This is a genomic window from Paenibacillus sp. J22P165, assembly GCF_059692015.1.
Genome location: NZ_JCAUAP010000005.1, coordinates 57,672 through 519,044, shown reverse-complemented (window position 1 = coordinate 519,044; position 461,373 = coordinate 57,672). Strand labels below are relative to the sequence as shown.

Annotated in this window: 383 protein-coding genes, 6 pseudogenes, 3 riboswitches and 1 other annotated feature (2 of these 393 running past the window's edge); of the genes and pseudogenes, 315 read left to right on the top strand and 74 right to left on the bottom strand. The window is 45.1% G+C overall.

Going from position 1 to position 461,373, the window contains the following annotated elements:
• Positions 1-113, bottom strand: the 5' end (the start) of a protein-coding gene (locus tag AC58QM_RS14980) for a DUF4430 domain-containing protein (RefSeq protein ID WP_497285228.1). Its footprint begins 802 nt before the window's first position; 113 of the gene's 915 nt are visible here — the first part of the coding sequence; it begins with the start codon at positions 111-113; its stop codon lies beyond the left edge, outside the window.
• On the bottom strand, positions 113-1,756 hold the full coding sequence (locus AC58QM_RS14975; protein ID WP_497285226.1) for an S-layer homology domain-containing protein: 1,644 nt from the start codon (positions 1,754-1,756) through the stop codon (positions 113-115). Before AC58QM_RS14975 ends, AC58QM_RS14980 begins: the two co-directional genes overlap by 1 nt.
• Before the next feature lie 131 nt (positions 1,757-1,887).
• Positions 1,888-2,084: riboswitch (cobalamin riboswitch) on the bottom strand.
• 236 nt (positions 2,085-2,320) lie between these two features.
• Here AC58QM_RS14975 and AC58QM_RS14970 point away from each other — a divergent pair.
• Together AC58QM_RS14970 and AC58QM_RS14965 are read left to right on the top strand one after the other, a co-directional pair.
• Positions 2,321-3,475 (top strand): Gfo/Idh/MocA family protein, encoded by a 1,155-nt coding sequence (locus AC58QM_RS14970; protein ID WP_497285224.1) that lies wholly within the window; start codon positions 2,321-2,323, stop codon positions 3,473-3,475.
• A 30-nt stretch (positions 3,476-3,505) separates the two neighbouring features.
• The gene (locus AC58QM_RS14965; RefSeq protein WP_497285222.1) at positions 3,506-4,588 is read left to right on the top strand and encodes a Gfo/Idh/MocA family protein; all 1,083 of its coding nucleotides are present in this window, start codon (positions 3,506-3,508) and stop codon (positions 4,586-4,588) included.
• Here AC58QM_RS14965 and AC58QM_RS14960 read toward each other — a convergent pair.
• Positions 4,572-5,471: an AraC family transcriptional regulator gene (locus AC58QM_RS14960; RefSeq protein ID WP_497285220.1), complete on the bottom strand. Its 900-nt coding sequence runs from the start codon at positions 5,469-5,471 to the stop codon at positions 4,572-4,574. The genes AC58QM_RS14965 and AC58QM_RS14960 overlap by 17 nt on opposite strands.
• A gap of 416 nt (positions 5,472-5,887) precedes the next feature.
• Between AC58QM_RS14960 and AC58QM_RS14955 the strand changes: the two genes are divergently transcribed.
• The 21 genes from AC58QM_RS14955 (at position 5,888) to AC58QM_RS14855 (ending at position 33,419) form a co-directional block, all read left to right on the top strand.
• Positions 5,888-6,757: a carbohydrate ABC transporter permease gene (locus AC58QM_RS14955; protein ID WP_497285219.1), complete on the top strand. Its 870-nt coding sequence runs from the start codon at positions 5,888-5,890 to the stop codon at positions 6,755-6,757.
• Between the two features lie 31 nt (positions 6,758-6,788).
• Entirely contained in the window at positions 6,789-7,682 is an 894-nt protein-coding gene (locus AC58QM_RS14950; RefSeq protein ID WP_497285217.1) for a carbohydrate ABC transporter permease, read from the top strand.
• Positions 7,683-7,710: 28 nt separating this feature from the next.
• Positions 7,711-8,862: an efflux RND transporter periplasmic adaptor subunit gene (locus AC58QM_RS14945; RefSeq protein WP_497285215.1), complete on the top strand. Its 1,152-nt coding sequence runs from the start codon at positions 7,711-7,713 to the stop codon at positions 8,860-8,862.
• An 18-nt stretch (positions 8,863-8,880) separates the two neighbouring features.
• On the top strand, positions 8,881-10,284 hold the full coding sequence (locus AC58QM_RS14940; protein WP_497285213.1) for an ABC transporter permease: 1,404 nt from the start codon (positions 8,881-8,883) through the stop codon (positions 10,282-10,284).
• Entirely contained in the window at positions 10,265-11,704 is a 1,440-nt protein-coding gene (locus AC58QM_RS14935; protein WP_497285211.1) for an ABC transporter substrate-binding protein, read from the top strand. Before AC58QM_RS14940 ends, AC58QM_RS14935 begins: the two co-directional genes overlap by 20 nt.
• A gap of 27 nt (positions 11,705-11,731) precedes the next feature.
• A complete protein-coding gene (locus tag AC58QM_RS14930; protein ID WP_497285209.1) occupies positions 11,732-13,900 on the top strand; it encodes a hypothetical protein in 2,169 nt (722 codons plus the stop codon).
• Positions 13,901-13,989: 89 nt separating this feature from the next.
• Positions 13,990-14,694: a response regulator transcription factor gene (locus AC58QM_RS14925; RefSeq protein ID WP_497285207.1), complete on the top strand. Its 705-nt coding sequence runs from the start codon at positions 13,990-13,992 to the stop codon at positions 14,692-14,694.
• Positions 14,667-16,040 carry a sensor histidine kinase gene (locus tag AC58QM_RS14920; protein ID WP_497285205.1) on the top strand — a complete coding sequence of 458 codons (1,374 nt, stop codon included), beginning with the start codon at positions 14,667-14,669 and terminating at the stop codon, positions 16,038-16,040. The genes AC58QM_RS14925 and AC58QM_RS14920 overlap by 28 nt, the downstream gene beginning before the upstream one ends.
• Positions 16,041-16,225: 185 nt before the next feature.
• Positions 16,226-17,380, top strand: a complete 1,155-nt coding sequence (locus AC58QM_RS14915) for a winged helix DNA-binding domain-containing protein (RefSeq protein WP_497285203.1) — start codon at positions 16,226-16,228, stop codon at positions 17,378-17,380.
• A 91-nt stretch (positions 17,381-17,471) separates the two neighbouring features.
• Positions 17,472-18,200, top strand: coding sequence for a (Fe-S)-binding protein (locus AC58QM_RS14910; RefSeq protein ID WP_497285201.1), 729 nt, complete (start codon positions 17,472-17,474; stop codon positions 18,198-18,200).
• Entirely contained in the window at positions 18,197-19,717 is a 1,521-nt protein-coding gene (locus tag AC58QM_RS14905; protein WP_497285199.1) for a LutB/LldF family L-lactate oxidation iron-sulfur protein, read from the top strand. Before AC58QM_RS14910 ends, AC58QM_RS14905 begins: the two co-directional genes overlap by 4 nt.
• On the top strand, positions 19,710-20,450 hold the full coding sequence (locus AC58QM_RS14900; protein ID WP_497285198.1) for a LutC/YkgG family protein: 741 nt from the start codon (positions 19,710-19,712) through the stop codon (positions 20,448-20,450). The genes AC58QM_RS14905 and AC58QM_RS14900 overlap by 8 nt, the downstream gene beginning before the upstream one ends.
• A 13-nt stretch (positions 20,451-20,463) precedes the next feature.
• Entirely contained in the window at positions 20,464-21,171 is a 708-nt protein-coding gene (locus AC58QM_RS14895) for a FadR/GntR family transcriptional regulator (RefSeq protein ID WP_497285196.1), read from the top strand.
• Positions 21,172-21,345: 174 nt separating this feature from the next.
• The gene (locus AC58QM_RS14890) at positions 21,346-22,689 is read left to right on the top strand and encodes an ABC transporter substrate-binding protein (RefSeq protein ID WP_497285194.1); all 1,344 of its coding nucleotides are present in this window, start codon (positions 21,346-21,348) and stop codon (positions 22,687-22,689) included.
• A 432-nt stretch (positions 22,690-23,121) separates the two neighbouring features.
• Entirely contained in the window at positions 23,122-24,021 is a 900-nt protein-coding gene (locus AC58QM_RS14885; RefSeq protein ID WP_497285192.1) for a carbohydrate ABC transporter permease, read from the top strand.
• Between the two features lie 18 nt (positions 24,022-24,039).
• Complete coding sequence (locus AC58QM_RS14880) at positions 24,040-24,876, top strand: carbohydrate ABC transporter permease (RefSeq protein ID WP_497285318.1); 837 nt, start codon at positions 24,040-24,042, stop codon at positions 24,874-24,876.
• A 98-nt stretch (positions 24,877-24,974) separates the two neighbouring features.
• Positions 24,975-26,720, top strand: coding sequence for a sensor histidine kinase (locus AC58QM_RS14875; protein ID WP_497285190.1), 1,746 nt, complete (start codon positions 24,975-24,977; stop codon positions 26,718-26,720).
• Complete coding sequence (locus tag AC58QM_RS14870) at positions 26,717-28,342, top strand: response regulator (protein WP_497285189.1); 1,626 nt, start codon at positions 26,717-26,719, stop codon at positions 28,340-28,342. Before AC58QM_RS14875 ends, AC58QM_RS14870 begins: the two co-directional genes overlap by 4 nt.
• A 169-nt stretch (positions 28,343-28,511) precedes the next feature.
• On the top strand, positions 28,512-30,500 hold the full coding sequence (locus tag AC58QM_RS14865) for a DUF7594 domain-containing protein (RefSeq protein WP_497285187.1): 1,989 nt from the start codon (positions 28,512-28,514) through the stop codon (positions 30,498-30,500).
• A 105-nt stretch (positions 30,501-30,605) separates the two neighbouring features.
• Positions 30,606-31,673: a peptidylprolyl isomerase gene (locus AC58QM_RS14860; RefSeq protein WP_497285185.1), complete on the top strand. Its 1,068-nt coding sequence runs from the start codon at positions 30,606-30,608 to the stop codon at positions 31,671-31,673.
• Between the two features lie 21 nt (positions 31,674-31,694).
• Positions 31,695-33,419 carry a hypothetical protein gene (locus tag AC58QM_RS14855; RefSeq protein ID WP_497285183.1) on the top strand — a complete coding sequence of 575 codons (1,725 nt, stop codon included), beginning with the start codon at positions 31,695-31,697 and terminating at the stop codon, positions 33,417-33,419.
• On the opposite strand, the gene AC58QM_RS14850 is transcribed toward AC58QM_RS14855, so the two are convergent.
• The 5 genes from AC58QM_RS14850 to AC58QM_RS14830 all read right to left on the bottom strand — a co-directional run bounded on the left by AC58QM_RS14850 (position 33,350) and on the right by AC58QM_RS14830 (position 39,126).
• Positions 33,350-33,787: a hypothetical protein gene (locus tag AC58QM_RS14850; protein WP_497285181.1), complete on the bottom strand. Its 438-nt coding sequence runs from the start codon at positions 33,785-33,787 to the stop codon at positions 33,350-33,352. The two genes, AC58QM_RS14855 and AC58QM_RS14850, sit on opposite strands and share 70 nt — an antisense overlap.
• Positions 33,788-33,835: 48 nt before the next feature.
• Positions 33,836-34,951 (bottom strand): Ger(x)C family spore germination protein, encoded by a 1,116-nt coding sequence (locus AC58QM_RS14845; protein ID WP_497285179.1) that lies wholly within the window; start codon positions 34,949-34,951, stop codon positions 33,836-33,838.
• Positions 34,918-36,027 (bottom strand): hypothetical protein, encoded by a 1,110-nt coding sequence (locus AC58QM_RS14840; protein WP_497285177.1) that lies wholly within the window; start codon positions 36,025-36,027, stop codon positions 34,918-34,920. Before AC58QM_RS14840 ends, AC58QM_RS14845 begins: the two co-directional genes overlap by 34 nt.
• A 3-nt stretch (positions 36,028-36,030) precedes the next feature.
• On the bottom strand, positions 36,031-37,374 hold the full coding sequence (locus AC58QM_RS14835; protein ID WP_497285175.1) for a spore germination protein: 1,344 nt from the start codon (positions 37,372-37,374) through the stop codon (positions 36,031-36,033).
• A gap of 87 nt (positions 37,375-37,461) precedes the next feature.
• Positions 37,462-39,126, bottom strand: a complete 1,665-nt coding sequence (locus AC58QM_RS14830) for a diguanylate cyclase domain-containing protein (protein WP_497285173.1) — start codon at positions 39,124-39,126, stop codon at positions 37,462-37,464.
• 68 nt (positions 39,127-39,194) lie between these two features.
• Positions 39,195-39,287, bottom strand: a riboswitch (cyclic di-GMP riboswitch).
• A gap of 498 nt (positions 39,288-39,785) precedes the next feature.
• Here AC58QM_RS14830 and AC58QM_RS14825 point away from each other — a divergent pair.
• From AC58QM_RS14825 to AC58QM_RS14800, 6 genes and pseudogenes are all read left to right on the top strand, one after another.
• Positions 39,786-41,339: pseudogene (locus tag AC58QM_RS14825) on the top strand (malate:quinone oxidoreductase); the annotation flags it as partial.
• A gap of 820 nt (positions 41,340-42,159) precedes the next feature.
• Entirely contained in the window at positions 42,160-43,785 is a 1,626-nt protein-coding gene (locus AC58QM_RS14820; RefSeq protein WP_497285316.1) for an exosporium glycoprotein BclB-related protein, read from the top strand.
• Positions 43,786-43,950: 165 nt separating this feature from the next.
• Positions 43,951-44,751, top strand: coding sequence for a phosphotransferase (locus AC58QM_RS14815; protein WP_497285171.1), 801 nt, complete (start codon positions 43,951-43,953; stop codon positions 44,749-44,751).
• A 158-nt stretch (positions 44,752-44,909) separates the two neighbouring features.
• Entirely contained in the window at positions 44,910-45,335 is a 426-nt protein-coding gene (locus tag AC58QM_RS14810; RefSeq protein ID WP_497285169.1) for a MarR family winged helix-turn-helix transcriptional regulator, read from the top strand.
• A 102-nt stretch (positions 45,336-45,437) separates the two neighbouring features.
• Positions 45,438-45,791, top strand: coding sequence for a DoxX family protein (locus tag AC58QM_RS14805; protein ID WP_497285167.1), 354 nt, complete (start codon positions 45,438-45,440; stop codon positions 45,789-45,791).
• 151 nt (positions 45,792-45,942) lie between these two features.
• Positions 45,943-46,854, top strand: coding sequence for a cation diffusion facilitator family transporter (locus AC58QM_RS14800; RefSeq protein WP_497285165.1), 912 nt, complete (start codon positions 45,943-45,945; stop codon positions 46,852-46,854).
• A 32-nt stretch (positions 46,855-46,886) separates the two neighbouring features.
• Here AC58QM_RS14800 and spoVB read toward each other — a convergent pair whose 3' ends face one another.
• Together spoVB and AC58QM_RS14790 are read right to left on the bottom strand one after the other, a co-directional pair.
• Entirely contained in the window at positions 46,887-48,437 is a 1,551-nt protein-coding gene (gene spoVB, locus AC58QM_RS14795) for a stage V sporulation protein B (protein ID WP_497285163.1), read from the bottom strand.
• 473 nt (positions 48,438-48,910) lie between these two features.
• Entirely contained in the window at positions 48,911-49,069 is a 159-nt protein-coding gene (locus tag AC58QM_RS14790) for an asparagine synthase (protein ID WP_310499493.1), read from the bottom strand.
• A 191-nt stretch (positions 49,070-49,260) separates the two neighbouring features.
• Between AC58QM_RS14790 and AC58QM_RS14785 the strand changes: the two genes are divergently transcribed.
• From AC58QM_RS14785 to AC58QM_RS14670, 24 genes are all read left to right on the top strand, one after another.
• The gene (locus tag AC58QM_RS14785) at positions 49,261-49,590 is read left to right on the top strand and encodes a PadR family transcriptional regulator (RefSeq protein WP_310499492.1); all 330 of its coding nucleotides are present in this window, start codon (positions 49,261-49,263) and stop codon (positions 49,588-49,590) included.
• 12 nt (positions 49,591-49,602) lie between these two features.
• Positions 49,603-50,469 carry a pentapeptide repeat-containing protein gene (locus AC58QM_RS14780; RefSeq protein ID WP_497285160.1) on the top strand — a complete coding sequence of 289 codons (867 nt, stop codon included), beginning with the start codon at positions 49,603-49,605 and terminating at the stop codon, positions 50,467-50,469.
• Between the two features lie 13 nt (positions 50,470-50,482).
• Positions 50,483-51,244: an ABC transporter ATP-binding protein gene (locus tag AC58QM_RS14775; RefSeq protein ID WP_497285158.1), complete on the top strand. Its 762-nt coding sequence runs from the start codon at positions 50,483-50,485 to the stop codon at positions 51,242-51,244.
• Positions 51,245-52,012, top strand: a complete 768-nt coding sequence (locus AC58QM_RS14770; RefSeq protein ID WP_497285156.1) for an ABC transporter permease — start codon at positions 51,245-51,247, stop codon at positions 52,010-52,012.
• Positions 52,013-52,269: 257 nt separating this feature from the next.
• The gene (locus tag AC58QM_RS14765) at positions 52,270-53,721 is read left to right on the top strand and encodes a serine hydrolase domain-containing protein (RefSeq protein ID WP_497285154.1); all 1,452 of its coding nucleotides are present in this window, start codon (positions 52,270-52,272) and stop codon (positions 53,719-53,721) included.
• 224 nt (positions 53,722-53,945) lie between these two features.
• Positions 53,946-55,544, top strand: coding sequence for a YncE family protein (locus AC58QM_RS14760; RefSeq protein WP_497285152.1), 1,599 nt, complete (start codon positions 53,946-53,948; stop codon positions 55,542-55,544).
• 220 nt (positions 55,545-55,764) lie between these two features.
• Entirely contained in the window at positions 55,765-57,330 is a 1,566-nt protein-coding gene (locus AC58QM_RS14755) for a response regulator transcription factor (RefSeq protein WP_497285150.1), read from the top strand.
• 7 nt (positions 57,331-57,337) lie between these two features.
• Complete coding sequence (locus AC58QM_RS14750; protein ID WP_497285148.1) at positions 57,338-59,122, top strand: cache domain-containing sensor histidine kinase; 1,785 nt, start codon at positions 57,338-57,340, stop codon at positions 59,120-59,122.
• A 232-nt stretch (positions 59,123-59,354) separates the two neighbouring features.
• Positions 59,355-60,215, top strand: a complete 861-nt coding sequence (locus tag AC58QM_RS14745; protein ID WP_497285314.1) for an ABC transporter permease — start codon at positions 59,355-59,357, stop codon at positions 60,213-60,215.
• Entirely contained in the window at positions 60,209-61,069 is an 861-nt protein-coding gene (locus AC58QM_RS14740; RefSeq protein ID WP_497285146.1) for a carbohydrate ABC transporter permease, read from the top strand. Before AC58QM_RS14745 ends, AC58QM_RS14740 begins: the two co-directional genes overlap by 7 nt.
• 97 nt (positions 61,070-61,166) lie before the next feature.
• Positions 61,167-62,708 (top strand): extracellular solute-binding protein, encoded by a 1,542-nt coding sequence (locus tag AC58QM_RS14735; protein ID WP_497285144.1) that lies wholly within the window; start codon positions 61,167-61,169, stop codon positions 62,706-62,708.
• 160 nt (positions 62,709-62,868) lie between these two features.
• Positions 62,869-64,032, top strand: coding sequence for a YhgE/Pip domain-containing protein (locus tag AC58QM_RS14730; protein WP_497285142.1), 1,164 nt, complete (start codon positions 62,869-62,871; stop codon positions 64,030-64,032).
• A gap of 21 nt (positions 64,033-64,053) precedes the next feature.
• Positions 64,054-64,641, top strand: coding sequence for a TetR/AcrR family transcriptional regulator (locus AC58QM_RS14725; RefSeq protein WP_497285141.1), 588 nt, complete (start codon positions 64,054-64,056; stop codon positions 64,639-64,641).
• 15 nt (positions 64,642-64,656) lie between these two features.
• The gene (locus tag AC58QM_RS14720) at positions 64,657-65,631 is read left to right on the top strand and encodes a PfkB family carbohydrate kinase (protein ID WP_497285139.1); all 975 of its coding nucleotides are present in this window, start codon (positions 64,657-64,659) and stop codon (positions 65,629-65,631) included.
• 408 nt (positions 65,632-66,039) lie between these two features.
• Positions 66,040-66,750 carry a CpaB family protein gene (locus tag AC58QM_RS14715; protein WP_497285137.1) on the top strand — a complete coding sequence of 237 codons (711 nt, stop codon included), beginning with the start codon at positions 66,040-66,042 and terminating at the stop codon, positions 66,748-66,750.
• 57 nt (positions 66,751-66,807) lie between these two features.
• The gene (locus tag AC58QM_RS14710) at positions 66,808-68,043 is read left to right on the top strand and encodes a CpaE/TadZ family protein (RefSeq protein WP_497285135.1); all 1,236 of its coding nucleotides are present in this window, start codon (positions 66,808-66,810) and stop codon (positions 68,041-68,043) included.
• Between the two features lie 22 nt (positions 68,044-68,065).
• Entirely contained in the window at positions 68,066-69,577 is a 1,512-nt protein-coding gene (locus AC58QM_RS14705; RefSeq protein WP_497285133.1) for an ATPase, T2SS/T4P/T4SS family, read from the top strand.
• Positions 69,574-70,506: a hypothetical protein gene (locus AC58QM_RS14700; RefSeq protein WP_497285131.1), complete on the top strand. Its 933-nt coding sequence runs from the start codon at positions 69,574-69,576 to the stop codon at positions 70,504-70,506. The genes AC58QM_RS14705 and AC58QM_RS14700 overlap by 4 nt, the downstream gene beginning before the upstream one ends.
• Before the next feature lie 13 nt (positions 70,507-70,519).
• Complete coding sequence (locus AC58QM_RS14695; RefSeq protein WP_497285129.1) at positions 70,520-71,419, top strand: hypothetical protein; 900 nt, start codon at positions 70,520-70,522, stop codon at positions 71,417-71,419.
• A gap of 21 nt (positions 71,420-71,440) precedes the next feature.
• Positions 71,441-71,590, top strand: coding sequence for a hypothetical protein (locus AC58QM_RS14690; protein ID WP_497285127.1), 150 nt, complete (start codon positions 71,441-71,443; stop codon positions 71,588-71,590).
• Positions 71,591-71,605: 15 nt separating this feature from the next.
• Positions 71,606-71,752 carry a hypothetical protein gene (locus tag AC58QM_RS14685; RefSeq protein WP_497285125.1) on the top strand — a complete coding sequence of 49 codons (147 nt, stop codon included), beginning with the start codon at positions 71,606-71,608 and terminating at the stop codon, positions 71,750-71,752.
• Positions 71,749-72,174: a hypothetical protein gene (locus tag AC58QM_RS14680; RefSeq protein WP_497285123.1), complete on the top strand. Its 426-nt coding sequence runs from the start codon at positions 71,749-71,751 to the stop codon at positions 72,172-72,174. The genes AC58QM_RS14685 and AC58QM_RS14680 overlap by 4 nt, the downstream gene beginning before the upstream one ends.
• 16 nt (positions 72,175-72,190) lie before the next feature.
• Positions 72,191-72,673 carry a hypothetical protein gene (locus AC58QM_RS14675; protein WP_497285122.1) on the top strand — a complete coding sequence of 161 codons (483 nt, stop codon included), beginning with the start codon at positions 72,191-72,193 and terminating at the stop codon, positions 72,671-72,673.
• A gap of 496 nt (positions 72,674-73,169) precedes the next feature.
• A complete protein-coding gene (locus AC58QM_RS14670) occupies positions 73,170-74,357 on the top strand; it encodes a M24 family metallopeptidase (RefSeq protein WP_497285121.1) in 1,188 nt (395 codons plus the stop codon).
• Between the two features lie 99 nt (positions 74,358-74,456).
• Here the strand turns inward: AC58QM_RS14670 and uraA are convergent, their stop codons facing one another.
• From uraA to AC58QM_RS14650, 4 genes are all read right to left on the bottom strand, one after another.
• Positions 74,457-75,725: a uracil permease gene (gene uraA, locus AC58QM_RS14665; RefSeq protein ID WP_497285120.1), complete on the bottom strand. Its 1,269-nt coding sequence runs from the start codon at positions 75,723-75,725 to the stop codon at positions 74,457-74,459.
• A 128-nt stretch (positions 75,726-75,853) separates the two neighbouring features.
• Positions 75,854-76,435 (bottom strand): ATP-dependent Clp endopeptidase proteolytic subunit ClpP, encoded by a 582-nt coding sequence (gene clpP, locus AC58QM_RS14660; protein WP_497285119.1) that lies wholly within the window; start codon positions 76,433-76,435, stop codon positions 75,854-75,856.
• A gap of 66 nt (positions 76,436-76,501) precedes the next feature.
• Positions 76,502-76,813: a hypothetical protein gene (locus tag AC58QM_RS14655; protein ID WP_497285117.1), complete on the bottom strand. Its 312-nt coding sequence runs from the start codon at positions 76,811-76,813 to the stop codon at positions 76,502-76,504.
• A 12-nt stretch (positions 76,814-76,825) separates the two neighbouring features.
• Positions 76,826-77,413 carry a helix-turn-helix domain-containing protein gene (locus tag AC58QM_RS14650; RefSeq protein WP_497285115.1) on the bottom strand — a complete coding sequence of 196 codons (588 nt, stop codon included), beginning with the start codon at positions 77,411-77,413 and terminating at the stop codon, positions 76,826-76,828.
• A 584-nt stretch (positions 77,414-77,997) separates the two neighbouring features.
• Between AC58QM_RS14650 and AC58QM_RS14645 the strand changes: the two genes are divergently transcribed.
• The 19 genes from AC58QM_RS14645 to AC58QM_RS14555 all read left to right on the top strand — a co-directional run bounded on the left by AC58QM_RS14645 (position 77,998) and on the right by AC58QM_RS14555 (position 105,650).
• Positions 77,998-79,554, top strand: coding sequence for an extracellular solute-binding protein (locus AC58QM_RS14645; protein WP_497285114.1), 1,557 nt, complete (start codon positions 77,998-78,000; stop codon positions 79,552-79,554).
• 24 nt (positions 79,555-79,578) lie between these two features.
• On the top strand, positions 79,579-81,774 hold the full coding sequence (locus AC58QM_RS14640) for a helix-turn-helix transcriptional regulator (protein ID WP_497285112.1): 2,196 nt from the start codon (positions 79,579-79,581) through the stop codon (positions 81,772-81,774).
• A gap of 243 nt (positions 81,775-82,017) precedes the next feature.
• Positions 82,018-82,923: an ABC transporter permease gene (locus AC58QM_RS14635; protein ID WP_497285110.1), complete on the top strand. Its 906-nt coding sequence runs from the start codon at positions 82,018-82,020 to the stop codon at positions 82,921-82,923.
• 2 nt (positions 82,924-82,925) lie between these two features.
• Positions 82,926-83,795, top strand: coding sequence for a carbohydrate ABC transporter permease (locus AC58QM_RS14630; RefSeq protein ID WP_497285108.1), 870 nt, complete (start codon positions 82,926-82,928; stop codon positions 83,793-83,795).
• Positions 83,796-83,866: 71 nt separating this feature from the next.
• Entirely contained in the window at positions 83,867-85,456 is a 1,590-nt protein-coding gene (locus AC58QM_RS14625; RefSeq protein ID WP_497285106.1) for a type 2 periplasmic-binding domain-containing protein, read from the top strand.
• A gap of 70 nt (positions 85,457-85,526) precedes the next feature.
• Entirely contained in the window at positions 85,527-88,157 is a 2,631-nt protein-coding gene (locus tag AC58QM_RS14620; RefSeq protein WP_497285104.1) for a glycosylhydrolase-like jelly roll fold domain-containing protein, read from the top strand.
• Between the two features lie 27 nt (positions 88,158-88,184).
• Positions 88,185-88,454 (top strand): alpha-L-rhamnosidase C-terminal domain-containing protein, encoded by a 270-nt coding sequence (locus AC58QM_RS14615; RefSeq protein ID WP_497285102.1) that lies wholly within the window; start codon positions 88,185-88,187, stop codon positions 88,452-88,454.
• Between the two features lie 103 nt (positions 88,455-88,557).
• Complete coding sequence (locus AC58QM_RS14610) at positions 88,558-90,285, top strand: FAD-dependent oxidoreductase (protein WP_497285100.1); 1,728 nt, start codon at positions 88,558-88,560, stop codon at positions 90,283-90,285.
• A gap of 23 nt (positions 90,286-90,308) precedes the next feature.
• On the top strand, positions 90,309-91,865 hold the full coding sequence (locus AC58QM_RS14605; RefSeq protein ID WP_497285098.1) for an MGH1-like glycoside hydrolase domain-containing protein: 1,557 nt from the start codon (positions 90,309-90,311) through the stop codon (positions 91,863-91,865).
• Positions 91,866-92,087: 222 nt separating this feature from the next.
• Positions 92,088-92,948: an ABC transporter permease gene (locus tag AC58QM_RS14600; protein ID WP_497285312.1), complete on the top strand. Its 861-nt coding sequence runs from the start codon at positions 92,088-92,090 to the stop codon at positions 92,946-92,948.
• The gene (locus tag AC58QM_RS14595) at positions 92,942-93,802 is read left to right on the top strand and encodes a carbohydrate ABC transporter permease (protein ID WP_497285096.1); all 861 of its coding nucleotides are present in this window, start codon (positions 92,942-92,944) and stop codon (positions 93,800-93,802) included. The genes AC58QM_RS14600 and AC58QM_RS14595 overlap by 7 nt, the downstream gene beginning before the upstream one ends.
• A gap of 90 nt (positions 93,803-93,892) precedes the next feature.
• Positions 93,893-95,443, top strand: coding sequence for an extracellular solute-binding protein (locus AC58QM_RS14590; RefSeq protein ID WP_497285094.1), 1,551 nt, complete (start codon positions 93,893-93,895; stop codon positions 95,441-95,443).
• 87 nt (positions 95,444-95,530) lie between these two features.
• Complete coding sequence (locus tag AC58QM_RS14585) at positions 95,531-96,547, top strand: SGNH/GDSL hydrolase family protein (RefSeq protein WP_497285092.1); 1,017 nt, start codon at positions 95,531-95,533, stop codon at positions 96,545-96,547.
• 30 nt (positions 96,548-96,577) lie between these two features.
• Entirely contained in the window at positions 96,578-98,359 is a 1,782-nt protein-coding gene (locus tag AC58QM_RS14580; protein WP_497285090.1) for a sensor histidine kinase, read from the top strand.
• A gap of 23 nt (positions 98,360-98,382) precedes the next feature.
• Positions 98,383-99,849 (top strand): response regulator, encoded by a 1,467-nt coding sequence (locus AC58QM_RS14575; RefSeq protein ID WP_497285088.1) that lies wholly within the window; start codon positions 98,383-98,385, stop codon positions 99,847-99,849.
• 153 nt (positions 99,850-100,002) lie between these two features.
• Positions 100,003-101,676 carry a glycosyl hydrolase gene (locus tag AC58QM_RS14570; RefSeq protein ID WP_497285086.1) on the top strand — a complete coding sequence of 558 codons (1,674 nt, stop codon included), beginning with the start codon at positions 100,003-100,005 and terminating at the stop codon, positions 101,674-101,676.
• Positions 101,677-101,950: 274 nt separating this feature from the next.
• On the top strand, positions 101,951-103,033 hold the full coding sequence (locus AC58QM_RS14565; RefSeq protein WP_497285084.1) for an endospore germination permease: 1,083 nt from the start codon (positions 101,951-101,953) through the stop codon (positions 103,031-103,033).
• 20 nt (positions 103,034-103,053) lie between these two features.
• On the top strand, positions 103,054-104,532 hold the full coding sequence (locus tag AC58QM_RS14560; RefSeq protein ID WP_497285083.1) for a spore germination protein: 1,479 nt from the start codon (positions 103,054-103,056) through the stop codon (positions 104,530-104,532).
• On the top strand, positions 104,529-105,650 hold the full coding sequence (locus AC58QM_RS14555; RefSeq protein ID WP_497285081.1) for a Ger(x)C family spore germination protein: 1,122 nt from the start codon (positions 104,529-104,531) through the stop codon (positions 105,648-105,650). Before AC58QM_RS14560 ends, AC58QM_RS14555 begins: the two co-directional genes overlap by 4 nt.
• A gap of 398 nt (positions 105,651-106,048) precedes the next feature.
• On the opposite strand, the gene AC58QM_RS14550 is transcribed toward AC58QM_RS14555, so the two are convergent.
• Positions 106,049-106,600: a helix-turn-helix domain-containing protein gene (locus tag AC58QM_RS14550; protein WP_497285080.1), complete on the bottom strand. Its 552-nt coding sequence runs from the start codon at positions 106,598-106,600 to the stop codon at positions 106,049-106,051.
• 147 nt (positions 106,601-106,747) lie between these two features.
• Between AC58QM_RS14550 and AC58QM_RS14545 the strand changes: the two genes are divergently transcribed.
• The 5 genes from AC58QM_RS14545 to AC58QM_RS14525 are packed head-to-tail and all read left to right on the top strand — an operon-like array spanning position 106,748 to position 110,626.
• Positions 106,748-106,954 carry a hypothetical protein gene (locus tag AC58QM_RS14545; protein ID WP_497285078.1) on the top strand — a complete coding sequence of 69 codons (207 nt, stop codon included), beginning with the start codon at positions 106,748-106,750 and terminating at the stop codon, positions 106,952-106,954.
• A 22-nt stretch (positions 106,955-106,976) separates the two neighbouring features.
• On the top strand, positions 106,977-107,636 hold the full coding sequence (locus AC58QM_RS14540) for an alpha/beta hydrolase (RefSeq protein WP_497285076.1): 660 nt from the start codon (positions 106,977-106,979) through the stop codon (positions 107,634-107,636).
• Between the two features lie 8 nt (positions 107,637-107,644).
• A complete protein-coding gene (locus AC58QM_RS14535) occupies positions 107,645-108,415 on the top strand; it encodes a DODA-type extradiol aromatic ring-opening family dioxygenase (RefSeq protein ID WP_497285074.1) in 771 nt (256 codons plus the stop codon).
• 28 nt (positions 108,416-108,443) lie between these two features.
• Positions 108,444-109,805, top strand: coding sequence for a hypothetical protein (locus AC58QM_RS14530; protein WP_497285072.1), 1,362 nt, complete (start codon positions 108,444-108,446; stop codon positions 109,803-109,805).
• Between the two features lie 59 nt (positions 109,806-109,864).
• The gene (locus tag AC58QM_RS14525) at positions 109,865-110,626 is read left to right on the top strand and encodes a GTP cyclohydrolase II (RefSeq protein ID WP_497285071.1); all 762 of its coding nucleotides are present in this window, start codon (positions 109,865-109,867) and stop codon (positions 110,624-110,626) included.
• 269 nt (positions 110,627-110,895) lie between these two features.
• Here the strand turns inward: AC58QM_RS14525 and AC58QM_RS14520 are convergent, their stop codons facing one another.
• The 4 genes from AC58QM_RS14520 to AC58QM_RS14505 all read right to left on the bottom strand — a co-directional run bounded on the left by AC58QM_RS14520 (position 110,896) and on the right by AC58QM_RS14505 (position 115,256).
• Complete coding sequence (locus AC58QM_RS14520; RefSeq protein ID WP_497285069.1) at positions 110,896-112,293, bottom strand: ADP-ribosylglycohydrolase family protein; 1,398 nt, start codon at positions 112,291-112,293, stop codon at positions 110,896-110,898.
• A 92-nt stretch (positions 112,294-112,385) separates the two neighbouring features.
• Positions 112,386-113,231, bottom strand: coding sequence for an AraC family transcriptional regulator (locus AC58QM_RS14515; protein ID WP_497285068.1), 846 nt, complete (start codon positions 113,229-113,231; stop codon positions 112,386-112,388).
• Positions 113,224-114,324 carry an SGNH/GDSL hydrolase family protein gene (locus AC58QM_RS14510; protein WP_497285067.1) on the bottom strand — a complete coding sequence of 367 codons (1,101 nt, stop codon included), beginning with the start codon at positions 114,322-114,324 and terminating at the stop codon, positions 113,224-113,226. The genes AC58QM_RS14515 and AC58QM_RS14510 overlap by 8 nt, the downstream gene beginning before the upstream one ends.
• Positions 114,325-114,467: 143 nt before the next feature.
• Positions 114,468-115,256, bottom strand: a complete 789-nt coding sequence (locus AC58QM_RS14505; RefSeq protein ID WP_497285065.1) for a helix-turn-helix domain-containing protein — start codon at positions 115,254-115,256, stop codon at positions 114,468-114,470.
• 193 nt (positions 115,257-115,449) lie between these two features.
• Between AC58QM_RS14505 and AC58QM_RS14500 the strand changes: the two genes are divergently transcribed.
• The 7 genes from AC58QM_RS14500 to AC58QM_RS14470 all read left to right on the top strand — a co-directional run bounded on the left by AC58QM_RS14500 (position 115,450) and on the right by AC58QM_RS14470 (position 126,815).
• The gene (locus AC58QM_RS14500; RefSeq protein WP_497285064.1) at positions 115,450-117,255 is read left to right on the top strand and encodes a sensor histidine kinase; all 1,806 of its coding nucleotides are present in this window, start codon (positions 115,450-115,452) and stop codon (positions 117,253-117,255) included.
• Between the two features lie 3 nt (positions 117,256-117,258).
• A complete protein-coding gene (locus AC58QM_RS14495) occupies positions 117,259-118,926 on the top strand; it encodes a response regulator transcription factor (protein WP_497285063.1) in 1,668 nt (555 codons plus the stop codon).
• Between the two features lie 171 nt (positions 118,927-119,097).
• Positions 119,098-120,807: a type 2 periplasmic-binding domain-containing protein gene (locus AC58QM_RS14490; protein WP_497285061.1), complete on the top strand. Its 1,710-nt coding sequence runs from the start codon at positions 119,098-119,100 to the stop codon at positions 120,805-120,807.
• Positions 120,808-120,870: 63 nt separating this feature from the next.
• Positions 120,871-121,770, top strand: coding sequence for an ABC transporter permease (locus AC58QM_RS14485; RefSeq protein WP_497285059.1), 900 nt, complete (start codon positions 120,871-120,873; stop codon positions 121,768-121,770).
• Positions 121,771-121,785: 15 nt separating this feature from the next.
• On the top strand, positions 121,786-122,670 hold the full coding sequence (locus AC58QM_RS14480) for a carbohydrate ABC transporter permease (protein ID WP_497285057.1): 885 nt from the start codon (positions 121,786-121,788) through the stop codon (positions 122,668-122,670).
• A gap of 202 nt (positions 122,671-122,872) precedes the next feature.
• Entirely contained in the window at positions 122,873-124,315 is a 1,443-nt protein-coding gene (locus tag AC58QM_RS14475) for an L-arabinose isomerase family protein (RefSeq protein ID WP_497285056.1), read from the top strand.
• Positions 124,316-124,331: 16 nt separating this feature from the next.
• Positions 124,332-126,815, top strand: a complete 2,484-nt coding sequence (locus AC58QM_RS14470) for a hypothetical protein (RefSeq protein WP_497285054.1) — start codon at positions 124,332-124,334, stop codon at positions 126,813-126,815.
• A gap of 99 nt (positions 126,816-126,914) precedes the next feature.
• Here the strand turns inward: AC58QM_RS14470 and AC58QM_RS14465 are convergent, their stop codons facing one another.
• The gene (locus AC58QM_RS14465; protein WP_497285052.1) at positions 126,915-127,715 is read right to left on the bottom strand and encodes a helix-turn-helix domain-containing protein; all 801 of its coding nucleotides are present in this window, start codon (positions 127,713-127,715) and stop codon (positions 126,915-126,917) included.
• A gap of 22 nt (positions 127,716-127,737) precedes the next feature.
• Positions 127,738-128,529: a VOC family protein gene (locus AC58QM_RS14460; protein ID WP_497285050.1), complete on the bottom strand. Its 792-nt coding sequence runs from the start codon at positions 128,527-128,529 to the stop codon at positions 127,738-127,740.
• Between the two features lie 190 nt (positions 128,530-128,719).
• On the opposite strand from AC58QM_RS14460, the gene AC58QM_RS14455 reads away from it, so the two are divergent.
• The 10 genes and pseudogenes from AC58QM_RS14455 to AC58QM_RS14410 all read left to right on the top strand — a co-directional run bounded on the left by AC58QM_RS14455 (position 128,720) and on the right by AC58QM_RS14410 (position 135,758).
• A complete protein-coding gene (locus AC58QM_RS14455) occupies positions 128,720-129,292 on the top strand; it encodes an SF0329 family protein (protein WP_497285049.1) in 573 nt (190 codons plus the stop codon).
• Positions 129,293-129,445: 153 nt separating this feature from the next.
• Positions 129,446-129,901: a DUF4362 domain-containing protein gene (locus AC58QM_RS14450; protein ID WP_497285047.1), complete on the top strand. Its 456-nt coding sequence runs from the start codon at positions 129,446-129,448 to the stop codon at positions 129,899-129,901.
• A gap of 287 nt (positions 129,902-130,188) precedes the next feature.
• Positions 130,189-130,679 (top strand): annotated as a pseudogene (gene uppS, locus AC58QM_RS14445) (polyprenyl diphosphate synthase).
• The gene (locus tag AC58QM_RS14440) at positions 130,639-131,232 is read left to right on the top strand and encodes a DUF2441 domain-containing protein (RefSeq protein WP_497285045.1); all 594 of its coding nucleotides are present in this window, start codon (positions 130,639-130,641) and stop codon (positions 131,230-131,232) included. The pseudogene uppS and the gene AC58QM_RS14440 overlap by 41 nt, the downstream one beginning before the upstream one ends.
• 157 nt (positions 131,233-131,389) lie before the next feature.
• Positions 131,390-131,719 carry a YobA family protein gene (locus tag AC58QM_RS14435; protein ID WP_497285043.1) on the top strand — a complete coding sequence of 110 codons (330 nt, stop codon included), beginning with the start codon at positions 131,390-131,392 and terminating at the stop codon, positions 131,717-131,719.
• Positions 131,720-131,896: 177 nt separating this feature from the next.
• A complete protein-coding gene (locus tag AC58QM_RS14430; protein ID WP_497285041.1) occupies positions 131,897-132,523 on the top strand; it encodes a GNAT family N-acetyltransferase in 627 nt (208 codons plus the stop codon).
• Positions 132,524-132,562: 39 nt separating this feature from the next.
• A complete protein-coding gene (locus AC58QM_RS14425; RefSeq protein WP_497285040.1) occupies positions 132,563-133,144 on the top strand; it encodes a GNAT family N-acetyltransferase in 582 nt (193 codons plus the stop codon).
• A gap of 240 nt (positions 133,145-133,384) precedes the next feature.
• Complete coding sequence (locus tag AC58QM_RS14420; RefSeq protein WP_497285038.1) at positions 133,385-133,777, top strand: VOC family protein; 393 nt, start codon at positions 133,385-133,387, stop codon at positions 133,775-133,777.
• 155 nt (positions 133,778-133,932) lie between these two features.
• Positions 133,933-134,559 (top strand): hypothetical protein, encoded by a 627-nt coding sequence (locus AC58QM_RS14415; protein ID WP_497285036.1) that lies wholly within the window; start codon positions 133,933-133,935, stop codon positions 134,557-134,559.
• Between the two features lie 317 nt (positions 134,560-134,876).
• Complete coding sequence (locus tag AC58QM_RS14410) at positions 134,877-135,758, top strand: SDR family oxidoreductase (protein WP_497285035.1); 882 nt, start codon at positions 134,877-134,879, stop codon at positions 135,756-135,758.
• Between the two features lie 51 nt (positions 135,759-135,809).
• Here the strand turns inward: AC58QM_RS14410 and AC58QM_RS14405 are convergent, their stop codons facing one another.
• The 3 genes from AC58QM_RS14405 to AC58QM_RS14395 are packed head-to-tail and all read right to left on the bottom strand — an operon-like array spanning position 135,810 to position 136,983.
• A complete protein-coding gene (locus AC58QM_RS14405) occupies positions 135,810-136,286 on the bottom strand; it encodes a small multi-drug export protein (RefSeq protein WP_497285034.1) in 477 nt (158 codons plus the stop codon).
• 35 nt (positions 136,287-136,321) lie between these two features.
• Positions 136,322-136,762 carry a hypothetical protein gene (locus AC58QM_RS14400; protein ID WP_497285032.1) on the bottom strand — a complete coding sequence of 147 codons (441 nt, stop codon included), beginning with the start codon at positions 136,760-136,762 and terminating at the stop codon, positions 136,322-136,324.
• Complete coding sequence (locus AC58QM_RS14395; protein WP_310499385.1) at positions 136,759-136,983, bottom strand: helix-turn-helix transcriptional regulator; 225 nt, start codon at positions 136,981-136,983, stop codon at positions 136,759-136,761. The genes AC58QM_RS14400 and AC58QM_RS14395 overlap by 4 nt, the downstream gene beginning before the upstream one ends.
• A 233-nt stretch (positions 136,984-137,216) precedes the next feature.
• Here AC58QM_RS14395 and AC58QM_RS14390 point away from each other — a divergent pair.
• The 4 genes and pseudogenes from AC58QM_RS14390 to AC58QM_RS14375 form a co-directional block, all read left to right on the top strand.
• A pseudogene (locus AC58QM_RS14390) lies at positions 137,217-137,582 on the top strand (helix-turn-helix domain-containing protein); the annotation flags it as partial.
• A gap of 151 nt (positions 137,583-137,733) precedes the next feature.
• On the top strand, positions 137,734-138,609 hold the full coding sequence (locus tag AC58QM_RS14385; RefSeq protein WP_497285310.1) for a stalk domain-containing protein: 876 nt from the start codon (positions 137,734-137,736) through the stop codon (positions 138,607-138,609).
• A gap of 51 nt (positions 138,610-138,660) precedes the next feature.
• Positions 138,661-138,917 (top strand) — a binding site (T-box leader).
• Between the two features lie 80 nt (positions 138,918-138,997).
• Positions 138,998-142,078: an isoleucine--tRNA ligase gene (gene ileS, locus AC58QM_RS14380; RefSeq protein ID WP_497285030.1), complete on the top strand. Its 3,081-nt coding sequence runs from the start codon at positions 138,998-139,000 to the stop codon at positions 142,076-142,078.
• Between the two features lie 98 nt (positions 142,079-142,176).
• Positions 142,177-142,596: a GNAT family N-acetyltransferase gene (locus tag AC58QM_RS14375; protein ID WP_497285028.1), complete on the top strand. Its 420-nt coding sequence runs from the start codon at positions 142,177-142,179 to the stop codon at positions 142,594-142,596.
• Between the two features lie 28 nt (positions 142,597-142,624).
• Here AC58QM_RS14375 and AC58QM_RS14370 read toward each other — a convergent pair whose 3' ends face one another.
• Positions 142,625-142,999: a hypothetical protein gene (locus tag AC58QM_RS14370; RefSeq protein ID WP_497285026.1), complete on the bottom strand. Its 375-nt coding sequence runs from the start codon at positions 142,997-142,999 to the stop codon at positions 142,625-142,627.
• A gap of 253 nt (positions 143,000-143,252) precedes the next feature.
• Here AC58QM_RS14370 and AC58QM_RS14365 point away from each other — a divergent pair, with 253 nt between their 5' ends.
• From AC58QM_RS14365 to AC58QM_RS14350, 4 genes are all read left to right on the top strand, one after another.
• The gene (locus AC58QM_RS14365; RefSeq protein WP_497285024.1) at positions 143,253-143,600 is read left to right on the top strand and encodes an ArsR/SmtB family transcription factor; all 348 of its coding nucleotides are present in this window, start codon (positions 143,253-143,255) and stop codon (positions 143,598-143,600) included.
• A gap of 62 nt (positions 143,601-143,662) precedes the next feature.
• Complete coding sequence (locus AC58QM_RS14360) at positions 143,663-144,322, top strand: MIP/aquaporin family protein (RefSeq protein ID WP_497285022.1); 660 nt, start codon at positions 143,663-143,665, stop codon at positions 144,320-144,322.
• Entirely contained in the window at positions 144,315-144,737 is a 423-nt protein-coding gene (gene arsC / locus AC58QM_RS14355) for an arsenate reductase (thioredoxin) (RefSeq protein WP_497285020.1), read from the top strand. The genes AC58QM_RS14360 and arsC overlap by 8 nt, the downstream gene beginning before the upstream one ends.
• A gap of 5 nt (positions 144,738-144,742) precedes the next feature.
• Positions 144,743-145,246 (top strand): ArsI/CadI family heavy metal resistance metalloenzyme, encoded by a 504-nt coding sequence (locus AC58QM_RS14350; RefSeq protein WP_497285308.1) that lies wholly within the window; start codon positions 144,743-144,745, stop codon positions 145,244-145,246.
• A 56-nt stretch (positions 145,247-145,302) separates the two neighbouring features.
• On the opposite strand, the gene AC58QM_RS14345 is transcribed toward AC58QM_RS14350, so the two are convergent.
• Positions 145,303-146,229 (bottom strand): helix-turn-helix domain-containing protein, encoded by a 927-nt coding sequence (locus tag AC58QM_RS14345; protein ID WP_497285018.1) that lies wholly within the window; start codon positions 146,227-146,229, stop codon positions 145,303-145,305.
• 103 nt (positions 146,230-146,332) lie between these two features.
• On the opposite strand from AC58QM_RS14345, the gene AC58QM_RS14340 reads away from it, so the two are divergent.
• The 10 genes from AC58QM_RS14340 (at position 146,333) to AC58QM_RS14295 (ending at position 161,230) form a co-directional block, all read left to right on the top strand.
• A complete protein-coding gene (locus AC58QM_RS14340) occupies positions 146,333-148,210 on the top strand; it encodes an ADP-ribosylglycohydrolase family protein (RefSeq protein ID WP_497285016.1) in 1,878 nt (625 codons plus the stop codon).
• Between the two features lie 209 nt (positions 148,211-148,419).
• Positions 148,420-149,397 (top strand): ABC transporter permease, encoded by a 978-nt coding sequence (locus AC58QM_RS14335; RefSeq protein ID WP_497285014.1) that lies wholly within the window; start codon positions 148,420-148,422, stop codon positions 149,395-149,397.
• A gap of 15 nt (positions 149,398-149,412) precedes the next feature.
• A complete protein-coding gene (locus tag AC58QM_RS14330; RefSeq protein ID WP_497285012.1) occupies positions 149,413-150,288 on the top strand; it encodes a carbohydrate ABC transporter permease in 876 nt (291 codons plus the stop codon).
• Between the two features lie 119 nt (positions 150,289-150,407).
• Positions 150,408-151,934, top strand: a complete 1,527-nt coding sequence (locus AC58QM_RS14325; RefSeq protein WP_497285010.1) for an extracellular solute-binding protein — start codon at positions 150,408-150,410, stop codon at positions 151,932-151,934.
• Between the two features lie 87 nt (positions 151,935-152,021).
• Positions 152,022-153,668 carry a response regulator transcription factor gene (locus tag AC58QM_RS14320; protein WP_497285008.1) on the top strand — a complete coding sequence of 549 codons (1,647 nt, stop codon included), beginning with the start codon at positions 152,022-152,024 and terminating at the stop codon, positions 153,666-153,668.
• On the top strand, positions 153,669-155,474 hold the full coding sequence (locus tag AC58QM_RS14315; RefSeq protein ID WP_497285006.1) for a cache domain-containing sensor histidine kinase: 1,806 nt from the start codon (positions 153,669-153,671) through the stop codon (positions 155,472-155,474).
• Positions 155,475-155,608: 134 nt separating this feature from the next.
• A complete protein-coding gene (locus AC58QM_RS14310) occupies positions 155,609-157,144 on the top strand; it encodes an FAD-dependent oxidoreductase (protein ID WP_497285004.1) in 1,536 nt (511 codons plus the stop codon).
• A gap of 27 nt (positions 157,145-157,171) precedes the next feature.
• Positions 157,172-158,554, top strand: a complete 1,383-nt coding sequence (locus AC58QM_RS14305) for an FAD-dependent oxidoreductase (RefSeq protein WP_497285003.1) — start codon at positions 157,172-157,174, stop codon at positions 158,552-158,554.
• Positions 158,555-158,583: 29 nt separating this feature from the next.
• Positions 158,584-159,435, top strand: coding sequence for an FAD-dependent oxidoreductase (locus AC58QM_RS14300; protein ID WP_497285001.1), 852 nt, complete (start codon positions 158,584-158,586; stop codon positions 159,433-159,435).
• Positions 159,419-161,230, top strand: a complete 1,812-nt coding sequence (locus AC58QM_RS14295; protein WP_497284999.1) for an FAD-dependent oxidoreductase — start codon at positions 159,419-159,421, stop codon at positions 161,228-161,230. Before AC58QM_RS14300 ends, AC58QM_RS14295 begins: the two co-directional genes overlap by 17 nt.
• A gap of 259 nt (positions 161,231-161,489) precedes the next feature.
• Here AC58QM_RS14295 and AC58QM_RS14290 read toward each other — a convergent pair whose 3' ends face one another.
• Entirely contained in the window at positions 161,490-161,921 is a 432-nt protein-coding gene (locus AC58QM_RS14290; protein WP_497284997.1) for a hypothetical protein, read from the bottom strand.
• Positions 161,918-162,124, bottom strand: coding sequence for a helix-turn-helix transcriptional regulator (locus AC58QM_RS14285; protein WP_497284996.1), 207 nt, complete (start codon positions 162,122-162,124; stop codon positions 161,918-161,920). Before AC58QM_RS14285 ends, AC58QM_RS14290 begins: the two co-directional genes overlap by 4 nt.
• Before the next feature lie 654 nt (positions 162,125-162,778).
• Here AC58QM_RS14285 and AC58QM_RS14280 point away from each other — a divergent pair.
• The 17 genes and pseudogenes from AC58QM_RS14280 (at position 162,779) to AC58QM_RS14200 (ending at position 179,532) form a co-directional block, all read left to right on the top strand.
• A complete protein-coding gene (locus tag AC58QM_RS14280) occupies positions 162,779-163,699 on the top strand; it encodes an oxidoreductase (RefSeq protein WP_497284994.1) in 921 nt (306 codons plus the stop codon).
• 259 nt (positions 163,700-163,958) lie between these two features.
• Complete coding sequence (locus AC58QM_RS14275) at positions 163,959-164,585, top strand: Type 1 glutamine amidotransferase-like domain-containing protein (RefSeq protein WP_497284992.1); 627 nt, start codon at positions 163,959-163,961, stop codon at positions 164,583-164,585.
• A 105-nt stretch (positions 164,586-164,690) separates the two neighbouring features.
• Complete coding sequence (locus AC58QM_RS14270) at positions 164,691-165,167, top strand: hypothetical protein (protein ID WP_497284990.1); 477 nt, start codon at positions 164,691-164,693, stop codon at positions 165,165-165,167.
• 189 nt (positions 165,168-165,356) lie between these two features.
• Complete coding sequence (locus AC58QM_RS14265) at positions 165,357-165,752, top strand: VOC family protein (protein WP_497284988.1); 396 nt, start codon at positions 165,357-165,359, stop codon at positions 165,750-165,752.
• A gap of 173 nt (positions 165,753-165,925) precedes the next feature.
• Positions 165,926-166,198 carry a hypothetical protein gene (locus AC58QM_RS14260; protein ID WP_497284986.1) on the top strand — a complete coding sequence of 91 codons (273 nt, stop codon included), beginning with the start codon at positions 165,926-165,928 and terminating at the stop codon, positions 166,196-166,198.
• A gap of 139 nt (positions 166,199-166,337) precedes the next feature.
• Positions 166,338-168,404 carry a peptidoglycan D,D-transpeptidase FtsI family protein gene (locus tag AC58QM_RS14255; RefSeq protein ID WP_497284984.1) on the top strand — a complete coding sequence of 689 codons (2,067 nt, stop codon included), beginning with the start codon at positions 166,338-166,340 and terminating at the stop codon, positions 168,402-168,404.
• Positions 168,405-168,733: 329 nt separating this feature from the next.
• On the top strand, positions 168,734-171,583 hold the full coding sequence (locus AC58QM_RS14250) for a polysaccharide lyase family 8 super-sandwich domain-containing protein (protein ID WP_497284982.1): 2,850 nt from the start codon (positions 168,734-168,736) through the stop codon (positions 171,581-171,583).
• A 280-nt stretch (positions 171,584-171,863) separates the two neighbouring features.
• Complete coding sequence (locus AC58QM_RS14245; RefSeq protein WP_497284980.1) at positions 171,864-172,475, top strand: hypothetical protein; 612 nt, start codon at positions 171,864-171,866, stop codon at positions 172,473-172,475.
• Between the two features lie 201 nt (positions 172,476-172,676).
• Positions 172,677-173,201, top strand: coding sequence for a hypothetical protein (locus AC58QM_RS14240; protein WP_497284978.1), 525 nt, complete (start codon positions 172,677-172,679; stop codon positions 173,199-173,201).
• 104 nt (positions 173,202-173,305) lie between these two features.
• On the top strand, positions 173,306-173,914 hold the full coding sequence (locus AC58QM_RS14235) for a class I SAM-dependent methyltransferase (RefSeq protein ID WP_497285306.1): 609 nt from the start codon (positions 173,306-173,308) through the stop codon (positions 173,912-173,914).
• A 107-nt stretch (positions 173,915-174,021) separates the two neighbouring features.
• Positions 174,022-174,633 carry a CDP-diacylglycerol--glycerol-3-phosphate 3-phosphatidyltransferase gene (pgsA, locus tag AC58QM_RS14230; RefSeq protein ID WP_497284976.1) on the top strand — a complete coding sequence of 204 codons (612 nt, stop codon included), beginning with the start codon at positions 174,022-174,024 and terminating at the stop codon, positions 174,631-174,633.
• Positions 174,634-174,835: 202 nt separating this feature from the next.
• Complete coding sequence (locus AC58QM_RS14225; RefSeq protein WP_497284974.1) at positions 174,836-175,270, top strand: hypothetical protein; 435 nt, start codon at positions 174,836-174,838, stop codon at positions 175,268-175,270.
• Between the two features lie 242 nt (positions 175,271-175,512).
• Positions 175,513-176,481: pseudogene (locus AC58QM_RS14220) on the top strand (sigma-70 family RNA polymerase sigma factor); the annotation flags it as partial.
• Between the two features lie 66 nt (positions 176,482-176,547).
• Complete coding sequence (locus AC58QM_RS14215) at positions 176,548-176,973, top strand: SRPBCC family protein (RefSeq protein WP_497284972.1); 426 nt, start codon at positions 176,548-176,550, stop codon at positions 176,971-176,973.
• Between the two features lie 250 nt (positions 176,974-177,223).
• Positions 177,224-177,775: a hypothetical protein gene (locus AC58QM_RS14210; RefSeq protein WP_497284970.1), complete on the top strand. Its 552-nt coding sequence runs from the start codon at positions 177,224-177,226 to the stop codon at positions 177,773-177,775.
• Positions 177,776-178,145: 370 nt separating this feature from the next.
• On the top strand, positions 178,146-179,042 hold the full coding sequence (locus AC58QM_RS14205) for a polysaccharide deacetylase family protein (RefSeq protein ID WP_497284968.1): 897 nt from the start codon (positions 178,146-178,148) through the stop codon (positions 179,040-179,042).
• Between the two features lie 166 nt (positions 179,043-179,208).
• Positions 179,209-179,532 carry a hypothetical protein gene (locus AC58QM_RS14200; RefSeq protein WP_497284966.1) on the top strand — a complete coding sequence of 108 codons (324 nt, stop codon included), beginning with the start codon at positions 179,209-179,211 and terminating at the stop codon, positions 179,530-179,532.
• A 500-nt stretch (positions 179,533-180,032) separates the two neighbouring features.
• On the opposite strand, the gene AC58QM_RS14195 is transcribed toward AC58QM_RS14200, so the two are convergent.
• Complete coding sequence (locus AC58QM_RS14195) at positions 180,033-180,698, bottom strand: protein kinase family protein (RefSeq protein WP_497284964.1); 666 nt, start codon at positions 180,696-180,698, stop codon at positions 180,033-180,035.
• Between the two features lie 509 nt (positions 180,699-181,207).
• Here AC58QM_RS14195 and AC58QM_RS14190 point away from each other — a divergent pair.
• From AC58QM_RS14190 to AC58QM_RS14175, 4 genes and pseudogenes are all read left to right on the top strand, one after another.
• Positions 181,208-182,122, top strand: coding sequence for a CapA family protein (locus AC58QM_RS14190; protein ID WP_497284963.1), 915 nt, complete (start codon positions 181,208-181,210; stop codon positions 182,120-182,122).
• A 29-nt stretch (positions 182,123-182,151) separates the two neighbouring features.
• The gene (locus AC58QM_RS14185) at positions 182,152-182,883 is read left to right on the top strand and encodes a YheC/YheD family protein (RefSeq protein WP_497284961.1); all 732 of its coding nucleotides are present in this window, start codon (positions 182,152-182,154) and stop codon (positions 182,881-182,883) included.
• A gap of 296 nt (positions 182,884-183,179) precedes the next feature.
• A pseudogene (locus tag AC58QM_RS14180) lies at positions 183,180-183,410 on the top strand (hypothetical protein); the annotation flags it as partial.
• Between the two features lie 194 nt (positions 183,411-183,604).
• The gene (locus tag AC58QM_RS14175; RefSeq protein ID WP_497284959.1) at positions 183,605-184,327 is read left to right on the top strand and encodes a YheC/YheD family protein; all 723 of its coding nucleotides are present in this window, start codon (positions 183,605-183,607) and stop codon (positions 184,325-184,327) included.
• 399 nt (positions 184,328-184,726) lie between these two features.
• Here the strand turns inward: AC58QM_RS14175 and AC58QM_RS14170 are convergent, their stop codons facing one another.
• The gene (locus tag AC58QM_RS14170) at positions 184,727-185,038 is read right to left on the bottom strand and encodes a hypothetical protein (protein ID WP_497284957.1); all 312 of its coding nucleotides are present in this window, start codon (positions 185,036-185,038) and stop codon (positions 184,727-184,729) included.
• A 564-nt stretch (positions 185,039-185,602) separates the two neighbouring features.
• Here AC58QM_RS14170 and AC58QM_RS14165 point away from each other — a divergent pair.
• The 12 genes from AC58QM_RS14165 (at position 185,603) to AC58QM_RS14110 (ending at position 199,088) form a co-directional block, all read left to right on the top strand.
• Positions 185,603-185,899 (top strand): hypothetical protein, encoded by a 297-nt coding sequence (locus AC58QM_RS14165; RefSeq protein WP_497284955.1) that lies wholly within the window; start codon positions 185,603-185,605, stop codon positions 185,897-185,899.
• Between the two features lie 159 nt (positions 185,900-186,058).
• Complete coding sequence (locus AC58QM_RS14160) at positions 186,059-186,919, top strand: GyrI-like domain-containing protein (protein WP_497284953.1); 861 nt, start codon at positions 186,059-186,061, stop codon at positions 186,917-186,919.
• A gap of 565 nt (positions 186,920-187,484) precedes the next feature.
• Positions 187,485-188,096 carry a histidine phosphatase family protein gene (locus AC58QM_RS14155; RefSeq protein WP_497284951.1) on the top strand — a complete coding sequence of 204 codons (612 nt, stop codon included), beginning with the start codon at positions 187,485-187,487 and terminating at the stop codon, positions 188,094-188,096.
• 38 nt (positions 188,097-188,134) lie between these two features.
• Positions 188,135-188,560, top strand: coding sequence for a DUF1801 domain-containing protein (locus AC58QM_RS14150; protein WP_497284949.1), 426 nt, complete (start codon positions 188,135-188,137; stop codon positions 188,558-188,560).
• A 106-nt stretch (positions 188,561-188,666) separates the two neighbouring features.
• Positions 188,667-189,464 (top strand): sporulation protein, encoded by a 798-nt coding sequence (locus tag AC58QM_RS14145; protein ID WP_497284947.1) that lies wholly within the window; start codon positions 188,667-188,669, stop codon positions 189,462-189,464.
• A 235-nt stretch (positions 189,465-189,699) separates the two neighbouring features.
• Positions 189,700-191,451 carry a sensor histidine kinase gene (locus AC58QM_RS14140; protein ID WP_497284946.1) on the top strand — a complete coding sequence of 584 codons (1,752 nt, stop codon included), beginning with the start codon at positions 189,700-189,702 and terminating at the stop codon, positions 191,449-191,451.
• Positions 191,444-193,015 carry a response regulator gene (locus AC58QM_RS14135; protein ID WP_497284944.1) on the top strand — a complete coding sequence of 524 codons (1,572 nt, stop codon included), beginning with the start codon at positions 191,444-191,446 and terminating at the stop codon, positions 193,013-193,015. The genes AC58QM_RS14140 and AC58QM_RS14135 overlap by 8 nt, the downstream gene beginning before the upstream one ends.
• Positions 193,016-193,197: 182 nt before the next feature.
• Positions 193,198-194,547 (top strand): ABC transporter substrate-binding protein, encoded by a 1,350-nt coding sequence (locus AC58QM_RS14130; protein ID WP_497284942.1) that lies wholly within the window; start codon positions 193,198-193,200, stop codon positions 194,545-194,547.
• Between the two features lie 96 nt (positions 194,548-194,643).
• A complete protein-coding gene (locus AC58QM_RS14125) occupies positions 194,644-195,549 on the top strand; it encodes a carbohydrate ABC transporter permease (protein WP_497284940.1) in 906 nt (301 codons plus the stop codon).
• 1 nt (position 195,550) lies between these two features.
• Positions 195,551-196,399, top strand: a complete 849-nt coding sequence (locus tag AC58QM_RS14120; protein WP_497284938.1) for a carbohydrate ABC transporter permease — start codon at positions 195,551-195,553, stop codon at positions 196,397-196,399.
• Positions 196,400-196,406: 7 nt separating this feature from the next.
• A complete protein-coding gene (locus tag AC58QM_RS14115) occupies positions 196,407-198,710 on the top strand; it encodes a glycoside hydrolase family 2 TIM barrel-domain containing protein (RefSeq protein ID WP_497284936.1) in 2,304 nt (767 codons plus the stop codon).
• 81 nt (positions 198,711-198,791) lie between these two features.
• Entirely contained in the window at positions 198,792-199,088 is a 297-nt protein-coding gene (locus tag AC58QM_RS14110; protein ID WP_497284934.1) for a hypothetical protein, read from the top strand.
• Between the two features lie 98 nt (positions 199,089-199,186).
• Here the strand turns inward: AC58QM_RS14110 and AC58QM_RS14105 are convergent, their stop codons facing one another.
• Positions 199,187-200,608, bottom strand: a complete 1,422-nt coding sequence (locus AC58QM_RS14105) for an MFS transporter (protein WP_497284932.1) — start codon at positions 200,606-200,608, stop codon at positions 199,187-199,189.
• Between the two features lie 186 nt (positions 200,609-200,794).
• Between AC58QM_RS14105 and AC58QM_RS14100 the strand changes: the two genes are divergently transcribed.
• The 6 genes from AC58QM_RS14100 (at position 200,795) to AC58QM_RS14075 (ending at position 208,990) form a co-directional block, all read left to right on the top strand.
• A complete protein-coding gene (locus tag AC58QM_RS14100; protein ID WP_497284930.1) occupies positions 200,795-201,712 on the top strand; it encodes an AraC family transcriptional regulator in 918 nt (305 codons plus the stop codon).
• Between the two features lie 199 nt (positions 201,713-201,911).
• A complete protein-coding gene (locus AC58QM_RS14095; RefSeq protein ID WP_497284928.1) occupies positions 201,912-204,143 on the top strand; it encodes a helix-turn-helix domain-containing protein in 2,232 nt (743 codons plus the stop codon).
• A gap of 241 nt (positions 204,144-204,384) precedes the next feature.
• Positions 204,385-205,338, top strand: a complete 954-nt coding sequence (locus tag AC58QM_RS14090; RefSeq protein ID WP_497284926.1) for an ABC transporter permease — start codon at positions 204,385-204,387, stop codon at positions 205,336-205,338.
• A gap of 13 nt (positions 205,339-205,351) precedes the next feature.
• A complete protein-coding gene (locus AC58QM_RS14085; protein WP_497284925.1) occupies positions 205,352-206,224 on the top strand; it encodes a carbohydrate ABC transporter permease in 873 nt (290 codons plus the stop codon).
• 31 nt (positions 206,225-206,255) lie between these two features.
• Complete coding sequence (locus tag AC58QM_RS14080) at positions 206,256-207,905, top strand: type 2 periplasmic-binding domain-containing protein (protein ID WP_497284924.1); 1,650 nt, start codon at positions 206,256-206,258, stop codon at positions 207,903-207,905.
• 251 nt (positions 207,906-208,156) lie between these two features.
• Positions 208,157-208,990, top strand: a complete 834-nt coding sequence (locus tag AC58QM_RS14075; protein WP_497284922.1) for a phytanoyl-CoA dioxygenase family protein — start codon at positions 208,157-208,159, stop codon at positions 208,988-208,990.
• Positions 208,991-209,011: 21 nt separating this feature from the next.
• Here AC58QM_RS14075 and AC58QM_RS14070 read toward each other — a convergent pair whose 3' ends face one another.
• The 4 genes from AC58QM_RS14070 to AC58QM_RS14055 all read right to left on the bottom strand — a co-directional run bounded on the left by AC58QM_RS14070 (position 209,012) and on the right by AC58QM_RS14055 (position 213,845).
• Positions 209,012-209,974: a helix-turn-helix domain-containing protein gene (locus tag AC58QM_RS14070; protein ID WP_497284920.1), complete on the bottom strand. Its 963-nt coding sequence runs from the start codon at positions 209,972-209,974 to the stop codon at positions 209,012-209,014.
• Positions 209,975-210,124: 150 nt separating this feature from the next.
• A complete protein-coding gene (locus tag AC58QM_RS14065) occupies positions 210,125-210,886 on the bottom strand; it encodes an IucA/IucC family C-terminal-domain containing protein (protein ID WP_497284919.1) in 762 nt (253 codons plus the stop codon).
• Between the two features lie 34 nt (positions 210,887-210,920).
• Positions 210,921-211,901: an ABC transporter substrate-binding protein gene (locus AC58QM_RS14060; protein WP_497284917.1), complete on the bottom strand. Its 981-nt coding sequence runs from the start codon at positions 211,899-211,901 to the stop codon at positions 210,921-210,923.
• Positions 211,902-212,084: 183 nt separating this feature from the next.
• The gene (locus AC58QM_RS14055; protein ID WP_497284915.1) at positions 212,085-213,845 is read right to left on the bottom strand and encodes an ABC transporter substrate-binding protein; all 1,761 of its coding nucleotides are present in this window, start codon (positions 213,843-213,845) and stop codon (positions 212,085-212,087) included.
• A 212-nt stretch (positions 213,846-214,057) separates the two neighbouring features.
• Between AC58QM_RS14055 and AC58QM_RS14050 the strand changes: the two genes are divergently transcribed.
• Positions 214,058-215,221, top strand: coding sequence for an MFS transporter (locus tag AC58QM_RS14050; RefSeq protein ID WP_497284913.1), 1,164 nt, complete (start codon positions 214,058-214,060; stop codon positions 215,219-215,221).
• The gene (locus AC58QM_RS14045; protein WP_497284911.1) at positions 215,199-216,344 is read left to right on the top strand and encodes a sialidase family protein; all 1,146 of its coding nucleotides are present in this window, start codon (positions 215,199-215,201) and stop codon (positions 216,342-216,344) included. The genes AC58QM_RS14050 and AC58QM_RS14045 overlap by 23 nt, the downstream gene beginning before the upstream one ends.
• A gap of 6 nt (positions 216,345-216,350) precedes the next feature.
• On the opposite strand, the gene AC58QM_RS14040 is transcribed toward AC58QM_RS14045, so the two are convergent.
• Positions 216,351-217,244 carry a helix-turn-helix domain-containing protein gene (locus tag AC58QM_RS14040; protein WP_497284909.1) on the bottom strand — a complete coding sequence of 298 codons (894 nt, stop codon included), beginning with the start codon at positions 217,242-217,244 and terminating at the stop codon, positions 216,351-216,353.
• Between the two features lie 76 nt (positions 217,245-217,320).
• On the opposite strand from AC58QM_RS14040, the gene AC58QM_RS14035 reads away from it, so the two are divergent.
• From AC58QM_RS14035 to AC58QM_RS14010, 6 genes are all read left to right on the top strand, one after another.
• The gene (locus tag AC58QM_RS14035) at positions 217,321-218,250 is read left to right on the top strand and encodes an N-acetylneuraminate lyase (RefSeq protein ID WP_497284908.1); all 930 of its coding nucleotides are present in this window, start codon (positions 217,321-217,323) and stop codon (positions 218,248-218,250) included.
• A 182-nt stretch (positions 218,251-218,432) separates the two neighbouring features.
• Positions 218,433-219,977 carry an extracellular solute-binding protein gene (locus AC58QM_RS14030; RefSeq protein ID WP_497284906.1) on the top strand — a complete coding sequence of 515 codons (1,545 nt, stop codon included), beginning with the start codon at positions 218,433-218,435 and terminating at the stop codon, positions 219,975-219,977.
• A gap of 96 nt (positions 219,978-220,073) precedes the next feature.
• Entirely contained in the window at positions 220,074-221,042 is a 969-nt protein-coding gene (locus AC58QM_RS14025) for an ABC transporter permease (RefSeq protein ID WP_497284904.1), read from the top strand.
• Between the two features lie 13 nt (positions 221,043-221,055).
• Positions 221,056-221,928 (top strand): carbohydrate ABC transporter permease, encoded by an 873-nt coding sequence (locus AC58QM_RS14020; protein WP_497284902.1) that lies wholly within the window; start codon positions 221,056-221,058, stop codon positions 221,926-221,928.
• A gap of 62 nt (positions 221,929-221,990) precedes the next feature.
• Positions 221,991-223,376 (top strand): sulfatase family protein, encoded by a 1,386-nt coding sequence (locus AC58QM_RS14015; RefSeq protein ID WP_497284900.1) that lies wholly within the window; start codon positions 221,991-221,993, stop codon positions 223,374-223,376.
• A gap of 48 nt (positions 223,377-223,424) precedes the next feature.
• Entirely contained in the window at positions 223,425-225,704 is a 2,280-nt protein-coding gene (locus AC58QM_RS14010) for a helix-turn-helix domain-containing protein (RefSeq protein WP_497284898.1), read from the top strand.
• Between the two features lie 63 nt (positions 225,705-225,767).
• Here the strand turns inward: AC58QM_RS14010 and AC58QM_RS14005 are convergent, their stop codons facing one another.
• Complete coding sequence (locus AC58QM_RS14005; protein WP_497284896.1) at positions 225,768-226,670, bottom strand: helix-turn-helix domain-containing protein; 903 nt, start codon at positions 226,668-226,670, stop codon at positions 225,768-225,770.
• A 124-nt stretch (positions 226,671-226,794) separates the two neighbouring features.
• Here AC58QM_RS14005 and AC58QM_RS14000 point away from each other — a divergent pair, with 124 nt between their 5' ends.
• The 12 genes from AC58QM_RS14000 to AC58QM_RS13945 all read left to right on the top strand — a co-directional run bounded on the left by AC58QM_RS14000 (position 226,795) and on the right by AC58QM_RS13945 (position 242,488).
• On the top strand, positions 226,795-227,676 hold the full coding sequence (locus tag AC58QM_RS14000; RefSeq protein ID WP_497284894.1) for a phytanoyl-CoA dioxygenase family protein: 882 nt from the start codon (positions 226,795-226,797) through the stop codon (positions 227,674-227,676).
• Between the two features lie 282 nt (positions 227,677-227,958).
• Positions 227,959-228,909: an ABC transporter permease gene (locus tag AC58QM_RS13995; protein ID WP_497285304.1), complete on the top strand. Its 951-nt coding sequence runs from the start codon at positions 227,959-227,961 to the stop codon at positions 228,907-228,909.
• A gap of 14 nt (positions 228,910-228,923) precedes the next feature.
• The gene (locus AC58QM_RS13990; protein ID WP_497284892.1) at positions 228,924-229,796 is read left to right on the top strand and encodes a carbohydrate ABC transporter permease; all 873 of its coding nucleotides are present in this window, start codon (positions 228,924-228,926) and stop codon (positions 229,794-229,796) included.
• Positions 229,797-229,927: 131 nt separating this feature from the next.
• Entirely contained in the window at positions 229,928-231,520 is a 1,593-nt protein-coding gene (locus tag AC58QM_RS13985) for an extracellular solute-binding protein (RefSeq protein ID WP_497284890.1), read from the top strand.
• Between the two features lie 136 nt (positions 231,521-231,656).
• A complete protein-coding gene (locus AC58QM_RS13980) occupies positions 231,657-233,093 on the top strand; it encodes a response regulator transcription factor (RefSeq protein ID WP_497284888.1) in 1,437 nt (478 codons plus the stop codon).
• Positions 233,094-233,101: 8 nt separating this feature from the next.
• The gene (locus AC58QM_RS13975; RefSeq protein WP_497284886.1) at positions 233,102-234,907 is read left to right on the top strand and encodes a sensor histidine kinase; all 1,806 of its coding nucleotides are present in this window, start codon (positions 233,102-233,104) and stop codon (positions 234,905-234,907) included.
• Positions 234,908-235,070: 163 nt separating this feature from the next.
• The gene (locus tag AC58QM_RS13970; protein ID WP_497284885.1) at positions 235,071-235,481 is read left to right on the top strand and encodes a hypothetical protein; all 411 of its coding nucleotides are present in this window, start codon (positions 235,071-235,073) and stop codon (positions 235,479-235,481) included.
• A 167-nt stretch (positions 235,482-235,648) separates the two neighbouring features.
• A complete protein-coding gene (locus AC58QM_RS13965; RefSeq protein ID WP_379171775.1) occupies positions 235,649-235,726 on the top strand; it encodes a potassium-transporting ATPase subunit F in 78 nt (25 codons plus the stop codon).
• Positions 235,727-235,772: 46 nt separating this feature from the next.
• Positions 235,773-237,443 (top strand): potassium-transporting ATPase subunit KdpA, encoded by a 1,671-nt coding sequence (gene kdpA, locus AC58QM_RS13960; RefSeq protein ID WP_497285303.1) that lies wholly within the window; start codon positions 235,773-235,775, stop codon positions 237,441-237,443.
• A gap of 30 nt (positions 237,444-237,473) precedes the next feature.
• On the top strand, positions 237,474-239,516 hold the full coding sequence (gene kdpB / locus AC58QM_RS13955; protein ID WP_497284884.1) for a potassium-transporting ATPase subunit KdpB: 2,043 nt from the start codon (positions 237,474-237,476) through the stop codon (positions 239,514-239,516).
• 27 nt (positions 239,517-239,543) lie between these two features.
• On the top strand, positions 239,544-240,107 hold the full coding sequence (gene kdpC / locus AC58QM_RS13950; protein WP_497284882.1) for a potassium-transporting ATPase subunit KdpC: 564 nt from the start codon (positions 239,544-239,546) through the stop codon (positions 240,105-240,107).
• A gap of 86 nt (positions 240,108-240,193) precedes the next feature.
• Positions 240,194-242,488: a histidine kinase gene (locus AC58QM_RS13945; protein WP_497284880.1), complete on the top strand. Its 2,295-nt coding sequence runs from the start codon at positions 240,194-240,196 to the stop codon at positions 242,486-242,488.
• 437 nt (positions 242,489-242,925) lie between these two features.
• Here the strand turns inward: AC58QM_RS13945 and AC58QM_RS13940 are convergent, their stop codons facing one another.
• From AC58QM_RS13940 to AC58QM_RS13930, 3 genes are read right to left on the bottom strand one after another with little or no spacing between them, the layout of a single operon-like run.
• Positions 242,926-243,720, bottom strand: coding sequence for a DUF2705 family protein (locus tag AC58QM_RS13940; protein WP_497284878.1), 795 nt, complete (start codon positions 243,718-243,720; stop codon positions 242,926-242,928).
• 26 nt (positions 243,721-243,746) lie between these two features.
• Entirely contained in the window at positions 243,747-244,544 is a 798-nt protein-coding gene (locus AC58QM_RS13935; RefSeq protein WP_497284876.1) for a DUF2705 family protein, read from the bottom strand.
• 7 nt (positions 244,545-244,551) lie between these two features.
• Complete coding sequence (locus tag AC58QM_RS13930; protein ID WP_497284875.1) at positions 244,552-245,436, bottom strand: ABC transporter ATP-binding protein; 885 nt, start codon at positions 245,434-245,436, stop codon at positions 244,552-244,554.
• 106 nt (positions 245,437-245,542) lie between these two features.
• A riboswitch (cyclic di-AMP (ydaO/yuaA leader) is annotated at positions 245,543-245,709 on the bottom strand.
• Positions 245,710-245,987: 278 nt separating this feature from the next.
• Between AC58QM_RS13930 and AC58QM_RS13925 the strand changes: the two genes are divergently transcribed.
• The 5 genes from AC58QM_RS13925 (at position 245,988) to AC58QM_RS13905 (ending at position 251,061) form a co-directional block, all read left to right on the top strand.
• The gene (locus AC58QM_RS13925) at positions 245,988-247,589 is read left to right on the top strand and encodes a spore germination protein (RefSeq protein WP_497284873.1); all 1,602 of its coding nucleotides are present in this window, start codon (positions 245,988-245,990) and stop codon (positions 247,587-247,589) included.
• Positions 247,590-247,610: 21 nt separating this feature from the next.
• Complete coding sequence (locus AC58QM_RS13920; RefSeq protein ID WP_497284871.1) at positions 247,611-248,708, top strand: GerAB/ArcD/ProY family transporter; 1,098 nt, start codon at positions 247,611-247,613, stop codon at positions 248,706-248,708.
• A 4-nt stretch (positions 248,709-248,712) separates the two neighbouring features.
• Complete coding sequence (locus tag AC58QM_RS13915) at positions 248,713-249,897, top strand: Ger(x)C family spore germination protein (RefSeq protein WP_497284870.1); 1,185 nt, start codon at positions 248,713-248,715, stop codon at positions 249,895-249,897.
• Between the two features lies 1 nt (position 249,898).
• Positions 249,899-250,120, top strand: a complete 222-nt coding sequence (locus AC58QM_RS13910) for a hypothetical protein (protein WP_497284868.1) — start codon at positions 249,899-249,901, stop codon at positions 250,118-250,120.
• A gap of 155 nt (positions 250,121-250,275) precedes the next feature.
• Complete coding sequence (locus AC58QM_RS13905; RefSeq protein ID WP_497285301.1) at positions 250,276-251,061, top strand: SDR family oxidoreductase; 786 nt, start codon at positions 250,276-250,278, stop codon at positions 251,059-251,061.
• A gap of 53 nt (positions 251,062-251,114) precedes the next feature.
• On the opposite strand, the gene AC58QM_RS13900 is transcribed toward AC58QM_RS13905, so the two are convergent.
• From AC58QM_RS13900 to AC58QM_RS13885, 4 genes are read right to left on the bottom strand one after another with little or no spacing between them, the layout of a single operon-like run.
• A complete protein-coding gene (locus tag AC58QM_RS13900) occupies positions 251,115-251,807 on the bottom strand; it encodes a Dph6-related ATP pyrophosphatase (protein WP_497284866.1) in 693 nt (230 codons plus the stop codon).
• Positions 251,808-251,824: 17 nt separating this feature from the next.
• Positions 251,825-252,157, bottom strand: coding sequence for a nuclear transport factor 2 family protein (locus tag AC58QM_RS13895; protein WP_497284865.1), 333 nt, complete (start codon positions 252,155-252,157; stop codon positions 251,825-251,827).
• Between the two features lie 35 nt (positions 252,158-252,192).
• Entirely contained in the window at positions 252,193-252,633 is a 441-nt protein-coding gene (locus AC58QM_RS13890; protein WP_497284863.1) for an SRPBCC family protein, read from the bottom strand.
• A gap of 14 nt (positions 252,634-252,647) precedes the next feature.
• Positions 252,648-253,136: a MerR family transcriptional regulator gene (locus tag AC58QM_RS13885; RefSeq protein WP_497284861.1), complete on the bottom strand. Its 489-nt coding sequence runs from the start codon at positions 253,134-253,136 to the stop codon at positions 252,648-252,650.
• Positions 253,137-253,309: 173 nt separating this feature from the next.
• On the opposite strand from AC58QM_RS13885, the gene AC58QM_RS13880 reads away from it, so the two are divergent.
• From AC58QM_RS13880 to AC58QM_RS13865, 4 genes are all read left to right on the top strand, one after another.
• Positions 253,310-254,518 carry a macrolide family glycosyltransferase gene (locus AC58QM_RS13880; protein ID WP_497284859.1) on the top strand — a complete coding sequence of 403 codons (1,209 nt, stop codon included), beginning with the start codon at positions 253,310-253,312 and terminating at the stop codon, positions 254,516-254,518.
• Between the two features lie 38 nt (positions 254,519-254,556).
• Entirely contained in the window at positions 254,557-254,928 is a 372-nt protein-coding gene (locus AC58QM_RS13875) for an iron chaperone (RefSeq protein ID WP_497284858.1), read from the top strand.
• A gap of 259 nt (positions 254,929-255,187) precedes the next feature.
• A complete protein-coding gene (locus AC58QM_RS13870; RefSeq protein ID WP_497284856.1) occupies positions 255,188-255,553 on the top strand; it encodes a MarR family winged helix-turn-helix transcriptional regulator in 366 nt (121 codons plus the stop codon).
• A 35-nt stretch (positions 255,554-255,588) separates the two neighbouring features.
• A complete protein-coding gene (locus tag AC58QM_RS13865; RefSeq protein WP_497284854.1) occupies positions 255,589-255,960 on the top strand; it encodes a VOC family protein in 372 nt (123 codons plus the stop codon).
• Between the two features lie 111 nt (positions 255,961-256,071).
• On the opposite strand, the gene AC58QM_RS13860 is transcribed toward AC58QM_RS13865, so the two are convergent.
• Together AC58QM_RS13860 and AC58QM_RS13855 are read right to left on the bottom strand one after the other, a co-directional pair.
• Positions 256,072-258,222, bottom strand: a complete 2,151-nt coding sequence (locus AC58QM_RS13860; RefSeq protein ID WP_497284852.1) for a 5'-nucleotidase C-terminal domain-containing protein — start codon at positions 258,220-258,222, stop codon at positions 256,072-256,074.
• A 144-nt stretch (positions 258,223-258,366) separates the two neighbouring features.
• A complete protein-coding gene (locus tag AC58QM_RS13855) occupies positions 258,367-259,506 on the bottom strand; it encodes a glycoside hydrolase family 88/105 protein (protein WP_497284850.1) in 1,140 nt (379 codons plus the stop codon).
• Between the two features lie 148 nt (positions 259,507-259,654).
• Here AC58QM_RS13855 and AC58QM_RS13850 point away from each other — a divergent pair, with 148 nt between their 5' ends.
• Both AC58QM_RS13850 and AC58QM_RS13845 read left to right on the top strand, forming a co-directional pair.
• Positions 259,655-260,491: a helix-turn-helix domain-containing protein gene (locus tag AC58QM_RS13850; protein ID WP_497284848.1), complete on the top strand. Its 837-nt coding sequence runs from the start codon at positions 259,655-259,657 to the stop codon at positions 260,489-260,491.
• A gap of 154 nt (positions 260,492-260,645) precedes the next feature.
• On the top strand, positions 260,646-263,576 hold the full coding sequence (locus AC58QM_RS13845) for a family 78 glycoside hydrolase catalytic domain (RefSeq protein ID WP_497284846.1): 2,931 nt from the start codon (positions 260,646-260,648) through the stop codon (positions 263,574-263,576).
• Between the two features lie 482 nt (positions 263,577-264,058).
• On the opposite strand, the gene AC58QM_RS13840 is transcribed toward AC58QM_RS13845, so the two are convergent.
• Positions 264,059-264,391, bottom strand: coding sequence for a hypothetical protein (locus AC58QM_RS13840; protein WP_497284844.1), 333 nt, complete (start codon positions 264,389-264,391; stop codon positions 264,059-264,061).
• 223 nt (positions 264,392-264,614) lie between these two features.
• Here AC58QM_RS13840 and AC58QM_RS13835 point away from each other — a divergent pair, with 223 nt between their 5' ends.
• The 4 genes from AC58QM_RS13835 (at position 264,615) to AC58QM_RS13820 (ending at position 266,777) form a co-directional block, all read left to right on the top strand.
• The gene (locus AC58QM_RS13835) at positions 264,615-264,920 is read left to right on the top strand and encodes an RNA polymerase alpha subunit C-terminal domain-containing protein (RefSeq protein ID WP_497284842.1); all 306 of its coding nucleotides are present in this window, start codon (positions 264,615-264,617) and stop codon (positions 264,918-264,920) included.
• 175 nt (positions 264,921-265,095) lie between these two features.
• Complete coding sequence (locus AC58QM_RS13830) at positions 265,096-265,737, top strand: DUF2306 domain-containing protein (protein ID WP_497284840.1); 642 nt, start codon at positions 265,096-265,098, stop codon at positions 265,735-265,737.
• Between the two features lie 13 nt (positions 265,738-265,750).
• A complete protein-coding gene (locus AC58QM_RS13825; RefSeq protein ID WP_497284838.1) occupies positions 265,751-266,086 on the top strand; it encodes a DJ-1/PfpI family protein in 336 nt (111 codons plus the stop codon).
• On the top strand, positions 266,064-266,777 hold the full coding sequence (locus tag AC58QM_RS13820) for a type 1 glutamine amidotransferase family protein (RefSeq protein ID WP_497284836.1): 714 nt from the start codon (positions 266,064-266,066) through the stop codon (positions 266,775-266,777). The genes AC58QM_RS13825 and AC58QM_RS13820 overlap by 23 nt, the downstream gene beginning before the upstream one ends.
• A 23-nt stretch (positions 266,778-266,800) precedes the next feature.
• Here the strand turns inward: AC58QM_RS13820 and AC58QM_RS13815 are convergent, their stop codons facing one another.
• Positions 266,801-267,397 carry a TetR/AcrR family transcriptional regulator gene (locus AC58QM_RS13815; protein WP_497284835.1) on the bottom strand — a complete coding sequence of 199 codons (597 nt, stop codon included), beginning with the start codon at positions 267,395-267,397 and terminating at the stop codon, positions 266,801-266,803.
• A 501-nt stretch (positions 267,398-267,898) separates the two neighbouring features.
• Here AC58QM_RS13815 and AC58QM_RS13810 point away from each other — a divergent pair.
• The 12 genes from AC58QM_RS13810 (at position 267,899) to AC58QM_RS13755 (ending at position 282,790) form a co-directional block, all read left to right on the top strand.
• Entirely contained in the window at positions 267,899-269,872 is a 1,974-nt protein-coding gene (locus tag AC58QM_RS13810) for an ABC transporter substrate-binding protein (RefSeq protein ID WP_497284833.1), read from the top strand.
• Positions 269,873-269,962: 90 nt separating this feature from the next.
• On the top strand, positions 269,963-270,961 hold the full coding sequence (locus AC58QM_RS13805; RefSeq protein ID WP_497284831.1) for an ABC transporter permease: 999 nt from the start codon (positions 269,963-269,965) through the stop codon (positions 270,959-270,961).
• A gap of 2 nt (positions 270,962-270,963) precedes the next feature.
• Positions 270,964-272,109, top strand: coding sequence for an ABC transporter permease (locus AC58QM_RS13800; RefSeq protein WP_497284829.1), 1,146 nt, complete (start codon positions 270,964-270,966; stop codon positions 272,107-272,109).
• A gap of 23 nt (positions 272,110-272,132) precedes the next feature.
• Positions 272,133-273,188, top strand: coding sequence for an ABC transporter ATP-binding protein (locus tag AC58QM_RS13795; RefSeq protein WP_497284827.1), 1,056 nt, complete (start codon positions 272,133-272,135; stop codon positions 273,186-273,188).
• A complete protein-coding gene (locus AC58QM_RS13790) occupies positions 273,181-274,197 on the top strand; it encodes an ABC transporter ATP-binding protein (RefSeq protein ID WP_497284825.1) in 1,017 nt (338 codons plus the stop codon). The genes AC58QM_RS13795 and AC58QM_RS13790 overlap by 8 nt, the downstream gene beginning before the upstream one ends.
• Positions 274,190-274,774: an HAD family hydrolase gene (locus tag AC58QM_RS13785; RefSeq protein ID WP_497284823.1), complete on the top strand. Its 585-nt coding sequence runs from the start codon at positions 274,190-274,192 to the stop codon at positions 274,772-274,774. Before AC58QM_RS13790 ends, AC58QM_RS13785 begins: the two co-directional genes overlap by 8 nt.
• A 33-nt stretch (positions 274,775-274,807) precedes the next feature.
• Complete coding sequence (locus AC58QM_RS13780) at positions 274,808-275,833, top strand: LacI family DNA-binding transcriptional regulator (RefSeq protein ID WP_497284821.1); 1,026 nt, start codon at positions 274,808-274,810, stop codon at positions 275,831-275,833.
• 45 nt (positions 275,834-275,878) lie between these two features.
• Complete coding sequence (locus AC58QM_RS13775; RefSeq protein ID WP_497284819.1) at positions 275,879-276,937, top strand: Gfo/Idh/MocA family protein; 1,059 nt, start codon at positions 275,879-275,881, stop codon at positions 276,935-276,937.
• Between the two features lie 31 nt (positions 276,938-276,968).
• Positions 276,969-277,688 carry a ThuA domain-containing protein gene (locus AC58QM_RS13770; protein ID WP_497284817.1) on the top strand — a complete coding sequence of 240 codons (720 nt, stop codon included), beginning with the start codon at positions 276,969-276,971 and terminating at the stop codon, positions 277,686-277,688.
• Positions 277,689-277,798: 110 nt separating this feature from the next.
• Positions 277,799-278,551, top strand: a complete 753-nt coding sequence (locus tag AC58QM_RS13765) for a glycerophosphodiester phosphodiesterase (RefSeq protein ID WP_497284815.1) — start codon at positions 277,799-277,801, stop codon at positions 278,549-278,551.
• 75 nt (positions 278,552-278,626) lie between these two features.
• The gene (locus AC58QM_RS13760) at positions 278,627-281,200 is read left to right on the top strand and encodes a DUF5054 domain-containing protein (RefSeq protein ID WP_497284813.1); all 2,574 of its coding nucleotides are present in this window, start codon (positions 278,627-278,629) and stop codon (positions 281,198-281,200) included.
• Between the two features lie 165 nt (positions 281,201-281,365).
• The gene (locus AC58QM_RS13755; RefSeq protein ID WP_497284811.1) at positions 281,366-282,790 is read left to right on the top strand and encodes a LamG domain-containing protein; all 1,425 of its coding nucleotides are present in this window, start codon (positions 281,366-281,368) and stop codon (positions 282,788-282,790) included.
• Positions 282,791-282,851: 61 nt separating this feature from the next.
• Here the strand turns inward: AC58QM_RS13755 and AC58QM_RS13750 are convergent, their stop codons facing one another.
• The gene (locus AC58QM_RS13750) at positions 282,852-284,294 is read right to left on the bottom strand and encodes an S-layer homology domain-containing protein (protein ID WP_497284809.1); all 1,443 of its coding nucleotides are present in this window, start codon (positions 284,292-284,294) and stop codon (positions 282,852-282,854) included.
• 435 nt (positions 284,295-284,729) lie between these two features.
• Between AC58QM_RS13750 and AC58QM_RS13745 the strand changes: the two genes are divergently transcribed.
• Both AC58QM_RS13745 and AC58QM_RS13740 read left to right on the top strand, forming a co-directional pair.
• Entirely contained in the window at positions 284,730-287,048 is a 2,319-nt protein-coding gene (locus AC58QM_RS13745; protein WP_497284807.1) for a glycoside hydrolase family 95 protein, read from the top strand.
• Positions 287,049-287,179: 131 nt separating this feature from the next.
• Positions 287,180-289,474 carry a helix-turn-helix domain-containing protein gene (locus tag AC58QM_RS13740; protein ID WP_497284805.1) on the top strand — a complete coding sequence of 765 codons (2,295 nt, stop codon included), beginning with the start codon at positions 287,180-287,182 and terminating at the stop codon, positions 289,472-289,474.
• Between the two features lie 330 nt (positions 289,475-289,804).
• On the opposite strand, the gene AC58QM_RS13735 is transcribed toward AC58QM_RS13740, so the two are convergent.
• The gene (locus tag AC58QM_RS13735) at positions 289,805-290,086 is read right to left on the bottom strand and encodes a hypothetical protein (RefSeq protein ID WP_497284804.1); all 282 of its coding nucleotides are present in this window, start codon (positions 290,084-290,086) and stop codon (positions 289,805-289,807) included.
• A 478-nt stretch (positions 290,087-290,564) separates the two neighbouring features.
• Here AC58QM_RS13735 and AC58QM_RS13730 point away from each other — a divergent pair, with 478 nt between their 5' ends.
• From AC58QM_RS13730 to AC58QM_RS13705, 6 genes are all read left to right on the top strand, one after another.
• Complete coding sequence (locus tag AC58QM_RS13730; protein WP_497285299.1) at positions 290,565-291,470, top strand: ABC transporter permease; 906 nt, start codon at positions 290,565-290,567, stop codon at positions 291,468-291,470.
• 14 nt (positions 291,471-291,484) lie between these two features.
• A complete protein-coding gene (locus AC58QM_RS13725; RefSeq protein ID WP_497284802.1) occupies positions 291,485-292,381 on the top strand; it encodes a carbohydrate ABC transporter permease in 897 nt (298 codons plus the stop codon).
• Positions 292,382-292,494: 113 nt separating this feature from the next.
• Entirely contained in the window at positions 292,495-294,150 is a 1,656-nt protein-coding gene (locus tag AC58QM_RS13720) for an extracellular solute-binding protein (RefSeq protein ID WP_497284801.1), read from the top strand.
• Positions 294,151-294,225: 75 nt separating this feature from the next.
• On the top strand, positions 294,226-295,350 hold the full coding sequence (locus AC58QM_RS13715; RefSeq protein WP_497284800.1) for an SGNH/GDSL hydrolase family protein: 1,125 nt from the start codon (positions 294,226-294,228) through the stop codon (positions 295,348-295,350).
• A 75-nt stretch (positions 295,351-295,425) separates the two neighbouring features.
• Complete coding sequence (locus tag AC58QM_RS13710; RefSeq protein WP_497284798.1) at positions 295,426-296,679, top strand: MFS transporter; 1,254 nt, start codon at positions 295,426-295,428, stop codon at positions 296,677-296,679.
• Positions 296,680-296,840: 161 nt separating this feature from the next.
• The gene (locus AC58QM_RS13705) at positions 296,841-298,067 is read left to right on the top strand and encodes an MFS transporter (RefSeq protein WP_497284796.1); all 1,227 of its coding nucleotides are present in this window, start codon (positions 296,841-296,843) and stop codon (positions 298,065-298,067) included.
• 1 nt (position 298,068) lies between these two features.
• Here the strand turns inward: AC58QM_RS13705 and AC58QM_RS13700 are convergent, their stop codons facing one another.
• On the bottom strand, positions 298,069-299,799 hold the full coding sequence (locus AC58QM_RS13700) for a hypothetical protein (protein WP_497284794.1): 1,731 nt from the start codon (positions 299,797-299,799) through the stop codon (positions 298,069-298,071).
• Between the two features lie 152 nt (positions 299,800-299,951).
• Here AC58QM_RS13700 and AC58QM_RS13695 point away from each other — a divergent pair, with 152 nt between their 5' ends.
• Both AC58QM_RS13695 and AC58QM_RS13690 read left to right on the top strand, forming a co-directional pair.
• Positions 299,952-300,716, top strand: coding sequence for a helix-turn-helix domain-containing protein (locus AC58QM_RS13695; RefSeq protein ID WP_497284792.1), 765 nt, complete (start codon positions 299,952-299,954; stop codon positions 300,714-300,716).
• 46 nt (positions 300,717-300,762) lie between these two features.
• Positions 300,763-301,560, top strand: a complete 798-nt coding sequence (locus AC58QM_RS13690; protein WP_497284790.1) for a serine/threonine protein kinase — start codon at positions 300,763-300,765, stop codon at positions 301,558-301,560.
• 278 nt (positions 301,561-301,838) lie between these two features.
• Here the strand turns inward: AC58QM_RS13690 and AC58QM_RS13685 are convergent, their stop codons facing one another.
• The 3 genes from AC58QM_RS13685 to AC58QM_RS13675 all read right to left on the bottom strand — a co-directional run bounded on the left by AC58QM_RS13685 (position 301,839) and on the right by AC58QM_RS13675 (position 304,674).
• Complete coding sequence (locus tag AC58QM_RS13685; protein WP_497284788.1) at positions 301,839-302,693, bottom strand: EcsC family protein; 855 nt, start codon at positions 302,691-302,693, stop codon at positions 301,839-301,841.
• 125 nt (positions 302,694-302,818) lie between these two features.
• Positions 302,819-303,697, bottom strand: coding sequence for a carbohydrate ABC transporter permease (locus tag AC58QM_RS13680; protein ID WP_436234423.1), 879 nt, complete (start codon positions 303,695-303,697; stop codon positions 302,819-302,821).
• 26 nt (positions 303,698-303,723) lie between these two features.
• Complete coding sequence (locus AC58QM_RS13675) at positions 303,724-304,674, bottom strand: ABC transporter permease (protein ID WP_497284786.1); 951 nt, start codon at positions 304,672-304,674, stop codon at positions 303,724-303,726.
• A gap of 114 nt (positions 304,675-304,788) precedes the next feature.
• On the opposite strand from AC58QM_RS13675, the gene AC58QM_RS13670 reads away from it, so the two are divergent.
• The 12 genes from AC58QM_RS13670 (at position 304,789) to murQ (ending at position 323,770) form a co-directional block, all read left to right on the top strand.
• Complete coding sequence (locus AC58QM_RS13670) at positions 304,789-306,501, top strand: cache domain-containing sensor histidine kinase (protein WP_497284784.1); 1,713 nt, start codon at positions 304,789-304,791, stop codon at positions 306,499-306,501.
• Between the two features lie 26 nt (positions 306,502-306,527).
• Positions 306,528-308,150 carry a response regulator transcription factor gene (locus AC58QM_RS13665; protein ID WP_497284782.1) on the top strand — a complete coding sequence of 541 codons (1,623 nt, stop codon included), beginning with the start codon at positions 306,528-306,530 and terminating at the stop codon, positions 308,148-308,150.
• 105 nt (positions 308,151-308,255) lie between these two features.
• Complete coding sequence (locus AC58QM_RS13660) at positions 308,256-309,953, top strand: type 2 periplasmic-binding domain-containing protein (RefSeq protein ID WP_497284780.1); 1,698 nt, start codon at positions 308,256-308,258, stop codon at positions 309,951-309,953.
• Positions 309,954-310,034: 81 nt separating this feature from the next.
• Positions 310,035-311,657 (top strand): cellulase family glycosylhydrolase, encoded by a 1,623-nt coding sequence (locus AC58QM_RS13655; RefSeq protein WP_497284778.1) that lies wholly within the window; start codon positions 310,035-310,037, stop codon positions 311,655-311,657.
• 98 nt (positions 311,658-311,755) lie between these two features.
• The gene (locus AC58QM_RS13650; protein ID WP_497284776.1) at positions 311,756-312,838 is read left to right on the top strand and encodes a peptidylprolyl isomerase; all 1,083 of its coding nucleotides are present in this window, start codon (positions 311,756-311,758) and stop codon (positions 312,836-312,838) included.
• 130 nt (positions 312,839-312,968) lie between these two features.
• Positions 312,969-316,940: an Ig-like domain-containing protein gene (locus AC58QM_RS13645; protein WP_497284774.1), complete on the top strand. Its 3,972-nt coding sequence runs from the start codon at positions 312,969-312,971 to the stop codon at positions 316,938-316,940.
• A gap of 741 nt (positions 316,941-317,681) precedes the next feature.
• Positions 317,682-318,491 (top strand): substrate-binding periplasmic protein, encoded by an 810-nt coding sequence (locus tag AC58QM_RS13640; protein WP_497284772.1) that lies wholly within the window; start codon positions 317,682-317,684, stop codon positions 318,489-318,491.
• 292 nt (positions 318,492-318,783) lie between these two features.
• Entirely contained in the window at positions 318,784-319,641 is an 858-nt protein-coding gene (locus tag AC58QM_RS13635; RefSeq protein WP_497284770.1) for a MurR/RpiR family transcriptional regulator, read from the top strand.
• Positions 319,642-319,727: 86 nt separating this feature from the next.
• Positions 319,728-321,029 carry an ABC transporter substrate-binding protein gene (locus AC58QM_RS13630; protein WP_497284768.1) on the top strand — a complete coding sequence of 434 codons (1,302 nt, stop codon included), beginning with the start codon at positions 319,728-319,730 and terminating at the stop codon, positions 321,027-321,029.
• 22 nt (positions 321,030-321,051) lie between these two features.
• Entirely contained in the window at positions 321,052-321,981 is a 930-nt protein-coding gene (locus AC58QM_RS13625) for a carbohydrate ABC transporter permease (RefSeq protein WP_497284766.1), read from the top strand.
• A gap of 15 nt (positions 321,982-321,996) precedes the next feature.
• Complete coding sequence (locus tag AC58QM_RS13620; protein WP_497284764.1) at positions 321,997-322,821, top strand: carbohydrate ABC transporter permease; 825 nt, start codon at positions 321,997-321,999, stop codon at positions 322,819-322,821.
• Between the two features lie 37 nt (positions 322,822-322,858).
• Positions 322,859-323,770 (top strand): N-acetylmuramic acid 6-phosphate etherase, encoded by a 912-nt coding sequence (murQ, locus tag AC58QM_RS13615; RefSeq protein ID WP_497284762.1) that lies wholly within the window; start codon positions 322,859-322,861, stop codon positions 323,768-323,770.
• Positions 323,771-323,844: 74 nt separating this feature from the next.
• On the opposite strand, the gene AC58QM_RS13610 is transcribed toward murQ, so the two are convergent.
• On the bottom strand, positions 323,845-324,330 hold the full coding sequence (locus tag AC58QM_RS13610) for a LysM peptidoglycan-binding domain-containing protein (RefSeq protein ID WP_497284760.1): 486 nt from the start codon (positions 324,328-324,330) through the stop codon (positions 323,845-323,847).
• A 182-nt stretch (positions 324,331-324,512) separates the two neighbouring features.
• Here AC58QM_RS13610 and AC58QM_RS13605 point away from each other — a divergent pair, with 182 nt between their 5' ends.
• Together AC58QM_RS13605 and AC58QM_RS13600 are read left to right on the top strand one after the other, a co-directional pair.
• Entirely contained in the window at positions 324,513-325,790 is a 1,278-nt protein-coding gene (locus AC58QM_RS13605; RefSeq protein ID WP_497284758.1) for an FAD-binding protein, read from the top strand.
• Entirely contained in the window at positions 325,787-326,443 is a 657-nt protein-coding gene (locus AC58QM_RS13600; RefSeq protein ID WP_497284756.1) for a hypothetical protein, read from the top strand. The genes AC58QM_RS13605 and AC58QM_RS13600 overlap by 4 nt, the downstream gene beginning before the upstream one ends.
• A gap of 57 nt (positions 326,444-326,500) precedes the next feature.
• Here AC58QM_RS13600 and AC58QM_RS13595 read toward each other — a convergent pair whose 3' ends face one another.
• The gene (locus AC58QM_RS13595) at positions 326,501-328,843 is read right to left on the bottom strand and encodes a beta-propeller domain-containing protein (protein WP_497284754.1); all 2,343 of its coding nucleotides are present in this window, start codon (positions 328,841-328,843) and stop codon (positions 326,501-326,503) included.
• 302 nt (positions 328,844-329,145) lie between these two features.
• Between AC58QM_RS13595 and AC58QM_RS13590 the strand changes: the two genes are divergently transcribed.
• The 13 genes from AC58QM_RS13590 to AC58QM_RS13530 all read left to right on the top strand — a co-directional run bounded on the left by AC58QM_RS13590 (position 329,146) and on the right by AC58QM_RS13530 (position 340,894).
• The gene (locus AC58QM_RS13590) at positions 329,146-329,877 is read left to right on the top strand and encodes a metallophosphoesterase (protein WP_497285298.1); all 732 of its coding nucleotides are present in this window, start codon (positions 329,146-329,148) and stop codon (positions 329,875-329,877) included.
• A 39-nt stretch (positions 329,878-329,916) separates the two neighbouring features.
• Positions 329,917-330,780 carry an SDR family NAD(P)-dependent oxidoreductase gene (locus tag AC58QM_RS13585; protein ID WP_497284752.1) on the top strand — a complete coding sequence of 288 codons (864 nt, stop codon included), beginning with the start codon at positions 329,917-329,919 and terminating at the stop codon, positions 330,778-330,780.
• Positions 330,767-332,311, top strand: a complete 1,545-nt coding sequence (locus AC58QM_RS13580; protein ID WP_497284750.1) for an AMP-binding protein — start codon at positions 330,767-330,769, stop codon at positions 332,309-332,311. Before AC58QM_RS13585 ends, AC58QM_RS13580 begins: the two co-directional genes overlap by 14 nt.
• Positions 332,312-332,861: 550 nt before the next feature.
• On the top strand, positions 332,862-333,596 hold the full coding sequence (locus AC58QM_RS13575) for an SDR family NAD(P)-dependent oxidoreductase (protein ID WP_497284748.1): 735 nt from the start codon (positions 332,862-332,864) through the stop codon (positions 333,594-333,596).
• Positions 333,597-333,641: 45 nt separating this feature from the next.
• Positions 333,642-334,874: an MFS transporter gene (locus AC58QM_RS13570; RefSeq protein WP_497284746.1), complete on the top strand. Its 1,233-nt coding sequence runs from the start codon at positions 333,642-333,644 to the stop codon at positions 334,872-334,874.
• 30 nt (positions 334,875-334,904) lie between these two features.
• Entirely contained in the window at positions 334,905-335,363 is a 459-nt protein-coding gene (locus tag AC58QM_RS13565) for an NUDIX hydrolase (protein ID WP_497284744.1), read from the top strand.
• 68 nt (positions 335,364-335,431) lie between these two features.
• Entirely contained in the window at positions 335,432-336,163 is a 732-nt protein-coding gene (locus AC58QM_RS13560; RefSeq protein WP_497285296.1) for an AAA family ATPase, read from the top strand.
• Between the two features lie 75 nt (positions 336,164-336,238).
• A complete protein-coding gene (locus tag AC58QM_RS13555; protein ID WP_497284742.1) occupies positions 336,239-337,048 on the top strand; it encodes a class I SAM-dependent methyltransferase in 810 nt (269 codons plus the stop codon).
• 223 nt (positions 337,049-337,271) lie between these two features.
• Complete coding sequence (locus AC58QM_RS13550; RefSeq protein ID WP_497284740.1) at positions 337,272-338,090, top strand: SDR family oxidoreductase; 819 nt, start codon at positions 337,272-337,274, stop codon at positions 338,088-338,090.
• 100 nt (positions 338,091-338,190) lie between these two features.
• A complete protein-coding gene (locus AC58QM_RS13545; RefSeq protein ID WP_497284738.1) occupies positions 338,191-338,787 on the top strand; it encodes a TetR/AcrR family transcriptional regulator in 597 nt (198 codons plus the stop codon).
• 66 nt (positions 338,788-338,853) lie between these two features.
• Positions 338,854-339,345 (top strand): NUDIX domain-containing protein, encoded by a 492-nt coding sequence (locus AC58QM_RS13540; RefSeq protein WP_497284736.1) that lies wholly within the window; start codon positions 338,854-338,856, stop codon positions 339,343-339,345.
• A 193-nt stretch (positions 339,346-339,538) separates the two neighbouring features.
• Positions 339,539-340,552 carry a S41 family peptidase gene (locus tag AC58QM_RS13535; RefSeq protein ID WP_497284734.1) on the top strand — a complete coding sequence of 338 codons (1,014 nt, stop codon included), beginning with the start codon at positions 339,539-339,541 and terminating at the stop codon, positions 340,550-340,552.
• A 57-nt stretch (positions 340,553-340,609) separates the two neighbouring features.
• Positions 340,610-340,894 (top strand): hypothetical protein, encoded by a 285-nt coding sequence (locus AC58QM_RS13530; RefSeq protein WP_497284732.1) that lies wholly within the window; start codon positions 340,610-340,612, stop codon positions 340,892-340,894.
• 402 nt (positions 340,895-341,296) lie between these two features.
• On the opposite strand, the gene mraY is transcribed toward AC58QM_RS13530, so the two are convergent.
• Positions 341,297-342,250, bottom strand: a complete 954-nt coding sequence (gene mraY, locus AC58QM_RS13525; RefSeq protein WP_497284730.1) for a phospho-N-acetylmuramoyl-pentapeptide-transferase — start codon at positions 342,248-342,250, stop codon at positions 341,297-341,299.
• 168 nt (positions 342,251-342,418) lie between these two features.
• Between mraY and AC58QM_RS13520 the strand changes: the two genes are divergently transcribed.
• The 3 genes from AC58QM_RS13520 to AC58QM_RS13510 are packed head-to-tail and all read left to right on the top strand — an operon-like array spanning position 342,419 to position 343,636.
• A complete protein-coding gene (locus tag AC58QM_RS13520) occupies positions 342,419-342,889 on the top strand; it encodes a protein-tyrosine phosphatase family protein (RefSeq protein ID WP_497284728.1) in 471 nt (156 codons plus the stop codon).
• Positions 342,882-343,223 (top strand): Nif3-like dinuclear metal center hexameric protein, encoded by a 342-nt coding sequence (locus AC58QM_RS13515; protein ID WP_497284726.1) that lies wholly within the window; start codon positions 342,882-342,884, stop codon positions 343,221-343,223. The genes AC58QM_RS13520 and AC58QM_RS13515 overlap by 8 nt, the downstream gene beginning before the upstream one ends.
• Entirely contained in the window at positions 343,196-343,636 is a 441-nt protein-coding gene (locus AC58QM_RS13510) for a Nif3-like dinuclear metal center hexameric protein (protein ID WP_497284724.1), read from the top strand. The genes AC58QM_RS13515 and AC58QM_RS13510 overlap by 28 nt, the downstream gene beginning before the upstream one ends.
• Before the next feature lie 145 nt (positions 343,637-343,781).
• Here the strand turns inward: AC58QM_RS13510 and AC58QM_RS13505 are convergent, their stop codons facing one another.
• Entirely contained in the window at positions 343,782-345,194 is a 1,413-nt protein-coding gene (locus AC58QM_RS13505; RefSeq protein WP_497284722.1) for a discoidin domain-containing protein, read from the bottom strand.
• A 156-nt stretch (positions 345,195-345,350) separates the two neighbouring features.
• On the opposite strand from AC58QM_RS13505, the gene AC58QM_RS13500 reads away from it, so the two are divergent.
• The 6 genes from AC58QM_RS13500 to AC58QM_RS13475 all read left to right on the top strand — a co-directional run bounded on the left by AC58QM_RS13500 (position 345,351) and on the right by AC58QM_RS13475 (position 349,925).
• Positions 345,351-346,262 (top strand): aminoglycoside phosphotransferase family protein, encoded by a 912-nt coding sequence (locus AC58QM_RS13500; RefSeq protein ID WP_497284720.1) that lies wholly within the window; start codon positions 345,351-345,353, stop codon positions 346,260-346,262.
• A gap of 97 nt (positions 346,263-346,359) precedes the next feature.
• Complete coding sequence (locus tag AC58QM_RS13495) at positions 346,360-347,406, top strand: YkvI family membrane protein (protein WP_497284718.1); 1,047 nt, start codon at positions 346,360-346,362, stop codon at positions 347,404-347,406.
• 26 nt (positions 347,407-347,432) lie between these two features.
• Entirely contained in the window at positions 347,433-347,975 is a 543-nt protein-coding gene (locus AC58QM_RS13490) for a GNAT family N-acetyltransferase (RefSeq protein ID WP_497284716.1), read from the top strand.
• A gap of 97 nt (positions 347,976-348,072) precedes the next feature.
• A complete protein-coding gene (locus tag AC58QM_RS13485; protein ID WP_497284714.1) occupies positions 348,073-348,450 on the top strand; it encodes a VOC family protein in 378 nt (125 codons plus the stop codon).
• A 99-nt stretch (positions 348,451-348,549) separates the two neighbouring features.
• A complete protein-coding gene (locus AC58QM_RS13480; RefSeq protein WP_497284712.1) occupies positions 348,550-349,080 on the top strand; it encodes a GNAT family N-acetyltransferase in 531 nt (176 codons plus the stop codon).
• 305 nt (positions 349,081-349,385) lie between these two features.
• Positions 349,386-349,925 (top strand): QcrA and Rieske domain-containing protein, encoded by a 540-nt coding sequence (locus AC58QM_RS13475; protein ID WP_497284710.1) that lies wholly within the window; start codon positions 349,386-349,388, stop codon positions 349,923-349,925.
• A 64-nt stretch (positions 349,926-349,989) separates the two neighbouring features.
• Here the strand turns inward: AC58QM_RS13475 and AC58QM_RS13470 are convergent, their stop codons facing one another.
• Entirely contained in the window at positions 349,990-350,436 is a 447-nt protein-coding gene (locus AC58QM_RS13470) for a DUF4395 domain-containing protein (RefSeq protein WP_497284708.1), read from the bottom strand.
• Between the two features lie 87 nt (positions 350,437-350,523).
• On the bottom strand, positions 350,524-351,300 hold the full coding sequence (locus tag AC58QM_RS13465; RefSeq protein ID WP_497284706.1) for a helix-turn-helix domain-containing protein: 777 nt from the start codon (positions 351,298-351,300) through the stop codon (positions 350,524-350,526).
• 158 nt (positions 351,301-351,458) lie between these two features.
• Here AC58QM_RS13465 and AC58QM_RS13460 point away from each other — a divergent pair, with 158 nt between their 5' ends.
• The 18 genes from AC58QM_RS13460 to AC58QM_RS13375 all read left to right on the top strand — a co-directional run bounded on the left by AC58QM_RS13460 (position 351,459) and on the right by AC58QM_RS13375 (position 374,891).
• Positions 351,459-352,268, top strand: coding sequence for a phytanoyl-CoA dioxygenase family protein (locus AC58QM_RS13460; protein WP_497284704.1), 810 nt, complete (start codon positions 351,459-351,461; stop codon positions 352,266-352,268).
• 171 nt (positions 352,269-352,439) lie between these two features.
• A complete protein-coding gene (locus AC58QM_RS13455; RefSeq protein ID WP_497284702.1) occupies positions 352,440-353,468 on the top strand; it encodes a LacI family DNA-binding transcriptional regulator in 1,029 nt (342 codons plus the stop codon).
• A 958-nt stretch (positions 353,469-354,426) separates the two neighbouring features.
• Positions 354,427-356,028: a type 2 periplasmic-binding domain-containing protein gene (locus tag AC58QM_RS13450; RefSeq protein ID WP_497284700.1), complete on the top strand. Its 1,602-nt coding sequence runs from the start codon at positions 354,427-354,429 to the stop codon at positions 356,026-356,028.
• A gap of 89 nt (positions 356,029-356,117) precedes the next feature.
• Positions 356,118-357,077 carry an ABC transporter permease gene (locus AC58QM_RS13445; protein WP_497284698.1) on the top strand — a complete coding sequence of 320 codons (960 nt, stop codon included), beginning with the start codon at positions 356,118-356,120 and terminating at the stop codon, positions 357,075-357,077.
• A 36-nt stretch (positions 357,078-357,113) separates the two neighbouring features.
• Positions 357,114-358,001, top strand: coding sequence for a carbohydrate ABC transporter permease (locus AC58QM_RS13440; RefSeq protein ID WP_497284696.1), 888 nt, complete (start codon positions 357,114-357,116; stop codon positions 357,999-358,001).
• 18 nt (positions 358,002-358,019) lie between these two features.
• Positions 358,020-359,033 (top strand): zinc-dependent alcohol dehydrogenase, encoded by a 1,014-nt coding sequence (locus tag AC58QM_RS13435; protein ID WP_497284694.1) that lies wholly within the window; start codon positions 358,020-358,022, stop codon positions 359,031-359,033.
• Positions 359,034-359,103: 70 nt separating this feature from the next.
• Positions 359,104-360,834 (top strand): sensor histidine kinase, encoded by a 1,731-nt coding sequence (locus AC58QM_RS13430; protein WP_497284692.1) that lies wholly within the window; start codon positions 359,104-359,106, stop codon positions 360,832-360,834.
• Positions 360,835-360,866: 32 nt separating this feature from the next.
• Positions 360,867-362,468 carry a response regulator transcription factor gene (locus tag AC58QM_RS13425; RefSeq protein ID WP_497284690.1) on the top strand — a complete coding sequence of 534 codons (1,602 nt, stop codon included), beginning with the start codon at positions 360,867-360,869 and terminating at the stop codon, positions 362,466-362,468.
• Positions 362,469-362,543: 75 nt separating this feature from the next.
• Entirely contained in the window at positions 362,544-363,398 is an 855-nt protein-coding gene (locus AC58QM_RS13420) for an AraC family transcriptional regulator (RefSeq protein WP_310499200.1), read from the top strand.
• 83 nt (positions 363,399-363,481) lie between these two features.
• A complete protein-coding gene (locus AC58QM_RS13415) occupies positions 363,482-364,885 on the top strand; it encodes an ADP-ribosylglycohydrolase family protein (RefSeq protein WP_497284688.1) in 1,404 nt (467 codons plus the stop codon).
• A gap of 211 nt (positions 364,886-365,096) precedes the next feature.
• Positions 365,097-365,981 carry a carbohydrate ABC transporter permease gene (locus tag AC58QM_RS13410; protein ID WP_497284686.1) on the top strand — a complete coding sequence of 295 codons (885 nt, stop codon included), beginning with the start codon at positions 365,097-365,099 and terminating at the stop codon, positions 365,979-365,981.
• Positions 365,982-365,996: 15 nt separating this feature from the next.
• Positions 365,997-366,884: a carbohydrate ABC transporter permease gene (locus AC58QM_RS13405; protein ID WP_497284684.1), complete on the top strand. Its 888-nt coding sequence runs from the start codon at positions 365,997-365,999 to the stop codon at positions 366,882-366,884.
• Between the two features lie 65 nt (positions 366,885-366,949).
• Positions 366,950-368,263, top strand: coding sequence for an ABC transporter substrate-binding protein (locus AC58QM_RS13400; protein WP_497284682.1), 1,314 nt, complete (start codon positions 366,950-366,952; stop codon positions 368,261-368,263).
• A gap of 109 nt (positions 368,264-368,372) precedes the next feature.
• Positions 368,373-369,107: a glycerophosphodiester phosphodiesterase gene (locus tag AC58QM_RS13395; protein ID WP_497284680.1), complete on the top strand. Its 735-nt coding sequence runs from the start codon at positions 368,373-368,375 to the stop codon at positions 369,105-369,107.
• Positions 369,108-369,165: 58 nt separating this feature from the next.
• The gene (locus AC58QM_RS13390) at positions 369,166-370,377 is read left to right on the top strand and encodes an ROK family transcriptional regulator (RefSeq protein WP_497284678.1); all 1,212 of its coding nucleotides are present in this window, start codon (positions 369,166-369,168) and stop codon (positions 370,375-370,377) included.
• Positions 370,374-371,549 (top strand): MFS transporter, encoded by a 1,176-nt coding sequence (locus AC58QM_RS13385; RefSeq protein ID WP_497284676.1) that lies wholly within the window; start codon positions 370,374-370,376, stop codon positions 371,547-371,549. Before AC58QM_RS13390 ends, AC58QM_RS13385 begins: the two co-directional genes overlap by 4 nt.
• A 33-nt stretch (positions 371,550-371,582) precedes the next feature.
• Complete coding sequence (locus AC58QM_RS13380; RefSeq protein WP_497284674.1) at positions 371,583-372,362, top strand: ABC transporter ATP-binding protein; 780 nt, start codon at positions 371,583-371,585, stop codon at positions 372,360-372,362.
• Between the two features lie 165 nt (positions 372,363-372,527).
• A complete protein-coding gene (locus AC58QM_RS13375; RefSeq protein WP_497284672.1) occupies positions 372,528-374,891 on the top strand; it encodes a helix-turn-helix domain-containing protein in 2,364 nt (787 codons plus the stop codon).
• A gap of 62 nt (positions 374,892-374,953) precedes the next feature.
• Here the strand turns inward: AC58QM_RS13375 and AC58QM_RS13370 are convergent, their stop codons facing one another.
• Complete coding sequence (locus tag AC58QM_RS13370; RefSeq protein ID WP_497284670.1) at positions 374,954-376,411, bottom strand: esterase-like activity of phytase family protein; 1,458 nt, start codon at positions 376,409-376,411, stop codon at positions 374,954-374,956.
• A gap of 218 nt (positions 376,412-376,629) precedes the next feature.
• Between AC58QM_RS13370 and AC58QM_RS13365 the strand changes: the two genes are divergently transcribed.
• On the top strand, positions 376,630-377,418 hold the full coding sequence (locus AC58QM_RS13365; RefSeq protein ID WP_497284668.1) for a TetR/AcrR family transcriptional regulator: 789 nt from the start codon (positions 376,630-376,632) through the stop codon (positions 377,416-377,418).
• Between the two features lie 771 nt (positions 377,419-378,189).
• Here the strand turns inward: AC58QM_RS13365 and AC58QM_RS13360 are convergent.
• Positions 378,190-378,999, bottom strand: coding sequence for an ABC transporter permease (locus AC58QM_RS13360; protein ID WP_497285294.1), 810 nt, complete (start codon positions 378,997-378,999; stop codon positions 378,190-378,192).
• Positions 379,000-379,031: 32 nt separating this feature from the next.
• Positions 379,032-379,922, bottom strand: coding sequence for an ATP-binding cassette domain-containing protein (locus AC58QM_RS13355; RefSeq protein ID WP_497284666.1), 891 nt, complete (start codon positions 379,920-379,922; stop codon positions 379,032-379,034).
• Between the two features lie 333 nt (positions 379,923-380,255).
• Between AC58QM_RS13355 and AC58QM_RS13350 the strand changes: the two genes are divergently transcribed.
• The 18 genes and pseudogenes from AC58QM_RS13350 (at position 380,256) to AC58QM_RS13265 (ending at position 407,447) form a co-directional block, all read left to right on the top strand.
• Complete coding sequence (locus AC58QM_RS13350; RefSeq protein WP_497284665.1) at positions 380,256-381,185, top strand: ABC transporter permease; 930 nt, start codon at positions 380,256-380,258, stop codon at positions 381,183-381,185.
• Positions 381,186-381,199: 14 nt separating this feature from the next.
• Positions 381,200-382,087, top strand: coding sequence for a carbohydrate ABC transporter permease (locus AC58QM_RS13345; RefSeq protein WP_497284663.1), 888 nt, complete (start codon positions 381,200-381,202; stop codon positions 382,085-382,087).
• A gap of 145 nt (positions 382,088-382,232) precedes the next feature.
• Positions 382,233-383,798, top strand: a complete 1,566-nt coding sequence (locus AC58QM_RS13340) for a DUF3502 domain-containing protein (RefSeq protein WP_497284661.1) — start codon at positions 382,233-382,235, stop codon at positions 383,796-383,798.
• 243 nt (positions 383,799-384,041) lie between these two features.
• Positions 384,042-385,019, top strand: a complete 978-nt coding sequence (locus tag AC58QM_RS13335) for an ABC transporter permease (protein ID WP_497284659.1) — start codon at positions 384,042-384,044, stop codon at positions 385,017-385,019.
• 3 nt (positions 385,020-385,022) lie between these two features.
• On the top strand, positions 385,023-385,919 hold the full coding sequence (locus tag AC58QM_RS13330) for a carbohydrate ABC transporter permease (RefSeq protein ID WP_497284657.1): 897 nt from the start codon (positions 385,023-385,025) through the stop codon (positions 385,917-385,919).
• Between the two features lie 56 nt (positions 385,920-385,975).
• Positions 385,976-387,580 carry an extracellular solute-binding protein gene (locus tag AC58QM_RS13325; RefSeq protein WP_497284655.1) on the top strand — a complete coding sequence of 535 codons (1,605 nt, stop codon included), beginning with the start codon at positions 385,976-385,978 and terminating at the stop codon, positions 387,578-387,580.
• Positions 387,581-387,974: 394 nt separating this feature from the next.
• Complete coding sequence (locus AC58QM_RS13320) at positions 387,975-393,401, top strand: S-layer homology domain-containing protein (RefSeq protein ID WP_497284653.1); 5,427 nt, start codon at positions 387,975-387,977, stop codon at positions 393,399-393,401.
• A gap of 78 nt (positions 393,402-393,479) precedes the next feature.
• Positions 393,480-396,209 carry a hypothetical protein gene (locus AC58QM_RS13315; protein ID WP_497284651.1) on the top strand — a complete coding sequence of 910 codons (2,730 nt, stop codon included), beginning with the start codon at positions 393,480-393,482 and terminating at the stop codon, positions 396,207-396,209.
• A gap of 74 nt (positions 396,210-396,283) precedes the next feature.
• Entirely contained in the window at positions 396,284-398,596 is a 2,313-nt protein-coding gene (locus AC58QM_RS13310; RefSeq protein WP_497284649.1) for a helix-turn-helix domain-containing protein, read from the top strand.
• A gap of 178 nt (positions 398,597-398,774) precedes the next feature.
• A pseudogene (locus AC58QM_RS13305) lies at positions 398,775-399,287 on the top strand (TerD family protein); the annotation flags it as partial.
• A gap of 129 nt (positions 399,288-399,416) precedes the next feature.
• Positions 399,417-400,031: a vWA domain-containing protein gene (locus AC58QM_RS13300; RefSeq protein WP_497285293.1), complete on the top strand. Its 615-nt coding sequence runs from the start codon at positions 399,417-399,419 to the stop codon at positions 400,029-400,031.
• A 32-nt stretch (positions 400,032-400,063) separates the two neighbouring features.
• Positions 400,064-400,999 carry a ribokinase gene (rbsK, locus tag AC58QM_RS13295; protein WP_497284647.1) on the top strand — a complete coding sequence of 312 codons (936 nt, stop codon included), beginning with the start codon at positions 400,064-400,066 and terminating at the stop codon, positions 400,997-400,999.
• Between the two features lie 260 nt (positions 401,000-401,259).
• Entirely contained in the window at positions 401,260-403,626 is a 2,367-nt protein-coding gene (locus tag AC58QM_RS13290) for a bifunctional diguanylate cyclase/phosphodiesterase (RefSeq protein WP_497284646.1), read from the top strand.
• Between the two features lie 69 nt (positions 403,627-403,695).
• On the top strand, positions 403,696-404,991 hold the full coding sequence (locus tag AC58QM_RS13285) for an ABC transporter substrate-binding protein (RefSeq protein WP_497284644.1): 1,296 nt from the start codon (positions 403,696-403,698) through the stop codon (positions 404,989-404,991).
• A gap of 57 nt (positions 404,992-405,048) precedes the next feature.
• The gene (locus tag AC58QM_RS13280) at positions 405,049-405,591 is read left to right on the top strand and encodes a hypothetical protein (RefSeq protein ID WP_497284643.1); all 543 of its coding nucleotides are present in this window, start codon (positions 405,049-405,051) and stop codon (positions 405,589-405,591) included.
• Positions 405,592-405,603: 12 nt separating this feature from the next.
• On the top strand, positions 405,604-406,122 hold the full coding sequence (locus tag AC58QM_RS13275) for a DUF402 domain-containing protein (RefSeq protein ID WP_497284641.1): 519 nt from the start codon (positions 405,604-405,606) through the stop codon (positions 406,120-406,122).
• Between the two features lie 30 nt (positions 406,123-406,152).
• Positions 406,153-406,944, top strand: a complete 792-nt coding sequence (locus AC58QM_RS13270; RefSeq protein ID WP_497284639.1) for a Nif3-like dinuclear metal center hexameric protein — start codon at positions 406,153-406,155, stop codon at positions 406,942-406,944.
• A 296-nt stretch (positions 406,945-407,240) separates the two neighbouring features.
• A complete protein-coding gene (locus AC58QM_RS13265) occupies positions 407,241-407,447 on the top strand; it encodes a hypothetical protein (RefSeq protein ID WP_497284637.1) in 207 nt (68 codons plus the stop codon).
• A 61-nt stretch (positions 407,448-407,508) separates the two neighbouring features.
• Here AC58QM_RS13265 and AC58QM_RS13260 read toward each other — a convergent pair whose 3' ends face one another.
• The 4 genes from AC58QM_RS13260 to AC58QM_RS13245 all read right to left on the bottom strand — a co-directional run bounded on the left by AC58QM_RS13260 (position 407,509) and on the right by AC58QM_RS13245 (position 409,806).
• Positions 407,509-408,042: a hypothetical protein gene (locus AC58QM_RS13260; protein WP_497284636.1), complete on the bottom strand. Its 534-nt coding sequence runs from the start codon at positions 408,040-408,042 to the stop codon at positions 407,509-407,511.
• Positions 408,043-408,143: 101 nt separating this feature from the next.
• A complete protein-coding gene (locus AC58QM_RS13255) occupies positions 408,144-409,292 on the bottom strand; it encodes an FtsW/RodA/SpoVE family cell cycle protein (RefSeq protein ID WP_497284634.1) in 1,149 nt (382 codons plus the stop codon).
• The gene (locus AC58QM_RS13250; RefSeq protein WP_497284633.1) at positions 409,274-409,477 is read right to left on the bottom strand and encodes a permease prefix domain 1-containing protein; all 204 of its coding nucleotides are present in this window, start codon (positions 409,475-409,477) and stop codon (positions 409,274-409,276) included. Before AC58QM_RS13250 ends, AC58QM_RS13255 begins: the two co-directional genes overlap by 19 nt.
• Positions 409,474-409,806 carry a PadR family transcriptional regulator gene (locus tag AC58QM_RS13245; RefSeq protein ID WP_497284631.1) on the bottom strand — a complete coding sequence of 111 codons (333 nt, stop codon included), beginning with the start codon at positions 409,804-409,806 and terminating at the stop codon, positions 409,474-409,476. The genes AC58QM_RS13250 and AC58QM_RS13245 overlap by 4 nt, the downstream gene beginning before the upstream one ends.
• A gap of 298 nt (positions 409,807-410,104) precedes the next feature.
• Here AC58QM_RS13245 and AC58QM_RS13240 point away from each other — a divergent pair, with 298 nt between their 5' ends.
• From AC58QM_RS13240 to AC58QM_RS13210, 7 genes are all read left to right on the top strand, one after another.
• Positions 410,105-411,103, top strand: a complete 999-nt coding sequence (locus tag AC58QM_RS13240) for an ABC transporter substrate-binding protein (protein WP_497284629.1) — start codon at positions 410,105-410,107, stop codon at positions 411,101-411,103.
• Positions 411,104-411,172: 69 nt separating this feature from the next.
• Entirely contained in the window at positions 411,173-412,183 is a 1,011-nt protein-coding gene (locus AC58QM_RS13235) for a FecCD family ABC transporter permease (protein WP_497284627.1), read from the top strand.
• Positions 412,180-413,223, top strand: coding sequence for a FecCD family ABC transporter permease (locus tag AC58QM_RS13230; protein WP_497284625.1), 1,044 nt, complete (start codon positions 412,180-412,182; stop codon positions 413,221-413,223). Before AC58QM_RS13235 ends, AC58QM_RS13230 begins: the two co-directional genes overlap by 4 nt.
• Positions 413,224-413,234: 11 nt before the next feature.
• Entirely contained in the window at positions 413,235-414,083 is an 849-nt protein-coding gene (locus tag AC58QM_RS13225) for an ABC transporter ATP-binding protein (RefSeq protein WP_497284622.1), read from the top strand.
• Positions 414,064-414,645 carry a nitroreductase family protein gene (locus AC58QM_RS13220; protein ID WP_497284618.1) on the top strand — a complete coding sequence of 194 codons (582 nt, stop codon included), beginning with the start codon at positions 414,064-414,066 and terminating at the stop codon, positions 414,643-414,645. The genes AC58QM_RS13225 and AC58QM_RS13220 overlap by 20 nt, the downstream gene beginning before the upstream one ends.
• Before the next feature lie 137 nt (positions 414,646-414,782).
• Entirely contained in the window at positions 414,783-415,493 is a 711-nt protein-coding gene (locus tag AC58QM_RS13215; protein WP_497284617.1) for a metallophosphoesterase family protein, read from the top strand.
• 12 nt (positions 415,494-415,505) lie between these two features.
• The gene (locus AC58QM_RS13210; protein ID WP_497284615.1) at positions 415,506-416,582 is read left to right on the top strand and encodes a Gfo/Idh/MocA family protein; all 1,077 of its coding nucleotides are present in this window, start codon (positions 415,506-415,508) and stop codon (positions 416,580-416,582) included.
• An 81-nt stretch (positions 416,583-416,663) separates the two neighbouring features.
• Here the strand turns inward: AC58QM_RS13210 and AC58QM_RS13205 are convergent, their stop codons facing one another.
• The gene (locus AC58QM_RS13205) at positions 416,664-417,236 is read right to left on the bottom strand and encodes a TetR/AcrR family transcriptional regulator (protein ID WP_497284613.1); all 573 of its coding nucleotides are present in this window, start codon (positions 417,234-417,236) and stop codon (positions 416,664-416,666) included.
• 175 nt (positions 417,237-417,411) lie between these two features.
• Between AC58QM_RS13205 and AC58QM_RS13200 the strand changes: the two genes are divergently transcribed.
• Positions 417,412-418,152 carry an SDR family oxidoreductase gene (locus AC58QM_RS13200; protein ID WP_497284612.1) on the top strand — a complete coding sequence of 247 codons (741 nt, stop codon included), beginning with the start codon at positions 417,412-417,414 and terminating at the stop codon, positions 418,150-418,152.
• An 83-nt stretch (positions 418,153-418,235) separates the two neighbouring features.
• Here AC58QM_RS13200 and AC58QM_RS13195 read toward each other — a convergent pair whose 3' ends face one another.
• On the bottom strand, positions 418,236-418,376 hold the full coding sequence (locus tag AC58QM_RS13195; RefSeq protein ID WP_497284611.1) for a hypothetical protein: 141 nt from the start codon (positions 418,374-418,376) through the stop codon (positions 418,236-418,238).
• A gap of 252 nt (positions 418,377-418,628) precedes the next feature.
• On the opposite strand from AC58QM_RS13195, the gene AC58QM_RS13190 reads away from it, so the two are divergent.
• Positions 418,629-420,206 carry a helix-turn-helix domain-containing protein gene (locus AC58QM_RS13190; protein ID WP_497284609.1) on the top strand — a complete coding sequence of 526 codons (1,578 nt, stop codon included), beginning with the start codon at positions 418,629-418,631 and terminating at the stop codon, positions 420,204-420,206.
• 75 nt (positions 420,207-420,281) lie between these two features.
• On the opposite strand, the gene AC58QM_RS13185 is transcribed toward AC58QM_RS13190, so the two are convergent.
• Positions 420,282-422,294, bottom strand: a complete 2,013-nt coding sequence (locus AC58QM_RS13185; protein WP_497284607.1) for a beta-galactosidase — start codon at positions 422,292-422,294, stop codon at positions 420,282-420,284.
• A gap of 227 nt (positions 422,295-422,521) precedes the next feature.
• Between AC58QM_RS13185 and AC58QM_RS13180 the strand changes: the two genes are divergently transcribed.
• The 14 genes from AC58QM_RS13180 to AC58QM_RS13115 all read left to right on the top strand — a co-directional run bounded on the left by AC58QM_RS13180 (position 422,522) and on the right by AC58QM_RS13115 (position 439,110).
• Positions 422,522-423,331, top strand: coding sequence for a DUF2935 domain-containing protein (locus AC58QM_RS13180; RefSeq protein ID WP_497285291.1), 810 nt, complete (start codon positions 422,522-422,524; stop codon positions 423,329-423,331).
• Between the two features lie 170 nt (positions 423,332-423,501).
• Positions 423,502-424,278 (top strand): ABC transporter ATP-binding protein, encoded by a 777-nt coding sequence (locus tag AC58QM_RS13175; protein ID WP_310499154.1) that lies wholly within the window; start codon positions 423,502-423,504, stop codon positions 424,276-424,278.
• Positions 424,279-424,301: 23 nt separating this feature from the next.
• A complete protein-coding gene (locus AC58QM_RS13170; protein WP_497284605.1) occupies positions 424,302-425,114 on the top strand; it encodes an ABC transporter permease in 813 nt (270 codons plus the stop codon).
• 42 nt (positions 425,115-425,156) lie between these two features.
• On the top strand, positions 425,157-426,014 hold the full coding sequence (locus AC58QM_RS13165; RefSeq protein ID WP_497284603.1) for an ABC transporter permease: 858 nt from the start codon (positions 425,157-425,159) through the stop codon (positions 426,012-426,014).
• A gap of 181 nt (positions 426,015-426,195) precedes the next feature.
• Complete coding sequence (locus AC58QM_RS13160; RefSeq protein ID WP_497284601.1) at positions 426,196-427,800, top strand: FAD-dependent oxidoreductase; 1,605 nt, start codon at positions 426,196-426,198, stop codon at positions 427,798-427,800.
• Entirely contained in the window at positions 427,797-428,132 is a 336-nt protein-coding gene (locus tag AC58QM_RS13155; protein WP_497284599.1) for a 4Fe-4S binding protein, read from the top strand. The genes AC58QM_RS13160 and AC58QM_RS13155 overlap by 4 nt, the downstream gene beginning before the upstream one ends.
• Positions 428,133-428,171: 39 nt before the next feature.
• Positions 428,172-429,224, top strand: a complete 1,053-nt coding sequence (locus tag AC58QM_RS13150) for an ABC transporter substrate-binding protein (protein ID WP_497284597.1) — start codon at positions 428,172-428,174, stop codon at positions 429,222-429,224.
• 34 nt (positions 429,225-429,258) lie between these two features.
• A complete protein-coding gene (locus AC58QM_RS13145; RefSeq protein WP_497284595.1) occupies positions 429,259-429,873 on the top strand; it encodes a nitroreductase family protein in 615 nt (204 codons plus the stop codon).
• Positions 429,874-429,877: 4 nt separating this feature from the next.
• Positions 429,878-431,131 carry an MFS transporter gene (locus tag AC58QM_RS13140; RefSeq protein ID WP_497284593.1) on the top strand — a complete coding sequence of 418 codons (1,254 nt, stop codon included), beginning with the start codon at positions 429,878-429,880 and terminating at the stop codon, positions 431,129-431,131.
• A 188-nt stretch (positions 431,132-431,319) separates the two neighbouring features.
• Positions 431,320-432,450 carry a glycoside hydrolase family 88 protein gene (locus AC58QM_RS13135; RefSeq protein WP_497284591.1) on the top strand — a complete coding sequence of 377 codons (1,131 nt, stop codon included), beginning with the start codon at positions 431,320-431,322 and terminating at the stop codon, positions 432,448-432,450.
• A gap of 1,683 nt (positions 432,451-434,133) precedes the next feature.
• A complete protein-coding gene (locus tag AC58QM_RS13130) occupies positions 434,134-434,364 on the top strand; it encodes a hypothetical protein (RefSeq protein ID WP_497284589.1) in 231 nt (76 codons plus the stop codon).
• Positions 434,365-434,926: 562 nt separating this feature from the next.
• The gene (locus AC58QM_RS13125; protein WP_497284587.1) at positions 434,927-435,640 is read left to right on the top strand and encodes an ABC transporter ATP-binding protein; all 714 of its coding nucleotides are present in this window, start codon (positions 434,927-434,929) and stop codon (positions 435,638-435,640) included.
• Between the two features lie 17 nt (positions 435,641-435,657).
• A complete protein-coding gene (locus AC58QM_RS13120; protein ID WP_497284586.1) occupies positions 435,658-436,878 on the top strand; it encodes an ABC transporter permease in 1,221 nt (406 codons plus the stop codon).
• Between the two features lie 186 nt (positions 436,879-437,064).
• On the top strand, positions 437,065-439,110 hold the full coding sequence (locus tag AC58QM_RS13115) for a Na+/H+ antiporter (RefSeq protein WP_497284584.1): 2,046 nt from the start codon (positions 437,065-437,067) through the stop codon (positions 439,108-439,110).
• 42 nt (positions 439,111-439,152) lie between these two features.
• Here AC58QM_RS13115 and AC58QM_RS13110 read toward each other — a convergent pair whose 3' ends face one another.
• On the bottom strand, positions 439,153-439,785 hold the full coding sequence (locus tag AC58QM_RS13110; RefSeq protein ID WP_497284583.1) for a DUF2306 domain-containing protein: 633 nt from the start codon (positions 439,783-439,785) through the stop codon (positions 439,153-439,155).
• Positions 439,786-440,004: 219 nt separating this feature from the next.
• Here AC58QM_RS13110 and AC58QM_RS13105 point away from each other — a divergent pair, with 219 nt between their 5' ends.
• From AC58QM_RS13105 to AC58QM_RS13055, 11 genes are all read left to right on the top strand, one after another.
• A complete protein-coding gene (locus AC58QM_RS13105) occupies positions 440,005-441,294 on the top strand; it encodes a hypothetical protein (protein ID WP_497284582.1) in 1,290 nt (429 codons plus the stop codon).
• 5 nt (positions 441,295-441,299) lie between these two features.
• Entirely contained in the window at positions 441,300-442,175 is an 876-nt protein-coding gene (locus AC58QM_RS13100; RefSeq protein ID WP_497284581.1) for a sugar phosphate isomerase/epimerase family protein, read from the top strand.
• A gap of 17 nt (positions 442,176-442,192) precedes the next feature.
• Complete coding sequence (locus AC58QM_RS13095; protein ID WP_497284579.1) at positions 442,193-442,666, top strand: DinB family protein; 474 nt, start codon at positions 442,193-442,195, stop codon at positions 442,664-442,666.
• A 105-nt stretch (positions 442,667-442,771) separates the two neighbouring features.
• Positions 442,772-444,259 (top strand): protein adenylyltransferase SelO, encoded by a 1,488-nt coding sequence (locus tag AC58QM_RS13090; protein ID WP_497284578.1) that lies wholly within the window; start codon positions 442,772-442,774, stop codon positions 444,257-444,259.
• Between the two features lie 126 nt (positions 444,260-444,385).
• Entirely contained in the window at positions 444,386-445,885 is a 1,500-nt protein-coding gene (locus AC58QM_RS13085; RefSeq protein WP_497284576.1) for a spore germination protein, read from the top strand.
• Positions 445,882-446,982: a GerAB/ArcD/ProY family transporter gene (locus AC58QM_RS13080; protein WP_497284574.1), complete on the top strand. Its 1,101-nt coding sequence runs from the start codon at positions 445,882-445,884 to the stop codon at positions 446,980-446,982. The genes AC58QM_RS13085 and AC58QM_RS13080 overlap by 4 nt, the downstream gene beginning before the upstream one ends.
• Entirely contained in the window at positions 446,979-448,103 is a 1,125-nt protein-coding gene (locus AC58QM_RS13075) for a Ger(x)C family spore germination protein (RefSeq protein WP_497284572.1), read from the top strand. Before AC58QM_RS13080 ends, AC58QM_RS13075 begins: the two co-directional genes overlap by 4 nt.
• Positions 448,104-448,305: 202 nt before the next feature.
• The gene (locus AC58QM_RS13070) at positions 448,306-449,322 is read left to right on the top strand and encodes a sulfonate ABC transporter substrate-binding protein (RefSeq protein WP_497284571.1); all 1,017 of its coding nucleotides are present in this window, start codon (positions 448,306-448,308) and stop codon (positions 449,320-449,322) included.
• Between the two features lie 38 nt (positions 449,323-449,360).
• The gene (gene ssuD / locus AC58QM_RS13065) at positions 449,361-450,545 is read left to right on the top strand and encodes an FMNH2-dependent alkanesulfonate monooxygenase (protein WP_497284569.1); all 1,185 of its coding nucleotides are present in this window, start codon (positions 449,361-449,363) and stop codon (positions 450,543-450,545) included.
• A complete protein-coding gene (gene ssuC, locus AC58QM_RS13060; protein ID WP_497284568.1) occupies positions 450,514-451,296 on the top strand; it encodes an aliphatic sulfonate ABC transporter permease SsuC in 783 nt (260 codons plus the stop codon). Before ssuD ends, ssuC begins: the two co-directional genes overlap by 32 nt.
• A gap of 15 nt (positions 451,297-451,311) precedes the next feature.
• Entirely contained in the window at positions 451,312-452,091 is a 780-nt protein-coding gene (locus tag AC58QM_RS13055; RefSeq protein ID WP_497284566.1) for an ATP-binding cassette domain-containing protein, read from the top strand.
• A 76-nt stretch (positions 452,092-452,167) separates the two neighbouring features.
• Here AC58QM_RS13055 and AC58QM_RS13050 read toward each other — a convergent pair whose 3' ends face one another.
• From AC58QM_RS13050 to AC58QM_RS13040, 3 genes are all read right to left on the bottom strand, one after another.
• On the bottom strand, positions 452,168-453,646 hold the full coding sequence (locus tag AC58QM_RS13050) for an oligosaccharide flippase family protein (RefSeq protein WP_497284564.1): 1,479 nt from the start codon (positions 453,644-453,646) through the stop codon (positions 452,168-452,170).
• Between the two features lie 232 nt (positions 453,647-453,878).
• Positions 453,879-459,344, bottom strand: a complete 5,466-nt coding sequence (locus AC58QM_RS13045) for a family 10 glycosylhydrolase (RefSeq protein WP_497284563.1) — start codon at positions 459,342-459,344, stop codon at positions 453,879-453,881.
• A gap of 191 nt (positions 459,345-459,535) precedes the next feature.
• Positions 459,536-461,373 carry the 3' portion of an immune inhibitor A domain-containing protein gene (locus AC58QM_RS13040; RefSeq protein WP_497285289.1) on the bottom strand. Its footprint extends 514 nt past the window's final position, so 1,838 of the gene's 2,352 nt are visible here — the last part of the coding sequence; its start codon lies beyond the right edge, outside the window — the gene reads right to left on this strand; it ends in the stop codon at positions 459,536-459,538.

Here is a 461,373-nt window from a genome sequence, read left to right as displayed (position 1 = left end):
GCAGATGTCGTCGTTGTTGTTTGCTGCCGCGGCATGCCGCTACTGAAGAAAGCGATGACCAAAACAGTCATAATGATCGCCGCAGCAATGATTTTATTTTTGGTTAATCGCATTAGTTCGCCTCTTTAATAAGTTTCGCTGCAGTGAGTAAACGGTAAAGCATCTCTGCTATTTCAGCACGAGTGACAGCTGTAGAAGGCTCAATATTTAGCATATCCTGGGATAAAATATGTTCTTGATAGCTAAAGGCTAGCGCATTCCTCGACCACTCGGCAGTCTGTGTGTAATCCCCGAATTGAGCCAACATATCTCTCGTTTCAGCTGCGCTTAATGCTGTATCCATGCCAGAAAGCTTAGCCGCATTGGCGATCATAACGGCTGCTTCCTGTCTTGTAATGGTATTATTCGGTGTAAAAGTGGTCTCAGACGTTCCACTTACAATGCTATAAGAATAAGCTGTGCCCACATAGTCCGCATACCAGGCTGTCGAGACGACATCTTGGAATATTGTTGATTTTTGCATAGGAAGGCCGAGACTTTTGGTTACAATGGTCGCAAATTCGGCACGAGTCATTGTTTGATTTGGTGCAAACGTTGTGTCAGTCATACCGTTAATCATTCCTCTGGAGGCAAGCGATTCAATGGCTGTTTTGCTTTCATGATGGGAAATGTCCGAGAACGTCTTATTCGCTTCGATTACTGGCATAACTTTTATATCTTTGTGCTTGTTCGGTAAGCCGTTAGTGCTATCAGGCGTAATGGTGGTAGCAAGCTTTACATCGTTCATTCTGTAGAGGCTGCTCTTACTAACACTGATTCTTTGGACATTCACAAGTCCGTAAAATGCCTGTTCTGTCGACATGCCCGTTACTCCGCTGCCGTCAAAAGTATGCTGGAATCCCTGATCTTTTGAATAAAAGGATAGTAAATCATCAACAATGGTTTTGCCACTCTTTACAAAACGACTGTCGTGTAGGTCAATGCCAAGTTCGCATAGTGCCATCAGTACTTGTACGGTACTCTCTGAAGTTTTCTCACCCCAGCTTGCATAGCCGCCATCGGTGTCCTGTAATTTGGAAAGGCGGTCAATGGCCTTCTCTGTAGCTAGTTTTACTTTTTTGTAATGCTGATATTTAGCCAGAGCTTGCAGAGCCATGCCAGTAATATCCGGATCGGCAGTCTTTCCAGAAAGTGCAAAGCCTCCATCTTGTAATTGATGCGATAATATCTCATCGATATACATGTCTCGAGTAGCCTGCGTTTTTGCTTTGGAATTTACAGGTATATTGTAATTACCGCTATCTAGGGATATTAATGCGAAAATGGGACCGTTAATGCCTTGCCAAATGGTTTTATCGAAGTCACCGAGTGGCGTTAATAAATTATATCCAGCAACATTTGACGGATCTGCGCCGATGGCGGTTAATGCCATAATCAAGCGGGAGTATTCCGTGTATTTTTGATCATGAAGGTTGCCTTGTACATCTTTGACATAGGTTTCAACGCCTTTATAATAATCGTCGTAATAGCTTTGAGGTACGTTATAGTTGGAGCGGGCAAGCCCGATAATGGCCCATTCACCGCCTACAGAGCCTACCTGTGGCTTCTTGACAGTTTTAAGTAAATACTCAGCTGTAGCGTTTACAGCATCATCCACTGCGATAGTCGAGGTAGCCGATACAGGAACGATGCTTAGACTGCTTACAAATAGGAATAGAGCCATGAATAGGGTGAAAATCCTATAATTTAGTTTCATTATTATCCTCCTAATAAAATGATAGAGATGGTGAGCATACAAAAAAGCCCTTGAATTGAAAAATCAAGGGCTGTGATGTCAGTATTGGTCGTAGACAACAAAAAAAGCACCCCCTCCATCGTCCGTAGAGTTTGTGAATACACATTAAGGCTGGTCTCCTGACTCATGCGTCAACGCTTCTCTAACCTTCCCGGTATAGGAATACCAGTGGCAATTCATAGAGTCGCTCTTCATTTACAGTGGCGGGACCGTGCTGGAATTTCACCAGACTTCCCAATTAAGCATTACTTATTACTAATAAGCATGCACCTTAACTATTACTTATTCGATTAGTCTAATCATATATTCAGTTCAATTGTTTGTCTATGGAAGTTTACTCCGGAAGGCAATGTAGGCTTATGGATTATTTAAATGAGAGTGGTCTGTCTGAAATTGTTGGATAGAAGGGCGAGGATAGGAAGTAGTGATACCGCAAAGTAACGTCATTTTTGCACAAGATAGCGTCACATTTGTAACCGCATTCTTGCTATGCTTTGAGTAACAAATAGCAGGAGGCTGAACTACATGCTAAAGGTAGCAATTATTGGTGCGGGTGCGATCTCAAGGGCGCATATTGAAGCGTATTTGCAATTTCCAGAGCGCTGTACGATAGTCGCGATTAGTGATATTTATGCGGATAAAGCGCAGGAACGCATTGATCAGTTTGAGCTGAAAGATGCGAAGGCTGTGAAGGATTATAAAGAGTTGCTAGAAGCGGATATCGATCTTGTGTCCATCTGTACGCCACCGTATACGCATGCTTCGCTTACGGTTGAGTTTCTGGAGGCCGGCGCACATGTCATGGTGGAAAAGCCGATGGCTTCCTCACTTGAGGAATGCGACTTGATGAATGCAGCTGCGCAGCGAACAGGAAAGATTTTATCCGTTGTAGCGCAGAACCGTTTCAAGACGCCAATGATGAAAATGAAGTCCGTGCTGGAAAGCGGCCTCATGGGCAACATCGTCCACACCCAAGTCGATTCCTTCTGGTGGCGCGGTCATTGCTACTATGATCTTTGGTGGAGAGGTACGTGGGAGAAGGAAGGCGGAGGTCCGACACTGAACCATGCGGTACATCATATCGATGCCCTGCTCTGGATGATGGGCAGCCCGACGGAGGTCCAAGCCTTCATGAGCAATGTGTCGCATGACAATGCCGAGGTCGAGGACTTGTCCATCGGAATGCTGCGCTTCGCAAATGGGTCCTTAGGTCAAATTACGAGCTCAGTCGTTCACCACGGTGAGGAGCAGCAGTTGATTTTCCAAGGCTCGAAGGCACGTGTATCTGCGCCATGGAAGGTAAAGGCGTCGAACTCGACGTCGAACGGTTTCCCAGAACCGAACACGGAGCTAGAAGAAGAGCTGCAATCATTCTACGAAAACTTGCCAGAAGTGAAGTACGTAGGACACGCTGGTCAAATCGACAATGTGTTGACCGCGATTGAAAGCGGCACTCCTGTGCTTATCGATGGGATCAGTGGTCGTCAAACGTTGGAGCTCATTACGGGAATTTACAAATCAGCGAGCACAGGCGAGCTGGTGAAATTTCCCCTAGACGTGAATGATGCGTTCTACACAAGAAGCGGTGTGCAGGCGAATGCGACCCATTTTTATGAGAAGAACACTTCCATTGAAAATTTTGCGCCACAGACGATTACGACAGGCAGCACGTTTAAATAACCTCAACGAACAGACAGGAGATTGATGATTATGCAAAAAAGTGATGGAATGAATTACGCTCCACAAGGGAACTTCAAAAGGGTTTGTGAGCCAGGTGAGTTTATTTTTGCAGCGGCAGCTCTGGATCATGGTCATATATATGGGATGTGTAATGGACTTCGTGAAGCGGGCGGAGAGTTGAAATGGGTATATGATCCGGACCCAGCCAAGGTGGATAAATTCCTTAGCCAATATCCTGGTGTTCAAGCAGCAGCATCGCTAGACGAAATCCTTCAAGACGCAGAAGTGAAGCTTGTAGCGGCAGCGGCGATTCCGAGTGATCGTGGCCCACTAGGACTTCGCGTGATGGACAGCGGCAAGGATTATTTCACGGATAAAGCTCCGTTCACAACGCTGGAACAATTGGAAGCAGCACGTGCGAAAGTAGCAGAAACAGGACAAAAATATGCGGTTTATTACAGTGAGCGTCTGCATGTGGAAAGTGCCGTTTATGCGGGACAATTAATTGAACAAGGCGCGATCGGTCGCGTGCATCAAGTCATTGGTTTGGGGCCGCATCGAATTGGTTTGTCGAGCAGACCAGATTGGTTTTTTGAGAAGGAGAAATTCGGCGGCATTCTATGTGACATTGGCAGTCATCAGATCGAGCAGTTCCTGTATTTTACGGGGGCCAAAGATGCGAAGGTTGTACACAGTAAAGTAGCAAACTATAATTACCCGCAGTACCCGAACTTTGAGGATTTCGGAGATGCTACGTTGGTCGGAGACAATGGCGCTACAGGCTATTTCCGCGTGGATTGGATGACGCCGGATGGTTTAAGTACATGGGGCGACGGCCGCATGACGATTCTTGGGAGCGATGGCTACATAGAGCTTCGTAAATATGTGGATATTGCCAGAGAACAGACGAGTAATCATGTGTATCTGGTTAACAAGGATGGGGAGCAGCATTTTGCTGTCAGCGGCCAAGTTGGTTATCCTTACTTTGGTCAGCTAATCTTAGATTGCTTAAACCGTACGGAAGTGGCGATGACACAGGAGCATACTTTCAAAGCAGCGGAGCTGTGCCTTATCGCACAGCGCGACGCAATGAAGATCACGGTTGCCGAGTAACAGCTGCTGAATGATGTTTCTGCCATTGCTTGCGATATTGATAAGGCGTCACGCCGATTTGGCTTTTGAACATTTTGCAAAAGTAGGAGCAGTTCGTCACACCAATGGCTTCGCCAATGCGAGCAACGGGTTGATCCGTCGAAGTTAGCAGCTTCACGGCTTGCTGTAACCTTCTAGCTGTTACATAGTCCGAAAGGCTTGTACCGGTGCACTCCGTGAACAAATGAGATAAGTGATACGGGGATAAGTGCAGATCAGCTGACATCATCTCCAACCGCAGCGGTTCGGTGTAATGCTCTTCCAGCCAACTGAGAATACGCTCGGCCTGATGGGATTTGCGTGTAGGACCTGAGCGAATCTGGCCTTCGCGCTGCTCCCACAGCGGCATGAAGCTGCGGAAGAAAGCAACTAGAAAGAGGGAGTACTCTTCTAGCTCATCTTGCATGCTTTTGATAGGTAGTCTTCTCGCCAGACTTTGAAAAAGCGGATGAAACTGCTCTGCCTCACTTAACTCGTAAAGGCAAGGTGGCTGCAACTTGGTAGTAAGCATTTGCTTGAAAAAAGCCAACAATCGCGGCCAAGGCTCGAAGTAGGCTTCATATAGCGCGGGTTCAAAATGAACGATAGATCGTACGAATGGCGTATCGGGGTCCATCTGAATGTGGTGCAGCTGGTAGGGCTGAAAGACACATATCATACCCGAAGTCACTTCATAGCTTTTTTGATCAATAATGAGTGTGCCATGTCCTTGATGAACAATCAAGATTTCAATGCCTTGATGGGCGTGGAACGTCCCCTGATACTGTTCGGTTCCGATTGTTTTGCGCTGATAGGTAAAATAAATAGGGATAATGTTCAAACCGTTGTTTTGAACATAGGACATCAGGGTCACATCCTCTCCAACAGGGTGTTAGCAGGCGCTCTATACAGCCAAAGTATACAGGAATGCAGATTGAAACGGCAAGGCAAACAAGTAGTAGAAAGCTTTCAAATCCATGCGTTTAGCTGGGTTTGGGAGTTTTTTTATGTACACAATGTGCAAAGAGGAACGAGGATACACTATTTCGCGATTTTGGATAGTGCACTGACGTTCCCATTCGTACTAGGGCTGAGGGGATTTGAGTAATAGATATTGAGGAATAAGTCTATGACATCCGTCATGGGCTTATTTTGTCGTGGGTGTGATGAGTGCTGTGGGTGTCGTGCTTGAACCCTTGAACGCGATCTGCATTCCCCTTTCTAATCCATTTCTAATTTTCACATGAGAGAATGTGATCTGTAGGAAGGAGGAACGCATTTGTGCTGAGATGGTTACGAGGCAACGAGGGTCTTACAGCACTTCTATTTCTATGGCCAAGTCTGGCCGGATTTGCGGTGTTTTTCTTGATACCCTTTGGGATGGGGTTTTATTATTCGCTCATGGACAGCCCAATAGATGGCTCCTTCGTGGGGATAGCGAATTATCGCGAGCTGCTGGGTAATCCCATTTTTCGGCGAGCAGCCGTGAATACAAGTTTGTTTATGGCAGTCTGTGTACCGCTTAACATGTTGATTGCACTAGGACTAGCTTTGATGCTCAATCGTAAGCTGCCGATGCGCCAAACGTTCCGAATCTCGTTCTTGAGTCCACTTGTCGTACCCGTGGCTTCGGTGGTGCTCGTGTGGAATGCGCTGTTCGACCTTCATGGGACGATCAATGCATGGCTAGCAGGCTGGGGAATACGTCCGCATGACTGGATGGAAAGCGAGGCTTCCTTGTATGTGCTGATTATTGTCTACCTGTGGAAAAACATCGGCTACAATATGATTCTCTTCCTAGCAGGACTTCAAAACATTCCGGGCGATTATTACGAGGCAGCCTCGATGGATGGAGCGGGCAAATTTCGGCAGTGGCGATCCATTACCTTAGTCTATTTGACGCCAACCGCTTTCTTCGTTTTCATCATGTCGATTATTAACTCATTCAAAATGTTTCGAGAGACGTACTTAATTGCCGGAAATTACCCGGATGAAAACATTTATATGTTGCAGCATTACATGAACAATATGTTCAAGTCACTAGATTATCAGAAGCTCACTTCTGCTGCATTTCTAATGGCTGTGGTGATTGTACTCCTCGTCTTGACACTATTCGTGGTGGAGAGGCGCATCAGTAAAGCAATTGGATAGAGGAGAATTCACATTGGAAAGGAGTGTTTAAATGCAAGCAGCCCGTATGAAGCCGCTAACGGTCCGCATGGGACACAAAGCATCGCGATTCGTGCTAATCACTGTGCTCATTGTGCTTATGGCGGGATTTCTGTTCCCCATGGCGCTGACCATTGCGAACTCGTTCATGGCGGAAACGGAAATTACGAGCAATTACGCTGCGCTTTCGGGCGATACAGATGATGGCCAGTTCATCACGATGAAATGGATACCAGAGCGCGTAACCTTGTCGCAATTTTACGCTGTATTGGTTGGGAGACCGCAGTTCCTATTCATGTTCTGGAACTCGGTGAAAATGACAGTGCCGATCATCGCGGGTCAATTGGTTGTCGCTTCGCTCGCTGCGTATGCGTTTGCCCATTTACGTTTTCGTTTTCGTGAACCGCTCTTCTTCCTGTACATTGTCACGATGCTGATGCCCTTCCAGGTGACCCTTGTGCCCAACTTTATTGTCGCGGAAAAGCTAGGGCTGCTTGGTTCGTATGGGGCGATTATTTACCCGGGTATCTTCAGTGCCTTTGGCGTGTTCTTGCTGCGGCAGTTCATGATGGTCGTGCCTGCGAGTTATATCGAAGCGGCACGTGTGGATGGCGCGAGTCACTTTTACATATGGACACGGATTGTTCTGCCGATGTGCGGCACAGGAGTAGCGGCACTGTCGATCCTTGTTTTCATCGATAACTGGAATATGGTGGAGCAGCCGCTGATCTTTCTGAATGATGCGATTAAACAGCCGTTATCTGTGTACTTAGCCGTTATTGGTGACGAGGAGCGAGGCATCGCCTTTGCCGCTTCTGTGGTATATATGCTACCTCCGCTTCTAGTGGCTCTGTATGCAGAGAAGTATTTGGTTGAAGGCATCCAGTTGTCTGGCATAAAAGGGTGAGACGGATTACATATAGGAGGAACGTTGTATGGATGCATTAATGGCCGCCGCCGATGGCGAACGCGCCAAGAAAAAAGGAATTCGAAAGGCCATTATTACCTTCGTCATGGCCATGGTCACTTTGACGTTTTTCTCCAATACCCTGCTGGGTATCTCACTGGCTGAAGTGACCACGGAGAAGGCGCTCGCAGGCACATTGTCACACGAGGTCACAGGTTCGGGAACCGTGGAATCCGCAGAGACTGCAGATGTCTACGTGGAGACCAATTGGGTCGCAAGCGAGGTCGAAGTAAAGGTCGGGGATAAGGTGAAGGCTGGCCAAGAGCTGGTGGTTTTTAAAACAAGAGAGACAGAAGATTCGCTGAAAGATAATCAGGCGAGATATGCCCAGAAGCAGTTGAGCTTGGAGAAGCTCCAAGAAAACTATCAGGACACCTTCCGCAGCAATGATGAAAAGCAAATGCGCAGCATAGCACGCGATATCGATAGTACGCAGCTGGATATGCAAATCTTGGAGCGGCAGATGGCGAATCAACAGCGTCAGCTCAAGGAGTTTTCGCGGATTGTGGCACCAGTCAGCGGGATTGTAACGGCAGTGAATGCCATGAAAGGTGCTCCCGTAGCGAGTGGCAAAGCCGCTGTGAGCATCGCCGATTTGTCCAAAGGCCAGCAGATGAAGGCTACTATTGACGATGCTAAGGCGCCTTATGTCGCCGTGGGAGATAAAACGGAGCTCATTTTTCCCACGTTAAATAACGCCAGAATTTCCGCGCAAATCACCGATATTCGGGATGCAGTAAGCTCTTCCGGCACGGCTCAGTCCAACCAAGCCAATCCGTCCACTCCGAAGGGGAAGGAAATCACCTTCACACTGAAGGATGATCGATTGAAAGGCGGCGAAACCGGCGAATTCGATATTGCAAAAAAGACCGCCTCTTTCCGCTCACTCCTCCCTAATGATGCTGTACGGGAAGATGATCAAGGTACTTACGTTCTGCTCCTAAAAGAGAAGAAGGGTCCGCTTGGTACAGAATACGTCGCGCAACGGGCGAATGTACAGATTGGGGATGCGGATGATACGAAAACATCCATCGAGAATGGGATTACGCCGCTGGATAAAGTGATCGTGTCGAGCTCTAAGTCGATTGCGGAAGGTGACCGTGTCCGCGCAGATCAATAAAAGAAAGGAGCAGAGGAGATGCAGCGTTCCCGATTGGCCGCATGGATGGTATTTGCTGGCGTGCTGTTGCTGCTGACGAGCAGCGGATTAATCGCTTCCGTCGTAAGCGACTGGGAGCAGACAAACGGAGCCCACGGGGTGCAGCAGATCACGCTGAACGCGGATCCATCGGCTGCACGAGCAAGCCCGGCGGGCTTGAAGGTAAAGGATGCGGAGCTCTTGGCGAAAAAGTGGGCACCGCTGCCCATCGCTTATGAAGCGAGGGAGCAAACACGCGCCGCATATGGCGCTGCCCGGCTGAATGCCGATGTGTTCGGCGTCAATAGCGCCTACACGGATTTTAACGAGATGAAGCTGAAGGCAGGTGCTTCCTTCGGGCGAAACTCGGTGGAGGAACACAGCAGGGTCGCTATTGTGAGCGAAGCTGTTGCGCAGCAGCTCTTCCATGCCAATCAGGTCGTAGGGAAAACGATTGAGCTGTTTGGCGTTGCTTTTACAGTGATTGGCGTTCGCGAGGAGGAGAACTCTTTGCTTCGGCACATGTCCGATGACGGCAGTCCGAATGTGCTGATTCCCATCACGACGCTATTCGATATCCAGCCCGATACGAGCATTGAAACCGTGCAATTGGCTGGTAAGCCTAGCGCAGTCGCGGGCGGGGAAAGCCAAGTGAACGAAGCGCTTAATTCGATTGGTTCCATGCCTTCGCAATTCCACATGCTCAACCATGAGCTGACCTATACACGATTGTTGCAGTGGAGATTCATTCTATTGTTTGTATGCGGCATGGTTGCGATCTACATGTTCGTACGGTTAATTGTTCGACAATTAACAATCATCCAAGATGTTTTACGAAGCAGATTGGCCAGAGATAACTGGATCGATGCGGTGGTTCACGAACGATCAGCACTGCTAATCGGCACACTCGCTGTACTCGGTATGACCGCCTGCATCATGGCCCTCTGGAAGGGTATTCGGTTTCACCTCTACATTCCGCTGGAATGGGTGCCGGAGCAGATCATTGATCTGTCGTTTTATATGGAAAAGCTGCGCAGCTTATGGCAGCAGGAAGCAGCCCAGATGGGCTATGTCCCATCGCCACAGGAGTTGTTGATCGATGCCGCTAATCGGCTAACAGGCCGGTTGTTCGTAGGGGGCATGCTGTTCGGCTTACCGCTGCTCCTACTTGGCATCCGGTTATGGGTACTGGAACAAGTACCCGTGTATACCCAATTGCAACACATATTCATGTATGTGCCCGTTGCAGCTGTCTTCATTTTTGCCATGGCCCAGTGGGCAGGATTGTCTTACCAGATCGAGCTGCTGGACTATGCAGTACTAGGTGCGCTATGCACCGTGGCTATTATTTATTGGAACCCATCTAAAGGAGTGAAATTTTCTTATGCGCAAAATGTCAGTTAAACAATCGGTCATCGCTTGCTCGCTCGTTTCCATGTTATCTCTTACGGCTTGTTCGTCCAATACGACGACAACTACGGGGGATACAGGAAGTACATCCTCGCCAGCTGCGGGGAACAAAACAGTCACACTATCTGTGATGACATCCGATCGTTTTCTCGAGCTAGCCAAACAGAAATATGAGGCTCTGCATCCAGACACCAAAATTAACATTAAAGAGTATGCAGCAGCACCTCAAACGGCGCCACAAGGCCAAGCACAAGGTCAAGGGCAGCAGCAAATGATGATTATGCAAAAGCCAGATCCGAAAAACACGGAGAAATACGCCAGTTCAGTAGGAGCTGAGCTCATGAGCGGTAAAGCCTCGGATATCATCGTGACGAGTGGACTTCCGTATCAGAAATATGCGGACAAGAAGCTTCTGGAAAATATCAGCGACCTGATGAGTAAAGATGCTTCGTTCAAAAAGGATAACTATTACGCAGGTATTTTCGATGCTATGAAATATAAAGGTTCCTTATATGCGGTCCCAATTAAAGTGGGTTTGAATATGTGGCTCGGCAATCAAGCTGTATTAAGTAGCCAACAGATCGATGATAGCAAGTGGACTTGGGCGGATTTCAAGAAAAAGGCTAGTAGCATGGTCGCGGATAAAAACAATGACGGTAAGCCAGACACGTATCCCATGGGCAAAATAGAGCCTGCTGAGCTCATCACATCGATGCTCAATAGCAGCTTCTCGAAATTCGCTGATATCGGCGCGAAGAAAGCCAAGTTCGATTCACCTGATTTTATTAACATGCTTAAGCTTGCGAAATCCATGTATGACGATAAGGTCATTCTTGCGGATAATTCGGACCCGAACAATGTTATTTTCCAACCAAAAGGGAACGTCCTGATGTACACAGATATGTATACGATGCCGAAAATGAATTGGGATGGCAAAGGCGGGTACTACAATCTGCCTTCGGAGAGCGAGACCAAAGGAACTCAGTTTACTTCCTCATTACCACTTGCGATTAACAGCAAATCAGCTAACAAGAAGGAAGCTTGGGAATTTGTGAAGTACTTGTTGTCCGATGACATGCAATCGGCACGAGAGTTGACGGGGATTGCAGTGAACAAGACTGGAGCTAAAGCGCAAATCGATTTCTTGAAAACGCTCGGAACAGGCGGCGAAGGCGGCGGCAAAAGCATGAAGCTTATGATTAATGGCAAAGCAGCGACGGTTCAACCTGCCACGGAGCAGGATGTAACGGCCATGGAGAAGATCTTGAACAATGTTAGCGTATATGCAGAAAGCGATCTGAAAATCACGAATATCGTTGCGGAAGAAACGGCACCTTTCTTCCAAGGACAAAAGTCCGCTGAAGAAGTTGCGAAGGTCATTCAGAACAAGGTTAACACGTATTTGCAGGAGTAGCCGCCCGTCAAGGAGGATGTATGCATCATGGTAATTCGTCACCGTAAAATAATTCATTTGCTAGTGTTCCTCCTCCTCCTCGTCATCAGTGCTGCTTCCCCCGTTTCGGCTTCGGCCGGAGCTGGGGTTGCTTCGTCTACATCTGGTGAGCTCGAGAAGGAGCAGGTCGTTGGCTCTACCACGTTAGGAAAGGTTTCCATCGGCGAGGACAGTTACATCGAAGTTCAAGATGTCATGCTATTGCCTGGCGATCAGGACGGGATGGTCACCTTTAAGGTCAATGTCCATAACGGCGGTGTGAGCGAGCTTTCTTTTAAAAATTATTGGGTACGTCTGCAGTCCAAGGCTGGCAGTACGTTTACGGTCAACCCGTTAGCACAAAGCGGCGATACGAATCGGATCGCACCTGGTACTAGTGAATCGTATAGCTTCTATGCAAAAGTGAACGCGACAACCGAACTTCAAGATCTCGTCATGAAGCTGGTTCAGCTAGATTTCTCAGTTGCTGGCTATGAGCGTGTGGTGGGTCAAATGTCTCCATCAGCGGACTACACCGTGGTGACGCCAGCGGGAGCGAGGCGTTCGGTTGAGATCGACGGTACGCCATTCCATCTGAACATTAATCGTACGTCCATTAGTAGAAATGACGATTTCTATTTACCGTCCATTTATTTTCAAATGGAGAATAAAGGGACAGGCAGCATGAAGCTGCCGGATCTGAGCTATTTCATTCGAACTGCCCAGGGGCATATGTATCCGCTGCAAGCTGCAACTCTGGGGAAAGGGACCGAACTGCAACCTCTGGCTGAAAAAGAAGGACTTCTCAGCGGATCTATTCCTAGGGAAGCGGGAGCGGAGGGGTGGCAGCTTGTCATCACGGAAACGACGACTGGAAGTGACGGCAAGAGCAGCTTGAAGCTGCCAATCGCTTTTTTCGAAGTGCCGGAAGCTGTGGAAGTTGAGGTTTCGCTAGGTAACGATTACGAATTCTCCAATAAATCAGGTACCTATACTGCACGATTGACATCCCTGCAGCGATTGCCGTGGGAAGATCAGGACATTTTGGCGGCGAATATCACGATTACGAATAAAGGGAGTCAGGCGCTGCCTATTCCCGATTTGAAGGGTTATTTTGAACTAGATGATGCGGTCAATGTTGAAGCAAGTTTAATTCGGACAGACCGTGTGATCAGCCTTCAGCCTGGCAAGGAGATCAATCTACAATTAGCGGGGAAAATCCCGTATACGAGTGATTTCAAGGAATTGAATCTTATTTTGCAAGAGAAGGCTGCGGACAATAAAGTAAGTGATTTGCTAACTTTTCATCATAATAAAGAGCTGTTAGGCATGGTGGTAATTCCGGCTAATGGGACGAGAACGCTGACGAACATTGGGCAAAGCGCTGCTTATTCCTTGCGCTCCACGCAAACGTTCCAAGGGGAGGGCGCCGATTTATTTACCGTTCAGTTGCTTGTCGAAAATTTGGAAAAGCGGTTCACCGACCTGCGGAAGCAGGTTGCCCAATTTAAGGCAGAAGACGGCACGGTGTTCCCTGCTCATATGACAGTGGTCAATAATAAAGTGATTCCGGGTGGCAAGGCTCTTATTTATGTGTACGCAACCCTGCCCAAAGGGTATAAGAAGGCAGATTTACAGCTAATTCTTGGGGATGCGGTAACCTTCTCAGGCGTATCTTCGGATAAAGAAGGGGGCACGTCAGAGGAAGGCTACGTCAACGCTGCCGTTTTTGAGTTGCCTGATGAGATGGAAGAGCCGCTAGGTAGTTTCTCCGAACTAGACGTTTACCCGTATACGATTACCTTAAGTCATATCGGGACCCAGATCGATTTTACAAAAGGAACGGTTATGCTCGATTTCGATTATGATCTGAAAAGAGACACTTTAGTGGAAACGAGCATGAAGGATCATGCTTTGATTGTTGAGCTGAGAGATGAATTGAGTGAGAGTGGGAAGGAAATTATCGTTAGCCAAACGTACGAGCTGGATGGGATGGATCCGGTCAAATCTCTGGAAGTGGGCTTCCACGATGCCACAATCACGTACACGAACAAAGATATCATTTATAAAATTCGTGATATGAAGACGTATCAATTCAATGTCTACCATCAGTTTCAAAATGGACATAAAAAATTAATCGCAACCAAAGAACTGGATTGGTTCATTTATACAGATTAAAACTCAGCTAATTTTAAGCTAGCATTCATCTAATCCTTTTATACTAAAACCATGAGAGAGGCTGCGGCTACTAACTGGGAGGAAAGTCGATGAAAATACTCGTTGTAGAAGACGAGCTGCCGTTGCTGCAAACGATACGAACCTTACTGGTAGAAGAAGGCTACCAAGTGGATGCGACAGCCTGCGGCGAAGAGGGCTGCTATTTGGCAGAGCAAGGCATCTATGATTTGTTGGTGCTCGATCGGATGCTGCCTGGGATGGATGGTGTCAAAATTGTTCATACCTTGCGGGCGAAGCAAGTGCTGACGCCGATCCTGTTCCTCACGGCCAGAGATAGTGTTGAGGATATGGTGAAGGGACTCGATTCAGGTGCGGATGATTATATGACGAAGCCTTTTGGCGTACCGGAATTACTTGCCAGGGTGCGGGCTCTGCTGCGTAGACGCGGGGGAAGCGAGATCGAAGATCGTCTATCGTATGATCAGTTAGTACTCATAAGTAGAACGAAAGAAGTTGCGATTGCTGGGAAGCCGATGGAGCTTACGCTAAAAGAGTTCGAGCTGCTCGAATACTTGCTGCGGAATCGCGGTCAAATTCTGACGCGGGAGCAAATCTGTCTTCGTGTCTGGGGACTTGATTCCGATGTGGGGTCCAATGTCGTGGATGTGTATGTCTACTATTTGCGCAAAAAACTGAAGCCGTTCGATTATGATCATATGATCCATACGATTCGGAATGTCGGGTATATTTTGAAGGAGAATGCTGTATGTTCAAAAAGACCCGAATTCGTCTGACGGCGCTGAACGCGGTTGTTTTCTTCGTTATCATTGTCGGTTTGGGCATCATCGTCTATACCGAACTACGCCATCAATTGTATGCCAATGTGGATGAATCGTTACAGCAGAGAGTTCAGCAGGATGCGCAGTTCTTCTATGCGAAATCTGAAATGTTGTCGCCTATAGAGCCTGCTGAAGGAGTGACCAAGAAGACGTTAATTCAAGTTCAGGGGATCGATCCACGTGTGTTTCTGGTGCTATGGGATGATCAAGGGAATTCATATCCGATTCTAACAGGAGCAGGGATGCATAAAGAAGTGGATGCCTTCAAGGCTTATAGATCCATCCCCACGCCGCAAACGGTTAACATGGATGATCACTCTTACCGTATTTATGCTGTGCATTATGAGCAGCCCAAGATGATGAATCTGAAAGTGCTGACCGATATTTCTCAGGCAAAAGGGTTAAATAGCATCACGCCATCTTCGCTTTTCACCGAGGCAACGACCAAGATTGTGTCTATTCAAGCCATCAGCCTCATTGACTCTGAGCAAAATATGTTGAAGCAATTGTTTAAGCTTATTCTAATCGGTATAGTGGTCGGCGGCGCTATAACGGTGTTAGCGGGTATGTATCTAGCTAATCAAGCGCTGCGCCCGATCAAGCAATCCTGGGATAAACAGCAGCAATTTGTTGCGGATGCCTCCCATGAGCTGCGAATGCCGTTATCCATTATTCGAGCGAATGTAGAGCTCGCGTTTCGGCATCCAGATCGATCCATCCTGAATATGAGCGAGCCGCTGTCTGTGGTGCTGGAGGAGTCAAAACGGATGGGCAGGCTGACCGAACAATTGCTTACGCTCGCCAGAGCGGATTCCAATCAAGAGGAAATTATGCTCAAGCCTTTGCAGCTATCCGAGGTTATTCACGAAGTCGTGCAAAAGTTCGAACCGTTAGCGGAGTTGAAGGGGCAGAAGTTGGAATCGGATGTCGAGAGCGGGATTGAGCTGATGGGGGATGTGGAACGCATCCATCAGCTGCTGGTGATTCTGCTCGACAACAGCATGAAGTTTACGCCTGCGGATGGCACGATTCGCGTTGTTGCGAGCAAGAGAGGCCACGATGTTGAATTGGTGGTCGAAGACACGGGAGCTGGGATATCGGCAGAGGATCTGCCGCATATCTTCGACCGCTTCTACCACGGTGACAAATCACGGACCCGCAGCCATGGCGGTACGGGTCTCGGCCTCGCGATCGCGAAGTGGATCGTGACGAAGCACGGCGGAGAAATCGCACCAGCTAGTGTGCTGGGCCAATGGACGAAGATGATGCTTCGTTTCCCAGCGTGGCAGCGAAGGGCGTAGTTTTATGGACCCGTCAGGAAGGCAAGTTCTTCCTGGCGGTTTTTCCTTTTTAATCAACAATAATTTCAAAGTAATGCTCTAACTCCGAACATCTACATGAACCCTGACATAGTGTTGTCACGGTATATCGTTTACTATAGGGATTATAAGCCAAACTACCGTTTTTTTAGATGGGAGATATAAACATGAAGGAAGTGAATAAAGAGCAAAACCAAGGAAAGTCAACGGATAAAGAACCCAGCAACGTACTCACTAATCGTGAATTGAATCGTGCGTTGCTGGCAAGGCAAATGCTGCTTACCCGTGTGAAGCTCCCTGTCTTGGAGACCATCGAGAAGCTGGTTGGGATGCAGGCGCAATCCCCGAATGCACCTTACTTTAGTTTGTGGTCGCGAATAGACGCCTTTCGTCATGAGGAACTATCTGGGCTTTTGCGCTGTAAGCAGGTTGTCCGCATGGCGCTAATGCGATCGACATTGCACTTGGCATCTGCCAATGACGCCCTGCATCTGCGGCCTTTGTTACAGCCTGTCATGGATCGCACGCTGAAAGGAACCTTCGGTAAGCAGCTTCATGGTATAGACCAAGAAACACTTGCTGCCGCCGGGAGGGCGTGTGTTGAGAAGGAGCCAATGACTTTGAACGAATTGGGCATACGGCTATCCGAACACTGGTCTGGGCTCGATCCAGAAGCTATGGTGGGATTGGTTCGGAATAAAGTACCGTTAGTACAACTACCACCACGTGGAATTTGGGGAGAAAGCGGACAAGCTATACATACGTCAATCGAAGCATGGCTCGGCCAATCTCTAACCTCCCTCCCCGAGCCGGAGTGGCTCATCCGGAGGTACCTAGCCGCATTCGGACCAGCTACCGTCAAGGATATTCAGATGTGGTCAGGACTTACTCGTATTCTTGAAGTGATCAAAAACCTACGACCACAACTAATCACATTTCGAAACGAACGAGGCGAACAATTATTTGATCTGCCAGATGCCCCGCGTCCTGACGCAGCTACACCGTCCGCACCGAGATTCCTTGGTGAGTTCGATAATATACTGCTGTCTTATGCGGACCGCAACCGAATCTTGGATGAGGCGTACCGTAAACGTGTTTTCACGGTGAACGGCATCATCCGGGCAACGATTCTCGTAGACGGCTTCGTAACGGGAACCTGGAAGCTGATCAGCAAGCGGGATCATACTATTTTGCATATAGAACCATTTCGGATGCTTTCCAAGCAAGAGCAGGATGCTTTATCTGAAGAAGGAGCTCGAATGCTTCATTTTGCCGCTCCGAATGCGGCCACCTCTGAAATTAGGTTTGTGAGTGGAAAATAAGTGAAATACCCCTTCTCAAGACGAGGGGGTTTATGCTACACTCAACATGTCTGATAACCTGATAAGTTAACGAAAGAAAGTGGGGCTTCTCATGAAGGTTTCCTTATTTATTACGTGTTTAAGTGATGCATTATATCCGAAGGTTGGCGAAGCGATTGCACGTCTACTAGGGCATTACGGTGTTCTACTTGAATTGCCGACGGTGCAAACGTGCTGCGGGCAGCCTGCTTATAACAGCGGCTACTGGGATGAAGCGAGAGCAACTGCGAAGACAATTCTTACCGCATTTGAGGATAGTGATTTTGTGATTTCGCCTTCGGGCTCTTGCACGTATATGATTCATCACTATGCGAATTTGTTTAAGGATGAGCCGGAGTGGATGGAGAAAGCCACACAGCTTCAGAATAAAACGTACGAATTTACACAGTTCCTAGTCAATGTTCTCAATATTAAGGACATGGGTGCTGTGTTTCCACATAAAGTCACCTATCATCCGTCCTGCCACGGAAGCAGGCTGCTCGGCGTGAAGGAAGAGCCGCTTGCGCTGCTGCAAGGCGTCAAAGATTTGGAGTTGGTACCGCTGCCTTTTGCCGAGGATTGCTGCGGATTCGGTGGAACGTTCTCCGTGAAAATGGCGGATATTTCTGGTGCCATGGTGCAAGAGAAAGTAGATCACGTGAAGGAAACCGAGGCTGAGGTGTTGGTTGGGTTGGATTTGGCCTGCTTGATGAATATTGCGGGGAATTTGCGTTATCGAAACGAGCCGGTGAGAGTGATGCATTTGGCTGAGCTGCTATATGAAGGAGTGAAGCACGCATGAGCCACACAGCTGCGGGGAAAGCGACAACGGTTAAGGAACGGGCAGATATCGCGCTGAACGATGAATTTCTGCGCAAAGCGGTCAAGTTTACGACGGAACGGCTGCGCGGCGGGAAGCTGAAGGCAGCGGCCGATCATGGAAACTGGGACGATTGGCGTGAACGCGGCAGACAGATTCGTCTGCATACCATTGCGCATTTGGATTATTACTTAACGACGTTTGCGAACAATGCGCGAGCGAATGGGGTTCATGTACATTTTGCGGATACAGATGTCGAAGCGGTCAAAATTTCCCTGGAAATTGCCGCAGCCAAACAAGCCAAATCGGTCGTGAAATCGAAGTCGATGGTGACCGAGGAGCTGCACTTAAACAAAGCGCTGGCCTCCATCAATGTTGAAGCGATAGAGACCGATCTAGGCGAATACATCATTCAGCTGGCGGACGAAACCCCATCCCATATTATCATTCCAGCTATTCATAAAAATAGATATCAAATCGCTGAGCTCTTATCGAAAGATGCGGGGGAGACACTGGCCCCGGATACGACGATTCTGGCTGGCTATGTGCGCAAGAAATTAAGAGAGAAATTCCTGGAAGCTGACATCGGGATGACGGGCTGTAACTTTGCCATTGCAGAGAGCGGATCGATGGTCCTTTTTGAAAATGAAGGCAACGCACGTATGGTTACAACGGTGCCTAAGACGCAAATCACCCTCATGGGGATGGAGCGGATTATCCCTACATGGTCAGACCTCGAGGTCATGGCAACGCTGCTTCCTCGTTCAGCAACCGGCCAGAAGCTGACCGTGTACATGTCCGGCATCACAGGTCCGCGAAGAGATGAAGATGCGGATGGTCCGGAAGAGATGCATATCATCATCGTGGATAACGGGCGCTCGCAGCAGCTTGGCGATCCAGAGTTCCAAGAGCTGCTGAACTGCATCCGCTGCGGCGCATGCTTGAACGCGTGCCCGGTGTACCGCCATATCGGCGGTCATGCCTACGGGGGCACGTACAGCGGGCCGATCGGCGCTGTGCTCACGCCAGCGCTCAAGAAAAATGTGGCGGAATGGGACGACATCGCCAATGCTTCAAGTCTTTGCGGCGCCTGCTATGAAGCATGCCCCGTGAAGATTCCATTGCACGACATGCTGGTGTCACTGCGCAGGCGGAAGGTCGAGGCCGGCCACGGCGACAAGGTCGAGGCGGCGGGAATGAAGGGCTTTGCTGCGGTGATGGGGAACTCGAAGCGGTTTAATGCCGTTCTCAAGCTAGGCAGAATCGGGCAAAAGCTGGTCGTTCGCGACGGTGGCATTCGCTTAAAGGTGGGCCCGCTTAAAGGGTGGAACACCTACCGTGTAACACCAAGTCTTCCGAAGGCATCGTTCCGTGAAGGCTGGAAAACGCTGGAGCAAGAGATTCGCCATGGACTGACGGAGGCCGATCCTGCTATTCAAGCTAGGATGGCTGAGGTATTGGCAGCACGGAGCAAAAAGGGAGGACATCAACATGGGTAAACGAGACATAACGCCAGAGTGGCGGGAGAAGCTGCAAGTTCTGGATCAGCAGTCCCTAGCGGAGCAAGAACGTTTCATCCAAGGGATCGCCAACAAGCTTGGTCGTCCAAGGGTGACCGAGAAGCCCGCGCATCCTTTCCAAGGCGCTTCGGATAGCTGGAAAGCGTTCAACTGGTCCCCAGAAGAACGTGTCGAGAACTTCACGGCGAACTTCCATGCCGCAGGCGGATACGTAGTTAGGGTCCCTTCGATGGATGAAGCCAAGGCTAAAATCGAAGAACTCGTCAACACGTTAAGTGTCAAACGTGTGATTCACCAGGATCAAGCGGAGCTTCATGCGCTTGAATTGGGCGATGCCCTTCCAGAGGTCGACTTCTCGGTATGGAATACCGATGAAGATACCAACTGGAAGGCGAGCGCAGCAAATGCGGATCTCGGCATTGTCATGGCTGACCATGCGGCGGCTTACACCGGATCGCTAACTGTGTTATCATCGAAAGAAAAAGGTAGATCGGTGAGCCTGCTCCCTACGGCTTTGATCGTCCTGCTGCCGATTGAACGATTGCGAACGAGACTAGGCGAAATACTCGCCCCACTCGATCAGAAAGCAAGGAAAGATTTGCCTGCCGGCATTCACTTCATCTCGGGTCCAAGCCGCTCGGCGGATATTGAAAACGATTTGACGATTGGTGTTCACGGTCCAGGGATTGTGCACGTGCTACTTATCGGATAGAAGAGGTACTCATATGGAAGTTACGAAGCTGCAGAAACAAAATCACTATGATGAGATCGCCCAGCAGATCAAAGAAATGATTGTGCAGGGACAGTTGAAAATGGGGGATAAGCTCCCTTCCACCAAAGAGTTGTCCGAGCGATTCGGCGTCGGGCGTTCTACGACACGGGAAGCGCTTAGCGCTTTGAAAGCGATGGGACTTATCGAGATTCGGCAAGGGGGTGCGTGTCGCGTGATTCGGCAGGCCCCTTCCGAAGTTTCCCTGCCGGAGTGGACGTCGCTTCGCATGAATCGGACCACGCTTCTTGAGCTCATGGAAGTGCGGCAATCGCTGGAGATTTCGATTGCATCCATTGCTGCACGGAAACGAACGCCAGAGGACTTAGCACAGCTGCAGCGCATTATGCAAGACATGGGGAGCTCCGTGGGCAATGATGCGGAAGGGGAAAGAACGGACCTCGGATTCCATCAGTTGCTCGTTCAAGCGACGCATAACAGCATTATGGAGCAAACTTTTGAGTCCATCCGCAACGCGATGGAAATGATGATTCGCGATATCCGCCGTGCGGAGCTCTATGCGAATCAGGAAGTAGCGGTCAAGCTGCTGAAGGAACATAAAGTGATTTATGAAGCGATCGTCAGCGGTGATCCGGTGCAGGCCTCTGCGGCGATGCGCGAGCATTTGGAGCATGTCGAAAGTATTTTGATCAAATATATATGAATACACAGAGGGGCTTCCCACAACTCAATGAGGTGAGGGGGAAGGCCTTCTCTTTGTCATCTGTCAAAATCATACACGACATGCGACAAGAATATACACGCCCCCTCTATCGGCAATTCATTACAATGAAGGAAGTAAGGTACAACTTGAACATGAAGAGAGGGGATCTTCAATATGAAGAAATCATTAACGGTCAGCATAGCTATGCTGACTTGCGCAGCGCTAATCGCGGGTTGTTCATCCGGTAGCAAGACGGCGACAAGCAGCCCTAACGAAAGTGCAGCTACCCAAACCGCTAAGGCGCAAGCACCAGTGACGATTAATTATTTTACATGGGAAGAAAAGCCAGGATATAAAGAGAAGGTTGAGGCTTTCCAGAAGAAGTACCCGAACATTAAAGTCGATACCAAAGTGCTTGTTCCGAATGACTCGGCGGAAACGATTAAAAAGCTCGATGTCTTAATTGCAGCTGGAGAAAAGGTAGACGTGTTCAAACTTGCGAATATCGAGCAGGTTACACAGCGTGCAGCGAATGGTGCTATTGCTCCATTGGATGAATATTTCAAGAAGAACAACGTGAAGCCAGATGAAGAATATCATGCGACACCCAAATATAAGGATCACTATTACGGTGTTATGGATGCCCTTACATTCTGGTTTGTAGCCTTGAACAAGAAACATTTGGATGAAGCGGGCCTAAGTGTGCCGAAGATGGGCTGGACGTGGGATGATTTCCGTGACTATGCGAAAAAGCTGACTAAGGGTCCGCGTGCTGGTGCTTATTTCCATACATTTGGCGAATATGCGAATCCAACGGCTTTTAGCGAACGTGTAAATCCCTATGTAACGGCTAGTTTGGCGCCGAACTACAATGATCCATCGTTTAAGTCATTTTTCGAATTCAGACGCGCGCTGGAAAAAGAAGATAAATCCGTGAAGCCGATGGCAGACGTCGTAGCGTCCAAATATAACAGTGTTCAAGAGTTCCTGAACGGGAACGCAAGTATGCAGTTCGTCGGCAGTTTTATCTTAGCCAACGCGTTGGATGTTACGAAGTATCCGCATGATTTCCAAACGGTTTTCGCCCCAATGCCTAGAGCAACGAAGGATTCAGAGCTGGGCAATACCATTATGGGTGGCGAGTATATGGCGATTGGTGAGAAGTCTGAGAATAAAGAAGCGGCATTCACGTTCATTCGCTATATGACATCGGAAGCAGGCGGTACGAAGGAGGGTCTTCAAGGGTGGAAGAAAGGCGATGGGAAAACGGTTATTGCTAAGATTGTTGGTGATAAGAAGAATCTCATTGATGAGCAATCACTTTATGACACGGTATACGATAAAAATGTGAAAACGAAAGCAGATTCAGGTATCAGCATCTCATACGGCGCTCAGTTGAAGAAAGACGTGACAGAGAAGCTGTTCTCGAAATATATGTTAGATAATGCTCCATTCGATCAGATCCAGAAGGAAATGATGGCAGAAGCAGAAAAGATTGCAAAACAGAATACAAAATAGTGATGTGTAAGAGAGGGTATTCGCTACTCTCTCTTTTTTTCGATTGGGGGGGTGAGCGATGCTTCCCCCTTTTTTTGTTCCCATTAAGCGCTCGATATGAACAGAGAACTGCAAAAATACATCTTTTTCAGGGAGAATAGGCCGTTTATCGAAGAATTGCTGCGAAAATACATCCTTTTTTACCCAAATTCCATAAAAAGGATAAATTAGCTGGAAAAAGATATACATTTGCATCTTTCCTGATTGAGCGCAGCTTCTCTAGTAGAAAAAGATGCATATTCGCATCTTTTTTAGATTCTGACTGTTCGAGGACGGCGCAGCTGTGTTTTTTTATGGTCAAAATTATACACACAAGACGTCAAAATCTGAAAAAAGAAGCAGTCGTCCACCTTATATACTTGTTTTATAAGAACAATGGATGGAGTGAGCAGGATGAAAGGGAAGTATTGGACGAACCGCAGGAGAGAAGTGCTGGTGGGGTATGCATTTGCGACACCGGAGTTTCTAGGCATCTTGATGTTAGGTGTGTTTCCACTCGTATTTTCATTATATTTGAGCTTTTGCGAATGGAATTTGGTAGGTGGATTCTCTGCCATTAAATTCGTAGGGCTACAGAATTATATCGAGATGTTCCAGGATGACAAATTTTATTTGGCTGTTAAAAATAATTTGATCTACACCTTATTTACGGTGCCTCTAGGCATGCTGATCGCTTTATTATTTGCAATTCTCATTCATTCGCGCGTCTTTCTCAAGGATTACTTTAAAGTCAGCTTCTTTATCCCTTACATCTCTACAACGGTTGCCGTCGCTGCGGTATGGGGAGCTCTGCTGCATCCGTTTAAAGGGCCGGTTAATCAATTTCTGATCTCCATAGGCATAACCAATCCACCGAAATGGTTGGCAGACAGTTCATTCTCGCTATATAGCATTATCATCATCGCAATCTGGGTATCGATCGGCTACAAAATCATTATTTATTTAGCAGGGTTAACGAATATCCCGGCGGATTTATATGAAGCGGCAGATATCGATGGTGCCTCGCGGATTAAGCAATTTTGGACCATCACATTACCTCTGCTGAGTCCTACTTTATTTTTTCTCAGTATCACGTTGATCATCTCCTCCTTTAAAGTATTTGACCTCATTAAATTTCTCACAGATGGGGGTCCTAATGATTCTTCGCTAGTGCTTGTTTATTACTTATACGAAGAAGGGTTCCTACACTTTAGAATGGGCTATGCCTCTGCGCTATCATGGGCGTTGTTCCTGATTATCACACTCCTGACTTCCTTCACATGGGCAGCTCAGAATCGTAAAATACATTATTAATTGGAGGACCTTCACATGTTGCAAAACCGTCAGATCGATTATGGCAAATGGGTGATCACTATTCTGATGGGGATTATCTCCATCTTCATGTTGGCACCTCTCGTATGGATGCTTTCCGCTGCTGCGAAGTTCGAGAGTGATGTCATGACGTTCCCCATCCAATGGATTCCAACGCGTTGGAATTTGGTTCATAACTTCACAACCGTCTGGTTAGGGGATGTCCATTTCAGCCTTTACTATTTCAATTCAATTAAAATTGCACTCATCAAAACGTTTTTTACCATTCTATTTTCCTCCATGGCGGCCTATTCGTTCTCGAAACTGAGGTACCCGGGGCAAAACATCATCTTTGCGCTGCTGATTGGCTTCATGATTATTCCTGAGCAGTCGACGTTGGTGCCAAGGTATGTACTGATTAAGACGCTTGGCTTGTATAACACACATGCTGGATTAATTCTCATGGGGATGTTCTCAACGTACTTCACGTTCATGCTCCGACAATTCATGCTGGGTATTCATCAAGAGTATGTTGAAGCAGCCAAAATGGATGGAGCGGGTTTCCTGCGTATCTATTGGAATCTCATGTTGCCTTTATGTAAGCCGATTATCGCAACGGTCGGTATTATTAAGTTCATTTGGGTGTGGAACGATTTCCAGAATCCACTCATTTTCTTGTATACAGATACCCTCTATACAATCCCGCTTGGTATTTTAAAATTTAAAGAAGAATTTAGCGCGAACTACTCCATTACGATGATGGCTTCTCTCTCAGCTATTATTCCAGTCATTGCCGTATTCATTTTATTACAAAGGCAAGTTATTAATGGCATTGCACTCGGAGGCGTGAAAGGGTAAGGAGAGGTGAAATGAGCTTCCAGTTCTCTACCTTCCTCCCAGAATCAACCTAAGCTACAATGGAAAGTAATAATCAAGCGAGCGAGGTTGAAGAACCGATGAGCCTATTCAGAAATGTATCCTACTATCAGAAGCTGCAGCTGCTGCTCATTCTCTTTGTGCTCTTGCCTGTGCTCTTGATTTCTATGCTTTCCTACTCCGTGTTGAAGAATGTCATTACGGATAAGGTTGAAAACAATAATCAACGCTTACTTGAAGTCATTGGCATTCAGGTCAGTAAGATGGTCGATGAAATCGCGTATTTATCGATACAATTAAATCAAGATCCTATTCTTCTTGAGGGGATCAGTGAGCTGAATCGCGTTAAGAAGATTGCAGGCTTTAGAGAATACATGTATTTGGAAAATATTCAAAAGGAACTCACTACGCTGACGACCAAGCTGGCGCAAGTTAATGTGAGGACCTTTATCGTCACACCGGGTGGTTACATTATCAAAACCGAAGCAGGCTCTTCCGATTATACGGAGTTGCAGGATCTCATTTCGCAGGATCTGAATGAGCTTGTACAGGAAGATATGGGAGGCGCACGCTACTCCATTAAGTGGCAGAACACTGCGCTGAATCGCACGCCGACAGCCAATGATAATGGCAGAAGGCATCACTATGTGGCGCAATTGCTGCGTAATACCAAGACGAATGAGACGCTCGGTGTATTGTATATTGGTATTCCTTTCAACTATTTCGCAGAAGTGATTGGTGATCTGAGTAACAGCCAGTTTAAGATTGAAGATCAATTCGGCGGTGATATTTATCATACGGGGGATTCGGTTAAAGAAGCTGCTGATGATCAGGCTCTGATGCGGAATGACTATCAGATTCCCAAATCGAAATGGCAATTAACGCTGCAGACACCACAACGGGAAATAACAGGGGAAATATCCAGAGTTTTCTTCTCGGTCGTCTTGTTAATTATCTTGTGTATCCTGCTATTTATAGTGGCATCCATGTGGATGGCCAGAAGACTTCATATTCCGATAACAACGCTGAAAAACGTCGTTGCCAAGTTCGGTACGGGTGATCGCACAGTTCGTTTCGAGGTGCAAGGAAAGGATGAAATTGCTTTCTTGGGCAGCTCCTTTAACAGCATGCTTGATGAGATCACGCAATTAATTATGGATATCGAGAAAGAGCAGGAAGCGAAGCGATTCATAGAGTTGAAAGCGCTCTATGCGCAGATTCATCCGCATTTTTTGCTGAACACATTAACGTCCATTAAGTGTAACCTCATGTTGGATGGGGATAACGTGCATAGCGGGCAGATTGATTCGTTAATTAGGCTATTGAGAGCCTATATGAATGTCTATACGATGAACTCACTGGAGCAGGAATGTGCACTCTTAAAGGATTACGTGAAGATCATGCAAATGCGTAATGGACTCGATATCGAATTTAGTGTAGAGCTGGATGAGGATGTTCGGGCGATGCGTGTTCCTTCCCTTTTGCTGCAGCCGGTGGTAGAAAACGCGATTGTACATGGTTTCATTGATGCGCCGGAGTATCCTCGCATTGCCGTCCAAGCGAGCAAGATGGGGGAGGTGGTCTCCATCCGGATAGCGAACAATGGTGCAGCCCTTACACAAGCTGATATGGCTGCCTTACAGGAAATGATCCAGACAGGTGGTCAAGATGAGATGTTTAATGGTCAAGAGCATGTTGGGATGAAGAACACGATCTCCAGAATGAGACTCACCTATGGGACTCAGGCGGAGATCGTGATTCAGCAAGGGGATATGGTTAGTGTGATGCTAATGATTCCAATAACGAAGGAGGAGGAACGCTTATGAAGAAATTGATGCTCGTCGACGATGATGTTCCTATCCTTCGTTTCTTGGAGAGGCTGCTTCCGTGGAAGGATATGGGCTTCAGTGAAGTGAGAGTGTGCCAATCTGGGGTTAAAGCACTCCAACAGGCTGAGACTTGGATCCCTGATGTCCTCATTACGGATATCGGGATGCCGCAGCTCGATGGGATCGCGCTCGCTGACCAGGTGAAAAGGCTGAACCCGGACGTGCTCCTCATTTTTCTAACACATCATGAGAACTTTCAATATGCGAAGAAGGCGCTGCAGTTAGATGCACTCGATTATATTAACAAGGATGAGTTAAGCGCTGAACGCATGCTGCAAGCCGTACATAAGGTGATTCAAGCGCTTGAAAGCAAGCATCGAATCCTAGCGCATAATGACTATATGTCGGATATGCAGCGGAATCTGATTTTGCTCAAACAGGGTTTCATGGAGGATTTGATGAAAGGTTTCCACTCTGTTGATAGCGTGATTCGATTCGGTTCGAGGCTTGGTGTGGACTGGGTATATGCCGATTTCATATTAGGACTTGTTCATCTGGACGGAGCTTCTTTTCGTCTGAAATACGCTCGTCAGGATACGCCTACTATGCGATATGCGGTCTATAACATTGCGCAGGAAATAGCAGACAAATTTAATATGAAGAACAATTACATGAAGCTGACGTCATTTCTACCTGGCCGATATATGACTGATCATGATGAGAATGCTTGCTTTATCGTCATTATGAATTATAGGCAAAGTGATCTACAACTGAAACCGTTTGAGAATCTGATCTGTTATTTGGATGAGGTGAACCAGCTGGTGGAGCGTTATTTACAGCTGACCTTGCGAGGTATGTATTCAAACTCGTTCACCAATGTTGAAGAAGTGCCTGCTTCGTATAAGAAATTGCGTGAAGCGAATAGGACTTGTTTTTACGAGTCCAGTCCATTTGTGCGCCTGTCTATGTCGCAGGTGAAAGCTTGGAAATCTTCAACACCGCCTCGGTTTGAGGAGGAGCTTCAACTTTTTCAAGAAGCTTTGGAACGCAGAGATGGGGATACAGCACAGCAGCTGTTAAGGAGTCTACTTACAATAAGCCGAGAGGCGGACATGAATCCTGCGTTAGTCATTGAGCATTTTGTACAAAGACTACAAGTACTTCATATTCCTATGGATCCAGAGATGATTCAGGATGTGAAGCAGGCTCAGAGAGTAAATGAGATCGCGTCTCTAATTGAGGCACTCATTTGTCGCAGTTTTGCCAAGACGGAACAGGCCGCAGTGAGCTCCAGAGAAATTAAACTGCATGCGATTGAAACATATATTTTAGAAAGGTTGACGGAGAATGTGACTTCCGGTGAGGTGGCTCAACATTTATTCCTGAATCCTAGTTACTTTTCCAGACAATTTAAGAAGCTAACTGGTGAGAATTTTACAGATTACGTGCACAAACTCAAGTTGAATTTAGCCGCACAAATGATTAAGAACGGTTCAGATTCCACGGAGACGATTGCACAAAAATTAGGCTATTATGATCGACCCTATTTCTCCCGTCTCTTTAAGAAGTACATGGGGATAACCCCTTCCGAGTTTCGCGAGAAGTACGGAAGAATCTAGCGGTGCCGCTTGCTCACTATCTGTAGTACAAGTGCAACAAAATAATACACGAAAGGAGTAAAAATCTTACCCTTTTTTTGAGGGTGAGATCGTTACAATATAAATTGTAAGCGATATCATTTTAGGAGAGGAGTATACGATTTGACTACCAAACGAATGAGGAGGGTACATGATGTATAAAAAAAGAACATGGGCTAACCTGGTGCTTAGCTTATCCATTTCTTTTGTCACTTTCGCTAGTGCACTTGCCTTGCCACCTGTAGTTTCCGCTGCAGGAAATACCTACTATGTGGATTCATCTAGACCGGATGATAGTGGGAATGGGCTGAGTGCGGCGTCCGCCTGGAAGACGTTGACTAAGGTGAATAGTGTAACCTTTCAACCTGGTGACCAGATTCTCTTTAAAGCAGGTGGGATATGGACCGGACAGTTGCACCCAGGTGGATCTGGAAGCGCAGCGGGCGGAGCTATTTCTATTGATATGTTTGGATCGGGTTCAAAGCCAGTTATTGACGGGAATGGGATGACGGGGCAAGGCGTTGTTTATTTCTCCAACCAACAATATTGGGAAATTAATAATCTCGATATTACGAATAATGCGGCAACGGAAGGGGATCGTCGAGGAATTGAAGTTGTAGCGGATACTTCGGGGACGATTAACCATTTCTACATTCGCAATAATGTGATTCATGATATTGAGGGATCTGTCGGTGGCACGCTTGCGAACAAGAAAACAGCAGGCATTTATTTTGAAGGAAAGTCAGCAACGACGGGGTGGAATGATATCCGCATTGAAGATAACTTGATTCACGATGTGAAGAATGAAGGAATCGTCACTTACAACTCAGTGATTGATTTCGATGCACCTGCCTATTACCCTGGTGAAGCCGACTGGAGTAACGTGAAGTATGCCAATTTGGCTATCCGCAACAATACGCTGTATAACATTTCTAAGAACGCGATGATCATACGTCTGGCAGACGGTGGCGTGGTCGAGAATAACGTTGCGCATGATACAGCGACGGGAACAACGGGGAATACCTTCTTTACAAGAAGCTCCAGAAATACGGTTCTGCAATATAACGAAGGCTATCTCAACAGAAGTACGGGTGTCGATGGTAACATGTATGATCCCGATCTCATGAGCCCGGGAACGATATGGCAGTACAGCTACAGTCATGATAATCATCATGGTCTCGTATGGTTCTGTACAGTTGCAGAAGACACAGGCTTAGTGGTGAGGTATAACATTTCGCAGAATGATTTGGGCAATATCGTTTATTTGAATTATGCTTTTGCCGGTGCCTCTATCTATAACAATACCTTTTATATTGGTGCAGGGTTGTCACCTACGATTGTGAACGAATCAACGAACCCACATACCTACTCGTTCTATAACAACATTATCTACAACAATAGTACAACGGCAAAATATCAGTTTGGCTCTGTGAACAATACGCGTACTTGGGATTCGAATACGTTCTATGGTCAACATCCGTCTAATGAGCCTTCTGCTACGATGGATGTGCATAAGTCAACAGCCGATCCGAAGTTAGTTGGACCGGGGACAGGCGGCATTGGGCGTAATAGCGTGGACGGCTATAAGCTGCTTGCTGGTTCACCAGCTATTGGCAGCGGAACGCTAATCTCAGGTAACGGCGGGAAAGATTACTGGGGCAACACGGTTTCGGCTACAGCAGCACCGAACCGTGGAGCTTATGGCGGAGCGGGTGTCGCGTACACAGGCTTTACGCGTGAAACCGAGGATTTAGTGGCTTATGACAGCTCAGGTGATCGTCATATTTCGTTCGATGATGCAACGTGCAGCAATGATTTATGTACCAAATATTCTTCGAATGAAGTCAATGATTTTGTGACGTATCGCATCAATGTACCTAAAGCAGGAACGTATCGTGTGAAGGTTGGCGTTAAGAAATACTATGACCGCGGTAAGTTCCAATTAATGGGTGCCGGTGTTAATGTGGGTACGGAGCAGGATCTCTACTCGGCTAGTGCTAGTGTTGTTGAGCTCGATGTGGGTACCGTTACTTATAACCAAACCGGGGATAAAGGATTGAAATTTATCGTGACAGGCAAAAACGCCGCAAGCACAGACTATTTATTATCCTTTGATTACATTAAATTAACCCTGCAGTAATCATTGTAGGCGGGATTGGCAGACAGAGATAGACAGGCGGACAGAGGCAGCTTCGGCTGCCTCATCTAGCTGTTTTTGAAACTGTATGGAAGAGAGATGAATGCGATGAAGGCTAATCGAAAAGGCAGTAATAGCAGTAAAAGACTCTTTGCTTGGATTTGTGTGTGCGTGTTCTTCGTAGGCGTTGTTGGAGCCTCGATCTTCTATAAAACATCAGAAGCTTCCAATGATGAGGCTTATGTCATGCGGATTAACGAAACAGAGGTTGATTTGCGTGAGTTTAATTTGATTCTCTCCCAGGAGCGTGTCGCTACGGCGCAGTATTTTAAAAATAAATATCAAGCGACAATGAATGCCTCGTTCTGGAAGACGGATTACAGTGGTGTGAATCCGGCTGAATATGCAAAAGAGGCTGCGGTGGAACGATTAATCACATTAAAAGTTCAGCAGCAGCTTGCACGTGAACATGATATCGAGGTGCCCACGAGCTATGCAGATTTCGTGAAGCAGTGGCAACAAGAAAACGTACGTAGAAAGGCTGCCGTATCAGAGGGAAGTCCAATCTATGGCCCCACACAGTACGAAGAGTGGAATTATTACGACTATTTGCATTCGAATTGGATGATTGCGTTGAAAGATAAGATGAGGGACAAAGAACTAAGCGTAGGACAAGACGAGGTTCAAGCTGCTTATGAGACATGGAAAGAAACCCGATATCGACTGCCGGATGAAGTAACGATGAATATAATGACATTCCCTATCAGTCTTAAGGCGAAGGCGGAAGAAGCGGTGTCTATGATACAAAATGGTGCCTCTTTCGGGGACACACGCAAGAAATTCTCGGCTGATGTGCTGTTGCGAGGGCGGAATCAAGAGGGAATGAAGCTAGGAGCCAAAGGCTCAGAGGATCCATCCGCCATTGATGAGCTTCTCCTTACCGAATCTAGCAAGCTTACTAAGGGGGATGTTGTTCAATTAACGAACGGGAATAACATTTATGTACTGCAATTTATTGGGAAAATAGTGCAAGGCTATGTGAGTTTCGATGATGTGAAAGAAGCGATCAAAAGTGATCTTATGAAAAAACAATTCGATTTCATAATTGAGCAGTTGAAGAAGCAAGCGAAAGTTGAGCGCAATGAAAGTGTCTATAACCGAGTAGTGGTGAATTAGAAAGATAGGAAGGACGAAGAGATGATGAAGAGCAAATATCTGGATATGTTGGAGCTTAGCTTGGATGCGTATCCCATTGCCCATCTAGAGAAGCGACTGGCTGCTGACGGTCAGACCCGCTTGGATTTACATTCCTATTCGCGCATTCTTACCGTAGTCGCTTGTTTGATTCACGGGGGAAGACGACTGCAACTGGTACCGCTATGGGAACAAATCATGACAGATTGCTGCCTTGAAATTGTCACGATTCAGAGGGATTACCCTGCTGATTTTGCCATAAAGGAAGTGATGTTCGCTTATCATATGATGCATGAGACAGGAAGGCTCCGCGCGGATGATGTTATCCGCTGGGATACACTGCTGAGAGAAATTTGTCCAAGCCAACACTATAAATCGGTTGCTCGTGAAGATGTTCCCATCGAAAAGCTTCACAACATTAATGTTTATAATATGGTTGGTGAGTTTTTGCGTGAGAAAAGAGGACTTACTGATGTGACGTCTTATTTTGATCAACATTGGCCGATCCAGCTTGGCCGGTTCGATGAATCGACAGGCATGTATAAGGACCCAGGCTGCCCGATGCTCTATGACTTAACAACGCGCACTCATATTCAGCTGATGATTGGGCTGGGCTATGAGGGGAAATATGCTGAGCAACTCGATGGTTATTTGAAAAAAGGTGGGTTAACCACCTTATACACACAATCTGCCGCTTATGAATTTGCATTTGGAGGGAGAAGCAACCAATTCTTGTTCAACGAGGCGTTGGTCGCCGCGAATGCGGAATACGAGGCTGTTCGTTATGATCGTATGCATAACAGCGAACTTGCTGGTGCCTTCAAACGTTGCGCACACTTGGCAGTCACTTCTATTACACGTTGGCTGACCCAAGTTCCGCCGCGGCACATCAAAAACAATTTCCCTGTGGCTTCCAAGCATGGGACGGAAGAGTATGGTTACTATGATAAATATATGATTACGATGGGAGCTTTCTTAGCGATTGCCTATTGGTTCGCTGATGATGGGATACCAGAAGCAAGCTGCCCTGCAGAGGCAGGAGGCTATGTTTGGCAATCGCCGGAATGCTTTCATCAAATCGTTGCTAACGCAGGCGGGTACTCCTTACAAATTGACACCTCCGCCAATGCTAGTTACGATGCCACGGGGTTAGGAAGATTACATAAGCGAGGGGCACCAACGGAACTTGCCTTATCTACGCCACTGACAATCGGGGAGCACTATCAGATTAGCCCGGGTCTGGAACGAATCGCCGCGGCTATAGGTCCAGGCTGGCGAGGGGATAAAGAGTCGATCCAGTATCTGGCGGCATGCAGCGGTCTGGGGCATGAGCTTACGATCGTGAGTCAACAGGAAGATCTTGTTCATTTTAGTGTGACGTACACGGGGGATGGATTGGTTGGTTGTGATGCCGTCATAGAAACATATGAATTAGATGCGACAGGACTGCGTCTGAGATTCGAGCTGCTGGATTCGAAGCATGATGAAATTTATGTCCAAATCCCGTTGCTGGTGGATAACGGCGAAGATCGAACAACCATCACAGCGAATGAGGGAGACATTCGTGTTTCATTAGGTGAGTACGCGTATCGCATGAAAGCTTCGGATGATAGCGTTAGTGTGATATCGGAGAACTGCTATGGTAACCGAAATGGTGCTTATCGAATGGCGGTTCTACGTTTCCCGGGGAATAAGGCAGAGATACAATTGGAAATTATGTCTGGATAAATGAGAAGGGAGCGCGCAAGTCGAAAAAATCGACTTACGGGCTCCGAAAGCGCGAGCATCGCTCCCGTAAGTCGAAAAAATCGACTTACGCGCTGCCAGAGCTCAAGCATCGCCCCCGCAAGTCGAAAAAATCGACTTACAGGCTCCGAAAGCTCGAGCATCGCTCGCGCAAGTCGAAAAAATCGACTTACGCGCTCCGAAAGCTCAAGCATCGCTCGCGCAAGTCGAAAAAATCGACTTACGCGCTCCGAAAGCTCGAGCAGCGCTCCCGCAAGTCGAAAAAATCGACTTACGGGCTCCGAAAGCTCGAGCATCGCTCGCGTAAGTCGAAAAAATCGACTTACACGCTCCCAAGGCTCAACCTGCACTCCCGCAAGTCAGGTCGCTCTTTTCCAAGCTCTCCTGCGCCACGCAGCCTAATGTACCAATCCTGTGCCTTGGATTTTAACATGCGTTTCTACCTCGAACTTCACCTCTGGATATACGGACTGCCAGTACTCCCAATCCTTCTCTTTGCCAAAGTGTTGGCCCAAGTAGTGAAGCCCCAAGCCATACGGGTCAACCTTGGCATCTCTGATCTTGTAGAGGAGCGCCTCTACAGTTTGATTGACATGCTGCTCAAGCTGCGGTTGTACCTTGTGAATGTCTAAACCCAAAGTGCCCTGTTCAACCATGCCAGTCAGATGGAGTTGCATCTTAACAACGGGAATATCCGCTTTGGGAATCGAGATATGTTGGGTAACTTTCGCTACGTAGAAGGCGAGCGGTTTCTCATTATAAGTGATAGCGATCCCTGCCTTGCTGAACTCATTTGCACTCATATTATAAAGCTGTGTCTCCTGCGGATTGAGGACGAGACACTGGTTGCTTTTATTCAGCAAAGCAAGATGTTCAACGACGTAAGAATCACCATCAAAGCTAATGATTGGAAAATAGGGATCTAACCCTTTTTCCTTAAAGCGTCGGAAGGTGTCGAACAATAACTCAGTTACTGTGTAAGGAGAAACCGTTCCCTCTTTTCCGAAGGTGAGAAAAAAGGAGTTTCCCGCAAGTCTTTCGGTTGTTGGGTTGGATTCAAGCAGCTTACGTGCACTAGGTTCGGCGATGGCAGTATAAGAAATTAATTGAATGTCGCGTCTTCGGGTAAGCCAATTCAATGGCTCTTCGAGGGTTTTATTCGCTAAGTTAGCTCCGAATAAGAACATGCGGCAATGGCCGAAATCAAGCTCTTTATCGACATGTGCTTTGAGGTTCCTTACGGCTTCTGCAATACTTTTGGCTTCTTGGTGTTCGATCTGGCTTTCGGCGAGCCCCTCGCCGACTTTTGAAGCGGGAATAGCGAGCCGCAGTGTGACGAGATAAGGTTTATCCTCATTGCCTGTCCAATCGACACCCATGGCGACGACGAAGAAGCGCTTGTCAATATCCTTAAAGCTGCATCCGCCAAGACACGAACAGATAAGTAGAAGGGATAGACAGGTGAGAAATAGTTTATTTCTCATAGCTGGATCTGTTCCTTTTTTTGCTTCCATACGAAATACATCATGAGGAAAAGGAAATAGATTTCTAGGAAAAATCGAAGTATTAACCAGCCTTCGGAGAGATACTGATTTCGTTCCAGATTCATAACCCGCATGAAAAGAAGAGCAATGAAACCGATGCCTAATCCGAGCCATACGTTCACCCAAGGAGCAGGGTCTTCTTCAACTTCAATGGAGCCATTGATCATGTAGCGCAGCAACATAATCGTCGTGTGCCAGGTATTCATGACGAACAATAGTGATAGACCTGTGAAGAGGAGTAGAAAGGCAAACAAAACACGGTTAATAAACCCGTACTCGGTCACCATAGAATCCGCAGTCATACTCCATAGGTAAACATAATCCTCAACCCCAACTGTCCCATGAAAACCGATAGGCACAAAAAAAGTAATCAGCAGGAATAAAACACCGAATAACGGCACAATCCAGCGGAAATTAAATCTAAACCCCACTGTATACAGCCGATTGAAAATGAGGAGGCTGAGATAGCCAGAGAATAAGAAGGTAGAGGCTGCGATCGTTGTGAAAGAAGGAGGTTTATTCACATAGCCTGCCACATAGCGTATCGCATCCCAATTAATATTTTCATTGAAAATGGCTTTTATGATAAACAAAATGAGCATGGGGGAACTAAGAATAACCACGGTTTCATGAATGAATTGGACAGTCCTTGTAGATCGAGTGCAAGCCCACACGGCCGCGGTTGCCATGAGAAACAAATTCATATAGGGGTTGATATCTGGATAGAAGAACATACGAACCGTTTCTGAATAAGCATAAATCACGATAATGCCAGCTGGTAACCATAGGATTAGCGCAGCAAATAAGATATTGGCTTGCGTAAACCACCTGGGGGTATACCGATCACAGATCTCAGGAAAGCCGAGTCCCGGAAACCGCTCAAAGCATGCCATGGTACCAAGCGAAAGAATGGTGCCAATCACCATCGCGATAAGCATACCCGACACAGCACCATTGAACCGATCTCGGATCAGCAACGAGGGAACAAACATCATGATATTAATCATGCCGACATAGAGCACGTGATAGTAGGTATACCGCGACATGACTTATTTTGACCCCTTTCTAAGGTTATAGTGGTGTGCTTTCGCCTCAAGTTTGGGGATATAGAATGCCAGATAAGGTTGACCAAAGCTTCGAAGACTGCACCAATAGGAAATTAAGATGAAGCCTAGAACGACGACACCTAGTAACCCAAAGAATATGGCAGCTATGACAAAGATATATTTAACGAAGCGTACCGAGTAGCCAAAACCGTTATTAGGTATGACGAAATTGGAAATCGCAACAACGGAGGTCACGATAATCATAATGGAGCTGACTAACCCCGCCTGTTGGATGGATTGCCCCAGAATAAGACCCCCGACGGTTGTTGCGGTCGAGCCCACATAGCGTGGCAGCCTGAGGCTAGCCTCGTTCAAGGCTTCAATCATGAACAACATGATGAAGACTTCGATAAAGGACGGATAGGGGACGACAACACGGCTTCCTGCAATCGAAAGTGTCAATTGAACGCGAAGCACCTCAGGATTATAGGAGACAATTGCAATATACAGGGCTGGCAGTGTAATCGTTAAAAACATAGCCAAATAGCGAAGAATGAGTAAGCATTTGCTCATCCAATAGGATTCGTAGTCATCATCCATGGCATGCAGGAAATCAAAGAGCCGAACCGGAAGAATGAGCCCAAAGCGGCTGCCATCCTGAAGAAGAGCGATTTTACCGCGTTCCATCATGGCTGCGATACGATCCGGCCGCTCGGTTTGGATAATGACAGGGAAAAAACGATGTCTTCGTCCCGATAGCAATTGCGTAAGCTGGCCGGCCGCTTGGAGAAGTTTGATTTGTATGTTGGAAATCCGTTCATTTAATAATCCCAGAACATCTTCATTGACCAGATCTTTGTCATAAAGAACGGTAACGCGTGTGTTCGAAATTTGTCCAATCGTATGCGTTTCTACGCAAAGGGATGGCGCATTATAGCGCATCCGAACGAGGCTAATATTTAAATCCAAGTCTTCGGTTAAGGCACTTTGTGGTCCTTGAATCGCGACTTCGACCTGAACGGTGTCGGGCTTGTCCTGAAATTTCCGCTGCACGTCGTATCGATAAACTTGATCTTCAATTTGAAAAAGGACAGCCCCTTTAAGTAGCAAAGGTGTCCAATAATCGGATTGATCCACTAACCCAAAAGCTGGATTCGCGTTAAGCATCCGTTCGAATTCTTCCGGTTTAAAGCAATAAGAGTAAGGAATGGTTAATCCATTCTTGATTAAAGCAAGATCGCAGAGAGACGGGAAGTAGATCACTTCCATCGGCATATAGCCGTTGTCTAGGGTGTCATAGAATAGGTCAGCTGGATTGTTCAATTCAGCACGGATTTGTTCGATCATGCCAATTCCCCCAATTCCCCCAATTCCCTTACATTACCATGCGGTTTAGCGTGCCCTGAAAGGGGGGAGAATAAACAGAAGTGGAAGTTATCCTTGCAAATATTGTTCAAATCCAGTTCGCTGCGCATATTTCATTTGCATGCCTGGCCTATAAAATTGGTAATTGTTTCGACCTAGTTCTTTGGCGGCATACATGGCATGATCGGCATGTTTGAGCAATTGCTCCAAGGTTTCGCCATCGTTGGGATACATGGAAATCCCCATATTTGTAGATACGAAAATATCACCAATGTCCATACGGAAAGGTATTTTCAACAAGGTAATGATGGTTTGAGCTTGTTCAATTAGGGTTACTTGATTCCCTTGGGGAAGTAAGATGACGAATTCATCCCCGCTAAGTCGGAAGGCGGAGCCCTTCTCAGGTAAGCAACTCGTAAGTAAGGAAGCAAATTTATGTAAGGTTTGGTCCCCAACCAGGTGACCGAAATTGTCATTAATCCATTTGAAGCGGTAAATATCCAAATACAATACGCCTATGGTTTCCTGATGTCGCTGGGCATAAGATAGTGCGAGTTGGAACTGCTCATTAAATTGATTGCGATTCGGCAATCCAGTCAAATGATCGAAGTATGCTAACTGATGTATGAGTGCTTCGGATTTTCTTTTTTCAGTTAAATCTCTGAGGTAGGCCGTGAAAATCGTTTTTCCTCCATACATCATATTCGTGATGATAATTTCTGCAGGAAAGGTCGTGCGATTAGCGCGGTATGCTGTAATTTCAAATCGTTTGCCGATGACGGAATCAGCCTTTTGACTTAAAAGCTGATACAATAAAGCAGCTTCTTGTCCGTTTTGATCGAAGGGGAATAGAAGATCGAAAAACGTACGTTTCAGCGCTTCTTGGCGCGTGTAACCGAAGATCGTTTCTGCCGCAGGGTTGAATTCAATAATCCAGCCTTGCGATTTAAACATGAAAATACAGTCAATAGCTGATTCCAAAATGGAAGCTTTGAGCGCAATCTGTTCAGATAGTCGTCGATCTACGGATAAAGAACTAATGAAACTGATTGCAAAGATGAGCAAGGCTCCGAAGGCCACGTACATAGCTACGACGTAGAAGTCCATATTTATCGCATTGCCACTATGAGAATGGGTTTCCGTAGGGAACGACATGACAGCAGCTACCATGCCCATATAATGCATGCCAGTAATTGCGGCACCCATAATCAAAGTGCTCATTAACAGTCTCTGATGGTTGCGTTTAAAAAAGAAATAGAGTGCTGTGATGGAAGCGAAGATGGCAATTATAATGGATAGTATGAACGGTACGGGCTTGTATTGAATCGTCACATTTTGTAGAGCTGCCATACCGATATAATGCATGCCACTGATCGCGAGTCCCATGATGGTACCCCCAATAAGGAAGCTGGAACGAATCGAGCCTGCTTGAAAGGCGACGAGGAGACCAATTAGTGCCCCACCGACCGCCACAAGAACAGAGATACTGACGATTGATATATGATACGTGATGCCACTAGGCAAATGATAAGCCAGCATCGCGATGAAATGCATAGACCATATGCCTACACCCATGACAAGGGCACTACACAGAATCCAGCTTTTCTGGTGCCATCCGACTGAATTGGACACCTTCCGAGCTAAATTTAAAGCCGTGTAAGACGCAAGCAACGCAATAACAAAAGAAAGCAGAACTAGGACATAATTATAACTTTCCGATAGCGAATGATGCATGAGAGCCCTCCTACCCGTTTCCCAGAATAAAAAAAGGATCATCCCGAATAAAGGATCATCCCTTTTTATTCGGCAACCTGTCAACCATAGCATTCGGGTAAGGAATGCGTTAGGCCATGGCTTTGCGTCTCATCGTTTCCGATGATTTGCCTTTTCAATTTGATCGTCACATAGAGGCATAATACCCACTAAATCTATTACTATTTAATCATTATAGAGTAGGGAAAAAATAACTGTATATAGCGATAATTGCGGGCTTTTGTCGAATTCGATAAAGAAAGGTAAAGTTGACCCATTTATTTACTTTATAGGTAAAATACAAGGAAATGGCACGATTCATCAGATAAAGCCTTGTGTTAACCTTAGGGCCAGTGCTGCAAGGCGTAGATATCTCTGTAGTTTTTGACATGGCGGTTAGAAGAAGGAAAGTCAATGGATGGATTAGCAATATCAGGAGCAGGATAAAGAAGATGGCATGATTGGAAGTAATTTGCACCTAATAATGACTATTGTAAGACTTCTTCAACGCACTTCTTGTCGTATGGCTTATAACTATCATATAATAGTAAGTAATAATTTTCGTTTGGCTTATTAATGATCTGGAAAAGGTGTCTCATTAGGCCGCGACCTGGCTTGCTGTAACGCTTAAGCAGGCGCGCCTTTATCTTTTCTGCAAACTTCAGGGTATAAGGATGGTAAAAATGAGCAACAGACAAACTAAAACAGACGTCATTTTGATTGGTGCTGGCATCATGAGTGCGACTTTAGGTACACTGCTGAAAGAATTAGTGCCGGAATGGGAAATTAAAGTCTTTGAGAAACTTGAAAATGCTGGTGAGGAAAGCTCTAACGAATGGAATAATGCGGGTACAGGCCACGCGGCACTGTGCGAGCTTAACTACACGTCTGAGAAATCAGACGGATCTGTAGATATAAGTAAAGCTATCCAAATTAATGAACAGTTTCAGCATTCTATGCAGTTTTGGTCCTATCTTGTAAACAGCAAGCTTATCCAAGATCCTCAGGACTTTATCATGCCACTGCCTCATATGAGTATGGTTCTTGGGAATCAAAATGTATCGTTTTTAAGAAAACGTTATGAAGCCATGTCGAACAACTCCTTGTTCAAAGGAATGGAATTCTCTGATGATCCCAAGAAATTAATGGAATGGATTCCACTTATTATCAAGGATCGTCCATCGAATGAACCAATCGCGGCAACCAAAATTGACTCCGGTACGGACGTTAACTTTGGCGCTTTAACGCGTATACTATTTGAACATTTACAGAAGAAGAACGTTGATATTAAATATAAACACAGTGTTGATAATCTAAGACGTACTGGCGATGGCTCGTGGGAATTGAAAATACGCAATATCAACAGCGGCAGTGTTGAGCGCCATACGGCTAAATTTGTATTTATCGGTGGTGGAGGTGGAAGCCTGCATCTTCTGCAAAAGTCCGGTATTCCTGAAGGCCGAAATATTGGAGGCTTCCCAGTTAGCGGAATATTCATGGTGTGTAATAATCCAAGTGTTGTCGCACAGCATCATGCCAAAGTTTACGGTAAAGCGAAGCTTGGAGCTCCGCCAATGTCTGTACCGCATCTGGATACGCGATTCATTGAAAATAAAAAATCGTTATTGTTTGGACCTTTTGCCGGGTTCTCACCAAAGTTTCTTAAAACAGGTTCCATGTTTGATTTGGTAACTTCAGTTAAACCGAATAACCTAGTGACGATGTTGTCGGCAGGTGCCAAGAACATGTCATTGACCAAATACCTCATCGAGCAAGTCATGTTATCGAAAGAGAAACGAATGGAAGAACTGCGGGAGTTTATCCCTAGTGCCAAAAGTGAAGATTGGGATCTTGTTGTAGCTGGTCAACGTGTACAAGTCATTAAAGATACAGCTGCTGGCAAAGGAACACTGCAATTTGGTACAGAAGTCATTAGTTCAGCTGACGGCTCATTAGCAGCTTTGCTCGGCGCTTCTCCAGGAGCTTCTACGGCAGTATCGGTTATGCTTGAGCTAGTATCGAAATGTTTCCCAGAGCGTATTAAAGAATGGGAACCGAAAATCAAAGAAATGATACCGAGTTATGGTGTGTCACTTCTGAAGCATCCAGAGCTTATTGATGAAATTCATTCTTCAACAACTCGGATTCTTGGTCTGAGCGAAAAGAAAACGTTACAGGCAGCACGTCAAACTTAATGATTTGTTATAACTTTGAATAAACGGCACAAACAGGCTGTAATCCGACAAGGGCGTCGGGATTGCGGCCTGTTTTTTTATATATAACTTAGTTAATGATAGTAAGTAATTCACAATAATAGACTCCCAAAATAACCCAATCTTATAAACTATTGAAAAATATGTGCTTTTACTAGGGTGAATGTACAAGAGTTAGGGGTGCATTTTGATTATATTATATAGATCTCAAAAACTATTGAATAGGGAGGAAAAGACATTGCCAACAAAACGGTCACAAGTTGAAAGTCTACTAAATCAACTCGATATCGAAGATATTGAGAAGCTCAAGATTGAGTACTACAACGAACAAAAAGTAAAGTTAGAACTAGATGAAGATCTGGGACCAGTTGAAAGACAACTAATGATTACACAGTTTTTGGACAGCATCAATTGGTTTTTCGCAAAGGAATTTGAAGTTCAGATGTATGACGGGTCTGAAATGGAAATGGAATTTGAAGAAGGTGGCGAAACAGGAGCAACAGGCCCAACAGGAGCGACAGGTGCAACAGGAGCAACAGGTGCGACAGGATCGACAGGAGCAACAGGAGGAACTGGAGCAACTGGAGCAACTGGAGGAACAGGATCAACAGGAGGAACTGGAGCGACAGGAGCAACAGGAGCGACTGGTACTGCAGGTTTAGCAGGAGCTACGGGTGCAACAGGAGCAACTGGTATTACAGGTGCAACTGGTCTTACAGGTGCAACAGGAGCTTCAGGTATTACCGGAGCGACTGGAGCGACTGGCGCAACTGGTATTACGGGTGCAAGTGGAGCTACAGGTATGACAGGTATCACTGGAGCATCCGGAATCACTGGTGCAACAGGGGCTACAGGAGCAACAGGAGCTACAGGTGGAACAGGAGCAACGGGTGCAACTGGTGAAACAGGAGCTCCAGGCCCTGAAGGTGGTGCAACTGGCGCAACAGGAGCAACAGGAGCAACAGGAGCAACTGGAGATACAGGAGCAACAGGAGATGCAGGGGTAACAGGAGCGACTGGAGAAACTGGCCCAATTGGCCCAACAGGACCAACGGGTGCAACAGGAACTGCAGGTTTAACAGGAGCAACAGGTGCGACTGGAGGAACAGGCCCAACAGGAGCAACAGGTGTAACAGGAACTGCAGGATTAACTGGCCCAGCAGGATCAACAGGTCCAACAGGTGCAACAGGAGCAACAGGTGCAACAGGAACTGCAGGTTTAACAGGAGCAACAGGTGCGACTGGAGGAACTGGCCCAACAGGAGCAACGGGTGCAACAGGAACTGCAGGTTTAACAGGAGCAACAGGTGCGACTGGAGGAACTGGCCCAACAGGATCTACAGGTGCAACTGGTGATGCTGGTTTAGCAGGAGCAACAGGTGCGACTGGAGGAACTGGCCCAACAGGACCAACGGGTGCAACAGGAACTGCAGGTTTAACAGGAGCAACAGGTGCGACTGGAGGAACTGGCCCAACAGGACCAACGGGTGCAACAGGAACTGCAGGTTTAACAGGAGCAACAGGTGCGACTGGTGGGACAGGCCCAACAGGACCGACAGGTGCAACAGGTGACGCTGGTCTAGCAGGAGCAACCGGAGCGACTGGAGTAACTGGTCCAACAGGCCCAACAGGACTAACGGGTGCAACAGGAACTGCAGGTCTAGCAGGAGCGACTGGTGGAACAGGTCCAACAGGACCTACGGGTGCAACTGGAGCAACAGGAGATGCAGGATTAGCTGGAGCAACAGGAGCAACAGGTTTAACAGGAGCAACAGGTTCTACTGGAGCAACAGGAGCGACAGGAGCAACAGGTTTAACAGGAGCAACAGGTTCTACTGGGGCTACTGGAGCCACAGGTATTACAGGCGCTACTGGCACAACCGGAGCAACTGGTGCAACTGGTGCAACTGGTGCAACAGGAGAGGGAGCTATTGTTCCTTTCGCATCCGGCTTACCTGTTACGTTAACAACAATTGCAGGCGGTTTGGTCGGTACGACAAGTTTAGTTGCTTTTGGTACTAGTACAGCAGGTGTTTCTCTGATTGGTGGTCTCATTGATACGGTGGCTGTTGCCAATATGGCCTTCTCCGTACCGCGTGATGGCACGATTACCTCGATGGCTGCATTCTTGAGTAATACAGTTGCACTTGCTCTAGTTGGCACAACGATTACTGTAACAGCACAATTGTATGAATCAACTGCACCAGATAACTCGTTCTCGCCTATCCTGGGAACAGCAGTCACACTTGCTCCAGCTCTCACCGGAGCAGTAGCTATTGGAACTGTCTCAGATGGTTTATTAACAGGGCTTTCCATACCAGTTACTGCTGGCACACGACTGCTCATGGTATTCTCTTGTTCGGCTACTGGCTTGACACTGATTAATACAGTTGTTGGTTATGCAAGCGGTGGCGTTAATATCGTATAACACATTGCACGCAGAATTAGTGGAAAGAGGCATCCCTTTAAAGGGTGCTTCTTTTTATTGGAGTTTGAATAAAACTAATCTTTCCATAGACCATGTACATACTTGGAAATAGAATGGAAATAGAATAAGATGCATGTGAAATTAAACTTAAAGGAATGAAACCAATTGACTCAAGAAGAAGTGCTGCAAGGCGGTAATGTAAATCACATTGTCCGCAAGGAGAATACGGTTCGCCGACCCATAGGCTATTGGAGTGCGAATGTGCATGAATTACTCCTACATTTAGAAAAACAAGGATTTGAAGCAGCGCCAAGATTTCTTGGAATCGATGACTCTGGTCGTGAAATAGTAACGTTTATAACGGGAGAAGTTCCGGGGAACAATTATCCAAAGCTTGACCCATACATGTGGTCGGACGAAACTTTACGGGGTTTGGCCTGCCTCTTGCGTCGTTTCCATGATGCGACTACAGCTTTCATTCCTAATACGGAGGCAAGATGGCAGCTTAGTTATCCTGATGTTACTGATCACGAAGTGATCTGTCATAATGACGCGGCGTTGTATAATGTTGCTTTTCAAAATGGAGCTCCTGTGGCGCTAATTGATTTTGATATGGCGGGTCCAGGTCCGCGCATGTGGGACATTGCTTACTCTCTATACACATCGGTTCCGCTTGCGAGTTTCGCAGCAGACCCATCTTCAGGAACAATAGCGGCCTACCAATGTGACATACATGCCTCAGAGCGCCGTCGGCGAATTCAATTATTCTTTGAATCTTATGGAATTCCGGTCCCTGCTAATCTGCAACAGTGGATTATTCAACGGTTAATTGTACTATGTGATACGCTGAGAAATGGTGCTGCAGACGGGAATCCTGCTTTTCAAAAAATGGTGGATGAGGGTCACTTGGCGCACTATGAGAGAGAAATTCGTTTTGTGACAGAGCATTTCGAAGAATGGATATAAAGTTGGCCGGGAAACACCATGTTATAGTCAAGTATTCCCTATTCCCTCTGACGGTTAACGGAGCTCCAACGAACGTCGTCATAGGGAAGTTATTGCTTATACATGCTATAGCATGTATAATACGGAGTGAATCAGGCTGAGTACCAAAGGAGAGAACGATGGAGCTATTCGAAATTACAGGATTCCAGGTTAATCGTACGAATGTCAAAATGAACAATTACTTTACCAAACAATTAAAGCAGTTTGAAATTACTCCTGAACAATGGGGGATTCTTAGTGTTCTTGACAGTGATAAAGCAACGACTCAAAAAGATCTAACGGAAACGATCGACCGGGATCAGACGACGATTGTTCGAATGATTCATTCCTTAGAAAAAAAAGATATCGTAAAACGCGTAGTAAATGATACGGATAAACGATCACATAACTTATACTTAACCGCTAAAGGAGTAAGTTTGAAATCAAAGGTTCTTCCCGTTGTGCTCGAAGCCCATAATCATGTGACCAGATATTTGAGCATATCTGAAATCAATGAGTTGAAAGTTATTCTTGAAAAGCTATACGCGAGTGTGAAAGATGAATAATTTGAAAGGAGGTGAGTAGTTAGAAAGAGGTAGATTCGTTAATAGGTCATATGTATGCTATAGCATATATATGTTAAAAACAAAAAGATGGGAGTGAAAACGATGGTTATTTTGATTTTGCAAGTCATAGTTGGCGTGTTTTTTATGTTTACGGGGGTCAGAATTATTAGTGGCAAAATGGCAAATGAATTCAAACGTTTGGGCATGCCACCTGTTTTTAATTTTTTGACGGGGCTTATTGAGATTGTCTGCTCAATTGGTATGATTGTGGGAATCTGGGTATCTATTGTCGCAACCGTAACAGGACTTCTTTTAGGAGGAACAATGCTGGTAGCGGCAGGTATGTTGCTTTTTGTGGCAAAAGATCCGTTCTCGAAGGCAATTCCAGCAATCATTCTCTGCTTATTGTCCTTGGTTATCAGTACAAGCCACTTGTTTGGAGCGGCCGCATTGTAGCTGAGAATTGTCCTAGTCGCATTTTTTTGGACTTACTCAACATTGTTTGTTTGAACTTACTTTTAAAGATGTTAGCAAAACTGTTTCTCTAGACCCACACAACTTTCGTCTAGTATGATAATCATCGACATAGATAGAGAGTGGTGTATGCATGGAAAACACATATGATGACATCAAGCTAGGTGAAAAAGGTGCTTGGTTAAGTATAATCGCTTACATTATTCTTTCCGCTTTGAAGCTAACCATCGGGTATTTCTCCAATTCTGAAGCGTTATCGGCGGATGGTTTAAATAATGCCACAGATATTATTGCGTCCATTGCGGTTTTAGTCGGGCTAAGGATATCGCGAAAGCCACCCGATAAAGATCACCGGTACGGTCATTATCGAGCGGAAACGGTGGCGGCGTTAGTTGCCTCTTTTATTATGTTCGCGGTAGGTATTCAAGTACTCTATCAAGCATTTACGAAGTTTTGGGTGGAGCGCATAGAGACCCCTGATATGGTTGCGGCATGGACGGCTGTTTTTTGTGCCGTAATTATGTACTTGGTCTATCTGTATAATGTTCGTTTGGCTAGGAAAATAAACAGTCATGCGATGATGGCGGCTGCACAGGATAATCGTTCGGATGCGTTTGTGAGTATCGGTGCTTTTGTCGGTATCGTTGGTTCTCAATTTGGATTGCCATGGCTTGATCCTATAACAGCACTTATTGTTGGATTTATTATTTGCAAAACAGCATGGGATATTTTCCGCGATTCTACGCACGCGCTAACGGATGGCTTTGACGATGCTGAGCTTCAAACCATTAAAAAGACGATACGCGAGATACCTGGCGTGGAAAAAGTCATTGATGTTAAAGCCCGCATTCATGGAAACAATAAGCTGGTTGATGTGACTATCGGTGTAGATCATGAGCTTAACGTAAGCGAAAGTCATGACATTACAGAGCATATTGAGAATAGAATGAATGAACTTCATAACATATCCCATGTCCATATTCACATTGAACCCATCGAGGTATCTAGTAGTCCGAAAAATGACAAGGTAGAGGCTCGCACTTAGTGCGGCCTCTTTTGCTATTCGTAAGTAGGGGTTTACCAGGGAAACGAGAAGCGGTGGCGTGTACTTTTCCGGTTCAATGCACCGGTGAATACGAGAGCTGTGAAATAGAGGAACAAGGAAAAGACGATGGAAGTGACTACGCACCATGCCGGCGGAAAACCTAGGCTCACAACATAAGCATAGGCCCAGTGTCCGCAAATCAACATCAGCATCATACAGATCGCAACCTTGACATAAGGTCGAATACTCCAATAAAATCCGATCGAGCTTGAGATGGAAAAGAAGTTCAGCAGTGTTTGAACTACAATGCCGATACCAATACCGTACGCAACACCAATAATGCCATATTGGCTGCCGAACACAAAGATAGAGACACCTTTAACTAAGGTGGCAATGATGTAATTCCACAGCGTAGCTTTCGCGCGGCCAAGCCCTAGTAGTATCGCATGAAGCGGAGCATCGAAATAATGTAGAAAAAACATCGGCGCCAGTATTTTGAGCAGTAAGCCTGCTTCTGGTGAATGATAGACAAGTGTTGTAAGCGGTGTTGCCCACTCGTACAGGATAACGGTCGCCGGTGCGCCAATCAGGAGCCCCAAGGTCAACGCTTGATTCATCCGCTCATGAATGAGCAGACTGTTCTTGTTCGCCGCTGCCTCGCCTATTGCAGGAATGAGCGCGGTGGACAAGGATTGCGTAATAAAGCTTGGCATGAACAACAGCGGGAACGCATAACCGGCTAGCATACCGAATTGTTTCGTGGCTAACGCTGTGCCGACGCCAGCCAGCGCGAGGCTGGTTGTAATGAGAAGTGGTTGAAAGGTGCTGTATAACGAATGAATGACTCCGTGCCCTGTCGTCGGGAGTCCGATTTGTAGCAGCTCGCCAAGTGTCCCCTTTCCTTTCTTCAGGTTGCTTGCCCACGTCTCTCCAGGCCTCTTCGATTCACCGTGAAGCTTGTAGCTCGCCATCAGGAAGAGGAGGCTAATCGCTTCGCTGACAACAGACGCAGCCATTGCACCAGCGGCGGCATAAGCGACGCCATATGGCAGCAAGAGGTGAACCAGCGCAAGTACACATGCGATTTGCACGGTATGTTCCAGCACATCGGAAGCGGCAATGGTTTTCATCTGCTGCATACCGCGGAAATATCCCTTTAATACAGCGGAGACAGCGACGATTGGCGCGATCGGTGTGATCGCGAGCATCGCGTAATAAGCGCGTTGATCGCTAAGCAGAATGGATGCGATCCACTCCGATCCAAATAACGATAAGGTCGTCAGCGTTACACTCAAAAAGCCAGTGACCGCGAGAGAGACATGCAGGATGCGTCTCACTTTGGTCCGTTCACCGCGAGCGTGTGCTTCTGCGACCAGCTTTGAAATGGCGACGGGTAATCCAAGCTCCGTAATCGTTATGACGAGCGGGACGAGCGGATGAGCCATCATTAAGATGCCAATCCCCTCTGCGCCCAGTACGCGAGCGATATACATGCCGCTGATAAAACCGAGAATACGGTTAATGAAAGCAGCGACAGACAAGACTAGCGTACCTCTCATGAACGATTGCCCATGTTGTGACATGATTGTTGCCCTCCTGTTTATCGAATACTTAAATGTATTCAATAATTGGAAAAGCATGCGAACAAGCCGATCTTGATGTCGGTGAAATCGATGTGCCAAGAGCTCAGTGTGAAAGCATTGTGGCTGCCAATACGCGTTTAGATGTATAAACTACAGCTAATTTCTCCGAATTTGACCTGTCTGTATGATTAAATGGAAAAGTTACATCTAATTTGTACGAAGTTTAGAGAATCGAGCAAAACGAAGGGATTTAACTACAGGAAATACAGTTAACCTTTCGAATTCTGGAAATCCGTTTCAAATAGATGGAGAAAATCCAGTTAGATTGAAGGAAGCAGAGGAAGCAGAGGAAGCAGGTTCATTACTCAAAGGTCATTAACGAAAAAAGAGGTTGTTTCAAAAAGTCGATATCGACTTTTGAGACTACCTCTTTTTTCTAATGGGGGTACGAAACGCCCCGATGCTCGCCAAACTTAACGATGTTCTACGAGATCAATCGCTCCAAGAATCACATGAGCAACTCCGAAACCAAGGACACCGACACCAAGAAGCTTGTACTTGCTTTTCAGCATTGAAGCTCCAGATGCAGAAACGACAGTCCCCAGAACAGCCGGAATCAATCCTTCGCGCATGAATACCACTCCTTCAGGTTTGTTTGGCAAGACAACCTTTAGTTTGCTTCAAAATAACTAGCTTATGCAGTGCGGTTGATACGAAGAAACCTAGTGAAAATGCGGATATTTTCAAATATGGTATTTAATTTAACAAAGTACCTTGACAGTCATAGTAGTGTATCGTATTATGTGTATATGGAGGTGACGATATGAGCGAGAACAAAATCACATCCGACCTGCTTCGCGGACATACGGATACAATGATTCTACGGCTTTTGTCTGAAGCGGATCGCTACGGATACGAGATTGTTAAGCTGATTGCCGAGCGCTCGGGCGGCGAGTATGAATTAAAGGAAGCTACGATGTACTCCAGTGTCCGGCGGCTTGAGACAGACGGCGATATCGAGTGGTATTGGGGCGATGAGACGCAGGGCGGAAGGCGCAAGTATTTTAGGATAACTGAAAAAGGCAGAAACGCTTACGTTCGCAACAAGAACAATTGGGAATATTCGAAACGTGTACTAGAAAACTTATTATAAGGAGATGGGATTATGAATAAGAAATTGACGAGTTATTTAAACGGTGTTTTCACGCCATACGATGGGGTAAAAAGCGTAACCGAATTGAAGACGGACCTGCACTCTGATTTGCAGGAGCGATATCGTGAACTCAAAGCTGAGGGCAAAGACGATGATACTGCATTTCAAATGACGATTGAAAGCATCGGCGACATCGAACAAACGATATTGGAAGTTGCGAACCTCTCCCGCTCACTCGAGCGACAACTCGTAACCAACTTTAGCGCAAGCAACCTAGCAATGGGCGACTTTGCAGGCGTTAAAGCCCACAAAGGTCAATTTAATGCTAGCGCATTACGCGGTGCCGACTTTGCTGGTGCTGACTTGACCGGAAGTTCGTTTAAGAGCAGTGATTTACGAGATGCCAATTTTGACGGTTCCAATCTGACGGACTGTACCTTAATGGCAACCGACCTTACGAATGTAAGCTTCAATGAGTCGACGCTTGTACGCACCAACTTCAGCGTTTCCGGGATGGAAGGAGCCAAATTCACTGGTATCAAATTGACCGACGTCACGATAAGCAAGATTGATCTTAGAAAGACAATCTTTGAGAATTGTATCTTTGACGGCGTGGACTTTGAATATTCCGACCTAAGCGGGCAATGTTTTGACGGGCAAACCTTTATCGGCGTTAAGTTTGATAAATCGGCAGTAAACGAAGTTTCTTTCAAAGGCGCAATCCTTAAAAATGTATCTTTTCAGGCGTTCTTCTCGTTGACCAATAAGTATTACCGTGCATTCAAAACCATTAGCTTTGACGGTGCAGTTATGGATAAACTGACCTATGCTTCGCTTAAAGGCATGGGGGCCGATTTGTCCAAGGTTACTATACGATAAGGAGGGGAAGTTTATGCCGACTACATCTATTCAAGTAAAAGGACTGCAAAAATCCTATAAGCAGCTTCAAGTTTTAAAGGGTGTTGATTTTGAGGTTGAAACAGGCAGTATTTTCGCCCTACTCGGCTCTAACGGGGCGGGCAAGACAACGGTCGTGAGAATTCTCAGCACATTGCTGAAACAAGACAGCGGAACCGCCTCCATTAACGGATTCGACGTTGCGACCAAACCGGAGAATGTGCGGCAGTCGATCAGCTTAACCGGACAGTTTGCCGCGGTGGATGAAATTTTGACCGGACGGGAAAATCTCGTCTTGATTGCTAAGCTTCGTTATCTCAAAAATCCGCATCAGGTCGCGGACGATTTGCTTAAAAGCTTCGGCCTAACAGACGCCGCAGATCGCAGGGTCTCTACGTACTCAGGCGGTATGCGCCGCAGGCTCGACATCGCTTTGAGCCTCGTGGGAAAACCGAAAATTATCTTCCTTGACGAGCCGACTACAGGTCTTGATCCGGAGGCACGTATTGAAGTTTGGAAGATCGTTAAGGAACTTGCTGACGGAGGGACTACGGTACTTCTGACCACGCAGTATCTGGAGGAAGCTGAACAGCTTGCCGATCGAATTGCCATTTTGCATGAGGGTAAAATTATCGCCAACGGCACACTTTCAGATCTGAAAAAGATGTTCCCATCTACGAAGGTGGAGTACGTTGAAAAGCAGCCGACATTGGAAGAGATCTTCCTCGCAATCGTAGGCAAAAAGGAGGCCATATAAATGGAAACGACAAAAAATCACTTCTTCAGTGACCTGAGCGTTATGCTTGGACGGTCGATGCGCCATATTTTCCGCAGTGTGGACACCATTATCACCGTTACTATCATGCCAATCGCGATGATGCTGCTGTTCGTCTATGTGTTAGGCGGTGCCATTCAAACAGGAACGGATAACTATGTGAATTACTTGTTACCAGGTATCCTTATCATTGCTATTGCTAGCGGCATATCCTACACAGCTTTCCGCTTGTTTACAGATGTACAAAAGGGCATATTCGAACGTTTTCACTCTATGCCGATATCACGTTCCACCCTACTTTGGGGGCATGTGATGACCTCGCTGGTATCCAACGCAATTTCGGTTGTCATCATCATTCTTGTCGCGTTGCTTATGGGTTTTCGTTCGACCGCAGGGATACTGCCATGGCTTGCAGTTGCTGGTATTCTCGCGTTGTTTACGCTGGCATTAACGTGGGTAGCAGTCATTCCTGGACTGACGGCCAAAACGATTGATGGAGCAAGTGCCTTTTCTTATCCGCTTATCTTCCTGCCATTTATCAGCTCAGCCTTTGTGCCTACCGAGTCAATGCCGCGCGTCGTTCGGGCTTTTGCTGAAAACCAGCCAGTAACTTCGATTGTGAATGCGATTCGTGCGCTGCTGTCGGGTCAGCCAGTGGGCAGTGGTATATGGATTGCGCTTGCATGGTGCGTTGGAATCATGATTGTGGCTTATTTCTTTGCTATGAGGGTTTATAAAAATCGGGTGTAAATGTATAAAAAGGGATCTCCATATTCGATTTAACATCAGTGAGGACTGTAACTAAAGTATGCTAAAAAATAAAAGTAACTATTCATACCGATGCCAATACCGATGTAAGTCGGAAGAGGTTTCGGTATATTTATTTTTATTTAATGCTAGAGGCTTTTTACATCACAATACAACAACATTTTAACAAAAAACACGGCAAAGACATTAGGATAGAAAGGGGTTACAATGGAATCACAATGATAGAGGAGTGGACAAATATGGATAAAGCCCAAAATCAGTTTGAACGAATTTCACCTGAAAAGGCTGGGATTGCATCAGATGCCGTATTGGCCTTTGTGGAAAAGGTGGAGGAATTAGGAATCCCTTTGCATAGCTTCATGCTTCTTCGGAGCGGACGACTTGTTGCTGATGGTTATTACAGCCCCTTCCAAGCAGATCATTTGCACCCAATTTTTTCGGTAAGCAAAAGTGTAACCTCTGCCGCTATAGGCATTGCTATAGGTGAGGGGCTTCTGAAACTTACTGACCGTGTTGTGGATTTCTTTCCGGAAAAACTTGAAGATGAGGTCCATCCCTTCACAGCGATGATGACTATAGAACATTTACTGCTTATGGCTACGGTACACCCCAAATCTACACACAAGCAGCAAGAAGAAGACTGGGTCCAAGTCTTTCTAAATACGCCGCCTTCCAAAATGCCGGGTACAAGCTTCTCTTATGATACGACGGGGACTCATACGTTAGCTGCAATTGTGCAAAAGGTAACAGGAACTTCCGTCCTGGCCTATCTTCGCCCCCGGTTGTTTGATCCGCTCGGAATGGGGGAACTATGGTGGGAAAACTGCCCATCCGGTATTAACAAGGGCGGCAGCGGCCTCCACTGCACAACGGATGCATTAGCACGGTTTGGCCAGCTTTACCTTCAGGATGGCGTGTGGAATAACGTCCGTATACTTCCTGAAGGATGGGTAGAACGCAGCACAGGCAATCGAATCGGCACTTACGGCACTCGTTTCATGCTGGACGGTAAGCTGGGCTATGGCTATAAATTCTGGAGGATCCGTAACAACGGCTATTGTGCGTTTGGCATGGGCGGTCAACTTGTCATCGTGCTGCCAGATCAAGAGGTCGTGCTTGTAACTACTGCTAATACACTCGAGTACAAGGATGGGCAAGCGCTCATTTTTGAATGCTTTTGGTCTACTATCTATGCCTCGCTCATAGAGAACGATGGTGCTTGTCTTGCCCCCCATTTGGCAGCGGAAAAAGCATTTCAAGATCGTCTTACTACTTTGAAATTATTCATGCCGGAAGGGAAAGCGAGTTCACCGCTTCTCGGGAATATATCGGGAAGGCGATGGGTTCTGGAGCCTAATCAGTACGATTACGAAGCATGTGAGTTCGAGTTGGAGGGAGAGGAGCCGGGACTTTACTTCTACAAAGAGGGCAAACGAGTGGATTTGCGGTTCGGCTTAGGGGATTGGACGCCAGGAGTGGACCCTATCATGCATACAGATGCAACCTCTTATGGTGCTGCAGTATGGACGGATGAACGAACATTGGTTGTGACTGTTCACATTGTCCATCCACTTCAAATGTTTACTTTTACTTGTCGGTTCCTCGAACAAGACAGTTTAAGCGTTCAGATTGTTCCCGCTGGCGTTCAGATGAACGAACATGATGGGCATCTTAACGGGTACTTGAGGTAGCGGCTAGGTGAATACATACATATGAACGAATAACCCACCTTGTGAGATAAGGTGGGTTATTCGTTCACTCGTCTGAACAGTGAAAATATATAACTAGACTTAGGGCATTGTATAGATTCGTATGTCTATTTGATTCGTCCATGCATTCCAATCTCGCAATCATATAATGAAGAGATGCTAGAAATACGATGAGCTGAAGCATTATTAACTAGGGGGTGCAAATTATGAGTAATGGCGCAACAGGACCGACAGGTACCACAGGAGCAACGGGGGCAACGGGAGCAACAGGTACGACAGGAGCAAAAGGATCGACTGGAGCTATTGGAGCAACAGGACCGACAGGTACCACAGGAGCAACCGGTGCAACGGGAGCAACAGGTACGACAGGAGCAAAAGGATCCACTGGAGCTATTGGAGCAACAGGACCGACTGGTACAACCGGTGCAACAGGAGTAACTGGTGGAACAGGATCGACAGGAGCAACAGGAACAGCAGGATTGGCAGGCGCAACTGGCGCTACGGGTGGAACGGGTAGTACAGGAGCAACAGGACCAACAGGTGAAACGGGTACGGCAGGAGTGGCAGGAACAACGGGCGCTACAGGGGTAACGGGCAGTACAGGAGCTACAGGACCGACAGGTGAAACAGGTACGGCAGGATTGGCAGGCGCGACTGGCGCAACTGGCGCTACGGGGGGAACGGGTAGTACAGGAACAACAGGACCGACAGGTGAAACAGGAACAGCGGGATTGCCAGGAGAAACTGGTGCTACAGGGGTAACTGGCAGTACAGGAGCAACAGGACCGACAGGACCGACAGGACCGACAGGACCGACAGGTTCAACGGGTACGGCAGGATTGGCAGGAGCAACTGGCGCTACGGGGGTAACGGGTAGTACAGGATCGACAGGTGCAACAGGAGCGTCAGCGAATAGCACTCCTACTTCTATTAACCGTATTTACGTATCAAACGCAAACAGCAACACGGTCTCAGTAATCAATGGTTTTACAAATAGCGTTATTACAAGTATTCCAGTTGGAACTCAGCCAGCTGGTGTCGCTGTGAATTCTATCACGAACCGAATTTACGTAGCGAACACAATCAGTTCCACTGTGTCGGTAATAGATGGAGTTACCAATACGGTCATAGCTACGATTAATGTCGGAACATTGCCAATATATCTCGCGGTAAATACGAATACGAACCGTATCTACGTAGTAGCATCAGGGGCCAACGTTGTATATGTGATTAACGGAAGTACCAATTTGGTGGTAAATTTGATCGCAGTAGGAGATAATCCAATCGGAATCGCTATTAATCCTATTACAAATCATATTTACGTGGCGAATCAAAATGGTAACACGCTTACCATTATTGATAGTGTTACGGAAACTGTGATAAGTACAACATCAGGATTTTTTACGCCAAGAGGTGTTGGAGTCAATCGTAATACGAATGCGATATACGTAGCAAACTCTGCTAACGGCACGGTCACTGTAGTAAATGGAATTAACTTCTCTATTGTAGCTGTCCCTGTAGTAGGAACGATTCCAGAAACTGTGGACACTAACCCTATTACGAATGCTATTTATGTCACGAACAGGGGAGGAAACAATATCACAGTTATAGAGGGGGTTACTGCAGTAACTTCTACTACAGTAGCGAACTTTCCAGCTGGTGTTGGTGTCAATCCTTTAACAAATGCAATTTACGTGGCAAACGGTGGAAACACCACAGTTTCAGTTATTAACGGAATTACAAATACGCTTTTATTTAATATTGCTGTTGGATTCTCCCCATTTGGTGTCGCTGTGAATCCCTAAAGATTAACAACATGAATCATCAGATATTCTATCGTCAAGACGATATTTCAAAATAGAAAGGGAGCTGTTTACCATAGTCGGTAACAGCTCTCTTTTGCATTGTTTCTGAACCTCATCGATTTTTACACAATTTAGCAACATCCCTGTATAAACAAAGGTTTTAAAAATTGGTATGATGGGGAGTAACGAAAGCGATTTCAAAGCGGAAGGTGGGAGTTTGATGTCAGAAAAACCGATAAGCGTGCTCATCGTCGATGATGAGCTGCCGTTACGACAGGAGCTTCGCTCCCTGCCGTGGTCGACCTTGGGGGCGCGGCTCGTAGGGGAAGCAGAGAATGGAGAAGAGGCAGTGGCGCTCTGCGAGGAGCTGCAGCCTGATCTGGTCATCACAGACATTACGATGCCCATTATGAATGGGATGGAGCTGTTCCGCACCTTGCGGAACAAATGGCCGCAGACCCAGGTTGTGCTTCTCACCTGCCACAGCGATTTTCATTATGCGCAGGAGGCCGTGAAGCTCGGCGCTTTAGACTACTTCACGAAGCTGTCGTTCGATGAAGACGATATGCAGGCTTTGATTGATAAAACCCGAGCAGCCATGAGTCGGCAATTGGATCTTCGCCACTACGGTCAAGATCAGCAACGAAGACAACTGGCGAAGCTCGTTAATACGCTTACGAAAGAAGGCAGCGTCTCAGCCTTAGAGCTGCAGACGATTTGGGAAGCTTGGCAAACGGAGGCGCCGCTCTACTTGAACCGTTTAGCTATCGATGTGAAAGAAACCGACCGCTTCCACCTCATGACCGAGCTAGAGCAAATATTAAAGCAGTGGGAGCACGCACCGAACGACCACCACACACACGCGTTCCAATGGTGCCTGACCGGCGACCGCGAGGTGCTGCTCGTGTTCCGCCAAGCCGGAAGCGAAGCGGACGCGATGCTCCGCATGGATCAGCTGCTAGCCGAGCTGCATGCTGCGCTAGAAGGGGCGCTGCCGTACATGAGCGGCGCTTTTCAGCTCCTGGCTGTCACTGGCGAAGCCGTCCGACAGCCCCAAGATCTGCTCTCTTCGCTGCGCTCGATCGCGGTGACGCCGGCGCTGCTCTTTTACGGCCGGCTGCTGACGACAACCGCTGCGCGCGACGCCGCGCAGGGTGAGACCGAGCCGGACGCGCACCAAGATGCGCTACTGATCCGGCAGCGCTGGCTGCAAGCAGCGAAGGACAAAACGGAGCTGCAGCGTTTTTATCAGGAAGAGTTCGGCCCGTGGGCGCTTCAGAATCGCTTCAACCCGGCCAAGCTGATCGCTTACTTCCTCCGCGTGCGCGAGGAAGCGATAGCGGCACATTCACATCTGCGGCACAGCGGGCAGGAAGCCATGACCGCGCAGCACCTAGCCGCCGGGACACTGACGGAACTCATTAGCCTCTGCACACGAGAGCTCGCGTACGGGGAAGGCGATACACGGAAAGTACGCAAAGAAGTCCAGCTCGCCCGCAAGATCATCATGGAAAAACTCGGCGAACCGATAACGCTGACTTCCGTCTCGGAAGAGGTCGGGCTCAGCTCCTACTATTTGAGCCGGCTATTTAAAGAAGTAACAGGGGAATCCTTTAACGACTATGTCACCCGGCTGCGCATGGAAAAAGCCGTCCAGCTGCTGCAGACGACGCAGATGAAGGTATATGAAGTCGCCGAGCAGGTAGGTATCCCGAGCTATCGTTACTTTTCCCAGTTGTTCCGCAACTGGACTGGTGTAGCGCCGACAGAATACAAAAAGGGATGATGACCGCATGAAAGCAATTCTATCGTGGTTCAGCAGTTGGACGATGCTGGCGAAGCACTTTTTATTCTTATCAATCGCAACGGTCGCCTTGTTAGGTGGCTTGGCATGGAGCAACCTGCGGGAAGCTGAACATTTGTTCCGCATGCAGGTAGTGACAGATGCGCAGGTCATTATTGACCGGACGAATCTCTATATGAATGCCTATCTGGACAACGTGCAGAACATTCTCCTCCTGATCTCGACGCGGGATGACTTGTTTGACGACGGTAAAGAGAAGGAAGCCTCTGAGGTGCTTCGCAACTATGCTAATAAGAACAGCACGCTGTATAAAAACCTGTACTTGGTGCGGGAGGATGGCAACGTCATTACGAATTCGCAGACGACGTTTGATATCATCGGCAATCCCTACATGCAGTCGCTGCTTACCAAAGCCAAACAGACCTACGGTATGTTTATTACAGAGCCTTACCAATCCCCAATGTCAGGCAAAACGGTTGCGTTCGTCCTGCCGATTCAAGCGGCGCAGTCGAAGGATTTTCGAGGGATTGCCGTTGTCGAAATTGACCTTGTACAGCTGACGAATTTGCTTGCGCAATTTATGAATACGAAAAATCAAACGTTTGCCATCATCACCAATAAAAACAATGTGGTTCACTCCTTCGATACGACGCTTCCGCCCAGCTCTTACCGGCTGCTGCCCTATAACACGTCGGTGTTTCCACCGGAGCTTGGTGAAGACTTCGTGACGCAGATCGCGGATTTGCCGGTAGGTGCCTCAGAACTACAGGGCCCGCAGGGAGGACTGGTGGCGGTCAAGTCAGGCATGAACAAGCTGGGATGGTATTTTATAGCCTTTTATGAAAATAGTTATTTCTACCACAACATTCAAAGCCTATACCGCAACTTCAGTACGGCCGGTCTGTTCTGGATTGTCATTATTTTGCTCAGTACCTACATGATTTCGAGATACATTACGCTGCCGGTGCGCACCTTAGTGGCCAAGATGGACCGGGTACGTGACGTCGACGTTCAGCATACCATCCATGTGACGGGCAACGATGAAATTGGCCGCTTGACGCGAAGCTACAATGCCATGATGGAGCGGATCCATTACCTGCTGCTGGAGACGAGGGAGGCAGAACGGCGGAAAAAACAATTCGAGCTGAAAATGCTTCAGAGCCAGATTGCTCCCCATTTTTTATACAATACACTTGCCTGTATTTCGAGCTTAGCCAAACAGCATAAAATTCATGAAGTGCGAGAGACGATTAAGGCTTTGGTCGGTCTGCTGTCCTTGAGCTTTGATAAAAGCTCCGAATTTGTTACGTTGGAGGACGAGCTGGAAGGGCTGCGCATGTATGCGTATATTCAGAAGATTCGATACGGGGATAAATTTACAATGTCAATTGACGCGGCGCCGGAAACACGCAAATTGCGGATCTTGAAGCTGACGCTGCAGCCACTGGTGGAGAATGCGATTTTTCACGGCTTGGTGCCGCTCAAACGAACGGGGAGTATTTGGATTCGGGCAAAATGCGTGAGGGAAAAACTCATCATTACGATTCGGGATGATGGTCTAGGCATGAGCGCCGACCAGCTCGACAGCTTATTCGCTGAGCGCACGAAAGCTCCGAATAAACACAGGTTTACCGGCATCGGCGTCATGAACGTGCATGAGCGGATTGGGCTTAATTTTGGACCGACTTATGGGCTCTCTATATTCAGTGTACCGGAGGTCGGAACCCTCATCCGAATGGAGCTTCCGGCAGATCTATATACAGAAAATCAATAATAAAGCGTTTGCAAGAATTCGTACATTTTAGCAGGATCACTGTATATTTTCCGAAGAAAGCGCTTGCTATACTGAGATCAACACTTAGGAGCAAGCGATTTAACGGAAAGAAGGTGGCCTCATGGACCAACAGATGGTTGCACATCGAGAGACGAAGGCCGGAAGCAAGATAAGAGAAACGAGGGCAAAATTGTCAGCGAAGCAGATATGGGCGTTCCGAGCTTTTTACCTTATGCTGCTGCCGGGCATTGTTTATTTTATTATCTTCCGCTACGTCCCGATGTACGGCATTATTATCGCATTCAAGGATTATCAGATGCTGGATGGTATCTGGAAGAGCGGCTGGGCCGATCCTTGGTACAAGCATTTTCAAATCTTTTTCAACTCCCCGTACTTCGGGCAATTAATGGCCAATACGCTCATCATCAGCGTTTACAAGCTCGTTTTCGGCACGATACCGCCGATCATTATGGCGCTGCTGCTCAATGAATGCCGGCTGAAGTGGTTTAAGACAACCGTACAGACCTTGACCTACATGCCACATTTCTTGTCTTGGGTCATTATTTACGGGGTGCTCATCGCGCTGTTCTCGCAAAGCTCGGGTCTCGTCAACAACTGGATCGAAGGCGCTGGCGGGAAGGCAATCGGCTTTATGACGTCGACGGATTACTTCCGGGTGATCCTGGTTGGTTCGGAAATTTGGAAGGATCTCGGCTGGGGCGCGATCATTTATCTCGCAGCGATGGCGGCCATAGATCCAACCTTGTATGAAGCCGCAAGAGTCGACGGTGCGAGTCGTCTACGGATGGTATGGCACATTACCTTGCCGGGCATTCGCAATGTGATTGTGCTGCTCCTGATTCTGAAGCTGGGGCATATTATGGATGCCGGCTTTGATCAGATCTACATTTTATACAATATTCAAGTGTACGCCGTTGCCGATATTCTGGATACTTGGGTGTTCCGGACAGGGCTTCAGCAGCTGAATTTCTCGCTGGGTGCCGCAGTCGGATTGTTCAAATCATTGATTGGCCTGGTGCTTGTGCTTGGTTCCAATCATTTATCCAAGAAGTGGGGTGAGGGCATATGGTAAGAGGCTGGGAGGATCGAATTGTAAACGCTGTCGTAGTCATTATATTGAGTCTTGCAGGCTTGGCAGCCATTTTCCCGCTCATGTATGTCGTGTCTGTCTCTATCACCCCGTTCTCTGAGGTACTGAAAAATGGCGGTTTTATCCTAATTCCGAAGTCCATCACTTTCTCAGCTTATCATAAGCTTCTGACGGAAACGGAGATTCCCCGGGCATTCTGGGTAACCATATTTATTACCGTCGTCGGAACTGCGGTCAATCTGGTGCTGACGCTGCTCATGGCGTATCCGCTCAGCCGCCGCAATCTGCCGGGAAGAAGCCTGTTCTTGCTCTTGGTTGTGTTCACGATGTTATTTAGTGGCGGTATTATTCCCACGTATCTAATCGTGAAATCGTTAGGTTTGCTTGACTCCGTGTGGTCGATGATTTTACCGAATGCCATTTGGAGCTTTAACGTTCTGATTATGAAAAGCTTTTTCGAAAATCTGCCCGAAGAACTGTTTGAATCGGCAAGAATGGATGGCGCGAAGGAATTCCGCATTCTGTGGCAAATTGTACTGCCGCTTTCTGTACCTTCCATGATGACAATCGGACTTTTCTATATGGTTGGCCATTGGAATGAGTTTTTCCAAGCCATTATGTATGTGACGGACCGCAGCTTATTTCCGCTCCAGGTCATCATTCGTGAAATTTTGATGCTAACGCAGCAGCCGCTTGAGAATGCGGAAAACATGCTGCCGACCGAAACCATGCAAATGGCGGCCGTTGTTTCAGCCAGCTTGCCGATTATTCTAGTGTATCCGTTCATCCAAAAGCATTTTGCCAAAGGCATGCTGATGGGCGCTGTCAAAGGTTGATCCCGTTCCCTAGATGCTCGGGACTGCAGCCTGCGCATTCGGTGACGGCAACATATAGCCAAACATATCTTTCATTTTACAGAAAGAAGGGGTTTAGATGAAAAAGAAATTGTTCGTTCCAGCTCTACTCGCTATGACGTTTGCAGGAGGCACACTGATTGCTGGTTGCGGATCATCCACGACGGGCACAACAGAGACGAATAAACCGGCGGAAAGCGCCAAAGCAGCTGCGACATCCAACGGCAAGCCTGTTAAAATCGACATTATCGAGACAGGAAGCGGGTTGCCTACACCTGATCAGGACATCATTAAGCAGGAGCTGGATAAAGCGCTGAATACGGAAATTAATTTGACCGTATACGCTTCCGGCGACGACTATAAAAATCAACTCAACGTACGGATGGCATCAGCGAACTTCCCTGATTTGTTTGCGGTGGATCGCCAACAGCTGAAACAGTTCTCGGATCAAGGCTTGCTGCTTGACCTTACACCTTACATGGATAAGCTGAAGCCTACGAAGGATTTTATCGGTGATGCTTCCTTGAAGAAAGGCGCTCTAAACGGCAAGACATTTGCCATTGCCAAGTCGCCTACGGTTCCTTACAACACGTACTGGATTCGTAAGGATTGGTTGGATAAGCTTAATTTGAAAGTGCCGACGACACCAGAAGAGCTTTATAATGTTGCAAAGGCTTTCACTGAGCAGGATCCGGACGGCAACGGGAAGAAGGATACTTTCGGTCTGACGGGTGGTAAATTTGGCGCGTTTGAGCCGGTCTTTGGCGCATATGGTATCGCTTATTCGGGAGTACCGAGCTTATATGTAAAAGATAATAAGATGGTGAACTCCCTTTATGATCCTAATATGAAGGATGCGCTCGAATTCATTCAAAAAATGGTGGCATCAGGTGAAGTTGATCCTGAGCTCATGGCGAATACAGGAACGCAGCATCAGCAAAAGGCGATTAAAGGACAGGCAGGTATTGTGTACCTAGACTGGCCGAATGTTACCAAGGATCAGTTCGTTGAACAGATTAAAGCTGTGAATCCGAATGCGAACTGGATACAGGTAGAAGCAATGAAAGGTGTTGGCGGTCAATTCGTCAGCGGAAATGACATCGGTGCGACCGCAGGCATGTATGCGATTCCGAAATCGCTCGAAAAGAGCCCGGAAAAACTGCAAAAAGTGCTGGATCTCTTGAACTACGTTTCCGGTAAAGACGGCTCTCCGCTTGTCCAATACGGTGTGAAAGGTAAGCACTACAACCTGGACGGAACGAAAGTCGTGCCGACAGACCTGATGGGGAAAGAAGGCGGCTACTTCTGGCTCTACCAATTTACAGGTCGTCCGGAAATGGATTATTTGACAGTGAAGTTCGCACCGCAGTCCAAATTCATTGAATTTGCAAGCAAGCAGCCGCGGATCGAAGTCTTGAACGGCTTCGTGGACTTCCCGAACGGTTACAACGCAGCGGATGCGAATCGTTACATTGAAGAAGAATTGTCGAAATTCATTTATGGCAAGCGTCCGCTTAGCGAGTATGACAGCTTCATCAAAACGCTGGAAGGCTCCATGAATTATAAAGCGTATTTAGACGCTGCAGAGAAACGCATTAAAGAGCTTGGTTATATTAAATAAGATTCGGATCGAAAGCAAAGGCGGCTGTCCCACAAGTCATAATATGACTGACGGGGGCAGCCCTTTTGTTTTGCCTGTTAGTGGGTTGACAAAAAAGCGTACCGCCCTTATTATTTAAACGAATGTTTTAAATGATCGTTTAATAATGAGGAGTGGTAACATGAGACAGTCGATAGCTACATTTTTGAAGCCCGCGACAACGAAGGTAGGGATTATTACAGCGATTACGTTTCAATTGCTGTTTAGTATTATATGGATGACCGGCTATTCCGGGGTTTCGGATAATACGAAGAATTTGAAGATTGCAATCGTTAATGAGGATCAAGCAATGGGTGGCAAAATTGTTCAAAGCTTGCAGAGTAATCTGCCCTTTAAGACAGAAGTCATCTCTTCCAATGAGGAAGCACAGAGCAAGCTAAATAATCGTGAAGTACAGATGGTCATGCATATTTCACCGGATTTTTCGAAAAAATTACAAACACCAGGACAGACATCACCAATTAGCTATACAGTAAATGAGTCTAATCCGTCTATGACGAAGTCGATCATGCAGGCTGTGGCCGCGAACATTACTTCAACAGTGAATAAAGAGGCAGTAGCGGCAGGTGCATCAGCTGTTCTAACACAGATGAATCCACAGCTTCCTGCGGAGCAAGCGACTCAGATTGCACAAGGTCTGGCGAGTAAGGTAAGTTCCGATATACAAAGCACGAATAAAGTAAAGGATATGCCGAATCAAATGTTACCGATGATGCTCGTACTTGCCTCGATCGTAGGTACGATGATTATGGGAATGAACTTCAGCGTAACTAGCAATGTACTTGGTGCATCTCTAACTAAAACGCAAAAAATGGCTGCACGTACCAGTATAACTGTGATTGCTGCGGTTGTTGTTGGTCTCATTAGTGCAACTATGGTTGTTTCATTAGGTGGATCCGTAGAAAAAGGATTTGCAGAGCTTTGGGGCTTTGAGTCATTATTCTTATTAACGTTTGCATTGGTTGCACAAATGTTTTTGACATTGTTTGGGAACGCAGGTATGCTATTTAACATTGCTATGTTATCCTTGCAGTTGGTGTCATCCGGTGCGATTGTACCGAGAGAACTTTTGTCACATTTCTATCATTCTATCAGTAATTTCTTCCCGGCAACGTATGCGGTGAACGGGTTGATGAATATTTTGTTCGGTGGGCCTGGGGTAGGCCACGAAGTTGGTTTCTTATTTTTAATTGCCGCAGTAGCATTTGCGATTGATATGCTCGTTGTGGTCGCTAAAAAAGCCAAGCCGGCTCTATCCACAAATCAAGTTCAATCAAATGCGTAACTATTGAGGAGGCCGCTAGGCATGGGTCATCAAGATTCAGATATGAAAATGAAAATTGTGTTAGCAGCTAAGAAATTATTTGCAAAACATGGTTATGATGCAACTAGCGTACGTCAAATATGTGAGGAGGCCGGGGCCAATGTGGCTCTGGTTTCCTATTATTTTGGCGGAAAAGAGAGCGTTTTCCATGAGGTGTTTAAACAGTTTTTTCCTTCAAATGATCTGAGAGAGTTCTATGGTATTTATGATCCGTACCTCGGTATCCAAATGGTCATTAGAGAAGTTCTGAAGATTCGAACAGATGATCCGGAGCTAATTAGCATAATTCAAATGGAGATCATCACGATTACCCCGCGTGTGGATAAAATGAGAGAGATTTTTTTCCCACTGTGGCAAAAGGTTCGTGATTTATTGGACAAGGGCAGACAAGACGGGGTTTATGAGTTTGAATCGCTGGATAGTACGCTCATGTTTGTTTTGGGAGCCATGTTTTTTTACAAGCAACGCGAGTTTTTTGAACCGATTTTTACGGAAGAACGGCCGGATATGGAAACATTGATAGGGCAAACAACGGCGTTCATTATGCGTGCGCTCGGATATAACAAATAGAGGGGAATTGGGGATATGGGCAAAACAACTATCGTCTGCTTGGGAGAGCTGTTGATTGATTTTGTGCCGGAGGAGAATGGCCAAGCTTTGGCTGACGTCGACAAGTTTGGTCGGGCGGCGGGCGGAGCGCCGGCCAATGTAGCTGCTGCAGTCGCCAAACTAGGCGGCGACGCTAGGTTTATTGGCAAAATCGGCCGAGATCCTTTCGGCGATTATTTAGTACGCACGCTGCAGTACGTAGGCGTGCAAACGGCGGTATTACAGACCGATGAGGCGAAGACCGGTCTGGCTTTTGTTTCGCTGCGCGCGGACGGTGAGCGCGATTTCTTGTTTTTCCGCGACCCGGCGGCGGACATGCTGCTACGCGCAGACGAAGTCGAGTCGCAGTGGCTGGAAGACGCAGCGGTCTATCACTTTGGCTCGGTATCACTGATCGCCGAGCCTTGCCGTACAGCTACGCTCGACGCTGCGAAGCGAGCGAGAGACCTTGGTGCATTGGTGTCGTACGACCCCAATGTTCGGTTAGCCCTGTGGCCGAGCGCGGATGCGGCTCGGGCTGAAATCCTTGCGCAGCTTCCGCTTGCGGATGTGGTCAAGGTCAGCGAGGAGGAAATTGAATTCCTACTCGGTGTGGACGCGACCACGGGTGCGCAGCAGCTGCTGCAGCGCGGGCCCAAGGTGATCGTTATCACCTTGGGAGCGCAGGGCTGCCGCGTGGTTACCGCGCGGCAGGATGTTGTGATCGCCGGCGTGCCTGTGGCAGCCGTCGATACGACCGGCGCCGGCGACAGCTTTGTCGGCGGCATGCTCTTTCAGCTGGCGCGGATAGGCGTTACGCCAGCTACGGTTGTGGATGCGCTGGCTGAAGCCGGAGCTGCTGAACGTATCTTTGCCTTCGCGAATCGCGTCGGCGCAATGACCACGACGCGCAGGGGAGCAATTCCTGCGCTGCCAACACTCGCAGAAGTTAATGAGGGGATCCAGCTGTAAGCTGGGTCTCTTTTTTTGCTGAATTCTGAGGTATCTACAACTTGAAGATGCACCAAGTGGAGTGGACATCGCGCATGATCCGATTTTCTGAGGTATCTACAATTTCCTGAGTCAAAGGGATAGTACGCATAGATGGAGGTCCTTGGAGTAGCAAGGGAGTGCCTATTTAGTAGTAACTGGATACTGTGGAAGTTAGAATGTCGATTTAGCAGAGCGCTTCAATGGTAGTGCCCATTAATTTGTAAATAGCTGTTGAAAATTGGAAGTTTATGTGATACTTTTATTATATTGTTTCGAACTTAAGTTAATAGAGTTTGGTTTGCGAAGAACGCAAATTTCGGAGATGAATTTTCCGAGGTTTGCGTTTTTTGTTGTGTTTAAAGGATCAGATAGAAAGGAGGTGATCAATTGAACCACAGGAGAAGCCTGCTTATTAGTGTGGTTGCTGCATTGCTTGCCGGGGCGCTCGTATACGGTGTGTATGTGTTACAAGTGAACCAGGTAGAACTGCAGCAGACGGTACAGGTTGTGGTTCCGAAGGATTTTATTCGCGCGGGCCAGTTTATTCGTGATGATATGCTCGAGTTCAAGTCGATTCAGAAAGGGAGTTACACCTCGGAGATGATGACGAAGTTTACTGATGTTGTCGGGCAGGAATCCATGATTCCTCTAGGGACACTGGAACCTATTTTAAAGTGGAAAGTGAATCGTTATCATCTTTTACCGAATGAGGGACAGGCCACTTTTCAAATTCCTAAAGAGTATCTGCTTTCGGTTTCGAATGGCATACGGGCGGGAGATCGGGTTCACATGTATGTATCGGGGGCGGATGGGAGCTCGCGCAGGTTGTTCGATGCGAAGGAAGTGACTGTTGCTTCAGTGAAGTCATCAGCCAATGTGGAGGTAGACAATCCGAAGAACTCCAATTTGCTATCCAAAGTTGAGGGGGATGAGCAGAAGATGTATATTTCCAGACTGGAAGCTAATGCGGCAATCGATCAGATCAATTTGAATTTGACGGAAAGCGAATGGCTCCAGATCGACCAATTATGTTCAGCGAAAAAGGCGAAGCTAGTGATTGCTTTTAGCTCCACGTCGATTCTGGAATCAGGTAGTTGATGGCATAGAGGAAGTACGTGTGCGGCAGTAATATGGCAAAAAGAGAGGTGAAAGCATATGCAAATTGCTTTAGTTTCGACGGATCAACGGTTAATCGATGAGCTTACGAATGTGGTGTATGAGAAGCCGTTTGGGTGGCAAATATTTACGGATGCGAATAATTTAGAGCCTAAATTAAAGGAGCATGCTTACTCACATGTCATTCTATCGGATCGGGAGCTATTATACGGGGAGCTTGAGGAGTTGCTTGAAAGCTTGCAGGGGCAGAGCAAAGTGATGAAGATCATCGTGTTACTCTCGAATTACCATGATGGCTCAATCAATGAGAAGTATTTGAAAATGTGCAAACTGATGAAGTTGGATTATATTCTTCCGGGCCGCAGTACAGCTGCGATTGCAGATGAAATTCGCGCATGGGTGGATGGAGCAAGCGAGGGGGTCTCGAAGAAGGTACCTCCTGGTAAGTTAATTACGTTCGTTGGTTCCACACCGAATATTGGAACGACGTTGGCGTCCTTTGGTGTAGCTGCCATGTTAGCGATGGAGACATCGAAAAAGGTTGGATATCTGTGTTTGAATCTCAAAAGTTCAAAACTTCATCGATATCTCGGACGCGAAGAGCACTTTTTTACATTAGATGGCTTGAGAGCGGAACTGAAGGCCCAAAGCTTAACGCCCGAGAGGCTGCTCCACGTCTGTGATAAGCCGAAAGAGGCGCATGGCTTGCATATCCTTTATGGGAATATGCTGCGTGAGCAGGCGGAGTTTTTTACGCCATCGGAAATTATTCATTTGCTGCGGGTGGCGCGTGGCGCTTTCGACATCTGTATTATTGAAGTCAGCGCGTATTGGGATAATGCGGCGACCGTTAGCGGGTTGCTTGAAGCTGACAGCAAAATTGTCGTCACGACCGGGGATATTGCCCATTTTCAGGAGGACTTCTCGAGGTGGATTCGGCAGGTTGGAGCAGTGTTTGGCTTGCAGCCGGATGCATTTGAGCTGATGGCCGTACAAACGGATCGCAATGCGAAGCAAAGTGAATTCACGATCAAGGATATTCGAAAAGAAACGCAGCTGCACTTAATTGGACATGTCAGTAGACATGGAGATGCCCTCGCTCGTTGTAACCAAGGTAAGCTCATAGAGATGTTAATCCCAACGCATCCTATGCATCAAGAGGTAAGGGTGGTGGCGCGGAAATTTGTTGATTTTTATAAGCTTCCTTCCAGAGGAAATATCCAGCATAATACTTGGTTCCAGAAGCTTATCACAGGTAAACGCGTGGTTAGCTAATCCATTTTAGGAGGGTAAGGGAGTGAGTGGGAAGAGGTTTTCGATGATTACCTACATGCATGAACGTAGGACGGAAGAAGCTGTGGTAGGTTTAAATCACCATCTGAAACAACAGGTTGCTGGTAGTAGGCATCCCGATGATGAAGTCGATGAATGGAACAATAGTGTGCGTGTAAACGTGAACGATCAAGATTATGTAGGCTCAGGTGAGGATGCATTTTTTCAGCAATGGGTACAGGAGATTCGGAGTGAGCTTGTGGCCTTAAAAGGCAGATCTGAGATTGAAAAACAGTTGTATAATGAGACGCTAAATCGCGCAATTCTGGGCTATGAAGAGGACCGTGGCAAGCTGCTGGCGATCATTCATGATCTTGTATCAAAAAGAAGACTTTCAGATATTCCACCTCGGACCAGTGGGTATACGACGTTACCTGAAGCGATTTTTGCCGAAATTATCGGCTTAAATGTGCTTGAGCTTGTCCTCAAACAAAAAGAAGGATTAGAAGAGATTCAAGTTGTGGGGAAGCGGATTTTTGAAGTGCGTGGAGGAATGGCTAGACCTTCTGCGTATGAGCTTCCATCCCTCCGAGAATTAGAAAGAATTCAACAAAATTTGGTGTTATTCAACCATGACACACTTAATCCTAGGAAGCGTTGGGCTGAGGTGGTTTTGCAAGATGGCTCGCGTGTAACGATGACGGGCTTCGGATTTACGGCTGAACCCACGTTGACAATACGCTTTTACACGGTAAAAAGATTCGATTTATCCTCCCTTACCTCGCCAGATCTGGCCACAATGGATGCCCGCATGGAGCTATTACTTCGTTGTTTTATCCACACATACTTCAATATGGTAGTTATTGGACCGACAAACTCAGGAAAAACGAATCTACTCAAGGCAATTATTGCCGAGATGGACGATAACGAGCGAATAATCACGATTGAATCGCGATTCGAGTTGCACTTAAAGCGAGATTTCCCCCATAAAAATATCGTCGAATACGAAATAGACGAGGAAGATCCGAGACATTCGGGCTTGCAGGCTTTTAAACTTGCCTTAAGGCAGTCTCCTAAACGCATATGTCACGCAGAAATTAGGGACGAAGATGCTAATTTGTATGTTCGTGCTTGTACACGTGGTCATGAGGGCAGTTTGACGACGGTTCATGTCAGTGAGCTGGAGGATGTGCCAGATGCGATTACAGATATGTGTATGTTGGATGGCAGAGGGATGGATTCTAAGCGTTTGACGAAACGAATTACTGAATTTGTGACACATATCGGCATTGAAATGCAGGTTGTTCAAGGGAAAAGAAAGATTGTGCGAATCGTCGAATATCGTTATGAAAATGAATGCGTTTTCGTCACGAATCTAGCACTTTATGACAACTCGACAGACAAATGGACATTTCCCGGGAAATTGTCGCTTCATGCTTCGCGTAGAATAAGAAAAGTGGATGAAGCTTGTTTCACGCTGTTGATGGAGCACGGATTTATTGAAAATGAAGGGAAAGAAGGCGGTTTAGAGCAGTGATTTTCGCTAAATATGTCTTTCTCTTGTTGTTATTTGTGCTCGTTTATGTGGGTTTTCAAGCACTGCTACAGCTGTTTATCCGACAACGCAAGGCGAGGTTTAGGCTTTACTATGTAAGAAACGCTACTTTTAGCGCGAGATTAACTTCTTATTTGGAGACAAGGGGCTGGATATCTAAGCATATTAAGGAGTTGTTGGAAGCCGTCGAATCAAAAATAAGTATACAGGTGATGCTGACAATTAGTCTAGTGGGGTTATTATTCGGCTTGTTGACTGGTGGTTTGTTTTTCCAATCCGTAAAAGGTGCGCTTATGATGACGATGATTGGTGCTTCGATGCCTTATTTGCTGCTTCGAGTGAAGCTGGTGAGTGTCCGTTTGCGAACAAGGCTTGAGTTTCTTCCTGCTGTCGAAGTCTTTTACCAGTCTTACTTAATTGACCCTAATCAAAATATCAAAATTGCGCTGAAGTATTGTATAGAGGAAAATCGAATTTTGTATCCGATTAAGCCTGTTTTCGAGCAATTATATCGTCATTTGATGACGCAAAGGGACACAGAGGAAAGCTTGCGCATCTTCGCTTTGTCGTTGGGTCACATCTGGGCAGATTATTTTACCGGGATTATGCGAGTGGCATTGAAAGAAGGAAGCTTTGTGGGGGATAGCCTGAAAGAGCTTATTACAGATATGCGTAAAGCGCAGCGTTTTGATCAAATGGAAAGAAATCGACTATTGGAAATTCGTATTGCTAATTTTACGCCAATTGGTTTTATGGTCTTATTTATGTGGATTAATTTCAAAGTAAATGCAGATAACGCTTATTTATATTATGTGATCGACCCTGCTGGTCGGAATATGATTTTGGATGCGTTGTTGTTGATATTTGTATCTTTTTTGATGGGAATTTACTTGTCTATGCGAAGAATGTGAGGAGGTGAATACCTTGGTCATGGTCAATGCCCAGCTGCTTATACTGCAGTATGCTACACGTTTTGTATTATTTATGCTTCTAATGCTGATGATCTATCATGTCCTAAAGCTCATACCTGTTCGCAAAAGGAGATGGCGATCCTTACATGTAAAAAGCACGCTGAAAGAGATTAGAATCCCCTCGCAATTGTATAACTTGCTGGGCATGAGTACGAAAGTTGTAGAGACGAAGCAACAGTTGCTGCTAGGTTGCGGAATTTGGATGAATGCGAACCTATATGAGGGTGCCAGGAGGTTGCTTTTAGTTATAGCGATGCTAATCGGAGTTATGGGATACGCAGCTTTCAAGCATCCATGGCTCGGTCTGCATATACAGCCTGCGTATGTACTTGTGAGCGCGGTGGTGTTGTCGATTTTTCTAATGTGGGATCGAAAAGTACTAACAATGCTAAAAGAAAAGCGATCACAGCGCATCGTGCGGGATATTTATGCGATCAGTCGACAGCTCTTATACTATAATGATTCAAAATTGAATTTGCATGACAAATTGTCTTTATGTGTCGGTCAAACGACGTCGATTCGAGCTCATGTCGAGCTGCTGCTGAATGAGTGGTATCAGGGAGCTGAGGATGCGATTGTTCATTTTAAAAAGAGACTAGGGACCGATGAAGCGCATAGCTTTGGTGAGACGCTGAATGCGTTAAGGTTGAATGAGCATGGGGACTATTATGAGCTGTTAAAACAACGCATTCAGGACTATAAAGAAAAAATGGAATTAATTCGCGAGAGCAAGAAAGAAACGGTGTCTTATGTGCTTTTCGTACTTGCAGGATTGCCGATATTGAATACATTTCGGGTATTTATGTACCCGTGGATTGCAGAAGGGCAACGATTATTTGATGCTATTAACTAATTACACTAGGAGCGCGAAAATATGAGAAATATTTTGGTAACGGTAATGATGCTGATTGTGGTCGCTTATTTGTTTACTACGATTATTAATGACGGGTCCACGGGAATGAGACGGAATATAAGCACGCATGGGACGACAGCGAATACTAACATTTCCTCACTTCAACCGTAGTACGGTGGGGAAAGGATGAGGTCGATTCTTGTTACGGTGCTGTTGGTGATGGTCATTATCGGTATTTATTTCGATGTTGTTGGAGGAAGTACGGGGACGCGCAGGCAAGTGAGTGATAGCGGAGCGAGAATAAATGAGTCAATTGAGCGGATTAATCCATGAAGCAGATTTTGGTGTTTATCTTGTTTGCTACGATGCTTTGTTGGTTTATGTTCTCACCAGTGTATAAGCATGTCATTATTGTTCGGCAGGCTGTGCTGCAAAAAGAAGTCGATTATTTGCTCGAGGTCGGAGCGAATGGCAGCCATGGGTATATCAATGCAGCGATGATTGCCGAGTCCAGAATGCGTATGGCGGAAAGAGGTTTCGTACCTGTAGACATTACGTATGTGGTTGGGACCAACTCTGGCGTTGGCGGAATGGATGCGAGCGCACCCGTTTGGAGAGGAACGGGCTTGCGGCTAACGATCACCTATCCGTATCAGCGGCTTTTTGTAATTGATCAACTTATCGGGATACCGGTACCTTCTGCATCAGATCGCATGGGGGCAACCGGTATGAAGATGAGTGAATATGTACCTTGAGAGTTGAGGGAACGGCGTGTATAAGTTGCTTTTAATGATGTTAATGAGCGTGGTGTTTATGTCTTTGTATGCCTTACAAACGGATGAGGAATTAGCGATGCATACCGTTTTTCAAGGAAAGCATGGGCTGAACCATGCGGTACATGCTGCTGCACAGCAAAGTGATGTGGTAAAGCTTGCACAAGGAATTCATGCCATTGATGAGGTGAAAGCTAGAGAGGCTGCGATGGCGTATTTGCAGGTTAATTTACGCTTAGATGCAGATAATGAGCCCTTGCCGGATACTTTTTTACAAAGCACGGTGGTTGTTGACTTCTTTAAGGTGGTTAATGAGGGGGAAATATTTCCCTACACGTATCGAGATGATGCGAGGGACTATACGGTTACGTTGGAACGCCCTGGCGTCATTATGTTTATTCGTCTGGCGTTTCCGCGAACGTACGCGGTGTTGCAGCCGATTACGTGGACGATTAAGTCTTCTGCGGAGATGGTGTATTGAGGGGGAAGTGAGAGTGGCAAGGGTGATGCGGGATGTGAAGTGAGGTTAAGTGGAATGAGGTGAAGTGGAATGAGGTGAAGTGAGGTGAGGTGAAGATGAGGATGAGGATGAGGATGAGGTCGCTTTTGTCAGCAACGTTTAACTGGAAAATATACAGCTAAATGGCGTGTAAAAGATGATTTTTTGCGAATAGATGGAAAATGTACAGGTAATTCCTCCGTAATCGCTCTAAGCGTTGGTTTTGGAACAAAATAGCTGGAGGGAATCCAGTTATTCTGCAATTTAGTCCATAAGTGAACAAATTAGATACAGGAAATCCATCTATTTATGTGGAGTAGGGTGAAGGGGCTCGAAACAGAGCCAGTGGAAGAGTGATGTTATAGCGGCAATAGAACTCGTTAGAATGTCGTTAGAGTCCCCATAGAGCGATAGCGGTTATTTCCATGTATAATGTGAAAGTGAGGTGTTAATCTACGGCGTATAGGAGTTGAGTTCTATGACAATTTTTCAGCAAAGGCAGCAGTGGCTGCAAGATGAGATGCGTAAGCGAGGGTGGTCAGGCTTCCTGGTCACGCACCATGTCGATATATATTATTACTGTGGCTCGATGCAGACGGGGTATTTGTTCATTCCAACTGAGGGAGAGGCGATTTATCTCGTTCGTCGCAGTTTGATACGCGCGGAGGAGGAAGCGGCAGCGGAGGTTGAAGCGCTCGGTTCTTGGAAGACGCTCGGCGAGCGGCTTCGCGCGCGAGCGGGGGGCGTGGACGCAGCGGCTGGTGGGGCGCTGCGTGTGGCGACGGAGCTGGACGTGTTACCCGTCCAGCTGTACGTGCGTTTGCAGACTGCGCTGCCCGGCGCGGTCTGGGAGGACGGCTCGCTGCTCGTGCGAGAGCAGCGCATGATCAAATCGCCGGACGAAGTCGCGGCGATTCGGGCAGCAGCGCGCGTCGTGGACGGCGCGCTGGAGGCGGTCATCCCCCACATTCGTGAGGGGATGGCGGAATTTGAGCTGATGGCGCTCATTGAGCATCAGCTAAGGCTACGCGGGCACCAAGGGCTGATGCGCATGCGCGCGTACAATTCCGAGTTGATAACTGGAATGGTCGCGGCAGGCGCGTCGGCAGCGGTGCCGACGTATTTTGACGGGCCGGCCGGGGGCACGGGGCTTCACCCGTCCAGCCCGCAAAGCTCGGGCCGCGCGCTGATTCAGCGCGGCGAACCGATCCTCGTCGATATCGGTTGCACCATCGACGGGTACTTGATCGATCAGACGCGTACGCTGGTGATCGGTGATCTAGACCCTGAGCTGCAGCGAGCCTATGACGTGGCGGAGGCGGTCCTCCGCGCCACGGAAGCCAGGCTACAGCCAGGCATGATCGCCGAGCATCTGTATCTGCTCGCGCTGGATCAAGTGCAGGAAGCTGGGCTGAGCGCCCACTTCATGGGGTACGGCGCTGACCAAGTGAAATTCCTTGGTCACGGCATTGGGCTCGAGATCGATGAGTTACCCGTTCTCGCCAAGGGTTTTAAATATCCGCTGGCACCGGGTATGGTTATTGCGATCGAGCCCAAGTTCACTTTCCCCGGGCGCGGAGTCGTGGGTATCGAAGATACGTATCTAATTACCGAAGGGGGATACGAGAAATTAACCGTATCCCGGGATGGGATACGCCAGATATAGGAAAGAGCCCCGCGGCATGTCGCGGGGCTCTTTTGTAATCACCAACTTACTACCGCCGGATCGCGAAAGCGCATAATACCGCCCTTGTTCCTGCAACCTCTATTCATTCGAAAGCTTCAAAACCTCCAACAATTTAAAAAACAAACTGAGTACAATCGTGGCAACCGTAGCTAAGGCCATTCCTTTCATCTCAAAATGCCCCCATTTCAACGTTGCCCCGCTGAGCCCGATGACGAGTACAACAGTGGTTAGAATTAAGTTGATTGGTTTGGAGTAATCGACTTTAGTTTCTACGAGCATTCGAATTCCGGAGGAAGCGATAACTCCAAAAAGCAACAAGGATACCCCGCCCATGACGGGGGTTGGAATCGTTTGAATGAGAATGGCTATTTTACCGACGAAAGAAAGGATAATCGCCAGAATGGCGGCGCCTCCGATCACCCACACAGAGTAAATGCGGCTGATAGCCATGACACCGATGTTTTCGCCGTATGTGGTGTTGGGCGTTGAGCCGACGAAGGAGGAAAGGATTGTAGAGACGCCATTTCCGAGCAAAGATCTGCTCAGGCCAGGGTCTTTGGACAGATCCTTACCGACCATATTCCCAGTGACGATCAAATGTCCGATATGCTCCGCAATGACGACTAAGGCGGCAGGTGCGATAATGAATATACTGGGCCAATCGAAAGAGGGGCTGTAAAAGGTAGGGATTTTAAACCAATCTGCGGCTCGTAGCGTGTCTCCAATATGTATCAAACCTAAGATGGCTGCGAGCACGTATCCAGCTATTATAGCTATCAATATCGGAATAACCTTCAATATCCCGCGAAATACAACTGAACCAATAACGCCGACTAGTAATGTGACAATGGATACTGTTGCAACGGTAGGATCTGGTGACCAGCCCGCTGGAGCACCGCTTGGGGCAATAAGACCCGCCATGCCAGCTGCTGTTGGCACTAGCTCTAGTCCGATCACCGCAACGATTGCGCCCATGGCAGCATGGGGAAAAACTACATCAATCCAGCTCGTGCCAACGACTCGAATTAGTAAAGCCACAACGGTAAAAATCAATCCAACCACTAGAAATCCACCTAATGCAGCACTATAACCTTTGGATGCCAGCACGATGAAAACGGGCGATAGAAACGCGAAACTTGACCCTAAGAAAGCGGGTATTTTGCCTTTTGTAATAAAAATATAAATTAACGTACCGATTCCATTCATGAGCAGGATAGTGGCAGGATCGACTTTGAATAATATGGGAACCAGCACGGTGGAACCAAACATCGCAAATAAATGCTGCAGACTAAGTACAATACTTTCTCCGATGGGTGGGCGTTCATCAACTTGAACGATGCGAGACACGCTGTAACCTCCTTGTTGTTAACTTCATATCGGATATATTACCCATATTTTGATATTTAAAAAAAGGGCAGCCCCGAAAGTCAGATAAATGACCTTAGGTGCTACCCTATTTTAATAGTTGCGTGCTGTTAAATGCGTTCAATGACCTTATCGATTAATCCATACGCTTGTGCATCTTTTGCATCTAAGAAGTAATCACGGTCGGAATCTAATTCGATTTTTTCAATCGGTTGCTTGGTCGTTTGTGAGAGGATGCCGTTGAGAACGCGACGCGTTTTGAGAATGTGCTGCGCACGAATGTGGATATCACTTGCTTGCCCTTGAGCGCCTCCCCAAGGTTGATGAATCATGACTTCTGCATTGGGAAGCGCAAAACGTTTACCAGGAGCACCGGCTGTTAGAAGAATAGCACCCATGGATGCGGCCATCCCGACACAAATGGTGGAGACATCAGGCTTGATGAAGTTCATCGTATCATAAATCGCAAGTCCCGCTGAGGTAGATCCACCTGGTGAATTGATGTAGAGGGAGATGTCTTTCTCAGGGTCTTCTGCGGAAAGGAACAATAGCTGGGCAATAATCGCGTTCGCAACTTGATCATTTACTTCTGTACCAAGAAATACGATGCGGTCTTTGAGCAAACGGGAATAAATATCATACGAGCGCTCGCCGCGCGCGGTTTGTTCGACAACCATAGGAATAAAGCTCATTGCAATCATCCTTTCATATATGGAAATTAGGTTCTTTTTGTTTAATGGACTACATGGTTTAGCTGATTAAGCAGCTTGGCAATGAATCGTATTGGCTTGCACAGCATGCTTCTGGCCAAAACCAGAGGAAATAATGATCAGACGAACGGGTTCTTCCTTCAAAAGAGTGGGCAATTCGCGCACGGTCACTGTAGCTTCGGTGTCTATGGTAGTAGCATCCAATCTGCGGTAAGTTTCCATGTCGATCACATTACTGTTTGAGGAATCTGGTTTATGTTCAGTTAGGTGTGGCTGTTCCCAAGTGATAACAGGTGTTTGTTTGGAAATTGAAGCTGGGCGGGACTTGGCTTCTTGATTATCTTGATTTTCTTGACCCATGCAAATACCTCCTCATGCTTTCGGTTTGGGGTATACGGCAAGCAAAACATGGTAAGCTTCCTGTTCTTTGCTGCTTGAATAGCGTTCCACCAGTTGCCCAACCATTGCGGTGTATTCTTCAATGAATGACTGCCGCTCCTGTTCGGTGCATAGATGGACTTGAAACTGCAAGGTTGCACTCGGAATGACGTCCCCGACATCGGACTCTTCCATAAGCAGCATCGCATCTCGCCGAATTCGCTCGGAGGTCGTTATAAGATGTGCGAGTGAGCTTTGATCCTTCAGTTTTTGCAACGTTTCAGGCTTCATGCTGAGAGACTCGGCGAGCACGAAGGTTTTGGCGATGGATCGGTACAGCACCTCGACTAAATTACGAACCTGACGTGTGCCTACTCGTTGTACCAAGCCGGCTTTTTCCAACGCTTTGAGGTGATAATTAATACGCTGAGCGGTCTCGCCCAAAGTGCGCGCGACTTCTGTTGCGGACCCAGGTTCCAAAAGCTGAGCGATAATTTCACCACGAAGTGGATTAAGCAGCACCGTTGCCTGTTCAGGCGAATTGATGCAATAGCTGTCTTGGATATCTTTTTCTTGTGGCATGGAGAGGACAGCCTCCGTGTACAAAGTATTTATTACGTAAAAATATTTTATTACGTGGAGAGTGGAAAGTCAATGGGCGAGAGAGGGAAGAAGAAGAGAAGAAGAAGAAGAGATCTGAGACTATCTATTAGTTGGAGGACAAATAAGTTTTGAAGTAACAACATGGGCCCAAGTAGGCAATGAACTAGAGAAAATAATAATTTGAGGAAGCCTATAAAAAAGCATATCCGTAAGATCTCTTGTTTCTGGTAGGTAGGTGCGAGAGAGAATTCTCGGGGGATGGCGAAAGCATAAGGGAGGGAACTGTAACTAGTTTATAATGAAGGAGGAACCCAAGGGTGCAGCACAATACTTTTTATAACGACAGACCAACAACGAATTGACAGTATTCGGGCATACGGCTTTGATAAGGCGAAAACTCCTAACCTAGACAGGTTGTGTGAAAATCCATTTAAGAGTAATTACAAAAAAGCTGGTGAAAACTGCTTTTTTCGCATTTTCATCAAAAGTAAGTACAAGGTTGGGCTTGTGTCATCGCAATGATATACTATTTAAATAGTTGCAAATTGAAAGGGGCAAGAAAGATGGCACTACAATCAAAAATGATGCGGATGATTGCATGGTTAGCCGCAATCGCATTACTTGCCCTAATAGCGGCAGGATGCACAAGTGCTGGTTCAGATAGTAAGGATACTGCTGCTGGAAAAACTTCTGAGAGTGAACAGAAACATGAAGTTAAGACAGTTAACCTTCTCATGTTCAGCGATTATGGAAGAATGCCCGGACCGAACGATAAGCAGATGAAATATGTGACAGAGCAAACAGGTATATCAGTAAACACATCAACCCTCCCCTGGAATGGTGGCACCGACTTTACAAAGGGTCTAAATGTTAAGATTGCTGCTAATGAACTACCGGATCTGTTCTTACCTCACGGTGTTGAAGATACGCTACTCAAGCAAGGTGCTTTACTTGCCTTGGATGATTTGCTGCCACAGTATGCGCCTACCTTATGGAAGGCAATCCCACAAGATGTGTGGGATAGTGTACGAGCCAACTCTCCAGATGGAAAAATTTATTTTATCCCAAGAGTTAATTTGTATCCAAGATATAGTTCATTGATTCGCAAAGATTGGCTAGACAAGGTAAATATGACAATCCCAACTACAAAGGATGAATATGTTACTGTCCTTAAGGCATTTCTTGATCAAGATCCTAACGGCAACGGTATAAAGGATGAGATTCCTACCAGCGGACGTGAAGCGGGGCGATGGATGGATGACATATTTTTGATGTACGGAGTTGCTATGGTAGAAGGGTATCCTGTTTGGGACTTGTATAACAATGAACTGACGTACTCAGCGGTCACTCCGAATATGAAAGCAGCCCTTACATTTGCAAGAGAACTTTATAAAGACAAATTGCTGGATAATGAAACATTTTTGAATAAAGAATTGACCTGGAAAGCAAAGATTCAGCAAGATAAAGTAGGCGTCTGGTATCATGTTCCGTATGGTATTAAGCAAAACTTCTTTGAAAATTTGCCTAAAATAAATCCGAATGCCTATATTGTCGGAATGCCGGTCCCCAAGGTAGAAGGGTTTGATGGTTTTACGCCGAGACCGCTCATCAATAATATGGAGTGGGCCATTCCCAAATCGTCCAAAAACGCAGTGGAAGCTATGAAGCTACTTGAGTTTTATGCGAAGCCCGAGAATCGTAATTTCGCTTCTTTTGGAATTGAAGGCGAACATTATGAAATGAAGGATGGCAAAAAGAAGAGGCTGCCTATCAGTTCGGATCAAACGTATCTAATCGACTTATTTCCAGTTATAACAACGGAGCAGATGGCAATGACGCTTCAGGATCAGTATGAACCGAAGGTTGCCCAGATGATGATAGATGCGATGATGATAGCTGGAAGAGATGGTAAACGGATTGCCGGCGATGGCATTCCTATATCGATCTATGATGGCTTTCCGGACATTAAATCGAATAAGCTCTATCAAGAATACATGACCAAAATTATTGTCGGTGATTGGCCGATTGAAAAATTTGATGAATTTATTCAAAGATGGAAAAGTAGCGGCGGAGACGAAGTCACGAAGCGGGCGCGTGAGTGGTATGCGAAGAAGAAATAATGAGGGAAAACGGCAGGGGAAAGCATGAATGTATATAAGTACAAAGTGAAACTGATTTTTTCGAATATCAAAACAAGATTAATTCTCATTTTAACTTTGGTCATTTGCTTCGCAATTGCTTTGGTTGGTACTGTCATGTACAGCCTCGCTAGACATTCACTACTCGAGGAGATTAAAGTTCCGCACCAACAGATGGTGACCTTCGTCAGGGATGATGTTGACAGGAAAATGAACGATATTATGACAACGTCTATTTATGCAGTTCTCGACCCGCTAACGATCGATTTCTTGCGTTATAGCAATCATAAAAGTATGGATACCATACTTGGCGTTGTGTCCATGTTGGATACATTAACTCAAAATAGTTCGATCATTGACAGTATCTATCTATATGATGAAAAAAATCGCCATGTTGTTGGTAGTTCGCCTTATGGATTTAATTCCAGTATTGATACCTTTGGTGACAAGGGTTGGTTATCTCAACTGTCATTAGCTGAACAGGATGCAAACAATGTGACTTTCGCTAAAAGGATGAAGGATCAAGGCGAAATGATAAGTTTCATTAAGCGGATATATGAAGATAACAAAATATCCGGATACCTTATCATAAACTTGAAATCCACGAAACTATTTTCGCAGATCATTCCAGAAGGTTCAACTAACAATGAGGCAGTTCGAATCATTCAAGATGCAAATGGAGAAACGTTATTTTCAATTGGTCAAAATAATAAAGAGCAGATGAACCCTGATAAGTATTTCATTACTCGCCTGACTTCAAATGCAACGTCATGGAATTACGTTTATGCAGTTCCTCAAAAGCAAATTTTCGGGAAATTATATTGGATTCGAACCATGACTTTCGTAGTATCCGCGGTTACCATATTAATCGGAATGCTCATTATCTTCCAAGTTAATCGTATTACGTTTAGGCCTATTGAACGATTGATTAAAACAGTTCGGAGCCATCGAAATGAGGCGTTAGAGGTTGACTTCACTCAGTTAGAATCTTATGTCGGCAGACTGCTCACGCAACTAAATTTCTTGCATGGCAGCAACAAGGAACTAAAAGCCAAATTTATTCAAGATATGGTTTACGGTAGACTACGGCGTAAGGAATTTGATCCAAAATGGCGATTGCTGTACTCAGAATGGCGTTCTGACTTACCAGTTTATGCGGTTATTGTTTCGGTGGATGCCTACTACAATTGGTTGAACGGGTACAAGCAAGATGATCAATTATTACTTAAGTTTGCAGTAGGTAATATTTTCGAGGAAATTCTGGGAGAGAGTTTTAGGGTGCAGTTTGAAGATCTCACTCAGGATCGAAGTGCCCTGATCGTACAGCCCTTGTCTTCCGATATGGATTTGCAAATGCTTTATGATAAGCTTTTAAATGGGATTGAAGTCACGGATAAACTATTGAAAATTTCATTATCAGTAGCAGTTGCCGAATCGCTCTATCCGATAAGTGGTGATCTTAGCAGTCGCTACAAGAAAGCTGAAGTGTTACTACTAGATCGCTTGTATATAGGATATAAAAAACTTCATGTGCCGGAGCAAGAATTGCCCTATTCAGAAGCGCAAGGCCCTGGTTCAAAAAATGAAACCATTCATGAAATCGCTCAAGGCATTAAAGAAGGAAAGACCGAATATATAACCAATATTTTAGAAAAAATACGTATGGAGTGGGAAACGTCAAATGCAAAGCCTCTTCACGTATACCGGTGGTATTCTCATGTAATTAAGGAAATGATAACGAAATTCAGAGACCCAGAAGATGAACAGTTCCAGGAAATCATGGATGCGTTGGATTCCCTTCAAACGTTGACGTTTTCAGATTTGCATCAAATGGCATTGGATGAAGCTAGCTATCTAGCAGAAGAAGTGAAGAGACGCAAACCAACAAAGCATGAGAATTATTTTAGGAAGATGATCGAGTACATTCAAGAACATTATCCAGAAAATATTGGCGTGTCGCACGTAGCGGAGGCAGGAAGCATTAGTCAGTCGCAGGCAAACGTCCTCTTTAAACAAGAAACCGGAACTTCGATTTACGATTATATTACACAAGTACGAATTGAGAAAGCGGAAGACTTACTTAAGAATACGAATTTGAAGGTCATTGAGATTTCTGAGAAGGTTGGATACGCTAGCGAAAACAGTTTTATTCGTAACTTTAAAAAAATTAAAGGGATTACACCAGGTAAATTTAAAGAATAAAAAGACTCATATTAGAAGCGGAGAAGCTGAAAAAGCGCTCCGCTTCTATTTTTTTATCTTCATTTTCAATAAATCATATCTATATCCACCATTAAACCGGTAATTTGCTGGATTTAGTGATGGATTGAGGAACTTCGAGGTTGAGTCCAGATACAGAATGGCCGTATTGTTGGATCAAATAGAAATGGAGCAGTCAGTTAGAGCTGAAGCTAATCACATTTCTAACATCAGGGGGGAAATAAGTTGAAAGCAGTTGCATCTCATCGAATGAAGGTGTTTTGGCCGCTATATGTCATGGCCATACCAGGTATAGTTTTTCTCATTATATTTAAGTACATTCCACTTGCGGGCTCCGTAATCGCATTTCAAGATTATTCTGTGTTTAAAGGTTTCTTGGATAGCCCATGGGTTGGCTTTAAAAATTTTGAAACGCTATTCCATTATCCCGATTTTATGAGGGTGTTCAGTAATACATTGGTACTTGGATTTCTACGAATTGTAATCGTATTTCCAATCCCCATTGTTTTGGCACTCATGATCAATGAAATTCGAAAATCGGCCCTGAAGAAGGGAGTCCAAACGGCTCTGTATGTACCACATTTTCTATCATGGGTCATCGTATCTGGTATTGTGTTTGATTTATTCTCAGTAAGCGGATTGTTTAACATTGTAATGGGATGGTTTCACCGTGAACCTACTTTGGTTATGCAGGAAAGCTCCTATTTTCGTGTTGTATATGTGTTGACTTCCATTTGGAAAGACGCGGGATGGGGAACAGTTGTCTACATGGCAGCCATCAGTTCAATAGATCCACAGTTATACGAATCAGCGATGATCGACGGAGCATCTAGATTCAAGCAAATCCGGCACGTTACATTTCCGCTGCTGCTGCCGACTGTGTTGGTGTTGCTATTACTTGAAATCGGCAACTTCTTGGATTTAGGTTTTGACCAAGTATTTAATTTACAGACGCCAATGACTTATAGCGTAGGGGATATCTTAGATACTTACGTGTTCCGGACAGGCATACAGCAAGGGCAATATAGCTTCGCGACTGCCGTCGGACTATTTCAATCGTTAATCGGATTCATTCTGGTATTTACGTTCAACAAGTTATCTAAAAAAGTGTCAGACGGGGGGTTGTGGTAAGCATGCTTGAATCTAGAGGGGAAAAACTATTCGGTTCAGTCGTCACAATTATCCTCCTGCTTGTATCCGTTATTGCAATGATACCACTACTTTCTGTGCTATCGACATCGTTCAGTTCTAAACGGATGGTGGATATGAATCTGGTCACCATTTGGCCGAAGGAATTTACGTTCGCTTCCTGGGATTTTATGATGTATCGTCCGGACCTATGGAAGTCGTTCTTTTTGACGCTGGGCACAACCGTAATTGGAACGATTTTGGCGCTGCTGGTCACGGCTCTTCTTGCATACCCACTGTCGAAAACGGAATTTCGCTGGGGGCCAGTCATTATGATTGGTGTCGTGATTGCGATGATCTTCAAAGCGCCGCTTGTTCCTTATTTTCTGACAGTTAAAGGTATCGGGCTTTACAATAACCCATTGGTATTAATCATACCCCATATCTTAAATCCATTTAATTTAATCATTATGCGCACATTCTTCAAGCAGTTTTCTAAGGAGTTGGAGGAAGCTGCGTTCATAGAAGGATGCGGATATTTCCGCATGCTGTTCCAATTTGTACTTCCGCTTTCTAAGGCCGTGTTAGCTACGTTGGCTTTATTCTACGGTGTTGTGTTGTGGAACCAGTTCCAGCATCCACTGATGTTCTTGCAAGATACGAATTTATTTCCGCTGCAAATCAAGATCCGTCAATTTATCACGGACGATAACGTCTTGGTTACGGGAGCCGTCTCTACAGCTGGTTTAGCTTATAATGAGCGCACACTTCGGGCGGTAACGGTTATTTTTGCCATGATTCCTGTTGTCGCGGTATATCCGTTCTTGCAAAAGTATTTCGTTAAAGGGGCTATGCTCGGTTCTGTGAAAGGGTAAGCTTACATTGGTTTTACGGCTCATAGAGTCTTAGAACATATACGATTTCAACTACTAGGGGGAAACATGGAATGATCAAAAAGATTGTGACACTTGCGGCACTCAGTGCTCTTTCGTTTACAGTCGTGACAGGCTGTAGCGACAAAACGAATTCATCCGAAAGTGCAGCTACTTCGTCGGCTAAGCCGAACCAGGAGGCAACTGCGAAAGCCGATGAGATTGTAGATATTGAAGTTTGGGGAACAAACATCGGCTATAAACCAACCGAAAAAGGCAGTAAATTGTATGAATTTTATAAAGAAAAGTTAGGCGTAGGCGTAATTAGCCCGTATGTGGAATGGAACGGTGGAACAGCTTATTTAAATCAGTTAAATCTAAAGATCGCATCTGGTGAGTTGCCTGATTTGTTTTTACCCCAGCAGGGTCTTGAAAATAGTTTAGCAAAAAACGGAGCTATCGCCGATCTGACCGATTTGCTGCCGAAATATGCACCTAATTTATGGGCAGCTATTCCGAAGGATATGTGGGACATTGTGAAAGCGAATGACCCCACAGGTCAAGGTAAAATTTATTATATTCCTGGCATGGTCGATTACGGAAGATATTCAGGTATGATCCGCCAAGATTGGTTAGACAAATTGGGCTTACAGATGCCGAAGACGCAAGACGAATATGTTAAGGTTTTGGAAGCATTCCGGGATAAGGATCCTAATGGCAATGGACAGAAAGATGAGCTTCCAGCTGGCGGCCGTCAGGAAGCACGCTGGATGGATCAACTGTTTGCGATGTACGGTGTAGCGATGTTTGAAGGTTATCCGGATTGGGATCTTTATGACGGCAAACTGACCTATTCCGCAGTATCACCGAACATGAAGTCTGCCTTGGAGTTTATCTCTAAGCTGTATAAGGACGGATTAATCGACAAAGAATCCCTACTGAACGATAAAGCGAAGTGGGACGGCAAGGTAGCAGCTAACAAAGTCGGAAACTACTTCCACTGGGCAGAACAAACCAATCTTTATTTGGATAATTTGCAAAAGAACAGCGGTGTGAAAGGTACTTTTGCTTCACTTCCACTACCAGAAGTTCAAGGATACAAGGGCTTCTATACCTGGAAGCGGTTTACACCTCCAGCATGGGTTGTGAAGAATAACAAGGATCAGAAGAAATTAATGGCTACTTTGAAGTTATTGAACAACATGTATGACAAGAAGAATTGGAATGCTTTGTACCTTGGTGTAGAAGGTATGCACTATACGATGAAAGACGGCAAAGCCGTCAAATTACCGGATGACAAGAGTACTCAAGAAAATCTTATCCTTGATCCTTATTCCAAAATCTCAACGCTTGATTTTACAAGTAATCTCTTAAAGAGCACTGCATCAGAAGACAGAATGTGGGAGATTGATCAAACCGTTCAAATCATGAAGGATGCTCAGAAGAATGCGAAAGTCATTGCTGGAGATGGAATGCCGGCGAGCGTCTATGATGGGTTCCCAGATATCAATAATCGTACACTCTATATTGAGTACGCTAGTAAGATCATTACAGGACAGTTCCCGATCAGCAAATTTGATGAATTTGTAGAGAAATGGAACAAATCCGGCGGTGAAGAGGTTACGAAGCGTGCAAGAGAATGGTATGCAAAAGTAAAAAAATAATATTGATTGACGCGATCCGCTCGGCTTCATATTGAAGTCGGGCGGATCTTGTTAGAAATGGGAGGCAAATATGAGTAATCGTATAAAAGAAGTGCTTAATGGACGGGAGCTTAATTACATTCTTCCTTTTCTCTGGCAACACGGTGAGGAAGAAGACGTGATACGTGAAGAGATTGCCCGCGTGCATGAATCTGGCATTGGTGCCGTATGCATAGAGGCTCGGCCTCATCCGGATTTTCTCGGACCGAAATGGTGGACGGATATGGACATCATCATGGAGGAAGCACGCAACCGCGGTATGAAGGTATGGCTGCTGGATGATGACCATTTTCCAACGGGGCATGCGGCTGGCAAAGTAAAAGAAGCTCCTGAAGAGCTCCATCGCAAGTTTTTAGCTGAACGCTACATCGATACGCTCGGTCCTGCCAAAGGCGCATCTCTACTGCTGAATACCTTGCTGATGCGTGGACTTCGGCCAACGATCTCACATCCGGAGCGGGCAACTGGAAAAAATAAACTAATCTCCGTTGTCGCAGTTCGCCGTAATCCAACTAGTGGAGATTTGCTCAGCGATTGTATCGATATCACGGATCTTGTGCAAGACGGTATCCTGTACTGGGATATTCCCGAAGGATATTGGCGCATATTCATTATTACAGAAAATAAGGATGGCGGCAGCCTGCAACAGGAAGATTATTTGAATCCGTTGGATCGAGATTCTGTACGGATCTTGCTCGACACGGTGTATGAGGCCGTATATGAAAGATACAAGGCTGATTTCGGCAAGACGTTTGCCGGTTTTTTCTCAGATGAACCTGGGTTTTACAATGACAAGACCACGTTTGACTTCCAATCAAGACCTGGCAAAATAGGTGTACCGCTACCTTGGTGCAGCGAAATACCAGCCTTGTTTGAGCAGTCATTAGGTGCAGATTACCGCAAACATCTCCATCTTCTCTGGCATGAAGCGGGAGAACATACACATATCGTGCGGTATGCCTATATGAATATCGTGAGCAAGCTCTACGCGGACAACTTTTGTAATCAAATCGGAGAGTGGTGCAGAGCCCGTGGGGTAGCATACATCGGACATATCCTCGAAGACAACAACGTGCATGCAAGGCTTGGTCCCGGCCCAGGACACTTCTTCCGATCCATGTGGGGACAAGATATGTCTGGCCTCGATGTGGTACTGTGGCAAATTGTTCCCGGGTTTGATGAATTGTCTTACAGCAAGCCAGGCGGGGACACAGATAGTGAGTTTTTTCACTATGGCCTCGCTAAGCTGGGTGTATCACTTGCACACATCGATCCGAAAAAACAAGGTAGAACCATGTGCGAGGTATATGGGGCTTATGGCTGGGCAGAAGGCTTGAAACTAATGAAATGGCTCACCGATCATATGCTTGTTCGCGGTGTTAATTATTTTGTCCCACATGCTTTTTCTCAGAAAGCACCTGACCCGGATTGTCCACCGCATATGTATGCAGGCGGGAAAAATCCGCAGTATCGCTATTACAAACATTTAAATGAATATATGAATAGGATTAGTCACCTAATCTCAGGCGGAAGACATGTGGCGACTGCAGGTGTCGTATACCATGCTGAAGCTGAATGGGCTGGGGAAGCGATGTATTTCCAGAAGCCCGTAAAGCAATTGATGCAGCATCAGATCGATTGCGATGTGCTTCCTATCGACATTCTTCTAGGAGCAGCAAGCGTGATAAACAACAAGCTGCATGTTAATAATGAGGATTTCCAATGCCTTATCGTACCCTATGCTGAAGCTCTTCCCACGGAGATGATTCGTCGTTTGGTGACGTTTTCGGAACAAGGGCTAGCAGTTCGCTTTGTAGACGGACTACCGGTACGAGCTAGCGAGGGCACTGAGGTTACTGCCGAAATAGCTTTCCTTGCCAATCACCAGAATGTAAAGGTTGTTACTTTAGAAGATCTGGCACAGGTGCTTACTACTGACGGACATTATGAGATTAGCGTCGACGAACACGCGCCGTATCTTCGGAACTACCACTATGTGCATGACGGGTTAGATGTTTTTATGTTCTTTAACGAGCATCCGCACCAAACGATTCGTAGGCAAGTAACTTTGCCTGTCCAAGGTGATGTATATGCTTATGATGCATTTAGTAATCAGTTAACTCGTTTACAAGCAACTTGGGAAAATGTGGTGGAGATCGGTCTTCATCCGTATGAATCCATCGTACTGCTGCACGGTACTGCTCTTGAAGGTTATGATGCATTGCCGCAGAGTACAGTTGGCTCTGGAATTGAGTTAAAGGACGAGTGGATGGTATCCACTGCAGAGTCTGAGTATTATCCTCATTTTAAAGAATGGGGAAAACTGGGTGCTTTAACGAATATGAGTGGGCCTAGTTATTTACCTCGATTTACAGGCACATTCCGTTATGAGACGGAATTTGAGTGGAACGAGTCTGCTGACCAAGTAATTTTAGACTTAGGTGAGGTCTATGAGACGGCGCAAGTGTGGATCAACGGTGAGGAAGCAGGCGTACGCATTTGTCCGCCTTACCGCGTTGAGATTCATGGCTTAATCAAAGAGGGCAAAAACAAACTAGTTATCGAGGTTACGAATACATTGGTGAAAGAGCAGCCCGATTTCTTATCTGCATTTGCGCAGCAAGAACCTAGTGGACTTCTTGGACCTGTGAGATTGATCTGATTACGATAAAGATATAGGAGATTTCAGATGAATACCATTTTCCTTGGAGTTAGGCCAGTAAGTCATGGTTATGAAAGCTTTGATGTGGAGCCCAAACTTGGCGGTCTGGCGTGGTTAAAAGGAGCGGTTCCAACGGCCAAAGGGAAGGTTGAGATCGAAATGAATGAAGAGCGTATCCGTGTAAGGGCAACGCAGGGGCAGGGCGTCCTTCGATATCACAAACAAGGTGAGGAGTTGGAAGCGACGATTCCAAGTGACGGAAGTTGGCTGGAGGTTCGGCTGTCTAACGAGAAGTAAATAAATTTGTTACTGATGATCAATAAATCTATTCCTTATTTGAAGCACGGTTGTAAGTGATAATGGAGTCACGACTTGCGCGATTAAAGGAGAATAGATTCGTATGAGAAATAGAAGTCATCAAACAGATTTGTGTATTATCGGCGGAGGTATGACAGGCATGTGTGCGGCCATAGCGGCAGCAAGACATGGTGTGAAGGTTGTGTTGATGCAAGATAGACCTGTTCTGGGTGGAAATGCCTCTTCAGAGATCAGGATGAATATAGGCGGTGCCCATGGCAAGAACAACCGTGAATCGGGACTGCTGGAAGAGATTGAACTGGAGAACCTCTACCGAAATAACACCCCAAACTTTTCGATATGGGATAGTGTGCTTTATGAAAAAGTACGCTTCGAAGAAAATATTACCTTATTGCTAAATTGCAGCTGTCTGGGGGCTGAAATGGAAGGTACTACCATTAAGTCGGTAAAAGGTTGGCAATTAACGACCGAAACTTGGCATACCGTTGAAGCTGCCTACTTTGCAGACTGTTCAGGAGATGGCATTCTAGCTCCATTAACTGGCGCGGAGTATCGGATTGGCAGAGAAGCGGCAAGTGAATTTAATGAATCCATCGAACCCGAAATCGCAGATGAAAAAACGATGGGATTAAGCTGCCTCTTTCAAATCCGTGAAACAGATAAGCCGCAGCCTTTTATCCCGCCTACATGGGCGCATACATTTACAAGTGATGACGACCTTCCGCATCGACCGCACGATAAACGAACAAACTTCTGGTGGATTGAACTGGGAGGCGATCGTGACTCCATTCATGATACGGAAAAGATTCGGGATGAGCTGTTGAAAGTCGTGTTTGGCGTCTGGGATCATATGAAGAATCAGGGCGATCATGGTGTAGAGAACTGGGTGATTGATTGGATCGGGTTCTTGCCTGGTAAAAGGGAGAGCCGCCGTTATATCGGGGATCATATTCTAACGCAAAATGACATCGAAGCAGAAGGAAAGTTTGATGATCTGGTCGCCTATGGCGGCTGGAGCATGGATGATCACTTCCCTGAAGGTTTTTATTACAAAGGCGGGCATCCTACGATTTACCATCGTGCTCCCTCGCCGTATGGCATTCCGTATCGAAGCCTGTATTCGCGAAATATCGATAACTTATTTTTCGCAGGCAGAAATCTTAGCGCAACCCATGCGGCACTCAGCTCGACCCGCGTTATGGGAACCTGTTCCATGTTGGGGCAGGCGATTGGCACCGCAGCAGCGCTTGCCGTTAAGGAAAATCTGACTCCACGGGGCATTTATCAAACGAGAATCCCACAACTGCAGCAGATGCTGATGGACGATGACAGTTACCTTCCTTGGCACCAGAGAACACGATCTCCACTAACAGAGAGAGCGAGTTTACAAGCCTCCAACGGAGAAGCCGAAGCCCTAAGAAACGGCTATGATAGATCGATAGGCGATGCTGATAACGGATGGACAGGAACTGTGGGGGACTGGATTACCTACAGTTTTGATCCCCCTCAGCACATAGGGGAATTGCGGTTTGTTTTTGACAGCAACTTGAACCGGATCATCAGAAATATGCCTAACAGCTACCCGCTAAATAATAATAAATGGCATGTACCTTCAACCATGTTAAAGGATTTTAAAGTGGAGTTTCAGGATAGCAACAGCGATTGGACGGAACTTCTGACGGTGACCAATAACTATCAAAGGCTTCGGAAACTAAAAGTCGATATTCAAACAAAAGCTCTACGCCTTACTCCTATACGTACATGGGGATCTGACCACGTACACATTTTTTCATGGGATATTAACGAGTGAAAGAAAGGAGTGAGGGGGTTCGTATGAGTAAAAACATGAAAATTGATGCAACAACGTTGCCTGAAACACAGGTTAGTTACACTACAGACAATCGTTCTTTGCAAAGATTGTTTGACCTATGCGAGGAAATGGCCAAGAAAAATATTCAAGTCTTTTTAGATAAAAAAGTACTGGTTGAGGGGTCCTATTATCCGAACGTGTGGTTGGAAACGCAGCCGATGGGCGGCGAAATGTATGCGAAGCGCAATATGGAGGTAGCTCTTAATAACCAATTAATCTTTATGGAAAATCAAAGGGAGGATGGCCGGATACCGGGGATGGTTTCTGTTGTTGAAGGGAAATTGCACGCGGACTTTGCTTGGTTCCAGGGGTACTGTTTTCCATTACCAGCGTTGAAAATGTATTACTGGATGAAGAAGGATAAGGGGTATCTTCAACAACTATATGATGTACTAGAGGGATTTGATAGCTACCTCTGGAAATACCGGGATTCCGATGGGGATGGATGTCTGGAAACCTGGTGTGTTTGGGACACGGGTGAAGATCACTGCACACGCTTGGCAGGTGCTCCAGATAGTTGGGATGGCGAAACGCCTCCATCTGGCCTAGGACAAGTCCCCTACGCCTCGATGGATGTCATGAGCTATTCCTGTAGCGGTAGGGATGTGCTTGCTCTCATTTCTCAAGAGTTAGGGAACGGAAAAGAGGCTTATTGGCAGGAAAAAGCGAACGAAGTACGTGAAAAAATAAACTCCTATTTATGGCGTCCAGAAAAGCATGCTTGTTATGACAGGGATTGTAATAACGAATTCATGGATGTTCTGACGCATAATAATTTGCGAGTCATGTATTTCGGAGGGTTTTCGCAGGAGATGGCTGATGAATTTATTGCCTTCCATATGCTGAATCCTGATGAATTCTGGACAACGATGCCGTTGCCCTCCATTGCCGCCAATGATCCGCTTTTCAGGAATATTGCGAGTAATGACTGGAGCGGTCAACCGCAAGGTCTTACCTATCAAAGAGCGATTCAGGCGCTGGAGAACTATGGACATTATGCGGAAATTACGTTGTTAGGCAAAATTTATTTGAGCGTGCTGGAAAAGCATTTATTTTTCCCACAGCAATTTGACCCCTTCACAGCGGAACCAAGCAAGGCAAAAGACGGGTACGGGCCTGCCATTCTTTCGGTACTGGAATACCATTCGCGGCTTTATGGCGTAAGCATCTCGATGGATGACGTGTTTTGGGGCGGCCTTCAGGACGGGGAATTTGAACGGACATATACCCAGCAATGGGGGCAGGACAATTTTACACTTGAGAGTAAAGACGGCTTTTTCAGCGGATATATCAATGGCAAAAAAGTGTTCCACGCTACCCATGGCGTACGAATTGTCACTGATCTGCACGGGAATACCAAAGAAATCATCGGGATTGATACGGTATCGACAGCGGTTTATCTGGAAGTTGAGGATCAAGTCTACTCGTTTACGATCAAGCCTAATGAAGTTTGTGTCATACAAAACGATGGCGTAATAAGCAAGCAGCAAGTACCTTTTGACTACCCATTTGCCCAATAAAAGGATTCCCGTATAGACCTCTCCCAGTACATCTGGCGGGGGTCTTTTGCATATGGAGTAAACCATGTTTGTTTCCTAAAAAGTAAGTAAATTTGTTACTGATGATGAGTAATTCTATTCCTTATTTGATGAAGGGCGCCATGTGATAATGAAGGTACAACAAAGAGTTGATGGAGGTTATGCCAATTGGCAGCATTGTGGAAGAATAGAGTGCTTTACCTTATGCTCATACCGTTGATAGCGTGGTACGTCATTTTCAAGTATATCCCGATGTACGGTGCGATTATCGCGTTTAAGGACTACAACATTTTGTCGGGGATCGGAGGTTCGGATTGGGCACATCCCTGGTATAAATACTTTAACATGTTCTATAGTTCACCGTATTTCTCCCGATTGTTTGGCAATACGCTATTGATCAGCTGCTACAAGTTAATCTTCGGCATGGTGCCGTCGATCCTGCTTGCAATATTGCTGAATGAGAGTCGAAGTCTTCTGCTAAAAAGATGGATTCAAACCTTGAGCTACATGCCACATTTTCTCTCGTGGGTTATTGTGTATGGGATCGCTGTGGCTTTCTTTTCCGAGACAAATGGATTAGTCAACCGCTGGATCAGCGACTTAGGGTACAATGCCATTTCGTTCCTTGGTGAACCTGAGTGGTTTCGTTCTGTCCTGGTTGGGACTGATATTTGGAAAGATCTCGGCTGGGGAGCCATTATCTATATCGCTGCTATTGCAGGCATAGATCCATCGCTTTATGAAGCGGCCATGATGGATGGGGCGGGACGTCTTAGAAGGATTTGGAGTATTACATTACCGGGTATATCGAATGTCATCATGCTGCTTTTGATTTTAAAATTGGGATACATCTTGGATGCAGGGTTCGATCAAATATTTATCTTCTATAACATCCGGGTCTACGCCGTTGGCGATATCATCGATACGTGGGTCTATCGCACGGGGCTAGAACAGCTGAACTTCAGTTTGGCATCTGCAGTAGGACTATTTAAATCGGTTATTGGTTTGGTGCTTGTCCTATCCGCCAATAAGATTGCAAGAAGATGGGGTGGCGGCATATGGTAATCAATCGCGGGGAGCGGGCAGCAGGAGCAGTTATCAATGTGATCCTATGTATCGTAGGTGTTGTAAGTCTTTTCCCACTTCTGTTTGTGGTATCGATGTCGCTCACGCCTTATGGTGAAGTGATTAAAAATGGGGGATTTCTTATTTTTCCCAAATCGATCACGTTTGAAGCTTACAAATATCTTTTTCAAACCAAAGAGGTGCCGCAAGCGATGTTGGTCTCGTTATTTACGGCCACGGTAGGGACAGCGATCAACTTGCTGATTACGATGCTTGGTGCCTATCCGCTTAGTCGGAAAGCTCTGCGGGGACGTACTTTCATTTTGCTTATCATCGTATTTACGATGCTGTTCAGTGGCGGCTTAATTCCGACATATTTACTGGTCAAATCTCTAGGCATGTTAAATTCCATCTGGGCATTGGTGATTCCAAGCGCAGTTGCCACCTATAACCTGTTGATTATGAAAACGTTTTTTGAAGGACTCCCTGAGGAGCTGTTCGAGTCTGCAAGAATCGATGGAGCGGGCGATATGAGCATTTTGTTCCGAATCGTCGTTCCGTTGTCGGTGCCTTCACTTATGACCATCGGTTTGTTCTATGCCGTGTCGAATTGGAACAGCTTCTTCCCAGCTGTTCTATACATCACAGACGCGAACCTGAATCCGCTGCAAATTGTAGTGCGCAAACTGCTGCTCTTGAGCAATTCCGTGGACAACGCAACGGAGAACATCGTACCGACGCCGACTTTGCAGATGGCTTCTGTCATAACCGCTAGTTTGCCTATTTTGGTGGTGTATCCGTTTATTCAGAAATATTTCACTAAAGGCGTCTTAATCGGAGCTATTAAGGGATGATTCACCAGCGTCGTGTATAGCAAGCTCTCGGATTAAGATAGACGAGACATTGCCTTCACATATAAAATAATAAAGAAAGAAGGGGTAAACATGAAAAAGCAATCTGTAACCGCTATTTTGCTTGCAATGAGCGTACTTGCAGCATGTTCGAACAACAAATCAGCTTCAACACCCGCAGCTACAGGGGAGGCATCAGCGAAACCGGCAGCTTCAGCCAAACCAGCTGCAGCTCCTGTGAAGCTTGAAATTATGCAAGAAGGCTCTGTCACATCTGCGGATGGACCAGGTTTTCCCAAGGACGATTTTGTGAAAAACGAGCTGAATAAAAAGCTGAATACTGATTTGACGATGACAATGGAAGCCAATGATTTTGTAACTAAACTTAACACTCGGATCGCTGGAGGAAATCCGCCTGACCTCATGCTGATTTCGAAAGATCTCGTGCAGAAACTCAGCCAAAGCGGTGTATTGCTGGACATGGCACCTTATCTCGACAAGTTGGGGGATTACAAGAAATTTGTAACTGCCGACCAATTGCCGAAAGGTGTTGTTGGTGGCAAGCAGATCGCTCTGCCTAAGGCACCTGGCATTACCATTTTTACCTATTGGATCCGGAAGGATTGGCTTGATAAACTGCAACTGAAAGCACCGACAACGGTAGATGAATTATTCAATGTTGCGAAAGCGTTTACCGAGAATGATCCGGATGGCAATGGCAAGAAGGATACGCTCGGAATTACAGGAACGGGCATGGATACGTTCGCGCCTGTATTTGGAGCTTATGGGGTTACCAATAGTTCCTCTTCGCTAACGCCGAGTATTTTATTGAACGGCAAGCTGACGAATGCGCTTTATGATCCAGCCATGAAAGATGCTTTAACATCCGTGAAAAAGTTTGTTGATGCTGGCGTCGTCGATCCAGAGTTCCTAAGCAACAAAGGGAATGCTTCGAAGGATAAAGCGTACCAAGGAAAAGTTGGTATTATTTATGATGGCTGGAGCGGTATCGTTCGAGATGAGCAGGTGAAAATATGGAAGCAAGCGAATCCGAACGCAGATTGGGTTCAACTGTCTGCACTAAAAGGACCGAACGGTTTACAATTTGCCGGTACCAAGGATGTAGGGGCTTCGGGCGCTATGATCGCCCTGCCCAAATCGCTCGAGAAACAACCGGAAAAGCTGAATAAAATCATCGAGCTGCTCAATTATGTGTCAACAACAGAAGGTAATAACCTAGTAGATTACGGGGTTAAAGATGTACATTTTAAAGTAGACGGCGATAAAATCAGTATTACAGATCAAGGCAAGAAGGAAAATGGGTATACATTTGTTTACCAATTCACGGGTCGCCCGGAACTTCCGTATTTGAAAACAAAATTCCCTGGGCAAGCCTCCTTTATTGATCTTGAAGCTAATTTGCCACGTTTGCCTGTCGTAGATAAGATGATTGACCTGCCTGCAGGCTTCAATAAAGCCGATGCCGACACCTTCATTCAAGAAGAAATGACGAAATTTGTTTATGGCAAAACGCCAATCACGGATTACAGCAAATTCCTTGCTACCTTAGAAGGGACATACAATTATAAGCTGTATACCGATGCGGTGACGAAGCAAGCTGCGGCACTCGGATTAACGAAATAAATGGAGGAGCCCCCATCGCACGTGGAGTGGTGGGGGACTTTTTCACCGGGTGTGCGTCAATAGCAAAATACAGGAGATGATACGCCCATGAAGCCATATCCATGCACACACGAACCGATTAAGATTTACGGATTACAAAATCAATTATTACCTCACCGTTTCTGGCGGCTTCCCGAGGAAATACTTGCGATAGCGTCAGAGGGTGTAGCGAAGAGAGCAAAATCCCCTGTAGGTGGACGTATCCGGTTTCGGACCGATTCCAAGAAGATTACGATAAGCATCACGATAAAGAACAATAACGTTGACTGGGCCATACCTTTATCCGGTTCCGCAGGTGCCGATGTGTACATCGGTACGAAGATGAACATCCGGTATGCAGGTCTAGTTGGGCCTAAGAATTATGAAGAGACATCAGCTGCTTTAACTTTTGAGAAAAATAATGAGTTAGAAGATATCACCATCCATTTGCCTAGAAATATCGAACTGGAAGATGTACAAATTGAACTTGAAGATGATGCCAGGCTGGAAGCACCAACGCCGTATACCTTCGAAATCCCAATGGTATTCTACGGATCTTCCATTACCGAGGGAGGCTGTGCGACCCGACCGGCTAATGCCTACACGGCACTGCTGTCCAGATGGTTGGACGCGGACTATATAAATCTTGGCTTTTCAGGCTCCGCCAAAGGGGAACCCGAACTCGCATCTTACATTGCGGGATTAGAAATGAGCGTATTTATTATGGATTACGATCATAATGCGCCGACAGTGGATCATCTTGAACGCACGCATGAGCCTTTTTTCAAGGAAATCCGCAGAGCACAACCCGAACTTCCGGTCCTCTTTCTTACTAAGCCTGACTTCGATTTGAAGCCAGAGGAGGCGGCACAGAGAAGAGCAATTATTCAAAGAACGTATGACAATGCAAAAGCGGCAGGCGATGAATTCGTCCATTTTATGGACGGTGAACGGTTCTTTGGCGAAACGAATCGCGAGTCTTGCACGATTGAGGGATGTCATCCCAATGATCTCGGATTCATGCGGATGGCTGAAGTCATTTACCCTAATCTTGATGACATGCTAAGATATCCAAAAAAGATCTAGTGATACGCTGGATCTAGAGGGGGGGACCGCATGTTTCAACGAATTCGGAGGCTATGGCCAGCCAAATTGCAGAATCGGATTTTCCTTACCTTTCTCTTAGTTATTTTCATTCCGTTCTCTATTCTGCAAATTCACAATTACAACCAAATTGAAACCATTATTGGGGAAAAAATCAGTGAGCAGAACGTCATTCAGCTAAGCCAAATGAAATCTCAGCTGGACGAGTTGCGTCTGACTGCATTGAATTCAGTTTTGCAAATCGAGCGTAACAGCAGTATTCCAGAGTTGATTGCTGGGGCAAATCGCTCGCCGGGAGCCGAACAGACCCGTATCGTCGAAGAAAAGCTCGACGCGATGAAAAGTACTTTTTTACCCAATAGTGTCTATATTCAGTATACGTTGGGCGATGAGCAAGGAAGAGCCTATACCTCACTTCCACTCGCAGAAAATAACGAAGGACCGCAGCATATTCGGATGGCTGGTGAGTTGTCCGCCAAGCTCCCGTTAGGGGGTTCGTTGATCAAGTGGGAGTTCGAACAGGAACTCAGTGGAACGTTAAATGAGACCAAGAGGAAGAATGTTCTTTCCTTATATTCACTTTCGCAAGTGTCCGGTGGTGCTTGGTTGCGGGTGCATGCTAGCGTCGATATCGATCAATGGTTGTTGAATTCAGCAAGCGGCATACAGGTCAAGCAAAATTACTATATGGTTGATCAACAAGGCAAAGTTATTTCGCAAACCAATACGGCATTCGCCATAGATCCGGCATTGAAACTCGGCATTCTGAATCAAGGAAAAATAAAGCCCAATGAATATACCATTGATAAGTCGGGGCAATTCGTTTATAACGCTACCTACGTCCCTTCCATCTCGTCTTACTTGGTCAGTCAGTTTCCGCTTGATTTTTTCTTTGGTGACATCCAAGCGCTCAAGCGCCAGGTATTTCTTACGTATCTGTTGATTATCGCTTTTTTTATAGGCATTTCTTTCCTAACGCTATCGACGTTGACCCGTCCGCTTCGACTTCTTGAGGCGCGCATGAAGGAAGCTGCGGAGAAAAGGATGAATATCAAACAGCCCGAGCATCCTCATAGGGGCGAGATTTTGTCATTCGTCCGTGCTTTTAATGGGATGGTCGACGATGTTACAGGGTTAATTGGGCAGCTCAAATTAGAAGAGAGGCAGAAAGAAGCGATTCGTTTTCAAATGCTCTTAACTCAGATGAATCCGCACTTCTTGCTCAACACGATCAATACGATCAAATGGACGGCAAGCAATGCCGGTAACGAAACGACGGCGGAAATGTGCAAAGCGCTTGCCAAGCTGCTGGAAAGCAGTCTAAACACGGACAGAGATCTGGTTTTTCTACAGGATGAGATGCAGTTATTGCATTCTTATGTGTATATACAATCGTTTCGGTATGATCACCGCTTTGAGGTGCAATATGATGTTCAGTCGGATTTGAACTATGCGTTAGTTCCCAAACTCAGCCTACAACCGCTTGTCGAGAATGCCATTCAGCATGGGCTTGTCTATCGTAAACAAGGCGGGATTATTAAGGTGACCGTTGCTAGCGAAGATCGCTTTCTACTGCTAGATGTTCAGGATAACGGCGTAGGTATGCAAAATCATAGGACTAATATGCCACGCGCGCGTAAGGGAATCGGCATAAGCAATCTCAAGGAGCGCCTATCACTTCTCTATAAGGATGAGGGCAAGCTCGAGTTAGTTCCCCAAGAGGAAGGGACGCATGTACGAATTTCCATACCTTTATTGCTATCGAATCCGTATCAGCCTGAATCTATCGAATAACGGTGAAGAAGGGAGTGTCTAGCATGTGGAATTTATTACTTCTGGAAGATGAACCCTTTGTGCGTCGCTCCATTCGCCAAGCTATGGATTGGGAGGCGCTAGGTTTTAGAGTCGTGGCGGAGGCGGAGGATGGCAGCGAAGCGTGGGAGTTTATGCAAACACATCCAGTGGATGTGGTCTTGTCTGACATCATGATGCCCGTCATGAATGGTATTGAGCTGCTTCGATTGGCGAAGGAGAAAGGTCACGAAGTGGAGTTTATTATGCTTACCTGCGTGAACGAGTTTGAATACGCGAGATTAGCGCTCCAGTACGGAGCTGCGGGGTATTTGCTCAAAGCTTCTATGGATACGGAAGAGTTGCAAGTCATTTTACAAAAGACCAAGCAGAGTTTAATCAAAAAGCGTGAGGAACGCACCAAAGCGCCTATGTTTAACTTATATCTGAAAGCTTGGAGATCCATACATGGCAAGGAGGAACTAGAGTCAAACGAGGTTGAGGTAGGTGGCTTTCCGCTTCCCGCCTATGTTCGCCTATTTGTCGGTTTGGCAACGGATGCAGACTTAGGAAAAGAGCAGATTATCGGCCGATTCAATTTGGACTGTCAGGACAAATTACTAGTGCACCGTTTTGTCGATGGGGGGATTGCGACGGTATTTGTTTGGTCGGATGAGCCGGATATTTCTTTGCATTCATCAGTCACGGAAACCGTATCTACGTCATGGCTTACCTCATCTGCATGGAAAGAAGGTTGGGTATCGGCGCTTCAGCAAATCGGCCTAACTTGGTATGGTTTGGATCCCACGCTTCATATAGTTGGCGAATTGCCTGTTGAGAGCTTTTCCTGGAAACAAGAGCGTTACATTCTTCAACTATTCGAAGCTATGCAATGGGTGGAGTGTGAGAAAGCGTTAGAGCTCGCATGGCATGATTTCAAGGATCAACAAACAGCAACTGCTATTGTGAAGGAAACCGCCGATCGATTGGATCGGTCGTTAGCTCGATTATCCAACCAAGCGCCTGCTGGAAAAGCTGTCTGGGCCGAAGCGGCAAGTCATCAGCAAGCTTTAGATCTTTTGTTAGCGCGTATCCGCTTATATTCCAATCACCGCATGAAGCCGACCATTTCCGAGCATCCTGAGGTCACCAAAATTATTGAGTATGTGAATAGTAATTATGACAAGGAACTTACACTCAAAGGTATGGCGAAATACGTCAACATGGGCGAGCAGTATTTGAGTGGCTTGTTTAAAAAGAAAACCGGTGAGCAATTCATCCAATATGTGCAGCGTATTCGCATTGAAAGGGCTTGTTTTTACTTGGCTACGACCGAAATGCGCGTTGCGGACATTTGTGAGCAAACAGGTTTTGTTCATCTGAATTACTTCCTGAAACAGTTCAAAAAACGAACAGGTGTAACCCCATCGGAATTCCGTGAAAGTAGTAAGACCGATCCGAAAAAACAGCAGGATTATTTGGAACAGTTATGAGTTGTAATAAGCTCAAAGCTTGTTCTTCAACGATAATGAAAGCGCTTAAATTTTGAGAGGGGTGATAGCAGAGAAGGAAGCAAGGGGACGATTGGTAAGTTCTTGCATTGAATGAAACGAAAGTGACAACTATCTTAAAGGAGGAATTTCGTAATGATGAACAAATGGTTGTCCAAGTGTCTTGTAGGCGCTCTTCTAGCAACCTTGATTACACCTGTCTTCCAAGGAATTGGCGGAAAGAAAGCATACGCTGCAACGCCAGCGAATCCGAACGCGACGCAAGCGGTAAAGGACGTGCTGAATTATTTTGATACCGTATATACGAATAATCAGATTATATCCGGACAAATGGTAACGGGTGATAAATATGGCTATAACGAAATCGATCGCATAGCCGAACTGACAGGCAAATACCCTGCTATGATTGGTTATGATTTTGGATATAAACATTCGTACGGGACTCTTACCGATTTAAGTACAGAGCGGAGTACGATTGTCGAACAGTCAGTAGATTACTGGAAAAAGGGAGGACTTGTCCAGATTTCATGGCATGAGACCAATCCTCTTGACACAATACCCGATGATGTCGGCTGGAATAGTGTCATCAGTTCCATGTCACAAACGGATTTTGATGCCATGACGACCCCAGGAACCCCTCTATATAACAAGTGGCTGACACATGTCGATATGATCGCGGATTATTTGAAAATGATGCGGGATCAAGGGGTTGTCGTTCTCTGGAGACCCTATCATGAGATGAACATTGGCTTCTGGTGGGGCGGGAAGACAGCGGCAAGTTACAAGAAGCTATGGCAGAATATGTATGATCGCTACACGAATTATCACGGCTTGAATAACCTGATTTGGGTGTGGTCTCCGGCTCGGGATGACGGTCATGCGGTAAACAGCAATTATTACCCGGGGGCGTCTTACGTAGATCTTGGTGGGGCTGATGTTTATGCAGATACACGTGCGAATGCGAAATTTACGAATGCTAACAGTGAACTGACATCCGTCATGGGCAGTAAACGTTACGGCTTGTCTGAAGTGGGCTTGCTACCGAATGAAAGCGCGATTCAAACCAATTTTGATTATACCTGGTTCCTTATATGGGCATCGAATTGGGTGGATAATCTGTTCTACGGCTTCCCAGGCGCCAATGGACCCGGCAATGATCCCTATTTTACTACGCAATTTTATAATCATGCCGTTACGATTACGAGAGATGAAGTACCTGCACTTGGACGGACGATCGATCCTGGAACGTTCATCTTCAAAGATACCATGAACACCTATCCGGCAGCAGGCGGAGCTCCGACGAACTGGACAACAACCGCTACTGGGGGCACCGTTACTGTGGAGAACGTACCTTCCGTGGGATTGGCGGGGCCGGACCGCAGCATGAAAATTAACAAAACCGTCAATACGAATGATACGAACGCGAAGAAAACAATCGGCTCGCAAACAGGCGTGGTGACCTTCAAAGCTACGCTGCGCACAGAGGAAGTCAGTTGGAAAGATTATCTGATCGTGGACAGCACCAGCAAAATTGCCGTACATATTGGCTTGAATAACGGTTACCTGAGAGCGTACGACGGTACAACACTTACGGCTTTAGAGCCGATTACGAATGGCAAATGGTACGATGTTAAGGTGGTACTGAATACCACTACTAAAAAGTACGATGTGTATGTGGGCGGTGCGAAAAAGGCTAATCAGTTCAGCTTCAAAGATACGACAGCGGTGGATGTCAACAAAGTGGCGTTTGGCGTTGCTGGAAGTGAAACGGGCATCTTATATGTTGATAATGTAAGAATAACGAAGTAATACTATTGTAAGAAGTACTTCAAAACTTATTTGTATTCAGGTATTTTGCCCGAAAACACCACTTCAAAACTTAATTTGTAAAACGATTTTATAAGAAAAAGCCAGCAAACCCTTGAGTTTGCTGGCTTCTTTCACTTCAAAACTTATTTGTCACCCAACAAGAAGAAGAAGAAGACACCTGAAACTCGCAACGAACAAAAGGGAGGGATAATTTCCTGAAAATGGGTAAGTATATAAAAACCAAGATCATTTCATCTCAGAGGGGGATTCATGCATGATTCAAAAGAATTTGCCCTTTGCGCTCGTCATGATGACTTTAATGATGTCTGTCGGTCTAATGAATCACGTTCAAATGGTCCCTTTATTATTGGAAACGGTACAAAGGGACGCTTGGATCAGCATAGTAATATTGGCTGTACCCATCTGCTTATTCATGATTCCGGTTTACTACATCTGTAAAAAAACGAGTGGACGTAACATTCAAGACTGGATAAAGATCAATTATGGCTTTCTACCGTCCCTTCTATTTCGGGGTTCATGGATTGTATATTTTACTTTTTTTATCTTCGTCGCGGTTAAAGATACGGTCATGTGGACCCATGTCTCCTATTTACCACATACCCCCGTGCTTGTTATTGCCTTATTCTTATGTGGTTTATCCGCGATTGTCAGCGTTTTTGGTGTACGCATGATTATGATTGCATGCGGCATTTTTTTGCCGACCGTATCTTTGCTCGGTTTCTATATTTCTTTTGCGAACATTCCGAATAAGGATTACTCCAGTATATTTCCAGTCCTTGAAAACGGTTGGAGTCCTATTCTGAAAGGGCTGATTTATGTAGGAGGCGGATTGTCGGAGTTGGTCATCATCATATTTCTAAATCAGCAAGCTTCAAAAAAATCATTATTGTATTATTTTTTACTTGCTCTTCTGTTAGTCTGCCTGGCTTTTGGTCCGACTTTAGGCTCAATCAGTGAGTTTGGTCCTGTGGAGGCTGCTAAACAACGATATCCATCTTTTGAAGAATGGCGGCTTCTACGTATTGGACATTTTATTGAGCATATGGATTATTTGTCCATTTATCAGTGGGTCACCGGTGCAACCGTTCGAATTTCACTTGGCATCTGTCTAATTCTCGATCTTGCGAATTTGAATAAGCGGCGTACTCGAGCATTAGCTGCTTCATTGATTGGTGCAGGATTCATTCTGGCTAGCCTACTACATATCAGCGATTATGATTTTTTGTTTTTTTTACGGCATTGGTATTTTCCAGCGGTATTACTATTCCATTTACTGATCGTCGTGATCCTGCTCGGTCTTATCGCTTTATGGAGGCAAAAGAACGCAACAACGTAGTCTAAAAAGGTGGTACAACTATGCGCCAGTCAGACAAGATCACCATCGGTTCTTTAGAAGAGCACTCTATCAAGGAGCTGTTCAAAAACAGCCACGATGTTCAAATTGATAACGTATTAATGAAATTTCGTCATTCAACGCATAGCGTGATTTTAATCTATTGCATCGGCATAGCCGATTCCAAGCAAATCAATAATTATGTCCTGCTTCATTTAGAGGGCATGATAGAGCGTCATCAGGACGAACAATCCCTCGAGTACTTCGGTCCTTTACGATTAAAAAAGCTGAATGGGAATGACAACATTGATACACTGACAGCTGATGTTTTTACTGGAACCTTAATTATATATTTAGAAAAATCACAAACCTTTTATTCTCTGGAAATCGCCGATGCTCCGAAACGAAATCCTGAGGAATCAGCATCAGAGGTCTCAGTTAAAGGGCCGCGTGACGGTTTTACCGAAGACTTGACAACCAACGTCGCCTTGGTTCGACGCAGAATTAAATCAGCCACATTGTGTGTTGAATATTTCACTGTCGGCAGAAGAAGTCAAACCAAGGTAGCATTATTGTATGTAAATGATATTGCAAATCCCGATTTGATCCAAGAAGCCAAAGAACGTCTTTGTAAAATTGATGTGGATGTGCTGCATAATAGCAGCCAATTGGAGGTCATGCTTGCTGATAGTTCGATTTCTTTATTTCCTTTAATCGATTATATCGGGCGTCCGGATTATGTGACTGAAAGCTTAATGGTCGGTCGGTTTGTTTTTTTAGCTGATGGCTCCCCTAACGCCATTATTGCTCCAGTCACGTTTACCGAGATTCTCAAAACACCAGAGGATCTCTATTTACCTTTTCAATTTGTTACCCTTGAAAGACTCCTTAGAATATTTGGATTTATTATAGGTACACTATTGCCGGGCTTCTGGGTCGCACTTTCCGCCTTCAATGTCGACCAGCTCCCTTTCTCCCTTTTGGCTTCAGCAAAAATAAACAGAACTGGTCTTCCTATGCCGTCCACACTCGAAGCGTTTCTAGTGGTTAGTCTTTTTGAAGTGTTCCGGGAAGCAGGCATTCGTTTGCCCAAATCGGTCGGTCAGACGGTTGCTGTTGTCGGTGGGCTGATCATTGGTGACATGTCTGTAAAAGCCGGTCTTACCTCGCCAATCATGATCGTGATCGTATCGATATCTACAGTTGCATCGTTTATGCTGATCAACCAAAATTTAAATGGGACTGCTACCATTTTTAGATTTTATGTTCTCCTCATGTCCTGCTTTTTTGGCATATTTGGGTTTATCCTTTCCGTAATCTGTATTGTCTTTTATATGTCCGGCTTGGAATCCTTCGGCATCCCTTACTTGACTCCAATGTCTCCACCGATTTGGAAGGAATTGATACCTGCTTTAGTGAGAAAACCACTATCTCAAATGAAAAAGAGACCAGGTTCTCTGCAACCAAAAGATGCCACCCGTCAAGGAGATGATGCTTCTTGAACTTCGGACGTATCGTTGTATTGATTCTAAGCTGTAGCCTGCTCCTCACCGGTTGTTGGGATCGAAGAGAGCTTCAAGATACCGTGTTCGTAGCTGCAATTGGCGTTGATTATAAAGACGGACAATATCTCGTATCTTCCCAACTTATTAATTTCGGTAGCGTTGCCAAGCGAGGGACTGGAAAAAGTGCTGGAGAGAGCACATGGATAGGTACAGCATCCGGTAGTAACCCGTTTGTCGCTTTTCAAAATTTAAATCAAATGACTTCCCAGCAGCAGTTATATTTAGGACAGGTGACAGCTCTTGTCTTAACCAGCCGCGCACTTGAGCACGATGTAGAGGATATCTTAGAAGCGTTATACCGTTATCGGGAGCTTCGTTATACTGTCTGGTTATTTGGGACCGAAGAGCCCATCACGCCATTGTTTGGTTCAGATGCTCTACTTGGGCTCTCGCCTGAGCTAACCGTCATCCACAATCCTAGACCCGCTGCCGCAAAAGTAGCACGAACTCGGCCAGTTTCTGTGAGACAATTCCTTAAGGCTTATAGAGAGCCCGGGGAAACGGCGTTTATTCCCTCTTTATCGTTACATAACAATTGGGAGACAAAAGAAAAACCGATACCCGTAGCCTATATCGATGGACTCTATGCTTTTTATCAAAAAAAGTATAAAAATAAATTCCTGCTTTCCAATGTCAAAGGACTTCGTTGGATGTACAAACCTTCAGATGAGGTCATGCTGCAGGTAAATGGACAGCAATTTCAAGCGACGTGTATGGTGAGAAGTAGTCATCGGAGTGTAAAGTGGACATATGCGAAAGATCAGCTTCAATATATTCTAGACTTAAAAATAAAAGCCAGTATGGAAATGGGGAATGGTCAGTTCTCCAAAGAAGAGCTGAGGGCGGCTGTGGACAAAACGCTACGCAATGAAATTATGGAAACTTTTCAATTGGGAGAAAACTCTAATGTCGACTTGCTGAATTTGGGGAAGGAAATGTTTAAATATGATCTTCGCCAATGGCGTGAAATTTACCATTCACCAGAAGTCAAACCTGCCTTGAAGGTGAATATCCATTTGTTCCTAGAGCATTCGGGAACTTATAAGGTGGGATGATATAGTAAATTGTAGAGAAGTCAATGTCATTCAACGCAGAATGTTAGTGGAATGCAGTCCCTTACGATCAAACGCAAAGTGCGGGACGGACGGAATATGGAACTGAGAAAAAAGGGCAAGATCAAATTGAAGTTCTGAATCAAAAATAATCAGCCGTTACCTAAGGCTGGTTATTTTTTGATTCATTGTTTACATGATTGGTCTCTTGCGTAGTTCAATGAACTGTTTGCTTTTTTGGTGTCAGTCTATTTTGAACACCATAACCACTTCAAAACTTTATTTTCCCAACAAGGGGTTTATCGGGTGACAAATAAGTTCTGAAGTAGACAATAAAGTATTGAAGGGTTCTGTTCTTACAACTTGCACATCCTCGACGAGGGTCATATTTTCTTGCACAGTCAGATAAGGTCTTGTCGGCTGTCGCTCTCAGCGTAGATGGAGATAAGTACGATTGCCGTCTCTTCCCCTATATTTCTTACCACATGGGGTGTGCATGCGTTCCAGCTGAAGGAATCGCCTTCTCCGAATTCAACCCCATCCTCACCCTGCTCCGCATATATGCTACCTTTAATAACTAAATGGACCTCCTCACCTTCATGTGCATGAGGTGTATCTCCAGTTGAGGCTCCGATCGGGAACTCTACCAGGATCATTCTAACGTTCTTCGTAGAGCTCAGGTGCTCGACCTTCAGATATTCGGATCCGCTTGTTGTGGTCCTTCGTTCATGCTTTCGAACAATATTCATTCGATCTTCTTTTTTTAGGAGCAAATAAGCTAATGGCACATTCAAAGCCTGCGCTATGTGTTCCAACGTTGCTATAGAGGGGGAAGTTTTATTTGTTTCAACCTGACTCATAAAACCTTGGGACAAGCCAGTTTCTTCGCAAATTTGGGCGATGGTGATATTTTTTCTCTTCCGAATCGCTCGAATAGTTGAGCCGATATCCATCTAAATACACCCCTTAAATATTAGTAATAAGAATTATAATTTTATATTAGCAATTTTCATATTGACAAGTCAATGTGTTGTAAATTAAATTAGTCATATAAACTTTATTTCTTTATTGCTAATATTTTAAAGGGAGGGAGAATACGAATGACGAAAACAGCAGCAGTTATTTCAATCATTATGCGTGTTGCGATAGGAATCATATTTATGATGCATGTAGGACTTTTGGGAGATGGGCAGATGGCTGGTTATGAATTGGATCTTGGATTTATATTGGTTTTGTTGTATCTGGTTGTTGGTGAACAATCGTTGTTCTCATTCGACCGTCTTATTATGAACAAACGCTGTGCATAACTTACAGTTAAGGGGAATCATTATGAAACCATTTTATCATTATGACATTCATTTACCGGTCAATATGGATCCGGATAAGAAATATCCAGTCGTCTTTACCCTGCATGGTAAAGGCTCTAATGAAAAAAATATGTTCGGTTTGGTTGCTCCGTTGGCAGATGATTTCATCATAATTGGTATCCGCGGCAACCTACTACTTGGCTCGGGATATCAGTATTATGATTTGAAAAGTTTAGGCAATCCTATCCGTGAGATGTTTGATGAAGCGGCAAAACAACTCGAATCTTTCATTTATTATGCGACAGAAAAGTATCCAATTGATCCAAGCAAACGCTATCTACTGGGCTTTAGCCAAGGCGCGATCCTGTCGATGACACTAGCACTTACGATGGGAGAGCAGGTGAAGGGAATCGTTTCCTTGAACGGGTACGTTCCTGACTTTGTGAAGGCGGAGTATCCGCTGCGAAGTGTTAAGAATGTATCGGTATTTATTTCACATGGCGAGTATGATTCTGTATTCCCCGTTCGGATTGGTCACGAGACGGCGTCATTTTTCAAGGATCTAGCGCCGCGCCTAACATTTAACCTATATCCTACCGACCACGGCGTTTCGGAAGAGAACCAAATTGATTTTCTGAACTGGCTTAAGCAAGATGCTGGTTTAACTACAACTAAGGAGTGAGAAGCGATATGATGCCTTCCTATTTTTTCGCGCATGGCGCCCCGTCGATCGTGCTTGAGGATAACGCATACACACAACTGCTTAAAAACTTTAAAGAAAATACACCGAGACCGAAAGCAATCGTGCTCTTTAGCGCTCACTGGGAAGAATCGGTACAGACGGTCAGCGCTGCTGAGACGTATGAAACCATCTATGATTTTGGGGGATTTCAAGATGAGCTTTATACGATGACCTACCCGGCTAAAAGCGACCGTTCACTAAGCGAGCATGTTCGAGCGCTGTTTGAAAAACAAGGCATTCAGAGTGTTCTCAATGAGAGTAGAGGACTTGATCACGGAGCCTGGGCGGTTTTGAAGCTGCTGTATCCGGAGGCGGATATCCCGGTTGTCGCTTTATCCGTGAATCGTCATCTGAGTAACGAGCAGCAGTATCAGATTGGCAAAGCACTGGGAGAGCTCAGGGAACAAGATGTTCTCATTATTGGAAGCGGAGGAACCGTTCATAATTTAAGAAGATTGAATTGGCAGTCTGATGGTAACGACGATTGGGCTGAGCAGTTCGATAACTGGCTTCAAAATAAGCTGGAGTCATGGGATACAGAAGCGTTATTTCAATATCAAGAGCTAGCTCCCAATGCCCAAGCAGCCGTGCCAACGAATGAACACTTTATTCCGCTGTTTCTAGCAATGGGTTCTGGTGACGCCAATCGTCAGGCGAAACTGCTTCACCGCAGCTATCAATACGGCAACCTAAGCTTAAGCTGTTGGCAATTTAATTAATGATGTTAAGTGAAAGAGGGCGGATCGGATGAAATCCGCAGGTAGAGCGGCAATGGAGAGGAAGATTATTTTCTCCATTGCCGCGGTTTATATTGTTCAGCAACTGACACAACTGGAGATGCTGACTCCTGTGCTGGGAGGCCTTGTCTTTTTGGCAATCGCTCTATTGTTGCCGAATCTGAAGGGGATAACTTTCTGGCTTACAGTATCCTTTATGGTTGTCGGAACTGTCCTCATGTTGTTTCAAAAAGTGGAGGCTTCGGTTTGGTTTGAGTCAGCGGGAATCAACGTGACGATCGTAACGCTTTTTCTATTCGCTCCGCTGTTCGGGATTCCAGTCCGAATTCCCGAATACGTTGAAGCTCTGAAGCGTTTCTACGAAGAGAACTTTCGCAGCAAAGCAGCTTTATTCATAGGAACGCAATTTCTTACACAAATTATGGGTGTGTTTATCAACGTCGGTTCGATTCCTGTCGTATATCAAATGGTGTTTGTAAAGCCTCAAACCGGTATGTCTCGACTACTTGCCAATGCGTTAAACAGGGGATTTGCGGGGGCGATACTATGGTCACCGTATTTCGCTGCGATGACGCTTGTGACATCGGCTCTGCATCTGTCTTGGTCTTACGTTCTTCCTTATATGCTCGGATTAGCTGTCCTAAGTCTTGTCGTAAGTTTAGCGGTCGATTTCCGAGAGCTGCGGGCGGCTGAAACGGAGCCACCTCAACAGGAAATGGCTGAGAAGCAGGGGAGGGCGGTGTTTCCGAAAGGGCTTGGCATATATTTAATATCCGCAATAATTGCCATACTGATTTTGGAACGGTTAGTCCAGTTGCCAATGGTGTTGTTAATTTGTGTGGCAGCGGTATTATTTCCGCTAATTTGGTGCATGGCTAAAGGAGCGATGGCCGTGTACAGACATGGGTTGAAGAATCATGTTACTGTTACACTACCGGCCTTGCAGAAGGAAATCACACTATTTTTGGCTGCAGGCTTTTTTAGCGGTTCAATCGGCGCAACCAGTTTCGGATCCTCAATTCCGGCAATGCTCGAGCAAATACCACTGTCAGTAACCATAACATTCTCGCTATTCACGGTGGTTCTCATTGCGGGATCATCGTTAATTGGTCTTCACCCGATTGTACCGGTAACCATTCTTGCAGGCGGCATAGATCCGGCGAGCGTGCAGATAAGTCCGTTGTATTTCGGAGTGCTGCTGCTCGGAAGCTGGAGCTTATCCAATCCCATATCACCAGCCTCGGCCGTGAACAATTTACTGGCGGGTTTGTTTAAGAAGCCGGTGTTTGAGGTGGCCGTGCCAAATTATAAATTTGCTGGCTGTATGGCAATCGTGCTTATTATTTATTTGATGGTTGTGTTAGGGAATTAAGAAAGATAGATGATCATGTGTCGGAAATCCCAATTGCAAATTGAAAAGGAGAAGTATCCATGCCAGTGGTTCAAAGATTTGATCCTAAAGTGATTTCACTTTTACAAGAGAAAATAAAACTGATCAAAACCGACGAAGGGGCGGTATATCTTGTCGGACCCATTAAGCTGCCGGTTAACATATTTGGGGAGACAATCCAGTTTAATTGGTACTGCTGGCTCAATTGCAATGAAGTGACGGAAGACTTTGAGCGTATTGTCGCCAAGTTATCTTCTGCTAATTTAGCGGAATTTCAACAATCTAGTGTACTTGTTCATGGAGATTTTCAACATACAGATCATGCTTTGATTCGGTTTCACTCCATCTGTCATACCGGAGATATTTTCGGAAGTAAGCGATGTGACTGTGGCTATCAGCTTCATCAGTCGCTGAAACATATTGCCGATTATGGAAGCGGAGCGTTATTTTATCTGGCTAATCATGAAGGAAGAGGTATCGGGCTCTTCAGCAAAGCGCTTGCCTATATTTTACAAGAGAACGGATACGATACCGTGGATGCCAATCTTCAGCTTGGATTTGTTGATGATTCACGTGATTATAGCGACGCTATAAAGGTTTTAAAAGCACTTCGAACAAAGCCGGTTACACTAATCACAAATAATCCTAAAAAATTAGATGCGCTTAGTAAAGCGGGTCTGGATGTAGAGGATCGTGTGCAGCTTTGGGGAGATGTCTCCGAGTATAACGAGAAGTATTTGAAAACGAAAATCGAGCGGTCTGGGCACTTGAACGGAGAAAAAGGCTGTTGTAATAATGACTGACTACAGGTTAGTCAGATAGATCCTAACCCGCTTGTTGACTCTGTCATTTTGTACAAAAGCTCCCCAAGGAATTACTTAATGTACCTGGATCATAGGGACTGGGACCGCAATTTAAAATTTCGCTTAGGCGTGCCGTTACAGACAGCATGGTAAAACATATCTAAATCATTAGTTGATCTATCACCAAATACGGACAGACAAAGGCGCCGTGAACGATTATGCAATTTTGCATAGTAGTTCACAGCGCCTTTATTGTGTCTATGGAAGAATTACGTATCTTCGTTCTCCTGAGTGTAAAGCTCGCTCGGCACGATCTTATGTCTGCTTTCGCTAACGATTCGCGGCAAGCGTCCTAGTCGAGCAGCCAACTGGGACAGCGACTGTTCGTAGAAATAAGCAAGACCCGTGCGAATTGTGTCCTGGTATGGTGCAGTCCAGCGCTCGCTGTCAAAGCCCTCGGGGCCAAACCAGGCACCGAGCAAGGAGCCGACGCTTGCACCGAAGCTGTCCGTATCGTTGCCTTGCGCGACTTGCTTGCATATTCCATCGCCAACATTCTCGGCAAACAGGAATGTGTTAATGAGTGTGCCGATTTCCTGATGGATGCCGCAATGCTGGAACTCGCCGTATCGCGTGTGAATGGCGTCATACGCTTCAAGCCAATCGCCAGCTTTTATGACAATGTCTCGACAAGTCGAGGCCGATTCGTAGAAGCGACTTCGCTGCGGGACGAACTGCAGAGCGGTGTCAATGACCGCTATCCGGTCATCCAACACCTGAGCGGCAGCAATCGCAGCGGCCAAGAACATTGTTGCATATACACCAGTCCGGCGGTGTGTGAAGCTCGCGTCGCGCCAAGCAAGTTCAGCCGCGAGAGCGGGATTGCCCGGGCAGGCGTAACCGTAGGCATCTGCGCGGATAGCAGCGCCGCATAGCTCACTGTCCGGCGTCAGCACATCTGCCCAACGCGTAATCTCATCGAGCGGGATAGGCGACTTGTCATGCTCCCAGTAACTAAGTCCAGATCGGAGCAGCATGATGCGCTCTGGTCCCCAAGTCGTGCTGATAGGGAGGTGATTGAGCCAAAGATTACGCAGATCTAGCTGCGTGAAAGCTGTCCCGAACTGCTCTAGTGCGAGCATACCCATCAGTGTGTAGTTGATGTCATCGTCTGGTGCCACGAAGTGTATGCGATCACGTGCTGTTTCAAACCAGGACCAGTGGCGTCTGCCGAGCGCATGAAGCATTTCATCAGATATGTAATCGCGGATTGGCCATTCTCCGACTTTCGAGAAGGCTACACGCATCTCGTACAAATTCGGATTTACCTCCAACGGCTTTCCAAGCATGGAGCCGCACACGGAAGAGAGAAATGCCGTCTCCACGCGGCGTGAGCTATCTTCAAAATTCACCTCACTCAGGAGGCCTAGCGGTCTCGCCGGATCGCATTCATTCCAAATCTCTTCAATTGTATCGGGTTCATAGTAAGGCCAGTCGTGCCGCAGTGGCATTTCTGCGAGAGATTGTGCGAATGAGAGATAAGCGTCATAGCTCGTCGGTAGCTCTTCAAGACGTTGCAAATAACCAGATGTGTCATGGCCTTGAGCAAATTTATTGCGAAGAATAGTGGAGAGCTGGGCTTTCAGGAAAGGAAGGGATACTAGCATGATTGGAATCTGCCTCCAATGTTGTTTTGCTCTCATTATAACGAAAAGCAAAAGATGACTGCTTCCCAGAACGTACTGAAACCTTCTCGATTTCAACTGAAAATACCGCTTAATTGATTGCGGTAATCAGAAGGTTTCATACCTACTAGATCTTCAAATGCACGGTAGAAGGCGGCTTGACTCTGAAAACCGCTTTGTTGGTAAATTTCCGTTATGGGCAGAGACGTGCGAATGAGGAGATTCTTCGCGGCATGTACACGGACAGAGCGTAGATATTGGGCGAAGCCCATGCCAACAGCTTCCCGAAAGAGGGCTTGCGTCCGAGAGGGACTTAGATGCAACAAAGAAGAAACATCGTTTACTGTGAGAACGTCATGGTATTGCTGCTCTAAAAACTGAATAACCGGCTTAAGTGTACGGTATGCACTAAGAACATTGCTTGCTTCTAACCGATCTGGCGACGGATTGTAGTAACGAAGGAGGGAGGCGCAGACATTCATCAGGTGGCCTTTTAGCATATAGTGGAAACCAGGTTCTCTGCGGCAGTATTCGTCCCACATCGTCAAAAACGCTTCTTTCATCCCGGTTACGCACTCCACCGAAGCTGGAATTCGATTCTCGAAACCCTCTGGGCGATACAGGAATGGCAACAGCAGTTCTTTATCGGTGTGTAGCCAGATGGACGGTTCGAAGAATGCGAACAAAAATTGCGCTGGCTGATCCGGATCGGATTGGGCGCGGTGCGGTTCGACCGGATTCACGACGAAAAAATCACCTGGCTTGATGGGATAGCTCTTATGACCAAAATGAAAAATACCTTCTCCCTTTAAGCAACACCCGATTTCCAGCATACTGTGCCGGTGGAACGGCTCGAGTCGATAATCGGGCACGTGCATCATCATCTCGATTGGCAAATCCGTACGGTCATATTTATCCATATTGCAGGAGCTTCTTAAAGACAGGCTGAAGTCTCTCTGCCATATGCTTATAGCCTAAATCGGAAGGATGGATCCCGTCGGCCGTACATTCTTGATAGTCAGGGCCCAGAAGCTCAGAGCCGTCACAGAAATGAATATGGGTATCGCCTTCATGATTCAGACGCTCTACGATTTCACGTTGAATTGCTTTTCGTGCTTCCCGGCGCTGACGTAGCTCTTCATCGAAAGATTCCTTGGCAAAACGAATTTGTGAGATTACGAGAATGGGGATATTGGGATGAACGTCGCGATAGATGCGAATGAAGGCCGGAAGTGATTGTGCCAGATGCTCTGTGCTGGGCGTATTTCCTTCATAATCGAGTACAAGCATGGCAGGATCGCTGATTTGACTAATGAGATGAGCTAATTCGGGCTCACCCTGTGCGTTTCCAGAGAAACTGAGGCTTACGAACTCTAGTGGAAACATTCGGCTTAATTGATTTGGATACGCCATGCCGGGGCGAGATGCACAAGCGCCGTGGGTGATGGAGGTACCGTAAAGGAGTACTTTTTTGTCCGAAGAGAACCCTTGGAATTCTACGACTGAAGCATTTGGCGCAATCCCAATCCATAGCTCTTTGACTCCTTGATAGAGCGGAAGGTTTAGCGTAATTTCCTTCATATTATTGGAAAAGGATTCAAAGAGAACGCTCTGATAGTCAGATTGTGCCAGTTCGAAGCGTGTAGTGTTGACATATTGCTGCTCTCCAGTCAAGCCGATATAACAATCTACGCCACATTGCGCAGTAGCGGGCATTTGGTACATCGTGGCTTTGTCGGCCAATACGATTCTAACAGCAAGTTTGGAGGAGTCTGTTTTAAAACGAATTTGAACGCCGGTAGGATAATTGGCCAGACGATCCACTTCCGATCGAATAGGGTGACTCGGATTTACTGGCAATCTTCGATAGAGCCCGTCCTGTGCAAGCCAAGGCAGACCTGTTATGCGGTAAGGTGAGGCAAGCGGTGAATGCCATTCCCATTGGTCTTGGCGAGGGGCATCCAGCAGCATGTTCGCATCAAGTTTGTGTATAGGATTAACGGATTTTTCCATAGCTATTTCCTCCAGTCAATGGGGGTTTGATGATCTAAATAACTTTCATTTTAGGAAAAATACGCTGTGGAAACAAGGAACGCTGGGATGATTTTTTGAGTCATACTACGATTTTCAAAAGGTTATTGGATAGGCGTAGGTAATTATTTCCATACTTTTAATCGCTCTTTTACGTAAGCGGAGGGCATAGTGCCTGTTACCTTTTTGAATACTTTATTAAAATAGGACTGCTCGCAAAATCCAAGAAAATCAGAGATTTCCCCGATGCTCATCTGAGATCCGGTCAAGAGATCGCACGCAGCAGCTATGCGAATTTGTTGTATATAGTCCGTAATTGTTTGACCAGTCGTTTCTCGAAAGACGGTGCTGATATAGTTTGGTGTTCGGTCTACATGATTAGCCAGTTCTTTCATGTCGATCGGTACACGGTAATGATACAAGATGTAGTCCTTCAGCTGCATCGTAATCCCATGAGCCTTAGGATGTGTAATAGGGCCTGAATTGGCTTCTTCGTTGATGATCGCGATGATTTCTAGAAGTACACTGTGGCACAGTGTTTGCGTGTGTATTGATTTTTGAAGCCAGTACTGTGTAAGGGAAGAGAAACGTTGCTTAATGTAATCGAAGTTGTACGGCCTTGTGAGTTGACAAGCTGGCTCAGCAAGCAGAGGCAATCCGTCCCCAATTCCCGAATACTTGAAGTGTGCAACATACATGTCGTGAATTCGCTTTGATTGATTTAGTGCACTGCGAATGTGTCCCTCCGGTACGAAGAGAAGATCACCTTTTGTCAGATGAAATGAATGGGATCCGACGGTATAAGTGATTTCACCGCCTGTCATCAAAATGAGAATATGATTATTGGCCGCCGCACGAGGGACGTGCCAGTCCGGCTCACAATGCTCGAAGTAAATCGCGATCGGGTGAATCATCGTGCAATTCTCCTTTCATTTCCAATCAACGGAAGTCAAGCCGATTATATCAAAATCGTAGCTTACCTCCAATAATAATTGTCATACTCATAGCCAAATTTATGCAAATGTGACTATGCTGAAAGAAACAGACCATATTCGATATACCTAGTCTCTTATATAATAAAAAGAAAAGAAAGATGCGGGTGAATCTGTGCGAAACGGCTGGAAAAATAGAAGGTTCTCGATTCTGGGTAAATTGATTGTGACGTTCTTGATCGTCATCTCGCCGATGTATGTCGTCGGTACGCGAATTAACGATTGGGGATCCACACTCGTACGCCAAGAAATTTTCAAATCGCTCCAATTCCAGCTGCTCTTCTATCGAACGTCGCTTGAGAATGAAATCGATCGATTGCTTCGTCTGCAGCGCGAGTATGTGAACGATGAAGATTTAGAATCACTTAGTATTACGAGCGAAAGCTTAACGGACTTCCAAAAGCTTGTCGCCATCAAGCGGTTTCAGGCCAGATTGAATGTCATGAAACAGTCGAGCCTCTACATTGCTAGGGCAAGCGTCTATATACCGCCGATTAGCAGGACTATTTCAACAGATGAACTGTCTGGTAATTTGTTACCAGATAAGCTGTCGCAGTTGAAGAAAGACGCTTCGGTTCCGCATCGCGGACTCTTTTATCATGATGGGGAAAAAGTGCTGCTGCGGGAGTATTACCCGACAACACAAGTAGTTGAGGGACGCGACCCGATGTTCGTTTTGGAGCTTGAGCTATCCATTCCAAAGATCAAACAATATTTGTCCCAAACGTCCGATAGTAAGCTCGGAGGAGCTGCGGTTATCCACCCAGATTGGGCGATCGTTAGTACTAGCAACCAAGAAGCCTATGAATCGATCAGTGGTCCGTTGCGCGAACAATCCTTACAACTGGAGAAAGCGGGAACGAGGGATGCTCCAGCTGAAATGAAAACCGTCTCCTTCGACAAGCAGCCGTATTTAACGGTTTCAGCCTATTCGCCTATGCTTGGGGTAACGCTGCTGGCGTTTGTTCCCGAGAAAGCGGTGATGGGAGCGCTTGATCGGTATCGGTTATACATGTGGCTGATCACGCTCGTTGCCATCGTGGTCGTTGTGCTCTTTTCATTTTATATGTACCGTATCATCCACAGACCGCTCCAAAAACTTATTCGCGCTTTCCGTAAGGTTGAATCTGGAGATCTACAGGTCTCACTCGCCTACAAGAGCAGCGATGAATTCCACGACTTATACGAACAATTCAACTATATGGTGTCACATTTAAATAAACTTGTGTTTGAAGTCTATGAGCACAAAATTCACGTCCAGCAATCTGAGCTGAAGCAGCTTCAATCTCAAATTAATCCGCATTTTTTGTATAACAGTTTCTACTTACTCTACCGGATGACGAAGGCGCATGATTTCGACAATTCGACCCGGTTTACGAAATATTTGGGTGATTACTTCCAATATGTAACTCGAAACGGAGAAGATGAAGTACCGCTAGAAATGGAGATGCAGCATGTCCGTGCGCTTTGTGAAATTCAAACGATCCGGTTTGCAGGACATATTACATTCTCGATTGATGAGTTGCAGAAATCGTTTAACAGGGTCAAAGTCCCACGGCTCATTCTGCAGCCGCTTGTGGAGAATTCGTACCAGCACGGTTTCGAGCAAGGACATGAGAATCGGCATATGAGCATTCATTTCACTACTGTCACGCACGATAATGGGAGCAAACTGTTGCTCATTGGCGTCGAAGATAACGGTAAGGGAATGACGAAAGAAGAGCTCGAACGTTGGCACGGTTGGCTGAATGGAAAAAACCAATCAACTGAAATAACAGGAGTGCTGAATGTGCATCGACGGCTCCGGCTCAAATATGGTGAACTGGCGGGGGTTCGTATCGAATCGAGACCGGGTGGAGGGCTGCGTGTGGAGATCGTGTTACCGCTGCCTGAATCGGCTGAGAGTGAAATGGAGGAGTAACTGATGATCAGGCTATTGCTTGTAGATGATGAACCACTTGCTGTTAACTATTTGGCGGATGCACTGATGGAGTTGGAATGGTTGGATGCTGAGATTATAAAGGCATATTCTGGCATGGAAGCGCTAAATAAGTTTGGAGATGGGAAGATAGACTTACTCCTTACAGATATTCGTATGCCTGGCATGAGTGGGATGGAATTGGCAGATCTTACACGTGAAAAATGGCCTCGCTGTCGTGTCATCTTCTTGACCGGTTATAACGATTTCAGTTACGCCCAGACGGCGATCCGCAAGGGCGGCATCGACTATGTCCTCAAGACGGAGGGGGATGAAGCGATCATAAGTGCGATTCGAAAGGCACTTGACGATATCGCACGGGAACTCGACAGTGAAGAAATCTTGAAAAGATCTCGCGAACAACTGCATGTGGCCGTACCGTCACTCCAGCGTGATTATTTGTTGCAGCTCGCACAGGGGGAAGTTGATTCGCTGGATGCACGGATACGACGGTTCGCGGAGCTTGAGATTGGACTAGATGCTAGGCGTCCGGTGCACATCGCTTTGGGACGGATCGACGAGTGGGGTTCCTTTGTCCTACCGGGGGATAGAGCGCTGCTGTACTATTCCATTCAAAATATTGCAGAAGAATATCTGAAGGAATCGTTGAACTTTGCTGCGTTCCCTTATGACCGTGGTAGGTACGTTTGGCTTGTACAGAGCCGAGCTAGCGAAGAGCAGACGTTTGCAGAAGAGCATGCATACAAGTTGCTTGCAGGTCATGCCGAACTTATTCAAGCTGCAACAAAAAGCTTATTGAAAGTTCCCATCTCACTCATACTAGCTTCTACTCCATGCTTGTGGGAAGACTTGGCTATTCGCGCAGATAGCCTCAAAATTCAGCTGGCTGGCGGAGCCTTTAACGGACAAGAGGTTTTGATGAGAGAACTTCCCGATGCCATCGGCGAGGAGCGAAGGTCAAGTAAAGATTTTTTTGCAGAGAATGACCTGCGCGCTTACCTAAGGAACCTCGATTTGCTTGAAACGTATCTCGATAAAGGCGAAAGAGAAGCTTGTCGCAACTTGTTTGCCGAACTCGCTGTTAAGTCGTCCGTCCTGCCGGTTGGTCAAGAAGGAGAATTACTTAAACTAGAGCTGGTCGTCAATTTATCTGCTTTTTTAATCACTTATGTAAATAAGCGGCGTTTAGCTTCATTAATTGGTTCCGCTTTTAGCTTAGAAGCATTGATTCAACTGCCAGTACAAACCGATCTGACGGCGACGGTACGGCATTTGGCTACCATGGCGGATTCACTGGCGGAGTATAACGGACGGAAGCAAGCGGAGCAGACGACGGATATGATCGGACGGATCAGGCAATATGTAAGCGAATTCCTGAACGAGGAGTTGTCTTTGACGAAGCTTTCTGAGCTAGTCCACTTAAGTCCTCCCTATTTATCGCGTATGTACAAACAGATTACGGGGCAAGGGCTACTAGAGTATGTGACGGAAGTTAGAATGAATAGAAGTAAGCAACTGCTCAGGACAACCGAACATAAAATTCAAGATATAGCCGGTCTTGTGGGATTAGATTCAGCGGCCTATTTTACAAGGCTTTTTAAGAAGGAGACTGGGGTAACTCCGTTGGAATACCGTGAATCTGTTGTGAAATAATCGTTAGGCGATCATAGACATGGTCGCCTTTTCCAATTAGATATGATTGCTTTTAAACTCGTTAATAAAAGTCAACTGCCGCAAGAATGTCCCGTTTCGAAGGGGGCCTACCTCAATCTATAATAAAAATGTACCGCAAAGGAACTATTTAACAAATAGGGGGAAACGGAAATGTACATTGGAAATAAAAAGTTTGGAGCTGCTTCCGTGGGGACGCTCCTAGCCTTATCGCTCATTGCAAGCGCTTGTAGTAAGTCAGAAGATCTCCCTGCTCCATCAAGTAGTGCATCGGGAAATCCGTCGGGAAGTCCGTCACCTTCGGCTGCGGCAAGCGTGGGACCCCTGGGCAAATACAATCCGCCAATCGAAGTTTCTACGGTTCGCTCTGTTGATGCAACGATGAAATACGCCGAAGGGGACTCCATTGATAGTAACATTTGGACAAAGATCTTTGAGAATGACTATGGCATTAAAGTTAAAAATGTATGGTCTGTCGATGCTTCTCAGTATCATCAGAAGCTCAATGTCTCGGTAGCATCTGGCGATCTTCCTGACTTTCTGGAAGTCAATAAAGAAGAAATGAAACGGCTTATTGATGCCGACATGTTGGAAGATCTCACGAAAGTGTGGGCACAATATGCGACCCCTTACTTGAAAAACGTCCTCAATCAGGACGGCAGTGTAGGGTTCAAAGCTGCAACAGTAGGCGGCAAACTACTCGGTATCCCAAGAACATATTCCAACGGCGGTACTAGCACAGCGCCGATGCTTTATGTTCGAACCGATTGGCTGCAAAAGCTTAATTTGCCAGAGCCAAAAACGATGGACGACGTGTTCAAAACTGCAACAGCATTTGCTAAGCAGGATCCAGATGGCAACGGTAAAGCTGATACGATCGGTCTTGCGCTCAACAAGGACTTCATGGATGGGGGACATGGATCGCTAAACGGCTTTTTTAACAGCTATCATGCCTATGTCGATCTGTTCATCAAGGATGCAGGAGGCAAGCTTGTATACAGCTCTGTTCAGAAAGAGCTAAAGGAGCCTCTCAAAAAGCTGCAGCAGTTGTATAAGGATGGCGTGCTTGATAAGGAATTCGGCGTAAAACCGGCAACAAAAATTCAAGAGGATGTGGCTGCCGGACGTGTTGGCTTGGCTTATGGGACTGTAGCAGATGGCGGCTATATTCAAAAAGAGAACCATACGAAGGATCCGAAAGCGCAATGGAAGGGGTATCCGCTCATTTCCGCTGATGCACAGCCCGCTATTCCGCAACTTAATGATACTGCCAACACATTCTTTGTAGTGAAGAAAGGCTCGAAACACCCAGAAGCTGTCATTCAGTTGGCTAATATTTATATGAATCGTTATTACGAAACTTCTTATGCCCCTAATCCGAATCCATTTATTACGGACAGCAAAACGGGGATTTTTCCAGGTAAATATGCACCAGTTGTGATTGATCCGCTGAATACGAATCTCGAGGCGTTCCGCAAAGTACAAGAAGCGCTTAAGAAAGGTGACGGAAGCAAGCTCGATTTCCCAGCGACCATTCACTTCGAACGCTTGTCGAAATTTAAAGCAGGTGACGATACCATGTGGTTTTCGAATATGGTATTTGGAGCTGATGGTACTTTCAGTGTGATTGATAAATACGAACAGGCTAAACTTGGTCAGTATAACTTGTTCCTGGGTTCTGCAACACCTGCGATGTCGGAGAAACTGCCAACCCTCAAAAAGAAAATATACGAGACGTATACAAAAATTATTATGGGTGACGCATCCATCGACGACTTTGATAAATTCGCTGATGAGTTTAAGAAATTGGGCGGCGAAACCATTGAGAAAGAAGTAAACGATTGGTACAGCAAAAATAAATAGGAAACAACAGGGGGCGGAGCTCAGGCTCTGCCCTTTAATTTCGAATTACGGAGGGATGACAGAATGAAGAGCAGATCGTGGAGAATCCAGATCCCCCTGCACGCCATGTTGATTCCAGGTTTGGCAGCGATCTTACTATTTAGTTATTATCCGATGGCAGGAGCGGCCATTGCCTTTCAAAAGTTTATACCGACGAAAGGGTTATTCCATTCGAAATGGATTGGTTTAGATAATTTTCGCTACGTCATGGAGCTCCCGGATTTTTATCAAGTGCTGTGGAATACGGTTTACATTGCCGTTATGAAAATTATTGTTGGGCTCATTATACCGATTGTTGTAGCGTTGCTGCTAAATGAAGTTCGTAAAGAAGCGATGAAACGATTCATGCAAACACTGATTTATTTGCCGCATTTCTTATCGTGGGTCATCCTGAGCGGCATTTTACTCGACGTGCTCTCACCGAAAACGGGGATCGTGAACGCAGGGCTTCGGGGTTTAGGAATGGAACCTATTTTTTTCCTTGGCGACAACCGTTGGTTCCCGTTCACACTGGTCATCTCGAATGAGTGGAAGGAATTTGGATTCAGCACGATTGTTTATTTAGCTGCTATCCTCGGTATTAATCCTGCACTGTACGAAGCTGCAAAAGTAGACGGGGCAGGCCGATGGAAGCAAACGCTCCACATTACACTGCCCGGCATGGCGCCGATTATCGTGTTGTTAGCTACGCTTAGCATTGGCAACGTACTTAATGCCGGTTTTGACCAGGTATTTAACTTATATAGCCCTATCGTTTACCAAAGTGGGGATATTATCGACACCTTTGTATATCGAATCGGGATGGTTGATGCGCAATATGGGGTTGCAACAGCCGTGGGGCTATTTAAATCACTCGTGTCACTTATCCTCATATCGACTTCTTATTTCTTAGCTTACCGATTTGCCAACTACCGCATTTTTTAAAAAGGAGGACTCGTGATGCTCGAATCTACATCCTGGCCGCGAAAAGTGTTCGTTATCTCGAACTACACGGTTCTTTTGGGCTTATCTATCTTGTGTATCTTGCCGCTTATCCACCTGCTGTCGATGTCGCTCAGCTCGAATAACGCGGTGGCAGCAGGCGACGTGAGATTTTGGCCGGTCGATTTCACATGGAAATCGTACGATTTTATTTTAAGTAAACCGGAATTTCTGACATCATTATTCGTCACCCTCAAGAGGGTTGCACTCGGTGTTACACTGAATATGGTACTGACGATCATGGTTGCTTACCCGCTCTCTAAAGAAGCGGCTGCGCTGAAAGGTCGAACGATTTACGTCTGGCTATTCGTTTTTACGATGCTGTTTAGCGGAGGCATTATTCCGCTCTATATGACAATACGCTCACTTGGACTGCTTGATTCGATCTGGGCACTCGTGCTGCACCATGCTGTTCCCGTATTCAACGTCGTAATCCTGCTCAACTTCTTCCGCGGTTTACCGAAAGAATTGGAGGAAGCAGCCTTGATGGACGGAGCCGGACATTGGCGCATTCTGTGGCGCATTTATGTGCCGTTGTCTACGCCATCTTTAGCAACATTGACGCTATTTGCCATTGTTTCACATTGGAATTCTTGGTTTGACGGCATCCTCTTCATGAATTCACCATCGCATTATCCGCTTCAAAGTTACTTGTACACGATCGTGGTCGGCCTCGACTCGCTGGTTAAGAGTAATATCGATCTGGAGGTGATAGCGCTCGTTTCCGATAGAACGGCCCGCGCAGCGCAAATCTTTCTTGGGGCGTTGCCAATCTTGATTGTATATCCTTTTTTGCAAAGGTATTTTACGAAAGGGATTGTTCTGGGAAGTGTGAAGGAGTAGGGGGAGAAGTGTATTTCTAGGAACTGTGCTGGTATTCTCCGAAGAATAAGCGATAAACAATCAGCAGAGGCAAGGGCTGATTGTTTTTTATGCTTGATAATTCGTAGAATTACTCTAATAATAATTGTTCTGTTCATTGTTAAAAAAGCGCTGATTTAATACTCTATAAGTGTAGTCATTACCAATTAAAGGGGAACTGAAAATGAGTGTATCATTCAAACGTGCATCAGCGCGCGTAGGCGTCATGAACGTAGGGCATGAGCCCTATTGGGAGCAATTTCCTGGTCTTCGGGAAGAATTGATCGGTTACGGTAAAGAGTTCGAAGCGATGCTAGGCGTTCATGAGGTTGAAGTCGTTTCGGCTGGCTTTGTAGATAATGTTGATAAATCATTCGCGGCTGCTTCGCATTTAAAGCGTCAAGATATCGATTTCCTGTTTGTCTTTTTGAGCACTTATGTAACCTCATCATCGGCAGCAACTGCCATTCTGAATGTCGGCGTGCCAACGGTTCTGGTAGCGCTTCAGCCGAGAAAACGGCTTGATTATAGAAACACAACAACGTATATGCAGCTAGCCAACGATAATATTTGTTCGCTTCCGGAAATCGGCGGGGTACTCATCCGCGCAGGAAAACCTGCAGCTGGCATGATTGTTGGCACACTGCATGATGATCCACGAGCTGCGAGTGAGCTAAAGTCATGGTGCCAGGTCGCGAATGCGCGTCGTGCTTTCAAGCATGCACGAATTGGCTACTTGGGTCATACCTACGAGGGTATGTATGATATGAATTCGGACCCGACAGCATTTACAGCTGCATTTGGCTCCCATGTGCAGATGCTGGAAATGTGCGATTTGGCTAAGCTGGTTAACGGGGTAACCGCCGCTGAAACAGCAAATAAGCTCGATGAGATTAAGAGCATATTTACGATCTCTGATCCGTTCATCGATCCTGTGACAAGACCAATTAAGCCGGAAGATTTGGATTGGTCAGCCAAGGTTGCTGTTGGGCTCGATAAGCTTGTAGCGGAGAATGGTTTAACGGGACTCGCGTATTATTACCGAGGATTGGATGGAAATGAATACGAACGAATCGGTTCCAATATGGTGCTGGGGAATTCCCTGCTGACAGGTAAAGGCATCCCACTTGCAGGCGAAGCGGATCTCAAAACTTGCGCAGCAATGCTGATCATGGACAGGCTCGAAGCAGGAGGATCATTCGCAGAGCTGCACCCTTGCGATTTCGTAGATGACATCGTGTTAGTGGGCCATGACGGACCGCATAACATTAAAATCAGCGATGGCAGTCCGATTATTCGGGGACTAGATTTGTTCCACGGGAAGCGCGGCTCCGGCATCGGCGTTGAGTTCAGCATCAAGTCAGGCCCAGTCACTTTGCTGGGGATTTCACAGACGGTAGACGGCAAGTTCAAGATGATCGCCACGGAAGGTGAGTCGATCAAAGGAGAAATTCCACAGACAGGCAACACGAACACACGCTGTAGTTTCGGCTGCTCCGTTGCCGAATTCGTTGAGAAATGGTGCTCCGCTGGCCCAACTCACCATTTCGCGCTTGGCGTTGGGCATGTCGCTCCGAAAATCCGCAATGTTGCCAAAGTGCTGGGCATTGAACTGGAAATCGTATAAGGGAGAGTGAGCTGGCTTGAATAAGGTGACACATGAAGCAAACAGCGGTGCTAAACAGTTGAAGCGCGCTACGTTGGAAATGAGTCTTAAACCGTTCAAAAGTCTGGAACAGGCTGCGATTGATGAAGTTTGTACGGAAGCACTGCGACAATGGCAACCGCTCATCGGCATGGCAGATTCAGCTTCGGTGCTGCTGTGGGTTTCGGATGGCAGTGAAATACTGACCTGGAACGGACAGTACGAAGATGAATTCGAGTGGGCTCGGTATATCGGTTTTGCAAATGAAGAGATGTTCAGCCATGTCAAGGACAAAAACGATCCTCATATAGCTCGTCTATATATAGATAACCCAGTTCGTTTCACGTACGGCGATCTGCGCAAAGTCGTCGATTCCTTCAAACGAATAGCGCTGGATCAGTTCAATGTTCAGCTGGAGGTTGGTGTTCCTTTTGACGCGGGTCCGGAGTTTGCTTACTCTGATTTCAAATATAAAGATCACCCCGAAATCAATCGCGCGGAGCTTGGTGGAAATTTCGTGTCGCTGAAGGCCGATTATACGGTCGTCTGTTCCTGGTCCAAGCTGAAGGCGGATACCGATGCTTATGCTGCCTATCCTGGCGGCATCCCAGAAGGCACGCCGTTCGGGGAGTTTCTAGGGCGCCAATGCGCGAGTTTCCTGCCTGCGTTAGGTTTCGATTATATCTGGTTCTCAAATGGCTTCGCATTGTCATATTTCCCATGGACGTACTTAGGTGCTAACTATAATGGGACTGACCTCCCGTTAGCTGATTACAATGAGCTTTCATCCAAAGTTATGTCGTTCTGGGACTTATTCAAGCAGGAATGTCCTGGTGTGAGGACAGAGGTGCGTGGGACGAATTACGGAACCGGCATGGATTTAGCGAAGGATTACATTCCGCTGCTCGAGCTATATGAAAAGAAGTATCTTGATTTCCCTCCGCCTAACTCTCCATGGGGAGCGCTTAACTACGATTTTGGGCTGGAATTAACAGGGTACATGTCCAGAATCGCGGAGCTGCCAGGAGAAACATATCCGTACCGTTTTTATGTGAATGATCCATGGTTTTGGCAAAATCCTTGGTGGGACTACTATGACCACGAACCGCACGACATTTACGGGCCGTTGTCGGTCGCACGCATGAATGCGGCTGGAGCCCTTGAAATGCCTGGCATCGTAGAAATCTTGACAATTGATACAGAGAAGGGCGAGTTGTGGGCGGACGGACCTGCGGAAGTGATTCCCTATATACAAAAAGCGTTCCGTGAAGCGCCCGATGAACCGGGTCTCCTCACTTGGCTGTATCCGTTCCGTGAGCTGCATGAGGCAGTTCAAGGGGATAACGAGGCTTCTGGCCGCGTGTTTTTCCATGATTGGTTCGTGCGCTGCGCCATTAATCATGGTTTTCCGCTCAACACCGTACTCGGCACGGACACGTTCCGCGCGATGTCATCTGAAGCCCGGCGAAAGCTCAACAGTACGATATTGTTTGTGTCCGCGATGTGGCTAGACGACGCCAGCATTACTGAGCTGACAGACATTATCCGCGGTGGCGGCAAAGTCCTGGTGTACGGCGATGTAAGACAGCCGTCGCTGCTAGAGCTGTTGAATTTACAACCAACCGAGGGTGTGGGGCTGGAGGGGGATTTTGCCCTCGCGCTATCGTTCGAGGAGGACGACATTTACGGAGATAAGGGTGAGCGTAAGTTACGTCATCGCGCGGACATTGGCGACGGTTCGCTGAATGTTTTGCTGCGGAATAAGGCAGATGCAGGGACGCGGGTCGGTGCCGTTGCTATACAGGAAGGTGAAGAACGCATATTCGCACTTTCACGTACACTGGCAGAATGGAATGGCGGTCGAATCGGTTGGGTGCGCGGCTCGCTGCCTTTCGCCGAGACAGGTGTCACCCATCTGCCGGTTCGGCAGGAGAACGATTGGATGGATACGTCGATTTTGCTGAGGTATATGCTTCAAGACTTCGGCATTTTGATGAAGCAAGTAAAGCAAGATCAGGATTCACAATCTGTCCTTACCTTCGTTTCCCGGCACCTGAATGGTTTCATCATGACAGGCTGCAAGCAGGATCCGTCGGTGCAGTTGAAGCTGCGATTCCCGGATGGGGTACCGCTATTCCCAGGCCAATCGATTGTTCTTGGCGAGGGCGAAGCGGAACTGTATTCGCTCGATCGAACGTTCCGGGACGAGTGCCGTGTTTTCGTGAACCAGCAAGAGCGGAGCCGAGTATCGTGCCGAGAGAATGCGCCAACTCCGTCTAAGATGAAGCGAATGGTCCGAACTTTGAGCATCAGTAATTTGCTAAACGCAGATGTGACCATTTATCCGCCGCCAGAGATGTTAGCGTTGGGAGCCATAGAAATTAAACAAGGTAATGGCAGCATTGTGGATTGGCGTGGCATGCAGACAGGAAATCGGCTGCGACTTGTCGGCATAACGGGAACGATTCACATTTCATGGTAATGAATAAAAAATATTGTTAATATTTGAAAAATTTATATTAAATCAATTTTATATGAGAAGCCAGCAATCGCGAATTTGCTGGCTTTTTGTACTTTGGAACTATGACAATTCTATTCCTTGACTATGAACCACAGGAATCAACCATTGATATCGCAGCGTATCATGAAGCTGATAACGCTCAATATTTGGTCCAGCTGGCTCGAATCCGAACGATTGCAAGACAAGCATTAAACTAAAACATGCATAAGGGTCGTTCGATAAGCAATCCAGTGAAACGAACAGTGTAGGTTGCAAAACTTCAAACTCGATTTCAAACTCCGCTTCATGATGCCAATCATCCTTCAAGACCGTATTTGCAGGCAGCCGAAAACCAATTTTGCCAATCATCTCATCGCGAATGATTTGTTCCTGCTGCACAAATGCCTCTTTCGCATGCAAAAGCCCTTGCTTGTTCAAGTAAGCCGCACTTTCCTCAATAGCCTGAGCAAACGGATGAAGTTGCCGCTTTACGCGATGACGGAACCAGAGCATCCTCGAAGAATGAGTCCATCTGACTAACCGAATCTGCTCATCTACAGAGTCGACGCCATCTAGATATTGTTTGGCCACATTAAGCGCCAACAACTTCGTATCAATATCCTGACGCCATTTGTTTAACCAGACAGTCTGCTCATCGGAATCCGCAACAAGAAATTGACGGATCTCAGACAGGCTGATGTCTGCTTGGCGCAGGGTATGAATCTTCATAGCGCTTGAAATTTGATCTTCTTGATAAAATCGATAATCATTTTCCGTCCTATAAATGGGCTTCAATAGTCCTTCTTTATCGTAATAGCGAAGTGTGCTGGCGGGAAGACCCGTTCGCTGGGCAAAACTTTGTATGGTCATATGGCTTGTCAACAGATCTCCTCCTACCAGACTTTTAATAATAACTCCACACATTCAATCGATTCCCGTCTGGATCATAGAAATGGAATCCCTGCCAACGCTCCCCTATGATTTCAGATGTTTCGATATCCTGCCCTTTAAGCCATTCATGCGTCTTGCGCAGATCTTCTTGCTTTTTGATCCTGAAGTATAACCTGGCTCCAGGATTAGCCTTTTTCAATGATTGCTCTGTATGTATTTCTTCCAGCCAGACGAAGTCCCATGTTCCACGCATCAAACCAAATCCAAGATTATGATGATTTTTCTTCGAACGTTCCCAACCACATATCCGCTCATACCAATTGATTGAAGTCTGCAAATTGGAGACACCTAACCATAGTGGTTTGGCAGCGTATTGAATGACGCGTGATTCAGGGAATTTACCTTCCAGCTTCCTGTCTTCGCTTAGCGTCAGGCGAACATTTCCGAATGCGAGAATGTCAGCAGACCGCGTGCCATCCGGCATTTTTAGCGGCGCAGTGCACTCGATGCCTTGATTAACGAAGTATTCCAGTGTCCGATCCAGATTAGCCGTACGAAAACAAAATCTGCAATTTCCTTCGTTATAATCTTTGGACGTGAAATGGTCAAGTTCGCTTTCAAACGATTTCAAATTAGCTTGTCCAGACCCTGGCATCTTAAAAAATGCTTTTCTGCCGACGGGCCCATTGCCTGTGCCTAGCAATTTCCAACCCATTTTATCACGATACCATTCTGTTGCCTCATCGAATTGTTCCCAAGGTACCATAATAAAACCGCCGTCAAACTTAAAGTTAGGTGTCAGCACGTAGGCAACCTCCATTTTTTGGAATATAACTTGAGATTACTATACACCTTAAAGTTACTTTAAGGTCAATAGCTTTTTTTCATGTTAAGGTGTAAGGTTGTTTTTTGATCGATGTGTTGGTTATTGTATGATGGATAATAGAACTAGCGCCTCAATGGGTGTTTTATCATGTGAAACATAGGAGGAAGAAATGGCCTGGAGCAAATTGAAACAACAACTGGAGAGTTTTCTTAGTCCTGCGCTAAATGGAAGGGTCGAATATCTTTCAGCTAGCTACCGTTATTTACCAGATAAAACAGGGCTTTGTTATATTGCGGTAGATAAAAAGAAAGTACTCAATATGAGTGATAACTTAGTCAGATGGTATCAGACGGAGTTAGAAATTAAGAATGATTCAGATATCTATATTCCTATCAATAATGAAGAAATCGAAGCAGTCAGAAAAGATACCAAAGGAAGTGTTCCCGAGGATCGTTTAAAAGTAATAGCAAGAAACAGAAAAATATCGGAATATGCAAAAGAGCTTTTGTCAGCACAGTCATCATTGAGTAAATCAAATTTTGTCGTTATAGCTAACAAGTTTTTATCCACTTCTATAGAGGAAAGCCTAGAAAGTAACGATATCTTGTTGAATATTCTAGCTTTGGTTGACAGACGCGTTGGGAAAAAGCGCATTTTAAACATGACCGAGAAGATGCAGTTAAAGCATCCAATTGTACAGTATTTTTTTGAACTACGACTTCAAACATTTGATAATAAATAACTCATTCATCTCCAAACGGGGTGTTGTATGAGGGCCGCGACTACTGTTTGAGCGGATAACTGTTATCGAAATGCTTATATGGAATTATTAGGGGAATGACACAACGAAATAGCCTGTATACACGTCTAATAGATGAAGAAACGAGGTGTATGCATGATACGAGCTAAGATAACGATCGGTGTGCTGATTGGTATCATCGGGGCGTTGGTAATGATCATGGTTATTCATTTAACGTCTGACAAACATGCACTTGAAAGAAACGATATTATTCTTCACCATTTCAATAAGGTGGATGTAGACCGTTTAAATGAGATGGTTCAGCGTCATAAAAATGGAAAAGGCGACTATCTCGTGCTCATCCCACCGATTGTTGACGGTGGCTACTGGATACATGATGTGCAATCAAACGGCAGAGAAATCACCTGGACCATTGATAATACCAGGGATGGAATGAGTTCTGAACATGGCAAACAGGTTTACAGTTGCAAAAGGATTAGCATGGATGAGACAAAAGATCATTACTTATATACGCTTTATCAATGTGACAATGAAGGTGAAAAGAGCATACCCATTTTCGGGCTACTCAAGGAAAATGTTTTGTTACGTTAACGGGTAACGATAGTACAAAAAATGGGAGCATATCACGTGAATTTGCTCTGCAACAATACCAACCAGTTATACGGTTGAGGTACTGTAAGCGAAAACTCAACGAGGTTACAAAAAAAGGTTACCCTAAGCCGAATACGGCATAGGGTAACCTTTTTTTTGTCTTTGGAATTTTAACGGTGCTTAACAGGCTGCCGCATTGCGGCCCTTCCTCCCGCTGGTTGGCAGGAAAATTGAGTTCACATATGGAATATTAAGGGAATTATGTTTCTTTTTAGGGAGTGATTTCTATGAAGTGGCTCTCTTTTACGAGTAAGTCCAAAACCAACATGAAAAAGCAAATTAACTGGAATAGCCATTTACCAAAACATATAGCAATTATGATGGATGGAAACGGTCGTTGGGCAAAAAGGAGAGGGTTACCCCGAACTGCTGGACATTATGCAGGCATGCAGGCTATGCGAGAAACAATAAGAATATGCCGTGAAAATGGAATTGAATCTCTTATCTTATACGCTTTTTCTACTGAAACTGGAAAAGACCAAAGGATGAAGTGGACTATATTATTAGCCTAGTGGTCGAATTTCTACAAGATACAACAGTTCAAGAATTAATAAAAAATAGTATTAAAGTCAGCTTTATCGGGGATATCTCGAGATTCCCACATGAAACTCAAGAAGTGATGCGAAGAGTATTAAAATGGTTTGATCGCAAAAGGAGAACGGGAATGGGGGCAGTCCATGCAAGAAAGCGAATTGTATGTTTATCACATTGTCACTAGGAAAAAAATGGATCTTGGTCAGATCATATGCTTTGACAAAAACCAAAAAAACACATTATATCACTTCTTTTTTGAGAAGGAACAGGTGAATTTAAAGGGTGAGGACTTTATTCAAATTTTGCATGATCATCATACAAATGACGGCTTGAAGATGGATAAAGAAAATGCAGATGTAGCTATTAGATATGTAGGTCAAACAATCCGAGCTATTAGAGAAGTGATTGTTGAAATGATTAGACTTCAAGAATATCCTGAATATCCCTCACGATTGTCTTGCTTATACGCTGCGAAAAGTTATGAAGATGCTTTGCGATGGAAAGAACTGTTTGATTCGTACCACCGAAAAGTTTTGCAGATAGTAAAACTTCGGGTTATTGGGAATATCTTTGAGGGGGATGGGAATCTTTTACCAAAAGAAGATGGAATTCCTTTCTCTCGGAAAATCGAACAAGCCAGAGAATATTGGAAGGGCAATGTGAAAAACGAACTTCCTGAGTTATTAATTAACGGAAAGATCGAAGTAGTAGAAATAATTGATGAGTACTACCTTTAATGTTAACAAAAGCGCTTGATAGACCATTAACGGTGAACGAGTTAAACAGTTAAGGACTGCTATGTGGCAGTCCTTTACCCAGCTAACGGACGAATTTATTTAACTCTAGAAAATAAACAGGACCGCATATGTTTAGGTTATGGAGGTGACTTGAGATTTGAAATATTTAAAGATTGTGATGATAGCAACGGTCGTATTTACTTTATTGGGATGTCAAGGGAAATTAAGTGCGGAGCCTACTGGGCAAGGATATATCTTTGAAGTAACTGATAGCGGAGTATTAGTGCTGGATAATATAAAAGACACCGATTTGGGTAAAAATTGGCGAGATATATCAGGGAGTTATTCAGGAAACGCTATTTGGCTAAAAACTTCGACCTCACAACTTTCAGTAGGACAAAAAGTAAGATATTGGGTTAATGGTGGAATTAATGAATCTTTTCCAGCACAGGCAAGTGCCAAAAAGATAGAAATAATTAATGATTAAACTATCGCAAACATTCTTAGGGAATACACGTTGAACGGTAATATAAGATTCGCCTGTGCGGGCGGTTCTTTTTAATGAGCGATCCGAGACCGCCAGCTCGATAGACTAAACCTGCATAGTGATAATATACATCAAGTATATTGTGGCGGTTTAACCGTCGGATGAGGAGCGTTCACTATGAAAGTGGCTGAGCTTAAGCGATTTATCATTTTAATCGAGATTAAAGCATTAGAGAAAGCATTAGTTAATGGAGAGGGTGAGAGTCAAATCGCTGATTTGATCCGAGAGAGGATCGAAAACCTCAAGCGAGAAGGAGAGTGGATTACTCAGTTTGACGATGGGGTGCCGACCTCACGACTCATATCGTCTGACCTCGTCATTCGGAGCGCGGCCACGGGCGACGTCGACACAATACGTGACGTCTATCGCCGAGCTTCGCTGACAAATAAAGCCGATCACCAGCTAGTCGCCGCTCATCCCGAGTGGCTTGTGTGGGACGTCGCGATGCTGCCATTCGCGAAAGTTGCTGTTGTTGACGGGCGGGTCGTCGGCTTCGCATCGGCACGTCCGGTCGACGACTTCCTCGAACTCGAGGATCTGTTCACTGATCCTGACTATAAGAGACAAGGCGTTGCCCGCACGCTAATCGCTGACATTACACGTCGCAATTTGCGAATAGAGGTGTCTACCAAACACGCGAAGGCGTTTTATGAATCGGTGGGGTTTGTCGTCATCGGTGTCGCCAACTCAAACGGTGGACCTCTGCTACGGATGTGCCTCGATGTTACACGTAATCGGTCTTGACGAGTATTTGATGAGGTTATATAAAGGGGGAGGTTAGATATGAGGGAAATTGATTTCAGACACTATTTTTGGCAGGATGAAGAAATAAAATTGCGTGCAATCGAGCCTGAAGATTGGGAGAGTCACTACATAAACCGTTTCGATTCTCTTGCACGGCGTTTTTTAGAGTGTGCTGTTGAATTACCACCTACGATTGCAGAAGCAAAAAAATTCTCTGAAACATACGCTGATTTCTCTTCAGGTCGGCTTATGTTTACTATTGAAAATTCTAATAGAGAAAATGTTGGGGGTATTAATTTAAACAGCATCGACGAAAAAAACGGCACATTTAGTATAGGTATTCAAATCGACATGAACCACCGAGGTAAGGGGTATGGTACAAGAGCTGTTAAAATACTTCTGAAGTATGCTTTCTTCGAACGAAGGCTTAATAAATTCAATGATCATGTACTTGAAGGAAACGATGCATCTATTAAAATGATGAAGAATCTAGGATGTATCCAAGAGGGTGTTCGGCGAAAAGTCATATACACAAATGGGCAATATTTAGATAGCATTTTGTTTGGTTTAACGAAAGATGAATTTATTGAGATACAAAAAAAGATGGATGTTGAAGTCTAACGGGGCACGTTAGCACAATAAACAGGGATCAGTTTGCCGCGGCAGCTGCTTCGTGTACCAAGTTTAACGCCTGAACAGATCCAAACATAAGTAGAGAAGCTGCCGTTACGATTGGCGGCTTCATTACGTTAACGGGCAGATTTCTCCAATGATTCTTGGTAAAATCATTCTTTACATTCGAACATATATTCGCTATATTTTATATGGGTATATTTTCCAATAGGGGGGAGTGGTTAAGTAGTGGCGGAAATAGTCAAAGCGAAAATTGAAAATTCTCTTACTGTGTTGTTAGTTTCAAATTTAGAAAAGTCCATGAAGTATTACCAAGATGCCTTAGGATGTGATGTTAACGAACACTGGGCAACTCGGGATAATTTCGGTTTAGGCTTTAAATTAATTCAAGCAAAAAGCATGGAAGATGTTAAACCTAATAAAGGAACATGGAATACATATGCTTACGTAAACTCTCATGACGAACTTGATACTCTATTTCTTGAACTAAAAACGAATGGGGCAATTATTGTCTCCGAACCAAAAGTAATCGAACAAGACTGGGGTTCATGGAAAGATTTCTCTGTTCGAGATTTAGATGGGTACGAAATAGGTTTCGGTTCAGGAAAGAAAAATAGCTGAAGAGAACTTACGAACTTATTTAAGGTTGCCGCGTGAGTAATCAGCAGCTATGCTGCGATCACGGGCAGAATTCTCGAATGGAAATGCCTTAAATAAACATTGTGAATGCTTTGTAATGACAGTAAATACGAGCCCCTTATTTGGAGGTTATCAAATTGGAAACTGCTCAACTTATCACTCATGATAATCGTAAGATTTATCCTCATGTTTACTCTGTGAAACCAGGACCAGTACAAATTTTGAGTGTTCCTAAGATGCAATATGTATCCCAAGAAATGAGAACAGCTTTCCATATGAACTGGGCTGGACGCCCAGAACCATTAGATGAACAGTGGATTGTATGGAAAGTAGTGAACCAGTTGAAGCAAATAACAAAGAAATCAATGGGATATAAGTTTAAGTTAATGCCCCCGGAGATTATTTGGCGTAGTAAAAGTGATGATGATAAATATAACATTACTCATATGATGCAAGTTCCAGATTGTATTTCTTCGGAAATTTACGAAGAGGCAAGAGCAAATGTCGAGAAGAATTTACGTGGACAAACAGTTCCTAGGACCAAGTTTGTAGGAGAAGAGTTAACTATATGTGCTCAAAAACTTCATGTTGGACATTATCGTGATACACAGTCAACTCTACAAGAAATTGAAAATCATATTGAAGAGCAAGGGTATCGAATCAAAGGCAACCGAAGAGAAATTTATCTGACACCAGCTATGCTGTGTCATCTACCCGAAACATGGAAAACGATTGTAAGGGTCGATATCGAAAAACTTGACTGAGCTAACGGGACACGATAGCACAATAACAGGGAGCAAACTGCCGTGACAGTTGCTCCCTGTTTTCTTTAAATTCGAACCCCATTCATTCCTTCTAATCAATAAGTATATAACATGAAATGCGTTGGAATAAATAAAAGAGATCCAGTATGATGGCATTATTAATTCCGGGAAGGGTACCGGAAGCCTATTGACGGTATCCAGTCTGGGAAACCAGTTCAGATTAAACGATCTCGATCATGTTAAAGCTATAACTAGAAGACGAGCTTGGTCATACCGGTATTTTATAAAAGCACATCACTGTAAAAGGAGAAATAAAAATGATCCTTATAACTGGAGCAAACGGGAAAACTGGTCGTGCAGTAATTAAAGCTTTGCTTTCTAAAGGAGAGCGGATAAGAGCTTTTGTTCGAAGAACTGAACAAATCGAGGATATTAAATCATTAGGTGAGATGGAAGTCGTTACAGGAGATATGCTGGATCAAAAGGCTGTAAATGAGGCATTAGTCGGAATTAGGGCTGTATACCACATTTGTTCAGCTATGAATCCCGATGAAGTTCAAATCGGACAAGTAATCATACAAGCAGCTCGCTTGGCTGAAGTTGAACATTTTGTGTTCCATTCCGTCATACATCCCGTCATTCAAGAAATGCCGCATCATCAGAAAAAACTCATGGTGGAAGAGCTCCTAGTGAATTCAGATATCCCATATACGATTATTCAGCCAGGTGTATTTATGCAGAATATACTCGAGTCTTGGAAGATACTTAGTGAAAAAGGTATCTTTCAACAAAAGTATTTTACGACTCAAGAAACTCGCATATGCATGATTGACTTAGAAGACTTAGCCGAGGCAGCTGCAATCATTCTTACTCATCCGGGACATACATGGGCTTCATATGAACTTTCTGGGCCTCAAAATTTATCATTGTCTGATATGACAGCAACAATGGAACAGCATTTTGGCCATGAAATCAAAGTTGAAACGCCTCAAGACGAAATGTTCGCAGCACAATTAAAAAAGCGTGGATCAGGAGACTATCAAATAAATACAACATTAAAGATGTTTCAACATTACAATGAACATGGATCTATCGGTAATTCTAATGTTTTAACTTGGATATTAGGTCGTAAGCCGAATGATTTTTCATCCTTCATTATTAGAACATTAAAAAGCAACAACCCAGGTAACGTTAAATAAATACAAAGAAGCGGCAGCCTGCATAATGATGGGCTGCCTTTTCTGAATTTATTAGGTCATAAAAGTAAGTCCAAAATGCGCGCCGACCGCGAATAACACCGTCCAGAAAGCCAGGCTGACGGTCATCCAGATCAGAACTCTGCGGCGCGGGGCTTTAAAAAGCATGCCGAAGGCGGCGGCGACCTCCGTCCCGATGAGGAGGGGGCCAATAATGGACAGACCGGGCAGCCCGTATTTGACGAAAAGACTATTGGCGCGTTTGCTTTTTTTGCTATCCTGAGACGTAACATGATCCTCTCCACTGGCGGCACGCTTCCGTTCTTTCCATCGCTGCCAGCGGTCGAACAAGAACACGACGAGCAGAACGGTCATCCAGTTACCGGCAAATGCCAGAATCGTGGAGAGTACTGAGTTCAACCCAAATGCAATGGCCACTACCACAATCGCGGACGATTCGACCCAAGGCAAGGCTGATAAGACGAATACGGCCAAGTAAGACCATTCTTGTAAATACTCCTCAATATTCATTTACTTCCTCCTCCTATCTAGTTGGCAACAATGGGTCAACTACGCTCCCAATCTCGTAGCCCTTTCCAATACAAAATCTGCTGAAGAGCTCCTAAAAGACTTAATCCCCCAATCGCCGCAGCCTTGCCGTCTGGTATCAACACGATCAGCCCGATCAGCAGTGGAATTGCCGTGTAGTACAGCATATACACCCGCCGGGTAACCTTGTAATTGATCCATTGCTGGCCTTCATCTTCCTCGCGAAACTCCGGCGGGATGAAAGTCGCGAGTCGAATGCGGCGCTTTGGGTAACGATTGTTATGAAAGAGAACCAGTGCCGTCCAAATTACAACCAAACTGACAGTACAGGTGGTCATCGTATAACGCAGCCACTCCGGTGAAACTTCCCGGTAATGAAGGACCAGCATAGCGACACCGACGAGAAGAAAAATAACCGCGCCTAATAGCGGAGAACGGAGCAATCGTTCCAGCTTCATTCCATGATCCCTCCTTCAGGCTCCTCATGTGCTTCCAGGTAGAACACATCTTCAACCGACACCTTGAACACTCGAGCTATTTTCAAGGCCAGCAAGGTGGAAGGCGAGTAATCGCTCTTCTCGATCATTCCGACCGTCTGGCGGGTGATGCCGGTTCGTTTGGCTAAATCCTCCTGCGTCCAATCGAAGCGGGCACGCAATTCTTTTACGCGGTTCTTCACGAGACAGCCGCCTCTCTATATAGCATGGAAATGGAGTTCAAAAATGCAACTTATATATTACAAAATGTAAAGGATCGTTGTCATTATGTCAAGCATCATTTACGGAAGATGAGGAAGGTTTTAACGATCATGATACAATAATTTATGATGGTTAATCAGCAAATATCTGGTTAGCCTTTTTTAATTATCTCAATTGAAAATGTTAATATAATCGTTCGCAACGTGGGGTTGCGCAGTCGGTTTCGAAATGGGAGAATGGTCAAAACTACCCAAGCATTGAAATCATTATTAAAATTAGCGATCTGTTTGGGTTAACTATCGATGAGTTACTAAGGAGTGACGAGGAGTTGACAAAAAAGGTGATCAAAGAAAGCAAGCAATTGGCTTATCCGAAAATAAAGTTTCTATTTGATGTTTTCGTTGTAATTGGCCTTGTGTTGTTAGTACTCAAACTCGTTGTCCTCTTTCTTAATAAAGTAACAACACTGGAGATTACCTTGTATGGAGGGTCATTCTTCTGGAACTTCGGTTCACTGATACTCATGGTTGTCGGGGGAATCGGCTCGAGTATGATGAAAGAGAAATACAAACAAGACTAATCAAATGACAAGCGCTAGGGTTCGCGGCAGGAGCAAGCACAACTGTGCCATAGTACAAGTATCGCGTGAACCACAAGGATTATCGCGAATCATGTCGAATATTTCTCGTGGAATATTATGTAAGTAAATAGGGGGTAACAAAGTGAAAAAAATGATTGTTTCTATGGCGATTATTGGAGGTGCCATGCTTACCTTCGCCACTGGTATCTATGCAGGAGCTTCGATTGAGAGCATTCAGGCCTATATTAACCGGGATATCAAATTTAGTGTAGACAAAGCTGCATGGGTACCTAAAGATCCTGATGGGAAAGTTTTAGCTCCTATTATTTATGACGGATCCTCCTATCTCCCAGTAAGGGCTCTGGCAAATGCAACTGGAATGAGTATCGACTGGGAATCCGAAACAAATACGATTGTCATCGATACTAAGCGTACTTCTTCCACCGCCGGTATACCATATAAAGATTCTTCCTCATACCAACCTGGTACCAATCCAAACGCGCAACCTACACCAGCTGTTCCACCGAAATCGAATGAACCTTCCAGTAGTGACACGGAATTCTCGAAGCTGCCAACATCAAGTGTTCCTAATTCCATTCTTAACTTTCTAGTCAAAGTAGAGAACCCTCTGGTGGTTTACAACTATTATGATAAAATGTTTTGGCTTAGGTCAGATAATCCAGGAAAAGGGTTGCAAGAAAATCAGAAGTTAGTATTTAATGTGGCTAACCAAGATTTCAAATCGTTCATAGTTCGGTATTGGCCCTCAGAAAGTGCAGGCTATCATAACTATATCGTAAAAGATCAAAACGGGAATGTTTACCCGATCGAAAATACAAGTCAATCCTACCCATATGAAACGAACCAACCTCCTGATTCAGAAAGTCGGTTTAGGACTGCTTGGCAGGGGACCGTTCATTTCAACAAAGGGCCTGTAACTCAGGTTTATCTGTATTATACGCCGCTTAGTAGCAAGCATGATTCGGAGCATTTGTTGGTGGATTCGTATTTTAGTAAGGCTAACTGATGTTGACATTTATTAATTTTGATGCAAGAATGAATTAACTGAATGTTCGAATAAAATTCATTGACGAGAAAGAGTAAGCTAATCCCCTTGTTCCACAGAGAGTTGGCACATGCTGAAAGCCAACGTTCAAGACTTAGCCGAAAATCCTCTCCGAGAAGGAAAGCTGAAGTTGTTCAGTAAGCTGACCCGGGATCCAGCCGTTACAATGGACGCGTATGATGGTACGTAGTGAGAGGTGTCGTAAGATCATGGTTTCATGATCATTACGGAACTAGGGTGGTATCGCGAGATGAAATCTCGTCCCTTATGGGGCGGGATTTTTTTGCGTTTTTCCACGGTCCCATCAATGAATGAACTTCAAGTTGTAACTAGAGAGAGGATGAGAAGTATGAGAAAAGTGGATGTGAAAGAGATGGCAAGGACCCGTGAGCTTCGTGTTCTTGATCAGTGGAAACAAAACGATACATTTCGCAAATCGATTGAAAACCGGGAGAATAAACCGAATTTTGTCTTCTACGAAGGTCCACCAACTGCGAATGGGGAGCCTCATATTGGGCATGTGCTTGGTCGTGTCATCAAAGACTTTATCGGCCGTTACAAAACGATGTCTGGTTACCGCGTCGTTCGTAAAGCGGGTTGGGATACACACGGTCTTCCTGTCGAGCTAGGTGTGGAAAAAAGATTAGGTATCTCCGGGAAACAGGAAATCGAGACGTACGGAGTCGCCGAATTTGTGGAGAAGTGCAAAAGTAGTGTTTTTGAATATGAGAAACAGTGGCGTGAAATGACCGAAGCGATCGGCTACTGGACGGATATGGAGAACCCGTATGTTACACTGACCAATGATTATATCGAGAGTGTATGGCATATTTTATCCACCATTCATCGAAAAGGGCTGCTGTATAAAGGGCATCGCGTCAGCCCGTATTGTCCTGATTGCCAGACAACGCTTAGCTCTCACGAAGTTGCGCAAGGTTATGAAGATGTTAAAGATCTGAGTGCCACCGTGAAATTCACAAGTAGCAATGGTCAGGAACATTTTCTGGCATGGACGACAACCCCGTGGACGCTGCCTGCGAACGTTGCTTTGGCTGTCAATAAAGATCTGAATTACGTCAAAGTAAAACAGAACAGTGAAGTTTATATTGTAGCCAGCAATCTAGTTGAAAAGGTCATGAAAGAGAACTATGAAATCCTTTCCACGCATAAAGGTTCTGAATTTGTAGGCACTAGCTATGTTGCTCCATTTAGCTATTTAAGTGTCAATAAAGGACATATCGTTGTAGATGCAGACTATGTTAGCGACACCAGCGGTACTGGCATCGTGCATATTGCTCCAGCTCATGGAGAAGATGACTATCGTACTGTTCGCCAGCACGAATTGGATTTCGTGAATGTCGTAAACGCAGCCGGTCGTTATACCGATCAGATCACTGATTTTGCAGGACGGTTTGTGAAAGAGTGCGACATCGATATTGTTAAAAACTTGTCTGAGCGTCATTTATTGTTTTCGAAAGAACGTTATGAGCATAGCTATCCATTCTGCTGGCGCTGTAAATCACCGCTTCTCTATTACGCGACGGAGAGTTGGTTCATCAAAACGACCGCCATCAAAGAACAGTTGATCGAGAACAATAGTAAAGTCACCTGGTATCCTTCGCATCTTCGTGAAGGTCGATTTGGTAAATTTCTGGAAGATCTCGTTGATTGGAATATCAGTCGGAATCGCTATTGGGGGACTCCTCTCAATGTATGGGTATGCCAAGACTGTTCAGTGGAATATGCACCAGACAGCCATAAGGATCTTCGTGAGCGGTCAATCGATCCAATCGAGGAAAGTCTTGAGTTGCATAAACCCTATGTGGATAAAGTAAAGCTACGGTGCTCATGTGGTGGTGTTATGGAAAGAACTTCAGAGGTGATTGACGTCTGGTTCGATAGCGGGTCCATGCCATTTGCCCAGTATCATCAGCCTTTTGAACACACAGAGCAATTCCAGGAACAGTATCCTGCTGATATGATCTGTGAGGGGATCGATCAAACGAGGGGTTGGTTTTTCAGCTTACTGGCCGTCTCCACCCTATATAATGGGAAAGCTCCCTATAAGGCTGTTTTATCAACAGGTCATGTCCTCGATGTAAATGGTCAAAAAATGTCCAAAAGCAAGGGCAATGGTATTGATCCTTGGGAAATCATTAACGAATATGGCGCTGATGCCTTCCGGTGGGCATTGTTATCTGATAGCGCACCATGGAATAGCAAACGTTTCTCCAAACAAATCGTGGCTGAAGCAAAATCCAAGGTCATCGATACGATCAATAACACACATGCTTTCTATGCGTTGTATGCGACGATTGATGGATATAAACCCGAAGAGCATCCGCGGCAGGTTAGTACGCATGTATTGGACCGTTGGATACTGTCGAGATTGAATAGCACCTTGCAGCATGTTGTAAAAGGGTTGGAGGTCTACGATTTCTTAAATCCAGCGAAGCAAATGGAGTCTTTTGTAGATGAACTAAGCAACTGGTATATAAGGCGTTCGCGGGATCGTTTTTGGGGGAGTGGATTAACTGCTGATAAATTAGCAGCGTACCAAACGTTAAGTGACGTTCTAGTGTCGCTTGCACGAATGATAGCACCGTATGCACCGCTCATCGCAGATGATTTGTATGCTAATTTGGGAGGGATGGAAAGTGTTCATCTCACCGATTATCCAACAATGAACGAGACTGTACGTGATGTATCACTTGAAAATGATATGGAAGCTGTGCGACGAATCGTAGAATTGGCTCGCAATATCCGGAATGAAACAGGAATCAAGACCCGGATGCCACTGTCCGAGTTGCTCATCTCATTTGATGGTGACGGTAATTTGAGTCAATTCGAAGATATCATTAAAGATGAGATCAACGTCAAAGAAATCCGAGTTGTACAAAGTGATGTGGGCTTCGTACACTACAATTTCAAATTAAATTTGAAGTCTGCAGGTAAAAAGTACGGTAAATTCGTTGCGCCTGTCCAAAATCATTTGAAGCAGCTTTCCGCTGAACAAACAAAAGAGGCCTTGGACAATGGCCACCTGGATGTTACGATCGATGGTGAAAAGCTGCATATCCAGCTTGAAGATTTGCTTGTGGAAAAACTAGCGAATGATGGCTTTGCATCAGCAACCGGTTACCAAATGACAGTCGCGTTAAATACGACAATGACCGAAGAACTGGAACAGGAAGGTATCGTAAGAGAAGTCATCCGTACCGTTCAAGACTATCGTAAAAAGCTAGGACTCCCTATCGAAAAACATGTTAATCTCGTTCTCGATGTGGAAGAGAAGCTGAAAGCAGCGTTAATGCGTTTTGAGCATGTTTTGAAGGAAAATGTGTTACTATCCCGTGTTAGATATGCAAACGAAACCGACATGGAAGAAGCTTCGTTCGGGGAATATCAATTCGGTTTGCTGATTGAGTAGTGTAAAGTAAAATAATTAGGTGGGCTGCCTGGATTAATACTGGGCAGCCTGTTAAATTAATGTATGATATCTTAATCTCGTGAACAGGAGTGAATCTTATGGAAATCTATATATCAAATGAACCGAATAATGATGACAAGTCCTATATAGTAAACAGATTGATTGAATTTAATATGAGGCATTTCCCTGATGACTTGAAGGGCAAGTACCAAGTAGTTAATCTGTTTTTAAAAAGTGCTGACAATAAAACTTATGGTGGGCTTATTGGGGAAATATTTATGAATTTTCTCGAGATAAAGTATCTTTTTGTAGAAGATGAATTGCGAAAATTAGGTTATGGAAAGAAACTACTAGCAGAAGCTGAAAAATTGGCTGAAGCAAACTCGTGTGATTTTATCAAGTTAGATACTTTGAGTTTTCAGGCATTAGATTTTTACAAAAAACAAGGTTTTGAAGTGTTTGGAACTTTAGAAAATGTTGGTGGACATACTCATTATTATTTAAAGAAGGACATTTAACACTTGGCGAAGGGGATTATACGTTTATTCAACATTGAACTGAAATGACACGGTTGGATAGTCCGAGAAGCTGAGTCGATTGGAAGCTACCCCCGATCATTTGATCATTATAATGAGTCAAATAAAACGAGAGTGAAATATGATTGGGAAGAACAAGCTGGCCCCATTGACCCTTGCAAGCCTCTGCCTGTAGTGAATTTTGAATGGTAGTCCCGTTGCAAACGAATGAATGATAGGATTGGCGGGTTAAAAATCCTCTTGCATAGTTGAAATCGGCAGAGGTTACGTTTACTTGCAAATTGGTCCCATCATCTAACTGAATGGTCACCCATTTATTCATACATTGTAAAATGTTTGAAATCCCTCGTCTGTTATCGGGATATGATGGGAAGCTATTCCACATATGATTATCTCCTTTGAAATTAAAGTTCGGACGTTACTCCTCCGAGTGATCGGATCATACATTGTTTTCACCATATGCTAGGGAATGGGCATTTGTGCACAGGTTGAACAGAACCACACGTGGGCTCAGGGTAAATCAATATTTTTTGATTAAGTGATTGACCTCTTATGAAAAAGATGGTAAATTGATATTATGAAATTAAATCAAAAAAAATTGATTAATCGTACTATTAATGCTAAAGAAGGTGTAGACAATGATTAAAGAAATACCGATTACATCAGTGAATGAGCCAATTCTATCCTTAAAAGAGTATGAATCAAAATTCAAAGCTCTTGCCGATGAGAAGCGATTACAAATCATGTATGAACTTACTCAGCGTGGTAACACCTGTGTGTGTGATCTTACTGAAATTGTAGATATGCCTCAATCTAAACTATCTTATCATTTGAAAATTTTGTTGGATGCGGGGATGATTACAAAGGAGACACGCGGTACTTGGAGTTACTACGAAATCAATCAAACTGAAGTAAGTCGAATCCTTTCTGAGCAATTGTGTTGTATTTTTAAACCTGCTCGGAATGACGGCAGTGATTGTTGCTAAATTTTTTTTTTTTTTTTTGGTTTATAAATCAATTTTATTTGATTAATACTCAGGGAGAAACAATGAAGAAGAGGTTAATTGCTGAATTTATTGGCACTTATTTTTTGGTCTTTGCTGGCCCAGGAGCGATGGTAATTGACGACATCACCAAGAGTATCACGCATGTGGGGGTCGCCCTCACCTTCGGACTTGTTGTTATGGCTCTTATCTATTCGTTCGGGCATATTTCCGGTGCTCATTTTAATCCCGCGGTTACCATCGGTTTTTGCGTGAGGGGCGATATGACTCTAAGAGACGGCCTATACTATATCGTCATACAGTTTGCTGCAGCGGCTGCGGCCAGTTACACCCTGCTTTTGCTATTTGGGAATGTTGCGAATTTAGGAGCCACGCTTCCGCTTTCAACCGAGAGTCAATCATTTTTTCTTGAGTTTATTTTAACGTTTGTCCTAATGATGGTCATTTTAGGATCTGCTGTACACGGTAAAGCCGTTAAAAGCTTTGCCGGGATTGCAATCGGCGGTACAGTTGGACTCATGGCAATGTTCGCAGGTCCTATAAGCGGTGCCTCAATGAACCCAGCACGGTCGTTTGGACCAGCAATCGTTTCCGGTGTCACGCAGCATTTATGGTTATATGTAGTGGCAACAGTCCTTGGAGCTATAGTAGCATCACTAACATACAAACTTTTACATGAAGAAGGAGATACAGAAAATGGATAAGAAACTTGTGTACTTTCTTTGTACAGGAAATTCTTGCAGAAGCCAAATGGCAGATGGATTTTTAAAAGCATTAGGTAGTGATAAATATGATGTCAAAAGTGCTGGCTTGGAAGCACACGGGCTTAACCCCCGCGCTGTGACTGTAATGAAAGAGGCTGGTGTCGACATTTCCCATCACACTTCTGATGTAATCGATCCAGAGATCTTACAGCAAGCAGATTACATCATCACACTTTGCGGTCATGCTAACGATAATTGTCCGGTCGTACACAATGATAAAGCGGAGCGATGGCACTGGGGATTTGATGATCCAGCAAAAGCAAACGGTACAGAAGATGAAATCATGGCTACATTTCGAGAGGTCAGAGATTCCATTAAAAACCGCATGGAGCGGTTTGTGAAAGAAGGTAAATGAATTTGATAAAAAGAATGCACGTAGCGGTAAACTGTAGCAACCTCGAAAAATCACTCGATTTTTATAAAGCCTTTTTTGGAGAAGAGCCAACCAAGGTGAAAGACAATTACGCTAAATTCGAGCTTGTAGACCCAGCACTTCACTTTTCAATAAACGTTCGTCCATTCGAGAAAAATGGCGTGCTTAATCATATGGGGTTCCAGGTGAATGACACCGGAGAGGTGCTGGCAATTGGTGAGCGTCTCCGCCATGCTGGGCTCCTTTTAATTGATGAGATGAACACGACCTGCTGCTATGCCGTTCAGGATAAAGTCTGGGTTTATGACCCAGACGGAAATGCGTGGGAAATATTTTATACGAAAGAAGACTCGGTATTTGAAAGTGCTGGTGAATCACGTGACATATCACTCTGCTGTGCCCCAGTTGAATCAACAAGTGAGGCTTGCTGTTCGCCTGTATCCGGGCAGACTGTGATTACATTGGATTCATTTTCGAAAAACAGAGTCTGACGGATAGGGTTACGCAAGAACGCTAAACCCCTGCAGATGAATATAATGAAGAAGTTTTAAGTGTTGGGTAGCTGCGACTGATTTCGGAAATGCTGCGGAGATATCCCCTCAAACTTTTTGAATATCCGACTGAAATAAAAACTGTCTTGAATCCCTACTTCTTCCCCAATTTCTCCGATCGTCTTGTCAGAGCTAAGCAGCAAATGCTTGGCTCTTTGCACTTGTAATTGATGTACATAATGGACAATTGTGGTTCCGGAATACTTCTTGAATACTTGGCATAAATACTCATATTTTCGGTCCAAGCTCGTTTCTAAATTTCCTCTATTTATATCTTTATCAAAGTAATTATTCAATTGGTTAACTAGTTTGCGATAAGTAATATAGGACACTGGAAAGGTGGTGTCATGGTGGCTTTGCTCTAGGAAGTCATTGGCGATTGAGCGTAGGATTTCCCCGAGTAACAGAGTTTGGTGAAAACGAAAATAGCCTTTTGGCGAATTCGATTCGCTAACAAGTTTCTCAAATAGCTCAAGCAAATGAAACCTGCGTTTAGATAAATGGAGCTTAGGAATAACAAGAAGATCCTCATGACTGTTAGCAGTTGTCCGCAACTCCGTTTTTTCCCTATGGACAATATTAAGGTCAGGTACGCTAGTATTGTTAAATGGGCTGAGCTCAGGATCCGATGAGAATTGCGTCCAAAAAAACAAACCCTGTCGCTCTCCTCGGTCCCATCCCGTATGTTTTTCCCAAGGGAGTAGAAGAAGCGATTCTCCTGATTGCAAGGTGTACCGTTGATGATTTGCCTCAATCCTAATCGGTCCTTCAACGGCAACAATGAGCTGATAAAATGGATTTTCATGCGTTCTTTGGAAGGATGCTGAATTCGCATCGAATAAATCAGCCCATTTCACATCAAGTGCGGAGAGCCTTGATAACGAATAATACATGTCAACTGCCTCTTTTTTTCTCTGCGACATATCAATATCCTCCATGGTATCGGCTTGCACACGATATTATAATTACGTTGAATTCCGATCGAGCAGTTTACCGTCATTATAGCAAATTGGAGGAGACAAACCTATGAGCATCAGTATCTTAAACGAAAATGATTATTATAGAACCGTGTATGGGGGTTGGCTGGGTAAAAATATTGGAGGTACATTAGGAGCTCCAGTAGAAGGAAAAAAAGAGCTATTACAGCTAGATTTCTATCCTGTACTTCCAGATGGTCCACTTGAGAACGATGATTTGGATTTACAACTCGTATGGCTACATGCACTTGAGCAATACGGACCGAAGCTCACCTGTAAGGAACTAGGTCAAGAATGGGTAGAGCACATTTTCTTTCCTTTCGACGAGTATGGGTATGCACTAACGAATTTGAGAAGAGGTCTCGTGCCACCTGTTGCCGGAGTGTTCAACAACCCATTTATCGATTGCATGGGGTCTCCTATTCGATCTGAAATCTGGGGGATGGTCTCGCCAGGTGCTCCTCACGTTGCTGCTCATTTTGCCTACCAAGATGCTGTTGTAGATCATGCGGGAGGAGAAGGGGTCTACGGTGAGATGTTTTTCGCTGCGATTGAAAGCGCAATCTTCATGGAGAAAGACAGAGACAAACTGATTGCCATCGGTATGTCCTATATCCCTCCGTCTTGCCGAACTGCGAAAGCATTGGTTGATCTACTAAAATGGCATCGTGAAGGGAAAGATTGGTTGGAAGCGCGCGAACTGATCTTGGAACATCATGGTCACGATAACTTCACCGATGCCCCTCAGAACATCGCATTTACGATCTTGGGTTGGTTATATGGGAGCAACTTTGAAGATGCAATCTTAAAAGCAGTTAATTGTGGATACGATACGGATTGTACGGCGGCTACCCTTGGTGCAATACTCGGTATGATCGTCGGACCAGAAGGATTACCTGAGAAATGGGTGAAGCCTGTAGGTGATCGTGTCGTTGTTAGCCCACCTATCAAAGGATTTCCAGCTCCAACTAATCTGGACGAGTTGACGAACCGAACGATTCGTATAGGGAAGCAGGTTCTGGCCGTCTGGGATACGAATATCGTTGTACTTCCAGGGCATCCTACTGATTTCGGAGATAAGGCATTAGGAATGAATTTGAACGATTCCCTTAACGAATTAGTGAACAGGAATGTGTTACTAGATCGCAGATTGCTGCCGAACCATTCAATTGAAGCAGTCAGTCTTGTCCTAGAAGTAGATTATGGCGAGAACGGGCCTTCCATAGGTCGGAATCAGCGTAAGCAACTTAACCTAACGATCACCAACCGTTCGACAGAAGCGTGGCAAGGAAACTTAGCCCTAGAACTACCTAATGGCTGGGAGGGTACGAAAGAACAATCGTTTAGAATCACAGCAGGTAATTCCTCCAGTTTTACCTTTGATGTATGTTCCACTAGCATGGCCACTTCTACTTACGAACTGGCAGCAGTGGTTACAAGAATACATGACAATTCTATTTGGTCTCAGTGGAAGGAACCGATACACTTAGTTTCTGCTACAGAATGGACAATATGGGGCCCTAATGACGAAAAAGGCGTCCATGCGATATGCCAAGGAAATCGTATTGAATGGGAAACGATCTTGAATACGGAGAATAACGGCGTATATCGTGCTCAAACATTGCTTTGTAATCCATCAGAGCGTAAGGTCAAGCTCATCGTGGCTTCCAATGGGCTCGTTTCTGCAAAGCTTAACGGTAACACCGTCATTCATTGTAGTAAGATAGAAGAATTTATGCCGGCATATCACAGAGCTCCGGAGAGCCAGCGGATAGAAATAACCTTACCTGCCGGAAGCCATGAGCTTGAAATTGTTGCACATAGAGAGAACGCACCTCTATTGGTATACGTATTACCAGTTGCCATTCATAAAACAGAGCAATCAGGACCGTGCTACTATTATACGGATATATTGTTATGCAACTAAAACATCGTTAACTTCATGGTCTGCCCCGTATGTCTGATAAAGACTGCTGGGCAGGCTATTTGTTTTTACGGGAAACCTTATATAAATAATTTCTATACATTTGAGCTAGGAATCAGAAGGTTATGGCTACCAGAAGAAGGTTGAGGTCAGTATAATTTTAAAAAAAGACATATCAGTCCATCATTTATCAGTAACTACAGGAGGTTTTTATGAACAAGCTAGCCCAACCCAAGAAGCTAGGAGCAATCAGCGCCAGAACTCGGCAGAGCAATGAGCTGCTATCGTATTTAAAGAGCAACTACGATATGTATCTGCTGCTTATTCCCGGATTGTTGTTTATTCTTGTGTTCAATTATTTACCTATGTATGGAATTGTATTGGCGTTTAAAGACTTTGACATGTTTGCTGGCAGTAACCCGTTTACTTCTTTAATCAAGAGTGAATGGGTAGGGTTCGAGCATTTTGACAACCTATTTGGGCGAGCTGATTTCAGACATGTGTTGGGAAATACACTCATTATTAGTTTCTACAAGTTGGTTTTTTTGTTTCCGCTTCCGATTATTCTCGCTGTTATGTTGAATGAACTTCGCATTGCGGTTTACAAAAAAGTATTACAGACCGTGATCTATTTACCACATTTTCTTTCATGGGCAGTTGTAAGCGGTATCTTCGTCACCTTGCTCGGCACCAATGGTATCGTCAACCAGTTTCTTGATCTTCTCACTGGTCATACAATCAGCTTTCTAATGGATAAATCCGTGTTCCGCTCCGTATTGGTAGTAACAGACGGTTGGAAGGACATCGGTTGGAGCTCGATTGTATATTTGGCCGCCATATCGGCTATTGATCAGGAACAATACGAAGCTGCTACTGTCGACGGAGCTAGTAAATTCCAGAAAATCTATTATGTTACGCTCCCAGGCATTGCGCCGACGATTCTGCTTCTGCTCATCTTGAAGGTTGGACATATTCTGGAAGCTGGCTTTGAGCAAATTTTTATTATGTATAATCCAACCGTGTATGATGTTGCGGATATTATTGGCACCTATGTCTACCGTATAGGATTAGGGCGAATGGATTTCAGCCTCGGAACGGCAGTGGGCTTATTTAATTCGGTTGTCGCTTTTATACTCATCGTATCGGCTAACGGGCTGGCAAGAAAATGGTTGAAAAAAAGTATATGGTAAAGGGGGTGTCTGCCAATGATTAAAACGAGTATTGGTGAAAAAATATTTAATGGTATTAATATAATAGTGTTATTTCTATTAGGGCTCTTAACATTGCTTCCATTCCTTCATGTGGTAGCGAAATCGATGAGCAGTCAAGTCGCAATCAATTTGGGTAAAGTTATTTTTTGGCCGGTCAATTTGCAGTTTAAGACGTATGTATACGTAATGAGCGATCCTCAGTTTTTGAATTCGTTTCGCAACTCTCTTGTCATCACAGTGGTGGGAACGATGTTGGCACTTACTCTGACCGTCATGATTGCTTACCCGCTGTCGAAGCCAAAGCTGAAAGGTAGAAAGTTTTTTCTGCTCTGTTTTGTATTCATCATGTTATTCAGTGGCGGTATGGTTCCCAATTATTTGTTGTACAAAACGTTAGGGATGATCAACACATTGTGGGCGCTTATTGTACCTGGTCTTATGTCCGTATTTAATATTTTGTTGGTCAAAACCTTCTTCGAGGGGTTACCGGAAAGTGTGGAGGAATCTGCGCGAATAGACGGAGCCAGCAATTTCACGGTGTTGTTCCGCATTGTGCTGCCAATGGCGATGCCCGTGTTGGCTGCGGTTGGATTGTTTTTTGCAGTTAGCTATTGGAATAGTTACTTCTCAGGTGTGCTGTATATTACCAAGCCGCATCTGAAGCCGTTACAGCTTTATCTGTACGAACTGATCAGCCAATCGACGCCGGATTCGGGGGGCGAAATCGATGTTGAACGTATGATGAATATCGATCCGGAGTCTATTCGCGCAACGACGATCATTTTGTCAACACTGCCTATATTATGCCTCTATCCTTTTCTGCAAAAATATTTTGTGAAAGGAATTACGATTGGTTCAGTCAAAGGTTAAGAGATAAAAGGATATAGATTTGAACTAGAAACCATAAGTTCATCATCTTCCCAAAAGAAACAAGGTTCACGATAATGTAAATAGGATCAGAAGAAAATAAAAAAGAAGAGGTGTCTACTTTGCGCAAAGAAAAGTATGGGGTCGTTCTATTGACAGTAGCAGCATTGACGGGGTCATTATTGGCGGGATGCAGTTCGAACGGAACAAATGCACCAGCAGCAAGCTCAACCGTTGCCCCGAAGGCGGAAGAGAAAAAACCAGTGTTGAAAGTTCTAATTCCCTTCCAGTCGTTTGATCCAAACACAGACCCTGCGGCATTACGCATGGAGAAAGAAACGGGCTACAAGGTAGAATACTTTACGTTACCTAAAGATAATGCGAATCAGAAGTTGATGTTGGAGCTTGCTTCAGGAGAAGAGTACGATATTATTAAAGTAAGCAATCAGCAGTTCACTGAGCTTCTCGGCAATGGCTCATTACGAGAGCTGGATAGTCTGTTAGCTGCAGATGGCAAGCATATTATGAATGCGGTTTCACAACAAGGATGGAGTTCAGCTATATCGAATGGCAAGAAATACGGCGTGCCGCTTGAAGGCGGTGGCGACATTAACGATCCCTATGGCCTGATTCAAGGTGGAATAGGCATAAGAACGGACATCCGTGATGATTTGAAACTGCAGACACCAAAAACGGTTGACGAGTTCTACAATACGCTGAAGGCCATTAAGGAGTCCAAGGGAATCATTCCACTAACAGCGAGCGGATCGGACGGGTTTAACGCAACTATTGGAAGCGCGTTTGGACTCGGGGCAACTCCTTGGTACGAGACAGGGGGCAAGTTAACTGCGCGCGTAAAGACACCGCAATATTTTGAGTACGTGACATTTATGAATAAAATATATCAAGAAGGTTTACTCGACAAAGACTTCCCAATCAACAAAGCTGCCACAACGTTGCAGAAATTTAATTCAGGCCAGGCTGCGATGTTTTCACCGACTTACTTCTGGGACATTCCGACGATATTACCAGCATTAAAGGAGAACAACGCAAAGGCAAACTTGGATATTATTACACCATTGGTTGGTAAGAACGGTAAGCCGTTTGTGTCTCAAAGAATGCAGGCGTCGGTTTACGAAGTTATTCCGAAGACAGCGAAAAACCCTGAACATGCCATGAAATATATGAATCTTCGCGCTGAACCGGGAATCTTCCTGTCGACCTACTTGGGAGAGAAAGGAAAGCATTTTGAGATTAAGGACGGTAAATACTTCCCGATTCTTCCAGCATTCGATGAATTGAAAAACTCGAAACAATTCACTGGAGCACCGAAGGCTGGCGAGGAATATAAACTGTGGATGGCACGGGCTAGAAAAACACCGGAGATGGCGGTTGCATTTGAGAAGATGAATGCGGATTTGAAAAAGGACTGGTTTCATATCGACTATACGGGTTACGCGACAAGTTTGAAAGAATCGCAGCAATATCAAGTGTCTTTAAGCAACATGGAGAAGGATTTTCTGATTAAAGCTGTTGTAGAAAAAGGCGATTTGAAAAAGCTGTATGAGACGTTTCTAGCTGAGTATGACAAGCAAGGCGGCGTAGTGCTGGCGGACGCGATGAATGCGTGGTACGCGAAAAATAAGTAAAACGGCAAGGAAATTAATACCAAGCATACCTGGCTTTTTGGCCGGGCTTGCTTGGTATATTCCATAATTACGGGGAGTGAAATTGACATGCAACGAATGATTATTGTGGATGATGAGATGTCGACCCGGACGGGCTTGCGTGATTATATGGATTGGTTCAGCTACGGTATTGAGGTTGTTGGCGAAGCTGCGGACGGTGAGAGCGGTTATGAACTCTACGAGAGACTTCGTCCTGATATTGTTATTACGGATATTAAAATGCCGAAATTGGATGGCATAGGGTTGGCGAAACGGCTGCGACAGGCGAATGCAAACGTCAAGATCGTGTTCATTAGCGGGTACGACGATGTGGATTATTTGAAGTCAGCGATGAAGATGGATGCGATTGATTATATTCTAAAACCAATCGACCGCAAGGAGCTTGGCGCCGTATTCAGTAAAATTGCTAAGCTTGCCGATTCAGAAAGGCAGCAGCGCGAGTTGATGAATGAAATGACGGCGAAGCTCCAGCAAAGCGTACCGTTGCTGAAGGAAAAGTTTCTGCTGCGTTTAATTACGGAGCGGGATCATAATGCCGTTGAGCTGCAAAGACAAATCGACTTTTTGGAGTTGAATTTGCCCCTCGAAGGGGAGTATGTCGTTTGTGTTATCGCGATCGATGACCGGCAGTTGCTAGTTGAGCATATGGTGCAGAAGGACATCGAGTTGATCTCGTTCTCCATCCAAAATATTTGTCAGGAAACCATCGATCGGGTAATCAATGGTTATGTGTTCGAGTGCCGGAAAGGTATATTTGCCGCCATTCTTAGATTTCGGACAGAATCGGAAGTAGAACTGCTCTATGAAACGTTGGTTGACTTGAAGGAGAAGCTGGACGATTTCCTGACTAGGATGATGAATATCAGCGTATCGATTGGCGTAGGCAATCCAGTTCGGCAGTTGAAGTTACTGCACCAGTCGTTCGGTCAGGCGGAGGATGCGCTGCTGCAGAAGCTGTTTCTGGGCAAAAATAAGCTTATCATGATCGATCAATTGGATTCGGAGGACTCCTTCGACTACATGGCCATTCGGGAAGAGTTGTATAAGTTCGACGCGATGTTAAAGTCGGCTGAAATTACTAGAATTAATCAGTTCCTCGAGGAACTGGCGAATCGGATGTCTCGGACGCGTCATGTCTCGGTCAAATATTGCCGTATGATCTTTCATGACATCGTCTCCGGCTCATCCCGTTTTCTTGCGGGCATTCATGCTTGGACGGATCAGCAAGAGGGACAGGAGGCAATCGTCAGGAAAAGTATCTCCAATCTGGAGACGATTAGTGAAATGAAATCTGCCGTGCAGCAGTATATGGCTGGCGTGGCTCAAAGTATTTTTGATAAAAAATATAAAAAATCTCGCAATGTGATCGAAAAAATTAAAGCGTTGATTGAAGCGCGCTACAATGAAAATCTGACAATTGCCCATATCGCAGATGAAATTCATTTGACGACCACCTATGTATGTCTGATTTTTAAGCAAGAGACGGGTTATACGTTGAACGAATATGTCACGAAGGTGAGAATGGAGATGGCGATGGAACTGCTGAAGGATTCCGATAATCGTCTATACGACATTTGCCACGCTATTGGTTATTCGGAGCCGGGGTATTTCAGTAAAATGTTCAAGCGACATACGGGCTTAAGTCCCAGTGAATTCCGCACTCTACAAGTAGCGTTTGAACCGGAGGGAAATTAAGTGGGGAAACGGTTGAGAGCAGCGCTTCAGTGGCACAAACATTCCTTGATGTCCCTGCTAGTTGGTATGAAACAGAAGAAAATATGGGGAGTGTATCTGCTAATTATCATCGTGCCGACACTCCTGTTTGTCCGACATTACTTTGAGAAAACGTCTGCCATTATGCAGGACGAAGTGGCCGATTCGATGTTGCAGGCCGTGCGACAAGTGGAATCGAATATCGCCTACCGGTTGTCCAAAGTAAAGGAGACTTCTGATAGTTTGGCGAAAAATATCGAGCTTTACAAACGCTTGGGCAGACCGCCGGAGGAGGACACGTTTCAGGCGCAGATTGAGGATATGACGCAGTTGAACAATATGATTCAATCGCTGGAGAGACGTAACGAGGTGTTAAAAATAAGGTTGTATGTCGAGGATCGCAAGCTGTATGCATCTGAGAATCTGACCTACTATAGTTTGCAAGCTATGAAGAATGAAGATTGGTTCGGGCAGGTGGAACAAAAACAGGGAGCAGCGGTCTGGCTCCAGACGCAGCAACTTTATTATCTGAACGCGGTTGGGAGTGCGCAAGTTATTCCACTTGTTCGAACGATCAAACATCCGGATGATTTCTCCTATATTATCGGGGGGCTTGCAGTCGATATGCCGGAAAAGCTTATCTCTTCCGTGCTGGACAGCGTAAGTTTCGAAGGAGACGATATTGCGGTATATGACAAAGTAGGTCATATTGTGTCGCATGCTAATAGCGCGAAAATTGGGCAGTCCATGGACGATGAGAGCTGGAAACTGATAAGCGGAGTCGAGGAAGGAATTGTAAGCGTTCCCAGAGGAGAGTATCTGATTTTCAAATCAGTAAGAGGAACGGATTGGAAGGTAGCTGTACGAATTCCGTTGGCGAACATCTCAGCAGGCAACGAGAGGTACGCCACGATCTCAACGCTTGTTATCGTGATTAGTTGTTTAATTATCTTTATTGTTTTAGTCATTTTTATTTTTGCCGTCATTACGGAAGCAATGGTGCGCAAAATACGCAACATGATAGTGATGATTAAGAAAGAAGGGATCGATGCGGACATCGGGCAGATTGCCAGCCACACCGGTTCGATAAATAGCCTGGAAAGCAACGTCAGTCTACTGATTGGAGCCATCAAAAATCTGTCGATGGAAGCCTACAGCGCCAATGCGAAAGAGCGGGAAGCTCAGCTGCGGGCACTGCAGGCGCAAGTGAATCCTCATTTTCTGTACAATACGCTGGATACAATTAACTGGATGGCCATTCGCAAGGGTTCGGATGAGATTAGCACCATTGTGAATTCGCTTGCGCAATATTTCAGGTTGTCCCTTAGTAAAGGAAAAGACATCGTGACGGTAGCGGATGAAATCAACCTGGCAAAATCCTATTTGGAGATCCAGAAGCACCGCTTCCATGAGATGTTTGAATATGAAATTACGGTTCAAACCGATCTGCTGGCCAAGAAGATCCCCAAGCTGAGTCTTCAACCAATTATCGAAAATGCACTGCTCCACGGCATTCAACAATTGGAAGGCAGGAGCGGACATCTTAAGATTGAAGGCTGTCTGATCGAGAATGGTTATTGGCTGGCGGTCACCGACAATGGCGTCGGGATGGACGAAACGACACTGGCGATGCTGTCGAGAAATGATGTACAGGAGGAGCGGCTTAGCTACGGGCTGTTTAATGTCAAGGAGAGAATTGAGCTATATTTCGGACCGAGATCTGGCGTGCACATCGAGTCGAAACTGCATGAAGGAACCAAGGTAGTAATTAGAGTAGCAGAAGACTAGTCATACTTCTTCCTATCTAAAAAAACCATACGATAACATCAGAAATAGAAAGAATGAGCATTCGAATTGGTTCGTCTATGGTCTACAATAAATAGCTGTTAGGACCTCAAAACGGACTGGAGGAAGTTGAATAAATGGATGAGAAGACGATGTACGATGTTGTTGTATATGGGGGCAATGCAGGCGGAATCGCTGCAGCGGTACAAGTAGCCCGAATGGGCTTAAAGCCCATTGTGCTTGAACCGAGCATCCGGATTGGTGGACTTACGACAGGAGGGTTGGGTGCAACCGACGCAGGGGATCCCGCTGGTGTTGGCGGATTTGCCAAGGAATTTTACGAGCGATTGGCCAAAAATAGCGGATTGGAAGGCTTGATGTGGCGCTTCGAGCCCAAGGCGGCTCTTCGGGTATTCGAGGAGTGTTTGGCGGAGTGCAGTGTAAGCGTCAGAGTTAACGCCAGGTTGGACGGGCAATCCGGTGTTCAAATGGAAGGCAAGCAGATTGTATCGTTGAGGCTTGAATCAGGTGAAATGATCAGGGGCCGCGTTTTTATCGACGCCAGCTATGAAGGTGACCTGATGGACGGAGCCGGTGTTTCGTATACGGTGGGAAGGGAAGGCAACAACCAATATGGTGAGTTGAATAACGGCATTCGTCAACCGAAGCGCATCACTCCCGCCATTGATCCCTATCGGGTGCCGGGAGACCGCACAAGTGGACTGTTGCCCCGTGTGAATGAGAATCCGGGTGGTGGCATCGGCGAAGGGGATCGTAAGGTGCAGGCCTACAATTATCGCATGTGTCTGACCGATGATCCGGATAACCTAGTTCCAGTTGAAAAGCCGGAGCTTTATCATGAGGAAGATTACGAGATTTTATTTCGGCTGCTTGAAGCCGGTTATCGAGAGCAACTATTCAAGCTGACGATGATGCCTGGCCGGAAGACAGATTCCAATAATACGGGCGTATTCTCAACGGACTACATCGGCATGAACTATCATTATGCGGAGACAGATTATGCTACCCGTGAGGCAATCGAGAAAGCGCACCAGACTTACCAGAAAGGTCTGATCTGGACCTTGCAGAATCATCCGCGCGTGCCTGCGGAAATTCGGGAGTTTTACCGGCCGTGGGGGCTTCCAAAGGATGAGTTCATCGACAACGGACATTGGCCGTCGCAGCTATACGTAAGGGAAGCAAGGCGCATGCTTGGAGAACGCGTCGTGACAGAGCGAACGGTAGAACGGGAAGCGCTGGACCATGATCCAATTGGGCTTGGGTCGTATTCGATGGATTCCCATTACACGCAATATTGTTTGGATGAAGAAGGCTACTTATGTGTCGAAGGCGGATTTATGGCTGCGGTGAAGGCGCCGTTTGCGATTAGCTATCGGGCGATAGTACCACGCAGCGAGGAATGCGAAAACTTACTAGTGCCCGTATGCCTATCGGCTAGTCACGCAGCCTATGGGTCGATCCGGATGGAGCCGGCTTTTATGGTACTTGGACAATCGGCGGGAGCGGCGGCTGTACTGACAGTGCTCAGGGGAGGGACCGTGCAGGAACTACCGTACCCGGAGCTGCGTGAAGTATTGGATCGAAGCGGTCAAATATTAGATCTTGGCGTTGACTATGTCACACCTCCCGAGACTTCCGGGAATCCGCTTTAAGCCAAGCAATGAAGGAGGAGTAGGGGAATGGAAAGCAGCTTTGATGTGATTGTGGTCGGCGGCGGAATTGCTGGTGCGATGGCGGCGATCGGTGCTGCACGCTGCGGTGCGAAGACGGTATTGATTGAGCAATACGGATTCATGGGTGGCATGCTGACCGCCGCAGGGGTAGGACCGATGATGACCTTTCATTCGGGGGCCACACAAGTCGTGCAAGGACTTACCGGTGAACTGATCGACAGACTGAAGGCAAAAGGCAAATCACCCGGTCATGTCGAGGACACGACGGGTTATACGTACACCGTTACGCCATTTGATGCCGAAGGGATGAAATATGAACTGGACCTGATGTTTACGGAAGCCGGCGGGCAATTGTTGTATCATACGATGCTTGCGGAGGCGAACGTCGAAGGTGGAACAATCCGTTCTATTAAAGTGGTTAACAAAGCGGGATTGAGCGAAATTACCGGCCGCGTGTTTGTTGATGCCTCAGGCGACGCTGATCTGTCCGCATGGGCAGGCGTAGAGTTCAATAAAGGTAGGGAGCAGGACGGTGCAACACAGCCAATGACGATGAATATGAAGGTGCGCAGTGTCGATATCGCCCGCGTGAAGGCGTATATCCGATCTCATCCAGAGGAATTTCCAAGGCTTGCAACTGAAGAGGATAGGGAGCGAGTGTTGCGAGCGGAGCGGTTGTCGATTGGTGGATTCGTAAGCGCAATGAGGGAAGCGATGGATAACGGCGAGCTGTCGGGCGTTCGCGATGATCTGCTATTCTTTGAGACGAACAACCCAGGCGAGGTCATCGTCAACACTTCCCGGATTCTAGGCTATGACAGCACCAACCCTTGGAGCTTGAGCGAAGCCGAGGTTGTGGGCAGAAGACATGTGAAGGAGTTGGAGTCATTCCTGAAGCGGAAAATTGTCGGCTTTGAAGACGCCATCGTCATGTCGTCCGGTCCATCGGTCGGCATTCGCAGTTCTAGACAGATCAAAGGTTTATATACACTGACGCTTGACGACCTGTTACAATGCCGCACTTTCGACGATGTGATCGCCCACGGCGGCTATCCGATTGACATTCATCCACCGAAGGGCGAGCAGGAGGAGCATTTCAAGAAAAGGAATCGGGAGATCACACATCTGAAATCCGGAGAAACATACAGTATCCCCTATCGTTCTCTGATCAACGATAAAATTAGCAATCTAGTTACGGTAGGCCGCTGTATCTCGACTACGTTTGAGGCGCAGGGGGGCATTCGTGTGACGCCGATTGCCGGTGCAATCGGACATGGCGGCGGCGTCGCTGCCGCACTAGCGGCATTGGGCGGCAAGCCGACAGGCGACATTTCCGTGCCCGAGCTGCAAGAGGAGCTTAAAAAGCAAGGCGCCTACCTAGAAATATAGGATATTAAAAAACAAAGGACGGTACTAGCATGAAACATAGCAAGCATGACGTGCTTATATGTGGTGCCACGTTAGCCGGGATCGGTGCAGCGATTGCTGCACGCGAAGCAAACCGGGATGTCATCCTGGTTGAGCGAACGGGGGGAGTTGGCGGAGAATGGATTGAGGCGATTCACCCAGGAAGCATGGGGAAGGAACTAGTGACGGATGTCGGAAAAGCCCTTCATGCAGAGCTGCAGGAGCGAAATCTACTGGGGGATGATGGACCTATTCATTTGCCAGGGCTTCATCCAGTCCTCTGCTCGTGGATTCAACGATTGGGAATCCAAGTCGCTTTCTTAACGGAGGTAATTGAGATTACCAACCAGAATGAAGGCGGAGGATACGAAGTATTGTTGCATGATGCCGCTGGCTATCGGACCCTATCGGTCGAGCAAGTGCTGGATACCTCTTCGGAACGGCTGACGACGCCAGCACAATTGGCTGTACCCACGCGCAAGTGGCTGAATGCTTACCTGCATCATCCCGATAACGGACGTACGTCATGCCCAGCTCCGCTGGATGCATCGATGTCTATCCGCCAAGGTAGATTTCTAGCGGAAATTATTATGCAGCGGGAGATTGATCCGGCGACTAGCTGGCAACAAGCGAGACAGGAGTTGCATCGTTACTGGCAGGCGCGCGGGGAACAATGGTCTGCATGGACGATTGCAGCGATAGCGAGTACGTTTGCGTGCGATGTACCGCAAGGGCCGCATGTGCTTACAGCACAGTGGCAATGGTTACCGTCCGCATCTTATGCGAACCCGTTGGCGGCATTTGATCAAGGTTATGCGTATGCGCGAAAGGCGGTGGAGAGTCGACATGCATCACACGGATGAGATATACGACGTAGTCGTAGTGGGACTCGGCACGGCGGGCGCGATCGCTGCGATTGCCGCTGCGCGCCAAGGGCTGCGAGTACTTGGCATTGACCGTCATACGAGTATGGGCGGAGTAGGCACAGCCGGTGCAGTACTCGGCTATTATTATGGGATGCGCGGAGGCTTGTACGAAGAGTTCGACACCCAGGTGTTAGCGACGGAGAAGGACGTCTATACGCCAGCGTTTGGCGTTAACCCGGAAGGAAAACAGTTCGTGCTGGAACAGGAAGCAGAACGGGCAGGCGCTGTTATTCGCTACTGTACAACAGTCGTAAGCGTATGGACGACAGATAAAACGGTGCGAGGTGTCGAATGCTTTTCTCCAGAGCGCGGCCGTTATATGATCGAGAGCCGTGTCGTGATTGACAGCACAGGCAATGCTGATATATGCCGTCTGGCTGGATGCGAACTACAGGGAGGCCGTTCATTTGATGGTCAGGCTCAACCGTTTTCGAATGCGCTGATCAAGATCGACAAAGGTCGTATGCGTGGCTACTATACAGATTCTGGATATGTATGTCCGGAGGATCCGGAAAGCATGTCGCGCGCCATCGTGCAGTCGGCGCTGTTGTCTACGCATTTGTTGCCACGATATAGCGAAGAGGAGCGGTATATGCGGATTGCGCCACAGCTTGGCGTACGCGAAGGAACATGTATTGTCGGGGAAGAGACGGTTACGCTGGAGAGCTTCTTAAAGGAACAATACTCGCGTGAGCCGCTGTTTATGGCATACTCCAATCTGGATAACCATAGCAAAGATGTTGCTTTCGAAAGCGAGCTGCAACGGGATTGGACCGTGGCTGCAAGTCTGTGGGGATTGAAGTTTACCGTGCCGATTCCACTTGGCGCACTTATTCCGAAAGGTTATGATGGCTTGCTAGTTGCTGGCCGCTGTCTAGCGGTGGATCACGATATGGCCGCCTGTGTCCGGATGAAACGGGATATGCAGAAGAGCGGCGAGGCTGCAGCTTATGTCGCCTATATGGCGATCACGAAACAGAAGCCGCTGCGAGAAGTGCCGTATATAGAACTCGCCAAGATGTTGCGTACAGCCAACGTCTTGACTGAACGAGATAAGGTGTACTTTGAGCAGCGTGTTGCACCAGGGACAGAGCAGGAGCCGCCCATTCGTTGGATGAACGATGAGGGGGACATTCGTGCTGCGCTTTCGAGTGTGAAGCCTGGCATTGCAATCTGGTCCGCCTGGAGGTTTGGAGATGCGCTGCGACCGCAGTTACGGCAATGGATTCATTTACGCAACGACATGCATTTATATCGCAATAGCGCGATGGCACTTGCACTGCTGAACGATGAGTCGGCAGCGCCTGTGTTGCGCGAAATGGTAGCGGAGCGGGATTCGTTTATGCCTCAGACAAGTCTGAAATACAATCAGGTACGCGGATACGCAGCCGTATATTTACTCGGTAAGTTGGCGGACAAACAGAGCGTCCCGATGTTGATTCAGATGCTGAAGTCACGGGAAGGGTTTACGTTTGAAGACGTCAATAAAGAGTTTCTATCTGGCGATGAAGATTTGCGGTTTCAGTATGTCTCTTATACCTTGATGTCGCTCTCTTCAATAGGCCATGTACATGTGGAGACACGTGCTGCTATTCAGGAGGCATTCGAACAATATGAGAAGCAGTTGGACGGATCGCTTGCCATTTCATTTAAGGGAAGCACGGTTATTCGTAATGTGATGGACGATAAAATTCGTTTGCTTATCGAGCGCGTACTGCGGCAGTGGCATTGAAAAGAAAAGTCTCCTTGGTAAATCAATTACAGACAGTGACACAGGATACTCCTCTAAATACAGAGACCAGTTGGTACAGGGTTAATTTCAATTCGACGAGTTTGCCAGTCGGTACGAAATATATAAAGATTCTGCTTACCAATGATCCGTTAATCTACACCCCGCAAATATCAAAAGTGATCATTAAATAATCGAAGCTTCATTAAGAAAAGATACTCTGGAGAGTAAACTGACTCCTCCGAGAGTATCTTTTTCGTTTTTACATCTCTTTATAGTACTTGAAGCGGTAATAAGTACAATATCCAATGATAAACATGTAGGCAAAAACAAATAACAGTAACACGATTAAATCTATACCCATCAAGGCAAGGGGGGTAAGTAAGGCTCCAAACATAAAGATCATCATGTCATATGCTTTCGCTTTTGCCCGAGAAGCGATTGCCAAATTACGCTCATCTTTCATTTCAATCTCTAGCTGCTTTGCAGCGGCGGAATTATTCTTCATAGCGTGTAGGACGACTATTTCTCCCATACTGTGACCGAAAATACTACTGCCAAGCCCGAAACAGATATAGGGCAACGCTCGCAAAATACCTTGTGGATCTTCCATTGTTTTGATGAAGTACAGACCAACTACTAGTAGTGCTAAGCCTACGACGGCAAGAATATAAGATGAAGTCGTTTTTGTCATACAGTTTCATCCTCCTCATAAATAAAGATCTCTTCGATACTCATACCGAAATAACGAGCAATTTTGAACGCTAAGAGGATTGATGGGTTATAACGTCCGTTTTCCAGCGAACCGATCGTTTGCCTGGACACTTCAAGAGCCAATGCTAATTCTTCCTGCTTAATTCCGCGTTGCTTGCGGATTTCTTCTAAACGGTTGTTCACTGCGTTTACCCTCCTAACGGAAAGTTAACTTTCCATGAAAAGTATATCGTGCAACGCCAATGATGTCAAGTTAGCTTTCCATTCTGATGAAAGTGTCATGCCGCTAAGAATGTCCTAAAACCTGAGATAACATAGGGATATTCCGCTTATAGCGCGGGTCTTGAAGTTCAGCCATCTTGAGAGGGATGGTTGGACTTTTTTTCGTTAATGACCTTTAGTAAAGAATCTGCTTCATCTGCATTCTCTGCTTTCTCTGTTTTCCGCAATCTAACTGGATTTTCTCCATCTATTTGAAGCCGATTTCTCGAGACCGAAAGGTTAACTGTATTTCCTGTAGTTAAATCCTTTCGATTTGCTCAATTTTTCAAAAATCATAGAAATTAAATGTACATTTTCCATCTAATCAGGCAAACACGTCAGATTCGGACAAAATAGCTGTAGTTAATACATCTAAACACGAATTGGCAACCACTATTCGCTCGCAAGCCAATAACCAGCCTCAAACCAGCTGATCAGGCGATGGCCGAATCAAGTTATGGTTGAGATTATATGATCAAAATAACAAGTAATTTATTATTAAAACCTGGAAGGATTTTCATGCATTTACTTGAATGATTAAGAAACATTGTAACAATCAAGGGAGCAGGAGATCTTATGGTGTATAAATGGGATGAAACGTATATACCCGATCAATCGGGAAAAACGGTCATTATTACTGGTTCTAGCAGTGGACTTGGATTGGAAACTGCGATAGCACTCGCCAGCAAAGGGGCGGAAGTGATTCTTGCTGTTCGAAATGAACAGAAAGGAATTGAGGCGTCCAAGCAAATTATTAAGCGTCATTCACAGGCAAACGTAAAGGTAATGAAGCTTAATTTAGGTGATCTTAACGACATTAACAATTTTGCGGTAGATTTTAAAAAGCAATATTCAAGGTTGGACATCTTGATCAATAATGCGGGCGTCATGATGCCGCCCTACGAGAAGACAAAGGACGGGTTCGAACTGCAGTTCGGTACGAACCACTTGGGTCATTTTGCATTAACCGGGTTGCTACTCCCCAAGTTGCTCAACACACCGAACTCTCGTGTAGTGACGCTCAGCAGCTTAGCTGCATTGAAAGGGCGTATATTCTTCGATAATCTGGATGGTTCCAAAGGGTATCGGGGATTCCCTTTTTATAGGCAGAGTAAGTTAGCCAATCTGTTGTTCGCAAAGGAGCTTCACCTACGGCTTAGCGCATCCAAGATGACCACCATGAGCATCGCGTGTCATCCTGGCATTGCTGCAACAAATATCACTTCCCGGGGTTCGGGGCGCGAAATGAAGTACTTAACTACATTAATGAATTCGTTGTTCCAAACTGCGGCGATGGGTGCACTTCCAACCTTATATGCCGCGACAGAACCGTCGTTGTTAGGAGGGGAATATATTGGTCCTGATGGCCGAGGGGCGAAGAAAGGATATCCGGCAATCGATACCTCCATTCACAAGATGTATGATCAGAGTGTTTCAGAGAAGCTGTGGCAGATTTCTGAGAAGTTGACGGGGGTTCAGTATACATTCCAGGAATGAGGGGTGGTTTGTATTGTAGCCTTTTGCTCATCTATCGGGCAGATTTGTTGAATATCTGAGATACAAGTGCAATCTAATTGTTGCTAAATGTGAGTTTGGTTCAACTTCATTTCGAAATTTACAGAGGTTAGGATTTCGGGTTGCCTTCACAAAGTCTGTATGGAAACGAAGAAGCGGCAGCCTGCAATAAATGGCTGCCGTTTTCTTAATTAAGGGGCAGAAGAGTTGAACACTCTCGTAACTAGGGGGATAAGTAAGCATGAAATTTTACCTATCATCATTTAAGATTGGGAATGAAGAATTAGCATTAAAACAAATAACCGAAAGCGGGAATAAAAGAGTTGCTTTTATCAATAATGCATTAGATTTCGCGACTGATCTGGAAAGACGGAAGCAAAGTGATGCATTGGACATATCTGACCTTGAAAGGCTTGGTTTTCAAGTAGAGATCTTTGATTTGAAGTGCTTTTTTAATAGTCATAACGAATTGGAGACAAAACTTGTAGAGTATGATGTGATTTGGGTAAGAGGTGGAAATACATTTGTCTTAGTACAAGCAATGAAATTAAGTGGATTCGACGAGATCATAAAGAAGTTCCATAGAAGTGGAAGAAATGTCGTTTATGGGGGATATAGTGCTGGAGTCTGTGTTCTTGGTCCAACACTAAGAGGAATTCACTTAGTAGATGATCCGACCCAAAAGCCCTATGGGGAACAACATCAAACGGTTTGGGAAGGATTAAACATTTTAGATTACGTAGTTGCCCCGCACTATAAATCAAATCATCCAGAATCTAAAGATATCGATAAAGTTGTAGAATATTTAATTGATAATCAAATACCCTTTAAAGTTCTAATGGATGGAGAAGCAATAATCATTAAATGATTAATTAATTTGTAAGTTTGAACGTAAGGACAATATACGATTGCGGTGGGGCTTGCCACGATGCAGCTCCGGAACGCAGGACTAGTTCAAGATAGGAGTTGAGAAATGAAGTATAACAACAAGCTAACTAGTGTAGTGAAGATTTGTTTATTCATGTTCACATTTCTGCTTTTAAGCGCGTGTAGTCAAACCGAGAAATATGAAACGATTGAGGTTTTTGCAATAGAAACACTTGATGATAAACAAAATGATAAAGGATTCTTTGAAAAAACGGGTTACAAGATAGTGAATGCAGTAACCACTATTGAGGATGGGAAAAACCATATGAAAACGGATATTAAATCTATTGAGGATTTTTATAATATGGAAGGTAACTATATACAAACAGAAATAATCCATTCTTACACAAACAAATCTAAGATGTTGCTCACTGAAGAAGGAAATACCCATAAAGAAAAACGTCAAGAACCCTCCACAATCCTTATGGCCCCTAACAATGCAATGGATTTTAAATTAAACAATATGACACAGGAAGAAAAAACACAGGTAAAAGAACATGTGCTAGATTTTATTGAGAAGTGATAAGGCGGAAGCCTCTCGCTCACCTAACGGACAGTTAAGTTAACCCAATAGGGATTAGAATTTATAAAATGAAATCACAATCAATTGTTTCATCATCTCCTTTGCCTCTGTATGAGCATTGACAATGGAACGTGCAATTCGTATGATCCAAATGAGGATGTAAAAAACTGTAAATGAGGTCGAATACAAATGACGACAGCTGATTGGGCGTACAACATTACCGAAATCACATTGTTTGTGGAAGATTTGCATCGGCCAAAGGCATTTTACCAAGAGACGTTCAAACTTGCGATCAAATATGAAGATGAAAGCTGTGTGGTATTCGATTATGGTAATACAAGCATCAATCTCTTAAATCAATCGAATGCCCACGAGTTGATAGAGCCGGCACAGGTTGGTCGTAGCGGAGAAGGCGCGCGGTTTCAGTTCACGATCCAAGTGCCAGACGTTGACCGGGTATGCGATGAGCTGGAAGTACGGGGAGTTAAGTTATTGAATGGACCGATTACGCGCCCATGGGGGCGGCGCACGGCTTGTTTTGCTGATCCAGACGGGCATGTGTGGGAGATGGCGCAGGTAATGTAAATCTCATTAATTACCGCATAGATCGCGGTTTTTTTAGTTAATGGGATTAAGTTCTTGTCACGAGCCAATGACAAGAACTTGATCCCATTCTCGACAGATGATTTCGGGAGTGAATGAGATGGATATTTTAGGTGCCATATTTTTTGAAGTATTTGCAAGTGTGGAGGCAGGCGATGGTATCTAGAAGAGCTAACTCAGTCATGATCTTAACTTTTATCATTCAAATTTTATTTTTGGTTATTTGGATAAGTGGCTCCTTATCGATTCTTGGTAACTCAGGGGGTGTAATTTTAAAAGGAGCAGAAATTATAGCTTGTATTGGTTTTGCAGCAGGTTTAACGGCATGTTTGCTAAGAAATAATCTATATTTTTGTATATTTATCGTTTTTTTTAGTGTGTGTAACTTCTTTTTTATTGCCATAGTATCTGGAATTGGTAGCATGTAAGTCTTTTGCCTCAATCCAAGATTGGATGGATCAAGTAATGATTCCTGATAGTCCAAATTTTCCATATTTTAGTGAACTGATCTAAGTTTTCTTACGTCTGTTTCAGGATACATTCTTAAACAGAGGGGGCTTTAAAGCGATGAAATCGCCGATTATGGATGATCCGAAGAAAAAAGAGATTGCTAAAAAGAGGCATTTTTCGCTGCGAATCAATCTATTTTTCTTTATAACCTTTGTTTTATTTTCCATACTCATCGTGCGGTTGGCTATGCTGCAGTTTGTTCAAACGAAAATACATAAAGCCGCAGAAAATAGAAATGGCACACAAACGATCCAAATTACCCCCATCCGCGGCAACATCTATGACTCCACGAAATCTCCGCTTGCGTATACCATTCCCATGCAATCTTTATTTTTTCGAATTGATCCCAGCGTTCAAAAGTTGGATGAATTAATTGCTATAGCTGATCGGCTTAAAGTCGATGTTTTCGACAAGTACGCCAAACCAAACTCCAAAAGTCCGACCCCGGAAGAAATCGTTCTAGCCATGGATATCGGTTACGACTACCACAAGAATGAAATAAAAAAGCCGAGCTATTACTGGGTTCCCCGAAGAATAAAGGCGGATTTGTCTAGCGGTGAGATCGCCTATATTTTAGAGCATCGAGATGAATTTAAATGGTTAGACGTAACGGAAGAAAGCATTCGAACCTACGAAATGGATGATGACGGCGATACAACAATGGCTACGCATTTAGTGGGATATACGAATTCTTTTACTTCACCGACAGCCAAAGAAATCTATAAAGATAATCCTATGATTCAAGAGTATTTAAGCTCGGAAAATGTGGGATTCGATGGCATCGAGCGTATGTATCAGGATGAACTGCGAGGCAGAAACGGCAGTAAGACATACCCCGTTGACGCCGTTAACAAAATCATTGGAAGAGCCGAAGTCGTGGCTCCAATTAAAGGGAATAATTTGTATCTGACCATTCAAAAAGATATTCAGAAAGCTACAGAGCGAATGCTGGAGGAACATATTAGCTACTTGCGCAGCCCATCTCACGCCAATGATTTGTATTTGAGTGTTGGGATGAAGGCGGCTTCCGGGTTCGCAGTTGCTATGGAGGTGGATACGGGCCGTGTTGTTACCATGGCGAACTTTCCGGATTACGATGCTAACGCTTGGACGGGTGGTATGTCGCCTAGTGTGTATAAAGAAATCGAACCATTTATTCCCAATGGCAGTATTCGAACGGCTAAAGCTAAGTATCCAGACGAAAAAGAAAATGCGAAACATCCATCATCGATTGTATTCATGGGTTCCACGATCAAGCCAATGTCTGTATTGATTGGTCTTAAAGAGAAATTTTTCAGCGGGTACGGCAAGGTTTATTACGATACAGGGTCGTTTAGCTTTGGTAGAGGTGGCAATAGTACCATCACTAATTCGGGGAAAGCGGCTTACGGGGATATGGATGCTGCCGGGGCCATTGAACATTCCTCTAACACGTTTATGTCTGAAAAAGTCGGTATTCCTTTCTGGGCCAAATATGGCAGAGAGAATCCTGCAGTGACTGCGAAATGGGCAGAATACATGGCGAAATTCGGAATGGGTATTAAGACAGGAAGCGGCCTGCCAGGTGAGCTTGCAGGATCTAATGATTTTATCAAAAATGCTGTAAATGACAGTTATCAGTCAGCGATGGTCTATGCCTCATGGGGACAAAATGAAAAAACGACAACCTTGCAGCTTGCTCAGTATACAGCTACATTGGCTAGTCGCGGCAAGCGGATGAAGCCTGTGTTCGTAGATGAAATTCGCGACTACCAGGGCCAGTTAGTTAGAAAAATCGAGCCTGAATTACTGGAAGACTCCTCCAAAGAGTTTGCCAAAGAGGACTGGAACACGATTATCCACGGGATGAAAAGCGGAGCAGAGGGGATTGAAGAGTTACCTTTTAATGTGGCGCGAAAAACAGGAACTTCTACACAAAGCGTATCAGGAGGTTCGGTTGAAAATGCGGTATTCATCGCCTTTGCACCCGTCGAGAACCCGAAACTTGCCGTCGCGGTTGTCGTGCCGGAAGGCGGCTTTGGACGCTATGGGGCTTCTCCGATTGCGGCTAAGATCTTTCAAGCTTATGACGCTGCTAACGACGGCATTTTGACGAAGCTGGGTGGCGGGAAGCGTCCTTGGTAGGTGTGTGGGACAGGTGAAAACCTGTCCCTTTTTCATGTCCAAAAAAACATAGGATAGTATCAGAAATTGAAGAAATGAGCATTCGAATCGGTTTGTTTAAAGGCTAGAATAAATAGATGATAGGAGTTCAAAACATGCTGGGAATTGCAGTAGACAACAGGGGGGCTAGACATCTGGATTGTGGATGACAAGGTCAGGGATTTATTCGAATTCAGAAAGGGGTGATGTGCCTATACGACCACTTGACCTAAATAATCTCAGAGGCGGACCAAATTTCATTTGAGAATCGAATTAGGCAAACCAATAAAAAACGGAAGGATGTTGATGTGATGGAGTTCTATCGACGTCTCAAAAAAAATTATTTCCTAGTTGTAGTTTTAACTATGGCTTTAGGCGGCATTTTTGGCGGGTCTGCCATCGCTTATGCGGATGATTTTGACGATCTAAGGATTAGAATGCAAGATCTCATCCTTGGAGGCACTTATGATCCGAACGACCCTGATATTAGTACGCAAATTAATAATGTTACCACAACTGCAAACGGATACTGGAGTTCGATGGATAAGTCTACAGGGCGCACTTATATTTGGAGTGACGCGACGTATCCTCCTTCGAACAACAATATTTTAACGACCTATCAAAGATTGAAAACGATGGCAGTCGTATACCACACGGTTGGTTCATCACTCTATCACAATACCGGTCTTCTAACGGATATTATCGATGCATTGGATTGGGTAAATACCCACTGGTACAATTCAAGTATTCCAATGCCTTCGGGACCCTCGACCGACGATAACAGTTGGTTTGCATGGGAGATCGGCATTCCACTAAATTTGAATGATATAACGGTTGTGTTGTATAACGAATTAACTTCTACGCAGGTTTCCAACTATATGGCGGCGGTGATTAATTCCACGGGGCCAGACTGTACCCAAAGGGAAGGGTCGACAGGAAGCGGAATAACCAAAACCGCTACTGGCGCTAATCTGGTTTGGAAATGCAACGTCCAGATTGTCCATCATACATTGATCAAGAATGGAACGGGGCTTACCAATGCGGTTAATGCACTTGAACCCGTGTTGAACTACGTCACAATTGGGGACGGATTTTACGAAGATGGATCGTTCATCCAACACAAGTATTTAGCCTATACAGGTGGTTATGGCCTCAACATGCTAACCGATATAGTCGATTTGATCTATTTGGTAGGTGATTCACCATGGGAATATACCAAACCGAACATAGCCAATTTATATCAATGGATTTATAAAGGGTACCAGCCTTTGGTGTATCGCGGCTCGTTGATGGATATGGTTGCCGGGAGAGAAATCAGCCGTAAACCACTTGCGAACCCCATAACAGGCATTTTTGATCAGGAGCATCAGAAGGGTCAAACCTATATCGGGAATCTTATCATGCTTTCTATGATAGCTCCACCTCAGGATGCGGCTAACTTTAGAAGAATGGCCAAAGGGATGGTACTTGCTGATACGTATTCCCCATTTCCTGGTAAAATCAGACGTTTCGCTATTACTCCGATTAAAAATCTGTTGAACGATTCGGGTGTAACGCCAATCAGCACTATGAATTTGCACAAGATCTTTAGTGCCATGGATCGAGTCGTCCATCAACGTCCTGGATTTGCTGTAGGGCTAAGCATGTTTTCTACACGAACCCAAAATTACGAAGCGCTTGGCAAAGAGAACATAAAGGGATGGTATACCTCCTATGGGATGCTGAACCTTTACACGGCTGAGGATTTTAGTCAACATAGCGATTATTTCTGGCCGACGGTCGATCCCTATCGACTTCCTGGCACGACTGTAGATAAAGGGACGAGAGCAAATGCTTCCTACGAAGTGAGACTGGGGACCAAAAACTGGGTGGGAGGCGTATCACTTAATAATCTATATGGGACAACGGGAATGGATCTTAAGGATATGGCTAGTCCACTAGCTGCGAAAAAATCCTGGTTTATGTTCGATGATGAAATTATGGCTCTTGGGGCAGGCATTACGGACTCCCGTCCAGATCACGTAGAAACCATTGTGGAAAACAGAAGAATAAACGGCAACGAATCGTTAACTGTCAATGGCTCGGCGAAATCAACTACGTTAGGCTGGTCCGAGACGATGACAGGCACCAATTCGATTCACCTTGGAAGTCAAAATCTTGGGTATTACTTCCCGAATGGAGCTACCGTGCAAGGTTTAAGAGAAACGAGAACCGGGGCTTACAGTGATATTGCAACCTGGAATAATCCGGATCCAACACAGGTCTCTAGAAACTATATGACCTTATGGTTCGACCATGGAGCTGCACCGACTAACGCGATGTACGCATACACGATTTTGCCGAACAGAACCAGTACTCAAGTAAGCAGTTATGCTGCCAATCCGAACACCGTTATTTTGAGGAATGATACCAGTGTGCAGGGCGTATATAATACATCCTTAAATATGATTGGTGCCAATTTCTGGACCGATACTTCAGCCTCCGTCAATGCAAGTGGAATCACTGATTTTCTAAAAAGCGATAAGAAAGCTTCGGTAATGACAAAGGAGACGGCTAACAACTTAGAGGTGGCTGTGTCAGATCCAACACAAGCTAATACTGGCACCATTAATATTGATATTAAAAGAAGTGCAACAGGGGTCATATCCAAGGACTCGGCCATTACTGTGACGCAACTAAGTCCAACCATAAAATTCAGTGTGAACGTGAATGGAGCCCTGGGTAAATCGTATCAAGTGAAATTCAGTTATGTCTACGAGGCGGAAGATCTTACAACAACAGCATCGGGGGCAGTAGAGGCTGATTTTACTGATGCAGGGGCCTCTAACGGAGCAGGAAACAAGTTAAATGCCGATGGGATCAACGACTACGTGGAGTATAGTGTTGATATACCATCAAACGGAACGTATAACATCAAGGTGGGAATAAAAAAAGATGCTTCAAGAGGAAAATTCAAGCTATACTTGCCACAAGGCAATAAATATGTAGGTACGGAGCAAGACCAATATGCTTCAGCCATTGACCATGTGGAATTGGATTTTGGAAACTATACCTTTAACTCTAGTGGAACAAAGATAATCAGGTTTATTGTTACAGATAAAAATGCAAGCAGTTCTGGATACACGTTGGCGAACGACTATATTAGGCTAACGCCGCAGTAATGTAAAATGACTTGCACCAATACGGCCGGGGAGCTCCCTGACCGTTTTGGTGCGCTTGCGCGCTGTAATATCAGTTTTCATTGCCCCAAAGGCTATCATTCAAAAGGACGGGGAACGATACTTACATAAGAGATCAACGGCTGTCGCGCAGTCTGAAGATCTCCGTTTTGTTGAACTTGAGGGCAGAATAGTGATATTGCTTGAGTATAAGGTTGAAATGGTAACTTTTTACTTTTCACTTCGTCTAATTCATTAGAAATTAATACTGGGAGTGATGAATGTGAAAAAGTTTGTTATAGGTCTAATTTGCGGAATTGGTTTAACAGCAACAACTGCCGTGTACGCCTCAGATACAATTCAATCGTATTTGTTTCCAGTTAAATTTGTGCTCAATAGCGTAAGCCATGAAGTCGATAGTAATGAATATGTGGTTTTGAACCATAATGGTCACGCGTATGTACCTATTCGTTGGGTTGCTGAAAATATGGGAGCGACTGTAAAATACCAAGAATCAGCGGGGAACAAGCTCCCAAGTATTATTTTGGAGTATCCGACCGAAAACGGATTATTAATAAAAGATCCCAAAGAAAATAGTGTATCTATCGAAAATTTGCAATTGAAAAAACTCGTGCATGATTATCCAACTTATGTAACGGGACAACTTAAACTTGTGGATTCTCCATATCCTATGTCTGCTGTAAAATTCACTTTGTCTTTTTATGATGTTAACGGAAAGTTAATTGAAAAAGGAGACGGTACTGGTCAGATGATGAAATCAGGTGAAATCCAAACCGTATGGGTGTATGCAGGGGCATTGAAGAACTATTCGTCCGTAACTCTTACAGTCACTGAAATTATAGATATTAGTGATGCAGGACACGACAATCAATAAGGGCTGCCGCGAGGTGGTTTTTTTATTTTATGATCAAGTTCTTGTCACGAGCCAATGATAAGAGCTTGATCTCATTGCCGAACTATCAATGCATTGGCAGCGTCTAAATATATGGGATTATTTGTTAGTATAGAAAAGGAGCATTATGTTTCTGTACGCATGGAAGAAGGAAGAAATTTGGCACTATTAGGAGATACAAATATGAAAAAAAAGTGGATTACTATTACAATTACTGGGGTGGTTATTGCAGGAATTCTTTCTCTTACACCTGCATTGGCTACTTCTACTCCAAAAGAAAATGCATCGACCTCTAAAGTAGTAACTGTACCAGCAGAGCAACAACAAAAGAAGGAAGTCGTAGAGCGATTGTACAAATCATGGGAAAATGGAATCATTAAGATTGAGGAGAGTCAAGGTGGAGAATTTAATAGGGATGACTGGGATTTAATATACGGAGTTGATATTGACAGACATTTCACAAACCAACTTTCAGATGTGGAAGCGCAATCGTTTTTTATGGCACTAGACGAGGCTAAAAAAGCATATAAAACGGGTGACTCTCAATATGGAATTTTGTTGAGTAAAGATCAAAAGGCAGCAAGAGTAGTATGGGAACGTGCTAGCGGAGGCTTTCATATAGCGGATATCGTATTAAAAATCAAATCCACAACATTGAATACAGAAGAAAATATATGGAAACTAGTTAATCAAGAGGAACTGCAATAGGTAACGACTATTCATGATGGTATAATCATCAAGGATATTGGGATTATTTTGATTCAGGATAACGTCTCTAATGTTGAAATTTTGAAGGTAAACAGGTGAAGCAAATGAATCTAAAAGAGCAGTTTGGCGATATTGATATTTATTTATTTGATCAGCTATTAAAAGGTCGTATTACGCCGGGAATGCGAATTCTCGATGCCGGATGCGGCTCTGGTCGCAATCTTATCTATTTGCTGCGTAACGGGTATGATGTGTATGCAGTGGATCGATCTGAGGAAGCAATTGACGCTGTTGAGAGGCTTGCCATGAAGATAGCACCTGACTGGTCGAACGAGCGCACACGGGTTGAAGCTCTTGAGAAGATAAGCTTTGATGATCACTATTTTGATTTTATTATTAGTAACGCTGTTCTGCATTTTGCTGAGAATGAGGCCAACTTTCAGCAAATCGTGCATGAATTATGGCGTGTACTTAAGCCTGGCGGGCTGATGTTTGTACGACTTGCATCATCAATTGGAATTGAAACGAAGGTAAAGCCACTCGGGGATGAACGTTATAAACTGCCAGACGGGAGCATCCGTTTTCTTGTGGATGAAGAGAGATTACTGAAAACTACGGAAGAGTTGAAGGGGATACTATTTGAGCCTATTAAAACGGTCAATGTGGCCGGGCAGCGTTGTATGAGTACTTGGTGCGTGAGAAAGTCCATGTAAAAAGAAGGAGGGGGAGCATGACAGGGGGATCATAAAGCCGCAATCGAGGTTGATATGCTAATGGGCAGAATACATCCAAGTTATGGTAATATGGAGATAACAACAAAATGAATCTAGTGGGTGATGGCATGAACCTTGCAAACAAAATAACAGTCGTAAGAATCGGAATGATTCCTTTTTTCATGCTGGCACTTCAACATTACCCATCTTGGATGGTGGAGCAGTTTGGCTTTTTGAATCACATCAATCAGTATGGATTGTATTGGGCAATAGCAATATTTATCATTGCATCAGCAACAGACAAGTTAGATGGTTATATAGCACGCAAATATAATCAGATAACGAATTTCGGTAAGCTTGCAGACCCATTAGCTGATAAACTTTTAATATCGGCAGCGTTGGTAATGATGGTTCAACAGAACATGATTCCTTCTTGGATAGCGCTAGTGATCATTGGTCGGGAAGTAATGGTATCTGGCATTCGTACTATTGCAGCGTCAAGGGGAGTGGCACTTGCCGCCGATAAACATGGCAAAATGAAGATGGTACTACAGGTTGTTGCAATCGCCGCAGTTTTATTAGGGAATTTTCCGTTTTACTATTTTACAAATTACCCAATTGACTTTCTGATCATGATATTAGCTGTTGGTTTGACTGTTTACTCTGGATACACTTACATGAAAAACAATTATCGCAAACTGCATTTGGATAGCTTATGACATCTCGTTAACGAACCGTTGAATTAACCGATATCGATAGTTAAACGACAAAAGGAGCCGCGAAAGCTGCTCTTTTTGTCATTCAGCTATCGGGTAGTTTATTTTACGTTATTAAATAAGTCATGGACATACATGCACAAATTCTATATAGGTGAATTTAATGAAATAGAAGAAAGGTGAATTTACAAGAGGAGTGGTATTATTGAAAATTACTGCTTGTCCTGCTACTAGGAAAATAACCCTTCAACAGCGGCTTACACAACTTCAAAACAAATTTATTGTATTTTTGGCTGATAATCGCGGGAGAGACCTAGTGAATCAAAATGGTCTAATTAGGGAAGTTAACGAATCGTCTCTTGTCGTGCAAGCAGAAAATGGTAGGCTAATTAGGCACAATTTTTCTGATATTGGGAAATATGATTTCCCTGACTTAGTGCCTAAGAGAGAGCTAAATTTTCTCGCTTTTATCAAGACAAAAAAACAAGGAGAATTCAATGGTCCTTTAGTTAGAATTGGAACAGATTTTGTTGAAATAACTGGAGTAGATAATAGTGGTGAACAACCGATAGATTTAACATTGATAATACCTCGACGCGAAATTATTAGAATAGAATGTGAAAGAGAGGGAGGCGAATAATTTACTCTATTAAATTATTGTCTTAAATCAGGCGTTAATTACATTGACCGCTCTAATATATAGGGCGGCTTTTCTTATTATTAGTTATTAGTAACTATAACATTGCTGCCCATTATAAACGAGGACAATCCTTTGTACGGAATGCGCCGCGCCGCTCACTCAGGACGACTTAGCCGTTTCGTCTTGTGGCTGCCGGATGATTCGAATATGATGGAAGAAGGACGTTTCAAGTAGATCGAGCTAAGGAGGCAAAGATGAACGAAGCCGCTTTTGATATGAAGTTATTTGAGAGCTGCAAGCCGGGGTTAACCTCGTATTGTTATCGAATGTTGGGATCCATTGATGATGCGGACGATGCTGTACAGGAAACCTTAATTCGGGCATGGCAGAGCTGGGATCGATTCAGACAGGACTCATCTTTTAAAACATGGATTTACCGCATAGCGTCGAACTTATGCCTGGACAAGTTGAGGCAAGCGAAGCGCCGTATGCTTCCCGTTGACTTGTCCGATCCGGCAATCAAGATTGTCGAACCGAACGAAACGCTGCCAGACTCGTCATGGATTTGGCCCTCACCCGAGTTTGGAGAAAATCCGGAAGATGCTTTCGTTCGCAAGGATACCCTTCAGCTCTGTTTTGTCGCACTCTTGCAAACCTTGCCGCCTCGTCAACGCGCGGTTCTTATTCTGAAGGATGTCTTTGAATGGTCTACAAAACAAATTGCGGAAACGTTGGGAATGTCGCCGGCAGCAGCGAACAGCGCCTTGCAGCGAGCCAGGGAGACGATGGAACGAACGCAGCTTCGCTCCGACGAATTTAGTAAGATGAATGTCCATCCCGACCAGAATCTTCTATCGCGGTATGTGGAAGCGTTTGAGCAATTCGATATCAATGCGCTTGTGTCGTTGTTTCATGAGGAAGGTTGTATGTCCATGCCGCCTTTCGCCATGTGGATAAGCGGGCAAGAAGACTTGTCCGCGTTTTTTGCGCTTACGCGCTGGCATTGCGAGGGGTCCAAATTTTTGCCAACTACAGTGAATGGCGGTCATCCCGCTCTGGCGCAATATGTGCCGGGGAAGGAAGCATCCGTCCTGGTGCCTTGGGGCATTCACGTGATTGAAGTGAAAGATAATCGGATATTCCATGTTCAAAATTTCATAAATGCAAAATTATTTTCCCGATTAGGGCTTCCGGAACAAATAGACCGATGAATTCAGAGATTGGCATTCGTCTATATGTATGAGAAACAAAATTCCCGTAAAGAGGTGTCCTTCACAATGGAAACAAGCAATTCAACAAAAGTAACCGTAGAGACTGTCGTTCAAGCCCCTGTAGCAAAAGTATGGAGTTATTGGACCGAGCCGGATCACATTACAAAGTGGAATCAACCTTCCGAGGAATGGCATGCGCCAAGAGCGGAGAATGATTTGCGAGCAGGCGGCGAATTCCTGACAAGGATGGAAGCGAAGGATGGCAGCATGGGTTTTGATTTTAGTGGAATTTACGACGAAGTGAAGCTGAATGAGAAGATTACCTACACATTGGGAGACGGACGGAAAGTGGATATTGCGTTCGTCGATCAAGGGGAGACCACTAAGGTTGTTGAAATCTTCGATCCCGAGAACACTCACCCCGTTGAGTTCCAACAAGCGGGTTGGCAAGCGATTATGGATAATTTCAAACGATATACGGAAGCATCATAGGAGTAACAAAACGCGCTCAGCCTCCAAAGGACGGCAGAGCGCGTTTTGCTTTGGACGAAAGAGCAATTATTGTGCTCTATCGTTATACATAGTATCACGACATGAGGGTAACCGGTCGCGCGATCGGTTGCCATCGTTCGTTGAAGTAACGGGCAGGATAGTTACAACATGTGGTAACATATGGATAAAGCTTAGGGGAGGCGTTTAAACTTGAAATTAGCTAAACTATCTCTTATAAGTGGACTCATTGGTGGTGGTGATAGGTGTGAAAAGCATATGCTATGTTGTTTTGCCTGATAATTTGTTTTTAGATGATAATACGGTTTATACATTTGTAAAAAATCATATTATTAATTACTATTCCGAGTTAGAAGTTGAGCCGTACAAAAGATTCTTTTCTGAAAAAGAAACTTTAGAAATTGCAAAACGAAAAGGATTTAGTAATTTATTTGATTTTGAAGAACACCTAAAAAATCATAATAATGATGATGGAATAGAGAATGGATTATACTACTGGATTACCACGTTTAATGAACAATGGCGTTGGGACGGCTTTGGGATTGATGGCGTTAAAAAAGGTTATGATTTAGTAAATGAAGTATTACCATATTCTGTAGTTACTCCAGATGGTATTTGGCATTCTGAGAGGGACTATGGATACAAACCAATTTTAGATTTTAATAATGGTTTTAAGCAACATCCAGACAACATTGAGCCCAGAAAAAAGTGGATAGAATATATAGATAGTTTTTTTAAAGAGTATAAAGGTAAAAACTTTGCTATTTTATTTGTCCATTCATAGGAATGAAGTAATTAAGCCAGACTGTGTAAAAAAATGAAAAGGCAATCTGCACTATAATTAAAGATAGAAATCTAATGTATTCCTTTTGAATAAGCGGCACGCATCTTCTAACACTATATTCACGCATCAGGCATTCGATAGTTCATTACGCTAACGCAGAACTATAGTTGAAACAATCAGGGAGCAGATCACAGCGGCTGGCAATTAGTATAAATATGATAGATTCAGGATTACTATATTCATACGGAGGAAGCACCTTTTGGGTGCTTCTTTTTTTATGCATGAATGCGTTCTATCCCGTAAGAGTCCGAGTATATTGTAGGGAGGATTCGATCTCATTTTATGAGGCGAGAAACGAGGGGATCTTAGCTTGCAGGCATATTTTTTACTCATGATGTTGCTCATGGGGGGCCTGACCTCCACGGTACAGCAGGATAATCCGTTAGATTCCATTTGCTCGAATTCAAATGTAAGCGCATCCATAAAATCTCAGGTTGATAAATCCGTGATTCATTACACGAACAAGGCTATTTTTTTAACTTACCATCACTTAGACGAACAAGAATCTTTCATTACAATTACGCCTGCCAAGTTTAAACAGCACCTGCAATTATTAAAAGATACACATTACAACGTTGTCCCTATAGAAGACTATGTTTGTTTCAAGGCGCACCGCAGGATATTGCCGCCAAATGCGGTTGTGATCACATTCGATGATGGCTATCGCTCCTTCTATGAGAAGGCATATCCGTTGTTGAAACAGATGGGGTACCCCGCGACTAACTTTTTAATCATCAGTGATATTAACTCGGACTATCCGTCCTTACCGTTCCTGACGTGGGATCAGATCGTGGAGATGAAGCGAGATGGATTTAGCTTCTACTCCCATACCTATGATCTACATCAGAAAAAGAGTGACGAAGAAGGTAAGCTGGTACCGGCGCTGACGAATCGAATTTATGTTCCAAGTCTTCGAAGGACCGAATCGGAAGAAGAACGGAAGTTTCGTGTACGAGATGACTTGCTCATTGGAGAAGCGATTCTGAAAGCCAAGCTGCATAATCAACTTTCGATGCTTTGTTTCCCAATGGGGGAATACAATTCAACGACTATTAGTGAAGCGAGATTGCTCGGGTTCTCTTTATTTTTTACGACCAAAGAGGGAATTAATACGGGGAACAGCGATGAAGTTATGCGGATTAGCGTTGGGATGCCCTATGTCTCAGCTGAACATTTGACACGTAAATTGCAACAATACGACAATTGAATGATAAAAAGGATGGCTGTTCCAAGCCAATCGACCAAGAAGGAATTAAAATTAGAAAAGGGCTGCCACGCTGCAGCCCTTTTCTCAACTAATGGGCAGGTTAACGCAACGATTTCTCCCCATTTTCGTCTAATATTGAGAGAGATCCGTCGATAGGAGTGAAACTGTGAATAAGATATTCCTCTCTTTGTTAGTATTACTATTTCTCTGTGCGTGTGATCAACAATTTAATAAAGAAGGTTGGTTAAAAGAACCTGAGAAAAGGAATGATATGGTATATAGTTTGATAAATAAATACGAACTTGTAGGAATGACAGAGGAAGAAATCATTCGTTTACTAGGAAAACCTGAGCAAAAGATTGATAAACCTAATATTCAATATGTTTACTACCTGGGCACAGCAGGATTAATGGCTGTTAGTGTTAGTTTGCTTCGATTACAATTTGATCAAAACGGTAAATTAGAAAGCCATGAAATAGATTATAGTTAATATCTCTATTATTCATCCCCGAAGGTGTATTTTTGCGTATCTTAAAAGGAAATAAACTCAGTTATTTGTTAAGCTAACAGGTACTATAGTTTAACAAACCTAAGAAGGCTGCCTCGTGCAGCATTTTGTGTTGACTGGTGGAAATGTTTAATTACGATCTAATATATATGCAATAGGGAGTATTCCTATTTATGGTATTATTGGTTTGTGAATATGAATGTATTATTATTTATTTTTTGGGGTTTTTCTGTTTGGTATAAGTGGATTAGAAAAGTTTAGATCTACGTAGCTGGAGAGCTATTACTTTTAAGAGTACACAGAAAGAGCAATTGAAGAATTTAACACCCACTAATATTTGGAATTTACTAAACTACATGCATTTTATTAGTTTAATTCTCAGTATCGCGGGGCTTGTATAGTTCGTGTTATATCTCAATTCTCAACATAAAAAGTTGAATGAATTCAATGGAAACGATAGTTTATAAGTCCAGTCAGGTGCCTTAGCAAAAAGGTCGCAATGCAGCAATGAGTGCGTCAGTCGATGGATACCTGTCCTTATCGTTTACGTCAAATGGATTTAATAACACACGCCTAAGATCTCTATCGCGGATTTCCGCCTTATGGATATCCGCTAGCGTCCCGTTCATTAGGAAAGCGCATATTTTGCACACAGCCTGTAGCTCCTTATTCATGACAGCGGGACTCACAATCTCTTTGGCAATGTTGAAATCTATTACTTTGACCGTCTCAGGCTTATTGTGAAGTATCATTACATTTTTGGGCAGCACATCATTATGGATATACCCTGTTTTGTGGAGTTGTCTAAGCCCCTTGAGGATATTGATTGTAATCTCTACACTTAAGTCCTGATCCCGCTTATTGGTGAAGGTATTATGAAAGTCATTACCCAAAGTCGACCCCCGAATATACTCAGTAACCAAATAGCCTCTTTCCCCGATCTCAAAATAATCATAATAGCGTGGCAAAAACTCACCGTTCCTGTAACTCTGCATAATCCGCGCTTCGCGTCTTGCCGCTTCACGGTTGGAAGTCTCTTTGATTGCCAGCTGGCGTCCTTTCGAATCATATGCTTTATAGACCTTGCCTAAAGCTCCGGACCCGATCAGGTTAAGATCAACGGTATATCCACCCCACATGGTTCCCATCATAGCCCCTCCTATTTCTACGAGATTGATAGATTGATAGATTTAATTTATGTTGACCGTGCAAAAATTGCTTGGACATATATATCAAAAATTATAGCGGGTTAGATAACGAGAACTTACGCGCCAATGCAGAAGTCAAAATTTCTTTAGTAGGCAGTCTCGTTAACGGTGACTATTTCCAGCTAAGACTTGCGTCCAAAATGAGTGATGGTAATAACAAGAAGTATAGGATTATTAAACCCGCATTCTCACCAGTAGCGGGCGCGGTGTTGTTAGCGTTAAAGCAATTAAATATATCGATAGAACAGGAACTTTTACATAATCTCAGTCAACATCCTTGTTCTCTGAATTAACAAAATAGTGCGCAAAAGCCTGCCTCGATGGCAGGCTTTTTTGATTGCCTTTTGTGGAGGTGTCACATGATAAAAAATCCAGTACCGAGAGCGCCTAACTTTCAAGCATTTCGCTTTTCCACCGCATAATGTGTAAGCATGAAAGGGGTGGGTGGATTGACGACAATCAGAATCGCTGCAGTCGGGGATTTGTTGATGAAAAAGAAGATGATCGCCTCAGCCGCAAGGGAAGGCGGATTCGACCCTATTTTTTCCAAAGTAAAACCTTATCTGCAGAAATCTGATTTAACGATAGGCAATCTGGAGACGACATTCTCCGGCAACGATTTTCGCGAAAAGCCCGGAAAGCTATTGTTCAATACCCCTGACGAATTCGCTACTACGCTTCGGAACTTGGGCTTCCATGTAGTAGGCACAGCCAATAACCATTGTATGGACGGGAAACAAACCGGTTTGAGACGAACATTAGATGTCCTCGATCAACATGGCCTGCAACATACGGGAACGTATCGCTCTGCACAGGAAGCCCGCCGGAAACTGATTGTTAACGTAAAGGGAATAAACATCGGAATATTGGCGTATACGAAAGGCACGAATGGGATCTCAGTGCCAGAGCCATGGTTAGTTAACCGGCTAAACCAACGGAAAATAATAGCGGACGTACGCAGTTTGAAGAGTAGAACTGATTTTATCATTGCTTGCCTACATTTCGGGAAAGAATTTCGAACCTATCCCGACCGTAACCAAATCCGGCTCATGCAACTGCTGTTTAATCAAGGTGTAAACGTAGTGCTGGGAGCGCATCCCCATGTCCTGCATCCTATCAGAATGTTTAAGGTGAAGGACATCGACGGACGCATTAGAAATAGGGTAGCGGCGTCTTCTTTGGGGAATTTCGTATCCACCGAACTTCCCCAGCATACCGCTAGACTGCGAGGAACAATATTGATGTTAAAAGTAACGAAAAATGCAAAAGGAATAACGGAAGTGTTGAAAATGTCAAATGTGCCAACCCGCATTTTGCAAAATGCAGGGAAGAAAAACGTTTATCGGGTTGTACCGGATTGGTAGAACGGTTATCAACAAATTGGGGTGAAGGTATGAGGTACTGGAATAACAAGTTAGGCAAATACAAGGCGTTGTTAACTAATGAAGAACTAGCGAGTAATCTACCACCAACACTCCGTGCAACCGAAGCAAACGTGGAGGGGATGTTGGAAAAATATCACGCTGTCTATCTAAAGCCGAGTAATGGTACAGGAGGCTATGGTATTTTTAAGTTGTCTCGCACTGATTCCCGATATCGGTTGGAGAATGGCACACGGCACCGTTCATTCGCAACCATTAAGGGAACGTACATTGCTTTCCAGAAGGCAAAAAGGAAGAAAACCTACTTGGTGCAGAAGGGCATCCCCTTACTCCACTATAAGGGACTTCCGTTTGATCTGCGTATTATGGTACAGAGAAACCGGCAGCGTAAGTGGGAGGTAACCGGAATCGTGGGTCGAGTAGCACTGCCTAATAAGGTCGTGACCAACTACCATAGCGGAGGGAGGCCGATGCCGGTGGGTAAGCTGCTTTCCCCGTTTATGCTTAAAGAGGAGCAGGTTTCTTATATTGAATCGCTTGGAGTGCTAGGTGTTAGGATAAGTAAACATATGAGTGGAATTTTTCCGAAGTTTAGGTCGTATGGAGTGGATATAGGTATTGATAAGGAGATGAAGCCTTGGATCATTGAGGTCAATACACAGCCAGATAAATACATTTTTAATGCTCTTTCCGATAAGCGGATGTTTCGCAAAATCATACGTTACGAAAGGTTCACAAACTAACGGTGAACGAGAGTTCAATAGATTGTATCACCACTAATCCCTAAATCCAATAATGAAAACGGAAGGATAAAGTCAGGTTTTACGCAACGAATCCCTATTTTTCGTTTAAAATAAAGGGGATTCGTATGTGGTAACCGCGTTTGTTCAATAAACCATCAATGGGAGGCTGCCAGCATGATCGGCAGCCTCCATTACGTTAAACATTCCTGTTAAGGCTAAGAAATGGCCTTTGTCAAAAAAGGAGCGCCTCGGTATGATGGGTTTGTCCCGGGCTTAAAACCCAACACCATCAAGGAGGCGCTCTTATTATGAATTTTAAACAATATCGACACCTCTCATTTAGTAATACCATAGAAGGCTTTGACAAGCTGCAACGTTGGATAGAGGGAATTCTACAAAAGCACCGTTTAAACCGTGTAATCATAGGCATGGAACCCACTGGACATTATTGGTGGAACTTAGCGAATTGGCTTACAAACAAAGGCTTGAACGTCGTCCTAGGAATCCAGCCGCTGTTTCTGTTTTGAGTGACTTTGCAGGAAGCCAGTAGCTGCTTCTCCTCCCGACAGGCACCCCTGTGTGCCAAACCTTCCTAGCCTGGCTACCGCCATAATAATGGACGATTCTCACCCGTCATTTATACTATGTCAAACTCTTGCAAGCAGAGTAAGAATAGTATAGTGCTCACATCTCGATACTTTATAAGGAGGTAACCGATTCCATGTCGATCAAACGAGACAAATGGATGCAATATCGTATCCTGAAGGATACGTCCTCTCTCGCCGCACGGTTGCCTAAAACGCGATTGCTAAAGCTATACGAGTTAGCGAAGCTACTTCTTCAATATCATTGCCTCGTTCTGAAGCCGCGTGACGGGAGCTTCGGACGGGACATCCTGTTCATTACCCGAAACGGAGTGAACTCCTATCGTATTCATAACGAAAATAAAACGGTCACAATGAAAGACACCGAGCAGTTACTCAAATGGATCGGTAAAAAAACTAAAGGATGTGGGTATATTGTCCAAAGCCGCTTGCAGCTTGCTCAGATTCAACACAAGCCGTTCGACATTCGGATAATGGTGCAGCGAAGAAAGGGTACTTCGTCCACTTGGAAAGTGACAGGCTCATACGCCAAAGTGGCGGCGCAGGGGTATCTCGTCACGAATGTGCCTAGCCTCATCGTTCCAGTGCCTAGGGCACTAAAAGTGTCCCGCATCGGGGATCGAAGCTTATTCGTCAAAGCCGAACGGGTCGCGCTCTTGGCTGCCAAACGGCTTGGAGAGCATTTCCCGAAGCTGAGGCAAGTCGGGTTCGATATTGGCATCGATAAGAAGAGTCAGATTTGGATCATCGAAGGTAATTACCTGCCGGATTTGCACCCTTTCAGGCTCTTGAAAGATTCCTCGATGTATCACAGAATACGGTGGTATCAAAAACATTAAAGTAGCGGACCATTTGAAGATTCGCTGTTTTTCGTTGGACCGCAGTGTTCGCAAACTGATACCGCGTGGATAAGAACAAAAATAAAGATTATACCCCATAAAACTAATGGCCCCAACTCGTTCAGCTTCTAGATAGGAACGGTTTAGCGCAGGAGTGGCTCGATAGGAAATCAGGGTTAGGTCGAAGTACAATCGATACCTTGGCCTCTAGTGACGATGATCGCGCACCCAAAGCACGAACAATGCAGAAGATACTGATCGCGCTACGAACGATAGATCCTAGCATTAGAGCTACGTAATATTGGGATATATAAATACAAAATAAGACGACTAGCCTTTTATTGGCCGGTCGTCTTATTTTTGCTTGGTACATATTCTTGATAATGCCCGCATCGGGTTTTACTTACGTCTCTTGGAACTTACAACACGCGTCACTTGGAACTGATTTGGTCCTACTTGTATAATTGCAAACTGGCTGTAAGAAGTGCCGCTAGAAGTATATGGTTCCGCTTCAATATTTCCATTTGGAGTTCTAACGGTTGCGGTGATCTTCGTCACCAAGCAGGCTCCACGACTAGAAGCTGTCCAAGTATTGCCACTTGCAACACTATAATCGTCGTTAGAACATACAAACGATGCGTATACAACTGTCCCAGACGCAAAATATGGCGTAGAGTTATGGATCTGTACGAGTGGGTACCTTAATCCCATACCTGTACCTCCCTTCTTGTTGATGTAATTCTAGTAAATGCTGTTGGAATGGTTTTGGTAAGGTATAACCGTGGACAAGAAAAAAAAAAAAGCACGTCCGCCCGGTGTTCGCGCAGATCAGCTTATGATGCTGCACTTCAATAAACGAAAACAAGCCACCTCTCGGCAAAAACGAAAGATGGCCTATACAAGATTCAGTGAAGTGTCATACGTGAATAATAATGATTGGGACAAGCGTGTTAATACCCTCATCGTATTCAAGTCTGACTCCCAGTTTTATAGTATTAGGAACACATCCTATGAAAGTTATTTATAAGAGTTCAATTCTAGATTTCCAAGAAATTCTAGAAAGTATGGATTTTCAAGAAAAGTAATCCTTATAAACTAAACAGAGAACTTTTAGCCTAATAATCAACTTAGACGCGGATGCCGGCATGGATCAGCAGCCGCGCTATACGAACGGGCAGTTTAGCGCAACAACATCTTCCCTGACGCATATCTATTTATAAGGTAATTTTTCCTTTATTTTCTTTCCGTTACATAAAATCTTCGAGGAGAGACGTAATGAAGAAAAGGCTTATTATCCTACCCATTATTGCGCTACTTATTATACTGGTAGCTACAAAGCCAAGCTCAAAAGACTATCATGCATATCTTCAAGCAGAACATGGATTGAATTGTGAAAGGGCAAGTGATAAATGTATTCATACAAACCTCGATTTAATGTCTAATCATATTCGTTCCTTGCCATTTTTCATGATGGCAAATACCCAAATCTTCGGAGACGAGAACAATAAAATAAGAGTAATAGGAGTTTTTAATCATTTCTTTGTTATTCAAAACAAACTTAAACCACAATAACGGGAAGTACGGCTGCCTTTTCTCAAATACAGGGCAGTTATGTGGCAAGTCAAGAACATCATACTTAGTCCAATGAGTATTATGCTTGCACTTTTGTGCACGAAATGCTAGGAAATGTTACCTCTAGCTGGTGTATATTGTTAATAGAGGGGGTAAGGTATGGATTGGCTTGAGAGAATGAATAACGCAATAAATTACATTGATGATAATCTAAGAAATGAAATTGACCATGCTGAAGTCGTTAAAATTGCATGCTGCTCCGTGCATCATTTTCAACGGATGTTCTCGTACATTACTGAAGTGCCTCTATCTGAATACATACGACGTAGAAGATTAACGCTTGCTGCGTTCGATTTGCAAACCACTGATGTTAGAGTTCTCGACGTTTCTTTGAAATACGGATATGACTCTCCAGAAGCATTTACACGTGCATTTCAAGCTTTACACAAAGTCACGCCTACAGCTGCACGTAGAACTGGTGTGAGATTAAAAGCTTTTCCTCGTATGACTTTTTCATTTAATATTAAAGGAGCTATTGGTATGAATTACAGAATAGAGCACCTTGAAGCGTTTTCAACGATTGGGTTCAAAGCACGGGTGAATACTAATAAAGCTTTCGAAGTGCTTCCAGGTCTTTGGGAAAAGGCAAAACATAACGGACAATTAGATAAACTTATTGAGATATTATGGGCATATCCGCCAAGGAAGCCAAGAGGTATATTGGGGATTTGTGCCAATGGTAATTTCGGAAATAATGAGGAATTCGATTATTACTTTGCGGCTATTTCCGGCGATAATATCCCCGAAGACATGGAAATGCTGAACTTCTCCGCGAGCACATGGGCGGTCTTTGAAGTGACTCCTGAACTAGATGTTCAAGGGATTTGGAAAAGACTCTATACAGAGTGGGTTCCAACATCAGGATACGAACTAGCCAACTTGCCTGGTATTGAGTGCTACTACCCACCAGATCATCATCCTTCAGCAGAAGTATGGATTGCAGTTTCGAAAACCCCTTGATTAAGCTCTATCGAAGGAACGAGAGCTCAATAAACTTTGAGAGGAGACTGCAATGGATCGGCAGCCTTCTAAATAGTATAAGGTAGTGGTCTTGAGTTGATAATGGAGGATACAACACAACTTTAAAGAATAAGAAAATGAACCCAAAGGAATTCACAGGAGCTAGAATATGACGATGAGGAATATGATTAAGTCCATTCTTGTAAAAGTAGTAATCGCCGCTATCTTGACAATCATACTCAGCGCTGTTCTTTATTTTTTAGGTCGTGGTCCGAATCCTATTGGGATTTTTATCGTTATTATGATAATACTTTTCTTTTGGGATGGGATATTATGGGCAATTATAAATCGATAATAAAATAGATAAAAATAAGGAGAACGATAGTGGAGGAGCTTGCTTGTTGGCGGGCTTCTTTTTTATTTCTTTGAAGTATCGGGCAACTATATGCTCAACTGCCTTTTCGCAATCTCAACTGTAGGTCAGGCTACTTCCAATATGTGTTAATATGAAAGGGTTCGAATTTGTCAGAACTGGTAGTCAGCGTTATGCAAAGGGGGAAGCTATGTGGCTATTTATTTTGTGAGACATGGTGTGGACGATGAAGGCTATCGTGGTGGATGGAGCCAAAGAGGACTTAATGTTGAAGGTTTTAGGCAATCACAAAAGCTAGGTTACCATCTGAAAGATGACCAAAGCAATCTTCAGATAACTCGTATAGTGAGCAGTGACTTGCAACGGGCATTAGATACAGCGAATGAGATTTCTATTATATTGAATTTGTCTGTTGAAAGTAGCAATCAATGGAGGGAAATGAATAATGGCGTAATTGCTGGAATGCCTAATGAAATCGTCAATGAACGATTCCCTGGGCTATATTTCTCGAGTTTACGTATGGATGAGAGGTATCCTGGTGGAGAGAGTCCGCTAGAGTTTTATTCACGCATAAAAGAAACTTTCACACGGTTATGTGAGGAGCAATCAGCAAAAGATCATCTTGAAAATGTAATTATTGTTACTCATGGCGGGGTTATCAATATCGTTTATCATATTCTAAAGGGATTGGAATGGACAAATAAAAATAAATCGTTTCCAGCTTCAAATACAGCCACTCATAAAGTAGAGAACATAAATGGGCTATGGAAATTAACAGTAGAAAACTTTAGTAAGCATTTATAGTCTTGTATGAACAAATAACTTAAAAGGAGGGCATTACATTGAACGTAGAAGAACAAATCGAAAAGTATATTACCAGCCAACCTGAACCAAAACGTAGTGATATGCAAGAGTTGCACCGCGTCATTCTTCAAGTAATGCCAGTATGCAAATTATGGTTCTTGGATGGTAAAAATAATGAAAATATAACTGTTTCTAATCCTAATATAGGGTATGGAATTCACACCATAAAATATGCGGATGGAAAGACCAGAGAGTTTTATCAAATTGGTATCAGTGCAAACAAAACTGGAATCTCCGTCTATATCCTTGGTATTGAAGATAAGAAATACTTAAGCCAGACATATGGTGAACAAATCGGTAAGGCGAGTGTGAGCGGATATTGCATTAAGTTCAAAACGCTAAAAGATATAAACATGGATATACTTGAAGCTGCAATACGATCTGGGGTCGAGGCCTCACAATAACGAACTTCAAACAGGTGTGCATTTGAAAATATGGTATTTACAAACGAACGTATATTCGCTACCATATAAATGGGTATATTTACCACGAGTATGGGGAGGAATATAGATGTCTTTTTTTAAAAACATGATGGCTAAAATAGGAATTGGGAACATTGATTTCGATACAAAGTTCCATACGGAATCATTCGTTCCAGGAGAATTGGTAGAGGGTGTTATTGTTGCTAAAGGCGGCAGTGTAGTGCAAAAAGTGGACAAAATCTATTTTCAAATTATGACACAATATCGCAAGCCCTCGCCCTCTGAGAGTAATCCGAATTTTACGGTGACAGAATCGGTTGTGATAGCTAATATCCTGTTGGGAGAAAGTTTAGAGTTTGCCCCAGGAGAGTCGATCGAAATTCCATTTCATTTCGTGTTGCCGCACGAGACACCCGTCTCTATTGGTGTAAGCCCGATCTGGATTCGTACCGGCATGGATATTGACAATGCAGTTGATCCATCAGATCGTGATGATATTCAAGTATTGGCTCATCCGCACACCTCCGCTATTTTTGAAGCGTTGGAGGAATTGGGCTTTCATTTACATAAAGCAGAGAACGAATATTTCCCGCAACGTAATTCACACTTGCCATTTATTCAGAATTTTGAATTTGTACCTTATAAAAATAGTGAATTTAGCCGTTCTGTTGAAGAGTTGGAACTTGTATTTTCCCCGGATGAGAACGGGGTTAAGATCCTCTTGGAATTTGACCGCAAAGCGCGTGGTTTTAGCGGACTTCTAGCGGAAATGCTAGATATGGATGAGTCTCATCACCGTTATTATTTCAGCGCCGATGAGCTGGGTGAAGGCACGGCAGCAGTGGCTGCGCAGTTCCGAGGTATTTTTAATAATTTGCTAGGATAGTAGGGGACAGATTCGAATACTCTTCTGCCTTTTTTTGGGTAATTATACAATATTCAACTACACCGTGATGACTCCGGTGTAGGCTTTTTCTATTTAATTAAGTCTGAAAAGTAACTAACAAAACACGAATTTTTGTATGGGCATGGTATGCGTAATAAGATAACCTAAGATGAGATACTGACGATGATGCGGTCAGTGTCTCTTTTTACTATTCTTTGAAGGAGTGGGCACCTTGATGACGGACCGATTTCGTCGTATATCCTTCCGGGATATGAAGATTAAACATAAGCTGATGGTCGTTATGATGCTGTTAATCATATTTTTTAGCCTAGTTGTTATGTCTTGTTTACAGTACATTTTTCATGCTTATGACGAAATGTTATATGCGCAATCCGCCCAAACCATCAATAATTCGATTGGTGATATCGAGAACGAAATTAGAAATATTGAAAAGTTGTCGTTAACGATTGCGACGGATTCCCGTATTCAAGAACAGCTTTCTAAAGTAAAGGAAATGACGAATGAATACGATCGGGCACAGACGTTAACCGATTTTAAAAACAAAATTTTTGTCTATATGCTGACCGAAAAACATATTTCTTCTATCCATTTTATGAATGATTCTGGATACAGTCTGATGGTTGGTCAAAGTGCACAAATCCCAGAAGAGAGCAAGATGGAAGAGGTTATCATCAAAGCGAGGCAAGCCAAGGGAGGTAACGTGTGGGTAGATCCCGATGCTACGCATCCCTATCTGCTGGCTGCAAGAGAGATACGTTCGACAGGCTCAGATTTGTTGGAGCCGCTGGGTACACTTATTTTTCAAGTGAATATTGACTCTGTTGTGCATCAACATCAAACCATTACCAAAGATAGCGGATACCTGTACATGTGGAAAGGCAACCAACCCATTTATACATCCGATGAAGGCTTTCAGCCGAGCGTGGCTATGATGGACGCCAAACAAGGGTATACCATACAAAAAGTAGGTGGATTCAGCTCGTTTATCGCCTACACGACCTCGAAAGAAACGGGATGGACCTATTTCAGTGTCCTCTCGTACAATGACATTTTTAAGAAAAAAAATGATTTGCGGTTTGCTCTACTTGTGGTTGTATTTCTATTATTCATAACGGTCATTGCAATTAGTTATGGCTTTGCCAGAGGGATCACGAAGCCGATCGAACAATTGACGCAGCAGATGAGGTATGCAGAGAAAGGCGATTTCGAATGGATTGTCACCAATTCCCTAGACACGGATCGCTCGGATGAAGTCGGGTATTTGCAAAAGCGATTTTTTATCATGATACGAAGAATCGATACGTTAATCGAAGAGAACTACACGCGGCAAATGTTGTTGAAGGATACGGAATACAGAGCCTTACAAGCACAAATTAACCCCCACTTTTTGTACAACACACTGACTTCAATCAATTGGATGGCAAGGACCAGCGGACAAGCGGCCATATCCAGCATGGTGGAAGCGCTGAGCAGACTGTTGCGAAACGCCATCAGCAATAATGTGCAAGTGATTACCCTCGGTGAGGAAATTGGACTGATTCAAGATTATATGAGTATTCAGAAGGTGAGATTTGAGAGCGAACTGCACTTCCTCCTCGATATCGATGAAAGCTTCAATAGGTACCGAATTCCGAAAATGTCCATCCAACCGATTGTTGAGAATGCGATTAAGCACGGTTTGGAAAATATGCTGGGAGACTGCACGATCACGATCGCTGCCGTTGAAAGGGAGGAATGGCTCGACATATCCGTCACGGATAACGGACCAGGGATGGACGAGATCGCCCTAGAACAATTGAGAAAATTCGAAATTCCTTCGAAGGGAACGGGGATTGGACTCCAAAATATTCACGAACGCTTACGCCTAATATTCGGCGAATCGGCGGGGCTTCAATTTGATAGCAGGGAAGGGATGGGCACCACGGTTACGATTAAGCTGCCAAAGGAGAGTGTGTCAGATGTATAAGGTGCTATTAGTAGATGATGAGAAGTTATCCAGAGACAGCATAGCTACTTTGGTTCATTGGGAAGAACACGGATTGCAGTTAATTGGAGCTGCCAAGAACGGATTCGAAGCCTTAGAATGGGTGGACAAAGAGATGCCGGACATCGTGATTACCGATATTAAGATGCCTGTCATGAATGGTCTTGAGCTCATAGGAAAGATTAAGGAACGGAGAAGCGATACCGTATTTGTCGTGCTTTCTGGCTATGACGAGTATGACTATATGAGCGAAGCCATGCGTTACGGGATCAAACATTACCTGCTTAAGCCTTGTAATGAGATTCAAATTATTGAAGTGTTGAGCGAAATTAAATCGGAAATTGCCAATGCAAACAGGGAACGAGAGTTCTTTACTAAGCTGAACAATAATTTTTATCGGGTGCTCCCTCAGGTCAAAGAGCAGTTCCTTCGAGATATTGCCTTAACGGGTACGTATAATCAGCGGGATTTTGAAGAGTTCATGGCCATGTTCCATATTCAAGCTCAGTCGTTTCAACTTGTACTTGTTCAGTTTGGCGAGAGCTGTGGCTATCTAGAGAAGTTCGCTTTAAAAAACATTGCTGAAGATTTGTTCACTTCGGAGAAGCTCTATTTAAGTACGGTTGTTGAGGACAGTGTACTTCTTCTGATTCAAGCGATGCCATTTGAGGACATGGCGACGATATTGAATGAGGTCAGAGATATTTATAAGTCCTATTACCGATTAGAGTTATTTATGGGTGTCAGCGGAGCTGGCGGTTTCACGGATATTCGCAGTATGTACAAAGAGGTACAGGATGTGCTCCGTTATCGGTTTTATTTTACAGAGGGATGTATGCTTACGCGTGATGATGTTCAAGTGACATCGAAGGCCGCTTGGCAGGTCGATTTCAATGCGTCCTTTGAAGCGATCGCCTCCTCTGTAAAAGCTGGAGATGTGAACGATGTTATGCATCGGTTGCAGTCTCTCTTAGACGTCTTTGAGCAACACCGCATGGAGATTAATGAGGTTAAATTACACTGTATGGAATTGTACATGATTGTCATTCGTCAGGGCCAGCTTCCTCCCACCTCTGATAAGATGTTTCAGGTCGTTAAATTTCAAGAATTGGATACGCTGCATGCGACATTTGAGTTCCTTCGTTCGATTTCAATAGAGGTGGCGAAAACCAATTATCAAGAGTCGTCTAGTAGTCAGAATAAAATGATAGCGTCTGTCATTCAGATTGTCGATGAACACCTCGGTAACCCTGAGTTATCCCTAACGTGGATTGGGAAAGAACTGCTGTATATGAACGTGGATTATTTGGGGCGATTATTTTCCAAAGAAACCGGCGTTAAATTCTCGCAATATGTCTTGGAACGCAGAATGGAGCAGGCGATCCGTTTCATTGAACAGGTGGGGGATTTGAAGGTGTATGAAATATCTAGGTTAACTGGTTTCAGGGAAGACACACCATACTTTAGTAAAGTATTTAAGAAATATACAGGGTTCACGCCATCGGAGTACAAACGGAATTGGGAAGAAGGTCTGCGAAAATCATGATAAGAGCGAGGGGAAGAAGTAGAGTTTTTGCATAGAGGTCATCGAGTTATTACATTGTCCCGAAAGCCCCATGGAGGTACGATAAAAGCAAGACAAATGGTATTCTCAGGGCCCGATAATAGCCATTGGTTATCGATCACATAGTTTCCCACAGGAATGTATATGACAGGAGGGTTTTTGAGATGAGAACATATAAAGCGATGACACCGATCGTAGCAAGTTTGGCGGTCACAATGGCACTAGCAGGTTGCTCCAGCGGAACGAAAGATGCGGGTACAGCAGCAACAACAGCGGCAACGACGTCAAGCGCTCCAAGCCAAACAGCAAGCGCGAAAGATAGCACGTTGCGGGTGTTGTGGTGGGGATCTCAGCCTAGACATGATGCCACCAATAAAGTGCTAGATATGTACAAGAAGGATCATTCCAATGTGTCTTTCCAGCCTGAATTCCAAGGGTTTGATGGTTATTGGCAAAAAGTTACGCTGCAAGCAGCGACGAACAATATGCCTGATGTGCTGCAATATTATGTAGGATCGGCCGACACGCAGCAGTTCATGGACAAAAATTTAATTGCACCTCTCGACGACCTCGTAGCGAAGAAGCTTATCGATATCAGTGATATTAGTGAGAGTGCCTTGTCTAGCGGTAAGCTGGGAGGAAAGCTGTATGGCATCCCACTTGGGGTTAATGCGAAGGCGATGGTTGTAGATCCAGAGGCGTATCAAAAAGCAGGATTGACGATTCCTGAGAATGGCTATGCGACATGGGAAGATCTCGGGAAAGATTTGGTCAAATTGAAGGCGGTTACAGGTGCGTACGGCGCTGACGATCTGCTTGGTGAAAACTTCATGTTCCCTTATTATGCTAGGCAGATGGGACAGGTTCAATACGCAGACAAAACGGGGATTGGTTTCGATGAAAAGACCTTTGTAGACTTCTATACGATGAAAAAGAATTGGAGCAAAGATGGCTTGATTCCGCCAATTGATGTCATCCTTTCGATCAAATCGCCGGAGGAGTCCAATCTCGCCAAGAAGAAAGCAGCGGTTAATATTATTTATACCAATCAGTTTGAGAGTATCTCCAAAGCGGCTGGTAAGGAGTTAAAGCTTATTCCTCTTCCAGGACCAAACGGGGCCAAAGCGATGGATTTGCGTCCAGGCAATCACTTCTCCATTCCAGTAAACTCTACGAATAAAGAAGAAGCAGCTAAGTTCATCTCTTACTTCGTTAACAATGTCGACGCGAATAAAGTGTTGAATGCAGAGAGAGGAATGCCGGTAGCGGGCAAAGTTAGGGACGGTATTAAAGATGGCTTTACGCCAGCACAAAAAGTAACAGCTGCCTATATCGATCAGGTTGCCAAAGCAAGCTCGCCGATGGATCCTCAGCCTCCAGCTGGATCAACGGAAATCGAGAAGCTTATGTTGGATTTGGAACAGCAGATCCTATACAACAAAACGACGCCTGAGCAAGCCTATGCGACGCTGAAGAGTGAATCCATTAAAATTTTGGATAAGAATAAGAAATAAGTTGTTGTGCAATTGGTTAAGGCAGCCTATACGGCTGCCTTTTGAATAGCGAGCGATAGATAGCTGACAAGTAAGTCGCGGAAGAGGTGACGGGAAGTGAGTAAAACAGTAGCACGTTCAGACTTTGAAAATAAGGCAGGGTATCTATTTATTTTGCCATGGATTATTGGATTTTTAGCGTTTACCTTAGTTCCACTGCTTTGTTTATTTTACTTTTCATTTACGAGATATGATTTGCTATCTTCTCCGAAGTGGTTGGGATTAGACAATTATATTGAAATATTAACGCATGACCCCAAATTTATTCAATCCCTAAAAGTGACGTTCATTTACGTGCTGATTGCGATTCCTGCTCGTCTGATCGTAGCACTCGCGATTGCCATGCTGCTCAATACCAAACATCGCTTTATCGGTTTTTATCGCACCGTCTTCTATATTCCTTCGATTATCGGAGGAAGCGTTGCGGTGGCCGTCATGTGGAGGCTGTTGTTCTCTAGAGAGGGAGCTGTCAACTCACTGATTGGTTATCTGTTCGGGAAGACACCTGATATTTCGTGGGTGGGGGACCCGAGTACGGCATTAGGTTCCATTATTCTGCTCAGCATGTGGCAATTTGGATCGCCGATGGTTATTTTTCTAGCTGGGCTCAAAAACATTCCTGCTTCATACTATGAGGCTGCGGTCGTGGACGGTGCGAACGGCTGGCAAAGATTCCTTCGGATTACGTTACCACTCCTAAGTCCAGTTCTCTTTTTTAATCTCATTATGCAAATTATCGGCGGTTTCATGACGTTTACCCAAGGTTTAATCATCACTGGCGGAGGCCCACTGGATAAAACGTTGTTCTACCAGCTGTATGTATACCGAAGAGGGTTTGAACTATTTGAAATGGGTTACGCCTCAGCCCTGTCCTGTATTCTGCTGGTGATTGTGGCGATTCTGACAGCCATCGTATTCAAAACGTCAAATTCATGGGTTCATTATGAATCAAAGGGTGAGTGAAATGACATCATCGTGGAAATCGTTACTGCCTAAGCTAAGTTTCCAGATTCTATGTGTTCTCATTGCTGTGTTATCGTTGTATCCCGTTGTTTGGATGATGGCTAGTTCGTTCAAAGAAAGTGCTAGAGTGTTTGCTGAATCGCATTCCTTGCTGCCACAAGTCTGGAACTTCTCTAACTATGCACGTGGTTGGAAAGGATTCGCGGGAATTACCTTTGCCACATTTTTTACCAATACAATCGTTATCGTCTTGCTCTCGACCTTAGGCGCCCTATTATCTTGTTCGTTGATTGCTTACGGTTTCGCTCGGATTAAATTTCGGTTCAAAGGGTTCTGGTTTGCAACCGTCATGGTGACCATGCTGCTGCCGTCGCAAATTATTCTAATCCCGCAATATATTATTTTTTATAAAATGCATTGGATCAACACGATTCTTCCGTTAGTCGTCCCTGCGTTTTTTGGAAGTGCGTTCTTTATCTTCCTCATCATGCAGTTTATCCGGACCATTCCGTATGAACTCGATGAGTCAGCAAAGATGGACGGCTGTAATCGCTTTGGCATTTACCTCAAGATTATCATTCCCTTGATTGTACCGGCACTTGTTACGTCGGCGATTTTTGAATTCTACTGGACCTGGGATAAGTTCTATGAAGCGATGATTTATCTAGGAAAGCCGAAGATGTATACGGTCAGCGTAGCGCTGCGGATGTTTGCTGATCCTAGTTCACAGACCGATTGGTCTGCCATGTTCGCGATGGCTAGTTTATCGTTGCTTCCGCCTGTTATCGTATTTTTTATTTTCCAACGTTATATTGTGGACGGTATTAGCACCACAGGACTGAAAGGATGAGTTGAACATGACACGCATAGAAACACATTTGATGACGGGTTGGGAATTTACATTACTGGAGCCGCATGATCTTAACTTTAAGCCCGTTAACTTGCCTCATGACTGGGCCATTCATGCACCGATAAATCGAACAATGACAGAGGGGCATGCGCAAGGATTCAGAGACCGCTGGGGAATAGGTTGGTATAGAAGACAAGTTAATTTGAAAGAGAAGAAGGAAGGTTATGTGTATCAACTGCAGTTTGATGGTGTTTATGAAAATAGTACGGTTTGGGTCAATGGTGTCGAAGCCGGTGGGCAAAAATATGGCTATTCTAGGTTTACGCTGGATATCACAGATTACTTGCAGGAAGGGGGAAATCTCATCCTGGTGAAAGTGGATAACACGGCTACCCCGGCAGACCGATGGTATTCGGGGGCAGGTATTTACAGAACCGTTAAGCTGCTCGAATTGAACAAGAAACATCTTAAACCAGAAGAAATTCAAGTGAAAACAGCCATACAGGGCGAGACTGGCATTGTTACCATTGCAACAGGGAGCACCTCCTTGGTTAAAGCGTGTATTTCGGATGAAAGTGTGCGTATGACCGGCGAATCAGATAACGGGATGATCCGTATTGAAATTCCTCAGGTTGAATTATGGAGTACGGATCACCCGCATTTATATCATCTGGAGTTATCCCTTTATGAAGGAGACCGCCTCGTAGATACCTATGCATTGCGGATTGGTGTTCGAGAAATCGAGATGAAGGCTGGCAAAGGAATGTTTATCAATGGTGAAGGGATTAAGATTAAGGGCTTCTGTATTCACCAAGACGCAAGCTGTCTCGGAGTTGCCGTTCCTGCGGAAATTTGGAGAGAGCGGTTAGTCAAATTTAAAGCGATGGGATGCAATGCGATCCGTACAGCCCACCACATGCCAGCCTCTGAAATTCTGGACATCTGTGATGAACTGGGACTGCTTGTCTATGAAGAACCGTTCGATAAGTGGACGGGAGGTTCCTATCGCAGATATTTTGAGACGGAATGGCAGCATGATTTAGAAGCGATGGTAAAAAGAGATCGGAATCATCCCTGTATTTTTATCTGGGGGGTTGGGAACGAGGTTGAAAATCAAGGGCAGGCATCCATGATCAGCATTCTGAAAATGTTGAAAGAGCACCTGCTTACGCTAGATGATACGAGACCTGTCTCCTATGCCATGAATCCGCATTTCAAATATGAGAGCAACATCGACTTATCGCAAGTGAAGGATATTCAACAATTTGTAGATGAAGTCAGTGATACAGAAATTTATAATAATGAAGAGCGAATCGAGCGTATCCGAAGGATTGCTGAGCATGTCGATGTACTAAGTTGCAATTATCAGGAGCAGTGGTACCCTGCCATTCATGAGGCTATGCCGGACAAATTAATTCTGGGATCGGAGACCTACCAATTCTTTAGAGGGCATCCGGATCAGATGCAAAATTTTAGCGATGAAGTGCCTTGGATGGACGTCGAGAAACATGATTATGTCATTGGCGGAATGCTATGGACAGGTATTGATTATCTGGGCGAATCGATGGGGTATCCAGCCAAAGGATGGGCGGGCTCCTTATTCTCGACGAACAATGAGCGTAAGCCGCTTTCGTATCTATATGAAAGTTACTGGTCTGAGGAACCAATGGTCTATATGGCGGTGATGGATTATTCGTTGCAAGATGAGGGGGCGAAGGAGCATTGGGATACGCCTCGCTACGCGAGTCATTGGAATTTCCCTCAATTTAACAAGACCGTCATTCCGTATATGATTGCTTCGAATTGTGAGGAAGTGACTCTGGAATTGAACGGGAAACAGTTCCATGTGCAGAAGCCGGCTACGTATCCGAATCGAATGATTACAGGTTATCTTCCTTATTTCCCAGGGACCATTACGTTGAGAGGGTTCATGAATGGGGAAGAGGTGTGTCAATATCAGTTAAAAACTGCTGGTCCAGCTGTGAGACTTGCTTTTGATACGGAGGAGATCCGTTTGGAAGCCAAGGAAGGTTATCAGCAGTTATTCACGGTTCGAGTCGTAGATCAGGATGGAACGCCAGTATTTCGTGAAAGTGCCAAAGTCACTTTTGTCGTAACAGGTCCCGCTGAAATCGTTGGTGTTGATAACGGTGATCTATGTGGAAGTGAGACGTATGACAATTCTTGGATGCACATGTATCGAGGCTGCGTCAGTACCGTTATTCGGTTAACTGGTGCTAAGGGGCGTGTCGTATTATCAGCGTTCGCTGAAGGCATGTTTGCTGGGGAGCTGGTTATCCATGTTGTGTAATAAGAACAAACAATAGTGTATTTAAAGAACAGATATCCAGGAATGTGATATAATTGAGATTACTTCATCAGCATAAACGAGGTGTCTATTCTGCAAGAATTCTTATGTGGTCAATGCGCGCAATCTAATCAATTAAGTCTTGAAGATCGTATTGCTTTAGCACTCAAAATAAAGAGGGGCTATCCTTACATTTGCAGTCAGTGTTCTCAAACCTTTTTATACTCCCTAATTAGTGCTCCTGTTGAAGTGGCTACTGAAGTTCTTGAAGAGCTGGATGTTGCTGTTTCAACGCCGACACTTGAGAATAAAAAGAATGAGGAAACTCCAACAAAATCAGAAGCCGATAACGTAGAGCAACTTGATCTCTTTCTTCTTTAATGAATACCCAAAAGGCTTAAACGAAATAAGGTGCCGTCTCCAAAGTCATGGACTGAGGGGGCGGCACTTTGTTTCGTTCAAGATGAATCATGAAAGCGTCAGGATGCCTTCCGCGTTTCAGCCGCGAAGGCGCGCTTCGCCCTTTCCGCTGGTAAAAGCAGGATCAAGACCGTCAGAAGCGATGCTGACAGGAAAACGACCGAACCCACGAGTGAGATGGAGACCGCATGGGCAAAAGTCGTATCCGAAGGAGCTGCTGACCGGTTCACCATCTCGAATACGGAGATCAGAACCGCAAGCCCAAGCGATGCGCCTGTCTGATGTGCAACATTGACGAGCCCTGACGCTGCTCCCGCGTCTTTGGCCTCAACGCCTGACAATCCCAACGTCGTGAAGGGTTGGAAGATCATCCCGGCACCGCAGCCCATAATGAGTAGAGGGAACAACAAATGAGATAGAAAGCTCGAATCAGCCGAAAGTTGGCTCAGCCAGCTTGTTCCGATGATGGCGATGATCAATCCAGTGATCAGTACGTTAGCGTTCCCGAACCGATTTACGAGCGAAGGCATGGCGTACATCATCCCAAACTGAACGATCGTAAATGGCATGATCGCAAGTCCAGCTTCCAAAGCGTTGAAATGAAGCACGTGCTGAAGAAATTGCGGAACAAAGAAAAAAATCGGATAATTTCCACACAAAAGCAACAACCTACCTAGATAGGCTCCTGATCGTGTTCGGCTTGCGAAAAGGCGGAGTGGTGTAATCGGCTCTTTGGCGCGTGCTTCAATCCATACGAAAGCCGCTAGTGAGACACCTCCGATAGATAGCGAGCCCCATACCTCGGGCGATTCCCAGCCGGCAGACGCGGCTTGAACAAAGCCAAAGGCCAGCGCCGTCATGCCGGTCACCGACGTCAGGGCTCCGAAGATATCCAATCGGCCCGCTTTGAACGCTGTCTCCTGCATAAAGCGAGGTACCATAAGAAGCAGAGCGATGCCGATCGGCACGTTGAGGAACATCCCGGCGCGCCAAGAGATCAGATCCGTCAGCATGCCGCCAATGAGCAAACCGACGCTGCCGCCGGCTCCCGCTACGGCACTGTATACAGCGATCGCTTTTGATCGTTCTCTAGCTTCCGAGAAGCTGACCGACAATAGGGCGAGCGCAGATGGCGTCGCCATCGCTGCCGCCAGTCCTTGCATTGCGCGAGCCGCGAGCAGTAGCGAAGCGGACGGTGCCAGGCCGGCCAGCAGAGAAGCTAGAGAAAATAAGGCAATCCCCACGCTAAAGGTTTTCCTTCTCCCTAGTATGTCCCCCGCGCGAGCTCCTAACAACAAGAATCCACCGAAAGCCAAAATATATGCGTTTTGCACCCATGTCAAAGCGGTTGTCGATAGATGGAGCGTGCGTCCGATTTCGGGTAACGCGGTAACCAATACGGAAGCGTCGAGCACCATCATCAACTGACAGGCGACGATCATGATCAAAATAATTCGTTTCGCATGTTCACTCAAATTCAAGAGAAATACCTCCCTTTCACGTTATAACAGTATTATGCCGTGAATTCGCAGCAGGAAGTAGCTCGTTTCTGCCTAAAAATTGCTCAATACTGCAAATTGAATTTCCTTTGTAAGTTGATAATCGGGTTGGCACTCTTAAAATAAGGGGGTATAATAGAGAGAGAAAGAGGATGGAGGGATGTTCGCATGCAGACGAAATTGGCAGAATTATTACATTTGGTAGAGTCGCTTCATCTTGCGGAGGGGCGGAATGAGACGTCCATACCTTTTTTTTCGCTGGTCCGGCGTAACCGGCCGACGGCGATTATGCCCGGTGTACTCACTCCTTCTTTTTGCCTAGTTCTACAAGGGTCAAAAAAGCTTCATCTCGGTCAGGACACGATCTATTATGGTACGGGAGACTATTTAGTATCGTTAATTGATATACCGGCCTCTGGTCAAATCGTCGGTGCTAAGTGGCAATCGCCATATTTGGGCTTGCGTATTGACCTCACGGCGGAAGAAATTGCTTCTGTCCTAACGGATACGGGGATCAGCGTAAAGCCGCCCGACCGAAAGTTAGGCCCTGCTGCTTACGTAGGTAAATCCGATGAACACTTGCAGCACTTATTCATCCGGCTACTAGAACTGCGAAGTAAACCTGAAGTGGAAGTCCGCTTTTTGTCTTCTCTGATTAAGCGTGAGATGATTTTCCGCTTGCTGACGGGAGATTATGGTCACTTGTTTGTCCAAAGGGTCTTTATGGACCAGCAGAACGAGGGGATTAGTCGGGCCATTGCTTGGATTAAGGAGAATTACAACAGGACCTTTACCATCGAAGAGGTGGCGAGATCGTCCAAAATGAGTGTCTCAGGACTTCATCATAAATTCAAAGCTGTCACGACGATCGCTCCTCTGCAATATCAGAAGCAACTACGCCTTCAGGAAGCGAGACGCCTTATGTTGAACGGATCCACGAACGCCACGGCTGCTGCGCTGGAAGTCGGTTACGAGAGCCCGGCTCAATTCAGCAGGGAATACCGCCGGCTCTTCGGACTTCCTCCGTTGCAAGATATAAAAGCATTTCACAATAAACCAGTACCGGAAGCGTTCGAGAATAGTTGATTATTCCTACATTTTTCGTACCCATAAGCAAAAAGTCAGAAATGTACGATCATAGGGATATTTGATAACATTCAGGAAAAAAGAATATTGAAAACATGATTTCGTTGGGGATATTCTAATGGTTCTATGGGAACTAGACGAATATTCCCTTTTTGTGTAGAGTAATATCATTGAGAATACAGACATAGGGGATCGAATTATGACAAAAAGATGGTTTAATCGCTTACTGCTATCCTATATTCCTGTATTGATATTAGTGACTTTCGTGCTGTCGTTTGTATTCTTTTATATGGTGAATAACATCTCTTCGAACCAAGCCAAGCAGGCGAATCGCGTTTATACGGAACAAGTATTGAGCACGGTTGATTTTACGTTAAAGAAAGTCGAGCAGCTCGTTGTTAATGCATTCAACAATGATGAAAGCGCTCACTTATTTTTTTACAATACACCAGAAGATCGATATAACTCGCAGTTCATTCCTTCTAAAAAAATTGGAGAGCTGACCTCACTCATTCCTGAGATTGACTCTTTATATTTATATAGGGCAACTGATCAGTCTGTATTGATGAAGGATTCTCTCATGCAGGCAAGCGATTCAACGGTGTATACGTTTATTCGCAAGCTCCTACAGGATGGCATTCCACCAGGCTGGGTGCCGGTTCGTTCATTTAAGCAATCCGATGATGCACCTGTAAATTCCGTTGTGTCATTGGTTAGGGGTGTGCCGCTGCTGACGGGGGAAAAAGGGTTCGTCGTTGTGAACATCAACGTGAAAGCAATTGCCAGCTTAGTAAAGGATATGTCAGCTTCTAAATTTAGTTATGTAGATATTGTAGACCAAGCAGGGAATCAGGTCGTCAAGGAAAGCGAAATCCAGCACACAACAACGCTGACTACGTTGGTTTCAAGCTATTCAGGCTGGCAGATCGAGAGCGGGCTGCACGACGGCGGTACGTTTAAATTGTTTGCTACGATCCCGATGATTTGGCTAGTGATCATTCTTCTTGCGATTCTGAGCGGTATTGCGTGGATTGTTTTTGTGACTAGGCGCAATTATAAGCCGCTAAAGGCGATTATGGACAAGCTAGAGAGTTCTTCTTCCTCTAAAAGCAAGTTATTCCAAGTTTCGGAGGGGCAGGACGAATTGCAGTTCTTGGATAAGGCGATTACGAGTCTCATCGAGCAGTCGAATGAATATCAACAACAACAAGCGCAAGGAGTGGCCTATCGCCGTCAGCGTTTCATCCATGATTTGCTGACCGGTAACCGGATGTTCTCCGATGAGGATTGGCGGCTGGAGGCTAGTCTTCTCGAAAGTCCAGACGCGTATGATTATTGGCATGTGATGGCCATCGGTATTGATGGATATACGGAGTTTACGAAGTTATATGATTATCGCGATCAAATTTTGCTTAAGTTTGTCGTGCAAAATGCGCTGCAAGAAATCGCGGACAAGCACGGTTGCCGGATTTGGATGGCGTGGATGGATGCAACGCGTCTAGGAGCGGCGATACAGGTGTTGCCGGATACACAGAATCCGCAGGATCGAAGCAAAATTGCGGCTCATATTGCCAGGGAACTCAATGAATGGATCCGTAATCATTTGAAATTTACGGTTTCCGTCGGAATTGGCAGTGACGTTACGGATGTGAGCGAAGTTTCGTTATCCTATGAGGAAGCGATGCATGCGCTCGATTACAAAATCGTGCTAGGCGCAGACCAAGTCATTTCCTCCAGTGAAGTGAAAGTGAACAGCCAAGCGGCCTATGGTCACTATCATGAAATTCGTGTCATTGCCGGTCAATTTAAGCAAGGGAATGCTGAGTGGAAGCCGTTATTCCGTCGTTTGGCGGAGTCGATGAAGCAAGATACGATGTCCCGTCAAGAATTACGGATGATTGTGGATTATATGAACTATCAATGGAATGCGGCATTTCAGGAAATGCTGCCCGAATACCGAGGATACTGGGAAGAAACGGCTTTTCCTCAGCTGCAGGCTGAGATTGGTCAATTGGAGACTGTCGAAGTGACGATGAGTCGGTATTACAATTGGCTCGAGCGAACGGACGATCAACTGAAGGAATTGCGTGAGCGACGCAACGTGCATTCTACGGCACCACGCATTAAGGCGTATATTGACGCCAATTATGGGGATTCTAATTTATCACTGAATCTATTGAGTGAACATTTTAATCTAAGCACGAAATATGTCAGTCAGCTATTTAAAGATGAGATTGGTATTAAGTTTACGGAGTATTTGGCAGGTTTGAGAATTGAGCAAGCTAAAGTTCTGTTGAATGTCTCCAATGATTCGATTCAAGAGATCGCCAAACAGGTGGGCTACGACAATACGTTATCCTTCATCCGGATGTTTAAAAAGATTGAAGAGATTACCCCAGGGGATTATCGCAAGTTAGGGAAAAGCGAGTAGTACTAGGAGCAGATGGCTGTGTGAATAAGGTTCAAATGGCGATTCCGTACGAGTGGATCGCTGTTTGGGCCTTTTTTATAATATACAAAATTCTAGATGATAATCATAAATCCGCCTCATCCTTTCCAACCAGAATATCGTGCGTAAAGCATGAAAATGAGCTCTTGTCGAAGGCTGTGTTTAGCCGTTTTAATAAGGGTACAACAAGCAACACACAGAATGTGAACAAGGGGAGGATGGCATGGAAAACTTAAACCAGACGATAACGGTTATACGGTCGTCTGCTACGCAGAAAGAGAAAGTGAAGAAGAGTAAGCGTCATAATCGCTTGTTATTCTTCATGTTTTTACCGGCATTGATCTACTTTGTACTTTTCAAATACGTGCCGATGGGTGGCCTCGTACTCGCTTTCAAAGATTACAACTTACATGATGGTATTTTGCACAGTCCTTGGGTAGGCTTTGATAATTTTAAACTGCTATTTAATAATCCAGATATGGTGAAGGTCATTCGTAATACGCTGATGATCAGCTTCTTGACCGTGGTCGTCGGATTTCCATTTCCGATTATCATTGCCATCCTGCTGAATGAAATGAAAGCGCAGTTTTTTAAACGAACGGTACAAACTGTTCTGTATTTACCTCATTTTCTGAATTGGGTTATCGTGGGCTCATTTGTTGTATTGTTGTTCGCACAAGAGCACGGCATTGTTAATAATCTCTTGGAGCGTTTAACGGGGCATTCGTACGCATTCTTATATAAAGAAGGGTCTTGGCTGGCTGTATTTCTAGGCTCTCATATTTGGAAAGAAGCGGGATATGGATCTATTATTTATCTCGCAGCGCTGAGCAGCATCGACACAAGTTTGTATGAATCTGCCTCTCTGGATGGTGCGAACAAGTGGAAACAGATTTGGCACATTACACTCCCTGGTATCATGCCCGTCATTGTTCTCATGATGATCTTATCCTTGGAGCATGTGATGGATGTCGGATTTGATGCGATCTATATCCTGCAAAATGCGAGCGTTCGAGATATTGCGAGTGTTATCAGTACTTGGAGTTACGCTATTGGCTTGGGTCAGGCTAAATACAGTTTGACGACAGCGCTAGGATTTTTTCAGTCTCTTGTCGGACTAATCTTGGTGTTATCGGCAAATACGATTGCACGCAAGTTTAATCACGGATTATGGTGAAGGGGGAGATCGCATGAAACAGTCATCTGGGGAACGGATCTTCTACTCCGTCAATTATGCAGTGATGGGCCTTATCGGTTTTATCTGCATACTCCCATTAATCTATCTGTTGGCCGTGTCCTTCAGTTCAGAACAAGCCGTCGTTTCAGGCAAAGTGGGATTGTGGCCGGTCGGGTTTAATTTGGATAATTACCGACTTGTAATTGAAGGTACAGGTATTGGCAAAGCGTTCTGGAATAGCCTAGTTATTACCGTCTTCGGTACTTGTCTAAATATGGGTTTTACCATTCTTGCCGCTTATCCGCTTGCCAAGAAAGCATTCAAAGGCCGGCGATTCTATACCATGTTGATTCTATTTACGATGTTGTTCAACGCAGGATTAATTCCCAACTACCTGTTGGTGAAAAATTTAGGGCTTGTGAACACGTACTGGGCGCTTTGGCTGCCCTCACTTGTCAGCGTATACAATATGCTGGTCTTAAAAACATTCTTTGAAACGCTTCCCGAAGAGATTGAAGAAGCGGCAAGAATTGATGGCGCAAGTGAGTCGAGGCTTTTGCTTCAAATCATCCTGCCGTTGTCCATGCCCGTACTGGCTGCACTCACTTTATTTTACGCCGTCGGACATTGGAATTCTTTCTTGAATGTCATGCTCTATATTAATTCCAGCGATAAGAAGAACATGGCCGTTATGGTTCAAGAGATGGTAGCGAACAGTTTCTCACGTCAAATGGATCAAGTGCAACCTGATCAGGTGCAGATGATTACCCCAGAAGCGATTCGAGCTTCTAGTATTTTCATTATGATTGTCCCTATGCTGATTCTGTATCCGTTCTTACAAAAATATTTTGTTAAGGGGATTATGGTCGGTTCGATAAAAGGGTAAAAAGTAAATTATATTTCTCAGGAGGGTTCGTATGAAAAACAAAAAGACATGGGTGTATGCAGGTTTAGTCACGACAGCTGCAATTGGAATGGTTCTGACAGGCTGTGCGAAAGAAGAGAAAACGACAGCAACTTCAACTTCAAGTGCTGCTACGCCAGCGGTAAAAGGAAAAGTATCGATCACTGTCTACGATCGCGCTAAAATTCCTGCGGAAGAAGGCAACTTTGAGAAGAATCGTTGGGTTGACTATATGAACAAAAACGGCCCTGTTGATCTTTCAATCGTACCGGTTCCTCGTGACAAAACAATCGATAAACTAAACGTGCTATTCGCTTCGGCAAGCGCTCCAGATATTATTGTGGACTACAATGCACCTGACCGTTCGACTTGGTATGAAAGTAAGCAACTGTTGCCACTTAACGATATTATTGATAAATACAGCACCGTCTATAAACAGCAGTTGGAGAAATATCCCGTATTGAAAAAGCTCGGTACTCGAGCAGACGGTAAATTGTACGACATCGGTGCTGTACGCCAAGGTGACATCAACTGGATGCTGTGGGTACGGACGGATTGGTTGAAGAAGTTGAACCTGGAAGTGCCGAAGACATCTGAGGATATGCTGAAAATCGCAAAAGCTTTCGTCGAACAAGATCCAGACGGAAACGGGAAGAAAGATACGTACGGCATGGCGCTTGGCGGGTTCTTGAACTGGAAAGTTGCTGACTATATGTTCGGTGTACCGTATAACACGAACTATGAGGATCAGAACAATGCATTCTCTATTTCATGGAAAAACATGCAAGCCGCAACAGCCTTTAAGAAGCAAATATTCGATGCGGGTCTCGTTGATAAAGATTTCTTGACGGACCAAAACGGGGATAAAGCAAAACGCGATTTTATTAACGGCAAGCTCGGATTTTATATGACACAGCGCAGCGAAGCGCAGGGCGTATTCGAAGCATTAAGAAAGAATGACCCGAATGCACAAGTGATTCCGATTGCACTGCCAAGCACACCGAACGGCCAATTCAGCCCAGCAATCAATACGCCGTTTACGATGGCTGGTGTTGTAAATGCGAAAGCAAAAGATCCGAAAGCGGTCATTCAATACATCGACTACTTGAACACAGAGAAAACCGTGAAGACGCTTCGTTGGGGAACGGAAGGCGAGCACTATAAGCCGAATGCCAATGGCTGTCCGGTTCCAACAGATGCTGCGAAGAACACAGCAGAACGCAGCTGGAACGCCGATTATTCTATTCTTGTTAGCGAAGAATCTATGATGAAGTGTGATCCGGTACTAGATCTGCTTGATGCCAACAACGCGACGCAAATGGAATACAAAAAGTTGATTGAAGCAGCGCGCAAAATCTACTTGAACCCAAGCAACCCAATGCCAGGTACCGTGATTGATCTAAGCTTGCCTTCCTTGCCTTCTGAGCTAAATACAATTGTCGCGAGTGTAAACTTTGACGATGAGTTGAAAAAATCCGTCGTGACAGGCAATTATTCCGCAGACAGTGTGATTACGAACATTCAGGGTACATGGAAAAAAGCAGGCGGAGACAAGGTAGACGATTTCTACATCAACTGGTATAAGCAAAATAAAACGAATGCGGTCTCCATTAAAGATGTCTATGACCTCTTAGTTCAACAGCAGAAACAAGCAGGGAAATAAGGAAAGTAGAGCGGATCATGTCTGACAGACAGTGGTCCGCGTTTCACTAAGCCATAGAGAGGGTGCCTCCTGAATGCCGGGAGACACCCTCTCTGATTTAAGTTGGGCTCCGTCCTTATAGTGTCAGGCTACCTTCGGAGGAGAGGCTATTTTACTTAAAAATAATGCTAGTAATTCGAAATAAAATGAAGGTTTTGACAGGCCGATTCACTATAAAATGAGACTATCTAATTGAAGGAGGCATTCATCATATGGTAGAACAAACGCAGGACTTCCAGGCACTGGTTCAACAGTTTCAAACAGACGGATATGTCATTTTACGCAATGTGCTTAGTGCAGAGAAGGTAGAACTTCTTAATACAGCAGTGAATCGGTTGATATCAGAGGAAGAGGAGAGCTTAAGCTATAATTGGTATCATTCGGTAGCCAGAGACAAAGAGTTTCTCTCGCTGATTGATGAGCCTACTGTGACGAAGTTGATGGCCAATATACTGGGGTACAATATACAGTTGCATATTTCCCATCTGACCGTGCGCAAGCCGAATCCGAATGATCAGAAAACGGGAACAGCCAGCTTCATCGATTGGCATCAAGATGGACCTAGTCCGCACTTCCCATCCATCGCAGGTTTGACTTCCTTGTACTACGTAAAAGCTTGCTATATCTTAAGTGACATGAGCCAACCTAATCGAGGAAACACCAAAATCATCCCAGGCAGTCACATGAAACCGGGATACAGACCTGTACAATCAGATGTGAATGTGCCTTTGGACGGTGAAATTCAGGTTTGCGGTAAGCCTGGTGATGTATTTATCTTCGGACAAAACTTGTGGCATGCCGGCGCCCCGAACCGTTCAGAGCATACGCGTCGCCAACTGTTTATGGGATATAGCCCACTTTGGATGCGGCCTATCGACTACCATAAAGCTTCGGATGAACTGCTGGAAGGAGCTAGCCCAATACAACGCCAGTTATTAGGTGACATCAGTAGTAATTGCTTCAAATATTACCAGCCCGAGCCATCCATGGTGCCCGTGAAGCAGCTGTTGCTGGTCGAGGACAACGGTAAGAGCGTGTATGTATAAAATAGCATAGATCAAAGCCCATCAGTTAACTGATGGGCTTTTTACATCACTAGTCCGACCTCTATATTGTTTCGGACTCATGCCAGTATGCTGACGGAACACTCTGGAGAAATAATTAGAGTCATTGAAGCCGCACTGGTGTGCGATAAGAGTAATCGAATAGGTCGTAATGTCTAACAAGTTTTTTGCTTTTTGAATTCTTAATTCTTTGATATATTCGGTGATCGTCGATCCGGTCGTTTCCTTGAATAGATGGCTTAGGTAGGTTTCGCTGCAGAAGCTGATCCCTGCCAGAGCGCTTAATGTTATCGGGTAGATAAAATTTTCCTTAATATAGTGAAGGGTTCGACTCACGATAAAGCTTCGTTGATGAGCTTCAGCGCGCTGATCCATGCTTTGTCCGTGATGGGTGTTTAACAGAAAGTTCTCATAAAGAAGGATCAAGTATTGGGTCAGCATCCCTATATGTGCATGCAGCTCCCCGATATTAAGATCGAGTGGACGAGTGGTAGCAAGAAATCGTTGCTCGAGTTCATTTGCATTTAAGCCGTACTTTGCTGCCTGCGTCTTTAGACGTTGTGAGGAGCCTTCGAGATCTGTGCTAAATTGCCCAACGCACAAGAATGCAAGCAAGCGTCCCTTCCAATGAATAGGGAATCTCAATTCTTCAATACCCATATAACAAGAGCCGTACAAAGGTGTGGCTGACCTCGTACACATGCGGCATAATACTGCTTTGTTGCGGGCACATGCTTGAAAGGTAGCTTCAAACCTCTTCACGTAATTACAGAAGGGATTATTGTGATATAGATAAGGTGAGAAGGCCATGGATAGCGTGGTATCCATTTCGCTAAGCCCGGCGATGTCGTGCAAGTTCAAACCGACAGAATAACGATCGCAGACGAATTGAAAATAAGCTTTAATTCGCTCGGCCGCCGACATATCTACTTGAGCCAGCTGATGATTCAGCTTCTCAAACTGCATGCAAGTCCCCTCCTGTCTAAAATTATAATCATTATAACAAGTGGCAACATCCTTGAGTAGTCTCAACAACAAACAAAGCACTACCTAAGGAACTAGGAAGCGCTTTGTTAGTAATAGGTAATATTAATGCCGTTAAGAATTGTACATGACTTAAACCATCAACTTTGGGCAAGTCGTACAGTATTCCTTGATACTGGAGACCTCATAATAGAAGCAGCAAGTTTGGCGAACCCGTATGGGCGTAGTAGATACGGATGAGGTAGTCGGTTTACGATAAAAGCGGCCTAATGGATTTTCTTTTTCCCCAAATAATGCGCCAGGAGCCTGATGAATCAGATACTCGAAGTCTGTGCGGAACGGCTCAGGTTGTTCTCCGGTTACCCCAATTCGTTTCTCGTATAACGAGTACACACGAACCGCAACATTTTCCCATAGTATCAATTTAGGTACGTTGGCCACGCTAGACATGACTGCTATTATTTTCCCTATATTCTCTGCAAAAAGTGATGAAATAACCGCATTGCGCCAAATAGGCCGTTCGCCAGCTTCGGGCATTGTAACATCAATATTGGAAAGACTGACATTCTTGAGCCAGGAGTGACCAGGCGAAGAGGCGAGAGAGCAATTTTCGGCAGATAAATCGAGTCCCTTGTTGTACACGGTCATGGCATAAAGCAGCGGAATAGCGGTTAAGGCGGCATATCTTTTGAAAAATTGCGAAGCTGTGATCATCCTCGACGGAGACTGTAGAAGCACTGTCAGCTGGTCCAAATATTCGGAGCACATCTCCACATCGAGCAGGTCCAAGGCTCTCACTGAATAAGCAGGACGAGTTTCCTCATATGCACGCAAGCCAAATTGCCCGCTCAAGTAATCCCATTCATCCAGCGCAAGCCGTGACTGCTTGTTCATACACAACCTCCTAGGTCTCTATGTTTAAAATGGTTTATTTAAGCGCAGCGGCAATCTGATCCACAACTAAATTGATGGCAATGGGTCCATAATAACCGATCCACTGTGCTGTATTTTCCGAATATACGTGGTTATCTTTAACGGATTTCAGGTTTTTCCAGATCGGCGTATTCTGAAATTGTGTTGTTAACTCCAAATTCGTCTCGTCTTGAAGCAGGAACATATGATCAGCGTTCAGTTCAGGTAGAACTTCAAATGAAATCATGACACTTGTATCTTTAGCGTTAACGGCCATTTGAGGCGGAGTCAGGCCAAGATCGTTGTACAGGATTTGTGAAGTTCGATGTGCTGTCGTTTGAAGACGAATTAATTTATCTCTAGGACGGACTAAGGCAACAGTTTGACCATTCATTTTCTTTGCTAATGTTGTTTTTAGATCGCTTACTTTTTGTTTGTAGTTAGTAACGATTTGTTGAGCCTCTTGCGGCTTATTCAAAATTTGTCCGAATTTCAATAGTACGGTCTGCCAGTCCTCAGTGCGCTGTAGAACAATCGTTGGTGCGATTTTCACTAAATTATCGTAGATCTTATTATGGGCATCCGTAGCGATGATGAGATCCGGTTCTAATCCAACGATTGCTTCCAAATTCGGTTCCAAATAAGTGCCAAGTAACGGGATATTACTCATTTTATCGCCCAAATAGGGAGGGAGACCGTTGTCGGTTTCAGCAATTACGCTACCCGTCGGGTTAAAACCTAATGCTAGCATTTGATCTGCGAACTGAACGTCAAGCACGACAATTTTCTTAGGTACTTCCTTGAGTGTCAGTTCACCCTTTAAATGCTGAATTGTAACCGGTGCTGCAGGGACGGATGGTGTAGTAGTAGCAGGATTGGTCGTTCCTGTACCAGCGTTATTGCTACCTGAATTGGAGTTGCTTGCGCATGCACTCAAAAAGATAGCGAGACAGAGTAATAAGCTAAAGGTCGATAAATACTTCATTTTTGAAAACATATGATATTATTCCTCCATTTTTTGTTGAGAATGAGACTCATCGTCATCTACAATACTATAACGATTCATTCGGGGATCTTCCATGGATATTTGCGCCAATTTGCATGGATTGTGGCGACACCAAAAAACACTGTTGTTAGGATCAGCAGATCCTGAACGAACAGTGTTTGTATGTGTAAGGGATCATTTGGCATCCAAGAAAGCTTTCGCTACTTGATCAACCACGTGATTCATCGCGATTGGGCCGTAATAAGCAATCCAAATGCTCGATTTGGCGTGATATATGTGATGCTGCTTTACGGCGCGTAAACTTCTCCATGTCGTCGTGGTCTGAAGCTCATCCGACCAAGGTTTATAATGGTTGTTGGTCAATACGAAATAATGGTCCGCATCCACTTCCGGCAACCCTTCTAATGAAATCAGTGAGCTCGTCCTTTTGCGGTCAACGGCTTGCTTAGGCGGATTCAGCCCCAGATCCGTGTATAGAATCGCCGCCGTACGATGAGCACATGTGTGCAGCCTAATCGCATTGTCTAACGGCCTGATCAACGTTACCGACTGCCCAGACATCTTGGTTGCAAGTTGCGATTTCAGCCCATTAATTTTGTTTTTATACTGCTGTATGACCTGTTCCGCTTCCAACTTCTTACCCATGATCCGTCCGATGGTTCGCAAGGTTTCTCTCCAGTCGCGATTTCGCTTCAGCATAACGGTCGGCGCTATCTGCGTGAGGCTTGCAAAAATGTGGCTCTGGATCTCGGTGCAAATGATCAAATCGGGTGCCAATGAACGCAGTGCTTCCAGATCAGGATCATGCATCGTGCCCAAGACTGTGACCTCACGCGGCTTCCCGAACAGATACTCTGGAAAGTTACTCAGATCATCGGGGTCCATGACGCTGCCGGCTGGCTGTTCACCTAGCGCCAGAAAATGGTCCAAAAACTGGGGATCCAGCAGAGCAATTTTCTCAGGCTGTCGCTGGAGTATTAGCTCGCCTTTCAGATGAATAATCGTCGGTTGTGAGCGATGGAAGGAAACATTCATCGGACTGCTAACTGTCCCCAACGGAGGAGCAATCAAATTAACATTTTCCAGTTCATCACCCAAATCTTGTTGCATGAATTCTCGATACATGCTTGGGGAAACGCCAGTGTACCGTTTAAATAATCGGCTGAAATAGTAGTTATCCATATAACCCACGGCTTCGGAAATATCCTTGAGTCCTGCCTTCGTGCCGCTAAGCAATTCCTTGGCTTTGTCTATACGAATCTGCATCAGGTAGTCAATCGGTCCGAGACCGAGCCGCTTGTTGAACATCCGCTGCATGGTGCGCGAGCTGCTGTTGAATAGCATAGCAAGTGTGTCTGCTGTAATCGGTTCGGCATAGTGTTCATCCATATGTCTAACAGCCTGCAGAACCATATCTGGTGAAATCTGCTCCATGTGCTGGTGCTGCAGTTGTCCCATCAGCTCGCAAATCAACTGATAAAATAACGATTTAACCTGCAATCTCGCCATAGCTTCCGGCTGTTCCCATTCTTGCTCCATACGGGATAAAGAGTGGAGTAGCGGAGCTGCATGACTGACTACAAAAGCATATTGGCTATCAAACGGTTCCGTACGAGCCATCAATTGTATCAGATCTTGACTGCACGGGAGCGGTAGAGAGGCTTTATACATAATGAGGTAATATTCTAAAGGATCGGTGATGTCGGTGACAGTAAGAATTGTGCCTTTGCCGGCATGACAAACATAACCATTCTCCACATGATGCTCATTCCCATCCAGTAGGAGCCGAGCACGACCTTTTACTATGTATAAAAGGGCACTCGACAGAAGCTTGGATGTCTGCAAATACTCGCCGATCGGTAATTCTACCCGCTGTACCTCAATTATTTTCAACGATGCCTGGTTCCAAAGTATAAGGTGATTTTCCACAATCATAACATGATGTCAGCTCCTGTTAGGTCCATCTTTATTACTTCGAGATATGCTATCATCTTACCACTATCCGAATGCGCTTAGAACATGTTCCTTGCCAAAAACAAATGAAAGAGTGCCGAAATTTTGAGATGTTCGGCAGGCTGCGGAGCAGTAGACTTAAGAGGTGGAAAGGAGCGTGTATGTATGCCGTCTCAATTGGGGCATAACCTGCGATGAGGGCGCTGTCATCGTACTATTTCGTGCAAGCGCTGCTCACGGTCATTGCTCTGTATTATTTGCCACTATTCCTCCAGCATGAGGGCTATACGGTTGTACAGGTAGGGTTACTCGTATCCGCGGGCGCTATTGCCTCGATCGTGGCACCGCCTCTGTGGGGAGTGGTGGGAGATCGCTGGCGCAAGTTGAAGCCGTTGCTTCTCATACTGCTGGCGTTGTCACTAGCTGCAGGAAGCTTGATGTTCCGCATGGAGGCACTGATGTCGGTTTTCGTCGTGTACGCCTTATTCATGTTCGTGTATTCTCCGCTTACACCACTGGCGGATACGATGGCGATTGCCTACTCGACACGCAAAGGCACAAGCTATGGGAGCATTCGGTTATGGGGCTCCGTCGGGTTATCGGTAGGCAGTCTGCTCTTCGGAACGGCCCTTAGCTATTGGGGCATCGCTACGCTTCCAGCTGTTTTCGCGATAGTGATCTTACTGCTGATTCTCATCGGGACACAGCTTCCGAGCGAGGGGAATCAGCAGGTGAAGTCGATGCAGCTTCGGCATCTCAGGGAATTAATGAGTGACCGAACGTATCTGGGTTTTGTGGCTGCAGTGACAGTCATGGCTATTCCTTTTCGTATGAATGATCAGTTATTCAGTGTTTATATGAAAATGCAGGGCGCGACAGATTTTCAGGTCGGTCTAGCCTGGGGGGCAGCAACGTTATGCTCGATCCCAGCCTACTATGGCTCGGGATGGTTGCTCCGGCGGTATGGGGAAACGCAGCTGCTGGTGTTTGCCGGTTGGATGTTCGTCCTCCGCTGGATCACCCTGGCATGGATGAAAGATCCGCTCTGGCTGATTCTTCATCAAACGATGAATCTAGTGACCGTCCCCATCCTCTATGTCACAGTAGTGCTGCAAGTGTCCAAGCTTGTACCGCAGCATCTGCAGACTACGGGTCAAGCGGTGTTCACAGCAGTATTCGCAGGCGTAGCCGGATTCATCGGGAGCACAGTTGGAGGCTGGGGGATGGGACGGTTTGAGCCTAACATCGTGTATTTGGCAGGCGGCGGACTCGCTTGTATCGGTACATTGTTAACGATGATGTGGTCAAAAAATAGGTGCGAGAGGAGACCTGTACATGGCACAGAAAGCATTTTGTGAGAAACAGGATTTTGAAACGGCGGGGGATCGCGGTTATTCGGTGTTCCGGATTCCGGGATTAATTACAACGAAGCGAGGAACTGTAATCGCTTGGTATGACGCCCGCAAGGGAAGAGGGAGCGACTGGGATCCGATAGATATCGTCATGCGGCGCAGCTTCGATAACGGTGTCACTTGGGAAGCACCACAAATTCTTGTTGGATATGAGCGCTACAGTGTGAAGGAGCCGATTAACAATCTGGTGTTGTTTGCCGACATGGAGACAGGGGACGTGCACTGCTTGTACTGCACGAATTATGAACGGCTCTATGCGATGAAATCCGACGATGAAGGGTCATCGTTTAGCGAGCCTGTCGAGATTACTTCTGTCATGGAGACGTATCGGTCCGAGTACGACTGGAAGGTTATTGCTCCCGGTCCAGGACACGGCATCCAGCTCACAAGCGGACGTCTTGTCATACCGGTGTGGTTATCTCTAGGCACAGGGGAAGAGTTTGGAAACGGGAAAAAGGGTCATCGACCATCCGATGTCGTCTCCATCTATAGCGATGATCACGGGAAGACGTGGCAGCCGGGACAATTCGTTGTGCGCTCTTCGGACGCCGTACTGCATCCAAATGAGACCGTGCCGGTGCAATTATCAGACGGTAGCGTATTGTTCAATGTGCGAACCGAATCCGATACGTTCCGCCGCTTAATTACTACCAGTCCGGATGGGGCGACGGAATGGTCTCAGCCTTATTACGATGAGGCGCTGCCGGATCCCATCTGTTTTGGGTCAATTATCAAACTGCCGGAGCAGCAAGGAGTTGACGTCGCACCTATTCTGTTCGCGAACTTGTCTGATTTGACGGGACCGCAGCGGACAACCAAGGTTAGTGAGCAGCTGACCGTCCATCCATACGCTCGCCGGGGCTTAACCATCAAGGCGAGTGTGGACGATTGTCAGACCTGGACGGCGTGCAAATCGCTGGAGCCGGGACCCGCGCAATATTCTGACCTAGCGGTAGCAGCCGACGGTTCGATTCTGTGCCTGTATGAAAGAGGAGCGAAGACCGAGCAGGCGGATGAACGAAAAATGACGTTAGCCCGGTTCAATTGGGCTTGGGTCATGGAGACGTAAAGGATTTCATGCTTGACGCTTCCGCCGGTACTCCATCGGTGTGCAGTCTTTCAGTTGTCGGAAGATGCGGGAGAACGTCTGCAGGGATCCGAAGCCAACCTCTAGAGAGATGGCGGACACGGGCAGCTCGGTCGACCAGAGCAAGCTGCTGGCATGACGAATGCGGACTTCATGTAGAAAATGGACAAAGTTCTGTCCAAGCTGCTTTTTGAACAATTCGCTCAGATGGGTGGCGTTGAAGTGAAACTGCTGGGCAAGCTCAGTTAGCGTTAAAGGCTCTCGGTAATTGGCATGGATATGCTGAATCACTGGCCAAATGTTCTTGCGGTTGGAACCGGTGCCAGCCATGACAGGCACTGTGGTCGACTTTTCTATCATCGGCATGCTCCGCAGACGAAGTCGATCGAATTCAACTATGATTTCGATCAGCATCGCTTTCAGCTTATATTTGCGCCAGGGACTATCACTCATATACTCGTCGTACATTGCTGCGAAGAGCTCCTTCATTCGGCTTAATCCATTCGGATCTAGGTGGATATAGGGTGCCTGAGCCTCGGACTGTGCATCAAGCCAAGCTTGAAAGCCCCAGTCGGCTTCATTGCTTCCGGACAGCAGCTCGATATCGAAGTTGCAAGTATACATCATAGGCAGTACCGTAGGCTCATATTGAAGTTCGTGAATTTGGTAGGGGAGCAGCATCATCATCGTGCCTGGCTTCAAAGTGTGACGCTGGCCATTGATGGTTTCTACACCGCCGCCTTCCACAAACAAGCTAAGTTCGAGAAAATCATGCCGGTGAGGCGTAATATGGGTTTGCTTGTGCCGGTCAATTTTCATGAAAAATGGAAATGTCGAGTCGGCATTCGGATATTCAGTTAAATAACGAGGATATTCCGCCAAGAAGAAAGCATCCCTTCCTAATCGAGCTAAGATGTCATCATTATAACAAAAATATAGCATACAGGAGTGAATTCCCATGACAAATCAAACATTGGAAAAATTTAAAGGTACCTTCACTGCACTTCTCACCCCTATGATGGAGGATGGAGCTATTGACTTTGCATCCCTTGAGCAAGCTGTGGAGCATCAGCTGCGTCAGGGAACGAAAGGATTTTATGTAGGAGGCAGTACAGGGGAAGGTTTCTTATTGACATTGGAAGAACGCATGCAGATCTTGGAAACGGTTGTTCGTGTGAATGCGGGCCGTGGCACGGTGATCGCGCATGTAGGTTGCATCAGCACGCGGGAGACAATTAAGCTTGCGAAGCATGCCGAACAGATGAATGTCGATGCCGTATCGGCAGTTGTGCCTTTCTACTACAAGCTGTCTATGACAGAGATTAAGCGCCATTATGAAGATGTCATGGCTTCCACCCCACTGCCTATGATAATATATCATTTTCCAGGTGCGACCGGTGTCAGCTTAACAATGGACTTCTATGAACAGATGTCGAAGCATCCGAAATGTATCGGCGTTAAATTCACCTCGCTCAACCTATTCGAAATGGAGCAAATTCGCGCCAAGTGCGGTAAGGACTTCCTCATATTCAACGGACATGACGAAGTCTATACGGGAGGCGCCATTATGGGTGCAGACGGAGCAATCGGGAGTACATTCAACATTATGCCAGGGATTTTCGCTAAGCTGTTCAGTCTGGCGCAATCGAAGCAATGGGAAGCAATGCCAGCTCTTCAGTCTCAAGCAAACGAAGTTATTACGGAACTTATATCCATTGACGTAATGGCGTACGAAAAGTATGTCATGTACTTGCAGGGTGTCTTCCGCACGTCGTTCATTCGTCAACCGCTGAAGCAATTGACGGCGGACGAGAAGCGGAAGATCGAATCATTCTTCCAATCAAATGAAGTGTTAAAGGCGGATACCCTTAAGCAGTCCATCGGCTAGGCGTAAACAAAGCAGCATTATAATAGAGGATACGCTTCAGGTGCATAAATTTTTGACATATCAAAAATTTATGTACCTTTATCAAAATCGTATGATATTCTAGCCGGAAATAACGGTGATATACTCACTTGGCAGGCAAAAGATAGCGCTTACAACAATAGAAATTAAGGGAGGTATTACCCGTGGTTTCAAGCAAAAGATTTGTAAAAACAGGCGTTGCCACATTCGTTTCCATCTCATTACTCGCAGGCTGCAGCTCCGGAGGAAGCACTGGTGAAACAGGTGAGAAGGGAGCAAGCCCTACTAGTGGAACTAAAGGGGCACCGGCGAAAGTAACATTCTACGCGAACTCTGGGGCATTGAACGACATGCCGCAAGGTAGTGAGGCCGCACGTTTGGATGAGGTCAAAAAATATATCTTAGAAAAAACGGGCGTAGATGTAAACGCTATCGTTCCTCCGGCCAATAGCGAAACGGCGAAGGAGAAGCTGAACCTGCTTCTCTCCTCTAATGATGAGGTCGACGTATTCCAGGCTAGTTGGACCGATTACGCCAGCAAGGGCGCAATTATTCCTCTGAACGATCTGCTTGATAAGTATGGTCAAGACATTAAGAAGGCTTGGCCGAAGGAATCCTGGGATATGATGACCGATAAGGACGGCAAGATCTGGGGTATTCCCCGTCTGACGCTGACGGCTGCTTATCCGATCTATCTCCGGAAGGAATGGATGCAGAAGCTGGGTCTGCAGACGCCGAAGACGATCGATGATCTGGAAGTGATTCTGAAGGCTTTCAAGGAAAAGGATCCTGACGGCAACGGCAAGGACGATACGATTACAATATCGACGAACCTTGAAGGACTGACGATGTCGTTGGCAGCAGGCTTCGTTGATGGAGGCTACGGCGACTGGCTTGATCCGTCAGATAAGAAGGTAAAACCAGTCGAGTTCGCACCGGGCTATAAAGAATTCGTAACAAAGATGGCCGACTGGTACCAGAAGGGTTACATCTATAAAGAAGCTTTCGCGAAGCATGATGCGCTGGAGCTACTAAAGACGAACCGCGTAGGCACATCTGCCCGCTGGTATTCGCACACGACACTGCAGCTGCCGAAGGTGCAAACGAGTATTCCAGAAATGGACTACATCGCTGTGCCTAGCTTGACCGGTCCGAAAGGGAAGACACAAACGATTAATCCGGGTGGTACGGGCGGTACAGTGATTAGCAAGAAGGCAAAAAATCCGGAAGCCGCAATCAAGTATATGAACTGGATTTATCAGGATATTGATAACTATATCATTACCCGATATGGCATGATGGATAAGGATTGGAAATGGATCACTCCGAAGTCTATTTACGAGCTTAGTAAGGATCGCAAATATGCCGGCGAATTTGCCTGGGGTATGGCGCTTTCTAACGAGAACAAAGCAGACGTTAACGACGGTATGAACAAGATGCATAAAGAGTTCCTACGTGGAGAGCTATTGAAGCTAGACTCCGGGAAAATGGCTTTCGACTACAATATTGTGTATGACACGAAAGAATTAACGGAGAAAGTACCATCCATGAGCGATATCAAACGTTTGCGGGACGAAGAAGTGACGAAGTTCATTATGGGTGCGCGCCCGATGAGCGATTGGGACAAATTCCTCGATCAGTTGAACAAGGCAGGTATGACCAGTCTCATCGATGCTAAGACCGAGCAGTACAATAAATTGAAGAAGTAGTTTGAATCCAGCATTCGTCTCTTCTATGCGTCAAGTGCAGGGGATGCACATTTTGTGCATCCCCGTTGTTTATTCATCGGAAGGAGGAGGGAGCGCATGATGACCAATAATCCGTCACTGAATCCCGCAACTATTCAATCGAAAAAAAGAGGAAGCCGCCGCTTGGTGGCCATACGTCACCATAAATTTTACTATTTATTGATTTTGCCGGGCCTGCTTTATTTTCTCATCTTTGACTATGTCCCGATGGCGGGCATTGTTATTGCCTTCAAGGATATTTCACCCTTTGATGGCATTCAAGGAATCATAAGCAGTCCTTGGGTGGGCTTCAAGCACTTTACGAACTTTATGGATTCCATCTACTTCTGGAATGTGCTCAGGAATACGCTGGTGATTAGCGGCTATAAGTTACTTATCGGTTTCCCGGCGCCAATCATTCTGGCACTGCTGCTGAATGAGGTCAAGAATCAAGTGTTCAAGAAGTTTGTGCAAACGATTTCTTACTTGCCCCATTTTTTATCCATGGTTATTATTTCAGGACTTGTGATGAACATCTTGTCCACGGACGGCGGCTTAATTAATGAGATGCTACGCCTGTTCGGGAAGGAACCGATTCATTTTCTAGGCAGCAATGATTACTTCCGCAGTGTCCTTGTAAGCTCGCATATTTGGCACCAGGTGGGCTGGGGAAGCATCCTGTATTTGGCGGCACTAACAGCTATCGATCCGCAACTATATGAGGCTGCGATTATTGATGGAGCGGGGAAGTGGCGCCAAGTATGGCATATTACGCTCCCAGGCATTACGCACGTCATCGTCATCTTGTTTATCTTTAATGTAGGCGGACTGCTCAATGCCGGCTTCGAGCAAGTGTTTCTGTTGTATTCCCCGCCTGTCTATGAGACTTCGGACATTATCGATACCTTTGTGTACCGCCAGGGACTTATTCAATTTCAATATTCCTTCGCTACAGCCGTTAACCTGTTCAAGAGTGTGTTCGCAGCGATCCTAATCCTCGGCACGAACTATCTGAGCAAGCGGCTTGGCCAAGAAGGTATTTGGTGAGGTGAGCATCTAGATGAAACCAACTAAGGGTGAAAAGCTGTTTGCGGCGTTTAATTACGCGTTTCTTGTGCTGCTGTGTGTGATCTTCCTCGTTCCCTTCTGGACGGTATTCGCCACATCCTTTGTGAGCGAAGCGGAGGCGGTTCGTCGAGGCGCATTCATTCTCTTCCCGGAGCAGTGGAATTTACTGGCTTACCGGATGTTCCTGAAAGATAGCAACTTAATCTTTCATGCGTATCAAGTTACCTTATTCCGCGTTATTGTGGGAACCGCGCTTAATCTAATTGTAACCTCCATGCTCGCTTACGGACTTGCGCGCCGCACTCTGCCTGGTCGCAATGCGATCGTGACATTTATTTTCGTTCAGATGGTCTTCTCTGGCGGGATGATTCCTACGTACTTGCTGATGGATGCGATCGGCCTGAAGGGCTCGATCTGGGTATTGATCATCCCAGGACTGGTCAGCGCTTGGAATATGTTCATCATGCGGACGTTCTTTATGAATATCCCCGCGGAAATCGAAGAAGCGGCGATCATGGACGGCGCTAATGCGGCAGGCATTCTATGGCGGATTATCTTGCCTTTGTCCAAACCAGCATTCGTGACAATCGGTTTATTCTACGCAGTAGGCCATTGGAACGCTTGGTTCGATGCAGCGATTTATCTCAATGATGTGAAGCAGTACCCGATGCAGCTGATTCTGCGTAACATTCTGTCCTCTGGTATTTCACAAGAGGATCTTATGCCAACCAACGAGATTCCACCGCCTGCTGCTACGATTAAAGCAGCCGCGATTATGATCAGCACGATTCCAATTCTGTTCGTGTATCCGTTCATCCAGAAATATTTTGTCAAAGGCGCCATGATCGGGTCAGTGAAAGGGTAGTAAATTCGTAAAGTTGTTCTTGTACGGTGATAGGGTTAAAATGAACAAACGGAGGCAACGCAATGAAATCCAGGCCTAACATTCTGATTGTCATGAGCGATGAGCATGCGGCCCACGCTACGGGCTGCTACGGGCATCCCGAAGTTAAGACGCCGCATATGGACCGGCTGGCCGCAGAGGGGATACGTTTCGACAACGCCTATTGCAACTCGCCGATGTGCGTTCCGTCCCGTATGTCTTTTCTTACTGGACAGCATGCGTTTCAAGTGGGAGGATGGGATAACGGCTCGCCGTTGTCTTCGGTGACGCCTACCTTCGCTCACTACTTTGAAGCTGCTGGCTATGAGTCGGTTCTCTGCGGTCGCATGCACATGGTTGGAGAAGACAGGCTGCACGGATTCGGCAAGCGTCTCTTTGACGATATGGACAGCTGGAAGAGCTATAATCAGACACCTAAGCGGACGCCGGAGGCGAGAAGGGGAAGTAATTCCCATGTCACGCAGTGCGGCCCGGGACAAGGCTCTTGGCAAGAATATGATGCTCATGTAGCTGATCTGACAGTTCGCTATTTAACGTCCAAGGCAACTGTAGAAGAGGAGAAGCCGTGGCTGATGGTCAGCGGTCTCATGTTCCCTCACTTTCCACTGATCGCCCCCCCGGAATATTACCGGATGTACGATCCGCAGCAGCTAAAGCTGCCGTCTTGGACAGAGGAGATGCTGGAGGATCAGCACCCGGCGATTCGCCAGATGCGCTATGCCTTCCGCAATGATGAACAAGTGCCAGAGGAGACAGTTCGTACTGCACTCGCTTCTTACTATGCTTTAATTACGTTAGTTGATGATTACTTAGGCCAGATGCTGGACGTGATCGATGGATCTTCTCTGAAGAACAATACGGTAGTGGTGTACATTAGCGATCACGGGGAGATGGCCGGTCAGCACGGCATTTGGCAGAAGCAGTGTTTCTATGAATCGTCGGTGAAAATTCCGATGATTATTCGGCTGCCTGAATCCTTAGGAGGACGCAGCATTTCTCACAATGTAAGCTTGGTTGATCTCATTCCGACGATCATGGAGCTAGCGGGAATTCGGCCCCCCAGTCAATTATCGGGGCAGAGCTTGCTGCCGCTGATTCAGGGAAACCTAGATGGAGCTCCGCGTGTCGTATTCAGCGAATATCATGCACAGGGGATGCTCCAGGCTGCTTTTATGGTCAAAAAAGATCATTTCAAATATAACTATTATGTAGAGTATCCAGAACAACCGGAGCTGTTCCAGGTGGATAAGGATCCGGGTGAGCTAGAGAATCTGGCTGGCCGAGCAGATATGGCGGGTAAGCTGCAGGAGATGCATCGCGAGCTGTTGGCAGTTGTTGATGATCCTGCAGCCATCGATGAACAGGCCAGACGCAATCAAGAGAAGAGCGGCATCTCACGCTGCTACTAAAACGTTCGGATATCGGAATGGCAACCAATAAGAGGAAGGGGGAAGTCTATGCGTCATCTGTGGAAAGGGCTGTTCGCAGCAATGAGAGAAGGCCAGAAGAAAAGATTATCGTTCACAAGGCTCATCTTATGGATGTATGTCGTAGCCCTCGTTCCTATTTTGACTATGTCTGTCATCTCCTATATTCAGGTTAGCCAGACCTTTCGGTCCGAGGCGGAGCAAACGAGTCAACAGTACGTTGGGCAGACGATCAACGCACTTGAAATTATCGTCGAACAGATTATGGACACTTGCCGTCAGCTTACCCTGAATACGACATTTCGCCGATTCGAAATGTTTCCGAACGCAGATTATTTTGAGAAGCTAACAGGGGAAATTCCTCCTGATGATTTGCAGGAGTCTTACCGTTATTATGTTGAGAAGTCAAGGGCGATGGACAGCATCTCGATGTTTATGCTCTCCAGTCAGTTCATTGATTCACTGTACTTCTACGATAGCGGGCAAAATAAAGTTCTTGCGTTCGGCGATCGTTCTGCGGCAGGAACATTCTTCCTATTCGATCAGTTTTATGATCAGGATTGGCGTTCTTCCTTAAAAAAGCAGGAGCTTCAGGCTCCTGTCATTCTCGATTCGCGCAGGGCAAAGACGCGGGATGGAAGCTTCGAACATGTGCTGACGGTTATCATGCCGACGGGTGTGGGAGACAACGCTTTTGTCGTGAATCTGAACGAGAAGCTGATGTATAAGGAAGTACTGAACCGGCTCAGCGGTTCAGGCAGGGTCTATCTGCTCTCGAACAAGGGACAGATTCAGCTGCATGAAACCGATGACACTCAGAGTCCTGCGGTCGATAGCTACTTAGGCAAGGAAACGGAGCAAATCGCGTATGGTAAGAACGGCTCCTTTAATCTGTCGATTGAGGATGTTCCGTCGCTTGCTATCTACGCATCGAGTCAATGGCTGGGCTGGACTGTACTTCATGTTGTTCCGCTTGAGGGCTTGGACCGTTCCTTGAATTTCTTAAGGCAAGTGATCATCTACATCGGGCTAATCATGCTTCTAATCGCTGGACTGATGGCCTATATGTCGTCAAAACGGTTGTATAGGCCGGTTAAGGAAACGATGGAAGAGCGGGACTTGTATAGGCTTCGCTGGGAGGAGTCCCTTCCCGTGTACAAAGAACGATTCGTTTATTCGTTGCTGAGACCGAACAAGTACTCACTAGAAGAGATACAGAGCAAGCTTGCACAGTTGAAAATACCGCTGAGACCTGGCCCTTATGAGGTCATGGTTGTCGAGATGAAGTCGCAGCCGATTGGAGAATCGGAGGGGACGCTCGAGGCAGATTTTCACCGTATACAAGTGAGGGAACTGGTGGAGACGGCAACGGCCGGCTTCGAAGGATTCTCCGTCTGGGTGGACGAAGTTCAGATGGCGCGGGTATTTTCAGGAAGCAGCGCAGCGGAGAACGGGGAAGTCAGCATCGCGCAGGTCGTGTCCGACCGACTTCGTGAGGCTTCACCAGAAGCGCTGACTGTTGGGTACGGTGGCGGCTGTGCGGACATTAGCGATTTGCCGCAAGCGTATACGATGGCGAGGGAAGCACTGCTCAGCAGCCTGAATGCGCAGCAGCCTGTAGTGGCGAATGAATTCGCATTCCCGCAAGCGAAGGCGGAGCTTCTGTGCGACTATATCAAAGTGGGGAATGCGGATCAGGCGATTCAGGTGATCGACGCCTTGCAGCTGGAATTGCAGGAGTACTCCGGTTATGCCATAGAAGCGCATCGTGCTTTGGGCGTGCAATTGCTGTCGTTTATGTTGAACCGGCTGAACGGACAGCAGCCTAGAGGGGGAAGCCCCTTGGTTCCGGAGGAAAAGCTGTACTTAGAGTTGATGAAAATATCCGACCCCGATAGCATGTATGCCTGGTTTAGAAGGATGGTGAAGCTAGCGTCGGAGGAGCACAGCGATTCGGATCAAGAAGACTCCAAGCAGATCAGCCATATCGAGCGGCTGCTTCAGATCATCGAGAATAACCTCGCAGGCGAATTATCCCTCAGCTCCTCCGCTGAAGCGCTCAGCCTCAACCCCGCTTATGTAAGTCGGTTGTTTAAGCAGACTACGGGTCAAACGTTCATGGAATATGTCACTCGCATTCGTATGGAGAAGAGTAAGCTGTTGCTAGCGGAGAGCGAGATGAAGGTAGGAGAAATTGGGCGACTAGTCGGCTACAATCAAGATTATTACTTCATCCGGCTGTTTAAGGAGCATACGGGTGTACCCCCGGGCGAATATCGAAAGAGAATTAGAGGCGTGAAACAGCTGTAAACTGGCGTAATACCGGTATACAGCTGTTTTTTTGTTTTCAACGGACTGTCTAATATGTCCTATCTAACAGTAATGATTACGATACACACTTGGCGGTTGACCGGTGTGTTTTTTGTACGTTTTAGAGAAGTGATGCAAACTGATGAAGCCGCAAGCATCGGCGATTTCACCCAGCGTCAGCTTGGTTTCCTTCAACAGCTGCTGGGCGTGTTGAATGCGTAGGCGTAGCAAATAATCATAGGGGCCGACGCCGAACTTTGTCTTGAATACGGCTGAGAAGCGAGAACGAGACAAATTAGCTCTTCGCGCCATTGCTTCAACCGTAATCGGTTCGTTGAGGTGCAGGTTCAAATAGGGGGTAATCCAACTCAGTGACGTCGGTCCTTGTTCTACCGGCTCCTGCTTTGTTGGGGAAAACTGCTCTATCATTTGCAGCATAAGCTCGCCTGCAAGATGATTTGCTCTCGCTTGCGCCATAGGCTCATAGGAGGTCCACATGCCGATCAGCTTAATAAGAGAATCCCGAAAATAGGCTGGATTGGAAGGTTGAAAAACAATGGGCATATTCATTCCGCTAATGACATTTAAATTGGGCTGAATCAGATGCTCGTGCGCCGTAATGTCTACAATACCTGGAGGGACGGGAAAGCCGTCGCCACGCAGCGGGTTATAGAACAAGTCTAAGTGAATGAAGGGCATAATAATGCCCGGCTTTGCGATGTGGTGGCTGTGCAGGACATTCGGCTGCAAGCAGCAGAACGAGCCTGGCTCCATCACGAACTCGGCATCCCATGTGCGAATCACACATTGTCCTTCTTGCACATAGATGAGCTGGTAATCGAGCAGCCGGCGCTCAAGCGGTAGGGTGGTTCGGCTGCGAATGCCGTAGTCCGCTCTACGGATATAAGGGCATAAAGGGAACTGGTTCAGCCAATGAGTTGCATCCGTCGTTTTCGTCAGGTTCATACCTGGACATCCTTCCACTAGTGAGTTGTAAGACAGGACGATTTGACAACAATGAAGTGGTATAGGATAAAGCATAATCGTTCATTTTCCCTTATTATAATAACAGAATAAGGAGGATGATTACATGGAAAATCTAATGAATAAATCAATCCAATCGTACGAAGAGGAAGGATACACAATCATTTCTGGAAAGCTAGAACAGGCGGATTTGACACCGATGAGGTCAGTGCTGTCCCGAGCTGTAGATGAAGCGGCTGCGAAGTTAGTGCAGGCGGGGCAGATCGAGCATGGCTATGAACAATTGCCTTTCGAGAAGCGCTGGCCGGCCGTATCTGATGCTGCTGATGGCCGAGGCGGCATCAACTGGGAGAAGGATGTATTCACACGCGAACTGTACGAGCTGGCCACCCATCCGACCATTATTAATACGTTGAGGCCGCTGCTCGGCGAAAATATCATCTTTAACGGAGACTTTCATATACGTCCCAAATTACCGGGCAGCAATTATTTCCCATGGCATCAGGACAGCCAGTATTACGGCTTGCCTACCGGTGAGATGCATATTATTACGGTGTGGATACCGTTTGTCGATGTGAACGAACATAATGGCTGCTTGTCTATGATGCCCCGAAGTCATACGTGGGGTGGTGTAATGGATAGTGCAAGAGATGCCAAGGGGGAGATGCAGCCAGCTAGCGATCCGGCGGAGCGCGGGACGGAAATAGCCGTTCCGATGCAAGCGGGGGACATGGCACTGTTCCATAATCTTACCTATCACCGCAGCTTGCCGAACTCATCCGATGGGGCGCGTTGGTCCGTCGATTTACGCTATAGCGCTGCACCTCGTGAAGACATGTCTGCGGCGGAGAAAGAGGGGTACGCGTTTTTCTTGGGCAAGCTGCAAGGCATGGGCTTCCTTACTTTCACGGCGGCTGGCCCGAATAAGGAATCCTGGGAAGAGGTTGAACGCAAATTCCGTGCCTTGCAAGAGGGTAGGAAGAAGTAAACACTACCGGTATGCTGGTCATAGGCTGTCCTATAAGTAGATTCTTCTACTATAGGGCGGCTTTATTTTTGTAGCGTAGTTTTAATTTGAAGATTCGAATAGAGCACGGCAGTCAAGGACTTTGTTGTCCATGGCTGCTGTTTTTTTGTTGGTCTCCGTTTTTGTACATTAAATAATTACCAAATTATTTTAATAAATTACATTTTATAAAAAATTCTAAAACGTATAATTACCTACATGAGACATCGCATGAACAACTGAATGGGAAGCGAGATGATAAAAGTGAAAGCGGTTTTAAGCAGTTACAGAGATAACGTTAGAATCACCAAGAAAAACAAATTCCTACATTATATCAGAAGAGATGCGCTCTTATACTTACTCTTACTGCTGCCGATGGCGTATATTGCGATATTTAGATATGCCCCCATATATGGCGTGGTGATGGCTTTTCAGGACTATAACATCTTCGAGGGAATTAGCGGTAGTGAGTGGGTTGGCTTTGATGTCTTCAAATTCATTTTCGAGCAAAATAGTTTCTACCGTGCGCTAAAGAATACGCTTGTTTTAAACTTTCTGGATCTGGTAGCGGGTTTCCCGGCACCTATTATACTAGCTATTCTGATAAACGAAATTCGGCATGTGAGATTTAAAAAAGTAACCCAAACGATCCTATATTTACCTCATTTCTTATCCTGGGTCATTATTGGCGGTATGGTCTACCTGATGTTTTCATCAGGCGGGATGGCGAATAGTGTGTTAGCTAGCCTTGGTATTGGTAAGATGGAGTTTCTTTCTCAGAAAACCAACTGGCTGATTATGTATCTAGCGATTGGTGTGTGGCAAAGTGCAGGATGGGGGACCATCATCTATTTAGCTTCAATTATTGGTATTAATAAGGAGTTATATGAAGCTGCAGATATGGATGGGTGCAGTAGACTTCGTAAAATATGGCATATTACGTTGCCTGGCATAAAGCCGACCATTATTATTTTGCTTATTTTGCAAATTGGTAGGATGCTCTCGATTGGATTTGATCGGCCATTCGTTATGGGGAATTCCTTGGTAAGTGAATACTCGGATGTTATTAGTACATTTGTATACCGGATTGGAATTGGGTCTGGGGATTTCTCACAGGCAACAGCAGTTGGATTGTTTCAATCGGTTGTAGGATTAGTATTTTTATTGACAGCCAATTATATTGCCAAAAAAATTGGTGAGCAAGGAATTTGGTAAGGAGCGTGAGTTTGTTGATCAGGAAGCAGAGAATTAATTTCGTTGATCTAGGTATTATCGTATTCATTACTGGTGTAGCCATTACCTGTCTTGTTCCATTTCTATATATGATTGCGCTTTCGCTAAGCTCCAATAGTGCGATTACGTCACAGAAGGTCACGCTGTGGCCGGTAGAATTTACACTTGAAACCTACAAAACGATCTTAAGTGACGTAGAGATGATCTATACGCTGGGTTATTCCATTGTACTTACAATTATATTTACACTCGTTTGTATGTTTTTAACAATTTGTGCAGCGTATCCGCTTACAAAGAAGAGATTGAAGGGAAGAAGCTTCTTTCTATCCGTGTTGGTCATTACCATGTACTTCAGCGGTGGATTAATTCCAAGCTACATGTTGGTAAAAAATTTAGGCATGATGAATTCCATCTGGAGCTTAATTTTGCCTGGTGCGATGAGTGTATTCAATCTAATTATTCTAAAAACATTCTTCTCATCACTTCCAGAAAGTTTGGAAGAATCGGCATCTATGGACGGTTGTAACGAACTAGGGATCCTTGTTCGAATTGTTCTTCCGCTTTCTTTACCGTCAATCGCAACGTTAAGCCTCTTCTACGCGGTGGATAGATGGAATGGATTCCAAGACGCACTCTTTTATATAACGGATAAGAATTTGTATCCTATGCAATTGAAGCTGTACCAAATCATTACGGCTAATCAACAGTTAGATACCCAGCAAGGTGAAGGCAGTGTCGGTGCTTATATTGTTCCGGAGTCATTGAAAGCTGCAAGTGTCATGTTTGCAACAGTTCCGATCCTAGTTGTGTACCCGAAACTTCAGAAATATTTTGTGGATGGTGTCATGACGGGGGCTATTAAGGGCTGAGATATGGGATACACGAACAAGTTGTTTGTCTAAAAGCATGAAAGGTGGTGAATCTGTTACCGATCAGCTAGGATTAGATCATTATGTGAACGCGATACGAAATAACTATGAGATAAAGGTGAGGTTGAACGATGAAAATAAAAAAAATGATGGTTATATTGCCAGTTTTGACACTACTCACTAGTGGATTAGCTGGATGTAGCAGCGATAATAAAAATGCAAGCCCAACAACGTCAGCGGCGACTACATCAGGAGCTGCATCTGCAAAGCCAGCAGGACCACCGACGACACTTACGGTTGAAATATTTGACAGAGGTATTCAGGGTCAGCCTGATCTGAACAATAATACATGGACAAGATATATTAATGATAATTTTGGTAAGCAAAATAATGCGATTGTAAAATTTGTTCCGGTTCCGAGGTCACAGGAAATTGATAAGCTCAATGTCTTGATGGCTGCCAATGAGGCACCTGATATTTCTTTTACGTATGACAGTCCGACCATCTCCAGATATTCAAAAGTGAATGGTATCCTTCAATTAGATGAGTTATTGGCTAAGCAGGGTAAGGAATTGACGAATTATCTAGGTAAGACCGTTCTATCTTATGGACTTTTTAATGGAAAACAGATGGCGATCCCTGCGAAAAGAACTTCACTTGCATGGGGCGGTATGTTTATTAGAAAAGATTGGCTAGATAAATTAGGGATGCCGATTCCTACTACGAAGGACGAATTATATAATACGCTAATTGCGTTCCGAGATAAAAATCCAGGCGGCGTGAGTGGTGTAATTCCATGGGGATTGGCAGCAACAGGTTTTAACTATAACACTGGAAATCTAAGTGAATCTTTCTGGGGGAAACAGTCAGAGGAAGAATTCGTGACAGCTCCGAACTGGTTAAAACCTGGAAATAAGGATGCTCTAAAATTCCTCAACAAGCTCTACAATGAGAAATTAATCAGCCCTGACTTTGCATTGGACAAAACAGCTAAGCAAGCAGATGCAGATGTAACCAACGGTAAAGTCGGATTCTTCAGTGCAAACTGGGATTACCCATTACGTCAAAATATCAGTGTGCCATTAAAAGCTAATGTGCCTAATGCAAACTTTGTACCTGTTGATGTGTTCAAGAATTACGAAGGAAAATATAAGAAAATTGCCTACAATGAAAATGGCGTGAATGTGTTTATCCCTAAAAGTAGTAAAAATGCAGAGTTGGCTATCAAGTATCTAAACTGGATGTCCGATCCTAAAGTATTGTTCTTCTTGCAATACGGTCTTGAAGGTGTTAATCATAAAATGGTCGATGGTATTCCACAAGTGATTAATCAAACAGGCGACAATATGCAAACCAGCTATCTAAATCTGGATCTTACACTAGTTGTAAATGGTGTTGAACTGGGTGATCAGCAGAAGAATATTAAAGCACTAGCGGCATCGGCGCCAGGACTCGAAGCTGTTGCAGAACAATCCTACAAAATAAATACGACAGACACGTACACGGGTTACTTCTTCGATACGCCAAGTGAATCCAATATTAAGTTCGGTAAAACACTTGGGGATATGAACAAACAAATGACAGATAAACTTATCGTTTGCAAGCCAACTGAATTCGACGCTTTGTACGATAAGCTAGTTGCTGAATATATGGCAGCAGGCGGGCAGGCAGTCATGGATGAGAATGTGAAAATCTACAAAGCTATGCAAGCGAACAAGAAGTAGTAGTGAAGGATAAAGCCTATGGACATAACATCGTTATGTCCATAGGCCTTTGTGGTAACATACTAGCTATCTTGTTATCTGGTTAATAAAGGGTTAAAATTTGGTGAATATGGGACATCGGATCTAGGAGGTACTTATGTATAGTGTGATTATTGTAGATGATGAACCATGGGCGATTAAAGGAATACGGAATGCTTTTGACTGGCAGAAATACGGATTTGAAATCACAGGTCAATTTACAAGTGCCCATAAAGCCATTGAATTTATAGGTGAGGCGAGTCCTGATCTTGTTATTACAGATATTAGAATGCCTGAAATTTCCGGTCTTGATCTGATGAAGATGACGAAAGATAGGGGATTGGATGTTGAATTCGTTATTGTAAGCGGTTTCGCAGAGTTTGCTTATGCGCAGGAGGCACTTAGGTATGGTGCGCTAGATTATTGCCTAAAACCTTTAGATATTGAGATGGTAGATCCATTAATAGAGAAGCTCGCATTGCACTTTTCTAATAAACGAAGTGTTAGAAATAACCTGATCTTAGAGGCACTAACTTCATCGGATAAAGGTGAAATGAATCATTTAACACACATATTTGATACTTCAACAGACTACTACTTTCGTGTCGTTATTATGTACGCCAATGGTGAGAAAAAACATGATCACGACCTAAAGGCTCTCCATTTTAGACCTGTATTGGAAGTTAGTTTGGGATCAAGAAAGACACTGTATATTCTCAAAAGTGAAAGCATAACCGATCTGGATGTTCGTTTTGATTCAGCTGATTTTATTAATTTAGATCTAAAAGCAGTAGGAATCAGCAGCATTTCCAATCAGCATGACAATATGGCAAAGCTAATAAAAGAAGCAGATATCGCAGCGTCAACCGTTTTTATTAATGAAGCTAATGGTATCTATGAATATGAACAGAAGCTTAATTTGGTTAAGCCGTATATAGATGGTATTTCTACGATTATTCAAGAGAAAAAGTTTGAAGATATGGATGACATCATGGATAGACTCATGTTGTATTTTAAACAAAATCATTTAGGGATGGGCGAAGTTGTTTATTTATGGAATCAAGTAGTCAGTAGCTTGGTTGGCAGCTATTACGAAGAACTACAATACATGGAGCTTGATTTCCTAAATTACTCTGAATTGAAAGAGCGCTTTGAAACCTTTGAGTCGTTATGTAGTTTTTTGTATGACATTTTGACCTACATAAAGCAGCTGAATTATCAGTCTGCGAATGAAGGGGATAAAAACGCATATTTTACCCAAATGGTGAAATACATCGACAATAACTTTCAGAGTGAGTTGTACCTCAAAGATTTATCTGTCAAATTTTTAATCAATCAAGTTTATTGTTGTCAACTTTTCAAGAAAAATTTGGGCAAAACCTTTTCAGAATATGTCACAGATTTGAGGATAAAAAAAGCTTGTGAGCTTTTAAAACATACCGAATTGTCTATTGATGAAATTGCAGCAAAAGTAGGCTATATGGATTATTATTATTTCAACAAAGTATTTAAGAAACAAAGTGGGATAACACCTACGAAATTCAGAAAGAGTTGAGGGTTGGGGTGGGGAGTTTGCAGATAAGTAGACTGAAGCTAAAACATCAGATACTACTGATATTTTTATTTTCGATTATTATTTTTACAATAATGGAATTTTATTCCTATACTAGTTTTTATAATCTGACACAGAACAGAGCTGCCAATTATGGGAGTAAGATCATTGAACAAACAAGCCAAAAAATCAATTCCGTTTTTAAGGATATAAAAGTCAGTACGAACATAGCTGTTGATAATAAAAAGGTACAAGAGTTTACCATTGTTGATGATGATTATAAGCGGAGTTTTGATATCGGTACGTATGTCATTGAACTCATGGAATATATGAGGTCTTTTAACACTTATGTTAATGGCGTAGTTATTAATGACAATTACGGACGACGCGTTCATAGTAATGGAAACAATGATATCTTTTATACAAATCAATACGAAGCATTTATCCGTACCTATAAAAATAAGTTGGATGCTGTTAAAAAAGGGCAGTTTACAAACGTATTAAAAGACGAAAAAACAGGAAGTGAATATTTCTTTTATATAGCACCCATTATTGAAGCGATTGGCGGGGTTCAATTCTCACAGAAGACAGGCTATTGTTCCATTATGGTGAATACAGAAAAGCTCAAGGAGCTTGTTGAAAATACGGAATTAACGCCTAACTCTACGTTGTACATTCTAAACAGCAACAATGAGGTCATTGTATCCAATAATGCTAATTTCCGCGGCATTTTGAACGAGGAGATACTTCCAGCAGATCGGAACCGTTTAACAAATGGGGTAAAAACGACAATTAATAAGGAAGAAGTGATCGTCCAGGAAAAAGAATTGGAGCAGGCAGACGGCTGGCGTATTGTAAGTATTATCCCTGTGCAAGAGTTGACAACGGATATGCATGCGATTAAAAACATTAGTATCATAGCTGGAATTGGCATCATTGTAAGCATGCTTATTATGGGGTATTTTTTCTTTAATAACCTGACAAGGCCTGTCATGGGGCTTATCGCAGATATGAAGAAGATTGGTAAGCGAGACGTAGGCTTCCGAGTCAAGGTACGTTCAACGAATGAAGTTGGCGTTCTGGCCTATGATATCAATAGTATGATCGATAAAATGGAAGAGATGACAAGCGATATGTTCAACACACAGATTCGACTATATGAGTCAGAGCTCAGCAAAAAGCAGGCTGAATTCTCGGCTTTACAAAGTCAAATCAATCCGCATTTCCTGTATAATACCTTAAATTGTATAAGCAGTATCGGACTTGAATATGGCAGTAAGGAAATCGCGCAGATCACGTCGAGTATGTCCAAAATATTCCGTTATAGCATTAAAAATGACGAGCTTGTTTTAATCAGTGAAGAGATTCAATGTATTAAAGCTTATATGAACATTATTTCTATTCGATATGAGAGCAAGTTTTCGATGGAAGTAGATGTTGACGAAAAGCTATTGGATATGAAAACGCCTAAAATGATCCTGCAGCCTATTGTTGAAAATGCCGTCTATCATGGACTTGAACGTGTAGACGCAGGCGGACATCTACGCGTAAGCGGTCATATCGATGCGAATGGCGATGTCTGTTTTCAAGTATCGGATTCTGGATTAGGCATTGATACAGAGGGGCTTGAAAGCATTAAAGCCAAGCTAAATATGGACCATTCAGAGCGAGTGAGCAACAGCTTGGAAGGAAAAAGTATTGGTCTTTCCAATATTAATAATCGGATTAAGCTGCTGTTTGGCGAAAGCTATGGCGTAGAGATCGAAAGTCAGATGGGGACTGGCACGACAGTGCTCGTGAAGATCCCGACGATATGAAAGTAAGAGCAACACTAACCACTTAAGATAAAAAGTGGGGCGTGTTGCTCTTTTTTTGTTTAAAAGGCGAATTTTTATGCTTTTTTTATACGGATACCTTAGAATCTTTACACTGATTTTATGTAGTTCGGCGTTACAATGATTCAGGAAAGGGGGGATGGTCATGCAAAGTGATTTTTTGCTGATCGCTCCGTCTACGAAGGCAGGCGAGGACTTCATGAAACACGTAAATTTGCTTGGTCTTCCTTTTATTGCATTAACAAATAACAAGATGGAAAGACTCAAGTTAGAAGGACAAGGAGTGAAACAAATTATCCGTGTGGATACATCCGAGCCGGCAAAAACAATGATTCCCGACTATCGGATAGGGAACGTCATTTTGTTTGAGGAGAGCTTACCGTTATGCTGCCGCTATATTCAGATATGTCGCAGCTGGACTTCGGGGCGTATCTACGTGGTTACCCAAAGCATGAATCCTAGATTGATTTACAAAGGGTTAGGTGCTGATTATGTTATTTATTCCAAAAACGGTGATGTGAAGTTCCTTCTATCATCGCTGCAAACAATAAATTAGGAGCTGATCGATTTGGAGGAGGTGTGCTATGTACAACGATGTAACGATGATCTTATTAATGGCATTAACATTTTTAGGTTTTTGGGGATTTATGAAATTTTGTGAAAAAGCGTAAGCGATGGCGGTAAGTGAAGTTTCAGAACCCCAACATATAGGAGGGTAATCGTATGATTGTTATTGGACTCATTGCATTAGCTATCATGGTGTATCTTGGTTTTGTCTTAGTGAAGCCAGAGAAATTCTAGAAGTAACAAAGAACATATGTAAGCAGGGGGAGAACCTATTATGGGAATGGGATTGTTACAAGTCATCATCACACTCGGCATTATCATGCTGTTGGTAAAGCCTGTGGGAAGTTACTTGGTGAACGTTTTTGGATCTGAAAAGAGTGGCCTTGATCGTGTGTTTGCTCCAATTGAGCGTATTGGCTATCGCATTATGGGTGTTAAGGAAGAAGAAGCGATGGGCTGGAAAAAGTACGTCGGAGCCGTGCTTTTAGTTAACTTTGTCATGATGATTCTCATGTATGCTGTTTTCCGGCTGCAAGCTTATTTACCCTTGAATCCAGATGGCATTGGTAATGTGTCTCCAACGATTGCTTTTAATACGGCAATTTCATTTATTACGAATACGAACTGGCAAGCCTACAGCGGTGAGAATACACTCTCCTATCTTTCACAAATGGTGGCCATTACATTCCCGATGTTTACATCAGCAGCAACGGGATTTGCGGTTGCGGTCGCTTTTATCCGTGGTCTGATTGGCCGTCAGGATAATCTCGGTAACTTCTACGTGGATATAACGCGTGTGATTTCACGTGTGTTTCTTCCACTGAGCTTCATCGTTGCTTTGATTCTAGTATTTCAAGGCATTCCGCAAACGTTGCTGGGTGCTGTTCAAGCGACAACCATTGAAGGTGCTGGACAAACCATTACACGGGGCTTAGTGGCCTCCCTAGAATCGATTAAGCATATCGGTACAAACGGTGGTGGTTGGTTCGGTACGAACGCGGCGCATCCCTTTGAAAATCCAACACCATTCACGAACATGATTCACATCGTATGTATGATGTTGTTGCCTACTTCTCTCGTATACGCATTCGGTCTGATGATTAAGAACAAAAAGCAAGGCTGGACGATTTTCGCGGCTATGGGAATCATCTTCCTGGTCATGCTCACGACTGTGTTTTATGCGGAGTATAAAGGCATTGCAGCCGTAGATGCATTAGGTGTACACGGCAACATGGAAGGCAAGGAAGTCCGGTTTGGACTCTCCGAAACGGCCCTGTTTACAACCGTAACCACAGCTGCAACGACGGGGAGTGTCAATGCGATGCATGAATCGCTGACACCACTCGGGAGTATCGTTCCTTTTGCCGAGATGATGTTGAACAATGTGTTTGGCGGTAAAGGTGTTGGTTTGTTAAACGGTTTGCTGTACCTGATATTATCGGTGTTCATCTGTGGACTAATGGTAGGTCGTACCCCAGAGTTTCTGGGGAAAAAGATCGAAGGCAAGGAAGTTAAATTAGCTGCCATTGCGATTCTGATTCATCCACTTATCATTTTGGCGCCAACAGCTTGGGCATTGATAAGACCTGAGTCCGTCACTTCCATTGCGAATCAAGGCATGCATGGGCTTTCCGAAGTGCTATATGCGTTCACTTCAGGCGCGGCGAATAACGGATCTGCCTTTGGTGGTTTGAGCGCGGGCACGAACTTTTATGCCATAATGATTGGTTTGGTCATGCTGGCAGGTCGATACATCTCCATTATTGCGATGCTTGCGATTGCAGGTTCACTTGCGACCAAGCGTGTAGTTCCAATTACGACGGGGACGCTTCGCACGAATACACCTTTATTTATGGGGATTTTAATAATGATGATTCTAGTTATTGGTGCTCTAACGTTCTTCCCGGCGCTGGCATTGGGGCCGATTGCTGAACATTTGGCTGCGCGTTAAGGATAGACGTAATAGAGAGGGAGGATTTACATGGCAGTGGAACGTAAAAAAACATTAACTAAAGAAATTGTAAATCAAGCGATTGTGGATTCGTTTAAAAAGTTAAACCCTTGGGTGATGATCAAGAATCCTGTCATGTTCGTTGTTGAGGTAGGTACAGTTATTACGCTACTGCTTTCCTTCGCACCAGAGCTATTTGGCTCATCGGACGTTGGGCGGGGTTACAATATTACGGTGTTCCTGATTCTACTCTTCACCTTGTTGTTCGCAAACTTCGCAGAAGCTTTGGCAGAAGGTCGAGGTAAGGCGCAGGCGGATTCCTTGCGTAAAACGAAATCAGATACGAAGGCTCGTCTGGTACAAAAAGATGGATCGTATAAAGAAGTGTCTTCAACAACCCTTCGTAAGGGAGATATCGTTCGTATTGAAATCGGCGAAATTATCCCGTCGGATGGCGAAATCATTGAAGGCTTAGCTTCCATTGATGAATCTGCGATTACAGGTGAATCTGCGCCCGTCATTAAGGAGGCAGGAGGCGATTTCTCCTCCGTAACAGGAGGAACGCGTGTAGCTTCTGACTATATCGTCGTCAAAGTTATGACGGATCCAGGCGAATCGTTCTTGGATCGTATGATTGCCCTGGTAGAAGGGGCTAAACGTCAGAAGACCCCGAATGAAATTGCCTTAACGACGCTGCTTGCCGTGTTGACGTTGATTTTTCTCATTGTCATTATGACGATGGTTCCGATGGCGCAATATTTGAATGTGAAATTAGAAATTTCCACTTTAATAGCTTTACTGGTTTGTCTTATTCCGACGACCATTGGCGGCCTTTTATCTGCCATTGGTATCGCAGGTATGGACCGTGTCACACAGTTTAATGTACTCGCCATGTCGGGGAAAGCGGTTGAAGCAGCCGGAGACATCGATACGATGATACTGGATAAAACGGGGACGATTACCTTCGGGAATCGGATGGCCGCTGAGTTTGTACCGGTAGGTGGCCTGACTGCCAAAGAGGTAACTTTCGCCGCGCTGCAAGCTTCGGTGAAAGATGAAACGCCAGAAGGACGTTCCATTGTGGAACTTGCGAATAAGCTTGGTGAATCCTGGCAAGCTGCAGCATATGAAGGAGCAGAAATGATTGAGTTCTCTGCGGAAACGCGCATGTCCGGACTCAACATAGCGAATGGTACACAAATCCGTAAAGGTGCCGTTGATGCCATTAAGAAATATGTAGCTGCACTTGGCGGTAAAATTCCGACTGATTTAGAAACGATAACGAATCGTATCGCCAAAGCTGGAGGCACTCCGCTGGCTGTTGCGATTAACGAGCGGATTTATGGCGTTATTTACCTCAAGGATACGGTGAAACCGGGCTTGAAGGAACGTTTTGAAGAGCTGCGCGCAATGGGTATCAAAACGGTTATGTGTACAGGGGATAACCCGCTGACTGCAGCAACGATTGCTCTTGAGGCTGGTGTAGACGAGTTTATCGCTGAGGCGAAACCAGAAGATAAGATTGCTGCGATCAAAAAAGAACAGCAAGAAGGTAAGTTAGTTGCCATGACGGGTGACGGAACGAATGATGCGCCTGCCCTAGCGCAGGCTGACGTAGGACTGGCGATGAACTCAGGCACGATGGCTGCCAAAGAAGCGGCCAATATGATTGATCTAGATTCCGATCCAACGAAGCTGCTATCGGTGATCTCCATTGGTAAACAACTGCTGATTACGCGTGGAGCGTTGACGACATTTTCTATCGCTAATGATATTGCCAAATACTTCGCGATCATTCCTGCGATGTTTATCCTAGCGATGCCTCAGCTGCAGGCTTTGAATATTATGAATCTGGCATCGCCGGAGTCGGCTATTCTATCCGCATTAATATTTAATGCGATTATCATCCCTCTTTTGATACCAATCGCCATGAAAGGTGTTAAATATCGGGCTATGTCAGCTAATAGACTATTATCACGGAATGTTCTGCTCTATGGTATCGGTGGTGTGGTTGTGCCGTTCATCGGAATTAAAATCATTGATCTGGTGCTTCATGGATTAAATATCGTCTAGAGAGAAAGAGAAGCGAGGAGATATCGTATGAAATCGGTTTTTATAGCATTACGTGTGTCTTTATTCTTTATGATCGTCTGTGGGCTAATTTACCCGCTTGCAACGACAGGTGTTGCCCAAGTCTTATTTCCGAAACAAGCGGACGGAAGTCTAATTGAATCGAACGGAACGGTGATTGGATCGGAGTTACTAGCCCAAAGCTTCGAATCGCCAAAGCTCTTTCATCCAAGAGCATCCACAGCCAAATATGATCCGACGGCTTCGGTAGGTTCTAACTTGGCAGTGGCTTCGAGCGATTATGCAGCAGCCCTAGCCGAGAAGATTGATGCTTTGAAAAAGGAAAACCCCGCGCTAACTGAGATCCCAGCGGATTTGGTTACCATGTCGGGCTCCGGATTCGATCCGGACTTATCACCAGAAGCGGCCAAAGCGCAGGTTCCTAGAATTAGTAAGGAGACAGGGATCGCAGAGAATAAGCTGAATGATCTTGTTGACCAGTTTACTAAAGCTAGACAGCTCGGTGTTTTCGGTGAGCCAAGGGTAAATGTAATGGAATTAAATATAGAACTGCTTAAGCAAGTGAAATTGTAAGAACATGAGCAGACAGCCACTCTCGTTAGTTGAGAGTGGTTTCTGCACTTTGATAGATGGAGAACGAGGAGAGAGGAGGATGTCGGTTGGATGGTTTCAAAAGGAAAACACCAGAAGAAATTCTGTTATCCATTTCCAAACTGCACCGCGGCAGCCTGAAAATTTATATCGGCGCCGTCAGTGGATCTGGTAAAACCTACCATATGCTCCGAGAGGGCCAAAATCTCAAGCAGCAAGGAATTGATGTGGTTATTTGTGCGGTATCCACGCTCCAAAGGCCAGAAACGGTGGAACAATTAGGGGATCTGGAACGAGTGCCAAGCATTCATTGGATGAAAGATGGTAGCGAGAAAAAAGATTTAAATATAGATGCCTTAATCGCAAGGAACCCAGAAGTTGTCCTCGTGGATGGTTTAGCCCATCTGAATCGGCCCGAAGCTCGCTTTCCAACGAGGTTGGATGATATTAAATACTTGCTATCTCATGATATTAGTGTCATTGCCACGGTTAATGTCTATGAACTAGAAGGAACGATGGAGGTTGCCCAGAGGCTTACAGGCATTGAAGTAGGTACCTGTGTACCCTCCGATACGTTGGAATTGGCTGATGAGGTGCGATTAATTGATGTGACTCCGGAAACGATTTTAACACGTTTGGAAGAAGGCCACTTGAAGGGGAATAAAGCATCCGCGATATTTAAAAGAGGTAACTTAGGCGTACTTCGAGAGTTAGCGCTTCGCTTAGTAGCGGAGGATGTTAACGATTCCTTGGAAGAACATCGCGAACAAATGGGGTACCTAGGTCCTTCTGGCGTATCAGAGCGGATTCTAGTAACGACACAGTATCACTGGAACGGCTCCATTTATGTACGCAGAGGGCAACAAATTGCCAAACGATTAAATGGCGACCTCCATGTTGTGACCCTGTACAAACCTGGTAAACCGCTTACAAAAGAGGCAGCTACCTTTCGAAGATCCATCATGAAGCTTGTTGAAAAAGTAGGGGGGAAGTTTGAAGAAATCCCGCTGCGATATCGTCGTTGTATCCCACAGAAACTAGTGAATTACGCGATGACGCACAAAGTCACACGGATTGTATTAGGCCATTCGAAGCAGACGAAATGGCAAATGTTTTGGCAAGGTTCGGTGATCAATGGACTTTTAAAAAGAGACTTAAATATGGATGTATTTTTGGTTGCGGATCGCGCTGCTCTGGAGGGGGAACGTATACTTCCTGCCCATATTACAAAGGAGAAGGAAGCGTATACGTATAGACGCTTGAGTCAACAAGAGGTCGAGGCGAAAATCGAGAAAATTCGGCGAGGCCGTTTCAAAGTCTACATTGGAGCTGCCCCTGGTGTGGGTAAGACGTATACCATGCTTAGGGAAGGGAATGATCTGCTCAAGAAAGGCATTGATGTCCTAATCGGATTACTTGAAACACATGGGAGAAAAGAGACGATTGAGCAGGTCGGCGCGCTTGAGACCGTACCTCGGGCACAGATTTCATATCAAGGAGTAAAGCTAGAAGAGATGGATACGCAAGCGATCATTGCTCGAAGACCAGAAGTGGTATTAATTGATGAATTAGCGCATTCCAATGTACCTAGCTCGAAGTATAAGAAACGATTCGAAGATGTGCTGGAAATTCTGGAAGCTGGCATATCTGTGATATCAACGGTGAATGTGCAGCATCTAGAAAGCTTAAATGACGCTGTGGAACAGCTTACCGGAATTCGGGTTAGGGAAACCGTCCCCGACAGCATTTTGCGTGCGGCGGATGAAGTGCAGCTCATTGATGTTGCTCCTGGCGCTTTACAGTTGCGCATGAGAGAAGGCAAAATTTATGCGATGGTTAAAGTCGATCAAGCGTTGAACAATTTCTTTAAGACGGGCAACTTGATTGCCCTACGGGAACTTGCACTGCGCGAAATTGCCGACGATGTAGATGAACGATTGGAATCCATGGAACGGAAAAGCTCGCTTCGTGGCCCTTGGCGAAGAAAAGAGGTGATCTACGTATGCATCACGGAAATCTCGCATGCGGATCGACTAGTCCGACGCGGCTTTCGAATTGCACACCGGTTGAAGGCCGTATGGCACGTGAGTTTTATCGTAGTGGGTCATGCGGAGCAATGGAAGCCCAAATTAGAAGTGCTGGAGAAGCTAACGGTTCGATTAGGCGGTGAGTTTTCCTATAAAGAGGTGAATAGCTCTAAGGAAATTGCACCAGCTTTTGCTATCAAAGCGAATGAAGCGGGAGCGACTCAAATTATCGTATGGAAAGATACGGTGGTTAAAAAGTTAGTGCCGTTAACCAATTCGATGGATGTGCTCATTATTTCTGACTATGATAAAAGGCAATCCACGGGGAACAGGTGAATGGGTTAAATACGAGGTGCTGTCTCAAAAGGTGATCTAGACTTTTTGGGAACAGTCCTCTTTTTTTGTTCATGACCTTTGAGTAATGAACCTGCTTCCTCTGCTTCCCGCAATCTAACTGGATATTCTCCATCTATTTGAGAAGTATTTCTAGAATTCGAAAGGTTAACTGTATTTCCTGTAGTTAATTCCTTTCAATTTGCTCATATCTTCAAACTTCATGCAAATTAGCTGTAGTTTTTCCATCTAATCCTGCAAACAGGTCAGATTCGGATAAATTAGCTGTAGTTTATACATCTAAACACGTAGTGGCAGTTAGGAAGAATACCCCAGTGTTAAAAGGTTCTGCTTCACGTCTTCCACGAAAGGTAGGAGCTAAGCGAGAAAGACCGCTTAGCTCCTCAGTTTCTATAAGAGACAGCCTCTGTCCTTATCGTTTATACGTGCAAATCACGTTTCTTAAAGGAAACATACGTTAAGATCGTTAGTCCAACAATTAAGACCATGGGCAAAGTAACATAAACCATATCAAGACCTCCACCATACATCACATTCTTAGCTTCATAATACTTAAATGGTGTGAAATACTTCAAAAATTGCAAGGTATCATTCAAGTCGATCGCAATGGACAAAAGAAATGTTAGGAGAAGGATGGCCGTCGCAAGGGAGGCAGCCTTTTTAGCATTGGTATACACGGCGGCAATCGCCGTTCCTATGACTAAAAAGAGGAGCTGTAGAACAAACATGCTAATCATCACGATAGCGATATTACTTTGGACAGCTTCGCCATGACTATACTTGCCTACAATAAGCAAACTCGAAACCCATGTAATGATGTTGAAAATGAGAATATTGACGCAGGCACTTAGCAATTTCGCGGTGATGACGGTGCTTCTGGATACGGGTTTCACAAAAAGAAACTCCGCCGTTTTATCGCGTTCTTCCTTGGCAATAATGGTCGCACCTAGCATGGCTGCATGGATCGTGGCCATGACATACAAGTACAGCACGAGGATGGCGAAATATCCGCTTGCCTTCGATAAATCCAAGGCACCTGCACCCATGATGACTTGGAGTGATTTGGGCATTTCAGCGATCAGATCATTGATTTGTCCAGTGGAAGCTGTAGCTTCATACTTGGCCATCCCGCTGGCGAGTAGGAATATGATGCCGATGCTCCAAAAGAAGATAGACTTTTTATAAACGTTCAATTCTCTAAGAAAGATATTCATGTAGGACTATCCGCCTCTCATTCATGTTATACAGCATGGACGTCTCTTCTTGTAAATAGGAGATAACTGACTAGCACGAAAACGAAGATAATTCCGGTTGCAGCAAATAAATAAGCAGCTTCATAATTCGCATGATGAATAATAAATTTCGTATCGAAATATTTAAATGGCGATAAATATCGCTTAGTCCCACTATCGTTTGTTGCTATGATCATACCGATAAGGAAGAAGGCGAAGACCGTCCCCAGCGACACGGATAGCACAGCTTTTATTCTAGGGAAAACAACGGATACTAAGATGCCTATAGCTAGAAAGATGAGCTGAACAAAGAACAACGTACTGGAAATCATAATGAACAGGTTGCCGGAAAACTGATCTGGGGATAATTGAACTGCCGTAATGATTGCCGTGATCGTATAAATAGCTGATGTAAGCAGTAGTAAGACAACGGCTGCCAGCAGTTTGGCGGTTAGTATGCGTGTACGGCTAACGGGCTTCGTCAACAGAAAATCGGCTGTTTTCTCTCTCACTTCTTTGGAGAGGATTGAGGTTCCCAGAATCATCGCTTGAATGGCGCCACAAAGGGTTATGTACATGAAAATATATGAATAAAAGCCTAGAATCGACCCGAAGCTCTCAATTTCAATGCCGAGTGCTTTTCGAATTCCCTCAGGATACCCTTTCAATATGTTAGAGAACTCTGATATATCTTTGGAGATGGAGGGGAAAAGGGATAAGAAAAAAATGACAATCAACATTAAAGAAAGCGTCCATATGAGGGTTGTTTTCCTGTAAGCCTTCATTTCGTGCAGAAATATGTTCATTGTCCGATTAGGCCTCCTTTTCGTAGTAATGCATGAAGATCTCTTCTAGATCTGGTTCCTCGATCCAAAGATTCTCGATGTCAATGTCAGCAATTCGTTTCATCACATGATTAATATCGCCTTTAAATAAGAAACTGGTGGAATGCCCCTTCACTTCAATATTATTGACGCCAGGCATTTGGAAGTAATTCGTGTCCAATACATAGGCAGAGTCGATCTTAAATTTCTTGTAATTGTTTTCTTTTAACGTGCTGATTTTCTCGACCGTAACAATTTTTCCTTCTTTAATAATCGCCACGCGATCACACAATCGCTGAACTTCACTTAATATGTGGGAGGAAAATAATATCGTAGCCCCTTTCTTATTTTGCTCTTCGAGCAAATCAAAAAACTTTTGCTGCATGAGCGGATCAAGCCCACTCGTTGGTTCATCAAGAATAATGAGCTTTGGCTCATGGAGCAGTCCCTGAACAATGCCCACTTTCTTTTTATTACCTAAAGACAAATCCTCGATTTTTTTAGTGACATCCAGATCCATAATCTCAATTAATTCTTTCATTTTCTTGGAACAGTCTTTTTTGTAGAAACTCGCAGAGTACTTTAACAGATCAATTACTTTCATGTTGTCGTAATAAAACACTTCGGATGGCAAATAACCGATCTCTTGCCTAATCTCAGGGGCGAACTTGACGCTGTCTTTTCCAAAGATACGAGCAGTACCGCTTGTTGGATAAATGAGAGACAGTAACGTTCGAATCGTTGTTGATTTCCCAGCACCATTGGGTCCGATAAAACCGAAAATTTCCCCTTCCTCAATCGTAAAGCTAATGTTGGATATTCCTCTTGCGTTCCCATAGGTCTTCGTCAGATTATTAATTTCGATTACACTCATCTGGAGGGCCTCCCTTATTTAGTTGATAGTGAACATAGCAAAAAGAAGCCCTAAGGCGTAGAGAAACTCTACTCTCGGACTTCTTCAATGAAAGAAGGTAAGGGTGTGATTCTCTCTCAAAGCACTTACGAGGTTAGCTGTCGGATTCGGACTTGAGAGCGTCCTACCTAGACTTGTTACAGTCCAGGATTCACCCCGTGAAGCCAAGTGTGATTGAAATGGCTTCGGTTGGTTCCCCCGTTTCCCATGATGGGAATTAAGTGTTTAATATTGGAAATATTCATTTGTTAAATGAATCATACGCCGATCAATGTGGATTGTAAAATGCAAACTTACCCGATATTCTCGGTTTTTTGACCCTCTGACCGAAAGGCAGTCGATTTAATGAGATGGCATACTCATTTCTAACGAATTCTACAACGTGACTTCTTTTTAGAGGGATATCAATGACTTTCCTATGACCAGATGGCAGAAACAGCGAGAAATTTTCATAAAAAAGGAAAAGTAGTGCACGCTACAAGTAACGAACGTGGTTGAAGGGGAATATCCCAATGAGTGAACGCGATTTGGTCAGCAAGCTAATCAATAAGTTAAGTAGGAAACATACAACAGTTCACAATCAAAGTCAGAATCCGCTGCCATCTGTGATAGAAGCAGATCAGCATAAACTGTATAGAGATTTAGAGAAAAATGAAGAAATGCTTCGCTCGATTTACCATAATTGCTCAGACGTGGTTTTTCGATCTGTCCGAATTGGTGGAAGAATCAAAGCCATTTTAGTGTATATAGAAGGTTTATCGGATGCCTTAGCTGTTGATGAGTATGTCATTGCACCACTGATCCGGGAGGATTCCGAGCAGAATCATGAGGTTTGGCAGCTAGTCGAGCGAAGAATATCCGTCTCTGAAGTCAATGAAGTACATACTTTTAAGAAATGTGTCGATTATCTCTCCAATGGAAATCCGATTCTACTGTGTGACAAGGAAGCGAAAGGGCTTGCATTAGGATTATGCAAATGGGAGAAGCGCGGCATTGAAGAACCAGTTGCTGAAGTGGGTATCAGGGGACCGAGGGAAGGCTTTACCGAAACCTTACGAATCACGACCTCTCAAATACGTCGAATTATTAAGAGTCCTAGGCTCAAAATGGAAGCGATGAAAATGGGGGAGTACACGCAGACAAATGTTGTCCTTGCTTATATAGAAGGACTTGTGAATGAATCGCTATTGGTCGAAGTCAGGAATCGACTACAACGCATTCGGATAGACGGGATCCTAGAGAGTGGCTATATCGAGGAATTGATTGAGGATGCGCCTTACTCTCCTTTTCCACAGCTGCTCAGTACAGAACGCCCCGATGTGACTTGTGGCAATCTGCTGGAGGGGAGATTCGCCATTCTAATTGAGGGAACGCCCTTTGTTTTAATTGCTCCCATTAGCATTTTTTCCTTGTTTCAATCAGCGGAAGATTATTATCAGCGCTTTGTCATCTCTACATTAATTCGCTGGCTTCGTTATGGTTTTATCCTGATTTCACTCTTGCTGCCATCGGTGTATGTAGCGCTGCTTACGTTTCACCAGGAGATGGTGCCAGGCTCTTTATTGATCAGCATGGCTAGCGCGCGTGAAGCCGTACCTTTCCCAGCTCTCGTTGAAGCGATGTTGATGGAAGTTACCTTTGAAGCGCTTCGTGAAGCGGGCGTACGATTGCCGAAGCAAGTCGGCGCAGCCGTCAGCATTGTCGGAGCACTCGTCATAGGACAAGCGGCCGTTCAAGCTGGTCTTGTTTCTGCTCCGATGGTCATTGTAGTTGCGATTACCGGCATCGCTTCCTTTATGGTTCCGCGCTACGTCTCCGGAATTGCCATTCGTATGCTGCGCTTTCCGTTGATATTTCTCGCCGGCACGCTGGGGCTTCTGGGGATTATGATGGGGCTCATTGCCATCGTGCTTCATATGTGCAGCTTGCGCTCTTTTGGCGTTCCCTATTTGTCTTCTCTCACATCTCCAAAGCTGAGTGAAATGAAAGATATTTTGATTCGGGCTCCATGGTGGATGATGGATAAACGCCCACACTTTACAGGGCAGGATTACAACGAGAACCGGCAGGCGCCTGGGCAGAAACCAAGTCCTAAGCAGGATAGCGAAACGTAATGGAAAGAGTGGTGAATCTACATGCTAGAGAAGGGTCAGATATCAGCCTTTCAGCTAGGAATTATGATGTATCCGACTGTGTTAGCAACGGGCTTTTTGGCTCTGCCGACCATAACATCGCATTACGCACATAATGATCTTTGGATGACACCACTCCTTGCCTCTGTGAGCGGGTTCATTGCCATTTTTGTTGCGATTAAGTTGCATGAGCTATTTCCGAAGCAGACGATCAGCCAATACAGCACACACATTATCGGGAGAATTCCTGGATTGATCTTAAGTCTCTTCTACGTATTTCTCAATCTGCATGGGGCAGGTCAGATCGCTCGGCAATATGCTGATTTTGTGAAGGCCTGTTTCCTATTCAAAACACCGATTCTTATGATCGTTTACGCCATCATTCTGCTTGCGGCTTTCGCTGTACGAGGTGGTGTGGAGATGCTTGCACGAAGTGCTGTGATTTTTACACCTGTCTTTATTTTACCCTTGTGCATCTTTGTGCTGCTTATTCCCAACATGGACATAAAGAACATTCTTCCTTTTTTGGAAAGAGGCATTGTCCCTGTGTTTAAGGGAACGGCAGCGCCGCAGGCTTGGTTTAGTGAGTTTTTTCTAATTTCCTATTTCCTACCGTACTTAAGCGATTTGAGCAAATCAAGGAAATGGAGTGTGATCTCACTTTCATTCGTGGTTGTAACCATGATCTATGTCGACTTGGTCTCCTTATTTTTATTTGGGCCCGATACGGATAATAAAATATACCCTGTCTTAATCGCGATTCGTTACATTAGCGTGGCTAATTTTTTTGAGAATTTGGAATCTTTGCTATTGGCCATGTGGGTCGTCGGGAATTTTATTAAAATTAGTATATTTTATTATGTTGCGGTGCTTTCCATCTCACAAAGTTTAAAGCTTTCCGATTACCGTCCTTATGTTTTTCCGATGGGTCTGTGTATTCTCGTTTTTAGTTTTTGGGATATTGAGAGTTTTTCGCATTTAAGCGTATTTTTGAAAATTGTAAATCCGTTCTACGTCTCCTTTTTCTTTGTACTCATTCCGTCGCTTTTGCTTGTAGTGGCTGTTGTTCGCAAAAGGATAACGACGAGTAAAGGAACGTAGACAGATGAAAATAGGGTTGAAGATATGCCTAGTACTCTTATCTATTTGTGTGCTTGCAGGTTGTTGGGACCGTACGGAACTCAATGATTTGGCGTTGATCTCTGCCTTAGCTTTGGACCAAACTGAGGATAACCAAATTCAAGTGACGGCTCAAATTTTAGTTCCTCAGAGCCAAGACGGCGCAGGCGTAAGCGGAGCAAGCGGCGGCAGCAATGGAGCGGCCAGACACACCGTCATACGAACTGGCAAAGGACTCAATATGTCAGATGCATTGTCCAAGCTCCAGCGAGTCGTGCCTAGAAAGCTTTTTTGGGGACAATGCAAAGTGTTTATTTTCAGCAAATCAGTGGCAGAAGCGGGTATCCACGATCATTTTGACTTTCTGATTAGACATCCTAATCCTAGAGAGCGTGCCTATCTGCTTGTCAGCGGTGGTAAAGCGGCGGATGCACTTGAATTATTTCCTCCCATCGAACGCACTTCGGCGGAAGTGATTCGCAAGTTAACCGAGCTGCAGATTGGCATCAAAGTGACCATGGAACAAATGAGCATGATGTTAAAGAGTGATTCGCAATCGGCCGCGCTTCCCTTCGTCCAAATTCTGCCACGGGCCAAATCGTCAGCACCCTTTCAGACCATTCCCTACATAATGGGAACAGCTATTTTTAAAAAAGACAAGATGGTTGGAGAAATCTCGGAAAAGGAAACGCGGGGCTTACTGTGGATCATTAATAAAATAAAACATTACACGATTACCTTCATCATGGATGAAAAGGATAGTGTCATATCTTTAAATCCAGTTACTGCGGATATTAAATTAATTCCTAACATTGATGGCGAGACATGGATCATGACGATTCAAGTGCGTACGGAAGGTGCAATCGTTCAGAACAGCACGCACATGGATCCGATGAAGCCGGAAGTCATTAACAATATGAACAAGGAATTTGAACGTGTCGTGAAGGACCGTATCGAGCTGGCACTTCAAGTGGTTCAAGGCCAATTAAAGGTTGATGTGTTCAACTTTGCTAAGGTATTTCATAGGAAATATCCCAAGCAATGGGCGCAAGTGAAGGACAATTGGGAGGAGTTATTCCCAAAGGTGGAAGTAAGGATAGATGTCGAAGCTAACATTCTCAGAACGGGGCTTGTTAACGCACCGGGAGGTGTACCAGAGGAGGTGGAGTAATATGAATGGTTACTTTTTCAGTTATGTCACATTAAGTGTGTTACTGATTACGGTGTTTCAATGGCCAAAGCTAAAACAAAAAACAAAACAAGAAAAAACAACATTCATTGTAATGCTCCTTCTTGTATGGGGGTTATCCATGTTGGATCTGCCCAATACACCAGGTCCTACTACGTTGATTAGCTTTGTCTTCAAGCCATTTTCTGAACTGATTGGCCTGTAGGTATTGTTTAAAAGATGGCTGAAAAGTTTATTGATTAGTGGGGGCACATGTTTCTCCCCCTGACTGGGTAAACCAAATAATGGGATCTCATGCCAACTACCAATACAGATAAGGAGTGGTACCTCGTGAATATACAGACATCACACAAAGCTTTGATGATACTGCCGGACTTGAAGGACAAGGTTGCTTTGATCACAGGAGCAGGATCCGGTATTGGACGAGCTGCCGCTGTGCTGCTGGCGAGGCAAGGGATGAAAGTATGCCTTGCTGATTTGAAGGACGAACGGTTGGAGGAGACGAAGCAAGAGATAGCATCAGCAGGTGGTCAGGCGATCACTGTTGATATTGACGTTTCCGATCCGGACCGAGTGGCACAGGCTTTTGAGCAGGTAGCCAAGACCTGGGGACAGTTGAATATGGTCTTTGCTAATGCTGGTATCAACGGTGTTTTGGCGCCGATCGAAGACATGGAGCCGGAGGATTGGGATCGTACGCTTTCTGTCAATCTAAAGGGGACGTTCCTTTGTGTGAAACATGCGATTCCTCAAATGAAAGAACATGGCGGCAGCATCGTCATCACGAGTTCCATTAACGGAAGTCGCGCATTCTCCAATTTTGGGATGACGGCCTATAGCTCGTCCAAAGCTGGCCAAGTGGCATTTGCCAAAATGGCTGCCTTAGAATTGGCCCAGTACCGAATCCGCGTCAACGCGATTTGCCCGGGGTCCATCAAGACCAATATCGGAGAGAATACACAGCCGACGCCGGAGCTCGAGAAAATTAAAATTCCCGTCAAGTATCCGAAGGGGAGTCAGCCGTTGGAACACGCACCTGGCCAACCAGAGCAGGTGGCCCATCTAGTCGCTTTCCTTGCCTCTGATGCTTCTAGCCATATCACGGGCACGGAACTTTTCATTGATGGCGCGGAATCGCTGCTATAATCCTTTCAGTTGGCAAAAAAATCTCCCGTGAGCATGATCACGGGAGATGCTCTTTATTTGGGTTCCAGCTCCAATGGTAAAAAGGCATATTCACCATTTCTTATAATGTCACATTTGCGAACGGGAATTGGATATTTGAAAAGGGGACCATCGATGACGGTGGTATGAAATTCGCCGCCTTCTCCACAGGGATCAATCCCGCGATCGACAAGCTCTTGGATATAAGCATGGGTTAATATGCGTCCTAGATCGTCTTCCCGCATGTTTAAAGATAAGTTAACCGTCACAAGGATAGATACAAATCCTAGATTAATGAACGTTTCCACAGCTTCGCGATGATCCATTTGCCATAGAGGCATTCCCAGCTGTAATCCAGCTTTTGCCGACACTTCGTCTTGCCAACAGCCATGTGCTGTCATGTCCAAGTCTCCGGTTACTAAAACTTCGGCTCCTTGCTGCTTCGCATTCTCCAACAGCCCAATAAACACTTTTTCGTAATCAGCCCAACTGGCTGCCGCCGTAAATACGGGTAATCCAATAGAGTCAGCTTGGGCAAAAATAACCTCAGGAGGCATGCCATGGGATCTGGAACGTTTCCCTTCTTCCTCGAGCATAACGATGAGTCCCATAGCTTCGCCGACCTTCATTGCCTGATAAAGAGCTAACATACTATCCTTGCCACCGCTAAAAGAAGCGATAAACTTACGCCCGTCGGCGCCATTTAGCCAATTCCTAACTGTTGTCATTCCGATCATTCCCCTTTTTATCTAAGAAACCAAACCTTAATAATAATATCATCTTTTATTTCATACATGGCAACAGCTTCTAGCATAGCGCCGCCTTCTAATCGTCCCGTTATTTCTTCATGATCAATGACATATTTGCCATGATGAATTCGTTTATCCACCGTTGCATGCATATTGGGAAAGGTCTCGAACAATTTTTGATAGCGTGCTCTCATAGCCGCTTGTCCTTCCATGGTGAGGGTATCCGGAAAATCGTAAATTTTTACATCTTCGCTATAGCATCCCATGAACAAGTCAATATTTTTGTCGTTATAAGCTTGCAGTTGTCTTTGTACAACCGAATCTGTCATCGTACTTCCTCCATAAACCATATATTGTGGTCCGTTTAATGATTATCCAACTGCTTGCCCAGCATGTCCAACATTTCCTTGGTACCGTGTTCGCGCTGAGCTGGTGTGTCGTGACCATCCAAGAAGACACCTTGTTCCGTAAAAATCAGCTTCGTACCCGTACCCTCCTGTTTGAACTCCACAGTTGTGACCGAAGTCGACATCCGCTTCTCATCCATATCCAAGGTGTAGCTGTATACAATGCGCTCGTTCGAGACAATGTCATGATACCGGGCATCGTAAGTAAATACAGGGCCATCAGGAGGGCCACCCTGACTTCGTTCCTCACCACCGACACGAAAGTCGAAGGTATCCGGTTTGGAGAACCATTTCTCTTTCAGTTGAGCATCCGCCCAAGAGGCAAACACTCGCGCTGGTGAAGCTTTATAGATACGCTCAATGACAAATGTGTTATGTACGGCAAATCGTTCACTCATAGAAGTCAGCTCCCTTAATTTGAATCGTCGGAATGTCCGTCAACGAGGTCACCAAGCAGATCTAGCCGGTGTTCCCACGTCATTCGACGTTCGATGATATATTTTTCATGACTCTTTTTCATCATGTCCAGCAATGTTGTAAAATCATCAATCGTCACAGGCTGTTTCAACTGCATAAGATTGGATACGTACGCTAATTCGTTCAAAAGATTCTGCTGAATCTGAATATTTTCTTTCAGACGAGCCATTTGCAGCGATACAATCTCCAGTGGACTAAACTGCTTGCCGGTTAATACAGATTTCACTTCATCCAGCGTTAAGCCTAGCTCTTTCAGCGATAAAATTTGCTGCAGCCGCGAAAGATCCGCTTCACTGTACAGCCTGTGTCCCGATACGGAATGCGCCGAGGGCGAGAACAGGCTAATTTGATCGTAAAACCGCAATGTACGTATTGTGAGTCCCGTGAGTTTAGCAAGTTCCCCCACTTTCCAAAGCTGCTTCATAATCATCTCCTTTTGCTACGCTAGCTGTTTACCGGTAACTATACTATAAATCATAACGTAACGTCAGGTTCAAGTGTTTAGGAGATTTTTTTGGCATTTATTTGTATGATGAGAGGGTAGTGTTCTATCAGCTTGCACAAGCTAGAGAGCAGATAACCTAAGGAGTGGTCGTATTGGCGCGCGTTTTATTTATCAATGGTGGATCAGAAGGTCATATCAATCCAACGATTGGCGTCGTACAAGAGCTGATATCGCGTGGAGAAGAGGTCGTGTATGTTACGATCGAAGCGTATAGGGAACGAATAGAAAAGACGGGAGCTACCGTACTCACATTTGACCATCAAGCATTTATTAAAGCCTTTATCTCAGGTGGAAGAACGTATGCGCTTGAACGTATTAACGGACTTTTACTTACGGCAGATATCGTCATACCTAGTGTGCTTGAACAGATCAAGGATGAGCAATTTGATTATATGATCCATGATGCGATGTTTGGTTGTGGGCATTTACTGGGTCAAATGCTGAAGCTTCCAGCAATCAGCTCTTGTACGTCATTTGTGCAAACGCAGACCTCATTCGATCACATGTTAGAACGTTTTTACACACAAGTTCCTGCAGAAATAGTGAAACCCATTCAAGATAAGTTTGAAAGTCTGACGATCCAGCTACAAGAAAAATATGGGGTAGAGATTCCTTCACCTTATGAAGTATTCTGCAATCCTGCACCACTTACCATTGTTTACACAACTAGGGAGTTCCAACCTGAGGGAGATACCTTCGATGAGACTTTTCAGTTTGTAGGTCCATCAATTTCTCAACGGCCAGCGCAAGTAGACCTTGACTTATCTGCTATCGAAGGGCAAAATACGATTTACATTTCACTAGGTACAGTCTTTAACCAAGCGATTGATTTCTATAAACTGTGTATGAAGGCATTAGGCAACATGGAGCATAAAATTGTGATGTCAATTGGTAGTAGGACACAAATGGCCGATTTAGGTGAAATTCCTAGCAACTTCATCGTCAGAAATTATGTGCCGCAAATGGAAATCCTGACGCATAGTAGGTTATTTATCACACATGGCGGTATGAATAGTGTCCATGAAGGTCTCTACGAGGGTGTTCCGCTTATTGTCATCCCGCAAAGCGCAGATCAGCCGATAATTGCAGGGCAAGTCGTGAATATCGGAGCAGGTATAACGTTAGCGATGCAAGGGTTGACCGTAGATCAACTACGTGAAGCTGTAGATCATGTGTTAAGTGACCCCTCTTTCAAGCAAGCTGCTGCCAACAGTCAAGCGTTTCTTCGCCAATCGGGTGGGTATCATCAAGCTGTGGATGAGATTTTCAAATTTAAGTCTAAAAACAATATCGAATGTTAATAGTAAAGCTAACTAATTAATGGATGGGAGGAAGCTGAATGGAAGCTTTTACGGAATTTATAGAGCGTATTGATAATCCGCAGCATCGAGAACGCACGGAAGAGGTTTTAACTTGGGTAGCGGAGCAATTTCCAACGTTAAAGCCGAAAATTGCCTGGAATCAGCCGATGTTTACGGATCACGATACATTCATTATTGGCTTCAGCGTATCGAAGCAGCATCTGGCCGTTGCCCCTGAAAAGGCAGGCATGCAACGTTTCGCTGAAGATATTGTGCAGGCTGGCTACGATCACACCAAAGAACTAATTCGTATGAAGTGGAATAGCCCGGTAGACTATGCATTACTTGAGAAAATAATTGCGTTTAATATCATGGATAAGGCGGATTGTTCGACTTTTTGGCGGAAATAGCCTAAAAGCAAGGTAGTTAGGAGTGAAAAGTGTCTCCGGCCATATACGTGGCTAGCGGGGCACTTTTTTTACTCAATAATAGTTGCAATAACATCCTATTTGGCATATGATGAAATTAGTTGCAATAGCATTCTATTTATAGGGGGGAAGCAAGCTGAGTCAACAATGGAGTCAACAAGACGATAGTACACCAACAGAATCACACGGCCAGTACATTTCAGCCATATACCGCCATATGCAGATAGCGATATCGGCCGAGTTGGCGCCATATCGAATTGGAAGCGGGCAATATATTTTTCTAATGGCGATCGCTTCTGGGCAGCCGATTACTCAGAAAGCACTGAGCGAAAAGCTGCTTATTGATAAGACGACAACCGCCAAAGCCATATCCAAGCTAGAAGCAGAAGGTTATGTACGCAGGGAAGTCGATACCGCAGACAATCGCTATCAATTATTATATTTGACGGAATCAGGGCGTGAGGTGGTACCCAAGGTACAGGAAGCGCTAGCTCGTATCAAAAATAAAACCAGAAAGGGCATGACCGATGAGGAGTATGACAGGATGTTAAATCTTCTGGAAATCGTGCTTCACAATCTGACCGAGGAAGAGCATTCGCAGGGTTAATCGGAAACGAGTCAATACATGTGGGGAGGATGTCAATGATGAAAGCTATTCCTTTTATCGTGGTAGACAACTGCAAGGATGAAATCAAGTATTATCAGCGCATATTTGGTGGTGAGGTCACGATTTTACGCAAGCAAGGAGAAGAAGTGCTTAACGCGGACCTACATGTCGAGGGTGCCATCCTGAAGTTTGCAGATACACTTGCGGCCAAGCCAACATTGAAAGGCGATTACGTGAGAGTGTTCGTGACTATCGAAAGAGAAGAAGCATTCCGAACCATTTACGAGGAGCTTGCGGCTGGTGGGGCTATTAACGTGGAGATGTATGAGGCACCGTTCAACGGACTTCTCGCCATCGTTACCGATAGAAACGGCGTATGCTGGGTGTTGTCCTATTACCGAACATAATCTCAGAATTCGCGTCGTATAGTTTCAAAAAAAGACCTTTCACCCTATCCATCGTTGGATGCGGAAGAAAGGTCTTTTCTTATTTAATGGGATTAATATTAAAATAATAGCTTATTTTTTCAAATCCAAACGCACATCGCGACCATCGTCTTGTACGGATAGCTCTTTACCAGCGGTTTTCAAGGAATTGACGTGATTCACCCATGCGTCCAGCATAATGGCGCCATCTTTCCAATCCTTCACTTCACCAAATACCGTAAAGCCATCCCCACTGCCAGTAGCCATAAAATCATTCGTTGTTACTTTGAAAGTGCGGTCGGTATTGAACTTGCCATCGACATAGATTGGAGTGCCATCGGCCAAAGTGATCTTGGAATATTTCTCACCAAGTGGCTTCGTGTTATCCCATTCTACCTTCAAACCTGAGAACTGAATGGCTGGAAGACTTGTATACTTGTCCGTAACTTCGAGTGCTTTTTTAATTTGTGCAGCAGTCATTGTACCCGTTACGTTGTAATTGCCAAAAGGAAGTACTTCAAACATTTCGCTGTAAGTCAGCTCACCTTTATCAATATCCGTGCGAATACCGCCAATGTTCGTGAAAGCAATATCGGATTTCTCAGAAGCGCGCATCGCATCAGTAATGCTGTTGCCTAACTGTGTTGCGCCGTCGCGGTCAGCCCCGCCATTAGCTCCAAAACGGAAAGACTTACGATTTAGCGGCTCTGCAACTACAACTTCTACTTCGCTGGATTTCCCCGATATTTTGGCTTTATAATCTTCAACCGTCTGGTGAATCTCCGGGTCAGCTGTCGTTAAATTGGTGTAAGTTTCTAGCAAACTTGCATTGGAGGAAACGACTTGTTTGGTAGTTTTGTCCACAAACAGTTGAATGTGCCCCACCGCATAAAGCCAGCTTTGAGCTTCAACAACTGGAATGCCATTAACGATTCCAGCTACACGCATGTGAGAATGACCACCCACAATCGCATCTAATGTGCCATTCCCTGTACCTTTTGCAAGATCAGCAAGTTCACTAATGATTTCAGCGGACTTTTGGTTCTGCTCACCTGGAAGGTGGGAGGTAACCATGATGATATCCACGCCTTTCGCGCGAAGCTCATCAGATAATTCTTTTGCCAAAGGAACCGGATTTACAAAGGAAAGACCTTTAATGTTAGTTGATTTCGTCGTCGTCGTCGTTTGAGGCGTTGCGAAGCCGATGATGCCGATTTTTAGACCATCTTTTTCAACAATGACATAGGGCTGTGTCCAGTCAACGCGTTTACCTGTTTGATCATCGATAATATTAGCTCCGAGAATAGGGAACTTGGCTTTCTTAATATTGTCGATCAGAACATCACGGCCAAAATCGAACTCATGATTTCCAATTGCCGCAGCATCATATTGCACTTGCGCCATCGTATCCATCACGGATTGGCCGTTCGTTGTATTGGAAATCAAAGTACCTTGCCAAGCGTCACCGCCGTCAACAACGACTGTCCCTTTTGGATTCACAGCACGGAAATCAGATACGATACCGCCAAATGTTTCAATACCGCCTTGACCTTGATTACGCTTTTTATCAAAGCCGACTTCGATTTTACCGTGAATATCATTCGTTGTTAAAATATCAACCACTTTAAATAAAATAGGCTTAAGCGCTTTAGCTACTTCATCACGTGTTACTTCAGCAGTAGGGTTAAAGTTACCATCGAGGGTAGGTGTGAAAATACCACTAATGACGGCATAAGCGACATAAGGTCGGGAATCTTTTGAAATAGATGCAGAGTCTTTGAAGTAATTCAAAACGTTCTCATTCACTTGTGGCAATTGGCCGCCAGTTACGACTTTCACGATTAACTCAGCAAGCTCTTGACGAGTTACTGCAGCATTCGGATGAAATGTACCATCCGCAAAACCGCTAATGAGTTTGGCTGCAACGGCATTAGCAACAGCTTGTTTTTGCCAAGTCGCAAGGTCCGTGAACGCAACAGAACTAGAATCTGCACTTTGCAACTTCGCAGCACGATTAATCATCGTGATCACTTCAGCGCGAGTAGCGGCGTTTGCACCACGATAGTCTGTATCTCCGTAGCCTTCCACAACACCGTTATCAATAGCAAGACGCATATCTGATTTCATTGAAACGGATGAAGTGGGAGTAGCTGCTTCGGCAAATGCTAGAGAGCTAGCAAAAGATCCAGTGAGAACGGTTACAAGTGCGAGCGCTGTAAGGCGAGTAGTGAATGTTTTTTTCATGTGTTAAAAATTCCTCCTACAATTTAATAGAACATTGGTTAATAACCCTGTCTATTAGTATATAGGGAATGCTAGATTTTGAGAAGTGAAGAAATTATTAACTGTTTTAGGAGGTCATAGAAATGAAGAGAGTCCCAAAAGCTTTTATGAAGAGATCGCTTCCTTCGCTAAACTCATTTCCACACACATCAGAATAAATGCACCAGCGCCATGCAAATCGTTCTCGCTCGTAGGACGGGCGATGTAGTGAGCGTAGTCCCCGATCCCTGTACCAATACAAATTTGTCCAATGACGACGTGACCGTTCTCATCGAACTTCAGCGTATCAATAACGCCTTGATACCCTTTCCAAGCATAGGTCAAATACTTAGGATCCAAATAACCAAAACGCACAGCTTTGGCAATGGCATGCACATATAAAGCTGTGCAGGAGCTTTCCAACCAATTATCCGGGGCGTCCCCTTTGTCCACAACCTGATACCATAAGCCTGTCGCTTCATCTTGATAAGGGAGTAAAGAGTTGAGTAAATCTTGGAGAATGCTGGTCAGTTTAGCTTTATCTTTGTGGTCCGCAGGAAGGTATTCAAACATCTCCAGTAAGGCGACAGGGTACCAGCCGATTGCGCGTCCCCAGAATTCCGGAGCTAGGCCAGTCTCGGGGTCAGCCCATACCGCTTCTTTGGTTTCATCCCAACCATGGTACAGCAAGCCGGTGTTAGGGTCCTTGGTATGCTTTTCCATTAGAATAGCTTGATAGGTCATCATGTCAAAATAATCGGCTTCGCCGAAGGTTTTACCGAACTGGGTAGCAATCGGTCCAGCCATATATAATCCGTCCAGCCACATCTGATTCGGATAACGCTCTTTATGCCAGAAGCCGCCAGACGGGTTGGTTTTCCATGTTTTTAAGAGAGGAACTAGTGTATATAAAGCTTTTTTGTACCGTTCATCGCCTGTTTGCTCTAATAGATTAAAGAGTAACACGCCAGGCTGAATGTCATCTAGTTCATTGGGGTTATATTTTTTGATGCTGCCATCGGAAAGAATCTGACTATCTACCCATCGTTTGATATACGTATAGTAGGTGTCGTCTTTCGTTTCCTGCCAGCATTTCTCCATTCCGGAAAGAAATACGCCTTGATGATAGTGAAACCGGTCCGGGGGAAGCTGTTCCGGTTCAAATTTGGCCATTAAGGCTTGGCAAGCCGCCTCTGCCCATTGAATAGGGGTTAGTGCTTCTTGATTGGTAGCATGGTTATGGATATTAGGTTCTGAAGCCTGCATCGGATGAATTCCTCCTTCGTTTATATAGCTATCTTAGCAGAGGAATATGTACATTTTTTGCGGAAATCAGCAATTTCTTCTTATATCTTGCAGACTATGAGCAGGGGGGTATAATAAAATCATAACCAGACGAGAGGCGGAGATGAGGATGGGTGATTTTCAATTTGATAACGGCGAAGGATCCTTCTCTGTTTCCTATCGGAAAGCGCTAAGTCACAATATGCCGGCCAACCATTTTCACAGTACGTATGAAATTTTCTATTTGATGTCCGGCAAGCGGACTTTTTTTATAAAGGACAGGACGATGATCATTGAGGAAGGGGATGTCGTTATCATCTCTCCGAATATCCTCCATCGGACGACCAACACAGAAATGCCCAAGCATGAGCGGCTCATTGTAAATATTCATGAGAGTCAAATGACCTCGGTGAATGATGTAAAACGGGACATTTTTCAGCCTTTATTTGAGCATGCCTACCTGATTATCAAATGTCCGCTGCACGACAAACTTGCTATAGAGTCGCTTGCACGATCCGTCATGCAGGAGATGCAAGAAAAGAAGCCTGGCTTCGAGATGTTTGCGCAGACGTTGGTGCTGCAGCTTCTTATTATTTGCTGTCGGCATGCCAAACAACATGAGTTGGAACCACTAGAGTCTCCTAGTCCCATGCACGAACGGATCTTGGAGGTTGTACGGTATATGAACACCCATTACATGCAGGAGCTGCCGCTGCACCTGTTGGCTGAGAAATTCTATGTCAGTCCCTATTATTTAAGCCGATTCTTTAAAGAAGCGACTGGCTTTACCTTTGTCGAGTATTTAAACAGCGTTAGAATTAAGGAAGCAAAAAAGCTGTTGGAACAAACTCCGATGAAGGTGAGTCTGATTGCCAAGAAAGTTGGTTTCGGCAGTGTCACGCATTTTGGACGCGTATTTAAGTTAGTTACGGGACATGCCCCGTTGTTTTATAGGAAGGACAAGTAGGAATGCTTTGTGAAGACGACTCTGTCCATCTTCGGGTGGGAGGTTTTTTTTGTCATGATTGCCCTATATATATGTCGCATATACCGCCGAAATTAGCTGTTAATTTGTTATAAGATGAGGATGACAGGTTATTAAAGCTAGGAGGTATACAAGTATGACCACTCTCGCAAAAAGCACACCTTGGAAAGCCAATTGGATCTGGGGAGGATCTGAGGAAAGTCCACGCAATGAATGGCGCTGGTTCAGAACTTCGTTCATTTGTCCGCAGGATTTGGGAATGCTGGAGAAGGCAATCTTATGGATCACAGCGGACTCTCGCTATGAAGCTTATATCAATGGAAAGCGGGTCGGAAGAGGCCCTGTTCGATATTTTCCTATGGATATTTTTTATGACGCACATGAGGTAGGGCATCTTCTTCGCCGTGGTGAGATCAATACAATCGCCGTGCAAGTGATGCATTTTGGCGTCTCCAATTTTCAATATTTACGAGAACGTGGCGGATTGCTTGCGCAATTAGATGCGTTCGCAGGCAACACCGAAATGACACTTGTGCAAACGGGAGCCGATTGGCGAACATCTGTACATGCCGGACAAGACCCAGCCATCTCCCGAATGTCCTGTCAGTTAGCTTTCGCAGAACGCATCGACGGTAGAAAGCTGGCGGAAGACTGGACATTGTCGGCTTATTCCGATGCACATTGGGAGCAAGCTTCCGTCATTGGGCCAGCAGGTGTGGAGCCTTGGGTGCGGCTAGTGCCGAGGGATATTCCATACCTGACGGAGGAACCTGTTCTGCCTACACGCGTGATTTCATTAGCTAGAGTGGTCCCTTATCAACTTACCGCTTTTATCGAGGCATATCATTTGATGAAGGCTCCTGGTGAAGAAAATGCCAACCATATTCGCTTCTGCGGAGCTTTTGCAACAACACTCCGCTTGGAAGCGGAAACGGAAGTGAAGATTACGCTCCACGTCAGCGGTCTCGGCGTCGTTCGATTAGGAGATAGGCTTTATACGGCAGCGGAGCTGGAAGTAGAGCCGCCGCTTATGCATATTCGTGCTCAATTGCCAGCAGGTGACCATCTCTTGCTGTACACCGTATATGGCCCTGAACATGGTCAAAGTAACCGCATTGGCGTTGACGCGGACTCAGGTATTACGTGGATTTCGCCATACGAGGTTGAAGGGGATGGGGAGCCGATGTCTCCATTCGTTCGCATTGGTCCCTCTTTTACCTACACAATTATTGATTATATCGATCAGGATGATCTATTTGCCTCGTGGGAAGCTGAGAAAGTCCGCTTCGCTGAAAGCATCGCTCCGTTGGCGAGTATTACGGATTTACTTGCCGCGGGTTACCCGGTTGAACCTGTTCCTCATAGCTTGGCAAATGGAGAGGATGCCTTCATGCCGCAGTTCGCGAAGCGTGAATCGGAGGATTTCTCTGTTCCAGCTAGTCTGCAGCGTATTGCGATCGCTTCCACAGACCCAGGCGTAGTGCCTGTGTTCGAAGGTGGAGACACTGAGTTTATGCTCGATTTCGGCAAGGAGTGGAGTGGGTATCTCGAATTTGAACTAGAAGCCGAAGCGGGAGTCATCATCGATTGGTACGGCATCGAATATCGGAAGGACACATACGTTCAGCATATGTTCGGGTTGGATAATACACTGCGGTATGTGACCCGCGAAGGTACGCAACGGTATGAATCCCCGATTCGCAGAGGGTTCAGATATGTGATTGTCACTGTGCGTGGTGCGAAGAAACCGGTGCTGATTCGTGATGTCCGGGTCGTTCAAAGCAACTACCCGGCACCAGAGATCGGTGCTTTCAGGAGCTCCGATTATAAGCTCAATCAGATTTGGGATATTTCCAAGCATACAACGAAGCTCTGTATGGAGGATACATTCGTCGACTGCCCGGCTTACGAGCAGGCCTTCTGGGTAGGAGACAGTCGCAACGAAGCGCTCGTCAATTATTATACGTTTGGCGGAACAGAGATTGTAGAGCGATGCCTTCGTCTAGTTCCTGGCTCCGAGTTTCAGACGCCATTGTACGGCGATCAGGTACCTAGCGCGTGGACGAGTGTCATTCCGAACTGGACGTTCTTCTGGATCGTGGCTTGTCGAGAATACGCGGAGCATACAGGAAATCGTGTTTTTGCGGCGGATATGCTGCCTAAGATGTTGCTGACGTTAGAAGCGTATCTGGAACGACTTAATACGGATGATTTATTGGATATGAAGGGCTGGAACCTACTCGATTGGGCGCCGATGGATCAACCTAATGACGGCATTGTCACACATCAGAATTTGATGCTAGTGAAGGCGCTGCAAGAAACGGCCGCTATTGCAGAGCTTGCAGGGATGCCTCTAAAGGGTGCAGCGTGTATCGAAATGGCGGCGCGTTTGAAAGCAGCGATCAATCGTCATCTCTGGAGTGAGGAAAGGAGCGCTTATGTCGATTGTATTCATCGGGGAGGTCGACGCTCGAGCATTTTTAGCATGCAGACACAAGTGATGGCGCTGCTCGTGGGCGTTGCGGAAGGCGAACGTGCTGCGTTACTGAGTGAATACTTGACTGCTACACCAGAAGGATTCGTGCCGATTGGCAGCCCGTTTATGTCTTTCTTTTATTACGAAACGTTGATGAAATCTGGCAATGTACAGTGGATGCTCGACGACATGCGAGAAAATTTCGGCTTTATGCTCGATAACGATGCCACGACGTGCTGGGAAATGTATGGACACACGACGATGAACCGTGCAAACGCGAATGATTTGACACGCAGCCATTGCCACGCATGGTCGGCGGCTCCGGGGTATTTCCTTGGTGCTTACGTGTTAGGTGTGCGATCTGCTGCACCGGGCTGGACAAAAGTGATCATCGAACCCATCATCGGCGATTTAAGTTGGGCAAAAGGGACGGTACCGCTGCCACACGGCGGGTGCATAGACGTTGCTTGGCGAGCCGACAATGGGCAGATTGTTTCACTTGTTGTTACAGCGCCTGAGCATGCAGAGCTGGATATTCGTGTTCCAGAGGCGTGTGCGGTTAGCGTCAGACGAGTAAGTCAACTCTCCTAATAGTAGATTGGAATAGGGGAAAGTAACATAGAAGACGACTATTAATTCGATACTGAATTAATAGTCGTTTTTTTGACTTCACGCTACTGTTGGTACCGTCGTCGCTTACTCATGCGTAACTCGAAAAATTCGAGTTAGGGGAAGAGAAAGAGGCGAAGTAGCTGCTGTAACTCGAAAAATTCGAGTTACGGGACAAGAAAGAAGCGATGTGGCACCTGCAACTCGAAAAATTCGAGTTACGGGACAAGAAAAAGGCGAAGTAGCTGCTGTAACTCGAAAAATTCGAGTTACAGTACAAGAAAGAAGCGAAGTAGCTCCCGTAACTCGAAAAAATCGAGTTACGTTATAAGAAAAAGCCGATGTAGCTACTGCAACTCGAAAAATTCGACTTAGCGTACCTACATTTCCAAAAAAATAAGGTTGACCCAAAGTAGAAGAATCTACTGCAGGTCAACCTATGTAATGGCATTCATAACGATTAGCTACTCATTTTGTGGGTCGGGAGCGGTTTCTTCTTCAGCTGCAGCAACTTCATCATTCGCTTGGTCATTCACTTCATTGGTCTCTTCATTATCTTTCTTATCTTCATTTTCCTTATCTTCGCTAGCTTCCTGGACTTCTTCACTCGCTGCTTCCGTAACACTTTCGCTTGCAGTCTCGCTCGGAGCGGCATTCACACCTGCAAGTTGTTGAAGCGATTCTAAACGGCTGCTCAAGCTTTTAATTCTTTCATCTGCTTGGTTGTTAGCGCCAGCTAGTTGCTGCGCATGGCGAAGCAATGTTTGTACTCTTCCAATTTCGGCTGTATGTGCCATCGTTATGTTGCCTCCCCATAGTCTCTTTCAATTTAACTAGTACCAAGGAAAACTATCATCCATAGAAAAGTGTATACTTTTCCACGTATGACTACAAGAGAAATTAGTATAAATCAGACCAATGGTCATGCAGGATGACCGCGGTTCGATTATGGTAGAATAGGTATAAAAAAGTGGTAATTCTGCATCCAACATTGTTTACATAGGGGAAGGAGCTCGACGATTGGCTACCTCAAAGAAAACATTAAGAATTTGCAACAAAGGACACAAATACTATAAAAGTACGGACTGTCCAACTTGTCCGACTTGCGAGCAGGAGCTCAAGCCTGAATCCGGTTTTCTTTCCACACTCTCAGCACCTGCCAGACGAGCATTGGAGAACAATGGCATTACAACTGCGCAACAGCTATCAGGCTACAGCGAAGCGGAGATTCTACGATTTCACGGCATGGGGCCAGGTTCATTACCCAAACTTCGAGCTGCCTTGCAGGCGAACGGGCTATCATTCTTTTCTGGTTTAAATAGTTGAGTGGTCAAAATACGTAGGCGGCCCCATGATGATAGGAGGCCGCTTTTTATGTTTTAACACTGGTTAGTTTCTTCCTGATTTTGTAACAATTAAATAGGGGAGATAATTGGTTTTGTTATATAATAAAAAAGACCGTACGGTTCGGTTTTTTTAATGACTGTGAAAGGGTGAAAAGATGATCCTAAGTAAAAAAGCTTACGTTCTCATGGTGACAGTGTCCGTGCTATTCATTGTGTACGTTTTGTACGCCAACTTTATTCATGATCCACAAGCAAGTACCTTTCTTAGCCATAAAACTGCGCTTAAACGAGCTCTAAATACGGCTGTCTGGCTAAAGGTGATGAATGTTCATATTATTTTTGCATGTACGGCTATGATTGCAGGAGCTGTTAATTTCTCATCTTCGATCATAAAGAGACACCGCAAGTTTCATCGATTGAATGGTTATTTTTATTTGATTTCAGTACTTATCGTTGACCTTACTTCCGGTTACATGGCACCATATGCGACTGGCGGGAAGGCAAGCAGCATGGGATTTAACTTAATGAATATCGTGTGGTTGGTCATGACGATTGTCGCCATTGTAAAGATTAGGAAGAAACAAGTGAATCAACATCGCAAGTGGATGACGCGAAGCTATGCTTTTGTTTTTACCAATTTCACGATTCATGCTTTAACATGGCTGCTCCATCAGGGGGTCGGACTTGCTTATATCACCAGTTATACAATTTCGGTGTACGGATCGATCTTATGTCTTATGCTGGCGGCCGAGCTAGTCATTCGCATAGTGTTTAGAAAACCAACTACGATCATTTAAAGGAGATATTCTGATGCATATTCAAGTGGTACTATTCGATGGATTCGATCTAATGGACGCTATAGCCCCTTATGAAGTATTCGCTGCCGCGGCGATGTATGCTGGTGGAGATATAACCGTGGAGCTCGTATCTGCGGAAGGGAAACGATCAGTACCGAGTGGTATGAACGGGCCAGCGATTGAAACAGAAGCTGCCTTAGATCCGAGCAGATCAGGTATTATCCTTGTTCCTGGCGGATCAGGCAAGCCAGAAGGCGATTCGGATGATGCTGTTCCGAACATTCTAAAGTTAGCGATGGAGTCAAATTTAACGGCATTAATGAAACTTGAAACTTGCTTTGGAGAATGAGAATATCACGGTGGCGACGGTATGCGGGGGCTCGTTGGTGCTTGCTATGGCGGGCTTGTTGGAAGATCGCTATGCGGTTACGAATCATTTGGGTATGGCGGCGTTAGGAGCAACAGGTGCAATACCAATTGCAGCAAGAGTTGTTGAGGATGGACACCGATTGGTAAGTGGAGGTGGTGTGACATCAGGACTTGATGTAGCGCTGTACTTGGTGGAGCGTGAAGTCGGGCCTCAAATCGCATCAGCTGTGGAGAAGTTGTTTGAATACGAACGCAGAGGGACGGTGTGGCGAGCACAAGGTAGGGTACCCATTAACTTTACGGCGAGTTCGGAAGTTGATGCCCAAGACCTACCAACTTCTAGTTTCGAAGAGGCGTCTCACAAAGATTCAGGAATAGAGGGCACATGGCAATCGGAGATTTCAACACCAATAGGCAAAATGTCAGTATTGTTTCATATTTCATTGAAAGATGGATATGTGAGTGGCACAGCAACACAAGGTGATGAGGTTGCCGAATTCCTCGATCCAACTTGGGATGGTCATCATCGATTGACATGGACGCAAAAGGTGAAGAAGCCGATGAGATTGAATTTGAAGTTTGAGGTAACCGTGCAAGGTGACACCATGAGTGGAACAGCCAAAGCAGGGATGCTGCCTGCTTCGAAGGTTGCGGGACGACGAATCCACTAAAATGCGCGAAGAAAAAACGGCTGCTAATGAGCCTTGTAGGTCATGAGCAGCCGTTCAATATGTTGTGTGGCATAAGCAACGTGACGGTTGTCCTGCGTTAGCCTGCTGGCCATAATGCCGCCTTCAATTGTGGAAAAGATAAAAGAAGCGACCGATTCCAGGACCATCTCCGTTTGAAATTCGCCTGTACTCACACCTTGCGCTAGTAAGGATTGAATGAAACCCAACATGTGCGTGTACGCGCCCACAGCAGGGTCCCGAAGGACGGGGAAGGAGTGGTCACTTTCAATCGCAGTATTTAAAAAAGGGCATCCACCTTGAATCGGTGGGTTATGGACGGTGTCACGGTACACATCGCACATGGCTAAAATTTTGCCGGTTGCTGTGTCGTGAAGCTCGATAGCCGCTGAAAAATGCTCCCAGAGTACGTGCCCAGCGTATTGAAAAGCTTCAAGCGCAATCTCCTCTTTGCTGGTGAAGTTGCGATAGATCGCTCCCTTAGTTAAACCAGTTGCGGCCATGATATCCTGCATTGTCGTGCCTGTGTACCCTTTATCATTAAATAGAACAGCCGATTTCTCAATAATTCGGAGTTTCGTTTGTTCACCTTTGCGCATCATACTAATTCCTCTCTGAACAACGATTGTAGCTCAATTATAACACATCATAACCCACCTGATGACCCTTTCACTGCTCCAGAAGGGGCACCACTGACTGACCCACATTCTTCCAAAAAAAAGATTGCAAAGGATTAAAATCCGATGTAAGATACAAATATTAGAAAGAAAACGTTTACATAGCAGCATCATTAAACCGGTTTAATACCTCTAAGCACCGAGCGTTAAACGGTTGCTGAAGATCTCTCGATTTCTAGTTTCGCAGTAATTCTCAGGAAGATTTCATGATTGAGGATAGTATGCTTAGCAATTTCATGAATTTATTAAAGCGCTTACAAAATGAATTAAAACGGTTTAACCACATACAGCTCGGAAATGTAATAACCCCAATTAAACCGGTTTAAAGTTATTTTACCTTGGAGGTGAAGGGAAACAATATCCAGTTAAGAGCTAAGGAATATTGAAGTACCCGTATAATACTTTTAAACCATGGAGGGGATAAGCTTGCAAAAAAACAGATGGCTTCTTGCAATGATGATGTTGATTTTTGCCGTAGTTTTTGTGGCATGTGAGAGTGAAAGTGAGGCTCCAAAAGCAAGTTCAGCAGTCGTGAAAGAAACAACGGGTCCAGTAGCATCAGCACCGCCTGCCAAGATAGAGACATACAAAGAAGCTCCGATGTTGAATAAGCTTGTAACTGCAGGAACGATTAAGCCTGTGGCTGAACGGATTCCAGCGAAAGACGAAATTATGGTCGAAAAAGTAACGGATGAGATCGGCAAATACGGCGGCGACTGGAAAATGCCATGGGGTGGACCTAATGATCGCTGGGCTGTTGGTCAACCTACGGAGGAGTCGTTATTTCGTTTTAATAAGGATGGAAGTGAGGTTGAGCCTAACGTTGCCAAAAGCTATGAAGTCAACAAAGACTCAACAGAATTCATTATCCATTTGAGAAAAGGCATGAAATGGTCGGATGGTGTACCTTTTACAGCGGATGATGTCCTTTTCTACTGGGAGCACATGCTCACGAAAGAGACTTTTGGAAAGAAAATTTATGATGCTTATTACTCCGTCGACCCTGTATCGGGAGAAAAGGCTCTAGCTACAGTGACCAAAGTGGATGACTACACTTTTAAAGTTAACCATAAGTATCCAAGCGTACAATTTTTAGAGCGTGTTGCTATCGATAATAAATGGTTCTTTGCACCGGCACATTTCCAAAAAACGATATTGCCTGAGTTTGTAGGTGAAGCAAAGGCGCTTGAAATTGCGAAGCAATGGGGCTTTGCAGATGTGAAATCTTTCTTGGTCGCAACGGGCTATTACTACTGGGTTAACCCGCAAATCCCAACTTTAAGACCATGGGTAGCTAAAAATGATCCGAATAGTGATCAATTTATTATGGAGCGTAATCCTTACTATTGGAAAGTGGACAGCGCAGGAAATCAACTGCCTTATATGGACCGTATCGTGGCTACAAAAGTTCAAGATCCAGCACAAAGAGTTCTTGGCGCATTAGCTGGCGATTATAATCTGCTTGGTTTTGACTTTAAAGATTTCACCGTATTAAAAGAAAATGAGAAAAAAGCAGGCTTCAGTGTATTGGCTTGGACGACAGCAGCTTGGTCAAGTACAGGGCTTCAATTCAATCAGACGATTGCTGATCCTAATCTGCGTAAACTCTTCCAAGATATTAAATTTAGAGAAGCTGTTTCTGTTGCGGTCGACCGCAAAGAGATTTCAGAAATTGTTACGAACGGATTAGGGGTGCCTCAACAAGCTTCCGTTCCAGAAGGTTTGGTTGGCTACCAAAAAGGCTGGGCCGATCAGTGGAGTAAATTTGATCAAGCGCGTGCTAATCAGCTTCTGGATGAACTTGGTCTGACCAAACGTGATAAAAATAATTTCCGTTTAAACGCTGACGGTTCTGATCTAACCATTACGATTACTGAGAACACAACAAATACAGCAACTTTCTTGGAATTAGTAAAAAAATATTATGAAAAAGTGGGCCTAAAGGTAGATATCAAAGTTGTAGATGCCGGGACTCATAATGATCTCAAATACGCAAACAAGATTTCAGCAACGACAGAAAATATTTCGCTTGTCAATGTGGCTTTTAGACCGGATACACTTGTACCACTTCGCGTATTGACACCATGGCTTGGAAATTATGGCTTATACACGTCATCCAATGGTAAAGAGGGCGTTAAACCGGAAGGTGACATCGCGTTAGTTTTGGATTACTGGAATAAAGTTAAATCATCGACAACGAAGGAAGATATTACGAAGTGGAGTAATGAAATCATTAAACTCAATCAAAAGAATCAATGGTTAATTGGCTATACGGGTCCAACACCAAATCTGATTGTTGCATCAAACAAGATGGGCAACGTGCCTAAGAATTTAATTTTCGCTGACGAATTCCGCAGCTTAGGTCATGGGCATCCTGCTCAATTCTTTATCAAACAATAGGTCGTAGTAAACGAGATACTGGGGAAATTCAATTTCCCCAGTATGCGTTTCACCAGGATCATCGAATTAACCGGAGAGGACAGGATCGAGATGCTCCAATATATTTTAAAAAGAATCATTTTGGTCATACCCGTCGTTTTTGTTATATCCGTTATAGTGTTCTATATCATTCAGTTGCCTCCTGGTGACTATGTTTCATCGTATGCAGCGAAGATGTCCGCGGCTGGTGAGATCATGACACAAGCAGATATTGCCGAAATGAGATCAGCCTTAAAATTAGATCAACATTGGTTTGTACAATATTTGGAATGGATGAAAAACATTTTCACCGATTTTAACTTCGGATATTCGTTTAGCTTTAATAGGCCTGTTATGGATGTAATATCGCAATATATGGCGTTAACGTTGATCGTCTCTGTGGCGACGATGGTTTTTACTTATGCGGTAGCGATCCCGATCGGGATCTATTGTGCAGTAAAACAATATTCCATTGGTGATTATATCTTCTCAGCATTCGGTTTCCTTGGTATGGCTACACCTCACTTTTTGATGGCGATCATTCTCATGTATTTGTCCTATGTGTATTTTGGTGATCCGTTGTTAGGTCTATTTTCCAATGAATATGCGAGTGCGGCATGGTCGATGGGGAAGGTTCTTGACTTGCTGAAGCATATGATTATCCCTATTATCGTGATTGGTTTGGCGAACACAGCTGAGCTCATTCGCGTCATGAGAGGGCAAATGCTGGACGAATTAAATAAGCCGAATGTAGTGACCGCAAGGTCCAAAGGCTTATCAGAAATGAAAATATTACTGAAATACCCGACGCGCGCTGCTCTCAATCCAATCGTAAGTACCCTTGGATGGTCACTAACGTCGATTTTTACTGGTTCTACGATTACGGCGATTGTTCTTAATTTGCCTATTCAAGGTCCCGTTATGTATAACGCATTATTAGCCCAAGACATGTATCTGGCAGGTACGTGGTTATTGTTTATGGCCGTACTGACGGTTATAGGTACATTGATCTCGGATATATTGTTGGCATGGCTCGATCCCAAAATTCGCACTGCATTCAGAGGTGTGTAACTATGAAACCAATTACAACGGTGCGTAAACAACTCCTAACTACCTTCAAGCGTCCGAAAAATAACGATGTCTATTACAGCTCGCAGTGGCGTCTTATATACCGCAGATTGAAAAAACATAAATTAGCCCGAATCAGCTTAATCATTCTAGCTATTTTTTACCTAGTAGCACTCTTTGCTCAGTTTATAGCCCCATATAGTTTGGAAAGCTACGATAGCAAATATGTCAATGCGCCCCCTACGAAATTGAGTTTTAAGGATGCTGAGGGCAACTTTCATTTCAGACCCTTTGTCAATGAACTGAAATCAGGGAGAGATCCTGTTACACTGCGGAAAAAGTTTGTTCAGGATGAGAATGTTCGCCATCCGCTGCGTTTTTTTGTGAAAGGTGAAAGCTACAAATTTTTAGGCATGATCCCAACAAGCACCCACCTATTTGGTGTAGATGAACCTGGTCGTATCTTTCTGTTCGGTACGGATGGAATGGGGAGAGATTTACTATCACGCGTTGCCCTGGGCAGTCAAATTTCATTAAGTATCCCGCTTATTGGTGTGTTTATAAGTTTCGTCTTAGGTTTATTTATCGGAGGCATATCCGGGTATTTCGGAGGATGGATTGACTCGGTTATTCAGCGGTTCATTGAAATCATTCGTTCCTTCCCAACGCTCCCTTTATGGATGGCATTATCAGCTGCTATACCGGCCCGAGTTCCCGTAGTAACCATGTATCTCTATATCGTCATTATCTTTGCGTTCATCGGTTGGACGGATTTAGCGAGGGTTGCGAGAGGGAAGTTCATCTCGTTAAAAAATGAAGAATATGTTTTAGCAGCTAAAATAGCAGGCGTCAGCGACGCTAAAATTATTATCAAGCATCTTTTACCTGGATTTATCAGCTATTTGGTCGTGGCGACGACACTCGCCATCCCGGGAATGATTCTAGGCGAGACGGCTATGAGTTTTCTAGGGCTTGGCATACGGTCTCCTGCGACCAGCTGGGGTGTATTGCTTCAGGAAGCACAGCAGATTGAGAATATTGCTTTGTATCCGTGGAAGCTTTTCCCTCTCGGATTTGTCATTGTTACCGTGTTAACGTTTAACTTTCTAGGCGACGGTTTGCGTGATGCAGCCGATCCATACAAGAAATAAACTAAGGTAAGGCGGGGAATGTCATGACATCAAAAGCTGTTATTGATTCGCAAACCGAACTACCCCTACTGTCCGTTCAAGACCTCAAGATTCGTATTCAGATGGATAATGGGGAAATGAGAGCTGTAGATGGCGTTGATTTTGAAATAAAAAAAGGAAAAACACTTGGGCTAGTTGGCGAGTCTGGCTGTGGGAAAAGTCTAACCAGCAGAGCTATTATCAGTATTAATCCCAAAGAGTGTGAAACTTCAGGCAAGATTGTGTATCACTCCACGTCGGAGAAAGCGCTTAATGAATTAAATTTGTTGTCGCTAGATACAAAGGGTAAGCAGATTCGATCCATTCGCGGACGCAAGATTGCGATGATCTTTCAAGAGCCGATGACGGCATTTTCACCGATGTATACGATTGGCAATCAGATCATGGAGTCGATCCTCATCCACCGCACCAAGGATAAAAAAGAAGCGAAAAAAATTGCGCTTGAAATGTTAAGTAAAGTGGGCATTTCGGATGAGGCGAAGAGATTTGACCAATACCCACATGAGTTTTCAGGTGGTATGCGTCAGCGTGCGATGATCTCCATGGCGTTATCTTGCAATCCTGAATTGTTAATTGCCGATGAGCCCACGACTGCGCTCGATGTAACCATTCAAGCGCAAGTGATGGAGCTGATGAAGGGACTTCAAAAAGAGTTTGGCATGGCAATTCTCCTGGTAACGCATGATCTAGGCATCATTGCTGAGATGTGTGATGAAGTAGCTGTCATGTATCTAGGCAAAATTGTGGAGCAATCAACGGTCGGGGAGATCTTCAAAAATCCTAAGCACCCCTATACCAAAGGGTTGCTCAACTCGATGCCGAGATTAGCTGGTAATCGCAATACCCGCTTGGAATCGATCGAAGGTACTGTTCCGATGGCTATCGACATGCCTCCTATGTGCGGCTTTTATGAGCGGTGCAAGGATCGGATTGAAGGGGTATGCAATAAACAAGCAGTGCCCAAAACACAAATAGCGGATCATCATATGGTTAGATGTTTTCTTTACAAGAATGAAGGTGAGGAGAATAAGCATGTCTAAGCCTATATTGAAAGTAAACAATCTAATCAAGAATTTTGAAGTGAAAGACAAGAATAAGTTGTTTAGTAAGCCCTCCTCCGTTCGAGTGTTGAACAACGTTTCTTTCGAACTTATGGAGGGAGAAACCTTAAGTATAGTCGGTGAATCAGGCTGTGGGAAAACGACGCTAGGCCGTTGCATCGTGAGGGGCATGAATGCATCGTCAGGGGAAGTGATTTACCATCCGGAAGGCGATGCGAATGTTGATTTTCTAGGCCTTCGGGGGAAAGAATTTAAGAAATTCAGAAAAGATATTCAGATGATCTTTCAGGATCCGTATTCCTCATTGAGCCCGAGAATGAGTGTCTATGACATTATTTCTGAGCCGCTGCTTGCCAACTTTAAGTTAACGAAAGCGGAACTAGATGAAAAAGTGACCATGATCGCCGAAAAAACAGGATTAAATGTCAGTTATCTCAAACGGTATCCGCATGCTTTCTCCGGAGGGCAAAGACAACGTATCGCGATTGCGCGCGCACTTATTTCCAACCCTAGACTCATCGTGTGTGATGAAGCCGTATCGGCCTTGGACGTATCGATCAAAGCGCAAATTATTAATCTATTAAAAGACCTGCAGCAGCAGCTTCAGATTACGTATATTTTTATCTCTCATGATTTATCGATTGTGCAAAATATTTCTGACCGGGTGGCTGTTATGCACTTGGGTCGAATTGTTGAATTAGCACCTGTGGAAGCGCTATTTGATCAGCCAAAGCATCCCTATACAGAGGCTCTGTTGTCTGCTGTACCGGAACCTGATCCGGACTATAAGAAAGATCGAATCATTCTCGAAGGCGAAGTTCCGAACCCAGCCAATCCTCCAAGTGGATGCCATTTTCATCCGAGGTGTATGTACAAGACCAACAAGTGTATACAAGAAGAACCTGAGCTGCAGGACATAGGCAACAATCATTATGCGGCCTGTCATTATGCAAGCGAATTAAACTTAAGAGGTGTAATCCATGAGTAAACCGACAACGAATTTTGTATCAACCAATGATACGACAACAATTGATCCTAACGCGAAGAGGCTTATTGTGTTTCTAGACTGCGGTGATACAATCATTGATGAAGGAACCGAAATTAGAGATGATCAAGATATTGTCATTCAGGCGAGTCTGATTCCAGGCGCAGATGTTATGGTGAAGACACTTGCTGAGCGTGGTTATATACTGGCTCTTGTAGCCGACGGCAGGGCGCAATCGTTCAAAAACATGTTGATTCAAAATGGCTTATATGATTACTTCACGACGATGATTTATTCGGAATCGATTAAAGCATCGAAACCAAGTCCTCGTATGTTTAAAGCTGCGATGGGGGCATTAGACTTGGGTGAACAGGATGTCTCACGCATTGTCATGGTGGGCAATAATTTGAGCCGTGACGTAAAAGGGGCGAATGAAATGGGGATAACAAGCATCTTCTTGAGCTGGACGCCTAGATATCCTAAATTACACGCAGACGAGAGTCAAATCCCTGCCTATACCATTAACCATCCATTGGAATTAATAGAATTAGTAGAAAAGTTAAACGAGCAACTAGAATAGAGGATTTTGGAATGAAGGGATGTTTATGCAACGATGGCTAAAATTGATGATGTCGCAAGATTAGCGAAAGTCTCAAAAGGGACGGTCTCCAACGTCTTTAGCCAAAAAAGACCGACGAGTAATGAAGTCAGGGAACGTGTCATGAGCGTTTCCAGGCAATTAAACTATGTCCCCAATCACACGGCGCGAAGCTTAGTTACCAAGAAAACGATGGCGATTGGGTTAACCATTCCGCATGGCAGTTTCTTCTTTAGCGCGTTCCATACGCAATTTATCAATGGGGTTATTCTAGAAGCGTCGTATTATGGGTATAGGGTCTTGCTGGATATTATTCCTTTGCAGCAGGTGAAAACGCCGTTCTTGACAAGTTATCCGATTGACGGTGCTGTCGTTATGCGACCCACAACCAATGATGAACGCATTAATCTGATGCATATGGGCCAGATCCCATTTGTCACCGTTGGTCACGTGATGAATGAGAATATTGAACATTCCTCAAGTGTTGATAACGATAATCAGCAGATTATGTTCAGTATATGCGAATACTTGATTGATAGAGGTCATAAGGACATTATGTTTTTGAATGCCAATGAGCTTATGACGGTGTCAATTGATAGAAAAGATAGTTTTATCAAAGTGATGAATGAACGTGGACTCGACGTTGAGGAACACATGATTCATCATAAGCCCGATTTGAGTTCAAGTGAATACTTGGATTATGGCTACGAGGAGACAATGAATATCCTTGGTAAACAGAAGAAGAAGGTCACTGCGATTATTGCAGATGATGACCGTACAGCATTCAGTGTTCTTAATGCGATCAAGGATTTGAATCTCAGTGTACCTGGCGACATTTCTATATTTGTCATCTGTGGAGATCATTCCATGATGGTTCAATCCAACCCCTCTTTGACAAGTATGGATCTGCAGCCTTCTGAGCTAGGAGCGCAATCTGTTCGAATTTTAATGCACCAATTAGGCGTGCTTCCAGGTGACTTCGCTGAGAATGTCATTGTTGAAAGCAAAATTATAGAACGAAATTCATGTTCGACAATTTGAGCTTTACAGGGTCATACAGGGTAAGCAAATAGGGGAGGGAGCCGAATGAGCACTCGAAAATGGCAAGCAGGTATTATTGGCCTTGGCGGTATCGGCGATTATCATAGGAACAATCTTGCGAAAGTGGCCAATACAAGCGTTGCGGCCATCTGTGATGTGAATGTGAAAGCAGTGGAGCAGGTTGGAGATCGCCTGAATTTGCCAAAAGAGAAGAGATACAGTGATTATCGAGCAATCATAGCTGATCCTGACATCGACTTCATTATTTCTGGGGTTTCGAATAAATACCATTATGACATTTTGAAATGTGCGATTGAGAACGGCAAACCCATATTCTCGGAGAAGCCCTTTACGCGAACGATGGAAGAGGCTGATGAACTGTTACGCTTATATGAGCAAAATCCGATCCCCTGTATGATTGGATTCTCCTATCGGTACAGACCCTGCTTTCAATATGTGAAGCAACTGGTTACGGATGGCGCCTTAGGGCGGATTCGGCATATCGCTGCTCATTATCTGCAAGAGGAAAACGCGCCGATGTTTAATAAGGAATACACGTGGCGGTTTAATAAAGAGATGGCAGGATCCGGCATATTAGCGGATATAGGCTCACATATGGTGGATGCGGCACGCTTCTTTGTAGGCGAGTTTACGCAGGTATCCGGTATGATGAGCACGTTTATTGATCGTCGTTTAGATAAGCGAACGGGAGAATATGCCGAAGTCGATGTGGATGATTTTACTGGCTTCCAGTGCGTACTTGATGGCGGCGTGATGGGCTCTTTTTATACGCATAAGAATGCAATTGGTACAGGAAATCAATTTAACGTCACCCTGTTTGGCGACTTGGGCACGGTCCGAATTTCAGTTGAAAAGCCGAATGAGGTTCATTTGACGCTCAGATCTGGCGACAATTTACAACTGACCGAGTCCACCATTCACTTGGAGGAGAGGTCCGTGAAGCCGATGCTGCAGGACTTTATGGATTATTTGGAGCAAAATAATTCTTCATCGGTCCCTACGATTATGGATGGATACCGTAACCAACAAGTGCTGCAAGCGATCATCGATTCAGCAAAGGATGGCGTGACGCGAAGCTTATAAATGCTTTCGACTAGCATTAGGGAGGGCTCATATGATCAGAGTAACGATTTGGAATGAATTTCTCCAGGAGCAAAGAAAAGAAGAGGTGGCTCTCATCTATCCAAAGGGCATGCACGGAGCTATTGCGGATGGAATTAGCCAAGATGGTTTTGAGATTCAGTGTGCCACTTTCAATGAGCCAGAGCATGGCTTAACGCAAGAAAAGTTGGATCAGACGGACGTCCTTATTTATTGGGGACACGTTGAGCATAAAGGCTTTCAGGATAACGTCGTAGACCGTATCTGTAAACGTGTACATGAAGGTATGGGACTCATCGTACTGCACTCCGGACATCATTCTAAGCTGTTTCGCAAATTGATGGGCACTTCTTGTGATCTGCTATGGCGAGAAGCTGATGAGAAAGAGCGATTGTGGGTCCTTGATCCATCACATCCAATTGTAGAGGGAATCGGTCCATTTATCGATTTGGAAGAAGAGGAAATGTACGGAGAACATTTTGATATCCCTACACCTGAGGAATTAATATTTGTCAGTTGGTTCCAGGGGGGGGAGGTATTCCGCAGTGGATGTACGTATCGTCGTGGTCAAGGGAAAATCTTTTATTTCCGTCCAGGCCATGAGACGTATCCAACCTATCACAACAAAGATGTGCAGCGGGTCATTGCTAATGCTGTGAAATGGACAGCCCCAGTGAAAAGAGAAAAGACATTTTATGGGCATCACAAACCGCTTGAGGAAATCAAGAAGTGAGTGGGCAGCTTATTGTAGAAAGCTTCTTTCATGGAGAAAGAAGCTGTTTGGTTTGCAATTTAGTTAGGTAACAACGCTTGGATTCGCAAAGATTCTTGATTGAGGTGAAGATGATGACATATCCCTTACTAACTGCCCATACGGGGTGTATGGGTACACCCGATAACAGTTTATTTTCAATAGAAACAGCGCTCCGCAGCGGGGCTGATATTGTGGAAGAAGATATCCTAGTAACTGCTGATGGCGTCCTTGTACTTTCTCACGACGACAACGTTTATTCCACAGATGGAACGGGATATAGGATTTCCCACATGAGCTACGCAGAACTGAGTCAGTTGGATATCAAAGCCCATAACGGGACTCCTGGCGAGACCATTCGAATCTTATCGTTGGAGTCAGTTCTGCCTATCCTTCAGGCATCAGGTAAGATCGTGAATCTAGATCTGAAATCCGATGCATGTGTGGAGCCAGTTTCCCGATTCGTCGAAGAAAATGGACTGCATGAGCGGGTCATTCTAAGCGGATGTGAGACCAGCCGTGCCCACGTTGTGAACAGAACCGATTCGCGCTTACGCAAGCTGCTGAATGTGGATACGTCGTTATTTTTAGCCCTAAATGAAAGAGAAGCTTCTCGTATTAGTTGCGAGGACGCTTTGAGCGCAAACTGCTTCGGACTCAACGTAAATTATCGTGTTGTAGGACCTGAACTCCTTCAAGCAGCAGCCCGTCATAAGCTGGATGTCTACATCTGGACGGTAAATGCAGAAGATGAGATGAAGCATTTTATGGAGATGGGGGTTCATTCGATTACCTCTCGCAATATTGCTGCTTTGGTACAAGTTAGGAATGGCGTTAGGGGATAAATACGAAAAGAAACTGCTCAAAACGGCGACGGTGTACAATTCATCCATAATTTATAGATATCGGAGGAGAGAACAGTGCGGCAACTAGAGAAAATATATGTTGTTTTCAAAACTCACGTAGACTTGGGTTTTACGGATTTGGCCAGCAATGTCGTCTCCCAATATAGAGAAGAGATGATGAACGACGTTCTAGCTGTATGTGAAGACACGAAAAAGGATGGTCCTGATCATCATTATGTGTGGACACTGCCTGCGTGGATGTTGAAGGAATGCTTGGTTACACCTGATGCAGTTAGAAAGGAAAGACTGGAGGCCTTAATTACGAACGGGCAATTGCGTTGGCATGGACTTCCCTTTACGACACATACAGAGTTTTGCGGCACTGAAGAATATATTAGAGGGTTATACATCTCAGAAAAACTTCGTGATCAATATGGGCATACGGCGATATCTGCTAAAATGACGGACGTCCCCGGCCACACATGGATGCTGCCTACTTTATTGAAAAATGCAGGCATTTCGTTTTTGCATTTAGGCGTAAACTCCTGCTCTTCACCGGTTGACTTGCCGCGGTTGTTTCATTGGGAAGGTCCAGATGGCAGCAGGGTATTAACCTACTATTCCAAGGGGGCTTATGGCACAGACTTGACGCCGCCAGAGGATTGGCCCTATCCGATCTGGATAGCGCTGCTGCAAACGCAAGACAACTACGGTCCACAGGATGGCTCAGTGGTGCAAGACCTGTTGGATGAGATTGCGATCAAGTATCCAAATACCGAGGTCAAAATCGGGACGATGGATGATTTTGCACGCGACTTCGAGGCTAGAGACTATCAGGATATCCCTGTCATTCGCAAGGATTTAGCGGATACATGGATTCATGGAATTGGCACTTATCCGGAAGAAGTGTCACGGGTACGGCGGATGCGCTCGGATATTGCAGCACGGGAGAGCTTAGCAACATTGGAGCAACTGCAAGGATTGGGTGAGAATGATCACCAGAATGCGATAGCGAAGGCTTATGAACACACGCTGCTATTCGGCGAACATACGTGGGGAATCGATATTAAATCGAATTTATTGCCTGGCCGTAACAGCCAGCGCGCTTTTGGAAAGGCAGCGATTCAGAAAGATCGCACTATGTTTCCAGACTCTTACATCAAGACAGAAGCTTCTTGGGCTGAGCAAAAAAACTACGTAGACCAAGCGGAGAAAGCGCTAAGTGAAGTTCACCCTTTTACAGTCACAGATTCAACTATCATTGGTGTGTATAACCCGCTTGCTTGGGAACGACAGCACGTGAAGATCGCACTTGATCATCGTAAGCCCGGTACACTTACGGATAGAGAAACGAAGCAAGCCTATGCCGTTAATGAAAGTGGTGAGGCCTACATTGGTGATTTGGGACCGATGGGGTATCGAACTTTTGCGTATACAGAAGTCCTGGGTCACGTTCATACAGGTGCCATTGCGGTTAAAGACGGTGAAAACGCCGTTTTGGAAAACCGTGCCATACGCATCGTAGTCAACAGCGAATCGGGCCGTGTGACTAGCTTTTATGATAAGCAAAATGAGAAGGAATGGGCCGTAAACGGGCGATTTGCACAATACGAATATGATGTTTACGGGAAAGAGGAGATTCTGGATTTTGTAAAAGCATACAGCTATGATCTAACGGATTGGTATGTGAACGATTTTGGAAAACCAGGTTATCCTAGAATCGATCATAAGCAGTATGGGCTGCATCTTGTTGATGTTAAGACCTCCAATGGCGATGGCTGGGGCCGTATTGAGATCCGTTTCACAACGCCGAATGAAAGTTATGAGGAGTTTGGAAATGGGGAGGAGCTTTCCCTCTCGCTCCGCTTGGAAGAAGATCAATCGTATGCCGATATGCAAGTGACGGTTCATCGTAAAGCCTCTACGGCGTATGCGGAGAGTGGGCATTTCACATTTGCTCTGAACGCGGATCAGCCGAATTATCGGTTTCAGAAATTAGGCAGTGTCGTAAATCCCCTTGTCGATATTGAGAGAGGTGCGAATACACGCTTGCATTGTGCTAGTCAATGGGTTGACGTACAGGATGAACAAGTTGGCTTGACAATTATTCCATTCGATACGCCGTTATTTTCCATTGGTGAAAAAGGAATTTATCACTATTCCAAAGTGTATGTACCCGAGAAACCTATCCTGCACTTTAACTTATTTAACAATCAATGGGGGACGAACTTCCCACAATGGATTAGCGGTAGCTTCCAATACGCTTATCGGCTAGTGCCTCATGCAGGGGATTGGCAGGCAGGACGCGTACAGCAGCAAGCTGTCGAAGCGTGCATGCAGCCTCAGGTGACAGTTGGTTGGGATCCTGCGGGGCCTACAAGCTACCAATTGCTGCAAGAGGGCGTGGAAGGGATCCATATTCTAGCTTTCAAAAAAGCGGAGCAAGGTGACGCCTACGTTGTACGCTTCCAAAATCTACACGATACACGCCTAGCGGTGAGGCTGCCATTTACAGAGAAAATCAAAGATGTAAAGGAATGCGATCTGGTCGAGCGTACCAAGGAAACAAAAGTTGAATTTGGCAGCGATTATCTTGCTGTGACGTTGAATCCTTGTGAGATTAAAACGATGAAGCTTTGGTTTACATAAAGCGGATGAAGAGACAGACAGCTGGTGTGCAGCTGTCTGTTTTTCTTTTAAAAAAATGCTATCCGTATCTTACTCTGTTTGGTAGAATGGCAGTGTTACTATAATAAAAATACAATTCTTGTCATAAATAAGTGCATTTATCGGATTGGGAGGAAAAGGATCATAATGAAACAGACATGGACCAAATTTGCTAGATGGATTCTGGGAGCAGTTTTGCTAGTTTCCAGCGGCTATGCTTTGTTGGGGAATGAAGATCAGGTTGCAGCTGCTGCACTTGTTTCTGTTATCTCACCTCAGCAAACAGTCATAACGAACGCGCCAACGGAAGTTGTCGTGCAAGCGCCAATAGGTGCCAAGGTTGAGATTTTTGAAGGCGGAGAAAAGCTTATTGCAAAAGACGTAGAGGGTTACTCGGTTGTAAAGCTTGCATTGCCTCCTCTTGGCACAGGTGTGCATGTGCTTACGGCAAGTGTGCTTAATGGCACTGGAGCGTATGTGTTTACTTTGCCTCCTATCGTAGTTCACCCAAACGACGTATTTACGATCGAGGACGTCTCAACGATTGCTTTAGCGTTACCTGAGCATCAAGAATGGAATATGAATGGCGATAACAAGTTTGTTCCCCAAGATGAGATTGCCTATTTACTTTCTAGGATTGAGCCCATCGCAGTTGTAAATCCTATCCATGATTTGAGTGTTGTCCAAACAGCCACAACAGCTACCTATGCGACCTTTACCTATAGCAAGCCAGCTGGGGCAGATAGTGTAAGATTACTTAAGAAGACTACGAGTGACAATGCGTTTATTCCGGTAGCGTCGTTAAGTGTTAACGAAGCGACTTATATCGTAAGCGGACTTATGCCGGGCACGTCTTATCAATTTAAGTTGGATGTTATCGGTGGCATTCATGCGGGAGAGTCGAATGTGGTGTCTGTTGTGACGGCAGCAGCAGAACCTTATCAGGCTTTACATTTCGATGGTAATGGAGACTATGTAGAAATATCGCATAATGTGGCCTATAATTCATCGTCGTTCACGATTGAAGCGTGGGTGAAACCGGAGGCTTACATATGGAAAACGGCATTTGTGTCCAAATATCAAGAGCAAAATAACAGCTCCTTTACACTGCGTTTAAATGACGGCCTTCATGATAAAATTAATTTTCAGGTTAGTGATGGGAATGAACTCGATTCTAATGCTGCTCTTAATTTAAATACTTGGTATCATATTGCCGCTATATACGATGATACGACTGGAACTATAAAGTTATATATCAATGGGGAACTGAATAAAGAGCAACTATACGTATATTACCGGAAAAATACATCCCCAATTACCATCGGCGTAGATTTCTTAGATACCGCAAATGCTAATTATGCTGCTCGATACTTCAAAGGTCAGATCGGAGAAGTTAGATTCTGGACAACAGTCAGATCTAAAACCGAAATCCAAGCAGACATGTATAACCATGCTGAAACACAAATTGATTCGAATCTTGCAGGATATTGGACATTTAGAGATGGTGCTCAAGATGCGTCAGGCAATGGTCGAAATGGATCCATTCATGGTAATCCTACAACAATTAAATAAACGAAGTAAAGGCATTCACTCCCAGGAGTGAATGCCTTTTTAATTCTTGTACAGCGTCCCCCTACTTCAGCACCGCTGTTGCCAAATACGTACGCAATGAGAGAAGGATCGCCTGCTCCCGCGTAGTATTACCGTGTGGATCGAGCTTATTGCCAGCAACACCATTCATAATGCCGTAGTTTACAACAAAGTTCATGGCATCCTGCGCCCAGCTCGAGATGGAGCCAGAGTCGGTAAAGGTTGTTTTTAAAGTTGTATCTAGTGCTATGCCTGACTTCGCTAATCTCACCGTCCTCAGCAGCATGACACTCATCTCTTGACGGGTGATGGGGCTCTTAGGCCCGAAGGTATCGTTCGTCAAGCCGTTCACGATACCCAGCCGATACGCCTGGTTCACTTGCACATTATTCGTATCTTTGAACACGGGATTATAGTCAGGTGCTAGCGTTTTCCCCGTCAGCTTCTCATAGAGCCGAACGGCGAGTCCAGCAAAATCCTCTCTCGTGATCGCCTCTGTGTACTTGCTCAAGGTTTCACTGGTTGCTAATCCCAGCCCGAAAGCTTGCTTCAACTCAGGCAAAGCCCATGGGCTGGCGCCGGCAAAGATATCTGGTACATTCGTAATAACGCCGTCCAATCTGCCAATGAGATCAGGGGAAACGGTGATTTTAGCAATGTCATCGAGCGTGTTTAATTTGGTTTTTCCTGGTTTCAGAATCGGTTGTATACCTGATCCTTTCAAGAGAGGCGCATCGATTTGAATGTCTTTAATTTGGCCGAGTGGAGGTGTAGATTCCACAATCGTGACGGCCTCTCCGGGGACCAAATACTCGGGAATAGCATATTGGTCAATGATGGGCTTAATTTGGTACACGTACCAAGTATTATTGGTTTTACTTGTTTGTGTATCTATGAAGGAAACCTGACCAATTGAATCTGTTTTACCTGAAAGGGAGAACGTCTTCTTGCCATCAGGACCTGTTCGCGTAATGTCATAGCGAGTTTCCATGTTCGAATTGTCCAGCCAAGTTAGAGTCACGGATCCATTGGAATTGGCTGTGGCTTTCACATCGGTGGGAGCCCCAGGCTGCTTCACAGCGTAGGGAGGTGACACATAATCGTCCTCACTGTTACTGCCCAAGAGCGGATCGAACCAAACATGGATGCGAAAGCGAACTGAAGTGAGGCTAGGATCAATCGGAAGTGTTAGCGCGCCGCCTTCCCCGCGTGTGAGTGTGATCCAGCTTACCCCATTATCTCGCGAATAGAACAAGGTATCGGTTGAAGTTGTAGACACAACCTTGGTTGTATTATACGTAATGACGAATGGAACCTCTGCGGTCACATACGAAAGCCAGTCATTCCGCTCGCCGCCAAATTTCTTCAGATCAAAGCTATAAATATCTGCCTCTGCGCTAGCCCTAGATTGCCCTACGGTTACACCTGTCAATACCAGTGCACCGGCAGTTAGGAGCAGCGAAGCTTTTCTCCAAAATGAATACATACCCAGCCTCCTTAATATCGTTGAATCAGCATTTTGAGGCTAGCATAACAGGCAACTTGTTCGCTGTCATGAGCGAAATGGGCTAATTTTCCAATGAAAATCACGCGAGAAACCACTATTTTTAGCGAATTGTAGGGAATACAGCCATCACCAAGGCTGACATTGTATATTACTGATTCGTCGTGTACTGTTCAACAATCGTATAAGCTCTTAGTGAGCGGAAAAATGGATGCCCTATTGAGAGATGTACCCTATCTGTGAAGCAAGTGTACGTGGAATACCGCAATTGTACCTATCTAAACTAAGCAAAATTCCACTACAATGAGGATAAAGAAAGCGTAATCATTACAAGGGGGGTTGCACGTAGATTCCCCTTTTTACTCACGGCATTGTGTTGCTTTTTCGTTTATCTATTACATATAAGGATGGCGCGATATGAATGAAATGAAGCTATGGTATGATCGTCCTGGCGTAAATTGGTCGCAAGGTTTACCCATTGGGAATGGAAGATTGGGTGCAATGATCTACGGCGGTGTGGAGCATGAAACCTGGAATTTAACAGAAATCACCTATTGGTCGGGGAAGCCCGAATCACTGCCAGAATTATCAAAAGGTAAAGCAGATTTGGAACAAATGCGCGAGCATTTCTTTGCCGGCGATTATAAGCGGGGAGACGAGTTAGCAAAGCAGTCTTTGCAGCCAAAGAAAGGGAACTTCGGCACGCATTTATCGATGTGCGATGTTCACATCACGTTCGATCAGCAAGGCGATCAACTGGTTCGGGAGCTGGATCTTCAGAGCGCTTGCACGCGGACAGTCTACACCTCGGGCGGGCATAGACAAACAAGAGAAGTTTGGGCTTCGCATCCGGACGGAATCGTAGCCTCACGATTGTTTAGCGAGCAGTCCGGCGGTCTATCACTCACGCTGCGTATTCTTGGAAGAACAGAGCGATTCACTGCAACATTAGTGGATAAGGAAACGTTTGTTTTTGAGGGGCAAGCAACGGAACGTATGCATAGTGACGGGGAGTGCGGTGTAAGCTGCCAAGGTGTACTAAAGGTCATCGCCAATGGCGGAAGTGTGTCCGCAGAGCCGGACACTGGCCAAATTAGGATAGACAGCGCTGACGACGTTGTGATCTATTTGGCAGCGAATACTAATTATGGCCGCAGCGATGACGAGTGGATGTCAAAGTCGTTGCGTCAGGTAGAGAACGCCGTAGCAAAGGGATATGAACGGCTGAGAGCGGATCATGTGGCGGACTATCAGCGTTTGTATGACAACGTCAACCTAGACCTAGGCGTAAGCAAGAATTCGAGCCTACCCACAGATGAAAGAATACAACTATTCCTGCAGGGGCAGGATGACGATCCACACTTATTTGCTTTATTTTATCAATATGGACGCTATCTAACTATTGCTGGGTCAAGGGCGGATTCTCCGTTGCCGCTTAATCTGCAAGGGATATGGAACGATGGTGAAGCCAATCGTATGCAATGGAGCTGCGATTATCATTTAGATATCAATACGCAAATGAATTATTTCCCGGTGGAAGTCAGCAATTTGGCGGAATGCCATCTTCCTTTAATGCGATTCGTAACGCAATTAGCGGGGAGTGGAAGAGCGGCGGCGAAGCATTTTTACGGCTGTGAAGGATGGGTTGCTCACGTATTTACGAACGCTTGGGGATTCGCGTCTCCTGGCTGGGAGACATCATGGGGGCTTAACGTAACGGGAGGCTTATGGATTGCTACGCATCTTCGGGAGCATTATGAATTCGGGCTCGATCAGGCGTTTCTCGCAGAGACGGCGTATCCGGTTCTGAAAGAGGCTGCTGCCTTTTTCCTCGAATATATGACGGTTCACCCGCAGTATGGCTGGCTAGTGACAGGTCCGTCGAATTCACCGGAGAACAGTTTCTATTTAAATGATCCGCAGCGAAGCGAATATCAATTGTCCATGGGCTCCACGCTGGACCAGGTACTGGTGCGCGATTTGTTTGCATTTTGCCTAGAAGCATCGGAATTGCTGCAGGTGGATATCGAGCTCCAACAGAAGCTGAAGACGGCCATTGCCCTATTACCTCCGTTGATGATTGGAAGAAGAGGACAATTACAGGAGTGGTTAGAGGATTATGAAGAGGCGCAGCCAGACCATCGTCACTTATCCCATCTCTTCAGCTTATATCCTGGCAACCAGGTGACACCTGAAGGTACGCCAGAGCTCAGTGCTGCAGCAAGGGTAACTCTGGAGAATCGCATGGATCGTGAAACGTTAGAGGACGTTGAGTTTACGTTAGCCGCACTTGCGGCGAATTTTGCCAGATTACAAGATGGTGAGAATGCCTACAAGCATCTCACGCATTTGATCGGCCATTTGTGTTTTAACAATTTGTTAACTTACTCCAAGGCAGGGATCGCCGGAGCCGAAACGAATATATGTGTGGTAGACGGTAACTTTGGTGGGACTGCAGCTATTGCTGAAATGCTGCTCCAAAGTCAGGCAGGAAGTATTCATTTCTTGCCAGCGCTTCCTGCTAAGTGGCACACGGGCAAAGTTAGTGGATTGCGGGTAAAAGGGAACGCAGAGGTGGATGTGACTTGGGCGAATTGCGAATTAGTCGAGGCGAGAATTCGTGCATACTCAGCAGTTCATACGTCTATCCATTATGGAGATCTTAAGGTCGAGATCGCTCTGGAGCCCAACTGCACGTACCAAATCGATAGAAAGTTGAACATCAATCTCATCTGAATATCAAGTAGACCAAGGCAGCTACAGTCAGTATAAGGGTAGTTGCCTTTCCTTTTTTTATCTAGAAAAAGAAATGGTATAATAAAAATCAATTTAGATAACGCTTTCATTTTAAAAGGGGGATAGGGTTCATGCCGAAATTCTCGCGAATATTCCGTAAATTTCTGATCTCCTATATCGTCATTTTGTTAATCCCAAGTATTGCTGGCTATATGTCCTATCGTACTGCGATTGCCGTAACGCAATCCGTATCTATTGAGAATAACGTCACACAGCTTCGGAAGAGTCAAGATATTTTGGAGCGAAGGATGGCTGAGGTAGAAGGCTTCACGAGGCAGCTGGCGCTGAATCAGGAATTGAGCGTTCTCATGAATGAGAAGGGAATGGATGAGAAGGTCAATTTATATGGCATTTGGAAAGTAAATAATGATATTAAGGCTTTTAGCCAAACTAATGATTTCTTACAGCAATTTTATATCTATTTAAATAATTACAATGTGCTCCTAACGCCGGCGTCTTCCTATTTCCAGCCTGAACGTTACTATCAGTCCTTCCGTTATAAGGATCTACCCGCGGATGAGTGGAAGCGAACACTTTTGGAGCAAACGCACAACAGGGAAATCATACCGCTGAAGCCTTTTATAACAAATGGTGTGCAAACCTCTGTAATTACGTATATCCAATCGCTCCCGTTAGACAGCTTTAGTGGTTCCGCACGCGCGACAGTCGTTGTTCTCATTGATGAAAAGGTTATTACCAGCCTCTTATCGGATCTCAAGAATCAATATGGCGGGTGGTCTCACATTAGTGATGCCCAGGGGCATACCATAAGTTTACTTGGCATTAATGAATCGGATGCTGCTAAGTTGGCCGCAGACACCAGTTTCGATCAAATGAAAGAGAGTCAATTCTATAGCGATGATCTAGTGATTACGATTCGTTCCAAAACGACAGGATGGGTCTATAGAGCAGGAATTCCTAGACATGTATTAATGGAAAATGCGAATAAAATCAAATATATTACTTGGTCTGTGACAAGCAGCGCTCTTGTCGTGGGATTGTTGGTGGGACTGTGGCAAGCTTACCGCAATAGTACGCCTATGCATAGACTGCTGAATGTGATGAAAGAGCAGTTTGGCAAAGATGCAGCGGTAGGACGGAATGAGTACGATTTTCTACAGGGCAATATCTCGAATATGATTTCTAATAATAAGCGTCTCGAAAATGAGTTAAACCGGCAACTCCCATTAATTCGGGATGCCTTTTTGAAAAGGCTGATAGCCGGTGAGTTCCGGTCACTAGAAGAGATTGCCGCAGCGGCTGAACAGGCCAATACAGGGTTGGAGGCGGATACGGGTTATACAAGTATTTTGCAAATTAAAGGATACTCGGGGATGGACAACGTTGAGATTCTTAACGAGTTAAGTGCGGCGCGATTCATTATGAAACAGACGCTGCAGGATCTAGGCTGGCTTGTCCATATGACGGATCTCGGTGCAGATCGGGTTGTGGTCATTTTTGAAGGAATAGCGTCTGCTGAAGACATGCCGAATCAAGAAGTGGAGCGAATCCTGAATGAGCTTGCTGAGTATTTATTTTCTGAGTACAAAATCACTATCATCGCAGCAATGAGCAATCCATTTACTACGGTTATGGAGATCAGCCATACGTATGAGCAAGCGAAACAAGCGTTAGAGTATGCTTTGCATATGAATCGAAAAGGGGTCATCTGGTTCTCCGATGCTAGGTTGGAAAGCGATACGTATTATTATCCGCTTGATATTGAGCTGCGCTTAATCAGTACAATCCGAGCGGGGGATCTTGACGAAGCCAGACGGATTCTGGATGCGATTATTGCCCAAAACATTGAAAATCGCGAACTGTCCATTGAGATGAAGCATCAGCTTGTTGGCGAGATGAAGGGCACTTTCCTGAAGTTATTATATCAGAAAACATTCCAGGAGTCGGAGATTTACGAGGTCGTGAAAAATCGCATCGCTGATATTCAGGCGAATGAAGAAATGGATGCGATTCGGCAGGATATCGATGATATTATGGCATCCTTATGCGGATTAATCGCCACCAAAAAGAACGATCATCATAATAAAACCGTAGAGCAAGTGATGAAATACATCGGTGAAATGTACAGTGATCCTGATCTCAATCTCTACCGCGTAGCGGAAAAAGTGGAGCGTCCAGAGAAATACATCTCCAACCTGTTCAAAGAGGTAACGGGGATGAATTTATCGGATCATCTGGAGCAAGTGAGGATGGATCAAGCTGCTAATTTGTTAAAAGGGGATACGTACACGGTAGACGAAATTGCAGCGCGTGTCGGATACAACAGCTCGCATTCTTTCCGCAGAGCGTTCAAGCGAGTGCTGGGTGTTTCGCCGAGTTCGTATCGGCAGTCTACGACGGAATGAAGATAAAGGAGCTAAGCGGCTTGATGCGCTTAGCTCCTTTTGGTTTTTGTTGGCTGGTGGTGGAGGTGAGGGAGCGCGGAGTGTTGGAGGGATTACTCTCCCGTCTTGCCTCTTAAAAGTGCAAATAGGCAACCTTTCGTGCTCATTTATGGTTAATATTAGTAAATAAGTGCAAATAGGCAACCTTTTTACCGTTTTTCATCATAATCTCCTGAAATCATTCGAAATTGATGCCTATTTGTATCAATTTCCAATAAAGGAGAGGAAATCTCATTGGAAAAGTGCTCATACGCACTTTTGATAGGAGTAGAGGACTTGAATGGGAGGGTTTTAGAGAAATAGACCAGTCACCCGAGCCACACTTGGCAGACTAGCTACTCCAGTAACTCCTGCCATACAAACAACACTAGCTACTCCAGTAACTCCAGCCGCACAAACAACACAAGCCACTCCAGTAACTCCAGCCGCACAAACAACACAAGCCACTCCAGTAACTCCAGCCGCACAAACAACACTAGCTGCTCCCCAGTAACTCCTAACACAAAAATCACCAGCAACACTAGCTACTCCACCACCCAAATTCCCCCAGCCCCACCAATCCACACTAGCCATCCGAGCCCCCCAACAGCTCATTCGCAAAGATAGCGTTATGAAACCATCTTATTTGCTCCTCCGGTACAGAAATCAGAAGAATAGCGTTATGACACAGCGTTATTTCAGTCAAATAGCCAAATTTCAATCAATTTAGTCGAAATAACGTTATTTCGTGACGCTATTTTTTCGTAGATCATCCATGCGGAGTATATAGCGTTATGGCAGCACCTTATTCGGAAATGTTGACCCTATGTACGGATTAACGCAGCCCCACCGAGCGACCGGGGATGCTCGTAAGACAGATGTACCCTCGATTTACCGTCAAGTGTACGTGAAATATCGCAAATGTACCTATCTAATACGGGCAGTTATCCCCTAGAATAAGGCTCAAGAAAGCGCAATCATTATAAGGCAGATGATCTTAGGGGGTTTTATTTTGGATAAAGGACTAGTCACCAGTCAGAGATCGCTGATCAAAAGCAGTCGACTTAGCCTCATGGAGGCAGCAACTCGAAGCTTCAAGAAACATTGGCAGCTTTATCTGCTCATCATTCCACCTGCGTTATATTTCCTGCTATTTAAGTATTATCCGATACTGAACGCGGTGCTCGCTTTTAAGGACTACAATGTCACAAAAGGCATCTGGGGGAGTCCTTGGGTCGGGTTTAAGAACTTTCAATTGTTTTTTGAAAATCCGCTGTTCTGGACATTAGTGAAGAACACGATTTTTATCAGTGGTTACCTGTTAATTGTCGGCTTCCCGATTCCCATACTATTGGCGCTGGCGATTAATGAGGTACGTAATCAACGCTTTAAGAAGCTGGTCCAACTCGTTTCTTTTGCACCTTATTTCATATCTACCGTTGTAATGGTGTCCATTATTATGCTCTTTCTGGCACCTCGACTCGGCTTCGTGAATGTGGTGATGAATCATTTTGGAATGGATTCGATTAATTTTCTCGGAGAACCCGGCATGTTCCGCTCAATCTATGTGTGGTCGGATATTTGGCAGACGGCTGGTTATTATTCGGTCATTTTCTTAGCTGCCTTAGCAGGCGTGGATCCTTCTCTATATGAGGCAGCCAAAGTAGATGGTGCTTCACGGATTCAGAAAATTATCCACGTTGATTTACCTGGCATTTTGCCTACGATTGTCGTCGTCCTTATTCTGAATGTCGGTAATGTGATGGCGATTGGCTTCGAGAAGGTTTATTTATTGCAAAATCCACTGAATACGGTAAATTCGGAGATTATCGCGACCTATGTGTACAAAGTGGGACTGCTGAATGCGAATTACAGCTTCGCAACTGCCGTCGGGTTGTTCAATTCAGTGATTAATTTGATCCTCCTCATTGTTGTGAATAGATTGGCTAGGAAATTTTCGAATCATAGTATCTGGTAAAAAGGAGTGCAGCTATGTCTACGATCAAAGCAAGGGTGAAAGATTCGCTAGGAGATAGAATTTTCTTAATTACCGTCTACATACTTCTGAGCCTTCTCCTCATTGTTGTGCTATATCCGCTTATTTACGTGATCAGCAGTTCGTTCAGCAGTCCTGCTGCTGTCACTTCCGGTAAAGTATGGCTTTGGCCCGTTGAGCTATCCCTGAAAGGGTACAATACCTTGATTCATAACCAGAAAGTGGTGGTTGGTTATGCGAATTCACTTTTTTATACGAGTGTTGGAACCATCATTAGTGTGGTACTTACGATTATGATCGCGTATCCGCTTTCTAGGAAAACGTTCTTCGGCAAGAATGTGCTCATGATGTTAATTACGTTTACGCTGCTATTCAGCGGAGGGTTAATTCCAACTTACTTAGTCGTTAAACAGTTGGGACTGATTGATACGAGATGGGCCCTGCTCATTCCGAACGCGATCTGGGTGTGGCAGGTCATTATTACGAGATCGTTCTTTCAATCGGCGATTCCAGATGAACTGTTTGATGCGAGTGAAATTGATGGCTGCAGTGACTTCAGATTTCTAAGAAGCGTTGTCGTGCCATTATCGAAACCGATCATCGCCGTTCTTGTCCTTATTTATGCTGTCGGCCAATGGAACGCGTACTTCGATGCTTTGATTTATCTCAAATCGGCTAGTTTGTTCCCGCTGCAGTTGATTTTGCGCAGCATTATCATTCTCAACAACAGTTCGAACGCAACAGATGCCTTGAAGCAAGTAGAAAGACAGCAGCTTGCAGAGGCGTTGAAATATTCACTCATTGTCGTCACAACATTGCCCGTGTTGATTATTTATCCGTTCGTCCAACGCTTCTTCGTGCAAGGCATGTTAGTGGGCTCTGTAAAAGGTTAAGATGCGGATCTATCCGTGGATTCCATGGAAAGGGGTGATTCATTTCAGGTAATGCTGGCAGTGGATCTTCGATCGGGGTTATACTAATTGCATGATAAAAGGGAGCGATACATGTGAAAAAGGGTCTTGTAAGCGCACTACTGGTAATAATGATGTCTAGTTTATTTCTAGCCGCATGCTCGAAGGATGACACAGCATCCGTATCTCCAGCAGCAACGGGAGCTACAACGAGTGGTCCTGTCGCGATCAGCATGTTTGCTCAACAGGATACAGCGATCGACTTGAAGACGAACAAATTCACGAAATTCATGGAAGAAAAGTTCAATGCGAAGTTTAATTTTGAAATTATCCCGTTTGATGGTGCCAAAGAAAAGAGACAGATTTCATTGGCAAGCGGTGATTATCCCGATTCTTATATGTTGACGGCTTGGATCGATCAATTTTCACAAGCAGACATTCTCAAATACGGGAAGCAAGGCATCTTAATTCCCTTGAACGATCTAATTGACCAGTATGCTCCGAATATCAAAGCAGCTATGGCGAAAGACGCAACACTGAAGAGCTTTAGTACCGCGCCGGATGGCAAGATTTATGGATTAGGCTCGTATACGCAATGCTTCCACTGCTCGTATCCGAACAAAATGTGGATCAATACGAAATGGTTATCCAAAGTAAATATGGAGATGCCAAAAACGACTGAGGATTTCAAAAAAGTACTCCAAGCCTTCAAGAAGGGTGATCCTAACGGTAACGGCAAAGCCGATGAAGTTCCGCTAAGTGGATCTACGGAAGATTTTGGGGTGCATATCATTCCGTTTCTCATGAATGGTTTCATTTATGATGATGACCGCAATTACCTGACAATGGCGAACGGCAAAGTGGATACAGCAGCGAATAAGCCACAGTGGAAAGAAGGCCTCGCGTATATTAAATCTTTGTATGACGAAGGGCTCATTGATCCAGGAGCATTTACGCAAAATGCGGAAGCGTTCAAGAAGATTGGTGAGAACGCAGGGACGCAAATTCTTGGTGTAGGCGCAGGCATGCATCCCGCTATTTTCGTAAACATTGATAAAGGAAATAAGAATTCAGCCGATTACAATCCGGTGCCTCCACTTACGGGGCCAAACGGTTCCCTAGCTACGCATGATGGCGGCGGACTGACGCCAGGAGCGAAATTCGTCATTACGAACAAAGCTACGAAAGAAGAACAAATTACGTTGATCAAAATGGTTGATTACATGTTTACGTTTGAAGGCCAAACGAATGCAGCGTCAGGTATGGAAGGGATCGACTGGAGAAAACCCAAAGAGGGTGAGGTCGCTCTAGGTAAAGGTGTGAAACCGCTCATGGCGTCCATTCCAGCCGTAGAAGGAGAAGCACCTCATAATGCAGGTTGGAGCGGCATGGGCCACTTCTACCAACCGAGTGAATACAGAGACAGTATTGTTCAAGGAACAGATGTGTATGATTCGGCGAACTACGAGCGCAGATTGTACAATGCGACACTGTTATACCAAGGTCACGAGCCCAAAGAGATTTATCCTGTCTGGGCGGTATGGGTTGATCCTGCACAAACGGATGAAGCAAGCATTCTTCAAACAAATCTCAAAAATTATATCGATCAAAACGCGCTCCAATTCATTACAGGAAATAAAGATTTGAACAAGGATTGGGATGCTTATGTGAAAGGACTGGATAATTTGAAGGTTGGCCGTTATCTGGAAATTTTGCAAAAAGCGTATGACAGTTCTTCCTATAAAAAATAAGATCGTTAAAGATCGAGTGCTTTATGTTCAAACATAGAGCACTTGATTTTTTTATTCGTAAAGGAGATGTAGGATATGACTAGTTCATGGGCTAACCAGTGGGTGAATCATCGTGGAGGGCTGCCTCACTTCAAGGAGAAATTACTTCGCAACGAATCGATCGTCGTCGCTTTCATAGGCGGTTCGATTACCGAAGGTGCAGGGGCATCGGATTTAACGACCACAAGCTGGCGAGCCTTAACCGAGAGCTACTTGAAGCAACGCTATACCGCAGACAAGGTGACGTGTATCAATGCGGGCGTTGGTGGAACGACGTCAACATTCGGTGCTCACCGATTGCATGAGCATGTTTTGTCTCACGGTGAGATTGATTTGCTATTCGTTGAGTTTAGTGTGAACGACGGGTTGGATCGCGACGAATCCATCAAGGGCATGGAAGGGATCGTACGACAATGCCGGCGACTATCGCCTCGTACGGATATCTGTTATATCTACACGGCAGCGGATAAAAATTTGACTGATCACACGCCATTCAACATAGCTGTTCATGAAGAAGTCGCATCTTATTATGACATTCCTTCCGTTAACTTTGCGGCGAGAGTATATAGCTTGATGCAGACAGACGAAGTGCAATGGGACGATCTTGCTTCAGATCGGGTACATCCGAATGATGCGGGGCATGCCTTATATGCGAGGTTTCTCCAGGAGTATCTGGATGTAGCCCTAGATATGAGGGAAGATAAGGAAATGGATACAGTATGGATGCCGCCACCTCTAGATCTGGACAATTACGAATACGCAGCCATGTTGGGGGTGGATTTTGCGACGAGTGTGGAAGGTTTTGTAGGGAAGGAATTTTCATCAGAGCCGCTTATGAACTGGAGATATGACACGCGACATCTGTACGCAGATACGCTGGATGCCTCACTTTCTTTCACCGTGCACGGGCAGCGTGCTGGTGTTGTGGTGCTGTGCGGGCCTGACTCGGGGATATTCGAATACGCGATCGAAGGTGAGCCATTTCAAGCCATTCATCTGTTTGATGATTGGTGTTTGAAGGCATATCGTCCCATTATGGCGTTGTTTCCTATGCATTCAGAGCGGCAAAGTAGACGAATCACAATACGTCCGACAGGGAGAAAAGATGAGCGCAGCACGGGCACGGGTCTTCGTATTTTGAAATTGTTAAGTAGCGACTAACTGGAAAATAAGATTGAACTGGGTGCCCTCGCCATGTAAGATAGAGCACATAACAACAAGAGGAAAGGTGCATCTATGTGGACGTATATCGTAAATTTATTCCGGGATTTATCGCCTAACGTGAAGCGATTCATCGCGACGGAAAGCCTATTTGGCATCGGAGCAGGCGTGTTTAGCCTTATTCTTAACTTGCATCTGTTGGATTTAGGATTCTCCAAAGGGGATATCGGCCGAATAACGTCGCTTGGCGCCTTGACCATTGGCTTGGGCAGTCTGCCAGCGGGCTTCATCGTGAAGCGTGTCGGGCGCAAGACAATGCTCGTCACCGGCATGCTGCTGACTTTTTTGGCGCTCGTTCTTTTCGGGATCGGAACTAGCCTTGGCGCAATTACAGCTGCGCAGATTATTTATTCGCTGGGCGTTACAGCAATTGTGAACTCCGAAATTCAATTGATTTTCCAATATTGCCGTTCGAAAAAAGAAGAAACGAGTGCGTATTCTCTGCTGTTCGCCATATTTACGTTGTTTACTGGCCTCGGCACATGGCTTGGTGGTTATTTGCCGGACTGGATGCCTGGGCATACCACGACGTATCAATATGCCTTTTTCATTGCCGGTGGCTGCTTAGGCCTCTCAGGTATATTACGTTGGATACTGCTGCCTGCTTCTCATACAATGGAGCAAGCCAAGAGTGTAGAGAAGGCTAGCGATGGTCAACGAGCAAAGTCCTCGGAGCTGCCGAAGCGAAGACATGCGATCTACTTTCTGCTGCTGCTTTCTCTGCTTATTTTTAACTCGGGTTTCACGTTCGGATTGCTTAGTCCGTTCTTGAACGTCATTTTGAAATTCCGATTTGGGATGGAAGACGGCAGCATCTCAGGTTTACTCGCTTTGTCCGGATTCTTCTTCTTCATCGGCTCGATCATTATGCCGTATGTCGTTGATAGATGGGGAGGCCGCAGGACCTTCATCTTCCTCTTCCTATATAACATCGTCATCGTGGGGCTGATGGCCATCGCGATGCCTGCCGCCGTCTTCGGGATGCTGCTGCTCATTCGCGGAACGGGCTTCACCATGTTGAACAACTTGACGGACAGCCAATGCATGTCAGCCGTAGCGGAAGAAGATCGCAATTTGTTTGCAGGTATGCGGACGGTTTCCCGCAGTGTCGGCAATACGATTGCGTCCTACTGGGCGGGTTATATTTTGGCCGGTAATCACTATGCGTGGCCATTCCTAATGACGGCGATTGCGCTGTTGGTCGGATATATCGTGTATACATGGTTCGTACAAGGAATGTTGGATCGGAGATTGGAAGGGCAGACATGATAGATCTATGAGTGTAGACATAAAGAGCTCAACCATTAATGAATGGTGAGCTCTTTTGTATGTCCGCACAGTCTTTCTTTTTGAGAAACAAACAGGAAAACCTGCTATTATGAAGATAATATCGAGCTTAGAATGAGAGAAGCAAGAGGGGAAGTAAAGCCATGCTAGCAAACAAAGTGTTTCATAAACTAGGCTTACAGATGAGCCCGGCAACTAAGCATAACTTGTATAGTGATTTTGGTTCAGCCTGTTTATTTAGTCTCTTTAATGTGGTCTTTAATCAGTTTTACATCGCACTTGCCATTAGACAAGGGGCTACGAATTTGGAAGTCGGGATTTTGGCAGCTGCTCCAGCGATTGGCCTGCTGTTCTCCCCAATTTGGGCAGGGAGAATCGAACAATCGAATCCTAAACCTTTTGTCATCATCCCGAATTTAATTGGCAGAGCGCTCCTGTTGCTTCCGGCATTTTTTGGTGCTCCCAGCGTTTATGTTGTGACGGCCATTATTTTTTACTTTTTAATGGGCATACAAGCACCGGCGTATCCTGCGCTAGTTACACGTATGTATCAGCCTGAATTGCGTGGCCGACTAATGGGTTACGTTCGTGTTGGTATGGGAGCCATTATGATTCCACTTGCTTACTTAGTCGGCTCATGGACGGATAAGTCAGGACCGAGTGGAGCTCTGATTGCTGCGGCCCTTACAGGTGTTATATCGATTCTTTCCCTAGCTCGTGTTAAGGAGATTGCTTTACCGACGACGGTATCGGCACGCAAATCTTCATTTAAGGAACAGCTCAAGCTTGTGAGAAATCACCGGGAGTTGGTCATATTTTTTGCAGCAACGACATTAACGGGCTTTGGTAACATCTTGGCGAGTCCGCTATATCAGATCATTCAAGTCAGAGAGTTGCAGTTGAACAACAGTGAAATTGCGGTTGCGCGCATGGTTTATTATGTGTGTTTATTAGTGTCGTATTTCGTTGTTGGTTGGGTGATAGATAGATTCTCTGCGAAGCAAACGCTGGTCTATGGATTGGCGGCTTTCGCGATTGTGCCTTGCATTTATGGGATATTCGGGAATTATCCTGCAGTCATTATTGGTAGCGGAATCCAGGGCATGGGGGATGCGATCTGGGATATTGGTATTCTTGCTTATATTTTTCGTGTTGTACCGGGAAGAGAGGCCGTCGTTTTCGGTCTGCACTTAATGTTGTTTGGTATTCGCGGCTCTATCGCTCCCTTGATTAGTACCGGTCTATCCAATTACATGCCGATTTCAGGGTTATTAATTGCGGCTGCCATCTGCGGGTGCATAGGAACAGTTATTTTTTTAATGCAAAAAGATAATAAAGAAATAACGGAGCCGGAGCCCCGTTATGGATGATTCAGCTCAATCGTAGCTGCAGCGTTGCACGTGATGCATCTGTTTGAATGACGGCGAGTTGGTATTCCCCATTGCGGTTACCGTATAAGTCCGGCTTAATATCCAACTCACCCTCGTAATTAACCGTGTAGGCATGCTTATCCATTGCGACTTGGATGACGTGTTCGGTCGTTGTGATGGACGTGATGTCCTTGCCATTCGTGTGAAGCAGCGGCACGCGTAGATAGAGTTCATTATATGTCGGCTCGACGAGTTCAACGGTTAGCTCGACACCTTCGGCATGGACCAGATAATGTTCTTTCACAGCTTGAACACCCTGTAAATTGCCGTGATAGGTCACTGTGAATTGAACACTTTCTGGCGATTCCTTGATGACGGATAGTTCGCCCTGAATCTTCTCGTCACAGTACTCGGATAGATATTGAATGCTTCCGTCTTTCCGTTTCCAGCCAGGACCGATGGCTATACAACTTCGATGTATGCCCTCCCGTAACTCGAACGAGTCACCCGCGGAGAACGGAACAGACAGCCCAAGTTCTGTAGGAACACCAATGCGATGGATGCGGCCTAAACCTGTTGCATCGTAATGTGAATCAGCACAAGTGTCGATTTGGATGGAATAGCCTGCGGCATTCGCAATTACTTTGTGAAAGGATGGGGAGGTGGACACGATATATCCCCCCACTTCGGCAGGGCACGGCGCTTCAGCAATGGTATCGTCCATAAACAGATAGGCGATGCTTAAGAACGCCCCCATCGTAATCATGTATTTGTCATAGAATCCATAAGATTCGGTGCCATATTTGCTGTCGATCGGATATAAATTCTTAATGTGCCGTGCAGGGGTTTGAACAAGCCACCTCTGAACCGAGGCGATGGCAAGCCGTGCACTTCGTTTGAATGCGCCAGCTTGTTCAGTATCACCTAATCGAGCATACCGAACAGCTTCATACTCCGCATTCGCGGCGATGAGAATTTCATTAAATAGGAATTGATTGCTCCTTCCACCGAAGGGGTGCTCAAAGGCTGCAGATTGCAGTTGAAGTGTCCATAGTCCGGACTTTTGAAGCTGTTCATCTAACGCTGAGGCGAACTCCCCTTGATAACCTAGTCCGAGCAGCAGTTGAATTTGAACTCTTGTCGTTAGATCGTACAACATGGGATTGCCCGGATCGCGGTACATCCCATTCTCATCGAAACGAACCAATTGCGTGGGCCAATGTTCATGGAAATAGGCTTTCGTATCCGTCACGCCTTCCTTCTCCCGTAGAAATTCCCCTGCCATGTTATAAATGTTGATATTATGCAGATGACGCTTGCTTTCTTCATCCCGAATGACGAACTTGTATTGCGTGTAGGGATTGATCTCGCTCAACATGGCAAGCCACCCAGCCTTGGCATCCTCTGTACAACGTGGTCCCATAAAATGCAGAGCAAGCATGATTTCTTTAATGGAGAAGTCAGCGATAGGGTCCAGCTTCAACGTCAATAGTTCGCGGCAGCTCTCTGTCATCATATGCTCCCACAAGGGTTGCAAGTCCTGTAGTCGTCCAGCTGAAATTAAGCATCCAAGCACAGTCAAAATGCGAGAGTAAGATTGCAAATCGAGTCTAGTCTTGCCGTCTTGGCACACGCGGTGTTCAATCTGATGTCGTGTATAGCAATTGAAAGCAAGCTCCATCGTATCCAAATAGCTATCTTTCGTATGTACGGATGAAAGATCAACGGTCATGTCGAATCGCTCCTCATCTTACTGTTTTTACTTATTGTAAGTGACAAATAAGCAATAGACCATGGACATTACTGAGAGCACCTTAACAAAATTACGATAAGTTCTTATAATGAGACAGAAAGCCCATAAATCGCTCAGAGGATGTTCGATACATGATAATAACCCAGGTGATGTACTATGAAGCGGGACCGTCTTGGCATCATGATCAATTCGTACAAGATTATGACCTGCTGATACTTATCACGGACGGCAAGCTTAGATATGTAATTAACGGCACAGAGATTTGCTTGGAAAAAGGCGATGTCCTCTATTTGCCGCATGGAACCGTACGGATTGGATTGCCTGTAAAGGGAGAATCCCACAATAAATACGGCATTCGTTTCATTCCGGATGCTGGCGACGAGGAATTCAGTATGCTGCAAGCGGGCAAACCGGTAAAGCTCGCTTCGAAGAGACTGCCATTCTTGGAGGAGAGAGTCGGGGCATTGATGCAGCATTGGCGAACGAAAGACATGTATTACCTGTCGATGTGCAGAGGAATCTTACTTGAAGTTTTGTCCCATGTGAGCCGTGAGCTGCACAGAGGGGTAAACGGAAGAAACCTCCACTTTGTTTATTTGGTTCGGGATTATATTTATGAACATTACCGATCGCCGCTTTCGGTTAAGGAACTAGCTGAACACGCAGGGAAGACACCTTCCTATCTCATTACGTGCTTTACGCAGGCATTCGGCTGTCCGCCGCTACAATTCATGCATAAGCTAAGGCTTGCCAAAGCGGAAGAACTGCTCCTTTCGACAGATCGAAGCATTGAAGAGATATCGCTTGAACTCGGATACTGTGACTCGACATATTTCTATCGTGTGTTTCGGAAGCATCATGGAACTGGACCGCTCGCATTTCGGTTGCAGGTTTAGAGAAGGATGAGGTTGCGAGGCATAAAAGGAAGGAGGAGACCGAACAGTGTTAGCGTACCTAAAACAGGTATACGAAGCTTGGATCGACTATCCTCGAAGAGAGGGAGAGGTCATTCGGGGACAATACCAGATTGAACGCTTTCTCGGGATGGGAAGCTATGGGTTAACCTATTTATGCCTAGACAAGCATTCCGGTCAAGAAGTCGTCGCGAAGCAAGCGAAACCGAGCAAAGGGCAGCTGGGACGAGACCTATTGCGCCGCGAGGCAACGATTATGAATCAGTTAGAACATCCTTCGATTCCCAAATGCTACACATCTTTCGAAGAATCGAAACGATTGTATATGATAACCGAGTATATCCAAGGTCGGACCGTGGAAGATTTGATTTTTGAACGGGGAGCTCGCTTTGAGGAAAAAGACGCATTACACTTCATAAGACAATTATTGAACATTGTACAATTTATTCACGAACATGACATCGTTCACTTAGATATCCGAATTCCGAATGTCATCGTACACGGAGATCACATGAGTCTAATTGATTTTGGTTTAGCCGCTCGTCTAGGAGAACCAGCCCGGTTAACGAGCGATGCCGATGATGAGCTAATTCGAAGAAGGACTGTTGATGTCACTTCAGATCTCTACGCGATCGGCCACTTTTTATTGTATATGCTGTATTCGACCTATGAATCAAGTGATAACCAGGAGGCCATACGGGGATGGGAAGAGGAACTATCCATTTCCGTGCAGACGAAGCAAATAATCCGGAAACTATTGCAAATCGATCCGCCATATTTGAATGTTCGAGCTTGTATGGAGGAATTAGATACCGTACTTGTTTAAAAAGAAAAAAGCCACTTTCGCGGCTGTGGATTAACTGGAGCTACCGCCCCTATTCCTATAATAACGCTGTCCATGTGTATGTCCGTATCCGCGATGGTCACTGGAAGAGTAGCGTCGCGTAACATGAATGCGATGATGAGAACTGCTATGTCGGTAATGCCGGCGTCGTCTGGAATGAAGTAGAGATTCTATTAATTTACGTAGTAAATATTTAATCACCTTGCATGCCTCCTTTTGCTGTTTCTTCTATATACGAGAAGAGGGGCATGTGGTTTCAGCTAGCCATCGACTTGGTCGTGCAAGCGCTCGAGTATACGCCGCTTGCGATATAGCATTTTTGCAGCTTCGCCGACATCCTTCAGCGTGCCGCGATTGATCCATGCGCCGAAGAGAATGCCCGCGATCGGAATGAGCTGGAACAGCTTCTTCCACCCCCAATTATCACGATACGTGGCGAATACCTCGCGCCAGCCCTGAAGCTGTGAAATCATCTGCACCTTCTCTTTGTCCGCAGTAGCATAGTTACCCAGTTCTTCGAGAATGGCTTTTTTGCCGACAATGTCGGAGGAAGAGAATTGCAGAACCTTGATGGTGAAGATCCGCTCCTGCTTGTCCTTGGGATCATAGCCATAGCAGATGGCCACTTCTTGAATGGTTTTCAAAGACAGACCAAGGATGGCCGGAATATCAATGGCGAGTGTGAGGATACCGCCAATACCTGTCGTTGCACCCTGCAACGTTGCGATTTTCGAACGATTCAGGATAATCTCATCAGCGGTTTGATCCAGTACTTTCAGCGGCAATGTACCCACGGATGTAATGGAAAGCCCCTCAGTAAGAACATCTCGCTCACCCCGCTTATACACGTCTTCAACATGCCGCAAGGTCCCTTTCTCAGAAATCAAATATCGCCCGCCTGCTTGCAAATAATTGCCGAGCTCATCCAAGGCTTCACCTATCTTTTTATTCAAAAACTTTGGCGTTAAGCGATCCAGCACCTGAAAAGGAAGGCGCCCGAGCTTCTCCCAGAACCAAAGGTCTTTCTGATCAGCTTCCCAGGCTTCGATCTCACGAAGTGCCTGCCGGAGCTCATTCGTGGTATCCGGATGGTGATTGCGTTCAAGATCATTCATGCTGTGCACAACTCCTTTCTACATCGTATACGTGTGTAATCGCATTTGGATGCAGGCCTATACGTAATAAGTACCCACTGAAGGGACACTTGTAGAGAGTGTTCCATCAACGGGTACTTCTAGGGTTACTCTTTTACGGCTCCAATAACCATGCCTTTGACAAAAAAGCGCTGTAGGAACGGGTAGACGACTAGAATTGGAATCATCGCGATGAAGATTTGTGCTGCTTTTACGCTCCGATTGGACAGTAGTTCTAAATCTTCAAAATCAATACCGGTTTTACTGAGGTCGCGTGCGACGACGATGGTCTGCAGAAGCGTGGCCAGCGGCCACTGTTCGGGTGATCTCATATATAACATGCCATCAAACCAGTTGTTCCAATGGCCTACCAGCGTGAATAAGGAGAGAGTGGCAAGGGCAGGCATCGATATGGGTAAGTAAACCGAGAAGAAAATTCGGAAGGATGTGGCCCCATCCATCGTAGCTGCCTCATCCAGTTCTTTCGGTATCGCACGGAAAAAATTCATCATGAGAATGATATTCCAGACATTGAGCAGATGGGGCAGAATGTAAACCCAGAACGAGCCAACCAATCCGATCTTTTGTATGAGTAGGTAGTGGGGGATAAGTCCGGCATCAAAGATCATAATGATCAGGAAAAACCATACGTAAAAGTTACGTGGCTTGAACTCGATATTGCTTCGGGACAAAGGAAAGGCAGCGAGAACGGTTACCATCATGGCCATTACCGTACCGATTAGGCTACGCCAGACCGAGATTTGGATAGCATGTAGGAAATTATCATTTTGAAAGGTTTTTACATAGCTGTCCAGATTAAAATCGATTGGGAATAGCGTGACCAGATTGGATTCGGCGGCTGTTTTTCCACTGAGAGAGACTGCAAAGATATGCAGCATAGGCAATATACAAAGAATAGAGACAAGGATTAGAAGCGTGACATTCAAATAGTAAAACACTTTGTAGGATGGATTTTTATAATACATAGCCTGTTCCTCCGCTGTTCGTCATTTTAAAATACACGGTAATTCGTCCATTTGTGCGAAATGTAGTATCCAGCGCTGATCAGGATGAACCCGACAGCTGATTTAAATAGGCCAACCGTGGCAGCTAAGCTGTACTGACCCCCCTGAAAGTTACGGAATACAAAGGTATCGATAATGTCTCCCTTTTGAAGGACAAGTGGATTAATCAGGTTGTAGATTTGATCGAAGTTGGCATTCAACATGTTCCCAAGGGACAGTGTGAACACGACAACCATGATAGGAAGCATGGATGGAAGCGTAATATGAATGGTTTGCTGCCATCTACCGGCGCCATCAATTTCGGCAGCTTCATACAGATCCGGATTGATGCCTGATAATGCAGCAAGGAAGACAATCGCGGAGAAGCCGAACTCCTTCCATAAATCACTTACAATGACGGTAAAACGGAACCAATTCGCTTCACCCAGAAACATGATGGGCTGGATATGAAAAGCTGCAACTAACCGGTTCAGAACACCGTCTAGTGAAAGCACGTCCAACAAGATACCGCCTAATATGACCCATGACATGAAATGAGGCAGGTACACCATAGTCTGAAGCGAGCGCTTTAACTTCATATTTCGGATTTCATTGATCAGTAGGGCAAAGGTGACGGGTACAGCCAATCCAAAAATGATTTTCAAAACAGAGATAATTAACGTGTTCCAAATGACTTGAATGGAGCCTTTCATCGTAAAAATAAGTTGGAAATTATCCAAACCAACCCATCTAGATCCAGAAATGCCAAGCCATGGCTTAAAGTCCTGAAACGCCATAATGATCCCCGGCATGGGGGCATATTTAAAGATGAGAGCAACTAATACTGCAGGCAGCAGCATGAGATGAAGCCTCCATGTTTTGCGAAGCGGATAATTTCGTTTCTCTCTTACTCTTGCCGTTACGGGTGACGATGATGTTATAATGACGGTATCTTTCATACATTATTTTCCTCCTCGACTTGCGTCTTCTGTAATTTCATCTTAGGATGGAAGCGTTTTTTTGTATAGAACACATATTAAAGGTGACTGTCAATATCTTAAGGAGGTTGTGCAATGAAGCGGCACTGGCCTATATTCCTGAAAATCAACGGTGTCATCCTCATTCTATTAATTCCCATTGTCATTCTATTTGCGTATTTCAGCAGGACCAGCTTTCAGGTTATCGATTCACAGATCACGGCGTACAACGAAAGCCAGCTGCAGTTTCTGAAAAATCAGATTGAAGTAGGCGCTGAACGTCTGTCCCTTTCCTCCAGTGTTTTGGCGCGTGATTCCTCCATTTTGAAGCTTCAGACGAGTATTCTGACGAAGGACTACTACGGGATGATTGACTTTCAAACGCAGGTAAAAGAAAAACTCTTTCTTCAGAGCTTCTCCAGTAACTGGACCAATGATTTATCCATCTATTTACCCGATACCCAAAGAAGAATATCGACAAATCCGAATGATCGGTACGATCAAAGTGTCCTTGAAACGGCTGACAACGGGAAATGGCATTTTCGCTCAGGAGGCTCTAACGAAACGCCGTACTATCAACTGTTTATTTGGGATCCGTACTTTTCCAAAAGTAGTCCACAGACGGTAAGTGCGATTTATGAGGTGCGTTTTGGACTAGATAATATTAGGAAAATGCTGCAGTCATACAAACGAGATAGCCCTGGTTACTCCTTTTTATTAACAAGCACGGGCGAGGTGTTCTCGGTTTCTGATTCAAGGGATGCCGACTTAGAACAATTGGGAGAGAGACTTCTTAAGGAGGGCTTAAACGAAGGCGGGCATCGGAGCATCCAGCTGGAGGAACAGAAGGCCTATTTGAGCTATACCCATCTGCCAAGTATCGATGCTTATTTGATTGATTATGTCCCTTTAAACACGTTTCACGCTCCGATTATTAAGAGCAGAAATTTGTTTTATATCAGCATGTTCGTGCTGCTTCTTCTTGGATTTGCCACTTCGTATCTCTTGTATCTTCATGTGCAGAAGCCGATTTCTTTTATCATGAAAGGGCTTAAACATATGGAGATGGGCGACTATTCATTCCGGATCAATAAGCGATTTCATAATGAATTTGATTACATGATGCTGCGATTTAATGATATGGGGGATGAGATCCAGCATTTGATAACCAATGTATACGAGGAACAAAATCGTTCCCGCCTCGCAACATTAAAGCAGTTGCAGTCGCAGATCAATCCCCATTTTCTGTACAATTGCCTGTCTTTCATTGCGGGGTGTGCCAAAGCTGGCTATACAGACACCATTAAACAGATGACGTACCATTTAGGCGATTATTATCGCTATACCACACGGGTTGAGAATCAGATGCCTTTGTTAAAAGAGGAAGTCGATTTGGTCAATCACTACTTGAACATTTATTCGTTACGGCTTGAACGTCTTGATTATCAGATTGATATTCCTGCGGATATGCTGAATGAACCTGTGATGAGGCTTATTCTCCAACCCGTTGTTGAAAATGCGATTGTGCATGGCATAGAACCCAAACCAGGACGAGGAACTATCATGGTTTCGGGGCGTCGTGAGTCCGACTGGAATGTGCTTGTTGTCGAAGATAGCGGTGTGGGAATGACGGAACTGGAGATCGAGGACTATGTACAGAGTCTGGAGCGTCCGATGGATGAACATACAGGGTGCGGACTATGGAACGTCAATCAACGATTAGTACAACGATTCGGTCCAGATGCAGGTGTAATGATTACAGCTTCGAGTCAGTTGTCAGGTCTCAGTGTAGCATTACGATGGAAATGAGAATGAGGTAGGGAGGCTTGGAACCGATGATTCAACTTTTGCTGGTGGATGATGAACCCATGCTATTAAAGAGTATGGTGGAAAATGATTGGAGAAGTATCGGTGTGGAATACGTTTTTCAAGCGGCCTCGGGGCTGGAAGCCGTTGAAGTTCTGAAGAAAACACCGATCGATATTGTCGTCACGGATATCCGCATGCCGGGCATGAATGGACTGCAATTATGCAAACATATACAAGATCACTTTCCCCGTACCAAGTGTATTTTACTTTCAGGCTATGGTGAATTCGAGTACGCACGTCAGGCGATCATGTACGGCACGGTGAATTATTTGTTGAAGCCGATTAAGGACGAAGAGTTAATGGATGAGGTGTCTCGTGTTAGAACGCTTTTCCAAGAAGAATGGGAGCATGTAGGCTCCTTGGAAAGGGCCCGTCAGACACTTCATGTTCATCTGCCATTATTAAGATCCAATTTATTAAATAACTTGTTGTCGGGAAGCTCCCTGTCATCTTCTGTATTAGCTGAACGGATGAAAGAGTACCAGCTTCCGTTTGAACCTGGAATGAACTGCTCGTTTATCCTTGTAAGAATGGATGGCGGGTTTGGAGATGCGGTAGAGGAAGACTATTTGTTATTCGAATATGCCGTCCATAATATCGCATGTGAAATTTTAGATGCGAATTATAACATCTGGTACTGTAAAGATACATTCGGGTATTTATGCTTTTTGCTGCAGGACAAAGGCATGGGGGGATCACTCGAACCCATTGGTGATAAAGGTTTAGAGAAATTGGCGTACGAGCTGCAATTGAAAGTTTCCGCCTTTTTGAAGGGGCAAGTCTCCGTCTTGATAAGTGATGAAGGGTTATTTCCAGATGAACTCGCGCTGCATTATCGCAAATCGTTGAATGAATTTCGCAAGGTTCCCCGAAGCGATAGGGAAATCATGATCATGTCTGGGAAGCCTCGCGTGCAATCGAGATCTCTGCAATCCTTATACAGTCCGCCAAGTGTCCAGCAGCTATTAGAAGCGGGGCGGTGGGGGGATGTCCGTAACAAATTGAGTGAAGTTTTCGAAGAAATGAACGCTAAGAAAATGGATACCGAAGAAAACATGATGGAAGTTATTTATACCCTGATGAATGCGTTTCTGTATATTGCGCATCTGCAGGGCAAAACCTTGATGGAAGTATCGGGGTTGGAGACGGACGTGTCGTCAGATCCACGATCTTTTAAGAGAGCGGACCAAGTCATGGAGTGGGCAGTAGGGGTGCTGGAAAGCATGGAATCGGGCAGCATCCGTGAATTCAAGGACGGCAAAAACCAGCTTATTTCCAAAATTCATCGTTTTATCGAAACGCATATTGCACAAGATGTTTCCCTGCAAACGATCGCAGATCATGTGACCCTGCACCCGGTATATTTATCAACCATGTATAAGCAGGAGATGAAAGAAAATATCAGTGATTTCATTATGCGGTACAGGATGGAAAAGGCAGCCGTTATGCTGGGTTCAACAGATATCAAAATCTATGAGCTAGCAAGTCAAATGGGCTTCCAAAACCCGCCTTATTTTAGCAAACTATTTAAAAATTATTACGGGGTCACGCCACAAGAATACAGGGATCGGCATATCACCCAATCTTAACAATTTCATACACCATCTTAAAACTTTATCACTTACCCGGTTGAAAGCGCTGTATTAATATAAAGGTGCAACGCAATACAGCTTAAGGGAGGATCTTGATAGAAAATGGGTAAACAACGATATCTGCTTGCTCTTGCAGTGATTATGACGTTCTCTTTCGTAACCGCTTGTTCTCAAAGCACAAGTTCTGGCGAAAAGGGAGCAGAGAATTCGCCTTCATCCGCTGCACAGAAGGGTGCTTCTGCGGAAGCCATCCAAAAGGGAACATACAAATTTGAAACACCAGTGACCATCACGACAGTCAAAGCCACGGACGCCACGATGAAGTTCAAGAACGGTGAGACGATGGAAAACAATGTACACACGAAGTGGGCACACGATCAATTAGGTGTCGATTTGAAAGTGTTGTGGCAAGTACCGGGCGAACAGTTCAATACCAAACTAAGATTAATGCTAACAGCAAACGAATCGTTGCCTGATGTGTTGACCACACAGGATATGACGTTATTGGACGAATTGATTCAATCCGGTAAGTATCGAGATATCACAGCAGATTTTGAGAAATATGCATCTCCCAAAATGAAACAAATCTACAACTCGAACCCATTGAATTGGAGCCAAGTCACCTACGGTGGTAAAAAAATGGCCATTCCGAACTTTGCTACGGCTGGGAATGACAACCCCGTCATGTGGATCAGACAGGATTGGCTAGATAAACTTGGTATGAAAGCGCCTAAGACATTTGAAGAGTTGGAAGCTGTCATGCAAGCTTTCGTGGACAAAAAGCCTGGCGGATCTGACAATGTGATCCCACTCGGAGCAAGTTTAGGTTCCGGCGGATCTTCGCCGAATCCGTTCACAAGCTGGCTTGGGGAGACTTCGTGGGTATTCGGTGCTTTAGGCACGGTACCTTATCAGTGGTTGGTGAAGGATGGGAAATTGGTCCATGGATCGACACTTCCGGCGATGAAAGACGGCTTGGCGAAGCTAAGAGACTGGTATAACAAAGGTTATCTATCAAAAGAAGCCGGCCTTCATGACGAGAATAAATTAGCTGAATTGATTGCTCAAGGTCGCGTAGGTATTGTAGTGGCTCCTTCGTGGATGTCTGGCTGGCCGAACACGGATATGCAGAAGAATGTGGCGGGGTCCATCATGAAGCCGTACCCGCTGCCAACACTGAATGGCAAAATAGAAGCCCGTGACACGACTTATTTAAGAGGCGGCCTATTAGTTAAAAAGGATTTCGAACATGTTGATGCGCTATTTCTATACTTGAATCGGATATTTGGTGCTGTAAACCCTGAAGAGGGCAGCGAGTTTGTGAATGGATGGGCCAAAGATTACGATTATACAATCAAAGCAGATGGAACCTATTCTGTGACCGAAGCGGATATTCCGGGAGGCAAAGTCAGTCCGGCTAAATATTTGCTAATCGAACCGAAAGATCCATTCATCGGAATGAAGCTGAGAGCAGACGTAAGCAGAGGGAAAGCGCCAGTAACGCCGAGCGAGAAGAAAATTGCAGTTAGCGGTCAAGATGGTCTCAAGGCAGCTGAAATTGTCGATGATGGCTGGAAAGCCGGCATCTATATTCCTCAAGCGTACACGGGTGCGAATACACCAGCGATGCAATCCAAAGGCGGAATTCTCGTCAAATTGGAGGGAGATACTTTTATCAATATTATTTATGGTAAAAAACCGGTTACCGAATTCGATAACTTCGTGAAAGAGTGGAAGAGCCTCGGTGGCGATGATATGACTAAAGAAGTGAATGATTGGTACTCGAAAATGAAGAAATAGGATGAGGGAGCCCGCTGGATATCAGCGGGCTTCTTGTTAAAATAGGCCGAATGACAAAGATGAAGTGGGAGTGAATAGATCGTGAGTCAACCGGGAAAAGAACAGGATGTAAGAGGTTTTGTTAGAGCGAAAGGAAGTAAACTTGTTAATGGAGATGGCCGAGAAATCATTCTGCGGGGTGTCGGATTTGGCAATTGGCTGCTACCAGAAGGGTATATGTGGAAATTTCCAGAGCAAGGGGATCGGCCTCGACGGATCGAGCGAATGGTTGAGAATTTAATTGGTCCTGTGAAAGCTGAATGGTTCTGGGAGCTCTATTACGAAAGGTATATAGCAGAGGCAGATATCGAACGAATTGCGGGAGAAGGCTTTAATTCCGTAAGAATTCCAGTTAATGCACGCTTCCTGATGGAAGAAGGAGAGACGCTTCAGATCAAGGAGCATCATCTGGCTTATATCGATAGAGTAATCAAGTGGTGTAGAGATTACCACCTCTATATCATCCTAGATTTGCACGGTGCGCCTGGGGGGCAGACGGGTTCAAATATTGACGATTCGGAGAAGGATTATCCCAACTTATTTACGGATGAAAATAACAAGCAGTTAACCGTCGATTTATGGCGGATGTTGGCTGACCGTTATAAAGAAGAATGGATTGTGGCTGGTTACGATTTATTAAACGAGCCGCTGCCAGATTGGTTTTCAGCATATAATCACCACATTATGCCGCTTTACAAGGAGATTGTCAGGGCTATCCGGGAAGTGGATACGCGTCATATGATCATTCTGGAAGGTGTTCATTGGGCGACGGATTGGTCTATCTTTACCGAAAAGTTGGATGATAACCTGATGCTTCAATTTCATAAATACTGGAGTAATCCCGACACAGAGAGTCTAAGTCCATATTTGGCAAAAAGAGAGGAATGGAACGTGCCGATCTTTATGGGCGAAGGCGGGGAAAATAGTAACGAATGGTACATTGGTGCCTTTCAGTTATTTGAGGAGCACGGCATTTCATGGAACTTCTGGCCATGGAAAAAGTTAGACACGGAGAATACTCCTTGCTCTATTAAGATGCCGAACAATTGGCAGTTGTTAACCGGATATTTGGAAGGGAGAGACTGTCCCAATCCAGCTGTCGCTGAGAGCATTTTATGGGAATACCTAAACAATCTAGCGCTGGGGAATTGCATCTATCACTCGGATGTTGCTCGATCTCTATTTCGGAGAGCACCGATTCGAATTCCTGCAATCTTTTACGGGTTTAAAGGGAAGGGTGTCAGCTTCGGAACGACCTCAGACCATGAGAATCTCATTGGATTCCGTGAACAGGACTGCACCGATATCCGTTTTGTGGAAGAAGGAGAGTTGAGGTCAAATTTTTGGCATGGCCGGGGCAAGTCAGATAAACGTGTGTTTGTTCAATTAGCTGCAGGTGAGTGGCTAGCTTATAATGTTACGGTCAACGCTTCGCATTCGTCCCAATGTACGATTCGGATGATGATTAGCTCTGTCGAAGAGAGCGCTTGGATAAAGCTCACAATGAATGGTGAGGATTTCGGTAGTATCGAAGTCGTTGGGGACACGAATAGCTGGCAGCAAGTTGAACGAATCGTTATGACGCCTCTGGAAACGGAACAAATGAGTTTGGTCATTCGGGCAGAGCAGAACGCAGTCCGGATTGAATGGATTGAAATTGTCTAGAAGATGCATAAAACCTTAACAAATTCCTAGGTCATCTTAAAACTTTATCTCTACCTCGAATGTAAGCGCTGTAATAAGATGAAGTAGGGGTGATCATAGTGAAGTTTACGAAGAGGATAATCGTAGCAATGACCGTTCTCCCGATTGTCGGAGCCATCGCCTTTTATGCATCGGCGGGGGCTAATTCGGGTCAGACTCCCATTGCGATGGTGAATGGCAGCATGATTACAACACAAGAATTTAAGAGCGAGTTGGATAAGCAAAGAACTTCGGTCATCGACTATTTTTATCGGTCACAGGGTGTGGCATATGGGAAAAACTTTTGGGAAACGGACTATAATGGCGAGAATCCGGAAGAGACAGCTAAGCAGAGAGCCTTGGATGAAATCATCAGACTCAAGATTGAACTGGGACTGGCTGAACAGCATGGTTTGATACAAGGCTCCTCCTATGAGGATTTGCTTCATGAAATGGATAAAGAGAATAAGCGAAGGCTTGCCGCCGTAAAAGCTCGCGAGCCCATTTACGGCCCCGTCCAGTTGGATGAAAGCACGTTTATGACCTATTACATAAGCAAACTGCGGACGCAATTGAAGGAAAAGCTGTCCGAGGATGAACTGAACGTGACCGAAGAGGAACTCAAGCGGCAGTATGAGCTTCTCAAGGATACGTTGTTTACGCAGGAGGACAGGATTAGATTTCAGAAAATCTCCGTTTCTTATAAGGGAGATGCACAGAGCAGTCATGCAAAGAAGCAATCCATTAAGAAACGGATGGACGCCATCAAACTACTTTTGGATCAAGGTAAAGGGTTGGATCAAGCGATAAGTGAACTCCAAGGTGAGAACGATGCGTTCATGCTCCGATTTACCGAGGAGAGCTTCAATAAGGATACTGCTGGCACCTATTTCAAGTCTCAGGCAGTTCTCTATTCCGTACTTGCAAATAACTTGGGAGTTAATCAGGTTAGCTCTGTATTGGATGAGACGATGCAGGGGGAGTATGTTCTTGTAAAGGTCGTGGATCGAGAAAAAAGTGGCTATAAAAGCTATGACGAGAGTAAACGTAACGTGTGGAGAAATTATGTGGACGCCGCATATGGTGACTATTTGGATAAGCTCGTTCGAGAAGCTAAGGTTGAGATAGATGAAAGCACTTATAAAAAGATTCATGTTCATTAAATGTTTTTCACAACATTCTTGGAAGCGGTTACTCGACCTCGAGGGGAGTCGCTGTTTTTTAAGATAAACGTTAACCTTACTTTTCTCATGTGATTAGTTTGGTTAAAAATGACTATAAGGAGGATAAGTGATGAAGAAAACGAAAGGGTCCAGACTGTTAAGTTTGCTTCTGGGGATCGTTATCTTGGTAGCAGGCTTCCTACCAATGGCTGCACCATCAACGGTTTACGCAACAGGTTCCGTCTATTATGTGGATGCGATAGGCGGCAATGATGCGAACGCTGGAACTGCTTCGGGATCGGCTTGGCAATCGCTGAGTAAAGTCAATAGTACCGTCTTTGAGCCTGGCGACGCCATTATGTTCAAGGCAGACGGTGTATGGACGGGTACGCTTTCTCCCCAAGGGTCGGGTACCGAGGGAAATCCCATCACGATTGACATGTATGGTACCGGCCGTAAGCCATTGATCGCCGGGGCTGGCGCTGCAGCAGCGGTCTATTTTAACAATCAAGAGCAGTGGGAAGTCCGAAATCTGGAGATTACCAATGATGCGGCTACGAAGGCAGTACGCAGAGGGATACATGTGGACGGCACCAGTGGTGGCTACAGCAATCCTAGAGTGTTTAAACATTTTCTTTTTGAAAATCTAGAGATCCATAACGTGAAGGGGGATACCGCCACCGATTATGCCCATAATGGCGGTATTATCGTCTGGGGAACGAATTGGGATTATCACGTATCCGATGTTGTTGTGAATAACAGCAAAATTTATTCCGTAGATAGCGTGGGCATTTACATTTACGGCGCACAGAAGAAATATTCCGCTGACTCCAAAGTAACCAATAACGTCATTTACGATGTGGGTGCAGATGGCGCATTCATCTTGGATACGACCAATGCTTTGATTGAAAACAACATTGTGCATGACACGCATGTAAGAGCTAGCGGCTATCATGTTCCGCTTTGGGTATTTTCAGCGAAGGACGCGTTGATTCAGAACAATGAAGTTTACAATACAGCGCCGGGCGGAGACGCTATGGCTTATGATGCGGATTACAAAAGTGACGGAACGATTATTCAATATAACTACAGTCATAATAATGCAGGCGGAGCCTTCTTGGTTGTCAATGATGGTACGGTTGCGAGCAACGCCAATACCAATACGACAATCCGCTATAACATTAGCCAGAACGACAGCGGTGCTGTGTTTAATTTTAGCGGAACTCCTGATACTACTCGTATCTATAACAACACAGTATATCTACCTCGATATTCGAACACGAAAGTGGTGGATTATTTAAACTGGGGCGGTTATGCCAAAAATACGTACTTCACGAACAATATCATCACGAATCTCGGAACTGGCGGCTACAATTTTGCCGGTAGTACGAATAATGTGTTTGATCACAATCTGTTCTATGGCAACCATCCGGCTAGCGAACCAACGGATGCGAATAAGATTACGGCGGATCCGCTGCTTGCCTCCCCTGGATCAGGTGGTATAGGCAAAGATACGGTAGTCGGATACCAGCTTCTTTCTACATCCCCGGCTATTGGAACGGGTACATTGATGACGAACAACGGAGGCAAGGACTACTTCGGCAATCCGGTGTCGGCCGTACTAGCGCCGAATATCGGTGCTTACCAAGGTCCAGGGCTGGATCCTAACAATCTGCCTCCGCTCCCACCACCGCCAGTGGAGGAAAATCTGTTGAAGAATCCAGGGTTCGAAACAGGTGATTTTACTAATTGGCCTACTTATTACAATGGGGCTACTATTGAGGGTAACAATGCGCTTACCGGCACTTATGCAGCCAAGCTTACAGGGAATACGGCGGGTGTTGAGCAGACCATCAGTGGATTGTATCCGAATACGATCTATAAATTGTATGGGAATGGCAAGAGCGTAGGCGGTGGCGATGCCGTATTTGGCGTCAAAAATTATGGCGGCAGCTCCAAAGATGTGCATATGAGCACGACCAGTTATGCGAGGAAAGAACTTACGTTTACGACGGGCAGTACCAACACCAGCGCTACGATATATTTATATAAAAGCGGCGGCAGCGGGGACGTTTACTTCGACGACTTGGAATTAATCCAGTACAGCGCATCGCCGGGCGGACCAGTTGAACCTGATCCCGTATATACGGTAGGTTCTGATGACGAGTTCAATGATGTGGATATCGATTCACAATGGCATTGGACCAGAGAGAACCCAGCGAAATGGTCGCTAAGCACGAATCCGGGGTATATGAGAATTGTCAGTGAAAACGGAGATATCGCGGGCGGAAGTGCCGATGCCAAGAACATCCTTCTCACTGGAGCGCCTGAAGGAAACTGGGCCATTGATACGAAGCTCGAAGGCAAGCCGAATTCGCAGTGGTCGCAAGGCGGATTGGTCGTGTATGTCAATGACGATACCTATATCCGGATGACCCGGTTGTATGGTAGCGGAAATCAGTTGCAATTTGACGTTAAGGTTGGTGGTGTACGTACGCATATGGAGGTACCCGATACGATCGGGTCGACGGTATCTTATCTTCGAATTGTGAAGTATGGAGATAAGTATGCTGGCTATTATTCGGTAGACGGTGTCACTTATACCCAGATTGGTAACACAGTAATTACTAACCTTGTTGCTCCCAAAATCGGACTTATTGTGTGTGGGGGAACGGGACTTACCGCGGATTTTGACTACTTCCATATTACAACTAGTGGCATAACGGAACCGCCACCTCCACCGCCGCCTGTACCTGTCGCGGTAACTGGCGTCACGCTGAATAAATCCGCATTGAGTCTGAAGGTAGGTGGGACAGCGACCTTGTCGGCAGTCGTATCTCCTTCGAATGCGGCCAACAAAGCAGTGACATGGAGCTCGAATAATGCCGCCGTAGCGCAGGTGGATGCGGCTGGCAACATTACGGCTGTTAGTGAGGGGACGGCTTTGGTTACGGTGACGACAGTTGACGGCTCCAAAACGGCTGTATGTTTCGTAGAGGTTGTGTCTGCGAGCAATTTGCTGAACAATCCGGGATTTGAGACGGGCAATTTTACTAACTGGCCATCGAATTTTAATCAGGCAGCTGTTGTGAATACGAACACCCATACAGGAACGTACGCTGCTAAGCTGGCAACCGCATATGGTGGGATTGAACAGATCGTAACCGGACTCACACCCAATACGACGTATACGCTTTCTGCATGGGCCATGGGGATTAATGGTGAGTTTGGCGTAAGAGATTTCGGAAGTTACAAACGTCAGGTCTATATCAACTCGACAGCGTATACGAGAAATGAGATTACCTTTACTACAGGCAGCACAAACACTACCGCGACCATTCTCATGTACAAACGTGCTGCGGCAGGCGAGGAGTACTTTGATGATTTTGAACTTATTCAGCAAAGCGGACCAACTACGCCGCCTCCTGTCTCGGTAACCGGGGTCTCGCTAGACCCTACCGGTCTGAGTCTGAAAATAGGTGCGACAGCTGCCTTGTTAGCCACTGTCGCACCAGCCAATGCCGCCAATAAAGCGGTGAGCTGGAGCTCGAACAATCCCTCGGTGGCGACGGTAGATGCGAGTGGCATCGTAACCGCCGTTGGTGAGGGAACCGCTTCGGTAACCGTGACGACAGTTGACGGAACCAAAACGGCCGTTTGCGTTGTGGAGGTTGTACCTGCAATTCCTACAATTAATTTGCTGAACAACCCCGGATTTGAGTCAGGAGATTTCACGAGCTGGCCATCGCATTTTAACCAATCCGCCATCGTGAATACGAACGCTCGTACAGGAACTTACGCCGCCAAATTGGCAACTGCCTACGGGGGGATCGAGCAATTTGTAACGGGACTGACGCCAAATACAACGTATACGATTTCTGCATGGGCTAAGGCAGTGGGTGGCGGGGCCTCAGAGTTCGGCGTGAGGAATTTCGGTAGCTACCAACGTCAGGTAGTTGTCAATTCTGCTGAATATACAAGGAAAGAATATACCTTCACCACAGGAAGCACGAACACCAGCGCGACGATATTTATGTACAAACATGTCGTCCCTGGCGAAGTTTACTTCGACGACTTGGAGCTTGTTCAGGTCAGTCCTTGAGCTGCAAGCTGGGTTGCCTGGGAAGTAGCGGAGACAGAAGAGTAGATGAAATAAGCGTATAGCGAGTTAACAAAGAGGCTGGTCCTTGTACATGCTTATGTACGAGTGACCAGCTTCTTTTTTTATGCTACATCGTGGACTGAGTGGGGAAAACAGACTTATTCGGGAGTAGCAGGGGAGAAAGGGGAGAGATACTCGAAAAATTCGAGTATCTCGGAGCACCAAGCGAGGAAAAGGCGGAGCTACTCGAAAAATTCGAGTAGCTCGGAGCAGCAAGCGAGAAAAGAGCGGAGATACTCGAAAAATTCGAGTATCTCAGAGCAGCAAGCGAGAAAAGAGCGGAGATACTCGAAAAATTCGAGTAGCTCGGAGCGGCAAGCGAGAAAAAGGCAGAGATACTCGAAAAATTCGAGTAACTCGGAGCAGCAAGCGAGAAAAAGGCAGAGATACTCGAAAAATTCGAGTAACTCGGAGCGGCAAGCGAGAAAAGAGCGGAGATACTCGAAAAATTCGAGTAACACGGAGCAGCAAGCGAGAAAAGAGCGGAGATACTCGAAAAATTCGAGTAACTCGGAGCAGGAAGCAAGAAAAAGGCAGAGATACTCGGAAGATTCGAGTATCTCTGAGCGGCAAGCGCGCTGTCGTCAGCAACTGTGTTCTTTGCTGACGAAGAACCTGAATAACCGTCCACACATTGACAAATAATACCTATGTTTACCTAATGAGGAGGGTATGGCACACATGAATGGAAGCACGAGTAGCAAACGAGGAATCGTCCTGTTAATCCCCCTGTTAGTCGTCCTGATTGCTTCAGGATGCGGGCAGAATAAAACGGTTAAAGTTGGCATCGAGGAAAATTTCCGCCCCTATACGTATATAGATGGTGGGGAGAAGAAGGGCTTTGAAGTGGATTTATGGCAAGCAATCGCTAAAAAGTCAAAGTTAGAATATGAGTTAATTCCAATGGAAATGGGCGAATTGAATAAAGGCTTGAAGTCTGGTGCTATTGATTTGGCCATTGCGGGGAAGACAATTACGGATGCACGTAGTAATGATCTTGAGTATTCTGATCCTTATTTTCAAACAAACTTAGTGATTCTGACTGCTTCCGAGAACTCAGCTATCAAAGGGAAAGATGACCTAGTGGACAAAGCGATAGCAACCGAAAATGGATCACCGGGGTTTTACTATGCGAGTGAAATTCAAGGGGTGAAAATTCACGGCTTTTCAAAAATCTCCGATGCCTATGCAGAGTTAAAAAGTCATACAGCAGACGCAGTTATCGTGGAGGAACGCAATGCCCAAGATTTTTTGAAGAACACAGCGCAAGGGTCCGTGAAAATAGTAGGAGAGCCGTTCAATAAAGATAGTCTAGCTATTCTTGCGAAAAAGAAAAACAAGTACATCGGAAGAATTAACGAAGCGCTCCAATCCGTATCTAAAGATGGCACTTACGAAGACCTGTATACGAAGTGGTTCACAAGCAAACCCAAAATGATGCCGAATAAAATCAAAAAAGAAGTGGAACACGACTTACAACACGAAGCTTAATCATACGTGGAAATAGCTTGCCGAGAAATCGGCAAGCTATTTTTTATGTGTTCAGTATGTTGAATTAGGTATGCTAGTTGATGACGTGTACATTACCTAACATCATTTTAAATTTTGAAGAGGGTAAACGAGGGTTAAAAGACAATGTAAGCCTTTTTATGACAGATAAAATAACATAAGTGAAATAAAATTTCACAATTCTCTTTACAAAATGAAATAAAACTCATTATAATGAGAAAAATACGTTAGGTAATCTAACATATTACAAATAAAACAATAGAGGATGTTGCCCATGTTAAAAGGTGGATTAATGAGCATAGAAGCTGCTATGACAAGTTTGAAGCCGAGTGAGCGCAAAGTTGCACAATACATTTTGGAACATCCGCAAGAGGTCATTAGCCTTTCTGTTCAGAAACTGGCGGAGTTTGCCCGTGTTAGTGAAGCGACAATCATACGTCTTTCACGTTCGCTCCACTTTAAAGGATTTCAGGAACTTAAGATGCGAATCGCCGGTGATTTATCACAGTCGTCATTGCCAACAGAGACTTATCAGGAAATTAATGCGAACAGTTCAATTGGGGAGATCATCAAATCAGTCACAAATAACAATATCGTTTCCATTCAAGATACGCTAACCGTTCTCTCACCGGAAAGTGTGGAGAAAGCCATACAAACGTTAAGTCGTGCAAGAAAAATTGGCGTGTTCGGCGTTGGTGCTTCGGGGGTCATCGCAGAGGATTTCAAGCAAAAGCTTTCACGGATTAACCGTTGGTGTGAGATTGGTACAGGGTTTGATGCGCAAGCTACCATTGCTGCTAACCTGCTCCCGGGAGATGTAGTCTTTGGTATTTCCTATACGGGTCAAACGGAAGATATGATTCGTTCGCTGGAAGTAGCGAAGAATAATGGCGCTGCGGTCATTACATTGACCCGATTCGGATCTAATCCAGTTGCGGACCTTGCAGATATTCAGCTGTTTATTAGCACCTTGGAGAAAAGTATTCGCAGCGGGGCGATGGCATCACGAATTGCCCAATTGAATGTTATCGATATTCTATATGTTGGCATTGCTGGCTGCCACTATGAGGCAAGTGTGACCTCGCTGGAAATGACTCGACAAGCGGTTAAGGTTGGCAAGCGCAATGGATAACAGCAACTGATATTGCATGAATTGGTTTGGTCCTCTGTTAATTCTAGAGGTTAACATACAAGTGAAAATTAAAGGGAGGTTTTTTTATGAAACGTTTATTCAGTGGTGCCTTATTAACGATGGTCACAGCTTCTTCCATGCTTGTCGCATGCAGCAGTAACAGCGCAACGCCTAGTTCAGCCCCTAGTACAGCAAGTACGGTACCAACAGCAGCGACACAGGATAAAGTAAAGCTGACAATAGGCAGCTGGCGTACAGAAGATACAGAAGCTTACACAAAAATCATTGCTGAGTTCAAAAAGAAAAATCCCAATATTGATATTGAGTTTAAACCAACTAAGAATACGGAGTACAACACAGCGCTGAACACAAGTCTGCAAAGCGGAAACGGCCCAGATATTATTCATCTTCGCCCTTATGCAGCTGGTGCTGCTTTGGCGGATGCTGGCTACCTGGAGCCTTTGACAAATGTGAAAGGCATGGATGTATTCTCGAAAGATACGTTGCTGGCTGCTACGGGATCTGACGGTAAAGTATACGGCGTTCCAACTGTTTTCAGCTCGACGCAAATATTTTATAACAAGAAATTATTTCAAAAATACAATCTCCAAGAACCTAAAACGTGGGATGAACTCCTCAAAACAGCGGATATCTTGAAGAAGAATAAAGTAACGCCTTTCGCTTTCGGTTCAAAAGAAGGATGGATTCTATCGCTGACAGAAGGAACACTTGGACCGGCTGTTTATGGGACAGATTTCATGAAGAAAATTGTTAGCGGGAGCGCGAACTTCAAAAGCCCAGAGTATGTAAGTTCGATTAAAATGCTGAAAGATTTAACGCCCTTTTTCCCCGATAATTACGTAGGTATTGGCATGGATGACATGAGAAATATGTTTGTTACGGAACAGGCTGCGATGATGGTGATGGGGGACTGGGAGTATGCAGTCATGAAGAAAACGAACCCAGACCTTCAAATGGATGTATTTCCAGTTCCGCCAATGAAAGCAGATGGCAAACAAACGGTAACCACGTGGGTAGATGGTTCATTTTCCGTGAATGCCAAATCGGCTCATAAACAAGAAGCGCTGAAATTCATGGAATTTTTAACAACGAAAGAATTCGGGGCTCTTGCTGTTAATGAATTACAAAAACCAAGCACGATCCCAGGTGTGGCGGCTAATGATCCGCTGGTAGCTAAAATTGCCAAAAATGCCGATACGATCTCCACACCTTACGCAGCTGTCGTTTATTTCAATGCCGGTAATCCAACAACGAAAGCTACGTTAGAAAATTCAATCCAAGGTATGTTTTTAAATAAATTAACACCGGAGCAAGTGACAGAAGAAGTTCAAAAAATGACAGATACTTGGTTTAAACCTAAGAAATAAGTAAAGAGAAGGTGTGAGGGGCATGAATGACTTGGCCAAATCGTCCGGGTGGAAAAAGGGAGCAGTGCATCTGTTCCCGGTCCCTGCCCTCGCAGTTTACATGATGTTTGTGATTTACCCGATTCTTTCCGCGTTTGGGTACAGTTTTTATGATTGGAAGGGCCTCGTCCGTGGGGAGTTCATTGGGTTCGGCAATTTTGTAAGCTTGTTTACGAAGGAACCGTTTAATCATTTGTTTTGGAATGCGTTTGGTCACAATCTTTATTATTTTGCTGTTGAGATGGCTGTACAGAATGTGATTGCCTTTGGGCTTGCCTACCTTGTTTACAGTAAACTTAAAGGTTCGATTTTTTTGAAAATGGCCTACTTTTTACCTAGGCTGCTGTCTGTCATCGTCGTAGGCTTCTTATGGAAGCTCATGTTGAACCCGAATAATGGCGTTGTGAATGTCATGCTCAAAAAGATAGGTCTCGTTTCATGGGCCAAACCTTGGCTGGGAGACCCTGCTACAGCGTTAACTTCGATTACAATCGTCAACAGTTGGTTTGGTGTTGGTTTCTCGATGTTAATTTTCCTTGCAGGTTTACAAGCGATTTCCTCTGAAGTTGTTGAAGCAGCACGGTTGGATGGCGTCAAAGGCTTCCGTTTAATTCGCTCGATCATCTTACCTATGATGAGTCAGTCTCTGATTATTATTACTGTTTTTACATTTATTCACGCTTTCGAAGCATTCGAGTTGATTTATGCGATGGAAGGATCGCAGGGTGAGCCATATAACTCGACTGACACGTTAGCTGTATTCTTTTATCGAATTGCTTTTGGCGGCTCATCTGGCGGAGACTCGGTCGCACTTGGACTTGGTTCGGCATTAGCTGTTGTTCTATTTTTCATTATTGCAACCATATCCGCTTTGTTCCTGTACGTCACTAGGAACCAATCGGCTCAGCATTAAGACAGGAGGCAGACCATGAAAACCAACAAATCCGTTCGGGGACTCCAGTACGCTGCGGCGTATTTGGGGGCGCTGGTCAGTTTGTATCCGATTTTTCTGATGCTGACCTCCTCCTTGAAGACGAACATTCAAATCTTAAAAAATCCAATGTCATTACCAACATCCCTTTCGTTCGCAGCATATAGTAAGTTAATACATCAAATTCCCTTTTTCACTTATTTTTGGAATAGTCTTGTGGTTAGTGTTGTATCCGTCGTTCTAATTTTGCTGTTTGGTGTTATGGCTTCCTTCTATATTGCGAGATATCCGTTCCGCTGGAATGGAGCCTTGTTCTTTTTCTTTCTATTGGGGATGATGATTCCCATTAAGCTCGGTATCGTCCCTTTGTTCCTTTTGATGAAAAAACTATCGATGTTGAATAATATCTGGTCGTTGGTTAGTGTGTACACAGCGATTGGCTTGCCACTTGCTATTCTCATCTTAACGGGCTTCTTCAGAACGCTCCCGAAGGAGTTGGAAGAGGCGGCGCGCATAGATGGTTCTTCTGATTTTGGTGTTATGTGGCATGTTTTGCTGCCGCTGATGCGGCCAGCACTTGGAACTGTGATGATTATGAATTTTATCACGGCATGGAATGATTTCTTTTTCCCGCTTATTTTTATTCAAGACGATGCGAAGAAGACAATTCCGGTTGGCATGCTCTCCTTGTTCGGACAGTACTCGACAGATTTAAGTATGCTGTTCGCAGGGCTAACGTTAGCTTCTGTGCCCATGATGATTATATTTTTCCTGGCTTCTAAACAATTCATGGAAGGCATGACTGCTGGGGCGGTAAAGTAAGGCTTCAACCAATCATCCAAGAACAGGAGGTATCGTATTGGCTCAACAAAAGAAGAATAAACTGGTTACGGAGCAGAGAAATGAAAAAACACTGCACCTTGACCAACTTAGCATTGAAGAAATCGTGACATTAATGAATGAGGAAGATCAAACCGTTGCCCTTTCGGTCCGAGGCGCAATTCCTCAGATTTCTGCTGCTATTGCAGCTATTACTGAAGCGATGACAGCTGGAGGTCGACTCTTCTACATCGGAGCTGGAACAAGCGGACGTCTTGGGATTTTGGATGCTTCTGAATGTCCTCCGACATTCGGGGTAGAGGCAGACTTAGTAAACGGTCTCCTTGCTGGCTGTGAAAAAGCGATTCGAGCATCCATAGAAAATGCGGAAGATGATGAGCATGCTGGGTTGCTTGCGATATCTGAGGTAGTCAGACCAGGTGATGTTGTTGTTGGGCTTACAGCCAGCGGCACTGCCCGCTATGTGATTGGTGCCATTCGTGAAGCGAATCGGCTGGGATTAACGACGGTTGGTATTAGCTGCAATCGAGATACACCCTTGAGTAGCGTTGTAAACTATCCGATTGAAGTACCTGTCGGGCCAGAAATCATTACGGGGTCGACACGCTTAAAAGCAGGGACGGCGCAAAAAATGGTGCTGAACATGTTGTCCTCCACAATTATGATTCGAATGGGGAAGGTCTATGGCAATCTGATGGTTAATGTTCAGGCTACCAATCACAAGCTAAGAGAACGTACAGTTGGAATCATACAAGAAGCAACTGGCACTGATGAAGAAACAGCACGTCAAGCTGGCATTGATGCTAATGGCGATGCAAGAGTGGCTATCTTAATGCTGATGTTCAGTGTTAGTCAGGAGCGGGCTTTGGATGTACTCTTACAAGTCCGAAACCATTTCGGTGATGCCGTGAAACACCTTCAACAAAGTTAATACAATTACCAAAAAGGCTGAGCCCAGAAGAAGTACTTTCTTCGTGGCTCAGTCTTTTTGTTCCAATCAGCTCATTATTGCCCTGTATAAGGATTTGGGGTCACTTGCGGTCCTTGATGCATTGGAGCTGCCATTTGTGGTGCGGTGTACATGGGAACTGAGGCTCCTTCAGGTACTTCATGTTCTAAATACATTTTGTGACAATGCATTTTATACAAGCGAGGGATATAAGTGATATTCCCTGGCGTCAGACTTTCTGGCTGTTGAATGTGTGGGTTCATGGCTTCTAAAATTGGCTGAGGGACATTGTATTTCTGAGCCAACTTCACCATGGAATCTCCTTCTACACATTGATGCTGCGCATAATAGGTGCCATCCCGATCATCTTCTCCCCGAATGAAGAAAGGAAAAGCGAAAGGAGAAAGGAAGAAGTAAGGGAGCAATCTACGACGCGGGAAGTAAGGGTTGTAAAAAGGTCCTCCAAATCCATATTGCGGGTATCCAAATCCCCCGAATCCGCCGTATCCACCTAATCCAGGTCCAAACGTTCCAAAACTCATATGTGATGCCTCCGTTTATGATGATATCGTCCATCTACCTTGTATTCTATGGGCGTTTGTCACAATCGGTTCTTGCTGAGAGGTAAGATAGGCTTGTTCGAGCGAAACGGATCGTGCATGTAGGTTATCGGTACCTTATTATGATAAAATGTAAGAAATTTATGAGAGGCTGGAGGATGTCGATGATGAACAATCGAAACTGGGCTGGCAATTATACATACAGCGCCTCGAACTATCATGTTCCGGTGAATGTGGAAGAGATTCAAGAATTGGTGGCTCGCAGCAATCAAATTAAGGTGCTGGGAACCCGTCATTCGTTTAATGGCATTGCCGATAGCACGGAAAGCTTGATCTCGCTTCAGAATTTGAATCGTGTGATTACACTTGACCGAACGCACAATAAGGTAACGGTTGAGGCTGGCATTCGCTATGGTGAGCTAGGTCAATTTCTCCATGCGAATGGGTATGCCCTGCACAATTTGGCATCGTTGCCGCACATTACCGTTGCAGGGGCATGTGCGACAGCCACACACGGTTCCGGGGATCGGAACGGCAACTTGGCGACAGCGGTACATGCAATGGAAGTTGTTAAAGCAGACGGGAGTATCGCTGTGTTCTCCCGTGATCATCAAGATGGGCTCCTTGCTGGAGCTGCCGTTGGATTAGGTGGATTAGGGATCGTTACAAAAATCACCTTAGATGTGGTTCCATCTTTTGAAATGATTCAGCATGTTTACGACAACTTGCCATTGGCACAGCTTGAAGAGCACTTCGACGATATTTTCTCTAGCGGCTATAGTGTCAGCTTGTTCACGAACTGGCAGGAAGCCATGTTCAATCAAGTATGGGTGAAGCGCAAAGTGGAGGAACCAGCCTCTGCCATCGAGAAGGTGGAATCCGAGTTCTTTGGAGCAAGACTAGCCGACATGCATCGCCATCCGGTGCCAGGTCACACAGCCGAGAATTGCAGTGAACAGATGGGGATACCAGGACCATGGCATGAACGGATGCCGCATTTCCGAATGGACTTCACCCCAAGCGCTGGGGAGGAATTGCAAAGCGAGTACTACGTGCCCCGTCAACATGCCTATGCGGCATTATGTGCACTCGATCGTATCAAGGAGCATATATCGCCACTATTATATGTTTCTGAGGTACGTACAATAGATGAAGATGATTTGTGGATGAGCCCTTGTTACCGCCAAGAGTCGGTAGCTTTCCATTTTACGTGGAAGCCGAATTGGGAGGCTGTTAAACAAGTACTGCCTATGATTGAGCAGCTCCTCGAACCCTTCGAGGCTCGGCCGCATTGGGCCAAGCTGTTCACGATGCCACCGGCACGCGTGCAGTCGCTTTATGCGAAGCTGCCCGACTTCCAGCAACTGCTTCTTCAATGTGACCCGCAGGGGAAATTCCGCAATGACTATTTGAGAACTTATATTATGGGAGACCAACGATGAAAAGAATTGGTTGCTTCCATGCTCATCATTCCAATATTGAACATATCGACAACGCCCTGCTTGGTTTAGGTGTGGAACTCATTCATTTTGTAGATCCTGGTCTGGATCGGATCAAGTCGGATGCCGATTTCACGACGGCAACGGCCCAAAAGAAAGTGCTTGAAACACTGGACTGGATAGCGAATTGCCACGTGGATGCGATATTAATCACGTGTACCTTTTTTACAGCCATTTATCAGGAAGACTTGCATCGCTTTTCAATCCCGATTATCAAAATTGATGATCCGCTGTTTGAAGAAATCTGCGAGTCGAATCAAACTACGGTCATTGCGTTCACGAATCCGAACACCGTTCAAGGAACGATGAATCAACTAGCCGCCTATGCTCAAAAGAAGGGGAAAGCGCTGGAAGCAGCGCCTGCCCTTTTGGAGAATACCTTTGATCTCATTATGCAAGGTAAAAAAACGGCGTACGTTCAAGCGGTCTCACAAGGTTTGATTCAACTTATAGAGGAAAACCCGGGGAAGCGCGTGGTTGCAGCCCAGCTCTCTATGGTTCCTGCTGCTCTAGCAGCTGAAAAGCAAACCAATCGTGCCGTTGGCAACCAACTCGTGTCGTTAGCCACGTATGTAAAGGACGTTTTGGCCTTATAATTAGCTTTACATGAGGAAAGCCCCGATCCGTAAAGGATACGAGGCTTTTTTCGTTTTTTAAGGAATGGCTACCGTGTTCTTTTCTTGCAATGTAGTGAGGTCGTTCGCTTTAATAAGTCCGTTCGAGATGGTATAGAGGGTGTCTCCAATATAGAGAACGCGCTCCACTTGTTTGTCACCTGCATAAAAGTGCTGCCCTGCTTTTTGCAGCTCTTCCTTCGAGAGATGTGAGATGCCTCCGCGCAACTGGAAACCTTTTTCCAAATCAAGGTTGTAAACATATGCCCCTTGGAAAGCAAAGCTTCCATAAGCACTAGCCACATTTTTCGGATTGCTTGCCGTTTGATTCGGATCGATTTTCATTACGGTAACAGGGAAGGAGAGTAGATTTTTCTCTTTGGAGAAGAGCAAAGCACGGTGATTGTACAGCAACTCGGAATCCGTTCCCCGATCACCAATCATTTCCGTGAATTTCTCCTTCGGATTATTCACATCAGATACATCGAACAATGCGACTTTCATACCTTGGTAATAGGCGATGGATTGTGATCCAAGCACGTTTTTGTTCTCGACCTCAATGGTATCTTTTCCGAAGCCAATAATATGGTTTTCATCATAAGGATGCAGATAGTTGCTATATCCAGGGATCTTCAAAGCCCCTAACAATTTGGGCTTATCAGGTTGCTTTAAATCCAAGACGAACAGCGGGTCGGTGTTTTTAAAAGTAACCATGTAGGCGCGGTCACCCATGAAGCGAGTGGAATAAATGCGCTCACCTGGCGCGATGTTTAAGATGCTGCCGACTTCTTTCAGGCTCGGATCGAGAATATAGACATGGTTTTTCGACGTTCCTTCATCTGTCCGCCAGATTTCGCCGGTGGTTGTAGCCAGACGAAGATAACCGTTATGCTCATCCATGGAGAATTGATTGAGTAGATGGCCAGGCACCTTGCCTGTATGTTGATACACAGCTTTGCCATTGTTCAGCCCGAATTGATATAGAATGGTTTCCTGTTGTTGCTCCTCATATTTCGTTGCGGCCACATATAAGTTCTCTTCGGAGGCGTACACGTTTTGCCCTGAGCCGAGGTAGGAGGTCACATTCATGGTTTCGGTTAGATGATCTAGGTTCATGCCTCCGATGAGGACATAGTTAGGTTCCAAGGCTTTAGGCAAATAGTAGATTTGATCCAAGGGAACCGAAGTAAAGGAATCACCTGCTGAAGAATCTCGATAACTAGGAGCCAGCTCTTTTTTCATGCCTTCCATATCCGCCAGTTCGCGGTATTGATAGTAATTGACATATTTATTGGCGATAAAATAGAGGGATGATCCGATTTTGCGAGAGGAAATATAGTTTCCTTCAAGTTCAACGTCTTTAACTAGCTTCAGGCTACTGCGATCCGTGAGATCGTAAACCATGACCTTTGTAGTTGCCTGCGAGCGTATAGGCGAGATCAATCTCTTGCTTGTAATGCCAACACTTGTACTGCTGCTAGCAGCCTCATTATAAGGAACTGGCTTGAAGTTCTGATAGGATTGCCCCAACACGATGAGATGCTTATCATCTACGTAGATTTCACTGGGTTGGAACTGTGTGTTTTGTGTTTTGGGGAAATCAAGGATACTCAGTACCTTCATCTGGTCCGCGGGATAAGCCTGAGTGACTACGATGCGCTGCTTATTGACGGTATAAATGTACGTTTCATCTGACTTGACGACGTCCGACTCATCGACGCCTTGAACTTGTACGTTCGTTCCAGAATACTCGGGCGCCACGGATCTGGCTGAATCTTGAACCGCGACACCTGCACTGCCGGCAACAGCTGGCGCTGAGGAAGTCGTGGAGGATTTAGCTATCGCTGATACACCCATGAGAGAATCAACAACGATTCCTTTGCTTTCATTCTGCGTCAGTAGGGTAACCAAATGGTCGTAGGTACCTACAACTGGCAAGCTGTCGGCTGGCTTGGTGACGCTAACGGAACTAGTTGCGGAATCCCAACGAACAATTTGATCGGCGCTTTCCATAAAGAAACGCAGCGGGACGTAGAGGGAGTCATCTACAATTTGTGTGGTTCCTTTCATAGTGGTTGCCTGCCCATTTACGTAAGCGTGATCGGTGTGCACGGGCAGTTTCAATTCGTATCCGTTACGTGTAACAACGGCAACCCGTTCAAAGTCATTCCAGGTCACTTCCATCTCTAAAGCGTTTGCAAGATCGCGAACGGACGCCATCAAAACTCCATCGATCATACGAGGTTGACTCGCGAAAGCGATCGGTTGGCCCTCAAGCTTAACAATAGTTTCCTGACCAGCATTCGTAGAGACGGGGGTAAAAGCTGAGGTTAAGAGGATCGCGGTCGTTAGGAGGCCGGCGGCTAAAACCTTTTTCTTCATGTATCTCATCCTTTGCTTCATATTATAAGTTTCCATTATTTTTATCTGTATCCACTTAACGGATGGTAGCGGCGATTTGTTTCACTTTTTTGGAAATATTTTTATGTACAACGTTAACGACATGCCGAGATTGAAAATAGCCTGACAGCCCCATTTTGATATATGATAGTTATATGAAAAATATGGATAAAATGAGTCGTCGTTCCTTTTTGAAAAAGGGTTTATTGCTGGGTGGAGGTCTACTATCCGTCCCCCCAATAAGTTACGGGTATGCCACGTGGGTGGAGCCCCGTTGGTTGCAAGTGGAGCGAATTTCGCTCTCTTTCCCGACACTGCCGGAAGCCTTCAAGGGGCTGCGTGTTGTGCAATTCAGTGATCTTCATTTTGGATTTCATATGGATATTAAGCAATTAACCAAGGTAGCCCAGACGATCCAAGCAGAAAAACCAGATATCGTATGCTTTACCGGAGATCTCGTCGATTATGAGATCGGTGGGCAGGATCAAGAAATCCGCGATGTGCTGCGTACGATCACTGCAACATACGGCTGCTATGCCGTACTTGGCAATCATGATTACTATGGAGATGTAGAAGAAGTAGCAGACGTTCTAGAGGAAGGGGGCTTTCACTGTCTGCGCAATAAAGGGATCAGGCTGCAGAGAGGCAACCAATCCATTTGGATTGCGGGTGTAGAAGATATGTGGGAGGGCGTTCCTAATCTGAAAACGGCTCTGCAATCGGCGAAAAAAGAGGAATGGGTACTCCTCTTGTCCCACGCACCGGATTACGCGGATGTGGCTGCTAGCGAGGCCGTCCATTTGCAACTCTCGGGCCATTCTCACGGTGGACAAGTGAGATTGCCGATCATAGGTCCGTTGGCTTCGGTTCCCTTTGGTGTTAAATATCCATCCGGACTTTACCAGGTTGGGACTCATAAGTCGCTTACTCTGTATACCAATCGAGGTATCGGTGTGTCCGTGCAACCCATTCGCTTCATGTGCCGTCCAGAGATAACGGTACTGACATTGGCTTAAAGAGTTGGCTTTACAATAGGCTAGAAAGGAGGAGTCCAAATGCGGACAAATAGTCTCCTCGAATTGTTCTTGTTTCCACCGACGAATTTGAATCAACAGAAGTTGGAGAAGCAGCTGATGGGCAAAACGGTGCTTATAACGGGCGCCAGCTCCGGCATAGGCGAACAACTCGCTTATCTGTTCTCTGAGATAAAGGTTCACTTGATCTTGGTGGCTAGACGAAGTGAGCAGCTCTTAGCTATAAAAAGCCAAATTGAAGCGAAAGCAACCGCCCGAGTTAGCGTGTTCCCTGCGGATCTTCGAGATTCACAAGACATGGAGAGATTACTGACCTTCCTTCATCAACTACCGGATGGATTGGATATTCTCATCAGCAATGCAGGTCATTCGATTAAGCGTTCCATTCAGCAATCTTTAGACCGCTATCATGATTTCACCCGGACGATGGCGATTAATTATTTCGCTCCGGTTCAATTATTGTTATCTACCCTTCCACTGCTTGAAAAAAAGCAAGGGCACGTCATCCACATGTCTACAGTTAATGCGCTGCTGCTCCCCTTGCCATATTGGGCTGCCTACCAGGCATCCAAGTCTGCTTTTGACACCTGGTTCCAGTCCGCCTCTCCAGAGCTGAACATGATGGGCATCGCCACGACGGCGGTCTATCTACCGTTAGTTCGAACGCCTATGATTCTGCCAACTGCTGCGTATCGTAATGTCCCCGCTATGTCCCCAGAGCAGGTTGCCAAGATGATCGGCAAAGCTATCTATACGCAGCGAAAGACACTTAAACCATGGTGGTTGATTTTCGGACAGCTGGCTAGCCTATTTCTTCGAGGATATTGGGCGTACGCGATGCCAAGGATGCTGAGGAACAAGGGGAACAGTCATGAGAATCGTTAAGCTGATTTATGTTTTATATCAAATTAGACTGCTCTCGCTGTTCGCATTATGTCGATTAGCTTCTGCTATGTACACCTCAGGCATTAACTTGATGGCTTTGCTTCATTTTGCAGCTAGAACCTACGGAGATCGAATCGCTCTCGTTGATGAGCAGGAAACCCTCACTTACCGCCAATTATTCGCACAATCCGTGAAGTTATCGAGCGTGTTGAAGATGAAATACGGACTTGTATGCGGTCAAAAAGTAGGCTTTTTGTGCAAAAACCATGCTTCGTTGGTGAAAGCCATCTATGCGGTTTCTTTTGCGGGAGCAGATATCTATTTGCTGAATGCGGAAATGAGCAAGGTGCAATTGCAGCGCATTCTTGAGAGCAAAGACTTTCATCTGGTGATCTATGACGACGAACTAAGCGCCATACTTGAGCAAACGACATATACGAACGCCAAGCTGTTGAGCTATCATGATACAAATCCTGCAATATCCAATATTGCTGACTCCACAAGTTACGAAAAGATCAGACAACATCGAGCTTCCTCCGGGAAATTAGTGCTGCTGACAGGCGGAACCACAGGCAAGCCCAAAGAAGCGGCGCATCAACCCTCGCTTTTTAATTATTTAGACCCCTTCGTGGGTTTCCTTAAGCGGTTGCAAATCTTGAAAAGGCATACCGCCTACATCGCGACACCGATTTATCACGGTTATGGGGTAGCGGTGCTGCTCCTTTTCTGCGTATTAGGAAAAAAAGTAGTCATTCATCGGGGATTTGATGCAGAGAAAGCCCGCCGATTAATTCGAGAGCATCAGGTAGATATCGTAACGGTAGTACCTCTAATGTTACATAAAATGTTGAAAACCAACGCGAGCGATTTGAAATCGCTGTCTTGTATAGCTTCAGGCGGTGCTGAGCTCAATCCCAAACTGGTCCGAGAGACGCTAAATCAATTGGGAGATGTGTTATACAATTTGTATGGCACGTCAGAAGCAGGCTTGAATATCATAGCCGTTCCCCAAGATCTAACCTATTCCGCACATACGATCGGCAGAAAGATAAGCGGTGTCTATCTCAAAATAATGGATGATCAACAACAAGAAGTCGCAATCGGCAGCGTAGGTCAATTTTGTATTCGAAATAGATGGTCAATGAGCAACAAAGCAGATGTATGGATCGAAACCGGCGATTTGGGCTATCGAGATGAGAAGGGCTATTACTTCTTGCGTGGCAGAGTGGACAGTATGATTGTTTCGGCGGGGGAAAATGTGTTTCCGCTTGAAGTGGAACAAATCCTACACACGCACCCCTCCATCGAGGATGCAGCTGTCGTGGGGATTTCGGATGAGCATTTCGGGCAGCGTTTGAAAGCGTTGGTCCAGTTAGTGCCGGGTGCAGAATTATCGGAAGAGGAGCTCCTAAACTGGCTGCGCACTAGATTGGCACGATTTCAGCTGCCCAAAGAGATCAGCTTCGTCGAGCATTTACCCTATACCCCATTAGGGAAACGGGATAAAAAAGCGATGGGAAATGAAAAATGACCACCACATGCGCTGATTGTGGCAGTCATTTTGATCAGAATAGTCGGAAGGGTGAAAAGGGTCTTGCAGTGTCCAAAAGAAAAATAGCTAAGAGATCAAACAAAACTAAAGGAATGAGAAAGGGCAGGAATGAGATATGAGCTTTCTTTCCAGTACGTTTTGGTTTTAAATAGACCTGTTGGCCGTCCACTTTCACGATGGTCCCTTTGTATGTGCCATGTGTTGTTTGTATCATCACTTCGCGATTGAGGTACTTTTTACAAATCAAATAGGAATCTGATCGCATCAAGGAATACCTCCTTTCTAGCTTTATTAATCTAGTATATGTTCGTCCCATAGAACAAGTGTGTGTGTTAGATAATTATTCCTGTTTGGTTGGGCCCAGGAGAGGCGAGGCGAGCATCATACTACTTTTTTATATTATCGCGAGTGACAAATTTCAGAATTTGTCATTCGTAATTTGTTAGTGAAAGGTTACGGGCAATGTGTTTGGCAGTGTAGTCAGAGGATGCGATATGAAAAGATATTCAAAATAATAGGAGGTGATAGTTTGTCGAATCATATATACATCATTACAGGAGCATCAAGCGGGCTTGGTTCCCAATTGACTAGACAGCTTTTAGCAGAAGAAAACATGGTTTATTGCTTATCACGCACTGAAAATACAGATATTGTTAGGGAAGCCTCTGGATATAGATATCAGTTCTATGCTGTTGATCTCACTCGTGTAGAGACGTTAAATCGTAGGATACAGGAAATGATTTCAACAATAGATCCGAGCAATCTTGATTCTATAACACTCATTAATAATGCGGCTACAGTATCTCCAATCAAAGATATTCAGGCGTGCACCCAGGAAGAAATTATGCTGCATATACAACTGAACTTAACCGCACCTGTTCTGCTTAGCTCCAATTTTATCAGCTTAACGTCCGATTGGGATGTTAAAAGGAGGCTTGTAAACATCTCTTCTGGATCGGCTAAGTATCCAGCCCCAAGCATGAGTCTGTACTGTTCCACGAAATCGGCGCTAAATATGTTCTCGCAATGTGTGGGACTCGAGCAAGAGCGTGAACCCAATGCTGTTCAAGTCTTTGCAATCGACCCAGGCATGATGGATACCGAAATGCAAAAAATAGCACGTGATTCTGATTTTCCATTAACGGGTTATTTTACAAAACAGAAACAAGAAGGCAACCTTGCCGATCCCGTTGATGTAGCAAGTAAGATTTTAACCTTGATCAACTCCCCACGGATAAAGAATGGCGATATTCATCGCGTGTGAGTGATAAAGAAATATGGGCGTGTACCGAGAATAGGAGAGTTCGCAATGGAACTTCAATGGAGAAAAACGTTCGCTATCATTTTTAGCGGGCAAATCTTTTCAATATTAACTTCCTCTATGGTCCAATTCTCTATTATTTGGCACTTAACGGAGACGACGGGTTCAGCCGCGGTATTGATGATTGCTGGACTTGCTGCTTTTTTACCACAAGCGATTCTGGGTCCATTTATAGGCGTCTGGCTTGATCGATGGAACCGCAAAAAGACGATGATTGTAGCGGATAGCGCAATTGCATTTTTTAGCTTGATTTTAGGGATATACTTCTTTTTTGGCGAACCCAGCTTGGGATTTGTTTATGTGATTTTAATGATACGTTCTACGGCTTCTGCTTTTCATGCTCCAGCATTTCAAGCGGCAATTCCGCTCATAGCTCCTCAAGATCAGTTAACACGCGTGGCAGGTTGGCATCAAATGGTGTTCTCTTTCTCAACGGTGATTGGACCTGCGCTTGGAATTGCTGTTTACTCGGCTACTTCCCTAGGAGCGGTATTGTTTCTAGATGTGGTTGGCGCTTTAATCGCAAATACCATGCTGTCATTTGTTAAGATTCATCAACCCAAATCAGAGTCTATAGATACGCCTTCGTTCTTAAAGGAATTTAAGCTTGGCTGGGAGGCATTCGTTCAAGTAAAACCGATTGTCGTGATTACGCTGGCTACAACCGTTTTCGGCATCGCATTTATGCCACTTGCGACGTTGTTTCCTTTTATGACATTATCTCATTTTGGCCGTGGGGGATATAGTGCGAGCCTCATAGAGGCTGTGTTCAGCATTGGCATGGTCTTGGGTGGTGTCATGTTATCGGTAATCGCTTCGAAATGGAAGGACATTACTTATATGAGTTTAAGTTTGATCGTCATTGGTCTCACTTGTCTGTTGAGTGGTGTAATTAGTAAAGAAGCCTTCATTCTGTTCGTGATTTTTTCGTTCTTTATGGGAGGGGCTGCTCCTTTCTACAACGGTCCTTTCATGGCGATGATTCAGAGGGCGTATGAACCAGCGATGTTGGGACGTGTCATTTCACTTGTTACCAGCGTCATGATGCTATCCTCACCCATTGGTCTCTTGCTAGCGGGACCGACTGTAGATAAATATGGTGTTCAGATGTGGTTCTTCTGGTCAGGTATTATCGTGATAGTAACCGGTGTCATCTTATTCATTGCATTCAAGCGGATGCGAGTGGATCTCGTGCAAAAGAATGGCGAGGTATTGGAGTAACGATACAATGGTAGAGATAGGGGAAGCATAATGGGCTATGTAGAAGACTTAAGAAAAATTGTAGGGACGATTCCACTTATTTTAGTCGGTGCGGTCGTTATTATTGTGGATGAACATAATAACATTTTATTGCAAAAACGAAATAGTCACCCTGTAGGACGATATGGCTTACCTGGCGGATTAATGGAATTAGGGGAGTCTACGATCGAGACTGCTCAGAGAGAAGTCTATGAAGAAACAGGACTTACAGTGAGGGACCTTCAATTAATTGATGTTTTCTCGGGTAAAGAACATTTTATCAAAACACCCAATGGTGATGAGTTTTATGTTGTTGTTACAGCTTATTGGACCAAGGCGTATAAGGGTGATTTAAAAATTAATGATGCAGAATCGATGAGTTTAGAGTTTAGGAATAGGAATGAGCTACCTGAGAACATGGTAAAAAGTCACAAAGAAATGATAACTAAGTATATGGCTATGTTGACCTAAAGGAAGACGAACTAAAAATGGAGTGCTAAAATATGAAATCACCATCATCCTTTTTAAGGCAAATTCAGATGAAGAGACAGCGTATTTCCTCCTACAATGACTATCCTTTTAATCTAGGGGTTATAAAAAGTCTCACTTCGCTGGATTTCCACCCGAAAGTTACCTATATCGTTGGAGAAAATGGTATGGGGAAATCAACGCTTATGGAGTCCATTGCCGTAGCTTGGGGGTTTAATCCAGAAGGTGGGACTATCAACTTTTCATTCTCGACGAGAGCTTCGCATTCGAACTTGTATGAATATATGCAATTGATAAAAGGTCCTCTTCGACCCAAAGATGGTTTCTTCTTTCGAGCTGAAAGTTACTATAATTTTGCTACAAATATAGATGATCTCGATAATGAATTCTCTTTCGGTCGTCCCATCAAAGACTCTTATGGCGGGAAGTCCCTTCATGAGCAGTCACATGGTGAGTCTTTTTTCTCAACATTTGTTCATCGTTTTGGCGGCAATGGCTTATATATTTTGGACGAGCCTGAGGCAGCGTTGTCCCCACTCCGTCAAATGGCAATGCTTGCTCGAATTCATGAGCTGGTTCAACAAAATTCACAATTTATCATCTCAACTCACTCACCGATTCTTATGGCTTATCCCGATTCGATTATTTATAATCTCAAGCCGGATGGCATTGAAACGAAGACTCTAGAGGAAACGGACCATTACCTCATTATGAGGCAGTTCCTAAATAACAAAGAAAACATGCTCAAGCAGTTATTTGAAAATCAAGAGAATAATACATAAACTTCTGTCGTACTGGCATACTTTCACTTCGACAAGCGTATCTCTCAAAGATAGTTCATCAGAGGGGGAGTATCCATGACTGATTATACGGAGAATAACCGCGAACATTGGAACGCCCGTACCGCCGTCAATGCTGCCAGCGCAGCTAGATATGACATCACGGGGTTCAAAGCAGGTAAATCCTCCTTGACTCCGATTGAACTGGAGGAAATGGGTGATGTGGCGGGTAAGTCGATGCTGCACCTCCAGTGCCATTTTGGTATGGATACACTCTCCTGGGTTCGTCTCGGTGCGAACGTTACGGGGGTTGATTTTTCCGAGGATGCGATCGCCCTCGCTGAGCAATTGCGTCAGGAAACAGGGCTAGATGCACGATTCATCTGCACGGACATTTACGAGCTGCCCCAGGTACTTGATGAGAAGTTTGATATCGTCTATACATCAGGGGGTGTCTTGTGTTGGCTCTCCGATCTTGATCGGTGGGCAAAGGTCATCTCACATTTCCTCAAACCAGGCGGCATCTTGTATTTACTGGATGAGCATCCGTTTCTCAATGTCTTTGATGATACTGGCGATGTGACGGATTTGCACACACACTATCCTTACTTTCATACAGAGCAACCCCTACGAATTGAGGGTCTCTTGCCTCATTCTGATCCCGCGGCTAATCAGCGGGGTGTCGAATATACGTGGAGCTACAGTTTTAGCGATATCCTGAACGCATTAATTGCTGCGGGTCTGCGCTTGGATTATCTCCACGAGTTTAACTATGGGAGCAATCGACGCTTCCCGTTCATGACGAAGGGGAAGGACGGTTGGTGGCGATGGAACGACGCAACTAATGATATTCCATTGACATTTTCGCTTCAGGCCACAAAGGGGTAAACGGGGTTTCACACTTACGAGACGACGGCATTCAGCACATGGATTGTCGTCGTTTGTGGACTTCAATACCTGTTTTACATAGGCAAGGAAATAAAAGGTATACCTTCCATTCATCTAATTTGACAGGATCATCTCGTTGCGTGATAATTAGAATGAACGTTCGATCTAATAATTGTGATGCTTATTAGAAAAAACGGAAACGATAAACTGGGAGGTTTTTAACATGAGTAAAACAGTCTTTATTACAGGAACAAGTTCAGGTTTGGGTAAATTAACTGCGATTCGATTTGCTCAAATGGGCTGGAATGTAGCTGCTACAATGCGTACGCCGGAGTTGGAGACAGAACTTACAGCTTACGAAAATATAAAAATTTTCAAACTGGATGTAACCAATGTGGAGCAAGTTCATACCGCGGTAGAGCAAGCGATTGCTGCTTTCGGAAAGATTGACGTGGTCGTTAACAACGCAGGTATGGGAACTTACGGTGCATTGGAATTGGCGAAGGAGGAAGCCATCGATTGGCAGTTTGCCGTGAATGCGCGCGGCCCCATTAATGTTATTCGTGGATTTTTACCACATTACAGAACGACTGGCGGCGGCATGTTCATCAATATTAGTTCATTCATGGGGGTTACGACTGCTGTGCCGCTAGGATCGCTTTATAACATGTCCAAGTTTGCATTGGAAGGATTGACGGAGGGTCTCTATTACGAGCTGAAGCCGTTGAATATCGAACTAAGACTAATCGAACAAGGTGGATCGACAGGGAATAATTTTAAAGGAAATATTACTTGGAACAAAGACGCTGAGATTAAAGACTACGATGATCTGATGACAAAAGTAGAAGAGCGCATCAATAACTCGGATCCTAGCCAATTGGATGACCCACAAATCATTGTGGACGCCATTGTAGCTCAAGCAACAGGAGAAAGCACCAAATTCCGTACTGTCATCGGAGCCGCAGGCAACAATCTTTTAGCCATGAGAAATTCTGTACCTATTGAAGAATATTTGGATACAATAGCTAAGAGTTACATGTAACGTTTGTCCAATGATGCTGACTTGACGAATCTGAATTTGAGTTGTATTTTAGACTGACTAGAACGAGCGTTCAATTTATTAATGGGGAGGGAGGAACAGTATGTTTGTTGCGTATAATAAGGTACAGCGAGCTGTGCTAGAAACGACACTTAACATCATCATTCAGAAGGAATTGCAGGCAACTTCAATGGCGTTAATCGCCAAAGAGTCCGGAGTTTCGACGGGTAACATTTATCACTATTTTAAAAGCAAAGAAGATATTGTTAACGAGTTGTACAAAGCGATTGTTACGTTTAATGGGAATTATGTGCGTGAAGGTATCGATAAGGGCATAACGATCCGTGAAAAATTTGAGTTAGGATGGAAGCGGGTCATCGAGTTAGGTCAAAAGTATCCGCAGGGATTTCAATTTATTGAGCAGTATTCTTTCTCGCCTTATATTTATGATGAAGTGAAAAAAGAGGTCTATACAGGTGGTTGGTGTGGACCCATGAACCATTTATACGAAGAAGCCATTGAGCAAAAGTTGTTTAACCCTCTGAATCCAAAAATGATGGTCCAAATGCATTACGGAACATTCGTCTACATGTTGAAAGGCCATCTGCATGGTGTTTTCGAGTTAACGAATGACAGTATCCATGATGCAATCTGTTCCTGTTGGAGTGCTGTTTCGTTGAATGAACGTAATGAAGGTTAATCTTCCTTTTTATAAGTAGATTGAACGTTCGTTAAAAAGGGTACACGGAGGGTTGGGAGGTACCACTTGATAGTTAGGAATACGGCCAAAGCCATAATCGAACATGAGAATAAGCTTCTTTTTATTAAGAAAAGAATTGATGAAATTGGTGTTTATTATACCTTGCCAGGTGGCGGGCAGGAATCGGACGAGACAATGGAAGATACGATTCTACGCGAGTGCAAAGAGGAATTGAATGTTAAGGCAAATGTCAAAGAACTGGTTTGCGTTAGAGAATATATATCTAATCATCATGAGTACTCTTTTTTAGTTAAACAGGTACACGCAATTGAATTCATCTTTCGCTGTTCCTTAGTAGTTGAAGAGGAGCTTACTCATTTACAAAATGATGTTGCTCAGATTGGATTTGAGTGGCTGGATATCTCAACAATCATAGAGTCTCTAAAACAAGACAGCCCAATAAACGGTCTCAAGTTTCCTCAAACACTCAAACTTTTTTTGCAAGAATATTATATAGCGTGTAGGGTTGAACCCTATTCAAAATTTATATTTAGTTAAGTAACACAATTGAAATCTTAATTTCACACTGAGTTAATAAAGCAAGCTTATAATAAAACATGACCCCCCTTTAAAATATGAATTTGGACCCGCAGCTGTTGCTGTGGGTCTCTTTTTTAATCGACCAGAATTCTTGATAGTGATATAGTCGTAATGGGTAAAACAACCAAGATTTGACTGGGAGGTTTTAATTTTGCTTAATGATGTAAAACTTAGTATAGAAATGAAAACAGAAACACTGGAATCTCTATTACACCTTCTGGATGAATTCTACGTGTTCCCCGATGTAGCAACCAACATACGTGCCGAGTTTAGTCAAAAACTAGTAAATGGCAGCTATAATGAGGTCACGACGGCATCCGCTTTCTGCGAGCTTGTTACAAAAGATTTGCAGGCCATAAGCAAAGATAAGCATTTGAATATTTGTTTTAGTAAAGAGGTGCTTCCTCCACGGAAGGTAGAAGAAAGTACAGCCGATTTTCCAGAGCGTTTAAAAACGCAGTTTATGCTGGATAACTATGGTTTTGCTAAAGTGGAACGACTCTCTGGGAATATTGGATATCTTGCGTTACATAGTTTTGTTCCACCGGAATTTGCTGGTGAAACAGCTGTCAGCGCGATGAATTTCTTGGCAAATACGAGTGGCTTAATTATCGACCTTCGGAAAAATCGGGGCGGGTCATCCTTTATGGTCGTTCTCCTTGCAAGTTATTTATTGGAGAGCACTCATGCAGTTGCAATAAGTGAATACTACTGGAGACATTACAAGATCACCCAATCTTTTTGGAATATGCCCTATGTTTCAGGAAAAAGATTTGGGGGTAAGAAACCGATATGCATCTTAACCAGTAAGCAAACATTTTCAGGGGCCGAAGAATTTGCTTATAGCCTTCAAGCACTTAAAAGAGCTGTAGTTGTAGGTGAAACTACGGGTGGTGGTGCTAACCCTGGTTGGATGCATCGAATCAATGACCATTTTGAAGTGTTTATTCCAAACGCACATGCTATTAATCCAATAACAAAGGACAGTTGGGAAGGCAAAGGTGTTACTCCGGATATCGAAGTTACAGAGGAGGAAGCATTCGAGGCTGCTTATATAACTCTTATCAAACAAGGCCTAGAGCAAATGATGGATAGCCCCATTCCAGGGCAAGAGAAACTTAGTAAGGAAATAAAGGCAACTTTAGAAAATCTAATTAAGATATAACTCAATAGAAGCATCGTTAGATTGTATCATTAAGACTGTCTGTATCTGGAGGTAAAAATGAAGCTATTGGCCTACTTTACACGCACGATATTAGTACTCGCAACGCTCGGCGCGCTACTGTTGCTCGCTCTCTCTTTTCTATTCAACGGTACCAGTGAGCCAGCGTACAGGCTGCTTGCGATTTGGGGAGGATATCCGCTTATCGGACTCATCCTTATCATCGTGAACGAGATTTTGCTGCGAAAGGCGTTCGCAAATCGTTCCTTTCGGACATACGGCCTTTTTTGGGCGTGCGTCGTGATTGTCGTGTTGTGCGCTTGGGCAATATCTGCTTATTTTTGAGAAGATTTACTGATATCGTTGTCATGAAAAGAGGCTGTGCCAAAAGTCAAATTAGACTTTTTGAAACAGTCTCTTCTTTCGTTAATGACCTAGGAGTAATGAACCTGCTTCCTCTGCTTCCTCTGTTTCCCGCAATTTAACTGGATTTTCTCCATCTATTTGAAGCGGATTTCTCGAATCCGAAAGGTTAACTGTATTTCCTGTAGTTAAATTCCTTCGATTTGCTCGTTTCTTCAAATTTTGAATAAAATAGATGTATTTTTTCCATCTAATCCTGAAAAAAGGTCAGATCCGAGCAAATTAGATGTAGTTTATCCATCTAAACATCGCCAAATCAACTATAATCCGATTACGCTAGATGCTCATCTTGAAGCGATTGGAAATTCCTTGTTTGAAGGTTGGTTAAAGGACATATTTCCAAATAACCCAAGAAATTAAAGCGGATATCCATGAGACGAATCCGAAGATCATCACAATTTTATTCTCACTCCAACCATACTTTAGACTAAAGTGGTAATGAATAGGTGCCATTCGGAATATTCGCAATTTGGTTTTCTTGTAATACCACACTTGCAAAATGACGGATAGTTGCTCTGCTATATAAACAAAAAATAAGATCGGAATCAAAATTTCAACCTTTTCGATGACAGCTAGGAAAGCTAGTGAACCACCAATCGCAAGTGAGCCCGTGTCTCCCATAAACGCTTTTGCTGGATAAATATTGTAAATAAATAAACCCAGTAAGCAGCCAATCATTACTAACGAAAAAGTCTGTACTTCAATTCTTTCTGAAATTACAAAAAAGAAAAAGAACGTTGGTATTGCAACGTTTATTAGAAGTCCATCCAGCCCATCCGTAAAATTGATCGCATTGGCTGAACCAACAATAAATAATATCATGACGATGAGATATACGAAAATTGGCAAGTGGAGGTTGAAACCTATAAATAGGGTTATATCTGAACTCAACTCGAACTGATAAAGTAAAACAAATAACAATACAATAGTGAATGAGAATTGAAAAACGAGTTTCGTTTTTCCAGAAATACCTGATGGGTCCTGAAAAGCAGCCTTTTTAAAGTCATCCATGAATCCTAATAAGCCAAATAAAACAAACGTTGCTCCAAGGAAAAGGACCAGTGGCAGCGGGTGGAAGTATGTTGAAGTAATTACCCCTATAAGAAGGATAATGCCTGCCATTAGTGGGGTACCACGTTTGGCCTGATGGTCAGGTGGCAACTCGACTCGGATTGGTTGCGTCAGCTTTAAACTGCGCAATGTCCATATTAAAATAGGTGTTAACATAGCGACAAGCAGAAATGAAACACTTATAGCACTTAATAATGAACTCTCCATCGTGGTTCTCCCCTAACGAAATCATTTAAATTCGTATACGATAGTATACGACACATATATGGACAAATAGTCCCCTTAAAATAACTTGTTTCCAATATTTTACTCGAGTTTGAAAGTGTCAGCAATAAGGCATTATAGAACCATATTCCACCAGTGGAGGAGAACAATATGCAAAAAAACTATCAGAATCTCATTGACGATAAGATTTTCTTCGGCGGAGCCGCGGATGTGACAGACATGGTGAAAAATGAAAATGTGGAAGTGATTGTAGATCTACGTAGTGAAGCGACGGAATGTGCAGATCCCAACGCAAAGGTAGAATGGATTAAAGTCCCCTTGGGAGACAATGCGGAAGGTCCCCAAGACGAACTGTTCCAGAAGGCAATTGGCCATGTAGTCGAGGCGTACAAAAGTGGGAAGAAGGTGGGCTTTCACTGTGGTGGCGGCGGTGGTCGAGCAGGTGCAGTAGCTGCTGGAACCCTAATTACCTTAGGCATAGCGAAGAACCTTGACGAAGCCGAGGCAATGGCAAAAAGCATACGTCCAAAAGTAAACATAAAGCCTCCGCAGCGTGAAGCTCTTGAGAAAATCTATGTAAGCGGAAGCTTGCAGCAGGCGAAGGAGGATCTCGATGAATGAAAATCAATTTTATGAACGAATCGAAGTCTTATTTGGAAGTATTCTGAAGCAATTTGATTACGGAGAAGAGTATGCTTTTTACAAATATGGCCCTAATGACATGAAACGTATTGGTTATGCAACGAATATTACGCCTGAAGTTATTCAACAAGCCGCTCACAAGAAAGTTGATCTCATCGTTACTCACCATGATGCATGGGATTTTGTTTTTGGAATGAAAGAGGAATGTCATCAACTTCTGAAAACATATGGAATCAGCCATTTGTTTGTTCATTTGCCTTTGGATTATGCGGAGTTTGTACGTGCATGTCACTTTTTAAAGCAATGGGGATAACTAATATTATCCAAAATTCTTATCATAGCGATGGAAAGAGCAAGCCAGGTATTGGTGAGTACGAGTCTTCGATCAGCTTTCATGCATTTAGTGAACGAGTGAGTACTGTATTAAATGAAAGTGTGAAATCGTGGGAAAACTCAGAAAGGCCAATAAAACGTGTGGGGATTATTACTGGAGCGGGTCATTCTACTCAAAGTCTTCGTGATGCCCATCAACTAGCTTGCGATGTCTATGTGACTGGTGAGAAAATCTTATACACCATTCAATACGCAAAATTCATACAAATGAATTTAATTGTTGGTAGTCATACGTTTACTGAAATTTTTGGTGTGAGGTCCTTGTGTGAAAAAATAAAAGAAAGTTTTACCGATATCGATATTGTTGAACTAGTGGAAGATCATGTTGAATAGTTCATTCTGGAACTTGGATATGATGAGTTTGTATAGGGAACGTAGATGCACTAATTAGCCGATTATCGCTATTTATCGCGTTTTTCGGCCAATTAGAGCATTGTAGTTCCCCTGCAGTGATGATTTCGCCTACGTTCTCAATCAACTAATTCCCGTAAATATCTACCTCAGTTATGCTATTCCATCCATTGCCGGATGAGTTGCCATGGCCAACAATTCTTACGTAGCGACCAGCCGTGTCTGTGAAGTCGTATTGAACCTGAGAGAGCGTCTGCGTACTCACTTTATTACTCACGACCGTTGACCAAGCCGAACCATCTGCGGATACTTGGATATCGAACGTTGTAGTACGCACATCCCCTTGATGAAAAGCTACGGACAAGTAAGCAATCGTTTTGCTAGAGCCTAGATCGTACCTAATCCATTGTCCATCACCTTGTGAGGACCAACGCGTGCTCAAGCTGTTATCGATGGTATTCGACGCTACATTGCCATCATTACCACTATCCGTTACTGCGGATACATTCAGAATGACAGGATTTGTACCGCCACCTCCTGAACAGCTTGTGTAGGTAGTAACGCTGCCTGTATACATGTTGCCAGAAGGACTGCGTGTATTTCCGCATGCTTTTGCAGACCCACCATCCACATTAACAACATAAGGCGTGCTATTATCCATATTCGCTATATTGTTGTAGAAGTCATTATTAAAGCCCCAGCCTGTGGAACGTTCATGTACCTGGAAAGCATCCACAATGACGGAATTCCCATTTCGATTCACCGTGTTATTTCGAATGATTGAATTATTCCCTTTAACATCCATAAAGCTGTCAGAGTAATTCGCTCCGCTAATCCCCGTACCGTTAAATGTACTGTTCTCCACAAGGGTCCCTGTCGTACCTTCCTTAATATCGACAGATTCAGCTCTTACATTAGGGCCGATGGTTACATTGCTTATTTTGTTATTGTTCGTCGCCGCATTATAAGTTCCCCATTTGCCTACATCAGATCCCACATACACACCCTCACCGTAATCAGGGGTAAGCGTGCCCGTATCATGGACAGAGGAATTCTGGATCGTATTATTCGAGCTTCCATCACGATAATGAACGCCTTCTTCTCCGATATTGTAGACTTCAACGCCATCAATCAGACCATTGTTCGCGTTATCTTGCATGATGCCTTTTTTCGCATTTGTTATTTTTAAGTCTTTGATTTGAACATAATCACCTGTGATGTATAACGTATAACCGCTTGAGGTGCCGCCTCCATTTAAGATGGCTTTGGAAGAAGCACTTGCGCTCTTAAGGACAATTGGGTTAGATGAGGTGCCATTAGCAGCAACAACGAAATTTCCTGTGTATGTACCTGATGCGAGAATAATGGTATCTCCGGCTGCAGCGCTCGCTAGCGCACTCGTAAGGCAGGAAGCTGTACTACAATTCGTAGTAGCCGCATAGCTGCGTCCCGGAACAACCATTGTAAAAACGAACAGCACCATGAGTACGACTGCGTGTAACTGTGTAGGTCTAGTTGGAAGTTTCATGAACGTGGACATAAATTACCTCCTCATTTGTAATAACGCTTACATTTATAATCGTAGAACGTGCTAGGAATAAAAGGTAGTGGCTATCTTTATATCGGATTGTGTAATTTTTGGAAACCGAATAAAATTATTCTTATAGCGAATTTTTTCATGAAAAGGAGCATTCCTATGAACTTGAATGATCTTCATAAGTATCTGCCATCACTGAACAATGTGACTGAAATGACGCGGATTACGAAAGGATTCTCCTTCGATGGGAAATATTTTTTATATGAGAATAGTCGAACTCCCACGTATGTATTACGCACCTCACCTGTGGATCAAATACAAAAAAAACGAGCGGAATTCGAAGTTGTTGCTGAAGTGTATGATAAGGGAGTAAAAACTTCCGAGCCTATTGAATTTGGATCCATACCTACATTAAATATTTGTTTTATGCTGCTGAGTTATGTAGAAGGAGAGGATGCCTCTGACATATTACCTTCCTTATCGGATGACGAGCAATACCAAATTGGCTTACAGGCTGGTCGTGAGCTGCGACTTATGCATGACCTACCTGCTCCTCACGCAGAAGACTGGTACGAGAAACGATTCTCAAAGCATATTCGTCAATACGAAAACTATCGCAATTGTGGCGTTAAGCTTCCAGAAGAAGAGGCAGTTATTTCTTTTATAAATAAGCACGCAAACGACATGCAGAATCGCGCTAACCGCTTCCAGCATGATGATTTTCACACCAGCAATCTTCTTATTCATAATCGCAGCTACGCGGGAGCTATTGATTATAACCGATATGACTGGGGAGACCCTTATCATGATTTTCTGAAAGTTGCCTACTTTAGCCGCGAGGTTAGTATCCCGTTCTGCAGAGGGCAAATACTCGGTTACTTTGATGGCACTGTTCCAGATGAATTCTGGCAATTGTATGCGCTCTATACAGCAATGATTATTTTCCCGACAATTACGTGGACGTTGCAGGTAGTTCCTGAACAGCTTGAATCTATGTTAGATAGAATTCGTGTTGTACTAAAGGATCATCAAAATTTCGAGACGTGTAGACCTAATTGGTTTACTTCATAAAATGAGCAGCAGCGCTCAACTCCTACCATTTGGCATATACAAGCTTATCTTACATAGAATGGAGATGTACAAGATATTGCTTGACTATGGGGGAGCTATGAAGCCAAAAACGCTCATGATTTTACAAATCGCCGCTACGTATATGGGGACTGTGGTGGGGGCAGGATTTGCCTCTGGACAGTCCATTATGCATTTCTTTACCATCTATGGAGCGTATGGCGGTGTTGGCATAGGGATTGCAACGGCCTTTTTTATATGGATTGGTACGAAAATGATGATCCTCTCTCATAGACTGAAGGCATCCTCTTATCAGGAGCTGAACCATTATCTATTCGGACGCTTTTTTGGAAAAGTGGCCAATGCCTTAACGTTTATCATCTTATTTGGCGTAACCGCTGTGATGATGTCCGGTACGGGGTCTATTTTCGAGGAGCAGCTTGGATTGCCTTATCAATTTGGCATTATCATTAGTATATTACTGTGCTACTTGGTGATGAGCAAAGAGATGCATGGGATTCTAGCTATTAATTCCCTTGTCATGCCGTTGATGCTTTTTTTCATGGTGCTTGTGATCACCCGGGTTGTTGGTATAGATGGTATGCGTGGAGCTGGGAATTGGCAAGAACTGCAAGTCATGACTCATTTAAAATGGATCCTAAGCCCGTTTACGTATGTGGCCTTAAATTTTGCCTTTGCACAAGCAGTACTCGTGCCACTAGGCAGTGAGGTGAAGGATGAGAGCATCCTGAAATGGGGAGGCTTATGGGGAGGCATTGGGCTTGGTGTTATGCTGCTCATTAGCCATTTTGCGATACAGACACGGATGCCAGAGATTTTGAATTACGATATTCCGATGGCTGAAATTATCCGCGGATTTGGGCAATTCGTCCATGTCCTATTCATACTCGTTATTTACGGGGAAATATTAACGACGTTGATTGGAAATGTATTTGGGATCACGCGACATATTGGGCGAATCTATCCACTTCCAAGAAACTGGGTAGTTTTAGCTACATTAGTTGCTTGTTTATTAATCAGTCAAGTTGGTTTTACATCACTTCTCACGTATTTGTACCCCGTTTTTGGGTATATGGGGATGATTCTTCTCATTTTTTTAATCGTCAGGCCCGTCCCTACTAAGTAAATCTACGCCTCAAAGGAGCACTTGTTATGTTAGTTACAAAAATAAAAAACCTGAAAATTCGACGCTTGAGTCGTGCGGATGTTCCAGCGATTCGAGCGCTCATGGTTGATGTTGTATCTAGACTGGCGTCGCCAGACCTCTTTGCTATGGATGATGAAAATTATTTGGATAATCATATCGAAGAAAAAGGGGAGATATACGGGGCTTTTCTAAATGAGGAGTTAGTTGCTTATTCCGTATTGGCATTCCCTGGTTCGAGTGAAAGTAACCTTGCCAGAGAATTTGGAGTGCCAGAATCCGATTTAATCTACGTTGCCGTCCTGGATGCTACTATAGTTCATGAATCTGTTCGTGGTCAGGGGTTACAGCGATATTTTCATGCCTTGCGTGAAGCGCGAGCTCATGAAAATGGCTACCGATATTTATATGCGACGGTTCATCCTCAAAATGTTGTAAGCAAACACAATTTAGAAGCAGATGGGTTTACACACCAATTCACCCGCCTCATGTACAATGGCAAGCCAAGGCATTGTTATGCCAAGCACTTACAGGAAGAGCAGGCGCAATAGTTGATCTGAAAGGTCATATTTTGTACAATTATGATGTCTAATTAGCTGGAAATGTTTCACAGACCAAGGGCAAATATAAACGAAATGGAGAATGAAAATGATTACTAAAGTCGGTCAAATTATGCTATATGTGAATAACCAAGAAGAGTCTCTGAAATTCTGGACAGAAAAGTTAGGATTTAGCTTTGTTTCAGAAGAAAATCACGGACCCATGAAATGGTTTGAAATCGCGCCATCGAACGACGCCCAGACAAGTATCATTCTCCATAATAAAGCGCTTATTGCCGAAATGCAGCCGCAATTAAATCTCAATACACCTTCGTTATTATTTTTCTCTGATGATCTCGATCGCTTATATCAAGATTTTAAGGATAAAGAGATTACAGTCGGTGATCTTGTCACGATGCCTACGGGAAGAGTATTCAACTTTGCTGATACAGAAGGAAATTACTTTGCTATTTTGGAGAAAAAGTAAATCATACATCATGACCCGATCGATTAGGAGCTGCACGAATGCAGCTCTTTTTCTATTACATGGAAGCTGGATATGACGAGATCTTGAGGAGGTATGGCCATGATATATGTGGAAACAGCGAGATTGCGCTTACGCGACTGGGAAGAAGCGGACCTAGAATCATTTTGCCAATTAAATGCGGATGAAGAGGTGATGAGATTTTTCCCGAAAACCTCATCGAAGGATGAAACGCGTGCGTTCTATCAGGCAATCCAATCGGAATTTAAAGAATGTGGGTTCGGTTTATATGCCGTGGAGGCGAAAGAAAATACTGAGTTTATCGGGTTTATTGGCTTTCATAGGGCCATATTTGAGGCGGAATTTACCCCGTGTATAGAAATTGCATGGCGACTTAAGAAGGAGGCATGGGGAAAAGGCTACGCAACGGAGGGGGCCGAAGCCTGTTTGCGCTATGGATTTGACGAATTGGGATTGGACGATGTGTATAGTTTCACAGCCGATGTGAATAAACCTTCACAAAGAGTCATGATGAAAATTGGCATGCGTTTCGTCAACGAGTTCAATCATCCCAAAGTGGAGAAGGAAAGTCCTCTATATAAACACGTGTTATTTCACATTCATGCCAAATAAATGTTGGAGCTCATGTATAAATGGTGATGACATGGGCCATACTATGTATTACTGCGTTGCGTTACAAATGAAAAAAGAAGTAAACCTGTTTACCGGATAATGTTCGAATAATATAATGTATCCATATTGGAATTGAAATTGAATAAAGTATTGCCTGCAATATGTTTCATTTCTCTTTTCGGGTAAGACGCAAGTAGGAAGAGGCCGGATCTATGATCTGGCTTCTTTTTTGTTGTTCATATGTTAAAATAAGGAAGAAGTATGTACTCAGTTACAATAGGTTTAAGAAGGAGTTGACTGTTCGTATGACTGCACGGTTACCGCGCAAGATCACAAGAAGATCCTTTTTGAGCTCATCAAGTAAAGTAGTGCTGGGCGTGTCTGGCTTTATATTAGGGAATACGGCTTTGTTTTATTACGGAGCGGCCCATGGGCAAAAGCAGGAAGATCGGACCACGAAGGAAATCCCCAGTAGTTTCGTGAAGATCGGTGAGGTGGAGCGGCTGCAGGCCTTAACCGGCTATGAGCGGGTCTACTATACCGCTACGATTGTAGATGCGTGGGTTAAGACGCCTAAACAAGGCTTCGTGTATGTGACGAAAGATGAGCGCGGCGCGCTCGTGATCCTTTCTCCAGCCTGTACGCATCTGGGCTGTACGGTGGAGCCGGCAACCGAAGCGCAGCGGAGCCGCAAAAAGGAGCTTTTCTTCTGGTGCCCCTGTCATGGAGCGGAATTCGATATCGTAGGGAATGATGTTTTTATGGGGCTGCCGAGATTGGAAACATATGAACCCTACATTATTGAGGGTCATGTGTACGTAGATATTGCGACGCCGATGAAGTGAATAGGGCTCGAGAAACAGATAAAAAAACCACAACCCTTACGGTTGTGGTTTTCAACATATAGACTTAGGCATTTCTTTTGCGCGCCCAATATTGTTTCCATTGAAAATATAAGAAGCATCCGAAGCAAAAGCCGCTTAACGCTAGCACGACTGCTATGGTCAGCATGCTTAGTGTGATGTAAGCCAAAGTCATGCTACTGAAGAGTACAGCTGTTAGGGTAACGGCCAGAAAAAGGATCGCTAACAGGTTGTTGAAACGCAGCAACTCGCGGCTTTCGGTTCGTGAACTGACAGGAAAGAGTGGGGAGAACAGCCGGACGAATAGATTGTATTTTACGCCGTAGGAACGACTAATGAGCTGAATGATCAAAGGAACGACAAGAATCCAAAGCTGCTGACTGAGAACACTGGCAACTATACTTAACAGAATACCGAGTTGATTACCCCGTACACGATGCAAGGGAACCTCATCTACACAATCATAATCGCCCCGTAAAAGTTGGTTCGTCATGTCTGGTCATCCTCCGTTTACAATGAAATGTTAGTATCACTATTATACACTAATTCATAGTATTCGGGTAGGATTTAAATAAATTATTTATGGCTGTGAGTTTTTCATAAACATACTCGGGGTCATGCCTTGCCATTTACGAAACTGATTCGTGAAATGGTTATAGTTCTGAAAACCAACATCGTAACACACTTCCGAAGCGCTGCGTCCTTTGTGAGCTAGCATCATAACTGCTTGTTGAATCCGCATACGATTCAGTGTATCAATGATGGAGTAGCCAGTGCTCGCTTTAAAAAGGTGAGATAATCTCGACGGAGAAAGTCCGACGGTCTGAGCAAGACTATCCAAGCGAATTTCTTCGCGCATCTGTTGTGAAAGCAAGCGGAGCACTTCTTCGATGCGGGGGTCGATTTTGCGTAAGCTTTTCTGCGCCATAATTAAGATGATTTCCCGTAGGGAACTGCAGCAGAGCTCGAACCAATATTCGCCGCGTTCACGGGAGTCTGCCAATATGCGGGCAAATGCTAGGTAAATTCGCTCTTGGATGGATTCGTTCTCTATGTTGACGAGGAGCTGCCCTTCCTGTGGGAGCAAGTTCGTTTCTGTTAGTGTGGAGGGGAAATGCACCCATACGAAATGCCAGGTATGGTTTTTTATCGTGCCATAATCATGGGGTGTACCTGGTGCCAACAAAATGAGGGCTCCTTTCTTGCAGATTTGTTCAGCTCCTTGGTAATTAACGAAGCCTGCTCCCTCTAAGGTAAACATCAATAACCAATCATCCCGACCGTGAGGACGCTTCATAAAATAGGAATCAGGTTCTAGGAAATGGCCAGCGAATAATCCATTTGTATTTAATATCATGATGGGAGACCCCTTCTTTTCCCGTTTAAGATCGATTCTAGTATACCATGGAATAGCAGGATTATAGGAATCATTAGCATGATTAATACTTCTAAGTAATCGAATATTTCGTTATGCTAAAGACATAGAAATACAAGTTGATTACGGAGGTAAGAGCGATGACGAGAACACTAGTTAAACTGACGAGGGAACAAAAAAAGCATTTTGAATCAGAGGGTTATGTGATTGTGAAGGGGCTGTTTTCGGAAAGTGATTTAGCTGAAATAGATGAAACTTTTGAAACGATCAGCAATCAGAAGGTTCCAGGATATTTTGAACCTGATCTGTCATCGGAGGTCGTCGATCCGCTGAAACGCTACCCGCGCGTCATGCACCCACATCGGTTTAATGAGACAGCCAAGACCTATATGTTGCATCAGCCCGTATTAGAGGTGCTAGCAGATTTGTATGAGGAGGAGGCGCTGGCTGCGCAAAGCATGTTTTATTACAAACCACCGGGCTCCCGCGGGCAGGCGCTGCATCAGGATAACTTCTATCTGCAGGTTGAACCCGGCAATTGTATTGCAGCTTGGACAGCGATCGACGCGGCCGATGAGGAAAACGGTGGATTGCTCGTTGTTCCGAAAACGAATGCGCTCGACATTTCATGTCCGGACATCGCAGATGAGAAGGAATCTTTTACGACCCACTATGTGAAGCCGCCGAAGGATGAAAAGGCCATGCCAGTGGTTATGGAGCGCGGCGACGTTCTCTTTTTCAATGGAAATTTGATTCATGGTTCTTATCGAAATAAGACCAAGGATCGCTTCCGCCGCGCGTTCATTTGCCATTATGCCAATTCTTCGGCGACGCATATTAGCAATCATTATCGACCTTTGTTTCGAGCAAATGGGGAGCCGGTTTCCTTAGAGATTAACCCTAGTGGCGGGCCTTGCGGCGATGAGTTCAAGACAGTGTACCCGCATTAATTGGGATTAGCGGATGACAGAAATCGTTTTTAGGGCATAATTTATGTCCTAGGGGCGATTCTTTTTTTTCAAAGGTGAGGGGATTCCATTGGATTTCGCTTGACAGCTTAAATACTTCAATTTAATCTAAAGGAGTTAGTTAAACGTTTAACCGATGGAGTTGAAACATATATGAGCAGACCCAAACAAGTGACCATTGTAGAAGTGGCAGCAGCAGCAGGTGTATCGATTGCCACGGTCTCCAATGTGCTGAATAGAGGTGGAATCCGTTCGTCTAAGGAGACGATTCGCAAAGTTGAATTGGCGGCAGAGCAATTGGGGTATCGACGCAATACGATGGCAGCAGGGTTGAGTCGTAACAAAACCTTTGAAATCGGCCTGATTGTTCCTGGGTTGACGAGCTATTACGGGCGGTTAGCGGAGGTTTTACAGATGGAAGCCCATCATGCTGGCTATCATTTATCCGTTTTTTCTTCAGGAGGATTCGATCCGACGATTGAACGAAGGAACTTAGAAGTGTTGCTGCAACGAAGAGTGGATGGACTCATCTGTCATGGATTAGCGATGGGGAAAGATTCCACACGCGCCATCGTCAACAGCGGAACGCCTCTCGTGCTCATCAATGGCTGGGGTTGGCCCGAGGGGATTGCCGTTGGTGCCGTAAATTTAGGCTTTGCTGAGGCTTGCAGACAATCAACGTCGCTGCTTGTGGCGCGTGGCTGCGATGAACTCATCTACGTGGGCAGCAAGCATTCGAATGTGATTGATGAACAGCGGCGGAATGGATTCCATCAGGGTTTAGGGGAACTGACCGTGGAGATTTCGCATCGCATCGTTGAAATGAAGGAACTGGACGTGGACGCATTTCTCCAAGATGTGATGGTGGGGCCAGCAAAGCGAACAGGGATTATCGCCTTTGATGATCATGTTGCACTAAAGCTGCTTTCGGCTGCCAATAGGCAAAAGATCGACTTCCCGAACCGATTACAAATGATCAGTATTAATAACGACTATATGGCTAAGCAGAGTTACCCTGGCATCTCCAGCTGGGACATTCCTTATGAGCTCCAAGCTCAAAAAGCGATTGGCAAACTACTGCATAAGTTTGGGCATACGGTAGAGGCAGGCGAGGAGCGAGAATTTGAAGTCCCGCTTATTTTTATAGAACGAGAAACATCTCGGTTAGCTGAGACGGAGTAATTCGATCCGTTATGTTAAAATGCAAGTATGTATCGCGTTAAGAATACGTCGCAAGTTCCTTTTGGGGAGCTTGCGGCGTTTTTTTGTTGGACTCCAGTGCGATAGTTGTGGCAAATAGTCCATGAAACAGACTAATGAGAGGGTGACGGGGGATTTGGAGGTGAGATAGTCGAATATTTCGACTAACTCGAGGGAGAAGAGGGTATTTGGCATGTGTAAGTCGATTTATTCGAGTTACGTGTGCGCGGCAGGGTCAATTGGAGTGTGTAAGTCGATTTATTCGAGTTGCGTGTGCGCGACAGAGTCAATTGGAGTGTGTAAGTCGAAATTTTCGAGTTACGTGTGTGCGGTATGGTCAATTGGGGTATGTAAGTCGAAAATTTCGAGTTGCGTGTGCGCGATAGGGTCAATTGGAGTGTGTAAGTCGAAAATTTCGAGTTGCGTGTGCTAGACAGGGTTAATTGTAGTGTGTAAGTCGAAATTTTCGAGTTGCGTGTGTGCGGCATGGTCAATTGGAGTGTGTAAGTCGAAAATTTCGAGTTACGTGTGCGCGATAGGGTCAATTGTAGTATGTAAGTCGAAAATTTCGAGTTGCGTGTGCTAGACAGGGTTAATTGTAGTGTGTAAGTCGAAAATTTCGAGTTGCGTGTGCGCGGCAGGGCAATGTGGAATGTGTAGTTCTGCAATATCTCCACTATTTCTTGAAATCGTCTGCTAGTTTCGACCATGTAACCGACCTATACTTAGAACAAGTAAACGTTACCAAATAGATAACCCAGTAGATCAGAATGAAATGTTTAGTCTAAGTGGTTTGTAGTTTGACGGGTTGTGGTTTGATAGTTGTGGTTTGTAGTGTGATGGGTTTGTGGTTTGATTGTTGCGGTTTGCGGTTTGTAGTTTGCTGTGTATGGTTCCGCTCCACAGCTCACGAAGTATAAATAGGAGGGGTGTTTGTACAATGAAAAAATTGACACTAGTAGGACTCGCCACCATGTTTGCGCTTACAGGATGTTCAGATAACAAAACTACAGAAACATCAGGAACAGCAACGGGTTCACCTAATGCGACGGGAACGGCTAAGCCAGCTAAGCTCGCTTTGAACTGGTCTGTAGCCAGTGGGTACTTAGCGAATGTGACCCTACCTTCCGGAGACAAAGATTTCGTGAAGAAGGCCATCGAAGAGAAATTCAACGTAGATTTGAAAATTGATTATATGGTGATGGGCAAAGAGTACCATGACAAACTCAATGCCACATTGGCGGGAGGAGCAGCTCCTGATCTTTTCATCGCAGGCGGTGCAGAGTCACAGAAATACATCACAGATGGGATCACGGCTAATCTAACTCCTTACTTCACCAAAGAAGCCTTGCCAAACTACTTCAAATGGGTGTCCAAAGATGAAGTCGACGCGTTCCAGCTCAAGCAAGGGGAATTCACGCGGGCGATCGATCCTTTTCAACGTAACTCCTATGCGGCTTGGTACATCCGTCAGGATTGGCTAGATAAGCTTGGGCTCAAATCGCCGAAAAATTACGCCGAATTGACCAACGTCATGACGCAATTTACCAAAGGTGATCCTGATGGCAACGGCAAGCAAGATACGTACGGCTTCTCGGCAGCAGGCAGTGGCGTAACATTACCTTTTGACTTCCCACAATGGTTAAATAATGGCTTTGTTGCCGATTTCCAAATTACGGATAACAGCTACGTGGATAACCGCACGGATCTGAAAGTGCAAGGTGTCCTCGAGCAAGTCGTGGAATGGAACAATGCAGGAATTGTAGATCCGGATTGGTTCCTGAATAAGGCACCTGCTCAGTTAGATAAAGCGGCGCAAGGCAAGGTGGGCATGTTCTTCAGCGGCGATAAAAGCGTCGCCTTAGACAGCTTAGCAACTAGCGTACAAAACCGCTCGAAGGCGCTGGATCCTAAAGCGAATTGGCAGCCGATTTTCCCGCTGGATAAGCCGATTATTTGGAAATACAACGTACCTGAAGCTACGATCCTAATTAGCAAAACAACAGCCGACAAAACGCCTGATAAAGTGAAGCGCTCCTTGGAAATTCTCAACTGGTTAACAGGTGAAGAAGGCTTCCTGCTGACGCATTATGGCCAAGAAGGCAAACATTATACCAAAGCAGGCAACAAGGTTACGTTGAACGTAGCCAACTTTGAAGCGGATATCGCGAAAGCTGGTAACTGGTTGAACGTGTACGCTGCCTTTACACCAGATGAGCCGAATATTCTTGGTTTTGAGCTGATCGATTCCCGTATTTCTGAGCATGATCGTGCGATTTTGAAAACAGTTGAGAGCTTTCCGAAGCATAACGCTTTGCCTCCTGTGAGCTTAGTTCCTCCTGCTGGCATTAATATCGGAGATTTCCGCAAAGAAATGAGTAAATACCACATCAAAGCGGTACTGGAAGACAAGAGCGGCAAAAACTGGCCGCAATACCGTGAAGAGCTGATGACGAAATTCAAAGGCAGAGAAATTTTCACAGAGTATACGAAGCAAATCAATGCGGCACTGAAGGATAAAAAGCTGAACGACTTCAAATAAGCTTAATCAGGCTTCGAGGGGAACCCTAGGAAAATTCAGGGGTTTCCTTCTGCCTTCTAACTGGATTAGACAACTAGGAGGAGATGGCGATGGCGGAAACCATAGCTGCAAGACAAGAGAAACCTACCGTTTCACGCCCGATGAGGCAGGGCAAGCTACGCAGTATATATCTGAGCAGATGGTTTTACCTCATGATGATCCCTGGGTTGATCTATTATGCACTGTTTCACTACGCCCCGATGGTGGGAGCATTGATTGCTTTTCAAGACTACAACCTCATGAAGGGAATTTGGGGTAGTCCTTGGGTGGGGTTCGATAATTTTCGTGTCATTTTTGACAATCCTGAATTTGTACGCATTATGAGAAACACTTTATTGATTAGTATTTACAAAATCGTCGGAAGCATGGTGCCGGATGTGATCCTTGCCCTGATGTTGAATGAAGTCCGGGTCAGATGGTTTAAGCGCGCTGTACAAACGATTACGTACGGGCCCTATTTTCTGTCGTGGGTTATTGTGTATGGTTTAGCTTTTTCCTTCCTCGCCCCAGGCTCTGGTTTAATCAGTACCTTCGTACGCGATATGGGTTGGGGATCGATTGATTTACTAACGAACAAGGACTTCTTCAGGCCTTTGCTGGTACTTACAGAAATTTGGAAAAATACCGGATTCGGAGCGATTATTTACTTAGCAGCTCTGGCATCCATCAACCAGGAACTTTATGAAGCTGCCGTCGTGGATGGTGCAGGACGTTGGCGTCAGCTCTGGCATATTACGTTGCCGGGTATCCGTGATGTTTTCGTGCTCCTGCTAATTATTCGTATTGGGGGCATCTTGGATGCAGGCTTCGATCAGGTTTTCATCTTTTTAAATGCACGCGTCTATGATGTTGGAGATATTGTGGATACTTGGGTGTATCGCTACGGTTTTGAGCGTCTCGAGTTTGGTGTAGCTGCAGCCATGGGCGTGTTCAAATCGGTCATTGGACTGGTGCTCGTGATTGGCGCAAACAGACTTGCTAAAAAAATGGGAGGCTCTGGCATATGGTAACGGTATACGACAAAGACGGAGTAGGGGGAGATTCGCATGTCTTTTGTGAGTCATAAAACCAAGGGAGATCATGCAGTAGATGTGGCGATTTATACAGTTCTCGGCTTTTTCGCCTTGATCACGTTATTCCCACTCTACTATGTGGCTATCGTCTCCATTACACCTTACGTGGAAGTCATGAAAAACGGCGGTTTCGTAATCTGGCCTGAGCATATCACTTTACAAGCGTACAAAGAAATATTCGGTTCACCACGAATCCCGCAAGCCTTGAAGATTACCGTATTCATCACGGTCGTAGGGACGACGCTGAATCTGATTGTGACGACCCTACTAGCCTATCCGTTATCCAAAAAGTCGGTGCCAGGCCGCAATTTTATCCTGATGGCGCTCGTGTTTACGATGATTTTCAGCGGGGGAATTATCCCGCTTTATATTTTGGTGCGCAGCCTTGGCCTATATGATTCGGTCTGGGCACTCGTGATACCCGGTATGGTATCTACCTTTAATTTATTGATTGTCAAAACCTACTTTGAGAATCTCCCTGCTGAAGTAGAGGAGGCTGCACGTGTTGATGGATGTGGTGAATTAGCAACCTTGTTCCGCATCGTCCTCCCGTTGTCTGCCCCAATTATGGCTACGATTGGCCTGTTCTATAGTGTTACCCATTGGAATGAATATTTCAAAGGGATCTTCTATCTCTCTGACAAATCACTCATGCCGATGCAAGTCGTGCTCCGGAGTATGATTCAAACGCCGAATGTCTCAACAGAGCTGTCGATTAATTCACTCATACTGGATGCCCTGCCGCCTGAAACGATCAAAATGGCCGTCGTCGTTGTGGCTACCTTGCCGCTATTAATTATTTATCCTTTCTTGCAAAAGTATTTTGTGAAAGGCGCATTGCTGGGTTCAATTAAGGGGTAATGGAGGATTGTAACAGCTATGAGAGCAGTCATTGCACGAGCAGGCAGCGTGGAAGTCATTGAGATGGAGGAGCCGACGGTTGAGGCCAACTTCGTGTTAGTAGAAACGGCATACTCTGCGATCAGTCCAGGCACCGAAATGATGCTGAAGGACATCCGATCTAACGAGCCGATCTTCTTAGGCTATAGTGCCATGGGTCAGGTTAAGGAAGTTGGGGCAGATATTACACATGTGAAAAAAGGGGACCGCGTCGCCTGCTATGGTTCGCCGTTTGTCCGTCATGCCGAGCTTCTCAAAGTCCCGAAGCATCTGGTGGTCCCCTTGCCCCAGCAAGTGGATGCCCAAGAAGCCGCTCATGTAGGGCTCGGCGCTATTGCTATTCATGCCTTACGGCAAGCCGATCTACGATTCGGCGAGTCCGTTCTCGTTGTGGGCTTAGGCATATTGGGGCAGATCGTGTGCCAAGTTGCCCAAGCCTCGGCGAACATTGTGATCGGCATCGATCGTGTAACCGAGCGTGCGGAAAAGCTAACCGCTTCCAGTATACGGTTTGTTTATAATAACGAAGATGACATGATACGTAACCTTCCGGATATTACCGGAGGAGCTGGTGTGGATGCAGTCATTCTGTGTATCGGTGGCGGCAACAGCGAGATGATCGATAAGGCGTTGGGCTGGATCCGCGATAAGGGAAAGATTGTTATCGTAGGTGATGTCAGCATGACGTTCAATCGGGAGCTGATGTTTCAAAAGGAAGCGCAAATCCTCATCTCGCGTGCAGGAGGACCTGGTAGATATCTGGAAGATTACGAGAAGAAAGGCATCGACTATCCAATTGGACTTGTGCGTTGGACCGAGGGACGCAACATGGCGGAGTATATTCGTTTATTGGCTGAGAAGAAGCTGAGCATCGCGCCCTTGATCTCGCACATTTTGCCATTGGAGCGTATTGGTGAAGCCTATGACTTATACCGAAATGCGCCACAGCAAGTGCTGGGCGTCGTTGTCCGTTATGGAGATTTTCCTAGTTAAAACTCTCTAATTTTTCTATACTATTTATATGAGTTAATAATAGGGTCTGTAGGGTATAGGGGGATCTGGCATGTTTCGTCGGCTTAGAAGAACTAACTTCATCTCCAGCGTCTCCACCAAGCTTTTTATTCTTACCTTCATGTCGGTTATCGTGCTGTTTCTGGTGATCGGCGTGTTCAGCTACCAACGACTATTCGAGCCCATCAAGCAAAACAACGAAAAAGTACTGCAAGGCTCCGTCGTTCAAGTCGAAAATTATATTAAAACCTTAATGAATAATATACAAACACAATTGATTTTCCTCTCCACACCAGTCCTCTATAATATGGGGGAAAAAGATTTCGTTCAACTCATGGAAAATGTGTTGTCCTATCATCAAGAGGAGATCGCCAGTATATATGTCATCGAAGATAACACGGTACGGATCTCCTCTCCTTATGGTTATCGTGTATACGTCCCGGCGGAACGTATAGCGGAAATCACTAATCAAACGAGTAAAACGGGCTTCTGGTGGAGCCCTCCCCATACGATCAATGACCACTTTGTCCTCACAGTCGCTAAGCAAATCGACAGCCGGCGAGTGGTAGCCATGGATGTTAACTTAAATGCGCTGACTGGACCGCAAATTATTCAAGACGATCCGGATCATCAGCGGCGTATCTATTTATTTACTGGCCAAGGCGATTACCTCTCCACAAACACGTACCTAGCATACCCGAAGACGTATCTCAATCATTTGGAAATGAAAGAGGCGTTACAAGTACTTACGCAGCAAAGCGGTACTTCCTTTAACACTGTTCACACCTCATTTGGCAACTATATGGTCCTTAGTTCAAATCAAAACCGCTGGGATTGGTTCGTTTTCTCGGTTATTGAGGAGTCGCAAGCTTTTCCGCTTATTGACTCGTTGAAGCAGCAATTGGTGTTTGTTTTGCTAGTGGCGATCCTGCTTGCTTTCATCCTATCCGTCTGGATTACGAACTATATTCGCAAGCCGGTGACGGCGATTACAAGGCAATTTAAGGCAGCGGCGCGCGGGGAGCTGGAGGCTCGCATTAAGCTCAAACGCAATGATGAGTTTACGCATATTGCTAATGGGTTTAATGGCATGATGGATGATATCCAATCACTGTTTAATGACTTGCGCGTAGCGGAAGAAAAGAAGCGACATCACGAGCTCAAGGTGCTGCAATCGCAGATTCATCCCCATTTTTTGAATAACACACTCAATGCGATCTATTGTTTGGGGGAAACGGGACAAACGCAGGAGATGTGCGAGATGATCCGCTCGTTGATGGGTTTGCTGCAATACTCGACAGACAAGGTAGGGGACATTGTAACGGTCGAGGATGAATTAGCGCAATTGAATAATTATGTGCAGATTATGAACCTTAGGTATGGGGACGTTTTTGTCATGGATATTGCCGTACCAGAGATTTATAATGCCACGCCGATCCCCAAGCTGACGTTGATTACGTTGGTGGAAAATAGTATTTTCTATGGGCTCAGTAAGGAAGAGGTCAATCATATTATTGTTTGTGGCAAAGCGCATGAGGGAGCCAGCGTGGTACTGGAGGTTTCCGATACAGGACCGGGGATTGCGCCGGATAAGCTGAAGCTGCTGCTAGAGGAAACAGGTGCTGCCAATCTGAATAAAGGTTTGAATAATTTAGGTATGCGGAATGTCCAAGAGAGACTGCGAATGACATTTGGTTATCCCTATGGCCTGCATTTTGCCAATGAACCGGATGAGGGGTTAACGGTGACGATTCATCTGCCGGCTGGAGAGCCGAGAGAGTAAGGATAGCGTCGGGGAGAGGGGACGAGACGATCATGCTGAAAATACTGATGGTAGATGACGAGAAGTGGGTAAGGGAGCGCTTTGCGCAGCGTATTCCTTGGTCAGACGGGGGATTTACGTTCATGGGCGCAGCTTCCAGTGCCAAAGAAGCAATCAGCATGATCGAGCGGGAAGTGCCCCATTTGTTGCTTACGGATATTACAATGCCGAATATGAATGGACTGGAGTTAGCTGCCTATGTGCGGAAAAGGTGGCCGCGCGTCCGAATCGTTATTTTGACGGCTTACGGTGAGTTCGAATATGCGAGGCAAGCGATTGAGTTAGGCGTGGATAACTACTTAATTAAGCTCGCGCAAACCCCAGAGCAAATTCTTGAAGCTTGCCGCAAGGTGGCTGAGGACCTGGAGCAAGAGCTCAATATCGATCACAAGCTAGAGATGCAGCTTAAGCTCGAAAGGGAGAAAGAGTGGGCCAAGAAGCGCCAATGGACAGAGCGGCTGACGGATGGCGATGGAAGTATGCCAGAGCTTCCCGTGCCCGGTGAGTGGCTGGCAGGTGTGGAATCCGCGAGTTATGTGGCCGGAATAACGCTAGGCTGGCGCGTGACGGAGAGTTTAGGGCAAAGTGAGACATCGCTTGAAGACCTCGTGCAGCTGCAAAGCCAACTAGCCGAAATACTTGAAGCCAAACTGGATGCGCAGTTGTTAGGCGATGGTAACGGAGTGGCTATACTACCTCTGCAACATACTCATTTAGTATTGTTAATCGGTTCGAAGCGAGAGATTCCTGCCTTTCATTTGAGCCAACTAGCGAGAATGGCGCAAGATGCGGTAAATAGCTTTGCTCCTGTGAAGAGCCTCGCTCATATCGGATCTGTTGAAGAGTTAGGCAAGCTAAGATGGACAGAGAAACAGCTAGCTGATCTTGTACGCAAAGGCAGGGATGGGCTGGCTGCGTATTTCTATGCGGAGGGTGAGAAACGCTCGATCGTGCTTCGGCGACTCGATGCGCAGCAGTCGAGGGAGTGGACGGCGGCTGTCATCAAGGCTTTGCAGCGTGAGAATGTGGAGGCTTTCAGGGAAGCTGTAGCCGTAATGATTACGCTCGGCGTGCCACCGATTCACCCAGGGGACTTGCTCCGTCTGACGAGACAAATGCTGCAACCTGAACTTGTGCGGCTGCCAGACAACGTCGTTGCTAGGTTAAGTGGCATCGATCGACTGACGACGTGGGACACCTACTGTGAGTGGTGGCTGGCAACCATGGATGCCATCTGCGAATGGTGGAATCAGCAAGATCAGCCTCCGGTGACTGTTCGCAAAGAGATCCAATGGATGTGCCGCTACATTCGCGAGCACTATCAAGCGGATTTGCAGCTAGCAGAGATCGCCAAGCTCGTTCATATGCATCCCTCGTACGCGGGGCAGATGTTCAAACAGGAGATCGGCGAGAACTTTCTAGAATACGTGAACCGTGTTCGCATGGAGAAAGCAAGCGAGATGCTGGAGCGGACCACGATGAAAATATACGAAGTATCCGGCGCAGTCGGTATCTCGGACTATCGCTATTTCTGTAAGTTGTTTAAGAGCTATACAGGGGTTACACCGACACAGTATAAGAGTAAAATGGGGTAATCGCAGCATGCGGTTGCCTTATCTAGTTTTAGGAAACGTCAAATTTTATCCATAAAGAAGGTCGATGTAAACCAAATGAAGCAGAAAATAGAATATGACAATCTCATTCCCATTAATGCTTTTCTTTGGTGTCCGAAGCCGTATCCGCAGCCCCTTCATTTCCATTCTAGCTTGGAAATTGGTTATTGTAAGGAAGGCAAAGGGCAGTTTATTTTTGAAAATAAGCAGTATGAAGTACGCAAAGGTGATGTCTTTATTGTCAACAATACGGAGCTGCATATTGCTCAGTCTGCTCAACACGATCCGAGCCGATATATTTTTCTGAATTTTGATCCGAGTCTATTCCTTGAAGAAGATGAGAAATTATTGCTGCCATTTGCCTATCGGTCAGAGCGATTTGAGAATCACATTGCAGCCGGAACACCGCTTGCTCAGCAAATCGGCGTGCTCATTCAACAGATCTATGAGGAACTAAACGCGAAAGCTGAGGGTTATCTGACGTTTTCCCGTTGCAAATTGCTGGAGCTTGGTGTTATTTTGCTTCGCCATTACAGGAGTTCATTTAGTAAAGAGGAATGGGCTAAAATGTCCAGTTCACAGCGTGAGATAAAAGAAATGATGCTTTTTGTCAAAGAACGCTTTCGTGAGCCTCTTCAGCTGACGGATGTTGCCGCTCATTTAGGTTGGAGCGCTGCACGGACAGGTCGTTTTTTTAAAGAGCATACGGGCATCAGCTTCTTGACCTATATGACACAGCTGCGGATCAGCGATGCGAAGAAGCAGCTCGTGACGAACCTTGATAGTATCGCAGATATTAGTTTTTCCAGCGGGTTCCAGAGTTTGGCTTCGTTTTATCGTGCTTTTAACTTGGATGCTGGTTTATCCCCGCAGGAATATCGTAAACAATTTGGCGTCAAGCAATTATTTTGAGAAGTGTGAAAGAAATTGAGAAGATTAGGTAGAAGTAAATTCGTATAATCAGCTTAAATTCTTACATAAAAGGTGGTTTTACGATGGCTGGTTGGGAGAAGTTAAAGGATATTGTGCGTTTAGAAATTGTACAAAGACGAGAAGAGGGCTGCGATGTCAGCGGGTTTCAGGACAAGTGGGCTGAAGCTGGAGATGACGAAGCGAAGCTGATGACGGTTTATGGTCAGTTGATGGCGCTTGAAATTAGTGCTGACTTCCCTTTTGAAGAACCTTCCGACTTGGCTGGTATCCGTGCGCTGCGGCCCGAAGGACCTCGCCAATTACCGGCGAATAAATCGGAAGCTGAATGGCGCAACCAATTTCAAGGTGCGTGGCTCGGCCGAAGTATCGGGTGTGCACTAGGTAAACCGTTTGAGAATGGACAATTTATGTATGGCAGCGGGGGAAGAGACGGCTGGAAAAATATTGAGCTGTGGTTTAAGGGTGCAGATGCTTGGCCAATTCGTGGATATGTCCCAGGGAGTTCACGAGCGTCAATTGAGTTCGATTTGAAAATAAATGACTGGTGTAAGAAAAGCTGGAAAGAAAACATTCAGTTTATGGAAACCGACGATGATATCCGTTATACCGTGCTAGGGTTGATTCTTTTGGAGGAAAAAGGGTTGGATTTCGATAGCTGGAATATTGGCAAGCTGTGGCATAAGTACCTTAGCTACCAGCAAGTATGTACGGCAGAGACGCAATCTTATTTAAACTTTGCTCAGGTGACCTCCCATATGCAAGGTGAAAAAACGGAGGAATGGGCAGAGAAGAGTGACTGGGTACGAACGTGGTTGAATCCGTATCGAGAGTGGATTGGTGCGCAGATTAGAGCCGATGGGCTGGCATATGGCGCTGCGGGAAATCCGGAACTGGCCGCTGATTTAGCTTGGCGAGACGCTTCTTTCTCCCATGTGAAGAACGGTATCTATGGGGAAATGTTTGTGGCTGCTATGATTGCAGCGGCGTTTAACGAAAGTGATAATGAACGCATTGTGGAAACTGGACTCAGCGAAATTCCGAGCAATAGCCGCTTAGCTCATGATATTCGACAAGCCGTGGAAATTGCGCGTACGTCGGTGGATCAATTAGATTTAGTCGAGCGGATTTGGAATGCGTTCGAGCACTATCATTGTGTCCATACGAACAATAATGCAGCTTTAGTTGCTGCCTCATTGATTTTCGCTAAGGATGACTTTGAACTGGCCGTTACGACATCTGTGCTAGGGGGCTGGGATACCGACTGCAACGGCGCTACCGTTGGATCGATTATGGGAGCAAAGTTAGGAGCGGATAAGCTTCCTGCGTCATGGGCGGAACCGCTTAACGACACGTTATACGCAGAGGTGACAGGATTCCATCCGATTGCGATTTCGGAATGTGCTAATCGCAGCTATGAGGTGTTCAAGAAGATTTCGGCGGAGTATGCTGCTGGATTGGCGAAATAAGTGCAAAGAGGAAATAGTGTAAAGGATCAAGGCTTCTCCACGAGCAAGTGGGGGAGCTTTTTTTGTTATGCTTTTTAGTAGTAATGGCATTTTCATCTTTTACAAATTATTAAATGGACGATAATATCGCGATGACAAACCTTTCGTAAACTTAAAAAGTAATAAGTCAAATAATTTTACTAATTAGGGTTAGTTGAGAGGATGGTCGTTTTTGACACTGGAAAAATGGAAAAACAACTTAGCAGGGTACTTGTTTCTCGCGCCTTCGCTTCTTGTTCTTATTGTGTTTGTCATGATCCCTATCTTCTATAGTGCTGGATTAAGTTTCTTTTCCTGGGATATGCTGCGGCCTAATCCTACCTTCGTAGGCTTGGATAATTACGAAAGAATGTTTACGAACGATGAGTTTTATCACTCATTAAAATTGACGTTTTTGTTTGCTTTCATCACAGTACCGGGGTCATTGATAATAGCTCTATTCTTTGCACTGCTGTTAGATCGAGGGTCTAAGAAATTAATCATATTGATTCGGTCCATGTTTTTTATGCCGATGGTCACCTCGACGGTAGCGATCTCCGTTGTATGGATGTTCATCTTCCATCCGGATTACGGATTGATGAATCAGTTTTTGGGCTGGTTCGGTGTCGAGCCACTAAGCTGGCTGAACGATACCAAAACGTCGTTGTTGTCGATATCCATCATGTCGATTTGGAAGAGTATCGGCTACTGCGTCATTATTTTTCTGGCAGGTCTTCAATCGATCGATAATCAAGTCATGGAAGCTGCCAAGGTAGATGGTGCTACGAAATGGCAGACGGTTATCAAGATCAAGCTGCCTCTGCTGACGCCTTCAATTTTCCTGTTGTTGATTCTGCAAACGATTGAGCAATTTCAGACGTTTTCCCAAGTTGATGTCATGACACAGGGCGGACCGGCTAAAAGCAGTGAACTCATTGTTGTGCAGTTGTACCACTACGCCTTTGAATTGTTCCAGATGGGGTATGCGTCAGCCATTTCTATGGTCATATTCGGGATTGTACTGCTTCTTGTCCTGTTGCAAATGCTGCTGTTAGGCAAGAAAGTACACTATCAATAAGAGAAGGAAGGTAAGATGATGTTTTCTCAAACCAGATTAGTGGCACCAAAAATGAAAAGCTATTCGATGATTAAGGGACTGCAATCTGATCACATTTCCGTACTGATCACATATCTCATTCTCGTGCTTGGTGCTGTTGTTATGATGATCCCGTTCCTATGGATGGTTCTTTCCTCCTTTAAGGAAATCGATCAAATCTTCACAGGCTCATTCCTCTCATTACCAAAGGAATGGCACTGGGATAACTATATAAAGGCATGGAAAAGTGCGCCATTTGGCCGGTTCTTTCTAAACAGTTTCGTGATGTCTATAGGCACTGTTGTAGGACAAATTATCACAAGCAGTCTAGCGGCTTATGCCTTTTCGTGGATTGAGTTTCGGGGGAAAAAGGTGATGTTCATCGCCATCGTAGCTACGACCATTATTCCATTTGAAGCAACGATGATCCCTTCCTATTTAGTCATTAAGGAGCTAGGTTGGATGAATAGTTATGCTGGACTCATCATACCAAGCATATGCAGCGTTTTTGGCATATTTTTGCTTCGTCAGTTCTTTCTCACGATTCCAAAAGATTTCATGGAAGCTGCGCGAATGGACGGCTGTTCTCACCTACGAATTCTGTTTCAAATCGTTTTGCCGCTATCGGGCACAGTGCTTGCAACATTAAGTCTGTTCGCATTCCTTGGGGCGTGGAACAGCTATCTGTGGCCCCTATTAATTACGAATTCCGCAGACATGAGAACCGTACAGATCGGTCTTCGTTACATGGTGGATAAGGAGCTTGGCACCCAATGGCCGCAGCTGATGGCAGCATCCACATTCATCATTTTACCTGTTATGGTCGTGTTCATGATGGCTCAAAAGTATTTCATTCGAGGGGTGATGCATTCCGGAGTGAAATAACCAGTATGACAGTGATGAGCATGAAACTATCGAATTCCATATTCTTAGGAGGTATATACAAGATTATGAAAAAAACACTACTTACAATCATGAGTGCAGTAACAGTTATTACAGCGGCAGGTTGTGCTTCGAAAGAGGATGTGAATCAAGGCAACTCATCTGGTCAGCAGGCAACGGCTGCATCGGCTACAACTGCGGCAGCTAAGGAAGTGACTTTAACCTTTTGGTCAACGAATAAAGACCTTTATGCGGATGACATTAAGCAGTTCGAATCCAAATATCCGAACATTAAAATAAAAGCTGAATTTATGGGTGACTACGATGAAATGGCGAAGAAGGTCATGGCGGGTGTAGTAGCTAATTCATTACCTAATGTCGTGCAGCTTGGTCAAAGACACGGGATACCGCAAGTTGCCGACAGTGGCAAGCTAATTCCGATCGAGCAATTTATGGATAAAAAAGATATCGACGATATTTATCCGGCCTTCTGGAACCGATTCCGATACAAGGAAAAATTGTGGACGATTCCTTTTAACAGTTCGACACCTGTGATGTACTATAACAAAACGATGCTGGATAAAGCGGGAATTAAACCGCCAGATAATTGGAATGAATTAGTGGAAGCGGCCAAGAAGCTGACTCAGGACACAAACGGTGATGGCAAGACGGACATTTGGGGCTTTAATACAGCAGCAGACACACCATGGTACTTACAGCCAATGACCTGGAACCGTGGTGGGAAAATAGTAGATCCTGTAGCAAATAAGATTACTGTCAACAGCAAAGAATCCGTAGAGACATTAAAATCGTTCCAAGATCTCGTTAATGTGCAAAAAGCAATGGCGCCAAATCAGCACAAGACAGCTGAAGAAGATTTCAATTCAGGTAAAGTAGCGATTTTATTCAAATCAGGTTCCGCCTTAGCTGCTACTCAAAAGCAAGTAGGTGACAAATTTGCAGTAGGCGTCGCTCCTCTTCCGATGATTCAATCTCGGACAACACCGATTGGTGGTAACAGCTTAGGTATCTTCAAGTCCAATGATGAATTGCAAAAGGCTTCATGGACCTTTGTTTCTTACTTGACGAATACGGAGAATGCTGCAAAAACAAGCATGAAATCAGGGTATGTACCGATTCGCAAGACATCCACAGATTTGCCGGAATTCCAAAAGTTGCTGAAGGAAAATGATGGCTTCAAGGCAAATATGGGACAAATTGAGTATTTGTATGGACAAGCTATTCATCCAGCTGACTCCTTGATTTGGTCTGGGTTAGTAACTGCTCTGGAAACTGTGGAAGGTGACAGCAAGGCAGATCCGCAAAAGTTGCTTGATAAGCTACAGCAGGATGTTGACGTATTTATGAAAAGTTACAAGTAAATACCGGTTACTGGTTCGGGGAGTGCCTGCCTATTGGCGAGCATTCCTTTTTTTCTACCATATGTGGACATCACTATCAAAAATTATTATGTTAAAGGAGTGCTATTGAATGTTTATGAATCTTGCACATAGAGGGGCTTCCGAATATGCCCCAGAGAATACGTTAGCGTCATTCTATAAGGGAATCGAGATGGGAGCTAACGGTATCGAAACGGATCTCAAGATAACGAAAGATGGCGTTGTCATTCTGTTTCACGATAATGAGTTGAATAGAACGACGAATGGTACAGGACTTCCATCTGATTATACGTGGGAGGAGCTGCAGCAGTTGGATGCGGGAGGGTGGTACTCACCGCGCTATGCAGGGGAACGCTTAGTTTCCTATGAGCAGTTTCTTCATTATTTTGGGAGAAAACCATTGCTGTTTGCGTTAGAATTAAAAGATAAGTTTATAGAGGAGCAAACGCTCTACTATATTGAGAAATATGATGTCCGTGAGCAAGTGACGGTTACTTCCTTTTCATACGATAATCTTCGGGCCGTACGAGCAAAAGATGCGACCATCAAAATGGGACATTTGGTCCGACATATTGATCTTTCTTCTATCGAGCAAGTGAAAGAGATTAATTGTCAACAGATTTGCCCAGCCACTGAGTTCATTACTGCGGAAGGTGTTGCACTCGCGAAAGCACACGGACTAGAGGTCAGAGCATGGGGAGCATTTAGTGAACCGCTGATGCACAAAGCCTTGTCATGCGGGGTGGACGGAATGACGATTAATTTTCCAGATAAATTATCAATGGCTCTAGCCAGTAAAGAAAACAGCGCCATTTCCGTCGAGTAGATCAGGGCATAGCTGCCTAAGCCCTTTGTAGGAAAGAAATGGGTGAGGGGGATGAGGTTTGAAAACCGAGCAAGGTAACAGCTTTCTGTGGATGAAGATGAATAATCAGAGCAAGGTTCTAAAGCTGCTGCACCGTGAGAGGCTCACCTCGCGTATTGAAATTTCTCGGAAATCAGGGATTCAAAAGCAGACAGTCACAAATATTATTGGGGATTTACTGCATCAAGGCTTGGTTGTAGAAGAGGAGACGTTATCCTTAAGGGGAGCCGGGAGACGACCTACGCAGCTGCGGTTAAACAGGGAGCGTCTGGTTTCAATTGGCGTAGAGGTGACCAAAAGTCATGTTGCCGGCGTGCTTATGGATTACAACCGTATGCTGTTGCATCAGGAGAAGCTGTCACTTTCTTTAACGCCAATACGGGATACGAACTCGGTCGAAGCTCAAGATGCGGCTGAACAATTGCTGAACATGCTGATTCAGATCATCGAAATGTTGTTAGCGAAGGTACCTGAAGCATCCATTTTTACCGGCATTGGGGTAGGTGTCCAAGGAATCGTTAATTCCCATGAAGGCATTGTCATACATTCACCTTATCTTGGCTGGTTTCAGGTTCCTGTTCGTTCACTTTTGGAAGACAGGTTCAGCATTCCTGTTTTCATTGATAATAATGTTAGAGCCTTTGCCATTGGTGAGGTGTGGTCCCGTCCGGAGGAGGATTTGGGTCATGTCCTTTGCGTCTATTTGGATGAAGGTGTCGGTAGCGCAATAGTCATCAATCATGAGATCTATTCGGGCTATCAATACCAAGCAGGGGAAATCGGTCATGTGAAGATCGAACTAAACGGCGAGTTGTGCTACTGCGGTCAACGGGGGTGTCTAGAACCCTATGTATCGGTTCAGAATCTGGGGAAAAAAATGGGTCTGGACGGCGGCTTCGGGGAAATAGTGACACTGCTGAAGAAGCAGGATACTCGAGCCGTAAAGGAGCTTCAGGACGTTGGAGATCGATTAGGGTTTGTATTGGGAAATACGATTAACTTAATGAATCCGCAAGCGGTGATCCTCGGAGGTGAGTTAATAAGAGCTGTGTCATGGTTTGCCCCATCTATGACCACCGCTATGGAACAGACGACTAGAGCAAGCAATCGGAGTACAGCGATTATTTTTTCTGATTTTCACCAGAATAACGGATCCATTGGGGCTGCTTCACTTGTTTTTCATCAGGGTTTATTGAATACGATTTCAGGAAAAGAAGGCTCTGGATCATGATTTCAACAGCACGATGGCTTATGGCATTCTATTTTATTTATTACGGCACGACAGCGATGAATATTATCTATCTTCCTTTAGTCCTTAAAGAGAAAGGCCTCTCGCTCCTGGAGATCGGGGCCTTTCTGTCTGCGGGACTTGTAGCAGGCGCGGTGGCTCAACCGTCCTGGGGGGCTGTAAGTGACAGGCTCGGCGGAGTGAAAAGAATTATCCTATGTTGTTTAGTCGGGATGACGGTTGGTCTTGGTATCCTTTTTACTTCGGAAGATAGCATGCTATTGTTGATGGGATATTTGATATTTGTCATTTTTTCTTCTCCGGTCATTCCCTTGGTTGATTCGTGGAACATGTCACTCAGCGAAACAGGTGGGCGGCCTTATGGGGCCTATCGTATTTGGGGGAGCTTGGGTTTTGCTTGTGCCGCGCCTTGTATGGGATGGATTTCACAGCAAACGGGTCCTGTAGTTTTGTATGTTCTTTATTCAGTAGGTTTGGTAATTTCGTTGATTTGTCTGCTGCCATTGCCGGATGAGCCTCGCCATATTTCCGGTACGAGGTCGAATTGGTCTATCATGACCATATGGAAGGGAAAGCCGGGATTATGGTTCATCATGGGTGCATTATTATTGCTAGGTTGTGCTTCCCGAGCAGCAGATAATTTTACAGGCATCTATGCACAAGATATCGGCGGTACGGAATTGTTTGTAGGACTCTGCTGGTCTGTTGCTGCACTTTGCGAAATCCCATTTTTTTACCGGGCGGCGGCATGGGTCGACAAATATGGTCCAATCCGTGTACTCTGCACAGCTGCGGCTTGCTATGGAGTCAAATGGCTGCTCATTTGGACAACGGGGAACTTGGCAGGCCTTATGATAAGTCAAGCGCTCCAGGGCGCAACATTTGCATTGATGTACGTCGCGGCCATGTATTACGTGCGATCTATTGTCCCAACAGCGTTGCGATCAACAGGACAAATGCTGCTTTCGATGTGGATGTTCAGTCTCGCTGGTGTCTTAGGCAGTGGCATGGGGGGATGGCTGATGAATAAGGGCTACTCCTTGGAATTATTTGCCGTCTGTGTCTTACTTGCGGGAGCAGCTTTTGTCCTTCTATTAGCAGGTGTACACCGGAATAAAAGCCCACAGCTCGTTCATACACGTCCAGGAATGTAGGAGGAATCTAACTCGGGAAGGAGTGGCGAATGTATGACTCAGGTGATTGAAATGAACGAAATAGGTTGGAATAGAGATAACAAGATCATCTTGGAAAATATAACTTGGCAAGTTGCCAAGGGCGAGCATTGGGCTATTCTTGGACTAAACGGCTCAGGCAAAACAACCCTGCTCAACATGATTAATGGCTACATTTGGCCAACGAAAGGGCAATTGTCCGTCTTGGGGCATCCTTTTGGAAGCGTTGATATAAGAGAATTGCGCAAGTCAATTGGGTGGGTCAGTTCATCCTTACAGGAGAAGTTGTATGCTTCAGATAGAACACAGCATGTCGTAATCAGTGGCAAACATGCATCTATAGGGTTATATGATAAACCGAGTGAAGAAGATTACGACCGTGCAAGGGCGTATATGCAGCAGTTGTCTTGCTTGCATTTGTATGATCGTACTTATCAATCCTGCTCGCAGGGAGAGAAACAAAAGCTGCTCATTGCCAGAGCATTAATGGCATCACCGAAGCTGTTAATTTTGGATGAAGCTACAAACGGTCTGGATTTTCTTTCTAGAGAAGCTTTATTGTCCAGTATTAGTGAACTAGTCAAGAGCCCGAATGCCCCGACGCTCCTATTTGTCACCCATCATATTGAAGAGATTCTTCCTGTGTTTGGCAAAACTTTACTCATTCGCCGGGGCGGTGTATTTGCCAAAGGAGACTCGCGCGAAGTACTGACTAGTGACAGTTTGTCCTCTTTCTTTGAAACCTCTGTAGAAGTGAATTGGCAGAACCAGCGGGCATGGATTTCCATTCCCTAAATAAACGGAGACCCTCAGTCTTTTGCTGAGGGTCTCTTTGTACGATCTAAGAAGTCCCTACAATACAAATCAGTAGGGACTGTTTGTGTTGAAAGCGTTATAATAAGAGAGATATATTCGTGCAGAGTGAGTGAGTTATTGAGAGATAGAGACGGGGGAACTGGCATGAAACTTTGGCGAATCGTTCGGGAGAAGAAATATTTGCTGCGCATTTTTCTATGGATCAACTGCATGATCCTGCTCATTTTACTTCCATTTTCAAGCCTGATCTATGTGAATGTGGAGAAAAATATGTTCCAAAGCGAATACGAGGGAAGCCAAAAGCTCCTGTCTCAAATGAAGTACAATATCGATTATTTGGACACGATGATTAGTAAACTGACATTTTCTACATACGGCAATAATGATGTGAAGGCACTTATGTATTTGAATGATGAAGAGACGTATGATCATATGAATACGATTAACAAATTGAATGCGACGGTGGTCGCTAACTATCCGTTCGTTCAATCCGTTTATGTCTATAACAACCATAAGAAAATGTACTACTCCACATTCGGTGAGTTGTACCATAAGGATGCCGAGTTAGATAAGGTTCTTGCACAGAACGCTCCGGTTATCCCGTTAAAGGCGATTGTGCGGAAAATGCAAACCGGAGGCACTACCGCGAGCCCTATCTACGATACTGTATTGAGTTATGTCATGTTTGAAAATGTAGATGCAAAAGGGGTAATGGACGGAGCCATCATTCTCAATGTGAAATTAGATTGGCTCGTCGATAACATTCGAACGATTAACCAGTTTGATGCGCGCACGCAAAGCGATTTATACATTTTAGACAACAAGAATCAGTTCATAGAGACCGATACTAACCAGATGATCGCTGAAAATCCTTCGGCGGTAACAATCAAGCGAGCCTTCGAAACGTCGGTTTCCCAAGAGCGGGTGCATGCGGGAGAGTCGGCTGGATTTTACGAAACTGAAGTGAATGGTGACAAGCTCATCGTGTCTTATATCTATTTGGAAAAAACGGGATGGACCCTGTTGGAAGCGAAGCCGTACAAAGAAGTGTACGCTAATCTGAAGCAGTTGATGGATACGATTGTGATCATCACGGGAGCTGTTTTTGTAGGTGCGCTGCTGTTAACGTTATCGGTTTCTCGAGGTATTTATAAGCCGGTGAGAAGGTTAATAGAACAGACATCGCCCGGAGGAGCTGGCAAAGAGGGCTTCCTGAAGCCTGGTGTGAAAGACGAATTTTCCTATTTGACCGAGGTGTATCAGAAGTCGCGAGAACAGCTCTATGAGTACAACCTCGAGAAGAACAATAATACGAGCATTATGAAGATTTACTTTTTGAAAAAGCTAATGGCCGATAGCTACAGCATGAATGCAGCTGAATTTGAAGACGTATTGAGGCAGTTGAATGATACCTTAACCAAAGATAAACCTTTCATCATTTGTGTTCTCCGCATAGATGAGTACAAAAAGTTCCTAAGCCACAAGAGCCTAGCAGAACGGGAGTTGCTGCGCTTCGCGATCGCTAATGTCACGACGGATGCTTTATCCCAGATAAGTGTCGCCCAAACCGTGGATATGAAAGATGACTCGTTCACGATCCTTTTGAACACCGCAGATAGCCAAGAGAACGCCGTGGAACAAGTGGAACAAGCGATACGGGAAGCGCAGAACTACATGGAGAAGCATTACCATATCACATTCACGGCAACCGTCAGCACTATCATTTCCGAGTATACAGCAATTGCTGCCGCCTATAACGAAACCTTAGCTAATAGCTCCTACCGGTATGTATTTGGAACGAAATCTGTGATTTCACAAGCACATATCGATGCAAATATAGAAAATGTAGACATTGAGCATGTGTTGGGCATGGTCAGTAAATTTACAGATGCAGTGCCTAAGGGGCATGCAGTCAAAACAGAAGAAAGACTGCGTGAATTGTTCAGTCAGATCCGCCAATTGGACTATGGCAGCATCATGTTGGTCAGCATGCAGGTCGTTCACCATTTGAAGATGACGATTTTTGAGATGAACCGTACGAGTAAGGAGCCAATTGCTGTTCCAGCAAGACTCATGAGCCGTGAGCTGTATGAGGAGGAAACGATTGAACAATTCGAAGGGCTCTTGTTGGAAGCTGTACGCGCCATTCATAGTGAGGGTGAAGAAAAGGGCATCCAAGGCAATCAAGTTGTCGCTGATACGATTAAGGAGATCATCGATTCCAACTACTTCGACTCATCTCTTTCTGCTGCAAGTATTTCTGACATGATGAGACTACCTGCTTACAAGTTGAGCAAAATAGCCAAGATTCACCTCGGGATGTCGATCCCCGAATATATTAATCAGGTCAAGCTTCATAAAGCGGTGGAATGGATGGAGAATTCGAAGCTGAGCATCCAGGAGATCATGCAGCGAGTGGGCGTTGAGAATGAGAGTTACTTTTATAAATTGTTCAAAGCTAAGTTCGGGATGACACCAAGAGAGTATATGGCGAAGCGTATGCGTTGATATAGAAAAAATAAACAGACCCAGTTGTCCATGATGGACTTCCGGGTCTGTTTGATGTGTGCCTATTTAATTGTGTACGGCAGTTTAAACGTCCAAAGAAGTGTTCCATTTTCTGGCGTCGTGCTATCAATGCCGAAATCGTTATCGTTCGTGATAGCAAGTGTATCACCATTAATAAGCGAAACACCTTCAATTTTTTCATAAGGGAACTTGAAGGCAACTGCATCCAGAACCGTACGTTTCGTCGTAGGCAAGATTCCATTCGCTTTCAAATCTGCAATCGTCATTTGCTCAAGCGTTTTACCTGCGGCTGTCGCACTGTCGTATTTGCCACTAATGTTAGTAGCCGTTGAAAGGTCAATGGCATAAATGCGCTTCAATTGTGCTTTATCGCCAGAGAATTTATCCCGCTCATCGATTAACAGCGTGTTCTCGTTCACGACAACCATATCAGAGATAACGATATCTCCTTGAGCTAGATCTTTAAATTGCTTCGCATCTTCTAGGACGTATACAAACTCACCAACAGGGTTAAGTGTCGCTAGGTCAAACTTAATAATGCGAACTTGACGGGAATTGTCCATGGCTTTATCTGGATTGCGAAGCGCATTCTGCATAGCCATGAACATATATTTGCCATCAGGCGTAATGCCAACAGCTTCAGCTCCACGGTTCTGGCGAAGTTTGTTGTACACGTCTGGCAGTGTCTCACGGGATGGCACAAGCGGAGCGGATGCCTGGCTTGCCCAACCTTTAGGCACAATACGCTCAATGATTGTACCGTCACGTTTCACATGAACAATGGACGGGCCGTATTCATCAGAAATCCAGAAAGTATCATCCTTCGGATTATAAGCCAAGCCTTCGATATCAAGTCCGTACGGGTCGTAAGCTAACACTTTCTCGCCTTTTGCATCATACGGCTCTTCATCGCGCCCTTTAATATTTGGCAGTCCAGTAATCGTAACTTTACCTGATACAGGGTCAGTACCTGACAGCTTCAAAGGGAACTTGTCTAAAATATTGATTTCGCCCTTACTTACTTCGATTTTATAAATCGTTGGTGTATAGTCTGGCAGTGGGAAGGTACGCACTGTTTTACCGTTGATCGTAGGTTGACCGTTTGGCCCGCGATCAGCCGTTGTATAGAAAACATTATCAGGGTCGCCTGGAATGTGCGTTAAGGATGAACCAACTCCCATTTTGATACCTTCTGCAAGATTTGGGGCCTTAAGTTCGTATTTACCAGTCAAAACAGGCTTGTCCGTTAAGGACACACTGCTGCGGAACTCATCCCAATCGACATATTTACCCAAAGATTCAGAAAGCGCACGAACTGGCATGTATAAGCTGCCTTCCAAATTGACAGCAGGTGCAGATGGCTTAATTACTTGTCCATTACTCGAGTACACGACATTCTCGGAAGTTTCCCCACTTACTTGCTGAGCCGTTACTGTTCCCGAAACTGCCACCGGAAGAGCAAGCAGTAAAGAAGTTAATACGATCCATTTACGTTTCATTTGTAGTCATTCTCCCCTCGCTATTGTCCGCATTTATCTTTGACTTCTTAGTTATAGCAAAACAATGTAAGGGTCGTGTAAATTGAATATTACGGAATTGTAAATTTTTAGATCGTCATCTGAAGTTGCTTCCACTCATCTATCCAGATACGATTGTGATATACTGTATATGATATATACATTTTCGGAACTGCAAGGATAATGGAGGATTGAGCAACATGGAAATCGGCGACGAGATCGATGATGAAATCATACAGAGCTTACCATCAGGTGTAGCGCTTAGTTGGGGAATTATTAAGCCGTCCCGCAGAGGGCCAAAAGGTGAACTTAGCATCAAAAAAATCGTTGATGCGGCGATAGACATTGCTGATAACGATGGACTTGCGGCGGTGTCCATGAGCAGAGTGGCCCAATCGTTGGGGTACACGACGATGTCGCTCTATCGCTACATCACAAGCAAAGAAGACTTGCTCGTACTGATGCAGGATGCAGTCTGTGATATCCCCATTCCACCGGAGGTGCCAGGAAAGCCGTGGCGCGAAGAGATGGGGGAATACGTCTGGGCATGCGTAGATGTGTTCCGCAAACATGCGTGGTATGGGGATATTCCGATTACGAGCGTGCCACTCGCGCCCAATAATCTGCAGGTCATCGACTGGATGTTGAGAATCATGCGGGATTTTCCACTGAATGATTTTGAGAAAATGTCATTTCTATTGCTCGTTAGCAGCTATTCTAGAGCATGCGGTCTGATCGCGCGCGACATGGATAAGGCTATCCGTGATGGTGCGAGCCCGGAGACATTTAGCGGCGTCAATTATGGGGCAGCACTCAAACAGCTGGTGAAGCCGGATCGTTTTCCCAATCTCCATCCCATCTTAATGGCGGGTGCTTACACGGATGAGGCGGAGAATCCGATCGGCAACGATCTGGCCTTCGGACTCGAGCGAATCTTGGATGGGATTGCGCATTATTTGCGGGAGAAGGGAGTGGGGCAGGGGGAATAGTCCCTCGACCCCGACCCTAAAACCAATGCCAAAGCCAAAGGCAAAGGCAAAGCCAACCCCAACGCCAATGCCAAAGCCAAAGCCAAAGCCAACCCAAAGCCAAAGCCAAAGCCAAAGCCAACCCCAACCCCAACCCCAACCCCAACCCCAACCCCAACCCCAACCCCAACCCAACCCCACCTCACCCCAAAGCCTGTTTGGTTGCTCTTTTATGTGAATAGATGGATTTCCTGTAGTTAATTCTTCGTGAAATCGATACAAATGAAGAATAGATGGATTTTGTACAGCTAATTTCGAGGAAATTTGCCAATACGCTCTTTTGGGGGAGAATTAGCTACATATTTTCCATCTAATTCTAATTTTCAGTTGGAATGCTCTGAAATAGCTGTACAATTTCCAGTTAAGTTGTGGTGTTGAGAGTAGTTTGGGGAAACGAGGGCCCCCACTTAGCGCCTGAGGTAATAGGTACCTTTATCAAAAACAAACAGCGCCCCGGCAAAGCCGAGGCGCTGTTTGTTTGGGTGGAAGGCTATTTCTGTGTATAGCGTTATGCGATAACGTTATTTGCATCCACAGACCATTTTCAAGGGAAATAGGATGATGGGATAACGCTATTCCACCTTTTTAGCAGAAAATGAGCTAGTTGAAGGAGAATAACGTTATGCCATACCGTTAAACGCGGGCTATCCGAGTTTTTCTGCGAGATAAGATGATGGCATAACGCTATCTATCTCAACACTGTATGCTGATTCCCCCAAGCGAAGGCTCCCCTCACTTCCCGCCATTCTTACGAAACGCCAGAATACACCAACTAATCGCTATCACCAGCAAAGCGACGCACCAACCGACGGCCCACCAAGCGTTATTCAGCACCGGTGTACCCATGAGCAGTCCGCGAATCGTCTCAATAACCGGTGTAATTGGCTGATGGTTCGCAAAACCTTGCATCCAAGAAGGCATGGTATTCGTTGGGACGAATGCGCTGGACAGATAAGGAAGGAACAGCAGGGCAAAGCCGTAGCCGCTGGCAGCGGAAGGGCTGCCAGTGACGAGGCCAATCGCCGCGAACAGCCAGGTAAAGGTTAGAATGAACAAGATGATGATGCCAATAGCTCCAAGCCATTCGATGAATGTCGCGTTTGGACGAAAACCAACGAGCAGAGCAACGCCAATGACCAAACAAGTAGCGAGCAAATTACGAGCAAGGCTTGCGGCGACATGACCGGTAATGACGCTGATGCTGCTAATCGGCATCGTTCGGAAACGGTTAATAATGCCGTTGGTCATGTCGGTTGCCACATCAACAGCGGTGCTGGATGAACCGAAGCCTGCACATAAGAGAATGATGCCGGGTACAACATAGTTCACATAATTGCCGCTAGAATCAATAGCACCGCCGAATATATAGGTAAACAGCAGCATGAGCATGATAGGTAGCATGATGGCCATCATCAGCGACTCGATGTTGCGCAAGCTGTGACGGATACTGCGTCCGACGAAGACGGCGTTGGTTGCTGCGAAAGAAGCAGGCTTTGGCGTAGCTTGTAGACTGCTCTTATTCAAAAGTGGAGCCGAGTTCATCGGTTGTACGTTCTTCAGCGCTTGGAAATCATTCATACGAGGGAGGCCTCCTTGTAGTTAGGTGTCGTCAACGCTAAGAAGACATCGTCCATGCTTGGCTTGCGAATGGAGATGCGTGTACCTGGTGGGCACGAGCCCGCGATCTCGTTCAACGTTTGGCTGACATCCTGAACAGTGCCGCTGGTCGGAATGGATAGAATGACTTCGTCCAACACATTCCGGAGCTCGATGACTTCGCCGCCGACACGTGCTTTCAAAGCTTCAGCAGAGCCGGATGCAACGATGCGTCCATGATTCAGCACAGCAATTTCATCTGCAAGTTGATCAGCTTCTTCCAAATATTGCGTCGTCAACAGTATCGTCATGCCTTGCTGCTTCAACTGGAGAATAGTCTCCCACAGGGATCGGCGGCTGACCGTATCTAGACCCGTCGTCGGCTCGTCGAGAAAAAGCACGGGACGACTAACGACAAGGCTAACGGCCAGATCCAATCTGCGGCGCATGCCGCCAGAGTAGGATTTCACACGCTTGCCAGCTGCGGCTTCCAGATCGAATTGCTGGAGCAGTTCCGCTGCACGGGCGCGGGATTCATCCGCAGATAAGCCAGCTAGTCGGCACATCATGATGATATTCTCGAGGCCCGTTAACACCTCATCCACTGCCGCGAATTGCCCCGTGAGCGAGATCGATCCCCGTACGATCTTACGGTCAGCGATGACATCATACCCTTCGATTCGTGCATAGCCCGCATCCGGTTCCGATAACGTTGATAGAATGTTTATCAACGTTGTTTTTCCTGCACCATTTGGCCCGAGCAACGCAAATATAGATCCTTTTCCCACCTTTAAATCAATGCCATCCAATACGGTTTGGTTGCCAAAGCATTTACGCAAGCCACTTACTTCAATAGAATTCATAGTCATCCAATTGCCCCCGTCCTTTGAATTGTGGATCATATAAACAGTGTATTACATACTCAGTTATTTATGATCATTCTCAAGACCGATATTGCACTCAGCCGTGCGTCTCATTCACTCGCCCTCATACACCATCTTCAACCCGCCAAAACCCGCAATATATAAGGGATTTCACCACTTTCATCACAAAAAAGTACAGTGAAAATCCATCCGATTTTCGAATCTTACAGTACATTTTAACCACAGCAAAAATGAGCAGTATTCAATTCGCTCCCTACTTTCGTATGATGAAATCGCAAAGAGGACGCAACGTAACACAGACAGAAGGAGGCAGCGTACTTGGGAATCTTCTCAGCAATACGCAAAGAATCGAAGCATTTCTGGAGGGCAAAAAGTTTGTTTTTAATCGGATTGCCGGCCGTCATTGTGGTGTTTACCTTTTACTACTTACCTATGTACGGTATCGTGATCGCATTCAAAGATATCAACTACGCCAAAGGCATTTGGGGAAGCGATTGGGTAGGGCTGCATAACTTCAAGTTTTTCTTCAACTCGCAAGATGCATTTAGGATTACACGAAACACGCTGCTATTAAATGGATTGTTTATCGTAGTGGGGATGTCCTGCGCATTAGTTATTGGATTATTACTGGCTGAATTGGGCCGGAGATGGGTGAAGCTGTTTCAGACGATCTTGTTCTTCCCTTATTTTCTTTCGTGGGTCGTCGTCGGTTTCGTCAGCTACATTCTGCTAAATCCATCCTTCGGTGTGATCAATAAAACGTTGGAGCAGCTCCATCTCACCCCGATCGACTGGTATAGCAAGCCGGGGTATTGGCCCCTCATTTTAACACTCACCTACTTATGGAAAAATGTCGGCTACACCGCCATCATCTTCTTCACGGGTCTGCTGTCCATCGACAACAGTTATTATGAGGCTGCTTCTATAGATGGAGCTTCGCGATTGCAGCAAATTCGGAAGATCTCGATCCCGCTCATTTTGCCACTGATAACAATGCTGTTCATGCTCAATGTGGGCCGTATTTTCTACTCGGACTTCGGATTATTCTACTTCGTGCCCCGAGATGCAGGGATGTTATACCCAACGACAGATGTCGTGGATACGTATGTGTTTCGCTCATTACGGGTTGTTGGTGACTTGGGCATGGCCTCCGCAGCTAGCTTGTACCAAGCGGTTGTTGGTCTAGTTCTAGTCGTAACGACGAACATACTCGTCAGAAAATTTAGTAAAGATCATGCGTTGTTCTAAGGAGGAGGGTGGAGGTGCATTCATCTATTAAGCAAAAGTCAGAAAATAACCCGCTGATCATTCTATTCTTTATCGTTTTATCCATCTTGTTCATCTATCCGATGCTGTACGTCATTTCGGTCTCCCTCTCCTTCGATGGGGACATAGCAAAATTTGGTTACCAACTGATCCCCGAGCGTATTACGTTTGTCGCGTATTCGTATATTTTTCAAACGCCAAAAGCGCTACTGCAATCCTACATGGTGACGATTTTTGTAACGGTCGTAGGAACCGTATTAAGCTTGATACTCACTTCTTCTCTGGCCTATATCATGACGCGGAAGGATTATCGGTATAGCCGTATAACAGGATACTTCGTCTTCTTCACGTTACTCTTTAATGCGGGATTGGTTCCTTCTTATATCGTGATGACCAGTGTGTTGCACCTGCAGGATACGATTTGGGCCTTAATTCTTCCGTATGGGGTCAGCGCTTGGTTTACGATGCTCATGAAGGGTTTTATGGATGGGTTACCTTTTGAAATTATTGAGTCTGCCAAAATCGATGGATCTTCCGAACTGAGCACTTTTGTGCGAATTGTTCTTCCACTTTCGAAACCAGCCCTAGCGACAGTAGGTTTGTTCTATGCTCTGGCTTACTGGAATGATTGGTGGCTTGCTATGCTGTACATTCAAAATGAGAATCTGATTCCGCTTCAATACTACTTGCAGCGAATCATGTCTAATATCGAGTTTTTGACGAAAAATATGCAAGCAGGCATCAGCATTGATATGAGTGCGATTCCAGCTGAATCATCCCGAATGGGCATTGCTATTTTGGCCGCAGGCCCGATGTTGTTCGCTTTCCCTTTCTTTCAGAAATACTTGATCAAAGGATTGACAGTTGGTGCTGTTAAAGGCTAACTGAATGTATGGCTTCAAAACGTTTGTCAATCCGAATCCGGATCGGATGATAATACATGTCTTTCTGAGTATGCTTTCTTAGTATTTTTACTTAGTACTCTTTCTTAGTACCATGTTGACCATGAAATCAGGAGGGTTCGATGATATGAAAAATAGATCAATCAAAGCGTTAGCTCCCGTTATTGTAAGCTGTGTGTCCCTATCCATGCTGCTCAGTGCTTGCGGTTCTAACACGAATAGTTCTTCACCGTCCCCAGCAGCCAGCCTTGCACCTGCATCTCCAGCGGCAACGACGGCTGCGTCGGCGCCAGCAACAACAGAGCTTAAACCATATGAAATTACTTGGTATTTGCCGCAAAGCGTGTTCCCTGATGCGAAGTTGGTTCAAGATGCGATGAGCAAAATTACCAAAGAGAAAATCAACGCAACATTGAACATCCAATTGGTCGATTGGGGTACGTACGATCAGAAAATGCAAGCGATTGCAGCTTCTGGCGAGAAAGCAGATCTTATTTTCACATCCAACTGGACAAATGACTACCTGCAAAACGTAAATAAGGGAGCATTCCTCGACATTACGGAGCTGTTACCGAAATATGGACCCGACATTCTAAAGCAAGTTCCACCATCAGCTTGGGATGCGGCGAAAGTGAAAGGCAAGCTGTACGGTATCATCAACACGCAAGTTTTGGCTCGTACACCGGGTGTACTAATTAATAAAACTACATTGGACAAATATGGCTATAAAGCCGATCAGTTTAAGACATTGGGCGATTTGACACCATTTTTCGAAAAAGTAAAAGCGTCGGAACCGGACAAATATCCGTTCAGCTTAAAAGGTGATATGGATGTCATGGGGAACTACGGCAGCGCCATCGGTCTTGAATACTTTTCACAGAAGAACCCAGGGGTTGTTCGTATCGATGATGCGTCTTCCAAAGTCGTGAATTTGTATGAAACGAAGGAGTTTACGGCCTTTTTGAAACAAATGCGTGAATGGTATTCCAAAGGGATTATTCGTAAAGACGCAGCAACGATCAAAGATACGAACTCGGATGAACTGGCAGGAAAATACGTCTCCTCCACGTTCACGGTGATCAATCCAGATACAGCAGCTAACCAGGCGCAAAAATTTGGTGGTGGTGACGCAGCGAATGTAGCAGCGATCGAGTTCTCGAAGCCCTACATGAGCACAGGCTCCATTATTGCGACCATGACGGCCATCTCTCGCACATCCAAAGATCCAGCTAGAGCGATGATGTTCTACAATTTGATGTACTCGAATGCGGAACTGTTTAATCTGATGAGCTATGGGATTGAAGGTAAGCATTATACGAAGGTTTCCGATGGTTTGATCAAAAAGATGGACAATGCCGGCTACTGGGTAGATTCCGGTTGGGAGTACGGCAACATGTTCAATTCGTACCGTACCAGTGCAACACAGCCGAAATGGTTTCCAGCAGGTCCGGATAAGAATGCTGCAGCGATTCCATCCAAAATTCTCGGCTTCTCCTTTGACCCAAGTAACGTGAAAAGTGAATTGGCACAAACTGCATCCGTCGTGGATGAATTCTATGCGGGATTGATTACGGGGATTGCTGACCCAGACACAACACTGCCAGTGATGAATGCGAAGCTGAAGAAAGCAGGCTTGGACAACATTTTGGCGGACATGCAGAAACAAATCGATGCTTGGAAAGCTTCGAAGTAAGCAATGAATGAAATGTCGCTTCTCTTCATTTAGAAAAGCAGTCTCCCCATTAGGGGAGGCTGCTTTTTTGTATATCGTGTGGTTGTCACCTTAACAAAATGAACCATGTGTAAGAAAGGTAACAGGATGTTTTGTAAGAAAGGTCAACTGAACAAAACATGTCTATTTCCATTCTCTTCACCGCAGGATACGATCGAATCGCCAGCACAACAGCAGGCTCAATTTCGAAAGGGTGAACACAACATGGAGGAAAGAACGACCGGTTTCCATACAGGTAGAATCCAACGGAAGCCAATATGGACCAAACCGACGCCATCCACATTCAGAAATCGACTGATACGGGATCGACATCTGTATCTGATGCTACTGCCTGTGATCGGATTTTATCTGTTATTTAAATACGCTCCGATGGCTGGCGAAATTATTGCTTTTAAGGATTATCGTTTTGCAGATGGTATTTTTGGAAGTGAATGGGTGGGGTTCAAACACTTCTCTAGCTTATTCCAAAGTATTGATTTTTGGAGAGTTCTCAGGAATACCTTGCTGCTCAATGTCTACAGTCTTGTATTAGGATTCCCGATACCTATTCTTCTTGCGCTTCTCCTCAATGAAGTTCGCAAAGAGTGGTATAAAAGGACTGTGCAGAATCTGCTCTACTTACCTCATTTTATCTCATGGGTTGTTCTAGGGGGTATCTTTATAGCTATGCTTTCCCCAAGCACAGGGGTTGTGAATTTGGTGCTGACGAAGGTGTTTGGCATCGAGCCGATCTACTTCATGGCCAGTTCCGGCTGGTGGCCAATCGCATATACCTTATCCGGTATTTGGCGTGAAGCGGGATGGGGAACTATTTTATATCTAGCAGCAATGGCATCCATTGATCCTCAGCAGTATGAAGCAGCGAAGATGGATGGGGCATCGAAACTGCGTCAGATTTGGCACATTACGTTACCCGGAATTCGCAGCACAATTGCTATTTTACTCGTTCTTCGGATGGGGCACATGATGGATGTGGGTCTCGAGCAGACGTTGGTGCTCCAGAATATGTCTGTATTGGATGTAGCGGATGTCATCAGCACTTATGTGTATCGTGTGGGCTTACAAAATATGAACTATAGCTATACGACAGCATTAGGTTTGTTCCAATCCGCGGTTGGTTTGATTCTAGTCGTGGGTGTGAATCGATTAACCCGAGTTTTCGGAGAAAGGGGGCTTTGGTAATCGATGAAAACCTTCAATAGCAATCAACCATTCTTCACTCGTTTGGGAACAGCGGCGAATTACACAGTGCTTGCGATCTGTTCACTAATTGCGTTATACCCCTTTTGGTATGAGATCGCAGCTTCTTTCAGCAGCAGTAGAGCCATTACAGCAGGTGAGGTGTCCTTATGGCCCATTGAATTCAATACGGAAGCCTACCAGCGGCTTTTCCAGGATGGACAGCTCTTTGTAGCCATGCGCAACACGGTGCTGGTAACCGTTGTGGGAACAGCCCTCAATATGGCCCTTACTTTATTGGCCGCGTATCCGCTTTCTAGACGAAGACTGATGGGACGCACGTCCATCCTCATGTTCATCACATTTACGATGTTGTTCGTTTCAGGTGTAATTCCGAATTTTATACTCGTAAAATCCTTAGGTCTTATGGATACGTACTGGGCATTATGGCTGCCTGCTTTAATAAGTACGTATAACATGTTCGTGATGAAAACATTCATGGAGGGCTTACCCGAGGAAGTTGAGGAGTCTGCGGCTATCGACGGCGCAGGTGATTGGCGAATTTTGATTCAAATCATCGTACCTTTATGCAAGCCGATTTTAGCTGCGCTTTCCCTCTTTTATGCGGTCGGCTGGTGGAACTCGTATTTCAACGTATTGCTGTATGTGACTAAAACGACCATGCAGACGCTGACGCTCAAGCTCTACCAAATGATTCTGCAGGTGGATCAGAGTCTGCTCGACAATGTTTCTGGAAGTGAGGGCGTAGCTAATGTAGTCCTAACGCCAGAAGGCATCAAAGCGGCTGCTATCGTCATCGCAGTTACGCCAATTCTGATTGTCTATCCCTTCCTTCAGAAACATTTCGTCAAAGGAGTCTTGATTGGATCGGTTAAAGGCTGATATCATGGGGCACATAGCCCTTGGTATAGATAACAAACTATAAGGGGATGAATTCATTGAAGAAGTCTAATCATGTTTGGAAACCAGTTCTTGCTGCAAGCTTGTCTTTGGCGGTACTGGCTGCCTGTAGCTCAAATACGGCAACGACTGAAAGCAGCTCGACTGCACCACAAGGCAGTGCACCAGCTGCGGCAACACCGGTAGGACCGAAGAAAGAAATCAGCATTTCCACTTTTGATAGAGGTACCGTAGCCGCAGAAGAAGGCAGCTATGAAGATAACCGATGGACGAAATGGATCAATGAAAATTCCCCTGCCAAAGTGAGTTGGGTTCCAGTTCCTCGAGCGCAGGCTCAACAGAAGTTAAGCACCCTGGTTGCTTCTGGCAGTGCACCAGATCTCATCTGGGAGTATGATCGCAACTATATTGCCCAATTAGCTAACCAAGGTGCCATTCAGCCCATTGACAGCTACATTGAGAAGTACAGTACGACTTTGAAGAAGTATCTGCAAGAACATCCTGAACTGAAATCTGCCATGACCATTAATGGTAAAATGTATGCCATTACCAGCAGCAGAAGTATCGATGGTATTGCCAACCATGCGATGTGGATTCGGCAGGATTGGTTGGATAAACTCGGATTAAAGGCACCAACGACAACGGAAGAATTAATTGAAGTGGCAAAAAAATTCAAAGATGCGGACCCTGACGGCAATGGTAAAGCAGATACCGTACCTATTGCGTTCAATGGTAATGCTGTGCAAATTATTAGAGCTTTCTTTCAGGTGAATGAGAATCAATGGTATTTGGAAGATGGCAAAATGAAATTTGGCAGAACGTTGGATCGATACAAGGATTCCATCGCTTATCAGAAAGCGTTATTCGACCAAGGTTTGTTGGATAAAGAATATATTACGGATAGCAACTTCCAGCGAGCACGTCAATTGTGGACGACGGGCAAATCAGGTATTTATATGAGTTCTTGGAATATGCAAAATGAATTTATAGATCTAAAGAAAAATGTGCCGGATGCGAAGATGGTTCCGTTAGAGCCGGTAGCTAGTAAATATGGGAAAAATGGGTTGTATCAGGAGCTGCCGGCGAATATTCTTGTCGCTTTTAACAGCAAGATGAAGGAAGATAAAATTGAAACAGCTATTAAATTTCTAGATTGGATGATGGAAAAAGGGGATATGTCACTGAAGTACGGGGAGGAAAACGTTCATTACAAACTGCAGGATGGGAAGATTCCTCAAGTACTGAATGCTGATAAATCCCGTAAGGAAGTATCTTACGCGTATGAGTACGCAATCGTATCTGATTTTAGCTTAGTACCTGAGTGGTTCCCGGTCATGGCTGCACAAGATGCTGTATCCCAAGAATATGCCAAAATAAAGACGCAATCACTGAATGTGGCTCTCAAAAATAAATATCGTAGAGACATTGCCTTTAATCCGGATCTTCCTGAAGTCAGTCAGTTAATCGCAACATTCCATCCGATTGCAACGCAGATTGAGGTGAAAGCCGTAACAGGCGGCAATGCTTCAACTCCTGAATCTGCGATGGAAGAAGCTCGCAAAGAATGGAAGCGGCTTGGTGGGGAAAATGTGGAGAAGCTGGCTCAAGAATGGTATGAGAAGAACAAAGAGTTTTTGAAATAAATAATCCACGTATAGTCTAGGGTATTATGCGTCATTAACAACTCAGAATCATCTGAATTCATTTACTGGTTATTAAGCATTTTGCAGCAGGGATTTATCTCTGCTCGAAATGCTTTTTTTATGTTGAATGGAGTGACATCATCATGCTTCAGGTTACATCTTTTAAGGTGAACATAAACAATCTGCTAAATGATAGTCGATTCAACAGGATCGAAAGAAATGCCACGTCATATAAAAAGTGTCTCTTGTGATTTGGTCCGTATTTGACTAAGTTAATTTCAGCATCCAATTATCATCATTGACCAAGGGAGGACGTGTGAAAACATGGGTTAATATACCGGGTAGATCCAATGACATGACGGTCAGACCAATCGTTCGAGAAAGGGAGTTCGTGATGAAACGTCTAAAAAAAATAAGTTCCATCCTTTTTGCTATGATCATTTTCATACAAGGTTTGGGCATTGTCTCGATGAATCCTACGACTACACAAGCGGCTGAATCTGTTTCACCGAAGTTGCTGAGCGGTAATAGCCTAGGTGAATTGTTCCCTGCGAATACAACTGTCGTGGATACAGGAGCCTCCTATACTTGGCAGCAAGATGGGCTTTATGCAACGGAATCCAATCTTGCGGCTTCAGACCCTTTAGCTGCGCGTAAAATGATGGACGGTTCTGTAAGCGTTGTCAGTTCGGCTAGTCAATCAGGAGAAGCCTATGGAACAGTGGTCTTTGACTTGCAAACTGTAACCCGTCTAACCTCCCTGCAGGTGTGGTCAGAATTCTCAGCTGCAAGCGGATTGAAACAGGTAGAAATTTATGCAAGTCTCGATGGCACTAATTACAATCGTGTTGCGGTAACGGATAGTGTATATGGCAATGATGCGGGCATTGTGCCTGTGAGCAGCGATATGAAACCAGCACCCTATGCAAGATATGTAAAGGTTGTGCTTCATAAAGATCCAGCCAAACTTAAGTTGAGCATTGGAGAAATTGCCATTTGGGGTGATGCTGTTCAGGAGCCGGCGATTCTAAGCAATAATCAATTGAAGACCGGTGGTTACTACGGGGCGGGGACTCCGAAGTTGGATACGAAAGCGACGTATAAATGGCATACGGAGCAACCGTTTGTGACACAGGCAGGATTACTTGCAACGGATAATGAAGCTGGCGCGAAGAATGACGGCAGTGCAGGCGGCTTGCCTGATCTTATTGATGGCTCAAGTATAGAGTCGACAGCGGATACAACAGCCAGCATGACCGTAGGTTCGCAAGGTCAATTCGGAACCGTCACATTTGCATTAAATGACGTATACCAGATCGGTTCGATTGATGTCTGGTCCAAAGCGAGCAGCGCAAACTTCATGGATGGTTATGAGGTGCTGTTAAGCTTGGATAACATCAACTATTTCTCCAGCGGTTACACGGCTAATCCGAACAATCGATACGCAGATGCGATGCTCAATACGCCCTCCTACGGCATCCCTGGCAAGCACGCCAAGTATGTCAGAATCGTCATGCATAACGCGAACGATTCCGATCGGTTAATTGCTGGTGAGATTGCGATTAAAGGGTGGAGACTTTATGATGCGACGCTTATCAAGAAAGACATGCCGGATCTAGTTGAACTCACCACGACGATCAAAAATTACAACACGTTGTATCTAGATTGGTCTGCCTACAACTCGGTGGTCAATAAGGTGAATAAATACAGTATCTATATCCAGAAGAATGACTTTACATCGACAAATGGGCTAATCGCTCAGGTAACAGCCGAAAATGGGTCCGCCGAACAGAAGGGGAAATTCCTGCTCGTTTCATCCTTACAGCCAGAGACGACCTATTACATAGCTATAACGCCGACGAGCACAACTTCGGGTGAACGTAAGGATGTCAGCACAATTAAAATAACGACGCCTAGTGTTCTTGGCGGGGAGAAGATTGGGGACATTTTCGCCATTAATGATACACCTTACGGTGGAGGAAACTATGTTCATCACGGGGACAAAGAGGAAGAGAATATCATCCGTAAGCTTGTGCTCATGCGCAATATTGAAGGGATTAATTTTAATCGGTGGTGGATCCATGATTCTTGGGTTAAAGCATTTTCTAATACATACGGAATCGGATTCCACACGTATTATCATGGACCTCAAGATGTACCTATGGAAAATAAACAAGGAACCTGGACCTTCTCTACCGTTAATGAGCCCGATCTGAAAGGGACGAATCCCTCTGCGCTCGCCTTACAGTTTAAACAAAACCACGAGAGCCTGAAAGCTGTGGACAACCGAAATTTACTTATTGAGCCTGCCTTAGGCGGGACTGAGCCAGCAAGTATGACTTGGCTTGAGAATTTGTACAAATCTGATGGTCAAAATGGCGCTGTAGTAAAAACGTACTTTGATGTTCTTGATGTGCATCCTTATGTAAAAAATCATGAAGGTAGTCTACCAGGTCTCATTCCAGGTGCCCCTGAAATGTTAATCGGGAAAATCAATGAAATCAATGCACTGAAAGCTAAATATGGCGATCAGTCTAAGCCTGTCATATTCAGTGAACTTGGATGGAGCACCTATACAGGAAGCGGATATCTTCGACCTGTAGATAAGATAACGCAACGTAATTACTTAGCTAGAGCCTATATGCATGCCATTGCTGGCGGTATTAAGCGAATGCATTGGTACGATTTCCAAGATGACGGAGTTGATCCGACGAATCTGGAACATAATCTGGGCATGATCGATTGGTATGGCGTTCCGAAGCCAAGCTATTATGCTTACTACACGATGGCAAAAGTGTTGAAAGACGCCAAGTTTATTGGCCGCAAAGCGAATGTTGATCATCCGTATTATGGATATGAATATTGGCATGAAGGGAAAAATCAGTACATTACATCGTTGTGGGCTGCTGATGAATCGACCAAAACAGCCACTTTCAAAACGAAGGATACCAGCCTTACTGTTGTAGGTATTGATGGCAGTTACACCTACTTACCGGTTAATGATGGGATTGCCAGTTTAACCATTAGTGGTGCTCCTGTTTTCATATATTCGAGCACTGGCTTGGAAATCTCTTCGATTGATGATTCTTTTGTATTAAAAAACACTTCAGTGGATGTAAGACGTGGCGATACGCTCCATACGGTTATTCAACGTTCTGGCCTGGGAGCGGAACTGAATGGAAAGATTCAACTCATGGGTCCATCCGGTGATTGGAAACTCGAAGGTGAAACAAGCTTTACTGCAGGAACAACGGCGATTCCGGTTGCTATCCCCATCCCTTTTAACGCGGAAGAGAAGGTCCATGAGGTTACGATTCAAGTGATCTCGGGTACGTCACTCGTTGCAGCCATGAAATTGAAGGTCAACGTACTTGAGACCGTCAAAGTTCGTGTTGTGCCTGAGGTTGCAGCGCCTGGAAGATGGAATGAATGGAATGCGGCAATCTATGTAGAGAATGCGACTGCTGACAAAGAGCTAAACGGTACCGTTCGAGTTACGGAGGCGGTATATCTAGCCCTAGGTCAAGGAAGCCCAATTACGTTCAATCACTTATTGCCTGGTGAAATTACGAAGATCACCATGCCGATTACCGCTCTTCCGGAGCAAGCAAGAGCTAAATTGAAGTTATCCATTGATTTGGATAGTGGATTTACGAAGATTGTGGAAAGACCGTTTAATTTTATTGCAGCTGTAAACGACCAGACAGCGCCAATTATCGATGGCAAGCTATCTGAGGAAAGCTGGAGTAATAGCATGCCCATCGTCATAAACAGACCAGATCAAATTAAAAATATAGTCAACTGGGGCGGTGAGGCTGATTTAAGCGGCAAGGGCTTCCTGAAGTGGGATATGAATCAGCTATACTTTGGCATGGAAGTTCAAGATGACAAGCATTATCAAGTAGGAGCTGGCGGTGATCTGTGGCAAGGGGATAGCATCCAATTCGCCATTGATACGGGAAGAGAAGGCGGAGTCGGCAGCTCAGCCAACAATGAGTTCGGCATTGCACTTGGCGAACAAGGGCCGATGGTTTGGAGATGGCTCGCGGCTAACGGCAAGCCAATTGGGGAAATGACGACTGTGCAGTCAGCTGTTTATCGAAGCGCCATCGCGACTACCTATGAGCTTGCGATTCCTTGGACAGAGCTACTGCCTCCAGGTCGTACAGTGACGGACAAAGACATTTTTGGCTTTTCGATGCTCATCAATGAGAATGATGGAACAACCCGCCGAGGTTGGCTTGAATACATGAGCGGTATTGGTTCCAGTAAGAACACGCAGTTATTTGAGGATCTCATATTCAGCCAAATTCATGCACCTGAAGTTAAGGTGACTGGCGTGAAGCTTGACCAACCGACAGTGACTTTGAACAGAGGGCAATCCATGGTTCTGAAGGCAACTGTACTTCCAAGCGATGCAACCAACAAACAGGTTCGGTTTACAACCAGCGATCCAGCAGTGGTTAGCGTATCGCAAGAGGTGTATGGCTTGCAAGCAACGGTGACAGGTGTCTCAGCTGGAACGGCAACGGTTCGTGTGACGACCGTCGATGGTAGCTATTCGGCGACTAGTCGAGTAACCGTTCAGTTACCTTCAGGTGAAAGTAATGGGCCTTCAGGCGGGGGAGCATGGATGCCAGCACCAGATCTTCCTGAGATTCAGGCTGGAACGATCCGCTTCACAAACCCAGTGCTGAAGCAAGACGGAACGGTTGAAATTGAAGTCCCTATGGCTTCCTTGGAGAAAGCGATAGAAGGAGCATTATCATCTGATCGAACGCTTATCATCGATATTGCAAAAGTGACAGGTGCCAAGAAATTTCAGCTTAAGCTCCCTGCATCGATTCTTGACATAGCTCAAAAGAATCATATCGAAAACATCCAATTCCGAACAGGGTTGGCGACGATAGCTTTGACACCTGATGCACTGTCGGACCAAGTGAAGTCGAACTCAGCTGTTTTGGAGATTTTCGTGGAGGAGGTTCGTTCAGATGCTCTTACTGGAGCAGCGGGTTCCCGTGTAGGAAACCAAGCTGTATATGATTTTAAAGTCATCCTAGATGGGATTAGCATTCATTCGTTTTCCCGCAGAGATGCGGTTCAGATCTCGATGGACTATACGCTCGCACCAGACGAGAACGGCGATCAAATCATTGTGTACCACATCGTAGACGGTCAGACGCTTGAAGTGGTGAAGAATGGGAAATATGATGCCGCAACAGGTCGAGTTTCTTTTACAACAAATCATCTTAGCTCATATATAGCCTTGTATACGCATGTGACTTTCGCGGATCTTCAGGATGCCGTGTGGGCGCAAAACAGCATTGAAGCATTGGCAGCAAGAGAAATCGTAAATGGTCTCGAAAGTGATCGGTTTGCTCCGAATGAACAGGTTACGAGAGCCCAGTTTATTCAGATGCTGATGAATGCCTTCGATCTGACAGAAGCGGATGCTGCAACGAGTTTCAGCGACGTGAAAAAAGACGATTGGTTCTACAAAGCAGTGGCAAGCGCTCAAAAGTTGGGAATCATCCAAGGGTATGAGGATGGGTCGTTTGGTGCCAATCAACCTATATCAAGACAAGATATGGCGGTTATGGCATCTAGAGTAATTATGTTAGCAGAGATTGAGCTTCAGACATTGATCGATCCTGTGCGTTTCGATGATCAGCTAGACATTGACGCTTATGCTCAGGAAGCAGTTAAGTCGATGCAAGCGGCTGGTATCATTAACGGATTAGATGAGAATCGATTCGCACCGGATAGGAATGCGACACGTGCACAAGCTGCAAAAATCATTTATGGCCTGTTATTTATGTGAATTTGAATAGGGTCGGTAACCAAAGTTCTCAGATGGTATACCGACCCACTATCTAACCATCCAGAAAGGAGCTTTGCCATGCGTATTACGAAAAAGAGTTGTGCTCTGATAAGTGCGTTTGTATTTCTTCTTGGCTCGGTTTCCGTAGTGTTCCCTGCTAGTCAAACCGTACAGGCGGCAGTCAACCAAAAGCTGCTAAGTGGGAACGCAGTTGGAAGTGAATTGTTTCCTACAGATACGCCAGCAATTGCAACAGGTGCGTCTTATACTTGGCTGTCCGAAGGGATACATGCGACGGAGCCAGGTCTCCTTGCATCGGATGAATCAGCATCACCAGATATGACGGATGGTGGTAACGGCCCAGATGATGATGCCAGCAATTCGACGGGGAGTGTGGTAGGAGCGGCGGTTTACGGAACACTCATCTATGATTTGAAGTCCGTATTGAAAGTATCCTCAGTTACCGTATGGGCGGACACGAACAATCAGAGTGGTATGGATCAGTTCGAGGTATACGCCAGCTATGACGGTTTAACTTACAAACGAGTCGGGGTTCAGGAGAACACGAATGCGCAAGATACGGGTTTTGCTCCTGTTTCACTTGCCATTAAGCCTATAGTCAATGCGCAATATATCAAAGTTATTATGCATAAAAATCCGAACAAGCAAGTCATGAGGCTAGGTGAAGTGGCGGTTTATGGAGATGCGCTTGAGCCTATGGCGATACTCAGCAATAACTATTTAAGAGCTTCCGGTACCTACAATACGACCAAACCGAAAATTGCAACCGGTGCTTCCTACTCGTGGTTAACCGAAAATCCCTTCATCACAGATGGCGATTTAATCAAGTTTGATAACGATGGATCCAAGAACGATACGGTAGGGGGACAGCCGGATTTAATTGACGGATCTAGCACGGAATCGGATGCAGCATCAACGACTAACTCGATCTGGGGCTCCAAAGGGAAATTCGGTGCAGTTGTATTTAACTTAAATGATGTGTATCAAATCGGGAAAATTGACGTATGGACCTTGGCATCGGGCGGAAATAAGTTCATGGACGGGTATGAAGTGCTCGTCAGCACAGATGGTGTGAATTACACATCCCTCAGTTACACTACGAATACAAGCAGTCGTACGGCCAATGTGTTCGTGAATACACCGAGCTACGGCGTTCCTGGTCAGTTTGCCAAATATGTCAAAATCATTATGCATAACGCAAATAATTCGGAAATCCTGACGGTGGGAGAAATCGCCATTTGGGGGTGGAAGCTTTATGATGTGTCACTTCCTAAGCAGGCAACACCGGATCAAGTAGAGTTCACGGCTAAGCTCAAAAATTACAGCACGATGTATCTGGATTGGTCCAGTTACAACAGTGTGGTTAATAATGTGAACAAATATAGTGTCTACGTGGAGACATCTCCTTTTACAAGTACATTAGAATTAAAGCCTAAGTTTACAGCTGAAGCAAAGTCCATTGAACAATTAGGCAAATTTCTACCCTATTTCGCTTTGAAGCCAGAGACAACTTATTATGTAGCAGTGACCCCCTTCCAAACGACGGGTGTTGAAAGGCGCGATGTGCAAACGTTGAAAGTAACAACACCATCTGTGCTTGGAGGTGACACCGTTGGAGATATATTCGCCATTAATGATGCTCCCTATGGGGGAGGAAACTATATGCACCATGGTGAGACGGAAGATCTCTTTTTGATGACAAAATTGCGTTTGCTTAGAGATCTCGGAGGTATGAATAAGAACAGATGGTGGGATCACAGTAATGCCATGAAAACCCTATATGGTAAAAGTGGATTGAATTTCCACTACTTCTATCATGGACCGAGTTATGTTGAGGCGGATAATAATGGAGGAGCCTATACATTCTCGACCTACAACGAACCTGATCTTGCCAATCGAAATCCGGCTTCTGTAGCAGCTCAACTTAAGATAAACCATGATAGCTTGAAAGCCATCAGCAGCAAGAGCTTACTTGTAGAGCCTGCACTTGCGGGTCTCGATCGTTTAGATCCCACCAAAGGTTTGAATTGGCTGGACGATTTCTATAATTCCGATGGGCAGAACGGTGCTTTAGTGAAGACCTATTTCGACGTCATGGATGTCCATCCTTATGTCAAATATGAATATCCAGCTGTACCTGGACTTGATCAAGGTACTCCGGAGAAGCTTCTCGATACGCTGAAGCAATTGAAAGACACGATGACGAGCCACGGTGATGGAGACAAACCGATTGTTATTACGGAGTTAGGGTGGAGCACTTACACAGGCGGAAGCTACTTGAAAAAAGTAGATCGTGCGACCCAACGTAATTATTTGGCTAGAGCTTATATGCATGCCATTGCAAACGGCATTCGTACCATGCACTGGTACGATTTTGCCGATGATGGCACGGAGACGAATAACTTGGAGCATAATTTAGGGTTAATCGACTGGAACGGTAAGCCTAAGGAGAGTTATTACGGTTACTACACACTGATTAGAGTTTTAAAAGATGCAAACTATGTAGGAGTGGTACCGGGCATTGCCAATCCTTACTATGGCTATCAATTCTGGGATGAAAATAAGAATAGATACATCACATCTTTATGGGATGCCAGTTGGCAAACAACAAGTACCACTACACGAACAGCCACTATAGAGACGACTGAACCAGGAGTAACGTTTGTTGGCATTGATGGAAGTTATAAATATGTCGCTGCAGTTTCGGGAGTTGTAAGTGTACCTCTCACAGGAGCACCTTTGTTTATCTACTCTCTGGCGAACGTAACTGTTAATTCCATTAATTAATGGATGATTATTCCTCCTGAAGGTCGTGTTAATGATACAATAAGAACAAGTGCACGACCGAATGGAGGCCTACCATGAGAAACAGTATTTCTGCGAAGGCTATGGTGATTTATGGCATCGTTTTCCTTTTTATAATCAGCCTAACGTTCTGGCTGTCCTATACGGGGACAGTGGGTAAGCTGCAGAAGGATTTAAAAGATACCAATCTTGCACTCTTGAAACAAGTTGACTCCAAGATCGAAGGTGCTTTCCGCCAGACGGAAAAGGATTTGCTCTCCATGGCGGAAGGGTTGGAGTTTATTTATTTTATGAATAATAGCTATAGTGATGATGCACAAAGATACAGTATCCATTACACACTGACTACAAGACTGAGGGATTTTATCGCGAATAATCCGAATTATTCCTCTGTTTTTGCTTATTCACATGTCAGCGGAGACTTAATGACCGAAGAAACATTTTTAAAACAAGCCTCGACAGAGTTTAATTGGTTAGCTCAGTATTTGGATATGCCGGAATATTTCAAGTGGTTGTCGACGCAGAGAGTATGGGATGGTCAAAAAACAGAGGATGTCATTACCTTGGTCCGCAGTTTTCCTGCCCTTAGCAGTCCTGGCTTTAGGAAGGGTCTCATGGCCATTAGTATTCAAGAGGATGAATTGTTCCAAATGATTAAGACGATCTATGAGGATGGTCATCCTGGTCATTTTTTCATTCTGGATGCAGAAGGGAACGTCGTTACGCATGACGATAAAACTCAGCTTTACCGCAATATGAAGTCGTTACCCTATATAACTACGATACTAACAGATTCGGATAGCGGTTCGTTTAACGTGAAATTGGATGGCGTGAAGCAGTCTGTTTTTTATCGGACAAGTGCATATACGGGATGGAAAGTTGTCAGCATTATGCCGGAAACGACGGTATTTGAACCCCTTAAAGTTACACGCAATCTGCTGCTCATTTTTGCCGTTATCATGTTCAGCCTCGCGTTATCTGCCTTATTCTATGTAAATCGCTGGACCTTTAAGCCGTTAGACCGATTAGCAGGTAAGATGTCGGGTATGAAGAAGGGAAGAGGGCAGGGGACGGAGAGCATTGGACTTAGCAACTTAGAGCATATTTTCGATGAAATCCTAACAGACCGTGAGCACTTGGAGCAGCATGTGAGGGATTCGAAGCCCATGCTCAAATGGAAGATCATGATGGAGCTATTGAATGGCAGTCGTTCTGATTTCCACGCGGTGTATCACCATTTGGAGTTTCAGGGGATACGTATGTATCCAGAGCGCTTCCTTGTGTGCACGGCAGAAATTAGCAAAGATGGCGAACAGCTGTCACCGCGTGACGAAGCCTTGTACACCTATATGTTCTGTAATGTTACGGAAGAGCTGATTCGATCAGAACATGCGGGAGCAGCTATTGACTTAGGAGGCGGCAGGGCAGCCGTCTTGCTAAGCTTTGCTGAAGGTGACCCAGAGCAAAACCATTTACGGACATTGGTCATTCTTGAATTAATTCTCGATATTATGAAAAAACAATTCGGTTTGTCAGTGACAGTCGGTGTAGGCACATGCCGTATGGATATGCAGGAGATACCACGTTCGTTCGATGAATCACAAAAGGCACTGCTTTATAAAATGATTTTCGGTAAGCACTCGGTAATCTCTGTAGACGATTTACAGCCACCAGACCGACAGGATTATTACAAGCTCAGCCGAATGTCTGAGCCCGTCATGGAAGCTTTAAGGCAGACCGATCGAGGTAAGATGCTTGCTTACTTGTCAGATACCTTCCGTGCAGCCGTCGAAAGTAATCTTCCACCGGAGCTAATTAGGCAGCTGTGTTACGATCTCATGATGAAGTCATTGCAAACCGTAAGTGCGATTGGGATTGAACCGGAAATATCGATGGGGCCCTTAAGCAGCATTTATGAGCGTATTGCAAAGTGTGAAAACTGGAAGGAAGCGGAACAGCTGGTCGGGGATATTCTCGAGGGCTTGGCCTCACAAATAGAAGAAAAGCGCAGCCAACGTGGGAAGAATGAGACGATTGATCGAATGCTGGATTACATTCGTACGCATTATCAAGAGCATGATCTATCTTTGGAACGACTGGCTAGCATGTTTCATCTGACTCCTCCTTACATCAGTAGATTGTTTAAGGATCATACGGAGAGCAATTTTATCGATTATATGATTGAAATTCGCATTAAGGCTGCCATGGAGTTGTTGAAAGATAAGTCGATTAAAGTGAATGATGTATCAGATGCAGTAGGTTATGCGAATACGAGGAGCTTCCTGCGTACGTTCAAAAAATACACGGGTTTAACACCAACCGAGTATCGAGAGATCATGTTGAAGCGAGCAGCGTCGCAAATTGTTTAACGGCCATCAGCAGGAGCGTTGAGTTTACGTATGCGTCCATCCCCGGTTGGGGGATGGGCATTTTTTTATTTTTCTGATCCCGTCTATCATCTCACTAAACTTTACTTGATAGTTCAATATTGTATGGTACTGTTGAAAAGTAGAGACTACTATTTTTAAGTGCTAAGGAGATACATGTATGCTTCTGACAAAAGGACAAAAGGTGGATGTAACAAAGGGGAGAGCGTTATCAAACCTTAGGGTGCAATTCGGTTGGTCGGCAGACGACAAATTGAGCATCGATGCTTCCTGTTTTGTGTTATCGGGAAATAATCGGTGCGAAAAAGACGAAGACTTTATCTTTTATGGCAATCCTGCCGCGTTAAATGGCGGAGTGACGCATGGTCAAGCTAGTGGACAAGATAAAGAAGCCATCTCCTTATGTCTGTCGAAGATTCCAGAAAGTACAGCGAGAATTGCTTTCTCGTTAACGATTCATGAAGGTGAAAAGCATGGATATTACATGCAAGATGTATCTAATATGTATGTAAAGCTAATCGATGCTGATCGTGGCGAGGAGCTTTTTCGATATGAATATGGAGCGGATTTGTCAAAAGAAACGGCGATAGTTGTAGGGGAGCTATACAGGCACAATGGGGAATGGAAGTTTAATACGATTGGCAGTGGCTTTTTTGGCGGATTAGCATCATTATGTACGAACTTTGGTTTAGTCATTGAACCAGAGATTGAGCAGGAACCCGTTGAAGTGGTTAAGCAACCTAATCTTTCATCGATTGATCTACGTAAGAAGATCGTTCAAATCACTTTAGAGAAGAAAAAAATGGTGAACGTAGCGGCAAGGGTTGGCTTAGTACTCGACATCTCTGGATCTATGCAGCTTTTATATAAGAACGGAACCGTTCAAGAGGTGGTTGAACGAATATTGGCAGTTGCCTGTCAATTTGATGATAACGCGACATTGGACGTTTGGATATATGATAATGAATTCAGTCGATTGACGCCAGCAACAGAGAGAGATTTTGAGCAATATGTCGTTAAAAATATTATCAATAATAGGGATATACATAAGTTTGGTAGAAATAACGAGCCGCCAGTTATGAAAGATGTTATCCGTAAATATACAGAGGAAGAAGAGTCAAATCTTCCGGCTTTTGTTATTTTTATTAATGATGGCGGCGTTGTAAAATCGATAAAGAAAGTAATCGTTGAATCCTCACTCAAACCGTTGTTTTGGCAGTTCGTTGGCATTGGGGAGTCGGATTTCGAGGTTTTGAAGCAACTGGATACGATGGAAGGTCGGATCGTGGACAACGCTAATTTTATTCATATCAAGGATATTGCTTCGATATCCGATGAAGAGTTATATAATCAATTGTTAAATGAGTTTCCCCTATGGCTGAAAGCAGCAACAGATCTAAGAGTTATTCGAAATTAAATGTGTGCTTTTTAAAAAAAGGAGGGTGTAACATGCAAACAAAGCAAGCAAAAATCGTCGTTGTTGGCAGTATTAATATGGATCTCGTTGTGAAGTCCGAACATATTCCAGTTGCTGGGGAGACCGTGACAGGGCAAGAATTCGTCATGATCCCAGGTGGAAAAGGCGCGAACCAAGCAGTTGCAGCAGCTAGACTGGGGGCACATGTTGAGATGGTTGGCTGCGTGGGCGGCGATCCGTTCGGCAAGCAGATGCTGGAGCAATTAGCCAATGAAGGCATAGGCACCTCTTACGTTCATACGGATCCTCAGCAAACGACGGGTGTTGCGTTGATTCAAGTACAGGATGGAGAAAACCGCATTACGATTGTCCCAGGCGCGAATGCCAGTGTGACGCCAGAGCAGGTGGAGCGTGCCAAAGAAGTATTTGTTGGCGCGGATATTTTGCTCGTACAACTCGAGATTCCCCAAGAAACAGTTCTGCGTGCGGTTCAACTTGCCAAAAGCTACGGTGTAAAAGTGATCTTGAACCCTGCACCAGCTGCGGTGTTGCCGGATGAGATATGGCCTTTCGTTGACTTGGTAACACCCAATGAGACAGAAGCAGCTATTCTGACATCTGGACAAGCAGTGGTTACTGAGCATTCGGACGTTATGAACGAGCTGCGAAGCTTAACGAAGACTGACGTTATCATTACCCAAGGGGAAAAAGGAGTGTCTTATCACCTAAATGGCGTAGCAGGATCCTACCCTGCTTATCGAGTGAACGTGATGGATACTACAGCTGCGGGTGACTCCTTTAATGCAGCTTTGGCGGTGTGGCATGGCGAAGGATACACCATGGAGCAAGCAATCGCATTTGCAGCAAAAGTAGGTGCCATAACGGTATCTCGCTTTGGCGCTCAAACCTCACTGCCGACGCGACAAGAAGTGGAATCGTTCGAGGGCAGGTTAAATAAGCTTGGCTAGGTTATCGTGTGATAGGTGATGGAAGTGGACCATAGCGCTTGGAGGGTTACCCTATGTGTGGGGTAGCCTTTTTTCATGTAAACAAACTCGATTTTTGTTGAAAAAAGGATATTGATGTCGAATTGCTAATACATTATTAATGTTTTTCTATGTAGATACTAAACAATTTTGGTATATTATGTACTCAACAGATGTGATGTTAATAAGTGGATCGTTACGAAGTCCAGTATTTGTAGAGCAGACAGGAGTTGACTATCCTTTTGATACCGATTGTATTCAAGCTCGCTAAGCAATGGAGACGCTATGTTAACTTATTTCGTAAAGACCCCAACGTGCAGGCAGTGGGCCTTAAGCTGTTTGTGTGGGCGGTAGGCGGCACGGTTATTCTCTTTGTCGCGTTCAGCTATTTTTCTTACTCGCATTCCCAACAGATCGTCATAGACAAGGTGACATCGGCGACGAAGCAAACTGTCGTGCAATCAAGAGACACGTTAAATATCATTTTTCGCAATTACGAAGATATAACCTTTAACATTTTGACCGATGAAGAAATGTTGAATCAGCTCCACGTGTACGGAAGTGCGACAACGAATCAGAACGAGAAATTCGTGGCTCGAAATAAAATCGTGGAGAGCTTAGCTATTCGCTTTTTTAGTAAAAGTGATATCACGAATATACACCTGATTCCGGTGGACCCGAAGCTCAAAGAGATTACAACGGATACCTTGCATACCGAAATCATCGATTATAGTAAAGAGGAATGGTTTCAGAGAGCGGTAATTGCGAATGGGGAAATCGGCTGGCTGGCAACCAAAAGATATGGCTATTCCAATATAGGACAACCTTCCTTTGCCATCAATCGGCTCATTAAGTTGAGTTCAGGTATGAAGTATGTGCTTCTCATCGAGATTAGTTCCGAGGTTTTAAAGCGTTCGTTTGGTGATATACAAAATGGAGAAATGGTCATATTGAATCCTGCTAATCAATTGTTGACGAGGACGCATTCGGAACTTGAAGGAGACTTTTATCGCATCCCCAACGTATTTCATACGAATCCGATTCATGCAGGACACCCCTCTGATAGTATGACGATTAAGGTTGACGGGGAAATGCAGTTGGTTGTAGCGGAGAAAATAGCGGCCAGTGATTGGATTGTACAGGCCGTAATCCCAACATCGGAATTGTTTAAGGATGCGAATGCCATTGGCAAAAGTATGCTGATTAGTATGATCGGAATTGCTGTCCTAACCTACTTGTTCAATTACTATTTACAGAGACGGCGGAATGCGACCAAAATTCGATATATGGCTTACCATGATCATTTGACCGATTTAGCAAACCGTAAATTGTTTATGGAGGTTATTGAAAAGGAGATTCAGTTAGCCCAGCAAAATAGGCAGGAGTTTACGGTGCTTTTTCTGGATTTGGATCGCTTTAAAATTATTAACGATACTTTCGGCCATGAGGCTGGCGATCGGATGCTCATCGAAACAGCGCGCAGACTAGAAGGCGTTCTGGATAAAAGTTGTACGGTAGCTCGTTTTGGTGGGGATGAATTTCTAGTTCTTCTGCCGAACGCAGGCGACCACGATGCGATATTGACCATTATTCACCAGATCACCACGGAGATTCAAAAACCAGTATACTACGAAGAGAAAGAACTTCATGTATCTGTTAGTATAGGTGTGAGTAGGTATCCGCAGGATGGCAACGACATCCAGTGTTTAACCAAGTACGCAGATACTGCGATGTACAGTGCGAAGGAAAGCGGTAGAAATAATTATAAGTTCTATAACACGACGATGGAAAAAAATACATATGAAAAGCTGTCTCTAGAGAGAGACTTGCGTCATGCGATAGAGCGTGATGAGTTGCTTCTCTATTATCAGCCTCAAATCGAACTGAGTTCCGGCACCATTGTTGGGGTTGAAACGTTAACGAGATGGAACCATCCTAAGCATGGTTTCATACCGCCGTCGGAGTTTATTCCGATTGCTGAGTACTCTCGACTCATCGTTCCAATCGGTAAATGGATTCTATACACAGCATGTAAGCAAAATAAAGCTTGGCAGGATGCCGGGCTCCCCAAGGTACACGTAGCTGTCAACTTATCGATTCATCAGTTCCAAAATTCGGAGATCATTCAAACCGTAGCTCACATTTTGCAGGAAACAGGATTGGAACCGCAATATTTAGAATTGGAAATTACGGAATCCATTGCCATGCAAGATGTGGATAAGGTGATTTTAACCTTACAAGGCTTGTATGCCTTAGGAGTGAAAATTTCAATTGATGACTTCGGCACAGGTTATTCTTCCTTAAATTATTTGAAGAATTTTCCGATACAACGATTAAAGATTGATAAATCATTTCTCGATGATATTGTGATCAACTCCAAAGAACGTGCCATTGTTGGAGCCATCATCATCATGGCACATAGCCTGAATTTGCGAGTGACTGCTGAAGGGGTAGAGACCATGGAGCAAGTGGCCTTATTACAAGCATGCAATTGCGATGAGATTCAGGGTTATATCTACAGTCGTCCCATTCCGACCCATGAATGCGGAGAGCTGCTAGCAGAGAGAAGGGTGTATGACACAACAGAGAAACTTTTACAGAATGGCTAACCATTTGAGCACAAGGGGGAAACCATGATGAGGATGAGGCAACGTAAGAGGAAGGTGTGGTTCGTATGCATGAGTTGGCTACTACTTGTTACCTTTTTAATAGGCTGTTCTAGTCAGGAACATCAAACGCAAGCTTCAGCGCCATCAACCGAGAATAAAGTGACCCTGCGAATGATCGAAAGCTTAACGAATCCGAATCGGACCCGTATTCTGAAAGGTTTGATTGCTCAATTCGAGAGCCATAACCCTAATATCCATGTGGAACTCATTTCACCTCCATTTGGGCAGGCGGATATTACGATCCGAACGATGCTGAGTGTTAAGCAGGAGCTCGACGTTCTTGAAGTTCGTGATATTAATGTCGCTGATCTGGCGAGTCAGGGCTATATTGACGCATTAAACACCTACATGGCCACGTGGGACGAACAAAATACGTTATCTAAAGCAGCCAAATCGATCTCTGTTGTCGGCCGCAAAAATTACTTTATTGCGAACGGTTTGTATCAGCGGCAAATTTTTTACAGGAAGGATTGGTTTGAAGCGGCAGGCCTTAAACCACCTTCTACTTGGGAAGAGATGTATCAAATAAGCAAAAAATTGACAGACCCAGCCCGAAATCGGTATGGTTTCTCATTTCGTGGAGCCAAAGGCTCCGTTTCTACTTTGGATTCCATGATTCTGGCCTATAATGGGGATCGCGTTAATTTGGAGGACGGTCCCTTTCTGAATGATGGCTCTACGATATATGCTTCACCTGAAGCGGTGAAAGCGATGGAAGTGTATGTGAAGCTGTATAAGGAAGCATCGCCGCCGGATTCCATATACTGGGGCTTCCAAGAGCAAGTAGATGCGTTCACCTCGGGCATGACAGGGATATTGCTGCAGGATCCGGATGTCATTCAAACCATACAGGACAACATGCAGCCAGACATGTGGTCAACAGCACCTATGCCAACAGGGCCAACGGGTAACGCACTTGTGAGCGTGGGCGGAGCTGGATGGGGAATTGCTTCTTATTCCAAGAATAAAGCAGAAGCATGGAAGCTGATTGCTTTTCTTGCAGGTGCTAAACAGAACACCGAATTATCTAAAAAATATGGCGTGATTCCGACTCACACTTCTGTGGCATCGGATTCCTTTTTCCAAACAGGTCCTTATAAAACCTTACTCGACATGACGCTTCAACCAGACAAGTACCTGCTCTATAAACCGCCCTTTCAATATCCGGGGAACAGCAACTGGGATAAGATAGCTACGGATAATAGCCAAGCGCTGTTGATGGGGAAGACGTCCATTCAAGAGACATTAGGCAAGTGGGATGCTTTTTGGAAGGAACAGAAGAGGACCATGGGGGAATTGAAATAGGTGAGGGATAACGCTGGTATATCATGATAGAATGGAGTCGTAAAGGAGGATAACAGGATGAGCGTGAAGGTAGAAATGAGAAGCTTAGCTGCTGTAACTCAAAAGCTGGATCAAGCTGGTATTCGTTACTCCTTGGGTGGAAGCGGGTTGCTGCTTAGCTTGGGTCTAATCGATGCGGTTGGCGACTGGGACGTCATGGTTGAAGCTCCGAAAGATCAGGTGTTACAGGCTTTACAGTACGATCATATCGAGGAAAAAATGAGCGGGGACTATCCCTTTGCTACGCAATATAAGTTAGTGGTTCTTAGCGATACTCCTGAGGTAGAAATCATTAGTGGTCTAGCCATCCATACGGATAAGGGCTTATGTAGACTGCCATCCACCCCTTGTGCTACATGGAACGGCATTCAAGTTGGCAGTCCTGAAGTCTGGTATATCGCGTATGCTTTAATGAATAGGACGGTAAAGGCAGCCCTATTGCTTGCTTATTTGAAGGAAGCGGGAGCCGATCAAGATATTCTAAACAACCTGATGAATGAGCCGCTCCCTGATGAGATCATGGATGAACTCAGGTCTCTTTTGAACATTCAGAAGGTATAGAAGGACGATACCATGGATAATCAAATTACGATTCAAGCTTTAAAATACGGCAATCTCCTGCACTACGAATGGCGCACCACCTTATTAGAAAAGACGGACTCACATATCGTTGTTTTAGGTGAGTACGGAAGGCAGCTTCATCATTTTACGAAGCAAAAGGTATTTACGGTTGAGAATTGGACGATTGAATTTTTCTCTTTTGATTCTTGGTACACGGTTAGTGCGGATGTTGTTGATGGTGTGTTGAATGAATTTTATTGCAATATTAATCAGCCTGCCGTGATGAAGGGAACCACTGTTTCTTTTGTGGATTTGGATTTAGATTATGTGAAGAGAAAAGGTGTTTGGCAAGTCGTTGATGAGGAAGAGTTTGCTGCCCATACGATTAAATTTGGGTATCCAGAGGATCTGGACCACCAAGCTGAGCAAGCAATGGCTGCTTTGAAAGAAAAAGTTGCCAACAAGGCGTTCCCGTTCGATGGTTATCTCGAGAAGTTTATCACTTGTATACCTAGTAAATATGGGCAATGATTACGAAACTTAGGGGAGGTTTCTTTTATCATGATTACTGTACAAATGGTGCTAGATTGCCTTATTGAGCCCGTCGGACAGCTGAACAAGACGGTGGATACACTGAAGAGCGGACGCGTAGATGCAGAAGTTCGCAAGGTGGCTGTCGTTTTTATGACAACCTATGGTGTAATTAAGCAAGCTGTTGAATCAGGCGTTGATCTCATCATCACCCACGAACCCACGTATTACAATCACATGGATGAAGTCGAATGGCTTAGCGGATATCCTGTTTATGAAAAGAAGCGTGCACTCATCGAGGAATCGGGTATTGCCATTTTTCGTTTGCACGATTACGTACATAGCTACAAACCTGATGGTATTCTGGTAGGCATGTTGAAACAGCTCGATTGGGAAGCTTACGCAAATCCGGAGCAGATGAACCTACTAACACCGCCTTCTAGCGAACAACATACCGTGCGCACCATCGCCACGCATTTGAAAAATAAACTAGGCATAGAAAGTATGCTTGTTGCCGGAGATCCGGATCTTCCGGTGAAGCAATTCGGTCTATTGCCTGGCGCATCTGGCGGTCGTGCTCATATCAAGTTTCTCGGTACGAAAGAGATTGACCTCTTGATCGTTGGCGAGACGAATGAGTGGGAGACGAACGAGTATGTACGGGATGCTGCGGATATGGGGTTTGCGAAGGCGCTAATCGTAACGGGTCATCAGAAGAGTGAAGAAGCAGGCATGCGGACTGTCGTGGAGAGGGTACGCCATGCGTTCCCAGAGCTGCAAGTGGCCTTCATAGAGAGCACGCTCGCTGTACAACGGATTTGATGACAAAATAGAAGCAGTCTAGGCACTTTGGTGTCGTAGACTGCTTTTTACTGAAAATCAAGCTGATCGCCGCGGCCGAATGATAGATGGATAACCTACAGTTAATTTTGCCGGAATCGAAGGTATCGAGGTAATAGATGGAAAATGTACAGCTAATTTATTCAAAAGTAGTGATATCTGGGCTTATGGGGGAAATTAACTACAGGAAATCCAGCTATTTCTTCTGGTCAGAGGAAATCGGCAAAAATAACTGCATATAATCCATTTAGTGTGACATAGCAGAGGAGTCTTGACGCATGACAATTATCACTTTTCTAATCGTTGGTTGGATACTAAATTGGTTTAAATTCGAAAGATTGGTCATTCAAGCGTTTAAGGAGTTATTTAACAAAGAAGTATCCAAAGCAACTTATTATTTCATGTTTTTTACTGTGGGCATATTTGGCGATGTTGTGCTGCTCATCCAAGGTTTTTATTATGACTACTTTTTGCAATTAGGATGATCTTAAGCAGTAGAAAAGCCACCCTCTAAAGGATGGCTTTTTCTATTTCGCATATGAGCTGCTACTTCTTCATCCTACGCCTACGCTTGCTAGCCATTGTGTTTGAAGCTTTGCCACTCCCGCCGACGGCATCCTGCTGCTTCGTTCCAGGGCTATCGATGGCGGAGTTAGTCCCGCTGGTGCTATATTTTCCAGCGCCGCTGGCCACTTGGGTAGCCGATGCATTCGCTGCATGTTTCGGGAGCTTCACAATTTGATCGTTAATGACAACGATGACTTCTTTGCCTTTACGACGGATATCGTAGAGGCTTTTGCTGCCTGATAAATTGCCTTTAGCGACTTTACCTAATTGGTTCTTCGCTTTGCCGCCTGCCCCAACACTTTGTTGTTGCTGACTGTGTGGAGACTTGATTGCGGCGTTGCTGCCAGCTGCACTGCTGCGACCTGCACCACTAGCGAGCTGCGTCGTGTTAGGCGCATTCGTAAATTGATGGTTGATCACGAAAACCAACCTATGAATACCATGAATTGGCGATTGTGCAATAATGCGTTGCTTCCCTTTTTCAATGATAATTGTGACACGGTCTGATTTCATTGCACACAGATCCTCCCTATTGGGTTCTCCCTAAAGTATATGTCCGTAGGACAAATTGGTAAGGGATAGTGGCTGAGTGGCTATAAAAGTCGTCGATAAGCCTATGTAACCTTCAAAGTGCCGAGGTCTTTCCGTCGATACACACTAAGCATGAGGCCGATGGCTACAAACTGAAAAAGCACGAGCGAGCCGCTATAGCTAATAAAAGGAAGATGGAAGGAGCTAAACGGAGCTAGACCGATCCACATGAGCATATTCCATACATATTGTATGACAAACAAGGTCGATAACCCGGATACCAAAGCTTTGCCATAGGGATCTCTCGCCTTCCGAGAGACGCCAACCATTTGCTGGACGAACAAAGTGACCATAATCACTATTGCGATCCCGGCTCCCCAGCCAAAACAGTAGATGAGAAAAGGAAACATCATTTCGGCTTGAAGATCAGGCAAAGCGTTAAGGGAAGATCCAAACCCATGTCCCGACCAACCAGCGGATTGCATCGCTATTTTGGACTGAGTTAGCAGAAAATTCATGCCTCGCCGATCTTCAGTTGGATGTATAAAAGCAAAAATGCGTTTTAGTTGATAGGACTGACTAAGCAAGAACCAGCCAAAGGCAACTGCAAATAGACTACAATGCGCAAAGAGTAGGGTGCGTTTCATTTTCAAAACGAGTAACAAAGTCAAACATCCTATAAAGAAAAGAACGAATTGATCTATAGCGTGTATACGCAAAATAAGCAAAACTGCCAGCCAAACAGTTCCTACATGGGTCCAACTTTTACGCATAAATACGTTCATGGAGGATTCGTTGGCGACGACTCTTTGTGGCGCACTCCAAATACCAGCTAGCGCAATGAGCAGCAGATAGGGGGTGAGCGCTGGAATATTCATTTGGAAAGGGTACCAATTGACATAACCTCTAGCTCCATTCACCTGATTCCCGAATAGATAGACATAGATGAGCAACGCAATCGTAACCAGATAGAGTCCCCATGAGAATTTGGCAAACTTCCTATAATTACTAAAGCCAATGATCAACATTAAGCATGAACCAGCGCACAGATATACGATTTGTTTGAGTCCGATAGAAGTGAAACCTAGACGACTGACTAGCGCAGTTTGAGCAGAAAATATGGCAACTAACCCGATCGTTATAAAAAGCACAACGACAGCAAGCAAGCCCCAATTAAAACGAGGCCGATGGGCAAGATGAAACTGCTGCCCGATCACATCAGGTGTCCCCATTTGGAAATAGCTTCTCTAACGGCCGTATCTAAATCGATTCCATTACGTAGTTTCTCCTCAATTAACTCCTGCAAATGACTCTCCAGCTCCAGACGAACTTCCGGATGGACCTCTCTTGCTTTAATTTCGCGACAAACTTGTTTCAAAAACAAAGCGATCTCCTCATGATAACGAAAGCTGCTCATACACCGCCCTCCCCAAGTACCCGATCAACAGTATTGCGAAAAAGGAACCATTCTTGTTTCTTTGCCGTAAGCTCGCCCTTCCCTTGCTTTGTTAGGCGATAATACTTCCGTTTGCGTCCGTCTTTCTCATCCCAATAGGCTTCAACAAAGCTTTCCGACTCGAGCGTGTGGAGAATGGGATAGAGCGTACCTTCCTTCAATGTGAATACGCCATCGGAGTGTTTTTCCATTTCTTTGGTCATCTCATAGCCATACATATCCTTGCGATCCAAAAGGGTCAGGATCAGGATAACGGTGCTTCCTTTCATGAGCTCTTTACTAATTTTCATGGAAGACTCCTTTCACGACTATAGAATTACAATGCATCGAATATCTAGGTATAAGTATAAGTGGGAAAACTATATTTGGCAAATTTGTCCATTTTAAAAAGACGTGCTGAACATCCATACAAAGATAAATTTAGTCAACAAATCGGATAAAATTGGATATGTACATTGGAAAATATGCCCTTTATAATTGAGACTGAGAATTATTATCAATTAAAAACAGGGAGTCAGCATCAGCATTCTAAATAGATGGCTTGTTCATCACCAGTGTGTGCTTTGCTGTACAAGGAGGAAGAAAAGGATGAAAGCTTTAAAAATGATGATCGTGATGTTGTTAGCACTAGCCGTGACGGCTTGTGGTAGTTCGACAACAACAGGTGGAAATGCGAGTAGTACGAGCACTGCAAGTGCGTCGCCAGAAGCCGCTAAAGCTACAGCTGTAGCAACGGTAGAGAAAACAATTAAACATGCGATGGGTACAGTTACTTTGAAGAAAAAGCCAGAGCGGATTGTCGTCCTGTTCAATGGTATGACGGATATAGTTACACACTTGGGCGTTAAGCCAGTTGGTTCGGTTGAATCATGGGAAGAGAAGCCTTGGTACAACTTTCTGAGATCCAATATGGATGGTGTAAAGAACTTGGGTGAAGAAACACAGCCGAATGTGGAAGCAATCGTGGCATTGAAGCCAGATTTGATCATTGGGACGAAACCACGTCATGAGAAAATTTATCCGCAGCTGGAAAGCATTGCGCCTACTATTATGACGGAAGAGATTTTTGACTGGAAAGCGAATTTGAAGTATGCCATGGATGCCCTTTATAAGGAGCAAGAAGGTGCGAAAATTTTAGCGGATTGGGATAAAGGGGTAGCGGAGTTTAAACAAAAAGCGGGAGATAAACTGGCGAAATCCGAAGTTTCGATTATCCGTTTTGAAAGAGATGGCAGTGCACGTTTTTATGCAACAGGTTTTGCTGGAACGATCTTCAAGGAACTTGGTTTACCACGTCCTAAGGCTCAAATTGTAGAAGGCAAGGCTGTCGTTAACATCACCACAAAAGAGCAAATGTCGCAGTTGGATGGCGAGTATATCTTTGATATTACACGTCTGAGTGCGGAAGAACCTTCGGTAGAGAAATCGCAGAACGATTGGACGGCTCACCCGCTTTGGAAAAATCTCAAAGGCGTAAAGAACGGTAAGTATTTTAAAGTAGACACGATCACTTGGAACTTATCTGGGGGCTCGATGGCAGCGAAAGCGATGTTAGCGGATCTCTACAAATATTTTGATATTAAATAGTTGAAACACTTAGGGATGAACGTTATGTTCATTCCTTTGTGTAATATAAGTGTTTGGGAGATTGTCATCATGAACCTTATGAATACGAGCTTATGGAAAACCGCCGGGCTGCTCACACTGGTTATCATTTTGCTTGGGAGCTTTGTTTCCAGCATTCTGTTCGGTGCGACGCAGTTTGACTGGCATACAGCATGGGCTTCCATCTTTCATTACGACGAGAATATCAATGATCAAATCATTCTTCGCACAACGCGTGTGCCCAGGGCCTGTATAGCCGCAGCCATTGGCGCTAGCTTAGCGATCGCGGGTACGTTGATGCAGACGCTCACACGTAACCCGCTGGCTTCGCCGAGTGTACTTGGCGTGAATGCAGGCGCCACGTTATTCGTTGTCCTTGCGGCGGTAGCTTTATCGATTTCATCGATGCAAGCTTTGATGTGGATTTCTTTTATCGGAGCGGCAGTCGGTGCCTTATCCGTTTATATTTTGGGCTCTTTTGGCAGAGATGGCTTAACGCCACTCAAAATTGTACTCGCAGGCGCAGCGATGACCGCACTGTTCTCCTCCTTCACACAAGGCATCTTGGTGCTGAACCAACAAGGGCTAAACACGGTGTTATTCTGGCTAACGGGTACAATTGCCGGACGTTCTCCAGATATGTTAATCACAGTCATCCCTTTCATGGCCATATCCTGGGTAGTTGCTTGGTTCATCGCGCGTGATATGAATTTACTTCTCATGGGTGAGGATACGGCGAAAGGCTTGGGTCAAAAGACGATCTGGGTCAAATCAGTCGCAGGCTTACTAATTGTCGTGCTTGCGGGCTGCTCCGTGTCGGTCGCGGGTCCCATTGGATTCATTGGTATTGTCATTCCGCATATTTCTCGGTTTTTCATCGGTGGTGATCATCGTTGGGTCATTCCTTATTGTGCTGTATTAGGAGCAATTCTGCTGATACTGGCGGATTTGGCTGCAAGATTTATTATGATTCCTGAGGAAATGCCTGTAGGTGTTATGACCGCCATTATTGGTGCCCCATTCTTTATTTATATTGCACGAAGGGGGCTTATCAAATCATGAAGGGTCATGTTCCGATTCGATCACGACACGGTGCGGTTTCTTTTTTAGTTGAAAAAAAAGCGTTCACGATTTCCCTCCTGTTACTCGTGGTTTGCGTGGTGATTGCGATTGTCAGCACGGGGATGGGGGAAATGTACATATCTCCGATCGATGTTGTTAGAAGTGTCATAGGCATTGGCGCCGATGATCATGCAATGGTCGTTCAAAAGCTGCGCCTTCCGCGCATTGTCATTTCCATGTTAGTAGGGGCTGCATTGGCAGCGGCAGGTGCGATCATGCAGGGAATCATTCGAAACCCATTGGCATCGCCAGATATGATGGGTGTTACGGGGGGAGCTTCAGTGGCTGCGGTCACCTTCCTCACGTATTTCAATAGCATGATCAGCATTCGGTGGCTGCCGGTCTCGGCGATGCTGGGTGCTGCAGTTGTTTCAGTCATTTTGTATATGCTCGCTTGGAAAAAAGGAGTCACACCCATCCGCCTCATTCTGGTCGGCATTGGGATGTCATCGCTGATGTCTGCTGCGACGACGATGATGATTGTTTTTAGTCCGAAGAACGATCCTGGCACAGCCTACCTATGGCTCACAGGTTCGGTTTACGCGGCGAATTGGGAAAATGTGCTTACGGTTCTGCCATGGACGGTCGTTTTGATTCCACTAGCATTTCTATTAGCTCGCCATGTCAATATTGGACAGCTCGGGGATGATGTGGCAGCAAGCGCAGGAAGCGCAGTAGAGATTAACCGCTTGTTATTGCTGCTCATCAGCGTGGCGCTAGCGGGTTCAGCTGTTTCCGTAGCTGGCGCGATCGGATTCATTGGGTTAATCGCTCCGCATATGGCACGCAAATGGGTGGGCTCAAGCTTTGACAGCTTGTTGCCCGTCTCAGCACTGCTCGGAGGCGCGATTGTGATGTTGGCGGACCTAGCGGGTAGAACGTTCTTTCTACCGCTCGATGTGCCAGTTGGTGTATTCACGGCAGCGGTAGGGGCACCCTTTTTCATCTACTTGCTGTACACCAAGCGAAATTCAAGATAGGAGTGAAGAGAGTGCCAACTTTGGAAACCAGAAATCTCAATTTGACCTATGGCAAAGAAAATATTATCGAAGGCTTGAATCTTACCATGCCTAAAGGAAAGATTACGGTATTAATCGGTTCAAATGGCTGTGGAAAATCAACACTCCTTCGTTCGATGGCTCGCTTATTGAAGCCTGCTCAAGGCGAAATCATTCTGGACGGCAAGCATATCGCGGAAATTCCTACGAAAGAGATTGCGAAGCGCTTATCGATCTTGCCGCAAGGGCCTATTGCCCCGGAAGGGTTAACCGTTTTTCAGTTGGTGAAACAAGGGCGATACCCCTACCAGAATTGGCTGAAATCGTGGTCGGATGAAGATGAGCGATGCGTGAAGGAAGCACTAGCCGTTACCAAAACAACCGAATTGGCAGAAACCGCGGTGGATTCCTTATCCGGTGGACAGCGCCAACGGGCATGGATTGCGATGACTCTCGCGCAGGGAACCCAAACGATCCTGTTAGATGAACCTACAACGTATCTGGATATGGCTCACCAAGTGGATATTTTGGACCTTTTGTTTGAGCTGAATGAACGTGAACAACGAACGATTGTGATGGTTCTTCATGATCTTAATCTTGCTTGTCGCTATGCACATCATCTTGTGGCGATTAAAGATAAGTCTGTTTTTGCTCAAGGGAAACCAGAGGATGTTATTAATACAGAGCTTGTCCGCCAAGTGTTCGGGATGGAATGTGACATTATGGAGGATCCGTTCTTCGGTACACCGATGTGTATTCCGAAAGGAAAAGGCCGCAAATCCGACAAGTACGTATCTAAGCATATCGAGGAGGATGTCCAACATGAGCTTATCCGAAACTAAACAAGCGGGAACGGTAGCAGAGTTAATAAAAGAAAGAAGAACGATTCGCGATTTCAAACAGGATCCTGTTTCGGACGAATTGCTGCTGGATTTACTGAATGTAGCCGTTTGGGCACCGAATCATGGGAATAGACAGCCTTGGCGCTTTATTTTGTACAAAGGAGAGGGACGTGAGGCATTAGCCAATGCGATGCTCCAGACCTATGATGATGAAGAGATGAGAGAAAAACACGGGATACCCAAGTGGAACGATTTCATGAAGATTCCTGCCCATCTCGTTGTGATTCTGAATGAAGATACACGTCAAAAGCAGTGGGATGAAGACTACGGCGCTGTCTGTGCCCTCATCCAAAATTTCCAATTGGCCGCTTGGGAGCAAGGGCTCGGCGTCGTGTGGAAAACGAACAATTATAACTATGAATTGGAGTTCCAACAATCCGTCGGCTTGCAGGCAGATGAGAAAATCGTCGGCCTTCTGCATGTCGGATACCCAGCATCCGTTCCAAAGGTACAGCCGCGGAAGTCCGTTGAGGAAATGCTGACGATTATTGATTCCAAATAGGATAGGAAAATAGTAATAGTGATCCCCAGAAAAACCCTCGAAACGCTTAACGCGATTCGGGGGTTTTTCGATAATTGCAGATCGGCCTTTGGCCTTTTATAATAAAGGGACTTTAACCAGACACCAAGGGGATACAGATGAAAAGAATTCTTGTCATTAGCGATATTCATGGCGAACTTGCCAAGTTTGAAGCTTTACTAGCAGCCGCGGGGTACAACTCCGAACAAGATCAACTGATTTTGCTGGGCGATTATGTGGATCGAGGGCCAGACGCCAAGGGTGTGATTGAACGAGTTATGGCTTTAAGAGAGGCCGGAGCGCGAGTATTAAAAGGGAATCACGAGGATTTAATGATCAAAGCATTGACGACGCAGGATGAACGGGCATGGAAACGCTGGGCACAAATCAATGGCGGCGATATGACTCTACAAAGCTATGGGTTTACAGAAGCTGATTATGCCCTCGATGAGAACGCGGAGTCGTTCACCAGACCAGAGCTGCAGTCGGATATATTATCAGAGCACTTGGCATTCATAACGAAACTGGAGCACTATATCGAAACGGATGACTATATATTTGTCCATGCCGGTGTGCAGCCAGGAGTGCCTGTTTCGGAAACGGATCCATTTACTCTGATGTGGATTCGTGGCGAATTTCATACAGGGTATAGTGGTGAAAAAATTGTGGTTTTCGGCCATTCATCCACCGATACACTGCACGGCGATTCGGATAATTATCATGTTTATTTTGGTGTGAATCGTATTATTGGCATCGATGGTGGCGCCGTTTATGGTGGACAATTGAATTGTCTAGAACTGCCAAGTCAAGTGGTGTACAACGTAAAGTGAGGGGTAACCGTTATGTCTTTAATCGAATTTGGAATTGTAGGGCGAGGGTGGAGAGCTGAATTTTATTTGCGGATTGCGCAAATGCAGCCTCACCGTTTCGCCGTCCGTGCGATGCTAGTCCGTGATGAGGAACGAGGCAGGGAAATCGAGGAGAAATGGGGCGTGAAAACCTACCGAGACATGGAATCTTTCGTTTCAAGCGGACCGCTCCTATTCGCGGTTGTTTGCGTTTCGAGGGATGCCATGCCTGGCTGCACACTGGAGCTGGTAGAAAGGAACATACCCGTATTGACAGAGACGCCTCCGGCCAATGACATCTCGGGTATGATTGACTTGTACCAGTCGGTTTCCAAGCTAAAGGGGCGCGTACAGGTGGCCGAACAATATTTGTATCAGCCGATGCATGCTGCACGTATAGCTTTCGTGAGATCAGGTAAATTAGGTGACGTTTCTCAGGTGCAAGTATCGGCCGCTCACGGTTATCATGGCATCAGTCTGATCCGAAAGTTACTTGGCATTCAATTCGAGAACGCCATTATTCGTGGACAGAGATTTACCTCTGATATCGTGAAAGGTCCGGGGCGTAATGGGCCTCCGGAAAGTGAAGTGATTGGCAACTCGGTGCAGGATATCGCTACGCTTCGTTTTGGAAACCAACTGGCGCTGTTTGATTTTACAGGTGATCAGTATTTCTCTTGGATTCGCCAAAATCGTGTCCTTGTTCGCGGAAACCGTGGCGAATTATCGGATGAAACGTTCCGGTATTTGAGAGATTTTAAAACACCTATCACTGGCAATTTCCGTAGAGTCGATACCGGTCATAACGGTAACTTGGAAGGATATTATCACCAAGGGATTATCGCGGGCGAAGATTGGGTGTACGAAAACCCAGTCGTTCCCGGGCGTTTATCCGATGATGAGATAGCGATTGCTACTAGTTTGACTCGAATGGCGGACTATGTACAGGGTGGGCCATCTTGTTATGACTTGGCTGAGGCGATGCAGGATCATTATTTAGGGATTGTGATGCAATCCGCTATTGAGTCGGGAGAGGAACTGACAACGACGACGCAACCCTGGGCGGAGTAAATGATAGCCACGAATCGTGTAAATAGATTCGTGGCTTTTTTAATTTTAGTTTGACAGAACTCTGTAGCCATTACCAGGCTGCTAGGAGTAAACTTGATTATTTTCAAATAAATTCTTAACCTGATCAGCCATAAATTGTGTGGAATGCGGCATGTGATGAAGGATCCACCACTCCACAATGCCAATAAAAGCAGAGGCCATGAACTGGGCCTTGATCTCATTGTCGATAACGGGGGGAATGCCGGGTTTTTCCATTTTGACCATCAGATTAACGGAGATAAATTTTAGCAGGCGGTCCCGGAATAGGAAGACTCTCTGATTGGAAAACATAGCTGAGAAAAATGCGGAATGGCTATGAAAGTAATCAAAAATCGGCTTGGGGTCTTGTACCATCCCCTCGTTTACTTTATTGGCCTCTTGGTTCGTGCACAACGTAATCAATTCATTGATATGGGCTTCAATGCATTTGTCCAAAAGGTCGTACTTGTCGCTGTAATGCAGATAAACGGTGCCGCGGTTTACATTCGCACGCTCCGCGATCTCGTTAATGGTGATCTGTTCAAAATCTTTTTCCGAAAATAGCTCCAGAAACGACTTCGTTATGGATTGTTTGGTTCGGAGAATACGGCGGTCGGTTTTATGGATAGGTTCCATACCTTTCAGGTTACCTCCTTCACGTTAATCAACAATTCTTTAGATCCTGTTGTATATGAAACAATTACGTCGATATCAACCATTGAGTAATCACTGCTTCTGTCTATAATATTAATCAACGGCCGTTAAATATTCAACACATGTTCCATATCATGCGATGAAGGAGCAAATTACAATGGAAAACATTCAAAATAAAGTGGTTATCATAACAGGAGCATCAAGCGGAATCGGAGAAGCTACAGCGAAATTGTTAGCCGAAAAAGGTGCGAAGGTCGTATTAGCTGCCAGAAGAGAGGAACGTCTGCATTCGATTGTTCATGAAATTAAACAGAATGGCGGAGAGGCCGTTGCTGTCAAAGCTGACGTCGTTTCTGCTGAAGATATGCAGCATGTGGTCAAGTTTGCTTTGGATGCGTATGGCCGAATTGATGTATGGGTGAACAACGCGGGGATCATGCCATCTTCCAGGATGAATGAATTACGCGTGGAGGAGTGGGATCAGATGATCGATGTGAACATCAAAGGCGTTTTGTACAGTATAGCCGCGGTACTACCTGTCATGCGGGAGCAGCAGTCTGGCCATATCATCAACCTATCCTCGACATCCGGGTATCAAGTGTCTCCAACATCAGCCGTATACGCGGCCACCAAGTTCGCTGTTAGAGCCATTTCGGAAGGACTTCGCCTAGAGGAGTCTTCGACTTCAGGGATTAGATCGACCTTGATTGCGCCAGGTCTGACGAAGACAGAGCTATTTGACAGCATTACTAGCCCGGAAGTGCAAGCGATAGCCAATCAGATAAGCGGCATGGGGATTTCTCCCAACAGTATTGCTAGAGCCATTGCATTTGCCATTAATGAACCAGATGACACACTAATCAGCGAAATTATGGTAAGACCGACAGCATTGTCTTGATTGTAAAGAATTGTAATATAATTGAAATATGATATTCATCTGGCATTAATGTATAAAGCTTATAATAAAACCCGACCCCCTTTTTAAATATATATACTTAGACCCTCAGCCCGTTGCTGTGGGTCACTTTTTTGTTTGCCAACATATCGCCAGTCCTCGCACATCGTCAGATCGCCTGCATCACGCACATCACCCAGATCGTGCAACCCCCATCTATCGCACATCGAAAACGCCTCAACACGCATCCGAATTCCATTGGATAAATCCACTCAAAGTAGGTAATATAGGCCTTTTGAGGTAATTCCATTGGATAAATCCACTCAAAGTAGGTAAGTCAGACCGTTTTGAGGTGATTCTATACGATTTCAATAACCAAAAAAACCTTTTCAAGTAAATGTAAACCATTTATACTGAGTCTATTGAAAATCATTCTCACTCACGGCCGACTCTGACCATGGAAGGGGTTAAAGCAACTGATGCTACCGGTTCAAGGACAGGATTACTCGCTTCTCATGCTTTCCTCCATAAGCAAACGTCGTTTCTACAAACGAAACACGCTGCATAAAAAGAATATCTCAGGAGATATGCTCTTTGTTGTGATACAAGGCAAAGGCATTCTTTGCATCGATAATCAAGCTGTGCCGATCAAGCCGAATCAGACATTGTATATAGCTCGAAATAAGCCGATCGAAGTGATGTTGGAATCAGAGTTTATCGAGTACTATATCTTAATCATAAGACGTGTATCGTTTTTCAAAAGAAAAGACGGCTGGCACTGTGTCAGATCGACCTCGGATCCTTCGCTTTTTCAGACGGGCAAGATTCAAATCAAGCAGGCCAAGCAGCATCTCGAAAGTGTGGAGCACCTCTATCAAGAATCTCGAACGAAGTCGATGAAGGATTCCATTCTTCAGCTCAAGTTTCAAAGTCTGATTCAATCGATGCCAGAGGAGGTACCTGAAACGATTGAACTCGAGGATGCGTCCAAAGGAATTGATCAAAGCATTTCCTACATGTACAAGCATTTTAGCCACAAAATCAAGCTGGAAACGTTGTCCGACATCGCAGGATTGACGCCAACTTCCTATTCAAGAAGCTTCAAAAAAGCGAAGATGGTGTCCCCCGTTGAGTATCTGAATCAGATTCGGATCGATTCTTCAAAGGAACTTTTGCAACAGCCAGACGCTTCCATCAAGGATATTTCAACAGCTGTTGGTTTCGGGAATGAGTTTTATTTTAGCCGCATGTTTAAGAATAGCTTGGGGATTTCACCAACGATGTATATCAAAAGGAAACAATTGAAAGTCGCTGTAGCATCGTGTTTTCGTTATCGCGATTGTTTGCATGACCTTGGCGTGGAGGACGCCTTTGAATTGAATGGTTATCGACATCTAGAGTTAGGCATCGAAGAGAATCAAAGACGTATTCGTGTTCAATTAACCGAACTGCGTAAGTATCAGCCTGAGTTAATCATCGCCGATTATAGGCATCTTCCGATGTACGACCAGTTAAAGCTAATAGCACCTACGGTTATTGTGGATTTTTCCATGGATTGGCGGAAGTATTATTTGAGGATTGCTGAGTTAGTAGGACGGGAGAAAGAAGCGCAACAAACGTTCAGTCAATTGGATCTACGTGTGAAGTACACGAAAGAAGTCGTGATGGATACGATTGGTCATAAGAGTGTGTCCCTAATTCGATTATATAGCCGGAGGATTCGCGTGCAAGGATTCGTGGATCACCCGCTAAGTCATTTATTGTATACAGAGCTAGGCTTGAAACCCGGCAGCTGTGTGCCTCTGAATGAGAGGACGAAGGAGTATGCCGTGGAAAGTATGCCAGCATTCGATACGGATTATCTCCTCATTGATAAACGACTTACGTCACTTGAAGAAACCAACTTATATATGAATGTGTTAAGAGGGAGCTCTTGGGAAACGATGAAGGCTGTCCAGAACAACCAGATCCGCGTGATTCCGAATTGGATCAGCATGAGCTGGGCTCCTAGCGGTCAGAACCAGATCCTTGACGATTTGCTGCAGTGGCACGCCTGAAAGTCTCGTATCCCTAAACAACCAAAAAGCCTACAACCAGTTCATACGGGAGGTAGGCTTATCTGTTATTTCACGCTATTTTTGGCGAATCACCATCACCCCATACGGGGCTAAAGCAGCCTCCGTTCCAACCGAGGAACCATCCAAGAGACTCACATACGCACGGGGTAGCGCCACATGTTTGACTTCATTTGTATAATTCAAAAGCACCCAGAACGCCTGCCCATCCTTCGTCTTGGCAATGACTTCCACGCCGCTCACAGGCTCCCGCAATAAAGGCTCCAAGCCCTCCCGTTGAACTACGAGCTGCATCAGCGCCCCGAGTGCATCAGCATCCAAATCGCATCCCACATAATAAACGCGGCCATTGCCGTACCCATTCACAGTCACCGCGGGTTGACCTATGTAATAATGACTATCGTAAGTCGCCAAAACCTCGGCGCCAGTACTCTTTAGAACATCGGCCCATATCGCGGCGGTGCCCTCTCCGAAAGTCCCCTTCACCTTGACGGTTCTGCCGAAATTGATGGAATCGAACTCTTCGAGCTCAACACCGGCCATATCCTTGAATAACCCTGGAACGGTAAGTGTCGACATTTGGTTGTTCCATGTTTTAGTTCCTGAGCGGAAGGTGATTAGCAGATTGCCGCCGCTAGCTGTATAGGCCTCGCATTTGGCAGCAATTTCAGGTGTCATAAGGTTAAAAGCCGGCATCATCACGAGGCGATACTTGGAGAAATCGGTCTCCACATTCACCACATCGAGATTGATATGCTGATCCGCAATGGCATCGTAATACGCGTGCAGCAAAATATTATAATTAAACTTACGATTGTGCGGCTGCTGCCTATGGCTCCAAGCATTATCGTAAGATTTGATGACTGCGACTGGACTCACATTCTGTGAGCCCACGAATAAATCATGCAAGCCAGCCAATTCGGCGCCGAGCTGTTTAATCTCGCGATACCTTCTCCGCCCGATCCCATCATGATCGAGAATGCCATGCCAATACTGCTCGATCCCCACCGTGCATGCCCGCCAGCGGAAATACACCATCGCTTCAGCGCCATGCGCGAGTGCTTGATAGGTCCATAACCGCAATTGGCCAGGCTCGGGCGTGTCGCCCATATGCTGCCAACCACAGGGACCGCTTTGCTGCTCCATCATCCAGAAATTCTGCTCTTTAATGCCTCGCATCAGATCATGTGCCATTGAGGCACTAGAAGGTGAGCCTTTTCCCCACATATTATTCGGATAATTGTCCCAACAGATGAAATCGAGATCTTTTCCTATTTTAAAATAATCCAAATCATTCGCATGCCCCATCAAATTATGGGTAATAGGAAGAGAGGTATAGATCCGAATTTCATCAATCTGCGCCTTCTGATAGGCTACCGTTGCATCCGTGAAAAAACGATAATAATCCAATAGCATGCCTGGATTGTGATTGTAAGGTGTAGAGAGGTCTCCTGCTCCAGCATTTTGACTGAAGCCATCGCTAGATGAATAGGCAGGTAAATCAATCTCATCGAAATGGCGATAGGTCTGGCTCCAGAATATCGTTCCCCATTCTCGATTTAACGCATCAATAGAACCATATTTACGAGTCAACCATTTGCGGAATGCACGCAGATCACTTTGACAATAGCAAGGACCACCGAATTCATTATCCACTTGCCAAGCCACAACTTGCGGATGGTTCGCATAGTGTGCCGCTAATTTACGCGTAATGATGGTCGAATGCGTCAGATAGACGGGATGATTTGGGCAGTAATGCCGTCTTGTCCCGAACCCTTTTTTGAGGCCGTACACATCCATGGGATACATATCGGGGTACAGATCCATCAACCATTTGGGCGCAGCAGCAGTCGGGGTCCCCAGAATAATCTTGATGCCTTCCTGCGTAAACACGTCAATTGCGCGATCCAACCAGGAGAAATCATAGACGCCAAGTTCGGGCTCCATTTTGACCCAAGCAAACTCCGCCAATCGGACAATATTCATGCTGGCTTCCCGCATCATTCGCGCATCTAACTGCCAACGTTCTTCTGGCCAATGCTCTGGATAATAATCAACGCCAAAGTACATAGTGACAACACCTCATCAAGGGATAGTTACTAGCTTTTGACTGTCTAACAGGGCTGTACCTTCATTATAACGGATGAGCATAGATCTAAACGTAATCTTTTTGGGAAAAAAGCTCCTGTAGTTGTCCTATTTAGGTTGTTGTAGCATATGCACGACAAGTGCCCATTATAAATGGAAGAGGAGAACATCATGTGAGGAGAGTGCTCGAATTGTCAAATGAGTTCGTGATGCGGTCATTGGATGAGGTCCGGTTCTGGTCACGTATTATGAAGGAACATTCCTTGTTTCTCAAATTGGGCTTTCGCTGTGAAGACACGACGTTGATCCAAGAGGCGAATCATTATTATCAGATTTTTGAGCATATCGAGAATAAATCCCATTCGTATAACGAGTTGACAGATCCTGAACAAATTCGGCGTTTCAATACGGAAGTCTCGTCGGCTGCTGCACATATTTGGGCGTTCAAAAGAAAAGTTCTCGGACTCATTATCCAATGCAAGCTACCTGGCGGGAACAACTTCCCATTGTTAGTTGACCATACGAGTCGTGAGGCTAATTATTTCCGTAACCGATTACACGAATTAAACGCAGGACGATTAGAGCCATTACACGACGCGATTATTGATGAAAATGTATTCTTCCTGCGTATCATGGCGGATCACGCTAAGTTCATCGGTCATTTGCTGGATCCATCCGAACGTCAATTAGTGGAGCAAGCGCGGAATTTTAGTCATGATTTTGACCAACTCCTCTTCCAAGCCATCGATTTGAGCGGGATGCGGCCGCAATCTCAAACAGATCCTCTCTTGGACCAGTTCCTGGACCAGAATCGTGTCTCTGTCGTTGCACTCCGTGATTTTAAAAAAACAGCGCGTGATTTGATTGAAGCCTGCAAAATCAAAAGCATCATCCATCCTTTGCTGGCGGATCACGTGTTCCGTGAGGCGGAACGCTTCCTAGCGATCATTGATATGTTCGAGCAGTGCTTAACGGGCAATCCAGTCATAGGGATGCGGGAGGAGCATGTAGGGCATTAATTAGGCTGAAAAAAATAATTCCGATAAAACTTATAGGATTATATTAAATTGTGATTGACTAAGTTTCATTCCGAGTGGTACTCTAGAAATGTGACCACCGTTTGAACGGAGACGCTATTCTCTTTTGGGAGAAAAGTGTCTTTTTTTATTTTAAAAAGGAGTTGAACCTAATGAGCCAACCGTTGTTGAAACTCGAACATGTGAACAAAACATTTCACTCAAGCAAAGGGTCTGTTCAAGCTTTGCACAACATCCAGCTGCAAGTGAAAGAGGGGGAATTTATTACTGTCATCGGTCCCAGCGGCTGCGGCAAAAGCACGCTGCTCAAGATCATTGCTGGACTGGATGTTGCGCATACCGGTGAGGTTCAACTGGGCGGTCAGGTTATACATGGACCAGGCATTGATAAGGGCTTTATTTTCCAAGAGCCAAGGCTGTTTCCGTGGTTGAACGTTGAGAGAAACATCGCCGCGGACCTTTCACTGCGAGACCCTGAAGTGCGTAAGAAAGTGGATGAACTGATTAAACTCGTCCGTCTGGAAGGCTTTCAGAAATCGTTCCCGAAAGAGCTTTCTGGTGGAATGGCTCAACGTGTTGCCATAGCAAGAGCCTTACTTCGTAATCCGAAAGTGCTGCTGCTTGATGAACCGTTCGGTGCACTGGATGCTTTTACGCGAACTCACATGCAGGAAGTGTTGATTGATATTTGGCAAAAAAATAAAACGACGATGATTTTCGTTACGCATGATATTGATGAAGCGATCTATTTAGCTAATCGTGTTGTGATCCTCAAACCGCGGCCTGGCGCGATCAGGAACATTGTGCCCATCGATCTGCCGATCCCGAGGAAGAAGACGACAACGTCTTTTCAGGAGTTGCGGCTCAAGGTACTTAGTGAATTTGAGAAAATCGAAGAGTTAGAATTAATCGATAGTTCGGGCATTTAAGGAGGAAAAGGGGGGAGCTCTTAATGAGCCAACAAGGACATTTGGCAGGTATTGATCAACAGAGATCTAGGCAACGATTCCATCGCGTGCTTCTTGGTGCTTTGGTACCTTTACTTGTACTGCTTTCTTGGCAGCTGCTGGGCCATTTGGGCGTGATTTCATCGTTGTTATTTCCAACGCCGCTTCGCATTATGAATGCAGCGATTCGCCTTATTCAAACAGGTGAGCTTTATGACAATATCAAGATTAGTGTCGCCCGAGCACTTTCGGGTTTCTTGTTAGGCGGCTCGCTGGGCCTTGCCTTCGGGATTCTCGTCGGTCTATTCCGTAGAACGGAGAAAGCGTTAGATCCTACAGTTCAAATGCTTCGCATGGTGCCTCATTTGGCGATCGCGCCCTTATTTATTTTATGGTTTGGTATAGGTGAAACGGCTAAAGTTCTTCTCATTGCCAAAGGGGCGTTTTTTCCGCTATATATCAATGCTTTCTTGGGTATTCGAGGCGTGGATAACAAACTTTTCGATGTGACACGTGTACTAGGGTTTAGCAAATGGAAGCAAATCATCCGGTTAACGATTCCCGGAGCGCTACCTCATATTTTATTAGGCGTTCGAATCTCATTAGGTGTGTCTTGGCTTGGCCTTGTTGTGGCTGAATTAATGGGATCAACCGCAGGGATTGGGTATATGATGTCGGATGCACGGCAATTTTCCAAAACACCTGTTGTGTTCGTTGGTATTCTCATTTTTGCCGTTTTCGGTATCGTCGCGGATTCCGCTGTGAGGCTGCTTGAACGCAAATGGCTGAGCTGGCAAGACAGCTACAAAGGGCAATAAGCACTACAAAGATTTACCGCACTAAGCTAAGGGGGAGAAGGTATGAGCAATCGTGTCGAGACACTAAGTCAAGCCGCGCAAGGAATCGGCAAATCGAAGGGGCAGAAGTTAGAGCTTGTTCGAATCAAATGGTTGTGGGAGAGAGTGAACGATTTCGTCATCGGCTCGATCGTGCCATTATTACTTCTTGTCATTTGGCAAGTATCGGGGGATTTGGGACTGTATTCGCCGTCATTTTTGCCCACACCTTTACAGATTGCTGCGGAATTTCGTTCGTTAATCGCTTCCGGTGAGTTGTCCCAGCATCTATCCATTTCGTTGCAACGAGCTGTAATAGGATTTCTAATTGGAGGATCCATTGGGCTGCTTTTCGGCTTTTTCGTTGGTTTTGTTCAAAAGCTGGAGATCATGCTGGATCCCTCCTTTCAAATGCTGCGCATGATTCCGCATCTCGCGATTGCGCCGTTAATTATACTTTGGTTCGGCTTCGGTGAGGTTTCGAAAATCGTAATCATTGCGAATGGTGCCTTTTTCCCTATGTATATCTATACCTTTCTTGGCATTCGAAATGTGGATCGCAAATTATTCGAGGTCGCTCAAGTGCTGAATTTCAGCAAGTCGAAGCAAATTTTCCGGTTGATTCTCCCTGCTGCCTTGCCAGGTATTCTTTTAGGCTTACGCTTATCTGTGGCTATTTCTTGGCTGGGACTCGTCGTAGCGGAGTTGATCGGTTCACAGGAGGGAATAGGCTTCCTTATCAACTATGGCAAACAAAATTCAAGCGCAGAGCTTATTTTCGTTGGGGTCATTATTTTTGCGGTGATCGGGAAACTTGTGGATTCACTTGTACGATGGCTAGAAAGAAAATGGCTGAGCTGGCGTGACAGCTTCCAGGGCTAGGACTTAAATAAATAGTGTTGACGACTTTGAAATACGGTGCTAGTATGGTTTTAATCTTAGTAAACAAATTGGTTTTGTCGACTTAAAGTTAAATACTCAGTCCAACCGTACACACGGAGGCGTTCCTACAAAGGAATGCCTCTTTTTTGTTCCAACTACATGTTTAAAGGAGGTCAAGGTAATGGCAAAGGTTTTGGAAGATAACGAATTGCGTCTCGATGCGGATGTGTTAGTGATTGGCGGAGGTCCTGCGGGAACATGGGCGGCCTTAACGGCTGCTACGAAGGGCTCCAAGGTGATTTTGGTGGATAAAGGCTACTGTGGAACGAGCGGGGCAACGGCACCATCGGGTACAGGGGTTTGGTACATCAAGCCAGACGAGAAGCTGCGCGAGGAAGCGAGACAGAGTCGCTATTTGCTAGGAGGTAAGCTAGCGGAGGTGCCTTGGATGAACCGGGTGCTCGATCGCACCTATGAGAATATGAATAAGCTGGGTTCCATGGGGTATCCGTTTCCGAAGGATGACATCGGTGATCCCTACAAACGTGGTTTACAGGGCCCTGAGTACATGAAGTTGATGCGGAAATTGGTTCAAAAGGCTGGTGTAAAAATCCTCGATCACAGTCCGGTGCTCCAATTGCTTGCTGATGAGCATGGTGTTGGCGGTGCAACGGGTGTGAGAACACAGAGCGGTCAAACCTGGACAGTTCATGCAGGATCTGTGGTGATCGCAACAGGCGGATGTGCCTTTTTAAGCAAAGCCTTAGGAACCAACGTGTTGACGGGGGATGGCTACTTATTGGCTGCTGAAGCCGGAGCTGATTTCTCGGGAATGGAGTTCTCGAATGCGTACGCGATCTGCCCGACATTCTCTTCCGTAACCAAAACAGCCTACTACAAGTACGCGTCCTTCTATTACGAGGATGGATCGATTGTAGAAGGGGCAGGGTCACAACGTGGACGTTCGATTATTGCGCGGAATTTGCTGCAAGGTCGTCAGGTCTACGCGAGTTTGGATCAAGCACCAGAAGACCTTCGTCCGTTGCTGCGTGTGAATCAAACGAATTTCTTCTTGCCCTTCGATCGGCTCGGGATCGATCCGTTCAAAGATAAGTTCCCAGTTACGCTTCGCTTAGAAGGTACGGTGCGTGGAACAGGCGGGATTCGGATCGTTGATGAGCAATGTTCAACCATTGTTCCAGGCTTATATGCGGCCGGCGATGCAGCGACGCGTGAGCTGATCTGTGGAGGTTTCACAGGGGGCGGCAGTCATAATGCGGCTTGGGCGATGTCATCGGGATCATTTGCAGGAGAAGGTGCAGCCCAATTTGCTAAAGATCTTGGCGATAAAGCGACCAACCGTCAGCTGAAAAGTGTCTCAACGACAACCTTTACGAAGTCGGGATCGGGTCAGATTTTAAGCAAAACAGGCGAAGCCATTCAAGCGGTACAAGAGGAAGTCATGCCGTATGACCGTAATTTGTTCCGTACGCAGCAAGGTTTGGAGGGATCGATCAATCGACTTGATGGGCTTTGGAACGATCTGCGTGAACGTGTGACGACACTCGATATAGCTGGTGTTCGTCATCGTGAAGCAGCCGCTATGACAGCCACAGCTCGCCTTATGTACAACACGGCACTTGAGCGTACCGAAACAAGAGGCATGCATAAGCGGGAGGATTTCCCGGAGATTGATGCTGAGCAAGGGTACCGTTTAATTAGCGGAGGGCTTGATCAGGTATGGACACAAAAAGCTGAAGTGAACAAGGAGGCTGTTACCCCATGATTGAGTTAGTCAGCGAGTCCAAATGCGTATCGTGCAACCTCTGTGTGTCGGTATGTCCAACGAATGTATTTGATCGAGTAGAAAATGGTATTCCCGTTATTGCTCGGCAAAGCGATTGCCAAACCTGCTTCATGTGCGAACTATACTGCCCAGCAGATGCGCTCTACGTTGCGCCCGATGCGGAGGGACTGATGCATGTGAGTGAGGAGATTCTTGATGAGCAAGGATTCTTTGGCGGTTATCGTGAGAAGGTTGGCTGGGGCAAAGGACGCAAGCCAGTTGCCGAGCATCCTTATATGTATGAATTATCGAAGCGAGCATCTTTCGCGTAGTTGGGATCGTGTTTGTTCAAATTGAAAGGAGAATGGAAGATGATAGAGAGACAGAAGCGAAATAAAAGGGGATTCGGGCTTTTCCGTACCACAAATGTGGTTATTGTATTGACAGCATTGGTTGCTTTCCTTGCAGCATGCGGTAATTCCGACGGAGGAGCGAAAACGGCAGGAGCGAGCGCAGCAGCGACAAGTGGAGGAGCCGCCAAAGTACAACCCCCAACGGTCATTAATTACGGTTACATTGGCACGAACAAGCTGAATTTTCCTGGTGGCGCAGAGGGTTGGGGCTTATATAAAGGGATTATCCAAGAGGAGCTCAAAAAGTACGGCATCACCGAAATCAAGCCGGTAGCATTCCCGAATGGACCTGACCAAAGCGAGTCGTTAATTAGCGGCAGATTGGATTTCGGCAGTTTGGGCGATACGCCAGCGATACTTGCTCGTTCGACTGGAGCGAAGACGAGAGCGATTACCCAGAACTCAACAGACAATATAGGTTATTTGATTGGTAAAAAAGGTGGACCAACAACGCTTGCTGATTTGAAAGGCAAAACGATCGCGATTCAAAAAGGCTCCTTCATGCACCGCTATATTGCCGGCCTTGTGAAAGAACAAAATGTGCCCGACGTGAAGTTCATCCATATGCTGCGTCCGGATGGTGAAGCGGCATTGTCTCGTGGCGAAGTGGACGCGATGACGAACAGTGCAATCTTTGCTTTGAAACAAATTGAGAATGGATTCCCACTAATTGATGAGGCGACGAAACATCCGAATTTAATTGGAGGTAGCCTTACGGTTGTGTCTGAGGACTACCTGAAGAAATTCCCTGATTTCCCGAAGGTTTGGAATGAAGCAAGGCAAAAAGCGCTCAAAGATTTACAATCCAAACCGGATGAATATTATCAATTCCTATCTCAGTTAAATGGGTTCACACCGGAATTGAACAAGAAGGTTACACCAATTGAGACGATAAAAGAGGTTAATTTTAAGGATGATGGTGTGAAACTGCTTGATGGAACGAAGAAATTCCTGGTTGAAGAGAAGTTGGCGGAGAAGGATTTTGATCTGAATCAGTGGTTACTTAAATAAAGGCAACACGCCTATTCGGAAAGGGAATGATGACATGACTGTATCCTCACAAGTAGTTAATCAAACTGTTTTAACTCCCGAAGTGGAGGCCAATCGTAAGGCGGATTATCCTGTTCATTCGCTGTTTCTGAATCGTTGGTCGTCGCGTGCTTTTGAAGAGAAGGACGTCACGAATGAGACCTTGTACACGATTCTAGAGGCTGCTCGCTGGGCGCCTTCCAGCTCCAATCTGCAGCCCTGGCGATTCGTAGTCGCCCAAACAGAGGAACAGAAACAGAAGTTTCAATCGTTTATTAAGCCGAATAATCAATTGTGGACGGAGCATGCTCCTGTTCTGTTGCTGATCCTGTCTAACAAGTTCCGTCAGGATGGTGAACCTAGTGGTGCGCATGCGTTTGATGCAGGAGCAGCTTGGGCATCCATAGCTTTTCAAGCGCACTTGTTAGGTCTGGCTACGCGCGCTGTTGGCGGCTATGAGAGAGACAAAGCGCGTGAAGTACTTCAAATTCCAGCGGAGTATGAGCTTCATGCCGTGATTGCTTTAGGTTACCGTGGAGCACGTGAAACGTTGGCCGAAGACTTTCAACAGCGAGAGCTGCCGAATGGACGACGCGCATTGAGCGAGAGTATCATCGAAGGCTCTTTCTAGTTCGATGGACTCGTGGAACCGGCAGTTTGCAGCGTTGCTCTCTGTACAATTGCTTGTATCGACCGCGCACGGCATGTTCGTTCCCCTCTTGCCCAGCTTCCTTCAGGATGTTGGGCATGTAAGTGGGGATTCGCTTTACATATGGTCAGGCGCCATATTCTCGGCCAATTTCATGATTATGATGCTGCTCATGCCCTTCCTGGGGCGCATCGGAGATCGTTACGGGCGTAAGCCTGTGATGTTATGGTCAGGATTGGGGATGACCCTCGTTACGGCTTGCATGTCACTTGCCACCGAGCCTTGGCAGTTGGCGCTGCTGCGATTGGCACAGGGCTGCTTTACTGGCATCCTGCCATTCACGATGGTGCTGATCTTGATTGGAGCTGCCAAGAATAAAGTTGGCGTTTCGGCTGGCACCATGCAAATGATGGGCGAGACCGGTTCGCTGATTGGCCCCCTGATCGCGTCCTCTTTACTTACATTTTACGCAGTAAGAGGCGCGTATCCGGCTATGAGTGTGTGTATTTTGCTTGCGACCGTCAGCGTATTTTGCTTTGTTAAAGAAGGTCCACGTGCACCTGTCGTTGCTAAAATGGAACGGAGCACATTGCGATCCGACTGGAAGCAAATTTGGCGGATGAAGCCGCTCCCCTCGCTGCTGCTTAGTGCCCTTTGTATTAATTTCGCACTAGTCGGGACGAATCCAATTATCCCTTACTATGTGCGGCAATCCACGCATAAGCTCACCTTTTTCAACGATCAATGGCTGCTTGGCATCACCTTATCGGCGACCTCTCTCGCAGTTATAGTTTTCTCACCGTTGCTGGGCATGCTATCCGATCGTGTAGGACCCTTATTGTTGCTCAAAATAGCGACCAGCACTGCGTTTCTCCTCTGTATCGTGCAAGCTGTGACGCACCTGTATCCGCTCATCCTTGCGTGTCGATTTACACTCGGCCTGTGCGTAGCGGGTATGATGCCCAATATTCAGGCCCAAGTGCGAGGCTTAGTCCGCAAGGGGATGGAGGGACAGACCTTCGCCATGGTGAACTCATGGATGTTCCTTGGCTGCCTAACCGGGCCGCTTCTCGGTGGCGTTATCGTCGCCCATTTCGGTATCCGTGGTTGGTTTATAACGGCTATGCTCGTTTTTGGCATCAGTTGCTGGCAGGCTTTTCACATTGGAAATTACCAATTGCGGAAGACAGAGTTGGAACTAGCTCAAACCGTGACACGTGTATCATCCACTGCAAATTAAAACGAAACGGGCTCTTTGGAGCTCGTTTTTTTTGCGTAAAGTACTGTGCATTGGGAAGACTGTTTTGGGAGACTGTTGTAGATATAACAGAATTGATATCCGCAAGTTTTAAACAAGCCGAGCATTCCGCGAAGCCAGGTGGTATAATAGGTTAAACGTTTCAACAAACTTGGCGAGGAGTGTTACAGATGGCAACAATTCAGAAGGGGTGGGCCCAAGAAGCATGGGCACAAACCGTAACTAAAGTAGACAAAACAAGTAAACGCATTGGTGATGGCTTCCCACATGCAAGTGTTGGCGGAGAATATAAGCTGGAGCCGGCATATTGGTGGACAGCGGGCTTCTGGCCTGGATTGTTGTGGCTTTTATATCGAGATACGAAAGATGAAGGATTGAAGCAGTTGGCGGAGTCTTGTGAGCAGCAGCTCGATAAAGTTGTTACCGACTACTATCGTCTGGATCACGACATCGGCTTCATGTGGACATTGACGAGTGTTGCCAATTACAAGCTAACGGGTGCAGAGGACTCCAAGCGCAGGGCTTTGCTCGCGGCGAATCTGCTCGCAGCGCGATTCAATGTGAAGGGAAACTACATTCGTGCATGGAATCCTTGGCGCGAGGGTGAAGACAATGCAGGTTGGGCTATTATCGACTGCATGATGAACTTGCCTTTGTTGCATTGGGCGTCGCTGACTACAGGTGATCCGCGCTTCAAAGAAATCGCTGTAAGACATGCGGACATGGCCGTAGATCACTTTATCCGTCCCGATGGATCGGTCAATCATATCGTGATCTTTGATCCTGCCACCGGCGAAAAGCTTTCCGTGAACGGTGGGCAGGGCTTTGCACCTGAATCGGCTTGGTCGCGTGGAACCGCGTGGGCCATTTACGGTATGAGCCTCAGCTATAAGTACACGGGCGATGAGAAATATCTACAAGCTGCGAAGCGCGCTGCGCATTTCTTCTTGGCAAATCTGCCGGAAGATCATGTGCCGCATTGGGATTTCCGTCTGCCGGACGGTATCCCGGCGTATCGTGATTCTTCAGCAGGCGCGTGCGCGGCTTGCGGCTTGCTCCTAATCGCGGAGCAAGTGAACAGCCAAGAAGCATCCCTGTACCGCGAGGCGGGCGAGCGGATTCTTCACTCGTTGTACACGAACTACGGCGCATGGGATTCCGAAACCGAAGAGGGGCTAGTCACTCACGGTACAAGCCACTATCCTGAGGGGAAAAACATCGACGTTCCGCTCATCTACGGCGACTACTACTTTGTTGAGGGGCTTTCCCGATTGCTCGGGCATGGCGAGTTGTTCTGGTAGAATGTATGTATGACAGTAGAGTTGTCCTCGAGTAGCATTGTGCTGCTTGAGGGCAGCTTTTTTGTTTTAATTCCCCGTAAACCAAACCGTTCCTCGTAAAATCGTAACACCACCCTCCAGAAATATCGTAGATACCACAGAAAACAATTTAAATTTATATGCCACCAGCCCGACCCAGCCCACCATCCGACTTCAGCGCCTCCACAAATATCGATTAACTGGATTTCCTGCATCTAATTTCACTCGAAAGGAGCCACCAGCTCACCATCCGACCTTTAGTCCTCCCACAAATATCGATTAACTGGATTTCTTACATCTAATTTCAATCGAAATAAGCTTTTGTAGCGATTAAATGGATTTCCTACAGCTAATTCCACTGATTTTATCTAAAAACATCATTTTGCTCGAAATTAGCTGTAGGTTTTCCATTTAAATTCTATCTAGAGCTGGAAAGGCAAAAATTTGCTGTACTTTTTCCAGTTATTTGTTCTGGAGCTGTAAGTTCGTAGCTTCGTCATGAGGCCGCCGCTGTATAGGGTGGAAGAGATAGCTAGTTTCAGAGCCGATGTGCAGAATGAGGCGAATTGAGTACTACGTTTTATGGGTGCATACCTCTAGCAACTTACGGTTGTAGATAACACAGAAAACCATTCGAATTTACATGCCACCACCCTGATCCAGCGCGCCATCTGACTTCAGTCCTCCCACAAATATCATATAACTGGATTTCCTACATCTAATTTCACTCGAAATGAGCTTTTGTAGCGATTAACTGGATTTCCTACATCTAATTCCAATGATTTTATATGAAAACATCAATTTGGTCGAAATTACCTGTAGGTTTTCCATTTAATCTCTAACTAGAGCTGGAAAGGCAAAAATTTGCTGTACTTTTCCAGTTATTTGTTCTGGAGCTGTAAGTTCGTAGCTTCGTCATGAGGCCGCCGCTGTATAGGGAGGAAGAGCTAGCTAGTTTCAAAGCCGATGTGCAGAATGAGGCGAATTGAGTACTACGTTTAATGGTGCATACCTGTAGCAACATACGGTTGTAGATATCACAGAAAACCATTCAAATTTACATGGCACCACCCCCCCTACCCGGCCCACCCGACTTCAGCTCCTCCACAAATATCGATTAACTGGATTTCTTACATCTAATTTCACTCGAAAGGAGCTTTTGGAGCGACTAACTGGATTTCCTACAGCTAATTCCAGTAAATTTATTTGAAAACATCAATTTGCTCGAAATTACCTGTAGGTTTTCCATTTTAATTCTATCTAGAGTTGGAAAGGCAAAAATTTGCTGTACTTTTTCCAGTTATTTGTTCTGGAGCTGTAAGTTCGTAGCTTCGTCATGAGGCCGCCGCTGTATAGGGAGGAAGAGCTAGCTAGTTTCAAAGCCGATGTGCAGAATGAGGCGAGTAGAGTTATACGTATTATTGATGCATACCTCTAACAGCCTATTGTTGTACATACCACAGAAAACCATTCAAATTTATATGCACCCACCCCGCCCCCACAACTGACATTGCCGTGACCCGTGGTACCGTTGCGGTTATACTGCCAGTTAAATCCGTGACCAGCTATGTGGAGTAATCAGCGGTTAGCAACGTTTAACTGTTGATACAAGTGGGCATCCTTTTACTAGATTGATAGATTCTAGTGAGAGGTGGAGTTGGAACGATGACAACGGAAGCATCTAACGTATTAAAACCAATCATTCCTAGTAAAATTGCGGAATCCATTAAAAACCTACGGGAGCAAGGTTGGATTGACGATGATTTTTTTAACTTCTCGCGTTACGATGAAGAATCTGCGGAAGCTCGGCTGTTATATCACTTTTTCCGCAACAACCGAGTCACTTTTGCGGCGGCAATCATAAATAGCTATAGTGTTCAGGAGTTGCAGCAGTAAAGGGATAGCCCGATTTGGAAGAAGCTGCCAGCTGTTCAAAACGTATTTGCATTACGATCCGATCTCGATTCTGGGACAAGCGGATCTGATCGCGGATATGTTGGTGAAAAAGTAGGTTAATGTCATATTAACTAACGTTAAAATGATTTATTCAGCAATAATAATAAAAAATAAATTTAATGTCACTATACTTGACACAACCCATTTCAACCCGTATACTCAAATTAACCGCACGACGATGTGCAACGAATATTCGAGGCAATGGCGCCTATCCTACCACAGGATAGGCGTTTTCTGTCTTTTTGAAAGGGTGAATATGATGATGAAACGCTTGAAGAACGTTGTTTTGTTTATCCAATGTCTGCCTGTCGCGTTGAGATGGTACTAAGCATTCATGTTAGGTTTCAGCTATAACGAAACTCTATCGTCATCGCTCCTTACGGGGTGACCGTGATAGAGTTTTTTTATTTTTATCTATCCTTCATACTTTGGGCAAACTTTCATGATACGATGATGGCAAAGTGCAGAAGTGGCACGATCAGGATGGAAGGGAAGTCACGGAATGTCAGATGAACAATTAGCTGTATTAGATGTACATATTGAACAAGCAGGTTACGATGAAGTGCCTGATATTATTAAGGGAATTCATTTTACGGTGAAGCAAGGTGAACTCGTGGGATTGTTAGGTCCGAACGGCGCCGGCAAGAGTACGACAATCAAGAGCATCCTAGGCTTGCTGAAGGATTTCAAAGGCAAAATCTCCTTCATGGGTGAAACCAAAAGTTACGCGTATATTCCCGAACACCCGATTCTATATGATGAATTGACGTTGTGGGAGCATATGGAATTCGCGGCCTCCGTGTATGAGCTGGATCGAACCGTGTTTCTTGAACGTGCTGACGATCTCTTGCATCGATTCCGATTGCTGGATGAGAAGCATCAATTGCCTGGGAAATTTTCCAAAGGCATGCAGCAGAAAATTATGCTGATTCTCGGCTTTTTGAACAAACCGGATGTGTACATCGTGGACGAGCCCTTCATTGGCCTAGATCCAAAGGCGATCAAGGATTTCTTAGGGATGCTGGAAGAGGAACGGAAGCGCGGCGCAGGCATTTTGATGAGTACGCACGTGTTAGATACAGCGGAGCGGATATGCAGTTCATTTGTACTGCTGTCAGGCGGCAGATTGGTAGCGAATGGTACACTTCAAGACATCCAACAACAATGTGACATGCCGGATGCGACGTTGTTCGACTGCTTCCATTCCTTATTATGAGAGGAGGCGACAGCGGTTTGACTAGTAGCTTTCAGGTTTTTGCGCGAAGAGTGCGCTCGGATTTACTTTTTCAATATCGGGCAATACGTATGGCCGTTGATTGGGTCATTGCGATTTATTTTGTTATTCCTCTGCTGATCGTAGCAGGTTATCACTATTATGCGTGGTATATGACACCACCGACGTGGTTAAGCGGAATCTCTATTCATACGGTAGCGACGCTTTTTTACATATACACATGGATGGGTACACTGAGGTACTTTGTTGAAGAGGGAGATCAATTGTTTCTCCGGCAAAATGAAGGCTGGTTCCGACATATCATGCATCTCGGCTATCGGTATTCGGTGGTACTGCAGGCGATTACAATGATGCTGGCAACGCTCCTATTTCTGCCGTTACTAGTGCCAGTATATTCATATACGATCACACAAGTCGTGTGCTTCTGGTTACTGACTTATGTGGTGAAGCTTAATATAGGGTTAATTCGCCAACTGCTTGCCCTTCGATTCCAAAGGTTCATACTATGGTTGCTGCGTATTGTGGCATTTGCATGCGGGTTTATTTTATTCCAAGTGTTAATTACTGAAATTAAGGATCAGACTTTCATTAGCTGGGCTGCCATTGGGTTAGGGATACTTACATTTGTGCTTTTAACCAATATACGGCTGCGTGAAAAAGGTGCTTTCTTCGCGGATGTCGCCAGAGAGCGAGATGCGCGGATGCGTATCGTCTCTTTGATGTTAATTCGTGTGATGGAGCGAAAAAGAAAACCGACACGCAGGTATCCGCTATTTTTTAGCAGATCACAGCGGTTGCTCAAAGGCAAAGGAGCTGGCAACGGAATCGCGGAGCTCTTAGTAAAGTCCTACTTCCGAAACGGACTGCAGTGGCGACAATCGATTCAATTCGTCGTTGTCATCAGCGGAGCGTTGTTTATTTTGCCTGGCGCGATTAAAATTCTTGTTTGGATCCTTGCGGTGGTCTTGTTGGTTTTCTGGCGCAAATCGTTTTGCAAGGATGAACTAACGACGCCATTCCTGTCGCTATTCCCCATCCAAGATACCATGAAGCACCAAGCGATTCAGACGGCTATGCCTATCTTAGTGCTGCCAGCGATGATCGTTATCAGTCTAGTCGCGGGTATCTCCATGTTCACGTGGTGGGGGCCAATTGTCATGATCGGTGCCGTAATCCCGTTAACGTACGGAACTTCATCTGTGTTTACTAGCTGGTATTGAGCAGCGCAGCCAAATAGAGGATCCTAAGGTTAGTCAACGCATGTTGGCTAGCCTTTTTTATTTTTATATAAAGTGGTGTCTGAGGATGTCTTAGTATGAAAGCATAATGGAATAGAACGATAAGTTTAAGCGGATGCTAGCAAATAATTCCCATTTAAAAGGTGATGAAAGCGAGGCCGAACTCCGTTGGAACTTCTATTGCCCTTATTAATTGTAGCGGCCGTAATCGTAACAGCATCGTTACTTCAGAAGCGCTATCCCCAAATTCCTCTGCCCTTTTATTTAATTGGACTAGGGGCTATCGTATCTTGGCTGCCCTTCCTCCCGACAGAGTTCGAATTTGAACCCGAGGCATTCATGGTTTGTTTAATTGCGCCTATCCTTTTTGGAGATGGCAGGGTCATATCGCGCAAAGAACTGTTGGAATACCGCAAGCCAATTCTCCTTATGGCGATCTGGCTTGTTGTCTTTACGGTCATTGGCATTGGCTATGTGATTCACTATCTGATTCCGTCCATGCCACTTCCCGTTGCTTTTGCTTTAGCGGCAGCCTTGTCACCTACGGATGCGGTTGCGGTTAAATCCATGACGCGAGGCCGGACGTTCCCTAAAGGTTTAATGGCGATCTTGGAGGGAGAGTCACTGCTCAATGATGCAGCAGGTCTCGTCTCGTTCAAGGTTGCGTTAGTTGTCGTGATGACAGGTGTATTCTCTGCCAAATCAGCTGCTTTAGAATTTCTGCTTGTGGCTCTTGGCGGCTGTCTGATTGGGCTTGTAATCGGAGCTGCATTGGTGAATTTTAGGATTTTTCTTAGAAAAAGAGGCTTAGAAGAAGTCCACTCGCTGGTTACGATTCAACTCATAACACCATTTGCGATCTATCTTGCTGCGGAGGAACTCCATGTTTCCGGCATTTTGGCCGTCGTTGCCGCGGGTATCGTGCATGGCTTAGAGCGCGATCGGTTGCAGCAAACCACGACGAAACTGCACATCATCTCGATGAATACGTGGTCGATGCTTAGTTTTATCCTGAATGGCCTCGTATTTGCTTTGCTTGGTCTGTTACTTCCGGAAGTGATAACAGGGTTGCTCCATAGTGGTGAGGCTTCGGTCTATAAAGCATTTGGTTTAGCCCTCGTCATATACGCGGCGCTAGGTACAGCGAGGTATTTATGGGTGTATTTTTTACATAATGACTTCCTGCCTGCTAATCACGCGAGCGCTAAGATCGACATGAATACGAACCGAAAAGGATATGCACTTGCTGCCAGCTTATGTGGTGTTCACGGTACGATCACCTTGGCAACAGCCCTTTCGATTCCCTTTCATTTGTCCGATGGAACGCCATTTCCCCTGCGCAATACGATCTTGTTTATTTCGGCCAGCGTTATACTGATCAGCATGTTAGCTGCCTCTATAGCAATGCCATTCATAGGGAACTCCACTGTCGCTGAGGCTGATTCAGCAGCAATGACGATGAAAGAAGCGAGCATTCATTTGGCGAAACAGACAATTCAATTTCTCAAAACCGAAATGGATGCCATGAACTTCGATGCGACCCTTGCAGTCACGAAGCAGTTGGAGGAACAAATTCGAATTGAGTCGTATGGCTCCGTCAAGCTCTCTGGTTCCTATATTCGTGAGCTGCAGCAAATTGGGAGAGAAGCGGAAACCACAAGGCTCTGTGAGCTCATTGATCAAGGTGTGATTTCGCCTCAGCTGCAGGCCGTGTTTATGCTGCTGCATAAACCGCAATCGGAATCCTTTTTTCTAGCGAGGCTCCAGTATCTCTGGGTCCGATTCAAATTGAACCTGCTTAACCGTAAAATTAAGCAGCATCGCAGGGAGGGGGTCCCCGAGAGATTCCGATCCGTTTCGGACATGTTTGAAGAGCTTGAAACCATTGAAACACAATTGCAGCAGGCAGCCGTTACCGCAATTCGTAAGCAAAAATCGAAGAAGCATAAGCTCGAAGCGCTGCTTGTCATCCAGCATTATTCGCGCATGCTAAAACGTGAGAAACAGAAAGATAACGAGTGCTCTGAAGCAGAGTTTCTACAACAGCTGCGGATTACCCAACTGCGAAGTGTACAAATTAGACGAGATGGGGTTCAAGAGTTAGAAGAAGCGGAGCAAATCTCAAGGGGAACTGTGCATGAATTGCTGCAAGCGATAAATTATGAGGAGATGCTTATTTTGGACAGTGGCGGGGAGGAAGCAGCGCCATGCTAAACCGAGTAGACAAAGGGTTGTTCCAATGGAACAACCCTTTTGTTATTTGCGAGGTCGTAGGAGATACCACTCTACAACTAACAGGTTCATCAAAAGACCGAACCAGACGTTGACATTCAGGATGTCTGTGATCATTTGTGCCCTTCCGCCTCCGGGAAGCTTGAATCCGTGCATGGCTAGATAGAGCAAAATGCAGACGGGAACGACGACTCTAGACGTAATTGCAACTAAGGTGACCGCATAGCTTCGAATCATCCAGGCGCGATGCTGTTGGAGTTCCCCTTTGACCGCGTAACGGAATCCTTTCCAAGTCGTGAATAGCCACAGCAGACTTAGTGTAAGAAAAGCCATCGCTTTCGTAAAGTTCTCCGCATAAAAGGTTAATACAAGGCCTAAAATCCCACTGACCATAACACTGATGACATAAACACGCCCTAATGCCTTATGCCACACGGTGTAGCTAGCTCGAAACCGCGCATGAAATTGAAATAAACCGCTTATCAGCGCAATCGTGGCAACCGCGATATGAAGCGTGAGCACCGTGTAGTGCAGAGGAAAATCCACGTCAAGGGTGATTCGGCTATTCGCTGAATTGAAGGTCACATAGGGGAATATGGCAGCTATAGCGACCCCAATAATAAGGATGATAGATAGAATACTCAACTTTTTATTCATGCGGGACCCCCGATTCGTGACACTCTCCTCCCTAGTGTAAAGCCTAAATCTAAAGCAACGCTTACGCTGTTATTAAAATTTTCTAAACTTTGGAATGAGCAGTCGTGATATGTACTTTAGTGCAAATATTGATGTGATTCAATGCATGTATTCTAAAAGCATTTCGCACTATGATTAGGTTGAGAGTAAACAATATAGTGCAAATATGCAGGAGGTTACATGATGTTGCATCCATTCATGGGAATCAGAGATTGGGATCGTATCGGCATGTCCGTAGAGGATTCAGCTAAAACATTACAACGCATTGCTTATGTAGATCGTCAATTAATGCGGATCGAGGCAGCTCATATGGCGGCTAGACCTGAATATGAAATAAAAGGAGCGCTCGCTCGCTTAAGCTATCAGGATGCGGAGCACCACGATCAATTCCGCAATCGGATTAAGCAGCTACGCATGAGCACGGTAGCGTTCGACAAGTGCCCAGATGCTTCTCTGAACGAGCTTATGCAAACGGTACTGAATTCGCCTACGACTTTGTGTTTATTGACGGCACTTTTTGAAGTTGTGAAACCAGCGCAAATCGCTGCTCTTCATGCCTATAAGAGCAAAGCGCAGCCGCTCGTTGATGAGCCTACGCTCCACATCATGAAGCACCAGCTCATTGACCGCGAGGAGCAAATGGCATGGGGACGTGAGGCGCTGCAATATTTGCTGCAGTCCGCGTCAGGATCAGAGAAGGAAGAAGTGAGTCGCTGGAGAATGTATGTGGAACAACTGCTTGAAGCGGCAGGTGGTATTACGGGATGGGAAGAACGCATCCCGTTGGATCCATCTGTTCGAATCACCGTCGAGCCATTTACCATGCCGCAAACGAGCACGCGTGACAGTCGTTTCAGCACACAGGTTGTGAAAATGCAAGGGTTCTCTATCCCGGACAATGAGGAGGGAAGATTCTTAACGATGATGCTGGCGAGGTATTTCGAAATGTCGCCAGCGGAAGGCGTGGCTTACGTTCATTTCACGACAGAGGGTAAACCGTGGCAATTCTATCGCGATACAGCTAGACATATGTGGGATGAAGTCCGACATAGTTGGTTCGGTGAAGCGGCACTTCGCGTGAAAGGGTACGATGTGTATCAATTCCCGAATTGGACGGGGTGGTATGATATGACGGCACAGCTATTCGAAGGGACCGAGGCGTATTCGCATTTGACAATTGCTATCGAGAAAGCGGCAATGAAGTATCCGCCAGGTAAGCGCGAGGAGTGGGAGTTCTGCCGAGATACGGCGAAGGATCCGCTCATGACGACGTTTCAAGATTTTGACTGGGCGGATGAAGTGGTGCATGCAGGCTTTGGTCAGCGTTGGATGATTGATGATGTTCACCGCGGAGACGCGCGTGCAGCACAGGAAGAAGCAGAGAGAACCGTGAAGAAACGTGCGGTGTATATGGAGTCGCAGGGGGATCTTGCTACAAACAAACCGGCGGGAAGCCTAGGAGGCTATTAACACGAATGAAGGCACAAGTTGATATGACCAGAATCAATGATGGCTCTAATCGTCCACCGCGTCTCGAAATACATCAATCCATGTGGGCGATGATGGAGCTTGGCGAAACGAAAGTTGAGCTCTCATTGGAGGCGAAACTCGAGCGCATTGCGAGCGCAGGCTTTTCCGGCATCTTAGCTAGAGTGCCGGAGATGGAAGTCAGGGAAGAATGGATGGGATTGCTGAAACAATATGGTCTTAGCTTTGGCTCGCATTGCTTCCCCTATAACCCGAGCGATCTATCGGCTCATATTCAGCAGGCGAACGAGATGGATATGCTTTATGTAAATGGGCAGGTGGCCGATTCCTTTGTAATCGGGGAGGAAGCTATTGAGCTGCTCGGAGGTCTCAGTGCTGTGTCGGCTGCGCATCAGATGCCGTTTTATGTGGAGACGCATCGCGGCAAGATCACGCAAGATTTGATCCGCACCGTGCAATACGCACAAGCGCTGCCCAATCTGCGGTTTACATTGGATATCTCCCACTACGTGTTAGCAGGGGAAATGACAGAGAAACAAGACAAGGCGGAGCTGCTATTTGAGACGGTGCTGGAGCGAACGTCTGCCATTCATAGCCGCATTTCTTCCGGAGAGCAAATTCAAGTGCATGCGGGCTACTCCGATGCGATATTGGAGCGTTATGAGAAATGGTGGACACAAGCGATGCGCTATTGGCTGCAGGGGGCTAGGCCTGGCGACATACTGCCATTTGTTTGTGAACTCGGTCCTGCACCATATGCAATCAAGGGATTAAATGGTACAGAACTATCCAATCGGTGGGAGCAGGCTTTGATTTTAAAAAATGTGGCGCAAGCTTGCTGGAAACGTGCTACAGTAGAGTAAAAAAGTGAGGCTATCGTATGGAGCAAATCACACTCAAACAACTCGAATTTATACGTCATCTTACGATTAAAGCGGTTGATGGATTATCGGAAGCTACGCTGGATCGTGTGCCCGCAGGGTTTAATAACAACATCAGATGGAATTTGGGGCATATTTATCTTGTTCAAGAGAATTTTGCTTTTCATTTTGCTGGCGAGCCCGTACGACTACCTGAGAATTTTAAACAGTTATTTGCAAAAGGAACGAAACCAGCAGATTGGAACGAGGAAACACCAACGCTCGAGGCTTTACTTGAGCTGCTTTCGGAGCAGCCCAAGCGGATTCAGCAATCTTTGCAGAATCGCTTAGACGAACGTGTAGAAAAGCCTTTCACAACAGGCAGCGGCTTGCTTCTAAATACAATTGGGGAATTTTTGAACTTCACGTTGTATCATGAAGGGATGCATTTTAACTCGATTACGCTGCTAAAGCGTTTCGCAACCAACCCATAGCCGCTGGTATTAACAACCTCTTCGAGCTTGCTTATGAAGAGGTTTTTTTGTCTATTATGGTATAATTGATTTAGTCCCATGTTGAAGTAAGGAAGAGGAGATACGATGACAGATCATATAGCAAAACAAGATACAGGTTGGAACTTCGATAACAGTTATGCTAAGCTTCCACAAACCTTCTTTACACAAGTGAACCCTACCCCTGGACGCGCACCGAAGTTGGCTGTGCTTAACGGTCCATTGGCAGCAACGCTAGGGTTAAACGCTGAAGTTTTACGAAGCGATGAAGGCGTCGCAACACTTGCAGGCAACCATATCCCAGAAGGCTCGTTGCCTCTGGCGCAAGCTTATGCAGCACACCAGTTCGGACATTTTAATATGTTAGGTGATGGCCGTGCGATCCTGCTGGGCGAACAGATTACGCCAATTGGCGATCGGGTAGATATTCAACTGAAGGGTTCAGGCAGAACCCCCTATTCCCGTCGAGGTGATGGCCGCGCAGCCCTTGGACCGATGCTGCGCGAATATATCATCAGCGAAGCGATGGTTGGGCTTGGCATTCCTACGACACGCAGCTTAGCTGTTGTAACTACGGGTGATGTTATTTACCGCGAAACTGAGCTGCCTGGGGCCGTACTGACACGTATTGCATCTAGTCATATTCGTGTGGGTACTTTTCAGTATGCGGCACAATATGGGGCATTAGAAGATATTCAAGCTATTGCGGACTACACCATACAAAGGCATTATTCCGAAGTCGCCCTGCAGGGCGACACGGATGAGAAGCGTTATCTCCACTTCCTACAGGAAGTGATCAAGCGCCAAGCCCAATTGATCGCCAAATGGCAGTTAGTTGGTTTTATCCACGGCGTAATGAACACGGATAATATGGCGATTAGCGGAGAAACCATTGATTACGGTCCTTGCGCCTTTATGGATACCTATGACCCAGCCACCGTCTTCAGCTCCATTGACACACATGGCCGCTACGCTTATGGCAATCAGCCGCGAATTGCCGTGTGGAATCTTGCAAGATTTGCAGAGACGCTGTTACCACTGCTGCAAACCGACGAGAAGCAAGCTATTCAAATTGCTGAGGGAGCACTTTCCGAGTTCTCGACAACCTATTACGAAGTATGGCAAGCGGGTATGAGAGCGAAGCTTGGGATTTTTGGCGAAGAGGCCAATGATCATGAGCTGATTGAAGGCTTGCTCAGCTTAATGGAGAAGTACAAGGCGGACTACACGAATACATTCGCAGCTTTCACTTTCAATAAGCTTGAAGACACCGTCCTCTGGGGCACGCCTGAATTTGATTCGTGGCATGAGCTATGGCAAGCGAGACTTGGCAGACAGCAGGAAAGCCAGGAGGCTTCGCAGCAATTGATGCGAAGCAGCAATCCTGCGGTCATCCCAAGGAATCACAGGGTAGAAGAGGCGCTCGAAGCAGCTGTCGAGCATGGCGACTACGATGTGATGGAACAACTTCTTGCTGTGCTGGCAAACCCCTTCGCACATGCACCTGAACAGGCTGCATATGCAACGCCGCCTGCGCCTTCGGCCTGTGCGTATCAAACATACTGCGGTACCTAAGACCCAAGTTCATCCATATGGAAGTCAACTGCCTGTTGAGGCGGTTGGCTTCCTTTTTTATTTGGGATAATATTCAAATCATTTTCGCATGCTAAGAGGTAATAGAAGGAAAAAGTAGGGATAACAATGGGTTCTAATTCTAATCCTAAATTACATGAGAAGATGCAAATTCAACCGAATTTATCAGACACACTGTCCATCCTTCAGTCGATGTTAACCGAATATCCCGACCTTATCATTCGCGAGTTTCCAATCAAATCCTCCAAATTACTGGCTATTCTCGTCTATTTGGATACCATATCTGACCGGGAAATGATACATAACAACATTCTCTACCCGCTTATGCATGAGGGAACAGAGCCTACAACCATAGGGCACCTTGTGACGATTGGCAACATCAGTCAAGCTACGGATTGGCCGGTAGTCAAACAGGCTATTATGCATGGTAAAAGCGTGTTATTTCAAGAGGGGCATACAGTAGTTGAAGTACTGGATACGAGTAAATTTCCACAAAGGCCTATTCAAGACCCCAAAGCGGAAATGTCAATTAAAGGCGCCCATCAAGGTTTTAATGAAACAGCGAGTACGAATATCGCTTTAATTCGAAATCTTATTCCGAATGATGAGTTGAAAATGAAGGAAATCATCATCGGCCAAAGAGGAATGGTGAAGGCTTACCTGCTCTATCTGGCGGATGTTGCACACCCCGAAGTTCTTCAGGAATTTGAGGACCGGATCAAGCGAATCAATATCGACTCCGTCATCAGTATGGGGGAGTTGGAGGAACTGATCGAGGACAACGCATTCTCGCCTTTCCCACAGTTTCTTACGTCGGAGAGACCTGATGTAGTAGCTCCCAATATCTTAGAAGGGAGAATTGCTGTCGTGCTGGATGGTTCCCCGGGCGTCATGATGGGACCAGCCTCTTTTGTTACTTTTTTTCAAAATATTGACGACTATACGATGGGATGGCAAGTCGCAACGTTCATGCGTTTGCTGCGATTTAATGCCTTCTTCATAGCGATTATGTTACCTGCCATATATATTGCCGTTATCTCGTTTAATTTCGAAGTGATTCCCTTGCAATTGCTGCTGTCCGTCGGTGAGTCTAGGGCTAGTGTTCCTTTTTCTCCTCTCATGGAGGCATTAATTATGGAGATCACACTGGAAATGTTGAAAGAAGCAGGTATTCGATTACCGGCTCCAATAGGGCAGACTGTCGGTATACTTGGGGCTATCGTCATCGGTCAAGCGACTGTTCAGGCAGGCATCGTGAGTAACATCATGGTAATCGTGGTCTCCTTGACAGGACTATCCTCTTACATTATTCCGAATAGCGATATGTCTGGTACCGTCCGATTAATTCGATTTCCCATGATGCTTCTGGCTTCATTTCTGGGTCTTGTGGGCGTCGGTATTGGCACGATGGTGCTCATAGGCCATTTAATTGCCTTAGAATCGTTGGGAACGCCATATTTCAGCCCCCTGAGCCCTCTCCGTTTTGCGGATTGGAAAGATGCGATTGTACGCTTTCCTATCTGGAAATTGAATAAGCGTCCTTTAAGCGCAAGGCCTACGGAATCAATACGGCAAGATTCAAATCCTCCCGGTGGTGACCGTGAATGAACAAATATGCATTCAATGATATTACGCTTATGCAATTCATTTTTCTAGTTCACGGCGCGCAATTGGGGGTAGGTGTACTTACACTGCCTGCGGACTTGGCTAAGGTCTCGGGAACGGATGGGTGGATCTCACTTTTTATCGGCTGGATCATTACGGTCCTCATCAGTGTGATTATCATTCAAATTATGAAACAACATCCAGATGATACGCTATATGACTTGCTGCCCCGCTATTTTGGCAAGTGGTTAGGAAAGCTGTTAAATCTAGGGGTCATTGCTTATTTTCTTTTGGCTTTTTGTTCAAGCGCATTCGCTTCCCTTCACATCGTCCATCTTACGTTATTACCGAAGACGCCTATTTATTTGCTTGCGGCTGCGATTAGTCTCCCAATCTATACGATTGCCAAGAATCATGTTCGCGTCCTAGGCAGATATGCACAGTTAACCTTTTGGGGCTTGTTATGGTTATTTCCGCTTTTTATTGCGGAGTTAAGCCAGAGTATTTGGTTAAATTTGCTGCCGGTTCTAAAAGAGGGATGGAACCCTGTGTTGGCTGGCGTAAAGACAACCTCCCTATCTTTTCAGGGCTTCGAGAGCATTTTCATTTTGTATCCCTTCTTAAAACCCAAAGAAAAGGCTATAAAAGGAGTTCTCATTGCCAATACATTGACGTTGTTTGTCTATTTCACTGCGGTCATCGTCTGTTTTCTTTACTTTTCCCCCTATGGCATTACCAATTATAATTGGCCTCCACTTCGGTTGTTAAAATCAATAGAATTACGCTTTCTTGAGCGTTTTGAGGTCATATTGACCGTTGCTTATTTATTTGTACTTTCAAGAATTTGGATTCTAAATTTGTATTACGCATCGTTGGGCACAAGTCTGATTCGGGGTAAAAAGGATCATAGACCAGCTGTAAGAATCTATCTCTTTTGTTTCCTGCTTGCTGCATTTTTCTACTCCCCTAACTATAATAAAGCGCAGCAATTAACGGAATGGTCAGGTATGACAGGAATCCTATTCGCATTTGCATTTCCTTGTTTGTTATGGCCCTATACCGCCCTAATCAGAAAGCTTCGCAAGGGGGCTTCATTATGAAACGTCTAGTAAAACTACTATTCATTGCCCTATGTCTGGTGATTTCGCCTGGATGCTATGATCAAATGGCCTTAGAGGATTCCTCGCTGACGCTGATGTTCGGTATCGATTTGGATGAAAATAATAATCTAATCATCTTGCAGCAAAGTCCTGTCTTTTATAAAGAGGCGAAAGAGAAATCAGAATCAATTAGCGTAAAAGTCACCTCCATACGAGAATCCCGCTCAAAATTCGATGCTATTGCGACTGGCATGACCAATGGTGGTAAAATTCAAACCATTCTGCTTAGTAAGCGCCTGCTTCAAGAAAGAAAAGACTGGTTTCAACTGTTCGATGTTTTCATTCGCGATCCCAAACAAACCGTAACTCCGCGAATCATTATGGTGGATGGTCCTATAAAGGAGATATTCAGCTTTAAACCAGCTGATAAGCCACGACTATCCCTTCACATGAGAAAACTGGTGGATACGGCGAGTAAGCGGATTATCACGACATCCACAACGCTTCAAAAATTGACTTGGCAAATGATTGAGAAGGGGACAACGCCATCGCTTTCAAATGTCAAACTGGATAACGATAAGATCCGTGTCACGGGAATAAGCTTACTGCATAAAGACGGCTCCTATGCGACTTCGATTGGTTTGCAAGAAAGTGCCTTAATGATGATTTTGCAAAAACAAGCTAAGGGAGAAGTCTCTCTCTCCATCCCTGTGCCCGAGACGCTGCAAATCAACGATCAAAGTGATCATGTGCTTACTGTGAATTTAAAGAAGGTTAAAACGAAGGTTAAAATCGCAATGAATGAGCAAAACGGTTTTGAATTTGCTATTGGGGTAAAGATGGCCGTAGACCTGACCTCTCGTGACTTTAACGTAGATATCCTGAACCAACAGAAAGAATTGGAAGAGATTATCGCGGCGGAACTTAAGCGAGAGTTTACAGTGCTTATCGAAAAGTGCCAGGTCAATTCGATTGATCCATTCGGCTACGGGTTATATGCCAGAGCCTATGAATATACAGCCTGGAAGCAAGTGCAAGACAATTGGCCAGCCGCATTCGCAAAGGCCACAGTGGCGATTACACCTAAAGTTGATATCATATCAGCGGGAGCGATTAAATAAGGCGCGCCTCGTTTAAAATAATGATTGACGGATGAGACAATTGTTGGTAAATTAAAACCAAGTAATCTTATCAGAATAATTACGTATCGACCGGACCACCGGAGACACAAGCGAAACTTCCACTAGGGAGAGCTGTGTCTCTTTTTTGTATCCTTCGATGCGCGTTTTACACACATACAATATATATAAGGGGGGCTTTATCATGAAGAAAAATCTAATCATGAGTTTCGTTTTATCCACTGTGCTAGTGACGGTGTTGAGTGGTTGCGCAGCAGATTCCAAGTCGACAACCGGCGCAGCGGACACAAAGGCACCAACGTCAACGGCGAAAGCCGATGAGGGAAAAGGTAAAAGCACGACACTTCGCATCGGCTATCAGAAATATGGCACAGTGAACTTCTTGAAAGCGAACGGGGAACTAGATAAAGCGTTGAAAGAAAAAGGGATCACGATTCAATGGACCGAGTTTCCCGGAGGTCCCCAGCTGCTAGAAGCCATGAACGTTGGCAGCATCGATGTCGGGCATACCGGTGAAGCACCCCCTATTTTCGCACAGGCTGCGGGTACACCGCTCGTTTACCTAGGGCATGAGCCGGCTAGTCCTGCAAGTGAAGCGATCCTCATCCCAGAAAAATCAGAGATTAAATCTGTTGCTGATCTGAAAGGGAAGAAGGTTGCCTTGAATAAAGGCTCGAACGTTCACTATTTGTTAGTGAAGCAGCTTGAAAAGGCTGGTTTGAAATATGAGGACATTCAAGTGGCTTTCCTGCCTCCAGCGGATGCTAGAGCAGCATTTGAGAAAGGCAGTGTCGATGCTTGGGTAATCTGGGATCCGTTCTTCGCTGCAGCAGAAACGTCTGCCAAAGCTAAGATTTTGGCTGACGGCAAAGACACCGTTGCTAACCATGAGTTTTATTTAGCTACTCGCACTTATGCAGAAAATAATAAAGATACGGTCAAAGCGATATTGGATCAATTGGCGAAAGTGGATACATGGTCCAAAGATCATCCGAAAGAGCTAGCGGAGACGTTATCCCCGCAGTTGGGAATTGATGTACCTTCCCTGGAGCGTGCTGCAAAACGCAGAGCATACGGCATACTGCCGATTGATGATGCGTTAATTAATGAACAACAGAAAATTGCCGATACCTTTTTCAAACTTGGCCTGATTCCGAAAGAAATTAAAGTCAAGGATGCGGTATTGCCAGCTACGAAATAGGTTCGAGCTACTCATAATGAATAAGGGAGACGATGAAGATGGAAGTATTCTGGTTTATTCCGACACACGGAGACAGCAGATACATTGGAACAACGAAAGGGGCTCGCGCTGTAGATTATGGCTACATGAAGCAGATAGCGCAAGCAGCTGATCAACTAGGCTATGGCGGCGTTCTACTGCCGACAGGCAGATCCTGCGAGGATGCATGGGTTACAGCATCTTCCTTGATTCCTGTGACCGAGCGGCTTAAATTTCTAGTCGCGGTCAGACCGGGCTTGATGTCGCCAACCCTTTCGGCCAGAATGGCTTCCACCTTCGATCGGTTATCGGATGGTCGCTTGCTGATCAACGTCGTGACAGGAGGAGATCCGAAGGAGCTTGAAGCGGAAGGGCTTTTCTTGAAGCACGATGAACGATATGAGTTGACGGACGAATTCCTGCACATTTGGCGCAAAGAGCTTGCGGGTGAACAAGTCGATTTTGAAGGCAAACATCTGCAAGTTAAGGGTGGGAAGATTGTATATCCGCCGATCCAAGCGCCATATCCGCCCATTTATTTCGGTGGCTCTTCACCGGCAGGGATTGAAGTAGCAGCGGATCATGTTGATGTCTACTTGACGTGGGGGGAACCGCCAGCTCAGGTAGCTGAGAAAATCAAAACGGTTCGCGAAGCCGCAGCTAAGCGTGGCCGTACCGTGAAATTTGGCATACGCCTGCATGTCATTATTCGTGAAACGTCAGAGGAAGCTTGGGCGGATGCGAACCGTTTAATTTCCCATCTGGACGATGAGACGATTGCTTCTGCACAGAAAATATTTGCAAGTATGGATTCCGTTGGTCAACGCCGCATGGCAGAGCTGCATAAGGGTGATCGGACAAAACTGGAGATTAGCCCTAATCTATGGGCGGGCATCGGTCTTGTGCGTGGAGGTGCTGGAACGGCCTTAGTTGGCGATCCTGAGACGGTTGCTACGCGGATGAAAGAGTATGCTGAGCTAGGCATTGAGACGTTCATCTTCTCTGGTTACCCGCACTTGGAGGAGGCTTATCGGACAGCGGAGCTGCTATTCCCGCATTTGCCTTTGAAGACTAATGGGAAAAAGGCGAGCACAACTGCGAATTACGTAAGTCCATTCGGAGAACTCATTGCTAATACGGAATTGCCGAAGCCAGCAAAGGGGGTTCGGTCCGATGACAACCAACCTGTCAAAGTCTCTGGTTAAACAACTGCTCCCTTGGGCACTTCCGATTGTACTTATTGCGTTATGGCAGTTATTAGGGCAGCTCGGGGTCATCTCCACCAGAATCTTATCTACACCGTCAGCTGTCTTCGCAGCTGGCGTTCATTTGGCAGAGAAAGGGACCTTGTTCACGTATATTGGTTCCAGCTCCAAACGCGCTTTCATCGGTTTTGCCATTGGTGGTGGCATCGGATTTGCTTTGGGTTTAATTAATGGACTCTTTCCTATTCTTGAAAAACTAACTGACACATCCGTACAAATGCTGCGGAATATTCCTCATCTGGCGATGATTCCGTTAGTTATCCTTTGGTTTGGTATCGGTGAAGAAGGTAAGATATTCTTAGTTGCCCTAGGCGTGTTTTTTCCGATTTATTTAAATACCTTCCATGGCATTCGATCCGTGGATCCAGGCTTAATTGAAATGGGTCGTGTGTATGGACTTCGGCATTTTCATTTATTTCGTAAAATCATAATTCCTGGTGCATTACCTTCGATTTTGGTCGGGGTTCGTTTTTCACTAGGTATTATGTGGATAACTTTGATCGTAGCCGAAACGATTTCATCAAGCTCCGGGATTGGTTACATGGCGATGAATGCTCGAGAATTTCTGCAGATGGATGTCGTTATTTTAAGTATTATTGTGTATGCTTTGCTCGGTAAAATATCTGACTACATCGCTAAGGTGTTGGAACGCGCTTGGCTTCAGTGGCATCCCAATTTCTTAAAACCATAAAGGAGAGTGAGCACGATGGTAGGGAATAAGGGGATTCACTTGCAAGTGAAGCAGGCTGCGAAGGTTTTTGGTCAAAAGCAAGTGCTGCAAGGGGTAGATCTGGATGCAGCACCTGGTGAGTTCATTGCGATTGTCGGGCGCAGCGGCTGTGGCAAGAGTACCCTGCTGCGCTTAATTGCCGGGCTGGATAAGCCCTCGAGCGGGCAAATCGAAGTCGACGGTCAGCAGTTGAAGGGCATCCACTCCGATACGCGTGTATTGTTTCAGGATGCTCGCCTACTCCCGTGGAACCGCGTGCTCGCGAATGTTCAGGTTGGCGTGAAGGATGGCTCGCGTGTGAGAGCAGAGCAGGTTCTGGCTCAGGTGGGGCTATCCGACAGAACGAATGAATGGCCGGGGGTTCTGTCAGGGGGGCAACGCCAACGCGTTGCTTTGGCCCGCGCATTGGCTGGGCAGCCTCGTCTGCTGCTGTTGGATGAGCCGCTTGGCGCGCTGGATGCGCTGACACGCATCGAGATGCAGCAGCTCATTGAGCGGCTCTGGTATCTGCAGAAGTTTACGGCGTTGCTTGTTACGCATGATGTCTCGGAAGCCGTACAATTGGCTGATCGCGTCATTTTGATCGAAGAAGGGCAGATTGCTCTTGATGTGAAAATAACGCTGCCGCGACCTCGTATTCGCGATAGTGGATTCGCTTATTTTGAGCAATTGATTCTGGATCGCATTTTGGTTAAAGAGCAGAATTCGGCCCTAGCAGAAATAGCAGCGACTGACAAATATGCGTATACAATCTAATGTCAGTCTATCGTCAAAAAAAAGCACTTCGAGGCAGAAAGTTTGCCGTTGAAGTGCTTTTAGTTTTCTATGGCGTTTACAATTGGCGGGCATCCAGCTTATGTATATCTGTTGTGGCACGCTTTTCGATCACGATCGATAGTGCTAGTAGACAAAGTAGACCGCCAACGATGAAAAGGGGATACCAAGCTGGTGCAAACACCCCAATTTGCATAATGGTTATCATGGCTAGCGTCGGTAAGAGTGGCTCTCCATAAGCTTTCCACCAATTCAGAGGGAATTTTTCATAATAGAAAAATCCAATCATCGCGATTGCGGAGACAGCCCAACCTCCGGTGTAAATCCATACGGCTAAGACAGGGCTTTCAGCGGCAATGAAGGGGACGATCGCAACGACGAACACGCCGGCCACGATCATGACCCAGAAATTCGCTTTTGTTTTTCCAATACCAGCCAGAATGCTCCCGCCAAGCCGACCCACGGAGGAGAATAAGACGCCTAACGCCATTAACCGAATATATACGGCTGAGTCTCCAGTATTGAAGCTCTCACCAAATAGAAAACCGTTAATTTGATCTGGATATAAGCAGATGACCGCTGTCATTGGATATAGAAAAATGTTATTATACCGAACACAGCTTGTCCCACGGTGTTGGCTTTCCTTCTTATCTTGCGCGCTCTCCGCCACGAAGGGGAAAGTGACGATCATGAACGCCCACGTTATAATGCCGATAAATCCTGTTATTCGAAACCCATTGGATAAATAACCGACAGCGACAACCGAACTGGAACCGACCATCATGACCAAAAAGGGTTGTTGAAACGCTTTGGCAATGTTTCCGGCCCAGGAAGGAATGCCGTATGCCATCATGATCCGCACCTCTTGGAGGGGGATATTCCCGAGCCATTTTGGATTATGCACACGTTCAACTTTCCATCCAATAAAAAGAGCAGTCAGGATCGCTCCCACGCTCATCCATATCGATATATTTTCAAGAAGGTTCAATTGGCCAAGTGGCCATATGACGCCAAGTACCATACCCGAGGTAGAGAGGGTCGTGGTGATGACCATGAAGAAGGCTTGAACGGCGAAATCACGATTCCCAGAGAAAGAGGCGACGCCGATATTGATCATGGAGTTGAACATGAACATGATCGAACTTAGGGTCAGGGCTCCTTTTAGCTCAGGCAGTTGATAATAATTGGCTAAGAATGGCGCTAGCAGGGCTAGGATTAGACCGAAAATAATCCCGAAAAGCGAGCTTCCGAAGAAGGCAACACGGAAATTGGTCTGTACGGCTTGCATTGGTTTTCTTGAAAACGTATAAATCAAGGAGGAGTTGAAGCCCACATTGAGAAATAAGGAGGCCATTCCGAAAATTTGCAGCAACAGATTCACTTGACCGAATTTGGTGGGATCGTCCAGCACACGAGCTAGAACAATGCTTCCCACGGTTTGCAGCATTTGATTAATGAAGAGACCGAGCACGATGATGGAGACATTTCGAAGCAAAAAACGCTGCGTTTCCGTTAGTGTGACACTCCGATTCAGCATGGGGATAGCCTTCTTCCATGTAGTTGTTATCCACAGAGTAGCAGACGCCTCCGTTATTGACAACCGAGGAAATGGAAGATAGAGGGAGATAATACGAGGTATTTTAAGGTTATATATTGCCTCTAAAGAGTCAAAGAGAAATACAGGGATTGCACAATTGTAAAAAACCACCCCTATGCACGTCGCTGGATTTCATATCCCATGACTGCGATAAGGGTGGTTTCTTATTTTGTTACTTTAGATGAAGCAAGTTGAATATAGCTTGTGCACTTTCGGCACGATTTAAGATGGCCGCAGGCGCAAATACGTTCTCTTCACGTCCCGTAACCAAACCTAGCCCAGCAGCTTGATTGACGAATGGTTTAGCCCATTCCTGTACGTCCGCGTAATCCGCGAAGGTGGCCGTGCCAGTTGGTACGTTCTCAGTTGGGTGCTGAAGGAGATAAGCTCTCACCAGCATCGTCGCCATCTGCTCACGACTTACGGTACCATTGGGATTAAACGTCGTATCGGTCATTCCTGTCACGATCCCTGATTGATGAGCGATCGCAACTTCACTCGCAAACCAATCGGCTGCTTGCACATCTTGAAAAGGAGTGGTTGAGGCTTCTTTTAAGCCTAGTGCTCTTACTAAGAGGGCAGCGAATTCAGCACGCGTGACACTGCGTTCTGGACCGAAGGAATGATCGTCCACCCCTTTTACAATGAGCTTGCGGCTCAAGTCATCCACAGCTTTGTATGCCCAATGCGTATTGGCAATATCCTCATACGATTTGTTAAATTCGAAAACGCCATACGTACTAAAGTGGGAAATATCTGCTGTTAGCTTGCTATTGTCGCTCGACAAGCGGCTATCTACATAGGTCAGTTCGCCATCGTCAGCTATATAGTAGACCTGTGCTTTGGCAGCATCGATTCCCTCTGGAATCGTAAAGGTGAAGCTCATTGGCTTGGCAAATTGTTTAATTTCCGTACGTGTGCCATCTGCACTTTGAACCGTTAATGTTAAGCGATAAACAGCTGCTGCTTTTAAATTCGCGCCGTAAGCATCTAAGCTCGTCCCCTCTAGGGCGGTCAATTGCTCTCCTGTAACAGGGACTACGGAGAAGATCAGTTTAGCCTTGCTGTCATTGCTCGGAATGACTCCCTCAGCCGCTGCTAGAACGGAGTTAGGAATGAGAACGGATAAGTCATTCAATTGCAAAACGAGATCTTTACTGTTGCCGAGTAGACTAGCTGTATGAGCTGGTAACTGAATGGTCTCCACATTCGGTTTAACGGTTACAGTTACCTGTGTTTCGCTCGTGCTTTGCAAATCAGACAATTGAATGTCTTGGACATTCCCCGGAACTGTACCTGTGCCTGGACCTGCTCCTGGACTCGGACTTGGTTGTTGATCTGCTTCCGGCTGAACATACGTAATTGTCTTGCTTGGACTAGCTGGACTTTCATTATGAAGTCGATCCACGGCCGTTACGATATACGTGTACGTCTTGGAAGCTATTGCTGTTGTATCGACGAATGACTGAGCATCGCCGGACTGCTTTCTAACTTGCTTAAAGATGTAAGCAGGATCATTCATATCTGGCGCATTTTCGCCTTCTGCTCGATAGATGACATAATATGCGGTGTCGGTTTGCGCATCGTTCCAGCTTATTTGTACGCCATTGCTTACCGATTGCGTGGCAAACGTCTGCAGCGCATTAGGAGCAACCGAATCTAGCCAGCTCATTTGCGGCAATAAGGCAGGATATTGGAATAGTGTGTTTTGCAACGTATCTTTCACGCCAAGTGGATTGCTGAGCAAGCCGCTTGCGCCAAAGAGCATCGTACCTTTTACATCAGCATAATTACGATTGTACTTGAGCTGATTAGGAATCTGATCAGGATCTAGCCAATTCGAATCGGCATCTACGCCGACTTTATAAATGCCATTCCCTGTGTACAGGTTAACATGTCTACCTTTTACTTGTTCTTGCCACCATTCGACCAACTTATCGTAGGCAGCACTGTTGCCAATACTCCAGTATAATTGCGGGGTAATATAGTCAATCCAGCCTTGCTGAACCCATTTAAGCGTATCCGCGTAAATGGCGTTGTAGCTTTCGGTTCCAGATGTGTCCGAGCCATTTGCTACAGAAGATTTATTCCTCCAGATACCGAATGGACTGATACCAAATTGAACATAGGGTTTCTCTTGCTTAATTTTCTGTGACATTTCTTGAATGAGAGAATCCACATTTTGTCTACGCCAGTTATCCAAGGACAGGCCAGCTCCGTATTGTGCAAAGGTTGCACTATCTGGATAATCTTTGCCTGTTACGGGATACGGATAGAAATAATCGTCGAAATGAACACCATCGATATCATACTTTTTAACAACTTCCATCACACTGTCGATGACATATTGCTTTACAGCTGGAATGCCGGGGTTGTAACCCATCTTGCCATCATAGTGAATGACCCAATCTGGATGCAGTTTCGCAGGAGAGTTGGTTGCTAATTTGTCCTTGTTTTCATCATTACTGATTCGATACGGATTGAACCAAGCATGGAATTCCATATTGCGCTTGCGAGCTTCTTCAATCATGAAAGCAAGTGGATCATAGCCAGGATCTTGTCCTTGTGTGCCTGTTAACCATTCCGACCATGGATTAATCGTAGACGGGTATAACGCATCTGAAGTCGGTCTTACTTGAGTAATAATGGCATTGATGCCAGTCGCAGCTAAACGATCTAATAGGTCTTTGAAGTCTTGTTTCTGCTGCTCCACATTAACGAAACCTTTCTTCGGCCAGTCAATATTCTCAACGGCTGCAACCCATGCTGCTCTCATCTCTCTTTTTGGAGCGGTTTGAGCCTGATTGACGACCAGCGAATAGGTCGCTGATTTATTTCCTAGTGTGGCTGTGATCTGCGTTACCCCAACATTAACAGCTGTTATGACACCAGATGCATCGATCGTTGCAACAGTATCTTTACTGGTTGTATAGGTAATTCCCTGTGAAACCGAGACAGGTGTTTGCGGTTGATCCAGTAAGTTATAGGTGGCATTTACGTTAGCTGTCAGCGTAGAGCCAATTGTCAGTGAATGCATATTCACTAATTGAATTTTATAGAGCACAGGTACGGGTTCAACGACGGTTACTAAGTAGGAGGTGGTTCGCCCCCCGAACGTAGCTGTAATCGTAGATGTACCTAAGCTAAGTGCTCTTAATTTACCATTTGCCACACTAGCCACATTTGTATTAGAGCTTGTAATCGTTGCAGCGCTATCCGTTGTAACGTTCGGTTTATCCGTTTGACCCGCATAGGTGGCTCTCAGTAGCAGGGAATCCGTTCTACCAGCCTCGATCGTTGGTACGCCGAACAATTCAATCGTATTCACGACAGGTGTCTCGTCGCTGACTGTAAGTTCATATACAGCTGGCTGTGCATCGGCATAAAGAGCAATGATCGACGTTTTGCCTGATTTCAGCGCCGTTACTTGACCATTGCCATCGACAGTAGCGATATCTGGACGGCTGCTCAAATAGGTGACTCCGCTAGTCGTTAACTCAGGAGCTGTACTATCTTTTTTGGTGATAAAAGCTTGTACGGTTCTTGCTTGTCCTACTTGCATGGGGGTGAGTCCCTGGATGTCTAGGCCAAATGTTGTGGTGTTCGTATAGAAAACACTTAGTTGGTCGTAATAGATGGCACTAGTATTCTTTTTCGTATTATTCGTTTCCACGACATAAAGATCCATAAAATTATAATTGCTCGGGATATCGACAGTGAGATAACGCCAACCCTTCCAGTCAATCCCTGTTGCTGTTGGTACAAGATCAATGGAGGAGACAGTGCTCGGAGTATCTACGCTTCTTAATCTTGCGCGAAGCCAATGATTCGATTCGTCTCCGTAAACCCAGACACCTACCTTCTTCGGGGTTCCTGGAATCGGGCGATCCAGACTTCCAGTTGTTAAATTACGTAAGCTCACATAGACGCCGAAATTTCCAGGAGGACTTAATCTCATGTCATAGGAAAGCTTCGCAGAACTATTGCCGTAAAGGACGGGTGCTAACGGTCTGTTCGCTATGCTAACAACTGAGGCAGATGGTGGAGCTGCTGGAGCAGTCGAAGTTGTTCTATCTGCGCTAATAGCCGTTACACCATTCTTCGTCAAATTCTCGAAATCCTCAAAAACTGTTGCAACTTTATTTCCGACAAGTACAAAATTATCGGTGGTAAGTCCGTTGTAGGTTGCATGCACATAACCGTGAACGAATCCGCTCGTTACCGCTGCTGCTGTTAATACCCCAGTGGAAGAAATAGTTCCGATGCTGCTATCCGCCTGCCAAGTTGCTTGACTAGCTGGAATGGGATTGGAATTACCGTTTGCATCGTAGCCAGTTAGCGTAAAAGCCTGCGTAGAACCTGGCTCAACCATCAGCGATGGAGATGTTAGCTCAACCTTCGTCGTTACAACCGGGGGTGCCGTAGATGGACTCACGGTCACCTCAGAGACGGCAGGATCCGAATCTGACTTAAACGCTACGATGGATGTTTTCCCTGGATTGAGACCTGTTACTTTACCTGTGCTATCTACCATAGCAATATCAGGTTGGCTGCTCAAATAGGTGATTCCGCTAGTCATTTTTTCAGGAGCTGTGCTGCCATTTTTTATTCCGTACACAGATGCTGTTACGGACTGGCCAACTTCGATTGGTGCTAGACCTTGAATGTCTAGGTCGAATGTAGCTGTGTTTGTATAGAACACACTAAGTTGGTCGAAGTAAACAACTCCAGCGTTCTTTCTGGTGTCACTTGTTTCAACCAAGTATAAGTCCAAAAATTTTAAGGGAGTTTGTTGAGCTGATGGAATATCTACTGTAACATATTTCCAACCACTCCAGTTAAAACCTGTTCCAGTTGTAAAATCTAGTGTAAATGAACTTGGAGTAGGAGTAGCGCTATTTTTTAATCTGGTACGCAGCCAATGATTGCTTTGATCTCCGTAGACCCAAACGCCAATTTTCTTTGGCGTCCCTTCTATTGGACGTTCAGTTGTGCCTAAGGAATTAAGCAAATTCACGAAAACGCCGTAAGTTCCTGAAGGAGTCCCTAAGAGGTTATAGGTAAGTTTGGCAGAACCGTTTCCATAACGTACCGGACTGTTTACGATATCAACTGCACTGGTATAGGCATATGTGGCATCGGTGACTGTTCTACCCGCACTTAGAACATTGTTGCCATTTTTAACTAAACTCTCAAAATCCTCAAAAACAGTCGCTACCGGATTCCCCACAATCACCAGTGTCGATGTCGTAAGCCCCTCATAACTCGCATGCACATACCCTTGCACATACCCGCTAGCCACCGTTGGCGCAGTTAACACCCCGCTTGTCGAAATGGTACCGATGCTGCTGTCCGCCGTCCAAGTAACTTGATCCGCTGGTATCTGAGTCGATGCACCTCCCGAATCGTACGCAGTCAGCGTATAAGTTTGCGTGGTGCTGGGTGCAATCTTTAGCGAAGCTGCAGCAAGTTCGATTTTGCTGTACGAAGAGCTCATCACACTTGCTGATTGTGCAGAAATGGAAGGTTGCCCCATAAATTGGGAAGCGTTTACATGCGTCCCTGAAAAAGCGCTCAATAATACAGCAAGGGACATCACGCTAGAAACTTGCCTTCTAAATTTTGTTAATTTGAACATGAATTCGCCTCCTTTAAATATGATTATTTCGTAAACTTGTTATCATGATAATCAAAACCATTTAAAATTGCAATAAAATTTTAAATATTAAAATTATTATGAAATTTTATTTCAAAAATATTTAACACCGTGTTAAGTTCTTGTTAACATGCAAAAAAGCCCGCATAATCGCAGGCTTTTGCATTATTTATTTACTTATGGAGCCAAATTAGTCCAGCCGAATTATCCTTCGCTTCACCGACAACTCGGAATTTCAGCCCATACTTCGGTACAAGTCGCCCAGCGTCTGGGATTAGCGTATTCATATAGCTCTTGGCATCGGAGAATTCCTCAACGCCCTGCAAGGATTTATACGTGTACTCACCACGCGTTGGATTATTGATGTACCATGCCGGCGTTTTATCCAAAGAGAAGGCAGCATCCGCTACTTGATAGCGAGTCGTCTGCGAGACAGAATCTAGTCCGTCTTTTTTGAAGACCATAGCTTCAGCATGGGAATCCACGACACCAAGGAAGCCTTCTCCAGGGTGAATGCCAGTCCAGTTGTCTAGATAACTATCATCGGCATACCAGACGACAAGTCCTGTATTGTATTTTACGCCACGGCTAAAAGCCAAAGCTTTATCGGCCCCTGCATAGTTTCTCCATTCCAAATAGTAATAGTGCTTCTTAAATTCAGTCCCATTCGAGATAACAAAGCCGTCAAGGTTAAGTTTAGAAGCGCCTTCGGCATCGTCGGAGAATGCAGTTTGACCATTTACGGTTAATTTCGCATTATCCATGGAAAAACCGTTCAATGCAAGCCCGCCATCTGTGACATAGTCAAAGTGGAGGGTTACCTTTTTACCAGCAAATGCGCTCAAATCATAGGACTTATCGACCCAAGCCCCGTTGGATGTTTCGGCACGCGCGTCACCGTTCGTGTCATTATCACCAATGATATCGAGGACAACTTGTTCGTTGTAGGTTGAAGCTGTAACCGTTAAGTAATCATATTCAAACTCGACCTCATACAAAGTTTTAAAATCAAATGAAGCCGTACGAGCTTGGGTTAAATCAAATTCAGGCGTGGAGAGCGTGGTATGCAGGTTATCTCCCTTGGTGCTGTAATAATACTTAGTCCCAAACGCTGGTTGAATGCCTGTCACAGCTTTATCCGGCAAAGTTACTTTGACGATACCTGGATTTTTGGACTTGGTTACACTCTGGTCAATGATAGCAGCCTTACCTAGCTTCGTAATATCGGAGGCATCAATTTCAGTTACATTGGCCCAATTGCCGCCCATGGTTTTCTGGAAGAACTCTTTATTTTGAGGTGAAAAAGAGCTAGGCGTTGTGCCCGCAATGTTGCCGTTCCAGCTGCCGCCACTCATGATGGACCAAGAGGCAATAGGCTCACCTTGCCCGGAATACTGGGTATCATATTCATCCGGTAAACCTAAGTCATGACCGTACTCATGTGCGAATACCCCGACAGCGCCATCTTCAGGTTGAATCGTATAATCATAAGCAGCCATTTGGCCACCCCAATAGTTAACTGCCGCCGTCGTACCAGGAATCGCATACACACTACTAAGCGTCCACCGATGAGACCAAATGGCATTATCGCCTAATTGTCCACCGCCAGCCTCTTGGCCCGTGCCCGCATGAATAATCATCAAGTGGTCAACAAGACCATCGGGTTCGTTTTGATTGCCGTCTCCATCCAAATCATATAAGTCAAACTTATCATAATCAGCTAAATTGAGGCCGGTTGCAACCGCAGCGTTCAAGGCATCTTTCACTAGATCTCGAGGACCTTTGGGGTTTAAGTTATCATGACCTCCCGCAGGGCTGTCATCACCGTATTCGACGGCTTTACCTGGAACAGTTAACCAATTGGAGACATAACCATCCACCGTATAACTGCCACCGGATTGTTCTTCGTAGTATTGTTTAAAGGTTTTGATCTTAGAACCGTCAAATAAAGTGAAATCTTTATTCCCAAACATCAGCTTCTGATAATGATCACGATTAAAATCTTTGGCGT

Excerpts from the sequence above, each read along its gene's own strand:
- AC58QM_RS13090 (WP_497284578.1), top strand. The coding sequence starts at position 442,772 with ATGACAGATCATATAGCAAAACAAGATACAGGTTGGAACTTCGATAAC.
- AC58QM_RS13855 (WP_497284850.1), bottom strand. The coding sequence starts at position 259,506 with ATGCAGGCTTCAGAACCTAATATCCATAACCATGCTACCAATCAAGAA.
- AC58QM_RS14440 (WP_497285045.1), top strand. The coding sequence starts at position 130,639 with ATGCAAGAAAGCGAATTGTATGTTTATCACATTGTCACTAGGAAAAAA.
- AC58QM_RS14870 (WP_497285189.1), top strand. The coding sequence starts at position 26,717 with ATGAAGAAATTGATGCTCGTCGACGATGATGTTCCTATCCTTCGTTTC.
- AC58QM_RS13620 (WP_497284764.1), top strand. The coding sequence starts at position 321,997 with ATGAAAACCAACAAATCCGTTCGGGGACTCCAGTACGCTGCGGCGTAT.
- AC58QM_RS13355 (WP_497284666.1), bottom strand. The coding sequence starts at position 379,922 with ATGACTATGAATTCTATTGAAGTAAGTGGCTTGCGTAAATGCTTTGGC.
- AC58QM_RS13610 (WP_497284760.1), bottom strand. The coding sequence starts at position 324,330 with ATGAGTTTTGGAACGTTTGGACCTGGATTAGGTGGATACGGCGGATTC.
- AC58QM_RS13130 (WP_497284589.1), top strand. The coding sequence starts at position 434,134 with ATGACAACGGAAGCATCTAACGTATTAAAACCAATCATTCCTAGTAAA.
- AC58QM_RS14585 (WP_497285092.1), top strand. The coding sequence starts at position 95,531 with ATGAAGCCATATCCATGCACACACGAACCGATTAAGATTTACGGATTA.
- AC58QM_RS14070 (WP_497284920.1), bottom strand. The coding sequence starts at position 209,974 with ATGCAGTTTGAGAAGCTGAATCATCAGCTGGCTCAAGTAGATATGTCG.
- AC58QM_RS13785 (WP_497284823.1), top strand. The coding sequence starts at position 274,190 with ATGAGTAAACCGACAACGAATTTTGTATCAACCAATGATACGACAACA.
- AC58QM_RS13860 (WP_497284852.1), bottom strand. The coding sequence starts at position 258,222 with ATGAAAAAAACATTCACTACTCGCCTTACAGCGCTCGCACTTGTAACC.
- AC58QM_RS14490 (WP_497285061.1), top strand. The coding sequence starts at position 119,098 with ATGTACATTGGAAATAAAAAGTTTGGAGCTGCTTCCGTGGGGACGCTC.
- AC58QM_RS13875 (WP_497284858.1), top strand. The coding sequence starts at position 254,557 with ATGGAAGCTTTTACGGAATTTATAGAGCGTATTGATAATCCGCAGCAT.
- AC58QM_RS13570 (WP_497284746.1), top strand. The coding sequence starts at position 333,642 with ATGGAACTTCAATGGAGAAAAACGTTCGCTATCATTTTTAGCGGGCAA.
- AC58QM_RS14525 (WP_497285071.1), top strand. The coding sequence starts at position 109,865 with ATGCCAGTGGTTCAAAGATTTGATCCTAAAGTGATTTCACTTTTACAA.
- AC58QM_RS14095 (WP_497284928.1), top strand. The coding sequence starts at position 201,912 with ATGACAAAAAGATGGTTTAATCGCTTACTGCTATCCTATATTCCTGTA.
- AC58QM_RS13440 (WP_497284696.1), top strand. The coding sequence starts at position 357,114 with ATGTCTTTTGTGAGTCATAAAACCAAGGGAGATCATGCAGTAGATGTG.
- AC58QM_RS14335 (WP_497285014.1), top strand. The coding sequence starts at position 148,420 with ATGAACAAGCTAGCCCAACCCAAGAAGCTAGGAGCAATCAGCGCCAGA.
- AC58QM_RS13920 (WP_497284871.1), top strand. The coding sequence starts at position 247,611 with ATGCTAGAGAAGGGTCAGATATCAGCCTTTCAGCTAGGAATTATGATG.
- AC58QM_RS14590 (WP_497285094.1), top strand. The coding sequence starts at position 93,893 with ATGAAAAAGCAATCTGTAACCGCTATTTTGCTTGCAATGAGCGTACTT.
- AC58QM_RS14805 (WP_497285167.1), top strand. The coding sequence starts at position 45,438 with ATGGTTATTTTGATTTTGCAAGTCATAGTTGGCGTGTTTTTTATGTTT.
- AC58QM_RS13640 (WP_497284772.1), top strand. The coding sequence starts at position 317,682 with ATGAATGGAAGCACGAGTAGCAAACGAGGAATCGTCCTGTTAATCCCC.
- AC58QM_RS13175 (WP_310499154.1), top strand. The coding sequence starts at position 423,502 with ATGAGCCAACCGTTGTTGAAACTCGAACATGTGAACAAAACATTTCAC.
- AC58QM_RS14720 (WP_497285139.1), top strand. The coding sequence starts at position 64,657 with ATGGGCAAAACAACTATCGTCTGCTTGGGAGAGCTGTTGATTGATTTT.
- AC58QM_RS13180 (WP_497285291.1), top strand. The coding sequence starts at position 422,522 with ATGCGGTCATTGGATGAGGTCCGGTTCTGGTCACGTATTATGAAGGAA.
- AC58QM_RS13710 (WP_497284798.1), top strand. The coding sequence starts at position 295,426 with ATGTGGACGTATATCGTAAATTTATTCCGGGATTTATCGCCTAACGTG.
- AC58QM_RS13320 (WP_497284653.1), top strand. The coding sequence starts at position 387,975 with ATGAAACGTCTAAAAAAAATAAGTTCCATCCTTTTTGCTATGATCATT.
- AC58QM_RS14010 (WP_497284898.1), top strand. The coding sequence starts at position 223,425 with ATGCGTCATCTGTGGAAAGGGCTGTTCGCAGCAATGAGAGAAGGCCAG.
- AC58QM_RS14965 (WP_497285222.1), top strand. The coding sequence starts at position 3,506 with ATGCAAAAAAGTGATGGAATGAATTACGCTCCACAAGGGAACTTCAAA.
- AC58QM_RS13915 (WP_497284870.1), top strand. The coding sequence starts at position 248,713 with ATGAAAATAGGGTTGAAGATATGCCTAGTACTCTTATCTATTTGTGTG.
- AC58QM_RS14455 (WP_497285049.1), top strand. The coding sequence starts at position 128,720 with ATGGCCTGGAGCAAATTGAAACAACAACTGGAGAGTTTTCTTAGTCCT.
- AC58QM_RS13890 (WP_497284863.1), bottom strand. The coding sequence starts at position 252,633 with ATGAGTGAACGATTTGCCGTACATAACACATTTGTCATTGAGCGTATC.
- AC58QM_RS14015 (WP_497284900.1), top strand. The coding sequence starts at position 221,991 with ATGAAATCCAGGCCTAACATTCTGATTGTCATGAGCGATGAGCATGCG.
- ssuC (WP_497284568.1), top strand. The coding sequence starts at position 450,514 with ATGACAACCAACCTGTCAAAGTCTCTGGTTAAACAACTGCTCCCTTGG.
- AC58QM_RS14025 (WP_497284904.1), top strand. The coding sequence starts at position 220,074 with ATGATGACCAATAATCCGTCACTGAATCCCGCAACTATTCAATCGAAA.
- AC58QM_RS13680 (WP_436234423.1), bottom strand. The coding sequence starts at position 303,697 with ATGTATTATAAAAATCCATCCTACAAAGTGTTTTACTATTTGAATGTC.
- AC58QM_RS13475 (WP_497284710.1), top strand. The coding sequence starts at position 349,386 with ATGACTGCACGGTTACCGCGCAAGATCACAAGAAGATCCTTTTTGAGC.
- AC58QM_RS13730 (WP_497285299.1), top strand. The coding sequence starts at position 290,565 with ATGGAGGCAGCAACTCGAAGCTTCAAGAAACATTGGCAGCTTTATCTG.
- AC58QM_RS14065 (WP_497284919.1), bottom strand. The coding sequence starts at position 210,886 with ATGAACAAGCAGTCACGGCTTGCGCTGGATGAATGGGATTACTTGAGC.
- AC58QM_RS14175 (WP_497284959.1), top strand. The coding sequence starts at position 183,605 with ATGTCGATCAAACGAGACAAATGGATGCAATATCGTATCCTGAAGGAT.
- AC58QM_RS13925 (WP_497284873.1), top strand. The coding sequence starts at position 245,988 with ATGAGTGAACGCGATTTGGTCAGCAAGCTAATCAATAAGTTAAGTAGG.
- AC58QM_RS13485 (WP_497284714.1), top strand. The coding sequence starts at position 348,073 with ATGATTACTAAAGTCGGTCAAATTATGCTATATGTGAATAACCAAGAA.
- AC58QM_RS14570 (WP_497285086.1), top strand. The coding sequence starts at position 100,003 with ATGATGAACAAATGGTTGTCCAAGTGTCTTGTAGGCGCTCTTCTAGCA.
- AC58QM_RS14770 (WP_497285156.1), top strand. The coding sequence starts at position 51,245 with ATGGAAACGACAAAAAATCACTTCTTCAGTGACCTGAGCGTTATGCTT.
- AC58QM_RS14320 (WP_497285008.1), top strand. The coding sequence starts at position 152,022 with ATGCAACGAATGATTATTGTGGATGATGAGATGTCGACCCGGACGGGC.
- AC58QM_RS13865 (WP_497284854.1), top strand. The coding sequence starts at position 255,589 with ATGATGAAAGCTATTCCTTTTATCGTGGTAGACAACTGCAAGGATGAA.
- AC58QM_RS13285 (WP_497284644.1), top strand. The coding sequence starts at position 403,696 with ATGAGTTGGCTACTACTTGTTACCTTTTTAATAGGCTGTTCTAGTCAG.
- AC58QM_RS13480 (WP_497284712.1), top strand. The coding sequence starts at position 348,550 with ATGATATATGTGGAAACAGCGAGATTGCGCTTACGCGACTGGGAAGAA.
- AC58QM_RS14790 (WP_310499493.1), bottom strand. The coding sequence starts at position 49,069 with ATGCGCGAAGGATTGATTCCGGCTGTTCTGGGGACTGTCGTTTCTGCA.
- AC58QM_RS14170 (WP_497284957.1), bottom strand. The coding sequence starts at position 185,038 with ATGGGATTAAGGTACCCACTCGTACAGATCCATAACTCTACGCCATAT.
- AC58QM_RS13330 (WP_497284657.1), top strand. The coding sequence starts at position 385,023 with ATGAAAACCTTCAATAGCAATCAACCATTCTTCACTCGTTTGGGAACA.
- AC58QM_RS14005 (WP_497284896.1), bottom strand. The coding sequence starts at position 226,670 with ATGAACCTGACGAAAACGACGGATGCAACTCATTGGCTGAACCAGTTC.
- AC58QM_RS14410 (WP_497285035.1), top strand. The coding sequence starts at position 134,877 with ATGATCCTTATAACTGGAGCAAACGGGAAAACTGGTCGTGCAGTAATT.
- AC58QM_RS13970 (WP_497284885.1), top strand. The coding sequence starts at position 235,071 with ATGCAAAGTGATTTTTTGCTGATCGCTCCGTCTACGAAGGCAGGCGAG.
- AC58QM_RS14485 (WP_497285059.1), top strand. The coding sequence starts at position 120,871 with ATGAAGAGCAGATCGTGGAGAATCCAGATCCCCCTGCACGCCATGTTG.
- AC58QM_RS13465 (WP_497284706.1), bottom strand. The coding sequence starts at position 351,300 with ATGATATTAAATACAAATGGATTATTCGCTGGCCATTTCCTAGAACCT.
- AC58QM_RS14385 (WP_497285310.1), top strand. The coding sequence starts at position 137,734 with ATGATTGTTTCTATGGCGATTATTGGAGGTGCCATGCTTACCTTCGCC.
- AC58QM_RS14890 (WP_497285194.1), top strand. The coding sequence starts at position 21,346 with ATGAAGAAATCATTAACGGTCAGCATAGCTATGCTGACTTGCGCAGCG.
- AC58QM_RS14740 (WP_497285146.1), top strand. The coding sequence starts at position 60,209 with ATGGTAAGAGGCTGGGAGGATCGAATTGTAAACGCTGTCGTAGTCATT.
- AC58QM_RS14565 (WP_497285084.1), top strand. The coding sequence starts at position 101,951 with ATGATTCAAAAGAATTTGCCCTTTGCGCTCGTCATGATGACTTTAATG.
- AC58QM_RS14910 (WP_497285201.1), top strand. The coding sequence starts at position 17,472 with ATGAAGGTTTCCTTATTTATTACGTGTTTAAGTGATGCATTATATCCG.
- AC58QM_RS14475 (WP_497285056.1), top strand. The coding sequence starts at position 122,873 with ATGAGTGTATCATTCAAACGTGCATCAGCGCGCGTAGGCGTCATGAAC.
- AC58QM_RS13505 (WP_497284722.1), bottom strand. The coding sequence starts at position 345,194 with ATGTCCACGTTCATGAAACTTCCAACTAGACCTACACAGTTACACGCA.
- AC58QM_RS14300 (WP_497285001.1), top strand. The coding sequence starts at position 158,584 with ATGAAACATAGCAAGCATGACGTGCTTATATGTGGTGCCACGTTAGCC.
- AC58QM_RS14165 (WP_497284955.1), top strand. The coding sequence starts at position 185,603 with ATGAAGAAAAGGCTTATTATCCTACCCATTATTGCGCTACTTATTATA.
- AC58QM_RS13490 (WP_497284716.1), top strand. The coding sequence starts at position 347,433 with ATGTTAGTTACAAAAATAAAAAACCTGAAAATTCGACGCTTGAGTCGT.
- AC58QM_RS13565 (WP_497284744.1), top strand. The coding sequence starts at position 334,905 with ATGGGCTATGTAGAAGACTTAAGAAAAATTGTAGGGACGATTCCACTT.
- AC58QM_RS13715 (WP_497284800.1), top strand. The coding sequence starts at position 294,226 with ATGACTAGTTCATGGGCTAACCAGTGGGTGAATCATCGTGGAGGGCTG.
- AC58QM_RS14835 (WP_497285175.1), bottom strand. The coding sequence starts at position 37,374 with ATGATCGAACAAATCCGTGCTGAATTGAACAATCCAGCTGACCTATTC.
- AC58QM_RS13215 (WP_497284617.1), top strand. The coding sequence starts at position 414,783 with ATGAAAAGAATTCTTGTCATTAGCGATATTCATGGCGAACTTGCCAAG.
- AC58QM_RS14265 (WP_497284988.1), top strand. The coding sequence starts at position 165,357 with ATGACGACAGCTGATTGGGCGTACAACATTACCGAAATCACATTGTTT.
- AC58QM_RS14090 (WP_497284926.1), top strand. The coding sequence starts at position 204,385 with ATGGAAAACTTAAACCAGACGATAACGGTTATACGGTCGTCTGCTACG.
- AC58QM_RS14945 (WP_497285215.1), top strand. The coding sequence starts at position 7,711 with ATGGATGCATTAATGGCCGCCGCCGATGGCGAACGCGCCAAGAAAAAA.
- AC58QM_RS13805 (WP_497284831.1), top strand. The coding sequence starts at position 269,963 with ATGCTCCAATATATTTTAAAAAGAATCATTTTGGTCATACCCGTCGTT.
- AC58QM_RS13600 (WP_497284756.1), top strand. The coding sequence starts at position 325,787 with ATGAAAAGAATTGGTTGCTTCCATGCTCATCATTCCAATATTGAACAT.
- AC58QM_RS14810 (WP_497285169.1), top strand. The coding sequence starts at position 44,910 with ATGGAGCTATTCGAAATTACAGGATTCCAGGTTAATCGTACGAATGTC.
- AC58QM_RS13235 (WP_497284627.1), top strand. The coding sequence starts at position 411,173 with ATGAACCTTATGAATACGAGCTTATGGAAAACCGCCGGGCTGCTCACA.
- AC58QM_RS13630 (WP_497284768.1), top strand. The coding sequence starts at position 319,728 with ATGAAACGTTTATTCAGTGGTGCCTTATTAACGATGGTCACAGCTTCT.
- AC58QM_RS14610 (WP_497285100.1), top strand. The coding sequence starts at position 88,558 with ATGAGAAATAGAAGTCATCAAACAGATTTGTGTATTATCGGCGGAGGT.
- AC58QM_RS13550 (WP_497284740.1), top strand. The coding sequence starts at position 337,272 with ATGAGTAAAACAGTCTTTATTACAGGAACAAGTTCAGGTTTGGGTAAA.
- AC58QM_RS13980 (WP_497284888.1), top strand. The coding sequence starts at position 231,657 with ATGTATAGTGTGATTATTGTAGATGATGAACCATGGGCGATTAAAGGA.
- AC58QM_RS13110 (WP_497284583.1), bottom strand. The coding sequence starts at position 439,785 with ATGAATAAAAAGTTGAGTATTCTATCTATCATCCTTATTATTGGGGTC.
- AC58QM_RS14915 (WP_497285203.1), top strand. The coding sequence starts at position 16,226 with ATGAAGGAAGTGAATAAAGAGCAAAACCAAGGAAAGTCAACGGATAAA.
- AC58QM_RS14830 (WP_497285173.1), bottom strand. The coding sequence starts at position 39,126 with ATGCATCATTCGCTATCGGAAAGTTATAATTATGTCCTAGTTCTGCTT.
- ileS (WP_497285030.1), top strand. The coding sequence starts at position 138,998 with ATGAGAAAAGTGGATGTGAAAGAGATGGCAAGGACCCGTGAGCTTCGT.
- AC58QM_RS14745 (WP_497285314.1), top strand. The coding sequence starts at position 59,355 with ATGCTGCTGCCGGGCATTGTTTATTTTATTATCTTCCGCTACGTCCCG.
- AC58QM_RS13150 (WP_497284597.1), top strand. The coding sequence starts at position 428,172 with ATGATAGAGAGACAGAAGCGAAATAAAAGGGGATTCGGGCTTTTCCGT.
- AC58QM_RS13420 (WP_310499200.1), top strand. The coding sequence starts at position 362,544 with ATGAAGCAGAAAATAGAATATGACAATCTCATTCCCATTAATGCTTTT.
- AC58QM_RS14540 (WP_497285076.1), top strand. The coding sequence starts at position 106,977 with ATGAAACCATTTTATCATTATGACATTCATTTACCGGTCAATATGGAT.
- AC58QM_RS14895 (WP_497285196.1), top strand. The coding sequence starts at position 20,464 with ATGGAAGTTACGAAGCTGCAGAAACAAAATCACTATGATGAGATCGCC.
- AC58QM_RS13935 (WP_497284876.1), bottom strand. The coding sequence starts at position 244,544 with ATGAACATATTTCTGCACGAAATGAAGGCTTACAGGAAAACAACCCTC.
- AC58QM_RS14360 (WP_497285022.1), top strand. The coding sequence starts at position 143,663 with ATGAAGAAGAGGTTAATTGCTGAATTTATTGGCACTTATTTTTTGGTC.
- AC58QM_RS13155 (WP_497284599.1), top strand. The coding sequence starts at position 427,797 with ATGATTGAGTTAGTCAGCGAGTCCAAATGCGTATCGTGCAACCTCTGT.
- AC58QM_RS13705 (WP_497284796.1), top strand. The coding sequence starts at position 296,841 with ATGCTAGCAAACAAAGTGTTTCATAAACTAGGCTTACAGATGAGCCCG.
- AC58QM_RS13430 (WP_497284692.1), top strand. The coding sequence starts at position 359,104 with ATGTTTCGTCGGCTTAGAAGAACTAACTTCATCTCCAGCGTCTCCACC.
- AC58QM_RS13800 (WP_497284829.1), top strand. The coding sequence starts at position 270,964 with ATGAAACCAATTACAACGGTGCGTAAACAACTCCTAACTACCTTCAAG.
- AC58QM_RS13220 (WP_497284618.1), top strand. The coding sequence starts at position 414,064 with ATGAGCTTATCCGAAACTAAACAAGCGGGAACGGTAGCAGAGTTAATA.
- AC58QM_RS13230 (WP_497284625.1), top strand. The coding sequence starts at position 412,180 with ATGAAGGGTCATGTTCCGATTCGATCACGACACGGTGCGGTTTCTTTT.
- AC58QM_RS13165 (WP_497284603.1), top strand. The coding sequence starts at position 425,157 with ATGAGCAATCGTGTCGAGACACTAAGTCAAGCCGCGCAAGGAATCGGC.
- AC58QM_RS13340 (WP_497284661.1), top strand. The coding sequence starts at position 382,233 with ATGAAAAATAGATCAATCAAAGCGTTAGCTCCCGTTATTGTAAGCTGT.
- AC58QM_RS14530 (WP_497285072.1), top strand. The coding sequence starts at position 108,444 with ATGAAATCCGCAGGTAGAGCGGCAATGGAGAGGAAGATTATTTTCTCC.
- AC58QM_RS14260 (WP_497284986.1), top strand. The coding sequence starts at position 165,926 with ATGGTATCTAGAAGAGCTAACTCAGTCATGATCTTAACTTTTATCATT.
- AC58QM_RS14330 (WP_497285012.1), top strand. The coding sequence starts at position 149,413 with ATGATTAAAACGAGTATTGGTGAAAAAATATTTAATGGTATTAATATA.
- AC58QM_RS13750 (WP_497284809.1), bottom strand. The coding sequence starts at position 284,294 with ATGTATTCATTTTGGAGAAAAGCTTCGCTGCTCCTAACTGCCGGTGCA.
- AC58QM_RS13780 (WP_497284821.1), top strand. The coding sequence starts at position 274,808 with ATGGCTAAAATTGATGATGTCGCAAGATTAGCGAAAGTCTCAAAAGGG.
- AC58QM_RS13055 (WP_497284566.1), top strand. The coding sequence starts at position 451,312 with ATGGTAGGGAATAAGGGGATTCACTTGCAAGTGAAGCAGGCTGCGAAG.
- AC58QM_RS14130 (WP_497284942.1), top strand. The coding sequence starts at position 193,198 with ATGAGAACATATAAAGCGATGACACCGATCGTAGCAAGTTTGGCGGTC.
- AC58QM_RS14215 (WP_497284972.1), top strand. The coding sequence starts at position 176,548 with ATGGAAACAAGCAATTCAACAAAAGTAACCGTAGAGACTGTCGTTCAA.
- AC58QM_RS13270 (WP_497284639.1), top strand. The coding sequence starts at position 406,153 with ATGATTACTGTACAAATGGTGCTAGATTGCCTTATTGAGCCCGTCGGA.
- AC58QM_RS13580 (WP_497284750.1), top strand. The coding sequence starts at position 330,767 with ATGAGAATCGTTAAGCTGATTTATGTTTTATATCAAATTAGACTGCTC.
- AC58QM_RS13940 (WP_497284878.1), bottom strand. The coding sequence starts at position 243,720 with ATGAATATCTTTCTTAGAGAATTGAACGTTTATAAAAAGTCTATCTTC.
- AC58QM_RS14505 (WP_497285065.1), bottom strand. The coding sequence starts at position 115,256 with ATGATTCACCCGATCGCGATTTACTTCGAGCATTGTGAGCCGGACTGG.
- AC58QM_RS13085 (WP_497284576.1), top strand. The coding sequence starts at position 444,386 with ATGGGTTCTAATTCTAATCCTAAATTACATGAGAAGATGCAAATTCAA.
- pgsA (WP_497284976.1), top strand. The coding sequence starts at position 174,022 with ATGAATCTAGTGGGTGATGGCATGAACCTTGCAAACAAAATAACAGTC.
- AC58QM_RS13500 (WP_497284720.1), top strand. The coding sequence starts at position 345,351 with ATGAACTTGAATGATCTTCATAAGTATCTGCCATCACTGAACAATGTG.
- AC58QM_RS14160 (WP_497284953.1), top strand. The coding sequence starts at position 186,059 with ATGGATTGGCTTGAGAGAATGAATAACGCAATAAATTACATTGATGAT.
- AC58QM_RS14295 (WP_497284999.1), top strand. The coding sequence starts at position 159,419 with ATGCATCACACGGATGAGATATACGACGTAGTCGTAGTGGGACTCGGC.
- AC58QM_RS13850 (WP_497284848.1), top strand. The coding sequence starts at position 259,655 with ATGGGTGATTTTCAATTTGATAACGGCGAAGGATCCTTCTCTGTTTCC.
- AC58QM_RS13450 (WP_497284700.1), top strand. The coding sequence starts at position 354,427 with ATGAAAAAATTGACACTAGTAGGACTCGCCACCATGTTTGCGCTTACA.
- AC58QM_RS14045 (WP_497284911.1), top strand. The coding sequence starts at position 215,199 with ATGGCACAGAAAGCATTTTGTGAGAAACAGGATTTTGAAACGGCGGGG.
- AC58QM_RS14690 (WP_497285127.1), top strand. The coding sequence starts at position 71,441 with ATGAGAAATATTTTGGTAACGGTAATGATGCTGATTGTGGTCGCTTAT.
- AC58QM_RS13795 (WP_497284827.1), top strand. The coding sequence starts at position 272,133 with ATGACATCAAAAGCTGTTATTGATTCGCAAACCGAACTACCCCTACTG.
- AC58QM_RS13335 (WP_497284659.1), top strand. The coding sequence starts at position 384,042 with ATGGAGGAAAGAACGACCGGTTTCCATACAGGTAGAATCCAACGGAAG.
- kdpA (WP_497285303.1), top strand. The coding sequence starts at position 235,773 with ATGGGATTGTTACAAGTCATCATCACACTCGGCATTATCATGCTGTTG.
- AC58QM_RS14940 (WP_497285213.1), top strand. The coding sequence starts at position 8,881 with ATGCAGCGTTCCCGATTGGCCGCATGGATGGTATTTGCTGGCGTGCTG.
- AC58QM_RS13560 (WP_497285296.1), top strand. The coding sequence starts at position 335,432 with ATGAAGAGACAGCGTATTTCCTCCTACAATGACTATCCTTTTAATCTA.
- AC58QM_RS14270 (WP_497284990.1), top strand. The coding sequence starts at position 164,691 with ATGAAGTATAACAACAAGCTAACTAGTGTAGTGAAGATTTGTTTATTC.
- AC58QM_RS14865 (WP_497285187.1), top strand. The coding sequence starts at position 28,512 with ATGATGTATAAAAAAAGAACATGGGCTAACCTGGTGCTTAGCTTATCC.
- AC58QM_RS14750 (WP_497285148.1), top strand. The coding sequence starts at position 57,338 with ATGAAAGCAATTCTATCGTGGTTCAGCAGTTGGACGATGCTGGCGAAG.
- kdpC (WP_497284882.1), top strand. The coding sequence starts at position 239,544 with ATGAAATCGGTTTTTATAGCATTACGTGTGTCTTTATTCTTTATGATC.
- AC58QM_RS13740 (WP_497284805.1), top strand. The coding sequence starts at position 287,180 with ATGCCGAAATTCTCGCGAATATTCCGTAAATTTCTGATCTCCTATATC.
- AC58QM_RS13375 (WP_497284672.1), top strand. The coding sequence starts at position 372,528 with ATGAAACTTTGGCGAATCGTTCGGGAGAAGAAATATTTGCTGCGCATT.
- AC58QM_RS13400 (WP_497284682.1), top strand. The coding sequence starts at position 366,950 with ATGAAAAAAACACTACTTACAATCATGAGTGCAGTAACAGTTATTACA.
- AC58QM_RS14680 (WP_497285123.1), top strand. The coding sequence starts at position 71,749 with ATGAAGCAGATTTTGGTGTTTATCTTGTTTGCTACGATGCTTTGTTGG.
- rbsK (WP_497284647.1), top strand. The coding sequence starts at position 400,064 with ATGCAAACAAAGCAAGCAAAAATCGTCGTTGTTGGCAGTATTAATATG.
- AC58QM_RS13830 (WP_497284840.1), top strand. The coding sequence starts at position 265,096 with ATGATCCTAAGTAAAAAAGCTTACGTTCTCATGGTGACAGTGTCCGTG.
- AC58QM_RS13825 (WP_497284838.1), top strand. The coding sequence starts at position 265,751 with ATGCATATTCAAGTGGTACTATTCGATGGATTCGATCTAATGGACGCT.
- AC58QM_RS13605 (WP_497284758.1), top strand. The coding sequence starts at position 324,513 with ATGATGAACAATCGAAACTGGGCTGGCAATTATACATACAGCGCCTCG.
- AC58QM_RS13205 (WP_497284613.1), bottom strand. The coding sequence starts at position 417,236 with ATGGAACCTATCCATAAAACCGACCGCCGTATTCTCCGAACCAAACAA.
- AC58QM_RS13140 (WP_497284593.1), top strand. The coding sequence starts at position 429,878 with ATGGACTCGTGGAACCGGCAGTTTGCAGCGTTGCTCTCTGTACAATTG.
- AC58QM_RS13135 (WP_497284591.1), top strand. The coding sequence starts at position 431,320 with ATGGCAACAATTCAGAAGGGGTGGGCCCAAGAAGCATGGGCACAAACC.
- AC58QM_RS13240 (WP_497284629.1), top strand. The coding sequence starts at position 410,105 with ATGAAAGCTTTAAAAATGATGATCGTGATGTTGTTAGCACTAGCCGTG.
- AC58QM_RS14275 (WP_497284992.1), top strand. The coding sequence starts at position 163,959 with ATGAAATTTTACCTATCATCATTTAAGATTGGGAATGAAGAATTAGCA.
- AC58QM_RS13315 (WP_497284651.1), top strand. The coding sequence starts at position 393,480 with ATGCGTATTACGAAAAAGAGTTGTGCTCTGATAAGTGCGTTTGTATTT.
- clpP (WP_497285119.1), bottom strand. The coding sequence starts at position 76,435 with ATGAGCTTTATTCCTATGGTTGTCGAACAAACCGCGCGCGGCGAGCGC.
- AC58QM_RS14100 (WP_497284930.1), top strand. The coding sequence starts at position 200,795 with ATGCAGACGAAATTGGCAGAATTATTACATTTGGTAGAGTCGCTTCAT.
- AC58QM_RS13745 (WP_497284807.1), top strand. The coding sequence starts at position 284,730 with ATGAATGAAATGAAGCTATGGTATGATCGTCCTGGCGTAAATTGGTCG.
- AC58QM_RS13425 (WP_497284690.1), top strand. The coding sequence starts at position 360,867 with ATGCTGAAAATACTGATGGTAGATGACGAGAAGTGGGTAAGGGAGCGC.
- AC58QM_RS14600 (WP_497285312.1), top strand. The coding sequence starts at position 92,088 with ATGCTCATACCGTTGATAGCGTGGTACGTCATTTTCAAGTATATCCCG.
- arsC (WP_497285020.1), top strand. The coding sequence starts at position 144,315 with ATGGATAAGAAACTTGTGTACTTTCTTTGTACAGGAAATTCTTGCAGA.
- AC58QM_RS14310 (WP_497285004.1), top strand. The coding sequence starts at position 155,609 with ATGGATGAGAAGACGATGTACGATGTTGTTGTATATGGGGGCAATGCA.
- AC58QM_RS13985 (WP_497284890.1), top strand. The coding sequence starts at position 229,928 with ATGAAAATAAAAAAAATGATGGTTATATTGCCAGTTTTGACACTACTC.
- AC58QM_RS14020 (WP_497284902.1), top strand. The coding sequence starts at position 221,056 with ATGAAACCAACTAAGGGTGAAAAGCTGTTTGCGGCGTTTAATTACGCG.
- AC58QM_RS14580 (WP_497285090.1), top strand. The coding sequence starts at position 96,578 with ATGTTTCAACGAATTCGGAGGCTATGGCCAGCCAAATTGCAGAATCGG.
- AC58QM_RS14515 (WP_497285068.1), bottom strand. The coding sequence starts at position 113,231 with ATGGATAAATATGACCGTACGGATTTGCCAATCGAGATGATGATGCAC.
- AC58QM_RS13930 (WP_497284875.1), bottom strand. The coding sequence starts at position 245,436 with ATGAGTGTAATCGAAATTAATAATCTGACGAAGACCTATGGGAACGCA.
- AC58QM_RS14780 (WP_497285160.1), top strand. The coding sequence starts at position 49,603 with ATGAATAAGAAATTGACGAGTTATTTAAACGGTGTTTTCACGCCATAC.
- AC58QM_RS13275 (WP_497284641.1), top strand. The coding sequence starts at position 405,604 with ATGGATAATCAAATTACGATTCAAGCTTTAAAATACGGCAATCTCCTG.
- AC58QM_RS13300 (WP_497285293.1), top strand. The coding sequence starts at position 399,417 with ATGGTGAACGTAGCGGCAAGGGTTGGCTTAGTACTCGACATCTCTGGA.
- AC58QM_RS14060 (WP_497284917.1), bottom strand. The coding sequence starts at position 211,901 with ATGTTTTCAAAAATGAAGTATTTATCGACCTTTAGCTTATTACTCTGT.
- AC58QM_RS13625 (WP_497284766.1), top strand. The coding sequence starts at position 321,052 with ATGAATGACTTGGCCAAATCGTCCGGGTGGAAAAAGGGAGCAGTGCAT.
- AC58QM_RS14785 (WP_310499492.1), top strand. The coding sequence starts at position 49,261 with ATGAGCGAGAACAAAATCACATCCGACCTGCTTCGCGGACATACGGAT.
- AC58QM_RS13045 (WP_497284563.1), bottom strand. The coding sequence starts at position 459,344 with ATGTTCAAATTAACAAAATTTAGAAGGCAAGTTTCTAGCGTGATGTCC.
- AC58QM_RS13885 (WP_497284861.1), bottom strand. The coding sequence starts at position 253,136 with ATGAAGCAGCTTTGGAAAGTGGGGGAACTTGCTAAACTCACGGGACTC.
- AC58QM_RS13530 (WP_497284732.1), top strand. The coding sequence starts at position 340,610 with ATGAAGCTATTGGCCTACTTTACACGCACGATATTAGTACTCGCAACG.
- AC58QM_RS14290 (WP_497284997.1), bottom strand. The coding sequence starts at position 161,921 with ATGACAAAAACGACTTCATCTTATATTCTTGCCGTCGTAGGCTTAGCA.
- AC58QM_RS14035 (WP_497284908.1), top strand. The coding sequence starts at position 217,321 with ATGACAAATCAAACATTGGAAAAATTTAAAGGTACCTTCACTGCACTT.
- AC58QM_RS14430 (WP_497285041.1), top strand. The coding sequence starts at position 131,897 with ATGAAAGTGGCTGAGCTTAAGCGATTTATCATTTTAATCGAGATTAAA.
- AC58QM_RS14655 (WP_497285117.1), bottom strand. The coding sequence starts at position 76,813 with ATGGGTCAAGAAAATCAAGATAATCAAGAAGCCAAGTCCCGCCCAGCT.
- AC58QM_RS14860 (WP_497285185.1), top strand. The coding sequence starts at position 30,606 with ATGAAGGCTAATCGAAAAGGCAGTAATAGCAGTAAAAGACTCTTTGCT.
- AC58QM_RS13755 (WP_497284811.1), top strand. The coding sequence starts at position 281,366 with ATGAAACAGACATGGACCAAATTTGCTAGATGGATTCTGGGAGCAGTT.
- AC58QM_RS13435 (WP_497284694.1), top strand. The coding sequence starts at position 358,020 with ATGAGAGCAGTCATTGCACGAGCAGGCAGCGTGGAAGTCATTGAGATG.
- AC58QM_RS14370 (WP_497285026.1), bottom strand. The coding sequence starts at position 142,999 with ATGTGGAATAGCTTCCCATCATATCCCGATAACAGACGAGGGATTTCA.
- AC58QM_RS14140 (WP_497284946.1), top strand. The coding sequence starts at position 189,700 with ATGACGGACCGATTTCGTCGTATATCCTTCCGGGATATGAAGATTAAA.
- AC58QM_RS13200 (WP_497284612.1), top strand. The coding sequence starts at position 417,412 with ATGGAAAACATTCAAAATAAAGTGGTTATCATAACAGGAGCATCAAGC.
- AC58QM_RS14925 (WP_497285207.1), top strand. The coding sequence starts at position 13,990 with ATGAAAATACTCGTTGTAGAAGACGAGCTGCCGTTGCTGCAAACGATA.
- AC58QM_RS13185 (WP_497284607.1), bottom strand. The coding sequence starts at position 422,294 with ATGTACTTTGGCGTTGATTATTATCCAGAGCATTGGCCAGAAGAACGT.
- AC58QM_RS13905 (WP_497285301.1), top strand. The coding sequence starts at position 250,276 with ATGATACTGCCGGACTTGAAGGACAAGGTTGCTTTGATCACAGGAGCA.
- AC58QM_RS13635 (WP_497284770.1), top strand. The coding sequence starts at position 318,784 with ATGTTAAAAGGTGGATTAATGAGCATAGAAGCTGCTATGACAAGTTTG.
- AC58QM_RS14480 (WP_497285057.1), top strand. The coding sequence starts at position 121,786 with ATGCTCGAATCTACATCCTGGCCGCGAAAAGTGTTCGTTATCTCGAAC.
- AC58QM_RS14255 (WP_497284984.1), top strand. The coding sequence starts at position 166,338 with ATGAAATCGCCGATTATGGATGATCCGAAGAAAAAAGAGATTGCTAAA.
- AC58QM_RS13675 (WP_497284786.1), bottom strand. The coding sequence starts at position 304,674 with ATGAAAGATACCGTCATTATAACATCATCGTCACCCGTAACGGCAAGA.
- AC58QM_RS14950 (WP_497285217.1), top strand. The coding sequence starts at position 6,789 with ATGCAAGCAGCCCGTATGAAGCCGCTAACGGTCCGCATGGGACACAAA.
- AC58QM_RS14080 (WP_497284924.1), top strand. The coding sequence starts at position 206,256 with ATGAAAAACAAAAAGACATGGGTGTATGCAGGTTTAGTCACGACAGCT.
- AC58QM_RS14305 (WP_497285003.1), top strand. The coding sequence starts at position 157,172 with ATGGAAAGCAGCTTTGATGTGATTGTGGTCGGCGGCGGAATTGCTGGT.
- AC58QM_RS13510 (WP_497284724.1), top strand. The coding sequence starts at position 343,196 with ATGTCACTTTTTAAAGCAATGGGGATAACTAATATTATCCAAAATTCT.
- AC58QM_RS13770 (WP_497284817.1), top strand. The coding sequence starts at position 276,969 with ATGATCAGAGTAACGATTTGGAATGAATTTCTCCAGGAGCAAAGAAAA.
- AC58QM_RS13405 (WP_497284684.1), top strand. The coding sequence starts at position 365,997 with ATGATGTTTTCTCAAACCAGATTAGTGGCACCAAAAATGAAAAGCTAT.
- AC58QM_RS13515 (WP_497284726.1), top strand. The coding sequence starts at position 342,882 with ATGAATGAAAATCAATTTTATGAACGAATCGAAGTCTTATTTGGAAGT.
- AC58QM_RS13050 (WP_497284564.1), bottom strand. The coding sequence starts at position 453,646 with ATGCTGAATCGGAGTGTCACACTAACGGAAACGCAGCGTTTTTTGCTT.
- AC58QM_RS13080 (WP_497284574.1), top strand. The coding sequence starts at position 445,882 with ATGAACAAATATGCATTCAATGATATTACGCTTATGCAATTCATTTTT.
- AC58QM_RS14845 (WP_497285179.1), bottom strand. The coding sequence starts at position 34,951 with ATGGAAGCAAAAAAAGGAACAGATCCAGCTATGAGAAATAAACTATTT.
- AC58QM_RS13445 (WP_497284698.1), top strand. The coding sequence starts at position 356,118 with ATGGCGGAAACCATAGCTGCAAGACAAGAGAAACCTACCGTTTCACGC.
- AC58QM_RS13790 (WP_497284825.1), top strand. The coding sequence starts at position 273,181 with ATGTCTAAGCCTATATTGAAAGTAAACAATCTAATCAAGAATTTTGAA.
- AC58QM_RS14670 (WP_497285121.1), top strand. The coding sequence starts at position 73,170 with ATGACAATTTTTCAGCAAAGGCAGCAGTGGCTGCAAGATGAGATGCGT.
- AC58QM_RS14055 (WP_497284915.1), bottom strand. The coding sequence starts at position 213,845 with ATGATTGTGGAAAATCACCTTATACTTTGGAACCAGGCATCGTTGAAA.
- AC58QM_RS13280 (WP_497284643.1), top strand. The coding sequence starts at position 405,049 with ATGAGCGTGAAGGTAGAAATGAGAAGCTTAGCTGCTGTAACTCAAAAG.
- AC58QM_RS14725 (WP_497285141.1), top strand. The coding sequence starts at position 64,054 with ATGGGTCATCAAGATTCAGATATGAAAATGAAAATTGTGTTAGCAGCT.
- AC58QM_RS13255 (WP_497284634.1), bottom strand. The coding sequence starts at position 409,292 with ATGGGGACACCTGATGTGATCGGGCAGCAGTTTCATCTTGCCCATCGG.
- AC58QM_RS14840 (WP_497285177.1), bottom strand. The coding sequence starts at position 36,027 with ATGTCGCGGTATACCTACTATCACGTGCTCTATGTCGGCATGATTAAT.
- AC58QM_RS14900 (WP_497285198.1), top strand. The coding sequence starts at position 19,710 with ATGGGTAAACGAGACATAACGCCAGAGTGGCGGGAGAAGCTGCAAGTT.
- AC58QM_RS14345 (WP_497285018.1), bottom strand. The coding sequence starts at position 146,229 with ATGTCGCAGAGAAAAAAAGAGGCAGTTGACATGTATTATTCGTTATCA.
- AC58QM_RS13965 (WP_379171775.1), top strand. The coding sequence starts at position 235,649 with ATGATTGTTATTGGACTCATTGCATTAGCTATCATGGTGTATCTTGGT.
- AC58QM_RS14085 (WP_497284925.1), top strand. The coding sequence starts at position 205,352 with ATGAAACAGTCATCTGGGGAACGGATCTTCTACTCCGTCAATTATGCA.
- AC58QM_RS13840 (WP_497284844.1), bottom strand. The coding sequence starts at position 264,391 with ATGGCACATACAGCCGAAATTGGAAGAGTACAAACATTGCTTCGCCAT.
- AC58QM_RS14755 (WP_497285150.1), top strand. The coding sequence starts at position 55,765 with ATGTCAGAAAAACCGATAAGCGTGCTCATCGTCGATGATGAGCTGCCG.
- AC58QM_RS13160 (WP_497284601.1), top strand. The coding sequence starts at position 426,196 with ATGGCAAAGGTTTTGGAAGATAACGAATTGCGTCTCGATGCGGATGTG.
- AC58QM_RS14885 (WP_497285192.1), top strand. The coding sequence starts at position 23,122 with ATGAAAGGGAAGTATTGGACGAACCGCAGGAGAGAAGTGCTGGTGGGG.
- AC58QM_RS14625 (WP_497285106.1), top strand. The coding sequence starts at position 83,867 with ATGATCAAAAAGATTGTGACACTTGCGGCACTCAGTGCTCTTTCGTTT.
- AC58QM_RS13645 (WP_497284774.1), top strand. The coding sequence starts at position 312,969 with ATGAAGAAAACGAAAGGGTCCAGACTGTTAAGTTTGCTTCTGGGGATC.
- AC58QM_RS14645 (WP_497285114.1), top strand. The coding sequence starts at position 77,998 with ATGGCACTACAATCAAAAATGATGCGGATGATTGCATGGTTAGCCGCA.
- AC58QM_RS13195 (WP_497284611.1), bottom strand. The coding sequence starts at position 418,376 with ATGTGCGATAGATGGGGGTTGCACGATCTGGGTGATGTGCGTGATGCA.
- AC58QM_RS14975 (WP_497285226.1), bottom strand. The coding sequence starts at position 1,756 with ATGAAACTAAATTATAGGATTTTCACCCTATTCATGGCTCTATTCCTA.
- AC58QM_RS14960 (WP_497285220.1), bottom strand. The coding sequence starts at position 5,471 with ATGTCCTATGTTCAAAACAACGGTTTGAACATTATCCCTATTTATTTT.
- AC58QM_RS13070 (WP_497284571.1), top strand. The coding sequence starts at position 448,306 with ATGAAGAAAAATCTAATCATGAGTTTCGTTTTATCCACTGTGCTAGTG.
- ssuD (WP_497284569.1), top strand. The coding sequence starts at position 449,361 with ATGGAAGTATTCTGGTTTATTCCGACACACGGAGACAGCAGATACATT.
- AC58QM_RS13365 (WP_497284668.1), top strand. The coding sequence starts at position 376,630 with ATGGAAATCGGCGACGAGATCGATGATGAAATCATACAGAGCTTACCA.
- AC58QM_RS13765 (WP_497284815.1), top strand. The coding sequence starts at position 277,799 with ATGATGACATATCCCTTACTAACTGCCCATACGGGGTGTATGGGTACA.
- AC58QM_RS13250 (WP_497284633.1), bottom strand. The coding sequence starts at position 409,477 with ATGAGCAGCTTTCGTTATCATGAGGAGATCGCTTTGTTTTTGAAACAA.
- AC58QM_RS13095 (WP_497284579.1), top strand. The coding sequence starts at position 442,193 with ATGGAGCAAATCACACTCAAACAACTCGAATTTATACGTCATCTTACG.
- AC58QM_RS14970 (WP_497285224.1), top strand. The coding sequence starts at position 2,321 with ATGCTAAAGGTAGCAATTATTGGTGCGGGTGCGATCTCAAGGGCGCAT.
- AC58QM_RS14495 (WP_497285063.1), top strand. The coding sequence starts at position 117,259 with ATGATCAGGCTATTGCTTGTAGATGATGAACCACTTGCTGTTAACTAT.
- AC58QM_RS13455 (WP_497284702.1), top strand. The coding sequence starts at position 352,440 with ATGAGCAGACCCAAACAAGTGACCATTGTAGAAGTGGCAGCAGCAGCA.
- AC58QM_RS13895 (WP_497284865.1), bottom strand. The coding sequence starts at position 252,157 with ATGACAGATTCGGTTGTACAAAGACAACTGCAAGCTTATAACGACAAA.
- AC58QM_RS13585 (WP_497284752.1), top strand. The coding sequence starts at position 329,917 with ATGCGGACAAATAGTCTCCTCGAATTGTTCTTGTTTCCACCGACGAAT.
- AC58QM_RS13265 (WP_497284637.1), top strand. The coding sequence starts at position 407,241 with ATGACAATTATCACTTTTCTAATCGTTGGTTGGATACTAAATTGGTTT.
- AC58QM_RS14775 (WP_497285158.1), top strand. The coding sequence starts at position 50,483 with ATGCCGACTACATCTATTCAAGTAAAAGGACTGCAAAAATCCTATAAG.
- AC58QM_RS14510 (WP_497285067.1), bottom strand. The coding sequence starts at position 114,324 with ATGGAAAAATCCGTTAATCCTATACACAAACTTGATGCGAACATGCTG.
- AC58QM_RS13260 (WP_497284636.1), bottom strand. The coding sequence starts at position 408,042 with ATGAAATCAGACCGTGTCACAATTATCATTGAAAAAGGGAAGCAACGC.
- AC58QM_RS13170 (WP_497284605.1), top strand. The coding sequence starts at position 424,302 with ATGAGCCAACAAGGACATTTGGCAGGTATTGATCAACAGAGATCTAGG.
- AC58QM_RS14135 (WP_497284944.1), top strand. The coding sequence starts at position 191,444 with ATGTATAAGGTGCTATTAGTAGATGATGAGAAGTTATCCAGAGACAGC.
- AC58QM_RS13815 (WP_497284835.1), bottom strand. The coding sequence starts at position 267,397 with ATGATGCGCAAAGGTGAACAAACGAAACTCCGAATTATTGAGAAATCG.
- AC58QM_RS14545 (WP_497285078.1), top strand. The coding sequence starts at position 106,748 with ATGACGAAAACAGCAGCAGTTATTTCAATCATTATGCGTGTTGCGATA.
- AC58QM_RS14550 (WP_497285080.1), bottom strand. The coding sequence starts at position 106,600 with ATGGATATCGGCTCAACTATTCGAGCGATTCGGAAGAGAAAAAATATC.
- AC58QM_RS14185 (WP_497284961.1), top strand. The coding sequence starts at position 182,152 with ATGAGGTACTGGAATAACAAGTTAGGCAAATACAAGGCGTTGTTAACT.
- AC58QM_RS14920 (WP_497285205.1), top strand. The coding sequence starts at position 14,667 with ATGTTCAAAAAGACCCGAATTCGTCTGACGGCGCTGAACGCGGTTGTT.
- AC58QM_RS14115 (WP_497284936.1), top strand. The coding sequence starts at position 196,407 with ATGACACGCATAGAAACACATTTGATGACGGGTTGGGAATTTACATTA.
- AC58QM_RS14605 (WP_497285098.1), top strand. The coding sequence starts at position 90,309 with ATGAGTAAAAACATGAAAATTGATGCAACAACGTTGCCTGAAACACAG.
- AC58QM_RS13910 (WP_497284868.1), top strand. The coding sequence starts at position 249,899 with ATGAATGGTTACTTTTTCAGTTATGTCACATTAAGTGTGTTACTGATT.
- AC58QM_RS13775 (WP_497284819.1), top strand. The coding sequence starts at position 275,879 with ATGAGCACTCGAAAATGGCAAGCAGGTATTATTGGCCTTGGCGGTATC.
- AC58QM_RS13470 (WP_497284708.1), bottom strand. The coding sequence starts at position 350,436 with ATGACGAACCAACTTTTACGGGGCGATTATGATTGTGTAGATGAGGTT.
- AC58QM_RS14630 (WP_497285108.1), top strand. The coding sequence starts at position 82,926 with ATGCTTGAATCTAGAGGGGAAAAACTATTCGGTTCAGTCGTCACAATT.
- AC58QM_RS14595 (WP_497285096.1), top strand. The coding sequence starts at position 92,942 with ATGGTAATCAATCGCGGGGAGCGGGCAGCAGGAGCAGTTATCAATGTG.
- AC58QM_RS14800 (WP_497285165.1), top strand. The coding sequence starts at position 45,943 with ATGGAAAACACATATGATGACATCAAGCTAGGTGAAAAAGGTGCTTGG.
- AC58QM_RS13190 (WP_497284609.1), top strand. The coding sequence starts at position 418,629 with ATGCTACCGGTTCAAGGACAGGATTACTCGCTTCTCATGCTTTCCTCC.
- AC58QM_RS14050 (WP_497284913.1), top strand. The coding sequence starts at position 214,058 with ATGAGGGCGCTGTCATCGTACTATTTCGTGCAAGCGCTGCTCACGGTC.
- AC58QM_RS13520 (WP_497284728.1), top strand. The coding sequence starts at position 342,419 with ATGCAAAAAAACTATCAGAATCTCATTGACGATAAGATTTTCTTCGGC.
- AC58QM_RS14450 (WP_497285047.1), top strand. The coding sequence starts at position 129,446 with ATGATACGAGCTAAGATAACGATCGGTGTGCTGATTGGTATCATCGGG.
- AC58QM_RS14575 (WP_497285088.1), top strand. The coding sequence starts at position 98,383 with ATGTGGAATTTATTACTTCTGGAAGATGAACCCTTTGTGCGTCGCTCC.
- AC58QM_RS14620 (WP_497285104.1), top strand. The coding sequence starts at position 85,527 with ATGAGTAATCGTATAAAAGAAGTGCTTAATGGACGGGAGCTTAATTAC.
- AC58QM_RS13555 (WP_497284742.1), top strand. The coding sequence starts at position 336,239 with ATGACTGATTATACGGAGAATAACCGCGAACATTGGAACGCCCGTACC.
- AC58QM_RS14820 (WP_497285316.1), top strand. The coding sequence starts at position 42,160 with ATGACAGGTATCACTGGAGCATCCGGAATCACTGGTGCAACAGGGGCT.
- AC58QM_RS14425 (WP_497285040.1), top strand. The coding sequence starts at position 132,563 with ATGAGGGAAATTGATTTCAGACACTATTTTTGGCAGGATGAAGAAATA.
- AC58QM_RS13845 (WP_497284846.1), top strand. The coding sequence starts at position 260,646 with ATGACCACTCTCGCAAAAAGCACACCTTGGAAAGCCAATTGGATCTGG.
- AC58QM_RS14240 (WP_497284978.1), top strand. The coding sequence starts at position 172,677 with ATGAAAAAAAAGTGGATTACTATTACAATTACTGGGGTGGTTATTGCA.
- AC58QM_RS14685 (WP_497285125.1), top strand. The coding sequence starts at position 71,606 with ATGAGGTCGATTCTTGTTACGGTGCTGTTGGTGATGGTCATTATCGGT.
- AC58QM_RS14000 (WP_497284894.1), top strand. The coding sequence starts at position 226,795 with ATGGAAAATCTAATGAATAAATCAATCCAATCGTACGAAGAGGAAGGA.
- AC58QM_RS13075 (WP_497284572.1), top strand. The coding sequence starts at position 446,979 with ATGAAACGTCTAGTAAAACTACTATTCATTGCCCTATGTCTGGTGATT.
- AC58QM_RS14875 (WP_497285190.1), top strand. The coding sequence starts at position 24,975 with ATGAGCCTATTCAGAAATGTATCCTACTATCAGAAGCTGCAGCTGCTG.
- AC58QM_RS13695 (WP_497284792.1), top strand. The coding sequence starts at position 299,952 with ATGATAATAACCCAGGTGATGTACTATGAAGCGGGACCGTCTTGGCAT.
- AC58QM_RS13385 (WP_497284676.1), top strand. The coding sequence starts at position 370,374 with ATGATTTCAACAGCACGATGGCTTATGGCATTCTATTTTATTTATTAC.
- AC58QM_RS13100 (WP_497284581.1), top strand. The coding sequence starts at position 441,300 with ATGAAGGCACAAGTTGATATGACCAGAATCAATGATGGCTCTAATCGT.
- AC58QM_RS14120 (WP_497284938.1), top strand. The coding sequence starts at position 195,551 with ATGACATCATCGTGGAAATCGTTACTGCCTAAGCTAAGTTTCCAGATT.
- AC58QM_RS13725 (WP_497284802.1), top strand. The coding sequence starts at position 291,485 with ATGTCTACGATCAAAGCAAGGGTGAAAGATTCGCTAGGAGATAGAATT.
- AC58QM_RS14235 (WP_497285306.1), top strand. The coding sequence starts at position 173,306 with ATGAATCTAAAAGAGCAGTTTGGCGATATTGATATTTATTTATTTGAT.
- AC58QM_RS13900 (WP_497284866.1), bottom strand. The coding sequence starts at position 251,807 with ATGACAACAGTTAGGAATTGGCTAAATGGCGCCGACGGGCGTAAGTTT.
- mraY (WP_497284730.1), bottom strand. The coding sequence starts at position 342,250 with ATGGAGAGTTCATTATTAAGTGCTATAAGTGTTTCATTTCTGCTTGTC.
- AC58QM_RS13145 (WP_497284595.1), top strand. The coding sequence starts at position 429,259 with ATGACTGTATCCTCACAAGTAGTTAATCAAACTGTTTTAACTCCCGAA.
- AC58QM_RS13665 (WP_497284782.1), top strand. The coding sequence starts at position 306,528 with ATGATTCAACTTTTGCTGGTGGATGATGAACCCATGCTATTAAAGAGT.
- AC58QM_RS13545 (WP_497284738.1), top strand. The coding sequence starts at position 338,191 with ATGTTTGTTGCGTATAATAAGGTACAGCGAGCTGTGCTAGAAACGACA.
- AC58QM_RS14400 (WP_497285032.1), bottom strand. The coding sequence starts at position 136,762 with ATGAAGCTGGAACGATTGCTCCGTTCTCCGCTATTAGGCGCGGTTATT.
- AC58QM_RS13125 (WP_497284587.1), top strand. The coding sequence starts at position 434,927 with ATGTCAGATGAACAATTAGCTGTATTAGATGTACATATTGAACAAGCA.
- AC58QM_RS13460 (WP_497284704.1), top strand. The coding sequence starts at position 351,459 with ATGACGAGAACACTAGTTAAACTGACGAGGGAACAAAAAAAGCATTTT.
- AC58QM_RS14735 (WP_497285144.1), top strand. The coding sequence starts at position 61,167 with ATGAAAAAGAAATTGTTCGTTCCAGCTCTACTCGCTATGACGTTTGCA.
- AC58QM_RS14195 (WP_497284964.1), bottom strand. The coding sequence starts at position 180,698 with ATGGGAACCATGTGGGGTGGATATACCGTTGATCTTAACCTGATCGGG.
- AC58QM_RS14730 (WP_497285142.1), top strand. The coding sequence starts at position 62,869 with ATGAGACAGTCGATAGCTACATTTTTGAAGCCCGCGACAACGAAGGTA.
- AC58QM_RS13595 (WP_497284754.1), bottom strand. The coding sequence starts at position 328,843 with ATGAAGAAAAAGGTTTTAGCCGCCGGCCTCCTAACGACCGCGATCCTC.
- AC58QM_RS13395 (WP_497284680.1), top strand. The coding sequence starts at position 368,373 with ATGTTTATGAATCTTGCACATAGAGGGGCTTCCGAATATGCCCCAGAG.
- AC58QM_RS14340 (WP_497285016.1), top strand. The coding sequence starts at position 146,333 with ATGAGCATCAGTATCTTAAACGAAAATGATTATTATAGAACCGTGTAT.
- AC58QM_RS14145 (WP_497284947.1), top strand. The coding sequence starts at position 188,667 with ATGTCTTTTTTTAAAAACATGATGGCTAAAATAGGAATTGGGAACATT.
- AC58QM_RS13370 (WP_497284670.1), bottom strand. The coding sequence starts at position 376,411 with ATGAAACGTAAATGGATCGTATTAACTTCTTTACTGCTTGCTCTTCCG.
- AC58QM_RS14615 (WP_497285102.1), top strand. The coding sequence starts at position 88,185 with ATGAATACCATTTTCCTTGGAGTTAGGCCAGTAAGTCATGGTTATGAA.
- AC58QM_RS14765 (WP_497285154.1), top strand. The coding sequence starts at position 52,270 with ATGGATAAAGCCCAAAATCAGTTTGAACGAATTTCACCTGAAAAGGCT.
- AC58QM_RS14520 (WP_497285069.1), bottom strand. The coding sequence starts at position 112,293 with ATGCTAGTATCCCTTCCTTTCCTGAAAGCCCAGCTCTCCACTATTCTT.
- AC58QM_RS13360 (WP_497285294.1), bottom strand. The coding sequence starts at position 378,999 with ATGAACTCGGCTCCACTTTTGAATAAGAGCAGTCTACAAGCTACGCCA.
- spoVB (WP_497285163.1), bottom strand. The coding sequence starts at position 48,437 with ATGTCACAACATGGGCAATCGTTCATGAGAGGTACGCTAGTCTTGTCT.
- AC58QM_RS14405 (WP_497285034.1), bottom strand. The coding sequence starts at position 136,286 with ATGAATATTGAGGAGTATTTACAAGAATGGTCTTACTTGGCCGTATTC.
- AC58QM_RS14905 (WP_497285199.1), top strand. The coding sequence starts at position 18,197 with ATGAGCCACACAGCTGCGGGGAAAGCGACAACGGTTAAGGAACGGGCA.
- AC58QM_RS14560 (WP_497285083.1), top strand. The coding sequence starts at position 103,054 with ATGCGCCAGTCAGACAAGATCACCATCGGTTCTTTAGAAGAGCACTCT.
- AC58QM_RS13210 (WP_497284615.1), top strand. The coding sequence starts at position 415,506 with ATGTCTTTAATCGAATTTGGAATTGTAGGGCGAGGGTGGAGAGCTGAA.
- AC58QM_RS14930 (WP_497285209.1), top strand. The coding sequence starts at position 11,732 with ATGGTAATTCGTCACCGTAAAATAATTCATTTGCTAGTGTTCCTCCTC.
- AC58QM_RS13660 (WP_497284780.1), top strand. The coding sequence starts at position 308,256 with ATGGGTAAACAACGATATCTGCTTGCTCTTGCAGTGATTATGACGTTC.
- AC58QM_RS13700 (WP_497284794.1), bottom strand. The coding sequence starts at position 299,799 with ATGACCGTTGATCTTTCATCCGTACATACGAAAGATAGCTATTTGGAT.
- AC58QM_RS14710 (WP_497285135.1), top strand. The coding sequence starts at position 66,808 with ATGCAAATTGCTTTAGTTTCGACGGATCAACGGTTAATCGATGAGCTT.
- AC58QM_RS13670 (WP_497284784.1), top strand. The coding sequence starts at position 304,789 with ATGAAGCGGCACTGGCCTATATTCCTGAAAATCAACGGTGTCATCCTC.
- AC58QM_RS13735 (WP_497284804.1), bottom strand. The coding sequence starts at position 290,086 with ATGGCTAGTGTGGATTGGTGGGGCTGGGGGAATTTGGGTGGTGGAGTA.
- AC58QM_RS14365 (WP_497285024.1), top strand. The coding sequence starts at position 143,253 with ATGATTAAAGAAATACCGATTACATCAGTGAATGAGCCAATTCTATCC.
- AC58QM_RS14935 (WP_497285211.1), top strand. The coding sequence starts at position 10,265 with ATGCGCAAAATGTCAGTTAAACAATCGGTCATCGCTTGCTCGCTCGTT.
- AC58QM_RS14375 (WP_497285028.1), top strand. The coding sequence starts at position 142,177 with ATGGAAATCTATATATCAAATGAACCGAATAATGATGACAAGTCCTAT.
- kdpB (WP_497284884.1), top strand. The coding sequence starts at position 237,474 with ATGGCAGTGGAACGTAAAAAAACATTAACTAAAGAAATTGTAAATCAA.
- AC58QM_RS14535 (WP_497285074.1), top strand. The coding sequence starts at position 107,645 with ATGATGCCTTCCTATTTTTTCGCGCATGGCGCCCCGTCGATCGTGCTT.
- AC58QM_RS13245 (WP_497284631.1), bottom strand. The coding sequence starts at position 409,806 with ATGAAAATTAGTAAAGAGCTCATGAAAGGAAGCACCGTTATCCTGATC.
- AC58QM_RS13105 (WP_497284582.1), top strand. The coding sequence starts at position 440,005 with ATGATGTTGCATCCATTCATGGGAATCAGAGATTGGGATCGTATCGGC.
- AC58QM_RS13495 (WP_497284718.1), top strand. The coding sequence starts at position 346,360 with ATGAAGCCAAAAACGCTCATGATTTTACAAATCGCCGCTACGTATATG.
- AC58QM_RS13310 (WP_497284649.1), top strand. The coding sequence starts at position 396,284 with ATGAGAAACAGTATTTCTGCGAAGGCTATGGTGATTTATGGCATCGTT.
- AC58QM_RS14250 (WP_497284982.1), top strand. The coding sequence starts at position 168,734 with ATGGAGTTCTATCGACGTCTCAAAAAAAATTATTTCCTAGTTGTAGTT.
- AC58QM_RS14280 (WP_497284994.1), top strand. The coding sequence starts at position 162,779 with ATGGTGTATAAATGGGATGAAACGTATATACCCGATCAATCGGGAAAA.
- AC58QM_RS14640 (WP_497285112.1), top strand. The coding sequence starts at position 79,579 with ATGAATGTATATAAGTACAAAGTGAAACTGATTTTTTCGAATATCAAA.
- AC58QM_RS14650 (WP_497285115.1), bottom strand. The coding sequence starts at position 77,413 with ATGCCACAAGAAAAAGATATCCAAGACAGCTATTGCATCAATTCGCCT.
- AC58QM_RS13685 (WP_497284788.1), bottom strand. The coding sequence starts at position 302,693 with ATGAATGATCTTGAACGCAATCACCATCCGGATACCACGAATGAGCTC.
- AC58QM_RS13380 (WP_497284674.1), top strand. The coding sequence starts at position 371,583 with ATGACTCAGGTGATTGAAATGAACGAAATAGGTTGGAATAGAGATAAC.
- AC58QM_RS14075 (WP_497284922.1), top strand. The coding sequence starts at position 208,157 with ATGGTAGAACAAACGCAGGACTTCCAGGCACTGGTTCAACAGTTTCAA.
- AC58QM_RS14760 (WP_497285152.1), top strand. The coding sequence starts at position 53,946 with ATGAGTAATGGCGCAACAGGACCGACAGGTACCACAGGAGCAACGGGG.
- AC58QM_RS13415 (WP_497284688.1), top strand. The coding sequence starts at position 363,482 with ATGGCTGGTTGGGAGAAGTTAAAGGATATTGTGCGTTTAGAAATTGTA.
- AC58QM_RS14855 (WP_497285183.1), top strand. The coding sequence starts at position 31,695 with ATGATGAAGAGCAAATATCTGGATATGTTGGAGCTTAGCTTGGATGCG.